This is a genomic window from Haloferax marinisediminis (assembly GCF_009674585.1).
GTDB classification, from domain to species: domain Archaea; phylum Halobacteriota; class Halobacteria; order Halobacteriales; family Haloferacaceae; genus Haloferax; species Haloferax marinisediminis.
The window spans coordinates 1,727,674-2,175,137 of record NZ_WKJP01000001.1; the positions used below are offsets into that span (position 1 = coordinate 1,727,674).

Consider the following 447,464-nt stretch of genomic DNA (forward strand, 5'->3'; position numbering starts at 1 on the left):
ACACGCAGGTGCTCGACTGCGCCGTCCACGACGAGGGCGTCCGTGCCGTCGAAGTCGAAACCGCCGCAGTGACAGCAAACGTCCCGTCGAAGGGTGCCTACGCCGGCAGCAAAGCCAGTTTACAGGGTCCGTGCCCGCACACCGAGTGCCCGAGTCACCAGTACTGCGTCCCCGAGGGTGCCGAGTTCGACCAGGAGTACCGCATCAGCGACGTCATCGGCGACCCACCGCACCAACACTGTTATCTCGACCGAAATCTGACGCTCGTCGAGTTCGAAGCGGCCGACGAATAGACAGACGGGAGACCGGTACTTTTCACGCCCGTCGCCGTTTCGGCGTTCATGACGACTGCAGTCTTTTTCGACCTCGATTTGACGCTCCTCCAGTACACCGAGGACTTCGAGACGATCTTCGAAACTGCGGTACCGAACCCACCGGAGGGAGCGTACGACCGATATCTCTCCGTTCTCTTCGAATCGTTCGACCAGCTTTCGACGAACCCCTATCGCGAGGGGTTCGATGCTGTCGTCTCCGAGTTCGAAGTCGACACCGACCCAGAGACACTCGTCGAACGACACCACGAGGCTGAACTCGCAGCGACGACCGTCGCCGACTCGGCACGGCGTGGACTCTCGACGGTCGCTTCTCGCTACCCGACTGGCATCCTCACGAACGGTGCACCGGCGATGCAACGGGCGAAACTCGAACGGCACGACCTCGAATCCATCGTCGATGCCGTCGTCGTGTCGAACGACCCCGAAGTCGCGTCTCGAAAACCAGCTGCTGGAATCTTCGAGGCTGCCGAAGCGGCGCTCCCTGCCGACGAGTACGTCTACGTCGGCGACACCTACGACGAGGACATCGTCGGTGCCCGACGCGCGGGGTGGGATGCACTCCACGTCGGTGACGATGGTCCAGAAACCGACCCCGCGCGGGTCGAATCGGTCGAAGACGCAGTCGCTCAGTTGCTCGACTGAGGAAAACGAGCCGTACCCGGATTACGGAAGTTCACCGACTTTCTGCCCGGCGTAGCCGAAGATGTCGGCGTAGCCGTACGCAGAGAGCAAGATGGGGTAGAAGTCTTTCTCGGCGGTGAATAGCTCGTCGCCGGCGCGTGCGAAGGCTTCTCCCTCCTCGACTACCTTGAAGTTGTTCGCGAGGACTTCGTACTCCTCGGCATCGGGCTTGGGAATTCGCTCGAGCAGTTTGAACACCTCGAGGCTATCTTCCTCGGGTGCAGCGAGTTTCAGTCGGTCGTCTTCCGTCTGAGACTCCACGTCGTTGCCACCGTCGCTTGCGACGGCCGGCGCTGGAAGGACGTTCGTCGCGGTGAGGAACGCCCGAATCAGCCAGTATGCGTTGTCGGCAGCTTCGTCTGATTTCTGCAGACCTGCTTCGACTTCGACGGTGTGGGCGTGTTCGATGAGGCGCCCTTCCGCGAAGTTGTTCGTCTCGACGGCCACGTCGACGGGGAGTCGAGGGAGGATAGAACGAGAAATCGCATCGACGGTGTCGACGATGGCGAACGGTTCAGCGTACGACTGCGTCGAGTGGATAGAAAAGGCAGTCGTCCCACGGACTTCGCGGCCCAGGTCGTGGGCGAGGCGCTTTTCGTGACTCTCAGCGTGTGGGTCGCCCGGGAAGGCACGATTGAGGTCCTCGTCGAGGTACCGAACGTCCTCGTCGAGTGCTTCCTCGTTGGCGATGATGAGTTTCACCGGGCGTTCGACGTCTGGGTCTTCCGCAACGAACCGTTCGATGGCCCGCGCGCCACACGGTTCGTCACCGTGAATCGACCCGACGACTGACACTTCCGGGGTGCCGTCACCGAGTTCGTAGATTCGCATTGGCGATTCCTAGAACTAGAGGGTAAAGGCGTTTTAGATTCGTTCTGTGTGTTGGCTGCCACGAACGGCAGAAAAAACCGATATCGTTTCTCCCGGCTGTCAGGTAGCGGCTCACTCGGTGTGTCGGCTGACTAGTGGTCCAATCGTTCGGCGTACTCGTAGTCGGCAGGATACGCAGTCGCTCGTTGTCCGTCGAGAGTGATTTGCCACCCGTGGAGTGTCGTCGGGTCGTCGAGTGCCGCCCGAAGCGTCGCTCGAACGTCGTCGACGTCGACGCCGTAGAAGTCGCTCGGAGTGCCGCGGAGGTACTGGAGCGCGGTTTCGAAGAGCGAACGCATGCCGACGTCGTTCTCGAAGTCGAAGTGCTTGTAGGCGCCTGCGGCGACCTGCACCATTCCGTGGAGGAAGGCGCTCTCGGTCGTGCCTGCGCCGTAGTTGTACCACTCGTCTTCGAAGCAGTCGTGACTCTCGTGAAAGTCACCCGAGTTGAACAAGCGAATACCGTGTTCGACTGCTCGCCGGAGCGTCGCGTGTTCCCACATCCGTATCTCCTCGTTCCACCCAGACGGGTTCCCGAGTGGCGGGGCGACACTCGGGTCGCGGGTGTGTTCGTCCATGAGAGTCAACTGGTCGGGAATCCCGGTAATTCCATCGGTGGCTGAACGGAGACGCTCGCGGAGTGTTTTACAGGGGTGGAGACCAAGTAGTCGATATGGACAACGCAGACACCGACTGCGCCTATTGCGGGTGCGACGTGTGGCGACACGACCCCGTGTTCGTCGAGGAAGTCGACAGTGGAGAACGAGTCCCTGCGGGTGCGTTCTGTAACTACGCCTGTCTCACGTCGTACGTCGAGGAGGAAGGACTCGCTATCGGCGCGACCTGTGAGTTGCCATCGGAGTGACTGTCTGGGGGCGCGAGCGCGCGTCGATTTTTCGCCGTGATGCACGCCATATTTAGGGCCGGTTCGCTCACTCTTGGGCAATGGCACTCGCATCAGCGCTCGTGGCGGGCGGGGTCATCGGCATCCGGCACGCGCTGGAGGCCGACCACCTCGCCGCCGTCGCCACGATGGTCGAAGACGATGGCAATCCGAGTCTCGTCGGCGCATCGTGGGGCGTCGGGCACTCGATTCCAATCGTCGTCGTCGGCCTCCTGTTCGTCGCCCTCGGGGTTCGCCTGCCCGAGTCGGTGACGCACTTCTTCGAGCTCGCTGTCGGTGCGATACTCGTCGTCCTCGGGGGTCGGATGCTCTTTCGTGCCGCGGACGTGCCGGTTCCAACCCTCCGTGACCACAACCACGGTGACCGCGAACACCGACACCTCTCGCTCGGAGACGTTGCACTCGGGACGAAGCACACGCACGTTCACGACGAGTCGTTCGCAGTCGGCGTCTTCCACGGGTTCGCCGGAAGTGGGGCACTCGTCATCGCGATGGTCTCCGCTGCGCCGGGTATGGGACAGGCCGTTGCCTTCCTCACCGCGTTCAGTCTGTTGACGGTTGCGACGATGGCGACCGTCTCCACACTGTGGGGTCGGTCGATGGACATCGGTGGGACACGACTGTTGCGCGCTGTGGCGGGCGTCGTCGGCATCGTGGTGGGCGGACTCCTCCTCGTCGAGCAAGTTGGTGTTCTCGTCTAACGATTCGCAACGTTTTAGCGGTCCCCCTGACGTACTTCCATACGCGCGAGGGTAGCTAAGTCAGGAAAAAGCGGCGGACTCAAGATCCGCTCTCGTAGGAGTCCGTGGGTTCAAATCCCTCCCCTCGCATCCTTCTCCGAACGACAGTGAGGAGAGCGATGCGTCCGGGTGAGATTTGAACCAACGAGCAGCTTGCTGCGAGAGAGGTTCAAATCCCTCTCCCTCGCACGTGTGCCGACAAATTGCCCCCGAACCAACCGTGAGTATCGACCGCCTCCTCCAACCCAAAAATACCCACGTCCGTGCCCAAAATATCAGTAAATTTACTACAGGTTAGGCGCGCGTTTATCACGGCCGTGTACATTTTCGCCACCGCTCGCATTCCGATGTCTCCGTGGCCATGTCACTCGTCAGCAACAGACCACGTTTCTCGTGAAAAACGCTATACTCCGACGCATCTGGTTCGACATTCGATGACCACCAACAGTGAGCTGGGGCGTCTCGATATACCAGTCGTGAGACGTGAATTTCAATCAAGATAGAGGTATCAGAGAGTATCAGAAACATTCATTATGTTATCGAGCATACTATAGTATTGCCGGAAGCGCAAGGACGCACCGGATGACCAAACCGAATCCATTGGATGGCGGGATAACCGTCAACGATGGTATGCATCGCAAGATGCAGAGGAATGGGATCGACACGAACACCGAGTCTTTCGTAAAAGGAAGACGAGGTCAAAGTGCCGAAGAGGAACCGAAACAACCCCGATAACCACTCTGCGAGTGAGTGGCGGGAAAGCCAAGTACCGGACCACGAGGAATCGGAGTTCGGGAAGTCGGCGCAAGCCGAAAAAGGCTGTGAGGGTTGTGGAAAACGTCTTCCGTCCGGGTTCTAATTGCGAATTCTGGCGTTTTCAGTTATCTACCCATCGAGCCAGCGGTTCGTGTTTTCAGACGTCTTCAGACCCAGTGAGCATCCGCTTCATCACGTGGAGATACTCGGACGCGACGACTGGTTCGTCTGCCGCAGTCCGCTCGACGGCGGCGACACCGTGTTCGAGTCGCTCTCGAACCAGCCCTGGGGGTACCTTGTGTCGAACGATACCCGCTGCTGTGTCGATACGCTCCAGTGCAGTTTCGGTGTCGCCACGTCGAACAGCGTCTCGGGCTTCGTCGAAGGATTCGACGAGCGCGTCACGAACGCTCACCGGGAGGTCGCCTGCATCTCTCACGCATCCCGGTAGTCGGTTCAATGTGATAAGCCACGGGGCCGATGTCCGTCGGTCCGCCATCGTTCGATGGATATAGGCCACTGCCCACTCCTGTCACGCCTATGAACGAACTCGGTGCCCGTGCGGACCGCGCACAGCGAGCAGCACGTGACGGTGGGGCAGTCGCTCGACGAGCCTTTCGCACTGACATCTCTGTGGAGACGAAAGGCGGAAAGACGGACGTCGTCACTGAGGCGGACCGCGCCGCACAGCGTCGCGTCGTCGAACGCATCCGTGGTGCCTTCCCGGACGATGCCATCGTCGGCGAAGAGGCGGACGCACTGAAGGCAGTCCCCGAGGACGGTGAGTCGTGGGTCGTCGACCCCATCGACGGGACCAACAACTTCGTCCGCGACATCCCCGTGTGGGCTACGTCGGTGGCGGCCGTCATCGACGGTGAGCCGGTCGCTGCCGCGAACTTCCTTCCAGCACTCGAAGACCTGTATGCTGCCGACGACGAAGCGGCCTACCGGAACGGTGAACGGATTTCCGTGAGCCAACGCGACGACCCCGAGACGTGTACCGTCTGTCCGACGTTCTGGTGGAACTACGACGCTCGCGACGAGTACGCCGCCGCGACGCGTGGCATCGTCTCTCGATTCGGCGACATGCGTCGGTACGGGAGCATGCAGATTGCACTCTCGTACGTCGCAGACGGCGCTCTCGACGGTGTCATCACGAACAAGCAGGCGAACCCGTGGGACTCGGTCGCCGGCGCACACCTCGTCCGGATGGCCGGGGGAACAGTCACCGACCTCGACGGGAACGAGTGGCGACACGACTCACAAGGACTCGTCGCGTCGAACGGTCACGTCCACGATGCCGTGCTCGAAGCGGCGCGTGAGACGCTGAACCTGTAACACGACAACAACGTCGTTGGTCTTTCCGCAAGTGCGAAGTTTGCCCCCTCTGTACGGGGTGATATGGACCTCGACGCGACGGACCGGGCTATCCTTCGCCTCCTGATGGAGGATGCGCGGACGCCGTTCAGTGAGATTGCGCGCCAAATCGATATGTCGAGTGCGACGGTTCACGACCGAGTGGGCCGGATGGAAGATGCAGGCGTCATCCAGGGCTACCACGCACAGGTCGACCCCCGAAAGGTCGGGTTGGGAACGTCGGCACTCGTCGGGTTTCGCGTCAAGCAGGGACGCGAAAAAGAGGCACTCCAGCAACTCCGCGAGATAGAGGGTGTCCAAGAGATCAACCTCACGACCGGTGAGTGGGACGTGATGCTTCGCGTGTACGCCGAAGACACCGACGCGCTCCGCGAACTCATGTTCGACCACATCGCAGAACTCGAAGGCTTCTCTCGCTCGCAGACGATGGTCATCCTCGGAACCGAGTACGACGACCCTGTCTTGCCGATTCACGACCCCGAAGACGACGAGTAAGGGCGGCTCGGCCGACATGGCGGCGACTCAGCCGACGATAGTGGCAACTTGCGCACCACGGGGAGGCGTGCACTGAGAGTGCGATAGACCGGAACCCTAAACAATCCCGCCGTCGGGGTTTCGGCTATGGCAACGGTATCAGAGCGAGTTGGTCTCGACCCCGAGCGCCTCTGGGGCATCGGCGTCACGGCCATCCTCGTCGCACTCGTCGGCGGGTCGCTCGCGTTCCCTCGCGTCGTCTACGACGGCTTCATCTGGAAATACTTCTGGGGGCCAGTGCAGGCGGACGCGAACTCGGCCGTCTGTGCGACACGGGCAACTGGCGTCACCGAGTACCTCGGTAGTTCGAGCGCCTGCGCCGCCGCAGCCCAACCGGTCGCGTACCCCGGCTATACGCTCGTCTCAGAAGTTGGGTACATGGTCACGCTCGTCATCGCGCTCACGGGCGTCGTATTCCTGCTTCGCCGTCTCGACATCGGCGAGAAACCACGATTCTTCTACGCGCTCATCCCGTTCATGTTCTTCGGCGGCGCGTTCCGCGTGGTCGAAGACGCGAACGACGCGCCCGGAATGGTCGACGCGCTCATCACCTACCCGCTGAACACGCTCGTCATCAGTCCGGTCATCTACGTGACCGTCTTCGCAATTACGCTCGTCGCCGTCGTCGGGAGCGTCTTCGCCGAGCGAGCAGGCATCGTCGACGAGTACGTGAAACCACTGTTCGGTGCCGGTGTCGCCATCCTTGCAGTCACGCTCGGCTATCTCCTGTTCCTCGGCCTCACGGGCGCGCAGGGTGCGACGTTCTACCCGCAGGTGCTCGTCGTCATCCTCGTCGGTGCGACCGTCGTCGCTGGCGTGACGTGGTACCTCCTCGAACGCTTCGCCCCCGAAGTCAACGCAGGAACCGGCCTCATCGGACTCGTCATCATCTGGGGCCACGCCGTCGACGGCGTCGCAAACGTCGTCGGTCTCGACTGGATGACGGCGCTCGGTGCCGGAAACAACCTCATCCCGAAGCATCCGGTGAACCAGGCCGTCGTGGACTTCACCGCGTCCACGCTCCCCGAATCGATTCTCGCCATCACCGGCGACGCGTGGCCGTTCTTGCTCGTCAAAATCGTCGCCGCGACGGCCGTCGTCTGGGTGTTCGACGAGCAGATATTCGAGGACAGTCCGCGCTACGCAATCTTGCTCCTCATCGCCGTCCTCGCAGTCGGCCTCGGGCCAGGAACGCGTGACATGCTTCGCGCGACGTTCGGGGTCTGAAGCCCGACTCACCGAGACGCTCGCTGATTTTCGACCTGACGAAGGTTCATATACGAATCCGCGGCCAGCGCGTCGTATGCGCTAACTGTCACCGCGCGACGATTCGCGGGTGTCCGGCACGTCGTCGCGTGTCCTGTCCGACCATCGGAGTGCCGGCTGTCAGCCACTTCTTCGCTGTAGAGCGTTCGCAGCGACCCACTGGGCCTTCTGCACCGAACCCTCCGTTAGGGGAATGGATGGAACTCGCGGTCGAGACGTGGTTCGAAGCCGAGCTCGCGCGGGACGGAGTCGGCACGCTCGGCAAAGTACGGTTCGCCGATGAACAGTGGTTGTGCCTCAGGAATCAGTACGCGGACAGCCTCGAATCCCAGTTGCTCGACGTCTTTCGGCGTGGTGCGTGCGGCGTAGGCGTCGAGGCCAGCGTCGGCGACGCGTTCGACGACAGCGTCGAGTGCTGCGTCTCCCTCGGGAATCTCGTCGGGACCGACTGAGTCGGCGGGAATGGTCGCGTCGGGGGTGACGAACGCCTCGGCCGCGTCGGGGAAATCTGCGTAGGTTGCAATCGCACCTCCCTGCGTCGCTGCCTGTTCAGGGCCCATCGCTCTGAGTTCCGTCCAGTTCTGGAGCGCCTCGGCGAGTGCCGACCGAGCAGCGCTGTTGGCGTCGAGGTCTGCACCGGAGCCCATGGCGAACTTCGGCCACTCGTCGTCGCGGTGGACCGCGACGGCGACGACCGGCACGTCGACGTCCTGCGTCACCAACAGCGCCGTCACGTCCAAGTCTTCCGACCGCGCCCGCGCGGCCAACGTCTCGAACGTCTCGTCGGACACGTCGAGCCCGAGTGGCTCGAACGTCGAGTACCACGCGAGCATCGTGGCGTCGCGTTCGACCGTCTCGTACAGGCCGGAGAGCATCGCCTCGGTTCCGGAGTTCCCGAGGCCGAGTCCCGTCGTAATCGACGGTTTGTGCCGCTCGTTCGGTGGTGGGTAGTGGACGAACTCCGCGGGGAGCGAAACTGTCTTTCCTGTCGCGAGGTGCTCGCCTTCGACCCACTGAATCGGTTCGTTCGGGTCTGGGTCGCGGTACGAATCCGGTCTGACGAACCGACTCGGTGGGATAGCACTCGGACGGGAGGCCGCGGGTGCGACTGCGAACTCGCTCGACCGATAGACGCCGGCCGAGTAGCGTTCGAGCGCCTCGCCCAGTGCCTTCATGTACGCCTCGTCCCACCCTGCTGCCGCACCACCGGCGAGTTCTGCTGCGCGAGTGTCAGAGTACACCGTCGTATCGGCAGTCTGTGCCATGTAGTACGGCAGCGGGAACGACTCGCGCTCGCCGACCTGTGTGATTATTCCGACGCGCTCGTCGACTGCCAACTCGGCCCGCGAGAGTGCGTCGTCTAACTCGACGGCGCGAAAGTCGCGGCGAACCGTCCGGTCACGGTCCGTCGGTGATGGTGTTGGGAGGAACGACCGTTCTCGACCGGGCACTTCGACGACAGTGCCTGCGATGTCGTCACCAGAGAGCAGCGAGATGCCGCGCCGACCGGCGATTGCCCCGGCGAGGCGAACCGCGGCACGGTCACCCGATGGACGACCAGACGACTCGGTGGTGGATGCGACGCGGGCGCGGAGGTCCGAGAAGTTGGCGCCCGCGTCGTCGAACGCCGACACGGCGGCGTCGATGTCCGAGATGGCGTGCCCGCCCACGCCACCAATTTCGACCGCAATCCAGCGCCCTGCGGCAGCGTCAGCCGCGTCGAACGCATCGTTTCCGACCGGTGCCACGACGAACCCGAGGTCGAACCCATCGAGCGCTTCAGGGGCCGGTTCGGTTACTGTCGCGTCGATATCGGTACAGGCCGCGCGAATCGACTCGGCGGCGGGACCGCTCCCGACGAGTCCGATGTTCATGAGCGCGACGAGGAACGGCGAAACAAAAAACAGGGGGGTATCGGTGGTCGGTTGCCGTCGAACGACTTACGCTTCGAGGAGACGCTGTGCGACGTCGGCGAGTTCGTCGACGTCGGCGTCGACGAGCTGGTCGTCGCCGAGCTTCAGACGGAGGCGCGGGCGACCCACGTCGATTGGCACCTTCTCGGTGTCGATGAGACCGAGTTCTTCGAGTTTCGTCTTCGTCCGCGAGAACGTCGCCTTGCTCGCGATGCCCACGTCTTCGCCCCACTTGGAGATGTCGTAGAGGAGGACTTCGTTCCGGGCGGCGACGAGAAGCGAGATGGTCACTTCGTCGAGGCCGTCGCCGTCACCACGCGCGGAGGTGAGCGACGCGAGCACTGCGTCGAAGTCGTCGAGCGTCGATTCGCCGATGTCTTCAGAGAGCGTCTCGCGGACACGGGAGAGCGCCGGCGTGCGGAGTTTGAACTCGGGTGCGTCTTCCCAGTGTGCGCGGTGTGCGTCGAGCGCCGTCTGGACGAAGTCGTCGTCGTCGGTGACGAGGCCAGCGACCTTTCCACCCGCGCCGACGAGGGCGACGACGGAGTTGGGTGTGACGAACAGTGTGTTCTCGACTTCGTCACGCGCGGTGCGCATCGAGAGGACGTCTTCAGCGACGAGGTTCGCTGCGTTGGCGGCGACGATGAAGTCGTCCATGACCTCTTTCAACACACCCTCTTCGGCGACGAGACGAATCTGCGGCAGTCCCGACCCGATCTCCGTCGCGACGGTCACCAGACCCTCGATTACTTCGGCGGTTGGGTTCGCGACTAAAACTTCGTCTTCGGTCGACGAGAGAACGGATTCGATGATATCCTCTACCCCCTCAGCGAGTAGATTAGAACGAATAGCCATGACTTGAATATCGCCAGTAATATATTTAATATTAACGCAAGACGACTATCAGAACGTATCCGATATTGGGTTGTACCAACTGTTTTACGGGCGAATTGAGCATCTCGTTTCAGAAATTTTACTCCTCAACAGTCGTGGGAAAACTGACTTCGAGGGCGGCTGAACTTCCGTCGGTGAAACAGAGACGTGCAGTGGGAGTCGCTGGTCACGTTCTGGAACGAGACACGTCAGTGTCGGACACTCTCTGCGCGTTCGTGCATTTGTCACCGCGTGTCACTCTCTGAGTATGCAATATCGTGCAACACAACACCGGCAGGCGTAGCCAAAGGGGACACATTTATGCCCTAATTGGGCAGGATACTACACATGGACTACAGCCACGTCCGCGACGTCGACCCCGCTGTGGCAGACGCCCTCGAAGGTGAGGTCGAACGCCAGCGCGACACGCTCGCGATGATTGCCTCGGAGAACCACGTCAGCGAAGCGGTCCTCGAAGCACAGGGGAGCGCGCTGACCAACAAGTACGCCGAAGGCTATCCCGGCAAGCGCTACTACGCTGGTTGTGAGTTCGCCGACGACGTAGAGACCCTCGCCATCGACCGCGCCAAAGAACTTTGGGGCGCCGAACACGTCAACGTCCAGCCGCACTCCGGCACGCAGGCGAACATGGGCGTCTACCTCGCGATGCTCGAACCGGGCGACAAGATTCTCTCGCTCGACCTGACCCACGGTGGTCATCTGAGTCACGGTCACCCCGCGAACTTCACGGGGAAACTCTACGACGTCGAGCAGTACGAAGTCGACGCCGAGACTGGCTACATCGACTACGAGCAGTTGGCAGAGAAGGCCGAGTCGTTCGAACCGGACATCATCGTCTCCGGCTACTCCGCGTACCCACGCGCCGTCGAGTGGGAGACGATTCAGGAGGTCGCCGACGCCGTCGATGCACTCCACCTCGCGGACATCGCTCACATCACGGGCCTCGTCGCCGCAGGTGTGCACCCGTCGCCGGTCGGCATCGCCGACTTCGTCACGGGGTCGACACACAAGACCGTCCGCGCTGGCCGCGGTGGCATCATCATGTGCAAAGAAGAGTACGCCTCGAAAATCGACAGCGCCGTCTTCCCCGGCGCACAGGGCGGCCCCCTCATGCACAACATCGCCGGCAAGGCCGTCGGCTTCAAGGAGGCACTCCAGCCCGAGTTCAAGGAGTACGCCCAGCAGGTCGTCGACAACGCGAAAGCGCTCGCGGAGACGTTCCAAGAACACGGCCTCAGCGTCGTCTCTGGCGGCACCGACACCCACCTCATCCTCGTGGACCTTCGTGACTCGCACCCGGACCTCACCGGTGGCGAAGCCGAAGAGGCCCTCGAAGCGACGGGCATCGTCCTCAACGCGAACACCGTCCCCGGTGAGACGCGCTCGGCGTTCAACCCGAGTGGCATCCGCGCCGGCACGCCCGGCCTCACGACGCGTGGCTTCGGCGAAGACGAGATGCGCGAAGTCGGCGAACTCATCGTGAAAGTCGTCAACAACCCCGAAGACGACGACGTGCTCGCAGACGTCTCTGACAGCGTTCAGGAACTCTGCGACGCACACCCGCTGTACGAGTAAGCACACCCTCGTTCGGTGTTTTTCACACTCTCCTGTGAGCAGTGCGTCCGCGCCGACACAGCGACCCGCTTTTTTGTCGGTTCCAGTCGTATCTCTCCTATCTCGATGCGCAGACGCACGCTTCTCGGCACGCTCTCGGTGTCACTCGCCGCCGTAGCGGGGTGTACGTCTCCGGGAGGCTCTGAACCCATGACTGACGAGACCGACACTGACACACCGACTCGGACGACCGACGAGTCGGGCACGCAACGCGAAACATCGACTACAGAAACGACCACGACGGCTACCGACGGAGGAGCAACTGATGGTGATGGCGACGATGAAGGCGACCTCGACCTCCGCGAGGCGAACGTGATGGCGGTCACCTTCGAACAGTCGGGCGACGACTATCGATTCTCGGTGACGCTCCTCCACGACGACGATGGCGAAGACGGCTACGCGAACTGGTGGGTCGTCGAATCGCTCGACGGAACCGAACTCGGCAAACGTGAACTCCTGCACGCGCACGGGACACAGGAGTTCACCCGCTCAGCGACCATCTCGATTCCCGACGGAACGACGTGCGTCGTCGTCCGCGGCCACGACCAGACGCACGGATACGGCGGACAAGCGATGCTCGTGAACCTCGAAACCGGCGAGACACGGGCCGAACGACAGGGGCCAGAACCGCAGTCGTTCGCCGACGCGACGTGTTGAAGCCGAGTCGGAACACTTCTGCGAAGTAACACTATTACTCGTCGGGTCGTACACTCAGTAGAGTATGCCACCGATTCGCCGTCTCGTCCTCGACGTGATGAAGCCACACGAACCGTCGACGGTCGAGTTCGCTCGGAAGGTCGCGGCCGCGGCCGGCGTCGACGGAGTGAACGCCTTGCTTCTCGAAACCGACCGTGAGGTGCAGAACATCAGACTCGTCGTCGAGGGGGACTCCATCGACGTGAACGAAGTCGAAAAGAGAATCACGAACCTCGGCGGGACCGTTCACTCCATCGACGAAGTGATCGCTGGCGACGAGATGGTCGAATCACGAGACGTGCCACAGGACTGGCTTCCGCCGTGAGCCCGCGCCGCGTCGTCGCGCTGCTCCAGCAAGACAGTGTTCGTGCTATCTCCCGTCGGTACCTCGTCTCGAACGGATTCGACGGCGCGTTGACCTGCATCGGTCTCGTCATCGGCGCGTTTCTCACCGGCGTCACCGACGGGACGACAGTGGTCAAAATCGGTGTCGGCGCTGCAATCGGTCTCACCACGTCTGGCGTCTGGAGCGTCTGGGAGATCGAACGGGCCGAGAAGTTAGCCGAACTCGAACGTCTCGAAGCGGCGATGCTGACCGACCTGCACGGGACTGTCGTCGAACGCGACAAAGCCGCTGCGAGAGTCATCAACGCCGCCGCGAGCGGACTCGGCCCACTCGTCAGCATCGTCGTTCCACTCCTCCCGTTTCTCGCCGTCGGGTCGCTGTTCACGATGCTGACCGCGACAGCCACTTCCGTCGCACTCGGGACGGCCATTTTGTTCGGATTCGGTTCGTACATGGGGTCAATCTCCGGCCAGCGATGGTACATCGCCGGCTTTCGCATGGCGCTCGCGGGCGTCGCCGTGGCCGCCGTGAATCTGTTGTTTGGTGGGTAGGTACTGCAGAAAATACTCACATATGTGCATATTTACTCCAGTTTGAAACGGAGAATAGGCACGATTCCGAATCTTTGAAATGGTCGGGGCACGCTGTCTGAGCCAATGACGACCATCATCGACGGGAACGCCGTCGCCGAGGAGATTCGGTCCGGCCTGACCGACGCCATCGACACCCTCGAAGACGCCGGCGTGAAGCCGGGACTCGCGACAGTGCTGATGAGCGACGACCCCGCCAGCCAGACGTACGTCTCGATGAAACAGCGCGACTGCGAAGAAGTCGGTATCGAGGCGTTCGACTACGAACTCGACCCCGAGACCCCCGCAGACGAACTCTACTCGCTCATCGACGACCTGAACGCCGACGACGACGTACACGGCATCCTCGTCCAGATGCCGGTCCCGGACCACGTCGACGACCGAACCGTCCTCCGCCGTATCGACCCTGCCAAAGACGCAGACGGCTTCCACCCCGAGAACGTGGGTCGCCTCGTCGCCGGCGATGCACGCTTCAAGCCCTGCACGCCGCACGGAATCCAGAAGCTCCTCGCCGCCGCAGACGTCGAGACCGAGGGTGCCGACGTGGTCATCGTCGGTCGCTCGGACATCGTCGGCAAGCCGATGGCGAACCTCCTCGTCCAGAAGGCCGACGACGGCAACGCCACGGTCACGGTGTGCCACTCTCGGACGAAAGACCTCGCCGCGAAGACCCGCCAAGCAGACGTCGTCATCGCCGCCGTTGGCGTCCCTGAACTCATCACGGGTGACATGCTCTCCGAAGGAGCGGTCGTCATCGACGTCGGTGTCAACCGCGTCGACGCAGACAACGAGAAGGGCTACAAACTCGTCGGCGACGTGGAGTTCGAGTCGGCGAAAGAGAAGGCGAGCGCAATCACGCCCGTCCCCGGCGGCGTCGGCCCGATGACGCGCGCGATGCTCCTCTGGAACACGGTCAAAGCGGCCGCAGAAGCCGAAGGCGTGGACGTCGACCTCCCCTGAACCGGATGGAAAAACAGATGGGCACACCACCCGGCATCGATGGAGAGTGGACCGTCGATAGCGACGGTGTCGTCCAGCGGCGTAACCGTCGGTCGCTCGACGCCGACACGTTCGAACGCATCGCCACGCGCATTCGCGACGGCCTCGACTGGGGTGTCGCCGGACTCTCCGAACGAGACGGTTCAGTCCTCCTCGTTCGACAGGATGGACGGTGGGTCTTGCCCGGTGGTGGTGTCGAGTCGGGAGAGACCAAGACAGAAGCACTCGTCCGCGAGATGCGAGAAGAGACCGGGCTCGACGCGACGGTCGGCCCGCTTCGCGTCGTCACGGAACAGACGTTCACCCACGAAGACGACCACGCGACGTTCCACTTCGCCATCTACGACGTCGCCGTCGAAGGCGAACTCACCGACGACCCGGGGCTCGAAGACGAGACGGTGACGGACGTGTCGTGGGTCGAGACGCTCCCCGAGGACACACTCGACCGGGCGTTGCTTCGGTACCTCCTCGACCGCTGACGCAGTTCAATTCGTTCCCTCCCAACTCACTTTTCTCCTCACCCAATTTTCTCCTCACCCAATTCTCACCTCACTCGTGTGTCGCGATGAGCAGCCGCTCTTCTTCGCGGCGAACACAAAACCGCGTCCCGGCGTCGATGTCGAAACTGTGCGCCGGGCGCTCCGAGATGAGTAGTTGTGAGAAGGCGTCACCGCAGGCGGGACAGGCCACGTCCCTGCGGTTTTCGACGAGCATCGTGTCCCCATCGTCGCGGAGCAGCTTCACACGGTGTCGAACCTCGTGGACGTCGAACCCGGCAGTCATCGTCGGCGAAGGGTCGTCGGAGGGCAAAAACGTTCGGTGAACGGGCGACCGAAAGTCGGAGAGTCCCAGTCAGAAGAGCGCCGAGAGTTGGTCACGTGCCGAGGCGAGTGCGTCGAGGTCGTCGTCCGTGAGGTAGGTGTAGATGTCGCGAGCGACGCCGACGAGGGCTTCGGACTCGTTCAGCGAGATATCACCTTCGAGTGCATCGACTCGTTTGAGGTGGTTCGAGAGTGTTTCGAGCGTAGTTCGTGCCTCCGGGTCGGGGTGGTCGTCGAGCCACTTCGTCAGGTCGTCGTGGTACGCCTCGATTGCGTTCGCGTAGCCAAGTCCACGAGCGTCGGTGAGTGACTTCGGTACCTCCTTCATATCGGGGCGGATGCCCTCGTCGGCCTCACGAAGTAAGTCGAGGACGAAGAGCTGTTCGTCGTCGGTCGGTCGATTCGACCGTGCAACCACGTCGACGGCGTGAAGCAGTTCGTGGGCGGCGAGCGAGGTGTCGTCGAGCGGGAGGAGTTCGCCACCGTGGATGTACCCTGTCTTTCGAATGTACGCCCGGAGGTCTGATTTCAGCGCTGGTGCGGCGTCACGGAACGTCCCGTTTGCGACCGCTGCTCGATGTTCCGAGAGGTCCAGCACCGCCTGCCCAGCGGTGTGTCGTTCCCTGTCGCCGACACCGACGCTCCGGAGGCTTCCGCAGTACGGACACGAGACGCTCCCGGTCTCGTAGTACGACCACTGCCGGCCACACTCCTTGCACTCTCGCTCGCCGCGTATCTCCATGCCGGGACGTTCGTTCCGCCGGCGCAAAAACGCGACGACCCATAGACGAAACGGACGAGGACGATATCGAGTCATCGAATCACCAGTAGACAATAGTTAGCCAATTTACATTTATGCCGAGTGTACATACGTCCAGGGGCCGAGAGGCGAGACATGCGCAGTGAATCGGAAGTCCGCGAGCAGTACGAGTTTCTGAAGGACGAACTCGAATCCGAAGATATGCGACACGAGGGCGTTCGAAAGCTCCTCACGCACTACAGGCGAGCGCTCGGCTGGGTCCTCGAAGAAGAACACATATGAGTGCGTACAGACCGGTCACGGGGCGAGCGCACCACCAGAGTAAACGTTTCGTTCAGTTGTCAATGATTGTCACTCGTCGTTATCTTTAAGTAAAACCGAACGGTAGCCGGTAGTGACGCTTCGCTTTGGAGGGCCGAAGCGTCAGCGGGGACCAATTCAGGGCGGCACGCCGTGCCGGAGATTTCCGGCACGGCATGCTTTCCTTCTGTGTACTACTACCCACGTAGCCGTGCGTCTCTTCTGACCCGGGAGCGACTCCACTCGTCTTGGCGAGCCGCCGCTTCGACCAACCACGACCCGTGCCGAACAACCGACGCAAGAGCCATCCAGTTGTGGACATATCCAGTTCTCGAAACAGACATTCTGAGAAATTAGTAAAGCGAATAACACAAATTCAGAACTCATATTCTGGTGTTTGGGGCCGTACGAACTCAGAATCTCGGGCTGATGCCGATATGTTTATTTGAATTAGACAATAACATACAGGTCGAATTTACCGATGTACGACCTGACAGGATTCCAGCGAGACCTTCTGTACGTCATCGCAGGGCTGGACGAACCACACGGACTCGCAATCAAAGAAGAACTCGAAGCGTATTACGAAAAAGAGATTCACCACGGTCGTCTCTACCCGAACCTCGACACGCTCGTCGAGAAAGGTCTCGTCGACAAGGGCCAGCGAGACCGACGAACCAACTACTACTCGTTGACGCGCCGCGGCCGCCGCGAAATCAAGGCACGCGACGAGTGGGAAGCAGAGTACATCACCGAAGATTTCGACGCCTGAGAACGGTCATCCGTCGGGGCTAACGTCCGGCGGAGACCGGGAGTCCCGACTCGGACGCTCGCCGTCTCGCTCCGGGAACGGTGGGACGTCGAACTCGTCTTCTTGCCCTTCTTGTCGCCCCTCCGGGCGGTCTGCATCACCCTGTGTGTCGACACCGTTTCCGTCTTGTTTGGCCGCTGGTCCATCGACGAGATACGCCGGGTCGACTGTGTACGGTCGTATCGGCTTGCCAGCCAGTAGCTCTGGAAGCACGAGTCGCGCGAAGTTCACGAGGAGCACGAGAATCATCGGCATGAGGAAGATGCCGTACCACCCGAACATCAGCGGGCCGAAGGTGTACGCAATCATCACGGCACCGACGTGGAGACTCCGACCGGAGACGTACGGTCTGAGGACGAGGTCGGGAATCGTATCCACGATGACGAACGAGACTGCTGCGAAGAGGAGGACGAACCACAGTGCCGGTGGGTTCGTGAGGAAGACCTGCCCACCCATGTATATCGCGACGGGAACGTAGACGAGTTTCATCCCGACCACCGGGATGAGACTCGCGGCACCGGCGAGGAGGCCGACCAGTGCCGGTGCAGGAATTGCCACACCTGCCGGCGCGAAGACGTTCAACATCGAGTACGCGATGACACCGATGGTACCGGTGAGAACCGCGTTGAGGATGTTGCCGAAGAAGATGTTGTTGAAATCACGATCGACGGCACGGAAGTACGATTCGAGGATGCCCTGGTCGTCAGCGAACATCGACCGGACCCAGCGACTCAGCTTGTAGTCGTCACGAAGCAGGTAGAAGGCGAACGCAATCATGATGAACAGGTGGATTGCGCCGATACCGAGGAAGGTGAACGTACTGGCGGCGACGCTGAGCGAGTCCGACACAGACGAGACGGCACTCGGTGTGAGCAGTGTCGCGAAGTCGTACTCCAAGAGCGCCTGTGGAGTCGCGACGTCTCTGACAAACTCCGGGTCGATTCCGTACGCGCGGAGGTCAATCGGCGCCTCGTCAGCAGACACCCGATTGGCGTAACTCACGAATTCTCGGAGAGCAATCGTCGCAGCGTAGGCCATGAGGCCGAGCGCCGGCAGTGCAAGGGCGAACAGGGCGACAGTCGCAGCGAGACTCGGTGGGCGAACCCGTCGCCGGATGCGACGGTATATTGGCCGTGTCGCGTAGTAGATGAAGAGGCCAAAGACGAACGTCCCGATGAACGAGTAGATGACGTAGACGAACGCGCCGGCGAGAGCGGCTGCGACGGCCCACCACATTGCACGAGAGCGCTGAATGTCACGGAGAGCCATACATAAAGACAGACAGTCAGGAGCAAAAGCCTATCGCGGGTTCGACAGGTTTGGACACCAGTCCGTCACGACTTCGCGTCGTATCCGAACACGGAGATATCGAAATCGACAGACCTCGGCGCACTGCCGCTGATATTGCACCATTAATAACGAATATCTTAACACATGGGTCTCCGTAGCGAGGCGCATGGACCGAGAGACGGTGGTTCCCCACGTCGATTCGATGCCCGGCGAACGGGCCAAAGAGTGGGTCTCGTACCACCAGGAACACGCCGCACCGAGTACGTACGTCTACGATTTCGTCTGGGACATCACCAGCGAGGCCGAAGGACCGTTCTGTACTGACGTGGATGGCAACGTCCTCCTCGACTTCACCAGTCACGTCGCTGCCGCCCCCCTCGGTTACAACAACCCGAAGATTCTCGACCGGATGGCCGAGTTCGACCTCGTCGACCCGACCAAAATCGCCGGACAGGACTTCTACGTCAGCGACGGGTCGGCACCCGGCGAAGAGCAGTTCCCCGGTCCCGCCGCGCTCATGGACAAACTGACGGACCTCACGAGTCACTACGGGATGGATACGGTGTTCCTCTCGAACTCGGGTGCTGAGGCCGTCGAGAACGCCATCAAAATCTGCTACGACAACTCCGATGGCGGGAAGTACGGTATCACCTTCGAGGGTGCCTTCCACGGCCGGACACTCGGCGCGCTCTCGCTCAACCGCTCGAAGTCCGTCTATCGCCACAACTTCCCCGAACTCTCGGGCATCGTCGACGTCCCCTTCTGTGACGACCGGTCGTGTTCCCCCGAGACGTGTTCGTGTGGATTCTTCCCCGACCCCGAATCTGCTGCGTCGAAACTCCGGCAGAAACTCCACCCCAAGAAGGGCCACATCGACGCCTCCGACGTCGCCTACGTCATCGTCGAACCGATACAGGGCGAAGGTGGCTACCGCTTCCCCTCCGACGCCTTCTCCGAGGAACTCGCGGCCGTCGTCGACGACTACGACCTGACGCTCATCGCCGACGAGATTCAATCCGGCGTGGGCCGAACCGGCGAGATGTGGGGTGCAGACCACTACCCGATGGAACCTGACGTTATCACTGGTGCGAAGGGTCTCCGCGTCGGTGCGACCATCTCGAAGAAGGATATCTTCCCCGAAGAGAAGAGTCGCCTCTCGTCGACGTGGGGTGCCGGCGACATTCTGGCGTCGATGCAGGGTGTGTTCACCCTCGAAGCCATCGAGGACTACGACCTGCTGGACAACGCCGTCGCCCGTGGCCGGCAGTTCACAGAGACGATGCGCGACGACGCCCCCGACACCGTCGTGGACGTGCGCGGGAAGGGTCTCCTCCTCGCCGTCGAGTTCGACACCAACGAACGCCGGAACGCCGTGCAGGAAGCAGCGCTCAAACGCGGCCTCCTCACGCTCTCGTGTGGCTACAAAGTCCTCCGTATCCTCCCACCGCTCGACGTGACCGAGCGAGAAATCGACATCGGCGCGAACATGCTCCTCGACGCCATCGAGGACGTGTCGTAAGCCGACAGCCTAGTTCAGTTCTCTCCGCTGTTTTCGACCCGTTCGATTGGGTCCATCACGTCGCCGAGGAGTATCATCATCCCCGCGCCGACGAGGTAGTAGACGGAGGCTTCGACCCGCTCTCGCCTACGTCCAGCGGTCCAGTCCCGTCTGCGTCACGGATTCTTCGATACGCTCGAAACCTCGTTTGACCTCATCGGCGTCGACTTCCCACGTCTCGGTGACGTACTCCCGAGCGGCGGCCACGTCGGGGTCGATGTCCGTGTCGTAGTCGTAGTCGTCGGTGACAGGCGGGGTGAAGAAGAACTCTCGGACTCTGTCGGCGTTCGGAATCGTCTCGCCGCGTGCTTCGAGGACGGCCCAGAGGTCGCCGTGTTTCTTGACTTCTTTTACTGCTGTTTTCGGGCCGACGCCCGTGATACCCTCGTTGAAGTCGGTGCCGCAGAGCATGGCGATGTCCACGAGTTGCTCGTAGGTGATGTCGTGTTTCTCCAGCGTTCCCTCGAGGTCCATCAGTTCGGGGTTGCCTTTGCTCGTGAGTTGCCGAAGCGTGTACGGCGCGCCGAACAACAGGGTGTCGTAGTCTTCGCTGCCGACGTAGTCGGCGTCGCCCTTGCGGGCCATGTAGGATGCTTGCGCCTCGCCCTCGGCGGGTGCTTCGACCACCGGCACGTCGAGGAGACGGAGGAGTTCTCGACTCGTCTCCTGAATCGTGTCCGTGAGGCGCTGCGTGCGGGCTTCCATCCGAGCGGCCTCGACGGCGTCACCGGCTTCACGCGCTTCTTCGAGGCGTTCTTCGGCCTTCTCGCGCTGTTCGCGCCGCTTGGCCACCTCGTCGTCTTTCATGTCGGTGACGCCGCCGTCGAAGACGAACACGGGTGTCAGGTCGTGTTCGAAGAACTTGGGAAGCCCCTGGACGATTCCGATGAGGTTGGCGACTTCCTCGCCCTCGGTCGTCGTGTACTTCTCCGAACTCGTCCACTTGACCGTCGTCGTGAGATAGCGGTACAGCCAGTTGTGCGCGTCCACGGCGACGACGCTCCCGCTCACCTCGTCGAACGAGACGTCAGCGAGTGCCGCGAGCGTCCGCAAGTCTGCGTTTCCCATTTGCCGGCAGTTCGGGGGGCGAGGGTTTCAATGGTACGAGTGTCACTCGAACTCTCATCCACGCTCGACCGTGGGCGGGTCTGCGCCCTCACGGGCCGCGAGGAACGCCTGCTCTCTTTCACCGAGGTCGCGGGCACGATAGCGGTCGAGTCCCGACTGGTACGTCTCGCGTGAGACCGATGCTGGCGCTGCCGCCGGGCGTTCCAAGACGAGTTCGGCCATCCCCGTCTCCCGACCAGTGAACCCGAAGCCCGCTTTGTGGCACGCCTCGTACGCGAAGGGATTGTTCGTGGCGATTCGGACCGTCTCGTACCCCCGCGATGCGGCGGCCTCGGCGGTTCGTCGCAGGAGTTCCGGGCCGAGTCCCTCCCCTCGTCTGTCTCGTCTGACGGTGACGTATCTGAACCACAGCGTCGTCGGGTCGGTCCGGTCTTCGTTGAACGCGACTGCCGCGACCACGTCCTCCGCCAGCGGGGGCAGTGAGTCGGGGCCACCCGTCGGTGGCGGTCGTTCGTCGTCCAACGGCGGGAGCGGTGTCTCGGTGTCGCGGAGGACCGTTTTCCCCGTCTGCGCCGTGACGAACTTCCCCGCGTAGGAAAACCGTCGATAGTCGAGTCGGAGTCGCGGCCCCTCCTCCGGCCACCCGAGAAGGGCGAAGTCCATAGCTACCCAAGCGCCTCTCCGCGCAAGAACCTTCCCCGGTGGGCGCGTCAAAACGACTATGCACGGCGTTGGCGACGTTCGATTCTTCGACCGAATCGCCCCACTCTACGACCTCGTAATGCCTCCTGCTGAAGCAGAGACGCTCAACGCCGCGCTCGCCCGCGCGGACCACCCCGTCGAGCGCGTCGTCGATATCGGCGGGGGGTCTGGTCGGGCGACGCTCGCGCTCGACGCGCCAGAAAAAGTCGTCCTCGATGTCTCAGCTGGGATGCTCCGTCGCGCACAGAACCGCGGCCTCGACTGCATCCGCGGAGACGCTCGTTCCCTCCCCTTCGCCGACGAGTCGGTCGATGCCGTGACCGTCGTCGACGCGTTCCATCACATGCCGAATCAGCGGACCGTCGCCGAGGAAGTGTATCGAATTCTCGAACCGGGTGGTGTGTTCGCTATCAGTGAGTTCGACCCCGAGACGCCGCTCGGTCGTGGACTCGTCGCCGCCGAGCGAGTCGTCAGATTCGGGTCGTCGTTCGCGTCACCGCGCGAACTCACGCGCTTCCTCGAACGAGTCGGGTTCGAGCCGTCGATCGTGGACACGGGGTTCGAGTACACGGTGGCCGCGAAAAAGCGGGAGAGCCATTAGGGGGGCCACGAATTCACGGGTATGGCAACTTCGACGTCCTTCCTGGAGGAGCGACTCGATGCCGGGGCGTTGCCGCTCGCCGTGGGCGACATCCTCGTCATCTTCCTCCTCGTGACCGTCGGCGTGATTCAACACAATGGCGTGTCGTACCTGTCGACCAACCCGGCGGGATGGGTGCTCACCGCGGTTCCGTTCCTCATCGCGTGGGCCCTCGTCGCGCCCGTATTCGGTGCGTACTCGCCGGGCGCTGCCGAATCGGCGAAGTCGGCCGTCCCGCTCGCGATTCGCTCGTGGCTCGTCGCCGCGATTCTCGGCGCCGTGATTCGCTGGACTCCCCTGTTCGAAGGCGGTGCAGACCCCGTGTTCATCGCGGTCATGCTCGTCCTCGGGTCGCTCGCGCTGGGCGTGTGGCGAACCCTGTACTTCCGAATCGTCTGAAAACGAATTCTCCGTGTCCGTCCTCCCGTTCAGGCGGGAGACGGACGGTTCCGTAACAACGTCACACCGAGGAGCGCAGCGACCGCCGCGAACCCGGCGAGGACGAAGAACAGCGTCGTCGAATCCGCGACGTCGAGGATGTAGCCAGCGATTGCACCACCGAGTGCACCCACGCCGAACACGCCGAGGTAGGTGAAGCCGTACGACAGGCCACGGAGGCCAGCGGGCGTGTATTCGGCGACAGTCGCCTGATAGAATGGCTGGACCGAGAAGAGGAAGAAGCCGAGGAGTGCACAGATTGCCAGCAGTGGCACGACACCGAGAGAGGCGACGGGCAAGAACGCGACTGCGACGACTGCGAGCGCAGTGAACCCGACGACGAGGCCGCGTTCGGTTGGAATCCGGTCGGTGAGTTTTCCGCCGACGTACTGGCCAGCGACGCCGACGGTGAGGAGACCGGCGTACACGAACAGTTCAACGTTGAGGGTGGGTGACGAAGCAGCAGACCCCGGAGCGAGCGCAGCGGGGAGGAGCGTCGCAACTGCGACCGGTTCGATGCCGATGACGCTGCCGATGAGGTCGGGAAGGAACGTCGTGACGCCCCGGTAGTACAGTCCAGAGAACATCACGATGGCGAAGACGAGAGCGAACCCGCCTGCGAAGAGGGCTTTCGACTCGGAAACGAACTCACCGAACGACGAGACGCCCGTGGAGGCTTTGCTGTCGCCGGCTCCCCCACTGCCGTCCGCTGCTGCGACGGCGGCCTGTTCTTCGAAGTTGGCACGCGTCGCGAATACGGCAGCGACGAGTGCTGGAATCGCGAGGACGCCAGCGACGACGTGCCAGTCGAAAAAGAGCAACAAGAGTGCCGTGAGGAACGGGCCGAACCCGATACCGAGGTTGCCAGCGATTCCGTGGTACGCGAACCCAGTCCCGCGTTCTTCGACCCCCGTACTGATGAGGCTGAGACCCGCGGGGTGGTAGACACTCGCTGCGGCACCCCAGACGACGAGGGCGAGAGCGACCACGACGAGATTCGGTGCTGCAGCGAGGAGGATGAACGACCCGGACATCCCGACGAGACAGGCGACGATGAGTCGTTTCGAGCCGATACGGTCGACGAGGATGCCGCCGGGAAGCGCGCCGAGGCCGAACAACGCGAACCCGAGTCCGACCATCACGCCCAACGACGCGGTCGTGACGGCGAACGTCGAGAGACCGAGGTCGATGGTGGTATACTCACGTAACCAGATAGAGACGAAGATTGGAATCGACAGTTCGTAGGTGTGGACCATCCCGTGGGCGACCATCACCAGAGCAACGATTGACCGGTCGTTACGATTCACGTGGAGTCGCACGAGTCCAACATGCATAACCGTGTGGAGTCGCGGCAGATGCCGCGCACGAGAAGTGTGTACTGAATGTTCAAACGACACAATACAGATTTTTTCATCTTCGTGATTATCATTATTTTTTATAATACCGCTCACGTCTGGCGGTTTTAATTCTATAAGTTATGAGAATAGAATACAGAAGTAATGGGGAGAATATCAGTCATCTATGGGAAAGAACTATACCAGTTACAGTCGTATAATAATACATATTATGACCGGATATTACGACTACATTCTTGGGCTCATCCCGCTCGCACTCATCGGAATCACTGGCACACTCGTCCTTGCCGGGTTGCAGTTGACCACAGCTGTCCCGATGGCCGCCGGCGTGTCCGCACTCCTCACCGGCCACGCCCTCTTCGTGAACGGCCCATCGACGCCCACGCCAGTCCACCGACGAACCGAGCACTCCGGTCCCGTCGACGCCGCACCTGCACCGTCCGTTCTCGACGCCGACTAATTTCACTCACTGCGCCGACCGACCGCCGGTTCGGCCCGCAGGGTTTTGACCGCAGGTCACGTGTTTTCGCCCATGACAGAGACATTGTTCCTCACGAGCGACGACGTGAGTGGCTTGGCGACAGTCGCCGACTACGTCGATGCCGTCCGCGAGGGCTACAGACAACGCGGTAACGGGGCACCTGCGGAACCGCGGACGAAACTCCTCAACCGAGAGCCTCCGGGGATGTTCACCACCTACGCGGCCGTCCTCCCCGAGACGGGGGCCATGGGCGGATACATGTACTCTGCTGGCTTCGGCGAGACGGACGCGTGGTTCATGACGCCGCTCTTCGACGCCGAGTCGGGCAAGCCCCTCGCGCTCCTCGACGGCGCGAGTATGAACCCGTTCAAGACCGGCGCAGCAGGTGGCGTCGCCGTCGACGTCCTCGCTCGGGAAGACGCATCGACCGTCGCGGTCATCGGGAGTGGGGCACAGGCGAAGGGCCAACTTCGCGCAATCGACGCGGTTCGTGACCTCGAGACGGTCTGGGTCTACTCCCCGACGAAAGCAAACCGTGAACAGTTCGCCGGAGAGATGGACCGCGTCCTCGACGCGAGCGTCGCGGCCGTCGCCTCCAGTGCCGCTGCAGTCGAAGGGGCAGATATCGTCGTGACGGCGACAACCGCAGCAGAACCGGTGTTCGACGGCGACTTGCTCGAACCGGGTACCCACGTCACTGCGATGGGGCAGTACCACCCGAAGAAGCGAGAACTCGACACGACGGCCATCGAGCGCGCGAAGTACGTTCCCGACTTGCGCGAGCGCGCAACCATGGACGCCGGGTCGTTCCTCGCCGCCCTCGAAGCGGGTGTCGTCGACGAAGACCACATCTACGCCGAACTCGGTGACATCGTCGCCGGCGCGGTTCCCGGCCGCGAAGACGACGAGGAGATTACCGTCTTCGACAGCGGTGGCACGGGTATCGAAACGGTCGCTGCGGCGTACATGCTGTACGAGAAAGCCCGTGACGAGGGACTCGGGACGACCATCGACTTCTCACCCGCGAGCGAGTCGCTGACTGGGGAGTAGGCAGCGCCTGAGCAGTCTCCAGAGTTCACAAAAATAGCCCACCGCGGGCGTCAGTACTGTTTCAGAACGTGTTTGGCCACGGCCGGGGGAAGTCTTCCGGAAGTTCGGTGGTTCCGGGTGCATCCGCAACACGTTCCGGGACGATGGGGCACAGGACCACGGTTCCGGGCTTCGTAATCGTGACCAGACCTGCGACTTCCGCGTCTCGGATATCTTCGACGTCGTCGAAGAGCGCCTCCGGATAGTGGGCCGAGACGTACGGCGAGTTTGCTATGTCTGTCACGTACTTCCCCGGTGCCGTTTTGACGAGGTTGACGTTCCAGTGCGGCGAATAGCCGGATTCGCCGGGGATGAATTCCACGACTTGCGCCTGCCACTCTCGGTCACCACCGATGAGGAAGATGTCGTTCTCACCGCGTTCTGTCACCCCTTTTTCTACTCCCTTGGCGATGTAGTAGATTTCCTCTCCTTCGTACCATCCGTTCGCGACCTCGACTCTCGCTGCTGCGGTACCGGTCGCACCGACGCCGAGGGCGAGTCCCCCGACAACCAGTCCTGATGTTCGCAGGAACCGGCGACGCGTCGGTCTACTGTTCTGTGTCTCGTTGGTCATTGTCGTTCACCAATCCGCTCGACGAGTCGGGCGAGAGCGTTTCTGCCCACCTGTCGAGTAAGTGAATCAGCGACGGATGAAGTGATAGCTGTTTTTCAAGATTACACAACAGTCTGTTCTGGTTCTCTTCCAAATCAGGAGCAAGTGTGGTCTCAACAGTCCGTATCGAGTGAATTACTGGTGGTGCGTTTCGGTGCGAGACTCTCGACAACGGCCCAGAAGTCGTCGACAGCACGAACGAATCGCGGCCTGTCACACCGTCAGTCGCGCAACCCGCTCGACTGCCTCGACGACGAACGGGAGGAGGGCCAACGCGCCGGTGACGACGACTGCAGGGACGATGACGCCCGCCCAGAACCATCCGAAGTGGACCTGTGCTGCGGCACCGAGCAGTGAGGTGCCACCGACGACGAGACTGTAGTACGCAGAGCGAACGGGAAGCGTCGGCAGATGCCCGGGACGAGGCCACGAGCCAGTCGAGACGTACTCACCGCGGTAGGTTCCGACGGCCGCAGCGCTCACAGTGAGTGCCGTGAGGCCAGACAACGACACCGCTTCCGGTGGCGTCGCGGCCAAGAGCATCCAGAGTATCGGGATGGCGAGCACCGACACCTCCCACGCGGCGAAGAACACCTGGTCGAGCCATCGGTCGACCCGCTTCATGGTCTTCGGTAACGCACCTAGAGACACACTGTACTGTTGGTGTCGGGAAGCTAAACGGTTGCTCCGAGTAGACGCAGCTGTACCCAACCGAGAACGAACGACGACTTCGAATTTGTGGCCTGCCGGCGGTGAACACCGGGAATTCTTACTGCAGGCGGTACCGGAGAATCGCGGCGATGCCGCCGAGGTTCTTCAACTGCTCACCGGGTTGGAACTCCGCAGAGAAGACGGTCACCTCACCGCCTTTCTGTTCGACCGAGTCGATGATGTCGTTCACGTCGATGTCCCAGTCGCCCTCGCCCTGGCGCTCTGCACGGAGTCGAGAGTCGAGCAGAAGCAGGTTCTCGATTGCGCCGTAGTCGGCCGCTTCGGCCACCTGTTGGACGCCGTAGGCGGCCTTCGCGCCGGTCGAGATGTTCTCCATCAACTCGTCGATGAGGTTCGCTTCCTCGGCGATACGTGTCTGCTTCTGTACGTCGTCGACGGCGCCGCGTTTGAGCACCTCGTGGACGCCGCGGTCACCCACACCGGCAGTGTCGACGGTGGTGACGATGTTCTCGGCCACGTCCGCGTAGTTCTCTTCGAGGTAGTCCATCGCGTCGTTCTTCGTAAAGCCCGGTCCGGCGAGGATGATCGCGTCGACGTCGAGGTGCGAGAGCGCCGACCCGAGTTCGTCGAACAGTTCCGAGCGCGGGCGAGCGTACTCGCCCTTCCCGGTTGGTTTCGTGAGCGACGCGTACTCTTCGGTGCCGTACTGAGCGACCGTGTGAATGTAGGCTGCACCTTCTTCGACCGTCGCGATAGCTACGTCGGGGTTCTCGGCCGCCTCCTCGGCCGTCTCGATGCGGTCGATTTGGTCTGCCTTGAAGTGTTTCTCGATGGTTATCTCGGCGCGTTCTTCGACGTTGATCGTGTGGTGGTGACCGAGTTGGTCCTCGCGGGAACACGAGACGATGACGCCACCGACGCGGAGTCGGTTGGCGAAGCGAGCGAACTCGATATCGTCGACTTCGATGGTGACGTGGAGGTGTTCGCGCTCGCCGCCAGTGTCTCGCATCTGGTCGTCGTCGCGTTGGATACGACGAGTCGTGTCACCGGAGACGAGGTCACCCGGTTCGAGTACGTACGAGAGGTGCCAGAGGTCGTCGACGTTCTCGGGGACGAGCGTGATTCGCTCGCGCCCCTCTTCGCCCCGACCGCGGCTAGAGATGCGCATATACGTCCGGTCGTCGCGGAACGGAAAAGAGTCCTGCTATCGTGGCTACCAGCTCGCCTGTTTGCCGGCACCGTCGGCGTAGCCTCGTGCCCACAGATAGTACGTCGTTACCTGCACGTAGAACAGGACGAAGACACCGACGAGGATAATCGAGAGGAGCCCACCGACGGTCCCGAGGACGACGGCGACCACGATTGCCAGCAGCCACGCGATGGCGTACTCACCCGTGAAGGCACCGCTGACGATGGTCCGGACGTCGAAGCCAGCACTGAGGGTTCCCTCGATTGCGAAGTTCGCTCCTGCGGCAGGGACGAGGTAGCCAACGAGGAGCGAGAGGGCGAACACGAGCAGTCCACCGACCGCCGTGAGGAGGAGGAGACCGATGTTGAGGCTTGGTTCCGGTGCTGGCACAGACCCCGGTTGTGAGGTTACCTCTGCGACGGTGAACGTCCCGAACGCGAAGACGACGGCAAAGATGACCGACGGGACGATGGCGATGAGCGACCAGACGAGCGTCACGACGAACAGTTTCAGTCCATCGACGATGAGGCCGCCCCAGTCAGTGAACGACGGTGCTGCGTCCTCACCCCGTGCAGCGGCCCGCATGGCCCTGACGAAGTAGCCCTGCAAGATAATCGCCGGGAGGATGAGCACAGAGAGCAGCGAGAGAACACCGCCGATAATCGTAGTCGCAACCCAGTCGTCGCTTCGCGTGAGGAACTGCAGTGCGTCGGAGAGCATCGTGAGAATGTGTCGCTCCGCTAGTGGCTTAGATATACCGTCGAAAATTCGATTTTTGACTGACAGCTCAGACGGCGGGTTGTTCGCCCGGCATCTCGCCTTCGTCCATCATCTCGATGTCGTGGAGTTCGCCCCACGTCGTGCCGATGATGTAGTAGGCAGCGACAGCAGCGTAGAACGTCACGAACGCGCCGACGACGAAGCCGAGCAGCGGGATGATGTTCAGGATGCCGACGATGAGGGACGCCGCGAACAGCACGACGAACGCCGTGAGCCACGCAGTCGCGTACTTACCCGAGGTCAGGATGGGACGGAGTTCACCGAACTCGAACGCCGCACCCATGCGGTCGGTCTCTGCGTAGTTCGCGAGGGCCGCCGGGATGAGGTACGCGGCGAGGATGCCGAGGACGAACGCCACGAGGAGACCGAGGAGGCCGACGAGGCCACCAAAGACACCAGCAGCGTCAGAGCCGCCACCTGCGACCGCGCCAAGGGCGCCGATGAAGGCGAACGCGATGAAGATGGCTAACGGGATGAGGGCATACACGAACATGATCGCGAAGCCTTTCAGCCCGTCTATCAACATGTCGCCCCAGTCGTCGAATTCGGGCGGTCGTTCGTCACCACGCATCGTCGTCCGGACGACCCGCAGGAGGTAGCCGATGACGATGAACGAGGGGATGATGAGGAAGCTCAACAGGCCGAGTACACCGCCGATGAGGACTGTCTTTACCCAGTCTTCTCCATTGCGGAGGTAATTGATTGATTCTGAAAGCATCGGAATTCACCGAGCGCCGCAACCCGACCATTGAGGCATCGAGCCAACTGGTCACAAGTAGGTAATACGCATGCGCTCGAGAATCATTACGGTGAGAAAGTATATAATCTTGCACCAAAGGTTCTCGAATAATGGACAGTTAATCCATCATTCTGGTGAAATTCGGAGTCAAGTGGTGAACTGACTGTTCGGTTATCGAACGCCCTCGGCGAGATTACTCGTCGAGGATGTCACTCCCACCCGGTGGGAGGAACTCCTGAATCTGGTCGGGTGATGCGATTTTTCTGACGAACGATTTGTCTTTGAATCGCTCGCGGAGGCGACGGTAACAGAGTTTTGCGGCGTCGTTTTGGGCATACTGGCCGGGCGTGAGCGTGAGCATCGTCTCCGTGCGCGTCTCGATTGCCGACGGTGGCCCTCCGACGACGCGCGTCTCGTCTTCACACTGGATGCCGACCGCGACCTTGGCCGGGATGTCGTCGAAGTAGCGCCGGTCGCCCCGAATGACGAAGCTCCCTTTCTCTATGTACTCGCCCGATTCGGGCGTCTTCGACACCTGCGAAGGCTCGACCATGTAGGCGTCGTCGGCGAATCGTCCCTCTTTCCAGATGGAGGAGTACGACACGGCGAACTGTGCGGCCTCCCGAAGCGTCTCTTCGGAGAAGTCCACTTTCTCGGCGGGTTCGCTCGGCCCGGTGGCTTTCAGGAGGGTGACGGGACCACCGTGTGCCTGCGTGTGGAAGAAGCGGTCGTACTTGCTCATGTACTTCTTCACCAACTCCTCGTTCTGGTCTGCGTTGCGGCCGCCCACGACGAGGTAGCCGTCGGACGTGTGGAACCAGCGGAAGCGCTCGAACCAGTGTTCCGTGGACTTGACCGGGACCGAACTGAGCGAGAGCCAATCGGTCTCTTCGGGTTCCTCGTCTTCCGTCTCGTCCGTATCTGAATCCTCGGCCTCCCACTCGTCGCGACGGCGTTTTGCTGCCTCTAACTCCTCGCGAGTGTCTTCGATAGCCGCGAGCGCACCCTCTTTCTTCTCTTGGATGCGCTTGGCCTCGGTGTACAGGCGGTTGGCGTTCTTCTCGACACCCATCGAGACGTCGACGGTGACCGTGGTGTCGTCGAGGGCGATGGTGACCGTCCCGTTCGCCCCATCGACGTTCGTGACTGCTTCGGCCGCTGGAATCCCTTGCTCGGCGCCGTCTTCGAGTTTCGTGGCGATGTCGTCCCATGGAACGCCCTGTTCACGGGCACCCCGAACGGTCGAGATGACGTCGTCCACCAAGTCGTAGTTGGCGTAGAGGAGTTCGGCGCGCTGTCGTTCTTCCTGTGCCTGTTCGTCGAAGCCTTCGATCGCCTGTTCTTGCTGTTCGATGATGCGCTCTTGTTTGGCGATTTGCGCTTCGAAGTCGGGGCGGTTGGAGGCCGCCTCTTGCTCGTCAGCGGTCAAATCGAGGCGGAAGAAGTACTCGTCGAGCGCCTCGTTGAACGTGTCGTAGGCCTCTTCGTCGTAGCCCTCGTTCTGGTGTTCTTGCAGTGGGAAGGGAGTCACGTCGACGACTGCCTCGTCGTCGTCGAGGTAGATTCGTGGGTCGAACTCGCCGGACCGAACCTGGTGGCGGAGTTCGACGATGGCGTCGTAGATGGCGTCGTAGTCCTCGTCCGTCGCGTCGGCGATGTCGAGGGTCTTGTCTACACCCGCACGGGTGCACACTTCCTCGGCGTAGAGGCCACCGAGATTCAGTTGCGTCGCGATGGTGCGGACGACGTCGGTGTCCGACTGTTCCATGTGGCGGCCGAGGGCGTCGCGACTGATGGTCAGTGGGTCGAGGCGAGAAGAGGGATACTCGTACTGCGACCCTGGTGCGACGGTCCGCGACTTGAGACGGACTGTCTCCAGACTGCGGACGACGTCCCCCGTCTCGTCGAGGATGGCGATGTTTCCTTGCCCAAAGAGTTCGACGACGATTTTCGTGTTCTCGTCGCCGCGTTCGAACGAGAACGTGAGGATGCGGTCGAACTCGTACTGCTCGACGCCGGCGAAGTCGGCCCCGCTGAGTCGGTTGCGGAGCATCATCGCGAAGTTCGGCGGTCGGCCGGGGGCGTCCGGAACGTGCTCTTGTGCAGCGAGGTGTGCGCGTTTGATGTCGCCGACTTCCAAGAGGAGTTCGAGACGGCCACGGTCGAAGTCCCGCATCTTGAGGCGAAGCAGGTCGTCGCCGTAGAGGTACGCCTTGTCGACCTTCGCACCCTCGTACCGGTTCAACTCGGTGACGAGAGCCGCGAGGTCGACGCTCGTGAGTTCCCGCTTCGGGTCCATGGACTCGCTTTTTGTCGGCGAAGGAAAAGGGGTGTCGTTTCGGCAGGTCGGTTCGCGGGAGAAGACACTTACCACCGTGTCTAGATGTGTCGGATAGATGACTGCCCGCACTGTTCTCTTCGCCCTCCTCCTCGTCGCGGCCGTGTTCCCGGCCGCGATGGGACCGGCAGCGGCCAGTTCGCCGCCAGAACCAGTCTGTGGCGTCTGTAGCGGCCCGTTCGAGAGCGCCGCACGCGACGCAGGTATCGACCTCACCGTCGAATCCAGCCATCTCCACGTCTCGGTCGGTGACGACGGAACGGGTCAGTGGACTGCCCTCGTCACCGTCGACGAACAGTCCGCTGCAACCTTCCACGAGAATCCCGACCAACTCGAGCGGGCGGTTCGACAGACGTTCGAGAGCCATCGCGTGTTCGTCGACGACCCACAGAACCTCGACAGCCGAATCCACGACCGAACCGTCATCGTCACCTTCGAGGTTCCGGAGATGACGACACAGGCCTACGGCGACGTACTCCTCATCGACTACTTCAACGCCGATGGCAACACGCGGTCCGTCTACGTCGACACCGACGAATTCACCGTCCAGGGTCCCGACGGGACCGTGCTCGTCAACGACCCGCCGAGACTGCATACTGGCTTCGAGAAGTCAGTGACGTGGGTCACCGGACCGGAAGACAACCTGTACATCGACGACGAAACCTACCTCGCGTTCGCCCCCGACCACAGCATCTCGACCCAGATTGCTGCCGATGTGAGTATCGCCGCCGACTCGTCTTCGTATCTGCTTCCGGATCTCGTCGGTGCCGCGCTGTTCCCGACGCTGTTGATGGCACTCGGTGTCGCTGGCGTTCGGTACCTCACGCGACGACTCTCCACAGATACAGAATCGGTGCAGGCACTCGGCTACCTCGTCTCGGGGCTTGGTATGGCGTGGATGGTCGCGCTCGTCGCGCTCGGGATGGTCTCCGGTGGACTCAGCGTGATTGCGTTGACACTCGGCGTACAGTTCGTTTTCGTCGGTCTCGTCGCTGCCAGACGACCAGCGTCGCTCACCTTCTGGCGACTCGTCGCCGTTGCCGTGGTCCCACCCATCGCGGTCGCCACCTTCGTCTCGCTCTTCACGAACACGTCTCAACTGTGGGGCGTTCCGAGCGCGCTTTCGCTCGGCGCGACCGTCGCACTCTTTCTGCCGTTCGGCTACGCCACCCGACGAGAGTTGGACTGGCGTCCATTCGCCGTCGCCATCGTCGCCGCGCCGGTCGTCTTCACTATCCCGACACTGCCCATCGGTGGGTTCGGTCCTGCGTTCATGGCGATGCTGCTCGTCGGGTGGACGCTTCTCACCCTCGCTGCAGGGACGCTCGTGTACCGGCTTGGGTGGGCACTCGGTGGGGAGTCGAACGCGCGGCCTGCTCCGCAATCGTCAGGTAGTCGCCCGCAAAACCACGGGACATGACCGAAACCGAAGTCCGTGTCGTCACGACCGACGCGGAGCGGGAAGACGCATTCGCCGTCCGGAAGGCCGTGTTCGTGGACGAACAGGGTGTCGACGAAGAAATCGAGTGGGACGAGTTCGACGAACCCGACGCCGACGCCGTTCACTTCGTCGCCTATCAGGACGACGAGGCCATCGGCGCGGCCCGACTCCGGGAGTACGAACCCGGTGTTGGAAAAGTCGAACGCGTCGCAGTCCTCGAATCTGCTCGTGGAGCGGGATGGGGCCGTCGACTCATGGAGACGCTAGAATCCGAAGCAGGAACACGGGGATTCGACACGCTCGTACTCCACGGACAGACCTCTGCGGAAGGGTTCTACCACGGACTCGACTACGAGACGACGAGCGACGTGTTCGACGAAGCGGGCATTCCGCACGTGAAGATGGAGAAGTCGTTGTAGGCGACGAAGAGGCCCGAAACGGAGGGCAGTCGCGTCGTCAGTCTTCGTTCGACACAGACCGTTTGACTGGCTGACTCCGGCGTTCGTTCCGAAGTTGGAACCCATCGGCTTCCTCGCGGGCGAGCAGTTCGCGCTGTGGGAAGGGAATCTTGATTCCTTCACGGTCGAACGCCGTCTTGACGCTACGGAGTGCCTCCGCTTTCGCGCGCATTCGCCGCGGTGCCGAGGGGTTCGTAATCCAGAACAGTAACTGGAGGCCGATCGACGAGTCGCCGAACGTCGTCGGCATCACCTGTGGCTCTGGAACGCTCTCGACGAATTCGAGGTCGGAGAGTGCCTCCCGTGCGACTTCTTCTGCGTGGGTGATGTCGGCGTCGTAGTCGATTCCCACGTCCAACCGAAGCCGAAGACGGTTGCGTTTCGTTCGGTTGGTAATCTTGGCGTTCGTCACCCGGTCGTTCGGGAAGACGACCGTCTCACCGTCGGCGTTGCTCAATCGCGTGTTGATGATGGTGATGTCGGTGACGATTCCCTCTGCGTCGTCGATTTGTACCCAGTCGCCGAGTTCGAACGGGCGGGAGAACATCAGGACGAAGCCAGCAATCAGCGAACCAAGTGTCTGTCTCGCAGCCATACCGACCACGATACCGAGGAACCCGGCACCGACGAGGAGACCACCGATTTGGAACTGCCAGACCGTGAGCGTCGCCATCGTGACCGACAGGAGGACGACGACCTGCAGGACGCGGAAGGCGATTCCCTGCTGGTGGGCGTTGATGTTGTCGGAGTTCTTCGCGTACTTCTCCAACTGTTCTTCGAGGATGTTCGTCCCCGCAATCGACCCTGCGAAGAGGACGACTGTCACTCCGATTTTCGCGAGGTTCGGAATCGCAATCGTGAGGATGGAGGCGACATCGTCGGCGAGTCCATTGAATCCCCACAGCAACAGCAACGACAGGCCAACACCGACGAAGACGCCGACCTGAAGCGTTCGCACGACGACTGTGGCCGGGAACATCCACGTCACGTCGGAGACGGCGTCGGGTACTTTCCGATGTTCGAGGACTCGGTTGTGGAACTCTCTCCGCAAGCTTGAGACGAGTCGCGGCGCGAGAAAGAGCGCCGTCCCGAGTGCGAGTGCCACTAGCGCCGCAGAGATGCCGATTCGCTCTTCTGTCGAGACGAACTGCGCGAGTGTCGAACGAAGGTCGTCTACCCACACCTGCATCACTCTTCGCGTCCCCCCTGTTCTTCCATCATACCAGTCAGTCGAGTGAGACAACTAAAACGTGGCGGAGCGTGTATCAGGAGTGAAAATCCACACACTCACCGCTCTTTCAGACCGTCTTCGAGGAGGGAGAGCACCCAGAAAACACACCCAACGAGTATTCCGAGACTGACCAGACCGAGCGCGTACTTCCCCGAACCGAGCGCGTGAAACGTCGACCCGAACGCGAGGAGTCCGAGTATGGCCAAGAGACCACCGAGAACCGCCCGGTGGACCGCGGACGCAAGTTGGTCACTGTGTGACGGAGACATTCTCCCCAAATGGTTGTCGAATTGATAAATAGATTCGTGTTGCGGGCTCGCTTCGCTCACCTCACAAAACCTTGGGAAAAGCACCACCCCCAACGACGAGACGACCGCACTACAATCGCTTCGACACGTATGGGCCGTCCTGATAGTACCCGAGTTTCTCCTTGTAGTACTGCCGGACGCCGATACCCGAGATGACCGAAATCTTGTCGTATCCAGCGTCGCGGGAGAGTTCTTCGGCGTGCGCGAGAAGTTTCTTCCCGAACCCCTTGTGCTGCCAGTCGCCCTGGTCGCCGATTCCGACCTCGGACCCGTAGACGTGGAGTTCACGCACGAGTGCCGAGTTCTGGAGTTCGTTTCGGACGGGGTTACCGGGGAACCGCAGTCGACAGAACCCGATGAGCAGGTCTTCGACGGGGTCTTCGAACGAGATGAAGTGTTCCGTGCCGCCAGCGGCCTCGTAGGTCATCACGTCGAGTTCGACGCGGTCCATGTCCGGGTTGGCCTCGTTCATACCAACCTCGCGGGCGCGGATGTCGCGCGGGACGATTCCCTTCTCTTCGGCTCGTTGTTCGGCGAGTTGCCGAAGGTTGGACTTCCAGACGCCGGCGTCGATGAAGTCCGCGGGGATGTCGCGCTGGACGCGCTGGAGTCTGGTGTACTTCGGAATCATGCCCATCACTTCGCCGACGATGTCCGCGGCCTCCTCGTTGTTCAGCGGTTCGTACTCACCGCGGCGCCACATGTCGTAGGTGATGGTGTCGCGGACGATGAGCGTCGGGTAGATTTTGAGGTAGTCCGGCCGCCAATCGCTGTTCTCGAACAGTTGGCGGAAGTCCTCCAGACACATCTCACGGGTCATTCCGGGTTGCCCCGGCATCATGTGGAACCCGACCTTGAACGCCGAGTCGCGGAGGCGGCGGTTGGCGTCGATAGAGGCCTGTACGCCGTGGCCACGGTGCATCTCGCGGTTGATGCGCTCGTAGGTCGTCTGGACGCCGACTTCGACCTTCGTCGCGCCCAAATCGAGCATCCGGTCTATCTGTTCGGGGTCACACCAGTCGGGTTTGGTCTCGAACGTCGTCCCGATGTTGCGGATGTCGTTCGTCTCGTTCTCCGCGATGACGTCTTCGATGTACTTGAACTCGACATCCTCCGGGTCGGGTTTGAACGACTGGTTCTCTTTGGGTGCTGGCTCTTTCGAGAGGTCGTAGTCGTTCATCGCTTCGAGGGCACGCTTGACGAACCACTCCTGATAGTCGTGGCTCCGGGCGGTCATCGTCCCGCCCATCAAGATGAGTTCGACCTTGTCGACCGGGTGTCCGATGTGCCGGAGTTGTTCGAGTCGGAGTGTGACCTGTCCGTACGGGTCGTAGTCGTTCTGGACGCCACGGGCGGCAGCGGGCTCGTGACCGGTGTACGACTGCGACGAGGAGAACTCACTCGCCGGGCCGCCGGGACAGTAGAGACACTTCCCGTGGGGACACATATGCGGCGAGGTCATGATGGCGACCGGAGAGACACCAGAGGCGGTGCGAACAGGCTTGCGCCGGACGACCTCTTTGACCTCTTCGCGGCGGTCTTTCGGCGCGTACTGCAGAATCTCGGTGTTCTTCGGCACCTTCGGCGAGGAGTGTTCCGAACAGGCGTCGAGTTTGGCTGATTCGAGGTCGTCGCGGTCGACTTCGCCCGCGAGGATGCGCTCGACGAGCGCTTCGCAGGTCCGCTCGAACGCCTCGGACTCGGTGTCGGCGCTCACGGACTCACCTCCCGGGTGGCGACGTGGTGACGGCTCATAGGCCCGAATCGGGTCGTTTCGTGGATAAGCGTGTCGCTCGGGAGTCTACAGTTCGACCCGTCGAATCACGTCGACGTCGTCAGGGGTGTACGCTGTGAGCGGGAGCGAGACGAATTCGAACGCCGATATCGTCGTTTTCGGGAGCCGAATCTCTCGGTTGTTCTGTACCCACGACAGCGCTCGCTCTAACCCATCACCCGTCTCGAAATGTGCGAGCGAGACGTGCGGAACGTAGTCGTCGCCCTCGTACTGGAACGTCGGCACGTCGTCGAGCGACCGAATTCGGTCGTGGATGGTCCTGAATCGACCGCCCGCGTGTGGTTCTGCGAAGACGACAGACGGGAAGGCGTTGAGTCGCCGAATGGAGACCTCGAACGGGTCGATGTCTGCTGTCGCGGCTTCGATGTCGTCTGCGATGCTGTCGAGTGTCTCGGCAGTGATTTCGTCGGGTTCGTCACCCGACTCACTCGGCCCGAACCCAACGAGTTTGAGCGTCACGTGGAGGGTGTCTTCGTCGTCGAGCGAGACGCCCGGAATCGACCCAAGTTCACTACGAATCGGAGAGAGTCCATCGAGAACAGCATCGTCGTCGATTCGCACCCAACAGACGTACTCCTCGGAGAAACCTCGCGCACGCTGGTCGGCAAAGCTACCGCTCTGGAGGATGGGGTCGCTCGCCTGTGTCCGCGACCAGACGGCGTCGTAGTCGGAAGAAGACGAATCCTCGGTCATCCTCGGGGAGAGGCCCCGAACGTGCAAAAAGATGAGGAGGAGTCTGGATTGTCGCTTAGAACTGCTCGGCAGCGGCGTCGAGGACGGCTTCGAGCGCTTCGTCGCGTGCGCCCGAGAGGAACTCGATGCGGCCCTCACGGATGCCGGCAGCGGCGAGACCGGCTGACGGAGCCTTTTCGGCCGCCGATTCGACGACCGCGTGAACGTCGAGGTCGCCCGTGCTGCGCAGGTACAGTTCGTCGGTTCCGAGGGAGACGGTCACGAATTGGTCGCCCTCGCGAGTGCGGCGGTGCAGTTCGTCGACGAGGAGCGCCGTCGGCGGGAAGTCGAAGCGGTGACTGTAGGCGTCGGAGTCGAGGACTGCGACGGAGACACCTTCGACTTCGCGGCGTTCGAGGTTCGCCTGTGCCGTCTCGATTTCGGCTTCGAGCTTGATGCGGAACTGCTCGGAGACGTGTCCGGCGAGTGCCTCGTCGGCGTCGAACAGGAGGTCAGCGATGAGTTCGCGCTTGTCCTGGTACGACTGGTAGTAGGCTTCCAGTGCGATTGCCTCGCGGAGTTCGCGGACGAGGTCGGCGTCGAAGCCGTGGTCCGCAGCGAGGTCGAGGTACTGCTGTGGGCAGTTCTCCCAGTAGCTGACTGCCGGGAGGTGCGAGACGTCGTCGCGGACGTCGTCGTTGACGGCGACGGCGAGCGTCGCGGTCAGCGCACCAACCGAGAGGTCGCTCGCGTCGGCACCCTCACGGGCGGGGTTGACGAGCACGTCGACTTCCTCGTCGACTTCCTCGTCGGCGGGCGCGGCGTCGACGACGACGCGCTCAGAGCCGTAGACACCGAGCAGGCCGAGGCCGTCGAGCGATTCGGCGGTCGAACCCGCACCGAGGAGAAGCACGAGCGGGAGCTTCTCGTCGTGGCGGTCGCGGTCTTCGAGCATCCGCGTCACGTCGTTCGTGGCGGCGTCCATGCCGTAGACGGCCTCTTCGAGCGGACGGCGGGTGAAGTAGTGGTACTCGGCGTCGTCGCGTGGGTGTTCCGCGCGGATGAGCGGGAGCACAGCACGCTCGACAGCGGCGCCGGCGACGTAGCCGTCGGCCGTCGCGGTGTGACGAACGACGATTGGGCGCGATTCGAGGACAGCACGGCGAATTGCCTCGGCAGCGTCGAGCAGCGACTTGCCGACGGCAGCGACCGGTTCGTGGGCCGCGAGCGGTGCGATAGCCTCGGGACGTGCCTCGTCGGAGAGCGCGTCAGCGAGACGCTGCGAGACGGTCTCGGCGTCGTCGCCGTCGAGAATCGTCAGTTCCTCGGTCTCGATTTGGAGTTCGCCGCGGCGGCGTTCGACCTCACCGTCGATGCGGACGTAGTCGCCCACTTCGACTTCGGGGTACGCACGGACGCCTGCTTCGACGAAGGCAGCACAGTCGACGACTGCCGTCTCGTCACGAAGTTCGAAGACGGTTGGCCCGCCAGTCTGACGAACGCTGGCAATCTCGCCTTCGACGCGAACGTCGTCGCCGACGTTGTTCTCGAGGTCGGCAATCGTCACGCGTTCGGGTGCTTCGCCCGCTTCTTCGACGGGTTCTTCTTCGGCCGCCTCGGGTTCGGCCTCCTCGGTCGTCTCCGCGATGTCGTCGACGACGTCTTTCGCGGTCGGTGCGCGGTCTTCGTCGGCCTCGGTGGTCTGCTCAGACTGCTGTTCTGGTTCCGGTTCCGGTTCCGGTTCCGACTCCTGCTCGACGGACTTCGTCACCGCGCCGGCGGGTTTCTTCTTCTTGCCCGAGACTGGCTTCGTCTTGATGACTGCCGAGCCACCACGGCCACCCTCTTTCTCGATGGGTTCGCCGTCGTGGTCGCCGTCGGGGTCGTGGATGCGGGCGCCACGGAACTCGGACTCGGTCTCTCGAATCGACCACCCGAGGTCGACGTTTCCGTTGTCGCGGACGTTCTTGACCTGGACGAACACGTCGTCGCCGGGTTCCCATTCGAGGGTCTCTAAGCGGCGGTCGAGTTCGCTTCGGTGCAGTAAACCAGTCACGTTGGGTGCGAGGTCCACGAAGACACCGAAGTCGGCGTACCCGTCGACGGTGCCTTTGTAGAAACGGCCGGGGACGAGTTGGTGGGGACTATTGCCCCGGAACTCGAACCAGACGTCCTCCTCGTGCGTAATCCAATCCATTGGATTTAGCAAACAACCCCTAACTAAAACGATTGTCGAAAAGCGCTCAGTATAGAGTTGCGCGCGTACGAGCGATTTTCCCCCGATTCGAGCGGTTAAATTTACACCAGCGAGAGTGTCGCCGCGAGCGAAGAAACCGCCTCAAACCCGCCGAAGGCGTAGCCAAAGACGACTCCTGCGGGAACCGCAGATGCCAGCGCCGCCTTCGCGAGCGAAGTCTGATGGACCTCACTGATGCCGATTGCGAGGAGTATGGCACCGTATACCGCACAGAGTGCTCGGAGACCCGGGATGGGAATGCTCGCGAGTGCACACGGTGCGGCGGCGTACGCGATGACCTGCACCGTCTCGCTCACCCCGGCACGGCGCGAGAGAAGTGGAATGAGCAGCGCCGTCTGTATCGCCGCGGTCAAGTGAAGCAGTGCCGGCGCGACGAACAGCGCGATGACCAGCAGTGCAACCACTGCAGAGACGACTGGTCCGCCCTCGATTGCGGGAATCGTCGCTGGAGCAAACGCGTACTGGAGGCTCTGATACACGAGCGCAACCGCAATGGCGAACAGGAGTCCGGGTGCCTGGTCGCCGGGAGCGACGCCGTCACGGAAGAACTGACGGGGGCGAACGAGAACCGCAATCCACGCACGAAAGATGCCGGTAACGCCGCGGTCACGGCCTTCCCGTGGAGTCTCGACCCAAGTAGTCACGCTAGCCTCTAGTCGCGCCGGAGTGTATGACAGTTCCGGCATCGGGCCTCGTAGGACTCCTCGGCACCGACGAGAATCGTCGGGTCGTCGACGTGAGCGGGTTCGCCGTCGATGAGGCGCTGGTTCCGCGACGCCGGTTCTCCGCAGATAGTACAGATTGCCTGCAGTTTGTCCACGTACTCGGCGAGTGCCATCAGTTGCGGAAGTGGTTCGAAGGGTTCGGCGCGGAACGTCTGGTCGGTCCCAGAGACGACGACGCGTTTTCCGTCGGCCGCTAGTTGCTCGCAGACGTCGACCAACTCAGCAGAGAAGAAGTTCGCCTCGTCGATGGCGACGACGTCCTCACCGTTGAGTTCCTCGACGATTTGCCAGACGTCCTCTCCTTCGGACGGCACGATACTGGCCTCCCACGAGCGCCCTGCGTGCGACCCAACCGTCGTCTCACCGTATCGGTCGTCAAGCGAGGGTTTGAATACAGCAATCTCCTGCCCGGCGATTTCGGCGCGTCGGAGGCGTCGAAGTAACTCTTCTGTCTTCCCCGAGAACATAGAGCCAGAGATGACCTCGACCCAGCCACTCTGCGTGATGGCGTGCATATCTCAACAGGGGAACGAGGAGGGTCAAAACGATTGTTCATCTGCGCCGATAGTCACGAAGCGATGACAGTCCCAGAGACGGTTGAACGTCAGTCGTCGGCACCGACGTTCTCGTCGCTCTCGAACGTCGATGGTTCGGGTTCGATGTTGGCGTACACGACAGCGTCACGACCGAGTCGTTCGACGCGTTCGCGGAGCCCGTCGTCGACGAGTTCCTCACCCTCGAACGCCGAAGACACTCGGGGAATCACGGCCTGGTGTGGGAGCACCCACGCGTTCAGCGACCGACAGACAGACCGCAAGTGTTCGAGCGCCGTGACCGGGAACGACCCGCCGGCGACGCCGAGCAGGCCGACGGTCTTGTGACCGAACTCGTCGAAGCCACAGTAGTCGAGGGCGTTCTTGAGGACGCCCGAATACGACCCGTGATACACCGGTGTCCCGAGGATGACTGCGTCAGCATTGTCGATGATGCGGGTGAGTTTGGCCGAGTCGCCCTGCTCGTCGTAGTCGGGGTTCAGCGGCGGCAGGTCGAACTCGCGGAGATCCACGAGTTCGGTCGTCGCACCGGCGGCCTCGGCACCATCGAGGGCGTACTGGAGCGCCAACCGAGTGTAACTGTGGTCGCGGAGACTCCCGACGATGGCGACCACGTGCGTCTGTTCCATACGCTTCCCATCGGGTCGGTGGTAAAAACACCGTCGGCCAACTGTGTAACCGCCGCACGGGCGCAAGAGACACGGACCCCGCCTTCGAAGGGAGGTCATGAACGCCGTCTTCCACGTAACCAGCGGAACCGTCGACGAGGTTCGACACGCCATCAGCAACGTCGAAAACCTCCTCGCCGACGACACAGTCGACACCGAATCGGTCACCCTTCTCGCCAACGGTGACGCCGTCTACTTCCTCCTCGACTCGTCTCCACTCGCACCCCGTGTCGAGTCGCTCGTCGCAGACGGTGTCCGCTGTCGTGTCTGCAGTAACTCGCTCGATGGCCGCGACCTCGACGTCGATGCGTTCGTCGACGGCGTCGAAGCGGTCCCATCCGGCGTCGGTGAACTCGTGAAGCGACAGTCTGCGGGCGACGCGTATCTGAAAGTTCCGTAGAACGCTCTCTTTCTCCCGTAGAACGCTCTCCTTCGTCTTTATCTGGCGAGCGAGACGCGAACCTCGTCTTCGTCGTCGTCGACTGTGACGAGACCATCAGTCGCCAAATCGTCGACGAGTCCACGAAGCCACTCTCGACCGTTTTCACCACCGTAATCGACTCGAACACGAGGACCGAGTTCGTCGAGGCCTAACTCGTCGTACTCGCCCAAGATTCGAACGACGCGACCGCGCATCTGCCGTCTACTCCCCTCGAATTTCGGTTGCGTGGGGACGTCCGGCGCGGTGAAGTCACCCGTCTCGTAGGCGTGGCAGAACTGCCGCCACGGACACCCGGATTCGTCACACGATGGCGTCTTTCCGCAGGCGACGCCGCCGAGTTCCATGATGGCGTTGTTCCAGACTCGTGACTTGCCTTCTGGCATGAGTTCCGACGCCGCCGTCTCGAACACCGAATCGTCGTCGGGAACGGCGAACGCGCGGTGGAGGACGCGCTTGACGTTAGTATCGACGACAGCGTCGCCGTTGTTGAAGGCGAAAGAAGCGACTGCGTTGGCGGTGTACGGCCCGACGCCCATGAGTTCCGAGAGGCCGTCGGGTGTCTGTGGATACTCGCCGTCGTGGTCCTCTACGACCTGCTGTGCGGCCTCGTGGAGGTACTTCGCCCGGTTGTTGTAGCCGAGACTGTGACTGGTCCAGAAGGCGACCACGTCCGCTCTGTCGGCGGCGGCGAGGTCAGAAACGGTTGGCCACTCGTCGAGGAACGCCTCCCACGCGTCGACCACGCGTCCGAGTTGCGTCTGTTGGCTCATCACCTCCGAGACGAGAATCTCGTAGGGGTCGTCGGTACGCCGCCACGGGAAGTCCCGATGGTCGGCTTCGTACCACTCGACCAGCGCCGTTTGGACTGCGTTGCGGTCGAGGTCGGAGGGGAGTGCAGACTCCGCGTCGCTCATCGCCCGGGCTTAGGACGGGGCGCGTTTAGCCGTGGCGATGCGGGCCGATATTCGGTGGTCGCACGCCGAAGTCACCCATCACTCGACAGAGACGACGGGGCAGTTGACGTTCGCCACGCCAGCTGCGAGTGACTCTGCGCTGGTCGCCGAACTGAGGTCCGAGACACTGTCGAATTCGGCGTTGTCGTAGATGCTCACGAACCACAGTGGTGAGTAGCCAGTGTCGCCCGGGAGCGTGGCGACGACGTTGTGGGTCTGCTCGCTTCCGTCTTCGGTCATGAATCCGGACGCAGGTCCACCACCGTCCTCGCCGGGGTTCACGTTGAACGTGACGTAGATGGGCGAGAGCGGGACGCTATCTCCACTCAGTTTGAGGGGTGCTTCGGTGAACTGGAAGTACGACACGACCATACCCTGATACCAGCCTTCGACGAGGCTGGCGTCGCCGTCGTCGTAGCGCATCGAGGCAGTCGACCCATCCGGAACGACTGGGCAGTTCACGAGTATATCGGTCGCTTCCATCGCGTAGCCTGCGTCTTCGATATCTGCGAGACTGGTCACCGTGTTGGCCTCGTAGTCCTCTGGGACCGTCACCTTGTGGACGTGCCAGAAGTCGTTGTAGCCGTCGTCACCCGGAATCGTGTCTATGACGTTAAGCTGGCCGTCCACGGGCGTGTCTTCGCCCTCGTAGAAGAGTGCGTAGATGGGTGCTGGCGTCGTCGACTGCACGTCGAAGTTGTAGTAGCGAACGACGTCGCCCTCTGGGCCGAGACCCTGCGTGATGAAGGGACCCTGGTCGAAATCGACCGCCTCGTTTGGGCCGGGGAGGCCGTTTTCGTCGGTGCGAACCATCAGCGTGCCCGCTGCCTCGCTGAACCGGTCTATCGTAGCCCGTGGTGCCGACGCGGGGTCGACCGGCGTTGCACCGCCCATCGAACCGCTCTGGGTCGTCTGTTCGGTGGTCGTCTCCGTGGTCGTTTCAGTCGTGGTGTCACCGGTTCCACCGCCAGTCGAACCAGTACAGCCTGCGAGGAGCGTCGTGCCTGCCAATCCTGCGACGACGAGGAAGCGTCGCCGAGTCGTCTGTTGTGACATCTTCGAAAGAGAGGAGTTCACCACGGGGTATAGCGATTTTTTCACTTCTGACCGTACTCCGGACAGAATCGGTACTCACTCTCTTTCGACTCTCTACCAAATTGGCTCCGGGAACCCCTCGAACGACACACGGCCGGACACCGCGCGGTCGAAACGCGTATCCCCCTGACGACCCCATCGCCGGGCGATGACACTCGACGAACTTTCGGACGACGTCCAAGCCGCGTACAGTGACCTCGGCGACGACCTCGACGTCTCGCTGGACCGCGAGACGCGCCACGAACTCGCCATGCTGGTCGCCCTCTACGACACCGACGACGTGAGTGAACTCGTCCGACGCGGGATTCACGCGCTCTTCCAGTCGGAACTCGACCGCGGCAAACTCGACTTCCACATCCGGCAGGGCTACGACGTCACCTACGACGAGTACCTCGCGGGGATGACCTACGACGAGATGACCGGCCAGTCGCAGGCACCGCCGCGAGACGACGTTCGCCGCTACCAGATGTGAGCGTCGGGCGGGGACAGTCGGCGTGTTGGCTACGGTTGCCGACTCAGCGCACCTCGATTTCGACCGACACGTCACCCGTTCTGACGTAGCGCGCTGACTCGTCAGCGGCGACGTCGAACGTTCGCAAGAGTATCACCAACCGTTCTTCGCCGGTCGTCGCGCGCAACACGACACCCTCGGCAGTCACGACGACGTACGGCGGGGCGGCGACGGGTGGCGCAGGCATCGGACGCCCGGTCGCAGTCACCGCGTCCGCAAGCGCACGAGGGAGCCGTGAGAGTGCCCCCGACCCGTCGAGGGCGTGGGCGAACGGTGGAACGACCCGGTCACGGTCTGCGACCGAGTCGCCGTCCCACTCGGCCGCGACGGCGTCTGCACACTGTCCAACGACGGTCAGCAGTCGGTCGTGTTTCTCGCGGAGCACTCGTTCCGCCTCGTCGAGGGTCGCCGAGAGTGGTGTCGTCCCGTCTGTCACAGGTCGGGGTGAGTCGGCATGAGGTATAAACCTCCGCAGAGCGCAGGGCGAGCCATTCACCATCCCCCCGGTGTCGTTCCCGGACGATTTTTCCCGTCGCACACCCCGAGTACGCACATGGATATCGCTGACATCGAGGCACTCATCGAATCGCACATCGAAGACGCCGACGCGACCGTTTCGCGCCCCCGGTCGTACGACGAGAACCACGAAGACGACCACTACGCCGCGCTCGTCATCTCGCCCGCCTTCGAGGGCAAGTCGCTCGTCCAGCAGCACCAACTCGTCTACGACGCCCTCGGCGACCACATGACGACGGACATCCACGCGATGGAACTCAAGACGTACACGCCCGAAGAGTACGAGACGCTCGACGAGTAGTCAAAAAAGTACTGTCGCGTCCGAGGACGCCCGACCTCAGACCTGCGGTTCGGGTTCCGAGAGCGCTTCTGCTTCGAGCGAGCGGTTCTGAAGCGCGTCACCGGACTGGGCGTCGAACAGGTGAATCGCGTCTTCGGGGATGCGAGCGGCGACGGATTGTCCGCCTTCGACGCGACGCATCCCGCCGACGGTTGCCACGAACGTGGTGTGGTCGGCACCGAATTCGAGGTAGACCGCGTTCTCGTTGCCCATCGGTTCGACCACGTCGACGGCGGTCTGGTAGGTGTGGTCGCCGTCGGCGTCCGAGACGAGTTCGACGTCCTCGGGCCGAACGCCGAGCGTCACGCGGTCGCTCTCTGCGACTGCCTCCTGCGTCTCCGCCGACAGTCGATACGAGAAGGTGTCGTTGACGAGGGTGTCACCGCGAACGTCCATCTCGAAGAAGTTCATCGACGGTTCGCCGATGAACCCCGCGACGAAGCGGTTCGCCGGGCGGTGGTACGCCTCAAGCGGGGTCGCTACTTGCTGGAGTTCGCCGTCGTTGAGGATGGCGATTCGGTCACCCATCGTCATCGCTTCCGTCTGGTCGTGGGTGACGTAGACGGTGGTGACACCGAGTTCTTCCTGTAGTCGCTGGAGTTCCGTCCGCATCTGCGAGCGGAGTTTGGCGTCGAGATTGGACAACGGTTCGTCCATTAGGAACACTTCGGGGTCGCGGACGATGGCGCGGCCGAGAGCGACGCGTTGTTGCTGGCCGCCGGAGAGTTCGCCGGGTTTGCGTCCGAGCAGGTCGGCGATACCGAGCATCTCGGCCGTCTCTTCGACGACGTCGTCGATGGTTTCGTCCGCCATGTCGGTCGACTCTTCGAGGCCGAATCGCATGTTCCCGCGGACGGTCATGTGCGGGTAGAGTGCGTACGACTGGAACACCATCGCGATGTCACGGTCGCGGGGCGGTCGGTTGTCCATCCGGTCGTCGCCGAGGCGAATCTCGCCTTCGGAGACGGTCTCTAAGCCGGCAATCATCCGGAGTGTCGTCGATTTTCCGCACCCGGAGGGACCGACGAGGACGAGGAATTCCCCGTCGTCGATGTTCACGGAGGCTTCGTCGACGGCGACGACGCGTGAGCCATCGTCGTCGAAGAACTTCGATACGCGGTCGAGTGTGAGGTCAGCCATGGGTCTGTGTTGGTGTCGTGGTGGTCGAAAGCGATGCAGCGCTGTGAGGGGACGACTGACGGGTCATGTGCCGCCTGCGACCCCCTTGGCGAACTTGTCCCCGAAGAGGACGTAGACGAGCAACGTCGGCAGGGCGGCGACGAACGCGCCGGCCATCTGCGTGTTGAACGTCTGGATGATGCCGCCAGTCAGTTCGTTGAGTGCGATGGTCGCCACGGCCGCAGGGCCGGACCCCGACGGGATGATGACCAGCGCGAACAGCAGGTCGTTCCAAATCTGCGTGAACTGGTAGATGAGCGTCACCGCGAACATCGGCGTCGACAGCGGGAGCACGATACGGCGGTAGACCGTGAACGCGCTCGCACCGTCGAGACGGGCGGCCTCCAGCATCTCCGTCGAGAGCTTCTTGTAGTAACTCCGGAACAGGAGCGTCGTGATGGGGATGCCGTACGCCGCGTGGGTGATGATGAGGTTGATGATGCTCGCGTAGTGCGGGTGGGTCGCCAGTTCGACCGTCCCGAGGATGGGCACCTGCACCGAAAACACCGTGATGTCGAGAATCGGTGCGAGCAACTCCTTCGTGTTCACGATTGCCCAGAGTCGGGACAGCGGAATCAACACGGCCTGATACGGGATGAAGATACCCGCGATGAACAGCGTGACGACGCCGAGTTGGCCGCGCCACTCGAAGTTCGTGAGGCCGTAGGCCGCGAAACTGCCGAGGAGCGCCGACAGAATCGTCGCCGGCACGGCCAGCATGATGCTGTTCAGGATGGCCGACGAGAGCGTGTCGATGGCGACCCCGAACGGTTCGAGCGTGAAGCCATCGACCGTCGGCGGCGCGAAGGGCGGCGACGTGGCGAACTCCGCTTCCGTCTTCAGGGCCGTCATGAGGCCCGACTCCAGCGGTGAGAGGTAGAAGCCGATGAGCCCTACGAGCACCGCGTAGAGGACGACCCGCGTGGGGTCGATTTCTTCGACGTCGAACTCGAAGCGGTCGGCCAATTCGTCGCGGACGCTCATAGTTCACCCCGGCGGTACTCGCCGTACAGATACGGTGCAACCACTGCCAGCGCGACGAGGAACAAGACGACGGCAATAGCCGACCCGTACGCCCACTCGTTGGCGGCGAACGCCTGTCGGTACATCATCGTCGAGAGGATGTCAGCCGTGGGGCCGGGGTTGTTCCCGAACATAACGTACAGGAAGTCGAACGCCTTGAGCGCGAACACCATCAGGACGACGGCGGCACTCACCGTCGACGCGCGGAGTTGTGGCAGGATGACCCGCCAGTACATCCGAATGGTGGACGCACCGTCGACGCGGGCCGCCTCGTACTGGTCGTTCGGAATCGCACGAAGGCCAGCGAGGTAGACGACCATCGCGTACCCGCTGAACTGCCAGAGGAGCGCGAAGATGACGGCGAACAGTTTGAACTGGAGTACCTCCGGAACGAGTGGGAGTCCTCCGAGGACGCCGAGGTCGACGCCGCCCGAGAGCCACTTCGACGCGAGGAAGTCGAGGCCGAGTCCCCGCAAGACGACGTTGATGACGCCCGAGTCGAAGTTGTACATCCACCGCCAGAACACCGCCGTCACGACGAACGACAGGCTGAACGGCAGGAGGTAGATGGTCCGGAACCAGTTCTCGAAGCGAATTCCTCGATCGACGAGGATGGCGAGTCCGAGGCCGCCGGCGAGCGAGAGCGCCGTGAACGATGCGAGCAGGACGAACGTGTTCCGCGTCGCGAGCCAGAACTGTTGGTCAGAGAGGGCGCGCCGGTACATCTCCAGGTCGAACGCCGCAGGGTCGTAAGTCGGCAGCGTGAGGCCTGCGAAGTCGGTGAAGGAGATGATGACGTTCCAGCCGATTGCGCCGTAGACGAAAAAGCCCATCAGCAGGAACGGCGGCAGCCAAAACGGCGCGGAGCGAACCGCGTCGCTATCGCGAAGCGACGACAGAGTTGCGCCGAGGTCGAACCCCTTGGAGGACGCCGTCCCTCCATCGGTTCGCACTGCTCGGCCGTCGTCACTCCGGTCACGGCCTAGGAGTCGCTTGAGGATGTGTAATGACATAATCGAAAGATGTAACGAGTGGCGTTACTCGAACGCCGCTTTCACGTCGGCGTAGGCCGCTTCGACGTCGTACCCGGAGATGAACGAGGACATCGCGTCGCCGAAGCCAGTGAGCGCGTCGGGGGCGACGGCGAGGCCGTGTTGAATCGACAGCGGTTGTGCCTCGGAGTTGGCGAAGTCGTCCATCTGGTTCTGCAGGAACGGTCCGAAGGCGTCCTTCGGCACGTCAGTCCGCGGCGGGATAGAGCCCTTCTTCGGGTTGAATCGCTTCTGGGCGTCGACAGACCCGACGTACTGGAGGAACTTCTTCGTCGCTTCCGGCGACGGGTTGTTCGACGGCATCGGGAACGAGTCCATGTTGAGCGCGTAGATGCCGTCCGTCCCAGGGAACGGAACCTGATTCCAGTGCGTCTCGTACTCGAAGCCGTCCTGTCCGCGGTACATCCCAGCGGCCCAGTCGCCCTGGTGGAAGAACGCCGCTTTGCCCTCGATAATCTTCGAGTTGGCGTCCTGCCACGAGATGGACCCGGCGTCGTTGGGGTAGTACTCGGAGTACTGTTTCACGATGTCGAGCGCGCCTTTGACCGCGTCGGCGTTGGCTTCGACGTTGCCGGCGGTGACGTCGGCGTACACGTCCGGGCCGTACTCGCCGAGGAGCACCTGTGCCCAGAGTTGGCCAGTCGACCACGCGGACTTCGTCTGTTGGGCCATCCCGACGTAGCCTGCCTCTTCGACTTTCGCCATCGCGTCGACGAGGGCGCTCGGCGAGTCGATACTGGACGGGTCGACACCCGCGTCTTCGACGACTTCCACGTTGTAGAAGAGGTTGTTCAGGCGGTGGATGTTGAGCGGAACGGAGACGAAGGTGCCCGCCGGTTGGGCCGCTTGCTTCGGCCCGTCGAGGTAGGCGTCCTTCATGCCGTTCTTGCTCCAGACAGACTCCTCGATGTCCTCGAGTTTGTCCGCGTCAGTGTACGGCGTGAGGTTCGCACCGGGCCACGCTTGCCACGAACTCGGCGGGTCGTTGTTGAGGATGCGTTTCTTGATGACCGCGTGGAGGTTCTGACCGGCACCACCCGCGACCGGATTCTCGGTGAGTTCGATGTCCGGGTGCTTCTCTTTGAAGCCCTCGAAGAGCGCCTGGATTGCAGCGCCGCCGTCGCCGCCAGTCCACCAGTGCTGGACTTCGAGCGCGTTGTACTCGGACCCGGAGTCGTCGCCGGACGATTCGGTCGTCTCCGAGTCACCGGACCCACTATCGGTCGAGTCGTCGGTCGAGTCGCTTCCGCTCCCACCGGTACAGCCGGCGAGAAGCGTCGCAGTTCCTGCACCACCGGCGAGTTTCAGATACGTCCGTCGAGAGACGTCGTCAGAGTTTGGGCTATTGCTCATAATTGTTGAACCGTGACAGGTCTATGCAAACGATTTTACACGATTTACTTAAACCTTTTTGAATTGGTAATTCATTTCCGAGTGAATTTAGACGTATAGGCAGAGTTAGCTCACGAAACCGATAGACTGCGACCACGTACAGCTTCCATAAATAATGATTCAGACACGAGTGAATATCTATCGAACCGGCGCACAAACTGGCGTGGACCAATGGATTTTACCTCACACCACGACGACGCCCAAATCATGGGAGACGATGATTACCGAATCGAGCGGGACAGTCTCGGAGAGATGGAGGTTCCTGTGGACGCCTACTGGGGCGCACAGACCCAGCGAGCGGTCGAGAACTTCCCCATCTCGGGTATCACTTTCGGCCGGCGCTTCGTGCGCGCTCTTGGTGTCGTAAAGAAGGCCGCTGCACAGGCGAACCGTGACCTCGGCATGATCGACGACGATGTCGCCGATGCCATCGTCGAGGCCGCAGACGAGGTCATCGCCGGCGACCTCGACGACCAGTTCCCAGTCGACGTCTTCCAGACCGGTTCCGGCACCTCCTCCAACATGAACGCGAACGAGGTCATCGCCAACCGCGCCGCCGAACTCATGGGTAAGGAAATCGGCGACCGGACGGTACACCCGAACGACCACGTCAACTTCGGGCAGTCTTCGAACGACGTCATCCCGACCGCGATGCACGTCTCCGCACTCGAGGCAGTCGAGAAGGACCTCCTCCCCGCGCTGAAGACGCTCGCCGACGCGCTCGGCGACAAGGAAGAAGAGTTCGACGGCGTCGTCAAAACCGGCCGCACGCACCTGCAGGACGCCACGCCCGTCCGTCTCGGACAGGAGTTCGGTGGCTACCGGACGCAGGTCGAGAAAGGCATCCGCCGCGTCGAGAACGTTCGCGAGCACCTCGGTGAACTCGCCCTCGGTGGCACCGCCGTCGGGACGGGCCTCAACACCCACCCCGAGTTCCCCGCGAAGGCGGCCGAGTACATGACCGAAGAGACCGGCGTCGAGTTCCGCGAGGCCGACAACCACTTCGAAGCACAGGCCGCCCACGACGCGATGGCCGAGGCGCACGGCGCGCTCCGCACCGTCGCTGGCTCTCTCAACAAGATTGCGAACGACCTCCGACTGCTCGCGTCCGGTCCGCGCAACGGACTCGGCGAACTCGAACAACCCGAGAACCAGCCCGGTTCCTCGATTATGCCCGGCAAAATCAACCCGGTCGTGGCCGAGGCAGTCAATCAGGTCCACAAGCAGGTCGTCGGGAACGACGCCGCTGTCGCCGCGGGCGCTGCAGAGGGGCAAATCGACCTCAACCTCTACAAGCCCGTCCTCGCACACAACTTCCTCGAATCGGCGAAACTCCTCTCGAACTCCTCCGAAGTGTTCGCCGAGCGCTTCGTCGCCAAACTCGAAGCCAACGAAGACCACTGTGCCGAACAGGTCGAACAGTCGATGGCGCTGGCGACGGCGCTCAACCCGGCTATCGGCTACGACAAGGCGTCGAAAGTCGCCAAGAAGGCGCTCGCCGACGGCAAGACGGTCCGACAGGTCGCCGTCGACGAAGGCTACCTCACCGAAGAAGAGGCCGACGAAGTCCTCGACCCCGAGAAGATGACCCACCGCGGTATCCTCGGCGACGACTGAGCGAGCGACGACTACCAACAACTTCTTGTCATTTTTCGCTGCGCGAGCGAATCGGCACCTCGCTGGTTTCTGACTGGTCTCGGAACTGCTTCACACAGTCGACGTGTTAGTTTTACTCGTGAAACGGTAGCAATCGACACCCGGCTCTGCCGTGCTACTCTTGACCGAGGCGTGAACTATCACGAAATCTCGAAAATCGGTATTTTGAAGCTTGATTTTGACGATTATACGAGTATGGCCGGACTGCAAGAGCAGCGGGCCCGCGGGCGAGACATGTTGGAATGTCGAGGTTGTGGGGCCGTATTCCCGGAGGGGCGAGCGACGAACGATGGGTGGACGTACGTCTGTCCCGAGTGTGAACAGGTGGAAGGCATCGGCGAAGGTCTCCGCAGACTCTGACTGCAGACTGAATCCTTTTTTACTCCCCCCGAACCGAAGGGGTACCAATGAGCGAGTACGACTACGAGGACCTCGGTCTCGTCGCGGGACTGGAGATCCACCAGCAACTCGACACCGCGACGAAGCTGTTCTGTGGGTGTCCCACGGAACTCCGAGAGCCTGACGACGCGGCACGGACGTTCACGCGCTTCTTGCACCCGACGAAGAGTGAACTGGGCGAACTCGACGACGCCGCCCTCGAAGAGAGTCGCGTCGACCGCGAGTTCGAGTACCTCGCCTACGACACGACCTGTCTGGTCGAAGAGGACGACGAACCGCCGCACCGCCTCGACGACGAAGCGCGGACCGTCGTGATGCAAATCGCGTCGCTCCTCGACATGAACCCCGTCGACCAGGCGCACGTGATGCGCAAACTCGTCATCGACGGCTCGAACACCTCTGGCTTCCAGCGCACGACGCTCATCGCCCAAGAAGGTGAGATTCAGACGAGCGAGGGTCCCGTCTCTATCGTGGACCTCATGCTCGAAGAGGAATCCGCACAGCGTGTCGAAGAACGCGGCGACGACGTGCTCTTCAGTCTCGACCGCCTCGGCATTCCGCTCGTCGAAATCGGAACCGGCCCGGACATCTCGTCGCCCGAACAGGCGCGCGAAGCGGCCGAGACCATCGGCATGCTCCTGCGCTCTACGGGCAAGGTCAAACGCGGCCTCGGCACCATCCGACAGGACGTGAACGTCTCCATCGCGGAGGGTGCGCGCGTCGAAATCAAGGGTGTGCAGGCGCTCGACCAAATCGACGAAATCGTCCGCTTCGAAGTCGGTCGGCAGGCCGAACTCGTCGAGATTCGCGACGAACTCCAGTCCAGAGACGCGTCTGTCGGCGACGTGACCGACGTGACCGACGTCTTCGAAGACAGCGAATCGGGCGTCATTCGCGGCGCACTCGATTCGGGTGGGAAAGTCATGGGCGTCAAACTCGCAGGCTTCGACGGCCTCGTCGGCCGCGAACTCCAGCCTGACCGTCGTCTCGGAACCGAGTTCTCCGACCACGCAAAGCGTCACGGAGCAGGCGGCATCTTCCACACGGACGAACTGCCGGCCTACGGCGTCACCGAAGACGAAGTCGAGGCGCTCCGTGAGGCAGTCGACGCAGGCCCCGAGGACGCCGTCGCTATCGTCGCCGACGACCCCGAAACTGCTGACCTCGCCATCGACGCCGTCGCCGACCGCGCCGCCGTCGCCATCGAGGAAGTCCCCGAAGAGACGCGCGGTGCCAACGACGACGGCACGACGCGCTACCTTCGCCCGCTCCCCGGCGCGGCACGCATGTACCCCGAGACGGACGTTCTCCCCGTCGACCTCGACCCGAGCGACGTCGAGACGCCGGAACTGCTCACCGAGAAGGAAGAGCGCTACCAGTCCGAGTTCGGCCTCGACGCCGGCCTCGCCGAGCAAGTCGCCTACGGCCGCAAGATGCCCCTGTTCGAGCAAGCAGTCGACGAGGGCATCGACTCGACGTTCGCTGCTGGTCTCCTCGAATCGACGCTCACCGAACTCCGCCGTGACGACGTCGCCGTCGAGAACCTCTCGGACGACCACCTCCTCGCCGTCATGCACCTCGTCGAAGACGGCGACCTCGCGAAAGAGGGTGTCAACGACGTGCTCTCGACCATCGCCGAGAACCCGGACCTCTCGGCCGAAGAAGCGGTCGAAGAAGCAGGACTCTCCGGCGTCTCCGACGACGAAGTCCGCGAGGCAATCGCGGAAGTCGTCGAACGCAATGCCGAACAGGTCGAAGAACAAGGTATGGGCGCGTTCTCCGCGCTCATGGGTGAAGCGATGGGCGCACTCCGTGGTAAGGCCGACGGCGGCGTCGTGAGCGACGTGCTCCGCGAAGAGATTCAGAAGCGGGCCTGAGTACTCGGCACGTTCGACGGGGCGAGTCGTTTTCGGCCGCTATAATGTGGCCGATTTTGACAATTCAAGCGGTAGTTAGCATCTTCTTGTCCAGACATTCCTGACTGTCAGATATTTCGTGACAGGTCTATAATTCCTCGTCTCGCCTATCAGGTTCCGGGAAATTGGTACTATGACTACTCCAGAAATCACCCGACGAGCAGCGCTGCGGCTAACTGGCGGACTCTTCGCACTCGGTGCGATGAGTGGGACAGCGGCCGCGAGAGACCACCACTACGGGAACGGAAACGGCATCGGGGCGTTCCTGAACGCGAAAGCACAGGCTAAAGACAGCCCGATCTGGACCTCCGGCGTCGCGAACATGAAGCGCAAAGACGTGGTCGAAGTCGACGTGGGGGTGATGACCTCTCTCAACTTCCCAGACGACTTCCTCCCACCGGGTGTCGAAGGTCCTGACGAGGGACCGTTCAAATTCGGACCCGAAGCGGTTCTGGTCTCAGCGGGAACGACTGTCAGGTGGGTGTGGACTGAAAACCCGTTTGCGTTCTTCGACCCGAACAACCCGTGGGCCCACGATGTGAGGTCACTCGAAATGGACAACGGGAATCCACTGTTCCAAAGCCCGTTCCAGGGGACTGGCACCTACGAATACACCTTCGACGAACCCGGCACCTACCTCTACTACTGTTCCCCACACGGCTACCCGTACGAGGACAATAGCGGGTTCGACCTCAACCTCGTCGGAATGCGCGGGGCAGTTATCGTGACTCGCCGGTAATCTCCGGTCTCTTCTTTTGCCCACGTCCGGGCCACATGCGCTGGGCGACGTACTCGATTCCCGTGACCAGCAGGACGACGGCTACGAACATCGGCCCGAAGAAGACGAACATCCCCAGCGCATCGGACTCGCCGCGGACGTGGAGGAACGCCCACCAGACGAGTTCGGTCACGAGAAAGAGACCGACGAGTGGAACGACGAGGCCGCGGCGGCCGAACAACCGCGCAGTACCGTAGACGAACCCAGTCAAGACGAGGGACGAAAAGACGAGAACTCCGACCACGGCAGTCGGATTTTCGGTGACCGCCGGCGGGAACGTGTCAGTGACGGCTCTGGCGGCGTACCAGACGGCGAGTGTCGCGGTCGCGTAGACGACGCCGACGAGAACGAGCCCAACAGCAGACGCAACCACGTGGGTCGCAAGCTGACTTCCGAGCACTGGGTCGGGCGTTCCGGGCATCTCACTGCACCTCGATTCTCGTCGCCGACTCGTCGGCAATCGCGGCCAGTCGCTCGACGCGTTCGTCGGTCGACGGGTGTGTCGAGAGTAACTCCGAGATGGGGTCTTCCATCCCGACTTCACCGTAGACCCACAGCGGCGACATCCCCCAGCGCGGTTGCGCCGCCCGCTCTAACTTCCTGAGCGCTGACGCGAGTGCCAGTGGTTTTCCCGTCACTGCCGCGGCCCGTGCGTCGGCAGCGAACTCCCGTTTGCGGGACTGTGAGCGGATGAAGACAGTGAATCCGAAGCCAAAGACGCCGACGAACGTGTCGAGTGCGAGGCGAACCCGGCCCGGAACCGTCCGGTGCCACTCTCGTGGTCGACCCTGTATCCACGCCGTGCCGAGCGCGACACCAGTCGCCAGGAACGTCACCGGTGAGACCGCGAGGTAGCCGACGCCGACGAGCGTCTGTCCGATACTCGCCACGAGTGACTGTGTGAGGCCGTCTTTTCGTTCGAGGTGTGCGAGTTCGTGCGCGAGGAGTGCCTCGAACTCGTCCACGTCGAGGAGGCGAAACAGCGCAACGTCGAGGACGACGACGTCGCGGCCGAGTGGGTCGAGTGCCATCGCGTTCGGGGCCGAAAAGCTCGCCACCTTCAACGAGGGTGGAGAGATGCCCATCTCGTCGGAGAGTCGGTCGAGGAGGCGGTGGATTGCTGGCGACTCCGCGGGCGACATGTCACGCGCGTCGAGTTGGCTGAGCAGTTGGACCGTGCCAAAGCGAAAACTCACGTATCCGAGGACCACGGCGACGCTCACGCCCACGATGGCGGCCGTCACCGGGTCGGGCCGGAGTCGCCACAGCGTCAGCACTGCAAAGGCGCTGACTGCGCTGAGGAGGAGGTAAACCACCAAGATGACGACACCGACAAATATCATCGGCAGTCGTGAGACGCGCGAGGACGAGACCATTCACGTACTGGTACGCTGTCGAGTCGCAAAAACACTCGTCTGGGACGGTACCGCAGCACACACCGGTACGTTCTCGATACCCCCGTTCGAAGCGGGACACATGCGATTCTTCGAAGACCTCTCGGTCGGCGACATCTACGAGTACGGTGACTACACGGTCTCTGAATCTGAGATTCTCGAATTTGCCGAGCAGTACGACCCGCAGTGGTTCCACACCGACCCCGAGCGAGCGAAGTCGGAGTCGATGTATGGCGGCGTCATCGCGAGTGGGTGGCACACGACGGCGATGACGATGCGCATGAACGTCGATGGGTTCCTCGGCGACGCGGTGGCACTCGGCGCGAAGGGCGTCGACGAACTGCGCTGGTGGAAACCGGTCTACCCCGGCGACACCCTCCGTATCGAAAACGAGGTGCTGGAGAAGACGGTCGAAACTGACGACCGTGGACTCGCAGAGATCAAGACGACGACCTATGCAGAACGCGAGTCTGGTGAAGTCGAGGTGGTCTGTTCGTTCATCGGGCTCGTGATGTTCGCGCGACGACCCGAGGAGTGAATTCGGAGGAGAGACGGAGGGAGAGAGTCTGAAGGGGCGAGTCCGAAGAGCGTCCCTGCCGGAGACGACAGTCAGTCAGTTGTCGTCGTCGCGGAACCGCTCGGGGTGACGAGCCCGTTCTGCGGCCCGGCGGAGGACGCCAGTGAGTGTTGCTGCCTCGCGTTCTGTCGGGTGGGCCCGGCCGATGAGACGGCGCATCATCCGTGACGTCTTCTTTCGTTTGTGTTCACGGTAGTCGATGGCGTCGAGCAAGTCGTCGAAGAAGTGGTAGATGACGTCGATTTCGGCCTCTGAAGCGCGTTCTCGCTCCACGTCGGGGAGTTGCGTCTCTTCGACGGTGAACCGGCGCAGTTCGTACATGAGGATGGTCGCCGCCTGTCCGAGGTTGAGCACGGGATAGCGACCGTCTGCAGGGATGCAGCACACCTCGTCGAGCATGGCAATCTCCTCGTTGTCGAGGCCCGTCCCTTCACGGCCGAAGACGAGTGCTGTCTTGGTCTTCACTGTCTCCAACGAGTCGGCGATTTCGACCGGCGTCTTGAACGGATAGCGGATGTGTCGCGTCGAGTCCTCGTGCGAAATCGCCGTCGTGCCGATGGTGTGGAACTCCTCGACGACCTCTTCGAGTGTCGTCTCTGTCGCGTTCGGGAGGACGTCCTCACGGGCGTGGCCGGCGAAGCCGTACGCCTCACCATCCGGGTCCAGCGGCGGCGGATTGACGAGACGGAGGTCGTAGATGCCGAAGTTCTTCATCGCCCGGGCGATGGTGCCGACGTTCCCCGGTGTCTCGGGTTCGACGACGACGACGACGAACTCGTGGTCGGCGTCCGAGTCGTGTTCGTCGCTCATTTCGTCGGATAGTCCGTTCCGAGGTCGACGCCGTCGAGGTCGTCTTCTTCGAGTGGTGTAGAGCCGTCATCGGGACCGTAGTCTCGAAGGTTGATGCGCTCTCCTTCGAAGCCCTCGACGAGTCGTGCTTGAATCTCTTCGGCGTCCGGCGGCGACGGGAGTTCGTCTGGGTCGGTGTCGACGTACTCCAGTCCAGCGTAGCCCTCGGGCGCGCGCTCGCCACCCGCGAACCACTCGTGGAACGCGTCGGCAAACACGGCGTCGCCGACGAGGTCACGGCCGTCCTGTTCGCGGAACCAGTAGAGGAAGTCGGGTTCGTGCTGGTCACACAGGAGTACCTCTTCTCCGGGTTCTCCGTAGACGATTCTCGCCTGACGGCACTGTTGAATCTCCTCGTCGCCGTGAACGAGATAGCACGCATCGCACGGTTCTTCGACGAGCGTGATGAGTCGGACGAGGCGTTTACGGGCGTCCTCGGGGATGTCGTCGAGTGGTTTGAACTCACCCTCCTCGGTGAATATCTCGGACTCCTCGAATCGCCATCCACGAAGTCCGACGCTGACCTTCGCCATAGGTCGAGGTAACCGAGGAGCGGATAAAAATGGCGTGATGCCGGGTAACCGTTCGAACCGCTCACCCCCAGACGGTTCCGGGACCGGTCCGCCTATGTTCGTGTGGACCAACCGACGGGTATGCGAACCGTCGATGCGGCAGGACTCAAAATCGGCGACGACCACCCGCCCCGAATCATGGGCGTGCTGAACGTCTCCAAGGAGTCGCCGTACAAGCCGAGCGTGTTCAACGACCCGAGTGAGGCCGCCGAATACGTCGACCGCGAACTCATCGACGAGGGCGCCGACATCGTCGATATCGGCCTCGAATCGGCGAACAAACGGCTCGACGTTCTCTCGGCCGAAGACGAACTCGAACGCCTCGACACGGCGCTTTCGGTCCTCGACCACGTCTCTGGCGACGCTGTGTTCTCCATCGAGACGCGGTACCACGAAGTCGCAGATGCTGCGCTCGCCAACGGATTCGACATGGTGAACGACATCTGCGGGTTCGCCGACCCGAAGATGCCCGACGTCTGCGAGGAACACGACGCCGCCGTCGCCAAGATGGCGAGCCCGCCAGACCTCACTCGCCCCGGTGCAATCGAGGAAGTCGACGACATCTACGACGCACTCGAACTCAACGGCTTCACCGACAAGACCATCGTCGACCCGGCGTTCGGTGGGTGGTCGGAGGCGAAGACGCTCGAACACGACCGAGAGACGTTCGACCGTCTCCGCGAGTTCCGCGGCTACGGCTACCCCATCCTCGTCTCCATCAACCGGAAGAACTTCCTCCGCGACGTGGCCGGTCGGTCGACCGAAGATGCCCTCCCCGTGAGTCTCGCAGCAACCTCGATGGCCGTCGAACGCGGCGCCCACATCATCCGAACCCACGACGTGAAAGAGACGCGTGATGCCGCACTCATCGGCCACGAGTTCGCGCGTCGACGCGTCCGCGAACCCGGAGACGTGTCGGTCGAAGAACTCGACGTGACGACCACGGGAGACGCGGCGCGACACCTCGACCGAATCGGAGCACCACGGGACGTCGCCACCGAGAGTGTCACGCGCGTCTTCGAACTCGAAGGACTCGGAGACGACGACAGAGAGATACTCACTGCTGCTGCGGCAGACGCAGGTGCCATCTTCGCTGGTGGCGACTCCGGTGGGCTCCTCGTTGGGACGCCCGCCGCACTTGGCCACATTTCTGACATCACCAGAGATGGTTCAGATGCCCTCGAAGGGGCGTTAGCGACCATCGAGCGCTCAGTCCAGTAGTCAGGGACGAAACTACGCGACTGAAACGACCTCATCGCCCGTGAAGCGGCTAGTTGGGTACCCAAACCCGTCGTGTCGTCTGACGTTCGGCAGACGCTGACCGTTCGACTAAGAGAAAACTTATACCATCCGACTCTAAAACGGTCCTGTGGACGCCGGAAGGGCACGCGGGTAGGGGTACACGAGTGCCATTCCGGCCCATACAGTTACACTCCTGAGCCACAGCAATCTGAGTGACAGCTATGCGATTTACCGAGTGGGAACCCGTCTACACACAGATTCTCGACAGCTTTGGGTTCGACCGCGCGGGCGACGAGGCCGCCCGGGACGTCCTCGCGTCGCTCGTCACGCCGTTCGACCGCTCGCGCCTCGCGTGGGACGGCCAGACAGTCGCAATCTGTGGTGCAGCCCCGTCGCTCGCTGACGAACTCTCTCTCCTCGACGACGCCGACGTGGTCGTCGCCGCTTCGACGGCCGCAGACGTCGTCCGCGACGCAGGCTACGACCTCGATATGATGGTGACCGACCTGGACAAGAACCCCGAGACAGCGGTCGAACTGACTGCGTCGGGAATCCCCGTCGCCGCGGCGGCGCACGGTGACAACGTCCCTGCGATTCGGGAGTGGGTTCCGCAGTTCGAAAGCGAACACGTCCTCGGGACCACGCAGGCGGCCCCTGTCGGCCCAGTGGTCAACTGGGGTGGATTCACCGACGGTGACCGAGCGGCGTTCATCGCAGACGAACTCGGCGCAGAGAGCCTCGTCTTCGTCGGATGGGACTTCGACGACCCCGCAGTCGACGAGATGAAAGCGCACAAACTCGCGTGGGCGGAGCGTCTCGTTCGGTGGCTCGAACAGCGCCGAAACGAAGAGTACGCGATTCTCGATGGGCGGCGAGACGACATCGAACCGCTTCCCTAGACGCTCCGACGGGACAGGACCGGCCTAACGTTCGAAAAACAGATTCCGTCGTGACGTGATACGGTTCCTAACGAACAGACATCGAGAAAGAGTGTCGCTGTATTTTTCCGGCAGTCGTTACCGAGTGCTTCGGGGGTGCGTTCCGGTCTCTGTGTCTGTGTTGGACGCCGCAGCACGTTCCTCGTCGACGACTGCGTCGAAGATGCCTGCGTTACACCCACGGCACGTCGCCATGACGTGTTTCTTGCCGTCCTCACCCTCGTCGACTCGCTCGGTGTCGATGCCGACGGACCCATCGCAGGTTGGGCACGTGTGGAGGCTCAACCGAAGCGCGCCGAGCACGCGGTTTCGGTCTGCCGTCGTGAGTTGCCACCAATCGGGGTAGTAGCGTCGGAACACCATGACTGCCGTGAGGTCTGCCACGAAGGCGGCCCGTGACATCCATCGGCCGATGTCGTTGTCGTCGAGGCGGGCGAACAGACCGTGTTCGTCCCATCCCATCTCGATGCGAGCGTCGTCGACGCCGAGTAACTTCGCGAGGACGTCCTCGTCGCGGTCTCGCCCCTCCATCGCGACCATTCGCCCACGCCAGTCACTGTCGAACTCGTTCGAGAGGGCGAGTCTGTTCGATTCGTCTTCCGTGAAGATACCCGCCGTGTACAACGCGGAGACGAGGTCGACCCGTCCGTCGAGTGCGAGTGGAGGTGATGGGCCTGGCTGCCTCGGTGGAGGAAGTTGCGGAAGGCTTCGACCACGGAGTTCGACCACGGCGAATCCGAAGACGACTGCAGGAGGAAGTACACCGAGGACGACACCGTACGGTGTCCACACGAGCCACCCGAGTGTTCCACAGACGAATGTCAGGAATATGAGTGGAACGGAGATGGAACGTTCTAGAAGCGGCTGTTGCATCTCGAGGTCAAGAGAGATTCGGCGCCCAGACATACTCCATACAAGGCCTTCCCGGCGTATAGGTATGGACAGGGTACATCAGATAGTAAGAATGTAAACGTGTGGACTTATCTGAAATCGGTTAATAACGTCATATTACCGAAGAACGTTCACGGTGTGGGTGTGTCCCGCCCGCACTGACTCGGGTCCGTCTGGGAAGTTGGGATGGAATACTGGGCAGTTATTCCAGAGTAGCCTGACCTTTGTTGCTGTTTTACACCTACTAAGCGTGTTTCCGCCGCTACATTAACGGTCACTCCGTCCTGAGGCGCGGATATGCAACTGCACTGGCATCGACGCGACTTGCGAGTCGCCGACAACAGGGGACTGACGACTGCCGCGAGCGACGGCCCCGTCGCACCCGTCTTCGTGTTCGACGACGACGTTCTCGAACACGCGGGAGCGCCTCGCGTCCGATACATGCTCGATGCTCTTGCCGAACTTCGGGCGTCGTATCGTGCCCTCGGAAGCGACCTCCTCGTCGGGCGTGGTGACCCGAGAACCCTCCTTCCGACCCTCGCAGCAGAACTCGGTGCCGAGCGAGTCGTCTGGAACGAAGATTACTCCGGGTTAGCCCGTGAGCGTGACGCAGACGTCCGATTAGCACTCGACGATGCCGGCGTCGCTCGCGAGTCGGTTCACGATGCCATATTCCACCCGCCGGGTTCGATTACCACGAATGCAGGCGACCCCTACTCGGTGTACACCTACTTCTGGAAGAAGTGGCGTGACCGCGATAAGCCCGGCCCATATCCCGAACCCGACGCAGACTCACTCGTCGACGCCGAGACGCTCGAATCAGTCGCCCAGTCGGTGCCAGCTGTCGATGTCGGTACGCTTCCATCGCTCTCGTCGCTCGGGTTCGAAGAACCAGCGGCCGACGTCGTTTCCGCAGGGACCGATGCAGCACGCGAGCGCCTCGAAACCTTCTGTGACGATGCCATCTATCGCTACGCCGAGGACCGCGATTACCCCACACGGGACGGTACGTCGAAACTCTCGACGGACCTGAAGTTCGGAACCATCGGGATTCGGGAAGTGTACGCTGCAACTGTTGCAGCGCGTGAAACTGTCGGTGGACAACGAGACGAATCCGTCGAGGAGTTCCAATCACAACTGGCGTGGCGTGAGTTCTACGCCCACGTCCTCCGGTTCAACCCGAGCGTCGTCTCCGAGAACTACAAAGCGTACGAACACGACATCCAGTGGCGTGACGACCCCGACGAACTGGCCGCGTGGAAGGAGGGTCGAACCGGCTATCCAATCGTCGACGCTGGGATGCGCCAACTGAAACAGGAGGCGTACATGCACAATCGCGTCCGTATGATCGTCGCGTCGTTCCTGACGAAGGACTTGTTGTGCGACTGGCGACACGGCTACGCGCACTTCCGGGAGTTCCTGTCTGACCACGACACGGCCAACGACAACGGTGGATGGCAGTGGGCGGCCTCGACCGGGACCGACGCTCAACCGTACTTCCGCATCTTCAATCCGATGACGCAGGGCGAACGCTACGACCCCGACGCCGACTACATCAAGACGTACGTCCCGGAACTTCGAGACGTGACGGCGAACACCATCCACGACTGGCACGAGATGAGCGACATGGAACGCGAACGCGTCGCGCCAGACTATCCAGCACCAATCGTGGACCACTCCAAACGCCGGGAGATGGCACTCTCGATGTTCGAGGCCGCCCGCGGCGACGACTGAGCGGGTGACAGCGGCATCGGTGACGGATGGCGAGACACGGAGCGAAACGCTATCTCTCCGGCCCACGAGATGCCATCCATGCACGTCGCGATTCTCCTGTACGACGGGTTCGACGAACTCGATGCCGTCGCTCCCTTCGAAGTGTTTCAGAACGCTGGTGCGTACGGTGCAGACTGTACCGCCGAGTTCGTCACCCTCGACGAGCGTGACTTCGTGACTGCGAGTCACGGCATGCGCGTCGGTGTCGACGGCGTCCTCGACCCACAGACCGACCGACCAGACCTGCTCGTCGTCCCCGGCGGCGGGTGGAACTCTCGGGCCGAACAAAGTGCGTGGACAGAGGCCCAGAAAGGCGACGTTCCCGACGCGATATCGGCGCTTTACGAGGCAGGAACCGTGGTCGCAGGCGTCTGTACAGGTGGGATGCTCCTCTCGCGGGCGGGCATCCTCGACGGTCGGCCAGCAGTCACTCACGGAAGCGCACTGGACGACCTCCGCGAGACGGACGCCGATGTGGTCTCCGCCCGCGTCGTCGACGACGGCGACGTTCTCACCGCCGGTGGCGTCACGTCTGGCCTCGACCTCTCGTTGCACATCGTCGAACGCGAGTTCGGTGCAACGGTGGCCGACCGGATCGCGAGCGAGATAGAGTACGAACGACGGACGACCCCGTTCGAAGGCTGACAAGACGGCAGATTCGTGCCACCCCTAAGGCATCGAAATCGCCGGACAGTGGCCCGAGAACGCTTGTTCTGTGTTACCATGCCTCTCCTCAAGTTTTAACAGGATTCCGCCCGACCCTCAATACGGAGGTTTACATTATGAGCTACGAACTTGACCCGCTTCCGTACGACTACGACGCTCTCGAACCGCACCTCTCCGAACAAGTCCTGACGTGGCACCACGACACGCACCACCAGGGCTACGTGAACGGATGGAACGCGGCCGATGAGACGCTCGCCGAGAACCGCGAAGCAGGCGAGTTCGGTTCGTCCGGCGGTGCACTCCGCAACGTCACCCACAACGGCTCCGGTCACATCCTGCACGACCTCTTCTGGCAGAACATGTCGCCACAGGGTGGCGACGAGCCTGAGGGTGCGCTCGCAGACCGCATCGCGGAAGACTTCGGTTCCTACGAAGCCTGGAAGGGCGAGTTCGAAGCCGCAGCAGGCGCTGCCGGCGGCTGGGCACTTCTCGTCTACGACTCGTTCTCGAACCAGCTTCGCAACGTCGTCGTCGACAAACACGACCAGGGTGCACTCTGGGGCTCCCACCCCATCCTCGCGCTCGACGTCTGGGAACACTCCTACTACCACGACTACGGCCCGGCCCGCGGTGACTTCATCTCCGCGTTCTTCGAGGTCGTCGACTGGGAAGAGCCGTCGGCCCGCTACGAGCAGGCCGTCGAACTCTTCGAGTAGACCCTCACATCCTGACAATTCTTTTGGACACGACACCCGAGAGCAGCAGCGCTCTCTGTCAGAACGAGCAGAACCGAACAGTACCGAATCTCGGTTAGTCGACTGCTGTATCCACAGCGAGAAGAGACGAGACGTCGAATTCAGCCTCGATTTCTTGGAGACTGTCGTTCAGTGCCGCGAAGTCCCGTCCGTTTGCTCCGCGGTCGAACCCAGCGAGTACCCCGATTGGCTGGTCACCAAGGAACGTTCGGAACTGTTCGAACGAATCGAAGCCGCGGACAGTGTATCCGTAGTCAGCGTAGTAGAGTGCCTCGTACGTGTCTCTCGTCACGTAGCCGAACCGTTCGTTGTCGATTAATCTGGACACGTCGACCGAGTCGATGGCGTCGGCGACGTCGTCTCTCAAGTATAGATGTTCGCATCCACGACGGTCGAAAACCCACAAGTCTCGAAGCGCGTCCCCACCAAACGTGTGGAAGGTTTCGACGAGACGTGAGGTGGCATCACTCATCGCTCTGGTGTCCCACTCGCCATTGATAAGTATTGTCATGGCAAGCGACAGTTTTCGGTGACGGGTCGCCGGGGTTTTGCCAATCGGCGGAGAACTGGTGGGTATGCCCAAGCCGAAAGACGAGTTCGACACGCTCTATGGATACTTGTTGTACGAACCGGCTGACGTGCTCCACGACGACTACATGTACACTGTCGAAGAGATTGCGCGGATGTTGCAGGGCCTCGACCCGACGACGGAACTCGACGAGGAGACCGAAGACCGCCTCATCGAGTGGACCATCCCGTGGATTATCGTCAATCAGGAAGACTTCGTCATCAACGACCCCCGTGGCGACGACCCGGGATACTACGGCCTCCACCCGGACGTCGTTTCGGACGACGACGAAGAGTAAGCAGGACTGACTCCGACTGTTTCGATACCTAACTCAGCGATTCACTCTGGCCGCACGAGCAGCGAGTTCGAGGTCGTCCTGCGGCCGTGTGACGACACTCGGCCCGTGACCCACGTGTATCTCGGTCACCTCGTCGCCGGTCGCCTCGCGGAGGCGGTCGATGCTCTCGATGAGCACCTCACGGTCACCCTCTGGCAGGTCGGTTCGGCCGAAGCCGCCGTTCGCGAAGACGAGGTCACCGGCGAAGCAGACGCCCGACCCGCGTGAGAAGAAACAGAGATGGTCGTCTTTGTGTCCGGGTGTGTGGATGGCCTCGTACACGTCGTCACCGATTTGGATGCGTTCGCCGTCCTCGATACGATTGTCGACGGCGAGGTTTCCAGCGTCGTAGCCCCACGTTTGTACGTCGAACGCCTCGCGGATGGCGTCGACGTTTCCGATGTGGTCTGGATGTGTGTGCGTGAGGTAGACGGCGTCGAGGTGGTCTGTCACCTCGCGAACCTTCGGGACGACGTCGAAGTTCGCCCCGGCGTCCACGAGGGCGGTGGTCTCTCCGTCGACGAGAAACACGTTGCTCGTGAAGGCACGAATCCCCTGCGCGAGGTTGCGAATCATGGCAAGTGGTACGGCGAGTGGGGTCTTTCCTGTTGTGGGGCGTGGAGCGAACAGATTTAGTAGTCGCAACCAAGACCAAGAACCGACTCTGGGGACCCCACATGCGCCAATACCTCGACCTCGTCACGGACGTTCTCGGTACCGGTCAGTACAAGCCCAACCGAACGGGTGTAGACACCATCTCTGGCTTCTCGAAGCACTACGAAGTCGACCTGCAGGAGGGCTTCCCACTGCTCACCACGAAGGACCTCTCGGGCTTCCGCTGGAACTCGCTCATCCACGAACTCCTCTGGTACCTCTCGGGCGAAGAGCACATCAAGAACCTCCGCGAGGAGACGGGCATCTGGAATGCGTGGGCCGACGACGAAGGACATCTCGACACGGCCTACGGTCGGTTCTGGCGACGGTATCCCGTCCCCGAAGACGGACTGCCGGGTGAAGCGTGGCCCGAAGACGGCCACCGCTGGATGAACGACGAAGGAACGTTCGACCAACTCGCGTACGTCCTCGACACGCTCGAAGAGAACCCCAACTCCCGTCGGATGGTCATCAACGCGTGGCATCCCGCCAACGCCGCCGTCTCGACGCTTCCGCCGTGTCACTACACGTTCGTCTTCAACGTACAGGGCGACAAACTCAACCTCCACTTGACCCAGCGCTCGGGCGACATCGCACTCGGCGTTCCGTTCAACCTCGCGGCGTACGCCATCCTCGCGCAGGTCGTCGCCCAGCAGACCGGGTTCGAACTCGGAAAGTTCGCACACACCATCGTCGACGCCCACGTCTACTGCGGAACCGGTGACCGCGGCGCGTGGTACGGCGATAACCTCGACGAACTCCAGCGCCGCCTCGCCGACGTCGAGACGAACGAAGACTACCTCGGCGTGCGCGACTGGCTCCTCGAAGCGGCACCCGAAGAGGCCGAGGGCGAAGAGGACTACGACCACGTCCCCGGCCTGCTCTTACAGGCTGCTCGTGAGCCCCGTGAGCGCCCGACGCTCGACGTCGCAGACGTTCCCCTCTCGGACCTCACCTTCGACGATATCGTCCTCCGCGACTACGACCCCGCCGAGGGGATTCGCTTCGCGGTGGCCGAATGAGCGGCCAAGACATCGACCAGACGACGGCCGATGGCCACGACTCGGTTCGGTTCGTCCTCGTCGCCGCCGTCGCCGACAACGGGGTCATCGGCCGCGACGGCGACATGCCGTGGCACCTGCCAGAAGACCTCGCGCACTTCAAAGAGACGACGATGGGTCACCCCGTCGTCATGGGCCGAAAGACGTACGAGAGCATCGCCCGCCATCTCGATGGACCGCTCCCGGGTCGGCACAGCGTCGTCCTCACGAGTCGTGACCTCGACCTCCCCGAGGGTGCAGAGACCGCCGCCTCGATTGCCGAGGCAGTCGCCGCCAGCGAGGCCGCCGCTGCTGAGATGGGCGTCGAGACGGTGTACGTCGTCGGTGGTGCAACCGTGTACGAGCAGTTCTTAGACCGGGCGTCGGGGATGGTCCTCACCGAGATTGCTGACGCCTTCGACGGTGACACGCGATTCCCCGACTGGGACCACGACGAGTGGAGCGAGACCGACCGCGACAGTCGAGATGGCTTCTCGTTCGTCGTCTACGAGCGACGTGAGACACAGTCGTGACTGACGCACACGACACTCGCTGGGAGTACAAAATCGTCCGAACGACAGATGGCGGCCTCTTCAGCGGCGACACTGCGCCGATGGAAGACGCCCTCAACTCACTCGGCGGTGAGGGGTGGGAACTCGTCGATACGATTGCGGACTCACGTGGGGCAGGTGCGGGGAGCGGACAGACGGCGCTCGTGTTCAAGCGACCAATCGAGTAACGCTGAGAAGTCGGTGAGAGGCGAGTCGGTGCCGCGGTGTCAGCCGAGACTGCCCTCCATCTCCAACTCGACGAGTCGGTTGAGTTCGACTGCGTACTCGATTGGGAGTTCTTTCGTGATGGGTTCGATGAAGCCCGAGACGATGAGCTGCTTCGCTTCGTCGTCGCCGAGACCGCGTGACTGGAGATAGAACACGTCTTCGTCCCCAATCTTCCCGACAGTCGCTTCGTGCGCGACGTCGACCTTGTTCTCGTGAATCTCGATGTGGGGCATCGTGTCCGAGGTGGAGTCGTTGTCGAACATCAGCGCGTCACACTCGACGGAACACGAGGAGTCGGTCGCGCCGTGTGCGATGCGGACCAAGCCACGGTAGTTGGTGCGGCCGCCACCCCGTGAGATGGATTTAGAGACGATGGTCGACTTCGTCTCGGGGGCGTTGTGGTAGACCTTCGCGCCGGTGTCGATGTTCTGGCCTTCGCTGGCGAAGGCGATGGTGATGTGGTTGTCAGAGGCACCACGACCGTTGAGAATCGTCGCGGGGTAGAGCATCGTCGCCTTCGAGCCCATGGAGCCAGAAATCCACTCCATACGTCCGTTTTTGCCGACGATCGCGCGCTTGGTGTTCAGATTATAGGTGTTCTTCGACCAGTTCTGGACGGTCGAATACTGCACGTGGGCACCCTCCTTGACGAACACCTCGACACATCCAGAGTGGAGGTTGAACGCCGAGTACTTGGGTGCGGAACAGCCCTCGATGTAGTGGACCTCGGAGTTCTTCTCGGCGATGATGAGCGTGTGCTCGAACTGCCCCATCCCGGCGGAATTCATCCGGAAGTACGCCTGCATCGGCATGTCGACGGTGACACCTTCCGGCACGTAGACGAACGACCCACCGGACCAGATTGCACCGTGGAGTGCGGCGAACTTGTTGTCGCTCGGCGGGACACACTTCGTCATGAAGTACTCCTCGACCAGGTCGGGGTGTTCACGGACGGCTTTGTCCATGTCCATGAAGATGACACCCGCGTTCTCCCACTCCTCGCGCATGTTCTGGTAGACGATTTCGGACTCGTACTGGGCGCCGACGCCGGAGAGGGCGTTCTTCTCGGCTTCCGGGATACCCAGTTTGTCGAACGTGTCTTTGATCTCCTCGGGGAGGTCGTTCCAGTCGCGGACGCCCCCACGGACTTCCACGTCGGGGCGGATGTACGGGACGATGAGGTCAACGTCGACCTCGGAGAGGTCCGGTTGGCCGGGCCAGCCAGTCGGCATCGGCATCTGTTGGAACATCCGAAGTGCGCGGAGGCGGCGCTCCAGCATCCACTCCGGTTCCCCCTTGTCCTCGGAGATGACCCGAACGGTCTCTTCGGTGAGACCCTTCTCTGCTGCGAACGCGGTCTTCTGTTCCTTCTTGAAGTCGAACCGGTTCTGAACGTCCGCCTCCTCGAAGTGCTTCTCTTGACGAGTACTCATAACACCTAGAGAGGGGTTCTCAGCGGATATGAGGATGCCTGCAAGAGATGGAGCGTGAGACACTCAGATTCCGCAGATAACCGGTGAGACATGATGGTTCGAAAGACGACGTAGAATCCGATATCCGTCGCCGCTGTGACTGGATACAGTCACCACGGAACCGACTAACAATTTCTCGGTTCCGTCAGTGGAGAACTACTATCAATTGAAAGACACATACACACTAACCTTCACTTAATTTCAATTAACTTGCATATACTAACACTACATACTGGTAAAATATCCTCTATGGGCGTCTGAAACCCATCGAGAGGGATTAGGGGCGGGATAGAACCCGTAGTGGGAGCACTGTCAAAATTAAGACAACAAGGATGAAATTCGATACTACCGATACAAACGAGACCGACGAAGAGACGCGAACGAGACTCTTTCCGATAACACGGCGACGCGTGATGCAGTCGCTCGGTGCCGCCGGTGTGCTGGGCGGCATTACTGGAACTGCGACGGCGACGAACGGAGACTGTACGTGCGAAGGACTGGGCGGCCAAGGAAGTCGGTGTTTCTTACCCGACGAAGACTGTTCGTTCTGTAAAATCGACGATAGCGACCTCTCGGTGGGCGAGACGTGTACCGTCCCCGAGACGAGTATCACCGTCACGCGTGAGAGCCTCGACTGTATCAGTTGGACCGACCCAGCTGGTGAACTCGAAGATATCGCACTCAAAGCAGGGAACATAGCTGAGGAGAATTACGACAATCCTGTCGACGACGTTGCCTGTACGCTGTACTCCGAATTCGGCGTCGACTCCAACGGCCAACTGTGCACGGAGGATGGCAAAGACATCAGCCACATCACTGTCAAACACAGTTGCGGTGACGGGAACGGCGGCGGAAACGGTGGAACCTGTGACCCAACGCTCAGCTCTTCGGCAGACTGTGAGGACGTGACTGTCGAGGCGAGCGGTCTCGACTACTGCTCGATTACGGCGATGGTGTCCTTCGATAACTGCGGTTCAGAGACGTACCCGATTTCGAACGGGACCAACACGCTCGCAGTGCCGTGTTACTGCACGCCGTCGAGTATCTCGTTCACCGACAGCAACGGTGCTGACCTGAGCGGGTTCGACGAGACCTTCAGCGTCGCTGACTGCACACCGACCTTCGAAGCGGAGTTCTCGTGCGACGAAGTTGAGGTCTCAGGGACGGGGCTCCTCGACAGTTGCCCAGTCACGGCGAAGTTGTACACGAAGGCAGACTCGGAAGGTTACCCAGGATTCAATCCGTCGTGTGGCGGTCCATACACGCACTCCCTGACGAAGGGCAGTCCATCGTACACCTTCAGCCTGCCATGTGGCTGTGAAGCCGACAAGGTCGAATTCGAATACGATGGAACCGTGCTCGACACGAAAACTGCATCGGACCTCAACTGCATCTGCAACCAAATCGAGGACGCGTGCAAGTTCGAGTGGTACGACGACGAGCAGAATGAAATCGTGTTCGACCAGTGGCTCGACTGCAATGGTGGGCAAATCAAGTTCACTAACCCGACGTACAAAGAGGGTGAAGAAGGCGAACTCGTCTGCTTCGACTTCGAGTCAGACTTCCCCGTCTTCGAAGTGTTCGTGAAGGGCGGTGGCGGCAAGGACGCCGGCAACACCTACACGTGGTTGTGTGGGACGACTGGGTCCGGCACGGCCCCGTCGCTGGTCGAGGGACCGCAGGGTGCCACGTGGGGTGGAAGCCTCTGTGCGAACAAGCACCCGAAGAACGGGAAGCAGACCGCGGTCAGCCACGTGGTCTTCCGCGTCTGTACTGAGGAGGGCTTCGGTACCGCACCGACCAACGGATAGTCAGTCGAACGAGCGCGGGACCACACGCAGTGGCCCGTACGCATCTTTATGCAGCCAAACGTCGTCATAGAACGACACTTAACACAAGTAGTTATCATGACACCCTCGACACTCGTCGACCGGATTCGCCAACCCGAATACACCGGTGAGAATCGGTGTACGCCCTGTACCGTCGTGAACGTCGTCATCGCGGCCATCGCGAGCCTCGTCCTCGGCATCGTGTGGGCACCGCTCGCCATCGCCTCGTTCGCCCTCTTCGTAGGCGTCATCTACACTCGTGGCTATCTCGTGCCGGGGACGCCGACGCTCACGAAGACGTACCTTCCAGACCGTGTGCTCCGCTGGTTCGACAAAGAACCAGCACCCGGATACGAAGTCGGCACCGACAGTGGTGCAGCACTCGACGTCGAAGCGGTGTTACAGGGTGCACAGGTGCTCGAAGAATGCGAAGACGAAGACGACCTGTGTCTGACCGCTGACTTCGAAGCCGCGTGGAACGACGAGCTTCGTCGTACCGACGAGTCGGTGGCACGGCGACGACTCGCAGCGCTCGTCGGCGTCGACGAGACAGACCTGTCGCTCGAAGACCACGGTCGGTGGATCGTTCCCGTCGTCGACGGGACACAGATTGGCCGCTGGGAGTCACAGGGCGCACTCGTCGCAGACATGGCGGCAGACCGCGTGCTCGAAGACCGAATCAGCGACTGGGCCGAACTCACACCCGACCAGCGAAGCACGCTCGCCAGAGGCGTCCGTGTGTACCTCGAAACGTGTCCCGACTGCGGTGGCGACGTCCGGTTCACAGAGGAGACGGCCGAGTCGTGCTGTCGGTCGTGGGAGGTTCTCACCATTCGATGTACGGACTGTGAGGCCCGTTTTTTCGAAGCCAGCCTCGACACGTTCGAAGAAGAAGAAGCAGTCTAACGCACTCAGTCGACCCGATTTCTGCGGTGAAATTTTCCCTCAGAGACACCAATTCACACCTATGAGTAAAGCTCACTTCGAAGTGTACGTCGACGCCCACGGCGAGTACAGATGGCGTCTCGTCCACGACAACGGAAACATCCTCGCCGACTCCGGTGAGGGCTACGCGTCGAAACAGAAGGCCAAACAGGGTATCGAGAGCCTCAAGCAGAACGTTCCAGAGGCGGCGGTCATCGAGAAGTGACGAGTTCCGTGCTGTGAACCCTACACCACTGCCGGGTGTGGAGGCTTTTTCCGCCTCCGGCACCGACCACGAAGTAATGACGAACGTCGCCTTCGCAAACGAGGTTGTCGTCCGATGAATCGAAACGACAAGCAGGCGTACGACCGCGGGACGTCGCTGTTCTCGCCAGACGGTCGCATCTACCAGGTCGAATACGCCCGTGAGGCAGTCAAACGGGGCGCACCGGTCGTCGGCGTCCGCACGACAGACGGCGTCGTCCTCGCGGCCCAGCGCTCTTCGCCATCGACGCTCATGGAGACGAAGAGCATCGAGAAGATTCACAAACTCGACGACCATCTCGGTGCCGCCAGCGCCGGCCACGTCGCCGACGCGCGCAAACTCGTCGACTTCGCTCGCACGACGTCACAGCGTGAACGACTCCGGTACGGCGAACCGATGGGTGTCGAAGCGCTCACGAAGGCTATCACCGACAACATCCAAGAGAGCACACAGTCCGGTGGCACTCGTCCGTACGGTGCATCGCTGCTCATCGGCGGCGTCGAAAACGGGTCGGCACGCCTCTTTGCGACTGACCCCTCCGGGACGCCTCAAGAGTGGAAAGCAGTCGCCATCGGCGGCCGCCGCAACGACATTCAGGCCGCGCTCGAAGCAGGCTACACCGAGGACCTGTCGCTCGACGACGGCGTGACGCTCGCGCTGTCGGCACTCCGCGAGGCCGACGACGAACTCACCGCCAGTGAAGTGAGCGCCGTCACGCTGTCGGAAGATGGCTTCGTGACGCTCGACGAGGAGACGATCGCCGAAGCGTTCGCCGACGCCACCCCCGACTCGGACGAGGAGTAGATGACGACTGGGCCCGTGGCGACGCTGGAGCGCATTGCCGTCTATCCAGTGAAGTCGCTGGACCCCGAGTTCGTCGAGCGCACAGCAGTCGTCGAAAACGGCGGTCTCTCTGGGGACCGAGAGTACGCCATCTTCGACGCCGATGGAAACTACGTCAACGGGAAGCGCGAGCGGTCGATTCACCGAATCCGAAGTTCGGTCTCACTCGCCGACGAGACGATTCGACTCTCCGCGCCTGACTGCGAGGACTACCACGGCCCAATCGCTGACGCCGACGACTGGCTCTCGGCGTACTTCGGTTACGACGTGGAACTCCGTCGAGACCCCGCAGGCGGGTTCCCCGACGACACCACCGCTAGCGGCCCGACTATCATCTCGACGGCGACGCTCGAACAGGCCGCGTCGTGGTTCGACGGTATCGACACCGACGAGATGCGTCGACGACTCCGACCGAACCTCGAACTCGACGCCCCCGACCCGTTCTGGGAAGACCACCTGTTCGACAGCAGAGAGACGAGCGTGGAGTTCACTATCGGGTCCGTCTCGTTCGCGGGAATCAACCCCTGCCAACGCTGTGCCGTTCCAACCCGGGACCCGGACAGCGGCGAGGACACGCCGGGGTTCCGTGAGACGTTCGTGACGAAGCGCCGCGAGACACTGCCCGAGTGGTCCGGTGGCGACTGGTTCGACCACGACTTCCGACTCATGGTCAACACCGTCGTTCCGGAGGCGTCGTGGGGCGAGTCGCTCACCGTGGGTGACCACGTTGCCGTTGGCGACGTGGTTCCCGTCGACGCCGTTTCTGGCTGATCAGGCCCCGTATTTTACCACTCAGGTGGTCCCTCTGTTACCATCTAGTGGTCCCTCTGTTACCACCCAGTGAACTTGTCGCGTCGGTAGAGGTCGAGTTCGCTGACGGTCGAGTCGTCCTGGAGCGCCGCGAAGCGAATCGCGTTGGCAATCTCTTCGGGTTCGGTGACTTCGCCCGCCTCGAACCGAACTTCGAACGATTCGCCGTCTTCCGACCCGAACTCCGTCCGAACCTCACTCGGGTTGACCACCGTGATGCCGATGTCGGCGTCGCCGACCTGTCCTTCTAGACTGTGTGCAAAGCCACGGACCCACCACTTCGACGCGGCGTACACCGGGTTGAACGGACGTGGATACTGTCCGGCGAAACTCCCGACGAAGATGAGGTTCCCCGCCGTCTCGCGGAGGTGCGGCAGGGCAGCGCGCGAGATGAAGAAGACGCCGTCGACGTTCGTATCCATCATCTGTCGGTACTCGGTGGTCGTCATCGACTCCACGTCCGACCCGCGTCCGAGGCCGGCGTTGTTCACCACCACGTCGACACGTCCGAACTCGTCGACCGTCTGGTCGAACGCCGCTTCGACGGCGTCTTCGTCGCGCACGTCGGTTGGAATCACGAGCGTCTCGACGCCGTGGTCGGATTCGAGTGCTTCGGCGATGCGGAGCAGTCGGTCTTCGCGCCGAGCGAGGAGAACGACGTTCGCGCCCGCGTCTGCGAGGGCGTGTGCGGTAGCTTCGCCGATACCCGCACTCGCGCCGGTGACGAGTGCGACACGGTCTGTGAGATTGTCACGCATGGGTGTCGATGTGATGGGCAAGACAATCAACGATTCCCTTCTGTGGGTTATTGCAGTCCGCGACTGGAAGGTTCACCTGCGCTCCCTGGCCGCCACCCACGTCTTTACATCACACCACCGGCTTGAGAGAGGCATGTTCACACTCACCGGCGCACGGGTCGTCGACATCGACGGAACCCGCGAAGCCAACGTAGTTATCGACGAATCGACGGGACGAATCGAGTCTGTCGGTGACGAAATCGAAGGAGAGACGCGCGACGTGTCCGGGAACGTCGTCGCACCCGGACTCATCGACGCACACGTCCACTTGATGATGGACAGTCGCCCCGACGTGGCGTCGTACCGAAGCGAAACCGTCGAGCGGGCCTGTTACCGAGCGACCGCCAGCCTCCGCGAGACACTCGAAGCAGGCGTCACCACGGTCCGTGACCTCGGGTCGCCGGGAGACCTCGCGACGAGTGCGAAAGTCGCCGTCGCCGACGGTGATGTCCCCGGGCCGCGCGTCCTCGCTGCGGGCGAGAACGTCGTCATGACCGGCGGTCACGGCCACTGGTTTGGCCGCGAGGCAGACGGCCCTGACGAGGTTCGAAAGGCTGCCCGAGAGCAACTCAAACGCGGCGCCGACGTGGTCAAGTGCATGGCGACTGGCGGCGTGCTCACGGAGGGCGCAGTCACGGGTGCACCGGAACTCACCGAAGAGGAGATGCGCGCGCTGGTCGAGGCTGCGAGCGCCAAAGGCATCCCCACTGCGGCCCACGCCCACGGCGAAGAAGGTATCAAAAACGCCACCCGCGCAGGCATCACCAGCATCGAACACGGGATGTTCATGGACGAAGAGGCGGCGTCGCTCCTCGTCGAGAACGGAACCTACTGGGTGCCGACCGCCTCGGCAGTCCTCGAAATCGTCGAACACGGTATCGACGCCGGAATCCCCGAAGAAGCAGTCGCCAAGGCCGAAGATGCCGCCGAGCGCTTCGAAGTCGCGTGGGAACACGCGCTCGACGCTGGCGTGAAGATTGCCATGGGAACCGATGCGGGGACGCCGTTCAACGAACACGGACAGAACGCGCTCCGTGAGATGGAACTGATGGTCGAGTACGGCCTCTCACCGGCCGAGGCACTCGAAGCGGCGACAGTCAGCGCAGCAGACTTGCTCGGGCTGGACGACGTTGGCAAAGTCGCCGAAGGCTACGTCGCAGACCTCGTCGTACTCGAAGCCGACCCGAGCGAAGATGCGAGCGCGTGGCAGACGACCCAGCAGGTGTATCGCGCCGGCTCACAGGTCGTCTAATCGCAACACGGCAGCGGGTGTCACGGCCGCGTTGAAGCGACAACCTTTTACGAAACCACGCGATAATTGTGAATGTACCAACGTGCTCTGTTGGTGTAGTCCGGCCAATCATATCACCCTCTCACGGTGATGACCAGGGTTCGAATCCCTGACGGAGCACTTTTCCCAATTCTGACCCGCGAGCGACAGCGAGCGGTGTCTGATTCCAAACTGCGGAGGAAGGGATTCGAATCAGGGAGCGACTGAAAGGAGCGACCGTGGTTCGAATCCTATCTCACCGATTCAGTACCCCAACTATTTCACCACCGCTCTACTACCCGAACGAGGATGTTACTCGCGGGAACGGTGGTTGCGGACGCGACCACCATCATCGAAGACGGGGCTATCGTCGTCGAAGACGACCGTATCGTCGCAGTCGGCGACAGAGCGTCGGTCGAAGAGACGTACCCAACGCACGAGCGACGCGAGTTCGACATCGTCGCACCGGGACTCGTCGGCGGACACGTCCACTCGGTTCAGTCACTCGGGAGAGGCATCGCCGACGACACCTCGCTCCTCGATTGGTTGTTCGACCACGTCCTCCCCATGGAAGCCGGCCTCGACGCCGACGGGATGCGCGTCGCCGCAGAACTCGGCTACCTCGAATGCATCGAGTCCGGGACGACGACGGTCATCGACCACCTCTCTGTCCGACACGCCGAGGAAGCCTTCGAGGCGGCCGGAGAGATGGGAATTCGCGGGCGTATTGGGAAAGTGCTGATGGACACGAACTCACCCGACGACCTGCAAGAAGACACCGACGCAGCGCTGGCGGAGTCGAAACGACTCATCGAACAGTACCACGACACCTTCGACGGCCGACTCCAGTACGCGGTCACACCGCGATTCGCGATAACCTGCTCCGAAGCGTGCCTGCGCGGCGTGCGCGAACTCGTCGACGCCTACGACGGGGTTCGAATCCACACTCACGCGAGCGAGAACCGAGACGAAATCGCGACCATCGAGGCCGAGACGGGGATGCGGAATATCCACTGGTTACACGAAGTCGGCCTCACCGGCGACGACGTCGTTCTCGCCCACTGTGTCCACACAGACGAGTCTGAACGTGAGGTACTCGCCGAGACGGGTACGCACGTCACCTACTGCCCGTCGTCGAACATGAAACTCGCGTCGGGCATCGCGCCCATCACCGACTACCTCGACCGCGGCATCAACGTCGCACTCGGCAACGACGGCCCGCCGTGTAACAACACGCTCGACCCCTTCACCGAGATGCGACAGGCCAGTCTCCTTCAGAAAGTCGACTCGCTCAACCCGACGAACACGCCCGCGTCGACCGTCTTCGAGATGGCGACCAGAAACGGCGCGAAAGCCGCCGGATTCGACCGTGTGGGGTGTCTCCGTGAGGGGTGGAAAGCCGACGTCGTCGGCCTCACGACCGACGTGACGCGCGCAACACCACTTCACGACGTGCTGTCACACCTCGTCTTTTCGGCCCACGGCGACGACGTGGTCTTCACGATGGTCGACGGCAACGTGCTCTACGACGGTGGCGAGCACGTTCGCGCGGACGCAGACGCCATCCGTCGCCGCGCGCGAGCGTACGCGGAGACAATTGGCACCGACACACCCGCTATCGACAACTGACGGGTCTCGAATCCCGTTCTCCCTGCGAAACCGGCCACCATCGCCGCATCTATCTCTCCACACTCCCGCACCAGAGGTATGGCTGTTCGCCTCCGCCCCGCGACGGAGTCTGACCTCCCCGCTATCCGTGACATCTACGAACCGTTCGTCGAACAGACGGCGATTACGTTCGCGTACGACCCGCCCAGCGTCGCCGACCTCGAAACGAAACTTCGAAAGAAGACACATCACCCGTGGCTGGTCTGTGAACTCGACGGGAACGTCGTCGGATACGCGTACGCCGGCCCAATCCGAGAGCGCGAGGCCTACCAATGGGCAGTCGAGACGTCGATATACGTCGACCCCGAGTTCCAGCGCCGTGGCGTCGCTCATGGACTGTACACCGCACTCCTCGACGTCCTCGAACGACAAGGCTACGTGACCGCGTACGCGGTCATCACGACCCCGAATCCGGCCAGTATCGCGTTCCACGAGTCGTTCGGCTTCGAACGCGTCGGTCGATTCGAGCGAATGGGCTTCAAGCACGACGAGTGGCACGACGTGGAGTGGTGGGAACTGGACCTACGCGCACACCCGAACGACCCCGACGAACCGCTCTCGGTCGCGACAGCGCAGACTCACGACTGGTGGGACGAAGCACTTGCGCGCGGCGCCGCGTCCGTCGACGACACCGCACAGAGCTAAGGAGACGTTCTGGTACCGGTGTGCAGTTAGACTTGCGCTCCGGCAGACTCTTCTCTGACCGACTCGGTTTCGGTGCCCGACACGCCGTGGTCGGAGTCGGTAGTTCCCGCCCGTTCGAGGACGTAGCGTTCGACAGCAGCAGACAGCATCGACTGCCAGTCGTCGAACTCGGAGTGTGTATCCACGTATCGGTCCCACTTGTGGGTCGGGATGGACTCGAAGGACTCCTGGTCGGAGACGTCGAATCCGCTGTTATCCACGAATTCACCGATCGATGTCGCATCACAGCGTGATTCGACCCACGACGGTGGGAACAGGTCTGCGAGCGTCACTTCGCCGCCGAGTCCCCCGATCTCGACGTCGAGTGCTGCTGCGGACGTTTCGGCCTCACCCATACACCGCCCCTGCACCCGAGTGTATAACCGTGTTACGGTTGCGGTCAGTGAAGGTCAGTTCGTAGAGATAATCTCGACCACATCACGATGTTCGAGTTCGTGGTCAGAGCCAATCTGGCGCTTCGAGTGGCAGTCGATGCCGTGGAGGAGCCCGTCGCCGATGTCGGAGTGGAGATGGTACGCGAAGTCTTCGGTCGTCGACCCCTCGGGGAGGATAAAGCAGTCGCGGAAGACGCCCTGCGAGTCGGACTTCCCGTTGGCGCTTCCGGGGAAGATGGCGATTGCGCCCATCACGTCGAACAGAGCCATCTCGAGTGACTGCTGGACGCCCGTCCCGCCGTACTCGGAGATGAACTCACGAATCTGTTCGAGACCCGCTTCCTGTTCCTCACTCACGTCGCCGACGATCTCGAAGTCGTCGTCACCGGGCTGGTAGTCGAGGACGTCGCCTTCGTCGGCGTTCTTCAGCGCCTTCTCCGCGTGGGCACTCGTCGGGGTGAACGTGAGGTGGTCGTAGTCGGGGTCCGACGTGATTTCCTCGTAGTTCTCTTGGGAAACTGGCTTGTCCATCTTGTTCGCCGCGATGATTATCGGTTTCGTGCGCTTGCGAATCTCGCGGGCGAGCGCCTCTTTGTCCTCGTCGTCCCACTCGTCGGGGTCGAGTCCGATGTCCAGAGAGAGAATGACCTGCTTGATTTCGTCTTTGTTCGTCTTGAACGCCGACATCTGCTCGGCGAGGTCGACTTCGATGTCCTTCTCTTCGCCGTGGTAGCCCGACCGGTACCGGTCGATACCCTTCTCGAGGATGCCGAGATACCACATGTCGAGTTCGTTCTCGAGGAAGTCGATGTCCTCGCGAGGGTCGTGGCCCTCGGTTGCCTCGCCTTCGATGTCTGTCTCGCCGGAGAAGTCGACGACGTGAACGAGAACGTCCGCTTCGTTGAGGTCGGTCAGGAACTGGTTGCCGAGGCCCTTTCCCTCGTGGGCACCGGGGATGAGACCCGCGACGTCGACGAGTTTGACCGGGACGAAGCGCATGCCGTCGTCACAGTAACCGACAGAGGGTGTACACGATTCGTCGAACTCGGGGGCCGCACACTCGACACGGACGTACGCCTCACCGATGGAGGGGTCAATCGTCGTGAAGGGATATGCGCCCTCCGGAACGTCGTTCATCGTCGCCGCATTGAAGAAACTGGATTTCCCGACGGAGGGTTTTCCGACGAGACCGATCTTGTAACTCATTCGTTGGTCGGACTGGCGGGACGAACGCTAATAACGGTTCGACGTTCGTCTGCGCTGTGTGTGGAATTCACACGCTAGCGAGGCCGTGGCGAGTGATTCCACGGACGTGACCCCGAGGGGAAGACACCCGAGGTCGCCACGCTACATCGACCCGACTGGCCGCCCGGCAGACGTCCGGTGCATCTTTGTCCTCACGTCGCAGAGTTCCGCTGATGACCGATTCGGACGACACGAGTGCGACCGACGAGACACAGGATGCAGACACGTTCGGCGTCGGCATCCACGTCACGGACACCGAACTTCGGTTCGTGGTCAACGTCCCGTCCGACATCGACTCCGGATGGACGAACCCCGAGGCGTTCCAGCAACTCGTCGAACGCATCACGTGGGACATCCTCGACCAACAAGACGTCCTCAGCACCATCGCCTCGAAGGCACCCGACGGCGAGACGGTGTTCCTCGGGACAGTCACGCTTCGCCCCGACGAGACGCTCGTCGACCACACACTTCGGACACCGTCGTTCGAAACGGCGTGACGTACTCTTCCACACACCCGTGCACGACTCCGAACTGACGACCGAACTGGCGATTCGAGAGATGCAGGACGCAGCGCTCTCGAAAGCACTTGTCGACGTCGACGGAGAAGGCCAGTCTGGCAGCGACACCCAGTCGAGACAGTCGTTCGCCCTCGCAGGCGCACTCGAGACTGCCAGACGCGAATCGGCGACTGCAACGTTCGATAGCGGCGGCATCACCCTCGCTGCGTCGCTCGCGTTCATCTCGACGGTATTCGCCGACCGACGGCTTCGTGATTCACTTCGGTCTCCAGTCCGTGCGACCGACGACTCAGCGTGGTATCCGAGCGGCGTCCCTGCACGTGTCGACGACGAACTCGTCGTCACCGGTGCAACCCTCGCAGTCGAGCGATTCGACGTGTCGGTGGAGCGAGTCAGCACACTGTGCGATATCGACGCTGAAAAGATTACTTCGGCCGAGTGACCGGCCACCTACTCGTCACACTCCCTGCTCGTCACGCTCCGCTTCGACAGCGGCGGCGCTCTGGGTCGCGTATTCTCCGAAAAAACTGCGTTCGACGACGAGGCGTTAGTTACCGTTGCCTTTGCCGTTGTTCGACTTTCCGTTGTTCTTGGAGTCTTCCTCATCGGTCGACTCCTCTTCTTCAGTCGACTCTTCCTCTTCGGTCGAGTCGTCGTCGGTGGTTTCTGCGTCAGCGTCTTCTGCGTCAGCGTCTTCGTCAGTGTTGCCCTTCTTCGCGTGTTCAGGTGGGCCCTGTTTCTTGTCGCCCTTGTCCTTCTTTCCAGCGTGGTCTGGGCGCTTTTCGTCTGCCTTACCTGGGTTGTTCTCGGTCACGAACTCCGAGACTGCCTGACCCATCGGGCCTTCGACAGTGCTCTGCTTGAGGCGCTCGACGAACGTGCTGACGAACGCACCGAACGGGTCGTCTTCTTCGAGTTCACCGTCGATCGTGACGGTCTTCGAGATGGTCTGCCCTTCGTACTCGGCGGTTACTTCGAGCGTCGTGTTGTTCTGGAGTGGGGCCGCGAGGTCGACCGTACCGTTCTCGTCGGTCTCGTAGTCGCCAGCATCCGTGTAGTCACCGCTAACGGTGACGTTCGCACCCTCGAGGGGTTCATCGTCGTCAGTGACGTTGATGACGATGGTCGTGTTGTCGACCTGTTCGACCGTCAGTCCGAGGTCGTTGCCGTCGACACTGACCGTGGTTTCTGCCGTCAGGTCACCACTCGACGCGTTGAACGTGAGGTTCGTGGCGTTCGCGGGTTCGACAACTTCGACGGTGCCGTTGGCGTCCGTCTGGTACGTGTCGTTCTCGTAGTCGGTCCCGTTGACCTGCACCGACGCGCCTTCGACCAGTTCGTCGTACTGCGTGACGGTGGCAGTCAGCGTGTCGTTGGCGTCGTCCTGCTCGACAGAGACGTCGAGCGACTCATTGAGTGGGATGAGCTCTTCGGAGACTTCCGTCGTGTTGTTCCCATCTTCCGTGGTGACGTTCAGCGTGACGGTCACGCGTTCTTCCGGGTTCGGGAGTTCGACGGTGCCGTTCGAGTCCGTCTGGTACGTGTCGTTACCGCTGTAGTTACCGTTCGATTCGACGACGACCGTCGCATTATCGACGGCCGTGTTGTCTGTATCGTTCCGCGTCACGGTCACTGTCGCGTTGCCCGTCTCGACGTCTTGGGAGACGCCGACCTGGAGGGACTGGTCGTCGCTTTCTGCGGCGACGGCCCCGGGGACCATCGCGACGGTCAGCATCGCAATGACCATGATTGCTGTGATGAGTTTGCTACCGCGCATGTACCCCTCTCTTCTAACCCCGATACGGTAAAAGGGGTCAATCGTGACTTCGGTTTTCGCTGAATTTCACGTTATTCAACTATTCTTGAATCGGGCTTTTGTCTGTCGATTTTCGTCCATTTTCGACCGAGAACAACCCGGATGGTACTGATAGTGTTTCACCACAGTGGCGGACGCCGACTTCGAGCCTTCCACCGCGTTCGAGTGGGAAAACACCGGGTCGAGGAAGGGGTTCGACCACCACGAGTGGTCGTGTTTTGGTGGATCGCGTATCGAGTCACGGCCGTCTTTAGACGGACGTGTGTCGAAGAGCGCCCGGGTGGAGAACGAGTGCAGTAGCGATGCGTGGGGAGACGCGAAGCGACGCTCTCCAGCGAGCCGGGTACACTCGCGATTCAATGAGCTGGATGCACTCACGATTCAATGAGCTAAATGCACTCGTGACTCCGAGCCCGATGCTCCCGCGACTCGACAGCGCTGCCGCTCTCGGATGAAAACTGCGAGCGGGAAGAATCCCACTCGCCATAAATGAAGAAAGCCCACCGGAGGAATCTCCGGTGGGCTTTCTGAGTATGAGTAGGGGCGGCGAACTGGATTTCCCAGAGGATCGCTCACTCCAGTACTGACCAGAACGCAGGTGAGCTTAACTTCCGTGTTCGGGATGGGTACGGGTGGAACCTCACCGCTCTGGCCGCCTTAATTCCGATCGATGGAATCGAACCATCGCCATACCAATATCGGTGGCGTCGATGTTGATTTTTGTACGTGCAATCCAGTTTGCGCCTGGACCCGTTCTCGGGTCTCAGTGCGTATGAATGTGGCTTGGTCTGTTAGTGCTCGCGGGCTGAACAACTCGTTGCCTCGTTGCGTACACCCCGAGTCTATCGAACTCGTCTTCTACGAGTGACCTCAGTGGAACTTCTTTTCCGTGTAGGTTTCGAGCTTAGATGCTTTCAGCTCTTACCCTGCGGTGCGTAGCTGCCCGGCAACTGCCCTCTCGGACAACCGGTACACCAGTGGCACCCATTCGTAGTTCCTCTCGTACTATACGAACGTTCACGTCATGTTCCTAAACACCCCCAATAGATAGCAGCCGACCTGTCTCACGACGGTCTAAACCCAGCTCACGACCTCCTTTAATAGGCGAACAACCTCACCCTTGCCCGCTTCTGCACGGGCAGGATGGAGGGAACCGACATCGAGGTAGCAAGCCACCGGGTCGATATGTGCTCTTGCCGGTGACGACTCTGTTATCCCTAAGGTAGCTTTTCTGTCATCTACGGGTCCCATGAATGAACCTCGTAGGTTCGCTAGACCACGCTTTCGCGTCAGCGACACTCGTTGGGAATGTCACTGTCAGACTTCCGTTTGCTCTTGCGCTCTTCCACGAGTTTCCGACTCGCGTGAGGAAATCTTTGGGCGCGCTCGATATCTTTTCGAGCGCGTACCGCCCCAGTCAAACTGCCCGGCTACCGGTGTCCTCCGCCAGGAGTGAGAGTCGCAGTCACTAACGGGTAGTATTTCAATGATGCCTCGGTGGCCCGCTGGCGCGGGTACCTGTGTAACGGCTCCTACCTATGCTGCACATTAGCGACCACGTCTCAGCGACAGCCTGCAGTAAAGCTCTATAGGGTCTTCGCTTCCCCTTGGGGGTCTCCAGACTCCGCACTGGAACGTGCTGTTCACCGGGCCCAACGTTGGGACAGTGACGCTCTCGTTGATCCATTCATGCAAGCCGCTACTGAAGCGGCAAGGTACTACGCTACCTTAAGAGGGTCATAGTTACCCCCGCCGTTGACGGGTCCTTCGTCCCATTGTAATGGGTGTTCAGATACCCGCACTGGGCAGGATTCAGTGACCGTACGAGTCCTTGCGGATTTGCGGTCACCTATGTTGTTACTAGACAGTCGGAGCGTCCGAGTCACTGCGACCTGCTCGATCAAGAGCAGGTATCCCTTATCGCGAACTTACGGGACTAACTTGCCGAATTCCCTAACGTCGGTTGATCCCGACAGGCCTTGGCTTGCTCTGCCAGCGCACCTGTGTCGGATCTCGGTACGATTATCTTGCTCGTCTTTTCACGGGCTCTAGGTACCGCCGAGTTTCCCTATCTCACCATTCTTTCGCTTCGTGCCATTACGGCTTCCACGAAGTTCGGTGATTCGACGGGGCGAAGGCCCCGCTCGGTGTTTCCTAAAGCGTCGACTTTTAGTGCAAGATAGTACTGGAATATTAACCAGTTTCCCTTTCATCTATTTCGAGTTACGGATAGACTTAGGATCGACTAACCCTCGGCTGATTAGCAGTGCCGAGGAACCCTTGCGCGTAAGGCCGTCGGGGTTCACACCCGACTCTCGCTGCTACTGAGACCATGATTTTCTTTGCTGCTCGGTCCACACGAAGTCTCCCCCGTGCTTCCACCCAAACAGTATGCCAACCTACGGAATCGTACTATGAGTACGCCGCCAGGTCTCGGAGGTGGATTTGAGCCCCGATCATTTTCGACGCCTCGAACCTCGGCCGGTAAGCTGTTACGCTATTCTTAGAGGGTAGCTGCTTCTAAGCTCACCTCCCGGCTGTTTAGGGCTCGAGACAATCTTCAATCGCACTTAATCCACACTTTGGGTCCTTAACCTAGCTCTGGGTTGTCTCCCTCACGGTGCACAAGCTTACCCCGCACACCGGACTCCCTGAGTCTACGACGTTCGTAAGTTCGGAGTTTGACAGGGAAGCGAACTCCTCTCGGAGTCCGGATTCCCAATCGGTCGCTCTACCTCACGAACTATCTCATCAGAGGTCATGCTTCGACATGTTTCGGTTGGAACCAGCTGTTGCCAAGTTCGATGGGCCTTTCACCCCTACACCAGAGTCACGAGAGGGTATTGTAGGACACCAACTCTAACGGGCCTCCACGCAGCTTTCGCCACGCTTCACCCTGCTCCGGCGTAGATCACTTGGTTTCGGGTCGCATCCGGTTGGCTCCCCGCCCTTGAAGACGGTGGCCCTGGTCAAAGACTGCGGCCGTATCGGTTTCCCTATGCCTCCGGGGGTTCACCCCTTAGACTCGCCAGTCAGATGCACTCCATGGTTCGTTTTTCAAAACGTACGACGTAACATCGGCTTCGTCTGAGTCTTACTGTGAGATCGCTCTCGGTTCATTCGTCAGACGACCTTGTATGCTACATCGCTCTATCGCCAACTGATTTCAAGCCCTATTGCACCGCCCTTTTCGGGGTGCTTTTCAGCGTTCGCTCACGCTACTTGTTCGCTATCGGTCTCGAGGAGTGTTTAGTCTTCGCAGTTGATGCCTGCGTAATTCACGAGGGATATCCAACCCCCGCTATTCTGGAACAACCCCGGGACCTTTCTCTTATGTTACGGGGTTTTCACCCTGTATCACGCTCCGTTCCAGGAGACTTCACATAAGATCCAGGTCCGTTACGGGTAGTCCGTACACCACATTGCCCGAAGGCTTCGGTTTGGACTGTGTCGCTTTCACTCGCCGTTACTCACGATATCGCGGATTGCTTTCTTTTCCTGCTCCTACTAAGATGTTTCAATTCGGAGCGTTCCCCATTGCGCAAGGCAATTGCGTGGGGATTCCCATTCGGAGATCCTCAGTTCTTTCCCTCCATGCGGGTCCCTGAGGCTTTTCGCAGCTTGGCACGTCCGTCATCGGCTCTCGAGCCGAGCTATCCACCAGCTGGCACAGTAGCCAGTTGATATAGTCACTGTGACCCGGAGAACGGGTCCAGTGGACGCCTGGATTGCACGTACACACGGTTTCATCAAACGCCCAGTAGTCTTCTGGCGCGTTTTCGACCCTTCCCAACCACGCTTGCGCGGGTTGGTGCATCAGTCGTCAATGCTCATTCCTTCGTATCGTCGTCCCACACTTAAGGGGCACGATTCAACGAGGGTTGAACATTGCTTACCATGGACCCACAGGGATTCGAACCCTGGGCATCCTCCTTGCAAAGGAGGCACTCTACCACTGAGCTATGGGCCCGTGTCAGCCCTAGTAGTTCTAAGGTGTCCGAACGGACGTCAGCGAACTCGGGAGATCGAAAGTGAGCCACCCCGTCGGGGTGGTCTCGTTCGTTAGGAGGTGATCCAGCCGCAGATTCCCCTACGGCTACCTTGTTACGACTTAAGCCCCCTTGCGAAGCCCAGATTCGACTGTCGTGTGACAGCCTCATCCGGACCTCACTCGGGTGCTTTGACGGGCGGTGTGTGCAAGGAGCAGGGACGTATTCACCGCACTCTTATGAAATGCGATTACTACCGAATCCAGCTTCATGAGGGCGAGTTTCAGCCCTCAATCCGAACTACGATCGAGTTTAGGAGATTAGCGTTCTCTTTCGAGATAGCAACCCATTGTCTCGACCATTGTAGCCCGCGTGTAGCCCAGCTCATTCGGGGCATACTGACCTACCGTTGCCCGTTCCTTCCTCCGCTTTAGCAGCGGCAGTCCTTCTAATGTACCCAGCCAGTCGAAACTGCTGCTGGCAATTAGAAGTGCGGGTCTCGCTCGTTGCCTGACTTAACAGGACGCCTCACGGTACGAGCTGACGGCGGCCATGCACCTCCTCTCTATAGCATCGTGGCAAGGTCATCAACCTGACCGTCATTACTATAGTCGGAGCTGGTGAGATGTCCGGCGTTGAGTCCAATTAAACCGCAGGCTCCTCCGGTTGTAGTGCTCCCCCGCCAATTCCTTTAAGTTTCATCCTTGCGGACGTACTTCCCAGGCGGCTCGCTTCTCGGCTTCCCTACGGCACAGCACAGGCTCGTAGCCTGTGCCACACCTAGCGAGCATCGTTTACAGCTAGGACTACCCGGGTATCTAATCCGGTTCGAGACCCTAGCTTTCGTCCCTCACCGTCGGATCCGTCTTCTCGAGGTGCTTTCGCCATCGGTGGTCCGTCCAGGATTACGGGATTTCACTCCTACCCCGGACGTACCCCTCGAGCCTTCCGGTCCCAAGCCACGTGGTTTCCACCGGACGCCCGCCAGTTAAGCTGGCGGATTTCCCGATGGACCTTCGTGGCCGGCTACGGACGCTTTAGGCCCAATAATATCGGTCATCACTTGGGCTGCCGGTATTACCGCGGCGGCTGGCACCGGTCTTGCCCAGCCCTTATTCCCCGACCGCCTTACAGTCGGGAAAAGCGAGGACTATATGCCCTCGCACTTGGGGTCCCCTTATCGCACTTGCGTACAGTGTAAAGGTTTCGCGCCTGCTGCGCCCCGTAGGGCCCGGAATCTTGTCTCAGATTCCGTCTCCGGGCTCTTGCTCTCACAACCCGTACCGATTATCGGCACGGTGGGCCGTTACCCCACCGTCTACCTAATCGGCCGCAGACACATCCTACGGCGCCGGAGCGTTTGGGAGAGTCGGCATTTCCAGCGCGACTCCCCTATGAACTATTAGCCTCAGTTTCCCGAGGTTATCGTTCTCCGTAGGGTAGTTTGTCCACGTGTTACTGAGCTTTTCGCAACGAGTATAAGCTCGTACAACTAGCATGGCTAAATCGGACCCCAATAGCAATGACCTCCGGCAGGATCAACCGGAATGGGTCGCGACCATTTAAACCTGGTCGCGGGGTGTTGGCGGGTGAATGGCAGCATAATGCTGTCAAATCACCGTTCAAAGGTCCGAGTTCGCTGATATCCGTTCGGATATCACCGAACTACTAGGGCTAACATCAGATACCGTCTTGCGGCGTACCGCAGGGGCGGAATCCTCATTTCCTTCGGATTTGAATCGAGGTGGTTCGAGGGTATAAACCCGTCGAACCTCGCTCGACCCAACCCGTGAATCGGGACGCGTTGAAACGCCCCGAAATCGCGTTGTGTCGTTCGCATTCTTCCGAAATGCCTTGGACCACTTAAGGCCGTCGTATCATCGGCGCCCCGGGAAGGTGTGTCATCCCGTGATGCGCCAAACGACCTTGGGTCGGTGGGCGTTCGGACGAAGCCTTCGGGGGGAGTGCCCCCGTGCGCTTCTTCACATTACTTCGAATGGCACGGTTACATTTAACGCCGTTGATTTAGTGGCTCTGTGGGAAAAATAGACACGAGGGGTGCCATAACTTCACGCGTGTCCACTCGTGACATCATTTCCATATCGAGTGAAATGAAGTATTAGTTTCGCGCACGTGCGAAGCGACGACGGAACCGACTCCGTTGAACTCGGTTTATAACGGGTCGCTTTATAAGGAAGGAGGTATGATTAAAAAGCGAGCAATGAGTGGGCCGGCAGACTCCATCGAGATTCAGAACGTAGTCGCATCGACCGGGATCGGTCAAGAGCTCGACCTAGAAGCACTTGCCGACGACCTTCCCGGTGCTGATTTCAACCCAGACAACTTCCCAGGCCTCGTCTACAGGACGCAAGAACCGAAGGCCGCAGCCCTCATCTTCCGTTCTGGGAAGATCGTGTGCACCGGTGCAAAGAGTATCGACGACGTGCACGAGGCGCTCGGAATCATCTTCGACAAACTCCGGGAACTGAGTATCCCTGTCGACGAAGAACCCGAGATTACGGTTCAGAACATCGTCTCCAGTGCGGACCTGGGCCACAACCTGAACCTGAACGCACTCGCTATCGGTCTCGGCCTCGAAGACGTCGAGTACGAGCCAGAGCAGTTCCCCGGACTCGTCTACCGGATGGACGAGCCGAAGGTCGTCATCCTTCTGTTCGGTTCCGGGAAAATCGTCATCACCGGCGGGAAACGGACTGACGACGCAGAGACGGCCGTCGAGGAAATCGTCGAGCGTATCGACGCCCTCGGCCTTCTCGGATAGCGTTTCCAACGAACACTTTCTTCGGACTGCACGCTGACGAGCGATGCGTCCACAAGTGTAAAATGTTGAACAGTCTAACGACTTAGCATGAATCCACGGGAAGATGTGGCGTTCCTCGTTGGGTCACGGAGCAGGGAGTCGATACTCCAGACACTCGCAGAAAAGCCACGTCGTCCAACTGACCTCGCACGCGTGTGTGGGTGCGCTCGCGAGACTGCACAGCGCACACTCGCAGGGTTTTGCGACCGCGGATGGGCGCGAAAGGCCGACGGATTGTACCGCCTCACCCCCGGCGGGAAGATGGTCTACGAGCAGTATCAGGATCTCATCGATACGGTCGAATGTGCAGACCGAATGAGCGAGTTCCTGACGAACGTCGAAGGCATCTGCGAGGACGTGCCGCACGACGTCCTCACCCAGTTGTCCGTCACGACGGCCGCGGACAACGACCCGCACGCACCCATCAACCGATATCTCACCGTCCTCGGGAGCGAACCGGTAGACGAGTTCCGTGGTGTCTCTCCCATCGTAAGTCGAGTTTTCAACGAAGCAGCGGAGCGGGTGATTGGACCAGAGACGACGATGGAACTCGCCATCGACCACGACGTGCTCGAGCGGTCGATTACAGAGTACACAGACGCCTTCGAACTCGGGCAAGAACTCGACCAATTCTCGCTTCGCGTCGTGGACGAGACTCTCGAATTCGGCCTCCTCCTCGTCGACGGCCATGGAGTGGTTGCTGCGTACGACGACGACGGAAACATGGTTGCCCTCGTCGACGGTGACGAACCAGAAGTCGTGACCTGGGTCGAACAGTTGTACGAGTCACTTCGGGCAGCGTCGGTTCCTGTCGAACGTGACGCCTCGGTCGAACAGGTCTTCGAATAGGACAGACCAAACCGAGAGACTGCTCTCTGATACTGACTATCACACGGCCGTGACTGACCCGGTCACACGTGATATTTCCAGTCACATCACTACGCAATAAAGTATAAGTCGGCTCTCTTCCGAGAGGTAGTTGCAGTGGTAACGTAGGCCCCGCTGACGATTCGGTACGTCTACACTTCTCGGACGTGGGTCCCTTCCCTCCGTTAGACGTCTTCAGTAAGGACGTCTTTCACCACGTCTGGGTCTTCGAGAAGCTGATGTTTGGTGTAACTCCCCTCAGCACTGCCGCCACTGTGTTTCGATTGCTCGATGATGTCGAGGAACGCGTGTTCTTTCAGTAAGTCACGGACGCGACGGAGCGAGAGGCTATCAGAGCCCTGTTGTCGGCAGATATTCTCGTAGACTTCGTACACCCGACTCGTGCGGAACCCGTCTTGCTGCTGGTTGGAGAGTGAGAGAATCGCCAGTGCCTGGAGGACGTAGCGGGAGTGCGGCGTCGACCCACGAATGAGCTCGCGGAATCGGTCGGTCTCTGCGCGCTGGCGCGCCTGCGTGACGAAGTTCTCTTTGACGGTGTTGGCACCCATGGACTGTGCGATTTCGCCAGCGTATCGGAGGATGTCGATTGCCTTGCGGGCGTCCCCGTGTTCACGGGCCGCGAGTGCTGCAGCGCGTGGAATCGTAGACGGGTCCAAAACACCGTCACGGAACGCGTCGCTCCGTGCTTCCATGATATCTCGAAGTTGGTTGGCATCGTACGGCGGGAAAACGAACTCGCGTTCACACAGGCTGGACTTGACGCGCTCGTCCATGCGGTCTTTGTACTGAATCTTGTTGCTGATGCCGATAACACCGAGTTTGCACCCTGCAATCTTCCCAGCCTCACCGGCCCGCGACAGTTGCATGAGGATGTCGTCGTCGCTCAACTTGTCGATCTCGTCGAGGATGATGAGGACCACGTCGTAGAGTGCATCGAGGATACGCCACAGACGCTTGTAGTACGTCGAGGTCGAAAGCCCCTTGTCCGGGACTTTGATGCTGGTTATCGCAGGGTCGTTGACGCTGTCGGCAATCGTCTGGACGGCCTGTGTCTCGGTAGTGTCCTGCGCACAGTCGACGTAGGCGAACGTCGCTTTCACGCCCTCTTCTTCGGCGGTGTCGACCAATCGTTGGGAGACGTACTTCGCACAGAGCGACTTCCCTGTCCCCGTCTTTCCGTATATCAGTACGTTGCTCGGACTCTGTCCGAAGATTGCAGGATTCACCGCCGTCGCGAGGTTCGAAATCTCGTCGTCGCGACCGACGATGCGACCTTCTCCCGGGAGATGATTAATCTCTAACAACTCCTTGTTCGCGAAGATGGGGTCCTCCCGGGTAAAGAGGTCGTCGCTGGCGTTAGGCATGTTCGCAACACACCACGTTTCCGGTGAAAGGACTTACCATTCGTCGCAGGACACACACACCACATTTCCGGTGAACGACCACGAACCTCCGTTTCCCGTCCACACGAAATGTAGGTGTGGGTTCACCGGAAACACGGTGTGGGGTGGGTTACCCGACTCCCAGTCGACGTTCGCCGCCGAAGAGACGACCGGACACTCCTCTCTCGGTCGGTTATCGAGAGCACTCGACCGAACCGCAACGAAACGGACCAGACGAGCACTCACCGGTCAGTCGGTCCGCTTCAGAACACACCACGAGAATACGAACTGCAACGAAGAGACGTCGGTGTCGAGAAGAATCATCTCGTCGGCCGAGCGTCGGAAAAGGCCTCGAAGAGCCCCTGAGAGTAGGGAATTCTGGACAACCAGTTCGACTCGAGCCTTACTCGAGTGACGAGTAAGTAGAAGTGCGCGAGTGTATCAATGGTCGGTAACACAAATAAACTATTTAATAGTTGCTATCAGTTGGGAAAACAGGACCTGCGACACCAGTCAGAGATAGCACAGTATCTCCCTCGACGGCGAGAGAGCTGGTCACCGCTCCACCGGAAACGTGGTGTCAACGACTGACATTCGAGGGGTGCGAGAAATCGGCGAACGAGGCGCGTTAACTGCAGATTTCACCGGAAACCCGGTGTGCAGGTAATAAGTGGACCGATTCGACTCGGTGACAGCAGTACACTAACCGAAAACACGGCAGGAATCCGGAGTATTCTCGCGTCACGGGTCCTCAATCACCGTCTCAGCGGTTCACCGGAAACCCGGTGTGTCTGTTTCCGTTCCCAGATCCCGACTTCCCCAACCCATCCCGCACACGTTTTGCAGTTTCACCGGAAACGTGGTGTCTGTCAGCGTTGTAACGTTCCCCCGAAGTCGACCCGTTCTCGTCACACACGTGTGCTGCCGGAAGCATCAGTAAAACTGTCACTTTCTCAGATAGATTCCGGCCGTTCGACTGGTTTCGACGTGGAACTGTCGGGGGACGACTGTTGGCCGATTCATCGGAAACGTGGTGTCTCTGCCTCTCTCTCGTCACTCCTCCGTTTCACCGGAAGCGAGGTGTGGTAACACCGTCACAACCGCCCGATGAGAAACAGTCGGAATCTGTCGAGACACGTCGAGGTACCACGTCTCATTCACCGGAAACGTGGTGTGGAACCACCTGACGTACAATCTAGAACTTCAGCTACGTCTGATTGTTCTGTTCTCGTGGCGTCAATGCAATTACCCTAGAGTGCGAATAAAATACTCATGCGTGTACTGGGCGAGGCGTGGGTACGCCTTCGCGAGTCCATCGGGAAAGTAGAGGCTACCAAGACGTGGTCGCTCGAGTGGTCGCGCCGGACCGAAACCCGGTGGTCGTACGACGACGAACTCATCGATTGCTTCCGATTCGACGATGGGTACGTAACGACTGTCCAGTACAAACGACAGGGAGTCAGGTGGCAACTCACACCCGGCCAAGTCCCACTCGCCAGTGCACTGGCGATGGCGCGACTCTATCTCGAACATCGCTTGACGCCACAGACAGACCGTGAAGGTCGCCCGTTCATCGGGCTCGCCGACCACGGGCCAGTACAGGTGTTCGAAGAGATTCCACCGGAACCAGTCGAGTACGTCTACCTCGACGGTATCCGGACACTCGAGGAGTTCCCCGAGTTCATCACTGCCGACGAGAGCCTTCGGTCGGTCTTCGAACGGATGGCCCCTGCACAGTCGAGAACCTCTCGGTGACAGTTCGTGTGTCGCAAGCCGTTTCCCCCTCGCGTTCGTACCCGAGTTGATGACTGCCGAGGACGAGGAGCGAACTGTTCGTCCGGATGAGTCTGATGGGTCGGACGCGCACACCGATACTGTCGACGACGTCGACGGTTCCAGCAGCGCCGATGGCACCAACAGTGTAGAAGATTCCTCCAGTGGTGAGGCGGGCGACGGCCCCGACCGTGCTGTCCTCGACCGACTCTCCGACGTAACCGAAGCGACCGTTCCGAGCGACGACGACCGGCCAACAGATGGTGTCTCGCTCGCCTCGTTCTACGATGCGCTCGAAGCCGAGGGCCGTCCGGTCGTGACGGCACAGCAAGTTGCTCGCCGGCTCGACGTGACGCAAGCGGACGCGATGGACGGACTCGGCGCCCTCGTCGACGCCGGCCGGGTCGAGAAAGTGAACGTCGAAACAGACCCCCTCGTGTGGTATCCCACCGAATGGGGAAAACTCGCCTCGCGCGAGCGAGTCGTCTTGTTCCCGAAGCGCCGCGAACTCGTCGTCGACAACCCGACACAGTACACACGCGCGCGCCTCTCACAGTTCGCACACCTCGTGGACACGACGGGTGACCGCGAGGGCCGAGGCCGCGGCTATCTGTACCGGATTCGCCAAGAAGACGTGTGGCAAGCCCCGTTCGACGACGTCCGCGACCTCATCGCGATGTTACGGTCGGTCGTCCCGGAGCGTTCGCCGCACCTCGAAACGTGGGTCGAAGACCAGTGGAAGCGCGCCCACCAGTTCCGTCTGTACACACACGAGGAGGGGTACACCGTCCTCCAGGCCGCGACCGAGAGTCTCATGGGGAACGTCGCGCTCCAGAAACTCGACGAAGACCAGATTTACGCCCCGATTTCCGACACGGAAGCGTGGGTCAGAGACGAATCAGTTGCCGCCATCAAACGGATTCTCTACGACGCAGGCTACCCCGTCGAAGATGACCGTGACCTCGAAGAGGGTGAAGCACTCGACGTATCGCTCCACGTCGACTTACGAGACTACCAGCAAGACTGGGTCGACCGCTTCCTCGACCAGCGGTCGGGCGTTCTCGTCGGCCCACCGGGTGCCGGAAAGACGATCGCCGGTATCGGTGCCCTCGCGGCCGTCGGCGGCGAGACACTGATTCTCGTACCGAGTCGTGAACTCGCCCGACAGTGGCGCGAAGAACTCCTCTCGACGACCGACCTCGACGAAGACCAAATCGGTGAGTACCACGGTGGAACCAAAGAAATCAGGCCGGTCACGATTGCGACCTACCAGACTGCGGGGATGGACCGCCACCGCTCGCTGTTCGACTCACGACGCTGGGGACTCATCATCTACGACGAAGCACACCACATCCCGAGTCGCGTCTTCCAACGGAGCGCCGACCTCCAGTCCAAACACCGTCTTGGGTTGTCGGCGACGCCCATCCGCGAGGACGACAAAGAAGCCGAGATTTTCACGCTCATCGGCCCACCAATCGGAACCGACTGGGGCAAACTCTTCGACGCAGGCTACGTTCAGGAACCGGAAGTCGAGATTCGCTACGTCGGGTGGGAAGACGACATGGCGCGCAACGAATGGGCGTCCAGCGACGGTCGAGAGCGACACATGCTCGCCGCGATGAACCCCGGGAAAGTCTTCGAGATTCGGCGACTCCGTGCGCGTCACCCGGACTCGAAGACGCTCATCTTCGTCGACTACCTCGACCAGGGTGACGAGATTGCGTCGGCACTCGACGTTCCGTTCGTCAGCGGTGAGACGCGCCACCATCGCCGTGAGGCGTACTTCGAAGCCTTCCGCGACGGCGACCTGCAGACGCTCGTCATCTCTCGCATCGGCGACGAAGGTATCGACCTCCCGAACGCCGAACTCGCTATCGTCGCCTCCGGACTCGGTGGGTCGCGGCGACAGGGGTCGCAGCGCGCCGGTCGAACCATGCGCCCAGCAGGGAGTGCGCTCGTCTACGTGCTCGCAACCCGTGGAACTAGCGAAGAGGACTTCGCACAGCGGCAGATGCAGCACCTCGCGGGGAAGGGGATTCAAGTTCGTGAGGTCAACTCGTCCGAGCAGTCGGGCGATGAGTCGACACAGTAGGGAGACCAGTCACGGCTTCCAATATCGGTCCGCAGTCGGCCAGTTATCGACCCGGAATGAGAATTCTTAAGTCCAATCGTAGATTGAGATTCTCTTGACCGCTCTTAGCTCAGCCTGGCAGAGCAGCCGACTGTAGATCGGCTTGTCCCCCGTTCAAATCGGGGAGAGCGGACTCCTTTCTGACGCCGACTGCGAACGAAGTGAGCCAGCGGCGTCTGCAGGTCCACCTCGACCCGATTTGAGCAGCGAGCAAATCTCTGATTTGCGAGTGAGTTCAAATCACCGTGGCTCGCACTGCTCGCCACGAGCACTCGCTCGTTTCACTCACGAGTACGCAGAGAGGAGACTCGTTCGTAACGCCGCCCACGAACAACCTGAGCAGAGAACTACTTCTCCGGTATCCTGCAGGTGTCCGGCGCGTCGTCACCAATCTGGTTGTCTTCGACGACGTTGCCGACGGAGTCCTCGTCGATTCGAATCGGTAGGTCGCCGTTCTCTCGGATGATGTTGTTGCGGACGACGTTGTTGTCCGAGCTTCGAAGCTCGATGCCGTCGCCACCATTCTGACGGATGAGGTTCCCAACGAGTTCGTTGTCGTTTGAACGGATGAGCAGGATGCCATCGCCGCTGTTTCCGATGACGCGGTTCTTCGAGAGTGTACTGCGTTCTACGTTGTCGTAGAGATGGATACCTGCGTCTCCATTCCGGAAGACGTCATTTTCCTCGATGAGGATATTTGCAATTCTGGCGTCGCGCGCGATTACGCTGATTCCGTATCTCTCGTTTTCGATGAACCGGTTTCCTCGAACGAGACTGTCTCCCCCAGCGCCATCGTCTGTACTGATATCGAACCCTGACCTATTTTGATAGAATAGGTTGCCGACAACGCTCGAGCCAGTGCTGTTGGTCAAAGACAATTCACTGTTGTTGTAGTCGACACGGTTGTCCTTTATCACGGCATCACGGGCAAAGTCGAAGCCACCGACACTCTCGTTTCTGGTGATTCGATTTCGAAGGAGAGCGATTCGTGGAGACCCCTCGTCTTGGAAGAACGCAACCCCGTTCTTTGCGACGATGCTATCCGAAATCGTCAGATCACGATTCTGTTGTAACCAGAATCCCTGGTCACAGTGCGTCACTTTCACGTTGTGGACTCTCGCCATGTCCGTGTCTTCGAGTTCGATGCCTACACTGCACCCTGTTACGATGACGTTTTTGACGATAGCGTTCGGGGTAACTGGATCAAGATAATCGCCAATGTCGATTCCCTTTTCTGCCCCCTTGATGTGATAGCCTTGCCCGTCGATGGTGACGTCAGGAACTCCAGACTCGACTCTGATGAGCGTCCCACCGTTCTTCGCGACGAGGTCTTTGGTCAGGACGTAGTACCCCGGCTCTGTAATCACCGTTGGTCCATCGATGGGTATCGCGTCCGATTTCTCTTCAGTCCCCGCTGCGGTTCCGACGAGTCCAGATAGTCCGAGGCCGGAAGCGGCAGCCACGGCTGCTCCTATCCGAAGAACGTCTCTACGTGCGTATCCACGACGTGGATTCGAGTGGTCGTCACTCATTCCTAAAGCATCGGACTGAGTACGTTTTGTTAAATTCAATATACTGACAATTAAGCGAGTGCTGAATAAGTGGATAGGATGGCTGTACAGAACAGCGTGGTGTGCTTTCCCTGCGAATCGGGACTGTTACCCTGAGATTTAGTCACTCACGCCAGCCTGTCAGTACGAATCGAGCCGACAGGTGTCCGGCGCGTCGTCACCAATCTGGTTGTCTTCGACGACGTTGCCAACGGAGTTCTCGTCGATTCGAATCGGTAAGTCGCCGTTCTCTCTGATGATGTTGTTGCGGACGACGTTGTTGTCCGAACCGAGGTCGTTGAACTCTGAGCTTCGAAGCTCGATTCCGTCGCCACCGTTCTGTCGGATGAGGTTCCCCACGAGTTCGTTTTCGTCCGCGTTTTCGAGGAAAATCCCATCACTTCCGTTCCCGATGATTCGGTTCTTCGAGACGGTACAGCGGAGGACGCGGCCAACGAGTCTGATACCGTCTGTTCCATTCCGGAAGATGTCGTTCTCCTCGATGAGTACGTCTCTCGAATCTTCTTCGACGGAGATTCCGTACCGGTCGTTCTCGATGAATCGGTTCCCCCGAATGACGTCACCCGAACCGTTGACACTCGTTCCGACAGAATCGGAATACGAGAGTCCAGCGTCGTTTTGATAAAACAGGTTGTCGACGATTTTCGAGTCGTAGGTGTAGAGCATACTCAAGGCACCGTTGTTGTAGTCGAATCGATTGTTCCTGATGAGGAGGGTAGCGGCGAAATAGAACCCACCGACATCCTCGTTTCTGGTGATTCGGTTTCGCAGGATGTGAACTGTCCTCGTTCCTTCGTCTTGGAAGAAGACGATGTCGTTCTTCGCGATGACGTTATCTGCGATAGTGAGCTCCTTGACGTTGTAGAGCCGTAACGCGACCTCACAGTGGGTTATCTTCACGTTGGAAATCGTCCCATTTCTGTTGTCACTGTACTCGATACCGGTTCCGAACCCTGTGATGACGATATCCTTGGCCGTGACGTCGACAACGTCGTCGCTGAGATACAAGCCGGCTCTGATAGCTGTGGTGTCGGAGTACCCATCGTTCCTCGGCCCCTTCATGCGGTACCCCCGACCGTCGATGGTGACGTCGGATACCCCCTCTTCGACGACGATGACCTCGGAGACATCCTTCACGGTGATGTCCTGCGTGAGCACGTAGTAGCCGGGTTCGGTAATCACCGTGGGGCCGTCGATGGGGATCGCGTCGTCCGGGACTGTATCTCCGTTCTTGCCGTCGTCGCCTGCTGCGGCGCTTCCAGCGAAGCCAGACAGTCCAAGACCAGCCACGGCAGTCGCAACCGCACCTTTGCGAAGCACGTCTCGGCGTGAGAACCGGCGGGCCGAGTCCAAGTAGTCAGCACTCATTCGAGAGTATTTCCACCGCAGGCGCTTTGTTACACTTGAAATATTGACAGTTAATCCTCCGTGAAAAATCGAGGTCAGTGAATAACCGGGATGGCGGTACGTTATCCAGAGCCGAATCTCAGATTTTTCAGTCGTTCTGGCTTCAATGGACGTTCAATCCGCTGATATACAAACGGTCTACAACCCACCTCTGAACGCCAGTGAAACCGTGTCATCCAAATCTGTCTGAGGTGCTGATGTTCGTTAATATCAGTCATACAACTTTTTATGACTGATGACTGCGTAGACTAACTTGATGACTGTCATCTCTGCAACACCTGTACTGGTGAACGTACGCGCCGAAATGAACGACCATGGGACGATGACCGTGGAGGTCCACGAAACGAACGAGACGCGTCACCTCGTCGAGTACGAGTCCGAGCGGATTCGTGATACCCTCGCCTCACTTCCAGAAGGAACCCGCGTCCCCATCGAGATGGTCCGCGTCGGGTCGCGGTCGAACGTCTGGAAGGTCGTCGCACTGCACGGCCGCCGCGTGCCGACGTACGACGCGTCTGTCTCGACCGCAAACTAACCAGCACGGGTGACTGCAGTTCCCACTCGCACTTTCACGTTCGACGTGTCTCTCGATTTCTCTCTTGTCCTCTCGATTTCACTCGGCTTCGCATTCCTCGACTGGCCTCGGCACCGAATCGTCGCGGCTATATCCCTCGCGCGTGTCGCCCAGTCCAATGACTGTCGTCGCCGAAGTACCCGTTCGATTCCGCGACCACGACGCCTTTGGGCACGTGAACAACGCTGTCTACGCGACCTACTGCGAACAAGCGCGTGTCGCATACTTCGAGGAAGTCCTCGACGTCCCCATCTCTGAACTCGATATCGTCGTCGCCCACCTCGAACTCGACTATCGCGCGCCAATCGAGGGCGTCGGAACCGTCGAAGTCGAAGTCGAAGCGGGTGAACCAGGTGGCAAAAGCTTCCCGCTGTTCTACGAACTCTCGTACGAGGGTGAAGTCGTCGCCTCTGGAAAGACGATTCAAGTCGCGATGGACGAGTCTGGACGGCCAACTCGCGTCCCCGATTCGTGGCGCGAGGCGATTGCAAATCAGTCCTGAACACGGAGCCGAGGCTGATTTTACGGGTGGAGTGGAACGTCGGTTCTGACGCTTGGTCACCAGTAACGGAGGAGAACCATCGGTTCGAGGTACGGAGGTGTGCCCTCGGCCCGAGGTTACAGAGGAGAGCCATCGGTCCGAGAGATGCGGCCTGCTGTGTACCTGTGAGGCCGACGAGCATCTTGCGTCGGATTCGCACGACGAAGCCGAGACCGCGAGATTAAGTAGTCTGCCAATAATCTCAGAGTATGCCCCAGGGAACACTCGAACGAACACGACACGCTGCTGACGAGGCAGCAGACCCACTCGCCCGTGCGGGCGAACGTGTCCTACACATCGGTCGCGACCGGCCAATCCGTATCAGCGCCGGCCACCGACTCCTCCACCACGAGGGCAAGTGCAGTCGACCACACGGGCACAACTACGAAATCGCGGTCCGTGTCGTCGGCGAGCTCACCGACGAAGGCTGGGTCGTCGACAAAGGTGTCGTGACCGACGTCATCGACGAGTGGGACCACCGATTCCTCGTCGAAGACGGCGACCCACTCGTCGAGGCGTTCGAACAGTCCGGGGACGCCGATGGGATGGTCGTCCTCGACGCGCCGCCGACGGCCGAAGTGATGGCCGTTCTCCTCGAAGAGAAACTGAAAGCGGCGCTTCCAGACACCGTCTCTGAGGTGTCCGTCGAAGTCAGCGAGACGTCGGAACTCTGTGCAGGCTACTGATGCCTGTCTCCGACTCCGTCACACGGCCAGACTCCGACACTGACGGCGACAGTCTCCCCATCAACGAACTGTTCGCATCGCTTCAGGGAGAAGGAAAGCTCGCCGGCGTCCCGAGTACGTTCGTTCGGACGAGCGGGTGCAACCTCCGATGTTGGTTCTGCGACTCGTATCACACCTCGTGGGAACCGACACATGCGTGGATGGGCGTCGACGAAATCGTCGCCGAAGTCGACGCGCTCGCGCCCGAGCACGTCGTCGTCACCGGCGGTGAACCGCTCGTTCATCAGGAGACAGCAACGCTCCTCTCCGAACTCGCCGACGACTACCACCTCACCGTCGAGACGAACGGAACGCTCGAAACTGACGCTCCAATCGACTTGGCGAGCATCAGCCCCAAACTCGCGTCGTCGACGCCGACGCCCGAGAACGCACCGGCAGACACCGACCCCGGGGTTTGGACGGACAAACACGAGTCTGCTCGAATCGACCTCGATGCCCTCGCCTCACTTGTCGACCACGCCGACGACTTCCAGTTGAAGTTCGTCGTCACCGGCCGCGACGACCTGCCCGAAATCGAGTCACTCGTCGAAGACGTCCGTGGCGTCACCGCCCGTGAGGTCCGCGACAGCGACGTTCTCCTCATGCCCGAAGGGCAGACACGCGAGGCCCTCGCGAAGACCCGAACCGACGTCGCCGAACTCGCGGCCGAGTTCGGCTATCGGTACACGCCTCGCCTCCACGTCGACCTCTGGAACGATGCGCCTGAGACCTGAACGTTCTCCGCAAACCCATCTCACCCAATTCACCTATCTCACCAATCACGATGACTGACGACACACCGACGACCGACGACACAACCACCGACGAGAAACGCGCCGTCGTCCTCCTCTCCGGCGGCATGGACAGCGCGACGACTGCCTACGAGGCCAAGGAACGTGGCTACGAGATTTACGCGCTCCACACCTCTTACGGCCAGAAAACCGAGTCGAAAGAGTACGACTGCGCCCGTGCGCTCGCCGACGAACTCGACGCCCGCGACTTCCTCCACATCGAGACGAGTCACCTGAAGCAAATCGGTGCCTCGTCGCTCACGGACGACTCGATGGCGGTCGAAGACGCCGACATGGACTCCGAGGAGATTCCAACCTCGTACGTCCCGTTCCGAAACGCCAACCTCCTGTCGATGGCCGTCTCGTACGCCGAGGCCAACGACTGTGAGGCCGTCTTCGTCGGTGCGCACTCCGAAGACTACTCGGGCTACCCCGACTGCCGCCCCGAGTTCTTCGACGCGTTCGAAGCGATGGTCGACGTCGGCACGAAACCGGACACGCACATCTCACTCGAAGTGCCGTTCGTCCACGACTCGAAGACGGACATCGCCCGACGCGGCATCGAACTTGGTGTTCCGTTCGAACACACGTGGTCGTGTTACCGCGCCGAAGAACCAGCCTGCGGAACCTGTGACTCGTGTGCCTTCCGGTTGCAGGCGTTCCAGAACCTCGGCGAACGTGACCCGATTCCGTACGCCGAGCGCCCAGACTACGTCGACGCAGCGTAGGTCTCTCTTTTTTCACGACGCTCGACGAACCATCGCGCATGAGCGACGAGAAACGCCGAACTGCTGACCACTTTGGCGGCGCCGCCGAGTCGTACTTCGAGAGCGAGGTTCACCGACTCGGTGAAGACCGCCAGACACTCGCGGCGTGGTGCCGTGACGCGACCCGCGCGCTCGACATCGCGACGGGCGCTGGCCACACAGCAGGAGCGATTGCTGAGGTTGGTGTCTCTGAAGTCGTGGCTGCCGATGCGGCCCCACAGATGGTCGCCACAGCAGTCCGCGAGTACCCCGTCACTGGTGTCGTCGCCGACGCCGAGCGTCTCCCGTTTGCAGACGACTCGTTCGACGCCGTGGCGTGTCGCATCGCCGCGCACCACTTTCCTGACCCGGAAGCCTTCGTCACGGAAGTCGCTCGCGTTCTCGAACCTGGGGGGGTCCTCGCCTTCGAAGACAACGTCGCACCCGAAGACGGGGACCTCGCCGACTTCCTCAACGGGGTCGAACGCCTCCGCGACCCGACCCACGTGGAACTGTATCCAGTCTCGCAGTGGCGCACGTGGTTCGAAGACGCGGGCCTCTCGGTCGAAACGGTCGAAACCGCGAAACTCACGCTCGAATTCGACCCGTGGACCGAGCGAACCGGTGTCTCGCCCGAAGACCGTGACGAACTCGAACGTCGCTTCCGAGCGGCGTCCACAGCGGCAACAGAGATGTTCGAAATCGAATTCGACGGTGAGTCGATGGTCTCCTTCGCCAACCCAAAAGGGCTGATTCGGGCGCGACGGCGGTAACCTGAGACGAAAGAGTCGCATCGACCGGACGACCGACCAAATCCTCATCTATCTTCGCACCGTCATGTTATGACATGACACGAGTTATCGTGGTCGGTGGTGGCCCTGCAGGACTCTCGTCTGCACTGTTCGCGTCGAAGAACGGCCTCGACGTCGACGTGTTCGACACGGACAAGACGTGGCTTCACAGTGCGCACTTGTTCAACTACCTCGGCATCGAGTCGAAAGACGGGACCGAATTCCTCGAAGACGCACGCGAGCAGGTCGAAGGATTCGGTGCGACGCTCCACGACGGGGAGGTGACTGCAATCGAGCAGTCGGGTGATGGGTTTGTCGTCACCGTCGACGACGAGGGCCACGAGGCAGACTACGTCGTTCTCGCGACTGGGGCGAAGCGAACTCTCGCAGAAGAAGTAGGGTGCGCGTTCACCGACGATGGCGTCGTCGAGGTGGACGTGACGATGGAGACGAGCATCGAGAACCTGTACGCTACGGGGGCGATGGTCCGCGCCGAGGAGTGGCAAGCCATCATCTCAGCAGGTGACGGGGCGGCAGCCGCGCTCAACATCCTGACCAAAGAGGAAGGAGAACACTTCCACGACTTCGACACGCCGGAGGACGCCAAGTAATCGGCGAGCGACGTGCACTCGTCACGACTCGACGAGGAGGACGCCGATGACGACCAACGCGCCCCCGCCGAGCGTCACGAGCGACACCGGTTCCCCGAGAACGAGTGCACCTAGCGCGAGCGTCCCCGCGGGTTCGATGGTGCTGACGATGCTCGTCCGACTCGCGCCGATACGAGACAATCCGGCGAAGAACGCGAGTATCGGGACGACTGTCGCGACGATGGCAATCGCGACGATGATGAGCCACGACGTCGCTGTCGTCGGAACCGTGAGTTGGCCGGTCGCAGTTCCGAAGACGAGAAAGGAGACGGTTGCGGCAGGGAGAATGTGGGCAGTGAGCGTCTGTGAATCGACCGTAGATAACGCCCGCCGACTCACCACGATGTACGTCGCGTAGACGATGGCCGCGAGGAGAACGATGAGGACGCCCCACGGGTCTACCTGCGTTGGGTCTGCCCCCGTGATGAAGACGACACCGGCGAGTGCGACGACGAGCGCCGCAACCGTCCGGCGTGTGACCGGTTCGTCGAGCACGAAGACGGCGAGTGCGACGACGAAAACCGGGTACGTGTAGAGGACGATACCGGTGAGCCCGGCAGTCAGATACTCCAATCCGACGAAGTAGAGGAGGCTCATCGTAGCGTAGCCGAAACACCCGAGGCCGAGGCCGACGAGGAGGTCACGGCCCGAGAGCAGGCGAAGATTCCCACGGACTCCGAGCCATGCCCAGACGAGTATCGTCGCGAGGAGGAACCGAAACGTGAGCACGGTCGGAATCGTCAGGCCTGCCGAGGCAGCGAGCTTTCCGAAGATACCGAGTGTACCGAACCCGAGTGCCGAGACGACGACGAGACCGGTCCCGAGTCGGTTGCTCATTGAAGAGTGACGGACAGCGCAGGGGCTAAAGCAATTCGCAAGCGGTAAGCCCCTTGTCTCCATCGTGCGGCGTGTGACCGCGTCTGCGCACGACAGCCCAATCTCTCCCTTCACTGGCCTCGGTGTCGCCATACTGGCGGTCAGCACGAGTGCCATTCTCGTTCGCTGGAGCAGCGCACCGAGTCTCGTCAAAGCGTTCTACCGCGTCGTCTTCACCGTCGCTCTCCTCGCCCCGGTTGCACTCGTCCGCCACCGCGACGCGCTGGCCAGTATCTCGCGTCGTGACCTCGTGGCCGCCAGTGGCGCAGGTGTCGCACTCGCAGCACACTTCGCATCGTGGTTCGAGAGTCTGAACCACACGACAGTCGCCGCTAGCGTCACGCTCGTTCAGGCACAACCGCTGTTCGTCGCCGTCGGCGCGTGGGCCTTCCTCGACGAACGCGTGAGTCGGCGGACGACACTCGGAATCGGCGTCGCCCTCGTCGGGATGGTGCTGATGTCGCTGTCGGACCTCCTCACTGCCAGTGGCGCGCCTCGGCCACTCTTCGGGAACGCGCTCGCTGTCGTCGGTGCGGTGACGGCGGCGGCGTACGTCCTCACCGGGCGGAGCGTCCGCCGGCGAGTCGACCTCGTCCCGTACGTCGTCGTCGTGTACAGCGTCTGCGCGCTGGCACTACTCTCTGTGGCAGTCACCCGGGGCGACCCCCTCTCGGGGTATCCGACGCGTGAGTGGCTGTTGTTCCTCGCGATGGCGGTCGGCCCCGGAATCTTCGGGCACACGGTCATCAACTGGGCACTCGCCCACCTCGAATCGAGTGTCGTCTCCGTCTCGCTTCTCGGAGAGCCAGTTGGGAGTACGATTCTCGCGCTCTTTCTCCTCAGTGAGATTCCCACGCTCCCAACAATCGTTGGTGGTGCAGTCGTCCTCGGTGGTATCTACATCACTGCGTCGTAGTCGAAACAGCCGTTCGAGGGGGTTCTCAGAACCGATTTTAGTTCTCATCATTCGCGGATGGGACAGTCATAGCCCTCACTATTCTGGGTTTTGTACAGAAGATTATCGCGGGTGATAACCGCGACATAACGCTCATAATGGTGACCAGACGCAACACTGTATGGACGACGGCTCGGGTGCAGACGTACATGTTCTCCACGTCGACGACGAACCGAGCCTCACTGACCTCGTTTCTATCTTTCTCGAACGTGAAGCGGGTGACGTCGACCTCTCTGTGTCGACATCGAACACTGGCTCCGAGGCGCTCGACCGACTCCGGCAAGAACGCATCGACTGTGTCGTCTCCGACTACGACATGCCCGGGATCGACGGATTGGCGTTTCTTCGCGCGGTCCGGGCCGAACACCCCGACCTCCCGTTTATCCTGTTCACCGGAAAGGGGTCCGAGGAAGTCGCTCGGGACGCGTTCCGCGTCGGTGCGACCGACTACATGCAGAAAGACACGGGCACCGACCAGTACACCGTGCTCGCGAACCGTGTGGTCAACGCTGTCTCACAGTCTCGGGCGAAAGCGGCGTCAGAACGCTATGGAACCGCCATCGAGGTCCTCGACAGCGGCGTCTACTCACTCGACAGCGACGCGCGCTTCTCGTCTGTGGACGATGTCTTCTGCGACCTCACCGGCTACAGTCGCGCTGACATCCTCGGCACCCGATTCTCCGACATCATCGAAGACGCCCCAGACGAGCTCGAAACCGTCTTCGAGACCGTGACCGGGGCAGATGGCCCCGACACCGAGCGGTTCGAGGCACATCTCTCACCCGGCCCGAACTACCCACACGACGACCTCCTCTGCGAGGGCCACCTCGCAGCACGACCCGAAGAAGACGACGAACTGGGCGTCATCGGAACGCTCCAGGACGTCACCGAGCGACGCCGGTACCGTGACCGCATCCACTACGAGACGCGTCTGAAAGACGCTATCTTGGACACCTCCACGTCGCTCATGAGTGCCGAAGCGGACGAGATTGGAACGAAAATCGAGTGGACGCTCCAGCGGGTCGGCGAAGTCGCCGGTCTCGACCGGTGTTCGGTGTACCTCTACGACGACGAGACGAACGTCGCCGTCCGAATGCACGACTGGCAAGGCGGACAGTACACTCCCCACCCGAACTGCATCTCACTCCACGATGCCCGCTGGCTGGTCACCCGGTTACACCAGTTCGAGAACGCGTGTCTCCACAGTGCGTCAGACCTCCCACCGGAAGCGTCGAACACGAAACGACTGCTCGAGAGCGTCGATACCGGCGGATTCGTCGCAATTCCGATGGTCTCGAAATGGTCGCTCGTCGGGTTCGTCGTCTTCGACGTCGTCGACGACGGCCGGTCGTGGACAGACACGGAGGTCGACCTCCTCCGGTCGGTCGGGAACAACATCACGCACACGCTCGCCAGACAGCGCCGAGAGCGTGAACTCCGCCGGCAGAACGACCGGCTCGAAGAGTTCGCGTCTGTCGTCTCACACGACCTGCGAAACCCGCTCAACGTCGCCAAAGGCTTCGTCGAACTCGCCCGTGACGAGAACGACCTGACGTACCTCGACAGGGCACTCGATGGCGTCACGCGAATGGACACGCTCCTCAACGACGTTCTCACACTGGCCAGACAGGGCCGGAAAGTCGGCGAAACAGATTCAGTCGCCATCGAGCGCGTCGCCGAACGAGCGTGGATGGCGGTCGACACCGGGACCAACGCTGTTCTCGTCGTGGAAGACGGCCTCGGAACGACGCCGGCGGACGAAGGACGACTCCAGCAGGCGTTCGAGAATCTGTTTCGAAATGCAGTTGAACATAGTTCCACAGGCAGTCATGCTTCGCATGACAACGGTGCCGAGCATGGCCCGACGACTTCGGACGTGAACATCGTCGTCCGCGTTGGCCCGACATCCACAGGCTTCTACGTCGCCGACGATGGCCCCGGTATCCCCGAAGAAAAACGTGAAATCGTGTTCGAACACGGACACACGACGTCCGAGTCGGGAAGTGGGTTCGGTCTCTCTATCGTCGAAAGTATCGTCGAAGCCCACGGTTGGGAGCTGTCGGTCACTCCCCCCGAACCTGACCTCGGCGGCGCACGCTTCGAGTTCGACATCGGTGGTGTCCGCCCGGAGGTCGAACCGCGGTTCTCACTCAGCGACGACTGAGGCCTGCGCGCACCTACTCTAACGCCGCTTTCGTCCGTCGGTGACGCTCACGGAACATGGGCTCGAAGCCGACGCCACCAAACACGCCCGCCAGTTGGCCGAGTGGGCCGAACGGAAGTTCGTACTCCACGCGGTCATCGATAATCGTCTCGTCGCCGTCGGCGACGAAGCGGTGTGTGTGTACCCACTCTCGGAACGGCCCCCCGGCCATATCGTCGCGGAACCACGCCGTTCTCTCGTCTTTGTTGCGACCGAGGATACGCGAGACCCACTGCTGGCGCGGACCAACGCCGAACGGTTGCATCGACATCTCGATCTCCGTCCCAGCGACGAGTTCTTCGGGGGCTTCGTCTGTGTCAGGACCACGAACAGCCACGATTTCGAGGTTCATCCACTCCGGGGTGAGAGCCTCCAACCCAGAGATGTCCGAGTGGAACTCCCAGACGCGTTCGAGAGGGGCAGCGACGCGGGTTCGACGCTGGTACACTGGCATACAGTACTGTTAGTCGCGAGACTCAAAGCAGTAGTGGCAACGAGCGACTGAGTAGGGTACAGTAGGCAACGAGCGACGGCCAGGGTGGGGACCTGCGAGGCCGTCGCTGACGATGCAAAAGGGCCCGCACGGCAACTCATTGGGCACGAACCGTGCGGGCGGGCAAGGGCAACGTTCGGCCGTAGTGGAATTCGGGTTGGCTGTCGGAGTACGGCCGGGAATCGTTGTATCACCACGACACGTGTCGCGGCGAAACTACCTATTCGATGATATACCTTAATTATTTTGCACATTCTCGTGAACGTCCGCGACTACAGAAATTGTCTCCCCCTCATTGCGCGGACCGTCCCACTGTACTCAGGCGTCCCAGACTTCGGTAGCCGGGTTGAAGGCAAGCCACGCGAACCACAGCATCGGAGAGTACTCGTTCGCTCGATGGAGTCGCTCTCCGTCGTGTGGCCCGTCGAGAGCGTGTCCCGTCTGGACGTTCCAGCGGGACCCCCCGCCGACCAACACGTCCTCCTCACGGTCGAAGTGGACGACTTCCCCAGCCACGCGCCGGTCGTAGGCGACGAGTGTGTATCCCGGAGCGGTGGTGACGACGACAGGCAGGTCGCCTACGGTGTCGTTGACGACGCCCGCCCATCGCACACGAGTCTCTGCGTAGGCACGGGTGACAGTCCCGTCGCGGACACCGACGACCAACTCACGATTCGAGAGGCGCGTGTCTCCATCGGCCGCACCCGGTGCCATGTCCGGGTACGCGTCCCAGACTTTTGCCCACTGGTCGTAGAGGTCGAACCCGTAGTTGAATCGCACCGCACCGACGACGGTGTCCGAGAGTGGCGGCGGGAGCAACACCGTCGTCTCTGAAACTGCCTCGCGCCACTCGCCCCACGTCGTCACTGTCGACGGGAGCAGTTCCAACTGTGTCTCGGTCGCTGGACCACGAATCGCCGTCGCTAGCAGTTGGCTCCAGAGGCTCTCTGTCGCGGTGTCGTACATGACGAGGTTCTCGTTCCAGAGAACGCCGGAGACGCCGAAAGTCGCTTCCTCGCCACCGACGCGACGGGTTGCCACCATCCCGCTTTGACACAGTGGACAGTAGGTAACCAACACCGGCCGGTCGCCGAAGCGGTCGTTGACCACTTCGTGCCAACTCAGTATCCGAAGGGGGTACGCGCGGGCGATGCCGTCGAGCTCGACGCCGACGACGAGGTCGTCGTGTCCGAGTTGTGGCCGATACGTTCCGTCACCGAGGTCGATTTCGAGGTCGTCCCAGTTCGCCGCAAACACCGGTGCCGTAATCGCTGGAATGGCGTCTCTCGCCACTGATTGTCGAAGCTCTGATTCGGGGACTGGGCGCGAAATCGCCTGTGGAAGTGGCCGTGACGACTCACCGGTCGTCGTCGCTGCGCGGGTGTCTCCGACGACGCTGATTCCACACCCGGCTATCGACACTCCGCCCGTCACTGCGAGGGCGAGAAACGCCCGTCTGTCCATGCCTACCGTTACCAACCAATAGAAAAAACAGTCGAGGAGTCGGGTAGCCGTCTCGCACGACCTGCCGGGGAACAGGTGCGGCCGAAGTGGGCCACGGTGCACCCGAACGATTCTGGGGTGTGGACTCCTCGCGCGATTCGGTACGCTTAGAGCGTGAACCGCGAGACGGTCGTTCCGGCTTTCGTCAGGTCGGTGTGCGTCGCAGCGGCGACGGTCACCTGATTCTCACCGTACTCGATGGCGACTTCGACTTCGAACGTCTCTTTCTTCGGTTCGACGAGCGTCGTCTCACCGGGCGTCTTGACCGCGACGATGGCTGCGTCGGTCTGTCCGGAGACGACGAGTTTGTCGCCTTTGAAGCGCGTGCTCACACGAAGGCTCGGCCCAGACGGCCGGTCACGTTCGACGTACCGGTCACGGACGAACGCGGGTGTTTCGACGGGTTCGCCGGCGTCGACGCCGTGTGCGAGGCGGACGAACTGTGCCATCGACCACGCTAGCGGCGTCGCACTGCCGGTCCCTTCGCCGAACTCCCAGTTGAACGCCGTCGAGTGTTCGCGGTCCCAGACTTGCTCGGCGAGCATCCGTCCAGAGTTGGAGAACGCCGCCATCGTCCGGAGCAAGTTCGCCGGCGCGAGTTCGCCGTCTTCGGTGCCGGCGATGAGTTCGTACTCGGCGCGCTCGCCGGTGAAGATGGGCCAGAGGCGTCCCTTCCCTTTGGCGTCGATGGACCACGGTGCACCCTCCTCGTCGCGTTCGCGTTCGCCGTAGCCGTCACCGTTGTACCGGTAGAACGCCGGGCCGTGCGGGGTGTCGACGCGAATCGTCTCGTCGGCTTCCTCGAGCGAGTTGCGGATAATCTCGTCGTTGGCCGATTTGATGCCGAGACGGGTCAGTTCGAGGAATCCGCCGTCGATAATCTCGCGCTCGTCCAGCGTCGGACCGTTGTTCGCGAGCGTTCGGAGGTGACCGGCGTCAGGTTCGCCGTCACGGGTGATGCGGACGTAGTACGGCGTGTTCGTGTGTCGGTCGGTTCCCGTTCGGGTCGCCGTCCAATCGTCGACACGCTCGGTCCAGTCGTCTGCGAGGGCGAGCCAGACGAGCGCGTCTTCTTCGTGCCCTTCGTCGAGTGCGACGGCGGCGGCGCAGGCGAGGCCTGCAATCTCGGCCGCGATCGACGACGGAGAGTAGCCGGCTTCTTCTTCCCAGCGCTCCTGTGCGGTCGGCGGTCCGTTCCGCGCGACGTAGTCGGCAGAGCGCTTGACGTTGACGTAGTCGTAGTCGACGTCGTCGAACGTCACACCGTGTTGTTTGAGCATGTAGGCCATCACCTGCGGGAAGGAGATGTTGTCCATCTGCTCGCCACCCCAGCGGGTCCGGCCGTTGAGGTAGGTGTTCTGCGGGATGAAGCCTCGGTCGTCTTGCTGGTGCGTGTAGATGTACTCCAGCGCGTCGATGGACGTCTCGATGTCGCCGACGGCCTCGAAGACGGTGAAGACCTGATAGAGGTCACGCGACCAGACGAAGTTGTAGCCGTAGCCTTTCGACTCCTCTGCGGGGACGACTTCGCCCCACGGAACCGACGGCGACGCGATGCCTGCTCCGAGGTAGGTCTTGTCTTCGACCGCCCGGAGACTCATCAGACACGTCTTGTACTGTGCGGTGAGGTCCGAGTGGCTGGTGACCGACGAGGGGAGTTCTTTGTCCGAGAGGAACTCCTCCCACGAGTCGGAGTAGGCGCCTCGAACCGTCTCGTAGCCACGGGTGAGTGCCCCGGCTGCTTCACCGAGTGCGGCGGCGGTGTCGGCGTGTTCGGCGAAGCCGAGTGCCAACGTCTCAGAGAGGTCGTCACCGGTTCCGATTCGCCCGACGAGGACGACGTTTTCGTCGTCGATGCGCTCTTGTGGGGCCGGCAGTTCGCCCTTAGAGAAGAACTCCGCGAGGTACCTCGACCCGGCGACGCCGACGGTCGCCCACTCGAATCGACCCGCAGTCGTGAGCGCGATTGCGACGCTGTACTCGCGGCCGTTCTCGTCGATGAGGAGCGTGTCGCGTCCCTCACCGGCGTCGAACGCACCGGCGTCACGAGCGACGAGGTGATAGCTTCCGAGCTGGCCGAGACGGATGCCTCGGTCTTTCGTGCCGGTGTTGGCGAGCGCCGTGTCGGCGACAGTGTACAGCTCGTACTCGCCGCCGTCGAGCGATTCGAACTGCACGTCTGCGAGCATCGCGTCGTGTTCGGGGTCGATGGTGTACTCGACGACGAGTTCCCACTCGTGCCCCCGACCGTCGCCCGTCTCAGTGATGACGTGACGGAAGATGAGCGCGTCTTCTTCGACGATTTCGGCCCGTCGCTCGACCGTGTCGGCGTGGTCGTCGCGCCGAGTCTCGTTGTGCGTTCGCGCGGTGTACTCCGCCTTCGGGTCGGCGTCGACGACGAGGAAGTCGAGCGTCCGGAGGTTCATCAGGTCGACCCGTGGGAAGCGAACTTCGGTGAGTGCGCCTTCGGTGAGTGTGTACCAGAGACGCGACGGGTCGTCAGACCCGTGGTCGGCGACAGTTCCGATACCGTACTTCTCGCCGGTCGTCCAGCGTGGGCGGTTTTCGGGGCCTGTCGGCGCAGGTTTCGGTGCCGGGAGTGCGTCGATTTCCGCGAGGATGGCCGTCGTCTCCATCCGAATCGCGTGCGGCCACCCGAGGGGCACCGCGCTGTCGAACGTCCCGTCGTCGAACACCTGTTCGGCGAGATAGCCAGCGTCCGTCGAGAACGGCCCGTCTGGCTGGATGAGTTCGTACAGATTGGTCGCTCGTTCGACGAACCGGCGTCCATCTTTGCCGAGTCGGTCGCAGAGAATCCCGAACTTCGCAGCAGCGTTGGCGCCCCACGACGTAGAGACGGACCACACCTTTTCGCCGTCCTGGTCGCCGGCGCGCCAGTAGTCGTCCTCGAATCGGACGAGACCCGCCACGTCACCGCGGGGGTTCCGGTACAGTCCCTTCAGCGTCGCCGCCATATGCTTGACGAGTCGGTTCGCGGTCTTGGAGTCGACCTCTTCGATGTCGGCGTAGGCGTCGACGGCGTCGACGAGCGCGAAGGTGGCCGAGTCGAGTCGGTCGTCGAGTTCGCCGTGTGGGCCCAGTCGGAGGGCGTAGATTTCTCGCTCTTCAGACCAGAGTTCGTCGAGTCCGTCGTACACGGCGGTCGCCTGTTCGCGGGCGTGCTCGCGCAACTCATCGTTGAGTGGGGCGGCGGCGACGGCCGAGTACGCGTGCAGGAACGTCGCGGCCGTGTGGGTGAACCGACCGGCCATGTTCTCCCACGCGTTCTGACAGACCGTCGGAAGACCGTCGTCTTCGAGACTGCTGTCGAGTCCGGAGATGCCCGTGGTGATGGTCGAGCGGATACGACCGACGAGTTCGTCGTCGAGTTCGTCGCGTCGCTCGGTGAGGAGCGTAGCGAGGTACGCCAAGACGCTCGCGGTCTGGTCGGCTTGATATTCGCCGTCGCCCGCGCCTTCGACACGTCCGTGCGCCCAGCCGGGCGCGATGCTTCCGTCGACGGCCCAGACACGGTGTGGCCACGTGCCGTCTTCGGATTGTGTAGAACAGTAGAACTCGGCGCTCGTCGAGAGTCGGTCAGAGAGTTCGAGGTTGAACGCGTCGTCCGCGTGCGCGAGTGCCATCGAGACTTCCGCGTCGTCGCGGAACCACGTGTAGCCGTATCCACCGGAGTGTGCGTAGAATGGGTCGAACTCGGGGCCAGCGATGCGCGCACCGCTGGGTGCGGTCAGGAGTGAGAGCGCGCGGAGGTCGGAACGGACGATTCGTTCACGGGGGGTCCCCTCGGGGACGTACACCTCTGCTTGTTCGCGCGCGGCGGTGCGGAGTTTGTCGGCGGTGGCGTGCTGGAGCGCACAGTGCTGCAGGTCGGCGAGTGCGTCCGAACGCTCGACTTCACTGTGGTTGGACAGCTGGGTGACGAGTGTCGTCCGTGCTGCTCGCCCTTCGTGTTCGAGAGGGGCACTGACGACGACGTCTCCAGAGAGGTGTGTGTCCTCGTAGCGTTCGAGCACCGCTTCGCGCGGGAAGTCGAACACGTCGTCGGAGAGCATCTCGTCGAATCGTTCGGGAATCTGCCCTCTGACGTCGTCGAGGCCGGTCGATGCGGTGACGTAGTCGTGTTCGTCTCTGTGGAACACTTCGACGGCCTGTGTTCCGTTCGGGCCACCTTCTTCGTGGATGAGGCGGCCGACCTGCGTCTCGCGCCCTTCGGGTGCGAGGGTGAGGAAGGCGGTCAGGTGCGCATCCGTTGGAATTGCACCACGGAGTTCTACGTGTGTCACGTGGGCGCGGCCGAGCGTCAGGTCGTACTGGTGGACGGTGTACTCACCGGCGTCGTACTCGGTCTCGACGAGACTCGTCTCTCGGTAGTAGTGTTGCCGAACAGAGTCGAGTTCGTCGAACCAGTGTGTTTCACCGTTCGTCTCGATGCCGAATCGAGACCTGTCGATGCCGTAGAGGCCAGAGAGTGAGGACGAGTAATCGCGGAGAGACCCGTTGAGACCGACGAAGACGAGTCGGTCCCCATGGCCCGAAAACGCGCCATCCGAGGTTTGGCACTCCTCCGGGAAGCGCCCGCCCCGGTCACGCTTGAATTCGTTTAACGCGGTCCGAAGTCGCATAGAGGTAGACGTTGGTCCCGGAACATAAGTATTGGCCGCTCACCACCCCTTATTACCTCTACTCTTAGTAAAATTCCATGGCCTCCGCCACGACGCGATAGGGGCCTTCACAGTCTAGAACAATTATTCTCACAGGAGTAAATACAAAGTCACCCGGCATGTTCACTGTAGGTATGCATCACCCAGGACCGCCGCAGTTCATGGCTGTCGGTGAGTCAGTCCAGCTCGCACCGCGAGACCCCGAACCCGATGGCGCGTACACGTGGCACGTACGAAGTGCCCCCGTCGCCAGTAGCCTCGAACTCCCCGACGACGAGGCAGTCGTCCAGTTCGACCCAGACGCCGCAGGTAACTACGTCCTCGAACTCGAAGCACCCGATGGAACCCACACGCTGACCATCCGCGTGTTCCCCGGCTCGTATCTCCCCGCAGGCTCCGTTCGAAGCGGTGCCAGTGGGATGAGCGGATACAGCGGCTACAGCGGCCAGAGCGGTTCTGCCCGGCCGACGCAGTTCAGCGGCGGTGCCTCTGGCTCCGGCAGCGGCGCCGGTGAGGCCCAGCGCGGTGAGGGTGGCCGACCTCGAATCCGTCTCGACGCCACCGTCGAAGACGACGTCGTCGTCGTCCGCGCCGACCCGCAACCCAACCCGAACAGTACCACCGACCGTGACGACCTCGTCGTCGAGTTCGTCGTCGACGACCGCGACGATATCGACGACTCCGCAGTCGAGACCGAAGGGTGGGAACTCCGTGTTCCGCTGTCGGCAATCGGTGACCGCCTCCGCGTCCACGCCGTCGCTATCGACGAGACGTACAGCGTCCCCGACGCTGTGACCGTCGAGCGCGACGCGCTGACCGACGGTGGGCTCACAGAGACCGAGTCCGAACCCGCGAGTCACACCGACGGGTCCGGCGCACAGCCTGTGTCGGTCTCGCGCCCGAACGACCCCCCGAAGTGGGCCCAAGAGGTCACGCTCTACGAGATTTACGTCCGTGGCTACGCCTCCGACGACGACGAGGCCGACAACACGTTCGAGGCACTCGAAAAACGACTCGACTACCTCGAATCCCTCGGCGTCGACTGTCTCTGGTTGACGCCCGTCCTCCAGAACGACCACGCACCCCACGGCTACAACATCGTGGACTTCTACTCAATCGCGGAGGACCTCGGCTCCCGAGAGGACTACGAGCAGTTCGTCGAGGCCGCCCACGACCACGGGATGAAGGTGCTCTTCGACCTCGTCCTCAACCACTCTGCGCGCGAACATCCGTTCTTCAAAGACGCGTACAAGAACCCCGACTCGGAGTACTACGACTGGTACGAGTGGCAAGACAGCGGCGAACCGGGCACGTACTTCGACTGGGAGTACATCGCCAACTTCGACCACCGAAACCTCGAGGTTCGACGCTACCTCCTCGACGCCGTCGACATGTGGGCCGACGTCGTGGACGGATTCCGCTGCGACATGGCGTGGGCCGTCCCCGACACCTTCTGGCAGGAGGTCCACGACCGCGTCAAGGCGAAAGACCCCGAGTTCCTGCTCCTCGACGAGACCATCCCGTACATCGCCGACTTCCACGAGGGCATGTTCGACATGCACTTCGATACGACGCTGTACTTCACGCTCCGGCAAGTCGGTCGCGGCGACGAACCCGCCGAACGAATCCTCGACGCCATCGACCAGCGGACCGAAGTCGGGTTCCCCGACCACGCGGCGTTCATGCTCTACCTCGAAAACCACGACGAAACGCGGTACATCGTCGAGTGCGGCGAGTCCGAAGCGATGGCCGCCGCAGGCGCACTCTTCACGCTCCCCGGCGTGCCGATGGTCTACGGTGGCCAAGAGATTGGCCAGCGCGGCCGTCGTGACGCACTCGCGTGGAAGCACGCCCGTGACGACATCCGCGACCACTACGAGCGCCTCATCGAGGTCCGCAACGAGACGCCCGCGCTCCGGAACAGCGGGAGCGAGTTCCGCCGCATCGACTACGAAGCGGACTCTGACCGTGCTGTCGCGTTCGTCCGCGACCACGACGAAGGCTCGTACCTCTGTGTCCTGAACTTCGGTGACGACCCCGTCACCATCGACGTTGGTGACCTCGCCGTCGAGGCGACCGACATCGTCTCTGGCGACTCTGTCGCCGCTGAGGGCGGTATCCGCGTCGACGACGTCGCAATCTGTCCCCTCGCGTAAGCGCTCGCTACCCACTTTCAGTAAACTGTCTGACAACTCACGATGAGCACGAAATATGGCACCCCGACACTCCTGACCGACCGCACGGACGACCTCGTCTCGTGGTACGAGACGGTCGTTTCGAACCACGACGACACCTTCGAGGCCGCGAAAGAACTGTCAGAACGACTCGGCGCGCACGTCTCCCAAGACGGTGCTGCCGTCGAGTTCGGGTTCTGGACGCCCGAACTCGTCGAAGACGAGATTCCCGAAGACGCGGTCGAACTCGAACTGTTGACTCCGCCGGCGGATGTCGACCCCAGTGACACAGACCACCGGGAAGTCTCGTTCGAACGCGACCGAATCTCGATGGAACGCGCCGGCGACTACCACTGGGCAGTCGTCGAAGGCGTCCGCGCAGGCACGCGAGAGACCCTCGGGTCGCTCTACCAACTCGTCTACGAGGACGAGGACGGCGAAGAACACACGATTCAGGACCCAGTCTCGTACTCGGTTCCGTTCGGCCCGTTCGCACCTGCCGAAGTGTACGACGTGACTGTCCTCGACGAGACGCGCGCCGACCGCGAGTACTTCGAAGCGCTCGGCACCGACGACGAACCCGTCTCGACGACCGAAGACGACGGCCTCCCGCGCATCGACCCCGCGACGAGCATGCTGGAGATTCACCCCGGCACCGCCACCGAACGCGGGTCGCTCGCCGGGCTCGCCGAAGTGTACGAAGACATCGCCGAGAAACAGCGTGCCGACGAGGCCCTCGAACCGTGGGAGCGCGCGTTCGCTGGCTACGACGGCATTCAGGTGATGCCTGTCGAACCGCTGACCGAGAACGAAGAGGAACACGACTTCTGGTCGGTCGAATCTGAGACGAACGACGAAGTCACCGTCGAAATCGCCCGCCCCGACATGATAAACTGGGGCTACGACATCGTCGTCAGCGCCTTCTCCGCGCCGAATCCGGCGATTCTCGAATCCGGTCGTCCGGACGAACTCGTCGACTTCATCGCCGCCTGCCACGACCTGCCGCGACCAATCAAGGTCGTCTTCGACGTGGCACTCGGCCACGCCGACGACCGAGGTGCGGAACTCCTCAACGACCGCTACATCCTCGGCCCGGGGATGTACGGCAAGCACCTCGATTACACCGAACCCACGGCACGCGCCGTCTTCCTCGAGATGCAGCGCCGCAAGATGGACTTCGGTGCCGACGGTATCCGCGTCGACGGCGCACAGGACTTCACCTCCTACGACCCCGAGACGGGTGAGATGTACCACGACGACGACTTCCTCGCGGAGATGGACCGCGTCGTGCAGGAAGTCGCCGGCACCGAGTATCGCCCGTGGATGGTCTACGAAGACGGTCGGCCGTGGCCACGTGAGGACTGGGAGCTCGCGTCGTCGTACCGCGCGCTCATCGAACAACACCCCCACTCGTTCCAGTGGTCACCCATCACCTTCGCGCACAACACGCCCGCGTTGCTCACCTTCTGGGCGACCAAGTGGTGGCGCGTCCGCGAAGTCGGTGAGTTCGGTGGGAACTGGTTGACTGGCGTCGCCAACCACGACACGGTGCGAAGAGGAACCCAAATCGACCCGACGGTCGAGTTCAACCAGTCGCCGGTCAACCCCTACTTGGGAGAGGACTACCCCGAGACCCTCGACGAAGCCTACGACAACGCCGCGTCGTCGATGCTGTTCCACTGCTTCCTGCCGGGCGTTCCGATGGACTTCGTCCACGCCAACATGCGCGCCCCGTGGGGCTTCATCCGCGACACTGACCCGACGTGGAACGTCAAAGTCGTCTCCGACGAGTCGAAGTTCCTCTACTGGCAGGTCCGCGACGAAGACTTCGAAGACGACCGGTTCTTCCACCGTGTGAAAGACCTCGGCTTCGAGTCACGCGAGGAACTCCTGACGTTCATGAACGCCCTCTCGTCGGCAGTCGGCGCGACCGACTACGACCTCGACGTGATGGCCGACATGCTCTCGGCGATGGACCAACCGCTCGGCGACGACCTCTCGGCTCAGGACCTCGAAGCCTACGGCTACGCGTGGATGCGCGACATCGACGACTTCGCCAACCTGAGTTACTGGCACGACGCACAGGACGACGAGCGGTCGGCGTACCGTCTCCAGACGAGAGAGTTCCGCCACGACCGCCCGTGGCTCCTCGCCGACCTCGACGAGGACGAGGACTACTTCAGCTACCGACACCCGACCGACGGGACGGTCCTCTACTACGGGTTCCGGAACTCACCCGACGGTGACGAACAACTCCTGTTCGCCGCGAACATGGAGGGCGTCCCAGTGGACGTCTCGCCCGAGTATCTCGCCGAAGACGCCGCCGAGGACGCGAACGCTCCCGACATCCCGACCGACGGATGGGAACCAGCGCTCGTCGCACCCGGCGTCGAGGACTCGACCGACGTCGCACTCGACAACGGCCAGGCAATCGTCTGGCGGCGCGAACCCTAACGGGTCGCACTTCGCTTTCGTCTCATACTCGGTGCTGGTCCCGTTTTGGGTGATAAACCTGTGTACGCGAGCCACTGGTGCAGGCTCTTCGCTGGGACGCATCGCTGGCAGTCGGGGGAATGGTTTACTCACCGGCCTCCGTATTCGAGAGACATGCTCGACGTTGGCGACAGCGCACCAGATTTCTCCGTCCCGATTGCAGGCGGCGAAGTGTACAACGACATCAGTTCGTTCACGCTCAGTGAAGCACTCGGCGACGGCCCCATCGTCTTGGCGTTCATCCCGGCGGCGTTCACCAGCGGGTGTACGACCGAGATGTGTACGTTCCGCGATTCGATGCACCGGTTCGAGGGACTCGACGCGAAGGTCTACGGCATCAGCGTGGACCTCCCGCCGGCACTGAACATCTTCATCCAGCAAGAGGAACTCAACTTCCCCATGCTCTCTGACTGGAGACACGAGGTCATCCACGACTACGGTGTCGTGCTCCCCGATATGTACGGCCTCTTCGAGGTCGCCAAGCGGAGTATCTTCGTCCTCGATTCGACGGGGACCGTGACGTACCGATGGGTCGAAGGCGAGGGGAAGACCGACTTCGGCGCGGCCATCGATGCGGTGTACGACGCAGTCGCCGAGACTGTCTCCGTGTAACTCGTCCGACGTTCAGGCTTCGTCACCGGGTGCCGGCCGCGTGTACCACCACGCCCACAGAATGAGCACCACTTGCAGCGGGAGGCGTGCCCAGCGAGCCGTCGCAGAGGGATTTTGCACGAATTCAGGGACACCAGTGAGAACGACGCCGCTGGTCGCCATGTAGACGTTCGCCGGAAAGATGGCAATCAGCAGTGCAACGAGTCCCCACGCCGCGATACGTCGAGTCTGCGGAAGCAACACACCGATGCCGAGGGCGACTTCCGCGACTCCAGAGAGATAGACGAGTTCGAGTGCACGCGGAAACGCCGGCGGAACGATTTGGACGTACGCGTCAGGAACGACGAAGTGCATCACTCCCGCGACGATGTAGAGTGCACCCATCACGTAGCAGAGCGGGCGCTTGAATCGGGCCAACGTGGTAGTGATTTCCGTACTCATCTCATCTCACACTCGCTGTTCCAACACTCGACCGGCCCACAACCCGAGCGCAACGCTCCCGACCAGAATCGGAATCGAGTACGCTGGACCTGACGGCGCGACCAAGAAGAGTATCTCGGCGACGACGATAGCGACGAGCAGGCCGACGAGTCGCTCGCGGGTAACGACGCTCACGTGGGACTCCAGTGATTGTCGACCGCGCGCGCTCCTGCGATGTACTCGGCCTCTCGACGCTCGGTCCGTTTTTTCTGCTCCACACACTGTCGTCATTCAGCAGGTGCTTGTCTGTAGCGGCCCACTCGTGGTGGTCGGACGAATAAAAAATCGGGTGCAGGGTTAGTGGAGGATTAGGGCAGCAGCACGCCGTTGAGGGCGTGGATGACGCCGTTCGACGCCGTGATATCCGTAATGACGATGTCTGCTTGCCCGTCGTTCAGTTCGGTCCCATCGACGGCGATTTTCGCGCCGTTCAGCGTGGGCAGTTTCGGCACCCGCACGACGGACTTCTCCTTGCGCCGGCCGGGAACGACGTGGTAAAGGAGGATACTCGCAACGTCGTCGATGGTCAAGCCAGCGGGCAGGTTTCCGGTTTCGATAGCGTCGAGAACGTCTTCTTCGGTCAGTTCGACCCCAGCTAGTTCGCTGAAGAGGGCCACGAACGCATCGTCAGTCGGGGCGAGCACTGTTAGCTGTCGGTTGCCACTGAGAGCGCCGTCGAGCCCGGCGGCGACGACTGCCGCGACGAGAATATCGAACCGGTCGTCGCCTGACGCGATGTCTACGATAGTGGGCCCGTCACGAGGTGGTTTCGCGCTCGCCACACCTGCTCCACCTGCGAGCAGTAGTCCCGCGCCGCCGATCGTCTTCAGTGCTTGCCGCCGGTCTGGATTGAACGTCATATTCGAACAGGAGAATGTTGCTTTCCGAATTAAGTTATGTACCTTACTAGTTAGTAGATTCCTCTGGAATCGGCAGTTAAACGTCTTCTAATGCAGATGTTCAGTTTTTCAATATTGTTCTGAGCAACCCATCCAGACGGGGCAACTGCCGCTCAGTTCGCTGCAGTCGCGTTCGTCTCCACCGCCACGCCCGGCAGATACTCGCCGTCGGGACCGACCCATTCACTTTCGGTTCCACAGTCGGTCGTGAGTCGGCAGACACGCGTCTCTGGCGGCCAGATGACGCGAACGTCGCCACCACTCCGTTCTACCGAGACGGTCTGCCGATACGTCACCGTCTCACCGAAGTCGCCGACGTAGGTGACGAGGAGGGCGACTTCACTCGCCCCATCGGGAATCGGAACTCGGTCGGGACCGGCAGCACGCGGATAGTTCGTCACACTGACGCCCTCAGATGTGATGTCCCACTCGACGGTGTGGTCCTCGGCCATCGGGACGTCGTATCGCGCGTACTCGTCGCCCGATTCGACCCGGACAGAGACGGTGTTGCTCCCCTCGGGCACACCGAGAGTCGTCGTCGCATCGACTCGGTCACTCTCCAGCACGCGAAGGCGGGTCAGCTCTGGGTCGACCGGCTCGACCGCACCGGTCCACGAGCCACGGTAGGTAAACCGATACGGTGTCCGGTTCGTCGCGTCGAGGACGGTGAAGTCCTGTTCGGCACCGTCGTCGATAGCGTAGAGGACTGGCCCGTCGAATCCCGGGTCGTTGCGGAGGGTCTGGAACGGGTGGGCGGACCAGTCACCGTATGGGTCGGGGTGGAACACCAGCGCCTTCGAGTCGTTCGCCTTCCCGGCACCGACCTTCGGGACAGACGGCGAAAGTGGTGGGTCTTCGAACCCCGCGTCGAGGAGCGGTTCGTACGTCCCAGCGAGATTTTCGGTACGGAGGCGGTTCTCGTCGTACGGGTCGCCCGCCGCGTCGAGGGTGACGCCACCGGCGACGAGTGCGGAGACGAGAAGCACCGAGAAGACGACGCCGCGGGCCTCGGATGCGGAAAATCTGTCGTGGGCGAAACGGCGAAGCACCCGAACCACCCCGACGATTCCGGCCGCCCCGAAGGCGGCGAGTGGGACGAGCGCGTCGAAGTGGTAGAACGGACCGAGCAGGTCGATGAGACCGTTTCGGAGTCCGTTGTGGGTCCCCCAGAAGAAGGCGTTGCCGACGAACACGGAGACGAAGACGCCGACGAGAATCGAGGCGAGCGCGTCGTCCGACAGTTCGACGAACGCTCGCTTGCGCCCGCCGAGGCCGTGATAGCGTCGTCTGTCGCTCCCACGGAGCTTTCGGCCGGTCTGGTGCCGCCACCATCGTTGGGCCGTGAGACCGACGCCGACGACAGCGGCGACGGTTCCAAGCCACCCCATCGGCCCCCAGCGAGTCACGAGCAACCTGAGCGCCTCGATGCTCGTTTCGACACCCAGCGCGGGCGTGAAGACGATGTCGTAGCCGAGTATCGCCCGGCGGCCGAATCCGATGCCGTCGAGCGGGGCGAACGCGATGTACGGGAATCGCAGTGGGTCGCCGGTGACGACGGCGTTGTACGCGAGCGTCAGGCCGACGAAGGCGAGTCCGGGGAGTGCGATGGCGACGTATCGCCGAAAGACGGGCCACCCCGTCCCGCCTCGCCACGCGTTGGTGAGCGCCCACAGCGAGTGTACGATGAACGGGAGGGCGAACAGGACGGCCGTGTAGGGTCGTGCGAAGAATGCGAGTCCGACGAGGCCGCCGGCGACGACGGCGTACCCCGAGGAGTCCCGTCGCGCTGCCCTGACGTAGCAGACGGCGAACCCGAGGTTGAGCATCGTCGCGGGGGCGTACGCGAGGAACGTCGCCGAGGTGAGGAGAAACAGCGGTGCAGTTCCGAGGAGTCCCGCAGCGAGGATACCCGTCTCACGGTCGAACACGTCTGCCGTGAGTGTGTAGACGAGTCCTGCGTTCGCGGCGGCGACGGCACCCAAGACGAGGTTCGGGAGTCCGACTGCGAGACCGAGGGCGAACAGGGCCGGAACGACGGGCCCGTACTTCGAGTACATCTGAACCCCACCGGGCGCGCTCGTCGTCTCTTCGACGACGAAGAACCACGGTCTGACCGCATCAGCGAGGGCACCGGGATAGAGGAACAGCTTGCCCTCCAACAGCATCGCGGCCTGTGTGAGGTAGACGCCTTCGTCGTCGTTGACGGAGTGGAACGGAAAGAGGTCCACTGCGAGCCACGTCACGAGGAGGCCGACAACCAGTGAGATGACGAGGGCGGCCGCTCGGCGTCGCGTTCGCGTTCGGTCGAAGTCCAACTGGAGGTCGAAGTCGAAGGGAAAACTGCGGTCGATATCTGGAATACGGGACCCGCGCCGACCCATTCTCAGTCCGAGTAGAGACCGGTCTCGGGGCGTTGTTCGCGCGGGAACCACGCGAGTTCGTGACCCGCGTCGAGCGTCACTTCGACGCGACCATCGGTCGGCACCGTCTCGTCGTGGTTGTGCATACACAGCAGGTTGTCGCCGCCATCGAGCGCGACTTCGTAGAGGATGGTTGGCCCGAGATAGCGCTTGCCGACGACCTCACCGTGGCCTTCGCCTTCGCACGCGTGAGCGGACACGTCGTCCGGGCGGACGAGAATATCGATGTCGGTCTCGTCGTACTCGGGTGCGAGGCCGTGAATCTGCTCGCGTGTGACCGACCCGAGTTCCGTCTCTACCACGTCGCCGGAGATGTGGCCGGGGAGGAAACCAGCGTAGCCGAGGAAGCCAGCGACGAACCGTGATTCGGGGTGTTGGAAGACCTGTTCGGGTTCGCCAATCTGTTCGAGGTCACCGTCGTTCATCACGGCGACCCGGTCCGAGATAGACATCGCCTCTTCTTGGTCGTGAGTGACCGAGACGGCCGTCACGCCCGCTTCTTTGAGGATGCGGCGGACCTCTTCGCGCATCTGGACGCGGAGGTCAACGTCGAGGTTCGAGAAGGGTTCGTCGAGGAGCAGAATCGCTGGTTCCGGCGCGAGCGAACGGGCGAGGGCGACCCGCTGTTGTTGCCCGCCGGAGAGTTCGTCCGGGTAGCTCCCACCCTGCGTTTCGAGCCCCACGAGGTCGAGCAGTTCCTGCACGCGGGCGTCGCGCTCGGCTTTGTCGAGGTCCTTCAGGCCGAAGGCGATGTTCTCTGCGGCGGTGAGGTGCGGGAACAGTGCGAACTCTTGGAACACGACGCCGACGCCGCGTTCTTCGGGTGCGGTGAACGAGCCATTGCCCGAGACAGGAGTCCCGTTCAGCCGAATCTCGCCCCCGTCCGGGTGGTCGAGGCCGGCGATGAGGCGAAGCGTCGTGGTCTTGCCGCACCCAGACGGGCCGAGGAGCGTGAGAATCTCGCCTTCTTCGACGGCGAGCGATAGCTCTTCGATGACCGTCTCGGCTCCGTACGACTTCGAGACGCCGTCGAGTTCGAGGACGGTGTTGGTGTCTGCGTTCGGCATCTGTTTGTTGTCCGAGCGTTCGGTGGTCGAAAGTGTACTATTTGACATCGTATCCCTCTTGTGTGATGATGACGAGCATCGACAGCCCCGAGACGAAAAGCAGGATGAGCGCGGGCACTGCTGCCTGCCCGAAGTATCCTGCCGCGTAGGCCGTCCAGATGTGCGTCACGAGCGTTTTGAACCCCGCCGGACGCAGGAGAAGCGTCGCCGGGAGTTCTTTCATGGTGGTCAAGAAGACCAGCGCCGCGCCGCCGAACAGGCCGGGCGCGACGAGGGGGAGCGTCACGTGACGGAACGCCCCCGATGGCGTCTCTCCGAGGGTCCGTGCTGCCTCCGGAAGCGCCGGGTCGACCCGAAGGAACGAGGCACGGAGCGACCCGACCGCTTGCGGGAGGAAGCGGATGACGTAGGCGAAGACGAGCAGGTAGAGCGTCTGGTAGATGGGTGTCGCGTACGAACTGCCAAAGAAGACCAGCGCGAGTCCGAGGACGACCCCGGGAACCGCGTAGCCGACGTAGGTGGAACGCTCGAACACCGAACTCACCCGCGATGGGTGACGCGCGGCGAGGTACGCGACGGGGAGGCCAGCGACGGTTGCTGCACCGGCAGTCGCGGCCGCGACGAGCACGGAGTTGAACGCGTACTCGGGCTGGAACGCGAGTGACTGACTCGTCTCGGCGACGCCTTCCGCGAACCACGTGAGCAGGATGCCCAGCGGGACGACGAGGGCGACTGCCGCGACGAGAGCTGCGAACCCGATTGCGGGGTACTTCCAGCGTCCGAGGCGCATCACGCTCCCCGACCGGCCGCCGGTCGTGGTGCGTTCGTCACCGCGAATCTGTGATTCGAGCGTGAGGATGAGGAGCGTCACGGCGACGAGTTGGAGCGACAGGAGCGTCGCAGTGTCACGACCGAACGACCCGAACTCCACGTAGATGACGCGAGTGAACGCGTCGAACTTCATGATGGCGGGCGTCCCGAAGTCAGACAGGGCGTAGAGCGCCGCGAGCAGTGCCCCAGCGGCGACGGCGGGGCGAATCTGTGGGATAGTCACCCGCTTGAACGCCTCCCAGCGGGTGTGGTTCAGGGTCCGCGCAGCGTCGATGAGCGTGGTGTCCATCGACTTCAGCGCGGCCCGGGTGGTGATGAACACGTACGGGTACGTGTAGAGCGTCAGCACTAAAACGGCTCCGGGTAGCCCGTAGATTTCGGGAAGTGATTCGACACCGAGCGGTTCCAACAAGCGCTGGAACACACCACGGGGGCCGAACGCCGAGACGAACGCGAACGCGCCGATGTAGCTCGGAATGACGAGCGGCAGCGCGATGATGATGGTCCAAAATCGCTTGAACGGGAGGTCGGTTCGAACGGTGAGATACGCCAGCGGGACACCGAGTGCGACACACGCGGCCGTCACGAGGACGACGAGGACCGTACTGTTCAGGAAGACTTCGACTGTCGTTGGCCGGGTGACGAGTGCGACTGCTTCGGAGAATCCGACGTCGAGTGCCGATTTGACGAGCCACAACAGCGGGACGATGACGGCAGCAGCGACGGCGGCGCTCGCGACGGTCAGTCCGAGCGGTTGCTGGTCTTCGCCGTCACCGGTCTTCGTCTGCTGTTCTGTGGCCATCAGTGATTCACCCTAAAGCACGCCCACCTCACGCAAGAGTCGCACGGTTCCTTCCAGGTCCGCCAGTTGCGTCAGGTCGAGCCCTTCTGGGGGGTTGAGCTCGTCGATGGGCGGGAGTTCGCCGATTGGGTCGACGCCCGAGACGAGCGGGTACTCGAAGGTCGTCCGCGCGAAGTAGTCCTGTGCTTCTGCAGAGAGCAGGTGACGGACGAAGTTGGTCGCGAGGTCTGAGTCGTCTGCAGTGTCGAGGACGAGTGCGCCGGCGACGTTGAAGATCGACCCGGCGTCGCCAGCAGTAAACGCAGTCCCGAGCGGTGCCTCGGACCGGCCGGCGAGGATACGCTGGATGTAGTAGTGGTTCGCGAAGCCAGCGCCGATTTCGCCGTCGGCGACGGCCTGCGAGACGAGGAACTCGTCGTTGAACTCGGTGACACCGAGGTCTTGCATCCCCTGCAGCCACTCTTTCGTCGCTTCTTCACCTTCGAGGACGCGCATCGCGGTGATGAACGCCTGGAAGGAGGAGTAGGTCGGTGCCCACCCGATGTTGTCGCGGAACGCTTCCGTCTCCGGGAACGCCATGATGTCGTCCGGGATGTCCGAGTCGGCGAACTGGTCGGTGTTGAACGGAACGGTTCGGGCGCGGCCCGAGGTCCCGGTCCACTGGCCGTCGGGGTCGTGGAACTCGTCGCGGACGAGGTCGAGGACGTCCGTCGGAAGCGACTGTGTTCGACCCTCGTCTTTCAGGGCACCGAGTGAGCCCGCGTTGACCGAGAAGAACACGTCGGCAGGACTGTTCTCACCTTCGGTCAGGATCTGGTTGACGAGTTCGGTCGCGGAGTTGTACCGTGGGCGAATCGTGAAGTCGTCGTAGTACTCTTCGAAGAACGAGATGAGTTCGCCGACGAGCGCCTCACCGCGTCCAGAGTAGAGCGTAAGTTCACCCGAAAGCTCCGGCATCTCTGAAATCGACACGCCACCGGTTATCTCACGGTCGCCGAATGGTGAGCGGCCCGAGCCAATCTGCTGGACTGGTTCGCCTCCTTCGGCTTCTGTCGTCGTCTCTTCTTCGCCGCCAAGTCCGGTACAGCCGGCGAGTGAGCCGAGACCAAGTGCCGCCGTCGCCGCGATGAACCGGCGACGACCGTGGCCGCGAGGCTCCCGGTCGTGGTCTTGCATATATGGATTTAGGTCGACCTAAACCATTTATATCTACCGGTTGGACTCGCTCTTTGAGAAAGGTGGGACCGAGGGCTCAGTCGTCAGCAGGGACTGCTGCACGGGGCGCTGCCAACTGGTCTAGACAGGCTAACCAGTCTTGCATGTGCGTCCCGACGTAGTTGAAGAACTCGCCGTTTCGGTAGTCGGACCAGTCGCCGTCGGCGAGTGCGTCGGCCATCGCCTCGAACACGTCGGCGTAGGTGTCGGCGTCGTCACCGACAGCGTCGACGACTTCCCAGAGGTGTTCGTTGAGTTCGAGACCCGGAACCTCGTTGTTGAGGTCGTCGAACGTCGGCCGTGCGGCCTTGTTGTGCTCACAGAGCGGATAGCCCGTCACGATGTCCTTTTCGAGCACGTCGGCGGCGCGTTTGAGGAAGACGCCCGACCAGATGTCGTCGAATCGGCCGACCTCCCACTCGTTGTCGTCCATCGGCAACTGGTAGAACGCCGGGATGACTTCGCGCTCGAACGCGAGGTTCATCGAACAGACGGTGAGATACTGGCCGGGTTCGGCCACGAAGTCGCCGTCGAAGTCGTCGAAGTCGGTCCGCGTCTGCGCCTGTCCTTCGAGGTCACCGTCCATCAGGATGCGAACGGCGTCGAGGTCGGGAACGTTGGTCCAGAGTCCCTGTGAGGCGACCACGTCACGGAGTTCACGGGTTCCCGTCTCGACGGTCTCGTCCATCGCCGAGTACGGGTACCCTCGCGGGTACAGTCCGTGTTCCTCGGCGTTCTGGTAGAGGACGTTCACCCACTGCTCGTCGCTCGAGACAGACTCGATTTCTCCCTCGCGGTGGAGGTTCTCCATGTGTCGGCCGAAGAAGTCCCACTCGTCGTGCGGCAGTGTATCGTCGTCGATGAAGACGCCGTAGTCGTACTCGGGGTGGGCCCACATGTAAAGGAGGCCGAAACTCGTCTGGGCGTGACTCGCCGCAGGAACGAGGTGCGAGAATTCGTCGATTCCGTGTTCAGCGTACCATTCGTCGCGTGCCGACTCGTCGAAGACGGCGCCAGCGACGCCTTCGTCGTCGAGCATCGCTTCCATCCCCTCGGTGTCGCAGAAGTCCTCGGTCACGAGGAGGACGAACAGGCGGTCGAGGTCGAAGTCGTGTGCACGGGCGTTGTCGAAGTACGCTCGCATGCACTCGTACTCGCGGATGGTCGGCACGACGACGCAGATGTCCGGTTCCATCGTCTGTATGAATTTAGGCCGACCAAAAATACCTGTTGGTCCGCGACAGAACGCTTCAGACAGCCGAAAGGTTCGGGAGAAATCGATATGCTGCGATAACTCCCCGTCAACGATTCCCGGTCAACGACTCCAACAACGTCACCGCCGTCTCTTTTGCCAGCGGGTCGTTCGCGTTCCCGCACTGCGGTGACTGCACACACGATGGACAGCCGTCCTCGCAGTCACAGTCGTCGATGAGTGCGGCCGTCTGTCGCATCAATCGCTCGACGATGTCGTATCCCGCGCGGGTCAACCCGACACCGCCGGGATGACCGTCGTAGATGAATATCGTCGATTGCTCGGTGTGCGGGTGGTAGGGTGTCGAGAGGCCGCCGATGTCGCCGCGGTCACACAGGAGCGTCAGCGGAAACAGCGAAATCATCCCGTGTTCTGCGGCGTGGATGCCGCCGTTGAAACCGTACTCGCCCCCCATCTCACGCATCTCCGACTCCACGTCGCTTGGGACGGTGAAGTACAGCGCTTTGGTTCGAAGACTCGTCTCTGGGAGGTCGAGCAACTGTTGGCCGAGCGTCGATCCGCGCTTCGGGTCGCGTCGCTCGAACCCCGTAATCTGTTTTCGCATCGTAATCTCTGCGAACCGAACCTCCACGTCCGGACGTGCTGACAGTGGTTTCGACACGATATCCCGCTCGACGGTGATGTGCTTGTCGTGGAGCACACGCGTGTAGTAGTCCGCCCACGTCGGTTGCAATCGGGCCACGTCACGGTCTAAATCCAAGTCTGCGACTTCGTAGGTCTGGCCCTGATGGTGGTATACCGCGCCGGGGTGGGCATCGCGGAGTGCGTCGTCGAATGCGAGTTTCGCGATGGTCTCGTTGTTCCGCGAGTCCATCAATCGAATCTCTCGGTCGGTGATGGTCCGGAGACTCATCGCGTGTTGTGGACTCTCGTCGCCGTCGTGAGTCCACCGAACGCCGTTCTCAGTATCCCGTCGCGCCAGCGTTCCCGCCTCTTCGAGGTCGGAGACGACGCCCGGGAACGACGTGCCGAAGTACGCGTCGTCCGCAGTCGAGAGCCAGTTTTCGGCCGCCGCACAGGCGACGTGACTTGGCATGAGGTGGTCGTTTTCGGGGTCGGACACCGCCCGCTCGGGGTCACCGTCGAAGAACTCTGTGGGGTGTTTCATCAGGTACTGGTCGAGTTGGTCCTCGCCACCGACGAGGACAACCAGTGCGGGTCTGTCACCTCGACCGGCCCGGCCTGCTTGCTGCCACGCCGACATCCGGGTCCCCGGATAGCCGTCGATAAGAACCACGTCGAGACCGCCAACGTCGACGCCGAGTTCGAGTGCGTTGGTACTCCAGACGCCACTGATGTCACCGTCGTGGAGCCCTGCTTCTATCTCTCGCCGGCGGTCGTGTGTGAGTGCGGCTTGGTAGGCAGCAATTTCGCCGGCGAGACCGTGTTCGCCTCGGTTCCGGAGGTCGCTCGCGCTCTCGGACGCGTATCGCTCGGCGGCCTGCCGAGCACGAGTGAACGCGAGGGTCTGATGTCCGCGCGCGACGAGGTCCACGAACAGGTTCTTCGTCTCGACGTGGCCCGAGCGACGACGACCCGACCCACCCGCGTCTGGGTTCTCGTACTCAGGCGGGTTCCACAGGAGCCAATGCGTTTCACCGGTTCCGCTCGTGTCGTCGTCTACGAGGGTGAACGACGTTTCGGCCTCGCCGGTGATTCGCGCGGCGTGTTCGACTGGGTTGCCGATGGTCGCCGAACAGCAGACGAACTGCGGGTCCGACCCGAACCGTTCACAGACTCGCTTGAGGCGGCGGAGGAGGAGCGCAACGTGACTCCCAAACACGCCGCGATAGCCGTGAACCTCGTCGATGACGACCGTCTCGAGTGACGAGAAGAACCACTCCCACAGGCGGTGCGCGTGCGGGAGCAGTGCGTAGTGGAGCATGTCTGGATTCGACAGGAGAACCGTCGGCATTCGTTTTCTGACCTCCCGCTTTTCGGTCTTCGAGAGGCGACCGGTGTACTGGTCGACCGAGACCCGGCTCCCGAACCCCAACCCGTGTGCGAGGTCTGAGAGCGTGTCGAGTTGGTCAGACACGAGGGCGTTCTGCGGACCGAGGTAGAGGGTTCGACCCCCGTGGTCCATTGCTCGCTCGAACGCTGGAATCGTGTACGCGAGGCTCTTTCCGCTCGCGGTTCGCGTCGCGAGGACGACGTTCTCCCCCTTGCGAACTGCGTCGACTGCCTCCGCTTGGTGCTGGTAGGGGCGGTCGATGCCGCGGTCTGCGAGGGCCGACGCCAATCGGGGTTCGAGGTCGAGGTCGGCAAACGAGGGGTCTCGGGCGTCGAACCGGCGGTGCGACTGAATCTGCCCGTCGTAGTACGGCCGGTCTCGAAGCCACTCGATGAGGTCGTCCACAGGCCCTCTGCGGACTTCGTCCTCCTAACGCTGTCGCCGGGACGGACTCCACGCCTCTCATCACAACCGCCGTGCAGCTTTTGTTCTCAGCGTCCCGACGGAATGTATGGACGTGGACGCCGTACTCATCTACGACGGCGAGTGCCCATACTGCTCTGTGGCCGCGACTGCGCTGAAGCGTCTCGACGACGTCGAGGCCATCTCGTGGTACGACGACGCTGCACAGGCGTTTCTCGCCGAACAGTTCGACGAGATTCCCTTCGCGATGGTCCTCGCAGACCGACACGAAGGGAACGTGTACGCGGGCCGCGCCGCCGCGAAGGAACTCGCCGATAGAGCGGGGATGCCCGGTCTCGTCGGAAGTCTCGTCCGCGACAACTACGAGACGATTGCCCGCGTCGTCGGCGTCGCAAGTGGTCGGGGTCGTGACCCTGACGACGTCCACAGTCGATACCGGATGCACCCAGCGGCTCTCGAACAGTTCGACACGCTCGTTGCCAACGCTGAACCTCGACCCGCCGCCCTTTCGTAGCGGGCATCCCCTCCGACACTCGTGACCGTTCACTCGCTCGACCCCGGAACACTCGGGACCGACGACGACCCTCTTGACCTCGACACGCGTTCACCACGCGGAACCTACGCGCTGGTCTTCTCCGTTCCAGCGACGACCATCGATGTCGGAGCACTCGGAGCGTGCGCGTTCTCCGCTGGTGGGTACGTCTACGTTGGAAGTGCCTTCGGGGCTGGCGGACTCCGCCGTGTGCTCAGACACCGCCGTGTCGCCCACGGAGAACACGACGCCCGCCACTGGCACGTCGATTACCTCGGTGGCCACCCCGACGTCGAACTCTCTCGGGTGGTCTGTGTCACTGGAGACGACGTGGAATGTGAAGTTGCATCCGCGCTCGGGTCGGTCGCTGCCGCTGGATTCGGTTCGTCAGACTGCGACTGCGAAGCACATCTCTCTCAGTTTCAGGACGTCGAGACGGCCACGTCGCTCGTGGAGTCAGCGTTTCGAAGCAAAATGTGAAGGGGGGTCCCGCCCCCTTCTGCCGCCCAGACCGGGCCGGGCACCCCGGTCGAGGCGGCGTAGCCGGTTGTCAGAGGCACCCCGGCGATAGGTAGTACTCTGTCTAACCACTTTACTTCATCTCTCGGGTAACTCGGTCATGAGCTGAAAACAACTATATAAAGCTAACTGCTATTTATACGTTGTGGCCACCCGCACCGTTCATTTATGTGTCATGAATGTCTCATCCACTGATATGGGTGGGTTCGACCTCGAAGAGGCGTTCGACGTGCTCAGGTCACGAGCAGCGTTGCTCGCCGCGGTTGCCGACGCAGCGCAGACACCGGCCGACCTGGCCACCGAACTTGGAGTCTCCCGCTCGACTATCGACCGTGGTCTCAACGAGTTAGAGCGCGTTGGCTTCGTCGAGACTGTCGGTGGGACCGTGTTACTCACACTCTCCGGACGAATGGCTCTCAGCACTCACACTCGGTTCGTCGACCAACTGAACGACGTTGGCGAGGCGGCCGATGTACTCGAGCCACTCGCTCCCGACGCACCGTTCGACCCGGTGCTGGTGGACGGAAGTGACGCTATCGTCGCGTCGGACCCGGACGACGAGGAACCACTGAACAGGTTGACGTCGTTTATCGAGGACGCGAAGGCGGTACGCGGGTGCAAAATGGCCGCGCTCCCCGCCCAGGTCGACGCGTACTACCGACGTGTCACCACCGACACCATCTCGGTCCAACTCGTCGTCACGGAGGCAGTGGTCGAACGACTCGTCACCGAGTATCGGCCACAACTCGCCGAACTCTCCGCCATCGAATCCGTCTCGCTTCGGTCTATCGAGTCGCTTCCGTACGGTCTCCTCGTCGTCGAGCGACCGAGTGGGCCCGTCGCAGTCCTCTCGATATACAGTTCTGACGGACTCGTCGGTGTCGTTCACAACGACAGCACCGACGCTGTCTGCTGGGCACACTCACAAATCGACCGCTGGTGGGCGATGGCAGACCCACTTCCCGCTTCGACCACGTTCGAGGAGTGAACTCATCTGTTCCGCCTGCCACCCCAACGACTTACGATAGCCGAATCGAAGAGGGTCCAATGACGACGACGTTTCCTAGAATTCCGTATCTGGAGTGGATTTCTGACCGCGCCGAGGAGGCGACGTTCGACCTCGCGACGAGCGACCTTCGCGTGGCCGAAGACGACGACGCAATCGTCCCGCCTGTTCTCTCTTCGCTACCCGACCCCGAGGGCGAGACACTCGAAAGCCAACTCGCAGCCCGGTACGGCGTGCCCGAATCGTGGGTCCTGGTCACGTCGGGTGCGTCGAGTGCGAACTTCCTCGCAGCGTGTGCGCTGCTCGACGCTCCCACCGACGCCGACGCGGATGAAGACGAAACAGACGCGACTGGTGACGACGACGAACCACGACCACAGGTCCTCGTCGAGAAACCGGGGTACCAACCGCTGTGTGCGGTTCCCGAAGCACTGGGCGCTCGTGTCGATCGATTCGTCCGCCCGCCGGAGTACGACTACGATATCGAACCGCATCGAGTCGAAGCCGCAGCGTCCGAGTCGTTCGCGTACGCTGTCGTCACGAACCGACACAACCCGTCGGGACGTCTCGCCTCGCGTGCGGAACTCGCTGAATTGGCGAAACACACCTCCGACGCTGGCGGCCACCTCCTCGTCGACGAAGTGTACGCGCCGTACGTCGACCCTGCCCGCGACGGTCCGTTTGGCGGCGTGACTGCGGCAGGTCTCTCGAACGTCGTCACTACCGGGTCGTTGACGAAGTTCTACGGCCTCGGCGGCCTTCGAATCGGATGGATAATCGGCGACCCGGCCATCATCGACCGGGCACAGTCCGCATCGATGTACTTCCCGACGGTCGCACACCCGAGTCGGAACCTCGCGCGCCGCGCCCTTCACAACGCAGCCGAACTCGAACCAGCGGCCCGTGAGCACCTTTCGGCGAATCACGAACTGCTGGCGTCGTTCGTCTCTGACCGGCCACTGGTTTCGGGCCGAATCCACACCGGCGGGTCGTTCGCGTACCTCTCGCACGACGAACTCGATGGCGACGACGTCGCCGATGCCGCGTGGGAGGCAGGTGTGCTCGTCGTTCCCGGCCGCTTCTTCGACGCGCCAGCGTCGTTCAGAATCGCACTCGGCGGTGCCCCAGACGAGATGGCCGCCGGACTCGACGCGTTCGGAGACGTGCTGGACGAACTGTCGAACTGAGGTATCTGGTCTCCTGTAGGCGCACCACGTTCTCGCCTAGGTGAGTTTCTTCGATGTCTGTGAATTCGCCGATAGAGGTCTCAGAACGCGGGAATCTCCAACTTCGACTAAGTAGCTCCCCCACGTCAGTTCGGGAGAGGTGAAGTGAGATGCCAGACCCTTCTGAAGAACGACGAACCGACGACTCCGACGCACCCTCGACCCCGGCGTCCCGGACCCCGACTTTCCTACGCCGAGTTGGCCAACTTGCGGGTGTGGCCCTCGTGGGTGCCGCGTACTGGACAGTTATCAGGCCTCGAATGCTGAACTGGGGCGCAACACCCGCCGAGTCCCGGCGACCGCTCCCCGGTGATGCGCTGATACCGGAACCCGATGGTGAGTCGACGATGGCCATCAGTATCGACGCGCCGCCAGAGGAAATCTGGCCGTGGCTTCGGCAACTCGGCCAAGGCCGAGGTGGGTTCTACAGTTACGAGTGGGCAGAGAACCTCGTCGGCCTCGACATCCACAACGCCGACGAACTCATCCCCGAGTATCAGGACCTCGACATCGGAGATACCGTTCGACTCGGTGACCCTGACCGGTTCCCCGACACCACACTCGAAGTCGTGGTACTCAGCCCCGAACAGGCGCTCGTCCTCCAGAGTCCGACGCAACCACCGTGGTGGGTCTGGTCGTTCGTCCTCGACCCCGTGACCGAGACGGAGACGCGTCTCGTCGTCCGTTCGCGGATTCGACTCCCGCAGAACCCGGTCGTCCAGTTCGCGAGTCAAGCAGTGCTCGACCCGGTGACGTTCGTGATGACTCGCGGGATGCTGCTCGGAATCAAGACCCGTGTCGAATCGACCGCCCGTGAGGCCGCACTGCTCGACGCGTGACGAGTGTCGAACGTCGAGATTCGGCCTCGAAGAAGAAACGACCGTCGAACGGACCAGCCCAGTCCGATTCGACGGGCATGTAGGGTACCGCGTTCCGTTTGCCCTGTTCACCGAACCCGTGCCGGTGTGAGAGTCGAGTCCGTTCCTACGCCCCGATGGCGCGGGCGAGCATCTCGACTGGGTGCGGCGGTTCCTCGTCGACGCCCATGTCTTCGAGTTGCGACCGGCAGGACGCGCCGGGGGCGACGACGACATCTCCCGGACTGTCTGCGACCTGACCGGAGAGGATGTCTCCGATGGCCATCGACATGGAGTAGTGTTCTGCCTCGTAGCCGAACGACCCGGACATGCCACAGCACGTCGAGTCCAGCGGGTCCACGTCGAATCCAGCGCGACGGAGGACGCCCACCGCGTGGTGGTCTTTCTTCGTGGACTTCTGGTGACAGTGACCGTGGTACGTCAGGTAATCGTTCTGCGGGAGGAACGAGAGGTTCTCGTCCAGTCGGAACGTGTCGAAGTACTCCATGATACCGAAGGAGTTGGCCGCGACGGCCTCCACGTCGTCGCCGGAGAGCAAGTCGAGGTAGTCCGACTGGAACATCACGGCATCCGATGGTTCACAGAGGACGATGTCCCAGTCCTCTTCGACGAAGGGTGCGAGCACCTCGACGTTCTGCTCCGCGTCGGCGCGGGCCTTGTCGAGGAAGCCCTTCGAGTGCGGCGGTCGGCCGGACCCGGCGACACCGTCGGGGATACGAACGTGGACGTTCGCGGCTTCGAGCGCTTCCACGGCCGCTTTCCCGACTTCTGGGTGGTTGTAGTTCGTGTAGGTGTCCGGGAACAACAGCACCTTCCGGTCGGCCTGTGCTTCTGCGATGCTCGCGGCGCCACGCGACTCGAACCACTCGACGAAGCTCGTCGAGTGGAACTTCGGCAGCGAGCGTTCTTTCGCGATACCGATGGTCTTCTCCATCAGTGTCCGCGCACCGGGAATCTTCGTCGCCGCGTTGGCGACTGGCGCGAACGCCGACCCATATGCAGACAGCGAGTCGATGTTGGCGAAAATCTTGTCGCGGAGGCTCGACCCGTTGCGCTGGTGGTACTCGTGCACCACTTCGGCTTTCATCTTCGCCATGTCGACGCCACTCGGGCAGTCTTTCGAACAGCCCTTACAGCCGACACAGAGGTCCAGCACCTCGTGGACGAACTCGTCGGTGAACATCTCGTCTTCTGGGAGGCCACCGCTCATCGCCTGTCGGAGCATGTTGGCGCGGCCGCGTGTCGCCTGAATCTCCTCTTCGGCGGCACGGAACGTCGGACACATGACGCCGCCGACGGTCGACTGTTGACCGCGACAGCCAGCACACCCGTGACAGAGCTCGACCATGCCTTCGAAGCCGTTGTCGTTGTCCCAGTTCAGCGCGGGGTCGAACCCAGCGTCGAAGTCGTAGTCGGGTGAGAACCGGAGGTTCTCGGTCAAATCGTACTCTCCGCAGATGTTCCCCGGGTTGAGCAACCAGTCGGGGTCGAACTCGCTCTTCAGGTCGCGGAAGACGTTCCAGAGGTGGTCACCGTACAGTTTGCGGTTCCACTGGGTTCGGGCCCGACCGTCGCCGTGTTCACCAGAGACCGACCCACCGTACTTGACGACGAGGTCGGTCACTTCGTCCGCGATGGCTTCGTACGTCTCGACGCCTTCGACGGTCTTCGTGTTGATGAGCGGGCGGATGTGGAGGACGCCCGGACCGGCGTGTGCGTAGTACGACGCGAAGGTGTCGTGTTCGTCGAGGATGTCCTGGAAGTCAGAGACGTAGTCGGGGAGGTTCTCCGCCGGGATGGCGGTGTCCTCGATGTACGCGATGTGCTTCTCGTCGGTCGTCCGCGAGAGCAGAATCGGGAGTCCCGACTTGCGCATCTTCCAGAACTTCGCGCGGGTGTCGGCGTCGTGTGCCTCCATGAAGTCGGTCGCGCGACGTTCTTTGTCGGTCACCGAGGCGGACCCACCGTTGGGTTCGAACTCGGTCCCGTCGGGGTCGATGACGCGGTCTTCGATGAGGTCTGCGACTTTCTGTTTGCCATCCTCGTCGGAGTCCGCGTAGAACTCGACGAGGAGCGTGGAGTCCGTTCCCTCCGGAAGCATCCCGACCACGTCGGCGAACTCGGCCGTGTCGCGCGCCAAGTCGAGGAGCACGTCGTCCATGACCTCGACGGCCGCGGGTTCGTGTTCGAGGATGGGCGCGACGTCGTGCATCGCGTCGATGACGTCGTCGTAGGTGAGAAGTGCGACCGACGCCGTCTCCGGGATGGTCTCCAGCGAGACAGTTGCCTTCGTGACGATTGCCAGCGTCCCTTCGCTCCCCGCGATGAGGCGACCGAGGTTGACGGTCCCTGCTTCCCACTCGTCGTCGATGCCGGTGTCGTCGGGAGTCCGACGTTCACCGCGCATCTCGTCGACGAGCATGTCGAGGTTGTACCCCGAGACGTTGCGTTTGAGGTCAGGGTACCGTTCGGATATCTCGTCTGCCTCTTCGTCGAGAATCTGGGCGACTTTCGCGTAGATTCGCTCTTCGAGCGTGCCTTCGGGGTCGCCTGCTTCACGAAGCTCGTCGACGCTCACTTCTCCGAGCGTCGTCACCGTCCCGTCTGCGAGGACGACTTCGAGTTCTTCGATGTAGTAGTCGGTCTTGCCGTACTTCAGGGAGTGTGCCCCGGTCGAGTTGTTGCCGATTGCGCCACCGAGGGCGGAGCGGTCACCCCACGCCGGGTCGGGCGCGAACTTCAGGCCGTGTGGCGCCAGTTCTTCGTTCAGTTCGCCGAGACGGACACCGACCTGTGCGGTCGCCGTTCGTGTGTCGGGGTTGACGTCGGTGACCTCGCCCATGTGACGAACGAGGTCGAGGACGACGGCCTCGTTGACCGTCTGCCCGGCGAGACTCGTGCCGCCGCCTCGCGGGAGGACGGGTATCTCTCGCTCGGCGCAGTACTCCATCACCGCCGCCACGTCTGCCGTCGATTTCGGCATGACGACGCCGATGGGCATCTTCTCGTACGCCGAGGCGTCCGTGGCGTACAGCGTTCTCGTGTAGGTGTCGAATCGCACGTCGCCCTCGACGATAGATTCGAGGTCTTCGACCAGCCCTGGCCGCTCTACGTCGTCGCTGACGTAGTCGTAGTTCCCCTCCAGCGAAGGGTCAGCGGCCGCTTCGTGCGTGTTAGATGCCATTGATTAGTCTCTCTAGTAGTGGATTTGTGTGAAACAATAAAGACACCCGGAAACGGGTGTTTGTATTTTCATTCGTGAACGATTCTCCGTCCGAACGTCCACTGTTCAGAACACGCCGGGGAACAGCACGTAGCTGAACAGGAGCGTCAGGATGCCAGTGGCAGTGCCGTAGTAGACGAGCGGGATGAGTTCGAGACGGATGACGCGACCCTCTTCGCCGACGAGGCCGACGACCGCGAGCGCGGCGACGACGTTGTGGACGGCGATGAGGTTACCGATGGCACCACCGACTGCCTGCGCACCAAGCATGATGGTCTTCGGCGTGCCAATCGAGTCTGCGACACCGTACTGGAAGGTACCGAACAGGATGTCGGAGACGGTGTTCGACCCTGCGAGGAACGCACCGAACGCGCCCACGTACGCGGCGAAGAACGGGTAAGCCGAGCCAGCGACGCTCGCCATGCCCTCGGAGAGGACGATGAGCATGCTGTCCGAACCGGTTGCTGCGCCGGACTGGAGCATAATCTGCACCGTCGCGACGGCGAACAGCAGTGCGACGACTGCGGGTGCGACCTTCTCGACGGTCTCTGCCCACGAGGCCTTGATCTCTTCACTCCGCATTCCGTGAATCGGAATCGTCACGAGGTGCACTGCGATGAACACTGCACCGGGGAGGTAGAGGAACGCGAAGTCGTTTCCGAGACCCGTTCCGAGGATGTTGCTCCATCCAACGACGAACAGGTCACTCGTGATGAAGGCCTTGACAGGGTCGGCGACGCGGGTAACGACGAGCAGGAGCGCGACGAGCGCGTACGGCGTCCACGCCTTCAGGAGCGACATCTGACCGGCAGACGCCGGCATGCTGGACTGAACCGACCCACCGTCGGCGGCGACGGTGACGTTGTCGTTCGTCGACTCGCCGGGCTCGATGTCACCAACCCAGTGGTCGGGCCACGACGATTCTGGGGCGAAGTCCCACTCTTCGTCGGGGTGGAAGAGGCCAGCCTTGAGCGCGCTGACCGTCACGGCGAGACCGACCATCGACCCGAGAAGACCCGGGAACTCCGGTCCGAGGAAGTACGCGGTGAGGAAGTACGGAACCGAGAAGGACGCCCACGCGAACAGCGTCAGGGGAAGCACTTCGAGTGCCGGCTTGATGGACTTCTCTTCACCGAAGAAGCGCGTCATCATGGCGACACCGATGAACGGAAGCGCGATACCGACGACGACGTGGTGCATGGCAGCGAACACTGCGATTTCGCTGACCCACGCGGCGATGGACTCGTAGCCTCCAGCACCGAGAACTGTGGTGCTGATCGTCTCGACGCCCTCGAAGATGTCGATCATCCCGATGATGAGCGGCGTCCCGACGGCACCGAACGTAATCGCCATGAGGTTACCCGTGAGGGCGACAACGACGGCGGCCAGCGGCGGGAAGCCAAGGCCGACGAGGAGCGGGCCGACGATTGCTGCGGGCGTCCCGAAGCCGGCGGCCGACTCGATGAACGATCCCATGAGGAAGACGAGCAGGACGACCTGCACGCGACGGTCCTCACTGATGGATGCGAAGCCGTTGTTGATGGAGTCGAACGCGCCCGTCTGCTTGAGCGTGTACAGAAGTAGGATTGCGCCGAAAACGATGTACAGGATGTTCGCCGCAGTGATGAACCCGTTAATCGTCGCAGCAGCAATCCACGTCGGGGTCATGCCCCAGCCGACGACACCAGCGCCGATCGCGACCAACCACGCGACCGGCATCGCCCGCGTCGCGGGCCAATACCGACCGACCATGAGGTATGCGATGGTCAGAAGCGGCAGCAGCGCGATGAGTGCATCGGTCGCACTAACCATGCTGCTCACCTCCACAGTTCGTCCCAGCCATTTCCGTTCCAGATTCGTGCCTGATGCAGAGCATCGTGGAATCTGCTACACAACTTTTGTGATAAATATCTATCGTTCGTCGCTATTCATGACATATCTTGCTCTCGGACCAGTTCGGTGGTTCGACACCCAGTACACTCGTGTGTAAGTGAGCCAAGTATCGGTTAAAACCCCAATTTCGGCCAGTTCAGAGGCTCTGGATACCATTTGATTTTTCGTGTCTTTTTGCTGAGAGTGGGACTCGAACGACCGATTCATTCGTGTGAATTGGCCAGTATATACGAGTGCATTGGTGTTTCAGTCGTGTGCAAAGGCTTATACACTCGTGTGTAAAGGTCAACTCATGGAAGAGGAGTCTCGCGCGCGTTCCCGAAACGAGCACGGCCAGTACGTGGGGCGCATCCCACTGGAGGCGGTTCTGGAGGTGTTCGACGAACGGGACGACGCCGCTCGGCCACTCACTGCGGCCGACGTGATGGAGGCACTCGACTGCTCTCGCCGGACGGCGCACAACAAACTGAACGAACTCGAAGAACAGGGCGACCTCGCGACCAGAAAAGTCGGGGCCCGGAGTCGCGTCTGGTGGGTTCCGTTGACTGGTGAGTCTCACCGTGCACGTGCGTCCTCGGAATCGAGTACCGACCAGTCGGCGACGGACGATGCGACAGCGACTGGCGTCGACGTCGAGGATACTCGACGCGTCGTCGACCACCCACCTGCAGTTTCGAACGCAATCGAACAGGCCGACTTGCCGGGGAGTGGGCCGATGCTGGACGCCCGACGCGAAGCACTCTCAGCGGCGTACGACTATCTAACCGACCATCCCGAGGCGAAGAAGGCAGATTTCCTTCGTGACGTGTACTTCCAGTACCCGGCAGGATTCGAATCCGCAGAAGGGTGGTGGAACGCGATTCAACCCGCACTCAAGCAACTCCCCGGTGTCGACCCACCGGAAGAGCGTGGTCACATCTGGCACTTCCTCGGTGGGTAAGCACGACTCGGCGTGGACTGCTGCACCCTACGAATTTATACCGCATCAGGCCACAGTCTCGGCCAACGTATCGATGTCAATCGATTCACCGGCCGATAGAACCGTCGTGGAGTGGGTCACTCGATGAGTGACGGTCACGTCGCCCCCGACCCTGCCGACCGGCCACAGATGGAATCGACTGACGACGACGACCCGAGCGACGAATCGTCACCGAATCGAAGCACCGCAGAAGAGGCGGACGTTCGAGGTGTCTCCGGTGGCGACGACGTGTACGCCTCGGAAATCGAAGGAAAACAGTATCGCGGCACGTGGTACCTCCCGCTTCGCTACGACACCTTAGACGAGTCTCCCGACTCAGACGAGTACCCCGAACAAGGCACCGGCGGGTCGTTCCGCCTCACCGACCTTCCGCGCGTTCCACGCGTCGGCCACGTCGTGGGGCCGTCGGCGATAATGCTCGGTGCCTCGCTCGGAAGTGGTGAGACGCTCTTTTGGCCCGTCTTGACCGCACAGTTCGGCTGGCTGGTGTTCTGGGCGTTCATCATCGGCGTCTTCACCCAGTTCGTCATCAACACGGAACTTCAGCGCTGGACGCTCGCGACTGGTGAGAGCATCTTTCGCGCGTTCGCACGCGTGGGGACCTACTGGCCGTGGGCGTTCTTGTTCGGTGGCCTCGTCAGTCTCGGCTGGCCCGGATGGGCCGCTGGGGCCGCACAGGTCGCTGCGACAGCACTCGGATTGAGTGGGTCGGTCAGCTTCCTCGGGTTCTCCATCGCCACGTGGAAACTCATCGCTGTCGGCCTGATGGCGCTCATCTGGCTCTCGTATCAGACCTCGTCTGTCATGTACAACGCCGTCGAGGTGTTCCAGATTGGGCTCCTGTTCGTCGCCATCGGTGCGACGTTGATGCTCGTCGGTGTCACCGGCTCGTGGGTCGAATTCTCCACCGTCCCCGACGCTGCGCAGTCGATTGGGAGTCTCCCGGCAGGCGTCGACATCGCCGTCTTCCTCGGCGGCCTCGCCTTCGCTGGCGCTGGCGGGTATCTCAACCTCTCGCAGAGTCTCTGGATGCGAGAGAAAGGATACGGGATGGGCAACTACCAAGGGCGAGTGAAGAATCCACTCCGCGGCGACGACCCGGAACCCATCGAACGCGACGGGTTCACCTTCCGTCCGACGGTGACGAACCTTCGGCGATGGCGTGGGTGGTGGCGCGTCGTCCAACTCGAACACCTGCTAACGTTCGTTCTCGGACTCCTCGTCGTCGCACCCGCGCTCATGAGTGTCGCCATGAAGTACGCCCCCGGGACGACGACCGACGCCATCCAGATGTGGTTGGGTGACGTCGTTCCCCTCCTCGGTCCTGTCGGGTCGTTCCTCGTCTTCGCCATCCTCTTCGTCGCGCTCTTCACGACCGAATACGCCATCGTCGAATCGTTCGTCCGCAACAGTGCCGACGCGCTCTACGAGTCCTACGGCCGTGAAGCTGGGTGGGACCTCCCGAAGCTGTTCTGGCGACTGCTCACCGCGTTCTGCGTCTGGGGCGTCGTCATCATCCTCGTGTTCACGTCACCGTTCGAGGGCCGCGAACCGTTCTTCTTCCTCGTCGTCGGCGCAGCGATGTCTGGCGTGATGATGTGGCCGTACACCGCACTCGTCCTCGTGATGAACACGACGCGACTCCCCGAACACATCCAACCCGGATGGGGCCGCGTCGTGGCGATGTGGTGGGCGACTGGGTTCTACGGGTACTTCTCGGTCCTCCTCGTTGGGACGACGTTGGCCGAATTCGGACTCACGGCGTTCGAGACGGCCCCGTCGATTCTCGGCAGCAGCGTCGGCGGGTACGCCCTCTGGGCCGTCTACTTCGTCGTCCAAGCGTACACGGTCGGGAAGTCCGCCGCTGGCAAACGTGCCGCTTCCGGGACCGTCCCCGACGCAGCGGAGGCCAGCGGATGGTTCTCATAACTCTCGATATCCTTCATCATTAACCGTAGTAGGGCTGTTTGAACCCGAAGAACGATTATGTAGAACGCGCAAGCCGTGAATATGTCAACCGGCACGGTTGCGACGTTCGAGGACTCACTCGAACGACTCGAAGTAGGCTGGACACACACGTCTTCGGGAGAGTTGTCCACAGTCCTTCGCGAGGTCTGTGACGACCCTGCTGTTGGCGTCGAACTTCCGTACGACGGTGTCGAACTCCCGCCGTGGGTGAACACCGACCCGACACCTGCCGACCTCCGAGCGGCGAACGTCGGCATCACGGCGGCAGGAATCGCGATTGCAGACTACGGGAGCGTCGTCGTGCAGGGCACGCCCGACGGCGTCGAACCCGTGAGTCTGTTCGGCGACCTCCACGTCGCCGTCCTCCGGAAGTCAGACATCGTCTCGGGCATGCCCGAGGCGTTCGAATGGCTCGGCGAGGAGTTCCGGACGGGCCACGACTCTGCGATTATCGCCACCGGTCCGAGCGCGACTGCCGACATGGGTGCGCTGGTGAAGGGTGCGCACGGCCCAAAAGACGTCCACGTGGTGATTCTCGATGAGTAAGGCACGCGAAGCGAAGGCGGCGAAGATTCGCCAGTTGATGGAGACCGAAGGCGACGCCGTCAACACGAGTACGAGCGGATTCAACGAGGGCCGATACCAGGCGGTCCAGACGCTCGACGATTACGAGGGGCTGAAAGCCGAGGCTCGAGCGATCAAAGAAGACGCCATCGAGCGACTCCCCGACCTTCTCGACCAACTCCGAGAGACCATCGAGGAGAACGGCGGGACGATGTACATCGCCGACGACGCCGCGGACGCGAACCGCTACATCCGGGAGGTGTGCGAGGACAAAGATGCCGAACGCGTCGTCAAGTCGAAGTCGATGACCTCCGAGGAGATCGAGGTCAACGACGAACTCGAAGCAGCGGACGTCGACGTGGTCGAGACGGACCTCGGTGAGTGGGTCCTCCAGGTCGCCGACGAGGCACCCTCGCACATCGTCGCCCCCGCCATCCACAAGTCGCGGGAGGCCATCGCCGACCTGTTCAACGAGACGTTCGAACCCGACGAACCGCTGCAGACGGCAGAAGAACTCACGATGTTCGCCCGCCAGCAACTCGGCGAACTCATCGAAGGTGCCGACGTGGGCATGACCGGTGCCAACTTCATCACCGCCGACACGGGGACGATGGCGCTCGTCACCTCTGAAGGGAACGCCCGAAAGACGGCCGTCGTTCCGGACACGCACGTCGCCGTCGCCGGCGTCGAGAAAGTCGTCCCGGCGGTCGAAGACCTCCAGCCCTTCATCGAACTCATCGGCAAGTCGGGCACGGGGCAGAACATCACCTCTTACATCTCGCTTCTCACGCCGCCTGTGGAGTCGCCGACGGTCGATTTCGACGACCCTGACACTCCAATCACTGAGAACGAGACCGACCGCGACTTCCACCTCGTCCTCATCGACAACGGTCGCCTCGACATGCGCGACGACGAGCAGTTGCGCGAGACGCTCTACTGCATCCGATGTTCGGCCTGTTCGAACGTCTGCGCCAACTTCCAGCACGTCGGCGGTCACGCCTTCGGTGGCGAGACGTACTCCGGCGGCATCGGAACCGGGTGGGAAGCCGGTGTCGAAGGCCTCGACTCTGCTGCGGAGTTCAACGACCTCTGTACCGGGTGTAGCCGGTGTACCACTGCCTGCCCGGTCAACATCGACATCCCGTGGATAAACACGGTCGTTCGCGACCGGGTGAACCGTGGTGAGGTGTCGGAAGTCGATTGGCTCGTCGACGGACTCACCCCCGACGAAGAACCCGGTGGCGTCAGCCTCCAGAAACGCTTCTTCGGCAACTTCGAGACGGCCGCGAAGGTCGGGAGCACCTTCGCTCCCGTCTCCAACTGGGTCACTCAGACGTCCGTCTCTCGGAACCTCATGGAACGGTTCCTCGGCATCGACGCTCGCCGCGAACTCCCCTCGTTCCAGCGCGAGACGCTGAAAGACTGGTTCGACGCGCGTGACTCACACGTCCAGAACCCGACGCGAACCGCCGTGCTCTACCCCGACGTGTACACGAACCACGTGCAGGTCGAACGCGGGAAGGCGGCGGTCCGCACCCTCGAAGCCCTCGGTGTCGACGTGGTCGTCCCCGACGTTCGCTCGTCGGGTCGCGCTCCGCTGTCGCAGGGGATGATTGCCACCGCCGAAGACCACGCGCACGACGTGTACGCCGGCCTCGCAGAGTACATCGACGAGGGTCGCGACATCGTCGTCATCGAACCCTCGGACCTCGCGATGTTCGACAACGAGTACGAGAAGTTCCTCTCCGAGAAGTCGTTCCAGCGCCTCTCCGACAGTAGCTTCGAGGTGATGGAGTACGTCTTCGGCCTGCTCGAAAACGGTGCGCCGACCGACGCCCTCGAATCGACCGACAGCGAGGAAGTCGCCTACCACAGTCACTGCCAGCAGCGAACCCTCGGCCTCGAAGGCTACACCGAGGCGGTCCTCGCTGACCTCGGCTACGACGTGGCCACTTCCGACGTGGAGTGCTGCGGGATGGCCGGGTCGTTCGGCTACAAATCGGAGTACTACGAACTGAGTATGGACGTTGGCTCTGAACTGCAAGGGCAGTTCCAGACCGACGAGACGCGAAATCGGACGGTCGTCGCCAGCGGCACCTCCTGTCTCGAACAACTCGACTCACTGCTTCGCCGGCCGTCGCGACACCCGGTCGAGCTCATCGCACCGCGGCGATAATCCTCCCCGCGGTTCGATTGTTTCGCTTCGATGTCCGACGCCCGTCAGCCACGTGTCTGCGCCCGCTGTCGAACGCTACGAACTATTAAGACCCGGCATCCCAATTTGGCGGATATGGACGGGACGCCCGAAGAGATTACGACGCTCGTAGGCCGTGAGGTCTACTCGAACAACGGTGTGTTCGTCGGCGAGGTCGAAGACGTCCGCCTCGACTTAGACCACGAGACGGTCACTGGACTCGCGCTGACGGCCCTGAACAACGAACTGTTCCGAAACCAAATCGAACCCGGCAAGGGTGTACTCATCCCGTATCGATGGGTCCGCGCGGTCGGTGACGTCATCCTCATCAACGACGTTATCGAGCGACTGAAAAATCCCGAAGAAGACGAAGAGTCGCTCCTCGCCTGAGTTCTTAACTCCCGTTTCCGCTCTCGCCGCTCTCCACACCCATCGCCTGGAAGAGCTTGCGCTTTACCGCTTCTTCGGTGAGCTGCAAGAGCGTGTCCCGGTTGTCGTCGTTCGTCTCGATACCGGTGAAGATGCCGAGTGGAATCTCGACAGACCCTTGCGTCGAGTGGCCGCCCGCTTCGCCGATACCCGTGAACGCATCGCTCAGAATTTTTCCGATGTTCATGCGGATGTCCTTCGAGCGAGCGGCGAGATAGATGGTGTCGTCGGCGATGCCGAAGACGGCCGTCGTCGTGATGCCTTCGAGATTCAGCAGGTGTTGGGCCGCTTGCGTGAGCGCGTCTCGGTCACGGATGAACCCCGCGTTCGAGACGAGGTGCGACCCCTGTACGTCTCGATTCTGGATGGCTTCGGCGAGCACGTCCAGCGTCTCGGGCGACATCGACGGCGACTCGACTTTCTCTAAGGTGTCGTGGTCGGCGAAGGGATACAGGTACGCCGCAGCGGTCAGGTCCGCAGGCGTCGTATCTCGCTTGAAGTCCAGCGTCTCGGCGCGGATTCCGTACAGAAGCGCCGTGGCGACTGCTTTCGAGGGACTCAGGTCGAACTCCTGGATGTACTTGGTGAGGATGGTCGACGTCGACGAGACGTTCGGGCGGATGTCGGTAAAGCGGGCGTCGATGCCCTCGTCGGGTTCGAAGTGGTCGATGAACACCGTGATTTCGGCCTCGCCGAGGTCGGGCATCCCGGACTTCATGTGGTCGACGAGTGCGACTGCGCCGTACTCTTCGAGCGGTTTCGCGTCCGACCGCGGCGTGAGTTCGATACCGAGGATGTTCACGAACGCCCGGTTCTCTTGGTGGCCCATGTCACCCGAGTAGAGGATGTCGGCCTCGATGTCGTACTCGCGAGCGATGGCCTGCAGGGCGATTGCCGACGCGAGTGAGTCCGGGTCGGGATTGTCGTGTGTGAGAATCGCCAGCCCGTGGTCTGTCTCACGCAGGATGTCGGCGAGTTGCCGGGCTTTGTACTCCAGTTCGCCGGATTCGACGCTCCGGAGTGCGGAGTCGGCGATGACCTCCGAGGGGTTGATGACTACGTCGGCGCCGAGTTGCGTCAGTTCGTCTTCGGAGACTGGGTCCGACGCACGGACGACGATGAACTTGTCGTCACCGCGGTCGCGCATGGTGGACACCGCGGCTTTGTTCGCTTCGACGTCCGACGAGAGGATGAGGACGACGTCCCGGTCTGCGACGACTTCGGCCAGTTCTGGCTCGGAGATATCGGTTGTCTGCGCGTTCAGGTCCTGGTCGCGCAGGGATTCGACGCGGCTTTCGTCCTTGTCGAGGATGAGGACATCTTTGCCCTCGTCCGCCAGCTCTTCGGCCACGGCGTGCCCGACGCTCCCACAGCCGAGAATCGCATACGTGGACATCGAAGAGACACTGACGCCTGCACTCATTGTTGCCCGCTACTCGGCTAGGGCGACACTTAACACCCACCGTTTGTCACCACTCTGTGAGTGTGTGCGTCTGTGCCGTCGTCGTACAGAAAGGAAAGTCATTTTACCTACCACGGGTTACGGGAAATTGCAGCAAGGGCCGGTAGCTCAGTTAGGCAGAGCGTCTGACTCTTAATCAGACGGTCGCGTGTTCAAATCGCGTCCGGCCCACTTCCTTCCTTCCCGAAGCAACACGACGAGCGCTGAGTGTCGTCTCTGGACGACAACTGTCTGCAGCGAACTCACCTGACGAATTCTTCGAACTCTATCGACTCTGGCAGAACGTCTATGAACACACCTTTCGCGTCTGTTTTCTCCTCGTCAGCGAACTCGTACGTTCCTTCTGGGCCGTTTTCGACTGCGAGATGGATTCGGGTCGTTTCCCCTCCGACGACCTCTTTGTACGCTTTTTTCGATGTATATTCCTCTGGCCCGCCTGGTGGGAGTGTAAACGCGTCTCGAAGCAGCTGTTTCCCGTCGGAGAGACGCGTAACTTCGAGTGTCGCATCGACTGCTGCCGTCGTTTTATTCACAATCGAAATGTCTGCCTGATGGTCGGTGATGGCCGAACAGCCTGCAACTCCGCCCATTCCGAGTCCAAGACCGGCGACAATCTGCCGTCTCGTGAAATCCACAGCTGGTCTCGCTTCTCCCGGTCTAAATGTTTTCTGCCAATCACGATGGCCGGTCCTCCCCCGTCTGCGTCCGTCTGTTGGGGAACTCGGCTCGTTCGCGTCGGGTGACTTATCTCCCACCACGGTGAGCGTCAGCGTATGACCCAGCGCGACCGAACCGAACTCACGCTCCTCGTCATCACACTCCTCGTGTCGGTCGTGTTTGGCTTCGCTGTCGGGGTCAACGACCACTTCGACCTCGACCGATTCGTCGCCGCACTGACGCCCGACTTCGGGGTGCTGTTCGGTTCGGACGTCGTTGCAGGCGCGGTGCTCTTCGTGCTGTTCGCCGTCCTCGCCACCGGTGCGAAGGTCCTCTTCGACCCCTAACTTCGCAGGACCACCCACGAGTTGCCACGTCCCGGTGCTGGGGCGAAGCGGAGCGGCAGCTCCATGCCTGCTCGTGCCTTCTCCAGTTGCTCACGAAGGCTGGGCGACTCGTATTCGACAACCGTCCTGAGTTCACCCGTCTCGACGACGCGGACAGTCATCGCGCCGTGGTCGTTCATCTCTCGCTCTATCTCCACTAACCGTGTTTCGGCACCCCCCACCAGAGGGCTCCCACCAAGCTGTGCCATATGTGCACATGGTACTGGAACATGTAAAATCGAACCCCTCGTATCGACGGCCATTTATGTCGTTCCGATTTCACTCGCCGTCGTCGATGGTGCTCGTTCGACTGCGACGACGACGAGGGAACTCGCTCTCACTGGGAGTGTGCTGCACCCGGCGGGTCGTTTCGGTACCTCTTTTCGGCAGTTCTCCACACACCACGTATGAACCGTACCCGTCTGAGGTTCTGGGCGTTGTACCTCACCCGTTTCGCCGGTGGATTCGGGTTCATCACGCTCGTGACCCTCCTCCCGAAGTATATCAACGAGTTGGACCCGACGGCCCTCGTGCTGCCGGAACTCGCCATCGGCGGACTCGTCCTTGGTGGTCTCACGCTCTCGAAGGGTTTCGTCATCGGCATGTACACCACTGGGTTCACACTCGCACAGACCGTCGCCGTCGTCCCCCTCGCGTGGGCGGGTGACAGATACGACAAACGTCTCGTTCTCGCGGGAACTGTCGGCCTCGGCGCAGTCGTCTACGCACTGTTCCCGCTCGTCGACTCGAGTCTCTCGTTCGTCGTCGCTCGCGCGGCACAGGGCATCGCAGTCACTGGTGCGGGACTGATGTCGCTCGCACTCGTCGGCGAACTCGCTCGCGAGGGAACACGTGCGAACCACATCGGCAAAGCGAACGCCGCACGGTTCGCGGCATCTATCCTCGGCAGTATCAGCGCTGGATTCCTCTACGACGCCTTCGGCTTCACGCCTATCTTCATCGTCATCACGATTCTCCTGACCATCGCCGTCGTCGCCGTCTGGGTGTTTCTCCCACCGGACGAGACGACGGTCCACGGCTTTCCGTTCACGAACCTCGCGCTCAACGAGCGTATTCTGACGATGGCGACGTTCCGCGTCCAGTACTCCGTCGCCGTCACGCTCGTTCGGACGTGGGTGCCGATTTACGCTGGCGTCTCGGCGGCGTCGGGTGGCCTCGCCTACGGTGGGATTGCCGTCGCTGCAACCGTCGTCGCGGAGAAGTTCACCAACATGCTCTGTCAGCCGTACACCGGCCGCATCTCCGACCAGTACGGCCGCGCGCGCTTCGTCTTCGTCGGGGGCGGCCTCTACGGCCTCATCGCACTCGCAGTCCCCTTCTCGCCTGCAATCGGGGAAGCGCTCGCGCTTCCCGCCGCCTTCCCGATTCTCGGCCCGCTTTCACCAGCGTTCCTCCCACTCGTCGGACTCGCAGGACTTCTCGGTGTCGCGGACAGCCTCCGCGAACCCGCCAGTATGGCTCTCTTCGCCGACGAAGGGACTGACGGCGCAGGTGTCGCCAGTAGTTTCGGCATTCGCGAACTTCTCTGGCGCCCGGGAAGCGTCGCCGCACCGCTTCTGGGTGGCTACCTCATGGCCGATGTCGGCATGGAGTGGGTGTTCTACGTCGGCGGCGCCTCTGCGATTACCGGTGTTCTCGCGTTCCTCGGTGTTCTCGTGTGGTCCCACGGGACGAGTGCGTTGACGCAATGGTAATCGCGTTTTTTGTCTCTCGAAGTCGTCTCTCGGTGAATCTGGAGCAGAGACGCCTCGCAATGGGTTAACCCGTTTTTCATTCGGTTCCTACCGACACAGAATTTCCACCGGTTCCTACCGACACAGAAAGTTCCAACACGCACCCGTGAGATGAGACAACACATGTCGAAAAATTCGTTCCACGGTGTCCTCTGCCCACTCGTCACTCCCTTCGCAGACGGGACTGTCGACGAAGCGAGTCTGTCGACACTGGTCGATTGGCTCATCGAACACGATATCGACGGTGTCGTCCCCTGCGGGACGACTGGCGAGTTCGCGAGCCTTTCGCCCGCAGAGTTTCGAACGGTCATCGAGACGACTGTGGACGCTGCCGAGGGACGCGTCCCCGTCGTGGCTGGCGTCGCGGGAACCGATATCCAGACGGTGAGCGAACGAATCGAGTTCGCCGCCAGCGCTGGCGCCGACGCAGTCCTCCTCACGCAACCGTACTTCCACACTGCACCGACGCCCGCGGGCAACCAGCAGTTCTTCGAGACGGTCGCCGATGGAAGTCCGCTCCCACTCGTCCTCTACAACATCCCCGCCTGCACGGGCCAGCCAATCGCACCCGAGACAGTCGCCGCCGTCGCCGACCACGACGCAATCGTGGGCCTCAAAGATTCCAGCGGCGACTTCGACTACTTCCTCGAACTGCTGCGCGTGACCGACGACGAGTTCACCCTCCTCGAAGGCTACGACCAGCACTTCGTCTCTGGGGTTCACGCCGGCAGCGACGGCGGAATCAACGCCCTCTCGAACGTCGTCCCCGAGGTGTTCGCCGAGATTCGTGACGAGGCGTTCGGGGGAGACACGCACACAGCGCTCGAACGCGAGCAGGAGGCGTTCCCCGACTTATTCGGTTACTGCATGGAGTACGGGTTCGCGACAGTTGCGAAAGCCGGCCTCGAACACCGAGGCGTCATCGACTCGGCCGAGGTTCGGCCGCCGTTGGTGTCGCTTCCAGACGACGTCGTTACCGACATCCACCACCTCGTCGGTAACTGACGACTTTCTCGACCCGTTTCTGCCACGAGTACTCACGTGAGTGCCGACGGTTCGTCGATTCAGTGTGGAGAGGTCTCTTAGAAGATGATACCAGCGTCAGCAACCATTTCATATAGCAGAATACGATTTATTTGTCCCAGTTCGCCCAGTTCTCACCTCCTGACAGTCCGGGCTAGGGTCAATATGGTGTCAACCGTATCACACGCTATGGACCACCTCGAGACACCGGCCGTTCATCGGATGATGACGTCCCCTGCCGGCCGACTGTTCACCTCCCGCGTCTTCGAGACCATCAAGATGCGGTCGCTCCCCCGCGAGTTCGCCGTCGTCCGCGCCCGTGCTGCTGCAGACGTGGCCCTCGGAGAAGGCCCCGAGGCGTACCTCCGAGAAGTGGGCGCGCCACCTGCACCACACCTCCACGACAGAATCGAACGTGCCCTCGCCCAGTACGCGCAGGTCCGCGAGGAGTACGACGAGACGATGGCGCGATGGGACAGCGTGTTCTGGGGCGGGTACGAGTCGCTTCCGGACGAACGCGTCGCCATCGAACGCGACCGGCGAGAAATCTCGCAAGAACGCGCCAAACCGAGCGACATCTTCGGGTTCCTCGCGAAAGACCACCTCGTCCCGCCGGTGAAGTTCCAGACGCCCGACCCCGACGACGCGCTGACTCGTTGGCACCACGAACTGGCCGAACCCGAGCGACTGTATGCGTTCGCCGAATCCCGTGCCTCCGAGGAGTTCCCCCGAGTCGAACGCTCTGCGACCGTCCGCGGACCGGGAACGGTCGAGTTCCTCCTCCGATTTACGTCGCCGTCGCCACACCTCTCGGACAAAGCCACCGCTCGGGTGTACGAACCGGCCGACGTGGACGGCGACCTGCCGACGATTATCTTCCACTCCGGGTGGGGGATGTTCGACGACCAGCTCGTCTACTGGCCCGAAGAAGAGTACCTCGCACGGACACTCGCACCGGCAGGCTATCGCGTCATCCTCCCCGACGCGCCGTGGCACGGCCGGCGCGAACCACTCGGTCACTATAGCGGCGAACCCTACATCGCCCGTGCACCAGTCGGGTTGTTCACGCTGTATTCGGCCGCGGCACTCGAAACCGGTGTCCTCGTCGATTGGGCGCGCACCGAGGGCGCACCCGTCGTCGGCGTCGGCGGTGTCAGTCTCGGCGGTACGATTACCCTCCACGTCGGGGGTCGGTGTGGTGACTGGCCCGAATCGATGCGACCTGACCTCCTCTTCCCTGTCGGGATGCCCGGTGCCATCGACCAGACGCTCCTCTCGGGCGACCTCACCACACTCCTCGATATCGACAAATCGCTCGATGCCGCCGGGTGGACGGGCGAGAAACTCCACGAACTTGCACCACTGCTCAACCCGCCGAAGACCTCACACCTCGCTCCCGACCACGTCTTCTCGTTCATCGGTAGCCGCGACGAGATGGCACCGACACGGACGGCACAGATACTGCTCGACGAGTGGGGTGTCCCGCAGCAGAACCGCCACGAGTGGGACTGTGGGCACTTCGGCGTGGTGGCGAACCTGATTCGCCGCGACGAGTTCCAACAGACAGTCGCACGAGAACTCGACCGGGCAACGCACGACGTACAGACGAAAACAGTCTCGACCTGAGAACCGCCCGCCGGCGGGTGGCTTACTCGTCGTCGAGGAAGTCGGGTTCGGGACGCTTCTCTTCGTTCTCGCTCCGGAGGTGGTCGCGGAACTCCTCGACCGTCACGTCCTGTGCTTCGCGCTCTTTGCGGTCACGAACGGAGATGGTTCCTGCTTCTTCCTCGTCGCCGCCGACGATGACCATGTACGGAACGCGGTCCGTCTGGGCTTCGCGAATCTTCCGACCGAGCGTCCACGAGCGGTCTTCGATGGTGACACGGAAGTCTTCGAGTTCGTACTGCAGCTTCTTGGCGTAGCCAATCTGGTCGTCCGAGATGGGAAGGATGCGGACCTGCTCGGGGGCGAGCCAGAACGGGAACTTGCCGTTGTAGTGCTCGATGAGCACCATGAAGAACCGCTCGAACGACCCGTAGAGGGCGCGGTGAATCATCACCGGGCGGTGGTCTTCGTTGTCCTCGCCCGTGTACGAGAGTTCGAACCGCTCGGGCATGTTGAAGTCGAGTTGGACCGTCGGGCCGTCCCACTTCCGTCCGAGCGCGTCTTCGAACGCGAAGTCGATTTTCGGGCCGTAGAAAGCGCCGTCGCCCTCTTCGACGATGTAGTCCATCTTCGAGGCGTCGAGGACGGATTCGAGTTGCGACTCGGCTTGCTCCCAGATTTCGTCCGATCCCACGGACTTCTCGGGGCGCGTCGCGAGTGCGACTTCGTAGTCGAGGTCGAACGTCTCGAGGACTTCGAGGATGATGTTCATGATGTCCTCGACTTCCTGTTCGATCTGGTCGGGGCGGACGAACAGGTGACCGTCGTCGATGGTGAACGCCCACACGCGCGAGAGACCGGAGAGTTCACCGCGCTGCTCTTTGCGGTAGACCTTCCCGTTTTCGGCGTAGCGAACCGGCAGGTCACGGTAACTCCAACTGCCCTGCTTGAAGATGGTCGCGTGACCCGGGCAGTTCATCGGCTTCAGGCCGTACTCCTCGTCGTTGACGTCGAGGAGGAACATGTCGTCCTGGTAGTTGTCGTAGTGGCCCGACTGCTTCCACAGTTCCGTCCGGAACAGGTGCGGCGTCTCGACGTAGTCGTAGCCGTAGTCCTCGTTCAGGTCGCGGCCGTACGTCTCCAGCGCCTGCAGGACCTTCTTCCCGTTGGGGTGGTACAGTGGGAGGCCCGGCCCCGTGACGCTCGGGATGGAGAACAGGTCGAGTTCGCGCCCGAGTTTGCGGTGGTCACGCTCTTCGGCCTCGGCACGCATCTCGAGGAAGTCTTCGAGGTCAGATTCGGACTCGAAGGCCGTCCCGTAGACACGCGTTAGCGTGTCGTTCTCCTCGTCACCGCGCCAGTAGGCCGCGGAGATGTTGAGGAGTTTGACGGCGCCGATGTCGCCCGTCGACTCGACGTGCGGTCCCTTACAGAGGTCCTCGAACTCGCCCTGTTCGTAGAACGAAAGCTCGTCGTCGCCTGCGGCCTCGGTTTCGAGGATGTCACGCTTGTAGGGGTTGTCGGCGTACTTTTCGAGTGCCTCTTCGCGGTCGACGAGCACGCGCTCGATGTCGAGGTCTTCCTCGATGATGTTGTGCATCTCGTCTTCGATGGCATCGAGGTTCTCCTGTTCGAGGTCGACGTTCGTCACGTCGTAGTAGAACCCGTCGTCCGTCCACGGGCCGATGGTCAGTTTGGCCTCGGGGTGGAGGCGCTGAAGGGCCTGTGCGAAGACGTGAGCCGCCGAGTGGCGCAGCACGTCCAGATACTCGTCGGACTGGTCGGTGACGATGACGAGTTTCGCGCCGTCTTCGAGCGGCGTCTCTTTGTCTACGAGTTCGCCATCGACGACGCCGGCAACGGTGTCCTTTCCGAGACCGGGGCCGATTGCGAACGCGGCGTCTCGCACCGTCGCACCCTCCTCGACGGAAAGTTCCGTTCCGTCTGGGAGGATGACAGCGATATCACTCATACGCGCACGAAACCGACGGGGGAGAATAAGTGTTGTTGAGACGGGGCGAGAATGACCGCTCACGACGCCGATTTCGTGCGAATTGATAGCACGTCTTCTGTCGAAGTCCTGTCCCGACCCAAAGTACCAACAGGGTTGCACACCGAACCCGAGTATATGCACTTCTCTCGACAGAGTGGCGTCTTCATGCACATCACGTCGCTCCCGGGTTCACACGGTATTGGAGACCTCGGCGACGGCGCGCGCGAGTTCGTCGACTTTCTCGCCGATGCAGACCAGTCCATGTGGCAGTTCTGCCCGCTCGGCCCGACGTCGCCCGCGCACGCGAACTCACCGTACCAATCGTCGTCGTCGTTCGCCGGTAATCCGCTGTTCGTCGACCTCACCGACCTCCAAGAACGTGGTTGGTTGACCGAAGACGACCTCGAACCGGTCCCCGAGTTCGACGACCACGCCGTCGAGTACGAACGCGTCGGCAACTACAAGCGCTCGCGCCTCCGGGCCGCCTTCGAGCGCTTCGAGGCCGAGGCGTCCGAAGACGACCACGCCGCGTTCGACGCGTTCCGCGAGCGCGAAGACAGTTGGCTCGAAGATTACGCGCTGTTCGCCTCGCTGAAAGACGAGTACGAGGGCGCGTGGATCGACTGGCCCGAGGAGTTGAAGACGCGCGACCCTGACGCGTTGGCTCACGCCCGCGACGAACACGCAGACGAGATTCGCTACCGCGAGTTCGTGCAGTTCTGTTTCGACGCGCAGTGGCACGAGTTGGCCGCGTACGCCGAAGAGAAAGGAATCACGCTCGTCGGCGACCTCCCAATCTACGTCGCCCTCGACAGCGCCGACGTGTGGGCCGCCCCCGAAGCGTTCGACCTCTCGGACGCGCACGAACCGGCCGTCGTCGCAGGCGTTCCGCCGAATCCGAACGACGACGGACAGCGCTGGGGTAACCCGCTGTACGACTGGGAGACGCTCCGTGAGGACGGCTACGGGTGGTGGCTCGACCGTCTCCGTCGGCTGTTCGACCTCGTCGACGTGACCCGCATCGACCACTTCAAAGGCTTCGACGAGTACTGGGCCATCGACGCAAACTCGGACAACCCAGGAGACGGCGAGTGGCGAGATGCACCGGGTCACGACTTCTTCGAGACGGTCGAACGCGAACTGGGCGAACTCCCGTTCATCGTCGAGGACCTCGGCTTCCTCGACGTGTCACTCGTGGACCTCCGCGACCGATTCGCGTTCCCCGGGATGCGCGTCCCACAGTACGCCGACTGGTGCCGTGAGGGCGACATGTACCAACCGATGCACTACCCAGAGAACTCCGTCGCCTACACCTCGACGCACGACACCGACACCTTCGTCGGATACTACCAGTCGCTGGACGACCACACGCGCGACTGCCTGCACTACAACATCGGTGCCGACGGGACGGACATCCACTGGTCTATCATCGACGCCGTCTGGAACTCGGCGTCCGTCCTCGCCTTCACGACGATGCAGGACGTTCTCGGCCTCGACTCCCACGCCCGGTTCAACACGCCCGGCACCCAGACCGGGAACTGGGAGTGGCGCGTCACCGACGAGGGACTCGACGACAGCGTCGCGAGCCAACTCGCCAACCTGACCGACCTCCACATCCGGAACTGAGGCCAACCGCACTGGTCGTCTTCCGTCTCATTCTCGATTGCAGACCACTCACGTCGGGTGTTATCCCGTCTGCGAGCGTACTGTCTCCAATGAACCCTGAAGACACGACGAGCACCGGGTCTCACGAGATAGACGTCGAAGCGACCGAACGGCGGTTCGTCTCGCCACTCGAATCCATCGTCAGCGCAGACGCACGAACCGTCTACGGCGACCCCGTCACTGTCGGCGAGCGAACGATCGTTCCCGTCGCGCGCATCGCATACGGCATCGGCATGGGTGGCGGGTCTGGAACCGACGAGACGGGCCAAGAGGGAGGTGAAGGGTTCGGTGGCGGCGGTGGCATGCAAGCGACCCCACTGGGCGTCGTCGAAGTGACCCCTGACGAGACGCGATTCCTCAGATTCGGCACTGGTCGCCGACTCGTGGGTGTCCTCGCCCTCGGAATCGGCCTCGGACTCGCTCTCGGGCGTCTCCTGCGCCGCTGAATCACCGACAGAGCATCGACTACACCTTTTTCTGGCACCGACCCAACAACACCGGTATGTCTCGCCGTTTCGGTCTCGGTGCCTTCGTCATCGGGATGCTCGCTGCGGTTCTCGCTGCTTTGGTTCGGGCCACGATGCCTCTCGCGGACCTCGCTGTCCCCGACGCTGACGTCCTCCTCGCAAAGGGATTGTCGGCACTCGCTGTGTTGCTTATCACCTACGGCGTCTACCGGTTCTTGATGGGCGTCCTCGTCTCTCGAATCTCCGATAGACGGCGCGCACACGACCTCCGAAACGTTCTCAGACTCGTCCTCGGCCTCGTCGGCCTCGTCGGTATCCTCGGCGCGTTCACAGAACAGTGGCTCGGTGTCCTCGTCTCGTTCGGTGTCATCGGGTTCGCCGTCACCTTTGCCCTCCAGCAACCGATTCTCTCGCTCATCGGCTGGGTCTACGTCGTCATCAAGCGCCCGTACGTCGTCGGAGACCGCGTCACCATCGCCAACGTCTCCGGTGACGTCGCAGAGGTCGACTTCCTCGTCACTACGCTCTGGGAGACCGGTGGCGGCCTCACGTCGAACCAACCCTCGGGTCGGACAGTCACCGTTCCGAACTCGCTCGTCCTCTCGTCGGAAGTCGTCAACCACGGGGCGCTGTTCGACCGCATCTGGACCGAAGTTCCGATTCAGGCGTCGTTCGAGACCGACATTCCGTTCGTCCGCGACCTGATGCTCGAGGTGGCCGAAGACGAATTCGGCGACGAGATTCGCGCTGCGATGGAGCGATACCAGTCCCGTCTCGACCAGTCGCCGCTGGAGTTGAACGTTCCTAGCGGTGCTTCTGTCAACATCGCACAGGAGGAGTCGTGGGTCGTGTTCAAACTCCGCGTCCTCGTCCCGCCGACTGCCGCCCAGAGGGCCCGGAACCGCCTGTACGAACGCATCCTGACTCGACTCGCCGAACATCCAGACCGCGTTAGCTTCCCGGTCAGTCGGAACCGGTGAGGGAACGCCACTACCTGTCTCCCATCGAAACCCGCAAATCCCCCGCGCCCAAGGAGGAACCGATGGAAACGGGTGTCATCGACCTCGCGGACCTCGACGGAGCGTTCGACCTCCAGTCGACGCTCGAAAGCGGTCAGTCGTACCTCTGGGACCGGCCAGACGGTCGAATGTACGAACGCGACGCGGCCTACGGTGGCGACGCGTGGTACCAGACGGTCGTCCCACCGCTCGACGGTGTCTCCGACGAGACGGCCGTCGTTCGGGTGCGTCAGACCGACGGCACGCTCGCGTGGCAGTCAAACGTCGATGCCGTCCCGATTCTGACGCACCTGCTCCGCCTCGACGACGACTTAGACGCCATCGTCGAGCAGATGCCCGACGAACCGCTCGTGAACCGGGCGTACGACGCCTATCCCGGAATGCGAATCGTTCGGGACCCACCGTTTGGCTGTCTCGTCTCGTTCATCTGCTCTGCGCAGATGCGTGTCTCACGAATCTTCGGGATGCAGTCGCGCCTCCGCGAGACGTACGGTGAGCAGGTCGAGTTCGACGGGGAGACGCACTTCGCGTACCCCACCGCAGAACGTCTCGCCGAAGCAACCGAGGACGAACTCCGTGACCTCAGTCTGGGCTACCGCGCACCCTACGTGCAGCGAACCGCCGAGATGGTTGCGTCGGGCGAGGCGACGCCTTCTGCGGCACTCGGACGCGACTACGAGGACGCCCGCGACTACCTGACGAACTTCGTCGGCGTCGGCGACAAGGTCGCAGACTGTGTCCTCTTGTTTTCGCTCGGCTATCTCGAAGCCGTCCCGCTCGACACGTGGATTCGGTCGGCAATCGAGGACCACTACCCAGATTGTGACCGCGGAAACTACACGGAGACGTCGCGGGCGATTCGTGACCGTCTCGGTGGGGCGTACGCCGGCTACACACAGACGTACGTGTTCCACTATCTCCGGTCCGGCGGCGAGTAGAACAGCCGGTTCGACGGGCAGGAGTGGCCATCGTCAGCCATCGATTGCCCACGTCGCACACCGGGTGGCAAGAAGGTTGATACCGCTCGCGGCACAAGTTCACGATGACCATGGACTGCAGAGTCGTCGTCGAGGCCGCGGTCCCAGTGTACGACGTAGAGACAGAAGACGAGGCGATTCGCATCGCCATCTCCAAGACGGGTGAGATGCTCAACCCGGACCTGAAATACGTCGAGATAAACATGGGTTCCCGTACCTCCCCTGGTGGTGAGACGCTCCCGCCGGCGTTCATCGCCGCAGACGAAGCCCTCGTCGCCCTCGAACTGGAGATGACCGTCTTCAACGTCGAACAAGAAGAACACGCGTCGCGAATCGCCCGCAAAGAGATTGGACAGCGTCTCGAACACATTCCGCTGAAGATACTCTCGGTCGAGGTGCTCGACGACGAACCGACCGATACCGATGGGAACGGAGACGACAAAGAACTCATCCCCGAGTTCGACGACCTCGTCGACGACCGCTAGACAGACTGCTCTCCTTTTTCGGCAGTGCTCGCGTCGTACAGTGAGTTCGCGTCGTACAGCAGGTACGTCAGGAGAGAGTGCAGTCGCTCGTGGTCTGTTGCTTCGTGGAGGAGAACGCTACTGTTGTTCGTGCTGGTTCAGTCGGCTTGTGCAGCGACTGGCTCTGGTTCTGCTTCACGCATTGCCCCAGTGATTCCCTTTGCCAGTTTAAACACGGCTGCCTTGTGGTCTGTCTTAGATTTGTGGATGGACGTCGGTCGGACGCCGAGCGTGTCGTACTCCGTGAGCTCGATGTCTTCGTCTTCCCACGCTTCAATCTGTGTGTGTACTTCGGCGAGCAGGCCGTGCAGATGGATGAGTTCCTGCTTCTTCATGAGCAAACACGGCTTGAAACCGAGGGGATATAGTATTATCTTGAGTCACGTTAGCACTCGACTCCCTTAAACGGCCGATTATCGGGGTCTCAGGCAGAATTTCGTGTTCGTCTGTTTTCAATTTGGTTTATGTTTCCGGTATTGATTCCCCAAACGACCAGAAATCTATCGAGTACTTTATACCAGTATGTAGCGCGCACCTCGGTGAGGGTCGTGAATATTTTACGCACTGCCAAATGTACAGTCGCGTATGGACTACGACGAGCAACTGAAACGGGCGCTTTCGGAGGCTCCAGACGTCAGCGAGGGTAGCGACCGATTCACTGTTCCCGACCCGGTGGTCCGCCAAGAGGGGAACGCAACGGTCTACGAGAACTTTGCTGAGACGCACGACCGATTGGCGCGCGCGCCGGACCACCTCCAGAAGTTCCTCCAGTCCGAGCTGGGGACGAGCGCCCAACTCGACGACAAGGGTCGCGTCCGATTCACCGGCGAGTTCAAACAGCGACGTGTCGCCGAGGCACTCGACGACTACGTCGAGTCGTTCGTACTGTGCAGTGAGTGTGACTCGCCAGACACGCGGTTGGTCACCGAACAGGGCGCAAAAGTACTGAAGTGTGACGCGTGCGGTGCGCTCTCGGCAATTCCTGACCTGTAAACACGACCCAGAGTCAGTCCGTTCTTAGTCGAACTGCTTGAGCGTCTGTAGGTCGCGTTCTGTCCGCATGAACTCAGCAGTACGCCGTGTCGCACCACAGGATTGACACGAGAAGTTGTCCCGATGAGCCGGGAGCGACGTCGGATTTGTCTCCCAGTCTTTTCCACATTCGGGGCATAAGAGCCGGACGAACGCTTCGACCATACTCAGATATGCTTCGGGAGTGCGGATAAATCTTGTTACGGTTTGGCACATTTTAGAAAAAGCGTGGGCTCCCACCCCCACCGAAACCGCTCAGGCGAACAGGCTCTCGTCCTGTACTTCGAGGAGTTCTTTGTATCGGTTGCGGATGGTGACCTCTGAGATGTCTGCGACTTTCGAGACTTCGCTCTGCGTCACCTTCTCGTTGGTGAGCAGCGCGGCCGCGTAGACGGCGGCGGCAGCGAGGCCGACCGGCGACTTCCCTGAGTGGACGCCCGTCTCTTTCGCCCCACGGAGCAGTTGACGTGCCTGTCGTTCTGCTTCGTCCGAGAGGCCGAGTTCACTGGCGAACCGTGGAACGTACTGCTCGGGGTCCGCGGGCTTGATTTCGAGCTTCAGTTCGCGGACGACGTAGCGGTACGTCCGGGTCAGTTCCATCTTGTCCACGCGGGAGACCTTCTCCAGTTCGTCCAGTGACCGGGGCGTTCCGGCCATGCGGGCCGCGGCGTAGAGGGACGCGGTGGCGACGCCCTCGATGGAGCGGCCGGGGAGCAGGTCGTCGTTGAGTGCGCGGCGGTAGATGACCGAGGCAGTCTCACGGACGTTCTCGGGGAGACCGAGGGCCGATGCCATCCGGTCGATTTCACCGAGTGCCTGCTTCAGGTTGCGCTCCTTGGAGTCGCGGGTGCGGAAGCGTTCGTTCCACGTGCGAAGACGCTGCATCTGCTCACGCTGTCGGGGAGACAGGGACTTCCCGTAGGCGTCCTTGTTCTGCCAACCGATGTTGGTCGACAGTCCCTTGTCGTGCATCATCTTCGTCGTCGGGGCACCGACGCGGGACTTGCTGTCTCGCTCGGCGGAGTCGAAGGCGCGCCATTCGGGGCCGCGGTCGACGACGGTGTCCTCGACGACGAGACCACACTCACGGCAGACGGTCTCACCGTGTTCGGAGTCGTGCACGAGTTGACCGCTGCACTCGGGGCACACCTGCTCTTCGTCTCGCTGTCGCTCGTCTCGCTCGGACTCACGAGACTGTACGTCTCGGGCCTTCGCGTCGGTGCTGTAGGTTCGGGTGGTGGTGGTATCGCTCATTATGAGTTGGGAGGCGTCGACACGTCTCGGCCGGGAGAGGATGAGAAGACGAAAGAACTATCCGGCGGGGACGGGCCTTACCAACAGTAAGGCCGAAAAGCATATAAATTTTTCGCTGATTTACGACGGGTAATCGCACGATGTGAACGAATTGTCGTGAAGGTAAGGACACGAAGTCGCGTTCTCGGTGGCGAATGGAATAATAAATCACTTTCGTCCAATTAGAGCCAGCTTTCGTGCCGAAAATAGACCAATAAGATACCAGAGACTGCGGCCATCCCCAGCATCGTCGCGGCGTAGCCGTACTTCCATCCAAGTTCGGGCATGTTGAACGCAGAGACGGCGGGGTCGAAGTTCATCCCGAAGATACCGACGACGAGCGTAAGGGGCAGGATGATGGTGGCGACGACTGTGAGCGTCTTCATCACCTCGTTGGTGGACTGTGAGAGCGTGTTGAGGTAGATATCACGCGCACCACGTGCGAGGTCTCTGTAGGTCTCTGTGAGGTCGACGAGTTCGACGAGGTGGTCGTACACGTCGCGGTAGTACTTCTCCGTCACCTCACGAACGAAGTCGGGGTCGCCGCGAGCGAGAACACTGGCGGCCTCGCGGGTCGGCCACACCGTCTTTCGGAACGAGAGCAAGTCGCGTCGAATCTCGTTCAGACCTTCCAAAATCGTCGGGTCCGGTCCGTCGAAGATGGTGTCCTCGATGGCTTCTATCTCCTCTCCAACCTCGTCTAAGAGGTCGAAGTAGTCGTCGACGACTCGGTCGATGACGTGGTAGGCCACGAAGTCGGGGCCGAAGCGGAGAAATCGCGTCTCTCCCGACTCGACGGAGTCCCACACCCGGTCGATTGGGGAGAGGCTCCGACGAGTCAGCGTCACGAGCCAGTCGTCGCCGAAACAGAGTCCGATTGGCCTGGTCAGGACCTCGTCTTCGAACACCTGTTCCCCTGCTCGAAGCGCCGCTTTCCGGAGGATGACGAAGGTGTAGTCGTCGTACATCTCCGTCTTGGGTCGGGCATCGTTGCGGACGTCTTCGACCGTGAGCGGGTGGATTCCGAACGCGTCCGCGACGCGAGCGAAGTCTGCTTCCTCGGTGGCGCGGACCCACGTCGTTCCGTCGGCATCACGCGCCTCCGTCAGTTCGGCTTCGTCGTAGGTGGTCACCCCGCCGTCGTCGTAGACGAGCGCGGAGATCACGTCTGCCCTCCGACGGCCCACAGGGTGATGCCGACCATGACAGCCGTCAACGAGAACGCACGACCCGGATAGGCGACGAGTGTTCCAGCGACGTAGCCGACGACGCCAAGTATCGTCGTGGCGATTCCAGTCGTTCGAAGGCGATTCATAGAACCACGGACCCGTGCCTGCGAGAAAAAGTCTCGCCCGACGACACCTCGGTGACGGGCGGTGTGCGGAACTGCCGAGTAGTTACGCTTCGGACGGATGCTCGATGGAACGCATCAGTTCGAGGATGTTGTCTTCTTCACCATCGAGTTGCTGCGGGTAGACGCCGATGGCGACGATGAAGTCGTCGCCGTCACGGACTTTGGTCACGTGGACGTAGACGTCGACCTGTCTGTCGTTGGCGAACGTCGCTTTGGCGCTGTACTTCGTCACGTTGGCGGTTTCACCGAGAATCTGGACGTTCCGCGAGTTCACCTGTTCGACGTCGGTGAGGCCCCGGTACTGACTCTGGACGAGGCCAATCAACTGGTCGTTGGAGTAGTCGCCGATGGGGTTCAGCGTCTCGCCGGCGACTTCCACTGCTGGCGTCGAGATGACGCTGAACACGCCCAGTTTTGCTTCGAAGAAGCCGAGGTCGATCTTCTTCTCGTACGTCGTGATGTGGTTGCTCGCGACGACCTGGCGCTCTTGGCCGGCGACCGAGAAGGTTCGGTTCACTTCGAGCGTCCGTGTTCCGTTCGTCTCGTAGCCGGCGTTGGACGCGACTGTCGCGTCGGTCGCGGCAGGCTCAGATTCGAACGTCAACGACTCTTCACCGGTGAGCACGCCGAGGCACCCACTCGTGAGAACGAGCGCTGCGAACGCGAACGCAGCGAGTGCGTGTTTGGAGACCATTACTCCGAATGTCCGTCTCTCCGGCTATAAGTTAGGTGGCTTGTTAGTCAGCAAGTCCACGAGATTCGTTCTCGCGGCGGATGACGCGTCCGCTGTAGAGGTAGTACAGCGGGGCGACGAACGGGAGCGCGAACGACGCCCCGAACCAGAGGTGTCGCGAGGCTCCCCAGTCGATGCCCTGACTCCGAAGCGACTTGATGTCTGCGCGGATGAGGCCCGCGTAGAACAGGTGTGTGACCACGTAGACGGTGAACGCCGGTTCCGGGCCGATGAACAGCGAGACGCCGGTGAAGATGACGAACCCAATGGCGTAGATGACGGGTATCACGCCCCGGTACCGGCCGCGTGCTTTGCGCTGTTTCTGTTGGCGCTCGCGCTCGACCTCCCTCCCACGGCGGTACTCGTCGGTGCTCATGTACGCACCGAAGTATCGGCACCGAAAAAGTGGTTCGCTCCGCTGACTCGCCTCACCCGAGGTACTTCACGTCGACGGTGTGGCCCGCTCTCGTCGGGAACTCCACGGTGTCGCGGAGGTGGGACCGAACCGCCGTGCGCCACTCGGTGACTGCGTTCGTGTGGTGTTCGTGATGCGTCTCCAGTTCGTATGGTTCGGGACGCGTGTCGTCGACTTCGGGATACGTCGGGACCGCCTCGTCGAAGAAGACCTCGGGGTCGAGGTGAATCGGCGACGGGTCGACGTAATCAGTCCCTTCTCCACCGGTCAGGTGGATGCGCGCTCGCATGCGTCCGTAAAATGGCGGTGTTACCCGGAGGACGACCGGCCGGTTGGCTCTTCGGTTCGCTTCGAACGCCGAGACGAGGTCGTCGGTTGTCACTGCAATCGAGCGCACGACACTCGGGTCGGACGACCCGTACGTCTCGTTCAATCGCCGGCCCGACGTCGGCCAGTCACCGACGAGGGTCGAAGTTCGCCGCTGCACTCGGGACACGTGGCACGGTACGATGCAGGGCTCACTGTCGTTTGACACTCACGACAAACGTACGATGTCCTCTCCATCGACAAGTGGTAAGGCACTGGTCATGTTAAAACTTACCATGGGTGTTTCCCACATACAACCGCCACAGACGGCACGCTCGCCCGGCGGTCCGTGCCCTTTTACCTGAATGGGACGCAACCCGCCACCATGACAGACGCATGGTTCGCCGACGCGAACCCAGACGACCCCGCGTCCGGGGCACACAGCATCCGCGAGGGGCGTGCCGACGCCCCCGCGGAGTGGCCGGCCGTGGCCGTCGAGAGCGGATTCGCTGCCGACGAGGACGACTACTACGAGAAACTTCGTGAGGCGACACTCGCCGCTGCCAGTGCGGAAGTTGCCGAACGCGAACGCGCCGACGACCTCCAACTCGCACACGCAGTCCGCGCGATGGACGACGCCGAGCGAACTGCGAACGAACTCGCAGAGCGAGTCGTCGAGTGGGCCGGAACGCTGTACGACGACGTTCCCCGTGGCCTCGATGGCGTCCGCGACATCGCTGCCCGCGACCCGACGACGGCCGCCGAAGAGCGCGTGGTCTCCTACGCGACGCGTGCTATCGACCTCCTTGACGAGCGTGACGACCTCCGGACCTTCATCGAAGAACGTGCGCCAGCAGTCGCACCGAACCTCTCGGAGATGGCCGGTCCAGTCCTCACCGCGCGACTCATCTCGCTCGCGGGGAGTCTCGACCGCCTCGCCAAAGCACCGAGCGGGACGGTGCAGGTACTCGGCGCCGAGGACGCCCTGTTCGCCCACCTGAAGGGCCGTGCGACGTCGCCGAAACACGGCGTCATCTTCACCCACGAGTACGTTCGCGGGACGCGTCCGCAGGACCGCGGGTCGGCCGCGCGCGCGTTCGCAGGGAAACTCTCCATCGCGGCCCGTATCGACTACTACTCGGGCGACTACCGTCCCGAGATTCACACCGAACTCGCCGAGCGAATGGCGACGATTCGCGCTCGCGCCGAGGAGGGAGACGAATGAGCGACGACCTCCCTGCCGGCGTCGAACGCCGGACCTTCGATGGACGCGAGCGACTCTCCACACAGGGTGCGCCGGTGTACGGCGAACCAACCGACGCAGACGGATGGCGCGCGTGGGACGCTGGTCGCTCGAAACTCGGCGGAATGCTCGAACTCGGGATGGACACGGGCCTCGTCGGCGGCGAGACGGTCCTCTACCTCGGTGCCGCGGCGGGGACGACAGTCTCGCACGTCGCAGACTTCGCCGGGCCGACGTACGCCGTCGAGTTCGCACCGCGTCCAGTTCGTGACCTCGTGGGCGTGGCCGAGGACCGCGACAATCTCTTCCCACTGCTGAAAGACGCGCGCGACCCAGAATCGTACGCGCACGTCGTCGAATCCGACGTCGATGCGCTCGTGATGGACGTTGCAACCCGCGGACAGGCGACTGTAGCGCTCCGCAACGAACAGTTCTTGGCGGACGACGGCCGCCTCCTCATGGCAGTCAAGGCCCGAAGTGAGGACGTGACTGCCGACCCCGACGACGTGTTCGACGACGTCCTCGCTACCCTCGAATCGGGATACGAAATCCTCGAAACCGCCCGACTGGACCGGTTCCACGCCGACCACCTCGGCATCGTAGCCCGCCCGAAGTGACGGCAGTTGACGCGCTCACCTCGTCGGCGTAGTCGTCAGCGACCTATCACCATCCGCCGTTTCGACCACTCGGAGTCGTGCGACGCGTTCGCCGGGGTCCACTGCGTTTTTAATTAGGGGCATCTTACGCGGTTGCGATGGAACTAGGGTCGGCGGATGCCTTCGACCGAATGGGGACGCTCGGCGTCGAAGAGGAGTTCTATATCGTCGATGCCGACGGTCGCCCCACGTCGGGTATCGACGATTTGGTCTATGGACCGGAACCCCCGGAACCGCTCGTTGGGCGACTCGACCACGAACTGTTCGAGTTCACTATCGAAACACAGACGCCCCTCATCGAGGACCCCTCTGCGGTCGCGGACGCCATCGCGTCGGTTCGTGCGGCACTCGTCGAACACGCAGCAGACCACGGGTATCGCATCGCTGCGGCGGGTCTGCACCCGGCGGCGAAGTGGCGAGAACTCGACCACGCGACGAAACCGCGCTATCAGGCGCAACTCGACCGGATTCAGTACCCACAGCACCGAAATACGACTGCGGGCCTGCACGTCCACGTCGGCGTCGACGACGCCGACAAGGCGGTCTGGATTGCCAACGAACTCCGGTGGTACCTCGCGCCACTCCTCGCCCTCTCGGCGAACTCTCCGTTCTGGAACGGATTCGACACCGGCCTCGCATCTGCGCGGGCCAAGATTTTCGAGAACCTCCCCAACACAGGGATGCCGACGGCGTTCGACGACTTCGAGGACTTCCAGACGTTCGAACGCCGGATGGTCGAGTACGGGTCGATAGACGACCGCGGCGAACTCTGGTACGACGTTCGCCCCCACACGGGCCACGGGACGGTCGAGATTCGAACGCCGGACGGCCAGACCGACCCGCAACGAGTGGCCGACTTCGTCGAGTACGTCCACGCACTCGTCTTGGATCTCGCCGACCGATACGAGTCGGGCGAGGCAGGGCACGAGATTCGACGTGAGATACTCGACGAGAACAAGTGGCGGGCGACGCGCTACGGCCGAGAGGCGAGTTTCATGACGCCCGACGCTGAGAACACCATCGACCTCGAAACGTTCGTCGAAGACGAGTCCGAGCGTCTCGGTGTGGACGGTCTCCGGTCACTCTTCGACGCCGAATCGGGGACCGAAATCCAACGCCGCATCCACGAGGAGTCTGGACTCGACGCGCTGTGTGAGTACCTGACGCTCGACTAGGGACACTCGGGAACGGCCTCTCGAACTACGGGCGCACGAAAACAATAGCGAGACTTGACAGGAAACATTTTTTACCGCCTGTGATTTGTCCTTTTTCGTAGCACAAATGTCTGCGGATCAGAGCACTGAGGGGCAAGTCGAATCGACAGACGAAGAGCACACTGACGGGCCAGCAGACTGCGCCGTCTCCGAATTCGACGATGGGTTGGTGGACCTTCTCGCGTGGATTCTCGACACCGAAACACGAGCGCGCATCTACGTCTTCCTCCGACAGAACCCCTACTCGACGAGCGAAGAGGTCGCCGAAGGGACTGGACTGTACCCGAGTACGGTTCGAGAGGCGCTCGCGGAACTCACCGACGACGAGACGGTCGAACGTCGCAAGCGGAAGAGTTCCGGCGCCGGAAACAACCCGTACGAGTACGTCGCAATCGTACCGAGCGAACTCGTCAAGGGCGTCACGAGTCAGGTTCAATCGCAGTTGAACGCCGTGTTCAACCTGGACCGACGACTCGGCACGGATGGCTCAGACGAGACCGACCCGGTCACCATCACAGTTCGAGAAGAGTGACGACTTCGTTCTGCGTCTCCAGGCGTCCGGGACGTACTCAGTACTAGTCTAACCCGACCCGCTTAAGTCACGGGGCCTCCACCGCGAGAGTATGCACGTCGCGCTGGGCGGGACCTTCGACCCTGTCCACGATGGACATATCGCGCTGTTCGAGCGCGCATTCGAGTTGGGCGACGTCACGGTGGGGCTCACGAGCGACGAACTCGCACCGAAAACCCGGCACGTCGACCGGTACGTCCGTCCCTACGAGACCAGGAAGGCCGACCTCGAAGCGGAGCTACGGCCGCTGGCGGAAGAACACGACCGCGAGTTCGACATTCGTGTTCTCGAAGAACCGACTGGTATCGCGACCGAACCGGGATTCGACATCCTCATCGTCTCACCCGAGACGCAGTCCGGCGGCAACCGAGTCAACCAAATCCGCGAAGACCGCGGGCTGAAACCGCTCGACATCGAAGTCGTCGAGCACGTCCCTGCGGAAGACGGTGACCGCATCTCTTCGACTCGCATCGTGATGGGCGAAATCGACCGTCACGGCAACCTCACACCGAACCGCGAGGGCCGCGGCCGAACCCCACCCGGCACCGAGGAATAATTTTCACGCCGGCGGTCGTACTGTCGCCTATGCGCCACCCGCTCCTCGCGAGTTTCGCGGTTGGTATCCCCGCCGCCCTCCTCGTCGGCATCGCCGTCACCGAAGTTGCCTCTCACTGGATATTCTTCTCGCTCTTCGTCGGAATCCCGGCAGGTATCCTCGCAGGCATCATCGCCATCGCCGCCACCTACGCAGTGCTTACTCGGCAAGGACTCTCGCCGACCGAAACGAGCGACTGACTACCAACTCGGCGGGCGGAAGCCAGCCTCGGTGAGAAGGTCCTTCCAGCGTTGCTGGATACTGAGTCGTGAGACGTCCATGGCATCGGCGACGGCGGACTGCGACCGTTCTTCCCCTGCGATGAGTGCGCCGGCGTAGAGACTCGCGGCGGCCACTGCCTTCTTCGAGCGGTCTTCGTCGGGGAGTTGCGTGAGGAACATGTCCGAGGCGTACGAGCGTGCCTCGCTACCGAGTTCGAGACTGTCGGCGGCGGCGTCGATGCGGGCCAGCCACTCTTCGTTGTCTCGCTGGTCTCGGGCGCTGTACATACTCGGCGTTGTGGGTGGAGGGACATAACCTCCGCGGCGAACGACAACTTGATAGGTTGTTTGTGGTAACGTGGAACTGCGCGCGGGTAGCCAAGTGGCCAAAGGCGCAGCGCTTAGGACGCTGTGGTGTAGACCTTCGCAGGTTCGAACCCTGTCCCGCGCATTTTCTGTCCGAACCATCGCGAACGGAGTGAGCGACAGTGAGGACGAAACTCGTAACACAGGGTTCCGAATCAGGGAGCGACTGAAAGGAGCGACCGTGGTTCGAACCCTATCCCGCGCATGTATCCCGGAACACCGTGAGAGACGTGTCTTCGCACCGCTCCCGAAATTCGTCTCAAACCCTCTCTCCCCACTTTGTTCCCCAATCCCAGATTTCACAACGAATAACGACCCGGATGTATCAGGCACTCTGCTCGACTCACGCCCGAGAATCGCACGCCACACGTCTGACGCGTCACAACCCTTTTTCTCACCCGGTGTGTGTGTCCACCAATGGCGGCGTTATCCGAATTATTAGGCGACATCGTGACAGATGTCGATGGGCTATTCCTCTTCACACCGAGCCACTCGCACTACGAGCGGTTCGCAGAGGCGGATGTTCCGACCATCGTCATCGCTCCCGAGAACACAGTCGACGCCGAGACGTTCGTCGAACTTCCGCTCCAGTTCCAGAACGTCAAAGACCGCATTCGGTTCGGTGTCGAGGGTGCGATGGAACAGAGTCTCGTCGAGGCGGGCGACACCATCGCCTGCAACGTCGGCATCTTCGGCGGTGACCCCGACTCGGTCGTCCGTGTCCGCGTGAAAGAGAACATGCGCTCTGGAATCTACGACCTCTTCGCCAACTCACGGGCCGACCCCGGCGTCATTCGTGACGTGTTCGAGGTTGCCATCGAACTGGGGAAGAAAGGCCAGAAGGGCGAACCAGTCGGTGCGCTGTTCATCGTCGGCGACGCCGGCAAGGTGATGAACAAGTCGCGGCCGCTGTCGTACAACCCCTTCGAGAAGTCGCACGTCTACGTCGGCGACCCCATCGTGAACGTGATGCTCAAGGAGTTCTCGCGACTCGACGGTGCGTTCGTCATCTCCGACTCGGGCAAAATCGTCTCCGCGTACCGCTACCTCGAACCCTCCGCCGAGGGCGTAGACATTCCGAAGGGCCTCGGCGCACGGCACATGGCAGGGGGCGCTATCACCCGCGACACCAACGCCACCGCCATCGTCCTCTCCGAATCTGACGGCCTCGTCCGGGCGTTCAAGGGCGGAAAGATGATTCTCGAAATCGACCCGGAGGACTACTAAGATGATGGGGTCCGCCTCGCCCCTTCCTCTCCAGTCTGTCGGGAGCGTCGTCGAACGACTCGTCCAGACGGTCGGCCTTCGATTTCTCGGCGTCGTCGCCATCCTCGCACTCGGGTTGGTTCTCGCGTACGTCGCTGGGTCGCTCGTCCAACGGCTACTCGTCGGTATCGGCGTCCCCGACGCCATCGAGGGGACCGCCTTCGAGCGGACCGCTCGCGACTTCGATACGTCGACGATAGAGATACTGTCGTGGTTGACCCGGTACTTCGTGCTCGGCCTCGCCCTCTTTGCCGCACTCTCGTTCGTCGGCGTCAACTACGTCGACCGGTTCTGGGCACTCGTCATCGCCATCCTCCCGCAACTGTTCATCGCCATCTTGGTCCTCATCGTGGGCGTCGTCATCGGCGACAAGGTCGAACTCCTCGTCGCCGAGCGATTCCGTGGAGTGAAACTGCCGCAGGTCAACATCCTCCCGTCGCTCGCGAAGTACACCGTCTTCTTCCTCGCCTCGCTCATCGCACTCTCACAGGTCGGGGTCGCAATCGCCGCACTCATCGTCCTCCTCGGTGCTTACCTGTTCGGACTCATCGTCCTCAGTGCAGTCGCGTTCCACGACCTCCTCAAGTCGGGTGCTGCGGGAACCTATCTCCTGTTCACGCAACCGTACAGCATCGGCGACGAGATCGTCGTCGGTGAGGTTCAAGGTGTCGTCCAGGAGTTCGATATGTTCGTCACCTACGTCGAGGCCGAAGAACAGGAGTACATCCTTCCGAACGCACGCGTCTTCGACGAAGGTATCGGACGAGTCCGCTGACCACCGATTAGGCAGACTCGACGCTTCTCCTCTTAGCATTCCGCCATAACAGTTTAGAAGTGGACCAGAGATTGTTTCGTATCGGATTCCCTGAATACGATGACGAGAAATCTCCCCACAATCCACGTTTCAACCCCCTCCACGCGCGCCATCGAGGCCGCTGAGACCCTTCTCAGAGGGTTTCACCATCAGGATATGCGGGAAACGTATCTCGTCGAGTGCGACTTCGACGCGGCGAACACTGCCGCAACACGTGCGACGGAGTACATGTCAAACGCGTTCAAAATCGACTTCCCGGACGCCGACCCAAACCGTGCCGAACGCGCCGGCGAACTGTTCATGCGCGCACTGTTCTTGCAAGACGAAATCGAAAACCGGGCGGCGTTCTACGACTGCCTGTCGCGGCCTGTTCCCGAGGGGACCTTCGTCGACGCTGCCGAGGCAGTACCCGACCTGTCTATCAACGACGACCCTCGGTGGCGCGACGTTCGGATACTCCTCGAATCGGTGTGCGAGGAAATCGACATCAGCACCGAGTACGCGGTCCTGCACGCACGATTCTGGCGCCTTCATGGACAACGCCGCGATGGGTGGCGGTCCATCGCGCGGCGTGCACACCGCATCAAACTCGCACGAATGATTCCGTCAGCGACCGCCGCCGACATCGAAAATCTGGCCGAGTACTTCGTCGCTGGTGTGGAACAGCACGACGACTGGCATCGCAACAGTCCCGAACGCGACATCTCTTCGACGGTCGATATCGTCGCTCGCTATTACCAGCGCGTGTTCGACCTGCGAGGCCACTGACACTTTTTTCGGTCAAACGACCGCTGAAGATAAGTATCCGTGCCGTGATTCTCTCGCAAGACGTCACATGGTGGATACTGACGCTGAACTCTATCGTGAAGCCTTCCGAAGCGCGGATATCCCCATGTTGATTGCAGACACGAACTTCGCATTTCAGGACATCAACGACGCTGGACTGGACTTTCTGGGGTACGAGTACGACGAGATAATCGGCGAACCGGTTGGCCTCATCGCGGGAAACGAAGAGGTGTACTACGAAATCATCGAGCACATGCTCGCGGGAGAGACGTGGTCAGGTGAGTTCGTCGTGCGACGAACGGACGACCGGGTCGTCTACGGCAACGGCTTTGCCACGCCAGTCGTAGTCGGTGGCGACGTCCAGGGGTTCCTCGCGTTCTTCCTCGACACCACGAAACAACGCCAGTACGAGAACGTCTCGGACGTGCTCAGTCGCCTCCTTCGGCACGACCTCCGGAACGAGTTGAACATCATCTACGGCTACACACAACAGGTCGCGAGTCGAATCGACGACGAAGACACACTCGAAGAACTCCACCTCGTACAGGACACCGTCCTCGACATCGTCCACAAATCCGAACGAGCGCGTGACCTCCGTGACTTGCTCGAACGGTCACACGGGCGCTCGAACCGCCCTGTCCGTCTCGACGTCATCTTGCAGAAGAAGATCGTCGACGCCACGATCGAGTACCCCGACGCAGAGTTCGAGTTCGAGAACGTCCCCAAAGTGGAAGTTATCGCCGACGACTTGCTCGGCGAAGCAATCGAGTGCCTCCTCGAAAATGGAGTCACTCACAACGACAAGGAGACACCGAGAGTCGAGATATCTGTCGAACGAGCCGACGGAAACGTCTTCATTCGCGTCGCAGACAACGGACCGGGCGTCCCCGAAGGACAGCGAGACCTCATCTTCGGGCGCGAGGAGTACGACCAACTCCACCACGGGACGGGAATCAGCCTCTTTTTCGCCGACAACGTCATCTCGTCGTACAACGGCGACCTCTGGGTCGAAGACACCGACGACGACGAGGGCGCAGTCTTCTGTCTCTGTCTGGAAGAACGAGTCACCGACGAGTGACGACCGCCCGATGTGTCCTGCGTCGGTCAGTCGGAGTCTGACATCGGCCGCGCCGGGACGCCGGCGACGGTGGTTCCCGGTGGAACGTCACGGGTGACGAGCGAGTTCGCCGCGACCTGCGCGCCGGCACCGATACGAACGCCCGGCAGGATAGTCGCCTTCGCACCAATCATCGCGCCCTCACCGACGACGACTTCGCCGGTTCGATACTCGTCTTGGAGGAACTCGTGGCAGAGGATAACCGAGTCGTACCCGATTATCGCGTGGTCTTCGATGGTGATGAGTTCCGGCCAGAACACGTCTGGCGTCGCTTCGAGTCCCCACGAGACGCCGGTTCCGACGGTCACACCGATTCGTCTGAGCGCCCAGCTTCGAATCCGGAGCGAGGGAGCGATGCGGGCGACGAGGACGAACAGATAGTTGAGCATGACGCGCCAGACCGGTTTTGCGTCTGTCCAGTGCTGGAGCGAGTTTCGCGGCCCGGGTGTCGGGTGGTGGTCGATGCGGTCGTGTCGCGGGGTCGTCTCGTCGGTCACGACACTCGATTAGTCCGGCAGGATAAAAGCGCCCACGCCGTGCGGCGGGGCAGTGGGTCGTCGGTGCGTGGTCGATGGGTCGCCGACTCGTGTCGGTTACTCGCCGCGAATCTCGGCCATGTGGTCGATGCGACGCTGGACGAGCGCTTCGGTGCCGATGTCGTGGCGGATGTGGAACCCGTCACCTGCGTCGGCGAGGGCGTTCTCGGCTATCTGCTCGGCCTGTGAGATGGTCTCTGCGTGGCCGACGACAGCGAACGACCGTGAGGTGGTCGTGTAGAGGCCGTCGTCTCGTGCATCGACGCTCGCGTAGAACAGGAGCGCGCCACTGTCTTCGTCCACATCGACCGTAATCTTCGCTCCGGCTTTGGGGTCCGTCGGGTAGCCTTCGGGGACGGCGTACTTGCAGACGGTCGCTTTCTCGGCGAACTCGAGTTCGGGAAGTGCCTCACCCTCGCGCGCAGCGACGATGACGTCGAGGAACGGCGTTTCGAGGACTGGCAGTGTGTTCATCGCCTCTGGGTCGCCGAAGCGGGCGTTGAACTCGATGACTTTGGGCCCCTCGCTCGTGAGCATGAACTGCCCGTAGAGGATGCCCTTGTAGTCGGGCATCGCCTCGACCACTGCGTCGATGACTTCGACAGCCGCCTCGTAGTCGCCGTCGGCCATGAACGGAAGCGACGGCGTCACGTCGGTGTAACTGCCCATCCCACCGGTGTTCGGGCCTTCGTCGCCCTCGTAGGCACGCTTGTGGTCCTGTACGGCCGGACTGACGCGGAACTCGCCGTTGGCGACGAACGCCTGAATGGTGAACTCCTCGCCGACGAGTCGCTCTTCGAGGACGACGCGTTCGTAGTCGGAGTCACGAAGGTACGCTTTGGCCTCCTCGGGCGTCACCTGGTCGCCGATGACTTTCACGCCCTTTCCACCGGTCAGCCCCGCGGGCTTGACCGCGAGGTCGCCGTCGTACTCGTCGATGTAGTCGCACGCCGACTCCATGTCGTCGAAGGTTGCGAAGTCGGGATTGCCCGGAATGTCGTTTTCGCGCATGAACTGCCGCTGGAACGCCTTGTCCGTCTCGATGCGGGCCTCGGCCTCTTGCGGACCGAACGTGTAGATTCCCGCCGCGTCGAGGGCGTCGGAGACACCCGCCGCCAGACCCGATTCCGGGCCGACGATTGCGAGCGTTGCACCGACGGACTCGGCGTAGTCGACGATGTCGTCTGCTGCCGTCTCGGAGATGGTCTCGAAGTCCTCGGCGAGGTCGGCGATACCGGGATTTCGGTTGCTCGCACAGGCGTACAGGTCACAGTCGGGGGCCAGCGCACGGGCAATCGCGTGCTCACGGCCGCCGCCACCGACGAGAAGGACGGTCTCGCTCATATTCGCATACCCTGCGCACGGGAGTGTAAAGATTGCTCTTCACTCATGGAAAAATAGTCACGTTTGTGTATACATCTGCGCCCAACGAGTGAATCATCGTCTCGAACCACCACGGTCGCAAACGACCGTCTCCACGCCGTTTTAGTTCTCGGAGTGCCCTACTCGAACTATGACCGACCCGGTGGGACGCAACCGACTCGACGAGGAGCAAAGCCCGTACCTCCGCCAGCACGCGGACAACCCGGTCAACTGGCAGCCGTGGGACGAGACGGCGCTCGAAGCGGCCCGCGAGCAGGACAAACCCATCTTCCTCTCTGTCGGCTACTCGGCGTGTCACTGGTGTCACGTCATGGCCGACGAGAGCTTCTCTGACCCCGAAATCGCCGAGGTTCTCAACGAACACTTCGTCCCAGTAAAAGTCGACCGCGAAGAGCGACCGGACCTCGACCGAATCTACCAGACTATCTGCCAACTGGTCACCGGTGGCGGCGGGTGGCCCCTCTCTGTGTGGTTGACCCCGGAAGGGAAACCGTTCTTCGTCGGGACATACTTTCCACCGGAACCACGCCGCGGCGCGCCCGGCTTCCGCGACATCGTCGAGAGTTTCGCGGAGTCGTGGCAAACCGACCGAAACGAGATAGAAAACCGTGCGACGCAGTGGACTCGTGCCATCACCGACCAGTTAGAGGAGACGCCCGACGTTCCCGGTGAGGCACCGGGTTCGGAGGTCCTCGACCAGACAGTACAGGCAGCACTTCGCGCCGCCGACCGCGACCACGGCGGATTCGGCAGTGGCGGCCCCAAATTCCCGCAACCCGGACGTATCGACGCACTCCTCCGTGGGTACGCCATCACCGGTCGCCGCGACGCACTCGACGTGGCGGTCGAAGGACTCGACGCGATGGCGAACGGCGGCCTCCGCGACCACCTCGGCGGCGGATTCCACCGTTACTGCGTCGACCGAGAGTGGACCGTCCCGCACTTCGAAAAGATGCTCTACGACCAGGCGGGACTCGCGCCACGCTACCTCGACGCCTATCGCCTGACCGGAACCGAGGAGTACGCGACTGTCGCTGCCGAGACGTTCGAATTCGTCCGTCGTGAACTCAGCCACGACGACGGCGGCTTTTATTCGACGCTCGACGCCCAGTCCGGCGGCGAGGAAGGAACGTTCTACGTCTGGACGCCCGAGGACGTTCGTGAACTCGTCCCGGAACTCGAAGCAGACCTGTTCTGTGACCGGTACGGCGTCACTCCCGGCGGGAACTTCGAGCACAAGACGACTGTGCTGAACGTCTCGGCGACGACTGCGGACCTCGCCGAAGAGTACGACCTCAGTGAGTCCGAGGTGGAAGAACGCCTCGAAAAAGTCCACAAAGCCCTCTTCGCGGCCCGTGAGGGGCGAGAACACCCCGCCCGTGACGAGAAGATTCTCGCGGGATGGAACGGCCTGATGATTTCGGCGTTCGCACAGGGTGCTGTCGCACTCGAAGACGACTCGCTCGCAGCAGATGCACGCCGCGCCCTCGACTTCGTGCGCGAGAACCTCTGGAACGAAGAGACACAGACACTCTCCCGGCGCGTGATGAACGGCGAAGTCAAAGGCGACGGCTACCTCGAAGACTACGCCTTCCTCGCGCGCGGCGCGTTCGACCTGTATCAGGCGACGGGTGACATCGAACCGCTCGCGTTCGCGCTCGACCTCGCGCGGGCGACGCTTCGAGAGTTCTACGACGACGACGCCGGGACGCTTTACTTCACGCCCGAGAGCGGCGAAGCACTCGTCACACGCCCACAGGAGGCCACAGACCAATCGACGCCTTCCAGTCTCGGTGTCGCCACGTCGCTGTTCTTGGACCTCGAACACGTCGCGCCCGACGCTGGCTTCGGCGAAGCGGCCGACGCCGTCCTCGAAAGCTACGCGAACCGCATCCGAGGGAGTCCGCTCGAACACGTCTCGCTCGCACTCGCTGCCGAGAAAGCGGCGAGCGGCGTCCCCGAACTCACCATCGCAGCAGACGAGATTCCCGACGAGTGGCGCGAGACCCTCGCCTCACGGTACTTCCCGGGACTCGTCGTCTCCCGGCGACCCGGCACCGACGACGAACTCGACGCGTGGCTAGACGAACTTGGACTGGACGAAGCGCCGCCGATTTGGGCTGCCCGCGAGGCGACCGACGGCGAACCGACCGTCTACGCCTGTGAGGGCTTCACCTGTTCGGCGCCGACCCACGACTTAGACGAGGCACTCGCGTGGTTCACGGCGGGCGGCGAAAACGAAGCGTGACGCAGTAGTTAGGAGAGTTGGTCGGCGAGGAAGACGGCAATCGGGACGGCTTCCTCTTCGACGAATCGCGCGACTTCGTCGCCGTCTTTTTCGACGACGACGGTCGGAATGAGTTCGATGTCGTACTCGTCGACGAGTGGGCCAATCTTCGACCCGTCGCCGGCTTTCTCGACTGGGTAGTGTTCGATGTGTTCGTCTGCGACACCGGCGGCGTCGAGTGCGGCGGCGAAGTCGGGGAGTTGTCGACGGCAGTCACCACACCAGTCACCGCCCCAGACCTTGAACGTGTAGTCGGCTGCGCCGAGGGTTGCGACGGCGTCCTCGTAGGACGCGGCGTCCCACGCCGGATTCGGTTGCATCGTTTCGAGCGTCTCTGCTTCGGCCATGCGCCGGTGTAACGCGCGGACTGATTTAACGGGTGCGCTCGCGGCGGCGTTCGCCGCTCACGACGAGCGAGGATGCCGAGTCTCCCAGACAGTGGCCGATTCCACCGACTCCGCCAGTCGTTTACGCACGCACTGAGTACTGCGGGTCGATGGACGACAGTATCCTCGATGCTATCGGGTCGCCGCTGGTCCGTGTCGACTCTCCCGACGGGTCGACCATCGCGGCGAAGATAGAGTCCAAGAACCCCGGCGGGTCGGCGAAAGACCGCCCGGCACTGGCGATGGTCGAGGCGGCCGAAGACGCCGGCGACATCGAACCGGGTGACAAACTCGTCGAACCCACCTCTGGGAACACGGGAATCGGACTCTCGGTCGTCGCCGCAGCGAAAGGGTACGACCTGACGATCGTCATGTCCGAATCGATGTCACCGGAGCGCCGTCAGATTATGCGCGCCTACGGTGCCACCATCGAACTCGTCGAGGGCGACATCTCCGACGCGAAAGACCGGGCCGACGAACTCGAAGAGGAGGAAGGGATGTACCAACTCCGCCAGTTCGAGAACCCAGCGAATCCGAACGCCCACTATCGGACGACTGCAGAGGAGATTCTCGACCAGATTGGTGACCGAGAAATCGACGCGTTCGTCGCCGGTATCGGCACCGGTGGCACCATCTCCGGGAACGGACGACGACTCAAAGAAGAGTTCCCGTCGATGCAGGTCGTGGGCGTCGAACCCGCAGCCAGCGCCGTCCTCTCGGGCGGAGAAGTCGACAACAACGAGTTCCAGGGCATGGGTCCCGGATTCGTCAGTCCGAACCTCGACACTGACCTCATCGACGACGTCGAAGTCGTCGAGTTCGACGACGCCGTCGCGGAGTGCCGCCGACTCGCCCGGGAAGAGGGTATCCTCGTCGGGCAGTCGTCCGGGGCATCACTCCTCGCGGCGAAACGGGTCGCAGAGCGACTCGCAGACCTCAATGCGGCAGAAGGAGAGGAACCGCTCGTCGTCACCGTCTTTTGGGACTCTGGCGAGCGCTACATGTCGACCGGTATGTTCGACGAATAAGCGAGGGCGGACGAACTAGCGGCCGAATTCGTCTTCCGCCACGCGGACGACGACTGTCTCTTCGACGTCTCGCAAGTCGTACGAGGGAACCGACCCGTCGACGCGAGTGACGTACATCGGTTCAACGAGACGCCCGTCTTCGACGCCGTAGATTGCGAGGTGGTCTCCCGTCTCTTCTGGGCGAACTTCGCCATCTCGGACCTGTCGGGCGAGGTCTCGAGAGAGCCATTCGTCTTCGGAGATAGACGGTTGGAGCACGAGAGAGAACGCTGCAAAGCGAACGAGATACCAGTTGAGGTCGTTCAGAAGTGAGACTGCCGCACCGATACTCACCGTATCGACGGCTAGCGAGTTCTCGAACGGTTCGGAGATGTCGTACGTCGAGAGGGCCGCACGCGCGGTGTCTCGCGACAACAACTCGTACTGGAGGTGACTCTCTTCCTTCCCGACGATACAGACCTGCGTCACGTCGAAATGGACGGTTGTGGTTCGGTAAAGCGGTTCCGGTACTCTGGCGTGGGTCAGTCCTGCGTCACCGACACGAGCCGTCGGTCACGTGCGGCCGCGGCCGCGAGGTCGAACAAGTCGTCTGGTTCGGCCGCTTCGACGGCAGACAACGAGGCGTTCGTCTCGGGGAACGACGGCGCGACACGCTCGCACCCGACGGGAAGCGTCGAGTCGGTGTACGTCCCGAGTGCTCGCGCTTCGTCCACGATTGCCGTCTTGTCGCGCGTGAAGAGCGGCCTGTGGACGGGATAGTCGACGGCGGCCTCTGTGACGGCGATATTCTCGCCGGTCTGACTCGACTTCTGTCCGAGTGATTCGCCGGTCACGATGGAGTGGGCACCTTCGTCCTCGGCGACTTCGGCCGCAATCGCGAGCATCACACGGCGAAGCGAGAGCATTCGGGTATCGTCGATGGTGTCCATCAACCGCTGGACGACGTCGTCGCCGGGGACGACGTGGACGCGTATGTCGAAGTTCGGGGCGCGACGCGCGATAGTTCGGACGGTCTCGATAGCCCGTGCGCGGTGGTCTGCACCGCCGAAGTCACCTAAATCGACATAGACAGGGACGATTTCGCAGCCGCGACGCATCATCTCCCACGTCGCGACGGGCGAGTCGATGCCGCCGGAGATGAGGGCGACTGCTTTTCCTTGCGTGCCGAGCGGCAGCCCACCGGGGCCGTCGAATCGACGGACTGCGACGTAGGCCGCGTCCTCTCGGCACTCGACGCGATACGTCACCGTTGGATTGTCGAGGTCGACGGGTGCGCCGGTCACGTCGACGACGGCAGACCCCGCCTCTCGTGCGATGTCTGGCCCCGAGAAGTCGTGGGCGTCTTTCGGGCCGACGCGGTCTTCGTCGATGGCGAAACTCGCACCGTCCGGATGGTCTGCAGCGAGGTCGCGGCAGACGGCGACTATCTCGTCGAGGTCGGGGTCACAGACGACGCTGGGGCGCGCCCAGACGACGCCCGGGACCTCGGCACACGCGGCGGCAACTGCGTCGGGGTCGTCCGGGTCGCGGACGAGAATCCGCGACCACTCTCGTTCGACCCGACCCGAGAGCGACCGGTCGTCGAGGACTGCTTGCACGTTCTCCCGAAGGCGTTCTTCCATCTTCGCTCGAACGCTCGAACTCTTGGTTCCCACCTCGCCGTATCCGACGAGGACGACGTGCGCCGTCTCGTTCACACGCTCCGTTCTGTGTGGGTACTCTTCAGCGTCTCGCTTCCGGGGGCGGCGAGAGACCTGTGGCTACGTGATACTGCTACGTAACTCAGCTCTCTGCAGAAAAACGGCGTGCGAAGTGCGCGCCCGTCAGAAGGTCGAAAGCTCGCCTTCGATGGTGCGGCGAGTGATGTCCGTCACGTTCGCGAGTTCGCGGTCGATGATTTCGACGACTTCCGCTTCGATGTCGGCGACGGTGACGCCGTCTTCGGTGATGACCTTCGCGTCGGCGACGTGTGGTTCGTCGATGGGACGGCCAATCTGCGAGAGCAGGCGGACCTGCAGGTCGCGGATGCCGTCGACTTCGGCGACGACGGTTTCGGCGATGTGGGTCGAAAGCAGGTTGTAAATCTTCCCGATGTGGTTGACGGGGTTCTTGCCAGAGGTCGCTTCCATGCTCATCGGGCGGTTCGGCGTGATGAGGCCGTTGGCGCGGTTGCCACGGCCGACCGACCCGTCGTCACCCTGCTCGGCGGAGGTGCCAGTCGTCGTCAGGTAGATAGAGCCTTCTTCGTAGTCGTCGGCGGTGTTGACCTCGACGTTGACCTCGCGGTCGGTGTACTCGCCTGCGAGTTCGGTGACGAATTCGCGAACGTCGTCGACGGCGGCGATGTAGTCGTCGATGTCGTCGATGTAGGAGTCGACCATCGCGGCGGCGACGGTGACGTCGATGACGTCGCCTTCGCGCTTGCCCATGAGCTTGATGTCCTGTCCGAGTTCGGGGTGGTCGTCGCCGTAGCGTGCACCGTTGAGGGCGCGCTCCGCTTCGAGGACGATTTGTTCGGTCTCGGTGAGTGGGGCGTGACCGACGCCGAAACTCGTGTCGTTGGCCATCGGGACTTCCTGGGTCTCCTCGCCGAAGACATCCTGGAGGTCACCGGAGCCTTCGCCGAGCTTCACGTCGACGATGATGTCGGTGCCGACGTCGAGTTCGGGAATGTTCTCGTTGAGGTACTCGCGGGCGGCGCGGAGTGCGGCCGAGTCGACGGGGAGCTTCTTTCCGTCGTACTCTTTGGTCGCGCGGCCGACGATGAGCAGATAGATTGGCTCGATGACCTCGCCGCCACCGAAGGCGGGTGCGGCGGTCCCGGCCACGAGTTGTGTCTCGTCGGTGTTGTAGTGGAGCACCTTGCCGACGCGTTCGAGGTAGAGGTTCGAGAGCGCGCGAGAGACGCTCTCGGCGATGCCGTCACAGATAGAGTCGGGATGACCGATTCCCTTCCGCTCGACGATTTCGACCTCCTGATCCTCGACCGCGCGCTTCTCGGCGGATTCGAGGCGGATGTTTCGGTCAGTCATTACGGATACGTTCCCAGTGGGCGGTTCTATAACTTGCGGAAACCTTGCAGTCACTGTGTATTACTACCACGTATCTCCCTCCCGCCGGTGAGGCGGTTCCGCACTGGCGTCACTCCTCGGGCGCACCGAGCAGCATCCCGAGGTAGGACGTTCGAATCTGGTCGTCTGGGTCGAGGCCGAGTGTGTCGAGAACGGCAAATGCCCCCTCGCGCGCATCGTCCACACCGGATTCGACCTCGATTTCGACTTCGACGAACTCGCCGAGGCCGGAGACAGCGTCGAGCGAGACGGTGTAGCCATCGACGGTAAATCGCTCGCGTTCTTTTTCGACCGTCGCGGCGGGTTCGAAGCCGACGGCGGTGCAAATCGTGTCCATCGTGTCGCCGTCTTCGATGCCGGTTTCGTACTCGCGGCGGGTCTTCGAGGACTCGTCGACGAGTGGGCCCTTGTAGGTGATGTTGGTCTCTTCGGAGACGACGTCGCCCGCTTCGTACCGTGACTCGCGCCGAAGTCGGAGCGCTTCGTCAGTCTCGGCGAAGTCCTTGTGTGGTGCGTCGTAGTAGGTGTCCGTCTGTGTGACTCGGTTCACCTGCGTCGCGTCCACCGCTTCGAGTCGCTCCCGGACGACGCTGTGGTCCGCGCGGACCTTGACCTCGACTTCGTACATACTCGCGGCGAGGTGTGACATCGACAAAAGGGTGGCCTCTCTGGGTCACCGTCGAGTGCGTGGTCTGCCCCGCCGAGCGGTGTGGTATCGGGTCTCGTCGGCGCTTCTGGGCCTTCCTCTCCCGGATACGACGCATCTGGAGGTGCACCCACGTCTGCGGCGGGAAACGTGATTCTTAAGGGTCACACGAATCACGTAGCGTGTATGAGCGACGAACAGCAGGCGGAGGCCGAGCAGGTCGATGAAGAGGTCGAGTCCGGTATTCAGGACGGCGACTTCGTTCGCCTCGCATACACGGTTCGAACGGTCGAAGACGGCGACGTCGTCGACACCACGAGTAAAGAAGTGGCCGAAGAGGCCGAAATCGACGTCGAGGGCTACGAGTTCGAGCCTCGCGTCGTCATCATCGGTGCGGGTCACGTCTTCCCCGAAGTCGACGACGCCCTCGTAGGCGCCGAAGTCGGCGACGAAGGCACCGTCGAAATCCCGGCCGCCGACGCGTTCGGCGAGTACGACGACGACGAGGTGCGCACGGTCAGCGCCAACAAGATCAGCGAAGACGACCGCTACCCCGGTGCACAGGTCCAGATCGACGGCGAGCAGGGCCGTCTGGAGACCATCATCGGCGGTCGCGCCCGCGTCAACTTCAACCACCCCCTCGCGGGCAAGGACCTCGAATACGAGTACGAGGTTCTCGACCTCGTCGACGACCGCGAAGAGCAGGCCGCTGGCCTCCTCGGCATGTACCTCCAGCAGGCACCCGAGGTGTGGGTCCAGACGGACGAAGTCGAAGAAGAGCAGGTCGTCGAGTCTGACGACGACGAGGACGAAGACGCAGAGCCTGAGACGGAGACGGTCACCGTCGAGAAGGACACGCTCTACATCGAGGCAACGCCGCAGATGACGATGAACCAGCAGTGGATGTTCTCCAAGCAGCAGATTGCGCAGGACATCATGCAGCGTCTGGACATCGACCGCGTCATCGTCCAAGAGACCATCGAGGGCGGCATGGGCGGTATGGGCGGCCTCGGCGGTATGATGGGCGGCGCCGGCGGTGCCGACATCGAAGAGGCCATCGAGGACGTCGACATCGACGCCGAAGAGCTCGCCGCGGAACTCGACGCGGACGAAGAGTAAGCGAGCACCTCCGCCGCTTCTCGTGAATCGGCGGCTTCTTGATACTCGCCTTCCGACCGCCTCGTAGCTATGGCTTCGTCAGACGCGTCGGCGTTCGAGTCGCTCGACTTCTCCGACGTGACGGTCGCGCTCGTCGCTGGACTCTGTACTGTCGGACTGACGCTGGCGCTGGAGTTCGGCGTCGGTGTCGAAGTTTCGTTCGTCTACCGACTCATCCCGCTCGTCCCGTACTTCGGTTACGTCTTCACGCGCGGTGCGGGCCTCTCTGTTCGCGTGTGGTCGGCGCTCGTCGCGGCCGTCACACTCGCGACGTTTGGTTTCTTCGCGCTCTAAGAACGGCACCGCGACAGTCGGGTTCGCCCCTCGTCGATTCAGGCGATGTCGCGACTGGTGTCGACGGTGACCTGGTCGGCGAGGCGGAGTTTGATGGTCTCGTTGAGGGCCTGCCCGCCACGGAACTTCGGAACCGCGAGTCGGTTTTCTATCTCCGACCCCGCGATTTTCGTATCGAGGTCGAACACGATGTCGGCCATGTGTTCTGTCAGGTCACGGTTCTGCGGGACTGACTCACCTTTGAGGCCGTGGAGGATGGTGAGCCCACGCGTGTTGACCATGTGCGTCTGGAGGCCGTTGAGGAACTTCCGGTAGCGTGGGGCTTCGTTTCGTTCCAGGATGTCGACCACGTCGATGATGAGGTTCGCCCCTTCGGGTAAGTCGCGGACGAGCTTGTTCGCCGTATCCAGTGGGGCATCACCGCCCACGTCGCGGATGGTTGGGTTCCCCGTTGGGCTCATACAGCGGTCGAGCGCGTCGCTGACGGCAACCTCGGAACGGAGGGTCGTAATCCACAGCGTCCCGCGGGTCGTCGTCAACTCGTTCAAGAAGAGCTCTGACTGGCTTGCTGGGTCGGCCGCGAGGAGGACGACACTCCCTGCGGGGATGCCACCGCCGAGTTGACGGTCGAGCACGTCGATACCAGTTGCCAGCCGAGACATACACCAATAAATGAAGGTCAGTCATATTATTAATTACGGCCTAACGTGTCCGAAATCCGACGATACGCGGCTCGAACTGTTGGCTGGGCCAGAACCGGTGAGGACTCAGGTGGAACAGTGCCGAGCACTGGCGCACCGACGAGTTCGGCAACCGAATCGGGGGCGACCCGCGCGCGGGAGACGACACATCCAACGACGGGTGTCCCGAGGGCGCGCGCCATCGCCGCCGTCTTCGCCGCGTCGCGGAGTGCGGGGGCACACAAGGGTGTGACGACGACGACGGCGTCGGCGACGCGGAGTGGGACGACAGCGTCGGGACCTGCACCAGCAGGGCAGTCGACGACAGCGAGATGGGTGTCCGCTGCGACCGACCGAAGCCACTCCTCGAAGGCGCGATCGTCGATACCGGACGGCGGTGAACGCACGGACACTGTCGGGTCGTCCGGGTGCTGTGGGTTCTCAGTGTCCTCATTGTCGCACCGGTCGACACCGGCCATCGCGTGCAAGTTGGGCATGTCTCGGTCCGCATCGACTGCGAGGACGTGGCCGTCGAACGCCCGCGCCAGTCCGAGTGTGGTGGTCGTCTTCCCACTGCCGCCTTTGCCGCTCGCGATTGCCAACATAGCACGGGCTGGTCCCGTGTTCGTATTTGAACCTCCGCCCGGGTGTGAAAACAGTGCAGTCGGCTCCGGTCGACAGCAGCGGAGGACTCGGTTGCTGTTCAGTCGGTGCCGCTCAGTCGTTACAGCAACCGCCTGCTTCCCCGCCGAAGTCGACAGCGAGCGGTTCGGAGATGGCTTCGTTGACCTTCTCGAGTTCGCCGACCATCTCTGCTTGTGCGAGGAGGTACTCCTCCATCACGGGCAGTGAGTGGAGTTCGTCCTGTGCGGCCTGCACCTTCTGGAGGCCCTCTTGTGTCGCCTCGCCCATCTGTCGAGCGACGTTGAACTCCTCGCGGAGTTGGTTGAACTCGGTGATGAGCTCTTGGGCTTCGTCGTCGGCTTCGACCGCTGCCTTCGCCGACTCGTACGCTTCGTACTTCGGGTGGTCGGCGATGGCTTCGCCAAGTTCACGGCCGAGTTCTTCGAGCCGCGTCGTCTGCGTGCTCATACCCGCGGGTTAGGAGTCGAACGGTTTCAACCTGCCGAAGGGGGGCCTATTGGCGGGTTCAGGCGTGCGTTTCGACGAACGAAACGACGGCCGCCAGTTCGTCAGGTCCAACGCCGTGAGGTGCGTCGTACACCTGTGCAGTCACGTCGGCACCGAGTTCACGGAGGCGGTCAGCGGCGTGCTGCGCCCGCGACGCGGGGATAATTCGGTCCATCGACCCCGCTCCGACGAAGACCGGTTTCCCCGCAATCCCGTCGGGTTGGTGAGTGGCGTGAGTCTCGGCGAGGTAGCCGTGGAGCGCCACGACCCACGCGTAGTTTTCGGGGTTCTCGATGAGAAGTGAGAGGCTCGTAATCGCCCCCTGACTGAATCCGAGGAGGCCGATTCGGTCGGGGCCGAGGCCGTACTCGGAAATCGCCGCGTCGATGGATTCGCGGACGAGTTCGCGGGAGCGCTCGAACTGTTCTGTGTGCGGTTGACTCTGGTGGAGTCCGCCGGCCGAGAGGTCGAGTTCGTACCACGTGTAGCCGCCTTGCAAACGGTCAGGAGCGCGGAGGCTCACGACGTGGAGGTGGTCCGGGAAGTGCTGCGTGAGAGAAAGAAGGTCCTGTTCGTTCGACCCACGGCCGTGGAGCAAGACGACGGCGGGTGCCTCCCCGTCGGCCGGTTCTGATGGCTCGACGTAGACGTGTTCGAGTGGAATGTCGGTCATGGACGCCGCTAGGCCGTCGGCGTTCTTGAATCCCCGAGTGACGGGAGGGTAACCGGGTGGGACGACTGTCTCGTGACCGTTTCGACCACCATGCTTCGTCGGATTACGCCTGTTGTCGGATTACGCCTTTCGTCGGCGGACGCCGAGTGTCGCACCGCACCCTTTGCACATCCAGAGGTCGTTCGGTTGGCGGCCAACCATGACTTTGCGACTGTCGACTCTCGTCAGTTCGGGAACTTCCTCACCGCGTTCGAGGTCGTCGGCACCCCTGATGGGTCTCCCACACGCCGGACACTCGGTGAGTTCGTGGTCGTCACTCTCCTCGTGAATGTGTTCTTCGTGCATGTGCTCGTCGTCGTGTGTATTGGTCTCGCTTGACATGGGCAGTATACGACACCCATCAAGTAATGCGCACTGCGGTCTGGTTCAGGTGATGCACGACACCTTCCGGTAGCCTGATTGGCCGGACGCGTCCGGTTTACTCTCTTGGAGAAATGGGTCGTATGTGGGTGTGTGACGCCCAATCGTAGGGAAGCGCCGCCGTTATACCTCTTCATCGGTAAGGGGGCGTCAATGAGTCAGGACGCCTCTTCGGAGGGAGACCTTCGAAACACCGGGATGTCGCTCAAACACGACCGGGAGTGGGACTACGAACTCGAACGAATCATCGACGCCATCGAAGAGCGCGACGCGAAGCGAGTCGGCCTGCAGTTCCCCGAAGGGCTGAAGCGCCGCGGCCCGGCCGTCGCAGACGACCTTCGACAGCTCTGTGACGACGACGTGACGTTCATGCTCTCTGGGCAACCGTGCTACGGTGCCTGCGACCTCGACACCTACCTCATGCGCCGGACCGACGTGTTCGTCCACTTCGGTCACTCGCCGATGAAGGAGTCGGACAAGATTATCTACGTCCCGCTGTTCTCCAACGTCGACCCGTTCCCCATCATGGAGGACGCCTTAGAGGAGATTCAGGGCGACGAGGTGGGCCTCGTCACCACCGCTCAGCACATGAACCGCTTCGACGACATGTGTGATTGGCTCGAAGAGCGCGGCTACACCGTCCAGACCCGCAAGGGTGACGACCGCCTCACCTTCGAAGGGCAGGTTCTCGGGTGCAACTACGCCTCTGCAGACATCCCTGCGGACGACGTGCTCTACGTCGGTGGCGGGAAGTTCCACCCACTCGGCCTCGCGATGGAACACCCCGAGAAGAACGTCGTCATCGCCGACCCCGTCAACAACGTGGTCACCCTCGCCGACACGCGGAAGTTCATGAAACAGCGCTACGCCTCGGTACACAAGGCGATGGACGCCGAGAAGTGGGGCGTCATCTTCTGTACCAAGATTGGGCAGGGCCGCATGGAGATTGCCGAGAAGATTCTCGAAGACAACGACAACGCGTACCTCATCACCATGGACGAAGTGACGCCTGATAGGCTCAGAAACTTCGACATGGACGCGTTCGTCAACACGGGCTGCCCGCGCATCACGACCGACGACGGCCCGCGATTCCACAAGCCGATGCTCACGCCACAGGAGTACCGCATCGCCGTCGGCGACGAACCGCTGGACTCCCTCAAGTTCGACACCTTCCACGGCACGTGGTAATCCCGTTCGACACCGTCCACACGAGACGGTAATCGGGCGTCCACTCTCTGTTCTCACACTCTCTCCCCTCCTCTCCTCTCACCTTTCACGTCTCACTCTCTCATCTCACCCCTCAGCTTTCGCTCTCAATCCTCCCACCCCTCAGTTCTCACTCTCTCCTCCCACCTCGCTCGTCGGCGTCGTCGGGCGGAGCATCTCCCCTCGTGGTCCTGAAAAATAGGCACTATTTGACACGTTCACGGCACGAGTCACCACAACATTCAGGGTACCGGTAGCGAATGACTCAGAAAGATGCCGACGACCCACCTCTCCGTCCTCGGACTCGACGTCCAGCGGGTCGTCACCCCGCTCGAAACTGGTGACTTCGACGCCGACCGGGTTCGTCTGGTCCGTGACGAGGCCGACCCCGAGCAGGGTCGCGACCCGGACGACTGCGCCGCCGGTGCGCAGCGAGCGCGTGCACGCGTCGCACGGACAGTCTCTGAAACACTCTCGACCCGTCTCGACGCCTCTATCGACGAAGCACGACTCCCGTTCAGCGCGTCGTTCGAAACCTTGTACGCCGAGACGACCGACCTCTTGCGTGAGTCGGTCGCTGCTGGCACTGTCGAGGTGAACCTCACGAGCGCCCCGCCACAGGTCGCTGCCGCGTTCTACGCCGCGCGAACCGCACTCGTCGACTCCGGTGCGACCACCCACGACGCGATTACGCTCGTTACGGTTCCTGCGGACGAGCGTCTCGACTTGGCGACCATCTCCGACCTCCGAACGGTTGTGTCCGGCGTCGAGACGGCGACCGCCGCCCTCGACGAGTTCCGTCGCGTCGCGGACGGCCCTGCGGCGGATGCCGTCGCGCGTCCACTTCGAATCGCGCTTTCTGACCTTCGGGCCGCCCTCGCCGACGCGAGTGGTGATTCGAGTGTGAAACGGCGCCGCCGCACCGCGTACGCGAGGGGGTCGAAAGACGACTCTCCGTTGACTTCGATGTCGTCGTACGTCGGTCGTGCCCGCGAACAACTCGCGGACCTCGTCGACGCCGACCAACAGCGCCCGTCGCCAGAAGACACGCGCGACCCGAACGCCGTCCTCGACGCGCTCGACGAGTGGTTGGACGCCGAAATTGGCCTCCTCTCGCCGGTCGAAAACGACCCACACGACCTGCTCGCTCGCTTCCGCGAGAGTTGTGAGGCCCGGTTCGGGAAGTTCCAGGACGACGCGACGATAACCCTGTTCGACACCATCGACCGCTTCGGCGCGCAACTCGACGCCTATCTCGACGCTCGAACACACCTCTCGGAAGCGTCGCTCCCCGTCACCGAGTCGACGACGGAACTCTCACGACAGGCCGACGCAGCGGCAGCGTTGCTCGCACAACTCGAAGACGACGGCATCGCCCAGGGTTCGACGCCGCTCACACTCGCTGGGCATTCACTCACGCCTCTCGGTGACCTCGAAGCAATCGCACTCCACGTGCTGACGACGGGTCCGCCGCGCTCACGCCCCCGTACACGACGCGCGGTCACTGCCGAACTTCGTGAGCGCGCAGAACACCACGGAATCGTCGCAGGCGCACGCGAGGAGGATTCGTGGTCCGCGTTCGACGCGTTCTGTGTCGATATCGCGCGCAACAGCGACGAAGGCGACGCCTTCGAGAAGCGTCTGTCGAACGGCCTTCGCCCCCGTCTCGACGTCGCCGTCGAAGCGCTACTCGCGAACGGATACGTCCAGACGCGACAGCGCGACACCGGTCGAGACGCCCTCGAACCGACCGACGCGGCGCGACTCTGGGCCGAGACGACCGAGTGGGACGAGTTCCGCGAGACAGTCGTCGACGACGTGCTCCGAGACTGCGTCGAACGAGAACTCGACTGACCGGTCTCTCATCCTCTGGTCTCCCTCCTCCTCGTTTTCTCTGTGCGCCGCTCGTGCGCCTACACCTCTCGTTCGATGTACTTGACGGCCTCTTCCGGTGTCTTACACGCCTGATAGCGGTCGAGCGTCCCGAGGTTGTGGGTTCTGATTCCGGCGATTGGGCGGTCGTAGACGTTGCCGAATCCAATCTCTGAGAGTGTTCCACCGGACCCGTCGATAGCGATGACCGCGTCTCCGTTCATCACCACGAGTGCGTTTCTGGCGTGGCCGAGTCCGGTGGCGATGCTGATGTCGACGTACTCGTTCGCTTCGTCTCGGTCTTCTCCCGGGAGGATGCCGATCGTCTCTCCGCCCGCGTTTTTCGCGCCGCGGCAGACGGCCTCCATGGCTCCACCGAGGCCACCACAGACGACGGTGTGGCCACGCTGGGCGAGGAGTCGACCAACGTCCTCTGCAAGTTCTTCGACCGGGTCGGGAACGACGCTTCCACCGACGACACTCACACGCATGGGGTACCTCTGTCGTCGATGGTGGAGAACGTCGTCTCTCCGTCGGTGTTGAGCTTGTTCATGCAGAACAGCACTCCGCCAACGTGTATAAAATCGGGGCCGATTCGACAGACAGCCCGGAGAAAAGCGACGTTATATCAGAAATCGTCCATACGGTATACATCGTCTTGGAGTGGGGAGACTGGTTCCCACGAACCACATGCACGCATCGTTCGGGCCATTGCAGAGAAATCTGCGGTCCGTTTGTGAGGACTTGACATGGTATTCGAAATGACGGGTGCCAGTACTAAATATCTTCTCGGGGGGAGGACCTTATATTTCCAATACTGTTTGGTATACTATTGTGGAATAAATTGACCCGAATCTGCTGTTCTGGCACCGCGGCTCGGTCTGTCGTCTCGTATCGCCGAGAGCGCAACGCTTAGTCCCCTCGCGGAAGGATTCGTGTGCATGACGCGCAGTGATTGGAGCGACTGGCTTCCACGGGCGGTCGAAGCGGCCGACCCCGAGACAGTCGCCATCTGGTATCTGGGTTGTAACGGCTTCGTACTCAAGGGAAGCGAGGGAACGACAGTGTTTATCGACCCGTACGTCGGCATTGGCTCTCCGCCACGGACGGTTCGCATGGTCCCCATCCCGTTCGACCCCGAGGACGTGACCGAGGCCGACGCAGTCCTCGCAACGCACGAACACACTGACCACGTCCACGGCCCGAGTCAGGCACCCATCCTCGAGAACACGGGTGCGACGTTCGTCGCCCCCGACGACTCGCTTTCGGTCGCGTACGACGACGAAGCGTGGTTCGACGACTACGACCTCTCTGACGACCAGTTCGAAGAAGTCACCGAGGGCGACACCGTCGAAATCGGCGAGTTCACCATCCACGTCGAACCCGCGTACGACCCCGACGCGACCCACCCGGTCTCGTACGTCTTCGAACACGAGTCGGGGACGTTCTTCCACGGCGGCGACACCAAGCCCGCAGAGGAGTTCACCGACGTTGGCGAACGGTACGATATCGACCTCGGTGTTCTCGCGTTCGGGACCGTCGGCAACATCGCCGACAAGGAGACGGGCGAACCCGTCCGGACGAAGTGGTACAACGACGAAAACCAGATTATCGAGGCCGCGAGTGACCTCGACCTCGACAGACTCCTGCCGTCACACTGGGATATGTGGAAAGGCATGACGTCGGACCCGAAGGTGCTCCACCACCACGCCAAGAGTTTCGCTGCGCCGCGGTCGCTCGAAATCGTCGAGATTGGCGACCGAGTCGACCTCTAAATCGGCGTTCCCTACTCTGTCGGCATTCGAAGAATGTCACAGATTGAAAAACATCGAATCGACAGGCGGCGTCGAGATTCGGTGTAACTCCCCGGTTGTTTTATAATGTTTGTACTGAAAGTGGCGGCCATGAGCCACGAGCCCGAAGGGGTAATCTCCGTCTCTGATGGTGAGGTCACAGTCGAAAAGACCTTCGCCGCGGACGAGTTCCCCGTTCCTGCGATAAAATTCGTCATCACCTCGACGCGCGACGAAGCGACGCGTGTCCGAGTCATCGACCGAATCCCCGAATCGTTCACGATGGAGAGCGTCGGGTTCCACCCGGACTACGACAGTGAGAACTGGACGGCGTACAAGGACCACCGCGTCGAGTACGAACGGACGCTCGACCCAGACGAAGAAGTCGTCACAGTTTACGGCATTCGCCTGACCGACGGACACCAGCGCGAGGACTTCCTCGAAGAACCGACCCTCGAACGCATCCCAGTCGACAGCGGTATCGACCCGGAAGATATCGACGACATCCTCGGCGAAGACCGAAGCCAACTCGTCCGCGACGTTCTCGCTGGCAACCGCGAACCGCTTCGCGACGGCGTCGAGGACTTCGACGGCCAAATCGACGAGGACGGCGAGTTCGGCGAACCCCCGTCTGACGAGGACCTCGCGGCAGCGTTCGAGAGCGTTGGCGACGAAGAGGACGCGGAACCCGAGGACGAAGTCGATGCCGACGCGGACGACGACGCTGGTGACCAAGAGGCAGAGGCAGACGATGTATCTGAAGAAGACGTCGTCGCGCTCGGCGCGGCCGAGGAAGACGGTGCAGAGATTCTCGGCGAGGAAGACGATGCGGAGGTTCTCGGCGAAGAGGACGATGGAGATGATATCGAACTCCTCGACGAACAAGCAGACGATGCGGAACCGGCCGGCCCACGGAGCGTCGACGAGGACACGACCGCTGCGGTGTCCACTCACGTCGAAGACCCGGTCGAGTCCGGTGACGAGAGCGAAGACGAAGACGTCGCTGCCGAGGTAGACACCGACGACGAACCTGTCGTGGATTCGGACGTCGACGAGTCAGACATCGACGAGTCGACCGCCGAAGAGACCGAAGTCGAGGTCGACGCCGAGGCCGACGAAGACGTCACGTCTGTCGACGCTGACCAGACCGACTCGGACGACACCACAGCGTCCCCCGACGACAGCACCACTGTCGCCGTCGACGCAGACGGTGGTCTCGTCGCGGCCCTCGCCACGGAGATTCGCGAGGGAACCGCCGACGACGAGGACCTCGCTGTCGTCCGAGAGGCCGTCGAAACCGAAGCACGCCGAAGCACCGACGTGCGCGTTCGACGCCTCCAATCGCAGATGGAAGACCTCGCGGCGTACTCTGACGCACTCGCCGACTTTATCGACGAAGAGGGGACGGGCGAAGAACTCATCACGGAGTTCCGCAGTGAGATGGAAGACTTCCGTGCGGACATCGAAGCGCTCGATACGATGGTCGACCAGGCAGTCGTGTCTGTCGACGACGCCGCATCGCGTCTCGACTCGGCCGAAGAGACGCTCGCGACGGTCGACGAACGGAGCGACCGCGTCGAATCGAAGGTCGAAACCGTCGACAGTCGCCTCGACGACCACGACGGTCATTTCGAAGACCTCTCTACCGGACTCGAAGACCACGACAACCGCCTCCACGACCACCACGAACGGTTGGAAGACCACGACAGTCGTATCGACGCCGCGTCGCGCAACATCGACGCTGGTGCCGCGCGCCTCGATTCGGTCGAAGAGACGCTCGCCGAACGGTCCGAGGAACTCGATTCGATTCACGGAACGCTCGACGAACTCGCCGGTCGTATCGACGAGACGGCCGAGCGACTCGACAGCGTCCAAAGCGACACCGAAGATGCGAACCAGACGGTCTCGACGCTCAACGAGGAGATTGGCGAGATTCGAGAAGACATCGCATCCCTCGACGGAGACATCGTCAGCACCCGTGATTCGCTCGAATCACGCCTCGAAGACGTACAGGCTGGCATCGAAGACGCCGCCGCCGAAGAGGAACTCGCGTCGCTCCGCGACGACATCGACGAGCTGAACGACACTGTCGCAGAACTCGACACCTTCCGCGAGCGCCTCGCAGGCGCGTTCGGAACCGGAATGGACGGCCAACCGCAAGACGACGACGAATAGTCGACCCTCGATTTTTCTCGCGAGAGACGTTTTCCCGAAGCGCAACCTGTTTAGCGGGCCACCACGACCATCCGATGATGACAGAGACGGTGCGCGTCGCCGTTCCGCGGAAGGGACGCCCCCTCGAAGCGGTGCTCGAACGGTTCGCCACGACCGACAGCATTGCCGAGGTGGCAGACGAAATCACCTCGACTCTCAGGTACGAGAAGTCGGTCACGAAGGGCCATGCCCATCCGGAACGAGACGTGTACGAACGACTCGCTGATTACAGCGACCTCTCGGACCCCACGTCCCCCGAGTACACACTCTTGCGCGACGACCGAGAGGGGATGCCACGCCGAATCGTCTTCGACAGCGTCTCCTTCGAAATCGACGGCGTGGACATCCATCTCGTCGGCCGCGAAGAGCCGTTTCGCGCCCTCAGAACCCACGAATTTGGCCTCGGATTCGACAGTGCGGACCTCGTTCTCGAAGAGGTCGTCACACTCGAACCCGACGGCATCGGCAGTATCGAGGACGTGAACGCCCGAATCGACCCGATGGACACAGACGTTCGGGTCGTCTCCGGCCTCGGCGATACGGTCTATCACACACTCATGGCCGACCCCGAGATTCTGCCACCGGGTGCGGACCTCGACCGAGATTTCGTCGCCGACTACGCAGGTGACCTCTGTATCTCGCCACGGTACGAACGTCTCGTGGAAGCAGTGCTCGGCACGCGGTGTCTCGACGACGTGTCGTTCGCGTATCCCAGCGAAGGGCCCGAAGAAGAGGCCGCCATCGCAGAAGTCGGTCTCGGCGTCTACCTCACGATGACCGGGTCGACCGCACGCGAACACGGTCTCGTCCTCGGAGAACACCTCTTCCCGAGCGAGACGGTGTTGATGGAGAACGTCGCGGAAGCGACCGACGCCGCCGAGACGGTCAAAGACGCCATCGAGTCGCCCGATTTAGAGACGGAACTTCGGGTCTGAGACGGGACCCACAGCACAGCCGACTCCCACGGATTTTTGGCGACACACAGTGTCGGGTGTGAAACTTTTCTGCTGTAGATACTGTGTCGGAACAGGCGATATGTCGACTCACTCGTCAGAGCGTTTTGTGTCCCCCTCCTGCTCGCTGAACGGGACGGGACAACGGAGGACGATTTGACAGTCACAACTGGTGAACGACCGGCCGACCGCTCCCTGTGGCCGAACCGTTTCCACAGACGTGTCGACGGACGGGTCAGAGTTGTTGATGATGACTTCCTCTCCTGCGAGGTTGGTAATCGTCGTGTTCTCGAGTGAGAGATTCGTCGACCCCAGGACTGCAATACCGACGCTGACGCCCGAGCCGACCGTGTTCGAGACGGTAACCACGTCTGAGTCGATGACAGAGATTCCGATAAGCGAGAGCCACGTCACCTCTGCGTCGTCGATTTGGACGGTCTCAGAACCAATGACGTTGAGGCCATCGTATCCGTTCGTTGTCCGCACTCTGTCGATCGTGACGTTCGTACTGTTCACGACCGAGATTCCGTCTACGGTTTGGTACGTTCGGATGTCCGTGAGAGTCGAATTTTCGACATCTGTGTAGACGACACCGAACACCCAGTTCGTAAGTGAGACGTTTCGTATGGTGACGTTCTGAATGGGTTCTGACCCGTTTTCAGGCGGTCTCACGACTATCGCGGCCGTGCCTTGTTGGAGTGTCCCACTGACGACGTGACCGTTGCCGTCGAACACGACGTCGCTTGCCCTCACTTCGAAGCACGTGTCGGTCTGATTCCGAATCTGTGTCGTGAGGACGTAGCTCCCAGATTCGTCGATGGTCGTACACGACTCGAGTATCTGTGAGTCGCTCGTGTGGTTATCGCTGGACGACGCTGCTGCTGTCCCAACGGCACCACCGAACAGGAACAGCCCGCTTACACTGGACACACTCACGAGAATACAGATGACGAGGACAACGAGACGGTTCTGTGCAGGGCGGAGGGTCCGGATTCTCCGTACAGAGAGCGCGAGTCTAGACAGGAGGCCGAATGAGAATGCGAGTACTGACACGCGGTTATGTTCATTCTCTGTCATCACGAACAGATAGTAGGCGACTATCATATTATCGTCAGTAGGCGATTCTCATCACGCGGGAGTGCCAGTTCAAAGGCAAATAGCGGCGAATATTGGGCTTTCAGATTATGTCAGATATGTCGGACTGTTCCGAAGAAGCAACGTTTTCGCCCAGCTCAACAGCTTGTGTTGTCTTCCTCGCTCGCTGATTTGTGCGCTTGAGCTATCGAAAGACACACCGATTGGATATAGCGACATACAATTCATCAGTCGTGGCTCAGACACCTGATTCACCACTCAGAGTAGTGAATAAATGTTGGATTCGTACGTCTCACGCACTCTATCGCCCCAATTGTGGGTGTACGTGTCGATGATGTCGCCAGCGACGTCGCCGCGGAGATATTTCACGATACCACGGTCACCGGTCCGGTCACGGAGATGGGTCGTGAAGAAGTGCCTGAAGTAGTGGGGTGTAACGTTCTCTTCGCGGTCTCCACCCCTGCGGTACCACCCCGCATCGGCGGCATGCGAGGTCACGATGTGGTGCACTGCGTCCGGTGTCAAGCGCGTTCCCCACCCCGAGGCAGTCCCGACGAACAGCGGTTCTGCGGGTGATTCAGTATCTGGACGAATTGCGAGCCAGCGCAGGAGAACGGTCTCGACTTCGTCGTCGACGGGGACGACCGTCGAGCGTTTTCGCTTGTTCGAGGCCGTCCGCGTCTCACCGTTCGTGACGGTTCCGACGCTCGGTTCAGAGGAGACGTATATCGACGGACCACGCCCATCGAGTGCGGCACGGGTCGATACACTGGCTAGTGGTGTGTCGATGGACAGCGACAGGTCGCGTAAGTCGAGGTTGCACAGTTCGCCGACACGCATCCCGGTCTTGAGGAGGGTAACGACGAGTGCGTGTTCGAGTGGATGGTGGATTTCGCGGACGAACTCCCGCATTTGCGGGACCGAAACCTCCCTTCGGGCGGGGTTGGTGTCGATTTTTTCGTCCATCTCCTCCATCACGAGCCCCATCGGGTTCGAGTCGAAGACGCCGACTTGGGCCATGTAGGCGTAGAATCGGTGCAGATAGGAGGCGTACGTCGCTACCGTGCTGGGTGCGACGGCCCGGTTTCGAAGGGTGTGTATCCAGGCCATGCAGTCGCGGTGACTCGCTTCGTCGACCGACTGTGCGGTTCCAGTGGGGTTCCGAGACGGGTCTCCGAGGAACGATTCGAACGCTCTGAGCACTCGTTCGTAAGCCGCACGGGTCCGGTCGGTCTTCCCGTGATAGGTCATATCTTGGAGGAAATACCCGACTGGATCGTCCACATCTGCCGGTCGCTCAGCGGCCATCGTCCTCAGCTAACGTGTACCCGCCATGTCGTCCACTGTACACAACTCGACCCGACGACTGGAGGTCTTGGAGGGTCGCTTCGAGACGTTCTTCGATGTCGTCGGTCAGCGCCGAGACGAGGTCGTCCCACGAGAGGTGTGAGTCGGCCGCTAACGCCTCGACGACTCGGCCTGTGAATCCTTCGTTAATTCCATCCTCTGTAGATTGATTTGAACTGCCGTTCTGGAGGGCCGTTTCACCCCCATCAACCCCTGGGGTTGTGGCCGTCTCATCACCTCTCTCGGGAACGTCGAAATCGGCGCGACCCGCCTGTACCATCGTTCTGACAAATTCACTCTGACTCATGCCGAGTTGGTCGGCGTGGTCCTTCCAGACCTCCTTCTGGTGGGCCGGTACGTAGGTTTGAACCGTCGCCCGGTCGGCCTCGTCGCTCATGGATGGGTCGACTCGGGGGGCGATATTCAATCTACCGGCACTATCACGAATAAGAGACCTTATCTGAAATTGTGATAGTGGATTTTTGGCAAAAATATCGAGTTATCCTAATTAGTGCACCCCTCAAATTGGCTATTTGCTAGTACAATTCAGGATAAGTATATTCTCTCGATTCGCCCGATTTCGGGCGTTTCGAGCATATCTGAAAATCCACTCAGAATGTGTCCTCTAATAAGGCACAGAATACTCGCCGAGTCATCTCTATTTTGGAACACATGCCGAAATTTGGATGGCTGTTCTCCTCGTGTTTACCCTCGGAGTTGGGGTGCCAAGATATGTCTTCAGCGGGTTCGTTATTTCACCATATTATTCTCTGAATGATTATAAAATCTCGATTTATGATATTTGTGTCGTCGTTCGATACGGCAACAATAGTCGCGTAACTATCTCTAAATTTATCGAAACAATATTTTATTAGTTCAACAGCACCTATTTGTGATTTATATATCGAACACTGACCGATTATACCATAGAACCTGACGACGAAATTTGTCTATAGTTTCCAAGCTCAAATTGACTGGATTCAATGTGTATATATCGATCTCTTGGAGACGAAATATAGTCGTGATTTCCGAAGTCGTTGCCGCCACGTAGAGCAGTGTAGTGTTGTATCGAAACAACACGGTTCTATCTTCACATTTGACCGAGACCGGTCCCCGAAGACTAGTCGGTTTGTCGTACCGATGCAGGCGTCGGCCGACGGTCGCGATCGTTCTGTGCAGCGTTGTTTGGTGGGTACTTCGCCGACGACGAACGTGGTTGAAGCATCTCATTCGCTCGGCGTGAGATGCCGCTCAGTAGCTGTCTCTGGCGTTTCTTCTCCTCGTCGCCAACGTACCTCGAATATCGGAACCGCTCACGCTCTAGGGCGGCCTGAGGAGGTTACTGGCAACCACGACGCGTTGGGGGAGAATGGACTTCGCCGGCCGGTGGCTGTGCAGTCATTGGCGCTGCTGCGTCTGCCCAGCCGCACTCGACCCCTCGAACTCGGTGGGCCTCGGACACAACCTCGTTCGTCGATGTCCTCGATTTTCTTTGGACAGCAGAAACTGCCACTGACTGTATCATCTCCGCTGGTGGCAAACCCATTCGGTCGACTCGCGGGAGTCGACTTGCGTTGACTGCGAGTTTTCTGGTTTCACACCGCAATTTGGTCTGTTCTCTCCGATTTAACACGGTAGCGCTCGTCTGAACCGAGTATTTCGCTGTTCGCCAGCAAACCCATATATCACATTTCGCTATATACAATCGGTAGTGCGCATCGAATCGAAAACTGTCTACTAACTCACCTCTGTAATCCTTCTTCCATCGGCCGAGATGGCCCTCTCACCGTTACACCTCGACCTGTTCAATCAAGCGAGGTCCGTCGTTCGCAGGGCTGTTCACCCGCGTCGAGACCGGATAGGCCGTCAACTCGTCGTCAGGGTACGGGTCGAGGAGCGATGCCGCCTCGTCTGGGTCGCCGTGAAGCCACGTCTCTTCTTCGTCGGGTGCGAGAACGACGGCCATCCGGTTGTGTAACTCCGAGATGAGGTCGTTCGGTTCCGTCGTGACGATGGTAAAGGTCTCCAGTGGTTCTTGCTCGCGTGACGGGTCGCCACTCCCGAAGTCACCGAGTCCAGTCTGTTTTGTCTGCGGCGTCCACCGTTCCCAGAGACCGGCCATGGCGAACGGGCGGTCGTCTTCGAACGCGACGCGATACGGTTGTTTGGAACCGCCGCGGTCGACCCACTCGTAGAACCCATCTGCGGGGACGAGACACCGACGCGACTCGTAGGCGTCGGCGAAACTGCGCTTCTGGCGGACTGTTTCACCACGGGCGTTGATGCGGTCGTTTCCGACCTTCGCGCTGTCGGCCCACGACGGAACGAGGCCCCACTTCAGGAAGCGGAACTCGTCAGGGGCTTCGTTCGTGACCACTGGGAGTTCCTGACTCGGTGCGCAGTTGTAGCGCGCTTCCAGCGGTCGCGTCGGTTCTGCGCCGAACCGTTCTTGGAGGTCTTCAGGAGGCGTAAACAGCGTGTAGCGACCACACATACGTACAGCGTACGCGGGGTGTGGGTAAAACGGCCGCGGCGGGCAGACGACGACGCATTTAGGGTCGCCCCACTCCCCGATACGGTATATGCGAATCGAGAACAGTTTCATTCCCGTCCGTGGGGTGGGCCAACGGACGGAACGAAACCTCTGGGAGTCCGGCGTCACTCATTGGGACGAGTTCGACCCGACACTCGTCGGCGGGAAGACAGCCGACCGAATCGAGTCGTACATCGCAGAAGCGAGTGAGCACCTCGACGACGGAAACTCTCGTTTCTTCGACGACTCGTTCCCCTCCGGTGAGCGGTGGCGACTCTACGAGAACTTCCGCGACGAGACGTGTTTCTTCGACATCGAGACGACCGGTCTGTCGGCCGAACGCGATTCCGTCACCACCGTCTCGTTCTACCGTGACGGCGAAACGACGACGCTCGTCCGCGGCGACACCCTGACCGCAGAGGCGCTCTCCGAGCAGTTCGCCGACGCGAAACTCATCGCGACGTTCAACGGCGCACGGTTCGACGTTCCGTTCCTCGAGACGTCGTTCGACGTCGATATCGACGTTCCACACGTCGACTTGATGTACCCGTGTCGGACACTCGACCTGACCGGCGGCCTGAAACAAATCGAGAAGGACATCGGTATCGACCGCGACCGACCGGATATCTCGGGACGTGACGCGGTCCGACTCTGGCGCGAATACGAACGTGGCGACGACTCCTCGCTCGAAACACTCGTCTCGTACAACCGCGAGGACACGGTCAACCTCGAACGCCTCATGGAGACGGTGACCGAGAAACTTCACCAACGTGCGTGCGAGGGTCTCGATACGACGTTCGTCTGACTCGTCTGCTGAACCAACTGCACACTTCGCGCACGTCGTTCGTACAGAATCACTCCCCTTTTTGCTCCCCCACACCGACCCGGCGCACATGAGCGAGGACTCCGAGGCCGAGGACGCTGGTGCTGACCCCGACGTCGAGGCGGACGAATCGGCCGACGACGTGACTGTCAACGGCGAGTCTCAACAAGCCGCTGACGGCGGAACCGACGAAGACGAGAACGGCTACGGCGACGAAACCGTCCCCCACGTCGAACTCGAACTGTACCAACTGTCGGTCCGCGTCAGCGGACAATCGACCGACGAACTCGAAGACGTCGAGTCGTCTGCGACCCGTCTGATGAACTTCCTCATCGACCAGGCGAAGCAACTCGAAGACCAACCCGACACACGCGGATTGAGCTAATCTCACACACTGTTTTTGGCGAACCTAAAAATTCAAGTCTGACCGTCGGTAATCCCGCACAATGAGTACCTACACGTTCGACGACGTCGCCGTCGTGATGGGAACGTACAACGAAGAACAGGCCATCGGGTCCGTCTTGGCCGACATCGACCGCATCACCGACGGTCGGGCAGAGGTCGTCTGTGTCGACGGCTCGGACGACCGGACACCGCAAATCGCGCGAAAGATGGGTGCCCGCGTCATCGAACAGGAACCACAGGGATACGGTGTCGCCGTCGAGGCCGCCGTTCTCGCACCTGACCGTCCAGTCGTCGTCACGACAGACTGTGACGACACGTACCCGATGGAGTACCTCCCGAAGTTCCTCGACCTCATCAACGAGGGGTACGACGTGGTCTCGGGTGACCGAATCTCGATGGGCGCGGAGACGATGCCTCGACTCAACCGATTCGGGAACATCGCCTTCGCCCGACTCGCGAGCTTCCTCATGGGTGCGACGGTCCACGACACCACGACTGGAATGCGAGCGTATCGCCGTGAACTCCTCCACGATATCGACTGGACCGAGAACACCGGCCTCTCCGCCGAACTCCTCATCCGCCCCGCGATGCGCGGGTACAAGATTGCCGAGGTGCCCATTCCGTACCGCGAACGCGCTGGCGAGACCAAACTCGACCCGTTCGCCGGCGGCGCAGCAATCGCGAAATCCATCGTGAAGGTCTGTCTCGAAGAGCGCAGCATCTTCTGAGACGCCGGCGCAATCGGTTCGTCGGTCGTGCGAGAAGTCACCATACCGCACGTCGTTCATACATCGGTCGAACGAACAGTGAGTATGAATCGCCGACGGTTCCTCGCTGCACTCGGTATCACGTCTACGCTCGCAGGGTGTCTCGGAAGTGACCCACCAGTCGCAGGCGACGGTGACGCGACCGATGGTGGTGGGAGCGCTCCCGGCGGAACTGGCACACCTCGTTCCGGTCCGTTCGACTTACCGATTCCCGAAGACGAACTCCGCCGTGGAGCACCAAAAGACGCCATCCCGGCTATCACCGCTCCTGTCTTCTCGGACGACTGGGCCGGATTCGACGAGGTGAACGTCGAACTCGAAGACTCCTTCGAGGTCGTCGGCGTCGAACTGGACGGAATCGCACGGGCGTACCCGCTCGCCATCTTGAACTGGCACGAAATCGTCAACGACACGTTCGACGGCCGACCCGTGGTCGTCACCTACTGTCCGCTCTGCGGAAGCGCCGTCGTCGCGGACAGACTCGTCCAGGGAGAACCCACGTACTTCGGCGTCTCCGGCTTCCTCTGGATGTCCGACCTCGTGATGTACGACGACCGAACCAACTCACTGTGGAGTCAGGTGCTCGCCACTGCGATTCGGGGCGAACTGACTGGCGACACGCTCTCGCTCCTTCCAGCGACCATCTCCACGTGGGGTGAGTGGAAGGCCTCACACCCGGACACCGAAGTCCTCGTTCCACCACCAGTATCCGGCACGATTCGCGGCCGACAGACCCGCCAGTACGCAGTCAATCCGTACACGAGTTATCAACAATCTCGGTCGATTGGTATCGGATTCAACGACGAAGTCGACGAGCGCATGCACCCCAAAACGTCGGTCATCGGCGTCACTGCCGGTGGCGTCGCCCGTGCGTATCCGTTCGACCCGGTTTCGAAAGCCGGGGTCGTCAACGACCAGGTTGCCGACCTTCCGGTCGTCGTCGCCGCGACTGACGATGGGACGCTCGTCGCGTACGTTCGTGAAATCGAGGGAACGGTCGTCGAGTTCGAGCGTGACGGTGACGTCCTCGTCGCCGACGGGTCACGGTGGGATATCGTCACTGGGCGTGCCCTCGATGGCCCGCACGACGGAACCGTCCTGACTCGTGCCAACGACCGCTCTCCGATGTTCTGGTTCGCGTGGGCGGATTTCAACCCGGGGACGGAGATTTACGGAGAATAGACCCGCACGAGAGACACTTCGAGGGGTGAGACTGTGTGACAAGAGACTTATACCGCTGTGCATCACCTCAGTGCGACAGTGTCTCCTCGGACCCGCATTTTCGTCGTTGCCCTCCTCCTCGTCGGAACGCTCGTCCCCGGGATTCCACTGTTCGTTCTCGGGTACGTCTTCGGCGGTGGTGCCACCGCAGTCGAGACTCAGTAGACGGTGGTCTGTTGGAGAAGCAGATGCAGTAGAACCGACTACGCCGAGTTCAGGATGTCGCGGACGCGACGCGGTTCGCCAGAGAGCGAGGGGCGCTTTTCGACGATTTTCAGCACCTCGTGGTCAGTGATGTCGGGATAGGCTTTGCCGACTGCCTCCTCGATGAGTTTCTTTTCGAGACGGAACTCCGTGCCCTCGTAGACCACGTCTACGCCGTCGTCGTCGAAAGAGAGAATCGTCATATCAGTTCTTGCTCTCTGCACGTATTTAAACGCACGTTGTCGGATGCGAAATCGAGCGACAGCGTCGCGTCAGACGGTTGTCTTGCGGACGGTTTATTATGGACCGCGTGTTGGTTCGGAGCGTGTCACTGGGTTCGGACCCGCTCGAAGCGCTCGAAATACCTGATGAAACGACGGTCGAAGAACACGACCTCGTGACCGACGGCGACGTCGTCGTCGGTGGACAGAGCACTATCGAGTTCGGGGTTCGCGGGCGGAACGTATTAGCCGGAGAGCGCGTCACCTTCGGCGGCGATATCGAGGCGGAAGGCGACTGCCGACTCGACATGCTGGACGACGTCGCTGGAAACGTCCTCGTCGGCGAGGACGCCTACCTCGGCGAGCGCGTCCACATCGCTGGTCGACTCATGGTCTCGGGTGACCTCGACATCGGCGACGACGTGGACATCGAAGAGGGATTCGAGGCGAACGGATGGATCGTCATCCGCAACCCGGTCCCGACGCTCGTCTTCTACTTCATCGTCCTCTCACAACTCCTCCGACTGGGCGAAGACGAAGCGGCGGACGAACTCGCCCAGACGCTACAGGGAGACTCGGCGAGCGACCCGCTCGTGATTCCCCGGAACGCGACCGTCTCCGACGACGCGTGGCGCGTCTCCACACCAGCGGAGATTGGGTCTGCGTGCCGCATCCACGGCAACATCCGTGCGCGGTCTATCGAACTCGGCGATGACAACAACGTCTTCGGGAGCCTTCGCGCCCGCGAAGACATCGTCGTCGGCTCGGGAACACGCATCCACGGCGACGTCACCACGCGAAACGGTGAAGTCGTCATCGAAGAGGGTGCGCGCGTCCTCGGCGACGTCTCCTGTAAGGACCTCCTGCTCGAACAGGGTGCGCTGGTCGACGGGACGATGCGCGCCCGTGGCGAGATGCGCATCCACCGCGACAACATCTCACGAGACGTCGAATAACCGACCGCCAGACGAGTCCCCTCTCGGGCGATAAGAACAGTCGCTGTTTGTGTCTACCCAACGATTAACCCACGACGAGGAGACTGTCGTGTATGGACAAACGACTGAAACTTCTTGCTGTCGCCCTCCTCGTGGCCCTCGCTGGGTGTACCGGCGGCGCAAACGTCGGTGGCGGCGGTGCTGACGGCGGTGAGAGTGTCAGCCTCACGGCCGACGCCTCGGGAGGCATGGAAGTCGAACCGGGGAGCGCCAGCGACGACGACATTCCACAGGTCCAACAGCGCGCAGTCATCAAGAACGGCTACGTCAGTCTGACCGTCGAGCAGTTCAACACCTCTCGTGACGCCGTCGAATCGGCGGCCGAGTCCTACGGCGGGTACGTCAGCGACTCGAACGAGCAGGTGAATCGCCGAAGCGGTGGCACCTATCGCTCTGGGTACCTCGTCGTGCGCGTCCCCTCGGACAACTTCGAGGCATTCATCGACGAGACGGAGACGCTCGGTGAAGTCGAACGCGTCGAGACGAACTCACAAGACGTGACCGACCAGTTGGTCGACATCGAAGCGCGACTGGACAATCTCCGTGTGCAGCGTGACCGACTCCGCACCCTCTACGAGAACGCGAACACAACCGACGACGTGCTCGCCGTCGAACGGCGTCTCACCGAGGTACAGACGGAAATCGAGCGACTCGAAGCACAGCAAGCGTCGCTCGAAAACCGCGTCGCGCTCTCGACGGTTCGAATCTCGCTGTCTGAGCGGCCGCCGGGCCCGGTTCAGTGGTACGACACGCCCGTCCTCGAAGCGTTCTCCGAGTCGGTCAACGGTGCGTTCGTCGCGCTCCGCGCAGTCGTCGTCGCGTTCGCCTTCGCACTGCCGTACATCGTCGTCTTCGGCGGTCTCCTGTCGCTCCTCGGCGGTGGTGTATTCGTCGCAGGGAGAGCGGCGTACAGGCGATTGACGTAGTTTCCTCGCTGGCCGCGCTCGGTTTTCTGTCATCCACTCACGGCGAGCGTTTTTCCGCCTCCACGACGTTCGTCCACGCATGCTTTCACTCGCACTCGCCGGCAAACCGAACGCCGGCAAGTCGACGTTCTACACTGCCTCGACGCTCGCGGAGGTGGACGTGGCGAACTATCCGTTTACCACTATCGACGCCAACCGCGGTGTCTCGCACGCGCGAACGCGATGTCCCTGTCTGGACCGCGACGAACGCTGTGGCAACTGTGAAGACGGGATTCGGTACGTCCCGGTCGAACTCGTGGACGTTGCGGGTCTCGTCCCGGGTGCCCACGAAGGTCGCGGCCTCGGCAATCAGTTCCTCGACGAACTCACGAACGCAGACGTCATCGTCAACGTCGTCGACGCCTCTGGTGGCACGAACGCCGAGGGTGAACCCGTCGAAGTCGGGACGTTCGACCCGGTCGAAGAGGTCGATTTCATCGAAGAAGAGCTCGAACAGTGGTTGGCAGGCATCGTCCACCGCAACTGGGAGTCGGTGGTTCGAAAGTCTCGCTCTCCGGATTTCGACCTCGACGACGCCCTCGCGGACCTCTTGACTGGCGTCGGTGCGAGTGAGTACGACATCGCCGCAGTCCTGCGAGAACTCGACTACCCGCCGAACCCACGCGAGTGGACCGACGAGGACCGCGTCGTCCTCGCGCGGGCGATTCGCCGCCGGACGAAACCCATCGTCCTCGTCGCCAACAAAGTCGACATCGCACCGGAAGAGAATCTCGAACGGCTCGCCGAGACGGGAAAACCCGTCATCGCGGCGACGGCCGACGGCGAACTCGCTCTTCGACGGGCGCGAGAGGCAGGCATCATCGATTACCATCCGGGCGACGACGACTTCGACCTCGTCGGCGACGTGAGCGGCCCCCAAGAGAAGGGACTCGAACGGATTCGAGGCCTGATGGCAGAACACGACGGGACCGGCACCCAGACTGCAATCGACACCGCCGTCTACGACGTACTCGACCACATCACCGTCTACCCGGTCCAAAACGAGTCGAAGTGGACCGACGGGACGGGGAACGTCCTCCCCGACGCCTTCCTCCTCCCACGAGGGTCGACGCCGCGTGACCTCGCCTACGCTGTTCACTCCGACATCGGTGATGGCTACCTGCACGCCGTCGATGCCAAGTCGAAACGTCGCATCGCCGAAGACCACGAACTCGAAGAGGGCGACGTCATCAAAATCGTCTCGACGGCCAAATAGCTGTCAGCTGAGTGTATTTTTGTTGCAGTTGTGTTGCTCTCAGATGGTCAGTACCTTGTCTGCAGTGCGGCATATAAACTGTACGTTGCTATATAGAAATGGGCGATTACTCTGCGGGTAGCTTCCCGCTCGAGAGCAAATTCCCGAAACTGAGTTCCTCTCGCGCAGGGTGAGGCATACGGGGCCGACACCGATGTTTTCGTTTTGGTAATCGTTGAAGACTATCGCAAATTCTCTTGTGAAGTGTTAATTTTGTCGCCAAACACAGTCATCAAATATTCACTTTATACGAGCTATTATATAATCTCACAAAATGGACTATGTACGGTAAAATATGTTTGACGTGACAGAAAAAACGATAGACGACGTCCACACGGCGTACGAGAGTGACGAACTCACCTGCCGTGAACTCGTCGAGAGCTATCTCGAACGAATCGACGCATACGACACGAACGGCCCCGAACTCAACTCGATCATCACGGTCAATCCGAACGCGACAGCACGCGCCGACGAACTCGATGCTGCGTTCGACGAAGACGGATTCGTCGGCCCCCTACATGGCATTCCAATCGTCGTCAAAGACCAGGTCGAAACAGCCGATATCAGGACGACGTTCGGGTCTGAAGCTTTTGCAGACTACCACCCCACCGCGAACGCGACGCTCATCACGAAACTCGAGGCTGCCGGGGCCGTCATCCTCGCGAAGACGAACTTGCCGGATTGGGCGACCTCGTGGTTCGGGTACTCTTCGATTATTGGGCGGACGAAGAACCCCTACGACCTCGCTCGTGACCCCGGTGGTTCGTCGAGTGGGACGGGAGCAGCAGTAGCGGCGAACCTCGGGACCGTCGGCATCGGTGAAGATACCGGCGGCTCGATTCGCCTCCCTGCTGCGTACAACAACCTCTTCGGCCTCCGTGTGACACCCGGACTTCTCAGTCGGAATGGCATGTCTCCACTCGTCGTGTCACAGGACACCCCGGGGCCGATGGCACGCACAGCAAAGGAGTTAGCACAAATCCTCGACGTCACCGTCGGATACGACGCCGAAGACGAGTACACGGCGGTGAACGAACTCACCGAAGACGCTGGCCACTACGTTGATTCACTCGACGCGGACGCCCTTTCGGGTGCGAGAATCGGTGTCCTCCGCGATGCGTTCGGTGACGAAGACGACCCGGAGAGCGGTCCAGTTACTCGGAAAGTCAACGAGGCCATCGAGACGATGGCTGATGCAGGTGCTGAGATAGTCGACCCTGTCGAAGTCCCAGACCTCGACACCCACTTAGAAAATACGTCACTCTACATCCTCCAGTCCAAGCGCGACTTGAACGAGTTCTTCGCAGCCCGTGATGACGCTCCTGTCGACTCTGTCGCAGAACTGTACGAATCCGGGCAGTATCACGAGATTCTCGACCTCCTCATCGGCATCGCCGAAGAGGGTCCAGAAGACCCGACCGAAGACCCTGACTACTGGAAGAGCGTTGCCGCCCAGTTGCAGTTCCAACGGACGGTGTTGAACGTGTATGCCGCTCACGACCTCGACATCCTTCTGTGCCCCGACGTGCAGGTCATTCCACCGACTGCCGAGGCAATCGAGGCAGGCGAACTCGACACGCTAACGTTCCCAACGAACACCATCCTCGCCTCACAGGCCGGGCTCTGTGCAGTCTCCGTTCCCACGGGACTCACTGACGATGGCCACCCGGTCGGTGTCGAACTCATCGGCAAGCCATATCGAGAGACGACCGTGCTGTCACTCGCGTATGCGTTCGAGCAGGTTGCTGACCCACGTGTCCCACCAACGACTGCGCCACCACTCGACGAGTAACCGCTCTCTACGGAGCGTGGTGAAGCGACCACTTCACCCCAACCCCTGACGGGGTGTCGTTTCAGAACTCGTGACAAGCGTTGACGATACTCGGGCACGTTTTGTAACACATGGTGTGGGGTGGAACACCAGTTGGAAGAAGGAGGTGGTCACGATGACTGAGACCGTCAGAATCGGATTCACGGGGGACGTGATGCTCGGCCGTCTCGTGAACGAGCGACAGGAGCATCGCTCGTCGGATGCGGTGTGGGGGTCGATGCGAGACCATCTCGCTGCACTCGATGGCCTCTTCATCAATCTGGAGTGCTGTCTCTCGACGCGAGGCCGGCAGTGGACACTCACACATCATCCCTTCCACTTCCGCGCTGACCCGGACTGGGCAGTTCCAGCACTGCAGGATGTCGGCGTCACGTGGGCCACGCTGGCTAACAATCACGTCCTCGACTTCGGGGAAGACGCGCTCGAAGACACGTTCTCGACGCTCGAATCGGCGGAGATTCCGTATGCCGGTGCAGGCCGAACCGAGGACCTGGCGTGGGAACCGAGTCACGTCTCCGTCGCAGGCCTCGACGTCGGACTCGTCGCGTTCACCGACAACACGCCGGAGTTCGCCGCCGACACGGACTCACCGGGAACTGCCTACGTCGAAATCGACCCGGACGACGAGGCGTGTCTGGAGCGAGTCGGGACTGCACTCGAGCGTGCCCGAGCAGGCGACCCGGACCTGCTCGTCGCGTCGGTACACTGGGGCCCGAACATGCGCGAGTATCCACCGAGGTCGTTCCGCAGGTTTGCACACTGGGTGGTCGAACAGGGCGTCGATATCTTCCACGGCCACAGCGCGCACGTGTTTCAGGGAGTCGAACTGTACGACGACTCGCTGATTCTCTACGACACTGGTGACTTCGTCGACGACTACGCGGTCGACCCCGTGCTTCGAAACGACCGGAGTTTCCTCTTCGAAGTCGAGGTGACGTCGTCGGGACGCGTTCGTTCCCTTCGAATGATTCCGACGGAAATCGCCGACTGTGCAGTCTACAGCGCCTTCCCGACGGTGGCGTCGTGGTGTCGAGACCAGATGCGAACGCGGTCGTCTCAGTTCGAGACGCAGTTCGAGGTCGAAGACGAGGCGCTCGTCGTTCGGGTGGATTCGTAGCGACGCCGTGGTGTGACGAGTGAGGTCACGGTGGGAGACGCTGACAGTACGTGACGGCGGGAACGCTGATACTGCTGGTGCGCGTACGACTGTGTATGGCAACTGGCTCACAAGTCGTCGCACGGACACAACTCTCCATGTCCGAGACACGGGTCCTCCTCGGCGTCGGACTCGCTATCGCTCTCGTTGCGGGTCTCGTCTTTCGCATCGTCGGCCAACTCGTGTTGGACCCGACGAATCCACTCGTCGTGAGTGTTGTCTTCGTCGTGACTATCCCCCTGATGTGGGCGCTCGCAGTCGGTATCTTTCGCTGGCGAGGACTCACTGGCGTGAAGCGACGCGAGGCCGCAGTGCTCCTCGTCGTCCCCGGGATGCTCGTCGACGCAGTTTCGACGGCGTTGTTCTCGGTCGTCTACCCGAACATGAGTCTCGCGTCTGCCGGTCTCTTTGGCGGTCTCTTGCTCTTGGCGTACGCGACGGTACTCATCGCAGGCTTCCTCTCTCGGTGACCCATCGAACGCTGCTCTCTTCTCGGACTGATAGAGAAAAAGTAGCAGAGGGAGGGCGGACCAGTGAACGGTGGCCGGTGAAAGACGGCCAGTAATCGAAGGACGGCAAACTGAAACGGGAAACCTGTTTTACCCCCCCGTAGACGAACGAGTATGGGTCACCGCCTTGACGAGATTGACAGGCTCATCCTCCACGCGCTGATGTCCGATGCCCGCGGCACCTCTGCACCGATGATTGCCGACGAGGTGAGTGTCTCTCCGGGGACGATACGCAACCGTATCCGCCAGCTCGAAGAGTACGGTGTCATCACCGGCTACCACGCCAACGTCGATTTCGAACAGACTGGTCATCGATTTACGAACCTCTTCGTCTGCACGGCACCGGTTCCCGAGCGGGAGCGACTCTCCAAACTCGTCCGTGAGATATCGGGTGTCGTCAACATCCGTGAACTGCTCTCTGGCCGGGGCAACCTCCACGTCCTCGCAGTCGGTGCGGACATGAACGACGTGACGCGAATCGGCCGTGAACTGTCGAATCTCGGCCTCGAAATCGAAGACGAGAACCTCGTCCGCCGAGAGTCGTTCGAACCGTACAGCCCCTTCGGACCGAACGAGCGACCCGGATTCGGTTCACTGGCAGACGTCGTGAGTCTCGCCGGCGGGTCTGAAGTCGTCGAACTCGTCGTCGCAGGAGACGCCTCCATCGTGGGCAAGACGCTTGGAGAGGTGGGCGACGACGACTTACTCGACGACGATGTGCTTGTCGTCTCTATCGAACGTGACGACGACGTACTCACCCCTCGCGGCAGGACGGCTATCGAACCGGACGACGTCGTCACCCTGCTCTCACGACGGGGGGTCGGCGAAGACACGATTCAACTCTTTTCGTCGCCCGACGAATCGGCGTCGACCGACGACTGAGTCGGCAGGGTCTCGTCTGCTGTTCAGTTGACGGTCGTCACCAGAACTCTCTCTCAGGTGCCGTTTTGCGAAAAATGAGAACCCGAGGTCCTCCCACCCGACGGGAGGTAGTGGTTCAGTCAGACGACGACCCGAACGCCGTCGGGACGCTCACGTCTGCGTGTTCAGACAGGTAGTACGCGGCGACGAAGAGGCCGACGACACCGACCGCGAGCAGTGGAATCGCGCTGACACCGTATCCACTCGCGAGGAACAGGACCGTCGCGACCGCTCCGCACAGGACTGCGTACGGAATCTGCGTGTTCACGTGGTCGACGTGGTCTGACCCGGCGAACATCGACGACAGGACCGTCGTGTCGCTGATGGGCGAACAGTGGTCACCGAACAGCGAACCGGTGAGGATGGCCCCAATCGCGCCCGGGAGTGGTGCGCCGAGGTTGAAGGCGAGTGGGACTGCGACGGGGAACATGATTCCCATCGTCCCCCACGACGTGCCGATGGAGAACGAGATAATCGCTGCGGCGAGGAAGACGACTGCCGGAAGGAGTTCCGGCGTGATGATTCCCTCTGCGATGCTGACGACGTAGGGACCGACGCCGAGTGCCTCACTGACCGACCCGATGGTCCACGCCAACGAGAGGACGGCGACGGGGAACATGACCATCTTGAATCCCTCGAAGATGGAGTCACTGATGTCTTCGAGTTCGACGCGAGCGTGGCCCACGAGGATGGCGAGCAACAGCGCACACGCCGAGAAGACACCCCAGAGGATGGAGTCGGCAGTCGCCGCGCCTTTCAGCGCTTCGACGGGGGCCTTCGTGGGCCATCCGCCGGAGTAGAGGAGTCCGAACCCAGTCACGGCGACGAGTGCGACGATGGGTGCGGCGAAGTACCACCAGCGCGAATCGACGTGGTCTGGCGTGACGATGTCCTCTTCACGCGTCTCGATGAGGGGGTCGGCGTCGTCGCCGAGGACCTTCCCTTCCTCTTTTGCACGACGCTCGGCACGCTTCATCGGGCCGAAGTTCCAACCCATCCCGACGAGGATGAACACGAGCACCACCGCGAGCAGACTGTAAAAGCGGAAGGGGATGCTCTGGAGGAAGACGACGAACGCGCTCTGGTCGATACCGAGCGCGGTGAACTGCTCTTTGATGAGGCCGACTTCGAATCCGACCCACGTCGAGACGACGGCGACGCTCACGACCGGCGAGGTGGTGGAGTCGAGGAGGTACGCGAGTTTCTCCCGACTGATGTCGAACTTGTCGGTGATTGGGCGCATCACCGACCCCGTAATCATCGTACTCGCGTACGAGTCGACGAAGATGAGCATCCCGAGGATGCCCGTCCCGAGTTCGGCCTGCTTTCGTGTTTTAATCCGAGAGATGATGCGCTGTGCGAGCGCGTTCATCCCGCCCGAGAGGAAAATCATCCCGAGCATCGCCCCCGAGAGGAACGTGAACAACAGCAGTTTGCTGTTGAAGGAGGCGGTGATGTTGTCGATGACCAACTGGAGCGAGTACGCGGCCCCACCGATGGGGTTCCACCCAACCAGAATGGTCGCGCCAATCCAAATTCCAGTGAACAGTGACAAGAGCACCTGCCGACTCACCAACGTCAGCACGATGGCGAAGAGCGCTGGCAGGAGACTTATCACTCCGTGCGTCTCTGCAGGCATGACAAACGTTTCATCACTGACTCGGGAATTTAACAGTTTTCACTCAGTATCGAGCAAATAAGACGAACGAAATGTGGTGAGTTGTCGTAGTCCGAGCCTCGAATCGACAGACGAAGGTCGGATGTTGCCTCAGATGACCGCGTCGTACGCGTCGCCCATGATGTCGATTGCTTCGCGGAGTGACTCGGTGTCTGTCGCGTAGGAGAGTCGGGCGTACCCCTCTCCGTTCTCACCGAACGCCTCGCCGGGGACGATGATGACGCCGCGGTCGATACACTCGTCCACGAAGCCTTCGGGGACTTCCGGCATGGCGTAGAAGGCACCTTTCGGCGTCGGGACGTGCAGGCCGATATCTTCGAGGCCCTCGACGACGAGGTCACGGCGCTCGCGGAACGTCTCTGTCATCTCTTCGATGCGGTCTTGTGGACCAGTGAGCGCCGCTTCGGCGGCGAACTGCGCGGGTGCAGAGGCACACGCCTGCACGTACTGGTGGACACGGACCATCCGTTCGACCCGTCGGGACGACCCGTAAACCCACCCGAGACGCCACCCAGTCATCGAGAAGAGTTTGGACGCCGAGTTGACGACGACGACGTTGTCCGTCTCGGCGAACTCGATTGGCGAACGGTGTTCGCCTTCGAAGACCGTGTACTCGTACACCTCGTCAGAGATACAGAGCACGTCGTGTTCGTCGGCGATGCGGGCGAACTCCTCGATGTCTTCCGGCGGCGAGACGGCCCCCGTCGGGTTGCCGGGGCTGTTCACGACGAACGCCGCGGTGTCTTCGGTGATGGCTTCCTCGACGGCGGCGGGGTCGAGTGTCAGGTCGTCGCGGAGCGGCACAGGGACGGGCTCTCCGCCTGCGAGTTTCGTCAGCGCGTCGTACGAGACGAAGCCCGGGTCGGGGATGATGACTTCGTCGCCCTGGTTGACGTGTGCCTCGATGGCGATGTGAAGCGCCTCACTCCCGCCGGCGGTGGCGATGACGTCGTCCGGGTCGAGGTCGATGCCCTGATCGCGGTGGTGCTTCTCGGCGATTGCTTCACGGAGGCTCTGGAGGCCTTTGTTCCCGGTGTAGCCATCGGCCTCTCCCGACTGAATCGCTTCGATAGCCGCCTGCCGAGCGTGCTCGGGCGCGGGGAAGTCTGGTTGCCCCAGTCCGAGGTTGATTGCGTCCTCGCCCGCCGCTTCGAACACTTTGCGAATACCGCTGATGGAGATTCGCTCCACCCGGTCGGAGAAGTGTGTCATGTTCTACCCGGCGTCGGCATTCGGGATAGTTCTTCCCACGCACAGTCGGCCGAACTCGTCGTCCATTCGACGGGTTTTGGGGTTGGTACCGGAGATTTGTTCCGGTATCTGTGAGAGGCCAATTCCTCGAATTTGCTAGTTATGGGTAGTCGGACGGGGGTACGGCACGTCTACAGGGTCTTTTCGGGTAACCGACGCCGCGTCCATCATTACCGCGTGCGTTTGCTGAATAAAGGTGTAATTCGTAATGGTGGCAATGACAGAGGCACCACGACCGACTTCGACGACCCGTAGACGATTCCTGCAGACGACCGGTCTCGCCGCGACCGCCGGGTTTGCAGGCTGTCTCGGCGGGTCGGGTGGGAGTAGCCTCGACGAACTGAACGTCGCCTACATGCCCATCTACCCCGACATGCAGTACTTCGTCATGCAGGAAGAGGGGATGTTCGACGAACTCTCCGTCCCCGTGTCGGGAAAGAAGTTCTCCGACGGGCCGAGCATCGTCCAGGCTTCGGCGAAAGGCGACTTCGACGTGATGATGTTCGGCATCGTCCCGGCGATGATCGTCGTCGACAAGGGAATTCCCGCGAAGATTACCGCGGCGAACATCAAGAACGCGATGGAGATTCTCGCGACCGACGAGTTCGCGGCGATGTGGGACGAACACGGCAAAGAGGCGTTCGCCAAGTTCGAGGAAGAGAAGGGCCGCAAATTCACCTTCGGTACCTTCCCACCGGGGTCGGTCCCGGACATCCTGCTCCGCTACTGGGTGCAGAACACGCTCGGTCTCGACCCCGAAGAAGACGTGAACATCAAAGGACTCGGCGGCGCCGCCGCGGTCCAGCAAGCGCTCCTCTCGAACAAAATCGACGGGACGAGCATCATGGAACCCGTGCCGACGGTCATCGACGCCAACGACGCACCCTTCCAGTCGATCGCGTGGGCCGGCGACTTCATGCCCGGTCAACCTGCGGCGGTCACCCTCATGCACGACCGACTCCGCGAGGAGAACCGCGAGATTGCGTCCGAGTTCGTCCAACTGCACCAAAAAGCGACGCAGTTCGTCGCCGACAACCCGCAGAAAGCCGCTGAGCACGCGAGCACGGTCATTGGTGAGAGCGCGCTGCCGGTCGAGACGGCCCGCACGGCGCTCGACTCCCCGGCGTCGGACTTCATCACGAACCCTCACGACATCGAGGGCGGAGCGAAGATTTTCGCCGACTACGCGCAGACGCTCGGCAAGACCGAGGCACAGTTGACCGTCGACGAACTGTTCGACTACGGCATCTACGACTCACTATGAGCAACGACGAAGTCGGCGCGAACGTCGCCCTCTCGGACACCGACGAGCGACTGCTCGACCGACTCGCAGCGTTCTCTTCGGAACAGACGGGCCTCGCCGCCGCTGGCTTCGTTGGCTTCCTCGCTATCTGGTACGTCGCTGCGTCGTTCCAACCGACGTACCTCCTCCCATCACCGGTCGAAGTGTCGGCGGCGTTCGTCACCGAACTCACCACGCCAGAGACGCTGGGTGTTCCATTCACCGGTGTCGAACTCCCCGCGACGCGCCTCCTCGCGAAACTCGTCCAGAGTCTCTATCACTACATTCCGGGACTCCTCATCGGGACGACGCTCGGTATCACTGCCGGCGTCGCCATGGGATGGAACGACCGGGTCGACAGCGTCTTTACGCCCGTCACGCGCATCCTTCGCCCGATTCCCCCACTGGCGTGGATTGGCTTCGCCGTCATCTGGCTCGGCGTCAACCACCGGGGCGCGACGTTCATCGTCGCCATCGGGTCGTTCTGGATCAACTTCTACAGCGCCTACGGCGGTGTCGAAGGCGTCTCGAACGACCTCAAGGAAGTCGCCGCGACGCTCGGCGTCGACGACGACCTGACCATGATTCGGAAGGTAGTCCTTCCCGCCGCCAGTCCCTCTATCATGACCGGCATCCGGACGAGCATCGGCCAGTGTTGGATGATCGTGGTCGCGGCCGAACTCATCGTCGGCGTCGGCGTCGGCTACGAGATTCTCAACACGGCACAGAACCTCGCGATGGACGTCTCCGTCGCCTACATGCTCGTCATCAGTCTCGTCTTCCTCGTGAGTGACGGCCTCTTCCGCCGGGTCGAACGGCGGGTTCTGGAGTGGAGAGCATGAGTAGTAACCTATCCCAGCAGACGACCGACGAACCGGCCAAGGAGACCACTGTCGCCGTCGAATCGCTCGGCAAGACGTACGAATCCGACCGCCGGACCGTCGAGGCGCTCTCGGACGTGAACTTCACCGTCGACGAAGGCGAGTTCGTCTGCATCGTCGGCCCGTCGGGGTGTGGCAAGACGACGCTGTTTCGCGTCATCGCCGGCCTCGAAGAGGCAACAGTTGGGCAGGTCACGCTCGACGGTGAACCCGTCACCGGCCCCGGAACCGACCGCGGAATGGTCTTCCAAGAGTACGGCCTGTTCCCGTGGCGGACCGTCGCCGAGAACGTCGCCTTCGGCCTCGAAGAACAGGGCGTCGACGGGCCGACACGCGCTGCCCGTGTCGACGAGATGCTCCGACTGGTCGGCCTCGACGGGTTCACCGACGCCTACCCGAAGGAACTCTCCGGCGGGATGAAACAGCGCGTCGGCATCGCTCGCGCCCTCGCCGTCGACCCCGAACTGCTCCTCATGGACGAACCGTTCGGCGCAGTCGACGCCCAGACCCGTGACATGCTCCACGAGGAACTCCTCGACATCTGGGCCGAGACGGACAAGACCGTCCTCTTCGTCACCCACGACGTGGAGGAGGCAGTCACGCTCGCCGACCGCGTGGTCGTCATGGCCGCGAATCCCGGCCGCGTCCGCGAAATCGTGAGTGTCGATATCGACCGCCCACGCGAGCGAACCGACCCAGTGTTCGCCGAGTACGTCGAGCGGATTCGCGGACTGATTGGGGAGTAACGGTCCCTACTCGGGGCTCACTCCCGCGCCTCTCGTAACTCCTCGACGTGTGAATCGATGACCGACAGCGTCGCGTCGGCGTCGACGTAGCCATTCTCGTACTCCGACATCGCGCTGTTGTAGTCGCTCAGGAACTGTGCTACGGCGTCGTCCAGTTCGTCGCTCATACACGTCCGTTGCCCCGCCATCTGATTTGAACCTTCGGCACGCGAGCGACGAAGCGACGACCACGAACACCCGCGTTCGGACCGTCGATTTATCACCACGCCTCGCCAACGCGCCGGTAGTGACGACCCTCCGCTTCGAGGACGGAACCGTTCACGTCGACGGCGACCCAGACGTCGGTGCCGCGCTCGCCGACCTGTCGAGCGTCGAAGCCGACCCGAGAAGCGGCGGCTATCGCGCGCCGGCGATGCAGTACGCCGCGATTCGAGACGCCCTCGACGCGGCCGGTCTCAACTACGACGACCGAGTCGCGGCCACGACCCACTCTGGTCTCGCGCTTACGACCACCTACGACCTCCGCGAGTACCAACGAGCGGCCCTCGATGCGTGGCTCGACGGCGACAGTCGCGGTGTCATCGAACTCCCGACGGGCGCGGGAAAGACGGTCATCGCCGTCGCGGCGATGGTCGCCCACTCAGTGCCGACGCTCGTCGTGGTTCCGACCATCGACTTACAGGACCAGTGGATTCGCGAACTCGAAACCGAATTCGACGTTCCAGTCGGTCGGTTCGGCGGCGGTGAACAGCGACAGGAGGCTCTCACCGTCTCGACCTACGACTCGGCGTATCTCCGCGCCGACGACGTGGGTGGCGATTTCGGACTCGTCGTCTTCGACGAAGTTCATCACCTCGGCGGCGCGGGCTATCAGGACATCCCGCGATTCCTCACGGCACCCGCCCGACTCGGCCTCACCGCGACGTTCGAACGCCCCGACGACGCCCACGAACAGGTTGCCGAACTCGTCGGCCCACGAGTCTACGAACTCGCCGTCGACGACTTGGCGGGCGACCACCTCGCCGACTACGAGGTTCGCCGAATCGAAGTCGAACTCACCGCCGAGGAGCGCGGGACGTACGACGAGGCACAGGAGACGTTCGTGAACTACCTGCGGACCTCGGGCCTCTCGATGCAGTCCGGAAGCGACTACCAGAAACTCGTGATGCGTTCGGGGACCGACCCGCGTGCGCGAGAGGCCCTCCTTGCCAAGCAACGCGCCCGCGACGTGATGATGAACTCCGACGCGAAGGTGGACAAACTGGCCCGCCTACTCGCCCGGCACCGAGACGACCGAGTCATCATCTTCACTGCCTCGACGGACCTCGTCTACCGCATCGCACGGCGGTTTCTCGTTCCGCCAATCACCAGCGAGACGGGCACGAAAGAGCGCAGAGAGATTCTCACCCGATTCCGCGACGGCACCTACGACACTGTCGTCGCGGCCAACGTCCTCGACGAAGGTGTGGACGTGCCCGACGCGAACGTCGGTATCCTCCTCTCCGGGTCGGGGTCTGAACGTGAGTTCACCCAGCGACTCGGACGCATCCTTCGCCCGAAAGCCGACGGTTCGACGGCGCTGCTCTACGAACTCGTGAGCGTCGAGACGGCAGAAGAACGCGTCGCCGAGAGACGACGGTGAGTCGGGCCGACGTTAGACGAGAGAGACGTCTAACTCGCCGTTCTTGGCGAAGTCGCCGTACTGCGCGTCGAATTCGACGCTGAAGGAGGCCGTTTCACCCGATGGAACCGTCACGTCGGCGTCTCGAATCGACTCGCTTCCGCCGACGACGATTCGAACTCTGACCGTCGCCACTCGCTCTGAGCCGGCGTCGTTGACGACCTCACCGAAGACGCGAAGTCGTCCGTCGTCGGTCGATTCGAAGTCGAAATCCGAGATACGAACCGGTGGAACCTCCGGTGTGTTCCGTGGTTCGCCGGCGGGCGCCTCTGGTGGGTTTCGCGGCCCCGTGGCGTTCGGGAGTGCGCCGAGACAGCCCGACGAGAGACCGAGTGCGACCAGTCCAAGGAGGCGACGTCGCTCCATACGCTGGCGTCCGCCGCGGATGCAAAGAACCTTGCCGTCCGCACCGACGGCCCGGACCGACCGCCCGAGGTGCTTTTGTCCCACGCTCTCCTCGTGTCGATAGTGCTGACGAAGGACCTGCTTCGCGTGTCGCGGGCGGGCGGTGGCTATCATCCACAGTTCGCCGACAGAGGGGACCGGCCACTCGCCGCGAAGACGATTGGTGTCTTCCAGCGTCACGTCGGAGCGTCGAGAGACAGTCTCGACGAGGCGCTCGCGGCGCTCGAATCGGAGGCCGACGATTTCAAACTCGCCAGAGGGTTCGCGTCGCTTCTCGACCGCGAGGCAGTGTTCGAGACCGACGCACCGCTCCCACCGGTTCGCGCCCGCCGTGCCGCGTTCGAGGCGGCGATGGCTGTCGGTGGCGTCACGACACCCGAGGAACGCGACGCGGCGCTCGAAGCGGCGGCGACGTCGCTCGGGTCCACGCCCGAGGCCGTGGATTCGTCGCTCACTGCCGACCGTGACGTCGAACAGGTACTCGTCGAGTTCGACCCACGGTGGACACCTGACGAGTTGCTCGCCCAGTACAATCTATCGCTCGCACAGACCTGCCTTTTCGATGCGACCGAAGTTCGCGTCCGCAGTTCCGACCCGAAAGCGCTGGTCTCTGCAGTCAAACGGTTGCGACTCATGTACGAGATTCAGAAGACTGACCGTGGGCGTGAAGTCGTCGTCACTGGCCCAGACGCACTGTTTCAGCGGACGCGCCGCTACGGGACGTCGTTCGCCCGCCTGCTCCGGTCAGTCGCAACCGCTGGTGAGTGGTCCCTGACCGCGACCATCGACGACCGGGGCCGTAAGCGAGAGATGCGACTCACGAGCGACGACGTCTCCGTTCCGGGTGTCGAACCGATGGCAGAACCCGGATTCGACAGCGACGTGGAAGCGGACTTCGCCGCCCGATTCCGTGGCCTCGACCTCGACTGGGAGTTGGTCCGTGAACCCGAACCGCTGGAGACCGGAACGAGCGTCATGATTCCCGACTTCGCGTTCGACTACAAGTTCGGTGAGTTCCGCGTCTTCTTCGAAATTATGGGCTTCTGGACGCCCAACTACGTCGACAAGAAACTGCGACAACTCGACGACGTCGAAGAGGTCGACATGCTCGTCGCTGTCGACGAATCGCTCGGCGTCAGCGAAGACATCGAGGCGCGCGACCATCGGGCGATTCCGTACACTGGGTCTGTGCGCGTAAAAGACGTGGTAGACGTGCTTCGGGAGTACGAATCTGCACTCGTCGCAGACGCCACGTCGTCGCTACCGGACGAACTCGTCCCCGACGACGACGTGGTATCACTCGCGGACCTCGCGGCCGCCCGTGGCGTCGCTCTCGATGCTCTCGAAGACGTCGCGTTCCCCGACCACGAACTCGTCGGGCGGACACTCGTTCGGCCGCACGTTCTCGACTCGGTCGCTGCGTCGGTCGAACCCGGGATGTCGCTTTCCGAGGCGGAAACCGCCCTCGACGAGTGGGGTCTCGACGATGCGAGCGCGCTGCTCTCACGTCTCGGCTACCGAGTCGAGTGGGAGGGGTTGACCGGCGGAACGGTTCGAAAGAAAGACGAGACGTAGGATTCAGTCCAGTTTGACGAGGTCTTCTTGTCGGCCCTTCGGGACCGTCGAGCGGAGCTCGCCGTGGAGGTAGAGACCGACGCCGAGGGGTTCGAGTTCGCCGGCGAGTTCGTGGGCGGCGACGAGGTAGCCCCAGTCTCCCTCCCATCGGTCGAGTTGCTGGTCGTGCCCGGCGACGAACGCCTTCGCTTCGCCCGGACTGAGTTCGATGACGTTCTTCGTCGCGCCGCGACAGAACCGCTGGACGGCGTTGGTCGAAGGTTTCCAGTGTCGCTGTCGCGTTCGGAGGATGCGCATTCCGAGCCCTTCGACCTGAATGGGGTCGACCATCTCGGCGGGGAACGCCCAAATCTTCCCTGCGCCCTTCTCCCAGAAGGTGTAGTTCTCGAAGGTCTCGGGGTCGAGGCCGAAGCGCTCGACCCACCAGTCGACGACTTCTTCCCGAGAGGGGCGGCCTTCGACGACGCGGTCTTCGGGGGTCTCTGGGAGCCGGTCGAACTGCTGACCCCAGTTTTCGTCTTCGGCGGTCTCGTCTCTCATGTCTTCACCTCCAGTTTCGCGGTGAAGAACCCGCCCGTGTCGTTCTGGTGCGGGTAGACGCGACGGGCCTTGGCGACCGAGGGGTCGTACTCGTCACCTTCCCACTCGGTGACGCCCGGCGACGTTTCGAACTCGTCGGGGACGTCCCACTCGACGACTTCACAGTCTTCGCGTTCGAGCACGAAGTCGAGGATTGCTTCGTTCTCTTCGGGCGCGAACGTACACGTGGAGTAGACGACTGTCCCGCCGGGTTTCGTCACCTGCACGGCACGTCGGAGGATGCCTTTCTGGACGCCTGCGACGCTGTGGACGTGGTTCATCGTCCACTCGTCGAGCACGTCCGGGTTCTTTCGACAGGTGCCCTCACACGAACACGGTGCGTCGACGAGGACGCGGTCGAACTGGTCGAACGCGCCCGGTTTCTCGGGCGTCTGCTCGCCGAACGGTTTCATCGAGAAGTTCCGCGCGTCCTGATTGGTCACGACCAGATTGGTTACGCCGAGTCGTTCGGCGTTGTGGCGGAGCGCTGAGAGACGCCCGAGGTTGTTGTCGTTGCCGACGAGGACGCCTTCGTCGTTCATCATCGCTGCAATCTGGGTGGTCTTCGACCCGGGCGCTGCGCAGGTATCCCAGATGCGTTCGCCCGGTTGTGGGTCGAGCGCGATAGCCGGGAGGGCAGAGACTTCCTCTTGCCCGTGGAGCCAGCCGTGGAAGTACGGCCAGTTCGTCCCTGCAGTGCTATCTTCGAGCTTCAGGATGCCAGGGTGCCAGTCTGTCTGTTCGTACGCAACGCCCTCGTCGTCGAGTGCCTCGCGGGCACGCTCCACCGTCGTTTTGATGGTGTTGACGCGGACGACAGACGGGAGTGGCCGCTCACAGGCCTCGAAGAATGCCTCCTCGTCGTCCACGAGTGGCGCGTACCGCTGGAGCGGGTTCATACCAGTCGATTCCGTGGGGGCGCGTTTGTCGGTTTCGGAGTGAGCGAGCGCCGTGTTCTCGACCGACTGTTCGAACTGGCCCCGTTCGACCGGCCGATTTCAGCCGGGCGCACACCCCCGTCGCATTTACCTCGCGTGGGGATTCATGTTCACATATGGCACAAATACGCGTCCTCGCCGAGGAACTCACCGACCAGTTGGACTCTCCGACGCTCGTCGAGGGACTTCCGGGTGTTGGACTCGTGGGGAAGATTGCGGCCGACCACCTCGTCGAGGTGTTCGACATGACTCACTACGGTGACGTCTACTGCGGGGGTGTCCCGAAGGTGGCGGTGTACATGGAGGGTAAACCGACGATTCACCCGCCAGTCCGACTCTACGCCGACGCCGAGCACGACTTACTCGTCCTCCAGAGCGACATCCCGATTCGACCTGACTCGGCGACCGAACTCGCGACGTGTCTGGAGACGTGGTTCGAGCAACTCGACGTGACGCCGATATACCTCTCTGGAATCGCACGGGAGAAGACCGCAGACGTCCCTGCACTGTACGGCGTGGGTTCTGACGGCGTCCTCGACCGACTGGAATCCGCGGAAATCGGTCTCCCGACCGAGACCGGCCTCGTCTCGGGGCCGACGGGCGCCATGCTGAGTCACGCAGTCCAGTCTGGACGGCCTGCGTTCGGACTCATCGTCGAATCCGACCCGCAGTTCCCCGACCCAGAGGCGGCCCGAGTCATCATCAAACACGGAATCGAACCGTTGACCGGTATCGAGGTTCCGGTCGACGACCTCGTCGACAGCGCGGCCGAGATTCGGCAGGCGAAAGAACAGTTGGCCAAGCAGATGCAACATGGCGAAGAGGAGAGTACACAAGCACAGCCGCTCGGTATGTACCAGTAGGTGTCGCGGACTGCAACTCACCCCAACAGTGAGAATGTTTCGGCCCGACGCCAGTCTACACTCTTAAGCCATATCAGGCACTTTTCCCGCCCATGAGCGACGACCCTGCCGAGTCGGTTACGGAACCAACTGCAGAAGGTGACACCGAGACGGCCGCTGACGCCGACGCGTCGGGCTTCGAAGACGCGGAGGTAGTCGATGTCGAGTCCGAACCGGACGAGTCGGCTGCCGACGCATCCGAAGACGACGCCGCTGACGCTGCCGAAGCGTCTCCTGCGGACGATTCAGTTTCCGTTGCTGACCGCGTAGCCGAGTTCGACGACGAACTCGCAGCCGAAGTTGCAGCACTCGAAGCACGCGTTTCCGACCTCGAAGCCGAGCGCGACGAGGCTGCAGAGACCGCGTCCGAACTCGAACAACGCCTGAAGCGGACGCAAGCCGACTTCCAGAACTACAAGAAGCGAGCCAAGAAGCGCCAAGACCAGATCAAAGACCGCGCGACCGAGGACTTCGTCGAACGCGTCGTGACGGTCCGAGACAACCTCGTCCGCGCGCTGGACCAAGACGAGGACGCCGACATCCGCGACGGCCTCGAATCGACGCTCAAGGAGTTCGACCGCATCCTCGAAGACGAGAACGTCGAAGTCATCGACCCCGAACCGGGAACTGACGTCGACCCGACCCGTCACGAAGTAATGATGCGCGTCGACAGCGACCAACCCGTCGACACCATCGCCAGCGTGTTCCAACCCGGATACGAGATGGCAGACAAGGTCATTCGCGCGGCGCAGGTCACCGTCAGTAAAGACGAGTAGTTCCCCAGTACGCTCCTCGAATTGGCTAAATCCGGGGAGGACTTTTCTTCTCACCCCTCCTCCTGTGACACATGCGATTCCGTCCCCGTCGACGTCGTCCGACGGTTCGGGTTACCCAACACGGGGACCCGCTCGACGACGGGCTCCTGTTCGTTCTCGGGTGGGGGAACAAACCCAGTCACCGAAGCGTCCAGTGGCTTATCGACCGCCTCACGTACGATGGCTACCGCGTGCACGCCGTCGAACTCCCGACGAACGGGTGGGAGTTCGAACAACAGTACGTCGCGCCGGTCAGGGCCTACGCAGTCGACCGAAACATCGACCTCGTACTCAGCCACAGCACCGGTGGTCTCGTCGCGTCCCACCTCGACCTCGCCGTTCGGAACGTCTTCTTGAGTCCGTGGTGGGGGATGGCCCTCAGTGGGGTCGGCCGACTCCTCTATCCCCTCGTCAGCAGACTCCCGACGACCAGACCAATCGTCCCGAGTGGAATCTCACGGACCGACCTCGGTGAGATGAAACTCGCGGCAGAGGTCGCCGACACGCCGGATACCGTCTCACCGGCGTTCCTCCGGATGATTCGGTCGGCACAGCAAACACTGCCTCCGTTTAGGGAGACAGACGTGGTCTTCTTTACTCCGACCGACCGCGTCGTCGACGTTCGCAGTATCGGTGAGCGCACACCGGCGGCGAACCTCGTCCCCTACGACGGTGGCCACGAGTTCTTCGCCAGCGAAGCACGCGAGCGAACGTTTTCGAAGGTCCTTACGGCCCTCGAAGACGGCCCCGACGCGTTTCCATCGGTAAAACCGAACACCATCGAGGCACTCGAAGGGTCTCTCTCGGCGGACTGAGTCTCGACACGGCAGCCGACTCGCCGAGTCATCGCGAGTGACAGATTTGTAACTGCTTAGCGTGTCGAACGACACGGTGGGCGGTTCTACATAAATCGACCGACCTGTTTCGACGCGAGAATGCAAAATCGCAAGACAGCGTCGACCTCGTGTCACCGTGTGTGTCGCAGTATCTAGTAACCTTTAACCGGCAAAGGCCGGTATCTGTGACCAAGATGGCGAGCAATAAGATTCTGGGTATCGACCTTGGTACCACGAACAGCGCGTTCGCGGTGATGGAAGGTGGAGACCCGGAGATTATCGTGAACGCAGAAGGCGACCGAACGACACCCTCCGTCGTCGCGTTCACCGACGATGGTGAGCGCCTCGTGGGGAAGCCGGCGAAGAACCAGGCTATCCAGAACCCTGAGCGCACCATCCGCTCCATCAAGCGCCACATGGGTGAAGACGGCTACACCGTCGAGATCGAGGGCGAAGACTACACGCCCGAGCAGATTTCGGCGATGATCCTCCAGAAGATTAAACGCGACGCCGAAGACTACCTCGGCGACGAACTCAAGAAAGCCGTCATCACGGTCCCTGCGTACTTCAACGACAAACAGCGGCAGGCGACGAAAGACGCCGGCGAAATCGCTGGCCTCGAAGTCGAGCGCATCGTCAACGAACCGACTGCGGCGTCGATGGCGTACGGTCTCGACGACGAGTCGAACCAGACCGTTCTCGTCTACGACCTCGGTGGCGGGACGTTCGACGTTTCGGTCCTCGACCTCGGTGGCGGCGTCTACGAAGTCGTCGCGACGAACGGGGACAACGACCTCGGTGGGGACGACTGGGACGAGGCCATCATCGACTGGCTCGCCCAGGAGTTCAAGAACGACCACAACATCGACCTCCGCGAAGACCGGCAGGCGCTCCAGCGCCTGAAGGACGCAGCCGAAGAGGCCAAGATCGAACTCTCCTCGCGCAAGGAGACCACCATCAACCTCCCGTTCATCACGGCGACGGACTCCGGCCCGGTCCACCTCGAATACGACCTCACGCGCGCCAAGTTCGAGTCGCTCACGAAGGACCTCATCGACCGTACGGTCGAACCGACGGAGCAGGCCCTCGAAGACGCCGACTACTCGAAAGACGACATCGACGAAGTCATCCTCGTCGGTGGGTCGACCCGCATGCCGCAGGTCATCGACAAGGTCGACGAGATGCTCGGCTCTGAGCCGAAGAAGTCCGTCAACCCCGACGAAGCCGTCGCACTCGGTGCGGCGATTCAGGGTGGTGTCCTCGGCGGCGAAGTCGACGACATCGTTCTCCTCGACGTGACGCCGCTCTCGCTCGGTATCGAGGTCAAGGGTGGTCTCTTCGAGCGTCTCATCGAGAAGAACACGACCATCCCGACCGAGGAGTCGAAAATCTTCACCACGGCGGCCGACAACCAGACCACGGTTCAGGTTCGCGTCTTCCAGGGTGAACGCGAGATGGCTGCCGACAACGAACTCCTCGGCGAGTTCACGCTCTCGGGCATCCCACCGGCACCGGCCGGCACCCCGCAGATTGAAGTCGGCTTCAACATCGACGAGAACGGTATCGTCAACGTCTCTGCAGAGGACAAAGGCTCCGGCAACGCCGAGTCCATCACTATCGAAGGCGGCGCTGGTCTCTCCGACGAGGAAATCGACCGGATGCAGCAGGAAGCAGAGCAGCACGCCGAAGAGGACAAAGAGCGTCGCCGCGCCGTCGAGGCCCGCAACGAGGCCGAAGGCGCAGTCCAGCGCGCAGAGACGCTCCTCGAAGAGAACGAAGAGAACGTCGACGACGAACTCCAAGCCGACATCGAGGCGGCTATCGAGGACGTCGAAGCGACCCTCGAAGACGCGGAAGCCTCGACGGAAGAACTCGAAGACGTCACCGAACACCTCTCGAAGGAACTGCAGGAGATTGGCAAGCGCATGTACCAGCAGCAGGCACAAGCGCAGGCTGGCGGCCCCGGCGGTATGGGCGGCGGCGCCGACCCTGACCCAGAGGACTTCGTCGACGCTGACGCCGACTTCGACGGCGACGAAGACGACGACAAGTAACCGCTCGTTCTGACCGCTTCGTCGGTCCCCGACGAAGTCGGTCGATTTTCTCTCTCACGACCAGCCAGCGACAGCGCTCTCGCTCGTCTCGCCCCATCACGCGGGTGCTCGTCGGCGAGAGGCGCACTTTTCAAATACCTCCACGGATTACAAGGCAGTAACCGATGAGCGAGGACTTCTACGACGTGCTCGGGGTCTCGCGGGACGCCTCGAAAGACGAGATCAAGAACGCGTACCGCAAGAAGGCCGCGAAATACCATCCCGACGTCTCTGACGAAGACGACGCCGAGGAGAAGTTCAAGAAGGTCCAGAAGGCCAAGGAGGTCCTCACGGACGACGAAAAGCGCCAGATGTACGACCAGGTCGGCCACGAACGCTTCAAACAGGCACAGAAACACGGTGCCGGCGGCGGTGGCCAAGGTCGAGGCAACCCGTTCGGAGGCGGTGGCAACCCCTTCGGCGGCATGGGCGGTGGCGGGTTCGAAGACCTGTTCAACAACCTGTTCAACGGCGGTCGAGGCCAACAGCGCAACCGCCCGCAGCAGGGTCGTGACGTCGCCCAGCGCATCACCATCGACCTCGAAGACGCCTATCACGGCATCGAGCGCGATGTGACGATTCGTCGCCGTGAGGTCTGTCCCGAGTGTGACGGCGCGGGCCACCCCGAAGACGCCGACGTGAACACCTGTTCTGAGTGTGGCGGGTCGGGCCAGCAGACGACCGTCCAGCAGACGCCCTTCGGCCGGGTTCAGCAGTCGACCACCTGTCGTGCCTGCGGCGGCGAAGGCGAGACGTACAGCGAAGACTGTTCGGAGTGTCGCGGCAGTGGCCGCGTCCGTCGCACTCGTGACGTGACTATCACCATCCCCGCCGGCTTCCGCGACGGTCAGCGCCTCCGGTACCGCGGTGAGGGTGAACCCGGTGAGAACGGTGGACCGAACGGCGACCTCTTCGTCGAGGTAACCGTCCGCGAACACGAGGACTTCAAACGCGAGGGTGACGACCTCTACTACACCCACCCCATCTCCTTCCCACAGGCAGTCTTCGGCGCAACCGTCGACGTACCGACGGTCGACGGTGAGGAAGAACTGAAGGTTCCCGCTGGCACACAGAGTGGGTCGACGTTCACCGTCTCCGACGCAGGGATGCCCCATCTCGACGGCCGCGGGTCCGGTGACCTGCACGTCGAAGTTCACGTCGTCACGCCCGAAGACCTCAACAAAGAACAGCGCGAGGCGCTCAAGCAGTTCGCCGAAGCAGGTGGCGAAGAGGTCAAAGAGGGCCTCTTCCAGAAACTGAAGAACTCGCTGTAATCGCGTCAGTCCGCCGACGAACGGGTCCTCACTCCCGTTCGGTCGCCGACACGTTCAGGGTTCTCGCGGACGATTTCTAGCCGATGTCCTACACGAAGGCCAACTACCGCGACGTAGACGAACTCGGCGGTGGCCTCCACTTCATGCGTGACGCGCTCGAAACCGAACGACTCGGCGTCACCATCCTCGAGTGCGACCCGAACTGGACCGGAAAGGCACACGACCACGCCGAAGAGGGTCACGAAGAGGTGTACTTCCTCGTCTCCGGGGTGGCCACGCTCGTCGTCGACGGTGAGGTGATTCCGCTCGAATCTGGTGACGCCGTTCGGGTGTCGCCGGAAGCGACGCGGCAGTTCCGAAACGGGGACACAGCGAGTTTCGTCGTCGTCACCGGGTCGCCCTGAGGCACCCGACGGGCACCTCGGCGCCTTTTTTCACACCGACTCCGTAGGGGCGCGTATGGACGTCATCGGCGACCTCATGGCTCGCGACCGGCGAAGCGACCAACTCGCCTTACAGGTCGACGGTCCCGGCCGGACCTACACGTACTACGACCTCATCACCACGTCGTACAAGGCGGGAAACGTGCTCCGGTATCTCGGGGTCGGAAAGGGAGCCAGTGTCGCCATCGAACCAGTCGCCCTCCCCGAACCGATACTGACCTTCCTCGGCGCGGCACAGCTCGGTGCCGTGACCGTCTTCGACCCGACGGCCGACGCACGCGCCGTCTTGGTCGACGTCGCTCGTGAATCGGAGTTCGACCTCCCACCGGGACGGAAACTCGCCGTCTACAACGGGCCACCGAGTTCGCCATCGACGACGCACTGGGAGAAAGAAGTGTGGAGCGAGAACCCGGCGGTCCACCCAGAGATTGTCGATACTGACGACGTGGCGCTCGTCGCCGACGGCAGTGAGTATACACACGGCGAACTGCTCGATGCGGCACGAGAGGTCGTCGACGAGTACGGTCTCGGCCCCGACGACACCGTGGCAGTTCGCTCGTCGCTCTCCCATCCCGGAACGCTCGCCGCCGGGATTCTCGCACCGCTTCTCGCTGGCGGAACGATTCGGGTCACCGATGGGGACGACCCGGTAGAGGCAGCCCTCGCCGTCGGTGACGGCGCTCCCGAATCACCGTCGATATCACCCGACAACGCCATACCGAACCGTTGACGCAGAAAGTACTTACCACGTTCACGTCCTGTGTTTTTCATGGCAGACACCACCGTCGTCTCCGGCGACCGAGTCTCACTTCGCCCCGTCGAACGCGACGACGCTGAACTCCTCCAGCGGTCGACGACTGACCCCGAGATTCGCGTCCCGCTCGGTGCCCCGAAACCACAGAATCGGAATCAAGCCACCGAGTTCATCGAGAAGACGGTCGAAGAGGGCGACAACATCGCGTTCGTCGTCGAGGTGGACGGCGAGTCGGTCGGATTCGTCATGGTCGAAATCCGCGACTATGGTCGCCCGGAACTCGTCTACTGGTTGCTCCCCGAGTATCACGGACAGGGCTACGGGACCGACGCCGTCGGCTGTCTCGTCGACTACGTCTTCCGAACGGTCGACTGCCACGGACTCCAAGCAGTCACGTTCGATTTCAACGACGCCTCGCGTGGCGTCCTCGAACGCCTCGGATTCAGTCGAGAAGGGCGATTACGCGAAGCGGCGTTCGTCGACGGGTCGTACGTGGACGTCCTTCGATTTGGCCTGCTTCGCCGAGAGTGGGACGCGGCACAGTCCGACTGACTGTCTGTTCGGCGGCTTACGACGCCTTCTCTATCTTTTCGAGCGCCTCTGGGTTCTCGATGCTGCTCATGTCGCCGAGGTCTTCGCCTGCGTAGATGGCCGAGATTGCCCGCCGGATAATCTTTCCAGATTGGGTCTTCGGGAACTCGTCCACGAAGAGAATCTCGCGGGGGCGGAACGGCTTGCCGAGTTCGTCGCCGACGACGCCACGGAGTTCCTCGCGCAGGTCGTCGCTGCCGTCGACACCGTCTTCGAGGACGACGTAGGCGACGACGGCGGTTCCGGTGGTGTCGTCTGGAACGCCGACGGCGGCGGCTTGATTGACAGCGACGTGTTCGATGAGTGCGCCTTCGACTTCAGCGGGGCCGACCTTACGACCCGCCACGTTGAGGGCATCGTCGGCACGGCCGTGGAGGAACCAGAAGCCGTCTTCGTCTTTCTGTGCCCAGTCGCCGTGGTCCCAGAGGTCCTCCCACGAGGACCAGTAGGTGTCGAGATAGCGCTCGTCGCCGTCCCAGAGGCTCTTGGTCATCGACGGACAGGAGTCGCGAGCGACGAGGAAGCCACGTTCGTGGGTATCGGCGATGGACTCACCCGAGGAGTCCACGATGTCGATATCCATCCCGATGCCCGGACCACCGAGCGAACACGGTTTGAGGGGTTGTGTCGGCATCGGCATGAGGAAGCACCCACAGATTTCGGTCCCGCCGGAGATGTTGATGATTGGTGCCTCGCCGCCGCCGACGTGCTCGTAGAACCACATCCACGACTCGGGGTCCCACGGTTCGCCGGTCGACCCGAGCAGTCTGAGTGACGACAGGTCGTGTTGGTCGACGTACTCGTCGTCGTACTTCCGGAGGGCTCGAATCGCAGTGGGCGAGATGCCGAACGTGGTCAGGCGATGGCGCTCTATCATATCCCAGAACCGGTCGGGTTCCGGGTAGTCTGGTGCGCCTTCGTACATGAAGATGGTCCCCGCGAAGGTGTGGTTCCCGATGAGCGTCCACGGACCCATCATCCATCCGATGTCGGAGACCCAGAAGAAGCGGTCTTCGGGTTTCTGGTCGAAGCCGAAGTGAATCTCCTTGGCCGTCTGCATCAGCACGCCTGCGTGCGTGTGAACGATTCCTTTCGGCTTGCCCGTCGTCCCCGACGAGTACAAGAGCATCGACTCGGCGTCCGACGGGAGGTGTTTCGTCTCGTACTCGCTGTCGGCCTCGCCGACGGTGTCGTCCCACCACTCGTCGCGGCCGTCGGTCCACGGGACGGCTTGGTCGCTGTCTTCGAACCGCTGGTAGACGACAGTGTGTTCGACACACCCAGCCTCTTCGATGGCCTCGTCAGCAGTCTCTTTCAGCCGGATTTCCGACCCACGGCGGTAGAATCCGTCGGCGGTGAAGAGCACCGAGCACTCGGGGTCTTCGAGACGCGTCGCCGTGGCGTCGACACCGAATCCGGAGAAGATCGGGACGGCGATGGCACCGACTTTGAAACAGCCATAGAGGATGGAGATGACCTCGGGAACCATCGGCATGTAGAGGCCGACGGTGTCGCCTGTCTCGATGCCGTAGGATTCGAGGACGTTGGCGACGCGGTTCGCCTCCTGATAGAGGTCGTGGTAGGTCCGTTGGACGACTTCGCCGTCCTCGCCCTCCCAGATGCAGGCGACGCGGTTCCGGTTCGGCGAGTCGACCGCCGCGTGGCGGTCGAGGACGTTGTGCGCGATGTTGAGTTCACCGCCGGGATACCACTGTGAGAACTGTGGGCCGTCGGTGTCGTCCCGAACTTCGTCGTAGTCTTCGTAGAAGTCGATACCGAGGTAGTCGACGAGTTCGTCCCAGAACCACTCGACGCCGGACTCACCGACGCCCGGAATCTCTGTCGTAGTCCGCTCGATGAGTTCGTCGTAGTCCGAAATGTCGTACTCCCGCATGAACTGCGTCACGTTGGCGTCCTCGACGAACGCCGGGTCGGGTTCGTGCACCACCGTGTCGGTATCGGGTACGTCCATAAATCGACGTACTGCCACTGGGGGCATGAATCTTTACTGTTCTTTCATGCGAATGGGGGCGACCGACGGGAATCGCCTCACCTGGCCGGGGTGTTTTTATCCACCGGAAGGGTATACTGAGATATGTACGTCCGGGATGCCAAGAACCGAGACGAGGCCTGGTTGCTCGATGCACTCGAGGACTTGGAACTCGACGATGGCGCGTTCCGCTCCCGCGACTACGTCATCGCACTCGACGAAGAGACGAACGAGAAGGCTGGATTCGGCCGGATTCGCGTTCACAAGGGTGACGAGTCGTTCTGTGAGATTACCTGTGTTGGCGTTCCAGAGCGGTGGCGTGGGCAGGGAGTCGGTGCACACGTCATCGAGCGCCTGGTCGACCGTGCGACGGCCGAGGGCTACGACACCGTCTACGGCTTTTCGTCTGCACACCGCTACTGTATGCAGTTTGGGTTCGACCCTGTCGATGCTGCGGACCTCTCCGAACGGGTCGAGCGTCGCTTCGAGCAGGTCAAGTCGCGTGACGCGGACGCCATCGCGGTCCGACTTTCCAACGACGAGTTCATGATGCCGGACCGACTCCGAGAGCGGTTCAAGGTGGCTACCCCGGCCTCCAGCGCCGACGAGGCGGAACCGGAACTCACGGCAGAAGATTTCGGCTACGACGAAGAGACGCCGACGAAGTACTCCACGAACCTGCGGCGCTGACACTCAGGTTCGGTCGTCGAGGAAGTCCGTGCTGAAGACAATCCACGTCAGCACGCTACAGAAGAGAATCGGCGGAAGGATAGCGAAGCCCCAGAGTGGTTCGAGTCCCTGCATCAAGATGAGCACGACGTCTGCGAGTCCGAGTGCGAGGAACGGGGCAGTCGCCAACGCGGCGCGTTTCCGGTTCTTTCCACCCTCTTCTTCCGGAAGCGGCCCGGGCGATGGCTCACCGGTCGAAGACGACGTGGATGTCGACGAGGGCGCGTCCATGGTCGTCCCTCTGACCCGAACGAGCAAAAACAGTCCGCCTTTCGACTGCGAACAGTGTGGCCCTCAAGCGTCTTCGAGGCGCGACGCGAACTCGACGAGACCGAACAGGACTGCGAGGACGAGCGCCGAGACGACCATCCCGTAGAGGCTGAACGCCAGCGGTGACGTCGGGAGCGAGAGGACGCCGAACAGTGATACTTCGGCGGTGACCTGTCCACCGTTTTCGCCGATGAAGACGCCGAGAATTCCCGAGATTACCACGACGGTCGCACCGACGAGGAGGAGGATGTTTCGGCCGCCCAATGTGTCGTTCACGATGCCGGCTTAGGACTGAACGGTATAGTCGTTTGCGGGACGGTGCGACGTGAGAGGTGAGAGACGACTCTCAGCTATTCCTGACAGTCACGGAGACGAACGAACTAAGCTACCCCGCACGAATCACGGCCACACGATGCCCGAACTACTCGTCGAACGCGCCCGCGAAGCGCTCGACAACGCCTACGTTCCGTACTCTGAGTACACTGTCGGTGCCGCGCTCAGAACCGCCGATGGGTCGGTGTACGTCGGGTGTAACATCGAGAACGCCAACTACTCGAACAGCCTCCACGCCGAAGAAGTCGCCATCGCGGAAGCGGTGAAGAACGGCCACACCGAGTTCGACAAAATCGCAGTCACCTCGGGTGCGCTCGATGGCGTCACCCCGTGTGGGATGTGCCGGCAGACACTCGCCGAGTTCGCCGACGAGGACCTCGAAATCGTCTGCGACCTCGGCGGCGACGACACGGCCGTGTACACACTGGGTGAACTCTTGCCCAACACCATCTCACTGGACACCCTCGAAGCCGCCGCCGAGAAGCGCGACCGCGACGAGTAACGTGCCATCCACCGCCGACCACGGCGGGCGTTCGCTCGTACTCGCGCTGCTCGTTCTCCTCTCGGGATGTGCTGGGCTCCCGGCGGAACCATCGGTCGACGCCGCCCTGTTCGACTCGTCGTCTGGCGTTGCACTCGGTGTTGGCTCGGACCCGGTGCCGACAGCGTCGCCTGCGGTGCCGAACTCTGAGGTGGAACCCGCAGACAATCCGTGGGGTCACACACCCATCGTCGTCGGAGTCGATGGACTCGACGACGGCCGAGATTACGCATCGCTGGTCGAGTCGGCGGTCACGTACTGGCACGAGAACGCGACTGAAACTGCCTACGACCCGGCGTTCGTCGTTAGACCGAACGCGTCGAATCCGGACGTTCGCGTCACAGTCGTCGAAGAGATTACGTCCTGCGGTGGGTACCACGGGCGAGATGCCGTCGGATGCGCTCCTATCTTGAACAGTTCGAGCAGTGAGAACACGACTCCCGTGCTGGTGAGTGCTGGCTACGACGACGAGACGACGAGAACCGTCATCACCCACGAGTTCGGTCATCTTCTGGGCCTCACCCACGACGATGCCGAGCGATACGACGTGATGGGGCCTCGAATCGAGACGACACCACTCCCGGTTCCGAACGCAACGACCCGCGACTATCCGTACCACGACACCACGCTCACTGTGTACGTCGACCTCTCGAACGTCTCGGCAGCCGAACGAGACGCCTACGAGGCCGAAATCGACCACGCGTTGAGCTACTACGAGTCGGGTGCAGCGGGCTTTTCGCCCGAGGGACTCACGCTCACTCGTGTTTCAGACCCGTCTCGGGCGCAGGTCGTCATCTCGGTCGCCCCCTTCGAAGATGGATACTCGGGGGCCCGATGGCGACGAACTGGCGAGTCGACCGACGGTGACGACGCGTTCGAGTGGTACACCGGCGGAGACATCATCGTAGACGCGGGCATGGGTCCCACCCTCGTCGATTGGTACGTCGGGTCTGCACTGGGGTATCTGCTCGCGGCCGACGACCGGTCGGAGTTGCCGCCACCGTTCCGCGATAGCGACCTGCGAGACGACCCACAGTGGCGCGGTGTGACGAACGAATCGGCGTGGTGAACGGTTCTGCGGTCGGTCATTTTGGAGAACGCAAGAATTTCCACTGTTCACCTTGGAGTAGTCGTATGAACGACAGTGAGGACCCAAACGCCGAGGTACAGTACCACCTCGAAGTCGGTCCAGCGGACCTCGCAGATGCCGTCTTGCTCCCCGGAAACCCCGAGCGCGTCGACAAGATAACCGCGCTGTGGGACGACCACGAGGAGAAAGCATACCATCGTGAGTACCGCACCGCGACCGGGACGTACGACGAGACACCAATCTCGGTCACGTCGACGGGTATCGGCAGTCCATCGGCCGCAATCGCCGTCGAAGAACTCGCGCGCGTTGGCGTCGATACGTTCATCCGCGTCGGGTCGTGTGGTGCCATCCAACCCGAGATGGACGTCGGTGACCTCGTCATCACCTCGGGCGCTGTCAGGCAGGAAGGAACCTCCAAGGAGTACGTCCGCGAGGACTACCCCGCCGTCGCCGACCACGAAGTCGTCTCTGCTCTCGTCGCTGCGGCCGAGCGACTCGGATACGACTACCACGTCGGTCTCACGATGAGCGCAGACTCGTTCTACGCCGGTCAGGGTCGCCCGGGACTCGACGAATTCCGCGCTGCAGGCTCTGAGTCGCTCGTCGAAGAGCTCCAGAACGCGAACGTGAAGAACATCGAGATGGAGGCGTCGGCGCTGTTGACCATCGCCAACATCTACGGACTGCGCGCCGGTGCCGTCTGTTCTGTGTACGCGAATCGCGTCACAGGAGAGTTCCGAACCGAAGGCGAGTCCCGTGCGGCCGAAGTCGCGAGCCTCGCGGTTCACCTCCTCGCGAAGATGGACGAAGTCAAACAGGAAGCGGGTGTCGACCACTGGCACGCCGGACTGAGCCTCGAGTAATCCGACAACCGTCGAACCCGAATTTCGACGATATGGGCCGTATAGTCCCAAAATTGCCACCGAGCGGGAGACGGTTTCAAAGCCCCTTTATCTGATGACTGCACAGACGACGACATGAGCACGCAGGTCGTCGTTCTCGGCTCGGGCTACGCCGGGGCCGGCGCAGTAAAACGCCTCGAAAAGGAACTCGGTCACGACGCACAGCTGACGTGGGTCGCCGAACACGACTACCACCTCGTCCTCCACGAGGTCCACCGATGTATTCGTGACCCGAGCGTCGAGTCGAACATCGCGATCCCCATCGACGACGTGAAATCCAGCGAGACGGACTTCGTCAAGGGCCGTGTGACCGACGTCGACGCCGACGAGCGCGTCGTCGAACTCGAAGGTGGCGACACCGTCGACTACGACTACCTTCTGGTCGCGATTGGGTCGTCGACGGCCTTCTTCGGCATCGAGGGCCTCGAAGAGTACGCACACCAGCTCAAGGGTCTCGACGACGCCCGCGAGATTCACCAGGACATCAAGCAGGCCTCCGCAGACGCCTCGCGTGACGACCCCGCACAGGTCGTCATCGGCGGTGCTGGCCTCTCCGGTATCCAGACGGCCGCGGAAGTCGCCGAATACCGCGACCTGAACCGCGCCTCCATCGACATCAAACTCGTCGAAGGGATGGACGAAATCTTCCCCGGCAACGACCCAGAACTGCAGGGTGCGCTCCGGCGTCGTCTCGAAGATCTCGACATCGACATCCTGACCGGCGACTTCATCTCGAAAGTCGACGAGGAGACCGTCTTCATCGGCGGTGGCGAAGACGAAGCACCCGACGAAGTCGCCTACGACGTGCTAGTTTGGACGGGCGGCATCACGGGGCAGCCCGAAGCGCAGGAACTCGAACTCGAACAGGACGAGCGCTCCCACCGCTTCTACGCCGAGGACGACTTCCAGACGAGCGACGAGCGCATCTTTGCGGTCGGTGACTGTGCCCTCGTCGAACAGGGCTCCGACAGCGTCGCGCCGCCGACGGCACAGGCCGCCTGGGACGCCGCAGACGTCGCCGGAGCGAACGTCGCCCGCGCCATCGACGGACGCCCGCTCAAGCGCTGGTCGTTCACGGACAAAGGGACGGTCATCTCCATCGGTGAGGACGCCGTCGCACACGGTGTCAAGTTCCCCGTCGTCGGTGAGTTCCCGGTCAACGTCTTCGGCGGTCCGCTCGCGAAAGTGCTGAAGAAGGGTATCGCTGCGAACTGGATTGCCGACGTGACGACCGTCAACCGCGCAGTCTCGGCCTGGAGCGACCTGTAGAACGACTCGCTCCGACCACCTCGCTCCGACCACCTCGCTGCATCTTCTCTCTTCCCCCCCACGTCTCTTCTCCCCCCACACGTCTTTTTCCCTCACACGTCTCTTCTCGCTTCGTTGGGTCGCGTTCGTACGACTCGGCGTCTCCCAGTCGCCGAGTCTGGAGGCTGACGTCTTGTGTTGCGGCGACGCTCTCGTGGCGGTTGCTCGAAGAGATAAAAACGAGACTGGGCGGGGAACCTAGTGCGAGGGTTCGCCGACCGGTGCTTCCATATCGTCGATACGGAGGATGAGAATGTTACTCGTGTCGTCTTTTCCGTCGAGTGTTCCGTCGATGACGAGTTTCGAAAGCGGCGTCGGACCGACACGAACCTTGTCACCCTCGTGGAAGTCGCGGACCGACCCCTGAACGTGAATCTCTGCGCGGCAGAGTTCCGGGTGGTGGACACTGGAGAGGTCGATCTCGTCGACGTTCACGCCTTCGACTTTCTCGTCGTTGTGGAAGAGGGGGACCGACGCGGGTTCGTCCATCTTGTCTACGTCGAGTGCCTCGTACGCGTTCGCCGTCGGCTTGTACCCGCCTTTCGGACCTGGGACACCTTCGACGAGTTGGAGCGCTTTCAGACTCTGCATCTGGTTGCGGATAGTACCGGGGTTGCGGTTGACTTCTTCCGCGATGTCTTCACCCTTCACCGCATCTTCGGAGTCTCGGTAGAGGTTGATGAGTGCGGTAAGGATAGTTTTCTGACTCGAAGTCAGCTCGATTGACGACATGGAGAGTGGTTCGCTACATGCGTCCTTAAATCCGATGGATGATGGTCCGAATATTCTGTTCCCTTCGGTTGTAACGAACACCTATTCAGGAATGTTCAACCAGTCTCAACGTTCTTCGAGATAGTGTCGATAGCACTAAACACCTCACTGATGTGTTGTTGATTATGAACGGGAAACGAGTCCTTGTCACCGGCGGTGCGGGGTTTATCGGTTCCAACCTCGCCAACTCGCTCGCCGAAGACAACGACGTGGTCGCCATCGACGACCTCTATCTCGGAACGCCCGAGAATCTCGATTCGAGTGTGGAGTTCCACGACGTGAGCGTCCTCGACGACGACCTCCCAACCGAGGACGTGGACGTGGTGTTCCACCTTGCGGCGCTGTCCTCGTACAAGATGCACGAAGAAGACCCCGCACTGGGTGCCCGCGTCAACGTCGAAGGCTTCGTCAACACCGTCGAACAGGCCCGAAACGACGGCTGCGACACCGTCGTCTACGCGTCGACGTCGTCGATTTATGGCTCTCGAACCGAGCCATCGCCCGAAGACATGCCCGTCGAGGCACGGACGGGGTACGAAGCGTCGAAGCTCGCCCGCGAGCGCTACGCCGAGTACTTCCATAACCACTACGACATGCAACTCGCCGGACTCCGTTTCTTCTCGGTGTATCAAGGCTTCGACGGCGCCGAAGAACACAAAGGCGAGTTCGCGAACACCGTCGCACAGTTCGCCGACAAGATCGCTGCTGGCGAACGCCCAGAACTCTTCGGTGACGGGTCGCAAACACGTGATTTTACCCACGTCGACGACATCGTCCGCGGTATCGAACTCGCGGCAGAACACCGACTGCAGGGCATCTACAACCTCGGAACCGGTGAGAGTTACTCGTTCAACGAGATGGTCGAGCTGATAAACGAGGCTCTCGGAACCGACGTCGAACCCGCGTACATCGAGAATCCCCTCGAGGTGTACGTCCACGATACGATGGCTGATTGCACGAAGATTCGCGAGGAGACCGGATGGGAACCAGAAATCTCGTTCGAAGAAGGCGTCCGTCGCGTCTGCGAACCGTATCTCTCTGAGTAACCACACTACTCGTCGGTCGACGGCGACCGACTCCGTTGTTCGAACTCCACGGTTACTGTGACGTCTCGCTGTGTGGTCTCGCGTATCTGACTTCTCAGAATCGTCACCGTGTAGTACGCCGTCGGTTGCGGGGTGAGTTCGTAAGCCGAACTTCGGCGAGGGAGGTCACCACCTCGTCGCAAAAACCGGGTGGCTGACTGGTCTGAAACACCAGACGGTCACGCAGTGTGAGGTGTCCGTCAGGGTGTGTTTTCCGATGCCACTAAACACCCCGACTGAGTGGTTCGAATATGGACCGAAACGTAAGAATACTCGGTGCACCGACGGACTACGGTGCAAATCGACGTGGTGTGGACATGGGTCCCTCTGCGATTCGATACGGAGGGCTGACGTCCCAACTCGAATCGGCCGGTGTCTCGGTGACGGACGCAGGTGACCTCACCGTCCCCCATCACGCGACCCGCGATGCCGACGCCGGTGCGGAGAATGCAAAACATATCCAAGAAGTCGAAGAGGTCTGTACGGCCCTCGCCGACGCCGTGTCGACTTCGATTTCGGATGGCGAGACACCACTCGCCCTCGGTGGTGACCACTCTATCGCCATCGGTTCGATGGTCGGAAGCGCACGTGACGCCGACATCGGCGTCGTCTGGTTCGACGCACACGGCGACTTCAACACGCCAGAGACCTCGCCTTCGGGGAACGTCCACGGGATGCCGCTCGCCGCAGCACTCGGCATCGGCGACTTCGCGGGTGTCGAATGGGCGAACGCGGCAGGTCTGAAAGAAGAGAACGTCGCTATCGTCGGTCTCCGCGACGTGGACAGGAACGAGGCGGCAGCGATTCGCGACACCGACGTGACTGCCTACACGATGTCCGACATCGACGAACGCGGCATCACCGAGGTCACACAGGATGCCCTCGACGTTGCCACGAGCGGAACCGACGGTATCCACGTCAGTCTCGACCTCGATTGGCTCGACCCCCGGGAGGCACCCGGTGTCGGGACCCCCGTCCGTGGCGGTGCGACGTACCGCGAGGCCCACGCAGCGATGGAACTCGTCGCCAAGTCGGACGCACTTCGCTCGCTCGAACTCGTCGAAGTCAACCCAATCTTGGACCAGCACAACGAGACGGCAACGCTCGCAACCGAACTCGCCGCTAGCGCCTTCGGCAAGCGCATCCTCTAATGGCGGTCCCAAGAGAAGCCCCCGCCCCGCACGACCTCGCTGCTGGCGTCGTCGTTCTCCGCGACGAGTCGGTACTCGCAGTGTACGAGAAAGGTCGCTGGGGACTGCCGAAAGGTGGGTCTGAACCCGGAGAGTTCTTCTACGAGACGGCCGCCCGCGAGGCGGGCGAAGAGACCGGTCTCAACGTCGAGATTCAGTCACTCGCGTTCACGACCGAGATTCGCGCCCCCGACCGCCGTATCTATCTTCAGCGATTCTACCACGGGGTCGCGAACGACGACGTCGAACCTGAACCGCTCGACCCCACAGACGAAATCGAGGAAGCGAAGTTCCTCCCGCTGTCTGAACTCGGGTCGACGCTCACCTACCGCCCACGAGTCGAACCCCTCCGTGAGTGGCTCAGAGACCGCAAACCGCGACACTACACCTACGACCTGACGAACTCGCCGTCACACGTCGACGAGTAAACGGCTACGACGTTTCGGCCGTTCGTTGCTCTTCTCTCGCCCGTCGAACGACGTACCCAACGGTTCCACCAACACCGCCCAACAGGAGTGCGATACCCACGCCGCTGGCGAGCGGGTAGACCACCCATGCCGCGGACTCCGGTGCCGCAACTGGCACGAATAGGTTGAACGTGAACGCCAGACTCGGACCGAGGGCGAGTACTACTCCTGCGACGACGCTTCCACCACGGTACACGAAGACCGCGACCGCGGCTCCAATCAGCACTGCGCCGCCATCGATGACCAACGACTGCACAGGCGTCGGTGGCGAGAGATTCCACGTCCGCAGCGCGGTAAGCGCCGCGAGGATGACGACGAAGACGAGCGCTGATATCCCCGCCACTCTCGATAGCGGCCAGTCTCTCATACGAAGGCGACTCCGTGGCTGAAGTAAGTGTCTTCGGGCGAACCGCGCGAAAAAGAACCGTCGGTGGAGCGAGTCATCTTACTCTTCGGCCGCTTCGGACGCTTCGACTGCGTCGTCTGCGCCTTCTTCGAGTTCCTCGTCTTCGGTCGTCATCGCTGGTGGAATCACGTCGACAGAGGCGACGGAGTCGCCGTCGTCGAGGTCCATGACGATGACACCCATCGTGTTGCGGCCGACCGTCGAGATGTCCTCGACGGGCGTCCGAACGATTTGGCCTTCGTCGGACATGACGACGAGATGGTCGCCTTCACCGACGGTGTTGATGGCACAGACGGGGCCGTTTCGCTCGTTGGTCTTGATGTCGATGAGACCCTTCCCGTTGCGGGACTGTGGGCGGTACTTGTCGAGGTCAGTCCGCTTGCCGTAGCCGTTGTCGGTGACAGTCAGAATCCAACTGTGGTGGTCTTCGTCGATTGCGGCGACACCGGCGACTTGGTCGTCGCCAGTGAGTTTGATGCCGCGGACACCGCGGGCCGAGCGACCCATCGCACGAACCTCGTCTTCCTCGAAGCGGATGGACATGCCCTGTTCGGTGCCGATGACCAGGTCGTGTCCGCCGTGTGTGACCTCGACGTCCGCGAGTTCGTCGCCGTCGTCGAGTTTGGTGGCGATGATACCCGTCGAGAGGATGTTCTGGAATCGGTCGACGCTGGTGCGTTTGATGTACCCGTTTCGGGTCACCATCGTCAGATAGCCGTCGACTTCCTCTAAGTCGTCGCAGTTGACGACGGCGGTAATCTCCTCGCCCTTGTCGAAGTCGAGGAGGTTGACGGCGGACTTTCCGCGAGCAGTCCGGGACATCTCCGGAACTTGGTAGGTTTTGAGTTGGTAGACCTGCCCGTGGTTGGTGAAGCACAACAGGTCGTCGTGGGTGTTCGCGACGAACACCGACGACACCTTGTCGCCTTCTTTGAGGTCAGTCCCGATGATGCCCTTGCCACCGCGGTGTTGGGCACGGAATCGCGAGACTGGCATGCGCTTGATGTAGTCGTCTTCGCTGACGACGACGACAACGTCCTCTTCGGGGATGAGGTCTGCACGCGTGACTTCGCCAGTGTCGGCGACGAACGAGGTTCGCCGTTCGTCGGCGTACTCGTCTTTGATATCGAGGAGTTCGGACTCGATGACGGCGTCGAGTTCTGACGCGTCACCGAGGATGGTTTCGAGGCGCTCGATGGTCGCCTGAACCTCCTCGTACTCGTCTTCGATTTCGGCCGCTTCCATCGAGGTGAGCGAGCCAAGTTGCATCGAGACGATGTGGTTGGCCTGGTCTTCGGAGAAGTCGAACGACCGGAGCGCCTCGCCGTCGACTTCGACGACGACTTCGCCACGGAGGGCGGCCTTGGCGTCGTCACGACTCTCGGAGTTCCGGATGGTCTCGACCACGGCGTCGATGTGTTCGAGGGCCTTCAGACGGCCTTCGAGGATGTGTGCACGGTCTTCTGCCTCGGCGAGTTCGTACTCGGAGCGCCGTCGAACCACGTCGCGTCGGTGGTCGAGGTAGTGCTGCAGCGTCTCCTTGAGCGTGAGCACTTGCGGTTGCCCGTCGACGAGCGCGAGGTTGATGACACCGAAGGTAGATTCGAGGTGGTTGTCGAGAAGCTGGTTTTTGACAACTTCGGCCATCGCGCCGCGCTTGAGTTCGATGACGACGCGGATACCGTCGCGGTCGGACTCGTCGCGGATGTCGCGGATGCCCTCGATTTTGCCGGCGTTCACGTCGTCGGCGATTCGCTCGATGAGGCGGGCCTTGTTCTCCTGGTATGGGAGTTCGTTGATGATGATGCGGCCTTCCTCTTCTTCGACCTCGTAGTCGGCGCGGACGCGAACGCGTCCACGACCCGTCTTGTACGCTCTGTGGACCGCGTTGCGGCCGACGATGTTGGCACCAGTCGGGAAGTCGGGCCCTTTGACGTGCTCCATCAGGTCGGTGATGGTGGCGTCGGGGTTCTCGATGAGTTCGACGGTTGCGTCGACGACTTCACCGAGGTTGTGTGGCGGGATGTTCGTGGACATCCCGACGGCGATACCCGACGAGCCGTTGACGAGCAAGTTCGGGAACGACGACGGGAGGACCGTCGGTTCCTGCTTGCGGTCGTCGTAGTTGGACTGGAAGTCGACAGTGTCCTTGTCGATGTCCGCGAGGAGTTCCTCTGCGATAGAGGACATCCGCGCTTCCGTGTACCGCATGGCGGCCGGCGGGTCGCCGTCGACAGACCCGAAGTTCCCCTGTCCGTCGACGAGGGGATAGCGCATGGAGAAGTCCTGTGCCATGCGTGCGAGGGTGTCGTAGATTGCAGAGTCGCCGTGTGGGTGGTAGTCACCCATCGTCTCGCCCACGATGGACGAGGACTTCCGGTGTGACGAGTTGGAGGTCACGCCTGCCTGGTGCATCGCATAGAGGATGCGCCGGTGGACCGGCTTGAGGCCGTCGCGGACGTCCGGGAGGGCGCGTCCCGCGATGACCGACATCGCGTAGTCGATGTACGACTGCTCCATCTCGTCTTCGATGCGAGCGTTTCTAATCTCCGCCGCGATGCCCGCGCCGGGTTCGAATGAATCAGGTGCGTCAGAACTCATATCAGATATCTACCCACTCGGCTTCGGTCGCGTGTTCCTTGATGAACTCTTTTCGAGGCTCGACAGCGTCGCCCATCAGGATGTTGAACATTCGGTCGGCCGCTGCGGCGTCCTCGATAGTGATGCGCTTGAGAACGCGGTTTTCGGGCTTCATCGTCGTCTCCCACAGTTGGTCGGGGTTCATCTCACCGAGACCCTTGAACCGCTGGACCTGCGTGGGGTTGCCGTTACACTTCTCTTCGATGATACGGTCACGCTCGGCCTCGTTCATGGCGTCGTAGGTGTTGCCACGGTAGCGAACGCGGTAGAGCGGTGGTTGCGCTGCGTAGACGTAGCCTGCTTCGATGAGCGGGCGCATGTGCCGGTAGAGCAGGGTGAGGAGCAGCGTCCGGATGTGTGCCCCGTCGACGTCGGCGTCAGTCATCAGGATGATACGGTTGTACCGTGCGTCCTCGATGTCGAACTCGTCACCGATGCCAGCGCCGATGGCGGTGATGAGCGCGCGAACCTCGTTGTTCTGGAGGATACGGTCGAGACGGTGTTTCTCGACGTTCAGAATCTTCCCACGGAGGGGGAGAATCGCCTGGAACTTGCGGTCGCGGCCCTGTTTTGCCGACCCGCCTGCGGAGTCACCCTCGACGACGAACAGCTCGGACTCCGAGGGGTCGCGCGTCTGGCAGTCTGCGAGTTTGCCGGGCAGCGACGTGGATTCGAGTGCGGATTTCCGTCGCGTGAGTTCTTCGGCCTGCTTCGCGGCTTTCCGGGCGCGCGCCGCCTCGACGGCCTTCGAGATGATGGCCTGTGCGACGTTCGGATTCTCCTCGAAGTAGGTGCCGAGTTTCTCGTGGGTGACGCTCTCGACGATTCCGCGGACTTCGGAGTTGCCGAGTTTCGTCTTCGTCTGTCCCTCGAACTGCGGGTCGGGGTGCTTGACGGAGATGACGGCGGTGAGGCCCTCACGAACGTCTTCGCCGCGGAGGTTGTCACCGTCGAGGTCCGAGAGCATCCCTTCGGAGTTCGCGTAGTCGTTGACGACGCGGGTCAGCGCCGTCTTGAATCCGGTCAGGTGCGACCCACCCTCACGGGTGTTGATGTTGTTCGCGAAGGCGTGGATGGAACCTTGTAACTCGTCGGTCGCCTGCATGGCGATTTCGACGGCGATGCCCTCGGACTCGTCTTCGTAGTAGATGACGTCGTCGTGGAGCGAGGTCTTCGTCTCGTCGAGGTATTCGACGAACTCGCGGATACCACCCTCGAAGAGGAAGGTACTCGATTCGTCGGTGCGCTCGTCGGTGAGCGTGATTTCGACGCCGGAGTTGAGGAACGCGAGTTCTCGAAGGCGGTTTTCGAGCGTCTTGAACTCGAACTCGTCCGTCTCGAAGATATCGCCGTCGGGCCAGAACCGAATGACCGTCCCGGTATCTTCGTCGGGTTCGAGGTCGCGGACGCGTTCGAATTCGTCGGGGAGTGGCTCACCGAGTTCGAAGCGGTGTCGCCAGAGCGCACCGTCACGCTTGACTTCGACCTGCAACTCCTTCGAGAGCGCGTTGACGACGGAGACACCGACGCCGTGGAGACCCCCGGAGACCTGGTAGGATTTGTTGTCGAACTTCCCACCGGCGTGGAGGATGGTCATGATGACTTCCAGCGCGGGTCGGTCGTACTGTTCGTGCGTATCCACCGGGATACCGCGGCCATTGTCTGAGACGCTAACTGACCCGTCTTCGTGAAGGGTCACTTCGATAGCGTCACAGTGCCCCGCGAGCGCTTCGTCGATGGAGTTGTCGACGACTTCGTAGACGAGGTGATGGAGTCCGCGAGAATCGGTGGACCCGATGTACATCGCCGGACGCTTCCGAACGGCCTCGAGCCCTTCGAGGACCTGAATCTGTCCGGCCCCGTACTCGTTATCCTGTGACATCTGAAATGGCCTAGGATAGCCCGTCCCTTAAAGCCTCGCACGCGCGGGCGCGAACTATTTACAGTAGCGTCGCTGTGACCTGTCGGTCCCGACATCGTCGGCCGATTTTCGCGCTCGTGTGACTCGCACACTGAGAGACGACGGTGCCACACCGTTCACTTTCACCCTGGTGCCGGTGAGTACTTAACGCGGGACTGGGTAGATGCGGCACAGGAAATGACGTCGTTCCAGTCGACGCTCGGTGAAGACGAGGGGATTGCAGAGGAGTTGGCGAAAGGCCAGCGAGAGATCTCCATCGCCGAGTTCTTCGAAAAGAACAAGCACATGTTGGGCTTCGACAGTGGAGCCCGCGGGTTGGTCACCGCCGTCAAGGAGGCTGTGGACAACGCGCTCGACGCCACGGAAGAGGCGGGTATCCAACCCGACATCTACGTGGAAATTAGCGAGGTACGCGACTACTACCGCCTCGTCATCGAAGACAACGGGCCGGGCATCACGAAAGAACAGGTGCCCAAAGTGTTCGGGAAACTCCTCTATGGGTCTCGTTTCCACGCACGCGAACAGTCCCGTGGTCAGCAGGGTATCGGTATCTCCGCGGCAGTTCTCTACTCACAACTGACCAGCGGGAAGCCAGCGAAGATTACGAGTCGGACGCAGGGCTCTGCGGACGCCGAATACTTCGAACTCGTCATCGACACGGACAAGAACGAACCCGAGATTCGAACGTCGAAGACCACGTCGTGGGACCGCCCACACGGGACGCGAATCGAGTTAGAGATGGAAGCGAACATGCGGGCACGCCAGCAACTCCACGACTACATTCTCCACACGGCAGTCGTGAACCCGCACGCACGCTTCGAACTCCGAGAACCCGGCCTCGACGAACCGATGAAGTTCGAGCGGGCGACCGACCAACTCCCGGCACAGACGACCGAGATTCGCCCGCACCCTCACGGGGTCGAACTCGGGACACTGCTGAAGATGCTCGCCGCGACGGAGTCGTACTCTGTCTCCGGATTCCTCCAAGAGGAGTTCACCCGCGTCGGGGCGAAGACCTCCAGCAAGGTCATCGACGCCTTCCGCGACCGGCACTTCGGCCGCGAGATGACGTGGAAGACGCCGGCCAAACACGAAGCAGGCGAACTCGTCGCCGTCGTCGAAGACGCCGTCGCCAACAAAGGCAAAGGGCCGACGGCCGCGTTCGCCGAAGAACTCGTGGACATCGTCGTCGGCAAAGACCGCATCGCACACGAGGAACTCGTAGACATCGTCGGCAACGTCGCCGAGTCTGTCGGTGAGGAGACGGACACGTCGTTCGGTGAGACGGTCCAAGAGAACGTCGTCGAAGCGGTGTGGCCCGTCCTCACCGAGAACCGCGCAGACGACATCTACAGCATCGTCGACGAGGTGACGACGACGAAGAAGAGCGACGCCGGCAAGGTGTCGATTGCACGGTCGATTGCGACGCAGTTCGCCGAGACGACCGGCCCTGCGGACCGCGCCACCCACGACGACGTCAAAGAGTTCGTCACGTGGGCGGCCGAGCGAACCAAAGAACGCGAAGACGAGACGTACGGTGAGACTGCCCGCGAGAACATCATCGACGCGCTCTGGTCGCGCATGCGAACCGTCTCGGACGACGTGCCGAAAGTCCGCGACATCGCCGACGACAGAGACGTCGCGCGGGACTTGCTCGAAGGGATGCGCGAGACGGACATCCTCGCACCGCCGACCGACTGTCTGTCGCCCATCACTGCCGAACTCGTCGAAGAAGGGCTGAAAAAGGAGTTCGACGCCGACTTCTATGCCGCGGCAACCCGTGACGCGGAAGTCCACGGCGGCGACCCGTTCATCGTCGAAGCGGGCATCGCCTACGGCGGCGAACTGAAATCCGAGGGCAGCATCGACTTGCTCCGGTTCGCGAACCGTGTCCCCCTCGTCTACCAGCAGGGTGCGTGTACCATCACGCACGTCGTGAAGGACATCGGATGGCGAAACTACGGCCTCGACCAACCGGGTGGCAGCGGCATGCCGAACGGCCCCGCCGTCCTCATGGTTCACGTCGCCTCCACGAACGTTCCGTTCACGAGTGAGTCGAAAGACGCACTCGCCGACGTTCCGGCGATTCAAGACGAGGTCGAACTGGCCATCCGTGAGGCAGCACGCGAACTCAAATCCTACCTCTCGAAGCGCCGGTCGCTCCAGAAGCGCCGGAAGAAACAGGACGTGCTCGGTCGCATCCTCCCGCAGATGGCGACGAAACTCTCGGAGGTCACCGGCCGCGAGGAACCGAACATCGAGGGTGCACTGGCCCGCATCATGAACAACGTGAGTGTCGACCGTGAAGTCGAAGACGGCACGGTGACGCTCACGGTGAAGAACTACTCCAGCACCAACGAGACGCCCGACATCACCGATATCGTCTCTGCCGAACCGAGCGGTCTCAACGGAGAGGCGACGGTGGTCGACCTCGACGGCGAGTGGTTCGTCAAGTGGAGTCCCGAGGTGTCGTCCGGTGAGTCGGCGACACTCACGTACTCGGTTGCACAGGACGCGTCGTTCGACATCAACGTCGACGGCGTCGAAGCAGAGAAACTCACGGTGAACGCATAATGGCATCCGAATCCAAGACGTCCGAGGAGATCGCCCGCGAACGGCTTATCGACCTCGCAGCGGAGTTCTACGACCAGTTCGACCGCGGGGAGATTCCCGAGATGAAGCTCCCGACGCGGACGAAGAGCAACATCGAATACGACGAAGACTCGCACGTGTGGGTCTACGGCGACCGAACCTCGACGCGGTCGGCAAACAGCGTCCGCGGCGCGCGGAAACTGCTGAAAGCCACGTACACCATCGAGTTCCTCGCGCGCCAACTCGACGAGGACCGCTCGTCCACCCTTCGTGAACTCTACTACCTCTCTGAGTCGTGGGACGCCGAGGAGGCGCACTTCTCCGACCAGGACGAGTCGAACCAACTCGTCGAAGACCTCGAAATCGTCTCGAACGTCACGCGTGAGGACCTCCACATGCGGCCCGAAGAGTCGGGTGCGACGCTCATGGGTCCATTGAAGATCCGTGAACAGACGCGCCGTGGCGAACGCGAGATTCACTGTCAGGGCGACGTCGGCGAAGGTGGCTACCAGATTCCGAACAACCCCGATACCATCGACTTCCTCGAACACGACATCGACTTCGTGATGTGCGTCGAGACCGGTGGTATGCGTGACCGCCTCATCGAAAACGGATTCGACGAGGACTACAACGCGCTTATCGTCCACCTGAAGGGACAACCGGCCCGTGCGACCCGTCGCATCACCAAGCGACTCCACGACGAACTCGACCTGCCCGTCGTGGTCTTCACAGACGGTGACCCGTGGTCGTACCGCATCTTCGGCTCTGTCGCCTACGGGTCCATCAAGTCGGCACACCTCTCTGAGTACCTCGCCACGCCGGAAGCCCGGTTCGTGGGTATCCAACCGCAGGATATCGTCGACTACGACCTGCCGACCGACCCACTCGCGGACTCGGACATCAACGCCCTCCAGTCGGAACTCGAAGACCCGCGCTTCATGACCGACTACTGGGAAGAACAAATCGAGCTGCAACTCGACATCGGGAAGAAGGCAGAACAGCAGGCACTCGCGGCCCGCGGGCTGGACTTCGTCACCGACGAATATCTGCCCACGCGTCTCGACGAGATGGGCATCATCTAACGAGGAGGGACGCGGTTCGGGTGCGCACTTCGGTGGACCCGCTTACGGATAGAGGCCGTCACCGCGGAACCCTTCGAAGAAGCGCTTGACGATTCCGTTGAGTTTTCTCGGCTCGCTCGTCGCGAGGTTGTGACCAACGCCTGTGAACAGTGCGAGCGTCGAATCGTCGATTCCGTCTTTTAGCTCGCGGATTCGAGGTTCGGGGAACAGTCGGTCTGCGCTGCCCGCCGCGACGAGGGTCGGTGCGGTGATGCTGTCGAGAACCTCCCGGGAGTCGTGTTCGAGACTGGCGGTACAGGAGAGGACCACGTCGGCAGGAACCTCCGGACGGAAGTCGGCGAATCGACCGGCGAATTCGATGAGCGGTGGGGCGATGGTCTTCTCGTAGCCATCTGCTGCTTCCCGCTCGGTGTCTGCGAGAACGTCGCTCCACTTGCCTTTTCCTGCCCAGTTCCGCCATCGCTTCACCGCTTCTTCGCCGTGGCCACCGAGACGAGTCCCGGCCGAGACGATGGCGACAGACCCGACGTAGTCGGGGTAGTCTGCGGCGAGATACTGGGCGACGAGGCCACCCATCGAGACGCCGATAACGTCTGCGGGCCACAGGTCTTCTTCGTCGATGATGGTCGCGTATGCGGCCGCCATATCCCGAGTCGACGACCCGACAGGGAGGTGTTTGCGCCGGCCGACGACCCAGACGTCACGGTCGGAGAACTCACGGAAGAGACCGGTGAGCGCCATCGCTGTGCTTCGGTTCGGTTCGCCACGCTGGAAGGCGTCGGAGAGGCCGGGGAGGACGAGCAGTGGGTCGCCGTCGACGTCACCAAAGCGGTAGTAGGGACGCCGGCCGTCGAGCATGCCGTAGTCGAGGTCCATGCTTCGATAGACGGCGCGATGTGGCAAAACCGTTCTGTCCAGTTACACCTTCGAGCGCAGAGAACCGAACGACGGTGCTGCCGAGCGGTGCTAGACCTGTTCGGGGTCGTCGAGGACGACCGGAATCCCACGTTTTGCCACGTCAACGACGAACGCTTCTTCGTCTGCTTCGAGGAGTGGAATCGTATCGTAGTGGATGGGCAACACGAGGTCGGGGTCCAGCGTCTCCGCGAGGTCGGCGGCCTCGTGGCGGTCCATCACGACCGTCCCGCCGATGTTCGCGAGGAATAGCGAGACTTCGAGATGCTCGAAGCCCTCCAGCACGTCGGAGTCGCCCGGCCAGAAGACGGTCCGGTCGCCGATAGAGATGTGGAACGCACAGCCCAGTCCGCGCGGGTGGTGTGGTTCGCCGTTCTCCTTGACGTGCGGGCCGTCCGGGTCGTTGAACGCCGGGAGTGTCCACACGTCGACGCCGCCGACGGTGAGGTAGTCTTCGTCGCTGACGCGAATCGTCTCGTACGGAAGTTCTTCGACTGGCGTCACGTCGCGGTCGATGTTTGCGGCGTCGACGCCCTCGAATGCCACGACGGTCGCATCACTGTCGGCGACCTGTTCGATGGCATCCGAGTCGTAGTGGTGGTCGTGCGTGACGAGAATCAGGTCGCCGTCGCGGGCGTAGTAGTCGTCGAGGACGCCGTAGCGTCCGGGGTCGAAGTAGACGACGAAGCCATCTTGGGACTCGATTCGGACCGTGGCGTAGCCAAGCCACGAGACGGAGAGGCCGTCGTGTTTGATGCTCATAGGCGTGAGGTGGGCCTGCCGGATGAAAAACGCGACTACTGCGACACGAGCGAGACGTCCGAATCGACTGCGAGTGTCGCAGACTACTGCGATTCCGCTAGTCGCTCGACGCGTTCGAGCGTGTCTGCTGTCTCTGCAGTCTTGTCTTCCCGAACGGTGACGAATCGTGGGAACCGGAGCGCGTACCCCGACGAGTACGTCGGTGACTGCTGAATCTCCTCGTAGCCGACTTCGAAGACGACCGACGGGCGGATATCGACATCTTTGCCGGACTCCTGTTCGATTTCGGGTTCGAGGAGGTCGGTGAGTTCGACGAGTTGCTCGTCGGTGATTCCTGTCGCAACCTTTCCGATGGTCTCGAATCCGTCACCATCGCCCGTCTCGCTGTCGACGCGGGCCGAAAGCAGGAACGTTCCGAGGAACTTGGCTCGGCGGCCTTCGCCCCACTCGGCGCCGGTGACGACGAGGTCCAGCGTCTCCACGTCGGGTTTCCGTTTCAGCCAGTTCTTCCCGCGGTCACCCGGCGAGTACGGAGCGTCGGGATTCTTCAGCATGATTCCCTCGTGGCCAGTGTCGAGTGCCTCGGTCTCGTAGGCGGCGATTTCGTCGGCGTCCTCCGAGAGAAGCAGGTCGGAGACGGCGTCCGACTCCGGTCCGAGAACCGTCGCCAGTCGGTCGTGTCGAGTCGTCAGTGGTTCGGTCAACAGGTCGTCGCCGGCTGCGTGGAGGCAGTCGAACGCCCGGAGTTCGACGCGGACCTCCTCGCGCATCCGCCCGACGTCGTGTTTGCGGCGGAACCGGCGGAGAATCTCCTGAAACGGAAGTGGTTCGCCGTCGTCGTCCATCGCGACGACCTCGCCATCGAGGATGACCGGGTCGTCGACGGTCTCTTCGACGAACTCGACGACTTCGGGGAGCGGGTCCGTCACGTCCTCCATGTTCCGCGAGAACAACGACACGTTGCCGGATTCGTCGTGATGGACCTGCACGCGAGCGCCGTCGAACTTGGTCTCGACGGCAACAGCGTCCCACTCTTCGAGTGCATCTGCCGCCGTGCCGGCCTGCGCGAGCATCGCCTGAACCGGTCGACCGACTTCGAGGCGTACCTCGTCGAGGCCTGCTTCGCCCTCGTTGCGCGTAATCTCTGCGACCATGCCGTAGTCGTTCGAGACTTGCAGGGCCCGCGCGACGCTCGCGATGGCGCCGTCGCGTCGTTCACGGGCGGCCGCCTCCGTCTCTGAATCAGTGTCGTCGTCGCGGATTGCGACCGCGTCTTCGGGCGCGACGAGGAACGCTTCGGCGATCGCGTCGCGGACGCTCCCTTCACCGACGCCGATTCGCATCTCCGAGAGGACGAGTCGTGCGAGGAAGCGCGCTTCGTCCGGTTCGGTTCGGTTGAACAGGCCGTAGAGTGTCTTGAGCTTCGTATCTTCACTCCCAGACCCCGAGGCAGCGGCGAGCGCACGAAGCTCGGAATCGAGCTCGGCGACAGTGAGAGTGTCCTGCCCACCGCCTCCGAACGCAGCGAGGCCGCGTTGGCCACCGAAATCGTAACTCGCGGCGACGGCACCAATCTCGCCGAGGTCCGCGAGTCGGTCTTCGACGTCGTCCGCAGAGACGTTCGGTCCCGCAGCGCGGGCAATCGCCTCGTGGCAGAGGCGGGGGCCGATATCGAGCGTCGTCGAGTCCCACGCCGGGAAGACGCGTCCTTGCACGAATCGGGCGACCGTCGAGAGGTCGTCACCCGAGTCGCGAAACAGGTCGGAGAGGAGCGAGACGACGGCGAGGTCCGCGCTCTCTGTCTCGATTTCGGCGGCGCGGGTTGCGAACTCGGCGAACTGCATCGACCGTGACTATCCCCTCCCGGGGCAAAAGCACCTCGACAGTCGTCGGTGATGTGATTCGCTGTCGAACGCAGTCGGTGCCGGGACGTTCAAGGGTCTCGACGTACGAACGCCCGGTATGAGCGACGACCTCGCAGAGCGCGTCGAAGACGTGCTCGCGGTCGACGCGGCCGAATTCGAAGCGCAGGCGAAAGCCGACGGCGAAGTGCTCAAGCGCGAACTGCGCGAGGGCACCTTCGACAACCATCAGTCCATCGTCGGACTGGAGTACGAGTTCTACGCCGTCTCTGACGGCCGATGGTCCGCAAGTGAAGATGACGTGCACGCACTGATGCGGGTGCCACGCCGACTACTCGGCCTCATGGGCTTCGAGAAGGAACTGGGTCTACACAACGCCGAGATGACGACGAGTCCGCAACCGCTCAATCCGCACGGGCTTCGCGCGCAGGAGTCCGAGGTTCGCGCTCGACTCGACGCCGCCCTCGATTGCGCCGCCGCCGAGGGAATGCGCCTCGTCTCCGACGGGATGTGGAGTATCCCACCCGCGGGTGAGACCGCTCGCGAGTACCTCACGGATTCTGTCACCGACGGCGGTGTCCGCCTCGCGACGAACATGAGCAACTCGGACCGCTACCACGCGATGGCCAACGGACCGACTGCTCCCGATTCGTTCTCCTTAGAGGCGCCGCACGTCTCGCTCGAATCGGATACGGTGATGCCCGAGGCACTCATCACGTCCATCCAACCGCACTATCAGGTCCCCCACGCGGCCGACCTCCCGCACTTCTTCAACTACGCGCTCCGCGTCGCCGGACCGCTCCTCGCGCTCGGGGTCAACTCGCCGTTCTTCCCGGCCGACCTCTACGACGACGATGCGACAGCCGAGGAGATTCTCGCCGACGGATGGGACGAACACCGTATCGCCGTCTTCGAGTCGGTCCTCAACTCCGGCGACCACGAGAAGGTCACGTTCCCGGGAGACCTCGATACCGTCGAAGACGCCGTCGACCGTGTCGTCGCCGACTCGACGATGGTCCCCATGTCCGTCGCGCGTGGGGACCGCTTCGACGACGAGTTCGCCACGCTCCGCCGGAAACACGGGACCTACTGGCGGTGGGTCCGTCCGGTGTTCGACGGCGCAACTCGGTCGTCGGCGAACGCGCGCATCGAGTTCCGACCAATCGCTGGCCAACCGACCGTCCGCGACTCCGTCGCCTTCCAAGCCGCGTTCGCGGGCCTGATGGAGCGTCTCCCACGGCAGGACCACCCCGTCATCGACCTCGACTGGGACGTGGCGAACGAGAACTTCTACACGGCGATGCGCGAGGGCCCGCACGGCGACCTCCAGTGGATAGACATCGATGGCAACGAGGTTGCAGGCGCGGAACTTTACGAAGACCTGCTCGTACACGCGCGCGACGGCCTTCGACTGGCCGGGTGTACGGAAGAAGAGGCGAACTACTACCTCGAACCCCTGCGGAAGCGCGTCGAGACGGGCGTCACTCCCGCCGACTGGAAACGCGAACGGGTGCGCGAACACCTCGACAGTGGTGCCGACTTCGAGGCCGCGCTCCGCGAGATGCAGCGTGAGTATGTCGAAAAACAGTCAGATACGCTCCTCGAGGGTGCCTTCGCGGACTGGTTCTGAGACGGCGGAGAGACGAACTCCGCCCACCGGTTCGGTTACGTGGTGGGTACGAAGTACGCGTCGTCGTCCATCGTGTGCGTGATTTCTTCGAGTCTCCCGCCGTCGCAGGTGTCGCACTCTCTCTGGGCCTCGGGGAGTGCGTAGACGGTGTCACACCGGACACAGGCGAAGAATCTCAATCCGAGCACGAGCGGGGTTCGTGGTCGGTGGAGATAAACTGGACACTGAGCGAGTCCTGCGGGTACGAACGTCGTCGAAAGCGGAGAGAAAGCGAGAGGTGCCTTATTCGAGGCCTTCGAAGTTCTGGTGGCGCTGGATGTCGACGCCGTCTTCGGTGACGACGGCGAGGTTGATGCCGTTACCCGACGCGAGGTCACGCTCGACTGCCGCGCGGATGGCGTTCGTCGCAACCTGCTTCGCTTCGTCGACGGTCAGGTCGTCTTTGTACTCTCGTTCGAGGACACCGAGGGCGTACTGACTGCCGGAGCCAGTGACGGTGTACTCTTCTTCGAGGACGGACCCTGCGGGGTCGATGCTGTAGATGTGGCCGCCTTCTTCGTCGACGCCGCCGAGGATGGGCTGGACGATGTAGAAGCCACCGGAGCGCAGGAAGTTGCCGACGAGCGTCGACAGCGCCTTCATGCTCATGTCTTCGCCGCGACGGGCCTCGTAGAGGCGGACTTCCGCGCGGAGCGAACTAATGAGCGACTGGGCGGCCGAGACGGACCCAGCGATGGTCAGTGCACCCGTCGGGTGAATCTCTTCGACCTTCTGGACGTCCTTCGACGAGACCATGTAGCCCATGCTCGCGCGCATGTCGGTCGCGAGGACGACGCCCTCGTCCGTTTTGATGCCGACGGTCGTCGTTCCAGTCTTCGTCTCTTTGTCACCGAGTGATTCGGCTCGACGCTCGGCGTGTGGGAACTCGCCGAGTTCGGGGCCGAACACGTTCGAGTGGTCGCCGTTGAGCGAATCGAGACGGCCGGAGAACTCGTCGTGAGTCGGGGTACGCATTGTCTGCGATTGCACTTCGGCGCTGATAAATGCAACCCTTCACCTCGCCGTTGCCGGTGTTGCGCTGTCTGACGCCTGTCATCGGCCGCGTCGCTCTTCGGAGGACGAGATTGTCAAAATGTGGCGTGTGACCCGGGTTAGCGGGCCGCAGCGCGTTCGTATGCGTTACCAGTCGTCTCGACGAGACGACGAATTGGGAGGGTCACGCCCATTCGGCGGGCAGCGAGTGCAATCGGCAGCAGCGCGATTCCGGTCGCGACTGACAGCTGATAGGCGGCGAATAGGACGTATTTCGTCAAGCGGTGGATCATTACCGTGTGTCCTCAGTTGGGGCTCGGGCGACCCCTGATTATAAAGCTTCTCACCTCGGCGAAAAGCCACCTCGCCGCTGTCTTGCGATTCAAGTACACTTGTACATTCTCCAACACGAGCGACTATTCCAGGTGGGTAGTGCGTGGCCAGTCTGGTGCATTCTCATAACTTATGGAGATAATATCGGTTGCATGCGCAGTAGGTGCGCGCTCGCGTCGGATTTTGAGAGTTTCGTCGGCAGGTGACTTCTACGTGAGAATTTCACACGGGTGGAACTCTCTCTCACCCGTCCGCGCGAACCACAAGACACGAAACCCCACGGGCGCGTAACGAATGTATGAGCAACTATCTCGTCGCGATGGAGGCGGCCTGGTTAGTTCGGGACGTCGAAGACATCGACGACGCCATTGGTGTCGCCGTCAGCGAGGCCGGAAAGCGCCTCAACGAAAAAGACAAAGAGTACGTCGAAGTCGAAGTCGGTGCGACGCCGTGTCCGGCCTGTGGCGAACCGTTCGACTCCGCGTTCATCGCGGCAAACACCGCACTCGTCGGTCTCCTCCTCGAGATCAAGATCTTCAACGCGGACGGCGAGAAACACGCCTCGCGAATCGCGAAGAGCGAAGTCGGTGGCGCACTCCGTGACGTTCCCCTCGACGTCATCGACATCATGGAGTTCGAGTCCGACGAAGACGCCTGAGCGACCAGAACCTTTTTTCATAACCGTGGGTTATCCCTCGGCATGGAACTCCCCACGCCGCAGGACCTACGGGAACGCCGCAAGTCACTGGAGTTGACCCAGAGTAAACTCGCCGATATGGCGGGTGTCTCGCAACCCCTCATCGCCCGTATCGAGGGCGGTGACGTCGACCCACGGCTTTCGACGCTCCGTCGAATCGTCGAAGCACTCGACGAAGCGGAGGGTCGCATCGTCCGCGCAGAAGACATCATGAACACGAAGGTTCGGAGCGTCGCGCCCGACAACTCCGTCCTCGAAGCACGCGACATGATGCTCGACGCCGGATTCTCGCAGCTGCCGGTCATCGAAAACGGCCGTCCGCTCGGCATCATCTCCAACGCGGACATTCGCCACGTCCAAGAAGACAACGTCGCAGAGCGCCCGGTCAACGAGGTCATGTCCGAGAGCATCACGACGGTCGAACCTGAGACGACGCTCGACGAAGTCGGTGTCTACCTCGACCACAACTCTGCGATTCTCGTCGTCGAGGGTGGCGAGACGGTCGGAATCATCACTGAAGCAGACATCGCCGCGCATATCTAACGTCGGCAGACGCGCTACTGGGGTGCTACTGACGGCAGACGCGCTGCCGGTGCGCTATCGACGACGGACGACGAGGGGAGTCGCTCCGTCCGGTTGGGTCGTCATCTCGGGTGTGATTCCGAGCGGTTCGTCTGTCCCCCACTCGAGTTCGAACTCGCGGAGGACCGTCGCGAGGACGAGTTTTGCCTCGGTGAGGGCGAACGCCCGGCCGAGACAACTCCGTGGACCGGCACCGAAGGGCAGATACGCGTACTTCGGTCGGTCACTGGCTTCGGTCCATCGCTCGGGACGGAACTCGAGTGGGTCGTCGTACCAGCGTTCGTCGCGGTGGAGACGGAGGACAGAGAGTTGCACGTCGGTCCCTGCAGGAATAGTACATTCACCGACCGAGAATGAACGCGTCGTCTCACGAGGAATCGTGTGTATGGGTGGGTACAGCCGAAGTGATTCTTTGATAATCCGTTCGAGGACGGCGAGGTCGTCTAGCGCACCTGCTGTCACTGGACCGTCTCCGACGACGCGGTCGACTTCGCGGGTCGCGCGGTCGTGAATGTCCGGGTTCGTCGCCAGTGCGTAGAACGTGAACGTGAGCGCAAGCGCTGTTGACTCGTGACCGGCGAAGATTATCCCAATGAGTTGGTCCTCCATCGACTCGATAGTTTCCGGATAGTCACTCCCGAGTGCAGTGGCAAGTTGTGCTGCGAGACTCCCTTTGTCCGCCGTCTCAACGAGGCTCTGTATCTCCTCGCGGAGAATATCCTTCGCCTTGTCGAAGCGGCGGCGGCTCGGTGTCGGAATCCAGTCGGGAAGCACCCACGACGACGGCGTGAACCGTTCGTTGAGGCTGTCTGCGGCGTGGCGTAATCGGTCGTCACCATCCAGTTCGAGTTCACGCCCGAGGATTGTCACGAAGATAATGTCCAGCGTGAGATTCTTCATCTCGGATTCGGCCGAAAGTGTTCCCTCGTCGGGCCACTCTGTGAGTCGGCGTTCGACTTGTTCGCGCATCTGCGGAACGTAGGCAGACACACGGTCCCAGCGGAAGAATGGGTCTAATTTGTCCCGTTGGCGGCGCCATTTGTCGCCTTCTGTTGCGAAGATACCGTCACCGAACGCTGCGTCGAACTCGTCTCCCTTCGAGACGGCGTCTCGGTTGGTCACCAGTGTTCGTTCGAAGTGGTCCGGATGTGCGAGAACGTATATCTCGTCCATACCCAGAATGTCGAGACCGACGGCGCCGTCGACGCCGTGGTCAGCCAAGAGGTCGTCGATGAACCCAAACGGGTCGGCCGCAAACTCGACGGTGTGTCCGAGAAACGGCAATCCGTCGGGTGTCGGCGGTCGTCGTGTCATAGCTCTTCTATGAAAAACCGCACTGAAGAATGGTTCGTCTCGCTACAGGTCGAGGCCGCGAATCGAGACACCTTCGCCCGGTTCGACGTGGCCGATGATGCGACCGTCTGTCGCCTCGACGAGTGCTTCGGCGTTGGCTTCGGGCACCGCAGCGACGAACCCAGTTCCCATGTTGAACGTCTTGTGCATCTCTTCGTCGGAGACGCCGCCTTTCTCCTGGATGAACTCGAACACCGGCTGTGGGTCGAACGCGTCTTCGACGACGTAGTGGAAGTCACCCATCCGTTCGAGGTTGGTCCAGCCACCGCCAGTGACGTGGGCCGCGGCGCGCGTCTCTGCGGCGCGCAGGTCGTCGAGGAGATACGTGTAGATTCGCGTGGGTTCGAGGAGGGCCTCACCGACCGTCTCGTAGTCGTCGCCCTCCCAGTCGTCGTCGTAGTCGCCATCGGACGTGGCGGCTTTGCGCGCGAGGGTGAGCCCGTTCGAGTGGATGCCCGACGACGGGAACCCGACGAGCACGTCGCCCGGTTCGGCCTCGCCCGGGAAGATTGCGTCTTTCTTGGCGAGTCCAGCGCAGGTCCCGGCGAGGTCGAGTCCGTTGATGACCTCGGGCATGACGGCCGTCTCGCCGCCGACGAGTTCGATGTCTGCTTCTTCGGCACCCGCTGCGAGGCCCTGTCCAACTTGTTCCGCGAACGTTTCGTCCGGCGCGTCGACTGCGAGGTAGTCCACGAACGCGACGGGGCGAACGCCTGCGGCGACGAGGTCGTTGGCGTTCATCGCGATGCAGTCGATGCCGACTGTCGAGTAATCGCTGAGTGCTTCGGCGACGAGGAGTTTCGTCCCGACGCCGTCGGTCGCGAGTCCGAGATAGCGGTCGCCGATATCGAGCAGACCGGCGTAGTCGCCCGACCCGCCGCCGACCTGTGCGACGAGCGCCGCGGTGGCGGCCTCACTCGCCTCGATATCGACACCAGCCTCGGCGTACGTCATCCCCTCGGAGTCGTCTTTCGTCATGTTCGTGTACGAGATAGGCCGAAATATAAAATCACAGGGTACGAGTGATGCACGAATTCGCATACATTTGCTGAGTCTGTCGTTCGTGAGGGCGGCAGTCGTCTCACCGGGTGTGAGTTCCAGATGTCTCGCTCGTCGCCGACAAACTCGCCCCGCACGTCGCCACCCAACTTGCCCCGCTCGTCCCCGCCCCAGCCTGTCCCGAACGTCGACCAGTTGGTTCCGCCGGACATTCCTGTAATTCGAACCTGTCACCGGTCGGTTTGTCCTGTCTGATGTGCCTGTCTCTCCCAATTCAGAGAAAAAGAACGAGAGGCGTTTATGAACTTTCTCGGCGTCTCTCACGAAGTTATAAAACGTTTCAAAACGGTCCTAACCGCGTTTTTTCGGTGGCTAAAGAGTGTGAAAACCATCCGAATTTACCCTAACGCTCGGCCCCTTATATGATGGTTCCAGCCGTATGGATGAATGACGATGTCCGGAATACCCTCCACCACCGACTCGATCGCCCTCGACTTCGCCTCCACTGTGGGCCGACTCGCGTTCGAACCGCTCGAAACTGTCGCCTTCTGGTCGGCAGTCGCCCTCCCAATCGCGTACCTCCCACTGCTCGCGAATGGTCTCTCCTCCGCTGACGTGCCCCTGTTCGTCGGCTTACTGGCCCTACACGCGGCTGCCCTGGTCCTCGGACGCGGTCACGGACAGAACTAACCGAGACACTCGTCACACCCACCACACGTCGACCACTCCCCTCGACCGGACTCGTCTCGGTGCCCCTCAATACGCCCGTCCCCTCCGGGCGTCGATTGGTCCCGTTCACCACCACAACCGAAACTGCAACGACATCGTCCCCCTCAACGACTGCAACGACATCTGTTCTCTGTGGTTCTCCATTGCTCTCTGCTGGTCTATCGACTCGTCGCCTGACCTCGTCTGCATGTACTAGCTGAACAAAAAAAGCGGGCTCGGCGAGCGGGGGTTCAGAACCCGACGAAGAGCAAGAGCCCCACTGTGAGGAGGATCGAGACAACGAGTACGACCGCGAAGACAGGCGTGCTCCACGCTTTGACCGTCCGGCCGTCGAGCGACGCGAACGGGAGCATGTTGAACGCCGCGAGGAACGCGTTGATGACGAGGCCGCGCGCGCCGACGAGTTCGAGCACGCCAGACCCGAGGACGACGCCTGCGACGAAGAGCGGCGCAAAGGCAAAGAGGAGCAGTAGGTTCGTCGCCGGCCCAGCGAGTGCGATAAGTCCGTGTTCACGCTCCGTGAGCATCCCGCGGTGGTATACGGCACCAGGTGCGGCGAAGATGAACCCCACAAGCGCGCTCATGATGGCGATACCGAGCATCCCGTAGTCGGCGCGGAACTCGGCGAGTTGTCCGAATCGAACGGCGACGACCTTGTGTGCGACTTCGTGGAGGAGGAAACCCACACCTGCGGTGAGCAGGCTCACGACGAGCGCGAGGCCAAACGACCCACCAAAGAGCATCGAGATGGCTCGCTGGCCGCCGCCGGCGAAGAAGATGGCGAACGCGACGCCGAGTGCGAGCCACGCGACCACGAGGTCACGAAGTTCGCGCGAGGAGAAGCTGATGTTCACGTGAGGGTCCTCCAGATGAGGTCGGCGCTGTTCGCTGCCCCATCGAGCATCAGGTTCGTGACGCCGGTGACGCCGCCGAGGTCAGCCGCGATGACCGGGAGGACGTAGGTGACGAAGAGGAAACTCGCGATGATACTCCCGATGTTCGTCATCGCCACGACCATGATGAGTTTGAACAGCGGCACGTCGAACAACTGTCCGATGAGGTCCGCAATCGGCGTCTCCTCGTCGGAGAGAATCTTGTTCAACTTCCCGATATCGCCGACGTTGACGGGCGTGTGGCGAAGTTCGACGTAGCCCGTGAACCAGCCGGGTGCGAGAAGCGGGTTGATGGAGGTCATCCACGCGACAGCACCGCCGACGAGTGCAGAGGTCCAGCGAGCGCCGGCGAGTTTGGCCAGTCCCGCGGCGAAGACGCCGTTGATGAGGAACCACGCGGCGAAGATGGTCAAGAGCCGCTCGTTGCCGACGCCTGCCATCGCGAGGAGGACGAAGAAGGCGACGAACACGGCGGTGATGCCGAATCCGACGACTTTGCCCCACGGGAAGCCATTCTTCTCTGCGACGCCGACGAGTGACTCCATCGGGGGGAGTGTCTGCGGGTTGTCGAGGTAGCCCTCGATGCCGGCTTTGTGTCCCGCGCCGACGACTGCGACGACGCTGCGACCCGACTCTCGGAGCGCGACGAGTTGGTGGGCGATGTAGGCGTCTCGTTCGTCGATGAGGGCTTCTGCTCCCCCCGGACTGAACCGGCGGAACTCTTCCATCATCGCCGACACCACGTCGCCGTCGGTGAGGTCAGCCATGTCGAACTCTTCGACATCGGTTCCCGCTGCTGGTGTGAACAGTCCGAGTGCGTTCAGTACCGTCCCCACGGCGACGCCGACTGCGACGCCAGCGAGCACACCGACGACGAGACTTCCGACGATGGTCGTCCCGAGTCCGCCGAGAATCGACGTGACGAGACCCGTTCCGTAGCCAAGTCCGAAGCCACCGATAAGTCCGACTGCTGCGCCGCCACCGAGGCCGGCGAGCAGGGCGTCGTCGCCGCTGAGCGAGAAGGACGCAATCGTGTACAGGAGGTACGACGCCACCGCGCCGACGACTGCCCCGGTGGCCACGCGAGTCAGGAAGAGGTCGGTGATTCCGACTGCGTCGCCGTAGAGGCCGACGAGCGGGCCGAGAAGGACCCCGACGGCGATACCGGCAATCGCACCGACACCGCGCGCGTCGGCGACGCCGAACGCGAGGTCACCGGCCATGCGCATCTTTTCGAGCGTTCCCATCCGCCGCCAGAAGCGCTGGATGGTCGTCTGGATATCACGGTCCACGAGCGCGACGTCGAGACCCTCTTCTTCTGCGGTCTCGACGGCTGCGAGCATGTCTGCACCGGGCTTTACGTCGAACTTTTCTCCCATCCGCGACTGGACGTACGAGAGCATCCAGTAGGCGATAAACTGGAAGACGGTGTTCCCGCGGAGGAGGTCGCGCGCTTCGATGTCGTCGGGCGTTCCACCCTTCAACTGTCGGTACCGACCCTCGTCGAGTTCGACCGCAACAACGTCTGGGCGTTCCGATTTGACGGTCTCTTCGACCTCTCGGACGCTGTCGGCCGAGACGTGGGCCGTCCCAACTACTCGGACGTGACCCTCGCCGGGCGACGAATCGTTCATCGCCGGGTTTACCGGCCCACGGTTTTTATCCGTGTCGGCATCTCCCACGAACTATGCAGGATTTCGATGCGCGGACCCCGACGTCCGCACACGAGACAGCACTCGAGTGTCTCCGAACCGGCGTCGAGGCCGTCCTCCCCGAACGTGTCGTCCGCGACTCAGTCTCTCTCGACGGCGATGCGCTCTCTATCGCAGATTCGACGTACGACCTCTCGGCGTACGACCGAATCCTCGTCGTCGGCGGTGGAAAAGCGGGCGACGGCGTCGCAGACGCCCTCGAAACGGTTCTCGGTGACCGAATCGATGCTGGAGCGGTCGTGACCCCGAACCCGGGCGACGGTGACAGAATCGAGCGCCTCCCCGGAGACCATCCCGTTCCTTCGGCGCGCGGCGTCGAGAGTACTCGCCGCCTCGTCGACCTCGTCTCTGACCTCGACGAGCGGACCCTCGTCCTCGTCGCCGTCACCGGTGGTGCGAGCGCGGTTCTCCCCGCCCCGGCAGACGGAATCTCGCTTTCGGACCTCCGAACGACCACGGACCAGTTGCTCGAAAGCGGTGCCGAGATTCACGACCTCAACGCGGTTCGCAAACACCTCTCGACACTCAAGGGCGGCGGCCTCGCACGACTCGCGTCGCCAGCGACGGTCGTTGGCCTCGTGCTCTCCGACGTCGTCGGAAACGACCTCGGCGTCATCGCGTCAGGACCAACGGCCCCCGACGAGACGACCTACGACGACGCGCTCGACGTCCTGGACAGATTCGACCTCGACGTCCCGAAGTCGGTCAGGACACGTCTCGCGCGCGGGTCTGCTGGCGACTTCCCGGAGACGCCGAAGCCCGGCGATTCCGCGTTCGACACCGTCGATAATCACATCCTCGCCGACACGTTCACCGCACTCGACGCGGCCCGGCGTGTCGCCAGCGACCGCGGATACCAACCACTCATTCTCTCCTCTCGCGTCCGCGGGGAAGCACGCGAGGCGGCGAAGACGCACGTCGCCGTCGCCGAAGAGGCTCTCGCTACCGGGAATCCGCTGGATACGCCCGCCGTGATTCTCTCGGGTGGAGAGTGCACTGTCACCGTTAGGGGCGACGGTTCGGGCGGTCCCAACCTCGAATTCTGCCTCGCGGCCGCGCCCGAACTCCCAGACGACGTGGTCCTCGCCAGCATCGACAGCGATGGTCTCGACGGCGGGACAGACGTGGCAGGTGCTATCGTCGACGCATCTTCGGTTGCCACCCGAGAGGTACACACTGCGCTGGCAGCGAACGACGCCCTGCCGGTGCTCGAAGACGCGAACGCGCTCATCGAGACGGGGCCAACCGGAACCAACGTCAACGACCTGCGGGTGCTGGTCGTCGGTTCGAGTGAGTAACTGGGACCAGACGAATTCCGTGACTGGCGGGACAACAAGTTTGTATCCTCCGGTGTAGTATCACATCGTATGGCAGGTTTGCTGCCCTCCGCTCCGGACACCTCCTCTGCAGACGAGGCATCGCCTCGGGTCATCGGCCTCGGCGACGACGAGGCATCTGACCTCCTCTCGGCGCTCTCGTCTACGACCGCCCGTCACATCCTCGCTGCGCTCCACGAGCAACCGACGAACGCCGCGGAACTCGCAGAGCGTGTCGAGACGTCCCTCCAGAACGTCCAGTACCACCTCCGAAAACTCGACGACGCCGGCCTCGTCGAAGTGGTCGACACCGTCTACTCCGAGAAGGGACGAGAGATGAAAGTGTACGCCCCCGCCGACCGACCACTCGTCGTCGTCGCGGCCACCGAAGAGACTCGTTCGGGTGTCGCGAGCATCCTGAGTAGTCTCCTCGGCGGTGTCGCCGTCTTGGGTCTCCTCGCGGCACTGGTCCAGTGGTTCGCGACACGCGGCCTCGGTGGAGTCTCAACGGTTGCAGAATCAGCCAGCGCTGACGCCGAAGCAGTGACTACCGCGGCCGTCGAAGCGGCGCCCGCAATCTCGCAAGGAATCCCGCCGGGTGTCGCGTTCTTCGCAGGTGGCCTCGTCATCCTGCTCGCCATCGCAATCATCCAGTTCTCTCGCCGCTGACGGCGGTCTACTTCCTCTTTACACCTTTTCCGTCTCGTACCGTGCCTCGACCAGTTAGTGGGGTAACTATTCGTACTCCCCGCAACTACTGAGTACCATGAAACACCGTGCCGTGGTCCGTGGTATCGGGGTCGGTGTCGGTGAGGACGGGTCGAACGTCCCTGCGGTTATCCTCGAGGCCCGCGACGAGTTCCTCCCGATTGTCATCACCTCGGACCAGGCCCAAGCAATCCAACTCGGTCTCACTGGCGAGCAGTTCGAGCGACCGTTGACGCACGATTTACTCGTCGAGATGGTGACGGAGTTCGGGGGAGCCATCGACAGCATCCGTATCGACGACATCTCGAACGGGACGTTCTACGCCAAAGTCGACGCCGAGCGCTACCAGCACGGTGAAGCCCAGACGTTCGTCTTCGACGCACGCCCGAGCGACGCGATCTCGCTCGCGATTCGCGTCGACTGCCCGATTCTCATCTCTGACCGTGTCCTCGACGCCGCAGGGCAACCTCCGGAGGCCTTCGACGCCGACTTCGACGAGTGACGCCGCCGGTCTCTCCGTCCTACGATTTCAAGCACCCTCGGTACGACGATTCTCGCATGAGCGAACGGACTGCCACCCTCGCAGAGTCGCAAACCGAGATGACCGAACTCCTTCTCCCGAACGACACCAACAACCTCGGACGCGCCCTCGGTGGCGTCGTACTCCACTGGATGGACATCTGCGGTGCGATTGCAGCGATGCGGTTTTGCAACCGCCAGTGCGTCACCGCCTCGATGGACCACGTCGACTTCATCGGTCCAATCGACCTCGGGGAAGTCGCAACCATGGACGCGTACGTGTTCAACGTCGGTCGCACGAGCATCGACGTGAAAGTCGACGTTCACGCGGAGAATCCGAAGACCGACGAGCGACGCAAGACGACCACGTCGTTCCTGACGTTCGTCGCGCTCGACGAGGACGGAACGCCGACGCCGGTTCCGCGCCTCGTCTGCGAGACTGACGAGGAAGAACAACTCCGTGCAGAGGCAGTCGCCGCCCGCGCCGACCAGTTGGAGTCCGTCATCGAACGGATGGAGCAGTAAGCTCTCGAATCGCCGAACCCTTATCCGGGAAGACGACGCACCCTCTTTCATGCTCGACGTGTCTGTTCCCGACCCGCCGTCTCTCCCGAAAGTCGACCCTAACCAGTACGAGGACGCGCAGGTGGCGGTCGACGCCGACTTCAAACGAACTGAACTCGAAGCGTTCCTGCACGAGGGCGCGTGGGCGGATGCGTTCGAGACGTGGGCCGCAGAGACGCCCGTGACCGAAGACCAGTGGCAGGTCGTCCTCGAACTCGACTTGCTCACGTACTTCGACTTCTTCTGGGACGACTTCGCCGACCGTGTCGGCTACCACGCGCCGGGAATCCCTGAAGACTGGAAGGAGCGACAGTTACACCCGAAACTGACCTCGTGGGGCCAAGTGTCGTCGATAAACGCTGGGCTCACCGAACTCGGTCAGGAAGTGTGCGACGTGCTCAAAGACGACTACATCGACTGGGAGTCGTCGTACGAAGCGCCGGACGACCTCCCGGACTTCGACTGAGCGCCGGAGGACCTTCGGGACACTGGTTTGCGACGGCAGAGACTCCGCTAGCTCTGCGGATGTACCGGCCGCCGCTGACCGGTGCGCGAGAGATATTTCCATCGTGGTGGAGCTGCAACGAACGCTGTCTCAGGGGCCACAGCGGGGCAGAAATCGGGGGACAACTGGCGGCATCAGGGTGAGATTTGGGAAAACCCTCATATCCTCAGTTTCGAACCCCTCTCTCGTCGCAATGACGAACATTAAGCGCCGCGACATGCTCCGAGGAGTCGGAGGTGTCGTTATCATCGGTGGACTGGCAGGATGCACAGGTGGAAACTCTGGTGGTGGAGACAGCACTGGAAACGAAACGACGACCGCGATGGACACGAACGAGACGACGTCGACGCCGACGCCGGAATCGGGAATGGCCATGGTCCGCGTTGCCCACCTCTCGCCTGACGCCCCCAATGTCGACGTATACGTCGATGGGTCGGTCGCCCTCTCGGACGTTCCGTTCGGTGCAGTGAGTGACTACCTCTCTGTACCCACCGGAACCCGCTCCGTGAAAGTCACGGCCGCCGGTGACGAATCGACTGTCGCCTTCGAGGGTGACGTCGAGGTCGAAGAAGCGACCTACACGGTCGCCGCCGTCGGCGAACTCGGTGAAGGAACGTTCCAGCCACTCATCCTGGAAGACGACGTGTCCATCCCGAGTGACGAGATGGCTCGGGTTCGTGTCGTCCACGCCTCGCCCGACGCCCCCGCAGTGGACATCACAACGGGTGGCCAGACCCTCTTCGACGGTGTCGAGTTCACCCAGTCCGGAACCGCAGAGGTCCCTGCTGACACGTACACCATCGAAGTACGGGGAGACACCGAGTCGAACGACGGTGACGCCGTCGCCGAGTTCGACGTCCAACTCGCCAGCGGGACAGTCTACACCATCTTCGCAGCTGGCTACCTCTCTCCGCCCGAGATGGACGAGGACGCCGAAGATGGCGAAGAGATGGTCGACAAGTCGTTCCGCCCAATCGTCACCATCGACGCCGGAGAGGGCGGCGGCGGCCTCTTAGATGTCTTCGTCCGCGCAGCACACCTCTCGCCTGACGCGCCCAACGTGGACGTGCTCGTCGACGGAACAGCAGTCCTCACGGACGTGCCGTTCGGTGCAGTGAGCGACTACCTCTCGCTCGCCGCTGGAATGTACCAGGTGACGATTCAGGCGACTGGAGACCCCGAAACCGTGGTCTTCGACGAAGAACTCGACCTCATGTCTGGCGCGTACACCGTCGCCGCCATCGGTGAACTCGCAGAGGGAGCAGCGAACCCCTTCGAAGTCGTCATTCTCGAAGACGACCGGTCGGCCCCCGCCGACGACATGGCCCGTATCCGTGTGTTCCACGCCTCGCCCGACGCGCCCGCTGTCGACGTGACGGTCAAATCGGCCGACCTCACGCTCGTCGACGGTGCCGCGTTCGGTGACACGGCGACCGTCGAAGTCGCCGCAGGCGAGTACACACTCGAAATCCGTGGCGACACCGAGTCGAACGACGGTGACGTCGTCGCTGAGTTCGACGTCGCCCCCGAAGGTGGTCGCGCGTACACCGCCATCGCTCAGGGCTACCTGGCACCCCCCGAAGACGCTTCGGACGACGTCGCCTTCGACCTTCAGGTCGTGGCCGACAACTAGGCCCTACGGCACTCTCTCCCCTCGTCTCGCCGTGTGAACCTCTCAACTGTCCGATGTACTTAGGTCGGTCTCTGACGTAATACGGTGAGATGGAGGGTGTCCTCTGGTACGTGCTCACTGGCACGCGCGGTGGTGCAAACCGAATCAGAATCCTCCGCGAACTCTCGGAACGCCCCCGGAACGCGAACCGGCTCGCGGAGGAGTTGCACCTCGACTACAAGACGGTTCGGCACCATCTCGACGTACTCGTCCAGAACGGCCTCCTCGAACACAGCGGAAATGGGTACGGCTCTGTGTACATCCCCTCGGGCCAGACCCGACAGCACTGGGATACGATCGAACAAATCATCGCACAAGTGAACGAATGAACCCCTCGACAGACAGTTTCACGATGCACCGTCACGAGCGGTTGCTATGAGCATCTGGGTGGATATCGCTCGGCTTTCCGTCGCAGTGAGCGCTGTCTTCCTCGTCGTCCTCCTCGGTATCTGGGGGCGAAACCTGCTCACGTTCCGCTCGAAACACGCACTCGGATTGGTCGTCTTCGGGTTCTTCTTGCTCGCCCAGAGCCTCTTTGCCCTCTACTACTACCTCGTCGACCCGACGCTGTCGGTCTGGTTCGCCACCGAAATGCCCGACATCGCGTGGCAGGTGTTGATGGGTATCCACGTCCTCCAGGCGGTCGCCCTCGGCGTCCTGCTGTGGGTGACGTGGGATTGATTTTTCGGGTACCAGTCTGAACCTCGCTTTATGCGTCGTCGTGCCCTCCTTACGAGCGCTGCTTCGGTTTCACTCGCCGCAACGACTGGCTGTCTCACCGACGCCCGACAGAGCGTGAGCGGACACATCTATCAGGACCACGGATTCGCCGACCTCCACGCCGCATCGAAGCAGTACGTCTGCGGGTCGTTTCCCGACGACTCTCCCGTCCGTGGGTGGCTGTTTCCCGACCCGCCGGACGACCAACGAGACGTACTGACCGAACAGGCCATGCAAGGCGAGTTGTCGAACGACCTCCTGTGGGCCGAGGGTGACTCGTTCGTGCTTCTCCTGGAAGTTCGGATGCCGCGTGAGCAAGCCGTCTTCTACAGCCCATCGGGACCGATTCGGTGGACTGGATGGAACAGTGCCGAGATTCCGATTCGACGCTCAGAGACATACTTCTCCGGCGACGACGATGCAGACGAACTCGTCTGTACCGCAATCGCGAAACTCGACGCAGAGAACGGCGGTGCGCCGACACGGGCGACACTCTTCATCCGCGACCAAGACACCGGGGAACAGTTCGGTCAGTACCGCATCCGTGAGTGGACAAACCGGTGTTCAGCCCCGTCAGAGTAGACGACTCCCGGAGTAAGCGTTATTGCCGATGCGACACTGCTCTCCTGTACGATGCGACGAGTCGTGCTGACTGCGACCCACTGCCCTGCGGTCCGTCAGTCGCCACACTCGCTCGTCGCCCAGTCCTCGATTATTGCGGGGCGCTAGCCTCGCACTTCATCTTTCACCTACCTTCCGCCTGAATCGTCTCTGAGCGCCCGCAGTACATCGTATGGCACGACACGCGCACCACATGCGACACACGCACCACACCCAACCGACGTATCGACCGCAGACCAACCCGCCTGCACAACGGATGCCTCCCTATGTCAGAGAGTGACACGACCGAACGCCCCGAGGACGCGGACGAGACCCGCCGTTTTGATATATATCCACGAGAAGGACGGGGTATGGAAGACATCGCAGACCAGTACACGCCGGCGGACGTCGAGTCCGTCGTCGGCGAGTACTGGGACGAGAACGACGCGTACGAGGCGACGAAGGAGGCACACGCCGACGACCCGTCGTTCTTCTTCGTCGACGGCCCGCCGTACACGTCCGGACAGATGCACCTCGGCACGGCGTGGAACAAGACGCTGAAGGACGCCGTCATCCGGCACAAGCGCATGACGGGACACCAGGTCACCGACCGTCCCGGCTACGACATGCACGGTCTCCCGATCGAGGTCAAAGTCGAAGAGGAACTCGGCTTCACCACGAAGCGCGACATCGAGGAGTTCGGCATGGAGGCGTTCATCCAGAAGTGCAAGGAGTTCGCCGTCCGCAACCGCGAGGCCATGGACGAGGACTTCCAGTCTATCGGCACGTGGATGGACTGGGACAACCCCTACGAGACGCTGTCTCCCGAGTACATGGAGGCCGCGTGGTGGGCGTTCTCGAACGTCGCCGACAACGGCCTCGTCGAACAGGGCAAGCGCAGCGTCAACTACTGTCCGCGCTGTCAGACTGCTATCGCCGCGAACGAAGTCGAGTACGACGAAATCACGTCGCCGTCCATCTACGTCAAGTTCCCCCTGAAGGGACGCGAGGGCAACCTCGTCATCTGGACGACGACGCCGTGGACCATCCCGGCGAACACGTTCGTCGCCGTCTCCGAGGAGATGACCTATCAGGCCGTCCGCGCCGAGAAAGACGGCGAGAGCGAAGTGCTCTACGTCGCCGAACCCTGCGTCGAAGGCGTCCTCAAGAAAGGTCGCTACGAGGACTACGAGGTCCTCGACGAACTCACCGGCGACGAGATGGTCGGCTGGGAGTACGACCACCCGCTCGCAGACGTTCTCGGTGAGTACGCCGACTTCGAGGGTGCCGGAGAGGTCTACACCGCCGACTACGTCGAAGCAGACCGCACGGGGCTCGTCCACTCCGCGCCCGGTCACGGTCAAGAGGACTTCGCCCGCGGGCAGGAACTCGGCCTCGACGTGTTCGTCCCCGTCGACGACAAAGGCGAGTTCACTGAGCAAGGCGGCGAGTACGAAGGTACCTTCGTCCGCGACGCCAACCCACAGGTCATCGAGGACCTCGACGAGCGCGGCTACCTGCTCCACGCCGGCGAGCACGACCACCGCTACGGTCACTGTTGGCGGTGTGACACGGACATCATCTTCCTCGCCACTGACCAGTGGTTCATCACGGTCACGGACATCAAAGACCAACTGCTGGACAACATCGAGGAGTCCGAGTGGCACCCGCAGTGGGCCCGCGACAACCGCTTCCGCGACTTCGTGAGCGACGCGCCCGACTGGAACATCTCTCGCCAGCGCTACTGGGGTATCCCGCTTCCCATCTGGGTCCCACAGGACCCCGACGCCGACGGCGCAAAAGAGATGATTGTCATCGGCACGCGCGATGAACTCGCAGAACGCGTCGACCAAGATATCGACGCCGAGACGGTGGACCTGCACCGTCCCTCTGTGGACCCCCTCACCATCACCGAAGACGGCGTAACCTACGAGCGCGTCCCCGACGTGTTCGACGTTTGGATCGACTCCTCTGTCGCCACGTGGGGCACGCTCGACTTCCCCGGCGAGACCGAGGCCTACGACGAACTGTGGCCCGCCGACCTCATCATCGAGGCGCACGACCAGACCCGTGGCTGGTTCTGGTCGCAACTCGGTATGGGAACCGCCGCAACCGGTGAATCTCCGTACAAGGAGGTCATCATGCACGGGTTCGCCAACGACAAGGACGGCCGCAAGATGTCGAAGTCCGTCGGCAACATCGTCACGCCGGAAGAGGCCATCGAGCGCGCCGGCCGCGACCCACTTCGTGCATACCTGCTCTCGCACGACCAGCAGGGTGTCGACCTCTCGTTCGAGTGGGACGGCCTCGTGGACACGCAGTCGACGCTCAACATCTTCTGGAACGTCTTCCGCTTCCCACTGCCGTACATGGAACTCGACGGCTACGACCCCGCCGAGGCCGACCTCTCGGAGGGTGAACTCACCGTCGTCGACGAGTGGGTGCTCTCGCGTCTCCAGACTGTCAAGGCAGAGATGCACGAGGCGTGGGACGACTACGAAGTCCACACTGCACTGAACACGCTTCTGGACTTCATCACGCAAGACGTCTCGCGCTTCTACGTGAAGGCAATCCGCGAACGCATGTGGGACGAAGAGGAGTCCGACTCCAAACTCGGCGCGTACGCCACGCTCTCGACGGTGCTGGCCGAGTCCATCCGCCTCATCGCACCCTACACGCCGTACATGGCCGAGCGCATGTACCAGCGTCTCGACGGCAGCGAGACGACGGTCCACATGCTCTCGTACCCGACCGTGGACGAGGACCTCCGCAACGAGGACCTCGAAACCAACATGGCGGTCCTCCGTGACGTCGAAGAGGCCGCGGCCCACGCCCGACAACTGGGTGGCCGCAAACTCCGCTGGCCCGTCTCGCGCATCGTCGTCGAATCCGACGACGAAGAGGTTGCCGAGGCAGTCGACGCGCTCTCGGACCTGCTCTCCGAGCGTGTGAACACCCGCTCGGTGCAGGTCGTCGAGGTGTTCGACGAACTCGTCGAGACGGCCGAACCCCAGATGAGCGTCATCGGGCCGGAGTTCGGTGCCGACGCGCAGAAGATTATGAACGCCGTCGAAGGCCTCACCCGCGCCGAAGTCGAAGCAGGCGTCGACGTCGACGGTGAGACGTACGAACTCACCGACGAGATGGTATCCTACGTCAAAGAGCCGCCGGAGAACGTCGCCAGCGCCGAGTTCGAGGGTGGCTCTGTCTACGTCGACACCACCCTCTCGGACGACATCGAATCCGAGGGCTACTCCCGCGACGTCATCCGCCGTATCCAGGAGATGCGCAAGCAGCTCGACCTCGACGTCGAAGAAGAAATCGACGTGGGCGTCGTCGTCGAAGACGACCGCGTCGCTGGATTCGTCGAAGAGAACGTCGACCTCATCGCCGAAGAGGTCCGCGCCCGCGAGTTCGAACTCGGGAGCGCCGAAGGCGACACCGTCGAAGACTGGGACGTCGAAGACGTGTCTGTGACCATCGCAGTCACCCGACTCGACTGAACGGCCAGTCGCATCGGTTTCACCGTCAAATTTTTGCTCGTTCCCACGCGCACAGCCTTCAGCTTGACTAACACTTTTGGTCGAATCACACGTGTGGTATGATGACGTATGAAGAAACTCATCAACGAACCCGGAGCGGTCGTAGACGAGATGCTCGATGGAATGGTCGCAGCGCACCCCGAACTGCGCCGACTCGACGGCACGAACGTCCTCGTACGCGGTGACGCGCCGGTCGACGGAAAAGTCGCAATCGTCTCTGGTGGCGGGTCCGGACACGAACCCACACACGCTGGCTATCTCGGTGAAGGGATGCTCGACGGTGCCGCCGCAGGTGAGGTGTTCACATCCCCGACCGCCGACCAGCTGAACGAGATGATTCAGGCGACAGACTCGGGCGCGGGCGTCCTCTGTGTCGTCAAGAACTACGAAGGCGACGTGATGAACTTCGACACCGCCGCGGAGATGGCGGGGATGGAAGGCATCGACGTCGAGCAAGTCGTCGTCAACGACGACGTGGCCGTCGAAGACTCGCTGTACACCTCGGGTCGCCGCGGTGTCGCAGGCACCATCTTCGTCCACAAGTGCGCCGGCGCGAAAGCGGCCCAAGGCGCAGACCTCGGCGAGGTCAAAGCAGTCGCCGAGAAAGTTATCGACAACGTCCGTACGATGGGGATGGCGCTCACCTCGTGTGTCACACCCGAGAAAGGCGAGCCCACGTTCGACCTCGGCGAAGACGAAATCGAACTCGGCATCGGTATCCACGGCGAACCGGGAACCGAACGCGCCGACATCATGAGCGCCGACGAGATAACCGAACACCTGACCGAGAACGTCCTCGACGACTTGGACCTCGACGAGGGTGAAGAAGTCGTCACGATGGTCAACGGCATGGGCGGGACGCCACTGATGGAACTCTACGTCGTCAACCGCAAACTCCAGTCCATCCTCGGCGACCACGGTGTCGAGACGTGGGACGCGTGGGTCGGCGACTACATGACGTCGCTCGACATGATGGGCTGTTCCATCACGGTCCTTCGCGTCGACGACGAACTGAAAGAACTGCTCGGTGCGCCGGCAGAGACTCCCGCACTCACCGTCTCCGAGTAATCCAGACCGATTCGTTTTTTCGCGGCAGAACGTTCCACCGGGGCAAGGGATTAACGACCTGCGTGCGAATGGCTGTCTATGGCTGACGTCGATACACAGCGAGAAGCGGTGCTAGATGCCCTCGACAACGTCGCGGCGCGACTCTCAGAGGAAAAGTCGTATCTCACCGACCTCGACTCTGCAATCGGTGACGCAGACCACGGCGCGAACATGCAACGCGGGTTCAGTAAAGCAGCCGAAAAACGCGACGACTTCGCCGAGATGGACCCCGACGAAGTCGTCAAGAACGTCGGGACGACGCTCATCTCGAACGTCGGCGGTGCGTCTGGCCCGCTGTACGGCGGGTCGATAATGTTCGCCAGTCAGGAACTCGAAGGTGGCATCACCGCCGAAACCTCGGTCGCGTTCGCCGAGGCGTATCTGGACAAGGTGAAAGACCGAGGCGGCGCGCAGGTCGGGTCGAAGACGATGGTCGACGCGCTGGTTCCGGCAGTCCACACCTACAAGAAATCTATCGAACAGGACGACCTGCCACCGCTGGAGGCGTTGGCGAAGGCGGTCGATGCCGCAGAGCGCGGCGTCGAATTCACCACGCCCATCAAGGCGCTGAAGGGGCGCGCGTCGTTCCTCGACTGGCGCTCTGTCGGACACCAGGACCCCGGTGCGACGAGCACCCTGTTCATCATGGAAGAACTGCTGGCGACGGCCGAAGCGTACCTCGACGGTGACGTCGAGCGAGACGCCCGCGCGGAAGACGCAGTACGGAGAGACGAATGATTGGGCTCGTCGTCGTCTCACACAGCGGCAAAGCGGCAGAAGGAATCGCCGAGGTGGCCGCACAGATGGGGGGCGGAAAGGCCAGAATCGTCCCTGCTGGCGGTGAAGACGGAGGCATCGGAACGTCTCCCGACCGAATCCGTGAGGGTATCGAGGAAGCCGACGACGGCGACGGCGTCGTCGTCCTCGTCGACCTCGGAAGCGCCGTCATGAACACAGAACTCGCCATCGAGATGGCGACTGACGTGAACGCGACGATTGCCGACGCGCCACTTCTCGAAGGAACGCTCAACGCTGCGGTGGAGACCACCAGCAAGAAAGCGACACTCCAGTCCGTCGTCGAGCGTGCTGAAGAGGCGCGTGACTACCGAAAACTGAACTGAGGACTTATGCCTCGTCGCCCGATTCGGGCGTCGAGAGTACTTCTTCGAGCGCGTCGAGTGCAGCTTCGGCGTCGTCGCCGTCCGCGACGAGACGGACCTCTTCGCCGTGAGAGACGTTGAGTCCAGTTACTGCGAGCATACTCGCAGCAGAGACGAGTGCGTCGTCTTCGGTGCGGCCGACCTGTATCTCGGCATCGAAGGAGTTGGCGGTCTCGACGAACTGGGATGCGGGGCGTGCGTGGAGGCCGTCTTCGGGGACGACGGTGACGATTCGTTCCATACGTTCCGCTACCGACTGCGTCGCGTTATCACTGGCGGTTGCGGAACATCGTGTCGAAAAAATCGAAGTGAGTTGTGTGTGTTCGTGACGTGCGTTACATTCCGAGCGTGGCGACCCACGACGAACTCGGGAAGATTCCTGCGATGGCGAGCATCGCGATGAGGAACGTCCCGAAGACGATTGCAGCTGCCGGTGGGTCCCAGTGGGTGCTCCCGTGGGAGTAGAAGACACGCTGGAACGCCTCACCGAAGAGGCCACAGATGACACCGAAGATGGCGCCGATGATGAGGGCAACCACGCCGAGTTCAGCTGCACCGGACGTCCACGCGAGCGCTGCCGTCGAAGCGGGCAGCGCCATGTGGTGGGTGACAGGGATGCGCTCGACGCCGAGGTTCAGGAAGAAGAGCGTCGCAGCCGAGATACCGAATGCGAGGAATGCACTCCCGGTTGCGAGTGCGATGTACGCCGCCACGATACCGACGACGGCACTGATGGCTGCCACTTCGCCCCACTTGTACATGTTCGGGAGCCACGGTTCGACTGCCAGTAGGTCTTCGTCGTCGCCACCGTCGGTGACTGCTTGTCCACCGGCAGCTGCTTCACCGCGAGTCTCGCCGCGTTCGAACGGCGTCATGTCGAAGAGTCCGTCTCCGTAGACCTTCCCGATGATGTCGTAGCCGAAGACGACACGGTGGAGGAGCGCAGAGAGCGTCACACCCATCGCGATGTGGTCGTACGGCATGCTGAACGATGCCGAGAGGACGGTCAGCCAGTAGCCGATGATACCGAAGATACCACCGACGGCGAGCACGTCGGGCTTAGACCCGAGTGCGAAGCCGATGTCCTTGGCCTTGTGGTAGTCGAACCCGCTGTCGATGTAGCCGCGGTTGGCCGCGTAGGCTGCAGCAGCCGCACCGCCAGCGAAACTAATTGCTGGCGAGAACGGGACACCGAAGGCGACTGCCCCGGTGATGCCGACAGAGCCGAGTGCGTTCGGGTCGGCATCGATGACGTTGCCGAGGGATCTGCTTGCGAGGTTGGCTGCCTCGCCGGCGATGACCATGAACCCCGTGAAGATGAACACGGGAAGCGCACCGATTGCGGCACCGAATGCGCCGCCAGCGAAGGCGGCGATAATCATTTCGAGTGCCCACAGGTCGCTTAGTGCCATCTATTCCTCACCATCTCGTGCCCAGTCGAGGGAGCGCTCGACTGCTTCTTTCCAGCGTCCGTAGCGGTGTTCGACGTTCTGCGGGTTCGACGGGTTGAACTCGCGGTCGACCTGCCAGTTGTCGCGGAGCTCGTCGAGCGTCTCCCAGTAGCCGACGGCGAGGCCAGCGGCGTATGCAGCGCCGAGTGCCGTCGTCTCGTCGACTTCGGGGCGGACGATTTCCGTGTCGAGGATGTTCGACTGGAGCTGGCAGAGGAAGTTGTTCTTGACTGCGCCACCGTCGACGCGAAGGCTCGAGAGGTCGATGTCGCTGTCTTCGACCATCGCTTCGGCGACGTCGCGCGTCTGGAACGCGATGGATTCGAGCGTCGCGCGAACGATGTGCTCGCGGCGGGTGCCACGAGTCATGCCGACGATGGTCCCGCGGGCGCGCTGGTCCCAGTGCGGGGCACCGAGGCCAGCGAACGCCGGGACGAAGTAGACGCCGTCCGTCGAATCGACGGAGCGAGCGAGCTTTTCGGACTCTGCAGCGTCCTCGATGAGGGTCATGTCTTCGAGCCACTCGATTGCGGCACCCGTGATGAAGATGGAGCCTTCGAGGGCGTACTGGACGGGTTCACCGGAGCGCTGGAAGCCGACGGTGGTGAGGAGGCCGTGTTCGGACATGACTGCCTCATCGCCGGTGTTCATCAGCATGAACGAACCGGTGCCGTAGGTGTTCTTCGCGTCACCGGCGTCGAAACAGGTCTGACCGAACAGTGCTGCCTGCTGGTCACCGAGTGCACCCGCAACGGGGATTTCGGCGCCGAGGAAGCCGTCGGCGTCGGTCGAACCGTAGTGGTCGTCGTCGGACGACGGGCGGACTTCTGGGACCATCTCCCGCGGGACGTTGAACTCGTCGAGGAGTTCGTCGTCCCACTCCATGTCGTGGATATTGAACAACATGGTACGGGAGGCGTTCGTGACGTCCGTGATGTGGTTCCCCGTCAGTTTGTAGATGAGCCACGTGTCGATGGTACCGAACGCGAGTTCGCCTTCTTCGGCGCGCTCGCGTACGTCTGCGGGACGAGAGCGCTGCAGTTTGATGGGGTCGGAGTTGTCGAGGAGCCACTCCGCTTTCGTCGCAGAGAAGTACGCGTCAGGTTCGAGACCCGTCTTCTGCTGGACGTCGTCTTTCTTCCCTTCTTCCTCGAGCGTCTCGATTCGGTCCGTCGTTCGTCGGTCCTGCCAGACGATGGCGTTGTGAATCGGCTGACCTGTCTCACGGTCCCAGACGACTGTCGTCTCGCGCTGGTTCGTGATACCGATTGCTTCCAGTTGCTCTGGCTCGAGAAGCGCATCTTCGAGCGCCGCGTTGATGACTTTCTTCGTGTTCTCCCAGATCTCGTTGGCGTCGTGTTCGACCCAACCAGGCTCGGGGTAAATCTGTTCGTGCTTTTCGTACGCGTTTGCGACCACTTTCCCGTCGTGGTCGAAAACCATAAACCGTGTACCAGTGGTGCCCTGGTCGATGGCACCGACGTAAGTTTCTCCTGACATAGCTAACCAACCTCGATTCGAACTCTCTCTCTGAGAGTTCGACCATTACAAACAATGTACAAATAATATGATAAATGTTTCTTTACTCCCGAGTTCCTACCGGTGATACAGTATTCTCCCGAATGCTGGGCTTAGACGGCGAGTAGACGTCATATTATTTCGTACGACTACCTACAACGAGCGATATTCGCGTGTGACTACGTGACTGAGAAACGTGTGCGGGGCCGGGGTGCGCGTGACACCGAGTGGGGTGTCACGAGTGTCTTAGACCAGTGCTTCTTCGAGGAGTTGCAGTGGGTGTTTGATGTCGTAGCCAGTGCCGTGTTCCATCTGCATGGAGCAGGTGGGACATTCGGTCATGCCGACGTTGCCCTCGGCGTGTTCCATGTGGTCGAACATGTCCGCTCCGATCTGCATCGACTTGTCGTACTTCTCTTCTTTCCACCCGTAGGTGCCAGAGATTCCGGAACAGGAGTCGCCGACGTCCTCGATGTCGACACCGTCGAGTTCACGGAACAGTTCCACTGCCTGCCGGTCGAGTCCCTGATTTCGACCGTGACACGGCGCGTGGTAGGCGAACGACTGGTCGGAGACGGACGCCTCTCGAATCTCACCTTCGAGGTCTTCGTGGATACGGAGGTATTCGAGCGCCTCGTAGGTGTGTTCGGAGAGGTCGTTGATGCCGTCGATGTCGAACAGTTCTGGGTACTCCTGTCGGAGCGACATCGAGCAAGAGGTACACGACGCGATGATGTCGTACCCCTCAGGGATGAGTCCAGAGAAGTTCTCGACGTTGATGCCGGCGGCGCGTTTCGCGTCGTCCAGCATCCCGTTTGCGAACATCGGCGTCCCGGAACATCGCTGCTTGGGGACGACGACTTCGTAGCCGAACGACTCGAAGACGCGAACCATCGCCTTGCCGACCTCGGGCGTGTTGTAGTTGGAGTAACACCCGTGGAAGTAGGCGACTCGCTTGTCTTCGGAGCGAACCTGCGGGCCGCCGCGCTCGTTCCACCACTCGCGGAACGTCTGGGTGGCGAACTCGGGGAAGTCGCGTTCGGCCGTGATGCCGAGGACTTTCTCGTTGATTTTCTGGACGACACTGTTCCCCATCATCGTGTTCGTCAGACGGGGGAACATGCTACCCAGCTGGGCGAGCGTCCCGTAGTTTGCGAGGATGCGGTTGCGGATGTACTCGCGGGAGAGTTTGTCCATCTCCTCGTCGACGTACTCACCACGGGCCGTGTTGTGCATCTGGCTGAGCGGCACGCCCGACGGGCAGGCGTCGTCACAGCGCATGCAGTTCGAACACGACATGATGGAGTCGTCGACGGCGGCGTCGTCTTTGCGCTTGAGACGCCACTGTTCTGGGCCCTGGAACTTCGGCCCGGGGAACTCGTCGTCGACTTCGGCGACCGGACAGGACACGTCACAGGCAGTGCACTTGTAACAGTGGTCCGCGCCGGGACGGAGGTCCATGTCGGTGCTCTCTGGGAACACTTCGACGGCTTCGAAGTCGTCTGTCTGTGCGTCTGGGGCCAGTGTCGGATTCGTCGGTGACTCTGCGTCGCTCATTGGGAAGCCTCCTCGCCCGCGAGTCGGCCAGCGACGGCGCCCGTCGCCAGCGAGACGCCGCTCGCGGATTTTTCACGTGCCACGTCGGCGCCGCCGACGACGCCACCCGCCGCACGCAGGTTTTCGAAGTGTGGTTCGCCGTCTTCGGCGGTCGGTCGGAGTTCGTCGTCGGGGACGACGCCGAAGCGAGCGAACGCGTGGTTGCCGAACGCTTCGGGGTCGGACCACTCGTAGCGGTCTTCGGGGTGTGGGACGTAACAGTCGAACACGGGTTCGGTGACGTGTTCTCGGTCCGAATCGAGTCCCTTGCCGACGAGACCACCCGTCGCGAGGACGATTTGGTCGGCCTCGTACGGCGTCATTCGACTCTTCTGGTCGACGAGAACCGTCTCGATACGGCCATCTGCTGCCTCGAAGTCGACTGCCGGGTTCCCCGACGAGATGCGGACGCCCGCTTCGTCGAGTGCGTCGAACAGCATATCTTCGAGTTTGAGGCCGAGGAGACTCGGCGGCCCAGTCGGAACTTCGAAGACGGGCACGCCGAGTCGGTCTGCGAGTTCGTCGCGGACGTCTTCGTCGTGGTCGTCTCCGAGCATCGCCGGGAATCCGACGCGTGTCTCGCCGTCTAACTCGGCGGCGACGGCGTCTGCCAGGACAGACCGGACGGTCCCACCAGCGACCGATTCGTCGCGGTCGAGCGCTTTTGCGAACCGCGTAACCTTCGCATCGGAGCGGAACGACTTGGGGAACCCAACTGTGACTCCTCGGACGTCGAAGGGGACGCCAGCGGCCGTGAGATGGTCGGCCGCGACGGGCGCGTCGAAGTCTGTGAGTCCTTCGAACCCGACGAGGAGCATGTCTCCAGACGAACTCGTGAGACCGGGTGCGACTGACTCGGGGTAGCGAGCAGTCGGTTTCATGGTGCCGCCGTGGGTCATGACGAGCGCGTTCGCGTCCGTGTGACCGCCCTGATAGGCGTCGCCAACCGCTTCGTCGAAGATGCGGAGTCCCTCGCGGATACCGTCTTCGCCGGCGATGTGGTACGGATGGTCCTCGGGAAGCGAGTCGAGTCCCGCGTACGGGTCGGAGAACGGCCCGTCGCCATCGACGTATCCGAGCACGTCGACGAGGCCGCTCGCCTGCCGAAGCGTGCTCTTTTTGTGTGCGAGCAGGCGAACTCGTGCGCCAGTCTCTGCGGCCGAGAGTGCGGCCGTACAGGCAGCGATACCACCACCGATGACGAGTACGTCGTCAGTTATCGCCATTGGAACCTCCCGTCGTTCTGGTGTCGTCCTGCGGTGTCTGTCCGCCGTCGGCGACAGCGTCGGATGTCGTTCCCGACGTGCTCCCTCCTTCGGAGGGACTGCCACTGTCGAAGGCCCCGAAGTCGACATCGGTGTCCACCGTGGCGGGGTCTTCGTCGCGGTTCATCGTCGTGGCGTGAAGCATGTGCTTGAGCGCCGCCTGTGAGAGTTGCTCGCCCCACATGGCGTGGCGTTCACCCTTCCAGCGCTCTTGGTACAGGTCGTCGAGCGATGCGCGGACGGTCGCTTCGTCGTACTCGGGGGCGAGTTCGTTCGCCATCCGGTGACAGCACATCGCGCCCTGACAGTTCCCCATCGAGGCGCGCGTCTGGATGCGGACCGAGTTGAGGTCCGTCCCAGCGCTCTTCAGTGAGTCCTGTATCTCGGCGCGGGTGACGGCTTCACACTCGCACACGACTGGATTCGTGTCGAGACTGTTCAGGACCTCGTCGGCACGAGAACCGAGTCGCTGGACCGACCGGCGACCGATGGGCGAGCGGAGGTTGAAGTCGTCCATGTAGTCGCGGAGGACGGAGAAGTCCTCGCTCCCCGGCAGCGGTTCGTCTGCGGTACGGCACTCGGCGTCGACGTCGAGTTTCTCGCAGACGTGGTCCGAAATCTTCTCGGCCATCATGCGGTAGGTCGTGAGTTTCCCACCGACGATGCTCGTCATGCCGGGTAGCTCGTCGCGCGACTCGTGGTCGAGGAGGAAGAACTCGCGCGTGATGTCGGTCGGGTCTTCCGTCCCAGTTCCCGGCGGTTCGTACAGTGGGCGGACGCCCCAGAACGAGCGAATCGTCCGTGCGTCTTTGAGCATCGGAACGAGTTCAGAGAGCGTGTCTATCATCAGGTCGACCTCCCACCCCTCTTCGGGGTAGTCTTCGGGGTCTTCGACCTCTTCGTCGGTCGTTCCGAGGATACACGTCGTCTCGTGGGGGACGATGATGTCAGCGTCTCCCTTCGGCCGACAGCGGTTGACGACGGTGTCGACCTGCCGGGTGTTCATGATGGTCATGACACCCTTCGACGGTCGGACTTCGACGTCGACGCCGGCGAGGTCGCCAATCTGTCCCGCCCACGCGCCAGTTGCGTTGACGACGTAGTCGGCGCGAATCTCTTCGACCTCTCCGGGGTTTCCGTGAACGTACGGTCCGGACCCCGTCTTGTGTGTCACTTCGACGCCGACGACTTCGCCGTCTTCGATGAGGACGTCTGTGACCTCGGAGTGCGTCTCGATACGCGCACCGTGTTCGATGGCACTCGCAGCGTTCGCCACGCAGAGTCGGAACGGGTCGATGGCACCGTCCGGGACTTTGATTGCTCGTTTGATGTCCTTTGCAAGGTACGGTTCTACCTCGCGGGCCTCTTCGGCTGAGAGGACTTCCGCAGGGATGCCACACTCGCGGCATCCTTCGAGTTTTTTCTCGAAGTACTCGTCGTCGTCTTCCGGGCGCTGGACGAACAGTCCACCCGTCATCTCGACACAGTGTCCCGCGATTCGTCGGAGGACGCGGTTTTCTACGATGCACTCCTTCGCAGATGGCTGGTCAGAGACCGCGTACCGACCGCCACTGTGGAGTAGGCCGTGCATCCGCCCCGTCGTCCCGTGTGTGAGGTTCCCCTTCTCGACGAGGGTCACGTCAAGTCCACGCATCGCGAGGTCACGCGCGATACCTGTTCCAGTTGACCCCCCGCCAATGACGAGGACGCTCGGCGATTTGTTCATTCGTCTTTGGAGAAGTAGGACCGCCAGCACTTTATTTTACCTTCACTGGATTCACGTTCGGTTTGTCTCAGTGTTTGGATTGATGTTCGGTGACACTACCGATGTCTCGTACCGTAGAATGCCGGAGAAGGGAGATTGTGCACCGCACAGAAAAGACGAAGAAAATTCAAAATCATCGTTCGAATTAGTTACTCCCGGTTCGGCTCAGATCGAGACCACCTCTACTGAACCAGCGGTGAGCGCCCCACCAGTGCCCGGAATTTGTGACTCGTGTTCTCATATAACACGACTCGTGGCCACAGTGGTTCGATTTTTACAGGTGGACCGGGTAGCGTTGGGACGAGACGTTCACTCACATGCGAATCGAAGACCGAATCACGCGGCGAAGACGGCGCGGCCGGGCCCGCCGAGTCGTCCGTGACCTGAGTGCCTTAGACCCGACGGCCCACCCAGACGAACCGACGGGCCGGGGACCGACGCTCGAACGAATCCTCGACGTTCTCGACCCTGTCTTCGACGGCACACTGCCGCCCCACGTTCACGTCTACGGCCCCAAAGGCGTCGGGAAGTCGGCAGTCGTCACCTCGCTCTTCGAGCACCTCGCACGCGCGATTCCCTCCGAACAGTCGGTCATCTACACGACGACGCGGACTGCGGGCACGCCGACAACCTCCTTCGCGTACGTCGACGCCCGCACGGCACCGACCGAGTTTGCGTTGCTCCACGCGACACTCGACGCGCTCTCTGAGGAGTCGGTTCCCTCACAGGGAGTCGGAATCGAAGCAGTCCGTTCTCGTCTGGCCGCCAGCGTCTCACACGACGAACGAGCGGTCGTTGCAATCGACCACGTCGGTGAACCGGAGACGTATCCTGCCCGGACCGCTATCGAACTGCTAGACGACGTGTCACCGCACGTTTCGGTGCTGACGGTTGGGCGCACGCCGGCCGATGGCCTCGACAACAGGTTCGAATCGGTCGAAGTCGAGAGATACCAGCGACACAACCTCGTCGACATTCTCGTCGAACGCGCATCCAACGGCATCGCGCGGAACGCGCTCACACACGAGGCGACGAGCGAAGTGGCCGAGTGGGCCGATGGCGACGCCCACGACGCGCTGTCTGCGTTGTACGGTGCGGCCCAACTTGCGGCGTCTGACGGCACAGAGACACTCGACACAGACCTCGTCGAGAAGGCAATCGACGCAGTCCCCGACGATGGCTGTTCGTTGGGCCGGGTGTTCGCACTGCCGGAAAGCCGTCGACAGGTCCTTCGAGCCTTCGTCTCGGTCGACGACGAAGACAGATTTTCGGTCACCGCTGCGACAGAAGCCATCGCTGACACACCACCTGTCTCTCTGTCGGCGACGACTATCCGGCGCGTCCTCTACGAACTGTCCGACCTTGGACTCGTCCGCCGTGTCCCGGTGAACGGTTCGACTGATGGTCCGGGTCGTCCGGCGACGCGCCCGATCCCGAACTTCTCGACGCTGGCGTTCCGCGGCCTCGACGACGTGGACCGCTGACTCTTTTTCCCCCGTGTCCGTAGCGCGGGTATGGTTCCACCGCTGGTACTCGACATCGATGGGACGCTCACCGACGCACAGGGTCGACTCGACCCGCGGGCGTTCGAGGTCCTCCCGACGTGGGATGCACCCGTCATCCTCGCCACCGGGAAGGCGTTCCCGTACCCTGTCTCGCTGTGTCACTATCTCGGACTTCCGCAGACCGTCATCGCCGAGAACGGTGGCGTCGTCCTCGTCGATGGCGAGGTCACGTTCGCTGGCGACCGAGAGGCCGCACAGGCCGTCGCCGACGAGTTCGTCGCCCGTGGCGGTGACCTCGGCTGGGACGCCGCCGACACCGTCAACCGCTGGCGGGAGACCGAAATCGCCGTCAACCTCGACGCGGACGAAGAACTCCTCCGGGAGGTCGCTGCGACGTACGACCTCGAAGTTATCGACACCGGATTCGCCTACCACGTCAAATCACACGGCGTCGAGAAGGGTGCCGGTCTCGAACACGTCTGTGAGACGATGAAGTACGACCCAGCGGACTTCGTCGCCATCGGCGACAGTGAGAACGACGCATCGACGTTCCGCGTCGTCGGCCAATCCTACGCCGTCGCTAACGCTGACGAAGTCGCAAAAGAAGCGGCTGACGAGGTGTTAGAGGAGTCGTACATGGACGGCACGCTCTCCGTGCTGAACGCACTCCAGTAGTCGAACGGAGTGGTCCCGGCAGCAGGCTATCGAACTTCGTCTTCGACCCACGACGTGTACGCGTCGAGGACGTGTGACTCGTCGAATCGCTCGATACAGGGCACGTCGTAGGGGTGGAGTTCGACGACCCGTGAGACCAGGTCGTCGTATCGCTCGTCGGTCGTCTTCGCGAGGAGGATAACCTCTTCGTCGTCGTGAACGTCCCCGTCCCATCGGTAGACTGACTGGCAGGGAACGCGGTTCACGCACGCTGCGAGTCGTTCCTCGACGAGTGCTCGGGCGAGGTCGGCTGCTGCGTCGGGTGGTGCAGTAACGTAGACAGTTGGCATCTCACGTAGTCAGTCGTCGCTCAGATGGGTGGTCGTCTCGAAATCAGGCCGGCTCTTCGAAGGGTGCGAAGCGGCCGTTGATGTCCCACTCGTGGATGCAAAACGGGTTTCCGACCTGCTTTTCGCCGTCTTCTGTCGCGACACGCCACGTCGCCGCGTCGTCGTCCCAGCGTTCTACTCGACCACAGCGCTCACAAGCACGCCGCGTCGGTCGTCGAAGTTGGGGTTCCATACGTGAGACGGTGACTGTCAGTATGCAAAAGCCCATCGCCGACGGCAGATTCCCCAGTGGCTACGTTCGTGATGCGCTGAACCAGCCGGGACCGATGATACTTACGCACCGCCGACCCCACTGTCTGTATGGGCTTTCACACCTTCGACGTTGACGCGGCGGCGAAACTCGACGACCCCGCGAGATATCGGTTCGTCTCCCGCGAAGAACTCCTCACGTACCTCAGTCCCGGTGAGTTCGACGTCGTCGCTGACCTCGGAAGCGGAACCGGATTTTACACCGACGACGTCGCCCCCTACGTCGACCACCTCTACGCCGTCGACGTACAGGAGGCGATGCACGATTTCTACCGAGAGAACGGCGCACCGTCGAACGTCGAGTTCGTCACCGCCGACGTGGCCTCGCTCCCTTTCGATGAGGACCACCTCGACGCCGCCTTTTCGACGATGACCTACCACGAGTTCGCCACCGACGAGTCGATGGCCGAACTCGCCCGTGTCGTCCGTCCGGGTGGGACGGTTGTCGTGGTCGACTGGTCGACGACCGGTGAGGGCGAGGCTGGTCCGCCGACCGACGAGCGATTCGGCCTCGCGGACGCCATCGACGCCTTCGAATCAGTCGGGTTCACCGTCACACACGGCGAGACGCGACACGAGACGTTCGTCTGCGTCGCCCGTCGCTGAGAGCCCGAATTCTACAATATCAAGTTTTCAATCGTGATGTGCGTATGCTCTGTGAGTACGCTATGATATTGTAATATGTTCCTAGTAGAAGCTAGCCACTATCAGGACAATCGTTTTATTGGGGTCTATGTTATAGGTTGTCATGACAGTACACAACTCGGTTATCGACAGCTATCGTGCCACTGAGGGCTACTTCGAGTGCCGTTCCTGTGGGTCGCGCACCGTCAGTGAGGAACATCTCGCGTCGTGCCCCAGTTGCGATGGGTCGGTTCGAAACATCGCTGTCGCCCGCGAATAAGTCGTCATCAGCCGACTCGCCATCGACACATCATCCTCGTCGCTCGACACGTCGGTGAGAATACACTCTCGTGTCGTTCGCAACTTTCTGTGATTTTTCGGTGGATTCGGTTCCGACTCGGGTTCTCGTTACGACTCGATAACCGCCGTGTAGCGGTCGACGAGGAGGACGAGTATCGCGCCGACGAGCGCGGCGGCCGCGAAGAGGACGAAGAGGTCGCCAGACCATGTCTGTCCCATCTCGGCGAGTTTCTCGCTCGTCTTGACGACGGGCGCCCGGAGTGCACCGACGATGAGGCTCACGAGGAAGGCGAGCGTCTCACGCCGGTAGTGTTCGAGCGCCCAGCGGACGATGTGAGCGATGGTGAACAGCCCGAACAGTGCGCCGAGCATGAAGGCGACGACGATCGTTCCGGGTTCGACGACCGCAGACACCGGACCGCCGGTTACCACGCCGATGAGCGTGTCGACGAAGTCGCTGAGTGTCGAGGTCATGTACTCGTACTGCCCGAGGAGCAACAAGAGGAGCGACCCAGAGATGCCGGGGAGAATCATCGCACTCACGGCGATTGCGCCTGCGACGACCGTCACGAGGAGTGAGTTTCCGAGCGCGGTTCCGACGGTTCCCGACGCGACGAACGCGACGGTGAACCCGGCGACTGCGGCGGCGATTTGCCGGGGTGAGTCGAGCGAGACCTGCGCGTACAACACGACCGCAGACGCTGCGATGAGTCCGAAGAAGAACCCGAACGTCGGCACCGGTTGCTGGTCGATGGCGACGGTGAGGACGCGTGTGACGGTGATAATCGCAGTCGCGATCCCTGCACCGAGGACGACGAGGAACCCAACGTCGATTTCGCGTAAGGCGGCGATGGCGTCGCTTCGTCGCCCCGGAAAGACACCGCCGAGAATCCGTTGGATACGGTCGGGATTGATAGCGGTCACTGCACTGATGAGGCGTTCGTAGATGCCCGTGACGAGTGCAATCGTCCCACCCGAGACGCCGGGGACGGCGTCTGCAGCACCCATACAGACGCCTTTCAGATAGAGAACGAGCCACGAGATGGAGACCGAACGCTCGTCTTCGTGCGTCGACATTTGGTTGTGCGAGTCTTCTTTGGTATCCATATCAGTCCACCGTTACGAGATACGTGGTTGGGCAACAGGTTTGTATATCTGTCCCATCGGTCGTTCGACGCCGAGGTATTTTTCGGGCGGTGACTCGGAAAGAATCAAACCTCCGGGAAGAGACAGTTCCCCTAATGAAACTCAGTATCATCGGCAGTGGGTACGTCGGCACCACTGTCGCTGCCTGTTTCGCCGAATTGGGTCACGACGTGGTCAACGTCGACATCGACGAAGACATCGTGCGTTCCATCAACGCCGGCAACGCGCCCATTCACGAACCCGGCCTCGACGAACTCGTCGAAACCCACGCGGGCGACCGACTCCGTGCGACCACCGACTACGAGGCGGTTCTCGACACCGACGCGACGTTCCTCGCCCTTCCAACTCCCTCGAACGAAGACGGGAGCATCGACCTCGGCGCGATGAAGGCCGCGGCAGCGTCACTCGGAGAGACACTCGCGGCGAAAGATGACTACCACCTCGTCGTCACCAAGAGTACGGTCGTTCCGACGACCACTGCCGAGGTCATCGGCCCGCGAATCGAGGAGGCATCCGGAAAGACGGTCGGCGACGACTTCGATATCGCGATGAACCCCGAGTTCCTCCGGGAAGGGACCGCAGTCGAGGACTTCCTCGGACCCGACAAAATCGTCCTCGGCGCGAGTACCGAGCGAGCCTTCGACTGCTTAGACGAGATATTCGCCCCGCTCGTCGAACGCGCTGGAAACCCACCGGTCGTCAAGACCGGAACCAGCGAGGCGGAGATGATAAAGTACGCCAACAACGCGTTCCTCGCGTCCAAAATCAGCCTCGCGAACGACCTCGCGAACATCTGCAAAGAGTTCGGCGTCGACTCGACCGAAGTGCTCGACGCCATCGGCCTCGATTCACGAATCGGGTCGTCGTTCCTCGGCGCTGGCCTCGGATGGGGTGGGTCGTGCTTCCCGAAAGACACGGCCGCGATTATCGCTGCTGCCCGCTCTCGCGGTTACGAACCACGCGTGCTCCAAGCCGCCGTCGACGTGAACGACGAGCAACCGACACGGATGCTCGACCTCCTCGCGGACCGATTCGACCCCGACGGTAAACGCGTCGCGGTTCTCGGCCTCTCGTTCAAACCCGGGACCGACGATATTCGCGAGTCACGGGCGATTCCACTCATCCAGAACCTCGTCGAGGCCGGTGCCGACGTGGTTGGCTACGACCCGGTTGCAACCGAGAACATGCGAGAACACTTCCCAGATATCGACTACGCCTCGTCTGCCGCAGACGCGCTCGTCGACGCTGACGCGGCACTCGTCGCGACCGATTGGGACGAGTTCGCAGCACTCGACAGCGAGTTCGACGAGATGCGCGAACGCGTCGTCATCGACGGCCGCCGCATCGTGACTCGTCGAGACGGTCTCGACTACGAATCACTCGTCTAAACGAGCCGAGTAACGTCACCGCCGACTGCTGACTTTCGGGTTCGGTTCTCTCCTCGATTTTCGGTCTCACTCGAGAACGACCTCACATCTGCAAATTCGAGACTCGCAGCGGGACGCGTTGCTCGGTGGTCGAAAAATAAAGAACGGCTGAACTGACGTGCGTCGGGGTTACGCGACGACTGCAGTCCGGACGGCGCTGCCGTCGATGGACGCCGACTCGTTCGTCTCCGACTCGTTGGAGGACTGCTCGCCGACCGTCAGTTCTCGTTCGGTGCGTTCGAGTGTGACCTCGACGGTGCCGTCTTCAGCACCGTTGACGAGGCCTTCGTCGACGCTGACGTTCTGTGCTTGGTAGGTGACGATGGTGCTGTTTCCTTCGAAGCTCGTTGGTCCGAAGAACGTGTAGTCGCCCGTCGCGCGGACGCTCACGTTGGTGTACCCGTTTTCGGGACCGTAGTCGTCGTAGCCGGTCGTCGAGTACGGGAGCGTCATCTTGAAGTCGCCGTTTTCGTCGGTCTGGACCCGCTGCGTGTAGGTGAACGTCGTGTTCGTCGTCGGGTCACGCATCTCGACCTGTGCGGTCACGTTCGTATTGGCCGGCGCACCGGACCCGTCGACAGTCGCGCCGGGGACGCGCTCGAACGTCTTGACCCACGCGGGGTTGCTCCCGATGAGGGCCTGCGGTTGGATACCGAGGGCGTTCCCGGTGCGGATGAGGGAGTTCTGGTAGGAACCGGACCGAAGCGCCGAACTGTTCGACGACTTCACGAGACGGTAGTGTTCGAGTGCAGCGACTCGTTCTTCGGGGAACGAGCCGATGCCACCAATCTGCGAGGTCGGGTCGTTCTCGACGTAGGCCTCGGCAGCGCTCATGTTATCGAACGTCTTGATCGGCTGCCCGTCCGACGGCGTCACTCGGAACGTGACGTCGCCGTTAGCGGACGTGCGCTCTTCCCAATCGACGACGACTGGGGACGGGTCACGAGCACTTCCGTGGTACTTGTAGAGACGCACCATCTGGCTCTCGTAGTACCGCTGGTCGTTGATGTTCGCCGCAGCGACGACTCGCTCCTGCCCGTTCTGTTCTTGGGTACGGTAGATGCGGTTGTAGAAGTCGGTTCTCGAGATGTTCGACTCGTCGTAGAAGACGGTCGGTGCACCGAACTTCGAGGACGTCGACACCATCTGCCAGTCGACCATCACGTACCGGGTGTCGTTACCCTCTCCGTCATCAGCCATCGTTTCGAGGACTTGCTCTGCCTGCTGTTCGTCGGGTGCGAGCAGGTAGTTCGCTGCTTCAGTCGCGCCACCCTGGAACGGGTTCGAGTTCGGAATCCGCTCACCGAGGACGGTTATCCAGTGACCGTAGTCCCACCAGGACATGACACCGTACGACCCGTCTGGGTAGTCGAAGTCATCTGCGTACTTGTACGTCCCGTAGTACTCCAACTCGTTCGATGCGCCGCCGAAGTTCCCTTCCTGCGGCGTGTTCTCCTGCATCCAGTCGAGTGGCTCTTCCCACTCGGTGACCGTTCCTGGGCCGGTCTGTGAGGTCTGCATGGCCGTGTTCGTCGTGCCGCCGTTCCCGAGTTGAATCGGAACGATGAGGACCGGCGTGAGGACGAGCAGGAGCGCAACTGCAACAGCAGCGATACGCCCGTACGAGACGTCTTCCAGCCGGTCGATGCCGGCGAGACCGATGAAGCTGAGACCGAGGACCTCGCGGAGGAAGAACGCGTTCATCACCGCGACCACGACTGCGAGGTAGTAGTTGAAACGAACCTGCGTGAAGGCGGCCGACGTCATAATCGCCGCCCACACGAGGATGAACAGGTGTTCGCTCTCGAAGTCTGCCTGCATCACTGCCCCGACGATGAGTGCGGTGACGATGGTGAGGCTGACGAGGGACGACTCGACGCCGAGCACGCCGCCGATGGCGTCAGGAATCGCCGGAATCAGGAAGAGAATCCCGATGAGAGCGAGGCTTCCGGCGACATAGCCGATCTTTCGGGAGTCGCCGTCGCGGACGAGCGGCTTGGCAGTGAGCCAGATCGCCGCCGCGAGACCGGTGAAGAACGTAAACCCGTACTCGGACATGATGCGGTCGACTGCCGTCAGACCGCTTGCTTGGAGGATGTTCGCTGCGAGGAACGGTTGTGCCTCCCCGATAGTCCGGGTCTCTGCACCGGCGCTGAACCCGACGGTACGGAGGAAGTTCCGGGCGATCGTACTGAAGACGTCCGGAAGGATAACCGCGAAGAGGACCAACCCGACGAGCATGATTCCGCCGACGACGGCGGGGTAGCCACGGTCGTCGATGTCGTTCGACTCCCACCAGCGAGCGAGGGCAGCGAGGAACACTGCACCGAGGCCGACACCAAACGAGAACAGCGGTTGCAGGAAGCCGAAGTCAGTGACACCGAACGTCGGTTCCTCGAACGGAACGAACATCAAGACGCCCGTGACAGCCATCGCGACGGCGCCGACGAACGCAGTGTGTTCTGGCGAGCGCCCACGGACGTAGTCGGCGGACATCTTCAGGACCAAGAAGAGACCGAAGATACCGACGAGGAGGATACCCGGCGGCCACGACCACATGTAGATTGCGATGGCGACACCGGCGAGCGCGGACCACTTCAGTGGCTCTCGGAGAGCGTCGAAGTCACGTGCTTGGACGAGTTCCCACACTGGCTTCTCGCGGTCGGCCACCGTGAGTGCGACCATGACAGCCAGAACCGCGAAGCCCATGAAGAATGGCTCTGCGATGTTGTGGTCGGCGAAGCCGACGAGGCCACGCTGGAGGAACGTCCCCGGCAGGAGCATGAGGACGAGTGCTCCGAAGAGACCACCGAGGCGACCACCGAGACGCTTCCCGATCAAGTACGTCGGGATTGCGACGAACGCACCGAAGAACGCGGGGGCGACCAAGAGCGTCTTCGCGACGAGGTCAGCCGATGGACTGCCGAGTCCGAGGACCAATGCCACGGTCGCGACAATCTGGTCGTAAATCGTCCCGAACTGTCCTGCAGTCCGTCCGAATGGGAACTCGGTCCACGGGTCGAACGGCATGGTTGCCGGCCAGTTCCGGACAGTGTATTCCACTTGGCGGAGGTGATACCAAGCGTCGTTTCCTGAGAAGAATACCGACCCGTCTCGAATGAACGCGTCATAACTGCGGAGCCGTATCCACAGCATAACGAGCACGATCGTCGAGAGGACCGGTATGTGATACCAGTCGCGAGCGAGATCCGCTACGGAGGGCGAATGCTCTTGTTGCTCGTCGCTCATTGTGCCAAACAACTGTTAAGCCTTTCATAAGCCTTGTGATAGGGTATTTCGACCATCTTAGTCGAGTGTTGATGAAAGGCAATCCTTATTCGGGCAACCTCGGTAGCACTGGGCGATGAAAGTCTCCGTCGTGGTCTGTACCTACTCGATGGACCGGTACGAGTCGTTCTCCGAAACGGTCGAGAGCGCGCTGGCTCAGACCCACGAACCCCTCGAAGTTGTCATCGTCGTCGACGGAAACGAGGAGGTGTTCGCTCGTGTCGAAGACGACTTCGGCGACATCGACAACGTCGTACTCCACTGTAACGACGAGAACCGCGGCATCTCCTTCAGCCGGACGAAGGGGGCCGAACTGGCCTCCGGTGACGTCGTCGCGATGATCGACGACGACGCGACGGCCGAACCCGACTGGATCGAGACACTCGTCCAGACGTACGAGGAGAACCCCGAAGCGGTGGCCGTCGGTGGCACGGTCGTCCCCGACTGGGTCGCTCGCAAACCGGATTTCTTCCCCGAAGAGTTCTACTGGCTCGTTGGCTGTGACGAACGTGGATTCGGGCAGCACATGGAAGAAGTTCGGAACACCTACGGCTCGAACATCTCGTTCAAGCGCGACGTCTTCCTCGACGTGGGTGGCTACGACCCCAACACCGGCCGAAAGGGCGACAAGCACGTGCAGGCCCACGAAGCCCCGGTCTGCATCCGTATCCACGAGAAGACGGGCAAACGCGTCATCTACAACAAGCGCGCCCGCGTGAATCACAAACTCTTCGAGTACCGGACGGAGTTCCGGTGGCTCGTCTTCCGGTCGTTCTGGCAGGGCTACTCGAAGCGCGTGATGGACCTGCTGTATCCGCAGGCGTCCGGTGACAAGAACGACTATCTGCGCGACCTGATGCTCGTCTACGTCGTCGACCGACTGTACAAACTCGCCAAAGAGCCATCGATGGCGAAGGTCGAACAGTTAATCGCCATCTTCGTGTTCACCGCCGCTGTCGGCTTCGGGTACGTCTACGGACTGTTGACGCCGAATCTGGTCGAAAAGACGAACGCGTAATCTGACTGTACGGCTTCAACGACCAAGAATTAGGCTGTCCGCCCTCAACGAGCGTTTCCACGCACGTACCGGAGATATTCACGATAGTACCCAAGCGCTCGCACGCCGGTCATCGCCATCGAGAGAACCCCGAACAGCACCTGTTCGAACTGGGAGTTCTGTTCTGCGCCTTGGTCAGGAGATTTCACACCGCTCGGACGTGGTGGAATCCCCGGCCGACCGAACCGCTCTGGATGGTGTTCCTGTCGTTGGCACAGTCCCCGACCGACACGAAGCTCCTTTTTGAGTAACGAGGAGAACGAATCTCGAACCGGGTGGGAGAGTGTCGCGTCTGCTGCGAACGCTTGGCTGTAGCCCGCGTTCGCGACACGGTTTCCAAACTCTGAGTCTCCTCCCGAGACGAGTGCTGCATCGAACAGGCCGACGTCGTCGAACACCGCTCGCCGAACCAGTAGGCAACACGTTGGTGCGTACTGTTGCTGGCGAATGTACTGTTCGACCGGGAATGCAGTCTGTGCGTCGAACTTCGCTGCGAGCGTCTCGTCGCCGTCGACGACGAGTTCCACGTCACATCCAAGGTACGCTGTGTCGCCCATCGCCGCGACTGCCGTCTCCAACCACGTCTCGTCCATGTACATGTCCGCGTCGACGAACGCGAAGATGTCTCCCGTCGCGTGTTCGATTCCCGTATTTCGTGCGGCGTACGACCCCTGAATTTCGTCTTCGACGACTAAATTGACAGTCTCGTGGTCGTCTGCGAAGCGACGGATTACCTCGCGTGTCTCGTCTGTCGAACCGTTGTCTACGGCGAGAATCTCGAGTTGCGCCTTCGGATACGTCTGTTTGGTGAGCGCAGACAGTGTGTCACTGATTCCGTCTGGGTCGTTGTAGACGGGGACGATTACAGAGACACGAGGGGAGTCGGAATTCGACATTAGAACCTGCTTCTCTTCCTCGAATAAAAAGCCGTGGTGGTTAGCTGTCTACTCGGCAGTCTGTGTTGTCTCTTCTTGCAGGCGCCGTTCCGCTTCGTCTCGGTCTTCGGGATAGCCGATGTCCATCCGCCATCCGTCGATTCGGATGGCGTCGATGGTCCGCCCAGAGCGGATGAGTAGGTCGATTGCCTCACTGATTTCGAACTCGCCGCGGTTGGAGGGCTGAACGAGATGGCACGCGTGGAAAATCGCGGGCGTGAACGTGTAGAACCCGGTCATCACGAGGTTCGACGGAGGCTCTTCGGGTTTCTCGATGACTTCTGTAATCTCGCCGTAGTCGTTGGTCACACAGACGCCGTAGCGGGAGGCTTCGTCCCAGTCGACCTCTTCGACGAGGAAGGCAGCGTCGGCGCGGTCCTCGCGCTGTCGCTTGACGACGTCACCGAGATTGGCGTTGAAGATGTTGTCGCCGAGCATCAGCATGAAGTCCTCGTCGATGTGGTCTTCGACGGTGAGGAGGGCGTGTGCGAGGCCCTTCTGCTCGCGCTGGTGGGTGTACGTGATGGGGACGCCGCGATACTCGTCGTCGTAGTGTTCGATGATGACCTCTTTCTTGTAGCCGACGACGACGACGAGTTTCTCGGCGCCAAGGTCGACGAGTTGGTCGAAACAGTGTGTGAGGATGGGCTTGCCGTTGACTTCGACCATCCCTTTCGGTCTATCTTCGGTAAGGGGTCGAAGTCGGGTCCCTTTGCCAGCGGCGAGAACGACTGCTTGCATAGGAGTGATATTTAGGAATCGGCTACAAGAATCTTGTGTGGCGACGTACCACGGGTGCGTAAGACCAGACCGCGCGTAAGCCACTCTGTGGTCCGACCGTGACGGACGCAAAACGAACGTAGCGACGCTCGTCGCTTCTCGGCCACTCACTACTCAGCGATTCTCGCGGAATTCATCAGCTCGGTGTATTGCTTATCGATTGATGTAACTCGTACTCCCCAATCGGAAATACTATGTCTGGGTATTCTCTGACATCGGTCAGATGGCAACGTCTCTTCGCAAATGGATATCCGAGCACTACGAACAAATTAGAGACGACCCGGTCAGAGGTGCCCTCCACGCAGCGTATACGACGTATCTCGGCACGTGGTACACGCTGAGTTCTCGCGTTCCGGTTGGAACGAACGTATTCGACGAAGACTGGGACGTTCTCGTCATTCTCGACGCGTGCCGCCCGGATGTTCTGAAGGACGTTGCCGACGAGTACGAGTTCATCGACGACGTCGAGACGAAGTGGTCTGTCGGCAGTCACTCTCACGAGTGGATGGTACAGACCTTCCGGACGAAGTACGCCGAGCAGATTGGGAACACGGCGTACATCAGTGGCAACGGCCACACGCACGAGACGTTCGTAGACAGAGAGTTCCCGCCAGACGAATCCGTTCCGTTCTGCTGGCCCAAGTGGGACGTCGTCGACGAGTCGGCGTTCTTCGAACTCGACATGGTCTGGGAACGAGCACACCAGGGCAAACTGGGCGTTCCGCCGCGTGCGATTACAGATAGAACCATCGAGGTCCATCGTGAGTCCGACCCAGACCGCATCATCGCTCACTACATGCAACCCCACATCCCGTACATCGCCGGAGCACTCGCAGAAGACCGTGAGCCGACGGAGGTCGAAGCGAAGGGATGGAAGTTGCTCGAAAGTGGTGAGGCAGACCGCGACGAGGTGTGGAACCTCTACGAGGACACGCTTCGATTGGTCCTCGACGAAGTCGAACTCCTGTTGGAAAACGTCGATGCCGACGACGTGTGCATCACTGCAGACCACGGAAACGCGTTCGGGGAGTATTCGTTCTACGGACACCCCGAAGGCTCGCCACTTCGCGTCATCAAGACGGTACCGTGGGTCCGAACTTCAGCCGTGGACAGCGCGACGCACGAACCGTCTGATGAGTATCTAAACGAGACGGCAGTCGACATCCAAGACCACCTCAAAGACCTCGGCTACATGTAGGCCGTTTCCGGTTCGGGAGCTCTTCAGTATCTGGTTGTGCGAGTCCGTATGTAGTATATCTCGACACCGTTGCCCGTCCAGTCACTACTACAGCTAGTCACAACTAGTTGGTAAGTAATGTTTTTAAGAATGTATTGAAGAAGAAACATCTTTGTGTTGCTCTGTGCAATGTGGGTCAATGAGTGACTCTAGTCCCAACGTTCTATTAGTCGTCCTCGACAGTTTGCGGGCTGGAAACACGAGTCTCCACGGGTACGAGCGCGACACGACGCCGTTCTTAAACGAGTTTGCGTCGCGCTCGTCGGTGTACACACAGGCCCGTTCATCGGGGATGACCAGCCTCCCGAGCCACACCAGCCTCTTTACTGGGCTCACGGTCCCTGAACACGGCGTTCACGACCTTGTAACACATCGATTGAAAGAAGGCGTAACTATCTGGGAACGGTTATCAGCGGAGTACGGATACACCACGGGCGTCTTCTCTGATAACGTCAATCTAACTGGCGACGACTCGTTAGCGAGTGCGTTCGACCACGTCGTCGGACGGCGAGGTCGCCTGTTCCCCGAAGCGGCGGACCCAGACATATTTTTCAACAACCCTGAGTATCTCTCGACCAAGTCGAATAAAAGCAAACACGTCGAGTTCCTCGAACACTGCCTCTCCCACGAGAGCCCCGTCAAATCCCTCGCTAACGGTGCCGCGAAACAGTTGAGCAAGTCCTTCTCGTCTGCGACGATGGAACAGCTTCTCGACCAGTCTGCAGACCGGTTTATCGATCCGTTCTTCGAGTGGTCTGATTCGACAGAAGAGCCCTGGGCGGCCTGTATCAACCTGATGGACACTCACTTACCGTTCTATCCGGAACGGAAACACGACCTGTGGGGTGGGTCGAAACTCCAGCGGATGCAAGCCAAGTTGAACCCCGTCTCGTGGAAGGTGTACGGGGGTCAGATAACGTGGGACGAGTGGGTCGCACTCGAAGACTTATACGATGGAACGATTCGGCAAGCAGACCACTACCTCCGGTACCTCGTCTCCGAACTCGAACGGCGTGGAGAACTAGACGACACGCTGCTGGTAATCACGTCGGACCACGGTGAAGGATTTGGGGAGACGAGTCGAGTACGACCATCACTTCGAATCGCAGGCCACATCGTAGGACTCGACGAAGCGTTGTTACACGTCCCTCTCGTCGTCTCGGCCCCCGGACAGACCGATGGCGAGCAGTACGACGACCTCGCGACACTCACGAACTTCTCTGCTGCCGTGGAGTCTGCAGTCGACGGTGACTACACCGGTGACGAGTTCGTGGCCGACGGAGAGGTCATCGTCTCTGGGTCGACCGTGGACAAGAAAGCCAAGAGTAAGCAACGGGTCTCGAAGTACTGTACCGACGTCGACCGATACACCGGTGACTTGCGGGCCGTGTACGAGCAACGAGACGACTCGATTCGCAAGTATCTGACGTGGGACGACGATGGGGTGACGTTAGATATTCGAGGGATGCAGGTCGAGGTCGTGGACGGCGAAGACCCACACGAGGTTACCGACCGGGCCTTCTCGAACGTCTCCGACGCAGGTGTCGCGGTATCGCAGGGTGAAACGTCTCAGTCGACGATGGACCGACTCGAAAGTCTCGGATACGTGTGAGCACGGCATCGTAGTCGAACCGTTCAACTGAAACGGGGTCAGACACCACTACCACGAGTACATTCGGACTGCCCCCTGATATCATGAAACTACGCGAACTCCTCTCTGACGTTGCAGATTCTCAACTAGAGCGTATCCAAGCCGACGGTTCCGTTCCTGCTGGGCACAACGGGTTGTATCACGACCCAGAGACGCCTGTTCGGAACAGTTCACACTGGCTCGTTACGTTCGCCCTGCTGTACGACGAAACCGGTGACGAACGGTACGCCGACGCCGCGCAGAAGATTATCTCGTACCTTCGGAGCGACGACGCCCGACCACACGGTGCGAATCTCCACCATCGAACGATCGAAGGGAAAGACAGGTGCAACGGACTCATCGGTCCGGCGTGGACAATCGAGGCCCTGACTGTCGCCGCACGGGTGTTCGAAGACCCAGAACTCGCTGCATTTGCAGAAGAGCTGTTTCTCATGCATCCGCAGGACGAAACGTCCGGCCTCTGGAAACGCGTCTCGGTCGAAGGAGAGACGCTCTCGTTCGACGCGACGTTCAACCACCAGATATGGTTCGCGGCGGCCGGTGGACTGCTCGCATCTCTCCCGTGGACGTCAGACGAAGTTGACGAGCGTGTTCGGACGCACTTGGACGAAGTTTCGTCGAATCTGCGACTCTACCCGTCGGGGATGGTGTTCCATCTCGTGATGCCTGACGCCCTTCGGCAGTACGTGCACCTCGTTCGAGCAGACGAAGGAGGCCGAATCGGACTTACGTTCCTCGGGGGACGGCTACCGATTCCAGGCAGACAACAACAGCTCGCACACAAGGCGGTTGGCTACCACTCGTTCAATCTGTACGCGTTCGCGTTGCTGAAAAAGGTGTATCCGGAACACGAGTTCTGGGACGGGACGCAGTTCAAACAGATGATTGGCTACCTGACGTCGTCGGAGTACTGGGAGTCGGTGTGGGACAACGAGTACGGTCCTGCGTACAATCCTGTTGGGTTCGAGGTTCCCTTCGTCATGGAGACGTTTGGAATCGGGTCGGACGAGGACCGGTCGCGCTGGCTCACCAAACAACTCGCGAACCACTACGATGCCGAGGCGAAACAGATGGACAAGAACACCGAAGACGCGGAGACGCTCACCGCACGGATGTATCAGGCAGTTCGGCTCGAAAACAGCTGTCTCAGTGAGCTGAATTAGGCTCCCGAGAAGCACTCGTTGGTTGGCCTGGAGACTGCTGAAGTTGGTGGGGTATCCACGACACACAGAAGATGTCCGTGAGTCGCGTGCTTGCCTCGATGACCTCGATTCGCCCTTCGTATGATTCGACCGAAACCGTGGTGACGACTCGACCAACGACCGAATGCAATACAACTAAACGACCCACATACCTCGTACGACGCGAATGAGTCCCGGCGCTCTCTCAGGTGGTTTCTGTGAGTGATGAGACCACTCCGTCTGACACGAACCTCGCACGAGAGACCTCACTGGGTGCGCTTGCAAAGACGGCTACGCTACTCCTTGCGTTTGGTGGGACGATTATCTTCGGCCGAATCCTTGGACCAACCGGGTACGGTGGCTTCTACCTCATGTTGTCGTTAGCCCAGATTGCCCAACAGGGTTCGAATGGGTGGGCAATAGCTGGAACAAAACGATTCTCCGAGGACATCAGCAAAGAACAGCGGCGAGAAGTCGTCGGTGCGGGTCTCTTGGGCGCACTCGTCGTCGTCTGTATCGGGGCACTCGTGGCGACGGCTTTCTCTAGCAGACTCGATTCGTACATCGGAATCGACGGTGCACTCGGTCCATTTCTTGCACTGCTCGTTGGAATCTCGTTCTATACGACGCTCGAACACTTGACTGCTGGACGCGGTCTCGTGAGTGTCACCAACTGGGGAGAAACGTTCCAGACACTGTTTGCATTCCCACTGCAACTCGCCTTGGTCTTACTCGGCTTTGGTGTCGTCGGAATGGGGTACGGCTATGCACTGGGCTACCTCCTGGTTATTCCGCTGTTCCTCTACTATATCGACATCCTCCCTGCACTGCCTTCCAGAGCAGTGGTGCGTCGTATCTGGGACTTTGCGAGGTACAGTATTCCGAGTTCGTTCTTGGGACGAATCTACACTCGCATGGACGTACTCTTGATTGGGCTCCTCGTTGGACAGGCCGCTGCCGGGTACTACGAAGCAGCCTACCGAATCTCTATCCCTGCATCGTTCATCGCTGCGGTGGCCGCACCTGCGGTGATGGCCCGGACGAGTGAAAAATCGAGCAAGGGAGATTCGGTCAGCGAAGACCTCCACAACACACTTTCCTACTCTGCTATCGTTGCAATTCCAATTTTTTTCGGGGCGTTAGTCCTCTCGCGGAATCTCGTCGTCACTCTGTACGGACCAGCGTACGCAGACGCAGCCCTGTTGCTCATCGGCTTGACGTTCTACCGGGTTATCCGCACACAAACGAGAATCCTCCTCGAGTTCATCCAGGGTATCAACCGCCCTGATTTCGTGCTCAAATTAGAATCCGTGGCGGTTGTCGTCAACATCGTACTCGGTGTGTTGCTGACACTCGAATTCGGTCCTATCGGCGTCGTCATCGCGACCATATTGGCCGAATCTATCCGGTACGTTGGCTTTATCGTCGTCGTGAGAAACTGGGTTGTACTTCGAGACCTCTTGCCCACGCAACTCGCTCAACAGTCGCTTGCCGGTGCGGTCATGGCGCTCGCAGTCGGACTTCTCGTCGATACGTTCCCGATTCACTCGTGGTGGGAACTCACCATCGTCGTCGGGGTTGGAGGGCTACTCTATGGCTGTGTACTCCTCGCGATTAGTGTCCAACACCGACAACTCGTACGCGAGGTACTCTCGAATTTCGACGTCATCAACGGCTGACGAGTAGCCACTCACCTATTCTTGAGATTGGGCCGGCAGTTGGAACCCCAACAGATGGTCCGTCTACGCGAGATAATCCGAGATAGAATCGACGGTAGACAGATCAGTGGTGAAGAATTCGACGTTCCGTCTGATTTTTTCTTCGTCCCAGTTCCACCACGCGATATCTAACAGTTGTTTGCGGACGTGAGATGGGAAACGCCATCCGACACGACTGGCAGGAACGCCGGCGACGACGGAGTAGGGTTCGACGTCTTTCGTGACGATTGCACCTGCTCCGATGATTGCGCCGTGTCCGATCGATACTCCTGAGAGAATCGTCACACCGGTTCCGATCCACACATCGCTTCCAATCTCAACTGGCCCTTTGGACGTGTGCGGGAGTTCTGTACCCAACTCGCGTTTGTAAAACCGCATCTGCATTGCAGGCCACTTTGTGACGTGGTCGCGACCCTGCACGGTGGTGTCTCTGGCGATTGCACAGTAGTTCCCAATCGAAACGTCGCCGATGACTTCGTCGTCACGAACGAGATTCGTCCCGGTTCCAATTTTGACGTTCCCTTCTAAATGACTCCGTGGCCCAATTCGAGCGCGTTCTCCGACCGTGATGTCTCCAATCATTCGACAGCCGCGTTCGATCTGTGCGGAGTCGTCTATCGAAACTGTCGTGTCTACCGGCGAGTGGTTGAGAAGAAACTGAATGCTTGGTGGGTAGCGTGTTCGCGCTAATACAGAGAGCCCAATCTTTCGTAGCAGTCTCCCGTTCATCGATGATGACTTTTCTCTCGGGTATATAATACCCGTACTCTACCGGGAACTGTCGGGGGAGTTCTCGAACAAACGGTAAATTATTCTATTCCGCGTCGGCATAGCGCTGATAATGCCCGACCCTGACTCCGTCTGTATCCTCGTCCCCACCTACGACGAGGCCGCGACAATCGCCGACGTCGTTGCCGACTACCGAGACGAAGGATACTCCAACATTCTCGTCATCGACGGTGGCTCAACAGACGGAACGCGCGAACTCGCTGAAGAGGCCGGCGCACGCGTCGTCGTTCAGTCCGGGTCTGGGAAAGGGCAAGCAGTCAGAGAAGCCGTCGAAGACCACATCGAAGCAGAGTACATCTTGATGCTCGACGGTGACGGCACCTACGAGGCGACGGACGCAGAGAAGATGCTTGCACCGCTCGACGACGGCTACGAGCACGTCATCGGTGACCGATTCGCCGACATGCGTGAAGGGGCGATGACGAAGCTCAACCAGATTGGAAATAAAATCATCAACCGGGCGTTCGCGTACATCCACGGAGAAGACCTCAAAGACATCCTCAGTGGCTACCGGGCGTTCACGCGCGAGTCGTTCCTCGAGATGACGCTTACCTCGGATGGCTTCGGCATCGAGACGGAGATGGCCGTCGAGTGTTCGAAGCGGAACATCGCCACGACCGTCGTCCCAACGACCTACTATCCACGGCCGGATGGGTCTGACACGAATCTCAACCCCGTCCGCGACGGAGGTATCATCTTCCTCGAACTGTACCGCAGGGCGAAGACGAACAACCCGTTGTTCTACTTCGGGAGCGTCGGCCTCGCGTCGACTGCGACGGGCCTGGGTCTCGCGCTCTACGTCGCCTACGAGTGGGTCGTCCGCTCGATTTCACACGAGGTCATCGCCGTCGTCTCTGCGGCAGGAATCCTCTTCGGTGTCCAACTGCTGATGTTCGGTGTCCTCTCTGACCTCATCCTCTCGCTCCACCGAGACCAGATGAAACTCCTCGAAGAACTGGAGTAGTTCGTTCCGACGGCGGTCGGTGAATCTCGCCGGTCTTCAGAACGGAACGAGCGACCGAAGCCGTCCAAGGAGACTTTTCGACGCATTGGCCCGGAACTCTTCGAGGACAGGGTGCAGCGCTTCCAGAAGGTCTCGGCGCGATTCGAACTGGTCTCTCGAAGTTGCTTCCAGCGCCTCGTCTATCGTGACCGTGTTCCCCGCGGCATCGATGGGGACGTCGACGTGGTCGAGCGCCTGCGCAATCGTCCGTGCATCGGCCGGGTAGTCGATGTCGGCGGCGTCGACATCGTCGGACAGTGCTGCGATGCCGAACTCGATTGCGTTCGGCTCCGACGTCTCGTTCTGCGGCGGTCTCGCTGCCATCGAGTACCAGTAGGGCGGTCGGAAGTGAAAAACCCCCGTCTATTCGAGGCGCTCTGTCGACCCCCTCGCTGGGCGGGTTCCCATCGTGGGCGCACCGTTGGGATTAACCCTGACGAGCGCCAGATGCCAGCCATGACGGAGTACACGACGGTCTCTATTCCAAAGGAGTTGGCCGGTCGCGTCGAAGAGACACTCGAAGGCACGACGTTTTCCAGTACGAGCGACCTCGTTCGGTTCCTCCTGCGAAGTATCGTCATCCAGCACGAACGGTCGGGCGGCGAACTTTCGGAATCCGAGTTCCAGGAGATTGCCGAGCAGTTGACTGACCTCGGATATCTTCGGTAGTCGAGAGCGTCACGATTTCTTCAGGAGCGTCCGACTGAGCGGCTGCAAAAGCGAACGAGACGTCCCCTGAAGTCGGTGGGTCCGAGTGTTCGACCTATGCGAGTTCTTCTTCGGGCGGTTCGGCGTCGAGGACGACGAGGTCGAGTTTTCGTCCCGCACGGTCGAACGCGGCGAGCGTGTCTTCTTCCCACGGGGGGACTGCGAGGAGGACCACCGCAGCCAAATCGTCGCGTTTGGTGAGTTCGAACGGTCCCTGTGGGTGGGTGATGAACCGTGCGCGCCCACGGCCTGCGGGGGTTCCGAGGTCGACACCGAAGATTGCGCTCACAGACCTTCCTGCTTGCGCCATGTAGAAGTGAGTGAGAACTGGCGTCGTCGAGCCGAGGCCGAGGTCGGTGTCGAAGTCACCTGCAGGTGTCGGGGCGAGAACGAGGTTCATCGCCTGTGGTTCGGCGTCTTCGGCCATGTCGAGGAGAACGTCGACCAGTCCGCGGGTCACGTGGATTTGTCGCCGTTCGCCCGGAGTGTTCGGTTTTGCTGTCGCCGAGTGGCCGGATTCGTCTTCGCCAGTGGTTGGTCCACCGTCTTCGACCGAACGCGTCTCGTCTGTCATCAGTCAGAGACCATCGTCTTGAACGCCTGGAGGTACGCACTGGGGAGGTTCTTCCGAGCGTTCGAGAGCGCGGTCCGGAGTTCGTCACCGGCGTTCTCTGCGACCCCTTCGCCGTGGCCGACGAGCAGACGGTCGGGGTCGAACGACGAGAGCACTCGGCGCGGCGGGAAGGGACGGAGCATTGGGTGGACACCGAGTGGCTCACCGGCAGCACAGTAGTAACCGACTGATCCGACCGCTTCGGGAACGACGAGTGTCGCCAGTTCCTCGTGGTAGAACCCGACTTCTTGCCACGGAGGGACCGTCCGGTCGACGACGCGGAAGGTTTGGAATCCAGAGTCGGCGAGTTCGCTCCCGAATCGCTCGACGGGCGCGTCGAGGTCGTCGGCGACGCCCGTCATCCACGACGCGACGTAGACCGGTACCTCGTGGCGGGTGGCGAGTGCGGCAGCATCACGCTTGTGTCGGTCGAGGCCGACGACCACGCCAGCGACGTCACCGAGGTCTTCGAGTAACTCGTCGACACCGGGGGCGTCGACTGGGTCGAAGACCCACACGTCACCGTCGATTTCGACGGCGTGGCTGGCACGCTGCATCGCCTCGTCGGGATACGCGAGCCATCCGACACCGTGGTCCCACCGGTCGATTTCACGGAGCTGAGAGCGGCCGCTACCTTTCATTGGCATGATAGTACCGTAGGACGGGACGTGCATAAGCCCTCCTCCACCGGTCGTTGCACCCGGTTCTGGTCGACGGAGGCGGCTCGTTGACTTTTGAAGCTTAGTGTTGCACACGTGCGAACGAGCGCGAAGAAAGCCAGCGTCGCATCGAAAACTGGTCACACTGAAACGAAATCCGAGTGGAGACGAATACGGCGACGACAGAGAACCGTCGAGCCAGCAGTTAGAGGTCGTCCGTGTTGATATCGACACCCGGCGGTGTGACGACGAGGAACTTCCGGAAGTGCATCAACTGACCACCCATGTCCTTGACGTCACGTGCGAACCCGGACGCGAGTTTGTTGAGATCGCCTTCGATGGCGAGCATGAGAACGTTCCCGCGAGCGACGGACTGAACCCACTTTTCAGGTGGGGCCGACCCGTCGAGGACGCCGAGGACGACGTCTCCTTCTGCGTCGTCTTCGTCGAGGTGTTCTTCGGCTGTCTGCAAGTTGAGGTTGAAGTCGCCCATACCCGGTCGGTTGTCGAGCGACGAGAAAAGGGTTCGGTCACCCGAGGTGGGACACGGGGTCTCTCGTTCGTCGTGACGCTACCGGGGGCGACACAAAACGTGGTCCACACAGTACCTGTCGACACTTCCAGCACCACTATCTGTGAGTCGTGCTGCCTCCTGTCGCACTCCACATTTGTCCAATCGAGGGTGCGCGAAAAGGGGTCGAACTATGATTTCTAAATTAATTTGAGTTAGATTATCTTATGAGTCTCCTGAATGCTGTTGGGGCGTATCAGGACATAATATGACATGGAATTATATTAGGTCGATTAGGTACTGCGATTAGGTGCGAGTGTGTATCTCTCGCAGTCACTGGTGAACGACCATGATACTGTCTGGGAGAAACATTTATATATCAGTTCACACACCGAAATGACACATGTCTCACAACGACACGGAGGATTCGTCGGGTTCCCCGGCGGGTCGAGTTCTTCCAGGGCACATTAGCCCAACAATCTGAAATCGAAGACGTACGAATCTTCGACACGACACTCCGCGACGGCGAACAGTCACCGCGAACCTCGTTCAGTTACGAGGAGAAGCGCGACATTGCCGCCACCCTCGACGACATGGGCACCCACGTCATCGAGGCAGGGTTCCCGGTGAACTCTGATGCGGAGTTCGAGGCAGTTGCTGATATCGCTGCTTCAGCGGACTATTCGACGACCTGCGGATTGGCCCGCGTCGTCGACAAGGATATCGAAGCCGCGCTGGATTCCGGCGTGGACATGGTTCACACGTTCGTGAGCACCAGCGATGTCCAGTTGGCCGACTCGATGCACGCCTCGCGCGAAGAGGCTGTCGAGCGCGCTGTCCGCAGTGTCGAACGCGTCCGCGACGCGGGCGTTGAAGTAATGTTCTCGCCGATGGACGCCACCCGGACGGACGAGGAGTTCTTGATAGAAGTCGTCGAAGCGGTCTCCGAGGCCGGCGTCGACTGGATCAACCTCCCCGACACGTGTGGTGTGGCGACGCCGACTCGCTTCGCCCGGATGGTCCGACTGGTCCGCGAACACACCGACGCCCGAATCGACGTGCACGCGCACGACGACTTCGGTCTGGCGTCGGCGAACGCGATGGCCGGTTTCGAAGCGGGTGCCGCACAGGCGCAGGTGTCTGTCAACGGCATCGGCGAACGTGCTGGAAACGCCGCCTACGAGGAGGTCGTCATGGCCGCCGAATCCATCTACGGCGTCGACACCGGCATCGACACCACTCGAATCACCGAGTTAGCTCGCATCGTCGAGAAGGCGTCCGACATCCCGATTCCGGCGAACAAGCCGGTCGTCGGCCGGAACGCCTTCTCTCACGAGAGCGGCATCCACGCCGCTGGCGTCATCGAGAACGCCGACACGTTCGAACCGGGCGTCATGACCCCAGAGATGGTCGGCGCAACACGCGAGTTCGTACTCGGCAAGCACACGGGGACGCACTCGGTTCGCAAGCGCCTCGCAGATATCGGGTTCGAACCGACGGACGCCGAGGTCCGAGAGGTAACCCGCCGCGTCAAAGACTACGGCGCCTCGAAAGAGCGCGTCAACGACACGACGCTCGAAGCGTTTGCCCGCGACGTCGGTGTAACCCACGAAGACGAGAAAGAGGAGGAGGTCCGCGCCTGATGGCGCTGGGCTGTGGCCCTACTGGGCGACCGCCCTGCACTCGTCCCCGGTCTGCGTGCAATCGTTGCACGTCGCGTAACAGTTATTACCACCCGGGAGAACCAGTGCCATACGATGAATCAGCACGACGCACGATTGGCATCCGCTCCGCCGCAGTCCGCGGCGAGCGCTGCCGACGTCGCTGCTGTTCGGTCGCTCATTATTGTAGGGGCATAGCCCCCTCACACTCCATCTCTCAGTCCTCGGGTTCGAACCGTTTTCAGACACTTCAGCAGTCCCCAACCATGGAGCACCAGTACCACACAATCGACCGACAGCGTACGCATCGATATCGACCACAAACACACTCGCACGGAGGCCACACATGAGCGAACGCACCGCAGCCACGACCGACTCCGACGCGTCGTCGACCGACGACGAACCGAAACGGACCGAAGTCACGTCGGGTGCGACCGCAGTCATCCGCGCACTCGAAAACGCTGGCGTCGAGACGGCATTCGGCGTGCAGGGAGGGGCAATCATGCCCATCTACGACGCGCTGTACCACTCCGACATCCGGCACGTGACGATGGCGCACGAACAAGGCGCCGCACACGCCGCAGACGCCTACGGCGTCGTTCGCGGTGACCCCGGCGTCTGTCTCGCCACGTCCGGCCCCGGCGCGACGAATCTCGTGACGGGCATCGCCGACGCCAACATGGACTCCGACGCGATGCTGGCTCTCACCGGTCAGGTCCCGTCCGATATGGTCGGGTCCGACGCGTTCCAGGAGACCGACACCACGGGCGTCACCGCCCCGATTACGAAGCACAACTACTTCGCATCGTCTCCAGACACCGTCGGCGACACCGTCGGCGAAGCGTTCGCGTTGGCCGCGGAGGGCCGTCCCGGTCCGACGTTGGTCGACCTCCCGAAAGATACCTCACTCGGAGAGACTGACCGCGAACCCGGGCCAGCACGAGCGCCAGAGACGTCCCGTGCACGGACCGACCCTGACGACGCGCAGGTCGAAGCGGCCGCCCGCGCAATCGAACAAGCGGAGAAACCACTCCTCTTGTTCGGTGGTGGAGTCATCAAGGCCGACGCCACAGACGTCGCCCGAAAGTTTGCGACCGAGCACCAGATTCCGGTCGTCACGACGATGCCCGGAATCGGTTCGATGCCAGAAGACGACGAACTCTGCCTCTCGTGGGCAGGGATGCACGGCACTGGGTACGCCAACATGGCGATCACCCACACCGACTGCCTCATCGCAATCGGCACCCGGTTCGACGACCGCTTGACCGGCGGCATCGACACCTTCGCACCGGAAGCAGAGGTCGTCCACGTCGACATCGACCCGGCGGAAATTTCGAAGAACATCCACGCAGACTACCCAGTCGTCGGCGACGCCGGCACTGCCATCGAGAAAATCGACAGCGAGATGGAACACAGTCCGGACGCCCGTGAGTGGCGTGAACAGTGCCTGACGTGGAAAGACGAATACCCGATGGACTACGCAGCACCCGACGACGAACCACTGAAACCGCAGTTCGTCGTCGAGGCGCTGGACGAAGCGACCCCTGACGAGACAATCGTCACGAGCGGTGTCGGTCAACACCAGATGTGGGCCGCGCAGTACTGGACGTTCCGCGACCCACGTCGCTGGGTCTCGTCGCACGGACTCGGCACGATGGGGTACGGCCTCCCGGCCGCCATCGGTGCCCGACTCGCCGCGGACGACGACGAGACGGTCGTCTGTATCGACGGCGACGCCTCGTTCCTGATGACGATTCAGGAGCTGTCGGTCGCCGTTCGTGAGGACCTCGACATCACCATCGCCATCCTGAACAACCAGTACATCGGGATGGTTCGCCAGTGGCAGGACGCCTTCTTCGAAGGTCGCCACATGGCCGCCGGCTACGAGTGGTGCCCGCAGTTCGACAAACTCGCAGAGGCGTTCGGCGCCCGCGGGTGGACTGTCGACTCCTACGAGGAGGTTCCGGACGCCATCGAAGAGGCGCTCGCGTACGACGGCCCGTCGGTCATCGACTTCCACGTCGACCCGTCGGAGAACGTCTACCCGATGGTCTCCTCTGGCGCACCGAACGGAAAATTCGCTCTCTCGGAGGACCAACTATGAGTGACAAGCAGACTGGACTGCAGGGGCCAAGACCTGAAGAACGGCCCCACCCTGACGGGCGACGGAACGCCCAGGGAATCCGTATCGACCCCAAAGCCGAGTCGGAACACGAACCACGGCGGACGGTCCTGTCGGCCATCGTCGAGGACGAACCCGGTGTCCTCTCACGCGTCGCCGGCCTCGCCGCCCGCCGACAGTTCAACATCGAGAGCCTCACCGTGGGGCCGACCACCGTCGAGGGTCACTCCCGTATCACGATGGTCGTCGAAGAACCCGACCCCGGTATCGACCAGATAGAGAAGCAACTCGCAAAACTCAAGCCCGTCATCTCCATCGGCGAACTGGACGACGACGCCATCCGTGCGGAACTCGTCCTCCTGAAGGTTCGCGGTGAAGACCCCGACAAGGTTCACGCAATCACGGAGATGTACGGCGGTACAACGCTCGATGCAGGTACGGACACTATCACGGTCCAACTCACCGGCGACGAGCGCAAGATAGACGACGCTGTGGACGCGTTCCGTCGATTCGGCATCATCGAAATCGCCCGAACCGGCCAGACCGCCCTCGCCCACGGCGCCAAGAAGACCGTCCCCGGAGAGGAACCCGGAACCTCCGGCGAACCGACGAAACCTACCACAAACACCCAATGACTGAATTCACCACGACTGTATACTACGACGACGACGCAGACCGCTCGCAGATCGACGACAAGACCGTGGCCGTCCTCGGCTACGGCAGCCAGGGCCACGCCCACGCGCAGAACCTCGCTGACAGCGGTGTCGACGTGGTCGTTGGCCTCCGTGCCGACTCTTCGTCCCGTGCTGCTGCACGCGAAGATGGACTCCGCGTCGCGACGCCCGTCGAGGCTGCCGCAGAGGCAGACATCGTCTCCGTCCTCGTCCCCGACACCGTCCAACCGGCCGTCTTCGAAGAGATTCGCGACGAACTCGAACCCGGTGACACGCTCCAGTTCGCCCACGGGTTCAACATCCACTACAACCAGATTCGACCCCCAGAAGACGTCGACGTGACGCTCGTCGCACCGAAGTCACCCGGTCACCTCGTCCGCCGGAACTACGAGAGCGGAGAGGGAACGCCCGGCCTCATCGCCGTCTATCAGGACACGACTGGAGACGCCAAAGATGAGGCACTGGCGTACGCCCACGCCATCGGCTGCACTCGTGCGGGTGTCATCCAGACCTCGTTCCGCGAGGAGACCGAGACCGACCTGTTCGGTGAGCAGGCCGTCCTCTGTGGCGGCGTCACCTCGCTCGTCAAGCAGGGCTACGAGACGCTCGTCGACGCGGGCTACTCCCCAGAGATGGCCTACTTCGAGTGCCTGAACGAACTGAAGCTCATCGTCGACCTGATGTACGAAGACGGACTCGGCGGCATGTGGCACTCTGTCTCCGACACCGCGGAGTTCGGTGGCCTGACCCGTGGCGACCGCATCGTCGACGAACACAGTCGCGAGCGCATGGAAGAAGTGCTCGAAGAGGTCCAAGACGGCACGTTCGCCCGTGAGTGGATTCTGGAGAACCAGGCGGGTCGCCCGTCGTACTCCCAGCTGAAGGAAGCCGAAGAGAACCACGACATCGAGGAAGTCGGCGCCCGTCTCCGCGAACTGTTCGCGTGGGCCGACGAGGACGACGACACAGAGAAAGCAGAAGCACCAGCAGACGACTGACAACACCCACCCAATGACACGAAAGAAAAAACGAGACGACGCATCTGAACGAATGCGTGACGTCAGTCACACGAACCCGTACACCGGCGAGACGTTCACCACGGTGTACGAACGTGGGCCGGCAGTCACCGACGGGAGTGGTGCGTCCGACTCGACGCCCGAGATGACTGGCGGTTCCGAGACGATGGAAGACGTCGACCACACGCCCCGAAACGGCGATGGTGCGAACCGCGTCTGGAAACGCGGCAAACCGGAGGACGACTCGGAAGAACACAGCGAAAGTGAGACCGCCTCTGGAGACGTAGGTGGCGGAGATGAGTGAGGGAACGCTTTACGACAAGGTGTGGGAAGAACACACCGTCTCCGAACTGCCGACAGGCCAGACGCAGCTGTTCTGTGGCCTGCACCTCATCCACGAGGTGACGAGCCCACAGGCGTTCGGGATGCTCCAAGAACGCGACCTCGAGGTCGCCTATCCCGAGCGAACGCACGCGACAGTCGACCACATCGTCCCAACCTCGGACCAGTCGCGGCCGTTCCGTGACGACGCGGCCGAGGAGATGATGTCCGAACTCGAACAGAACGTCCGCAACGCGGGCATCAACTTCTCTGACCCGACCTCCGGCGACCAGGGTATCGTCCACGTCATCGGGCCAGAGCAGGGGCTCACCCAACCCGGCATGACCATCGTCTGTGGTGACAGCCACACCTCGACCCACGGCGCGTTCGGTGCGCTGGCGTTCGGTATCGGGACGAGCCAAATCCGCGACGTACTGGCGACCCAGACCGTCGCGATGGAGAAGAAGAAAGTTCGAAAAATCGAGGTCACCGGTGAACTCGGCCCGGGCGTCGAAGCGAAAGACGTCATCCTCGAAATCATCCGTCGGCTGGGAACCGAAGGCGGCGTCGGCTACGTCTACGAGTACGCCGGCGAGGCCATCGAGAACCTCGACATGGAAGGTCGGATGAGTATCTGCAACATGTCCATCGAGGGCGGCGCTCGCGCGGGCTACGTCAACCCCGACGAGACCACCTACGAGTGGCTGAAGCAGACCGACTACTTCCAGAACAACCCCGAGAAGTTCGACGAACTCAAGCCGTACTGGGAGTCCATCCGCTCCGACGAGGACGCCGAGTACGACGACGTCGTCACCATCGACGGGTCGGAACTCGAACCCGTCGTCACGTGGGGGACCACGCCCGGACAGGGCGTCGGCATCACCCAACCCATCCCGGCACCCGAAGACCTGCCCGAAGAGAAGCAGGACACGGCCCGGATGGCACAAGAACACATGCGGGTCACGCCCGGCGAGACGATGGAAGGCTACAAAATCGACGTCGCCTTCCTCGGTTCGTGTACCAACGCCCGGATGCCCGACCTGCGCCGCGCCGCAGAGGTCGTCAAAGGACGCCAAGTCGCAGACAGCGTTCGTGCGATGGTCGTCCCCGGCAGTCAGCGCGTCAAGGCCGCCGCCGAAGCGGAGGGTCTCGACAAAGTGTTCAAAGACGCCGGCTTCGAGTGGCGAGAAGCAGGGTGTTCGATGTGTCTCGGCATGAACGAAGACCAACTGCAGGGTGACGAGGCGTCTGCGTCCTCGTCGAACCGCAACTTCATCGGTCGGCAGGGGTCGAAAGACGGCCGCACCGTCCTGATGAACCCGCGCATGGTCGCCGCGGCGGCCATCACTGGGGAAGTGACTGACGTCCGCGAACTGAAGGAGGTGAGCACGGTATGACCGACGAGATTCCAGAGATCCATTCGGCCTCCGGGTCGGGCGTTCCCATCCGTGGCAACGACATCGACACGGACCAGATTATCCCAGCGCGGTTCATGAAGGTCGTCACGTTCGACGGCCTCGGTGAGTTCGCGTTCTTCGACCAGCGCTACGACGAGAACGACGACCCCAAAGACCATCCGATGAACGAGGCGCACTTCCAGGACGCCTCCATCATGGTCGTCAACGCCAACTTCGGCTGTGGGTCTTCGCGCGAACACGCCCCACAGGCGCTCATGCGCTGGGGTATCGACGCCATCATCGGCGAGTCGTTCGCCGAAATCTTCGCCGGCAACTGTCTCGCACTCGGCATCCCGACGGTCACGGCCGACCACGACACCATCGTCGAACTCCAGGCGTGGGTCGACGAGAACCCCGACGGCGACATCGACGTCGACGTCGAGAACGAGACGGTCACCTACGGCGACGAGACGGTCGACGTCACCGTCGACGACGCACAGCGGAAGGCGCTCACCGAGGGCGTCTGGGACACGACGGCGCTCATGAAGTCGAACGCCGACGCAGTCGCCGAGAAAGCACGCTCGCTCCCCTACATCGATGACTGAGGAAATCGTCGTCATCCCCGGCGATGGCATCGGGAGCGAGGTCATTCCAGCGGCTGTGGACGTACTCGAAGCGGTCGGTGACTTCGAGTTCGTCGAAGCGGACGCTGGCGACCACGTCAAAGAAGCGACGGGCGAGGCGCTCCCACAGGAGACGTACGACCTCGTCGCCGAGTCGGATGCGACGCTGTTCGGTGCCGCCGGTGAGACGGCCGCCGACGTCATCCTCCCGCTTCGTACCGCTGTCGATTCGTTCGTCAACGTTCGGCCGGCGAAAGCCTACCCCGGCGTCGACGCACTCCGCCCGGAGACGGACCTCGTCTTCCTCCGGGAGAACACCGAAGGCGTCTACTCGGGTCATGAAGACCGCCTCTCCGACGACCTCTCGACGCTCACCCGCGTCGTGACCACGTCGGCATCCGAGCGACTCGCAGAGTACGCCTGTGACTTCGTTGGCGGCGAAGGCGGCCACTTCCAGGTCGCGCACAAGGCGAACGTGATGCGCGAGACCGACGGCCGATTCCGTGACGCCGTCGTCTCCGTCGCCGAGAAGCGTGGCGTCGAGACCGAAGAAGTCCTGATGGACGCATTCGCGACGCGCGTCTGTCTCGACCCGACGCAGTTCGACACCATCGTCTGTCCGAACCTCGCGGGCGACGTGCTGTCTGACCTCGCTGCCGGTCTCGTCGGTGGCCTCGGTCTGCTCCCGTCGGCCAACATCGGCCCGGAAACGGCCCTGTTCGAACCGGTCCACGGCTCCGCACCCGACATCGCTGGCGAAAGCATCGCCAACCCAGCAGCGACGATTCTCTCGGCCGCGATGTTGCTCGACTACCTCGACTACGGTGAGGAGGCCGACCGAGTTCGCTCGGCCGTCGAAGGCGTCCTCGAAGACGGCCCACGCACGCCCGACCTCGGTGGCGACGCATCCACTGAGGATGTGACGGCAGCGATTCTGGACCGTCTGTAACCCACCCCTCACGAACCGCGCGCCGACTGAACGCTTTTTCCGGACTACACGCTCACTCGCTCGACTGCAGTGTATCACGTCTGTGAGCTATCGGTTCGGCGCTTTCCGCTGCTCTCTGGGAGCCACCTCTGTTCGAGTCGGGGACGAGCCGATTTTCGTTCCTGTGTGAAATCCACCAATTACGAACACATTCACTCGAAATCCAACATAAACAATTAACACCGCTCGTTACCCTACGTTCCAACCAACGAGGAACAGCTATCGATGTTACCAGCAGAGCGAAAACGCCGTATCGTCGAACTCGTCTCCGAGTCTGACGGTCGCTCGGTCGAGGACCTCTCCGAGGACCTCGGCTATTCGAAGGCGACGATACGCCGTGATTTGCGCGAACTCGAAGACCGTGGGCTCGTCGAACGGTCACACGGCGGGGCCGTCCCCGTAACCTCCGTCGCCCGCGAACAGACCTACGGGCAAAAAGAAGTACAGAACCTCGACGGGAAACGCGCAATCGCGGAACGCGCCGTCGAGGAACTCGGAGAGGGGCAGGTCGTCTTCTTCGACGCGGGCACGACGACGATGGAAGTCGCCCGAACGGTTCCGAAAGACGGGTCGATTCTGGCCGTCACCAACTCACCACGACTCGCCATCGAACTCAACGAAGGGGACAACGAGGTGAAACTCACCGGCGGAACGCTCCGACGGCGGACGAAAGCACTCGTCGGGCCGACCGCAGAAGCGTTCATGAAGCGGACGAACTTCGACGTGCTCGTTCTGGGGACGAACGCCTTCGACATCGAGTCGGGACTCACGACGCCGAACGAAGACGAGGCCCGCATGAAGGAACTGATGGTCGAGAAGTCTGCGAAAGTCATCCTCGTCGCCGACACGTCGAAACTCGGCCGTCGGAGCTTCGTCAAATTCGCATCGCTCGAAGACATCGACCTGTTCATCACTGACGACGAACTCGACCCAGCGACGCGCGAGGAGATCGAGAGCGCTGGCGTCGACGTCGTCGACGGAGTTGCACGATGATTTTCACTGTTACACCAAACCCTGCAGTAGACCACACGATTCACTTCGACGAACCGCTCCAACCCGGCGTCGTCCACCGAACCGACGACGCGGTGTTCACCGCCGGCGGAAAAGGTATCAACGTCGCCAAGTACGTCTCGGCGCTCGGCGTCGACGCCACGGCCTCCGGATTCCTCGGCGGCCACTTTGGCAAGTTCGTCCGTGACCGTCTCGAAGCGGACGACATCGCCACCGACTTCGTGAACATCGACGACAACACGCGACTGAACACGACGGTCCTCGCCGAAGATGGCGAGTACAAACTCAACCACAACGGTCCGCACATCACCGCATCCGACGTGGACGAACTCGTCGAAGCGGCGCAGGCGAACGAACCCGATACACTCCTCGTCGGCGGGAGTCTTCCGGGTGGTATGCCCCTTTCAGCGGTCGACAGACTCGCCCACGCAGGTGACTGGCGGACTGCAGTCGACATGGGCGGGAAGTACCTCGCGGACCTCGAAGCCGACTACATCGTCTGCAAGCCCAACCGTTCGGAACTCGCAGAAGCTACCGGCCGAACCGTCGAGACGAACGAAGACGCGATTGCGGCCGCACGAGAACTCCGTGATGGACAGTTCGAGTACGTGCTGGCCTCACTCGGTGGCGACGGTGCAGTCCTCGTCACCGAAGACGACGTGCTGTCCGCGCCCGCACTCGACGTAGAAGTCGTCGACACCGTCGGCGCTGGCGACGCCATCCTCTCGGGGTTCATCGCAGGACTCGAACACGGGAAGAGCGACGCAGACGCACTTCGCATGGGTATCCTCACCGCCGCCCGCGTCGTCGGCGTCGCGGGAACTCGGGTTCCGCATCTCGAAGACGTCCTGACGAACGAAACACACGTCGAAGTGACCACGATTCGAGACTGAGCGATTCCTCTCTCGTCTTTTGTGAGTCACAACTCGGTCAGAAACGAACATCAGTTCTGGCGCTGGTATGTCGGAGTCGTGAGACCGAGGACGGCAGTGGTGGTCTGGGCGCCGTTCGAGGTGGTTTCGAGGATACGTTTTCCACACTCGAAGCCAAACACCACCTATGGCCGAACGAACTCTCTCCGGTATCGGTGTGACACCACTCTCTGGAGTCGGGACCGTCGTCTGGTACCACCCGGACGCCGACCTTCCAGACCCACCAGCCCCCGAAGACGTCGACGCCGAGGCCGAGCTCGACCGATTCGACGAGGCACGGACCGTTGCCGAAGACGAGTTGAAGACGGAGCGGGCACGCACTGCCGAACGAGTCGGTGAGGAGGAGGCCGCGGTGTTCGACGCGCACGTGCAGTTCCTCAACGACCCACAGATTACCGACGGCGTCACCGACGCCATCGAAGGCGGATTACCCGCGGAACACGCCGTCCAAGAGACCTTCTCCACGTTCGTCGAGCAGTTCGAGAACATGGGAGGACGGATGGGTGAGCGTGCAGACGACCTGCGCGACATCCGCGACCGACTCGTGCGCGTCCTCTCGGACGGCGACCGGGTCGACCTCTCGTCGCTCCCGAAGGGGAGCGTCGTCGTCGCCGAACGACTCACACCGAGCGACACGGCACAACTCGACCCCAAGCGAGTTGCAGGGTTCGTCACCGTGACGGGCGGCCGAACCTCCCACGCAGCCATCTTTGCTCGGTCACTCGCGTTGCCTGCAATCGTGGGTGTCGGCGACGAACTGACGTCCATCGAAGACGGGACGGATGTCGTCGTCGACGGCGAAGCGGGCGACCTCATCGTCGATCCTGACGACGAGACGAAAGCGGCCGCTGCCGCCGATGCCGACGTACACGTCCGGAGTGGCCCGGTGGAGACGGCAGACGGCGTTGGCATCGAAGTCGCGGCCAACGTCGGAACGGCGGCCGACCTCGAACCCGCAGTCGACCGCGGGGCCGACGGCATCGGCCTGTTCCGAACCGAATTCCTCTTCCTCGACCGTGAGTCGCCGCCGGACGAACAAGAGCAGTTCGAGGCGTACGTCGAGGCGCTGGAATCGTTCGACCACAGTCGGGTCGTCGTTCGAACTCTCGACATCGGAGGCGACAAACCGGTTCCGTATTTGGACCTGCCCGAAGAAGAGAACCCCTTCCTCGGCGAGCGCGGAATCCGTCGGTCACTCGGCCCCGACGCGGACCTCTTCGAGACACAAGTTCGGGCACTCTTGCGTGCCGCTGGAAGCGCAGACGGGACGCGTCTCTCGGTGATGCTTCCGCTCGTGGCGACGCTCGAGGAACTCCACGACGCCCGCGACCAGTTCGACTCGGTCGCCGCCGACCTCGCCGACGAAGGCATCGTCCACGAGATGCCAGAGTTCGGCATCATGATAGAGACGCCTGCAGCGGCGTTCATGGCCGACCGCTTCGCGCCGCACGTCGACTTCTTCAGTATCGGGACGAACGACCTCGCCCAGTACGTGATGGCTGCCGAACGGGGCAACGAACGCGTCTCCGACCTCGGCGACTATCGCCAACCGGCAGTCCTGCAAGCCATCGACGCCACCGTCTCGGCCGCCGACGGACACGACTGTTGGGTCGGCATGTGCGGCGAGATGGCTGGCGACCCGGACCTCACCGAACTCCTCGTCGGCCTCGGGTTGGACGAACTGAGCATGAGCGCAGTCACGGTCCCACACGTGAAGGAGGCCGTGACGAAAACAGACACTGCAGCGGCCGAAGCACTCGCTGCACACGTCCTCGCTGCCGACACGAAAGCGGAAGTCACTGCCCGATTGACGACTGGCGACACCCCGGCTCAGGAAAATTAACTCGGTAGTGAACGAACGAGAACGTGCAAAATCGAAACCGGTTTCCCATAGATTATTACCTTCGCGTTCGTTGCCGAAACACGAGGTGAACGTATAATGCCGTTCTACGGCGGGGAGGAACTCGCCACTGTATACGACGAGGCGCTCGACGAAGGGTTCGGACTCATCGCGAGTAACGTCGCGGAACCGAACGTCATGATGGGTCTCATGGAGGGTGCCGACCGAATGAACTCGGACCTCCTGTTGCAACTCAGCGGTGGTGCCTGCAAGTTCGCCGGTAACGGTGACCCGGTTGCGGGCCTGAAAGCCATGGGGACGTACATCGAGACTATCGCCGAGCAGTACGACATCGGCGTCTTCCTCAACATGGACCATCAGACGAACCTCGAGTTCATCGAACAACAGATAGAACTCGATATCCCGTCGTCTATCATGATCGACGCCTCCCACGAACCGTTCGACGAGAACGTCGCGACGAGTCGTGAAGTCGTCGAGATGGTCGACGCCGCCGACTCCAACATCCTCATCGAGGCCGAACTCGGCCAAATCAAGGGTGTCGAAGACGAAATCGAGGCCGAAGAGGCGTTCTACACGGACCCCGAACAGGCCGTCGAGTTCGTCGATAAGACGGGCGCAGACCTGCTCGCCATCTCCGTCGGTACGCAACACGGCGTCGCCAAGGGCAAGGACCTCGAACTCCGTCCGGACCTCGCCCACGACATCCGACAGGAGCTCAGAGACCACGGCCTCGACACGCCGCTCGTCCTCCACGGGTCTTCGGGCGTCCAACCCGACCAACTGCAGGAGATGCTCAAACACGGCATCTGCAAGGTCAACAAGGACACGCGCTACCAGTACGAGTACACGCGCACCGCCTACGACCTCTACCGTGAGACTCCCGAAGCCATCGTCCCGCCGGAAGGCGTCGAGGACGCTCGTGACACGTTCTTCAACGAGACCGAGTGGTCGCCAGACAAATCGGTGTTCGACCCTCGTGTCGTCGGCCGCGACATCCGCGAGCGCATCGCAGACGTTCACGCTGGCCTGACGGAAGTCTCCGGCAGCGCCGGGCAGACGCTGTTCAAGTAACGCCACGTCGTTCCAGTTGGCGGCACCCGGTCCGCCGTCTCTTTTCGTGCAGTTCGACTTGTCGCTGATTCGCCTCTCGTCTCCTCGCTGGTCGACTGACGTGACTTCCCCAGTCGCTTAAGGTGTCACATAGCGTGAGAGTAGGTATGCCACAAGTGCACCTCGACGACGCGACAGTCGAGCGACTCGACAACCTCCGAGAAGAAGACGAAGACTACGACGAGCTCATCAACGAACTGATGAACATCTACGAAGCGAGCGAGCGGACGATGTTCCACAGTGGCGACGAGTACTGAGTCGGACGCCCCGCAAACTCGTCGACGTCTCGTCGTGCGACTGGTGTGTTACTCCTGATATGCGACTCTGACCTGTTCCCACTTACCTTTCGTTTCGAGGTGTTCCTGGAGCGCGTCCGCGTAGGCTTGCGTGAGTCGCTCTGCGTCTTCCAGCTTCTCTTGTTGACTCTGTTTGCCACCGTCGCCGAGGCCGAGCGCCCCTTTGATCGAGTCGACGATGCCGCCGCCGGACGACGAATCTTGCTGGCCGCCACCCATCGCGCCCATCTGTTTGCGGATGTTGTCGAGTTCGGGGATTATCTGCGGAACTTTCTCGGTGTTCGCGACGATTCGCGCCGAGTCAGGGTCGTCTGCGTTTTCGATTTCGAACTCTGTGGCCGTCATGATGAGTCCCCACTCCTGACTGGAGAACCGAGAGTTCATCACGTGGTCGTTGAATTCGCGGTCCACCGTCATCCGGTCGCCCACGATACTGTCTGTCCAGTGTACCATGCGCACACGTCGTCGTCCAGTCAGTATCAGAGTTGCGGGGCAGAGTCGACCACCGCCCGACGGTTTCTGCGGTGACCGACGGCCACGCTGGTTTAATGCGATTGGGTGACCTTTCCATCTCATGGAGCGGTACGACCTCCTGTACCGACTGTACGGGAATTTCGACGCAGACGCAGTCCGTGAAGCACAGGACTTCGTCGACCTCTTGCCACCACTCGACTCTGCGGTGGCGCTTTCACACTGGCAGGAGGTCGACGACGAGTTGAGCGAGAAGAAAGACCGCATTCGACGCGGGTTTCCAAACGGCGACCGGTACGCCGAACTCGCCGCTCGCGCCACGAGAGACCAGGCGTTCACCGCACTCGACCTGTTCACGAAGTACGGCCGAGCAGTCAACGCACTCGTCCTCGACGTCGACGAGACGCTTCGGTCGGCGGGCCGAACTGACAACGAGATTCCGCGTGAAGTTCTCCACCTCCTCACCGAGTTCCACGAGACAGACGTCCCCATCGTCATCTGCACGGGCCAGACCCTGGAGAACGTCAAAGGCTTCGCCATTCAGGGCCTTGGGAACGAACTCGTCCACTCCGGTGACGTGAGCATCGTCTACGAAGCAGGAACCGGAGTGTTCACGCCCGGCCACAGGTCGAACACGAAGCGCCTCCTGTACGAGACGCTCGACGACTCGGTTCAGTCGGTCTTCGCGTCGGTCCGTGGTCGCGTGATTCGTGACCTCCCGGAGGGTCTCCGTGGTTGTGTTCACCTTCAGGGCAACGAGTTCAACGTCACGCTCAAGCCCAACTTCGAGACCGGAAGCGACGACGCAGCGAGAGTCATCGACGACTCACTCGTGTACATGTTAGACCTCCTCGGTGAGGCCGTCACAGACGACGCCGACGGACCGACGTGGACCCGGGCGTACTACGCCGCCAGAGACCCAGAAATCGAGGGTGTCCTCGCTGACCGCGACGAACGTCCTGACCCGGACACGACGGTCCCTGACGCAGTCGTCGAGACGCTCGACCGAGTGACAGTCGCGTACTACCAGGCCGACGCCGCCGAACTCTCGGCAGTCGACTTGAACAAGGCAGCAGGTGTCGAGGCCGCACTCGACGTACTCGGCGTGGACGACCCGTTCGTTCTGGTCATGGGCGATTCTAAGTCGGACCTCGACGTGATGCGATGGGCCGCTTCGGGCGACCGCGGCATCGCTGCTGCACCCGACCACTCGTCACCCGGTGTGCTCGACCACGTTCGTCAGACCGACAGCCTCGTCTTCGACCGGGGAGATGCTGCGTCGATGCTCAGAACCGCCTACGCACTCAACCTCCTCGTCGACTGAGCAGGCAGCGCGGGATACTGGACGAAAGGAAAGTGTGGGGGCAGTGAGTGGTGTCTTCGTTGGACACCCGGTTACCGAGTTTGTGCGACTACACCGTGCAGGTCTTGCCAGAATCGCCGTCTGTGTGCGTCGATTCGTCGGTGTTGTCGGTCGGTGTCGACTCGTCGCTGGTGGACGACTCGTCGTCCGTGGTAGTCTCGGTGTCGTTGCTGTCGTTGCTGTCGTTCGACGACGAGTCGTCACTGGAGTTCGAGTCGTCGGTGATGGACGAACTGTCGCTGGACGTGCTACTCGAAGAGCGTCGACTCTTCTTCTTCGACGACGAACTGGTGTCGGCCGCTGTGTCGTCGGGTGTCTCGACTGTTCCCATCGTACTGTCGGCACTGTCACCGTCTGAACTCGAATCGTCGCTCTTCGTCGACGAGTCGTCGGCGATAACGGGTTCTTCGGCTTCGTTCGTATCGACTGAGGTCGTGTCGTCGGTCGGTTCTGTCGCCTCAGAACCGAGGTTGGCGCTTGCTTCGGTCGTCTTATCGGACGTATCAGGTGTGTTCAACCCGCCCGAGAGGAGCGCGAACGCGACGACGACGACGACGACGCCGGCGACGCCGAGTTGTGTTCTATTCAGCATTGGTCACCTCGCGTCGTGACACCGGACGGTGGAGACGCCCCGTGGACTGTTCTGGATGACAATGCAACTGTGGAAGTCGAGGACATAGTCATCTCCATATTTGCGTTCCGGCGGTTTCGTTACGAGTCATCTACCCCCACGCGCGCTCGGTGAGCGATTTCCACCGGGTTGGAAACGGCAGTCTAGCATTCAACTGGTACAGAACTGTCCTCCATCGCCCGATAATCTCGTCTCCTAACCGGTTTTAATGCGAGAATACCCGGGTCGTCTGAGTGTCTGTTTGGTCATAACTTTCAGGAGTCGAAGAAGGTCACGGAGTCGTTCACTTTGTGGGGCTGAGCCCTGCCGAGCTATCACAAATAAAACATTTAAAATCTCAAAAATTGTTATGTCATTTGACACCAATTCGGTGTATGGAGATTCCGTTCCGTCGCGAGAGCTTGGAGACTGACCGTCTTCTCGCACTCAGCGACGGGGTCATCGCAATCGCAATCACGCTTTTGGTCCTCGAAATCACCGTCCCAGAGATTCCGCCAGGGTCGCCGGTCTCGATTCTCTCAACCTTGGTCTTCGACCAGTGGCACGAGTTCTTCGCCTACGTGCTGAGTTTCTTGGTTATCGGCTCGTACTGGGTACTTCACCGACGGATATTCCTCCACATCGAAGCCCACGACAAAGGAATCGTCTGGCTCAATCTGTTGTTCTTGCTCATGGTGGCGTTCGTTCCCTACGGAACGAGTCTGCTCAGCACCTACCCGACCCAGTTCGGCGTCATGTTCTACGCGGGCATCTTGGCGATTACTGGGCTGACCCTCACACTACTGTGGGGATACGCTTCACGCCGCGACATCCTCGAAGATGGCCTCACCTCGACGCTCGTCGTCCTCGAAGGGACACGGTTCCTCGCGTCGCCGGCGGTGTTCCTCTTCTCGATCGTCATCGCCAGCTTCGATACGAACCTCGCAGTCCTCTCGTGGTTGCTTTTGCTCCCGATAAACGCGCTCTTACAGTCGAGAGTGGTCGAGAGTTACGAAGAACCGGCTCCAGTCTGAGTGCGTCCCTCGTCTCTCACCGGTGGTCGCTCGTTTATCTTCTCAGCGAGCGTACCTTCCTCATGACTGCCTCAATCGACCGAATCGTCTCGCTCGTCGTTCAGTGGCCCGGGGTCGAAACCGCGCCACACCGGTTTGGTGGCACCGAGTTCCTCGTCGCTGGCAAGGAGATTGGCCACGTCCACGACGTCGGTATCGTCGACTTGGCCATCACCAAAGCCGTCCGCGACAGTCTCCTCACTGACGGCCTCGCAGACCCGCACCACGTCCTCCCAGACTCCGCGTGGGTGACCTACCGCGTCAGGAGCGATGCAGACGAACCAGATGCGATTCGACTCCTCAGACTCGCGTACCTCTGGCGAGTGCTCGCGCTCCGACGCCGCGGTATCGACATCGACCCGACGCTCGTCCCCGACGAAGAACTCCAGCACCTCGCCTTCCCCGCTGAACTCGACTCCCTCGTTCGAACCACGTTCAACGAGTCTCTCAATCACCGCGCGTCTGTCTGAGACGCTGACGGACGGGTTGGCCGGTGGAGTGGTCTGCTGACCGACCGTGTGCCTCGGTCGCAAAAACTTTACTGACGTCCGAGTAAACCCCTAGTCATGGGTAAGAATTACGCGGACCTTCACGACCCGAACGCGGAGTATACGATGCGTGAACTCTCCGCGGAGACGATGGGCGTGACCGCAAAGCGCGGTGGCGGACGAGACGTGGAGATTACGGACGTACAGACGACGATGGTCGACGGCAACTTCCCGTGGACGCTCGTCCGAATCTACACTGACGCAGGCGTCGTCGGCACCGGTGAGGCCTACTGGGGTGCCGGCGTCCCCGAACTCATCGAGCGCATGAAGCCGTTCATCATCGGCGAGAACCCGCTCGACATCGACCGTCTCTACGAGCACCTCGTCCAGAAGATGTCCGGTGAGGGCTCTGTCGAGGGCGTGACTGTCACTGCTATCTCTGGTATCGAAATCGCCCTTCACGACCTCGCGGGCAAGATTCTCGACGTCCCTGCCTACCAGTTGCTCGGCGGCAAGTACCGCGACAAGGTTCGCGTCTACTGTGACTGTCACACGGCCGACGAGGCCGACCCACAGGCGTGCGCAGACGAAGCAGAGCGCGTCGTCGAGGAACTCGGCTACGACGCCCTGAAGTTCGACCTCGACGTTCCGTCCGGTCTCGAAAAAGACCGTGCGAACCGTCACCTCCGCCCCGGTGAGATTCGCCACAAGGCCGAAATCGTCGAGGCCGTCACCGAGCGCGTGAAAGACCGCGCCGACGTCGCATTCGACTGCCACTGGACCTTCTCTGGCGGCAGTGCGAAGCGTCTCGCGGCCGCCATCGAGGACTACGACGTGTGGTGGCTCGAAGACCCCGTTCCGCCGGAGAACCTCGAAGTCCAAGAGGAAGTCACGAAGTCCACGCTCACCCCCATCACGGTCGGTGAGAACCGCTACCGCGTGACCGAACTGCGCCGTCTTATCCAGAACCAGGCCGTCGACATCGTTGCGCCCGACATGCCCAAGGTCGGTGGCATGCGCGAGACGCGAAAGATTGCAGATGTCGCGAACCAGTACTACGTGCCGGTCGCCATGCACAACGTCTCGTCGCCCATCGCGACGATGGCGTCTGCCCACGTCGGCGCAGCCATCCCGAACTCGCTGGCGGTCGAGTACCACTCCTACCAACTCGGTTGGTGGGAGGACCTCGTCGAAGAGTCGGTCATCGAAGACGGGTACATCGAGATTCCCGAAAAGCCAGGTCTCGGCCTGACGCTCGACATGGACGCTGTCGAGGAGCACATGGTCGAAGGGGAAACCCTGTTCGACGAGGAGTGAAACGACTCGTCGAGCACGTGAATCTTTGATTCACGGAGTTCGACGAGGCGTAAGCGAACTCACCCCCCGAACCGACGTTTTCTCTCAGCTGTTTCGACCAGCCTAGCTAGTTTTTGTCACTTCGTCCCGTTCATTGCTAGCGCATGTCAGCCGACTACACTGTCGACTACGAACTGAGCGACGCCGACGAGAACATCCACAACAAGTGGGACAACAGTCTGGACCCCCTCGTGACCGTCCAACCCGGTGACGTCGTCCGATTCGAGTGTCGAGACGCACTCGACCGCCAGATAACACCTGAATCGACCGCCGACGACCTCGCAAACGCGAGTTTCGACCCGGTCCACCCACTCACGGGCCCCGTCGCCATCGAGGGTGCCGAACCGGGCGACGTGCTCGCAGTCGAGTTCCTCGATTTCGAACACAAGGGCTGGGGCTACACGGGGTATATGCCCGGCGAGATGGAACTCGGTCTCCTTCCAGAGGACTTCGAAGAGGCGGGTCTCCACATCTGGGACCTCGACGACGACGTGGCCCACTTCGTGAACGGCATCGAGGTGCCACTGGACATGTTCCCCGGAATTGCGGGCGTCGCACCCGCCGCGAACGGCGCACACAACACGCTCCCGCCGCGTGACACCGGTGGCAACTTCGACATCAAGCACCTCACGAAGGGGTCGACGTTGTACCTCCCTATCGAAGTCGACGGGGCGCTGTTTTCGACCGCCGACTGTCACGCAGCGCAGGGTGACGGAGAGGTCTGTGTGACAGGTATCGAAGCGCCGATGTTCGTCACGGCGCGGTTCGACGTGCTGAAAGACAAGTCCATCTCGCAACCAGAACTGGAGACGATGGGTCCGTTCACGCCCACCGGTGCGGACGAACCGATGTACGGGACGACGGGCATCGCCGACGACCTGATGGAGGCGACGAAGAAGGCCGTCCGACACATGATTTCGCACCTCGAAGCAGAGCGCGGGTTGACCCGTGGCGAGGCGTACATCCTCTGTTCGGCAGCGGTCGACCTCAAAATAAGCGAAGTCGTTGACGCGCCCAACTGGACGGTTACCGCGTACCTTCCGGAGAGTATCTTCCCCGAGTAAGGAGTGACTACTGCGCAGGCTTTTCGTCGTTATTCGGTGGTTACCAGTCGCACGCCGCCACTCGGGCGGCACGCGAACACTTGCGCATCCTCGCCGACCTGCTCCGCTACCGCCGAGCGAATCGTTGTTTCTGCCCGTTCGAGTGCGTCTCCATCGACGAGTGCGACAGCACTGCCGCCGAACCCACCGCCGGTCATCCGAGCGCCGTACACACCGTCGGTTCCGGTCGCGAGCTCGACTGCGGCGTCGAGTTCTGGACAACTCACTTCGTAGTCGTCTCGCAAACTCCGATGGCTAGCGACCATCGCCTCGCCGACACGGTCGAAGTCACCGGTTGAGAGGGCCTCTCGTGCCTCCCAGACGCGCTCGTTCTCGGTTACGACGTGTCGTGCCCGTTGAGAGAGAACGTCGCTCAGCGCGCCAGTGTGGGCCTCCAGCAGGTCAGTGTCCACATCTCGGAGGGAGTCGATGTCCACTCCTCGGTCTCGGAGTGTCGCCACGGCCTCCTCACACTCGCGGACTCGGTCGTTGTACCCAGAGTCGGCTAACTCGTGAGAGACGCCGGTCTCGACGACGAGAATCCCCACGTCGCCGCTGATGTGAACCTGTTCGAACTCGCGTGTTCGGCAGTCCAAGAAGAGTGCCGAGTCGGGTTTGCAGAGGCCGACGGCGAACTGGTCGAGGATGCCGCACTCGACGCCGACGCCTTCTCGTTCGGCCCGCCAGCAGGCGAGCGCGAGGTCGGTCGTGGGGATCTCCACGCCGGCGATGCCGAGCAAGGCGCGGCCCACGGCGAGTTCGATAGCCGCGGAGGAGGACAGGCCCGCACCAGATGGCACATCCGAAGCGATTGCGAGGTCCGCACCGAGAATGTCGGTGTCTTCTCGGAGAACGCGCGCGACAGCGGCGACGTAGGCGACCCAGCCGTCAGGGTCGTCGTCCGGGGTGAACGTCGCCGTCTCGCCGAAGTCAGTCGCGACGACGCGAATCAGGTCGTCGTCGCGCGGACGTGCAGCGACTGCGACGTGCCGGTCCACGGCCAGCGGGAGACACAAGCCATCGTTGTAGTCGGTGTGGCCACCGACGAGGTTCACCCGGCCGGGTGCGATGGCGACGAGGGGGGCGGGTGCGTCGGCGGACCCGTCCCCGAACGCTGTTTGGAGTCCCGTTCTCGCTCGCTCGACTGGGCCAGTCGCCGTGTCGAGGGCGATTTCTTCAGTCGCGACCGGTTCGGTCTCTTCGACTGTATTGGGTCCGGATTCGTTCATTCCAACTCGTGCTCCAAATCCTCCGATTCGGCGGTCACGCCACCGAGTCGGGCGGCTATCTGTCGTCCCATCTCTCGCGGGTTCGCCTCAGTCACTCGGACCGCGTCGCCGACGCGGACCGCTCCGGGTGTGACGACGTCGGCGCAGATGCCGCCGCGACGCTCGCGAAGTGCCTCGATAACGTCCTCGTCGTCGACGAGGTCAGCGAGGTACGCACAGGGCGGCCTGAGCCTCGTTCCCCGAAGTTCGGCATCTCCGAGCGCGAACGTCGCGTCGAGAAGGTCTGTGAGGTCGATGCCACGGACGACCACGTTTCGTCGATGCTGCCCATCCGAGAGATCGATGCCGAACTCGTCGTGGGCGTCGTCGAGCACTGCACCGTCGACCAGCGTGACTTGGCACCCATCGGTCGCCGAGTAGTACCCCGTTCCGTGGAGATAGCGGTCACCGTCGAGACCACCGTCGATGACCGATATCGACTCGTGAGCCACCATCGGCTCCCCGCTCGACGGGGTGGTGTAGAGCCCCGTCACACGTCCGTCGGCCGCTGTTGTCATGTCTCAGGGTAGCACTGGTGGGGATGAATACGTTGGGACACCGAGATGATTCAACAGAGTGGCCTGGGGTCGACACCGAGTTCTGCGAGGCCGTCCGCGTAGTCGTCGTAGGCGACCTGAACGACGTACTCGGCGACCATTCGTGCACGCTCCCACTCGTCGTCGTCTTCGCACAACTCGTCGAGGAGGATGAGACCGGTCGTGAGCGCGTCTTCGGTCTCGGACTTCAACTCCCGGAAGAGGTCTGCGCCCTGACGGTCGGCCTCGTTGATGAAGAACCCGATAACCTGTGTATGCGTCCGAAGCGAGACGAGTCCGCGCCCCACCATCCCGGCGGCGATACGCTCGATGGTGTCGTCACGGCCACGGAGATACGCGTGCATCAGCCCGGGGCCATCTGGGAGGTCGAGGTCCGAGTCGAGGCGTTCGAGGACGCGTCGCAAGTGTTCGTCTTCCTGCTGTGCGGTCTCCTCGAACGCCGCTTTCGCCTGCTCGACTGTCTCGTCGGCCGCCCACGCCCGAAACGTCTCTCGTGCGGCGTGTTCGGAGAACGCGGCGGCGCGGAGGACGGCCGATTCTGAGAGGTCTGCCGCCGTTAGCGAGAGGAGCAGTTTCGAAGACCCGAGGCGGTCGAGTTCGGTCCGCTTCGCCGTCTCGACGGCCTCGCGGAACGATGCAGAGTCCATACTCGTACTGTCGTGTGCCGTGGACGTGAACGTTCGGCCCCGCCAGTCTGGGCGTGTTCCGGTCGTCGTTCTAACGAGAGTCTGCTATCAGGACTGATACTCTGCAGAGAGGTTTGAAATACAGGGGATAAATGAGCATATATGTGACAAATTCGCCCACCCGAGTGACCGCCGATGCCCGGGAACGCATCGACGGCTCACATCTTCTCTCCCAGTTGGGTATCGACGAATCCGAAATCGAGAGACGCAAATCGTTCGTTCGGTTCTCGGAGGAAGACGAACAGCGTCTTCGAGCGTACGAATCGCTCTTCGACGACGTCGCAGACGAGTTTGCCGAGGAGTTCTACCAGCACCTCGGTTCTCACACCGACTCCGCGTCGTTCTTCGACAAGACGACGAAGACCATCGAGATGCTGAAGTCCGACCAGGCGGCGTATCTCCGTGATCTGGGACGTGGAGAGTACGACGAAGACTACTTCGCGAAGCGTGCTCGCATCGGCAAAGTACACGATATCATCGAACTCGGGCCGAAGTTCTACTTGGGTGCCTACTCCGTCTACTACGAGGGCCTCACCGAGGCAATCGCGGCCGAAGTTAAAGACGAGTTCAGTAACACGGCCACAACCGACAGCGGACCGCTCGCCAAACTGGTGGGCGGAAACGACGCCCCTGTCGAGGACGCTCTCGATGCGCTCGTCGAACGTCTGCTTCCGGTGTTGAAACTTCTCTCGCTCGACCAGCAAGTGGCGATGGATACGTACATCCACTCGTACAGTCAGAAAGCACGGGACGCTGCTGAACGTCGCAGGCAACTCGCCTCAGAGGTCGAAGCGGATGTGAGCGCACCCACCGAGACGTTGCTCGAAACGTCAGAGGAAGTCACGGACAGAACGACCGACATCCAGGAAATTGCCGAGTACCAGGCCGACGATATGGAGACGGTCTCCGACGAAGTGTCGAACATGAGCGCGACGGTCGAAGAGGTTGCAGCGACCGCAGAAGAAGTCGAGCGAACCAGCGCCAACGCCGCCGCACGCGCTGCCGAGGGTGAGAGTGCGGCCGACGAAGCAATCGACGTCATGCGCGACGTGAGTGAGGCGGCAGAGATGGCCTCCGCGGACGTACAAGGGCTTCACGACCAGATAGACGAGATAGACGACGTTCTCGACGCGATCAACGACATCGCCGAACAGACGAACCTGCTGGCGCTCAACGCCTCTATCGAAGCGGCACGCGCTGGTGACGCCGGTGACGGGTTCGCCGTCGTCGCGAGCGAAGTCAAGAATCTCGCCGAAGAATCGCAGGCCCGTGCGACCGAAGTCGAAGAGACAGTCGAAGACATCCAATCGGAAGCCCAAGAGACGATCGAGAGCCTCTCGCAGACGACCGACCGCCTCCACGACGGTATCGACCGTGGCGAAGACGTGATGCGAAGCCTCAGCGAAATTTCGGCCGCGGTCGAACAGACGTCTGCCGGTGTCAGCGAAGTCGCGGGGGCGACCGACAGCCAAGCGGTGAGTGCCGAGCAAATCGCCGACATGGTCGACCGTGCGAACGAGATGGCTGTGGAAGTCTCCGACCAGATTCGGGAGATTGCCGAGGCGAACCGTTCACAGACACAGCAGGTTCTCACCATTCGTGACGCTGCGCACCGACTGAGCACGGACGACGCCGACGACGCACAGTCGTCTCCCGGTCGTCCGCGCTCGAATATCCCGTCCGATACCCTGTCCACAACCGTCGTCGAATCCGGTGAATTCGACGGCCCACCACACCACCGACTCACCAACGACGGCGGGACGACCGACTAGTCTCAGTCGACGCTGCGGAGCGTTCTTGGAGCACGCGTGCGTAGTCTACGGGATGACCCCCGACGAACTCGCAGTACGCCTCCGCCACGGCGACCCAACCACGATACTCGACGTGCGCAATCGTGACGAGTTCGACGAGTGGCACGTCGATGGGCGAAGCGTCACCGCGACGCAGATGCCGGCGATTCGGTTCACGCAGGCTGAAGTTCTCGGCACAGTCGCAGACGTTGCCGACCAGTTCCGCGACGCTCCATCTCCAGTCGTCGTCGTGTGTGGGGAGGGGCGAGCGAGTGACCACGTCGCATCGCTCCTATCGAGTGTCGGCGTCGACGCAGAGAACCTCGAATCCGGGATGGAGGGATGGGCGCGCGTCTACCGGTCTTCCGAACTCAGTCACGCCGACGCGACGGTTCTCCAGTACGACCGGCCGTCGAGCGGGTGTCTGGCGTACCTCGTCGTCGCCGGCGACGAGGCTGTCGTCGTCGACCCGCTCCGAGCGTTCGCAGACCGCTACGTCGAAGACGCGCACGACCTCGGTGCCGACATCGTCGCGGCCATCGACACGCACGTCCACGCCGACCACGTCAGCGGTGTCCGCGCTGTGGCCGACCGGACGGGTGCGGAAATCGTCCTCCCGGCCGGTGCAGCAGTACGCGGTCTCTCGTTCGATACGAGACTGCTCGCAGATGGTGAATCCGTCACTCTCGGTGCTGTCGAACTCGTCGCAGTCCACTCACCGGGGCACACCAGTGAGATGACTGCCTATCGTCTTGGAGACGTCCTGTTCGTCGGTGATGGCCTCTTCGTCGAGAGCGTCGCCCGACCCGACCTCGAAGACGGAGACGATGGTGCACCCACCGCCGCCCGGCAGCTCTATCAGACACTGACCGACCGATACGGCGAGTTCGACGACACCGTCCGAATTGCCCCTGCTCACTACAGTCCCGTGGCCGTCCCCGACGAAACTGGAGTCTACGTAGCCTCACTGGGTGAACTTCGACAGCGTCTCGACGCGCTCTCGATGGACGCCGACGACTTCGTCGAGTACGTCCTCGCCGATATGCCGCCCCGACCGGCGAACTACGAGCGAATCATCGAGACGAATCTCGGGATTGTCGACCTCGACGACGACGATGCGTTCGACGTGGAGGTGGGCCCGAACAACTGTGCAGCGACGACCAGTGTGTAGCGTCCGAAACGACGACGCGAGCGCCGGTAGTCACACTGCGCTGAGTGAAGAACAGAGAAGAGACTGTTGACGCGTGTTTCCGCGTCGGCGTTCCGTCGTCAGTCGTCTGCGGCGGCGTCGGCGGCGGCAGCGTCTCCTTCGATGCTCGGTGGGTAGACGCCGCGTTCGAGTTTGAGGTCGCTCTGCGGGCGTGCCATGCAGGTGAGCGCATAGTTCTCGGCTTCTTCTTCGGTGAGGCCCCGGGCAGCGGGTTGGGTGACTTCGCCTTCGAGGATTTCGGCGGTACAGGCGATACACATGCCGACGCGGCAGGAGTACTCCTGTGCGATACCTTCCTCGATGCAGGCTTTGAGGATGGTCTGCTTGTCGGAAACTGTAATCGTCTCCCCCGTGCCGACGAACTCGACGGTGTACTCGGTCATACCGCGGCGTATGCAGGACCGCACCAAAACTGTTTATCAAAGGAGCGCCGCTGAACGGGAACAGTTGGTCGGCGAAGAGCTATTCGTCTGTTTCGGCCGTCGTCTCGTCGGTCGCTGCGTCTGCGTCTGCTTTCGCTTCTTCCTCTGCTTCTTCGTCTCCCAGTCGGACGGTGAGAACCGGAACCGTCGAAGTTCGGACGACACGCTCGGTCACACTCCCAAGGAGGTAGTGGCTGAGTCCCGTGCGGCCGTGGGTCCCCATGACGACGAGGTCGATGTCGTGGTCCTCGATGTACTTGTGAATCGAGCGGTATGCGGTTCCAGTGACCACTTCGGTGTCGACGTCGACCCCCGCCGCGTCCGCGGCCTCTTCGACGTGTCGAGTCGCCACCTTCCCCTCGCGTTCGAGTGCGTCGATGACGACGTCTGCACCAGCGTCGAGAGAGGTGTAGATGCTCGTGTCGACGACGTACAGCGCGTGAATCCGTGCTCCGTAGGTTTGCGCGATGTCGAGTGCGTGTTGGATGGCCCGTTCGGCCGCCTTGCTCCCGTCGGTTGGCACGAGGATTTCGCTGTACATGATACCTTACACTTAGTTCGGAACGGGGTTAATTCTACTCCTCGTTCTCTTCGCCTTGGAAGGCGTGGATGGCCGCTTCACAGGTTTGAAGTCCGTCGATTCGGGCCGTTTCGTCGTCGAGTTCGACCGTCTCGACGAGCGTCCACCCAGAATCGTCGTCGTAGGCGACTCCTTTGACCCACGTCTCGGTGGCGAACAGGACGCCCCGTGCCGGGCCGTCGCTCTCGACGGCGACCACGAGTTCGAACGCCTCGGCGCGGTTCAGTGAGGTGAGTTCCTGTGGCTCTAGCGGCCGTGGTGGAAGTGAGTCGATGAGCGTCATATTCCTGTGCTACCGGTCGGCGGGGATGACGCTTTCGAAGCCATCGACACGAGCACGCTGTGGCGCTGCCCACGAGTCGTAACCTTTCTGGCATCCGGCGCGTCACGTCACCTCATGATACCCTCTCGCGTCGAGTGGCGCGCCGACCGAACGACGCTCGCCGTGGGTGCGCTCGCGCTCGTCGCGCTCCTCGTCCGACTCGTCGGCCTCGGGGACCGGCCACTCCACTGGGACGAGGCCCGCGTCGGGTACTGGAGTCTTCGCTATCTCGAGACTGGCTACCTGACGTACCGGCCAGTTGCTGGCGGCCCGCTGGTCTACATCCTCAGTCGAACCTCACTCGCGCTCTTCGGGCTCTCGGACTTCGCGCTTCGACTCCCGGTCGCCATCGCCAGTGCTGCGCTTCCGCTCGTCGCACTTCTCTTTCGGTCCCACCTCGAAGACAACGAGACTATCGCGTTCGGCGCGATTCTGGCGCTGAGTCCGCTGCTCGTCTACTACGGCCGATTCGCTCGGGGTGACCTCCTCGCAGTGGGCTTTGCGCTCGCAGCGTTCGGGTTCGGCCTTCGGTTACTCTACGGGAACGGCCGGCAGAACGCCTACGGCCTCGCGGCGGCGTGTGCACTCGCCATCGCGTCGTCGGGCCTCGGCATCGTCGCCCTCGGGTGTCTCGGAATTGCTGGCCTTCTCGTGTTCGACCACAGCGCACTCCTCCGGTCGTCTCGTCCGGCCGCAATCCGTCTCGGCGAGTTCGCAGCGCGCGTCCGCGGCGAAGCGACACCAGCGGCACGGGCGGTCCTCGTCTTCGTCGGCCTCTACATCTTCACGTTCGCTCCCCGAGCAGGCATCACCGACGACGCTGGACTTTACACACCGGGGACGATTCTCGGGGCAATCGACGTGGCACTGTTCGACTCGGTTCGGCGATTCCTCGGCGTCCGTGTCACCCACCGCTATCCCGGTGGGACACACGAGTACCTCCCCTATCTCGGTGACTTCATCGGAGTGCTCGTCTTCGCCGCACTCCCGGTGACGCTGCTCGCGATTGCAGTGTTCGTCATCGACCGCTACACAGCAGGTGGCCCACGAACTGTCGTCGCTGCGGCGGTGTACTGGGCGGGTGCATCGCTGTTTTTCGTCCCCATGTTGACGGAGGTTTCAGCGCCGTGGCTCGGGGTCTATGCTGTCGTTCCGCTCGCGATTCCTGCGGCCGTCGGCCTCGCGACTCTCGTCCGGTGGGGGCGACGTGCTCTCAACGCCGGGCAGACACCACGTGTCGCTGCTGCTGCACTCGTACTGCTGGCGCTCGTGGCACAGACCGGTGCAGTCGCAACCGGTGAGGTCTACGGACCGAGCGACCGAGACTCCCAACTCGCACACTACGCACAACCCTCGAACGAGTTCACGTCGTTCCGCGAGAATCTCTCGACGTGGGTCGGGCCGACGGACGACGAGGAGGTGGACGTGATTTTCTACGGTAATTCGATGTACGTCCCCGAGGGTGCCGCCGACTTCCCACCGGTTCCCGAACGCTGGGGTGAGCGACTCCCAATGGCGTGGTACGTCGCACGTCTCGATGCAGATACTGCAACCGTCACGTCACCAGCGGAACTTCGTGAGCGGGGCGGCGGCGCACCGGTCGTCATCGCACCTGCGGAGGAACGAGCGACGCTGGCACCGGTGCTGAACGGCTACGTGGCACACGAGTACGACACCGCCCTCTGGGGGCGGCCAATCGTCGTGTTCGTGAAAAACTAGTCGCGGGGTCGGGGCTTAGCGGAAGCCCATCGCTTCGATCTGTTCTTGGTAGCGGTTCCGGATGGTGACTTCGGTCACCTGCGCGACGTCGGCGACTTCGCGCTGGGTCTTCTTCTCGTTACAGAGCAACGAGGCCGCGTAGATTGCTGCGGCAGCGAATCCCGTCGGCGACTTCCCAGACAGGAGACCCTGCTCGGCAGAGACGTCGATAATCTCGGTGGCCTTCGCCTGAACCTCTTCGGACAGGTTGAGGGCGGAAGCGAACCGTGGGACGAACTGCTTGGGGTCGACGGGCTTGAGTTCGAGCCCAAGCTCTTGGGAAATGTAGCGGTACGTGCGACCAATCTCTTTCTGCGGGACGCGAGAAACTTCGGCGACTTCGTCGAGCGAACGTGGGATACCTTCCTGCCGACAGGCGGCATAGAGGGCCGATGTCGCGACACCCTCGATGGAGCGTCCGCGAATCAGGTCTTCGTTGAGTGCGCGACGATAGATGACGGATGCGACTTCGCGTACGGAGCGTGGGACACCGAGCGCGGACGCCATGCGGTCGATTTCGCTGAGTGCGAACTGTAGGTTACGCTCGCCGGCGTCTTTGGTTCGGATTCGCTCTTGCCACTTTCGAAGACGGTGCATCTGTGACCGCTTTTCGGACGAGAGCGACCGACCGTAGGCGTCTTTGTCCTTCCAGTCGATGGTCGTCGTCAGTCCCCGGTCGTGCATCGTCTCCGTGATGGGTGCGCCCACACGCGACTTCGACTGTCGTTCTGAGTGATTGAACGCGCGCCACTCCGGCCCTCGGTCGATCTGTCGCTCGTCAAGGACGAGACCGCAGTCGTCACACACCAGCTCCCCCTGGTCTGCGTCGGTGACGATCTGGTCAGACCCACACTCCGGGCAGTTGAGTCGCTCGTCCTCTTGTGCCGTTGCCTCCTCTCGCTGACGCTGCCGGCTCGGACGTTCCATTAAAAGGTTTCTGGTGGAGCTCGCATTTAAACCTTTTTGACAATTATATTACAAGGGTCGCCGTCTAGCGATTTTCCTCTCAGAACTTTGGACCCGTCGGACTCTCCTACTTATACGGTTCCTTGACTAACGGTTAATCGAATGGTCAGATATGCTACCGCGACACTCGTTATCTCACTTCTCGTGGTGTTTGCGGGGTGTGTTGGGGGTGGTGGCGTCGCCACAAACGCGGTGACAACTTCGTCTGAGACACCGACTGTCACTCCCGCGTCGTCGACGGCAGCCGGGACTGCGACCGGTGACGTTACGGTCGACGTTGTCGACGTCGTCGATGGCGACACCATAAAAGTCGTCATGCCCGACGGGGCGCGTGAAACTGTCCGACTACTCGGAGTCGATACACCCGAAGTCTACGGCGAGAACACGCCTGACGAGTACGAGGGCGTTCCCGACACCGAGGCCGGGAGAACGTGCCTCCGCGACGCGGGCCACGATGCGAGTGAGTTCGCGAAAACCACACTCTCCGGGAAGACGGTCGAACTCCGATTCGACGAGAAAGCAGGTGACCGGGGCTACTATGGCCGACTCCTCGCGTACGTCGTCGTCGACGGAACGGAGTTCAACTACGAACTCCTCACCGAAGGGCACGCGCGATTCTACGAGAGTTCGTTCGAAGAACGCGACCGATACGAACTCGCCGAACGAGACGCACGCGAGCGGGGGATTGGTCTCTGGGCCTGTGCAACTGAAGGGTCTGCTGCTGGGGGCGTAGACGCGACCACCGACGGTGGGTTCTCCCTGTCCGTGGTCGCCGACGCTCCCGGAAACGACAACGACAACCTCAACGGCGAGTACGTGACCTTCCGAAACGACGGCGACGAGGCGCTCGACCTCTCGGGGTGGACTGTCTCCGACGCAGTGGGTCCGACGTACACGTTCGCCGATGGAACTGAACTCGACGCGGGCGGAACGCTCACGCTCCACACCGGGTCTGGCACGGACACAGCAGACGACGTCTACTGGGGCAGGTCGTCGGCCGTCTGGAACAACGGCGGTGATACGGTTACTGTCCGTGATGCAGCCGGTCGAGACGTCCTCTCGTACACGTACGACTAGACTCGAACAACCGACTCGAATACGTAGAAAACCCGCCCCGGGCGAACCGGCCTCTCCGCACGCGACGGAGACTGTGCGACTCCACACCGCCGGTAGGGGGGAGGGGGCTGAAGCGTGTGACCCCCGAACACACTACAACGTTGTCCCTAATTAGTCTCTAGGGCCCCACGAATAGGCGTATTTCGACGGATGTGGACTCCTCTCCCGGACCTGCATATTACTACTAGGCATTTACAAAGTTATATGTATAACCAAAGGAAATGTGTGGGCAACATGAGCACACAGCACCCTTCGTCCGTCGAAGCAACCCTCGCGGCAGGTCGGACTGCCGACCTGACGCCACTCGTCGTCGACGCGTCGGCCCTCGACTCGACTGCCCCCGAACACCTGCGCGACCTGAAGTCGGGACTCGCCGACGAAGGCTACCTCCCGGCCGAACTCGTCGTCGAAGCACGATTCGAAGAGGACTGCCCACTCGCGGTTCAGTCGGAGTCTGACCGCATCCGCGACCTCGTTCGCGCGGCCGCATTCCTCGGAGCGGGTCGCATCGTCGTCGACGTCGCCGAGTGCTGTCGCCCGGACGACGTGGAGAACACACTCGCGGCCCTCGACGAGCGTGCCCACCGCGAGGGTGTCGCTTTTGAGGTTCGCGGCCCCATCGACGCCTGATGGCTACCAAAGCCGCACTGGAGACGCAGTTGGCGGTGGTCGCTGGCTTCGAGAACCCGAAGGTCGGCCTCGAACAGTATCCGACGCCACCGGACCTCGCCGCGCACATCGTCCACCTCGCGGACCTCCGGGGCGACATCGAGGATACCACGGTCGTCGACCTTGGGTCAGGGACCGGAATGCTCGCGCTCGGTGCTGCGCTCAGGTCTCCCGCTCGTGTCGTCGGCGTCGAACTCGACCCAGACGCGTTGCAGACGGCGACGAACAACGCGCGCCGCGTCGGCGCTTCGGCGCCTATCCACTGGGTTCGTGGCGACGCCACCCGTCTTCCGCTGTGTCTCCCCGAGGAGCAACCGGTCACCGTTCTGATGAACCCGCCGTTCGGCGCACAACGCGGGAACGAACACGCCGACAGAGCCTTTCTCGAATCGGTCGCCTCCGTGGCCGATGTGTCGTACTCAGTCCATAACGAGGGCAGCAAGGAGTTCGTCGAGGCGTTCGTCGCAGACGCCGGTGGCGAGTTGACCGACGCCTTCCGGGCGACGTTCGACCTCGAACGCCAGTTCGACTTCCACAAGGCCGACCGGAAGGAACTCGACGCAGAAGTGTTCCGTATCGAGTGGTAGTGCTCTCGGTTCTCGTCGTTACTGGTACGTCTCTTCTTTCGCGACCCGAACCCGTGTTCCATCGTACTCGGCGAACACGAACTCGTCTTCTCGGACGAACTGAATCCCGTCGAGCGTCGTCGTCACGTTCTGGGTCGGCATCGGTCCTCTCACGGTCCCGTTCTGTGTCGATACGCCGAGGTCGTACCCAGTCTCCGTCGGGACGACCGAGATGTTTCGGCCGGCGACGACCGGTTCTGCTTGGAGTGGGTCTGTCGCGTAAGCGAACGTGACCGACTCGTTGGAGACGAGGAAGACGCGATACACCGACTCACCGGTGCCGGAGACGACGAACCCGTCGCGGACTGCAGTGACCTGGTCCTGCCAGCCGACCCCGCCGACCCTGACCGTGGACTCGCCGTCGAACGCCAGTCTGTTGGTCGAGACTGCGGTCGTCCAGATACCTCGCTGTTGACTCTTGACGATGACGCCCGAGGTGTTCGTCGTCGTCGACTCGCCGAACAGTTCGATGTCGAAGGCGGCCGTCAAGCCGTTCGGCACGTCTTCGGCGTAGGTTATCTCGTAGTCTCTGACCGAGACGCTCTCTCCGGGGAGGTCGTCGTCGGCCGCAGTGAACAGGTTGTACGGAATCGCTGGCCCCGTCAACGCGGCCGTGGCGACGAGAATGACGGCCGCACCGACCTGCCATCGGCGAGTGGAGAACACCGAATTCGCGGGTGCTCGGTCACGAAGCGGTCTGTCCGAAGCCGACACCGTCAGTGCGACGATGAGTGCAAGTCCGACGACGAGTGCGAACCCGATGGCGCGAAAGAGGACGAACGTGTCGCCGCCGCGGAACCAGTACACTGCCCACAGCGACTCGCTGACCGCGAAGACCAGGACGCCAGCGAAACTCCGGAGTGCGCTGGGACGGACGTCACCGCGACGGTGGACGAGCCACACGCCGAGGAGGACGCCGAACAAGAGGCCAATCGCGTGACCCTGGATGGCGATTTGTGCCCACCACGGCGTCGAAAAGACGGGACGCGCCGTCGCAACGACTTCTGGACTCTGGAGGGCGTTGTAGAACAGGCTGAGTACGCGACCGGAGACGAACGCGAGAATCGTCGTCAGGGGGCGAGTGACGAGCGCGAACCCCGCGAACGCGAAGACGACGCCGGAGAAGCCGATGACCGGCCCCAGTGCGAATATCGACGTGAGGAGTCCGACGCCGACCACGGCCGCAGGAAAGATGACGAGCGCCCGTGCATACGGGTTCTCAGTGAACGACCCGAACGAGGCCGACCCACGGCGCGTCGGATAGTGACCCCACACGTACTCGGCGACCGGTGCTAGTGTGAGGGTGCCGATGAGGTTGCCGACGAGGTGTCCCGAACTGGAGTGCGCGAACGGGGCGGTGACCATCCCGAGCGGATAGAAGTACGACCACGCCCGAAATGGGATGACGAGCGGTCGATACCACGAGGAGAAGCCCCCTTGGACGAAGAGGTACACGAAGAGGACGCCCCCGACGCTGACGAACGTCCCGAGAGGAAGTCCGAAGAGGAAGCGACGACGAAGTGCCGCAGTGAGGCGACTCGGCCGGTCGACGAGCGCGAGCACGACGAGCGCGACGAGAAGCGCACCGACGGCAGCAAGCCGGTGGAACGGAATCCAACCGGGGATGTCTAGCATAGGCTACCTGTGTGGAGCGAACGGGCGATAAAGAAACCAGTGGAGAACTGCTTGAGCAGTGCTAGCGGGCAACACGGCGGGTGACAGAGCGTCGCGCACGCAGTATCGACGTGCGAGCGTCGCTCGCGGTCAGATTTTGCCTTCGGCGTCTTCTGCCAGTTCTTCCATGCGCTTGCCGACGCGGCCAGCGCTCGAGAACTCGTCTTCGCTCATCGCCGTCGCGAGGGCGTTCCCGAGGACGAAGACGGCGTGCTTGTGCTCACTCTTGGACTTGTGGACGTGAGACGGGTCGACGCCGAGTTCTTCGTACGGCTCGAAGAGCGACGAGTCGACGTGTTCACGGGCCGAGAAGTGGTCTTTGATGATAACCATCTGTTCGTGCAGCTCCAGCAGTTCGTCCTTGTGCATGAGAGTCCGTTAGGCGCGAGGGTGTTTTAAGAGTTATTGGGGCCTGCTGTCATTCGGTTCAGAAGACGTACTCGTCTTCGTGACCCATCATTCCGTCATCTTCGAACGCGCGGTCCTCGTCGGACATCGGACCGCTCGTCTTGTACGCGCGGATACCAGTCGAAAGCAAGTCCTCGATCGCTTCGTCGCGGTTGACGAACTCACCTTTTTCGACGAGCTGGACGATCTGCATCTCCAGGTGTTCCGGCACGGTGATCTCTACTTTGGGCATCTGAACGTCCGACGCTTTGGAAGGGCCGTATATAACTCTACCGGGGTACCCAAAGTGAATCTTGAACTTCATCTTCTCAAATGAGAACTTACGTTTGTGTTCGACTGGTTGTTGTTGTGCAAACCGATAGTTGGCACATTCCGGAGTCGGTACAGATAGGTGCGTTCGGCCGAAGCATCGAACATGACCAAAGACGTCACGCACCTCTACGAGGAGTTTGGCGACGACCGTTTGCCGCCGGGGCAACGTGAGACACAACGGTTTCCGGTCCTCTCGAAGAGTGGCACCCCATCGTGGGACCCCGAGACGTGGTCGTTCGAGGTGTGGGGCGCCGTCGAAAACAGCCTCGACCTCTCGTTCGACGAGTTCCACGACTTGCCGTCGGAGACACAGCGACAGGACTTCCACTGCGTCACCGGGTGGAGCAAGTTCGACTGCGAGTTCGAAGGCGTCACGTTCCCGACGCTCGCGGAGGAAGCGGGCGTCACCGACGACGCGGTCCACGTGATGTTCCACGCCTTAGACGGCTACACGACGAACCTCCCGCTCGACACGTGCATGCGGGACGAAGTGATGTTCGTCTGGGGGTACAACGGTGAAGACCTCCCTGCGGACCACGGCGGACCCCTCCGAGTCGTCACCCCGCACAAGTACGCCTACAAGGGGGCAAAGTGGGTGACTGGGGTCGAATTCCTCACGGAACCCGAGCGTGGTTACTGGGAGAAGCGGGGGTACTCGAACACAGCGAATCCGTGGAACGAAGAGCGATATAGTTAGAGTGGACTATTTTTTGGTCAGATTTTTCCGAGTCGACCGGAGGGAGACTCCGAAAAAGGTGGGCGTAACCCGTGGAACGAAGAGCGATATAGTTAGAGAACTCGCTGTTCGCGGCTCCATGTGCGACGTATCTGTCGGTTAATGCACAACATCGCGGTGCGTGGGTCGCTCTCGCTCGTCGCATGTCGCAGAACAGAAGGGAGAGTTTCAAGCGTCCCCGGTCCTGAGCGTCCATCGATGGAACCGTTGCGGACAGACGAGGTCGCCACGCACCTCGTCAGTAGGTCGGCCCGACTGTCTTCGCCGCCAGTGACCGCGTCTCTCGCGGCGGTACGTCGCCCACGAACGTTGTGGACTGCTCCCGACGAACCGACAATCGTCGGCGGCGGCGCGGCCGTAACCCTCGAATTCGACGGGCCAGAGTGCCTCTCACGAGTCCGCGAGACGGCGTCGACTATTCTCGACGGCGCGGACGTCGACGATTCGGTCGCCGCCCGACCCCGATTCTTCGGTGGGTTTGCGTTTCACGAAGCGGCGACCGGACGCGACCCGTGGGCCGACTTCCCGGCAGCGCGCTTCGTTGTCCCCGAAGTGCAACTCGTCTTCGAAGACGACGCGGCGTGGCTAACCGTCAACGCGGTCGACACCGACCCGGAGACGGTCGAACAACGACTCGCAGCGGTTCGAACGACACTCACGGGCCTCGAAGATGCGCCCCCCGAGATGCCACCCGGCGTCTCGGCACGACACCGAACCACGTCGGTCGACGCGTGGCGCGAGAGTGTCGAAGCCGCAGTCTCGCGCATTCGCGCAGGTGAGTTACGGAAGGTCGTCCTCGCACAGGCGCTGGAGGTCGAACTCGACCGACCTGCGTCCGTGCCCGACCTCCTCGCACGCCTCGGTGAGACGTACCCCGAGTGTCACCGATTCCTCATCGAACCCGAGATGGGTGCGAGCTTCCTCGGTGCGACGCCCGAGCGACTCGTCTCACTCCGCGGTCGTGAGGTCGAGACTGGCGCACTCGCTGGCACGACCGGTCGCGGCGACACCGACGACGAAGACGAGTGGTTGGCGAACGAACTCCTCGCGAGCGACAAGGATAACCACGAACACGAACTCGTCGCGGAGACGATTCGTGAGCAACTCGACCCACTCTCGGCGGAGATTCGCGTCGGCGAACGCGGCGTCCGAAAACTCGCGACCGTTCAGCACCTCTGGACGCCAATCGACGCGACGCTCGAACGTGACGAACACGTCCTCTCGCTCGTCGAGGCACTCCACCCGACGCCTGCAGTCGGTGGCTTACCGCCTGAGGCGGCCCTCGACGTCATCCGCGACACTGAACCGTTCGACCGAGGGTGGTACGCCGCCCCAGTCGGGTGGTTCGACGCCGACGGCGACGGGAGTTTCGCAGTCGCCATCCGGTCGGCAACCGTCGAAGATACGATGGCGACGCTCTTCGCTGGTGTCGGACTCGTCGCGGATTCCGACCCCGACGCCGAGTGGGACGAAGTACAACTGAAGTACCGGCCCATCCTCGACGAACTCGAACGCGACGAGTGACCGATTCTGGACCGCTTTCTAACAACCCTCACCACACGACGACTTGCGACGATACGAGATGACACACCCGAATCGCAACACCCTCTGGGCACGAACCTTCGTTGACGAACTGGCACGCACCGAAATCAACGCGGTGTGCATCGCACCCGGCAGTCGGTCGACACCGCTCGTCGAGGCGTTCGACCGCCACGACGACATCGAGACGTTCTCACATCTCGACGAGCGCTCGGCCGCCTATTTCGCTCTCGGACGGGCACGGCGGACTGGGAAGGTGACGCCTATCGTCTGTACGTCTGGAACTGCTGCAGCGAACTTCCACCCCGCGGTCATCGAGGCGTCACAGGCGCGCGTTCCCATGCTCGTCCTCACCGCCGACCGCCCGCCAGAGATTCGCGACAGCGGCGCCAACCAGACCATCGACCAGGAGAAACTCTACGGCGACGCTGTCCGCTGGTACAAGGACATGCCTGAACCGGAGGCCACTGACCGGAAACTCCGAAGCCTTCGAACGACCGCCGCGCGGGCCATCTCCGAAGCCACAGGCGTCGACGCTGGCCCAGTTCACCTCAACTTCCCCTTCCGGAAACCACTGGAACCGACGCACGTCGACGGTGACGTCCCCGCCGACCTCGACCGTGACGCACTCGATGGCCGCGACGGGAGCACGCCGTACGTTCGGACGACGACCGGCGCACCCGAACTCTCCGAAGACCATCTCCGAAAACTCGCTGACGAACTCACAGTCGACCGTGGCCTCATCGTCGCTGGACCTGCTGACCCACCGGGGTTCAACACCGAGGCACTCGCCGCCTTCGCGCATGCGACTGGCTTCCCAATCGTCGCTGACCCACTCTCGGGCCTCCGATTCGGCGGTCACACGCGAACGACGACCGTCCTCGGTGGCTACGACGCCTACCTCGACGAGCGCGTCACCGCCGACTGGCCGGACCCGGACGTCGTCGTCCGCATCGGTGCGTCACCGACCTCCAAGCCCCTTCGGAAGTACCTCGCGCGGACCGACGCACGACAGTACCTCGTCGACCCGACGGGTCAGTGGCGCGAAGCGGAGTTCACCTCGACAGACCTCGTCGAGGCCGAACCTTCGATACTCGCGTGGCGCCTCTCGCAACTCATCCGCAACCGCCCTGACGCCGAGTGGAATCAGTTGTGGACGGACGCAGAGGACGTTCACTGGGATGCCGTCGACGCGGAAACTGACGCGTTCGAGGGGCGACTCGCAGCCGACGTGGCCGACCTCGCACCCGAACCGTCGACCATCTTCGTGTCGAACTCGATGCCGGTCCGCGAACTCGACCGGTTCGCTCGTCCTTCGACCAAGGCCCGAACGGTCCTCGGGAACCGTGGTGCGTCGGGTATCGACGGTATCGTCTCGTCAGCACTCGGTGCCGGGTCGGCGTCGACGGACCATCTGACGCTTCTGACCGGTGACCTCGCGTACTATCACGACATGAACGGCCTCCTCGCGCTTGGCCGCCTCGGAGTCGACGCGACCATCGTCCTCGTCAACAACGACGGTGGCGGCATCTTCCACATGCTCCCCATCGAGGACTACGAACCCCCGTTCACGGACCAGTTCAAGACGCCCCACGGACTCGACTTCTCGGCGACCGAGGGGCTCTACGACCTATCGTTCGAATCGGTCGAGATGGACGAGTTCCGCGACGTGTACGCTGAATCGGTTGCCTCCGACGGCACCGACGTCATCGAAGTCCGTACCGACGCCGAGTCCTCGCATCGGGTCCGTGAGGACCTTCGAGAACGAGTCGTCGACCAGTTGACCAACTGACCTTTCACGTGCGGATTTGATGGAGGGTGTATGCCCTCCGGTTTCCACCCTCACTACGGACTGAGTTCCCCGTTCGTCGCCACGCTCGCTGGCCTCGCAGTGTTCACCTACGGAGTCGTCGTCGCTCGCTAACCACCGGGTTTGTCGCGACTGGTCTCGTCGCATACGGCACGCTCTACAGCGTGACTGCGTTTCTCGTCGGCATCTGCGCCGCAATTCTCGTCGGGCTCACGTCGTGGGTGACGAGTCCAAACGGCCCCGTCCGAACCGAGCGAGTCACCCAGAATCACGACGACTGACGGAGGACGAACGACGACGAGAGGCGGTACAACGCGGCGTCGACGATGACGAACACCCCACCGACGACTGCACCGACGAGTGCGGCGACGCCGCCGGCGACGACGACGATGAGAACGAACGGGAGCACGCCATCTAACCGGATAGACCACGGCCCAGTGACGAGGTTGACGAGCGCACCGGCGAGTATAACCCCGACCAAGAACCCCGCACCGATGAGCCCACCGGCGAGCCCGCCACGGACCACGAGTGACGAAAGCTCTCCTTCGCGGATTCGGTCGAGACCACCCTCGGAGAGCACCCATCGCGTCGCGAGAACCGTGAGGGCCCACAGATACCCAAACACCAGCACACCTTCGACGGTGCCGAGTCCAGCGAGGATGTCTGCCAACGACCCGCTCGTGTGACCGACGAGGACGCTCAGCAGACCGAACACGACGAGGTTGAACGTGGCGATGGTCCACAGTTCGAGCGCGTCCACGTCAGCCATGGGCGAGCACCTCCGCGAGCGCGACGACGAGAACCAGTATCCCCGAGGTTGCACCGTAAAATCGCCTGAACCACGTCTCGTCGACTCCCCTGACACCGCTCCGCCGTGCAGTGAGAACGACCACGGTCCGGACGAACGACCCGACGACCAGCACCGTGACGACGCCGAGTTTGATGGTCAAAACCGTCCCCCAGCGGGTCGCCGGACCCGGTGCACCGAGTTCGCCGAGGTTCCCCACGCCGGTGACGAGCATCGCCCCCATCGTCCCCCAGAACACCCACTCGTACTGAGAGGCGAGTTGGACGCTGTCGTAGCCGAACCCTGCCGTCCGGAGCGCGTTCCACACGAAGAGCGCGCCGCCGAGGAGGAGCGCCATCCCACCGACGTGGACGAACCGAACGAGGAGGGCCGAAAGGGAGGACATGTCCTCAAAGAACACCGTCTGCGGTAGTATAGGTTGGGACGAGTGCCACATCCTCGGCCTGCTCGGACTCGCCCACGCAAGCGAATCTTTTTGCGCCGCCCGCGCCGCCTCTCGATATGGTCTCGGAGATTTTCGACCCCGACCGCTGGGAACCGGTCGAGGGGTCAGACGAGTTCGACGACATCACCTACCACCGCGCCGTCGACGTGCCAGCGGTGCGCATCGCCTTCGACCGCCCGGAGGTTCGCAACGCATTCCGCCCCGGGACGGTGGACGAACTCTACGCGGCGCTCGACCACGCTCGAAAGCGCGCCGATATTGGCTGTGTCCTCTTGACCGGCAACGGTCCATCGGAGAAAGATGGCGGGTGGGCGTTCTGTTCCGGCGGCGACCAGTCCGTTCGCGGCGGGTCGGGCTACGAGTACCGCGACGACGACGAAGCGGACGTATCCGACGACCCGCTCGTTCGCGAGGCGAAAGCCGGCCGACTGCACATCCTCGAAGTGCAGCGACTCATCCGTTTCATGCCGAAACCCGCCGTCGCCGTGGTCCCCGGATGGGCCGTCGGCGGCGGTCACTCGCTCCACGTCGTCTGCGACATGACGCTGGCGTCCGAAGAACACGCGAAGTTCCTCCAGACCGACCCCGACGTGGCCTCCTTCGACGGTGGCTTCGGGTCGGCGTACCTCGCCAAGCAGGTCGGCCAGAAGAAGGCCCGCGAAGTGTTCTTCATGGGCAAGACGTACTCCGCCGAGGAAGCCGTCGACATGGGCATGGCCAACGAGGCGATTCCACACGAAGAGTTAGAAGACGTCGCACTGGAGTGGGCCGACGAGATGACGAAGAAGTCGCCGACGGCGATGCGGATGCTCAAGTACGCCTTCAACATGACCGACGACGGCATGGTCGGCCAGCAGGTGTTCGCCGGCGAGGCGACCCGACTCGCGTACATGACCGAGGAGGCGCAAGAGGGCCGTGACGCATTCCTCGAAAAGCGGCAACCGCGCTTCCGCGACTACCCCTGGCACTACTAGCCCACCTTTTTCGAGAGGTCCTCGCGCCGCAACGCGGCGCTTGAACCCCTGCAAAAACCTGTCTTCGTGAGGGCCAGCGAACGAAGGCTCGTGAGACGCGTCGCGTCTCACGGTGGAGGGAAAAACCGCAGAATCGTAGACCTTCGACGGTAATCTGGACGGACCCAGCGTTCGTTCGAGAGCGCACCCTTCTTTCTGTTCGCACTCATTTTCCGACTATGACCGAGACGATTCAGGGCGACGTCCTCCACGTCATCCCACCAGACGAACTGGACGAACACGAACTAGACCCTGAACTCCACGCGTTAGCCGAGTCGCACTACGTCCTCGTCCTTCGGAAAGGTGGACACCCCTCGATACTGGACCTCATCTGGGCGTTCATCCGTCGGAATCCAATCGAGGCTGTAACCGTCGTGACTGACCAGCCTGCCGAAGAGGACGACGAGGTGACGCTGACTGTCGAGGAGACGGAAATTACTGGTGTCTACGTCACAGTGGACGTTGGAGTAGGCGCCTAACGGGCCGCCCAAATCGGCACCTTCGCGACCGACACGTGCGGCGTATTCAGCACACGCTCGAAAACTCGGTACTGAGTGGCGATTCCAGCGGGGCAGTTCACTCCGACCTGAACGTCTCGGCGCCGACGAACCGCGGAACCTGCCGTTTGTACGTCTGATACTCCTCACCGAACTCCTCTCGAAGCCACGGTTCCTCCGCGAACGGCAAGAGAAGCACCCACGAGACGTGTAACAGCGCCAGAACCGTAACCAAGAGCGAGTTGACAACGAGAGCGACTCCGACGATGCCGACGACCATCCCGACGTACTGTGGGTTTCGCGACCGAGCGTAGAGACCAGACGTGTGTAAGTCTCCGGAGAGCCCCATCGTCTCGTGCCGTTCGAACGACCGCTCGCTGGCGACGAAGATGACCACACCGGCGACGGCGAGGAGTGCTCCACCGACGAAACTCGACGGACGTGGGAGAATCCACGAGTTCCAATCGAAGATGGCAGTGGCGACGAGAGACAGGTTGAACACCGCGACACACCCCCAGTGAAGACGGTACTTCCACGACTTCTCACCCGGTGGCCAGAAGTGCCAGGCCGAACTGCGTATGGTCACGAGAAGCGTTCCGAGGATGGTCAGCGCCGAACTGAGACCGACGGCGAATGCGACCGATTCGGGAAGTGCCATAGCTGATGTCTGATTGTCAGTTTAATAGGTGTTCGCCCCGACAGTCGGTTCGTCGTCTCGCGTCGCCGAATGCAAAATTTGACCCTCCCCGGTCCCTGAGTAAAACGCAATGAGTACGCAGGATATCTCTCGCACCCAGGCGTGGGTGATGGCGTCGCGGCCGCAGACGCTTCCGGCGGCCGCCGCGCCCGTCTTCGTCGGAACCGCGCTCGCGGTCCACGAAGGCGTCTTCGCCCCGCTTCCAGCGCTCGCGGCGCTCGTGGGTGCGTTCCTCATCCAGATTGGAACCAACTTCGCGAACGATTACTACGACGCAGTTCAGGGTGCAGACACCGAGGCCCGCGAAGGGTTCACCCGCGTCACCGCAGGCGGTCTCATCCCGGCGGCCGAGGTGAAGCGCGCGATGTACCTGACGTTCGCTGCCGCCATCGTCCTCGGGACCTATCTCGTCTACGTCGGCGGCGTTCCCATCCTCGTCATTGGCCTCCTCTCTGTTGCCTCGGGCATCGCCTACACCGGCGGTCCGTACCCACTCGGCTACCACGGCCTCGGCGACCTGTTCGTCTTCGTCTTCTTCGGCCTCGTCGCCGTCGTCGGCACGTACTACGTGCAGGCCGTGAGCATCCTCGCGGAACCGCTGTCGATGGGTATCCCACCGGGAACCGTTCCACTCGTCGCCATCCTCGCCAGTCTCCCAATCGCGGCCATCTCCACGAACATCCTCGTCGTGAACAACGTCCGTGACAAAGAGGAAGACGCGACGACGGGGAAGCGAACACTCGCCGTTCGGTTCGGGTACGGATTCGCGCGTGCCGAGTACGTCGCGATGCTGGTGGTAGCCTACGCCGTCCCGGTCGTCCTGTGGTCCGAGTTCGGATTCGAGTGGTTCGTCCTCCTACCGGTCCTCTCGATGCCGATTGCGGCGCGTATCGCCCGGACGGTCGTCACGGAGACGAAAGGTGCAGAACTCAATCCAGCACTCGAAAACACCGGCAAGCTGCTCGCGCTCTACGCCGTCCTCTTTTCGGTCGGACTGGTCTTCGCGTGATGCGCCTCCGCGAGTTCTCTCTCGGCTTACGGCAGCCACTCAGCACTGCCAAGGGCGACATCGACCGCCGAGAGGGAATCCTCGTCGCCGTCGAGATGGGGGGCACCACTGGCGTCGGTGAAGCAACGCCGCTTCCGGGGTGGACCGAGTCCCTCGCCGAGTGTCGCGACGTACTCGAATCGGTCGGGGACCCTCAGACTGCACTCGACGATGGAACCCTCGACGAAACTCCGGCGGCCAGATACGCCGTCTCACTCGCCCTCGCGGACGCCACTGCTCGCGCAGAAAACCGCCCTCTCGCGTCGACGCTAGCCACGCGTTCACACACCTCGCTTCCGGTGAACGCGACGCTCGGTGACGCAGGTGTCGAATCGACCGTCGAGGCCGCTGTCGACGCCGTTTCGACGGGGTTCGACTGTCTGAAACTGAAGGTTGGCGCACGGAGTCTCGACGACGACATCGACCGACTCCGGGCAGTTCGGGACGCCGTCGGCCCAGACGTCTCGCTTCGGGCCGACGCGAACGGCGCGTGGGACCGTTGGACGGCAGACCGATTCCTCGATGCCGTCGAACCACTCAATCTCGAATATCTCGAACAACCACTCCCGGCGGAAGAACTCGACGGACACGCTGTCTTGCGGCGACTCCACGACACACCCCTCGCAATCGACGAGTCGCTCGCTGCCGTGTCCCCCGAACGGGCCATCGCTTCGAACGCGGCGGACGTCCTCGTCTGCAAACCGATGGCGCTCGGGGGCCCCGACCGGGTTCTCTCGGTCGCCGAACGCGCCCACGACGTGGGTGTCGACGTCGTCGTCACGACCACCATCGACGCAGTCGTCGGCCGAGTCGGTGCACTCCACGTCGCTGCCGCAGTCCCCGGGGAACGCGCACATGGGCTTGCAACGGCATCGTTCTTGGAAACTGACCTCGCTCCGGACCCCGCGCCCGTTCGAGATGGTTCGATGCAGGTTCCGGATAGTCCCGGTCTCGGCATCGACGTGGCTGACCTCCTCGACTGAACCCCGTCACCGGAACCCATCAACTCTCCACGGACCAAACGTTTTTCACGATTCTGCACGTCTGCGTCGAAAATGACCGAGGTCGAACTCGACTCCGACGCAGTGCGACTCGATATCGAAGCGGGCGTCGCCACAGTGACGCTCGACGCTCCAGCGGTACGAAACGCCCTCACCATGGAGGTTACTGCCGGTGTCCGTGAGGCGCTCGCGTCTCTCCCGGACGAGGCACGATGTGTCGTCTTCCGTGGAGCTGACGGTGCATTCTGTGCCGGCGGCGACGTGAACGCCATGCTGGAGTTACAGGCCGACGCGCTGTCGCTTCCGGACGCTGTCGACCACGTCGTCCACGACACTGCCGACTGTGTCCGCCGCGTCTACGAGTGTGACCTCCCGACGATTGCCGCCATCGACGGCGCTGCTGTCGGTGCGGGCGGCGCACTCGCCATCGCCTGCGACATCCAACTCCTCCACGAAGACGCCCACATCGGGTTCGGGTTCCGCCGTGTCGGCCTCGCCGTCGACTCGGGACTCTCGTACCTCCTCCCCCGACTCGTCGGCCGGAACGTCGCGATGGAACTCGTCTACACCGGGGAACTGCTCGGCCCAGAGCGAGCACTCGAACTCGGCGTCGTGAACCGCGTCGCTGGTGCGGACGAGTTCGAAGACGAACTCGCTTCGTTGACCGACCGAATCGCCGGCGGGCCGACGAAGGCACTCACGACTTCGAAGCGACTCTTGCGCCGTCCCGACGACTCCATCGAGGCCGCCATCGAACACGAGGCGGCGGCACAGGCCGTCATCTTCGAGACGGAGGACCACACGGAGGGTGTCGAATCGTTCATGGAGCGACGAGACCCCGAATTCGACGGACGGTAACGGAGTCGAATCCGCCTCACACGTCGGCGGATCCGTCGAGGGTCGGAGCATACTTGTCGCCACCCGGAGACGGCGAGTGTATGGTCACCGTCACCGTCTGGAACGAGTTCCGACACGAACGAGAGAGTGAAGACGTCGCCGCAGTCTACCCCGATGGCATCCACACTGTCGTCGCCGACGCCCTCCGCGAGGGAGGCAACGAGGTGAACACCGCGACACTGGACGAACCCGAACACGGCCTCTCTGAATCGGTCCTCGACGAGACGGACGTGCTCGTCTGGTGGGGCCACAAGGCCCACGACGAGGTAGACGACGAAATCGTCGACCGCGTCACCGACCGCGTCCGCGGTGGGATGGGACTGCTCGTCCTCCACTCTGGTCACTACTCGAAGCCATTCAAGCGCCTGATGGGAACCTCGTGTTCCCTCAAGTGGCGCGAGGCAGGGGAGAAAGAACGCGTGTGGACAGTCGAACCCGGTCACCCCATCGCCGAGGGCCTCCCCGAGTCGTTCGAAGTGCCACGGGCAGAGATGTACGGCGAACGATTCGACATCCCCGCACCGGACGAACTCGTCTTCCTCTCGTGGTTCGAAGGTGGCGAGGTGTTCCGAAGTGGGTGCTGCTACACCCGCGGGAAGGGCCGTATCTTCTACTTCCGGCCGGGTCACGAGACGTACCCAATCTACGAGCAACCCGAGATTCGAACCGTCCTCACCAACGCCGTCGACTGGGCGGCACCCGGTGACGGCCCCGACCCGTACTTCGGCAACGCAGACCCACTCGAAGACCTCGACTGAGGAGTCGGAATCTGTTCGTTTCGGCTTTGCTGAGGGTATGAAACTCCTGAAAAGCGATTATTTTGCTATGCAACTAATGCACACGGGACGACACTGACTGCGCACGGTGGTGGTCGGGTCGTGGTGATATCATGAAAGGAATCCAAGGAAAGGTCGCCCTCGTTACGGGTGCTGCATCCGGTATCGGACGAGAGACAGCGCTGCGTTTCGCCGAAGAAGGTTCGAAAGTCGTCGTCTCGGACGTACAGAAAGACGCTGGCGAACAGGTCGCCGGCGAGATCGAAAACGCCGGTGGTGATGCGGTGTTCCTCGATGCCGACGTCTCGAACGAAGCCGACGTCGCCCGACTCGTCGACGAGACAGTGAACGTGTTCGGCGGCCTCGACTTCGCACACAACAACGCCGGTATCGAGGGCACGGTTGGGTCCATCGCGGAGATGGACCTCGATGACTTCCAGCGAGTCATCGACATCAACCTCACTGGCGTGTTCCTCAGCATGAAGTACGAGATTCCACGACTCCTCGAACGTGGCGGTGGTGCCATCGTCAACACCGCGTCTGTCGCCGGCATGACTGGCGGGCCGAACCTCTCGCACTACTACGCGGCGAAACACGGTGTCATCGGTCTCACCCGCTCTGCCGCCCTCGAAGTGGCAACCGATAACATCCGCGTCAACGCCGTCCTCCCGGGCGTCATCGAGACGCCGATGATAGAGCGCTTCACTGCCGGGAACGAGGAGGCTAAAGAGGCACTGCTCAAGGACGAACCAATCGGCCGCCTTGGAAGACCCGAAGAGATCGCGAGCGCCGTCGTCTACCTCTGTTCCGACGACGCCTCGTTCGTCACTGGCCACCCGATGGTCGTCGACGGCGGGTACGTCGTTCCGTGAGCAGACCCCCCAGTTACGTTCTTTTTGCCCACGGGTCGGAAGTTGACAGTCTGCCGACTACGATAAGTACCCTCGGTACTGAGGTGTTCACATGGCACAACCGACGAGTGGACAGCGACGGCTCATGTTCGTCCTGTTCGCGGTGGCGACACTCATCTTCCTTCTCGGAATCGTGGTCATTGGATTCCTCTCCGGCGTGATTTGAGCGACGACCGAAGCGCAGACGAACGAACGAAGCGACTCCGTTCGGCTAGCGTGTCGCGTCTTCCGGACGGAAGGTCTTCCCTTGTTTTCCGTCTGCAGTCATCCGACGGAGCGTCGCCGCGGCGTTACTCGCGTCGTACCCGAACAGCACGTCTTTCGCGTACTCGTCTGCGACTTCGAGCGCGTGGATGAGGTCGTCTACGTCCACGTCGACGGCGTACAGTTCGATAGAGAAGTCGACGTCGTACGGGTCGAGAAGCGACACGAACCCTCTCGCAATCGTTTCGAGCCAGTACGTCGTTCCGTAGTCGATGTCGTAGAGCGGGACGACGAACTCGTCGACGTACTCCGCGAGGGCCTCGATGTCGAGGCCGGCACGACGGTAGAGGTGACCCGGGTAGGGGTCGGGATAGAGCGTGAGATAGACGCGGCCCGGAATTCGGTCGGCAGCGTCGGCGACGAACGCGGTGATGACCTCCGCACGCCACTCGAACCAGGCGTCTTCGTCATCAGCGTCTCGGCCGTGTTCGTCGGCCCACTCGCCGAACAGGCGCGTACACCGGTCACAGTGGCAGTACTCGTCGCGGGGAAACCCCACGTCGTCGAGTCGCACGTCACCGTTCGCACTCACCGCGTCGTCGATGATTTCGAGGAGGCCAGCACGGTACTTCTCGTTCGTCGGGCAGATGTACGCCCAGTCGAAGTACGTCCGGTCTCGGGTGGCGAGGTTGCCGTCGCCGTCGACGGGAACGAGGTCCGGATTCTCGTTCGCGGCGGCGTTGTCGCCGAAACACGACACCATGTTCACGGCGTTCGACAGCGGTTCTGCTGCTCGGCCGGTGACGTCTTTGACCTCGTAGAATCCGCGGTCGAACTCGGGCCAGTCGACTTCGTCTGCGTTGCGCGTGACGACCCCGTACATGCTCACCCGTTCGGGTGGCCCTCGGGTAAGTCGTTCGCTCCCGACTCTCGATGTCGCACAACAGAACGTCGATAATCGTCACTCACAGACGAGACACAGCACTCGGCCGAAAGATGGCCGAGGAGACGAACAGAACGCTTACTCTTCGATTTCGACTTCGACCGATTCACCGTCGCCAGAGAAGACGGTGTACAGAAGCGCGACGACTGCCAGGACCAACACGAGTTTGGCTTTCTTGGACATGAACTACCCTACGTCCGCCCCGCACTAAGTGATTACGACATGATTTGTTTTGGCGGTGAGCGAACCCCTCGTGTGCGCGTCGCGCTCTGTCGGTCAGTCAGTACACAGTCAGAACGAACACGGTCAGTCAGTACACAGTCAGTACACAGCAAAACGTGAACCCGGTCGACGAAGGGTTAGTTGACGGTGAGGTTGGCCGCGACTTCGTCTTCGCGGACGATGCTGTCACAGTACTCACAGCGAACGCCGTCAGAGAGGACGGTGAACCGTGCCTCGATGGGTTCGTCGGCGTTGGTGATGCAGTTGGTGTTCGGACACGAGATGATACCGGAGACGACGTCAGGCCGGACGACGCGGTTCTTCTCGACGACTTCGTAGTCGCGGACGATGTTGATGCTCGCCGCGGGTGCGATGAGCGAGAGGACGTCCACTTCGGACTGGCTCAGTTCGCGTCCTTCGACCTTGACGATGTCTTTGCGGCCGAGGCGGTCCGAAGGGACGTTCATCCCGACAGAGACCGTCTCGCCACTCGTGCCGTCGATACCGAGGATGGCGAGGACGTTGAGTGCCTGCCCGCCGGCGACGTGGTCGATGACGGTACCGTTCTGAATCTTCGAGACGCGGAGTTCGTGGTTCTCTGTCATCGGTCTTGTGAGAGGAGGATGTCCAACAGCGCCATCCGGACCGGGACGCCGTTGTGTGCCTGTTCGAAGTAGGTCGCGTGGTCGGTGTCGTCGATGTCGGGCGAGATTTCGTCGACACGTGGCAGTGGGTGCATGATTGTGAGGTCGTCGGACGCCGCTTCGAGCGTCTCGGCGTCGATTTGGTACTCACCGGCGACCTTGCGGTACTCGTTCTCGTCGGGGAAGCGTTCGCGCTGGATGCGCGTCACGTACAGCACGTCGAGCTTCGGGAGAACCTCGTCGAGTTCCGTGTGCTCTTTGACTTGCGACCCCGAGGCGTGGAGGTCGTACCGGACGTTACGTGGCAAGCGGAGGCTCTCTGGGCTGATGAAGTGCTGGCGGGCGTCGAAGTTAGTGAGCGCTTCGGCCAGCGAGTGAACCGTCCGACCGTACTTCAGGTCACCCATGATTCCGATGGTGAGGTCGTCGAGTCCCGCGTTCTCCCGAATGGTGTAGAGGTCGAGGAGCGTCTGGCTCGGGTGCTGTCCCGCACCGTCGCCCGCATTGATGAGTGGCACGTCGACGAACTCGGACGCCATCTGGGCGGCACCCTCGCTCGGGTGGCGAAGGACGAGGCCGTCGGCGTAGCCTTCGACCACACGAACCGTGTCGGCGAGGGTCTCGCCTTTCTTGACCGACGACGACTCGACCGGTCCCATATCGACCGTCTGGCCGCCGAGGCGTTTCATCGCGGTGTCGAAGCTCATCCGTGTTCGTGTGCTCGGTTCGAAGAAACAGAGCCCAAGAACTTTCCCGGCGTGCTGTTGCCGGTACGCCGCCGGATTCGCATCGATTTCTGCCGCGTGGTCGAGCACCGCCTCGATGTCCTCCCGCGAGAGGTCTGTCGCGGAGATGAGGTGGTCCTGACGCATCGATGAAGTCAGAGACCTACACCGACTTGAATCTCCCGGCATCGGTTGGCGCACTTGCTATACAAGGGTGTGTACAACGTTCCCAAACTAAGGAGCAAACGCGTGTCAGCGAGCGGACCGACAACCCAGTGAGTCGGTAGTGAGGCCGTCTCTCAGGGCCAGTTACCGCTCGACTCGTAGGCGTTGACGACGCGCTGGATGGCGACGACGTAGGCCGCAGTGCGGAAGTTCGGCAGGTCGTGTGTCTCGTAGGCGTCGACGAGATCGTCGAACGCGTTGACGATGACGCGTTCGAGCTCGTCGTTGACGCGTTCTTCGGTCCAGTAGAAGCGCTGGCGGTTCTGGACCCACTCGAAGTACGAGACTGTGACACCGCCGGCGTTGGCGAGGATGTCGGGGAAGACGTGGACGTCACGTTCGGTCAACACGTCGTCGGCACGCGGCGTGAGCGGACCGTTGGCGGCCTCGGCGATGATGTCTGCCTGTACGTCCTTCGCGAGGTCGCCGTCGATGGCATTTTCGAGTGCCGCAGGGACGAGGAGGTCGACGTCGAGCGTGAGGAGTTCTTCGTTGGTGATGGCTTCGGCGCCCTCGTAGTCGGAGACGGTTCCAGTCTCGTTCTTGAACGCTTTGACGTCGCGGGCATCGAGGCCGTCGGGGTCGTAGATGCCACCAGAGGAGTCGGAGACGGCGACGATGTTCGCGCCGAGGTCTTCGATGAGTTTCGCCGCGACGGACCCGGCGTTCCCGTATCCTTGGACGGCGACGGTGGCGCCTTCGATGTCGTGCTGGAGGTATTTGAACGCCTCACGGGCGGTGAGCATCGTCGAGCGGCCCGTCGCTTCGACGCGACCCTCGCTGCCGCCGTTGGTCAGCGCCTTCCCGGTGATGACGCCGGGTGCGGTGGTGTTTTCGAGAGTCTCGTACGTGTCCTTGATCCAGTTCATCTCGCGCTGACCGGTGTTCACGTCCGGTGCGGGGATGTCACGGTCGACGCCGATGAACGGGCGGAGTTCCTTGGCGAACGACCGGGTGACGCGTTCGAGTTCGCTCTCGCTGTAGTTCTTGGGGTCGATGACGATTCCACCCTTGCCGCCGCCGTAGGGGATGTCCACGATGGCGCACTTGTACACCATCCACCCCGAGAGGGCCTTCACTTCGTCACGCGTGACGCCCGGGTGGTAGCGGATACCGCCTTTGTACGGCCCTCGGTCACCGTTGAACTGAGAACGGTAGGCCCGGAAGAGTCCGATACTGCCGTCGTCCATCTCGACGGACAGGTTCGTTTCGAGCACTCGTTCTGGGTTTTTGAGACGCTCGATGACGTCGTCGCGCACGTCGAGGTAGGCTGCTGCATCGTCGATTTGCTCCTGTAAACTCTCGAATGGATTCGCCTCTTGTGCCATGGTCTAATACGCTCCCGGCATCCGTTTAAGCGTAGCGGAGATTTTACCATACTATAATCATAATATTCATTGGCATTGGTAATAGGTGTCAACGAATAGTCGGAGGCGTATTAGTACGATTCGTCCGCCCGGTCGAGGATGTTCTCCGCCTGCTTGATGAGCGGTGCGTCTATCATCTCGCCGTCGACGCCGAAGACACCGCGGCCTTCGGCGGCCGCTTCGTCACGGGCGCGAAGCACCTTCCTGGCCCACGTGACGTCTTCTGGGTCGGGAGAGAACGCCTCGTTGATGGGGCCGACCTGTGCGGGGTGGATGGCGAGTTTGCCGTCGTAGCCGAGTTGGCGGCCGAATCGGGCGTCTTCGCGGAGGCCGGCGTCGTCCTGATAGTCCACGTGGAGCGTGTCGATTGCGTCGATGCCAGCGGCCGCGGCCGCGACGACGACACGTTCGCGGGCGTAGAGCACTTCGGTTCCGTCGTCTGTTCGCGTCGCGCCGAGGTCGGCTGCGAAGTCCTCTGCACCGAAGATGAGGGCGACGGTATCCTCGGCGGCGGCAACCTCGTAGGCGGCCAGCACACCGGCGGCGCTCTCGATGATGGCGATGACAGGACAGTCTGTCCCTGCCTCCCGCGCCGCGTCGGCAACCCGGGTTACCTCGTCGGCGCTCGTCGCTTTCGGCACGACGAGTGCATCAGGCGGGTGTTCGCCACAGATGGCCGCAACGTCGTCGAGGCCAGCATCACCGGGGTTCACGCGAACGGTGACTTCCGCATCGGGGTCGAACTCGGGGTCAGAGAGGACGTCCACGACGGCATCGCGGGCCTCTGCTTTCCGTTCGGGTGCGACAGCGTCTTCGAGGTCGAAGACGAGGACGTCGGCACCAGCGCCGGGGGCTTTTCGCATCAGTGCGGGTCGGTCTCCGGGTGAGAACAGGACGCTCCGTCGTGGCATAGGTGGGAGTGGGGTGGTGTGGAGAGGTGAAGAGTCTAGTGTCGTCTCGACTCGCGGGGGGTCTCGTGTCGTGTGGGATGGAAAATGTGTGGCGACAGTGGGGGGGTCGCGTGACAGTGAGGGGGCGAGCCTCAGTTATGGCCAGAGACCACGGTGTTCGTGGGCGGCGGCGACGCGTTCGAGTGCGACCATGTACGCGGCGTCACGCCACGTCACGTCGTGGGTGTCGACCTGTTCGCGGACGGCATCCCACGCGCGGAGCATCTCGGTCTCCAGTTCGTCGTGGACGCGTTCGAGCGACCACGAGCGGTGATTGAGGTCCTGCAGCCATTCGAAGTACGAGACGGTGACACCGCCGGCGTTGGCGAGGATGTCCGGGACGACCGGGATACCGCGTTCTTCGAATATCTCGCCTGCTGCGGAGGTGGTCGGACCGTTCGCCCCTTCGACGATGAGGTCTGCTTGCACGTCGTGGGCGTTTTCGGCGGTCAGCACGTTGCCGATTGCGGCCGGGATGAGCACGTCCACGTCGAGTTCGAGGAGGTCCTCGTTCGAGATCGTCTCCGGGGCGTCGTACTTCATGACTGCCTCGGGTTCTTCCTCGTGGGTCGGCACGTCGTGGGTGTCGAGGCCGTCGGGGTCGTAGATTGCGCCGTTCACGTCGGAGACGGCGACGACCGTCGCACCGGAGTCGTCGAGGAGGCGTGCGGCGGGTGCACCGACAGACCCGAAGCCCTGTACTGCGATGGTGGTGTCCTCGATATCCCATCCGAGGTAGTCGATAGCTTCGCGTGCGATGATGGCAACCGAGCGGCCGGGGGCCGTGTCACGGCCCTTGCTACCACCGACGACCGGTGGCTTCCCCGTGACGACGCCGGCCTGCGTCTCGCCTTCCTGCATCGAGTAGGCATCCATGAACCACGCCATCGTCTGCGCATCCGTGCCCATATCGGGCGCCGGGATGTCTTTCGTGGGGCCGATGACGGGGCGGAGTTCTTCCGCGAAGCGGCGGGTCAGACGCTCTTTTTCGTCCGTCGAGAGGTCCTTGGGGTTGACGACGATACCGCCCTTGCCACCACCGAATGGGAGGTCCATCACGGCACACTTCCACGTCATCCACATGGAGAGGCCGATACACTCGTCTTCGGTCACGTCCGGGTGGAACCGAAGGCCGCCTTTGTAGGGGCCACGGACGCTGTCGTGCTGTGCACGGTAGCCAGTGTAGACAGCGGTGGTGCCGTCGTCACGTTCGAGGGGAACAGAGACGCGAGTGACCTGATTCGGGTGATTCAGGCGCTCGATGACACCGGGGTCAACGTCGAGGTGTGCTGCCGCACGCTGGAGTTGTCGGCGTGCTGTTTCGAGGGCTGTCTCTTCCGTCGGTTCGTCGTCTTTCGCGTTGGATGATGCTGCAGATGCCATGGTGCATTCGTGCCGGTTTCTCGCCGGCGATGCCGGTCGGCCCGGTTGCTGTCGCACACGTCCACTGGACCGCAGTTTCGAGGTGTCCAGTGAGCGCTTTCGCGACTCTCGATTGTGGATAATTATAATGGTTGTTATCTGCTTATGCTCGAGGCAATAGTTGTCACGGCACGCGGACGGTGTTCGACCGGCACGATTTTATCATGGTCTTACACAACCTCGGACATGACCGGTCTGTACTACGAGGAGTTCGAAGTCGGCCAGACCATCGAACACGAGAAGCGCCGTACCGTCTCGGAGTCGGACAACCAGCAGTTCTGTGATATGACGATGAACCAGCAACCGCTGCATCTCGACGAGCAGTTCGCGTCGCAGACGCAGTTCGGCGAACGACTGGTCAACGGCCTCTACACGATGAGTCTCGCGGTCGGTCTCTCGATTCCCGACACCACTGACGGGACTATCGTAGCCAACCTCAGTTACGACGACGTCTCGCATCCAAACCCGGTGTTCCACGGCGACACGCTCTGCGCGCAGACGACAGTCCTCGACAAGCGTGAGACCTCCGACGGCGAACGCGGTGTCGTGACGATGAAACTCGAAGTGTTCAACCAAGACGACGACCTCGTCTGCGAGTTCGAGCGAACTGCACTCTCGTTGAAGAAAGCGAACGTCGAGTCCGAGTAACTCGGCCGACGGTCTCACTCCCTCGACGCAGCTGTACCGATTCCATCCGTACCGCTTTCTTTCCGGCGTCACTAGGTCAGTCATGGATGTCGCTGCCCTCTCTACTCGCCTCTCGATGGTCGCGTCTCGCGCCCCCCGACCGGTAGCCATCGCCCGAGTCGGCCTCGGGTCGATGGTGTTCGCTGCTGGTGTTCACAAACTCCTCGACCCACTCGCGTGGACGGTGTACGTCGTCGACTGGCTCGTACCGTTCCTCGTCGTCTCGCCCGTCTCGTTCATGCTCCTCAATGGGGTGTTGGAACTCGGGTTCGGCGCGGCCATCGTCGCCGACAGGTACACCACGTTCGCGAGCGCCGTTGCGGCCGTTTCACTCACTGCGACCTGTCTCTACCTCGCAGTCGTGTTCGTCCTCGAAGGGGGCTTATTCGGTGACGTGCTCGCTCGCGACATCGGCCTCGCAGCGCTGGCGTGGGCTGTCTTGGTCGATTCGCTCACCCGGACTACCCGAACAGCGTGACGAGGATGAGCTGGGTGTTCATGAGGCCGGCGATGCCCCACGGAACGGCGACGCCGATGGGTATCGCTGCTCGGTAGCGTTTCGGGAGACTCACCCACGCCACGAGCGCGACGGTCAGGACGACGACTTTCAAGAAGAGGAGCGACCCGACGACTCCCAGGGTCGGGATGAACGCGAGAACGACTGGGTTCAGTTCCGCCAGTCCGCGGCCGAGTCCGTACAGTGTGGTCAGCACGTCGAGTACCAACGCCAGCATAGTCACGACCCACAGGATGTGGTCGTCAGTGAGGATGTGCGAGATGGTGGAGGAGGGCGTGTCGACCTGCGGGGTTCCATGACTCATTGTAGGTGCACCAGAGTGCGATACACCTCCAATCGGGCGCCGTCTACCTCAGTATCGACTGCATAGGCCAATTATCGAGAAGTTTCCCGTCGAAAAAACAGAGGATTAACTCAGAGAATCGTTCCGTGCTTCTTGTCTGGTAACGACTTCTCGACAGAGGCGTAGAACTCGAAGCGGTTGACGAGTTCGTCACGGAGCGACGACGGCGGGACGATCTCGTCGATGACGACTTCGCTCGCCATCCGGTGGACGTCGATGTCTTCGCGGTACTCCTCGCGGAGTTCGTCTTCGCGCGTCTTTCGTTCGTCTGGGTCGTCGATGGCCGCGAGTTTGTTCGCGTAGACTGCGTTGATGGCGGCCTCCGGGCCCATGATGCCGATTTCGCCCGACGGGAGTGCGATGACACTGTCTGGGTCGTAGGCGGGGCCACCCATCGCGTAGATACCTGCGCCGTAGGCTTTGCGCACGATGACGGTCTGTTTCGGCACCGTCGCGGACGACGTCGCGTAGATGAACTTCTTACCCTTCTCCAAGATTGCGTCTTTCTCGACTTGCGACCCGGCCATGAATCCCGGCGTGTCACAGAGGTACAGCAGTGGAATCTCGTAGGCGTCACACGTCCAGATGAACTCGGCGGCCTTCTCGGCGGCGTCGGGGAAGATGGCACCCGAGCGCTCTGTCGGTTGGTTGGCGACGATGCCGACCGGCCGACCGTCGATTTTGGCGAACGTGGTGACAATCTCCTTCCCGTAGTCGGGTTTCAGTTCGAAGACCGACTCGGCGTCGACGATGCGCTCTATCAGGTCGTGAACGTCGTAGGGGCGGTTCGGCGACTCGGGAATGAGTTCGTCGATGCCGTCCGGAGAGAAGCGAGGGGGCTTCGGTTCCGACCGCGGTGGTTTCTCGCCGGCCTTGTCCGGGAGGTACGTGATGAGTTGGGAGACGAGTTCGCGGGCGTGTTCTTCGTCGCGGGCGACGAGGTCGGCGCTTCCGGACTCTTGGGCGTGCATCTGCGCGCCACCGAGGTCCTGCATCGAAATCTCCTCGCCGGTGACCATCTTCACCATGCGCGGTGAGGCGATAGCCATCGCGGACATACCCTCGACCATGACGGTGAAGTCGGCGAAGACAGGTGTATACGCCGCGCCGGCGATACACGGGCCGTAGAGGACACAAATCTGAGGGACGTATCCCGAGAGCATCGAGTGGTTGTAGTAGTACTTCCCGATACCCTCGCGGTTAGCGAAGAAGCCAGACTGTTGGTCGATGCGTCCCCCTGAGGAGTCCATCAGATACAACACCGGTTTGCCAGTCTTGAGGGCACGCTGTTGCATCCGAAGGAACTTCTCGACGCCGCGACGGGCCATCGACCCCGCTTTCACGGTGAAGTCGTTGGCCATGAAATGGAGGTCACGACCGTCGAACTCGGCGGCACCGGTGAGGAGGCCGTCGCCCGGCAGTCGCGTGTTCGGGTCTCCTTCGTCGACTTCGGGTGAGTTCTCGTGCCACGAGTCGAAGTTAGCGAACTTGCCGTCTTCGAACTTTAACCCGTCCGGGAACCAGAGGTCGAGGCGGTCACGGACGAACAGTTTGCCCGATTCGGGAAGTCGGTCTTTGTACTTCTGTGGACCGCCCCCGAGGATGTCGGCAATCTCCTCTCGGAGTTTCTCCTCTCGCTCGGTCGGTTCCATGTCGTCGTCGAGCGGGAAGGTGTCTGCGGGTGGTTCGGCGTTCGCGACAGATTCCTCGCCGTCACCGACGAACACGTCTACGTCCGTTGCGAGATGCCGCGCCAGGGCGCTCGCGATGGCTTCGGCCTCTTCGCCAGTCGCGCCGTCGCCGATTCTGACCTTCATACGTTGGGATGTGGCACCGTATTCAAAATGGTTTTCCATGCACGATTTGCCACCTATCCGAAACTGATAGGCATCGACTGACTGACACTCGATGCGTGTCCCCTCCATCGACTCCCTCTCGGCGGGCGTTCCTCCACGCGACAGGTGCCGCCGTTTTCGCAAGCGTTTCCGGCTGTCTCGGCCGCCATAATTACGACACGGCGGCACTCGAAGCAGCGCTGGAAGACCCGATTACACGAGTCCCACCGGCTGGCCTTCCGCTCCCCGAGGGCTACCTCGGGAGCGCACGTGGCACCGCCCAACGAAGCGCGTCGGCACTCGCGGACCGTCTGTCCTCGCTTCCCGACGACGTCTCACCGGACAGTCCCTCCGTCGAGCGAGCGTCGAACCACTTGAAGTGGGGTCGGGCAGCCATCTCTGAGAGCACCCAGCAACAGTCCACCGACGCGATGCGGCGGATTCGAGAGGCACGAACTACGTTCGGAAAAGGTCACGGATGGCTCGATGCCGCCGTGGGAGCGATGGAGACTGCCGGGCTGAGGGAGCAAGCCACCGACCTCAGTCGTGTGCTCACCCGTTCGTGGACAGACGTTGAGTATCGGGCGACGACGATTCCGGTCGGCATCTACGTCGCCGGTGAGTCTGAGAATCTTCTGTTCGAAGCGGCGTCCTCGCCCGAATCGGTCGACCGGGCACTGGACGGCGTCGACAGCACCGACGACGACGAGAAACGCGCTCGACTGTTCACCGCTGCTGCGGCCGAAGTCGCACACGCCCGTGCGGCGCTCGCGGACGCATACGCCGTCATCAGCGGGCAACGCGAGAACGTCTTCGAAGGGACACCTTCACTTCGAGACCCGATTGCCGCCGCGGCGCGGAGCCTCCTCGAAACGACCGAGGCAGACATCGAATCGGTGACACTGGCCGCGGACGACCGGCCATGGGTCGTCCACGAGGTACTCGACGAACTGTCCGTCAGGCCACCGCGCGACGTTCGAGACGCGCTCGGCGCGGACCGTCCGGCGACGGCGCTCTCGAACCTTCGATGGCGACTGCAACGACTCACTGCCCGGGACTTACTCGACACTGACGCGCTGTCGGTTCCAGAGTTGAGCGAGGCACTGGTCTCGTCTCGGCGTGCAACTATCGAGGCACTCCAGCAGTCGCGTTCGAACGTCGGTGGCCCCGTCGAGCAAACCTGTGTTCGACAGGCACAGTTCGAAGCAGTGCGTGGTGACCGTGACCTGGAGAACGTCGCCAACGAAGCGCGGAGAACCGGGGCCCGAACCACTAAGTTTGCGACACAGACGTACGCCCACTACGTCGCCGCCCGAACACTCGCAGAGGCAGCGAACCCGACGGCTACGAGACTCGTGAGCGCAGTCGAAAACGAACTCGGTCGGTAGTTCAGCGCCGCTTCGGCTGGGAGTTATTCTAACGCCGCTTCGAGTTTGGCTACGAGGTCCGAGTTGCCGATGTAGACTGGTGTGCGGGCGTGGAGCTCGTCCTTGTCGACGTCGAGAAGCGACTTCGTCCCGTCGGACGAGGCGCCACCCGCAGTTTCGAGGACGTAGCCGATTGGGTAGCCTTCGAACTGGACGCGCAGTTTGCCCTCTGGGGCGGACTCGAGTGCAGGATAACTGAAGATGCCGCCGTAGGTGAGAATCTGGTTCACGTCGCCGATCATCGACCCGCCGTAGCGGAGCTTTCGGGAGTCGTCCTGTTCGACCTCACGAGCGAACGCCTCGAACTCGTCGGTCCAGTCGGGGACGCGTCCGCCGAACCCGTAGACGCTTCCGTTCTCGGGGAGCGAGATGTCCTCGCGAACGAGTTCGTAGCTCGCGTCGTCGTATATGATGTGTTCGTCGACACTGCCGTCACGGGCGACGATCATCGTCATCACCGGTCCGTAGAGGACGTAGCCTGCGGCGACGATATCGCGGCCGTGTGCCGGCAGCGGCGCGTCGTAGACGGCGAAGATAGTGCCAACGGTGTTGTTGGGCTTCAGGTTCGACGAGCCATCGAGGGGGTCGAGCGCGACAGAGAGCGGGCCGTTGCCGACGTCGATAGACTCGGGTCGTTCCTCACTGGCGTACTCACCGACGCCTTCCAGAGCGCCGATTCGTTCACAGAGGAGTTCGTCTGCCCAGATGTCTGCAGCCATCTGCGTCTCGCCGCTCGGGTTCTGGTCTTCGGCCGCGACACGGCGACTTGGGAGTCCCGTGCGAATCTCGGGAGCAGTGGTCGCGATGACCTCGACGACTTCGTCGATGGTGCGTACGTCGCGTGCAGAACTCGCGGTGTTGACGTCTTTGGTCGCCATCACAGACACCTCCCGGCGGAACTGTGACGTGTTCGCGACTCGGGCCCGTAGAGACGGGAACCCGGACCAGGGGCAATCGAAGACGTGGAGGTCGTCTGCGGGGGGACGACGGTCGTGTCGGCGCCGGACATCATCTGGTTCAAAATCGTGTAACCAGATATTTAAAGACTCTGCCTCAGTGGAGTGTGGGTAGGATGCCGAATTTGGGCATTAGGGAGTTCATAACCGAATCTTGCGTGTAATTTTGAACCGAATTCAACTTACTACTCAAATAGTAAATATTCGGCTACAGAGTCGGTGGTCGCAGGTCGGTCACTTCGTGGCATCGCGTGCTTGCGATTTCCACTCGCGGATGGTCGCTTCGTCGATTTGGAGCGCATCTGCGACGTGCTCTGGGTCCGACGTCGCGAGTCGGCGGACCGAGCGAACGCCTGCTTCGGCGAGGAGTTCGGCGTCGTCTTCGTCCACACCTTCGAGCGTCGTGAGCGGCGTCGGTTTCGACCGCTCACGCCACGCCGCTTCGGCGGCGACGGCGTCACCAGACCCGTCGGCGGATGTTCCAGAACGGCCGCGTGGCGTCCAGTCACCACGCTGGTTGGGTTGCTCTTTGGCTGTGCCCGTTTCACCAGTCGGTGTCCAGTCGCCCGACTGCGTCTGCCGTTCGCCTCCCGACGTCGACCCAGACGGTGTCCAATCTCCGTCCCGAGTCGGACTCTCGTTCGACGAGGTGGTCGACTGGTCCGAGGTTCCAGTCGGTGTCCAGTCGCCGGATTCCTTTTCGTCGTCGGCGTCCCAGTTGCCAGAACTCGCTGCGACCCACGCGCGTTCGTCGTCGCCCAATCCACGAACTTGAGACGACCGGCGGTCCAAGTCGTCCCCCGAGTTGAACGACCACGCGAGTGAGTGCCACCGGCGAATCTTGGCAGCGACACCGGGGTTCACGCCTGCTTGGACGAGGTCGCGATAGCACACCTCGCCGTCGACGATCGATTCGACGTCGATATCTGACGATTCCAGCAAGTCCTCTGTCGCCGGCCCGATGAACTTCAGGTCCTGGAGTTCGACGGGGACGGGGTCAGTTTCAGACTCTGCATGCGGTTTGAGCAGATGCTCTATCGCCTCGTCAGTGTTCGTTGGGTGCGCCTCGCTCGATTCCTCAGTGTCCGTTGGGAGCTCCTCGGCGGCGTCGTCGTCGCGTTTGCCCGTGTCGTTCTCGCCAGTCACCGTTGCATGTCACCAGTCAGGGCCGTAACTTGACTGTTTCCGTGAAAGTCACGAATTTGTCATTATTTTCGATGGGTCGGCAAGTTTTACCTTACCCCCTTACGGAGTCCAGCGTATGCGCGGCATGAACGATATCGACACGGTTGGCGTCGTCGGCGCTGGGACGATGGGCAACGGAATCGCACAGGTCGCGGCTATGTCGGGGTACGACGTAGTCATGCGTGACCTCGAATCGGAGTACGTCGAACGCGGGCTCTCGGCCATCGAGAACAGTCTCTCGCGGTTCGTCTCGAAGGACAAACTGAGTGAGTCCGAGGCCGAGGCGACCAAAGACCGCATCACGGGCACGACCGACTTCGACGCACTCGCAGACTGTGACTTCGTCGTCGAAGCGGCCGTCGAGAACATGGACATCAAACAGTCTATCTTCGCAGATCTCGACGACCTCCTCCCCGAGGACGTGATTCTCGGGACGAACACGAGTACGCTCTCGATTACGACCATCGCCTCGGCCACAGACCGACCAGAACAGGTCGTCGGCCTGCACTTCATGAACCCGGTTCCCATCATGAAAGGCGTCGAAGTCGTCCGTGGCGAGAAGACCGACCCTGCCGTCGTCGAGTTCGCCCACGAGTTCTCTGAGGACCTCGGCAAGGAGACGTGGGAGTCCGACGACAAACCCGGCTTCGTCACCAACCGCATCCTCATGCCGTGGTTGAACGAAGGCATCCGCGCCTACGACGAGGGTGTCGCCTCGAAGGAGGACATCGACCGCGGCATGACGCTGGGCACGAACGTCCCGATGGGGCCGCTCACGCTCGCCGACCACATCGGTCTCGACATCTGTCTGGACGCGTCAGAGACGCTCTTCGAGGAACTCGGCGACCGCTACAAGCCTGCCTACCTGCTCAAGCGTAAGGTCGCCGCCGGTGACCTCGGCAAGAAGACGGGCAAAGGGTTCTACGAGTACGAATAGGTGTCCGTCGAGAGACGCTGAACAGAACCGCTGGCTACGACTTTTTCCAGTAGCGGAGCACGCCAGCACCGACGACGCCGACCGCCAGAAACAAGCCGCCAATTCCAGCCAATCCCAGTGCCAACCCTGTTACCGCCTCCACGCCGCCGCTGGCGACGTAGGCGAGAACCGCACCGAAGAAGAAGATAGCGGCGACGAAGCCCCCGACGAAGAGGACGAACGTCGGTGTGAGGTAGTCGTCAGCGGGCATGTTCGTCCATTGGATTCCGAGAGACGAAGCTGTTGTCCCACAGAGAGGAACGCTCTCAGTTTTGAAATCGCGCGCGAACCCTTTTATTCCATCCCGCGTGAAGGTCTGCCAATGATAACGGTCGAGAACCTCCGAAAGACCTACGGCGACTTCCCCGCCGTCGTGGGCAGTGATTTCTCGGTCGAGTCGGGCGAGGTGTTCGGCATCGTCGGTCCCAACGGCGCGGGCAAGACGACGACTCTGAAGATGCTCGCCGGACTCGTCGAACCCACCTCCGGTACGGCGGAGGTGCTCGGGTTCGACCCCGAAGACCCCGAGATGCGTCGAAAACTCGGCTTCCTCCCCGAGGAGTCGCCGCTGTACGAGGATATGACACCCCGGTCGTACCTCCGATTCTTCGCAGACCTCTACGACGTTCCCCGCGACGTCGCCGACGAGCGAACCGGCGAAGTCCTCGACAGACTGGACCTCGAATACCGCGACAGGCGCCTCGGCGACATGTCGAAAGGGATGAAGCGCAAGGTGGCAATCGCCCGGTCGCTCGTCAACGACCCCGACTTGCTCATCTACGACGAACCCGCGAGCGGACTCGACCCGTTGACGACGAACGTCGTCCTCGAATTCGTCCGCGAACTCCGTGACGAAGGTAAGACCGTCGTCTTCAGCGCCCACAACCTGTTCCACGTCGAGTCGGTCTGTGACCGGGTCGTCATCCTCAACCGTGGTGAGATAATCGCCCGTGGAACGGTCCCAGAGATTCGCGCAGAACACGGCGAGACGACCTACCACGTCTACACGACGGTCGAACTTCCAGCGACTGACGACCATCCAGCGACGACACCCGAAGGCGACCGATTCGTCGCGGAAGTCGCCGACATGGCGGCCGTCGAAACACTCCGTGAAGCGGCCGAATCCGCCGGTGGGCGCGTCTCTGACATCCGAACCGACGAAGCATCACTCGAAGATATCTTCCTCCGTCTCGCGCGCGAGTCGCCCACGACGAGCGCCGCCGAAGGGGGTCGCGGGCGGTCGTGACCGACCGCAATTCGGACCGTCGAGACCCGTCGGAGAGCCGAGTCGGTGACGTTCGAACCCGTCTCGTCTCGCATCTGCGGGCAGTCGCGCGTATCGCCCAATGGGAAGTCTCGCGGTCTGCTGGGACCGTCGACCGCAAAACCATCGCACTCGGTCTGGTCGCTGCGCTCGTCGCCGCCGGCATCGCCGCGGGTGCAGTTGGAAGCGGTGTCGCCCTCGACCAGAATCTCTACCGCGTCGGCATCGCGGCCGATAGTCCGTACTACGACGCAGTCGAGCAGTCGTCGGTCCTCGAACCGCGGCCGATATCGGACCGGAACGTCGAACTCGTCGTCAGCGAGACACACATCTCCCTCAACACCAACTCACAGTCCAGTCAGGCAGCGTACCGGGCGTTCCGTGAGGCAGTTCAGTCGTACAACGAACGCCAGATGGCACGCGAACCGAACCAATCTGCGGCGTTTCCGGTCGTCGTGAACCTCCAGTACCGAGACCGTGGCGCGTTGGTTCCTGCAGGGAGCAGAGTCGACGGTGGGGGGAACGACGGGTCTGGCACTCTCGGCGGGACCGGTGACTCGTCGGGAACCGCTGACGGAGGTGCCTCGTCTGCAGACACGGACGACGAGTCGGCCGGAACTGGAGTGGACTCGTCCGACGCTGCGGCCGCTGACGACGACAGAATCGGCACTTCGTCGCTCGGCGGGATGGCGGAAATATTCGGTGGCGACACGAGCGGTTCTCCGGCGAGTATCAATCCGCCGTTCCCCTTCGCCTCGCTCGTCCTCGCGTTCGCCTTCCTCGTCCCGATGAACTTCGTGATTCAGGCATACGGGTCGAGCATCCTCAACGAACGTGTGAATCGCCGCGGTGAACTCTTACTCGTCGCGCCCATCTCACCGGGCGACATCGTCGCTGGGAAGACCCTTCCGTACCTCGCAGGGATGGTCGGAATCACCGTCGCCATCGCCGCGGCCATCGGCGGTGGTCCCGTCTCTGTTGCCGCCGTCATTCCCATCGGGTTGCTGTTCCTCTCGTCGACGTTCGTCGGGGCGATGTTCGCGCGCTCGTTCAAGGAACTCACTTTCGTGACGGTCACCGTCTCGGTGTTCTTGACGACGTACACCTTCGTTCCAGCAATCTTCACGAACGTGACGCCGATTGCGCTCATCTCGCCGTTGACGCTCGTGGTCCGTGACCTCGGCGGCGACGCGATCTCACTCGGTGACTTCGCGTTCTCTACCGGGCCGATTCTCCTCGCTGCACTCGTCTTGTTCCTCCTCGGAACCGGCGTCTACCGCGAAGAGGACATGTTCACCCAGCGGTCGGTGCCGCTCAAGTTCCTCGACGCGCTCGACAGCCGTATCTCGCGCCCGCGGTCGATTGCGACCCTCTCGGCGTTGTCGATTCCGTTCGTCTTCATCGCCGAACTCCTCGCTATCGCCGTGCTGTTCGTCCTCCCAGTGGACGTGACGGTGCCGCTCGTCCTCGTCGCCGTCGCCGTCATCGAAGAACTCGCCAAGAGCCTCCACGTGTACGCCGCCTTCGAGAAAGCCAGATTCGCACGGACGGTTCGTATCTCGCTCCTCCTCGGTGGCCTCTCCGGACTCGGATTCTTCCTCGGCGAGAAGTTCACCGCCATCGTCCAACTCGTTGGACTGCCGTCGCTCACGTTGGGTCAGGCGGCGTTCGCTCCTTCCGGCATCGGTCTCGCCACCGCCGCAGGGTTGCTCGTCGCACCACTCGTCCTTCACGCGGTGACGGCCAGCGTGACCGCACTCGGTGCCAGACGGGGGAAATCGGCGTACGGCCTCGCACTCGTCGGGGCGATTGGAATCCACGTCGTCTACAACTTACAGGTGGTGGCGCACCTTGGGTAATCCACGATTCACCATCGCACGGCGTGAACTCGGCAGTCTGCGAAAGGAGAAGACAATCGTCCTCGCGCTCGCCATTCAACTGTTCGTGGCGGCGTTCTCGTCGTTCCTCGTCGTCGGCCTCGTCTCGCTGTACGACCCCGGTGCAGGGACCTATCAGGTTGACGTCGCGGTCACTGGCGGTGAAGATGCAAACGACCTGCTCCGGGCGGTGAGCAGCGAGTCTGGTCTCACTGCACGTCCGTACGCGTCGACCGACGCCGCGATGACGGCCTTCGAGGAGCGCCAGGTAGACGCGGTCGTAGAGGCGTCAACTGGGCCTGATGGGCGAGTCCAACTCGTCGCAATCGCTCCCGACTCGGGTGTGGAGACGACTGCCGTCGTCGTCCGCCTGCGCGACGCACTTCGCGCACTGGAACGGACCGAGCGTTCCCAGCGGAGCGAGTTCCTGACGACGAACCCGCTTCCGGTCCCACCGGCGACGGAGTCGAGTCCGTACTTCAGCTTCACCTACACGGTGCTCGTCCCGCTCCTGTTGTTCCTCCCTGTGTTCATCGCAGGGTCACTCGTCGTGGACTCGCTCACCGAAGAAGTCGCCAGAGGGACACTCGAACTTCTTCGCGTCGCCCCCGTGAGCTTCTCGGCCGTCGTCGACGGTAAACTCCTCGCAGCCGGCGGACTGGCACCGATTCAGGCGGTGGCGTGGATGCTCCTCTTGCAACTGAACGGTACCGGAATCGACAACATCACGTGGTTGTTCGGGATGGTCACCGGTCTCACAGCAGTCGTCGTCACGCTCGGTGCGACAGTCGCGATTACGGCACCCGACCGCCGGATTGCACAACTCCTCTACTCACTCGGCGTTCTCCTCGTCTTCGCGGGAACGTCGCTCCTCCCGCTCAACCCCGCGAACACTGCGGCCCGATTGGCACTCGGCACTGCAGGCCTCGACGCCTATCTCGCCGTGATTGGCCTCGTCGTCGTCGGACTCGTCTCGCTTCTCGGCCTGCGTGTCGTCGTCGACGGTGCCGACCCGAACGAACTCGGGTGACTCGTCGGGCCGATTCGGAGGTCGTATCGCGGACAGACCTGTGACGTTGCACCGGAAGGCGTACAAGCCCGGAGTTCAACGGGCGACACATGGGAATCGGAGGCACTGCGAAGAAACTCCAGAAAGTCGCAGAGATGGCCGAAGACGTCTACAAGAAGCTCAACGAACTTCGAGAGCAAATCGTCGAAGTCCGTGAGACTGTCGGCGAGACGAAGCAACGCGTCGACCGACTCGAAGCCGAAAACGCCGAGCAACGGGCGATTCTCGAAGCAATCGCCAAAGAGCAGGACATCGACACCGACGCGGTCATCGCAAACGCACACATCGCCGAAGCCGAAGAACCGGCCGAATCGGACGAATCGGACGAATCGGCGTCCGACGACACCGAGACGACCGAAGAGTAAGGGACTGTTTTCTGCCCACCCCGCGGCAGGATGATAACGTTCAGGACACGGGGCAACATTTGCCCCAGTATGACCACGCACCGCGAACCCCTCGACTCGGTGCTCGACACCGTTGGCGAGACACCACTCGTCAGGGTCCACGCGTCCCCCGACGAGGTTCCCGTCTACGCCAAACTCGAGTCGTTCAACCCCGGCGCGAGCGTCAAAGACCGCATCGGGAAGTACATGCTCGAACGGATGCTCGAATCGGGTGATTTGCCCGAGGGTGGGACCATCGTCGAACCGACTGCCGGCAACACCGGTATCGGCCTCGCCGTCGCTGCAGGGCAACTCGGCATCCGTGCGGTGTTCGTCGTCCCCGAGCGATTCAGCGTCGAGAAACAGACGCTCATGCGCGCCCTCGGCGCCGACGTCGTGAACACGCCCACCGAAGACGGCATGGGTGGGGCCATCGACCGAGCACACCAACTCGCCGAAGAACTTGACGACGCTGTCGTCCCACAGCAGTTCTCCAACCCGCTCAACCCCGAAGCGCACTACGAGACCACGGCACCAGAGGTGTACGACGCACTCGACGGCGAAGTCGGTGCCCTCGTCGCCGGATGTGGAACCGCTGGAACACTGATGGGGATGGCCCGCTACGGCCGCGAGAATCACGAATCCACGTTCGTCACCGCCGTCGAACCCGTGGGGTCACTCTACTCGACGCTTCACGGCCGCGACGTCGAAGAGGGTGCGTACAAGACCGAGGGTATCGGGACGCACAATCCCGCGACGAACGAGTTGTTCGACCCCGATTTGGTGGACGAAATCGTCCAAATCGGCGACCGTGAGACGCACGCTGAGATGCAACGACTCGCCACAGAAGAGGGCCACCTCGTCGCGTCCAGTTCCGCAGCAAACAGTCTCGCTGCGCTCGACGTGGCCGAGCGTGCTGCTGCCGGCGAACTCGACTTGCCGTACGACTCTGTCGTGACGGTGTTCCCCGACTCGTCAGAGCGATACCTCTCGAAGGGCGTCTACGGCGACTTCGACTCCTGGGAAGGGTAAGACGACCTCACGGGTAGTCTGTCGTCAGACGGCGAGTCTGGCGTGTTCGACCTTGTAACACAGGTCCTGGACGAATTCGAGACCTGCTTCTTTGGCCCGCGCTGCGGCCTCGTCGTCGCGGATACCGAGTTGGAGCCAGACTGCGTTGACGTCACCGCGCGTTGCTGCGCGTTCGATTGCAGCGTCGACGACACCACCCGCCTCCTTGGACGGCCGGAACACGTTGACGAGGTCGACGTCTTCTTCGACGTCTGCCAGCGAGTCGTACGCCTTCTCTCCCAGAACTTCGTCGTGATACGGATTGACCGGGATGACTCGATAGCCGTGGCGCTGCATGTACGCCGGAATCTCGTGCGCGGCCTTCCCCGGCGTGGCCGAACAGCCGACGACTGCGATGGTCTCGTAGTCGAGCACTGCGCGAAGTTCGTCGGTATTCGTGATGGACATAGCTACACGAACGCGGTTCGTGGCTAAAAGACTCGGGCGAGCGTGCGTCGCTCGTGCAGTCACACGTGACGTCGATATCTGCTGGAGCGACGCTCGACCGTCGGTAGGCCTGCGTCGTCAGTCGCTAGCGAGGCGAACGCTCGGCTCTGCGTCTTCGTAGGTCGTGATGATACCGTCGAACAGCTGTTTGATGGTGTTCATCGTTCGGTCGTCGTGAGCGTCCGCGTCGATCGCGAACAGTCCCAGTCCACCGACGCTCTGGATGCGACCGGTGAAGACGTGGAGGAAGCGGAACACGGTCTGGAGGTCGGCGTACATGAGGAGCGTCGACAGTGAGTGGAGCATGATGCGATTTTGCTCGAGGCCGCGCTCCTGGTAGTACTCCTGTAGCACCTCGGAGAGTTTGATTCCGATTCCAGTCATATCGACCGGCGAGGAGGTGTACTTGATTCGGTCGTCGTCGCGGACTTCGCCGACTCCCTGTTGTCTGGTGACGCAGTCGACGACCGACACCGGTTTGTCTTCGTAATCGACCCGTTTTGCGAAGTCCTTGAGGACGCGGTCTGCCCCGTCTTTCGTCGTGACGATGATGGCACCTTCACCGTGTTCGGTTCCCTCCGCGAGAATATCGAGAGCCAACGACCGCTTGCCAGTCAGCGGTGGGCCACTAATCAGAAGATTCGTCCCCGGCTCGACCTCGACGCCGAGTTCCGAGCCAAGGTCATACATACGAGTACCTCGGCTCAGTAGGGTCGACTCCGAGGTGTACTAACGCATGACGCTTCCGCTCGCCGGGGGTCATCGGATAGTACGACCATTCGGTGAGCCGGTAATATTCTTTTTGATTGGTGTGAGGATATTTCACTCATCTTTCCTGTCAATGAAATAATCCGATAGTTCTCAGATGGCGAGGAGTGTCGTCGCACGGCCGACGATGAACGCGAAGGAGGCGAGGAGCATCCCTTGTTTGAGTCGGCGCTGGGCGACACTCGGGTTCTCGAACGACTGTGCCGACGCGACCAGCATCACACCGTCGGCGGGAACGACCAACCCGAGGTACGCGAGTCCGAACTCACCGTTGAGGAATGGAACTGCACTCGCAGCGACGGCGACGACGAGGACAGCGACCCCTAACCAGAGAGACGGTCGCTCACCGACCACGATGGGGAGGGTTCGAAGCCCCTCTTCTCTGTCGCCGGCGATGTCTTCGACGTCTTTGACGATTTCACGAGTGAGCGTCGCAAGTGCGGCGAGGATACAGAGGACGAGCGCACCCAGCGGGTTGCCGATTGCTGCGCCACCGAACAGGAACGTCGACCCCGTGAGCGCAGCGACGACGACGTTTCCGACTCCGGGGAGTCCCTTGAAGAACTCCGTGTACGCGAGGAGTGCGACGAGGTTCACCACTGCGATGGCGATGGCGACGAGCGGGAGTACGAGCGCCGACACGACGGCGCCGCCGAACAGCGCGACGCTGAACCACTTGGCTTCGGCCGCCGTGACTGCACCACGTGGGATGGGTCGGTCCGGGCGATTGATGCGGTCGATGTCGCGGTCGAAGTAGTCGTTGACCGCGTTCCCTGCGCCCGTCGCAAAGACCGTCGCGAGGACAGCCGCGACGACTGCGAGGGTGTCGCTGAGTGTCGCGCCGGCGACGAACGCCCCCGTGAACGTGAGGACGCCCGCGGCGATCGCGTTCCCTGGCCGGGTGAGTTCGACGAACCCGCTCGCCCGCGCTCCGAGAGACATACCGGGTAGTGTTCGGACGCCCCGTATAAATCGCGCGGAGTCGCCGCCGCGAATCAATTCATTTAAACATGACCGCAGCACACGATTGAATGTAGGGCGCTTAGCTCAGTCTGGACAGAGTGCTTGGCTTCGGACCAAGTTGCCGTGGGTTCAAATCCTGCAGCGCCCATGATTCTTCCGCGAACAACGTGAGCGGAGAATCATCTCCGCGAAGGATTTGAATTAGACCGGGGTTCTGCGCGAAGCGCAGGTTCTCGGGCGTAGTTCACAATCCTGCAGCGCCCATCTTCCTTCGACGAACCAACCTACGCAGAGACCCGTCTCCGTAGATGGAATGTGGGTCTTCGTCTAGTACCGATTTCCCGTGAGTCCACCCGTGACGAGTCTTCGATTCGACTACTCCACACCAACGAGTGCTGTGGACGCGCCCCCCGCCTCACCCACCCACCCACGGAACCACAACCTCAGCAAGTCGTCGATGCGCTTCGTCGTACGAAATCGAAGCAGGCGAATCCCCGCGCTGGCCTCGATACGAACCGAACTGCGTGTGGTTCATCCCCTGAACCTCGTGGCTCGTCGCGGTCGGTGGTAATCGTGCCTGCGCCGCTTGGTAGTTCTCGCGGTCGAGGACAGTATCTGCGCTCCCGGTGACGCTCAGGACAGCAACCGACTGGTTGCTCAGGTCCACGTTACAGTAGGATGCGAACAGGAGGAGGCCCTGTACCTCGTGTGAACTGGCGTACTGGCAGGCGGCAACGCCCCCAAGTGAATGACCACCGACGAACCACGTCTGAATCGCGGGGTTGCGACGCTGAATCGTCGCAGCGGCATCGGTGTCGAGGAGTGCAGTGTTGAGTGGCATCTCCGGAATGAACACCGTGACGTTCGTCTGTTTGACCACCGGTGCGAACGTACTGTAGTAGGCGTCAGGAGCGACACGACCACCCGGATAGAACACGAGCCCAACAGTCGAGTCGGCATTCACGGGAGAGAGGACGTGGACACCATCTGTCGTCTCGACGGAGACCTGTGGGTCGTCCACGACCTCTTGGACCGACGACGGCGTTCCGTGATACGGAACCGAGAAGTAGAGTGCTGCACCGCCGCCGAGGACGATAAAAACGACAAACACGACGACGGCCCCTCGTTTCCACCGACTCATATCGTTCGAAAGAACGTGTCACGTGTATAAACAGTAGCTGGTTGGTGAACGATTCACTATTCGCTCACCGGCGTTCGCTCGGCGGGCGATTCCAACTCCGAGTTCACTGACCCCTCCGCATCGTACAACTTCACCATCCGGTCGAAGAACACGAACATGAACACCATCGACACACACAGTCCACCCGCTGTTCGAAGCCGCTGACGTTTCACGGCCGCACGCAACGTGTACAGATTGGCCATCGCACCGAGTGCAGTAATCCCGACGGCACCCGTCTCGGACAGCAACCCACGTTCGAGCCACACCTGCTCGCCTAAGACGACGCGAGTCGCCCACGCGTCGTCTGTCTCTGGTGGTGAGACCACGGCGAGGTTCGCGAAGATCGAGAGGAGCGCCACGGCCAACAGTGGCCGGCTTCGGCGGTAAATCGCCGCAATGAACACGGGATAGAGTGCCACGAACGCCCAGACACTCCGGGGATTCGCGTGCGGACTCCAGAACACGTCGTCGACGAACTCACCAACAGTCCCTCTGTGTTGGATTTCACCCTCGGCCGTCATCGTGGTAAAACTACGGCAGGATGGCGAATAAAGACGACTGGCCAACGGGTTCAGACGCCCGTCGGGTGTCGACGCTGTTTACTGATCACGATGCAACTCGGCAGTACGTCCCCCTTCAACCAGTCACAGAGAAATCAAAATAGTGCGCCAGTTACGCGGAGGGGAAGGCTCTTATACTGTCCAATGAAGCCGAAATTAGCACATGAAGCACTGCTCGCATCCCGGTTGTTCGTGGCAGGCAATCGCCCCCTCTGCGGATGCTGCACTGACACAGTACGCTGAACACCTCGTCGAAGAACACTCCCGAACGGTCGACGTGGACATCCCGGACGGTATGGTCCAAATCAAACTCCACGAGGACGCAGAGTGGATTACCACGACGTTCGAAGAGGCACGGGAACTCCACGACTCGGTCGACGACGAGTACGAGTAATCCGAGTCTTTTCGTGGCTACTCTTTCGACCTCGGCCACGTCGATGGAATGTCGCTCCCATCCTCAACCGAGAGGCAACCTTCAAACTTCGCAAACGTCGGGTTCTGTACGAACTTCCCTCCGAGAACCGTCTCACCCAACCCGAATTTCGTAGGGGTTCCACACTGGGACAGCCTGTTGTCGTGAATCGTCCCGGGGCGCTGGGTGGGTAAGCGCAGACGACCGTCCAGACCACGCCACCCATCTACCTCTTCTTCGACGAACCGACGGAGTGGTTTCGACATCCCTACAACCCAGTTAGGGAGTCAGTACGAGCGACCGTGCGGGGGTTCTTCCGGACTGACTACTCGTCCGTTTTATGGCTCGTCTGTCCAGTATTCTTCGACTTGCTCAGGATAGACGATATATAACAATACAGTCTGTCTTGGAATATCCATACGAGATGGGGCATCTTCATCAGCGGGACCAACGAACTGATGGGTACCGCGTCCAACAATTCTCGGCAGAAAATCTGGACGGTTTCTTATCTCTCCACGAACTCACGTATGGCGGCGAACCGACGACAGAACTCTTCGACTGGCGGTACAACAGTCCGTATCTAGACGAGATTCCGATATTCGTCGCACTCGACGATGCAGACACTGTCGTCGGTGCAACCGCATTCTTACCGTTTCGAATCGCTGCAGGCGACACCGCGGCGCTCGCCCTCCAACCGGCGAACGCGATGGTCCACCCGGAACATCGACGGAACGGTCTGTTCAGTCGGACGTTGACGAGCGCGATTGACCACTACCGCGAGAGCGATGCAGAGTTCTTCTTCAATTTCCCCACCCCGCCGGCGCTTCCCGCGCTCACGAAACTCGGTTGGGAGGACGTCGGGACGATGCCAACGTGCTTCCGTCTTCAGCACCCGGTCGCGTTGCTCAACGGCTCAGTTCCGGATTCGATTACGCCGGTGGCATCTCGGATTGCGACGACCGTCGCGAAAGGCCACTGTCGAATCCGTCGCGGATTTGCAGATTGTGACCCGAGCATCGACGTCGAGCGATACGACGACGTTCCTGTCGACCTGTTCGTCGACCTGTACGAGGAGAACGTCCCGGAGCGAGTCCACGTCGTCAAAGACAGGGCATACGTTGGATGGCGGTTCGGCAATCCCACGTGGGACACCGTCTCGTACGTGGCGCGACGGGATGGCCGTCCAGTCACCGGTCTCGTCGCGTGTACACGGCAGGCGAATGGAATCACGGTAACTGTCTTGATGAGCGTCCTGCCATCGACGGCCGTCGACCGAGATACCGATGCGCTCGTTGCTGTGCTCGACGCCGTCGTCGACGACCACCGACACGTCGACGTGATTCGCGTGAGTGGGTATTCGCTCCCGGACTCGATTCTCGAACGATTTGACTTCCTCAGCAACCACGCATTCCCACTGTCACGAGTGACCAACAAGACACACCTGGTCACCAGACCAATCGTAGACGACGCCGAAGACCAGTGGTATCTGGGAGGTCACAACATCAGTGGAAAAGACAACTGGCTCATCGAACTCGCCGACCAGGATGCGCCGTTCTAACCGTTTGCAGTCGCTGCCGCTGACTCGTACACTGCGCCGAAGCCACCCGATAAATTGGTTGGCTCAATGTCGCAGTCGCAGATGCGACGCAGTTACTCCTCTAGGTGTTCGATGCCCTGTTTCGACACGTTCGAGCGGGTGACGTAGTCGTCCATCCACTCGGGGGCGTCGTCGCCTTTCTCTTCGGTCCACGCCCAGCCTTCGTAGATGTGAACTTTGTCGGTTCCACGCTCGCGGAGTCTGAGCGTCGCGTGCCCATCGATTTCGTCGCGACTCGGGGCGGGGTGTAGTCGTCGAGCAGCCTTCAACGCTGCCTGTCGGGGGTACTTACCACTGAAGACGCTGGTCTCTTCGCCATCGTCCTCCACGAGGACGAAATTTCGCTTACCATCTTCTCGGACCATGATTGCCTCTACCACGCACTCCAAATTAGTAGTTCGTGTCGTCACACATTCTTCGAGTTGACACGATATCGTCGCCTAGAGACCGTCCAACCCCCCGAGAACCGCCGTACCGACGCCTACAACAGGGATTCGAGTCGCTGTCGGTGAAACGACACGGCACGAGCTCCGGTTTGCTCTGGATAGCCGGGTCGCGTCACCTCACCGGTCGAATCGACCGCCGACCGGAGGACGGCCGCGACTCGGTAGATGGGGTCGACAGTCGGATACGGCCGAACTGCGTCGTAACCATCGCGGAACGCCCGTCGAAGTGGCGTGCCATCAGAAACGTACCAGTCGGCGACGAGGTGTTCGACTTTTGCGACAGCCAACTCCGGCACAGCAGCGAGGGGGTCACCCCAGTCGAGGACTGCAGTGACGCCGTCTCCACCGACTAGCGCATTCCCGGGTCTGAGGTCCCACGGATACAGACTGGCGGGCGGACGCTCGGGCAGTGACGCAGTTTCGACGGTCTCGATGAGTTGGTCTCGAATCGAGTCGAAGGCAGGTGGCAAGGCGTCGATTCCACTGTGGGCGTACGCCGAGAACCACGCCTGCCAATCGGTCGATTCAGCGACCCGGAACTCGACGGTAGCACCACGCGTGTCGGCGGTTACTGGCCCGTAGCCATCGAACGCGAATGTTTCGTGGAGTTCAGCGAGTCCGCGGCCGAAGGTACGAGCGAGAGACTGTTGTTCCTCCTCGTCGAGGTGGACGAACCGTTCGTGAAGTTCGTCTCCGGTCGCTCGTTCGACCACCGCGTATCCTCGGTCGGCAACAGTCCCAGTCGCCAGAACCTGTGGGACCGGAATCGACGTTCGGTCGCCGACCGCCTGTGCGAGGGCGGTTTCGAGACGAACTGCGTCGACGTCGGCCGAGAGTTGGACCACGACTGCACCACCGTCGCTAAAGTCGACGATTGCTGTTTGCTTGTGATTCCCGCGCTGTGCCGGCGTCACCGACGCAACCGGACGGTCTGGGAACTCGCGTGCCAGCACGGCCGCAACGTGGTCCATCGCACTCCCATAGGTCCGAGACAGACAAAGGCACATCGAAGGGTACTACCTCGGGTCGAGGATGTCGGCGAACTCGTGGAGCGTCGAGAGGACGAACTCTGGTGAGTACGACCCAGTCTCGACGGTGTCTCGTTCGCGCGGGCACCACGCCGCGTCGAGTCCGGCACCGTGCGCCCCGCCGACGTCGAATTCGAGTGAGTCGCCCACGTGGAGACTCGCTGCTGGGGGGACGTCGAGTGTTCCGAGTGCCCGGTCGAACGGATCCGGATGCGGTTTGCGGCGTGGCATGTCGCCAGCGTAGACGATGACGTCGAACGCGTCGGTGATGTCGAGGGCGTCGAGTTTGACCGACTGTCGTCGTTCGGGCCCGTTCGTCACGAGTCCGACGTGGCCGTGGTCGCGGGCGGTGTCGAGGGCCGCACGAGCACCCGGCCGAAACGAGACGGCCGTGTGGTCGACAGTCTCGATGAAGCCACGGGCCAACGCGCGTGTGTCGACCGCCCGTTCGTACTGAGTAGCGACGCGGTCGAATCCCGCGGCGAGATACGATTCCGGATCGGTGGGGTGCGGTGGCCCATCGAGTGCCTGCCAGAGGTCCGATGGCTCTCCGAATCGGTCGATACCGGCAACAGAGAACGCTCCGGTGTAGATGGTCTCGCTGTCTTGGTCGTTCTGGATGAGTGTCCCGTCGAGGTCGAACAGAATCGCGTCGAAAGATGCCACCCCCGAACTAGGTGTGTGGAGGATAAAACGTTCGTCCTGACGTGTTGTGCGTCCGTTACGAACCTGGAGTTGGCTCGGTACGAAGCGAGAACACAGAGTCGTTACGATGCTGCCACTTGCTCGTTTCGAAGCGGCCACAGACTCGTCACGGGGAGACGTCGCCGTCTAACTCGTGATACTCCCAGACGTGGTCTTTCAGTTCTTCTTCCGTGGCGAAGTGGTCGTCACACAGGTCACAGGTGAACTCGTCTTCGGAATCGTCTCGGGTACTCATGTGAAGAAATTGACGTTCAAACGGCTTAACGATGCGTCTCTGCTCGACGGTGAGCGAGGGGCTTAGAAGCCCTTGCCGAGCAGTTCGCGGGCGATGATGGTCTTTTGAATCTCCGTGGTGCCCTCGTAGATTTGCGTAATCTTCGAGTCGCGGTAGAGACGCTCGACGTCGTGGTCGTTGACGAATCCAGCGCCACCGTGAATCTGGACAGCCTCGTCGGCGACGTCGGTCGCGACGTTCGAAGCGAACTCCTTCGCCATCGACGCGAGTGCCGTCAACTGCCCTTCGTCGTTGTCGACGCTCCACGCGGACTTGTAGGTCAGTTGGCGGGCCGCCTCGGTCTTGGTGTGCATCTCGGCGAGTTTGTGCTGGATGGCCTGGAAGTCACTGATGGAGCGACCGAACTGCTCGCGCTCTTTCGCGTAGGCGAGTGCCTGTTCGCAGGCACCTTTGGCGATACCGACACCCTGTGCGGCGACGGCCGTCCGGGTCTCGTCGAAGAACTGCATGAGTTGGAGGAAGCCCATCCCGCGGGTGCCGACGAGGTTCTCTTCGGGCACGCGAACGTCGTCGAGGATGAGTTCGGCAGTGTCGCTGGCGCGGATACCCATCTTCCCCGTGATTTTGTCGGCCGAGAAGCCGTCTCGGTCGGATTCGACGATAATCTGGGAGAATCCGGAGTAGCGGTCGTCGGCGTCAGGGTCGGTCTGGCACATGACGACGAAGTAGTCACCGACGCTCCCGTTGGTAATCCACATCTTGTTGCCGTTGAGGACCCACTCGTCACCGTCTTTCTCGGCGCGCGTCTTCACGGAGGTCACGTCGGACCCGGCCTGTGGTTCACTGATGGCCGCACCCATGACGGACTCACCATCGACGATGGGCGGTAGGTACTCCTCTTTCTGTTCTTCGGTCCCGAAGGCGATGATGGCTTCCGCACCGAACCCGGCGCTCGTGATACAGAGGCCGATACCGGGGTCGACTGCGAACAGTTCCTCGGTGACGAGCGCGTTCTCCAGCGACGAGTAGCCGACGCCACCGTACTCGACTGGGAAGTGCGCCCCGGTCAGACCCATCTTGGCCGCTTTCTCGACGATGTCGTAGGGGTACTTCTCTTCGACGTCGTACTCGCTCGCGACGGGAGCGATCTCGTTCTCGGCGAATCGGCGAACCTCGTCTCGGATGGCTCGCTGTTCGTCTGAGAGATTGAAGTCCATGATTGATAAACACAAACGTGACCAATAATGTTTGTCACACTCGGAACAACGGAGAACGAATTGAAACGAAACGCAGTTTGGGAGTGTACTACTGGATAGTGGTGAGCGGCCGAAACTCGCCACTTCGTGTGAACTCCCCGACTCGGAAAACTGCGGCTAAATCTCGGTGTCAGTCTCGTCGTCGTCCGATTCGGCGACGAGGTCGATGACGTTCTCACGCCCCAACCGGAGTTTCTCGATGGTTCCGTCGTCTTCCATCCGTGAGAGGACCCGCGACACTTTCGACTTCGACCAGTCGAGTTCCGTCACCACGTCCTTTTGCCGAACTCGACCGCCTGATGCTTGGAGAAGGGTTCGAACACGGTCTTCGTCGGTCACGATCGAACTTGTTCCGAGTGTCGTCTCGGCACCGCGATGGGCTTCGTCGCGTGGTCGACTGCTGTCGTCAGGTGTGACTGTGGTTTGCACACCGCCTGTGTCGGTCGCTCCTGACCGATTTGCGTCGGTGTCGTTGTCGAGTTGTGCGTCATCGTTGGAATGGGCGGAGTCGTTCGAATCGCTGTTCGACCGTCGCCACCAGACACCGGCCGCCACGAGACCAACGAGAAATACAGCGCCCAGTGGCCCGGCGAGAGACCCGTCGCCATCGCCGTTCGACTGCGTCGACGTCGTCATATTACTCGCTTCCTCGGGCGGTTTCGGTTCGAAGACCACTCGTGGTTCCCCGTCGGCGAACGATTCGGGGCCGTCCCACGTCAGGACGCCATCGTCACGCTCGACTGGACTTGGTGTCGCAGAAACGACGTGGTAGCCAGCAGGAGCAACGACTTCGAGTGAGTCGTTTTCGGCGATGAACAGGCCGCTCTCGAAGACGTCACCCACGACGAGTTGTCCGTCTGTGTCGGCGGCGAAGTTGGTCCAGTGGAATCGGTACGTGACGACGCCCCACTGGCGTGGGAGCGACTGGAGACTCGTCGACGCCTCGAACCCTGTCGCGGTCATCTGCCGACCGGTGGCCTCACTGGCTGCACCGACGGTTCCGTTGATTCGTTCCGAAAAGGGGTCGAGATACGCGCCCGTGTCGTTTTCGAACCGCTGTTGAAACGAACGATATTCGGTCTCGTCTGTGGGCGTCCGCAATCGAGTCCAAATCTGTAACTCCCACGTCGCCGTCGAGTTTTCGTGGAGTTCGATGCGGAGGACAGTCGTATCGACGTCAGGTTGCGTCTGTGCGCGGGCACCGTCGGTGAATACGACTCCACCGATGAGACTCAGGACGACAACGAGGGCAACCACGAACTGCGCGTACGACCGAGCCATCTCGCTGAGTTCGGGTACCGGCGATACCTAGATAAATGACGTGGACCGTTTCTCGGTTTTGAGAGGCACTCTGTTGCTGTCAGTCCAGCAGTGGTGAGTGTCACGGAGAACACTCGAATCCGTGAAATTCAGCGGATACAACGGTTTGAAACGGTTTGAAACGGTCTGGGACGACTCGGGAAACACCGAGAAACACCGCCACCGTTCTCCCGGTTTATGGGGGTTCCACCGTGATTGCCGAGCAACGATGCTCCGGAAAATACTCACAGTACTGCTCGTCGGTGCCCTGGTTGCCGGTGTTGTTGCACCGTCAGCCGTGGCGACGACCGCACCTCCTGACGAGACCGTCGAACCCACTGCGCTCGACTCGGGCGCCGGCTGGTTCGCAGCGAACAACACGACGGCGAACACCACGTCATCCGGCTCGTCGAACGACTCGAATTCGTCGAACGGAACGGTCACGGTGACCGTCGGTCAGCAACTCTCCACAATCGTCTCACAGACGGACAGTGAAGTCCGAACGGAAGTCGAAGAGAGTGCCTTCGAAGTTCGATTCGAAGCGAGCGATGACGACGAACAGGCCGAGGCCATCAGCGAACGAGCGGAGGAGCTCGCAGAGCGCGCCGAGGAGATTCGTGAGGAGTACGAAGAAGTCACCGAGGCGTACGAATCTGGCGAGATAAGCCGGTCTGCGTACGCCCAACGCATCGCGACGCTGAACGCCCGCAGTGAACAGCTCACCTCCAGCATCGCTCGCCTCGACGCACGTTCGGACAACGTCTCGAACACGAGTCTGCAGACGGCTGGATTCAACGAATCCGAACTCGAGACGATTAACAACTCACTCGAATCTGTCACGGGCACCGGTGCGAGAGCCCTGCTCTTGCGTTTCACCGGCCTCAGCGAGGGTGAAATAGAAATCGAATCGGAGAACGGACTCTCCATCGAAGTCGAAAGCGAGGACGGCGAACAGTCGCGTGAAATCGAACGTGACCGTGACGACGACCACAACTTCACGGTCGACCAATCGGCCGCGCTCGACACGGCACGCGACGAACTCGGGACGCCTCCGACCGGGTCGTGGTCCCTCATCGAGAGTGACAAACACACCGACTCGGGCTACTACGAGTTCGAGTTCGAACTCACCGGGACGAACTCCACTGGCGATGCAGAGGTCCGCGTCGATGGGTCGTCTGGAACGGTCTTCCGCCTCGAATCCGAGATCGAATCGCCTGACGAGGACGACGAAGAGGACGAAATAGAAGAGGAAGAAGAGGAAGAAGATGACGAGAAAGACGACGACGAAGTAGAGGAAGAAGACGACGAGAAGGAAGAAGAGGAAGAAGAGAAAGATGACGAGAAAGACGACGACGAAGTAGAGGAAGAAGAGGAAGAAGACGACGAGAAGGAAGAAGAGGAAGAAGAGGAAGAAGAAGAGGAAGACGACGACGAAGTTGAGACGGACGAACCAGATGAGGAAGAAACGGACACACCTGACAGTGAGTAGCCAAAGCGCGCTCTTCACACGAGGTCGACGGGGTGGTGACGAGTGATGTCACCCGACGGTCGAACTCGGACTATCTGCCTCCTCGTCGCAGGATTGGTCGTTGCCACCGCGTTGACCGGGTCGGTAACTGCCCTGTCGAGTTCTACTGGGACTGGTCAGCACGACGCGGTTGACTCGAGGACTGGCCTGTCGTCGACGGTGGTGAGCAACGACACGTCAGCGTTCGTCGTTGCACTCTCACCCAACGGGTCTGCTCGCGTGACGCTCCGTCTCACCTACGACCTGACGGCGGAAGAAGAACGAGCTGGGTTCGAGCGTCTCGAAGCGAACGCCTCGGAGTTTGCCACGTCGTACGCGACACGACTGAAACCCCTCGCTGCACGCGCATCGAACGAGACTGGCCGAGAGATGGCCATCCGCGACCAGACCGCACAGTTCTCCGAACTGGGGTCGACAGGCGTCGTCGAACTGTCTGTGACGTGGACGAACGTTGCGACACACCGCGATGGACGAATCGTCCTCGCCGAACCCTTCGATACCGGGTTCAATCCAGACCGACCGTTCGTCGTTCGCGCCCCAGAAGGGTACGAACTCGCGTCCGCATCTCCGAGTCCGAACGTGAGGTCACCGAGTGAGGTGGCGTGGAACACGAGCGAACAGCTCGACGGAGTTTCGGTCGCGTTCGAGACCACGGAGTCGGGCGAGGACCAGTCAACTGGGACGACCACGTCCTCCACAGAGATGCCGGTTGGGGCGGCCCCAGTCCTCGCAGTTCTCGGCGTGATGGGTCTGTTCGCTGTCCGTGGGCGACGCCGCGGTTGACCGTCCGGTTTGAACCAGCGGTCTTCACTGACTCACGAGCCACCTTTTTCGTCCGTTTTGCCGAACCTGTCTTACCGTTCGCTGACGTATCCTGTCCATGAAACGCCGCACAAAGGTTCTCCTCGTGGGTCTCGGCATCGCCCTGACTGCCACAGCGCTCTCCCGGGCGTCCCGTTCCACCGACACCGAGACGGTTCCCTACACGGTCATCGAGACGATAGACGGCGTCGAGATTCGACAGTATCCGACGACAGTGACCGTCGAGACGACTGCCAAGAACACCGGCGTGGCGTTTCAGCGACTCTTTGGCTACATCTCGGGCGCAAATCAGCGTCGCGAAGAAGTTTCGATGACGGCCCCGGTGGCGACCAAGACTGGTGAGAAGATTCCGATGACCGCCCCAGTGGCCACCGACACGACCGAGCGTGGCGTGCAGATGGCGTTCTACCTCCCCGAGGCGTACGACTACGACAGCGCGCCGCGACCGACCAACCCTGACGTCGAACTCGTCGAACACTCCGCACGAACGCTCGCCGTCCGCCAGTTCTCGTGGTACGCAACTGGAGACAGAACCCGGCGAGAAATCGATTCGTTGCTGGAGACGCTCGCAGACAACGGCGTCACCACCGCTGGCGTCCCGTTCCTCATGCAGTACGACCCGCCGTCGACGCTGCCGTTCTTCCGGACGAACGAAGTCGCAGTCGAGATTCAGCGACGAGAACAGGGGCAGGGGACCACGTAACGCCGGGGGGAGCGCCCCGGAGATAACGTGGCCGGGGGAACGCTGAGTCACAATTTATCAGTTGAGCGACCGAACGGCGACTCGATGAGTATCGTAACCGCCGTCCGACGAGGTGACTGGCACGCCGTCTTTGGGTACGCGTTCTTCGTCGCACTTCTCACCGGCGGCTACTACTACAACGTCACGTTCGTCCAACTCGGCCTGTTGGACCTCGGGACGCGACTCGTTGGCTTGTCAGAGACGGCAGTTTCGTGGTGGATGGCGACGCTCGCGCTCGTGACGCTCGCCACCGCGGTCGTCTTCGGTGTCACGATGGACCGGCAGCGCTGGTCGTCGTCCCTGCACGCGAAACTCAGAATTCTGTTCGGCGTCGTCGTCGCGCAGGTGCTTCTCACGTCTGTTGCACCGTTCGTCCGAACTGCTCCCCAGTTCGGCGCGTGGATTATCCTCGCCTCGATTTCGATGGGCGTTGGATTTCCGGCGACGTTCGCGTTGACGATTGACTTCGTTGCGGTGCGTGACCGTGGTGCGGTTGCAGCGGCGGCGACAGCCCTGACGTACTTCTTGGCCAACGTCTATCCACTCGAATGGAGCATCGAGTCGTTTAGTCAGGTCGTCGTCGCTGCGATGGTGCCCGGTGTCGTCCTCCTCGGTGTTCTCGTGTTCAGGCCACCGCGGTTCCTCGACCGACTCGCACACCAACACGAACGGTTCGGAGTGGGGAGATTCTGCCAGTCCGGCCGCGTTTCGATGCGAGAGGCGGCGTTTCTCGTGCCACTGGTGTTGATGTTCGGTGTGTTCTTCATCGACAGCCTCGGATTCCTTCGAATCCTCGACACGCCCTCGTTGGTACTCGCGTCGTGGCAGTCGCCCGAGTTCTCGGTTCACCTGACCTTGGCCGTCGTCCACGTCGTCGGCGCGGTGATGGCTGGCGTTCTGTACACGACGTTCGACCGGCGAGTCCTCTTTCTCGCGACGTTCGGGTTGTTCTCCTTTACCCACCTGCTGTACACGTTCGACATCCGCATCGCGATGTGGTTCCCGTCGCTCTCGACCGGACCGAGTTCACCGTTGAACCCGGTGTTCTACGCGCTCGCGGTCAGTTTCTACACGACACTCAACTTCGCGCTCTGGCCCGACCTCTCGACACCGGAGACGATTGGCACGCACTCGGCAATCGGTATCGGTCTCGCTGGGTTCCTCTCGACGTTTCTGAGCACTGCACTCGCGTTGTACTTTCAGAGCACGTCGGTGACGCTCCTCGACCACCTGAATCTCGTGAACGCGCTCGCACTACTGCTGTTCGTCGGCCTCACGGTCGGCGTGTACGTCGGACGAATGCACACACTCTGGGAGGGACGCCATGGCGAACCCAATTGAACTGATTCCACTCCTCGTCGTGGTGTTCCTCCTCGTCGGGGTCCAAGGTGGCACGGTCGAATCGATGGAAATCGTCACCGACGGAACCCACACTGTCTCCGAGATTCCCGACGTGTACGTCGTCGGTGGCGGGGCGGTGACGATACCGAACGACACCTCGGTGTCGGGGTCAGTGTACGTCATCGGGGGTACTGCCGACGTGGCGGGGACGATAGACGGCGACGTGACTCAGTTGAGCGGGAATCTGTCGTTCGCGTCGTCGGCCGTCGTCACCGGTCCCACGCAGTACATCGCCGGGTCGCTTGCCGTCGCCGACGGCGCGGAACTCGAATCGTTGACGACTGCCGAGACGCTGGCAGCGAACTCGCCGACATCCGGGAGGGGACCAGCGTTCGCAGCGATACAGACGCTCGCACTCGCACTCGCGGCGGCGCTTCTCGTTCGGCGATTCGAGTTCGCCTTCGCCACGGTCGGGCGAGCGGTCACGTCCCACCCCGTCGTGAGCGGTGTCGTCGGCCTCTTGGTCACCGCCACGTCGCTCGCGCTCGTCGTGTTCATGGCGATGACGATTATCCTCATCCCGGTGAGTATCCTCGGCGTCGGCGTCGGCGCACTGACGGTGGCCTACGGCTACCTCGTCTTCGGCTATCTCGTCGGCCAACGCATACCTATCGACCGCCCGGACCGTGCGTCAGCAGTCGGTGTCGTCGTGGTTGCGGTCACGTTCGAACTTATCGGCGCAGTTCCGGTCGTCGGGAGTGCGGTACAACTCGTTCTTCTCGTCGTGGCTCTCGGCGCTGTCCTCGTGACGTACTTCGGTCTCCGAGAGTTCGAACCGGTGTCGTTGCCACCGTGAAAAACGACGTGCTGCGCGGTGGCGCGCTCAGGCGTTCATCTCTTCTTCGACGAGCGTCACCGCCCGTGAGACCGCGCCGACCGACGTGAGGTGGCCCGCACCGACAGTCGCTTTCATCGCCTTCGCGGCGCTTCCACGGAAGATGCTCGGTCCGACCTGTGCGACTGCTCCGTCGCCGACCGACACAATCCACCCCGGAACCTCGAACCGATACGGTTTCGGACGCGGTGGGAAGTCGTCAGGGTCGCCGTACTGTTCGTAGCCAACTTGCTTTGCGATGTTCCGGGCGACGACCTTCGCTTCACGGAGCGCCGCAGACCCACTTGCGGGGACGGGTTCTCCATCGGCATCGATGGCTCGCGCGGCATCGCCGACGACGAACGTTCTGTCGTCGAGTCGGAGGTCGGCTCTGACTGTGGGACGTTCATCCCCCATGGCCTCGTCACCGGTTATCCCGCCGGTCCAGACGAGCATGTCGTAGTCGATGTCGCCAGTGTCGGTCTCGACGGTCGAGGCCGTGACAGACTGGACTGTCGTCTCGGTCCGAAGCTCGATGCCTCGGTCCAGTAACTCGTCTCGGACTGCTCGCTGGAACTCCTCGGAGAACGCCGGCGCGACGGTATCTAACTGTTCGACGAGGACGATATCCGTGTGGGCACCTTCCTCGTCGCGGAGCGCCGCGAGTTCGCCGGCAACCTGGATGCCCGAGAGGCCAGCACCGCCAACGACGACTGTACCGCCATCGTCGCAGTCGTCGAAGAACTTCGCGCGGATTGTCTCGGCGTGTTCGAGGCGCTTGAGCGGGAGTGCGTGCGCTTCGAGGCCGGGGATGCCGTAGTAGTTGGTCTCTGCACCGAGACAGATGGCGCAGTAGTCGTACGCGAGGGACTCTCCCTCGGCGAGGTGAACGCGTCGAGACTCGGTGTCTACGTTCGTCACGCGGTCGACGACCACCTCGGCACGAGTCAGTGCCTCGTCCAGTGGCACTTGAATCGGGTCGGCGATGGACGGACGCCGAATCGCCCGGTGGACTTCGTGTTGGACGAGGTGATACTGGGAGTCGTTCACCACGGTCAAATCGGCGTCGGCGGGGAGTCGGCGTTCGAGTTCACGGGCGAGTGTGAGGCCCGCGTACCCGGCACCGAGTACCAGGACACGCATGTCTCTCATGTCGGGCGCGAGAGAAAAGAGGGTGACGGCGTCGGAAGGTGTGACGGCGTCAGCCCGTCAGTACCGGCGCTCGTCGGTCGCAGTTAGAACAGCGCTTCGGAGTCGTCGAGAACCTCGGCGGGACCGCCGACCGTCCAGACGTCGGTCTCGACGTCACAGTCGGCGACGACTTCCTCGACACGGTCGACGTATTCGGCCGTCGTGTTGACGTAGACGCTGGCGCCCGTGTCAGTCGAGAAGTAGACCGGGATGTCCTCTTCTTTGCGGAGTTGGCGGACGGCGTTGAACACGGCAATCGTGCGCGGTTGCCAGTAGACCCACCCGGCGGGACCAGTCATCGTGGTCGCCGCGAGCGACAGCGAGTCGTGTTCGGCGAGTTCGAAGGCGGCGTCGAAGTCGGCGTCGTACAGCGCATCACGCATGTCGTCGATTTGGGCGTGGATGTGAGCCATCCGCGCTTGGAACATGTGGCTGTCTTCGGCCTCGGCGTGTGCCTGTTCGGTCTCCTTGTACGCGGGAACGTGGGCGGCGACGATGCGCAGGTCGTCTTCGAGGTCGGTCTCGATGCGCTCCGACCGGCAGTCGGTGTTGTTCATCCCCGAGTAGAGAATCGAGACGGCACCCGTGACGGCGCGAGCGGCGGAGGCCGACCCGAGACGGGCGATAGTCGAGATTTCGGGGTGTGTCAGGTCGAGGCCGGCCGCCTCGGAGAGTGCCGTCGCCGCGGCGGCGAACCCAGATGCCGACGACCCGAATCCGATGTTCGAGGGGAAGGAGTTCTCACTCTCCAGTCGAACGCGGTGGTCGAAGCCAGCGAGCTCACGCACTCGGTCGACAACAGACTGGATGCGCTCTGCACCGCGCCCGTCGACTTCCTCGCCACCGATGACGTAGACGTCCTCGTCGGCGTCCGGGAGGAATTCGACCGTCGTCTTCGTGTGACTCGGTGCAGTACAGACGCTGATGCTGTCGTGGTACGGCATCCTGCGCTCCGTGTCTCGCATCCCGTGATACTTCACGAGGCCCTGAATTGGGTGGGCCTTGGCGGTGGCCTTCATGTTCGAAAGGCCGTCAGACTGGGGGTTAAACGTCCCGATAGGTGTCGAACGTTCGAATCCACAAAAACGGGTGGTGCCTCCGGCGCAAGGGTGCCGGAGACGGTTGGTTGTACAGTGGTAGGAGCGCTACTGACTCCAAACAGTAGCGGTGATGGTTGTGCTCGAGGTGGTTATTCTTCGTCGCTGTCTAACTCGTTGCCGCGTTCCCAGACGTTCGTGACGCTCTCACCTGTCGGTGGTGTGTGGCTGATGTCTCGCATCGTCGGTTTCGGTCGGTTGTCTGCGTTCATCGTGTTTGCCTTGCTACTTCCTACCACGATTCGAAGATAAGCGTTTCGCCGATATTATATTACGACTTATTAGCATACTAGGGTCATGAAACTCGGCCGGCGAGGAACACGGACTCGGTTCGAACGAACCCCCGATGGAGCGCGTCTCGTCGTCTCTCGCGTCGTTTCTGCGCCTCCAGCAGTCGTCTGGGACGTGCTGGTCTCCGTCGACGACTGGCCCGAGTGGGGGCCGAGCGTCTCGGCAGTTCGCGGTGTCGATGGTCGAATCGAGGCTGGCAGTCAAGGCGACGTGCGAGTCGCTGGCGTCTGGGTACCGTTTACCATCGAAACGTGCGCCGACCACCGGTGGACGTGGCGTGTTGCCGGCGTTCCAGCGACCGGCCACCGAGTCACTGCCGCCGGCGTCGACCGGTGTGCGGTCGCGTTCGAGATTCCGGTCGCCGCCAGCCCCTATGCCGTCGTCTGTGCCGCAGCGCTTCGGCGAATCGAACGGCTCGCGACGTCGGCAGACCGGGTCGGACGCGCAGAACGAACAGAACAGCAGTCGGCGTAGACGGGACGAGAGGGCCGGACGAGGGGTTCAGACGAGCCCGAACAACAGTCCGCCAACGACAGCGAGGACGACGAGAGCGACGAGCACGGTGACGAGGCCCATCCCCGAACCTGTGTCGTCGGCCTCGTCGCGTTCGGTGGCCGCTTCTTCGGCGTCGATTTCGTTCAGTACTTCTTCGAACTCCGGTTGGTGTGGTTCGTGGTACTCGTCGATGACGGCCGACGCGAGACCGACCGATTCGATTGCTTCGACCAGGTCGTCCAACGTCTCCAGCGTTATCGGCACGTCGACCTCGTCAGGGGCGACGAGCAGGTGAGGTTCGTCTTCGTCGGTCTCTGGTTCTTCGAGTTGGTCTTCGGTGGCGAACGCGAAGGCCAGTGTCTCAGTTGCGTCCGCTTCGTCACCGGTCGTCAGAAGCGTGCCTGAGAGGCCTTGAGACTCACAGCGCTCGGCGAACACTTCGACTGACCGTTCGTCGAACTCGGCCGCGGCGTCGACCCACGTGACGTCAGTCGGCTTGCTCTCTCCGGGTGGTGCGACGAAGAGATACGTCCGTCCGTCTCGTTCACTTCGTTTCGTTCGCTCCTCGCGTTCAGCGTGGACTCGTCGGACGACCGTCGCCACATCGTCAGCATCGAGAAACGAGAGTACGCTCGACAACGACACGTCGCTCATTACGCTGACAGACAAAACACCCCGAAATAAAGCTTCGCGCTACTCCGGACGAATCAGTTCGAAACGGTCGTCGGTCCGCGTGTACTCGCTCCCGGCGAGTCGACCGATCGCGTCGAGCTTCGTCGTGTCGAGTTTTCCGTCGGTGAGCACGTCGTCGGCGACGTGTGCATAGACGACTTCGCCGAGGACGAGCGTAGACGACCCGACCTCCATGCTGTCGTAGAGGGTACACTCGAAGGAGACTTTGGCCTCGGCGACGCGCGGCGCATCGACGCGTTCGGCTTCGACTTTCTCGATACCGACGTGGTCGAACTCGTCGACACCGGCGGGAACTGTGGCGGCAGTCTGATTCATCGCCTCGACGAGGTCGCTCGTGACGACGTTGACGACGAACTCGCCGTGCTCGATGGCGTTCCGTGGGGTGTCTTTCAGTGACGAACCGTGCCCGACGGGCGCGAAGACGAGGACTGGCGGGTCGATACTGGCGACGGTGAAGAAACTGTACGGCGCGAGGTTGTCTCCGTGGTCGCCACGAGAACTCACCCAGGCAATCGGCCGCGGGACGACCGCCCCGGAGAGTAATCTGTACGCAGAACCGAACGCGGTCGGTTCGCCGTCCATCAGTGTGCCTCCGGAGAGTGAGCCGTTTGGAACTGCTCGAACGAGTGAGTGGTCATGCAGTGGAAAGGGGAGTGCGCGGAATGAATCTATGGTGTGTGCCGTCTCAGGGGCGCGTCACGTCGTCAGAACAGCCCTACACCAACGGCGTACGACCAAGAGACGGTGCTCAACGCGAGGAAGACGAGCGACCCGCCGAACATGACGACGTTCTTGAGGAAGTTCGTCATCTCTGACTGCTGTTGGTCTTCTGGGACGGCCCAGAAGTCGTGAAACAGCGGCGTGCTGACGAGCAAGAACAGCGCGACTGCGCCCGCGGCGAGCGCCGGGAATACGCCCGCTGCGATACCGACCCCACCGAAGACGAGCATCCCACCGGAGAAGACGACACCGAGACGGGGTGCTGGCAGGCCCTTCATCTCGGCGTATCCCGACATCTGGTCGACGTTCATGAAGTGGTTGAGGCCCATGAACGCGATGAATGCGCCGAAGAGCACGCGGGCGACAAGGAACGCGAGGTCTGCTCCGGGAGCACTAAACTGGAGTGCGACGCTCATGCCGACCCCTCCGTTTCTGCGATGGTTGTGTGCTGGGCCGTATCCGCGAATGGTACTAACATTACGACAACTGGTACGGACTGGAACCGACATATATGTTTACTGACAATCATGTAACCGGGTGGCCGATAGCGTACCCGGTAACACCGAAACAACCGATTTGTGATATATTATACATGACGTTTTGCTGATGCTATTTCCGTGACTAGTTGTTTGACCTACCCGCAGTTGCCTTCTTTTCAGAAAAAAATAGAGAACTGGTATGCAACTGGTAGTGTTCACCCACGCACGAAAGATATACCCGGCCTCACTGTGATATACAATTGGGACGTGTCAGTAATGATAAAAAACAACAGAGACTGTGAGCCATGACTGAGACATGGGACTCCGCAGGCTACATCGCAAGTTCTCGATACCGACTCACAGTGTGTGAGTATCTTTCCGAACATGGGTCTGGTCTCCCTTCCCGTATCGCAGTGGAGACCGACCTCGCACAGCCACACGTATCTCGGGCACTCTCCGAGTTGCGGGACCAGGGTATCGTCGAACTACTTGTTCCCGAATCGCAACAGAAAGGGCGACTATACGGACTAACCGACCTCGGTGAACTCGCATACGACCGAGTGGCGTTGGACCAACAAGTCGAGATTGAAGTCGTCGACTCCGACGGGTTCCCCTCACCAGAGTTAATCGAAGAACTCGAATCGATTCACGGCGACACACTCCGTGCCGTCACCTGGTGCGAATCGGACCGGGCGTGGGTCCACTTCTCGTCGGCACCGCTCCGCAATGAGTACGACGAAGAGACCGTGAAGACGGTCGTCTCGACACTCGTCAACGAAGAAATGCTCGATGAGCCACTAAACGAGTTACCAACTGGTGGACCGGAGTACATCGCAATCGGCCTCGAAAATGCCGTCGTGGTGCGTATTCCCGTTGCAAACGAGATAACGATCCTCGTGTCTCTCGACAAATCGTTCGACACCGCAGTCGAGGGACTTGCGAACCACTGTCTTCGCGTAACGAACCCAGTTGTCGCCGACTCAGAGACAGATTAACTCTTTCCTGACCGGCCCGTAACGGCGGGCCGTGGCAGGTTCACGTACTGTCGTCGGTGTCGATGGATGCCGCGCGGGATGGGTCTGTGCAGTCCGTTCAGCCGACGGTCTCTCCGTTCGCATCGAACCTGACTTCGAATCCGTCTGGGAGCGCGCGCGTACTGCCGACGTCGTGGTAGTGGACATCCCCATCGGACTCCCCACAGACGACCGACGGCAATGTGACTACGAGGCTCGCAGGCGACTGGGCGCGCGCGCCTCGACCGTCTTTTTTGCACCTGTCAGAAGCGTCCTCGATGCACCGTCACACGAGTGTGCGAGTGAACGAAACCGTGATTCGACCGGGTTTGGTCTCTCGATTCAGGCGTGGAATCTGGTTCCGAAGATTCGGGCCGTCGACTCGGTTCTTCAGTCTGACTCTCTCGCTCGTCGTCAAGTCCGTGAGGCGCACCCTGAACTCGCGTTCGCCGCATTCGCCGGTGAACCGCTCACTGAGTCGAAGTCGACGCCCGAGGGACGCCAGCGACGCCTCGACGTCCTTCGAACTGCGTTCCCCGACGACGATGTCGCGTCGGTCTACCACGAGACGCTCGCAGAGACGCTCCGACGGGACGTCGCCCGCGACGACATCCTCGACGCCCTTATCCTCGCGGCGGCGGCGAGACACCCACTCGACACACTCCCCGAATCACCGCCCAGAGACGCGACTGGCCTCCAGATGGCGATTCACGTCCCACGCGTCCAATCAGATGGCAGGAAACTATCTTGACATACCCAAAATATACTCACAGATAAGTGTTCACACGCTAGTATATAGGACAATATATTCTAACGTATGGCTACTTCGAGAAGACTTTTATGGCTGGTTAACAATTTATGAGATGGCGTGGCCGCTGTGACAGCCATAGAACGCCTGCCCCAAGTGTGATTCAGTGCCAGTTTTTCGGTTGGTCGCGCCTCCCGCTGCCAATGTAGATTGGACGCCCTCTGCCTCGGGCGTCGAATCTGTGCCTTCTCGCCCGTGACGTGTCAGTCTCTTCGGCCCTCTCGGACCGCCGCTCACCGACCGTCTCGGACTCCCGCGGAGGAGTCGCGATACCGGTCGTGAGGCCCCAAAAGTACATTTTCACACACTCCTAACACCGCGCATGTACACCGGCAGGACGGACCAACCGTGCTGTCTCTGCGACGACCCGAAGACCGTCGCACGGATTGCCGTCCCTCCACGCGCAGTGACACTCATGCGAAACGCCGACCCAATCGCGTGGCGCGACATCGTCGGCGACGTGACGATTCAGTTCTGCGAGAGCGACTGGGAGCTCGTTTCGGAGTTAGTGCTCGACCTCGACATGCATCCGCTGTCCCGCTGCAACGTCGCTCGTGCGGATTTCAGCATTCGTGAGGACTTCGAGGCGTTGTTGAACCGCGTCCGCGAGGTCCCCGACCAGACCGAACAGGAACGGCGACTGCTCGACGACGCGACCGACGTCATCGCCAACGCGGACGACCCGATGGTCGAACGGCGTGACCTCGTCGAGGCGTACGTCGTCGTTCGCGCTATGGACGAACTCGGTGTAGACGACGTCGTGCGGTGACCCGCCAGCGTCGTGCGGTGACCACAAACACTGTCAGCGAAGGCTGACTGTCTGGAATAAGGCCCATACCGATATTTCTCTGCCCGCGACGTATCAGTGGCTAGTTGGGTCGCCACTCCGGCGCCCTCCATGGAGACCCGCGGCCCGGGACGCGGCCCGCCCCCCACACACCCGGAAAGTACAATGAAGAGTCACCTCGCAATTCTGTTTGCCGTATTGCTCATCCTCTCTTCGGTCCCTGCGACAGTAGGTGCGCAAGAAGAGCGAGAGCCGAACAAACCTCCCGTATTCCGGGCGTTCGTCGTCAATCCGGTCGTCGAACCCGGCGTCGAGACGATGGTCCGCGTCGGATTCACGAACGACCCGGGTGACCCCGAAGACGTGGCGAAGACGGCCGAGAACGTCCGCGTCGAACTCGTCCCACGGAACACGCCGTTCGTCGTCAGAACCGGACAGGTGTTCGTCGGGACGATGAACGACAGCGACACTCGTGAAGTCGAATTCGCGGTCGAAGCGCCGGAGAACATCGCAGCCGGCGAGTACGACCTCGAACTGAGAATCCGCTACGAGTACGACGACGCACAGCGCCGAACCTACGAGCGCGACGTCACCCTCAGAGTCGAAGAACGCGTTCGGTTCGCCGTCGTGGGGTCTGACTCTACGGTTCCCGTCGGCGGACAAGGTGCGGTGGCACTCACGATTCAGAACGTCGGCGAACTCGACGCACGCAACACTGTCGTCGCCGTCACCTCGCAGTCTCCCGAGGTGACCTTCGAAGGAACACAGACGGCGACGCAGTTCACGCCGAACTGGCCAGTCGGTGAGAACCGCACCTTCGTCTACGACACGTCGCTCAGCGCGAATGGCTCGACTCGCGGCTACGTCCTCGCGGTCGACATCGTCTACGAAGACCCCAACGGCGCACGAATACAGTACTCGCCGCTCGCCGCCGGATTCCTCCCAACCGAAGAGCAAACGTTCAGCCTCCAGAACGTCGAAAGTACGCTCCGTGTCGGAGGGGACGGCGCGATTGTCGGGACTGTCGTGAACGACGGTGGGACCCTCGCTCAAAACGTCGTCGTCGAACTCTCGCTCCCCGAAGGAAGCGCGACAGCGACGGAGACCGAGTACGCTGTCGGTGACCTCGAACCCGGTGCGAGTGCGCCGTTCTCCTTCGACGTGCAGATTGCAGACGGGGCCGACGCCGGTCCGCGACTGTACACGGCGACGATCACCTACCGCGACACTGAGGGTGAACGTCGGACGACCGACGACCTCGACCTTCGCGTCGACGTCGCTGCGTCGTCACCCGAGTTCGACGTGACTGTCGACGAGGGAACAATCGTCCCGGGGCGGTCCGGTGAACTCCGCCTGACCATCGTCAACGAACGTGACGAGACGCTCAGCGACATCTCGGCGAAGATTTACCTCGAAGACCCCCTGTCGTCCGGTGACTCCGAGGCGTTCGTCGACGAACTTGCACCCGGTGAGTCGGCGACACTCGTCTTCGACGTTGCCGCCAGTGGTGACGCACTGAACAAGGAATACCCGGTCGAACTCGACTTCCGCTACGAAGACGAGTCGGGTGATACCACCATCTCCGACGCCTACCGTGTCCCGGTTCGCGTCGAAGCAATCGAAAACGGCGGGCCACTCCCGTTCGGTCTCTCGTTCCCCATCGTCGGTGCGGCCGTCCTCCTCGTCGCGGTTGGCGGTGCTGGGTTCCTCGTCGTTCGCCGACGGGGGCGGCGCTGAGTCGTGGCCCGACTCGACCCCCAGCGGTTCATCGACTGGGCGGACGACCGCATCGTCAACCACTCACGACGAGTCATCCTCACGTTTCTCGTCCTGACGGTCATCTTCGCGGCGGGACTGAGCGCCGTCGAGACGGAGTCTGGTACTGACCAGTTCGCCGAAGAGGTCCCCGAAGAAGAAGCGTTCACACGAATCTCTGAGGAGTTCTCGCCTCGGTTCCAAGAGGGGACGGGCAGCACACAACTCATCCAGCGCGCGCCGAACGTCCTGACGAAACGCGAACTGTTGCGGATGCTCGAAGCACAGAAACTGCTCGAAGACCGTTCGGACCTGCGTGTCATCCAGACGGCCAGCGCCGCGTCTGTCGTCGCGGAGACGCTCGACCCCGACGCCGAGACGCTCGAGACACAGATTTGGGCACTCGAACGAGCGACCGACGCAGAAGTCGCCGCGGCGGTCCGTGAAAACGAAGACAACCCGCGATTCGTCGGCCTCCTCGCCGACGACTTCAACCCGACCGAACCGCGAGCGACTGCGACCATCGGCGTCGTCACACACTCGATTCCACTCGCAGACGAGTCTGGTGCTGGACAAGGTGGCGACAGTCCGTTGAGCCCCATTCAGCAGAAAGCGACGCGAATCGTCGCGACCGTCGGCGGGGATATCTCGGTCTTCGGGTCCGGTGTCATCGCCGACGAGTTCGGGACGGTCATCACCGACTCGCTCATCATCGTCGTCCCTGCGGCGGTGTTGTTCATCGTGTTGTTCCTCGTCGTCGCGTATCGTGACCTCGTGGACCTCTTGTTGGGGGCGGCGGCGCTCGGAATGGCACTGGTCTGGACTTTCGGGTTCCTCGGACTCGCGGGAATCCCGTTCAACCAGATTATGATTGCCGTCCCACCGCTCTTGCTCGCGGTCGGTATCGACTTCGGTATCCACGCGGTCAACCGCTACCGCGAGGACCGCGCCGAAGGCAATGACGTCGGCGAAGCGATGCGAAAGGCCACCGACCAACTCCTCGTGGCGTTTTTCATCGTCACCGGGACGACGGTCATCGGCTTCCTCTCGAATCTCGCGAGTGACCTCACGCCAATCCGTGATTTCGGTGTCGTCGCTGCGATTGGCATCATCTTCACGTTCTTCGTCTTCGGTGTCTTCCTCCCCGCTGCGAAGGTCGAAATCGACCGACTCCGACAGCGCTACCCGATTCCGACGTTCAGTCAGACACCGCTCGGTAGCGAGGGAAGCTCGCTCGGCAAGCTGCTCCGAATCGGCGTTCGACCCGCCCTGCGTGCACCTGCCGTCGTCATCGTCATCGCACTGGTCCTCTCCGGAAGCGCGATGTGGTACGCGACAGGGGTTGACACCGAGTTCGGTCAAGAAGACTTCCTGCCGCCTGCTGAGGCCCCAGCGTATCTGACGGTCCTCCCCGAACCGTTCGCGCCGGGTGAGTACAGCGTCGTCGCCGACATCGAGTTCCTCGAAGAGCGCTTTTCGTCCTCACAAAGTGGCGTCGTGACGGTGTTCTTGGAGGGGCGGTCGACAGACGACGCGTTCCTCGAAGAACTCGACCGAGTCGCACAGGACCCACCAGAGACGTTCATCTCGGTCGACCGACGCGCTGACTCGACGAGTATCCTCACAGTGATTCAAGACGAGGCCGAAGAGAACGAGGAGTTCGCTCGCCTCGTCGCTCGACACGACAGAGACGGCGACGGCATCCCTGACCGGGATATCATCGAAGTGTACGACGCCCTGTTCGCGACTGAATCAGCGGACCGTGCCGCCGAGTACATCTCCGAAGACTACCGGAGTTCGCGGGTCGACTACCGCGTGAAAGCAGACGCTGACGACGATGCCGTCGTCGCCGACACCCGAGAGATGGCCGACCGCTTCCGCACCGAAGGGACGGCGACGGGTGCGACTGTCGTCTTCTCCGCCATCTCCGACCTCATCCTCGACTCGGCGATTCAGAGTCTCATCATCTCGATGATTGGGACCGGCATCTTCCTCACTTTCGTCTACTGGTGGCTCGAAGGCCGTCCCTCGCTGGCGCTCGCGAACCTCGTTCCCATCCTCATCGCCGTCACCTTCGTCGCCGGGACGATGCGCCTCACGGGAATCGCGTTCAACGCCTTCACCGCGACCGTACTCGCGTTGACCATCGGACTCGGTGTGGACTACTCGGTCCACATCGTCCACCGGTTCATCGACGAACGCCGCGAACACGACCTCGAAACCGCACTCGACCGGACGGTTCGCGGAACTGGTGGCGCGCTCGCCGGCAGCATGCTCACGACCGTCTTCGGACTGGGCGTCCTCGTCCTCGCCGTCCTCTCTATCCTCGGGCAGTTCGGCCTGCTCACTGCCGCGAGTATCGTCTACTCGTTCCTCGCGTCGGTGCTCGTCTTACCGTCGGCGCTCGTGCTCTGGGACCGGTTCAGCGGCAACGACCCCGTCGTGCCACTGGGCGGCACCGACATCGACGCCGGGCCGATGCCGACCGCAGACTGACGACGTTCCGCACGCACGTAGATTTAAATCAGAACCCGGAACCACCTTTCCTCGATGCCACCCACTCGTGTCCCGTGGTCTGACTCAGGCACTCGCCCCCACGCCGAAGAGCCGTGTCGTCCCCCACGAGACGACGAGGATGCCGACGATGAACACTGCGAGCACGCCCATCATCAAGAACGGGTCCAGTGCCGGCCCACCGAAGAACGGGCCACGGACGATGAGAAACGCGGTCCCCAACGAGAGGCCCAGACCGACGCCTGTGACGATGGTAAAGAAGAGTTTTGCCACGCCGATACCACGTGTGTCGCTCCGGAAGCTCATGCGACCAATTCCACCCGTTGGCCTCTTGAACGATTTGGCCGTCTCACTGACTCATCTACCGCTCGACGCGGAACCCGGACTCCCCTTTCGGGTCTTCGTACGTCACGTCGACGTCGTCGACGCTCGCCATGGGACTCCCGTCGTGACACCACAGAACCATCGACTCGACGTCGTCGCGAGGGCCTTCGAAAACCGCCTCCACGCGACCGTCAGAGAGGTTCTTCACCCATCCGTCGACCCCGAGGTCGCGAGCGGTATCGCGAGTCGTCGCTCGGTAGTACACGCCCTGAACGTGGCCGGAGACGTACACGTGTGCACGCGAACGGATACTGTCACTCATACCGTGTGATTCGGCCTCCGGCGTCAAAGGCGTGCTGTCTCTCGGTCTCACACACGTGTCGTCTCAGTTGGTCTCTCGCGGGCGAGTCACTGGGCTCCGTCGACGCCGAACCGACAAGTCGTGTGTTCGACGTGACGCTCGTGTCCGCGAACCCACCGTGAGGGCGCGTCTCACGCATCGTCCGAACCGTCAGCATCTAAGTGTGGCCCGGACGACGCTGGGGTATGGAACTCTTCGGCACCGCCGGTATCCGCGGAAGTGTAACCGAGCGCGTCACGCCGGAACTCGCGCTTCGCGTTGGCCGCGCCGCCGGTCTCGCCGCATTCGAATCGGACTCGACGGCCGAATTCGTCGTCGGTCGCGACGGTCGTACGAGCGGACAAGGACTGGTCTCCGCTGTCGAGGCAGGCCTCCTCTCTGCGGGCGCTGACGTGAGTCGCATCGGCGTCGTTCCCACCCCGGCGCTCGCGTACGCGTCGCAGGGTCGTCGTGGCGTCATGCTCACCGCGTCGCACAACCCACCGACCGACAACGGCATCAAGATGTTCGTCGACGGACAAGAGTACGACCGCTCGCTCGAACAAGACATCGAGACGCGCGTCGAGAACGGTGCGACTTCCGTCGAGTGGGACCAGTGGGGAGAAAGCGGCACACAGGGCGTGCTCGGCGACTACCGCGACGCAGTCATCGAGTTCGCCAGCGGCCACGGTGCCGACCCGGACGGACTCAACATCGCTGTGGACTGCGGAAACGGGATGTCCGCACTCGGGACGCCGCAGGTGCTCCGCGACATGGGTGCACACGTCGTCACGCTGAACGCACAAATCGACGGCCACTTCCCCGGTCGTGAGTCGAAACCGACGCCAGAGTCGCTGAAAGACCTCCGAGCGTTCGTCGCCGACGGCGACTTCGACTTCGGAATCGGTCACGACGGCGACGCCGACCGCATCGTCATCGTCGACGCAGACGGCGACGTCGTCCACGAAGACACAGTCATCGCCATCATCGGCGAACACTACGTCCGAACGAGTGACGTTGCCGACCCAGTCGTCGTCACGACGCCGAACGCGTCGGGTCGTATCGACGAACGCGTCGGCGAGGCAGGCGGCCGTGTCGAACGCGTTCGCCTCGGTGCGCTCCACGAAGGTATCGCCAGCGCCCGTGCGGACGGCGGCGACGTCGTCTTCGCGGCCGAACCGTGGAAACACATCCACCCCTCGCTCGGTGGGTGGATCGACGGTGTCGCCTCGGCGGCGCTCATGTCGCGTCTCGTCGCAGAATCGGGACTCGATGGCCTCCGAGAACCCGTTACGGAGCGACCGTATCGCAAAGTGAGCGTCTCGTGTCCGGACGAGAAGAAGGCAGCCGCCATGGACGCCCTCGAATCGTCGCTGCCGGATGCGATGGACCCAGCGTCCGTCGACACCGAGTATGGCGTGCGCCTCGAATTCGCCGACGCGTCGTGGACGCTCGTCCGCCCGTCTGGGACAGAGCCCTACATCCGCGTCTACGCGGAGGCTGACGACGTAGACGCCCTCGTCGCGGACGTCACCGAAATCGTCGACGCCGAGATTTCTCGCGCCTAATCGGCAGGTCGGGTGGCAAAACTATCCGTTGGTTTACCCGGATTTGTTGCGAACGGCTCGCATACGCCGCGAAACGACACCTTTAACCGATTTTCGCCTCCCTTCTCTCAGTAGGTGTTCATAGACATGGACAGACGTTCTTTTGTCAAAGTGACCGGACTCGCAGGACTGACAGGACTCGCTGGCTGTACCGGCGGCCCTGGTGAAAGCGAAGAAACGACGACCACCGAGGCCTCGGGCGGGGACGGTGGCGAGGAGACGACGACGGCAGCCGAAGAGACGACGCAGTCCGCAGAGGACACGACCAACATCGGGATGGTCTACGCGACTGGCGGCCTCGGTGACGGGTCGTTCAACGACCAGGCTCAGCAGGGTGCCATCCGCGCTCGCGACGAACTGGGCATCTCGTTCGACGAGTCCCAGCCCGACGAAGTCTCGCAGTTCAAGACGTTCCAGCAGCAGTTCGCTGAGTCGACGAACCCCGACTACGACCTCATCTGCTGTATCGGCTTCCTGCAGACCGACGCACTGACCGAGACCTCCGGTGCGTACCCCGAGCAGAACTTCATGCTCGTCGACAGCGTCGTCGACGCGCCGAACGTCGCAAACTACGTGTTCGCAGAACACGAGGGTTCGTACCTCGTCGGTCAGATGGCCGGTCTCCTGACGACCGAAGACTTCTCCGCCGGCGGCGGTTCCACCTCTCCCGACTCCACGACCCTCGGGTTCGTCGGTGGTGTCGAGTCCGACCTCATCAAGAAGTTCGAAGCCGGATTCAAAGCCGGTGCACTGGCCGCGAACGAGGACGTCGAAGTCCTCACGAACTACACGGGCAGCTTCAACGACCCCGCAGCAGGGAAGGAAGCAGCACTCGCGATGTACAACAACGGCGCCGACATCGTCTACCACGCCTCGGGTAACACCGGGACGGGTGTCTTCCAGGCCGCCCAGGAGCAGGGCAAGTTCGCCATCGGTGTCGACCGCGACCAGTCGGTGACGAAGGCTTCCTACACGGACGTCATCCTCGCCAGCATGGTCAAGCGCGTCAACACGGCCGTCTTCAGCTCCATCGAGAACGTCGTCAACGAGGACTTCCAGGGTGGCGGCATCGTCACGCTCGGCCTCGAACAGAACGGTGTCGACATCGTCTACGGTGACACTCTCGGCGACTCGATTCCGAGCTCGGTCAAAGACGACGTCGCTGCCTCGCGTGAGGCCATCGTTGCCGGCGACGTGACGGTCCCGACCGACCCGTCGGACGTCTAAGGCGGCACCCCCGTCGAACGGCTAAGACGGGAAACCCGTCAAACGTCTAAGAATCGGCACAAAGACGAACCTATTCGCTTATCAACGAACCCACGGAATCACACATATGGCCACAGCCGTCCATCTCGACGGGATTACCAAACGGTTCCCCGGCGTCATCGCCAACGACGACGTGGACCTCTCCGTCGAGCGCGGGACAGTACACGCACTCCTCGGCGAGAACGGGGCTGGCAAGACGACGTTGATGAACGTCCTCTACGGCCTCTACCGACCGACAGAGGGGCGTGTTGTCATCGACGACCAGGAACGAACGTTCGAGTCACCGCGTGACGCAATCGACGCGGGTGTCGGCATGATTCACCAACACTTCATGCTCGTCGACCCGATGACCGTCACCGAAAACATCACGCTCGGAAACGAACCAACCAAGTGGGGCAACCTCGCCGTCGACCGCGATGCTGCCCGCGATGCTGTCGTCGAACTCTCTGACAAGTACGGGTTCGACGTCGACCCGGACGCTCGGGTCGAAGACATCTCCGTGGGTGAACAACAGCGAGTCGAGATTTTGAAGGCACTCTATCGTGGTGCCGAGATACTCATCCTCGACGAACCGACGGCCGTCTTGACGCCCCAGGAAGTCGAGGAACTGTTCGAGGTTTTCGAAGAACTGACCGAACAAGGAAAGACGATCATTTTCATCTCGCACAAACTCGGCGAAGCGATGCGCGCCGCCGACGAGATTACCGTTCTTCGGGATGGACGGAACGTCGGTACCGTCGAGGCCGACAACACGACGCGTGAGGACCTGGCGAACCTGATGGTTGGCCGTGAGGTCCTCCTCGACATCGAAAAGCCTCCGACCGAGACGGGCGACGTCGTCCTCTCGGTGTCTGACCTCTCTGTCAACGACGACAGAGGCGTTCGCGCCGTCGACGACGTGTCGTTCGACGTCAGTGCCGGCGAAGTGTTTGGCATCGCCGGTGTCGACGGCAACGGGCAGTCGCAACTCATCGAAGCGGTCACCGGTCTTCGCAAACTGAAGCAGGGCAGCATCGACTTCAACGGCGAAGACGTGACGACCCGCCCACGCCGCGAACGTATCGAATCTGGGATGGCGTACATCCCCGAAGACCGCCAGGAACGCGGCCTCGTCATGGATTTCAATCTAATCGAGAACGCCATCCTCGGCAGTCAACACAGCCCAGAGTTCGAATCGGGCGGGCGAATCGACTGGCAGTCTACGCGCGGACACGCCGAAGACATCATCGAGAAGTACGACGTTCGACCCCCGAACGCAGAGTCGATTTCTGAGTCGCTCTCCGGCGGGAACCAACAGAAGTTCATCGTCGGTCGTGAGTTCGAACGCGACCCGTCGTTAGTCGTCGCCGCACACCCGACCCGCGGCGTCGACGTCGGGTCTATCGAGTTCATCCACGAGCAACTCCTCGAACTTCGCAGTCGCGGCGTCGCCATCCTCCTCATCTCCTCGAAACTCGACGAGGTGCAGGGGCTCTCGGACAGACTCGGCGTCATGTACGAAGGAGAGATAATCGACGTGGTTGACCCAAGCGACACGACAGAAGAAGAACTCGGCCTCCTGATGGCCGGAGAGCACCCCGAAAAGGCCGAAACTGACGCTGCGACCCCCAACGCAGACGGCGTTGCCACGGGTGGTGAGAACCAGTGAGCGCCGGTGACCGCGCACGGGACGTCCTGTCTCGCCTCGTCGAAGCGTCGGCGGCCGAACGCGTCCTCATCAGTATCGCGTCGCTCGTCCTCGCGATGCTCGTCGGGACGGTCCTCATCCTCGTCGCCGGGCGGATGACGACGTGTACGGCTCAGTCTGCAGTGTACTACTTCAACGTCGGGTTCTGTTACGACCCCGTGTTGGTGTTCGACCGACTGTTCCTCGGGGCACTCGGTGACCCACTGCGCGGCGGTTGGTCACCCGACGGTCAGTTCTCGATCGCGATGCGCGAGACCACGCTCCTGATCTTCACTGGGCTCTCCGTCGCGATGGCGTTCCGCGCAGGTATCTTCAACATCGGAACGCAGGGACAGATGATTGTCGGCGGCCTCGCCGCCGCGCTGGGGACACTCTGGGCGTCTTCGTTCGTCTCGGGCGTCGCCGGCACGCTCGTGTTGGTTCCGTTTGGCATCCTCGTGGGTGCTGTCTTCGGCGGTCTCTACGGTGCGATTCCGGGCATGCTGAAGGCGTACGCCGAGGCGAACGAGGTCATCACGACCATCATGCTCAACTTCATCGCCGCCGGGGTGACGCTCTACCTCGTCAGCGACGTGTTCAAAGACCCCAACAGTCCTGCGAACCAGACCATTCCGCTGCCGGACTACGCGCAGTTCCCGGCCGTGCTGTTCGGCAGTCGGCAGGACTTCTCGCTGTACGCGCTGTTATTCGGTGTCGCGATGCTGTTCGCACTGTACTACCTGCTCGAGTACACCTCGTTCGGGTACGACGTGCGGACGAGTGGGATTCAACCCGAAGCGGCCGAGTACGGTGGCGTCGACGCCGCCAAGACCATCGTGTCGAGCTTCGCGCTCTCCGGTGCCCTCGGTGGCGTCGCGGGTGCACTCTACGTGACGATGGTCATCGGGAAGTTCCAGTCGGGCGTCCCGGCCTACGGATTCGACGGCATCACCGTCTCCATCCTCGCCGGCAACAACCCACTCGGAATTGGGTTCGCCGCACTCCTCTTCGGTGTTCTGAAGAGCGGAACGACTGTCGTGCAGTTCGCAACCGACGTGCCACCGCAGCTCGTCGGTGTCCTGCGCGGCCTCATCATCCTCTTCGTTGCAATGCCAGAGTTCTTCCGTCTCATCGGCCGGCGCTTCCTGCCGGAGAACGACCAGCCAAGAACCGTCGCCACCGATGGAGGTGAGTCCGATGAGTGAAGAGAACACGACCACGTTCTTCGGCCGTGACCTCGGTGAGTTCTCCTCGCGGGCACCCGCCGTCGGCGTCGCAGTCATCGGCCTCGCCGTCGTCTTCGGACTGGGAATCGTCTTCCCCGACTCGATTGCGGGAACGCTCACCGACATCCTGACGAGTGAAGGGACGCTGTCGTCCGCGCTCCGCCTGTCGGTGCCGATTGCCCTCGCGGCACTCGGTGGCATCTTCGCCGAGAAGTCCGGTGTCATCAACATCGGCCTCGAAGGCCTGCTCATCATCTCGGCGTTCACCGCAGTCTACGTCACCGACATCACCGGCGGTGTCTGGGTTGGGTTCGCCGGCGGTGTCGTCGCCAGTGTGCTGCTGGCACTCCTGTTCGCAGTCGTCGTCATCGAGTTCCGCGCCGACCAGATTATCGCCGGCCTCGCCGTGTGGCTCATCGCCCTCGGTTTCGCGCCGTTCGCGTCGCAGGTCATCTACGGCCGTCCGAACTCCCCGAGCGTCGATACGCCCGGCACCATCGCCATCCCAGTGCTCTCGGACATCCCGTTCTTCGGGGCGCTGTTCGACGCGTCACCGACGGTGTACCTGATGTTCGCCGCCGTCGCGCTCTCGTGGTACGTCCTCAACCGGACGACGTTCGGCCGATGGGTCCGCGCCAGCGGTGAGAACCCGAAGGCACTCGACACCGCCGGTGTCGACGTGTCGCGCATCCGCTACGCGGCGGTGCTTCTGTCCGGCGTCCTCGCCGGGATGGGCGGCGCGGCGCTCTCGCTCGACCTCGGGCAGTTCACCGGGAACGGCCCGACGATGGTCAACGGGAAAGGGTTCATCGCCATCGTGGCGTACCTCTTCGGCAACTACAACCCGGTCGGGGCGTTCTTCTCGACCCTGTTGTTCGCCGGTCTCGACGCGATGCAGACCGTCTTGCAACTGCAGGGCATCGGCCTGCCTCGCCAACTCATCCGCATCATCCCGTTCGTGATGGTCATCGTCGTCCTCGCGTTCGTCGGCCGGACCCGTATTCCGGCGGCGGCAGGCGAGCACTACGACACGGGCGACGACAACCGGTAATCGACGTCGAATCCCCCCGTTTTTTCGAAGGTCAGTTTCTCACGTTCGCTCTTTCCAGCCGCGCACCTGTTCCAACAGTGACAAAACCGCAACCGACGCGGGAGTAAAGAGTTTTCAGTTCACGATATGGAGGTGATACCATGTCCACACACGAGTACGATGTGGTGGTCGTCGGTGCAGGCACCTCCGGGTGCTACGCCGCTGCGACTATCGCACGAGCGGGCTACGACGTCGCAATCGTCGAGCGAAAGTCCGCAGAGGAAGCAGGACACATCGCCTGCGGTGACGCCCTGAAGGGAGCCGACGCCTTCCCCGAGGCGATTCCGAAGTCGAAGATCGAACCGGCCTTCACGAACACGGAAGTCGACCACGGTCGCTTCGAGATTCCGCAAGAAGACACCGTCCTCGACATCCCCGTCCCCGGCGAACTCGCCGTCATCGACCGCTGGGAGTACGGCCGCCTCATCATCGAGGGTGCCGACGAAGCGGGCGCAGAGTTCCACTACGACACTGTCGTTCAAGACGTGCTGCAGGACGACGACGGCCGCGCGACGGGCATCGTCGGCAAACACGAGGGTGAAACCGTCCAGTTCGACGCCGACATCGTCATCGACGGCGCCGGGTCGCTCTCGCTCCTTCAGGACAAAGTCGACTTCTCGGGGTCCACCTTCGACACGAACGTCTCCTACTCGCACTTCTCTTCTGCGTACCGCGAAGTCGTCGAAGTCCCCGAACCCGTCGAGTGGTCCGACGCACTCGTGTTCAAGCCCGCAGAGATTGCAGCGGGGTACGTCTGGTACTTCCCCCGGACGGAGACCATCATCAACGCCGGCCTCGGGTTCCAGATGACCGAAGAGCCGATGAAACTCGTCGACGACCTGAAGAAGGACCTGCGCAACCGCGAGGAGTTCGAAGGCGCAGAAGTCATCGACAAACTCGGCGCGGCGCTGCCGACCCGCCGTCCGTACGACTCGGCGACGGCACCCGGCTACATGGCCGTCGGTGACGCCGCGGCACACGTCAACCCCACGACTGGTGGCGGCATCGCGGGTGCAGCGTACGCCGGCTCCTACGCGGGTGAACAGGCCGTCATCGCACTCGAAGAAGGCGACGTGAGCGAAGAGATGCTCTGGCGCTACAACCAGCGTGTCATGGACCACTTCGGCGGCCGCTACGCCAGTCTCGACGTGTACAACATCCTCTCGACGGCAGTCGACGTGGACGACCTGATGGGCCTCATCGCCTCGCTCCCCGGTGAGAAACTCGCCGAAGCGCTCTACTCTGGGACCACCTCGTTCAGTCCGCTGCTCCTCCTCCAGACCGCCGCGTCGAGTTACGGCCACTGGAGCCAGATTCTGAACTTCTTCAAGGTGAAGCGACTCGCAGACGAACTACTCACCCACTACGAGCGCTACCCGAGCCGGCCGAGCGCGCTCGCAGGCTGGCAGGACGAACGCGACCGTATCATGGACGAAATCTACGAAGTCACTGGCGCGGACCCGAAGTACTGACTTCGTCTTCGAACACGACGTCGCGAAACTCGAACCGGGCACCCCCGGATTCTCCGGTCGTCGTCGACACCGACCAGCCGTGGGCATCGGCGACACCCGAGACGATTGCGAGACCGAGGCCGGTTCCCTCGGGGTCGGTCGTGTAGCCGGATTCGAAGATTCGGTCGTGTTCTTCGGGTGGGATTCCGGGCCCGTCGTCTTCGACGAAGAAGCCGTCTTCGAGCGGGCCGACGCGGACGTGAACGTCGGACCGCGCGTACTCGCCGGCGTCGTCGTGCGAAGCACGACTGCCAGTCGAGCCGTGCTCGACAGCGTTGCCGGAAGAATTCCGGCTGTCTGTGGAACCGTGTTCCACAGCATTCCGAAAGAGGTTCTCGAAGACTGCGGTGAGTCGTTCTGGGTCGGCCATGAGTTCGACGTCCGCTTCGACGGTGAGTCCCGCCGCGTCGAGGCCCGTGTTCGCGACGGCGTTCGCCGCGACGCTCGCGAGGCCGACCGGTTTGGTCTGCCCAACGGCGTCACCGGTCCGTGCGAGTTCCAGCACGTCCTGGATGAGCGCCTCCATCCGGTCGTGTGCGTCTGCGACGGTCGACAGGTGTTCGGTGCCGTGTCCTTCGCGGGCGAGTTCGAGGCGCATCTGCGCGACGTTCAACGGATTCCGCAGGTCGTGACTCACCACCGACGCGAACTGGTCGAGCCGCTCGTTCCGGCGTTTGAGTTCTTCTTCGTGCGCGTTCCGTCGTGACGTCCATCGAACCGCACCGACGACGAGTGCGACTGTTCCGACCAGCAGGGTGCTGTCCTCGAAGACGAGGGCGAAGAGGTCGGGTTGCACGACGACTTCGTCGAGCGCGTCGGTCACGGCGGAGACACTCACGAGGATGGCACCGGCGTAGAGCGGTCGCCAGATGGCCTGTAGCTCTCGAATGACAGAGATGACGTACGTGCCGAAAATCGGAATCGGAACCAAAAGTAACTCGACGACGAACTGTGCCCACGGAACGTCCGAAGCGTCGGGAAAGAGGACGACCTGCAGACCGGCGACTCCGACGACGACCCCCACGGCGACGAGGGTCGGTCGGAGGCCAGCGTCCTCTGTCGATTCACTTCGGAGCGGCCCCATCGCTGGCGGCTATGCACGGGGGGGACAAATAACCGCTGGCGGTTCGGGGTCGAACCGCGTTACCGAACGCACTCCGAACTGACTTCTCGACCCACCGGTTCAGGGTTGTTCTGCCGCGATACGGTCGATACTCCCCGAGAGCACGTCGATGGCGATTCGAATGGTCTCTTCGTCGACGTCGAACGTCCGAGTGTGGTGACCGCCGGGGTGGTCGGTCCCGACGCCGACGTAGGCGGCGAGGCCGTCGCGGTCTTGAACGTACTGCATGAGGTACGTCGCGTCTTCACTGCCACCGAGTTCGTCGCTGTCGACGATGGAATCGACGCCCTCGACCCCCTCGCTCACGACGCCGACGAGTGCTCTGAGTGCGTCGTCGCTTCGGGCGCTCGGTGCCTTCCCTTCGACCGAAATCTCGACGTCGCAGTCGTGCATCGTGGCGGCCGACTCGATGATGGTGTGTGCGCGCCCCTCCATGTACTCCATGAGTTCGGTCGTCGCGCCGCGGACTTCGCCCTCGATGTAGGACTCTTCTGCGACGATGTTCGTGGCGGTGCCGCCACCCATCAATCCGACGTTGACGCGGGTCGCGCCGTCGGAGTGCCGAGAGATTCCGTAGAGGTTCTGGATGGCCGCAGCGGCAGCGAGGTTCGCGTTGTCGCCTTCTTCTGGCTTCGCCCCGGCGTGTGCCGGCGCGCCCGTGAAGTCCGCTCGGAAGTGCGAGACAGCGAGGAACCCATCGACGCCGCAGACGACTTCACCCGTCGGGTGGTCGAGGCCGACGTGGAGCGCGAGAAGGTAGTCGACGTCGTCGAGGTGACCACCTTGGGCGACGGCTTTGCCACCGGCGACGCGCTCTTCGCTCGGTTGGAAGAACACCTTGAACGTCCCCTGGAAGTCAGAGGCTGCGACGGCGTCGAGGACGCCGAGGCCGATGGTCGCGTGAGCGTCGTGACCGCAGGCGTGCATGAAGCCCTCGTGCTCGGAGCGGAATCCCTCTGCCGCCGGCAGATGGTCGTCGTCGTCAGACTCGGTGATGGGTAGCGCATCGATGTCTACGCGAAGGCCGATGGTCGGTCCCTCGCCCCGTTCGAGGACGGCAACCGCACCTGTGAATCCGCCTGCGAGTCGGTCGAGGATGTCTTCTCGTGCCCCCGCTGCGCGTGCCTGCTCGAACCACTCGTCGAGTTCGTCGTCGGCGGGGACGGCCATCCGCTCGTCGGCGTCGAGTATCTCTGGACCGACGTAGAGTGCGTCGAGGTCACGCGTCTCCAGTTCGTCCACGATGCGGGCGGTGGTGTAGAACTCGCGCCACGCGGGTTCGGGGTGTCTGTGGAGGTCGCGTCGGAGAGAGACGAGGTCATCGAGGGTCGCCTGTTGACTCATACCTCGAATTTCCTCGTGGTCACTGATAAACACTCCCGACAACCTGTCGAGAAATCCAACTTTAGGAGGCGTAGTTGGCGGCAATTCGTGTGCCTTATATTCGCGACCAAAAGTGTGACAAATGATGCCAGAAGAACCGGACATCGAGCTTCGTTTCCGCGGAGGGAGACTCGTCAGTGCGCTCCCCATCGCCCTGTTCATCGCGTGGGCGATTTTCCAGAGCGGTATCCTCGGTATCGGCGATACGACCGGACTCGTCGCGGGGATGCTGACAGGACTCATCGTGGGAATGCTGTTCGTCCGGGGAGACTGGAAGGACTATGCGGACGTTATCTTCGCTGGCATGACTCGACGAGTCGCCGCGACGGCCGTCGTCGCGTGGCTCTGGGCGGGCATGTTCGCAGAGACAATCCAGGTAGGCGGTTTCGTCGATGGCCTCGTCTGGGCGGCGACCATCCTGAACGTCGGTGCTGGGCTGTTCCCGGCTGTGACGTTCCTGCTGGCCGCGCTCTTGGCGACGGGCATCGGCACTGGTTACGGCACCGCAATTGCCTTCACGAGCCTCGTGTTCCCTGCGGGGCTCCTCCTCGGTGCGAACCCCGTACTGTTGTTCGGCGCCATCCTCTCAGGCGCCGTCTTCGGAGACAACCTCGCCCCTGTGAGTGACACAACAATCGTCTCTGCCGTGACCCAAGACGCCGACATTGGCGGCGTCGTCGCGTCCCGTGTGAAGTACGCCGTCGTCGCGGCGGCACTCGCAATCGCAGCTTACCTCGTCGCCGGATTCGGTATCCCCGGCGTGTGGGGTGGGATGCCGCACGCGAACGTGACCGGTCAGGTCGACGCGAGTGTCTCGCCGTGGGGGCTCATCCACCTGCTCGACATCGCGTTAGTCATCGTGCTCGCGATTCGCGGCCGTCACATCATCGAGGCGGTCTCGTGGGGCCTCTTCGCCGCTGCACTGTTCAACGTCGCACTCGGCGCTGCGGGTCTCGTCGACGTGTCCGTCGGCAGTATGATTCTGTTCAGTGCGCCCCAGAACGGACTCACGCAAGCGGTCGCGTCTCTGCCAGTCGTCGGCGCGTTCGTCGAAACCGTGCCGCTCGCGGAGGTCGGCGTCGGCGGGAGCATCTACTCCGGTGCAGCGGGCTTCTTCCCGCTCATCGTCCTGACGCTCCTGCTCGTCGCGGGTGCGGAGATTATGCGCGCCGGTGGCGGGTTCGACGCGATTCAGGAACTCCTCATCGACCGCATCGCGACGACGGTCCGCCGTGCTGAGACCACGATGGTTCTCGGAACGGCACTCGTGAACGCGACGGTCACTATCAACACGGCCGCAGAAATCGCAATCGCACCGTACGTCGCCACGCTCGGCAAGCGCTTCAACATCAACGGCTACCGCCGTGCCAACATCCTCGACGCCAACACCTCGGCGCTCGGGTACATCTTCCCGTGGGGTGGCGGCCTTCTCGCTGGCCTCGGTGCCATGCAAGGACTCGTCGGCGGCGAGGCGACGCCGTGGTTCACCCAGCAGATGGTCGTGAACCCTGCAACCGTCTGGCCGTACGTGTTCCACGGCTGGTTCCTCGTGGCCGTCTTCCTCTTCGCCGCGTGGACTGGCTACGGCCGCGAGTACGTCTCTGACCGCGTCAGTGAGGAGGTGAGCCGCGTATGAGCCGTCTCGAAAAACTGCTCGCTGGCTGGACCTTCCGCACTGCGACGCCCTCGTTCGAAGCGGGTGAAGTCATCACTGCATACGTGACACACCGCGATGCGGACGGCTTCTCTGTCCGCGTCGGTGACTCCGTCATCCGCATCGGCGACGCTGACGGCGTCGCGGTCGAGGCGAAAGTTCGCCTGAAGGTCACCTCGTTCGACGAAGCCACGAACGAAGGAACCGGTGACGTCGTCGAGGTCCTCGAAACGGGCGTCTAAGGCGACCCCGAGCAGAGAAACACGATTCAGATATTTTTCGAGCCATCCAGACCCACCGTCAGAACCATCTGCGTGGTGAGAAACGGCTGGTCGTGAGAATCATCGGTGCCGTCGGGAACTACGTCTGCTGTGGTGGGAAATACGTCGGTGATGGTCGAGAATACGTCTGCTGTGGTGGGAAATACGTTGGTTGAGAGAGCAAATAGTCAGTCGTCGACAGCGCCGGCACCGTCGTCACGAGCGTCGTCGGTGACGACGCGTCAGTTCCGGCGGTGTCCGAGGGGCTTCTTCTGTTCGACTTCGATTTCGACGTGGACGCTGTCGGGGAACTCTTTGTGTCCGACTTCGCGGGCGATGTGGTCTGCGCCGTGGATTTCGATGCGGCGCGTGTAGACGGTGTAACTCCACGACGGGAACTCGTCGCCGGGTTGGAGCGTCCGGTACTGTGGGACGTTCTTGCGCTCTGGCTGGTCGGCGTGGGGGCCGCGACACTCCGCGCCCTTTCGCTCGACGAACTGCTTCAGGTCGCCCACGACTCTGTCGAGGACAGCCTTGTCACCGCTTTGAAAGGTAAGTTTCGTGACGAAGGTCATAGCTGGGTACTACCAATGTGTTGGATGCTCCGACGGTAAAAGCGCATCTACACGGACGTGGGGCGGCACGCAGTCCCACGGGGAACCTGAACGAACGACCGTGTGAACACGGTACATCCTCCGATACCCTCTTAAAGGGTGGCACATTTATTTCGGGTAATGGCAGTCGAAGCGGTCAGCGCTGGCGCCATCCTCTTCCGCGACACCCGCGGCCGGAGGGAGTATTTACTCCTGAAGAGCCGTCCCGGGGACTGGGAGTTCCCAAAGGGCGGGGTCGAAGGGGACGAGGAGCTCCAGCAAACGGCAATCAGGGAAGTCAAAGAGGAGGCGGGAATCGACGATTTCCGTCTCATCGATGGCTTTCGCGAAGACTACAGCTACGTCTTCGAAGCGAACGGTACGACCATCCACAAGACAGTTCACCTGTTCATCGCGCGCTCGTTCGAAGCGTCCGCGGAACTCTCGACGGAACACCGCGACCTGCAGTGGCGCGACTACGAACAGGCCATCAACACCATCACGCAGGATGGTCCGCGCGAGATATTCGAGCGCGCACACGAGTTCCTCGACGAACTCGCCGCGACGAACGAAGGCGAACACAAGTACCTGAAGTAGCGTCGGGCTCACGACTCGACGCGCTCGGCCCGGTGTTCGTGAGCGACGCGTCTCCGTGTTCGTGGACCGAAACGACTTCACTTCCCCACACTGAGTCCCTGTCGTGAGCGACACCGCCGACCGTGACCCAGAGTTCGCCTTCGAACTCCGCGTCTGTCGCTGGGCAGAGCGCGCGTGGCACCCCGACGGCCCGCGCCCCGCATTCGTCGCCCGACAGCTCGGCACCCGCAACCGTCGCTGGGACACCGTCGTCGTCGAAGTCGACCCCGAGGCGTTCGCCGCCCGCTACGCGCTCTCGACCGACGGGTTCGACTCGGACCTCTTGCGCGTCGTCCGACACGCCCCCGCCGACTGGCAGTGGTACCGCGACGCGATTCCAGAACCGGACTTTCCGTGGCGACACGTCGTCCCGGCGGTCCACCGCGCGGCAGGACTCGGACTGGTCGAAAAGCGCCGCGGGTCACGGAATCGCGTCGAGTACAAACAGGTCGCACCGTACCCAGACTGGGTTGAACGAATCGTCGCCATCGAGAACAAACCGAACCTCGATGCGAGCGCTGCCCGCGCGCTCGCCGACCAGTTGGAACACGACGTGTCGCGGGCGCTCGCGGACGAGGTGTGGGTCGCGACTGAAGCGACTGGAAGGCGCGTCGAACCCGCATTGCTGGAAGACCTTCCCGTCGAAGTCGGCATCCTCTCGGTCGGCGACGATTCGACCGAGGTGCTCTGGCACCCGAGCAAACTCACGCCGGACGCCGCCGACGCCCGCCGGCGACTCGTCCTCGCAGAACGTGCCTTCGACCGCGGGTGGCGGACGTACTTCGATACGATGCGCCCAGACTGCAGACACTTCGAACTGCGCCGGAGAGGAATGGCACTCGTCCCTCGGTGTGCAGCCAAGGACTGCTATCAAAGTCAGCGCGAGTGCGCACACTCGTGTTCCGAGTTCGAACCCGAACCGCCGTCGTGGCGAATGAAAGGATGGCCAATCGAGGGTGGTCCGGGGAAGGGATTGCGACAGATTCTCGAAGCACGTCGAGAGCGGGCCAGACAACGGATAATCGAGGAGAGAACACGCGACGACTGAGTGTTCAGAACGCGGTTAGACGACTTCGACGTCGACTTCGTCGCGGTCGACGGCGAGTTTGAACGTCGGCACGGTTCGGTAGACGACTTCGATGACGCCTTTGCGGCGGAGGCTCTGGAGCGCGCGGCGAACGTCGTCAACGTCGGGGTCGATATCGAACTCGGCACGAAGTTTGTTGAGGACGCTCACGACGCTCTCGGAGCGGTCGTCGGGGCCGGCGACGACTTCGAAGACGCGGGCTTCGAGGGCGGGCACGCGGATGACGCTCGGAACGGACTCTTCGTCACCGTCACTCTCGACACCCGGCTCGACGCCGACGAGTTCCGCGGCCTCGCCCGTCGCTCGGATGAGACTGTTGTCGTCGCGGTAGTAGTAGTCTTTGAGCTCGGATTCGAGATACTGGTGGACTTCGCTACCACTGTCGAGTTCCCACCGGTTCTGTAACTCCTTGTTCTTCGTCGGTTGGAGGCGAACGATGTCGGCGAGTCGTTCTTTCGCCTCGTCGGAGAGCGTCATACTCGGACGATTCGACGCAGGAAGTATAACGTTGTTCTGGAATCCCCAGCAGAGGGTAGCAATCGTTAATTATTATCCCTCCACCACTCGTCGCCTCTGACATGAGCTGGGAAACACTCCGACTCGAATGGGACGGCGACGTGGCGACCATCACCATCGACCGCCCGGACCGGATGAACGCCCTCAACACGGACACGCTGGACGCCCTCGAAGAGGCGCTCGACGAGGCCGAAGCGGAGGGGGCACGTGTGCTCGTCCTCACCGGCGCCGGTGACAAGTCGTTCATCGCGGGCGCGGACATCAGCTACATGAAGGAGATCGGGACGCCCGAGGCGCAGAAGTACGCCGAGCAAGGTCACCGAATCGCCTCGCGCCTCGAAGAGTTCCCAGCACCGACCATCGCCGCCATCAACGGCTACGCCTTCGGTGGTGGGATGGAGTTCGCACTCGCCTGTGACCTTCGCGTTGCGTCCGAGCGCGCCCTGCTCGGGCAGACCGAAATCGACCTCGGTATCATGCCGGGATGGGGTGGCAGCATCCGGCTCCCGGCACTCGTCGGTGACGAACTCGCGCGCCGTCTCATCTTCTTCGGCGAGCGAGTCGACGCGACTGACGCACACGAGTACGGCATCGTCGGTGAAGTCGTCGCCCACGACCAACTCGATTCGCACGTCGAGGAACTCGCCGCAGACCTCGCGGCGAAGCCACGGCACGCCCTCGCCGGCGCGAAAGCCGCAATCAACATGTCCCACGACGCTCCCCGCGACGCTGCCCTCGACTTCGAGGCACGTGTCTGGAGTGGCCTGTTCGGCACGCACGACCAGCGAGAAGGGATGGACGCCTTCGTCGAAAAGCGCGACCCTGAGTTCGAGTAACTCCGACGACCGTCTCAGGTATCTCCGAGGTCGGCCATCGCCGATTCGAGGTCACGAATCGACTCGGATATCTCGGCGACGACTTCGATTTGCGTGTGGTTCGCATCGACTGCTGCGGCCGTCTGTTCTTGCACGTCGGTCGCCTGTTTAAACGCGTTGTCGACCATGCTTGCGACCTCTTCGGTTCGGACTGCTTGGTCGTCTGTGGCGTCGGCGATGTCGTCCATTCCGCTCGCCGCCTCGCGAACCGTCGTCGCAATCTCGGCTTGGTTCTCGATGAGCGTGTCGATGCGGTGTGCACCGTCTCGGACGTCCTCGGTGAGTGATTCGATACCCGCGACAGTCTCGGTGGCGTCGTCCCGTGTCTCGCTGATAATCTCCTCGATGCGCTCGGACTCCTGTTGTACCTCGTTCGCGAGCGACTTCACTTCGTCAGCGACAACGGCGAAGCCAGCACCTGCGTCCCCTGCGCGTGCAGCCTCGATGTTTGCGTTCAGCGCGAGGATGTTCGTCTGGTCGGCGATGTCGTTGATGACTTCGATGATATCACCAATCTCTTCGATGTGTTCGGCGAGTTCGTGTGTTCGTTCGGCGACGTGTTCGCCACCGTCCGCGACGCGGTCCATCGCTTCAGCGGCGACTTCACCGTTCTTTCGGGACTCCTCGGCGAGTCGCTGTGCTTCCGTGCTCTGTTTGTTTATCTCGTCAGCACTGGCCGCAATCTCCTCGACTGTCGCCGACAGTGACCCGACTTCCCCTGACACCTCTTCCATCGCCTCTGCCTGTTCGTTCGCAATCTCTTGGGCGGCATTCACGCTGTCTGCAACTTCGTCTGCGGATGTCATCGCCCGCTCAGTCGCGTGAGAGACCTCTTCTGAGAGCTGTTCCTGCGCGGCGGCCATCTGCTGGTTCTTCTCGACGATGTCCGTCGTGATGGTGGTAAGTTCGAGCGCACCGACGACGGTGCCGTCGGGTGCGTGTAACGGCAGCCCCATCGACCGGTTCCAGAGGTGGCCATCGGCCGCTGGCACGCGGCGATAGTGGTCTTCGCGGATGACCTCGTCAGTTCGTGCAATCGTCTCCGCGAGAATCTCGTCTTTCCCTTCTGTTCCGAACGCGTCGATGCCGCGCTTACCGACGTCCGTCTCGTCGAGTCCGTACGCTTCGAACGTGCGCTCGTTGATGTGGGTGAGATACCCCTCGTCGTTGACGACGAACGTCGGTTCGGGGAGTTCTTCGACTACCTGTTCGAAGAGCCCCTTCCAGAAATCACGCTCCGTCTCCAGCCGTGCCGTCTCGCTCATCGAGTCGTCAGGCTCCCAGCCCAGACTCCCCCGAGTTTTGTGTGTCTGCATGCCTATCTCGTGCGATGAAAAAATGTGCAATAAATCCTTCACGCCGTCTATCACGAGCGATATTGGCTATTGAATTGAACAAATATTGGCACTGTTGGGCGGCTCCTGACAACCGAGTTGAATTGTGCTAACACGCATCCTACTACTGCTAAGTACTCTTATGTATAATGAATAATCATGCAGGATAGCATCAAACTGAGTCGAGTCGAACCCGCTCTCGACGACCTCTCGTACCCGACGACCCGACGAGACGCCGCCGCTGCATTCGACGGCGTGACACTCCTGCTCGCCGACGGAAGCACCGATTTGGGTGACGTCATCCGTGGCTGCTACACCGACGAATTCGCCGATTCGAAGGAACTGTACTACGAACTCACCATGGCGATGCCCATCGAAGCGGTCGGCGAACCGGGCCAGTCCGAGGGCGACGCCTGAGCGCGTCTACGCTCGACACCGGTTCCGAATCCCTTTTCACCGTAACGCAACCCGGAGGCTTAAGTTCCTCAAGCGGTAGGACGTAGTATCATGGAGTTCTGCGACGAATGCGGGTCCCTCATGACACCGCAGGACGGTGTCTGGGTCTGCTCGAACGGCCACGAGAAGGCACGTGACAGTGAAAAAGAGAAGACGATGGTCACCACCGAGGGCCAAGAGTCGAGCGAAGTCGTCGATATGTCCGACGTCGACGCCGGCGAGATCGGCCCGACGACGAAGGCCATCTGTCCGAGCTGTGGCCACGACGTGGCCCGCTACGAGATGAAGCAGATTCGCTCGGCCGACGAGTCCGAGACGCGCTTTTTCACCTGTGTCGAGTGCGACCACAAGTGGCGCGAAGACGACCACTGAGCGGTTCGCCTTTTTCCTCTCTCCGTCCGTAGTGGGTGCATGGCCGATGTGCCGCCCCCACCGACACTTCCTCCCCTCGAGGGATGGGTCCGCGTCGACGAATCGACTGACCGGCCGTTCGAACTCGGGTTTATCCACGTTCTCGCGCGGACCGTCATCTACGAAGACGCCTCGATTCGCGAACGCGTCCCTGCCACCGCGGACGGTCCGTGGCGATTCCTCTTTGCGACCCGTCTGGAAGTCCGACCGCGAACTCCGCCGTCGAAGGCGCTCACCCGACTCGTCGTGAACGGTGCTGCCTCGGGATTCAAAGACCAACTCACCGAGCGCGGCTTCTCAGCCATCCACGAAAACTGGCGTCGCTCGCTCGCAGTCCCCGACGGTGAAGCCGAAGTTATCCACTACGAGACGACGGTCACCTTCGCCGGTGTTCGACTCGCGGCAGACGCCTACCTCGCTGTCACTCCCCACGAGGGCGAGTATCTGCTACTGGGCGGCGCGTATCCCAAAGAAGTTCTCGACGGGGCGAGCGAGACTGCCGACGCACTCCACGACGCACTCGACCCGGAACGGTTCAGAGAAGAGTTGTTCCGCGTGATTCGACGGATGGAGTGAGGCGTTCCTCACCTCGCAGCGGTCCGCCGTCGGCTATTCGTTGCGAGCAAAGACGAGGTAGCCAGTGTGGCCGACGCCAGCGGTCGACGGGCGCGACCCACGCTCGCCGAAGTCCATGTGGCGCTGAATCGTCTCGAACGTCTCCACGTCCGAGAGGCCTGCTTCGCGCGCTGCTTCGACTGTCGCACGCGTCCCTTCGACGAAGGGTGAGTAGACGGCGACGTAGCCTCCCGTTACGAGGAGGTCCGGTGCCTCACGGACGACTTCCGGAGCGTTCTCCGTATCGAGGGTGAGCACGTCGAAATCGTGGTCGCGAAGGTCGTCGAGTTCGTCGGTGATGTCTCCCGTCCGAACGTCGACGAACTCTTCGACACCGGCGAGGCGCATGTTCTCGCGGGCGACGTCAGCGAAGTCGGCGTTGCGCTCGAACGTCGTCACGTCGACGCCGAGTCGGCCGAGATACGCCGAGAGGACGCCCGTTCCTGTCCCCGCGTCGAGGACGTGTTCACCTGCGGCGATGCCGGTGTGGCCGACGATGAGGCCGATATCGCGCGGCATCATCGGGGCACCGGTGCGCTCGAAGTGGTTGAACAGGTCCGGTCCGCGAGGTTCGCGGACGAGGAACGCTTCACCGATGTGGGTTTCGAGCGTCTCACCAGCTTCGACGTCCTCGGGGACGGTCAGCATCCCGAGGTCCGTGTGTAACTCGTCACCAGGCGCTCGGAGGTACTCCCGGTCGCCGTGAACGAGGAGTATCACTCCAGTCGTGCGATGGCCGCGGCGAGGTCGCCGTCTTCGGCCTCGAGCGCTTCGCGCGCTTCGTCTTCAGGGACGCCGGCACGCTGGGCGACGATGGCGACGTCGTCTGCCGGGATTGCATCGGCTGCCGCTTCGTCTGCGTCGTCGTCGCCTGCACCGAGTTCGCGCGTCTCGGGTTCGCCGACGATCTGGTAGGTTTCCTGGCCCTGCGCGTCCATGCGCGTGACCTGCGCGTCGGTGAAGACGAGCTCTTCGTCGGCCGTCTTGATGACGACTTCTTCGGCGTCGAGCTCGGTGACGTCGATACCCATCTGCTTCATCATCTGCTTCATCTTTCGCGGGTTCATCCCGCCGCCTCCAAACATACCCGAAGGGTCGGGGTCGGCTCTCAAAAGCGTGGCGAACGTCGCTGGCGACGTGTCTACAGACGCGACCCTCGTCGTTCCCTGAACTCGACTACTCGACTCGGGTGCTGACGGCGAGGCCGTTTCCAACGGGGAGGACGATGGTATCGTATCGAGCGTCGGCACGGACGGCGTCGAGGTAGGCCGCGATACCGCGCGTGTCGGCGTTGGTCCCATCGAGCGCTCTGGCTGTACCATCGCCCCACTCGACGAGTGCCCCGAAGTCGATGGGGCCGCGCATCACGTTGTCCGCGACGACCACACCACCGACTGCAACCCGGTCACGGACCGTCTCGAACGCTTCGGCGTACCGGTGCTTCTGGTGGTCGAACAGCACGAGGTCGAACTCGCCGTCGACCGTGTCGACCAACTCGACTGCGTCGCCTTCGAGGAACGTCGTCCGGTCGGCCAGTCCCGCCCGCCCGAGGAAGTCACGGGCCATGTCGAGTTCGTCGGGGTCGTGTTCGGTCAAGAACAACTCCGCGTCGTCGGCCATTCCTTTGGCGAACCACGTCGCAGAGTAGCCGAACCCCGAGCCAAACTCGAACAGTCGAGTCGCATCTGCGAGGTGGGCAAGAAAGCGCAGGACGCCGCCCGCCTCGGGACCGATGATTGGGAAGCCGTTCTCGGCCGCGTACGCTGCCATCTCGGACTGTATCTCGTCGTGGTCGGGCGCGGTTGCGGTGAGGAATCGCTTGGTCTCGTCGGGAAGGATATCCATACGAGTATCGCGTTCGCATCACCGATAAATCTCACACTCTGTTGACGTGAGTCCACGAAATAGGGCCTTCAGGTTCCTCATTCGGGTGTTCACCCCAAAATCCAGCACGAATCAGCACACGCTCCCGTATCGAATGTGGCAATCGTTACCGAACTCCGGTGACCCGCCTACGCTTAAGTTAGGCCGTCTCTCATCTTCGACCATGTTTGATCCCGACGAACTCGACCAGATTCGGGAGGCGAAAGCCCAGTGGGAGGACGAGACGCTCTCGCCGACACTCGAACGGTTCGGGGAACGAGCAGACGAGTTCACGACGGACACGGGTGGCAACGTCGTGGACCGACTGTACACGCCAGCAGACGTCGACCTCGATTACGAGGAAGACGTTGGATTCCCGGGTGAGAAGCCGTACACACGCGGCGTCTACCCGACGATGCACCGTGGCCGACTCTGGACCATGCGGCAGTACGCGGGGTTCGGCACGGCCGCCGAGACGAACGAGCGCTTCCGATATCTCATCGACAACGGGTCGTCTGGTCTCTCGCTCGCGTTCGACCTGCCGACCCAGATGGGGTACGACTCCGACGCCATGATGGCCGCCGGCGAAGTCGGGAAGTCGGGCGTCGCCATCGACAGTCTCCACGACATGGAGACGGTGTTCGACGGAATCGACCTCGGCGACGTCTCTACCTCGATGACCATCAACGCCCCTGCGTCGGTGCTCCTCGCGATGTACGTCGCACTCGGCGACAAACAGGGCGTTCCCCGCGAAGAACTCCGTGGGACCATCCAGAACGACATTCTGAAAGAGTACGTCGCGCGGAACCTCTACATCTACCCGCCGGAACCGTCGATGCGGCTCATCACCGATATCTTCGAGTTCTGTGCGGAGGAGACGCCGAAGTTCAACACCATCTCCATCTCCGGATACCACATCCGTGAGGCGGGGTCGACGGCAGCACAGGAAGTCGCGTTCACGCTCGGCGACGGAATCCAGTACGTGCAGGCCGCAGTCGATGCCGGCCTCGACGTAGACGACTTCGCCCCCCAACTCTCGTTCTTCTTCAACGCGCACAACAACATCCTCGAAGAGGTGGCGAAGTTCCGCGCCGCCCGACGGATGTGGGCGAAGATTATGGAAGAGCGCTTCGGGGCGGAGAACCCCAAGTCGATGCAACTGAAGTTCCACACGCAGACCGGTGGCTCCACGCTCACCGCCCAACAAGTCGAGAACAACGTCGTTCGCGTGGCGTATCAGGCGCTCGCGGCCGTCCTCGGTGGCACGCAATCGCTCCACACCAACGGGAAAGACGAAGCACTGTCGCTGCCGACGGAGCAATCCGTTCGGACGGCGCTTCGAACCCAGCAGATTCTCGCCCACGAGTCCGGTGCGGCCGACACCATCGACCCACTCGCTGGAAGTTACTACGTCGAAGCACTGACCGACGAAATCGAGGACGAGGCGTTCGATATCTTGGACGAGGTGGACGAACGCGGTGGGATGCTCGACGCTATCAAGAACCAGTGGGTTCAGCGTGAGATTCAGGACGTGGCCTACGAACGCCAGCGCGAAGTCGAAGAGCGCGAGCGCATCATCGTCGGCGTCAACGAGTATCAGGTCGACGAGGAGCCAACGGTCGAAGTACAGGAAGTCTCCGAAGAAGAAGAGCAAAAACAGGTCGAGTCACTCGAGGCAGTCAAAGACGAACGCGACAGCGAGGCCGTCGAGAACGCGCTCGAAGCCGTGCGCGCCGCCGCGAACTCCGACGAGAACCTCCTGCCACCCATCGTCGAGGCAGTCAAGACGTACGCTACTGTCGGCGAAATCTGTGGCGTCCTTCGCGAAGAGTTCGGCGAACACGACCCCGGAATGGCGTGAGCATAGCTCACACGCACCGCGACAACTAGTCACTCGTTTTATACTTTCACTCAGCTAATAAAATATAATATCGGCGCCCGAGTGGCCACTAACGAGGATTGACGATGCCTCTTATTGGATTCTGACCCCCCTGTTACACGCCCGGTCGTTCCCGCTGTTATCGCGGTTCCAACCACTATAGCGGCGCACAGCCGCTCGGCCGGCGCGTCGTGGGGCTTCTCATCACCCGAGAGCCCCCGGTATCGTATCCGATTGTCCCTACCAGAACACAGATGTCACGAAGACACTCCAGAACCTCTCGTACCGTCTCCGACTACCCTCCACGACACCATCGCCCCGCACCGTCGTTCACGGTGCAGGCCATCATGCTGGCACTCGCTGTCGGTGTGGTCGTCGTCGTTAGCTACCCCGTGCTGTCGCTCGTCGCGGCGACTGCGTTCGTCGGCCTCGTGGCCGTCGTTCGCGTCGTCGTCTCTCGCCTCGAACAGTCGACGATGAAAGTCGCCGTTCCCGGCCTGCCGGTCGAGGTGACGGTTGCGCGGACGACCCGCGACTAAGCCGGCACCCACGTTCGCTACAGCCGGTCTCTCCACCCGCTGTCGCTTGGCCCTCCATCCGTCCCACGCTTCGGCCCTCCCGCACTCAGTTTTTGACTGTCCAACCAACGATACGCTTCAGCCAGCGAGATTCACCCGGCCGAGCCGACGCCGAAGGTACTGAACGCCCGCCACGACGACCATCGCCTCCAGATACCCGAACACCACGAGTGCTGGGTAGAACACTGCGTTCTCCCGAATCCCGAACTCGTTGAACGCGAGCGTGTCGAAGAAGAGCGCCCCAGCTAGTGCGGGGAAATCGACGACCCACACCTCTTTCGGGAGGACGCCGACAAAGCCGGCGACCCACGCGAGGGCGAGAACGAGAAACGTGGCGAACGTCTCGGGGGCGACAGCTACTCGCAGGACGGCAGACGTAAACCGACCCGTCTCACTCGCAGGGTCACGGTTGTCGCCCACAGGCTATCCCCGCTTACGCGACATCGGCGTTCGACTGTTCGGCGAGTTTCACTGCGGTCCCGTAGGCGAGGATTTCTGCGGCACCTTGTGCGACTTCTGCGGTGACGTACCGGACGCTGACGACGGCGTCTGCACCCATCGACTCTGCGTCTTCTATCATTCGGTCCGTCGCTTCGTCACGCGAGTCGGCCAAGAGACCAGTGTACGACTTGAGTTCGCCGCCAACGACATTTCGAAGCCCCTGTGTGATGTCGCGGCCGACGTTACGCGCACGAACCGTGTTCCCGCGGACAGTTCCGAGAGATTCTGTAATCTCTCGACCCGCGACCGTCTCTGTTGTGGTTACTATCATGACATGACTAACGAATCGTCTGGCTTTATCCGTTGTGCCCAACGAAATGCAGGCATGCACTTCGACCACATCGGAATCGCCACACCGGACGCCGCGGGGTTGGCTGCGTTGTTCGAGGAGTTGTTCGACGCACCGGTGGCCCACGAGGAGACGTTCGACGGGATGACCGTCGTCTTCCTCGAACTCGAAGACGGGTACTTCGAACTGCTCGAACCCCACGAAGACGGCGCGATTGGGAAGTTCCTCGAAAAGAACGGCGCGGGCATCCACCACATCGCTCTCGAAACCGACGACATCGAGGGCGCACTCCAGACCGCCCGTGACGCAGGTGTGACTCTCATCGACGAGGAACCGCGCCCGGGAGCGTGGGGACACGACGTGGCGTTCCTTCACCCGAAATCGACTGGTGGCGTACTCGTGGAGTTCGTCTCCCATTAGTGTAGGCTGCCGCCCTCCACGGCAGGTTCACTCGTCGTCGGTCCTCGTCCCCGGACCGGCGGCCTCCCGGACACACGGAGTTATCCGATGACAGAACACACGACAGATGACGGCGACACGCCGACGACGACGGGCCTCTCCGGCCCGACACGCGATTGGCTCTCACACCGCGTCGCGACGACGCCGGACCAACGGGCGCTCATTCACGCACCGACCGGTGACTCGTGGACGTTCCGCGAACTCGACTCACTCGTCACGGAGACGGCGGGGCAACTCGCCGCACTCGGTGTCAAGGCTGGTGACCACCTCGGTGTCATCCTCGACCCGGGCATCGACTACGTCCGACTCATCTACGCGGCCGGTCGTCTCGGTGTGACGCTGGTTCCGATGAGTGAGCGGTTGACTCCGGACGAAGTCGCTCGAAACCTCGAACTCGCAGACGTGACGGTACTCGTCTGTGGCGAGTCGACAGAGTCGACTGCCGTCGAAGCGACGGTAGACGTCCCTGTCGTCTCCGTCGACGAGCCTCGCTGGGAAGGCGTCATCAACCTCTCGTCTATCGCCCCGAAGAGTATCGAACCAGCCCAGTGGGACCTCTCGCAGACGATGTTGCTCCTGTTCACGTCGGGGACGACAGGGACCCCGAAGGCGGTCCGAGTCACCATGGGGAACATTCTGGCGAACGCCATGGCGTCGTCGTTCAGACTCGGTCTCACACCGGGTGACCGCTGGTTAGTCACACTCTCGTTGCACCACATGGGTGGCATCGGACCGATTCTCCGAAGTCCGTTGTACGGGACGACCATCGTGCTCCGCGAAGGGTTCGACGCTGGCGGCGCGGCCGACGACATCGGAAAGTACGACGTGACGGGCGTCTCTGTCGTTCCGACGATGCTCAAACGGATGCTCGACAGCAGAGGGACGCTCTCGGATTCGCTCCGCGTCGTCCTCCTCGGTGGTGCACCTGCATCGGACGAACTCATCGAGCGCTGTCGGAACTACTCGGTTCCGGTCTACCCGACCTACGGGATGACCGAGACGGCCTCGCAAATCGCGACTGCGACCCCTCGTGAGGCGTTCTCGTCGCTTGGAACCGTCGGACGGCCACTCTACTTCGTCGACCTCGACATCGTCGACGAGAACGGTGACTCCATCGAACCCGGTTCCGCCGGGGAAATCGTCGTCTCCGGACTGACCGTCTCACCGGGATACTACGCGAACCCCGACGCGACGGCAGATGCGTTCACCGACGCTGGTCTTCGAACTGGCGACATCGGCTATCGTGACGAAGACGGCCTCCTGTACGTCCTCAACCGCAAGGACGACCGAATCATCACCGGCGGCGAGAACGTCGACCCCGGCGAAGTCGTCGACGTCCTTCGTCAGTACCCACCCATCGACGACGCGGTGGTACTCGGAATTCCTGACCAAGAGTGGGGAGAGCGCGTGAGCGCCCTCGTCGTCCTCAGCGACCCCGAGATGTCTCTCGACCGGTCCGCACTCGATGCGTTCTGCCGCGAGCGACTTGCCGGGTTCAAGATTCCCCGTCTCGTCGAACCGACTGACGAACTTCCGCGGACCGTCTCGGGGACCATCGACCGAGCAGCAGTCCGCGAACTGCTGACGGACGCCCGGCCAGTCACGGAAGCGGAACCGGAGTGGACTGGCGAAGGAAGCGACGGTGACGCAGAGTCTGAGAGCGACCTGCAGGTTGTCGACGACGCAGAGAGCGACGACGGTGTCGCTGAGGCGGAAGAAGAGACTGCAGACGAAGTCGCCGACGAGACACACGACGACGAGGGCTCCGTCGAGGCTGAGCGTGAAGCAGCCGAAACCGAGACTGAGGGAGGCGAAGAAGACCCAACCACCGGCGCGAACGCAGACGATACAACCACTGGCGCGAACACAGACGATACAACCACTGGCGCGAACGCAGACGACGCAACCGTCGAAAGCTTCGAGGAAGAAGACGAGCGCACTGCCGACGACACGGACGGACAGTCCACTGCGGAGAACGCCACGAACGACGGAGCAGCGTCACTCACTCACGACGAAGAGTGAACGCTCCAGCGCGTGCTGGAAAATCAATAGCCCGCGTCTTGCCGGTATCCGTCCAAACAATCATTAGGTTTTACCGCAACTGACACACATGGTAGGTGCTACCAATCAGACACTTCGACCGTTTCTGTGGCGTGCAGGCAAACTCTTCCCCGACCGCGAAATCGTCTCTCGAACCGCCGAAGGCCTCGAACGCTACACGTACTCGGAGTACGAGGGCCGTGTCGCCCAACTCGCCAACGCACTCGCCGACGCGGGCATCGGCGACGGCGACCGAGTAGCGACGTTCTGTTGGAACCACAACCGACACTTCGAGACCTACTTCGGTATCCCGTCGATGGGCGCGCAACTCCACACCATCAATCCGCTTCTCCCCGACCACCACATCCAGTACATCGTCGAGAACGCGGAAGACCGCATCATCTTCGTCGACCCCTCGCTCACGCCGAAACTCGCCGGCGCAGTCGACGAAGACGCCTTCACCTCTGTCGAGCAGTTCGTCGTGATGGCGTCGGAGGTCCCCGACACCGACCTCGACCCAGTGACCGACTACGAGTCGTTCATCGGCGACCACTCTGACGAGTACGACTGGCCGGACCTGCCGGAAGACCAACCGGCGGGGATGTGCTACACCTCCGGAACGACGGGCAAGCCGAAAGGTGTCGAGTACTCCCAGCAGATGCTCTGGGCACACACGATGGCGACACTCCCGCAGTCGGCGCTCGACATCGGAGCAGACGACGTCGTCATGCCCGTCGTCCCGATGTTCCACGTCAACGCCTGGGGCCTGCCGTTCTCGATGACTGCGGCCGGTGCGAAACACGTCTATCCCGGCCCGTCACCGACGCCGGAAGACCTCGCGAAACTCATCGAAGAAGAGGGCGTGACGATGACCGCAGGGGTGCCGACGGTCTGGCTTGGCCTCCTCGACTATCTCGACGAACACGACACGGACATCTCGTCGCTCGAACGCATCGTCATCGGCGGCGCGGCGGCGCCCAAATCCGTCATCCGACGATTCGACGAAGAGTACGACGTCGAAGTCGTCCACGCGTGGGGGATGACCGAGATGTCGCCGGTCGGCACCGTCGCCCACCTCAAACCGGGAATGGAAGAAGAACTCTCGAAGGACGAACAGTACGACAAGCGCGGGATGCAGGGACTCCTCGTCCCCGGACTGGAGATGCGCGTCGTCGACGACGACGGTAACGAGGTGCCGTGGAACGGCGAGGACTTCGGCGAACTGTGGGTCCGCGGTCCGTGGGTGACGACAGAGTACTTCGAACGCCCCGACGCGAACGAGACGGACTTCGAAGGGAACTGGCTGAAGACGGGCGACGTGGTGACTGTCGACGAAGACGGCTACGTCAAAATCGTCGACCGTGCGAAGGACGTCATCAAGTCTGGCGGCGAGTGGATCTCCTCCGTCGAACTGGAGAACACCATCATGGCCCACGACGGCGTGGCAGAAGCGACAGTCGTTGGTGTACCCCACGAACGCTGGCAAGAGCGCCCCGTCGCCTTCATCGTCCCGAAGGCGGGAACAGACGAAGGCGAACTCAAAGGCGAAGTCGTCGACCTCGTGCGCTCGGAGTTCCCCAAGTGGTGGACGCCCGACGAAGTCGTCTTCATCGACGAGGTGCCGAAGACGGCGACCGGAAAGTTCGACAAGAAGGTGCTCCGTGAGGAGTACGACGACTCGTCGCTCATCGAAGGGAAGACGCCCGACGAGGACGCGCCCGACCAGAACTGAGGCGTCGACGCTCCCTCGATTTTTTCAGGAGTCGTTTTCAGGCGTCGTCACCGTGTCCCGTGGCACACAATAAATTAGTTTGAAGTTTGTACTGGTTCCATACAGTATTTGGCCGTTCGGCCCTACGACGGTGTATGGAACTACTCGACGAATCAATCGTGCCCGAGCACGCGCGCGCCGTCAAACGACAGGCACGCGAGTTCGCCGAAGAGCACATCGAACCCGTCGCAGCGGAGTACTACGAATCCGGCGAGTATCCGCACGACGTCCTCCAGGCGGGGATGGACGCAGGACTGGTCGCACAGGACATCAGCGAGGAGTACGGTGGGAAAGGCTTCGACCTCCAGCAGATTCTCGCCATCTCTGAGGAGTTCTATCGTGCCGACGCCGGCATCGCGCTGACGCTCCAACTCGCCTCCTTCGGGTGCGAGATTATGCAGCACTACGGCTCGGAAGAACAGAAAGAACAGTGGCTTCGCCCTGTCGCCGAGAACGAACAGATTTCGGGACTCGCCGTCTCCGAACCCCAGACCGGGTCTGACATGGCCGGCATGGAGACGACGGCCGAAAAGACCGACGACGGCTACGTCCTGAACGGTGAGAAGTACTGGGTCGGCAACGCCGTCGAAGCAGACTGGCTCACGGTCTACGCCAAGACCGGCGACTCCGACGACCGCTACTCCAACTACTCGATGTTCATCGTCCCCACCGACACGCCGGGCTACGAGGCAGAACATATCCCCGAGAAGATGGGTATGCGCGCGTCGAAACAGGGGCACATCGTCTTCGACGACTGTGAGGTTCCCGAAGAGAACCTCATCGGCACCGAGGGTGGCGGTTTCTACATGCTCGCAGACTTCTTCAACCACGGCCGTATCGTCGTTGGAGGCCACGGCATCGGACTCGCTGCCGCCGCCATCGAAGAGGCGTGGGAGTTCGTCCACGACCGACAGGCCTTCGGTCGAAGCGTCTCGGAGTTCCAGTCTGTCCAGCACATCCTCGCCGACATGCGCATGGAGTTCGAATCGGCGCGCGCACTCAACTGGCGTGCCGCCGAGAAGGTCGCAAACAACGAGGACGCTGGCTTCTGGGCCGCGGCAACCAAGACGAAATCGACCGAGATGGCGGTCGACGTCGCCGAACGAGGGATGCAACTCCACGGCGGGCGGTCGGTGCTCAACGAGTACAAGATATCCCGCGTCTACCGCGACGTCCGGATTCCGGTCATCTACGAGGGTGCCAACGAGATTCAGCGCAACCTCATCTACCGGCAAGGCAGTCTCTAACTCGTCACTACCTCACCATTTTCCGGCGAACAGAGTTTTACGGTGCCCAGAGAGTCGTCTACCCAGAGTCGATTCAGACTCGGTGACTATCATGCAACTCGAAGAATTCGTCGACACACACGCACCCAAGGACAGTGGCAAGACGTTCGAACTGGAGAACTCGAAGCTCCTCGACATCACCCTCGATGGCTCGGTCATGGCCAAAGCCGGGTCGATGGTCGGCTACACCGGTGATATCTCGTTCGAACGGAAGTCTGCTGGCGGCCTGAAAGGGATGTTGAAGAAGAAAGCCACCGGCGAAGGTGACGTGATGATGGAAGCCTCCGGGGCGGGCCACCTCTATCTCGCCGACCAGGGGAAAGAAGTCCAGATTCTCGAACTCGACGCCGGCCAAGAGATTAGCGTCAACGGCAACGACGTCCTCGCGTTCGAGTCCAGCATCGATTGGGACATCAAGATGCTGAAGAGCATCGCCGGCGCGTCGACTGGCGGACTGTTCAACGTCTTCCTCGAAGGCCCGGGCCACGTCGCAATCACGACCCACGGGAAGCCCATCGTCTTGGAGACACCCGTGAGCACCGACCCGAACGCGACAGTCGCGTGGAGCGGCAACGCGTCGCCGTCGACGAAACGTGACGTGAACATCAAGAGCCTCCTCGGCCGGTCGTCCGGCGAGACGTACCAGCTTCAGTTCGCGGGCAACGACGGGTTCGTCATCGTCCAGCCGTACGAAGAAGTCCAACCGGGCCAGTAACGCAGTTCCCCCGTCAGGCTTTGACCGTCGACAGGGAATCAGTCGCGTCCTTGCCGTTCAGGAATTTTGTTGTGTCTCAGTCTCAACACCTCGTTTGCCACAATATCATCATTTACCATTAAGGTTCTCGTAACGTGCTGTGGACAATGTCAACAGACAGCCCACTCGGTGGTAAGGTATCGATTGTAACTGGTGCAGGTGGCCAAATCGGCGAAGGAATCGCCGTAGAACTCGCAAAAGCAGGAAGCGACGTTGTCATCGCGGACGTGAACGTGCTCGACACGGAGTACAACCAACAGTCTTCGAAAGAAGTCGGTGGTGCAAAACGCGCCGAAGAGGTCGCCGCACGCGTCGAAGAACTCGGCCGGCGAGCCCACATCGTGGAGTGCGACGTGACACACGCCGACCAAGTGTCCGCGATGGTCGAAGAGACCGTCTCCGAGTTCGGCGGCATCGACGTGCTCTGTAACAACGCAGGCATCATCACCGTCGATTCAGTCGAGGAGATGAAAGAAGGAGAGTGGGATTCGGTGATGGACGTGAACGTGAAGGGCGTCTTCCTCGTGTCGCAAGCGGCGATTCCACACCTCAAAGAATCGAACGGGACCATCATCAACACCGCATCGATTGCGGGGTCGATTGGTGCGGCGGGATTAGCTCATTACTGCGCCTCGAAACACGCCGTGTTAGGGTTCACGAAGTCGCTCTCGCTCGAACTGGCCGGTGACGACGTGACGGTGAACGCAATCTGTCCCGGTATCGTGGACACGCCGATGTGGAACAAGGTGTTGACGCCGACGCTCGAAGAGGACTACAAAGACACCATCGAGCGGGTCATCCCACTCGGCCGTGACCAGTCGCCCGAAGACATGGGGAGACTCGCAGTGTTCTTTGCGACGAACCGGAACATCACCGGACAGTCTGTCGTCGTCGACGGTGGTATCCTCCAGAACGTCATCTAAACTGCTGGAACCTATTTTTGAACTAACAATTATCCCTGCTCCATCCTTAGTGTGGGTATGGGTGACATTAGCGTCCACCTGGTCGACCGCGGTCGCGTCCACGCAGACATGGGATACGTCCTCGATGGCTACTCGATGGGCAGCGCATCGAATCCGAACCCAGACCACGAGATGGCCGAGTTCGTCGTCTGGAACGCCGTCATCGACGGCTCTGACCAAACACTCTTGTGGGACACCGGGTCGAATCCGGACGCAGGGAACGGCTACTGGCCTGCACCGTTGTACGAAGCGTTCTCGCACGTCGATGCCGCAGAACACACGCTCGAAGCCGACCTCGACGCGGTCGGCTATTCGATAGCCGATATCGACGGCGTGGTGATGAGCCACCTCCACCTCGACCACGCCGGTGGTCTCGCCGAGTTCGCCGGGACAGACGTGCCAGTGTACGTCCACGAGGAAGAACTGAAGTTCGCGTACTACTCCGCGAAGACGACGGAGGGGTCGATTGCCTACCTCGCCTCGGACTTCGACCACGAACTCAACTGGAACGTCGTCCACGGCGACGAACACACGCTGTTCGACGGATTCCGACTCTACCACCTGCCGGGCCACACTCCGGGCGTGATGGGTGCGCACATCGAGACTCCCGAGGGCGACGTACTCATTGCCGGTGACGAGTGCTACGTGGAGGGGAACTACACGGACGAGGTGCCGCTCGGCCCCGGATTACTCTGGAGTGACCGTCACTGGTTCGACAGTCTTCAGAAAGTAAAAGAGTTGGAACGGCGGACCGGCGGAGACGTCCTGTTCGGACACGACCTCGACCGGTTCCGTTCTTTCGACGGTGGGTGGAACGTCTAAGCGGGCGCGGAGGAAGCACGCGCCTGCGACGGTTTCGGAGACGGTTGGTGGTGGGAGCGGTGGTGGTGGTGGGAGCGGTGGTGGTGGTGGGAGCTGAAGTGGTCGATGGAGGGTGGGGGAAGCGTCAGGTGACGAACGCCGATTAGATCATGAGTTGGACGTCGGCCTCAGCCATGTGCTGGAGTGCCGTCGCCGCGCCAACGCCGGTGGTGACACCGTCGTAGAACTCGTCTTCGTCGTAACCCATCAGTTCGATGGTCATCTGACACGCTTGGAGGTCGACGCCCATGTCGAGGGACGTCTCGATGAGTTCCTCGATGGTCGCAGTCCCGTTTTCTTTGATCTTCTTTTCCATCATGCTCGTCGCGACGTTGTCCATGAACGGCAACGCAGCGATGGCGTTTGGCATCGGCATACTCGGGTTGCCGACTGCACTGAGTTTGAGGTTCTTCGACTTCTCCTCGTGGAGGATTTCGAGCCCCCAGAACGTGTGGAAAACCACGACGTCCCACCCGAAGGCAGCCGCCGTGCTCGCGAGGATGAGCGGCGGGTAGGCCATGTCGAGCGTGCCTTTCGTCGCGATGATGGTCATCGACTTCTGCCCACTGTCGTCGGTCGCCTCGCGAAGTTCTGAGACCTCGTCTTCCAGCGCCTGAATCTGAGCCTGGAGTTCTTCGATGGAGGCGTTCGTCGTATCGACAGGGGCGTCGGCGTCTGCGCTCATTCCTTCTGGATGTAGTGGAGGAAGAGTGCCTGTCCGTCTTCCTCGGACTCTTCTTGGTCGAGCATGCCGACACCGTCGGTGCTGTCAGCCCAGCCCTTCAGGTCGCTCATACTGCCGGAGTCGGTCGAGACGACTTCCAGAATCTCTCCGGACGAGAGGTCGTCGACCGCACCGCGGGTCTTGACGACAGGCATTGGGCAGGACAGTCCTTTCACGTCGAGGGTTTCGGTAGGTTCGTACTCACTCATTTTTGCGTTCACCTGTGTTGGGTGTATCCCACAATATCAGGGTGTTTCCTAAAAGTGTGTCGGTTCTTGGGTAGACTATACAATATCCAGTTCAGTTCGCATCTCATTTCCAGTATCCCTCTCAATCGCCAAGTAGAACCATTCAGCGCATTACGAGTGCGCAATCAAACTTACTCGTGAGTGGTCTCACGGCCGATTTAGTATTGTAGTAAAGACGAACGACTATGCAAACTCTTAAGTCGAGGCATCTAATAGTGGGTGATGCATACATGACTGCTCCAGACCTCCCGGAACTGGAAACCGACGTCCCCGTCATCGAACCCGAGACGCTCAAAGAGCGCATCGACAACGGTGAAGCACTCACCATCCTCGACAACCGCGTGCCATCCGAACACGAGAAGTGGCGCATCGAGGGCGAAAACGTCTCGCACGTGAACATTCCGTACTTCGACTTCCTCGACGAGGACCTCAGCGACGATATCTACGAGGACCTTCCCGAGGACGAGGAGTTCGTCGTCCTCTGTGCCAAGGGCTCGTCGTCCGAGTACGTCGCCGGGCTGCTCATCCAGGAGGGCTACGACGCAGTCGCCCTCGAACGCGGGATGAACGGGTGGGCTAGCATCTACGAGTACACCGAACTGGAGACCGACGGCGACGCCGTCGTTGCACAGTACCAGCGCCCCTCCAGTGGCTGTCTCGCCTACCTCATCGTCGACGGCGACGAGGCCGCTGTGGTCGACCCACTTCGCTACTTCTCGAACGAGTACGTCGCAGACGCGAAGGCGATGGGCGCCGAACTCAAATACGCCATCGACACGCACATCCACGCGGACCACATCAGCGGTGTCCGTACCTTGGTCGAAGAGGAGGGCGTCACCGGCGTCATCCCTGAAGCCGCCGAAGGCCGCGGCGTCGACTACGACGTCGAGTACGAGACCATCGCAGACGGCGAGACGCTCACCGTCGGCAACACGGAAATCGAAGCGGTTCACACGCCCGGCCACACGACCGGCATGACGACCTACAAAGTCGACAACGTCCTCTTCACGGGCGACGGCCTCTTCATCGAGTCGGTCGCTCGCCCCGACCTCGAAGACGGCGACGAGGGTGCCCCGGACGCCGCCGGCATGCTCTACGACTCGCTTCAAGAGCGCGTCCTGAGCCACGACGACCACTTCGTGGTCGCCTCCGCTCACTTCAGTGATGCGGCAATCCCCGCCGAAGACGGCAGCTACACGGCCACGCTCGGGGAACTGAAGGAAAACATGGGCGCACTCTCACTGCCGAAAGACGAGTTCGTCGAGTTCATCCTCTCGGACATGCCACCTCGCCCGGCCAACTACATCGACATCATCGAGACCAACCTCGGTGTGCAAACGTCGGACGACGACCGCGCGTTCGAACTCGAGCTTGGCCCGAACAACTGCGCGGCCAGCAACGAAGCTCTCACGAACTAAATGACGGGACTGACGCCGCTTCTCGTCGATAGCCTCTTCCCGAACGGAATCGCGCACTACGCGCTCGGTGGTCTCCTCATCGGTCTGGGGACGGCGATTATCTACCTCGGGACGGGCATCATCGCAGGTGCGAGCACGTTCCTCGAGTCGACGCTCTCGTACGTGTCCGACCTCCCCCGGTTCAACAAGGCGAAGTACGTCACGTCACGCGACTGGCGCGTCGTCTTCACCCTGAGCATCATCGCCGGTGCCGCCATCTACACCGTCACACTCGGTGACGGATGGTGGGTCTCGGACGTCCAACCGTGGCGCTTCGCCGTCGGTGGCGTGCTCGTCGGTATCGGAACCCGCATCGGGAAAGGGTGTACGTCCGGCCACGGGGTCTGCGGCGTCGGTTCTCGCTCGCGTACCTCGTTCGTCAACGTCGCCACCTTCATGCTCGTCGCCATCGGCGTGGCACAACTCCTGCAGGCGATGGGGGTGTCGCCATGAGCGACGACGAACACGGCCTCGGATTCATGCTGGTCGTCATCCTCGGCGGCCTCATCTTCGGGTTCGGGCTCGCGTTGAGCAACATGGCTCGACCGGAAGTCGTCATCGACTTCCTCCAGTTCGACGACTTCGGCCTCGTCTTCGTCATGGGCGGCGCCGCAGTCGTCACTGGGACCGTCTTCGCACTCGCCGAACTGTTCGGTGACAAGGCACCGCTCACCGGTGCGAGGTACGGCCGCCGCCTGAAGTCGTTCGACAAGAACGTCGTCGTCGGTGGCGTCATCTTCGGCGTCGGGTGGGGTATCTCCGGTATCTGCCCCGGTGCCGCCTATGCGAGCATCGGTGTCGGCAACTACCCCATCCTCATCGCCATCGGTGGGATGTTCGCCGGTGCATATCTGCAGGGCCTGTGGCGCGCTCGACGAGCCGACAGTGCTGCCCGCGGAACCTCCGCCGATTAAGCAACCCGCGGTCTCCGACTCACTTCTCTCCGACTCGCCTCCTACTCGATCTGCTTCGTCGGACCCATCACACCGACTCTGTTCTTCCACTCGCCACCACCTCGGCTCTCCGACCGGTCGCAAGACATCTTCCCACAGCCTCGTTCTTCGCTCGCTCGGCACGTTCGTCTCGTCGTAATCTCAATTCATCTCGCCTCACCTTGTCTCACCTCTCCCCACCTCACCCAACCTCACCCAACCTCACCCCATCTCTCCTTACTCACACTTCATTCACCGTGTTCGCTGTGAAGGGACCTGACCGGCGCCATCGAGCAGTGATAGAGTGTTGCACATGACATGAAATATTACTGTGTCATAGATAGCGGCTAAATCTGTTCGTAACACTCTGTGGTACAAATTTAGGCGAGTATTGGCGGTATTTCTATGTCCAATTCATAACTTATGCATATCCAATAGCGATATAGTATTGTACGGTGTTCCCAAAAGCGTTATATCCTCTCTCCGGTTAGCCAGCACTGTACAGGAAAGCATGATTCGTACAATATCAGCAAATCCCCTCGCGGGGTGCAGGTAAGATGTTCGGAATCGAAACGCTGTCTGGAAATGCCCAGGCAGCGGCACTCGTCGGTCTCGTGCTGGTCGAGGCGATGGTGTTGTACGTCGGGTACGGCGTGTTAGAGAGCGCGCTTGGCTCGGCCGTGATGAAGCTTCTCGGTGGAGAATAGCCGTGTTCGAACTCTTCGGAATTTCGGCCGCGATGCTAGCGATGTTCGCGAGTTTTGGCCTCCTTATCGGCATCCTCTTCGGGTTCTTCGGCATGGGCGGGTCGTTCCTCGTGACACCCGCGCTGCTCGTGATGGGATATCCATCGCGCGTGGCCGTCGGTTCTGGCCTCGCGTTCGTCTTCGGGACCTCCGTCATCGCGACGCTGAAACACCGTGACCTCGGGCAAGTCGACTACAAACTCGGTGTCTCGATGATTATCGGGACGACGATCGGCCTCGAAGTCGGGAAAGAAATCGTCCTCCACCTCGAAGAACTGGGCCTCGCCGGGAACATCATCAGCATCACGTACGTGCTGCTGCTCGGTGGTATCGGCGCGTTCGTCACCTACGAAGCCCTGAAGGGCGGCAACGGTGACGGTGGTGTCAGCCACGACGTCGACGCCGACGCCGAAATCAACGCCGACGACATCCCAGAAATCGCCAAGAAGATTCAGAGCTACTCGCTCCCGCCCATGATTACCCTCCGTGGCGGTATTCAGGTGTCGCTCTGGATGATCCTCATCGTTGCGTTCGCGACCGGTCTCCTCTCGGGCTTCCTCGGCGTCGGTGGCGGCTTCATCCGCATGCCTGCGCTGTTCTACCTGATTGGTGTTCCCGTGCCGATTGCCGTCGGGACCGACCTGTTCGAGATTATGTTCTCGGGCGGTATCGGGTCGTTCCTCTACGCGCAGTCCGGTGGTGTCGACCTCTCGATCGTCGCACCGCTCTTAGCAGGTTCCGCCCTCGGTGCCCGCGTTGGCTCTGCGGCGACCTCCATCGTCAACGAAGACGAGATCAAGATTTACTTCGGTCTGATGCTCCTGCTCGGTGCAACCGCAGTTGCAGTCCGCCAGGCCGGGAACTACCTCGGAATGGGCGTTCTCGACTACGTCAGCCTCGCGCTGATTCTCGGGTCTGCGCTCATGGTCGCTGGCGCCGTCGTCTACAGCGCCCTCAAGAGCATGCGAGCACGCACGACTGCCACAACGTCCACTGCGGACTAACTCGGAACCCGCGCCGCACCCACTCCTAATTCGGCCTCGTTTTTCGAGTCGGTGTTGTACAAAGCATACAAACCCTTTTGAAGGCTGGCCACGTACCGCCACCTGATAATGGCTAGCTCGATGGTCGAATATCTGCAATCAGACATGCAGTGTGAGGGGCTCCTCGAGTGTCTCCACGGACTCAAACAACTCGACCGACGGTGCTTCGAGGTCCTCGTCGAAACAGAGGACCCCATGACCGTCGACGAAGTCGCAGAGGCCGTAGAGCGTGAACGCTCGACTGCGTACCGCTCCATCCAGCGCCTCCTCCAGGCTGGACTCATCAAGAAAGAACAGGTCAACTACGAACACGGCGGCTACTACCACGTCTACCTCCCGACCGACCCGAACGAGGTCGCAGACGAGATGCAGCGGATGCTCAACGACTGGTACGCCCAGATGGGCACGCTCATCCAAGAGTTCCGCGACAAGTACGACGAGAAAATAGTCGCTGCAGAGTGAGTTCGATTGGCCGACGGCGCCCGGATTTTCTCGAAACATTCTGTCGGCCCAAACTGATTAGGCTCTGCGTTCAACCCGTCAGCGCCCGTAGCTTTTACCACGACCCCTCTATGTCGAAGAGTAAAAGCAGTCCCCGTCACAACGAGTTCGTCGAAGAATGCCCATCCTGTGAGTCGCGGACGCCGCACGATGTCTCTATCGAGATAAAGACCGAGAGTCGAAAACGCGAGAACCGCCAGTTCTCGCGCGAACCGTACCGGGTGACGCAGTGTACTCGGTGCGGTGACACGCGGGCCAAGCGCATGAACGACGCGTGAGTACGCTGCTCGACCCGGTACTGGCCTCCCAGGCACAGGACCGACGGGTGAATCGCCTGCCCCTCCACCGATTCGAGAGATGACACACGCTCAATCCACTGACGCGCTGACCATCCTCCTCGTCGACGACGAGGTAGCACTCGCTGACAGTCTGGCGCTGTGGCTCGAGCGACAGTTCGACGTTCGAGTCGCGTACTCCGGACGTGAGGCCCTCCAGGCGTTCGACGAAGACGTCGATGTCGTCTTTCTCGACCGAAACTTGCCCGGACTCCCCGGTGAGACGGTCCTCCAAGAGTTACACCGCCAGTCTGACCCCGACCCACCGGCGGTCGTCATGCTGAGTGCCACGCCACGCGACAAACTGTCTGAACTCCCCGTTGACGCCGTTCTCACCAAACCAGTCACGAAGACAGATATCTTCGACGCAGTCGCGAGATTTACTGGCGACACGCAGGAAGTCGCAGTCGAGTAAGCGGACGGTCAGTCGTCTGCTGGAGCCGGATTCAGTTCTTCGAAGTACGTCTCGATGAGCTTCCGCTCTGCGGCCCGGAGGTGCTCGTGGAGTGTCGGCGGCGAGATGCCGAGCGAGTCGGCGACCTCTTCTGCCGTACTCCCGCGTGGCCATTCGAAGTATCCCGAGACGAGCGACGTCTCGAGGACCGTCTTCTGCCGGTCGGTCAGTTTTCCGTCGAGTTCGTGGCGGAAGGACTCTGTCGACTGCGCCGTCTGTTCGACCTCTCGTTTGGCGACGACGGACACGTTGGGTGCCGACCCGGAGACTGCCTCGACGAGCGCGCCGTGGTCAGCGTCTGCCGCGACGTGGAGTGCGAGGCTTCCACTCCCGTTGGAGAGCGCGAGCGCTTCGATGCTCGCACCGTGGTCGATTGCCGTGAGAAGGAGCGACGCCTCGTCGATTCGAACTTCTAACACCGACTCGTCGGTTCCGTCGGTGACGATTCGAACTTTTGTGATTTCGTCGTAGGTGACGGCCTTCTCGACGACGTCGCTCGCCGACACGCCACCGACGGTGACGAAACAGGTGACGCCGTCGCCGACTTGCGCGACACCGTCGAGTGAGATGTCACACCCGGCGTCCGCGCTCAGTGCCGCGAGAACGTCCGCGTCTGCACCGACGCGAAATTCGAGTTCGACGACGCTGTCGCCGTTGAGGAGACGCTTGCTTTCTGCGGCGTTGATGCCGTTTGCGACGGTCGCACCGAGGTCGGAAAACAGGGATGCCGACTCGTCGTCGAACTCCCCTCGCTCGTCGTAGACGGCGAGCACACCGTACAGCGTTCCTTGGTAGGCGATTGGGACACAGAGCCCCGATACGTCGCCGACGTCGTCTGCTCGGTCTCCGAAGACGGCGTCTCGGTGGGCAGCAGAGATGTCGTCGAAGACGTACACGTCGTCGGGGTCGGTGGCGTCGAAGACGGCATCGACGAAACTGTGGTCGACCGCAGATGGTTCGCAGTCGAATCCCGTCTGTGCGGTACATCGAAGTCCGCCGGCCGCGGTTCGCCGGAGGACGTAGGCGGCCTCGTGGGCGTTCGCCACGGCGTCACAGACGGTCTGTTCGATGTCGTCTCGTGTCCGTGCGTCGATGAGCGCCCTGTCGATATCGCGGATGAGTCCGTTGACGCGACTCAGGCGGTCGAGTTGCCGTTCGCGGTTCCGAATCGCGGCCTCGTGTTCGGCACGAACGGTGTCGAGTCTGCTGCGTAACTCGTCGAGGGCGTCAGGTTCGCGGAGTTCGTCGACCTCACGGCTTTCGAGGACTGCTTCGGTCGATTCGAGCGCGAAGTATTCACGGACTTCGGACTCGAAACTCGACCGAAAGAGGAGTTCCTCGACGGTCTCTTTCACCTCCGTCTCGGTGACGGGTTTGACGAGGTACGCGTCGAACGGCATGTCGACGATATCCGTATCCGGTTCGACGGCCGTCATCATCGCGACGCGGCAGTCGATGTCTCGGGCCCGAATCTCGTCGAGGACGTCGTCACCCGAGACGGTGGGCATCCGTCGGTCGAGAAGGACGACGTCGACACTGTCGTCGAGGCGGTCGAGTGCCTCTTCGCCTCCGTAGGCAGTCTCGACGGCGAAGCGTTCGCCGTCGAGCCAGTATCGACAGGTGTCAGCGAGGTCTTCGTCGTCGTCGACGACGAGAACAGTCTGCTCGGTAACCCGGTGGTCCGGGTGCCCCCCCGCCGAGCGTTCGGTGACCATCGTATCGAACACACAGTTTCATCGGACAGATATATATCTACCCATCGGGGAAGGTGGAATTTACTCTCCCCAGCGACCATCCTGAGACGTTCGGGATGGTGGTGCACGGCACCGGGAGTGTGTCCGGGAGTTGCGCTTCTCTCACGCTCGTGGCAAGGTCACGACGAACCTCGACCCAGTCGGGTCGTTGTCTTCGATACGAACGTCGCCACCGTACCCGTCGACGATTTCGCGGACGAGAAACAGGCCGAATCCGTTCCCGGGGTCAGACAGGTCTTCGATTCGCTGGTCGACGATTCGGCGCTTTTCTTCGTCCGGGATTCCGGGACCGTTATCTGAGACGCAGAGGTCGACTGTCTCGTCACCGACCGTCACGTCGACGTGGACTTCCGGAGCGGGTTTGTCGTTGTGTTGCACCGCGTTCTTCAGGAGATGTTCGACGACTTCGTCGAGCAAGTCGTCGGCCATCACCAGTACGATGGGAACACTCCCGACGGACGCCTCCACGTCGTCCGTCTCCGAACGGAGTGTCGAGACGCCGTGGTCGATTGCGTCGTGAAGTGGCCGGGGTTCGAACTCGTGGGACTCTCGTTCGACGATGACCTTCATGAACGTCCGCATGGTGCCGACGAGTTCGGTCATCTCGTCGACTCTACTCCGCACCGTCTGCAGGTGTGACTCGCCTTCTGGGTCGACGAAGTCGCCGACGATGTCGGCACGAGCGCCGACCACGTTGAGGCCGTTCAGGAGGTTGTGGCGGATGATTCGGTTCACGAACTCTAACCGCTCTCGTTCGCGTCGCAGGTCACGCTCACGCTCTTTTCGGTCGGTGATGTCGTGTCCCTCGGGGACGAGCAAGACGACCTCGTCACCATCGTCGTCGAACACCGGCGTGAGAGAGAAGTCGATGGTCGCGGTTGGTTCGTCCGGTCCACCGGTAACCTCGACTTCGTACTGGACGAACTCGCCGTTGGCGGCCCGTGAGATGGCGTCTTTGAGGTCGGCGACGCGCTGGTCGTCACCGCGCCACCACGGCGTCTCCCACGCGGGGAAGCCGACGACAGCATCACGGTCGGTGTCGGCAAACTCCAGTGCGGCGTCGTTGACCCTGAGGACCGTTCCATCGCGGTTGAGAAGCCCCATGTACTGGAACGTGCTGTTGAACACTGCGTTCAGGTGTCGCTCTCGCTGTTTCTGTTCGGTCATGTCGCGGGTCACCTTCGAGAACCCGAGGACGTTCCCATCGTCGTCGGTCAATGAGGTGATGACGACGGATGCCCAGAACCGAGAGCCGTCGGCGCGGACTCGCCACCCCTCGTCTTCGACACGGCCGTCGCGTCGCGCGGTAGTGAGGAGTCGATTCGGTAGTTCTGCCTCGCAGTCTTCGTCCGTGTAGAACGTCCGAACGTGTTCACCGAGAATCTCGTCGGTCGTGTATCCCTTGATGGCCTCGGCACCGCGATTCCAACTCTCGACACACCCCTCGGCGTCGAGACGGAAGATAGCGTACTCCTCGATGTCTTCGACGATTCGCGAAAACGCCGCTTCACGGCGTTCGAGTTCGCGCTCTCGCTCGCGTCTGGCGTGTGACTCGATGCCCTGAGCGACCGCGTTGCCGAGGTTCTCGATGGGGTCGGCCAACTCGTCTCCCAGTGTTCCGTCGTGGGCTGCGTACATCGTGAGGACGCCGTATCGGTCCCCGTCGTACGTGAGCGGGACGGACGCCGCAGAACGAAACTCGTGTTCGAGTGCAGCGTCCCGAAACGGACCGTCTCCACAGTCGTCGGCGATACTGCTGGTCGTCTGGACCGCCGCTGTACGGACTGCACGCTCAGTAGGGCCGTTCCCGGTCGAGTCTGAATCAGTTACAGAGCGGTCGATAGAGTCGAGAAACCCGTCTTCTGTGCCCGCCCACGTGGTTGGTGTGATGGTCGTCGTCTCCTCGTCGACGGTCCCAATCCAGACGAACTGCAGCGACTTCGCCTGGACGAGTCTGTCGCAGACGTGCTGTTCGATATCCTCACGTTCCGATGCAGCGACGACCGTCTCGGTCACGTCGGCGATGACTTCGTTGAACGTTGCGAGAACGTCGAGGCGCGCTTCGAGTTCGCTCTGTGCGGTTGCCGACTCGTCGCCCGGCAGATTCGTCTCGCCGGTCATCCGCGGAGGTCCCCTAATCCAGTGCGCCTCTGTGGGTGCATGTACTCCCGACTCGTTCGCCCACCGACTTGTGCGTTTCCCGGTTCCGTCGGGCAGTCCCTAACTACGTAGGGCCGTGAATTAGTAGCGAGGCATTCGTTCATCTAGGTGGCCACAGTGACCTGCCCGGGTCACTCGTCGTGCCCGCACGCCCCCCTTCCAGCGGATTGTCGAACCCGACCCCCCTTTGTCCGCCCTGGGGGCGTGTCCCTGCCCAAACCCCAACTCCCTTCGAAGAACTGCCCACTGAGCGACTGGTGTTCTCTTCGGAACTGTCCGGAGGCAGTGAGTACTCTGAAATCTGTGACTCGCTCGAGGCCAGTGAGTCGTCCAAAACGAGTTCGACACCACACGTTAGACAGACTGTCAAGTACAAATTACCATGGTTTCTTTCATGTTTATATCTATTACATTCATTTCTAGCCCATTCAGATACAAGACTAAATACATGCTTTACCGCGCTCTTTACGCCTGATAAGCACATATGTGCAACACATGAGAAAGAACGAGCTCATTCACCTACACACACTGCTCGTCGAAATCGCCGGCGACTTCCTCGATCGAGGGACTGCCACACGCGAAGACCTCGAACCGTACCACCGTCTCGAAATCGGCCCGATGGCGCTTCGGTCCTGTCGTGACGACCACGAAGTCGCTGTCAGGACGCTCTCGACTGCACTCGCCGTCTGTGCTGCCCGTGACCTCGGACGCGAGACGAGCGACATCCCCGGGCAGCACCTGCTTCGCCTCCCAGAGGACACCGAGACACCCGAAACTGACCAGCGCGTCCGTTCTCACTGATTACTCTTCTCTCTGCAGTCTGCTGATTCGAGAGCGAGAGCACCCGACGACGAGAGGACCTAAGACGTACCAGTGTGACGCCCCGGTATGCGACTCGAAGACTACTGGGGGGTCGGCCCGAAGACGTCGACTCGGCTGGAATCCGCACTCGGCAGGGAGGGCGCAGTTGCCGCTATCGAGTCGGCCGACGTCCGGGCGCTCGTCGAAGCGGGCGTGACCCGCGGGCGCGCGGTTCGCATCCTTCGACGCGCCGACGGGAACAGCGGTATCGACACGCTCGCCACTCGCGACGCGCGAGACGTGTACGACGACCTGTTGACGCTCGCGAGCGACTGCGCGCTCACAGAACACGCCGCCGACCGCATCCGCGTGTTGACGCCGCTCCCTACCGTGGACGAACGTCGTGACCGACTCGAACGAGTTCTCGCCGCTAGTGAGGCGTGGTCCGCACTCTCCGACGACGCCCGCAACGCTGTCGAGTCGGCCTTCGACACGTACGACGAAGAAGGAGAAACCGAGCGTGCCGCGGTCAAGGCAGCACTCGAACTCCGAGACGCCGGCCTCCGCGGTGAGACGTTCGACGCACTCGACGAAGCGGACCCCGACGCGCTCCGAGACGCACTCGGCGCACTGGGATACGTCGACCCCGACGGGTCAGTCGCACCCGGTGCCGACGAGCGACTCGACCGGATGCGTGACCGGCTGACCACGGTCGAAGAACTCGAATCCAGCGCGTTCGACGTACTCGAAACCATCCAGGAGCGCGGCGTCAGGTCGTTAGACGACTTCCGTGCTGCCTTCGTCGAGTACGTCGCTCACGAGACCGACCTCGCGCGCGGCGAAGTCGAGTCGGCCGTCGCCGACGACGCTCGTGACGCGACCGACTTCGTGAGTACGTCGCTTCGGTCGCTTGTGACCGAACTCGAAACGGACGTCGAAGCGCGAGAAGAGACGGTCGCAGAGGAACTCCGTGACCGCATCTGGGCCGCCCGCGACGACGTCGATATCGCCGTCGAAGCAGTCGACGAAGTGGCGCTGTCGCTCTCACTTGCGCGGTTCGCAGTCGAGTACGACCTCGCGAAACCGGTCGTCACCGAGACGGGCCTCTCGGTCTGTGGCGCACGCAATCTCTTTCTGGACGACCCCCAACCAGTCTCCTACGCCGTCGGCGACCACGACCTCTCGTGTTCGTCGGGGCTGATTCCCCCATCGGGTGACCGCGTCGCAGTTCTCACGGGGGCGAACAGTGGTGGGAAGACCACACTCTTGGAGACGCTTTCGCAAGTCGCCATCCTCGCGTCGATGGGGTTGCCGGTCCCTGCAGAGTCCGCACTCGTCGGTCGCTTCGACTCGCTCGTGTTCCACCGTCGGCACGCGAGTTTCAACGCCGGTGTCCTCGAATCGACGCTCAAATCCATCGTTCCGCCGCTTTCAGACGAGGGGCGAACGCTCATGCTCGTCGACGAGTTCGAGGCAATCACCGAACCCGGCCGGGCGGCAGACCTGCTCAACGGGCTGGTGAATCTCACCGTCGACAGAGACGCCTTCGGCGTCTACGTCACCCACCTCGCCGACGAACTGAGTCCGTTGCCGTCGGAAGCGCGCATCGACGGCATC

General features: G+C 61.8%; 449 protein-coding genes, 7 tRNA genes, 3 rRNA genes and 2 pseudogenes (2 of these 461 only partly in view). 264 read left to right on the forward strand and 197 right to left on the reverse strand.

The window, feature by feature from the left end:
- Together GJR98_RS09015 and GJR98_RS09020 are read left to right on the forward strand one after the other, a co-directional pair.
- On the forward strand, positions 1 to 293 hold the 3' portion of the coding sequence (locus GJR98_RS09015) for a UPF0179 family protein (RefSeq protein WP_151137488.1). It extends 157 nt beyond the left edge of the window; only the last 293 of its 450 coding nucleotides appear in the window; its start codon lies beyond the left edge, outside the window; it ends in the stop codon at positions 291 to 293.
- A 48-nt stretch (positions 294 to 341) separates the two neighbouring features.
- Positions 342 to 977, forward strand: a complete 636-nt coding sequence (locus tag GJR98_RS09020; RefSeq protein WP_151137490.1) for an HAD family hydrolase — start codon at positions 342 to 344, stop codon at positions 975 to 977.
- Positions 978 to 998: 21 nt separating this feature from the next.
- On the opposite strand, the gene GJR98_RS09025 is transcribed toward GJR98_RS09020, so the two are convergent.
- Positions 999 to 1,847 carry a succinylglutamate desuccinylase/aspartoacylase domain-containing protein gene (locus tag GJR98_RS09025; protein ID WP_151137492.1) on the reverse strand — a complete coding sequence of 283 codons (849 nt, stop codon included), beginning with the start codon at positions 1,845 to 1,847 and terminating at the stop codon, positions 999 to 1,001.
- A 131-nt stretch (positions 1,848 to 1,978) separates the two neighbouring features.
- Positions 1,979 to 2,464, reverse strand: coding sequence for a DUF309 domain-containing protein (locus tag GJR98_RS09030; RefSeq protein ID WP_151137495.1), 486 nt, complete (start codon positions 2,462 to 2,464; stop codon positions 1,979 to 1,981).
- A 95-nt stretch (positions 2,465 to 2,559) separates the two neighbouring features.
- Between GJR98_RS09030 and GJR98_RS09035 the strand changes: the two genes are divergently transcribed.
- The 3 genes from GJR98_RS09035 (at position 2,560) to GJR98_RS09045 (ending at position 3,620) form a co-directional block, all read left to right on the forward strand.
- Positions 2,560 to 2,751: a hypothetical protein gene (locus tag GJR98_RS09035; protein WP_151137497.1), complete on the forward strand. Its 192-nt coding sequence runs from the start codon at positions 2,560 to 2,562 to the stop codon at positions 2,749 to 2,751.
- An 80-nt stretch (positions 2,752 to 2,831) separates the two neighbouring features.
- Complete coding sequence (locus tag GJR98_RS09040) at positions 2,832 to 3,491, forward strand: urease accessory protein UreH domain-containing protein (RefSeq protein WP_151137499.1); 660 nt, start codon at positions 2,832 to 2,834, stop codon at positions 3,489 to 3,491.
- A gap of 45 nt (positions 3,492 to 3,536) precedes the next feature.
- Positions 3,537 to 3,620, forward strand: a tRNA-Leu gene (locus GJR98_RS09045).
- An 823-nt stretch (positions 3,621 to 4,443) separates the two neighbouring features.
- On the opposite strand, the gene GJR98_RS09050 is transcribed toward GJR98_RS09045, so the two are convergent.
- A complete protein-coding gene (locus GJR98_RS09050; RefSeq protein WP_151137501.1) occupies positions 4,444 to 4,725 on the reverse strand; it encodes a hypothetical protein in 282 nt (93 codons plus the stop codon).
- Positions 4,726 to 4,826: 101 nt separating this feature from the next.
- Here GJR98_RS09050 and GJR98_RS09055 point away from each other — a divergent pair, with 101 nt between their 5' ends.
- From GJR98_RS09055 to GJR98_RS09065, 3 genes are all read left to right on the forward strand, one after another.
- Complete coding sequence (locus tag GJR98_RS09055; protein ID WP_151137503.1) at positions 4,827 to 5,624, forward strand: inositol monophosphatase family protein; 798 nt, start codon at positions 4,827 to 4,829, stop codon at positions 5,622 to 5,624.
- A 63-nt stretch (positions 5,625 to 5,687) separates the two neighbouring features.
- On the forward strand, positions 5,688 to 6,158 hold the full coding sequence (locus GJR98_RS09060; RefSeq protein ID WP_151137505.1) for an Lrp/AsnC family transcriptional regulator: 471 nt from the start codon (positions 5,688 to 5,690) through the stop codon (positions 6,156 to 6,158).
- 126 nt (positions 6,159 to 6,284) lie between these two features.
- Positions 6,285 to 7,424, forward strand: a complete 1,140-nt coding sequence (locus tag GJR98_RS09065) for a DUF63 family protein (protein ID WP_151137507.1) — start codon at positions 6,285 to 6,287, stop codon at positions 7,422 to 7,424.
- Between the two features lie 224 nt (positions 7,425 to 7,648).
- On the opposite strand, the gene GJR98_RS09070 is transcribed toward GJR98_RS09065, so the two are convergent.
- Both GJR98_RS09070 and tbsP read right to left on the reverse strand, forming a co-directional pair.
- Positions 7,649 to 9,337: a YcaO-like family protein gene (locus GJR98_RS09070; RefSeq protein WP_151137509.1), complete on the reverse strand. Its 1,689-nt coding sequence runs from the start codon at positions 9,335 to 9,337 to the stop codon at positions 7,649 to 7,651.
- A 66-nt stretch (positions 9,338 to 9,403) separates the two neighbouring features.
- Positions 9,404 to 10,231 carry a transcriptional regulator TbsP gene (gene tbsP / locus GJR98_RS09075; RefSeq protein WP_151137511.1) on the reverse strand — a complete coding sequence of 276 codons (828 nt, stop codon included), beginning with the start codon at positions 10,229 to 10,231 and terminating at the stop codon, positions 9,404 to 9,406.
- Between the two features lie 366 nt (positions 10,232 to 10,597).
- On the opposite strand from tbsP, the gene glyA reads away from it, so the two are divergent.
- From glyA to GJR98_RS09105, 6 genes are all read left to right on the forward strand, one after another.
- Entirely contained in the window at positions 10,598 to 11,845 is a 1,248-nt protein-coding gene (gene glyA / locus GJR98_RS09080; RefSeq protein ID WP_151137513.1) for a serine hydroxymethyltransferase, read from the forward strand.
- Between the two features lie 105 nt (positions 11,846 to 11,950).
- Positions 11,951 to 12,541 carry a hypothetical protein gene (locus tag GJR98_RS09085; protein ID WP_151137515.1) on the forward strand — a complete coding sequence of 197 codons (591 nt, stop codon included), beginning with the start codon at positions 11,951 to 11,953 and terminating at the stop codon, positions 12,539 to 12,541.
- A 64-nt stretch (positions 12,542 to 12,605) separates the two neighbouring features.
- Positions 12,606 to 12,905, forward strand: a complete 300-nt coding sequence (locus GJR98_RS09090; RefSeq protein WP_151137517.1) for a DUF211 domain-containing protein — start codon at positions 12,606 to 12,608, stop codon at positions 12,903 to 12,905.
- The gene (locus GJR98_RS09095; RefSeq protein ID WP_151137519.1) at positions 12,902 to 13,477 is read left to right on the forward strand and encodes a VIT1/CCC1 transporter family protein; all 576 of its coding nucleotides are present in this window, start codon (positions 12,902 to 12,904) and stop codon (positions 13,475 to 13,477) included. Before GJR98_RS09090 ends, GJR98_RS09095 begins: the two co-directional genes overlap by 4 nt.
- Positions 13,478 to 13,582: 105 nt before the next feature.
- The gene (folD, locus tag GJR98_RS09100) at positions 13,583 to 14,476 is read left to right on the forward strand and encodes a bifunctional methylenetetrahydrofolate dehydrogenase/methenyltetrahydrofolate cyclohydrolase FolD (protein ID WP_151137521.1); all 894 of its coding nucleotides are present in this window, start codon (positions 13,583 to 13,585) and stop codon (positions 14,474 to 14,476) included.
- A gap of 5 nt (positions 14,477 to 14,481) precedes the next feature.
- On the forward strand, positions 14,482 to 14,994 hold the full coding sequence (locus tag GJR98_RS09105) for an NUDIX domain-containing protein (protein WP_151137523.1): 513 nt from the start codon (positions 14,482 to 14,484) through the stop codon (positions 14,992 to 14,994).
- A gap of 70 nt (positions 14,995 to 15,064) precedes the next feature.
- On the opposite strand, the gene GJR98_RS09110 is transcribed toward GJR98_RS09105, so the two are convergent.
- A complete protein-coding gene (locus GJR98_RS09110) occupies positions 15,065 to 15,298 on the reverse strand; it encodes a DUF7385 family protein (protein ID WP_151137525.1) in 234 nt (77 codons plus the stop codon).
- 69 nt (positions 15,299 to 15,367) lie between these two features.
- Positions 15,368 to 16,078, reverse strand: a complete 711-nt coding sequence (locus GJR98_RS09115; RefSeq protein ID WP_151137527.1) for a DUF7117 family protein — start codon at positions 16,076 to 16,078, stop codon at positions 15,368 to 15,370.
- A gap of 153 nt (positions 16,079 to 16,231) precedes the next feature.
- On the opposite strand from GJR98_RS09115, the gene GJR98_RS17480 reads away from it, so the two are divergent.
- A complete protein-coding gene (locus tag GJR98_RS17480; protein ID WP_191965442.1) occupies positions 16,232 to 16,378 on the forward strand; it encodes a hypothetical protein in 147 nt (48 codons plus the stop codon).
- Between the two features lie 499 nt (positions 16,379 to 16,877).
- Complete coding sequence (locus tag GJR98_RS09120) at positions 16,878 to 17,165, forward strand: helix-turn-helix transcriptional regulator (RefSeq protein ID WP_151137529.1); 288 nt, start codon at positions 16,878 to 16,880, stop codon at positions 17,163 to 17,165.
- 6 nt (positions 17,166 to 17,171) lie between these two features.
- Here GJR98_RS09120 and GJR98_RS09125 read toward each other — a convergent pair whose 3' ends face one another.
- Entirely contained in the window at positions 17,172 to 18,440 is a 1,269-nt protein-coding gene (locus GJR98_RS09125; protein WP_151139416.1) for an AI-2E family transporter, read from the reverse strand.
- Between the two features lie 220 nt (positions 18,441 to 18,660).
- Here GJR98_RS09125 and GJR98_RS09130 point away from each other — a divergent pair, with 220 nt between their 5' ends.
- Complete coding sequence (locus GJR98_RS09130; RefSeq protein WP_151137531.1) at positions 18,661 to 20,013, forward strand: class-III pyridoxal-phosphate-dependent aminotransferase; 1,353 nt, start codon at positions 18,661 to 18,663, stop codon at positions 20,011 to 20,013.
- A 126-nt stretch (positions 20,014 to 20,139) separates the two neighbouring features.
- Here the strand turns inward: GJR98_RS09130 and fen are convergent, their stop codons facing one another.
- Positions 20,140 to 21,120, reverse strand: a complete 981-nt coding sequence (gene fen, locus GJR98_RS09135) for a flap endonuclease-1 (RefSeq protein WP_151137532.1) — start codon at positions 21,118 to 21,120, stop codon at positions 20,140 to 20,142.
- Positions 21,121 to 21,174: 54 nt separating this feature from the next.
- Positions 21,175 to 21,783, reverse strand: a complete 609-nt coding sequence (locus GJR98_RS09140; protein WP_151137534.1) for a GNAT family N-acetyltransferase — start codon at positions 21,781 to 21,783, stop codon at positions 21,175 to 21,177.
- A 58-nt stretch (positions 21,784 to 21,841) separates the two neighbouring features.
- On the opposite strand from GJR98_RS09140, the gene GJR98_RS09145 reads away from it, so the two are divergent.
- Positions 21,842 to 22,423, forward strand: a complete 582-nt coding sequence (locus GJR98_RS09145; RefSeq protein WP_151137536.1) for a class I SAM-dependent methyltransferase — start codon at positions 21,842 to 21,844, stop codon at positions 22,421 to 22,423.
- Between the two features lie 21 nt (positions 22,424 to 22,444).
- Positions 22,445 to 22,861: a DUF3054 domain-containing protein gene (locus GJR98_RS09150; RefSeq protein WP_151137538.1), complete on the forward strand. Its 417-nt coding sequence runs from the start codon at positions 22,445 to 22,447 to the stop codon at positions 22,859 to 22,861.
- A 29-nt stretch (positions 22,862 to 22,890) separates the two neighbouring features.
- Here GJR98_RS09150 and GJR98_RS09155 read toward each other — a convergent pair whose 3' ends face one another.
- Positions 22,891 to 24,234 (reverse strand): MFS transporter, encoded by a 1,344-nt coding sequence (locus GJR98_RS09155; RefSeq protein ID WP_151137540.1) that lies wholly within the window; start codon positions 24,232 to 24,234, stop codon positions 22,891 to 22,893.
- Between the two features lie 232 nt (positions 24,235 to 24,466).
- On the opposite strand from GJR98_RS09155, the gene GJR98_RS09160 reads away from it, so the two are divergent.
- On the forward strand, positions 24,467 to 24,715 hold the full coding sequence (locus tag GJR98_RS09160) for a hypothetical protein (protein WP_151137542.1): 249 nt from the start codon (positions 24,467 to 24,469) through the stop codon (positions 24,713 to 24,715).
- 72 nt (positions 24,716 to 24,787) lie between these two features.
- Complete coding sequence (locus tag GJR98_RS09165) at positions 24,788 to 25,786, forward strand: ornithine cyclodeaminase family protein (protein WP_151137544.1); 999 nt, start codon at positions 24,788 to 24,790, stop codon at positions 25,784 to 25,786.
- A 61-nt stretch (positions 25,787 to 25,847) separates the two neighbouring features.
- Here the strand turns inward: GJR98_RS09165 and GJR98_RS09170 are convergent, their stop codons facing one another.
- The 6 genes from GJR98_RS09170 to rqcH all read right to left on the reverse strand — a co-directional run bounded on the left by GJR98_RS09170 (position 25,848) and on the right by rqcH (position 32,117).
- Complete coding sequence (locus tag GJR98_RS09170; RefSeq protein WP_151137546.1) at positions 25,848 to 26,399, reverse strand: hypothetical protein; 552 nt, start codon at positions 26,397 to 26,399, stop codon at positions 25,848 to 25,850.
- A gap of 252 nt (positions 26,400 to 26,651) precedes the next feature.
- Complete coding sequence (locus GJR98_RS09175) at positions 26,652 to 27,062, reverse strand: hypothetical protein (protein WP_151139417.1); 411 nt, start codon at positions 27,060 to 27,062, stop codon at positions 26,652 to 26,654.
- A 145-nt stretch (positions 27,063 to 27,207) separates the two neighbouring features.
- The gene (locus tag GJR98_RS09180; RefSeq protein WP_151137548.1) at positions 27,208 to 28,278 is read right to left on the reverse strand and encodes an mRNA surveillance protein pelota; all 1,071 of its coding nucleotides are present in this window, start codon (positions 28,276 to 28,278) and stop codon (positions 27,208 to 27,210) included.
- 45 nt (positions 28,279 to 28,323) lie between these two features.
- Positions 28,324 to 29,019 carry a DUF4013 domain-containing protein gene (locus GJR98_RS09185; RefSeq protein ID WP_151137550.1) on the reverse strand — a complete coding sequence of 232 codons (696 nt, stop codon included), beginning with the start codon at positions 29,017 to 29,019 and terminating at the stop codon, positions 28,324 to 28,326.
- A gap of 67 nt (positions 29,020 to 29,086) precedes the next feature.
- A complete protein-coding gene (locus GJR98_RS09190) occupies positions 29,087 to 29,797 on the reverse strand; it encodes a DUF4013 domain-containing protein (RefSeq protein ID WP_151137552.1) in 711 nt (236 codons plus the stop codon).
- Positions 29,798 to 30,011: 214 nt separating this feature from the next.
- Positions 30,012 to 32,117, reverse strand: a complete 2,106-nt coding sequence (rqcH, locus tag GJR98_RS09195) for a ribosome rescue protein RqcH (protein WP_151137554.1) — start codon at positions 32,115 to 32,117, stop codon at positions 30,012 to 30,014.
- 97 nt (positions 32,118 to 32,214) lie between these two features.
- On the opposite strand from rqcH, the gene GJR98_RS09200 reads away from it, so the two are divergent.
- Together GJR98_RS09200 and GJR98_RS09205 are read left to right on the forward strand one after the other, a co-directional pair.
- The gene (locus GJR98_RS09200; RefSeq protein ID WP_151137556.1) at positions 32,215 to 33,576 is read left to right on the forward strand and encodes a hypothetical protein; all 1,362 of its coding nucleotides are present in this window, start codon (positions 32,215 to 32,217) and stop codon (positions 33,574 to 33,576) included.
- Positions 33,573 to 34,016 carry a GNAT family N-acetyltransferase gene (locus GJR98_RS09205; protein WP_151137558.1) on the forward strand — a complete coding sequence of 148 codons (444 nt, stop codon included), beginning with the start codon at positions 33,573 to 33,575 and terminating at the stop codon, positions 34,014 to 34,016. Before GJR98_RS09200 ends, GJR98_RS09205 begins: the two co-directional genes overlap by 4 nt.
- Before the next feature lie 37 nt (positions 34,017 to 34,053).
- Here GJR98_RS09205 and GJR98_RS09210 read toward each other — a convergent pair whose 3' ends face one another.
- From GJR98_RS09210 to GJR98_RS09245, 8 genes are all read right to left on the reverse strand, one after another.
- A complete protein-coding gene (locus GJR98_RS09210) occupies positions 34,054 to 35,244 on the reverse strand; it encodes a mechanosensitive ion channel family protein (RefSeq protein ID WP_151137560.1) in 1,191 nt (396 codons plus the stop codon).
- Between the two features lie 98 nt (positions 35,245 to 35,342).
- Positions 35,343 to 35,555 carry a hypothetical protein gene (locus GJR98_RS09215; protein ID WP_151137562.1) on the reverse strand — a complete coding sequence of 71 codons (213 nt, stop codon included), beginning with the start codon at positions 35,553 to 35,555 and terminating at the stop codon, positions 35,343 to 35,345.
- 109 nt (positions 35,556 to 35,664) lie between these two features.
- The gene (locus GJR98_RS09220) at positions 35,665 to 37,311 is read right to left on the reverse strand and encodes a tRNA uridine(34) 5-carboxymethylaminomethyl modification radical SAM/GNAT enzyme Elp3 (RefSeq protein WP_191965443.1); all 1,647 of its coding nucleotides are present in this window, start codon (positions 37,309 to 37,311) and stop codon (positions 35,665 to 35,667) included.
- Between the two features lie 84 nt (positions 37,312 to 37,395).
- Positions 37,396 to 38,082 (reverse strand): 2'-5' RNA ligase family protein, encoded by a 687-nt coding sequence (locus tag GJR98_RS09225; RefSeq protein WP_151137566.1) that lies wholly within the window; start codon positions 38,080 to 38,082, stop codon positions 37,396 to 37,398.
- 55 nt (positions 38,083 to 38,137) lie between these two features.
- A complete protein-coding gene (locus GJR98_RS09230; RefSeq protein ID WP_151137568.1) occupies positions 38,138 to 40,258 on the reverse strand; it encodes a DHH family phosphoesterase in 2,121 nt (706 codons plus the stop codon).
- Positions 40,259 to 40,359: 101 nt separating this feature from the next.
- Positions 40,360 to 40,962, reverse strand: a complete 603-nt coding sequence (locus GJR98_RS09235; RefSeq protein WP_151137570.1) for a YIP1 family protein — start codon at positions 40,960 to 40,962, stop codon at positions 40,360 to 40,362.
- A gap of 8 nt (positions 40,963 to 40,970) precedes the next feature.
- On the reverse strand, positions 40,971 to 41,558 hold the full coding sequence (locus GJR98_RS09240) for a thymidine kinase (protein ID WP_151137572.1): 588 nt from the start codon (positions 41,556 to 41,558) through the stop codon (positions 40,971 to 40,973).
- Positions 41,559 to 41,647: 89 nt separating this feature from the next.
- The gene (locus GJR98_RS09245) at positions 41,648 to 42,226 is read right to left on the reverse strand and encodes an NADPH-dependent FMN reductase (RefSeq protein WP_151137575.1); all 579 of its coding nucleotides are present in this window, start codon (positions 42,224 to 42,226) and stop codon (positions 41,648 to 41,650) included.
- Between the two features lie 97 nt (positions 42,227 to 42,323).
- Between GJR98_RS09245 and GJR98_RS09250 the strand changes: the two genes are divergently transcribed.
- On the forward strand, positions 42,324 to 42,665 hold the full coding sequence (locus GJR98_RS09250; protein ID WP_151137579.1) for a DsrE family protein: 342 nt from the start codon (positions 42,324 to 42,326) through the stop codon (positions 42,663 to 42,665).
- Positions 42,666 to 42,703: 38 nt separating this feature from the next.
- Here the strand turns inward: GJR98_RS09250 and GJR98_RS09255 are convergent, their stop codons facing one another.
- Together GJR98_RS09255 and GJR98_RS09260 are read right to left on the reverse strand one after the other, a co-directional pair.
- Positions 42,704 to 43,621 (reverse strand): A/G-specific adenine glycosylase, encoded by a 918-nt coding sequence (locus GJR98_RS09255; protein ID WP_151137580.1) that lies wholly within the window; start codon positions 43,619 to 43,621, stop codon positions 42,704 to 42,706.
- Between the two features lie 78 nt (positions 43,622 to 43,699).
- Positions 43,700 to 44,716 (reverse strand): hypothetical protein, encoded by a 1,017-nt coding sequence (locus GJR98_RS09260; protein ID WP_151137582.1) that lies wholly within the window; start codon positions 44,714 to 44,716, stop codon positions 43,700 to 43,702.
- 187 nt (positions 44,717 to 44,903) lie between these two features.
- Between GJR98_RS09260 and GJR98_RS09265 the strand changes: the two genes are divergently transcribed.
- On the forward strand, positions 44,904 to 45,227 hold the full coding sequence (locus GJR98_RS09265; RefSeq protein ID WP_151137584.1) for a hypothetical protein: 324 nt from the start codon (positions 44,904 to 44,906) through the stop codon (positions 45,225 to 45,227).
- Between the two features lie 43 nt (positions 45,228 to 45,270).
- Here GJR98_RS09265 and GJR98_RS09270 read toward each other — a convergent pair whose 3' ends face one another.
- Positions 45,271 to 45,702, reverse strand: coding sequence for a hypothetical protein (locus GJR98_RS09270; protein ID WP_151137586.1), 432 nt, complete (start codon positions 45,700 to 45,702; stop codon positions 45,271 to 45,273).
- Between the two features lie 117 nt (positions 45,703 to 45,819).
- On the opposite strand from GJR98_RS09270, the gene GJR98_RS09275 reads away from it, so the two are divergent.
- Entirely contained in the window at positions 45,820 to 46,083 is a 264-nt protein-coding gene (locus tag GJR98_RS09275; RefSeq protein ID WP_151137588.1) for a BolA family protein, read from the forward strand.
- Positions 46,084 to 46,119: 36 nt separating this feature from the next.
- On the opposite strand, the gene GJR98_RS09280 is transcribed toward GJR98_RS09275, so the two are convergent.
- The 4 genes from GJR98_RS09280 to GJR98_RS09295 all read right to left on the reverse strand — a co-directional run bounded on the left by GJR98_RS09280 (position 46,120) and on the right by GJR98_RS09295 (position 50,729).
- Positions 46,120 to 47,262, reverse strand: coding sequence for an ABC transporter ATP-binding protein (locus tag GJR98_RS09280; RefSeq protein ID WP_151137590.1), 1,143 nt, complete (start codon positions 47,260 to 47,262; stop codon positions 46,120 to 46,122).
- A 63-nt stretch (positions 47,263 to 47,325) separates the two neighbouring features.
- Positions 47,326 to 48,285, reverse strand: a complete 960-nt coding sequence (locus GJR98_RS09285) for a carbohydrate ABC transporter permease (RefSeq protein WP_151137592.1) — start codon at positions 48,283 to 48,285, stop codon at positions 47,326 to 47,328.
- The gene (locus GJR98_RS09290; protein ID WP_151137594.1) at positions 48,282 to 49,337 is read right to left on the reverse strand and encodes a carbohydrate ABC transporter permease; all 1,056 of its coding nucleotides are present in this window, start codon (positions 49,335 to 49,337) and stop codon (positions 48,282 to 48,284) included. Before GJR98_RS09290 ends, GJR98_RS09285 begins: the two co-directional genes overlap by 4 nt.
- A gap of 24 nt (positions 49,338 to 49,361) precedes the next feature.
- Entirely contained in the window at positions 49,362 to 50,729 is a 1,368-nt protein-coding gene (locus GJR98_RS09295) for an ABC transporter substrate-binding protein (RefSeq protein ID WP_151137596.1), read from the reverse strand.
- Between the two features lie 246 nt (positions 50,730 to 50,975).
- Between GJR98_RS09295 and GJR98_RS09300 the strand changes: the two genes are divergently transcribed.
- The 4 genes from GJR98_RS09300 to GJR98_RS09310 all read left to right on the forward strand — a co-directional run bounded on the left by GJR98_RS09300 (position 50,976) and on the right by GJR98_RS09310 (position 55,478).
- Entirely contained in the window at positions 50,976 to 52,385 is a 1,410-nt protein-coding gene (locus GJR98_RS09300; protein WP_151137598.1) for a class II fumarate hydratase, read from the forward strand.
- A gap of 234 nt (positions 52,386 to 52,619) precedes the next feature.
- Positions 52,620 to 52,784, forward strand: a complete 165-nt coding sequence (locus GJR98_RS17960) for an HVO_2901 family zinc finger protein (protein ID WP_191965854.1) — start codon at positions 52,620 to 52,622, stop codon at positions 52,782 to 52,784.
- A 47-nt stretch (positions 52,785 to 52,831) separates the two neighbouring features.
- Positions 52,832 to 54,700, forward strand: a complete 1,869-nt coding sequence (gene gatE / locus GJR98_RS09305; protein WP_151137600.1) for a Glu-tRNA(Gln) amidotransferase subunit GatE — start codon at positions 52,832 to 52,834, stop codon at positions 54,698 to 54,700.
- A 172-nt stretch (positions 54,701 to 54,872) separates the two neighbouring features.
- Positions 54,873 to 55,478, forward strand: coding sequence for a cupredoxin domain-containing protein (locus GJR98_RS09310; protein WP_151137602.1), 606 nt, complete (start codon positions 54,873 to 54,875; stop codon positions 55,476 to 55,478).
- Here the strand turns inward: GJR98_RS09310 and GJR98_RS09315 are convergent.
- Both GJR98_RS09315 and GJR98_RS09320 read right to left on the reverse strand, forming a co-directional pair.
- Complete coding sequence (locus tag GJR98_RS09315) at positions 55,459 to 55,938, reverse strand: hypothetical protein (protein ID WP_151137604.1); 480 nt, start codon at positions 55,936 to 55,938, stop codon at positions 55,459 to 55,461. The genes GJR98_RS09310 and GJR98_RS09315 overlap by 20 nt on opposite strands.
- A gap of 1 nt (position 55,939) precedes the next feature.
- Positions 55,940 to 56,860, reverse strand: a complete 921-nt coding sequence (locus GJR98_RS09320) for a M48 family metallopeptidase (protein WP_151137606.1) — start codon at positions 56,858 to 56,860, stop codon at positions 55,940 to 55,942.
- Positions 56,861 to 56,993: 133 nt separating this feature from the next.
- Between GJR98_RS09320 and GJR98_RS09325 the strand changes: the two genes are divergently transcribed.
- Positions 56,994 to 57,449 carry a MaoC family dehydratase gene (locus tag GJR98_RS09325; protein ID WP_151139418.1) on the forward strand — a complete coding sequence of 152 codons (456 nt, stop codon included), beginning with the start codon at positions 56,994 to 56,996 and terminating at the stop codon, positions 57,447 to 57,449.
- Positions 57,450 to 57,524: 75 nt separating this feature from the next.
- On the opposite strand, the gene GJR98_RS09330 is transcribed toward GJR98_RS09325, so the two are convergent.
- Together GJR98_RS09330 and GJR98_RS09335 are read right to left on the reverse strand one after the other, a co-directional pair.
- Complete coding sequence (locus GJR98_RS09330) at positions 57,525 to 58,298, reverse strand: RNA methyltransferase (protein WP_151137608.1); 774 nt, start codon at positions 58,296 to 58,298, stop codon at positions 57,525 to 57,527.
- The gene (locus tag GJR98_RS09335) at positions 58,295 to 58,870 is read right to left on the reverse strand and encodes a hypothetical protein (protein WP_151137610.1); all 576 of its coding nucleotides are present in this window, start codon (positions 58,868 to 58,870) and stop codon (positions 58,295 to 58,297) included. The genes GJR98_RS09330 and GJR98_RS09335 overlap by 4 nt, the downstream gene beginning before the upstream one ends.
- Before the next feature lie 120 nt (positions 58,871 to 58,990).
- Between GJR98_RS09335 and folP the strand changes: the two genes are divergently transcribed.
- Positions 58,991 to 60,130, forward strand: coding sequence for a dihydropteroate synthase (gene folP / locus GJR98_RS09340; RefSeq protein WP_151137612.1), 1,140 nt, complete (start codon positions 58,991 to 58,993; stop codon positions 60,128 to 60,130).
- A 242-nt stretch (positions 60,131 to 60,372) separates the two neighbouring features.
- Complete coding sequence (locus GJR98_RS09345) at positions 60,373 to 61,050, forward strand: 6-hydroxymethylpterin diphosphokinase MptE-like protein (RefSeq protein WP_151137614.1); 678 nt, start codon at positions 60,373 to 60,375, stop codon at positions 61,048 to 61,050.
- A gap of 117 nt (positions 61,051 to 61,167) precedes the next feature.
- On the opposite strand, the gene GJR98_RS09350 is transcribed toward GJR98_RS09345, so the two are convergent.
- Entirely contained in the window at positions 61,168 to 61,962 is a 795-nt protein-coding gene (locus tag GJR98_RS09350; RefSeq protein ID WP_191965485.1) for a hypothetical protein, read from the reverse strand.
- Between the two features lie 315 nt (positions 61,963 to 62,277).
- Between GJR98_RS09350 and GJR98_RS09355 the strand changes: the two genes are divergently transcribed.
- From GJR98_RS09355 to sod, 3 genes are all read left to right on the forward strand, one after another.
- Entirely contained in the window at positions 62,278 to 63,714 is a 1,437-nt protein-coding gene (locus GJR98_RS09355) for a cryptochrome/photolyase family protein (RefSeq protein WP_151137618.1), read from the forward strand.
- A 78-nt stretch (positions 63,715 to 63,792) separates the two neighbouring features.
- The gene (locus tag GJR98_RS09360) at positions 63,793 to 64,398 is read left to right on the forward strand and encodes a DJ-1/PfpI family protein (protein ID WP_151137620.1); all 606 of its coding nucleotides are present in this window, start codon (positions 63,793 to 63,795) and stop codon (positions 64,396 to 64,398) included.
- A gap of 137 nt (positions 64,399 to 64,535) precedes the next feature.
- Positions 64,536 to 65,135 (forward strand): superoxide dismutase, encoded by a 600-nt coding sequence (sod, locus tag GJR98_RS09365; protein ID WP_151137622.1) that lies wholly within the window; start codon positions 64,536 to 64,538, stop codon positions 65,133 to 65,135.
- 94 nt (positions 65,136 to 65,229) lie between these two features.
- Here the strand turns inward: sod and GJR98_RS09370 are convergent, their stop codons facing one another.
- Positions 65,230 to 65,646, reverse strand: coding sequence for a DUF7522 family protein (locus GJR98_RS09370; protein WP_151137625.1), 417 nt, complete (start codon positions 65,644 to 65,646; stop codon positions 65,230 to 65,232).
- A 103-nt stretch (positions 65,647 to 65,749) separates the two neighbouring features.
- On the opposite strand from GJR98_RS09370, the gene GJR98_RS09375 reads away from it, so the two are divergent.
- Entirely contained in the window at positions 65,750 to 66,040 is a 291-nt protein-coding gene (locus GJR98_RS09375) for a DUF5827 family protein (RefSeq protein WP_151137627.1), read from the forward strand.
- 33 nt (positions 66,041 to 66,073) lie between these two features.
- Here the strand turns inward: GJR98_RS09375 and GJR98_RS09380 are convergent, their stop codons facing one another.
- Positions 66,074 to 66,655 (reverse strand): MBL fold metallo-hydrolase, encoded by a 582-nt coding sequence (locus tag GJR98_RS09380; RefSeq protein WP_151137628.1) that lies wholly within the window; start codon positions 66,653 to 66,655, stop codon positions 66,074 to 66,076.
- Between the two features lie 101 nt (positions 66,656 to 66,756).
- Between GJR98_RS09380 and thyA the strand changes: the two genes are divergently transcribed.
- Genes thyA through GJR98_RS09395 form a run of 3 tightly spaced genes read left to right on the forward strand, consistent with a single transcriptional unit; the run spans position 66,757 to position 68,512 of the window.
- Positions 66,757 to 67,755: a thymidylate synthase gene (gene thyA / locus GJR98_RS09385; RefSeq protein ID WP_151137630.1), complete on the forward strand. Its 999-nt coding sequence runs from the start codon at positions 66,757 to 66,759 to the stop codon at positions 67,753 to 67,755.
- Positions 67,752 to 68,306: a dihydrofolate reductase gene (locus GJR98_RS09390; protein ID WP_151137632.1), complete on the forward strand. Its 555-nt coding sequence runs from the start codon at positions 67,752 to 67,754 to the stop codon at positions 68,304 to 68,306. Before thyA ends, GJR98_RS09390 begins: the two co-directional genes overlap by 4 nt.
- On the forward strand, positions 68,303 to 68,512 hold the full coding sequence (locus tag GJR98_RS09395) for a DUF4177 domain-containing protein (RefSeq protein ID WP_151137634.1): 210 nt from the start codon (positions 68,303 to 68,305) through the stop codon (positions 68,510 to 68,512). The genes GJR98_RS09390 and GJR98_RS09395 overlap by 4 nt, the downstream gene beginning before the upstream one ends.
- 39 nt (positions 68,513 to 68,551) lie before the next feature.
- On the opposite strand, the gene sufB is transcribed toward GJR98_RS09395, so the two are convergent.
- Positions 68,552 to 69,985 (reverse strand): Fe-S cluster assembly protein SufB, encoded by a 1,434-nt coding sequence (gene sufB / locus GJR98_RS09400; RefSeq protein ID WP_151137636.1) that lies wholly within the window; start codon positions 69,983 to 69,985, stop codon positions 68,552 to 68,554.
- Positions 69,986 to 70,356: 371 nt separating this feature from the next.
- Between sufB and GJR98_RS09405 the strand changes: the two genes are divergently transcribed.
- The 5 genes from GJR98_RS09405 to GJR98_RS09425 all read left to right on the forward strand — a co-directional run bounded on the left by GJR98_RS09405 (position 70,357) and on the right by GJR98_RS09425 (position 74,656).
- Complete coding sequence (locus tag GJR98_RS09405; RefSeq protein ID WP_151137638.1) at positions 70,357 to 71,835, forward strand: hypothetical protein; 1,479 nt, start codon at positions 70,357 to 70,359, stop codon at positions 71,833 to 71,835.
- A 96-nt stretch (positions 71,836 to 71,931) separates the two neighbouring features.
- Positions 71,932 to 72,759, forward strand: coding sequence for a hypothetical protein (locus GJR98_RS09410; RefSeq protein ID WP_151137641.1), 828 nt, complete (start codon positions 71,932 to 71,934; stop codon positions 72,757 to 72,759).
- A 61-nt stretch (positions 72,760 to 72,820) separates the two neighbouring features.
- Positions 72,821 to 73,003 carry an HVO_2922 family protein gene (locus GJR98_RS09415; protein ID WP_151137644.1) on the forward strand — a complete coding sequence of 61 codons (183 nt, stop codon included), beginning with the start codon at positions 72,821 to 72,823 and terminating at the stop codon, positions 73,001 to 73,003.
- A gap of 114 nt (positions 73,004 to 73,117) precedes the next feature.
- Positions 73,118 to 73,846 (forward strand): archaeal proteasome endopeptidase complex subunit alpha, encoded by a 729-nt coding sequence (gene psmA, locus GJR98_RS09420; protein ID WP_151137646.1) that lies wholly within the window; start codon positions 73,118 to 73,120, stop codon positions 73,844 to 73,846.
- Positions 73,847 to 74,656, forward strand: a complete 810-nt coding sequence (locus GJR98_RS09425) for an MOSC domain-containing protein (protein ID WP_151137648.1) — start codon at positions 73,847 to 73,849, stop codon at positions 74,654 to 74,656.
- Positions 74,657 to 74,715: 59 nt separating this feature from the next.
- Here GJR98_RS09425 and GJR98_RS09430 read toward each other — a convergent pair whose 3' ends face one another.
- Positions 74,716 to 75,453, reverse strand: a complete 738-nt coding sequence (locus GJR98_RS09430; RefSeq protein WP_151137650.1) for an SDR family oxidoreductase — start codon at positions 75,451 to 75,453, stop codon at positions 74,716 to 74,718.
- A 133-nt stretch (positions 75,454 to 75,586) separates the two neighbouring features.
- Here GJR98_RS09430 and GJR98_RS09435 point away from each other — a divergent pair, with 133 nt between their 5' ends.
- From GJR98_RS09435 to GJR98_RS09450, 4 genes are all read left to right on the forward strand, one after another.
- Positions 75,587 to 76,744, forward strand: a complete 1,158-nt coding sequence (locus GJR98_RS09435) for a metal-dependent hydrolase family protein (RefSeq protein WP_151137652.1) — start codon at positions 75,587 to 75,589, stop codon at positions 76,742 to 76,744.
- A gap of 84 nt (positions 76,745 to 76,828) precedes the next feature.
- A tRNA-Glu gene (locus GJR98_RS09440) sits at positions 76,829 to 76,903 on the forward strand.
- Between the two features lie 168 nt (positions 76,904 to 77,071).
- The gene (locus GJR98_RS09445) at positions 77,072 to 78,391 is read left to right on the forward strand and encodes a 5'-deoxyadenosine deaminase (RefSeq protein ID WP_151137655.1); all 1,320 of its coding nucleotides are present in this window, start codon (positions 77,072 to 77,074) and stop codon (positions 78,389 to 78,391) included.
- Positions 78,392 to 78,469: 78 nt separating this feature from the next.
- A complete protein-coding gene (locus GJR98_RS09450; protein ID WP_151137657.1) occupies positions 78,470 to 79,075 on the forward strand; it encodes a GNAT family N-acetyltransferase in 606 nt (201 codons plus the stop codon).
- Between the two features lie 26 nt (positions 79,076 to 79,101).
- On the opposite strand, the gene GJR98_RS09455 is transcribed toward GJR98_RS09450, so the two are convergent.
- On the reverse strand, positions 79,102 to 79,470 hold the full coding sequence (locus tag GJR98_RS09455; protein ID WP_151137659.1) for a hypothetical protein: 369 nt from the start codon (positions 79,468 to 79,470) through the stop codon (positions 79,102 to 79,104).
- Positions 79,471 to 79,524: 54 nt separating this feature from the next.
- Entirely contained in the window at positions 79,525 to 80,715 is a 1,191-nt protein-coding gene (locus GJR98_RS09460) for a redox-regulated ATPase YchF (protein ID WP_151137662.1), read from the reverse strand.
- Between the two features lie 212 nt (positions 80,716 to 80,927).
- Here GJR98_RS09460 and GJR98_RS09465 point away from each other — a divergent pair, with 212 nt between their 5' ends.
- Positions 80,928 to 81,251, forward strand: coding sequence for a hypothetical protein (locus tag GJR98_RS09465; protein WP_151137664.1), 324 nt, complete (start codon positions 80,928 to 80,930; stop codon positions 81,249 to 81,251).
- Between the two features lie 61 nt (positions 81,252 to 81,312).
- Positions 81,313 to 81,714, forward strand: a complete 402-nt coding sequence (locus tag GJR98_RS09470) for a hypothetical protein (protein ID WP_151139419.1) — start codon at positions 81,313 to 81,315, stop codon at positions 81,712 to 81,714.
- Positions 81,715 to 81,819: 105 nt separating this feature from the next.
- Here the strand turns inward: GJR98_RS09470 and GJR98_RS09475 are convergent, their stop codons facing one another.
- From GJR98_RS09475 to GJR98_RS09495, 5 genes are all read right to left on the reverse strand, one after another.
- Complete coding sequence (locus tag GJR98_RS09475; RefSeq protein WP_151137666.1) at positions 81,820 to 83,049, reverse strand: hypothetical protein; 1,230 nt, start codon at positions 83,047 to 83,049, stop codon at positions 81,820 to 81,822.
- A 577-nt stretch (positions 83,050 to 83,626) separates the two neighbouring features.
- A 5S ribosomal RNA gene (gene rrf, locus GJR98_RS09480) occupies positions 83,627 to 83,748 on the reverse strand.
- Between the two features lie 113 nt (positions 83,749 to 83,861).
- Positions 83,862 to 86,773: ribosomal RNA gene (locus GJR98_RS09485) — 23S ribosomal RNA — on the reverse strand.
- A gap of 213 nt (positions 86,774 to 86,986) precedes the next feature.
- Positions 86,987 to 87,058: transfer RNA gene (locus GJR98_RS09490), tRNA-Ala, on the reverse strand.
- A 94-nt stretch (positions 87,059 to 87,152) separates the two neighbouring features.
- Positions 87,153 to 88,626: ribosomal RNA gene (locus GJR98_RS09495) — 16S ribosomal RNA — on the reverse strand.
- The 16S, 23S and 5S rRNA genes sit together here with 1 tRNA gene alongside, the layout of an rRNA operon.
- Before the next feature lie 672 nt (positions 88,627 to 89,298).
- Here GJR98_RS09495 and GJR98_RS09500 point away from each other — a divergent pair.
- Complete coding sequence (locus GJR98_RS09500) at positions 89,299 to 89,859, forward strand: TATA-box-binding protein (RefSeq protein ID WP_151139420.1); 561 nt, start codon at positions 89,299 to 89,301, stop codon at positions 89,857 to 89,859.
- 87 nt (positions 89,860 to 89,946) lie between these two features.
- Positions 89,947 to 90,747 carry a helix-turn-helix transcriptional regulator gene (locus GJR98_RS09505; protein WP_225316391.1) on the forward strand — a complete coding sequence of 267 codons (801 nt, stop codon included), beginning with the start codon at positions 89,947 to 89,949 and terminating at the stop codon, positions 90,745 to 90,747.
- Positions 90,748 to 90,950: 203 nt separating this feature from the next.
- On the opposite strand, the gene GJR98_RS09510 is transcribed toward GJR98_RS09505, so the two are convergent.
- On the reverse strand, positions 90,951 to 92,150 hold the full coding sequence (locus GJR98_RS09510) for a Cdc6/Cdc18 family protein (RefSeq protein WP_151137669.1): 1,200 nt from the start codon (positions 92,148 to 92,150) through the stop codon (positions 90,951 to 90,953).
- A gap of 1,290 nt (positions 92,151 to 93,440) precedes the next feature.
- On the opposite strand from GJR98_RS09510, the gene GJR98_RS09515 reads away from it, so the two are divergent.
- From GJR98_RS09515 to GJR98_RS09525, 3 genes are all read left to right on the forward strand, one after another.
- Positions 93,441 to 93,923 (forward strand): hypothetical protein, encoded by a 483-nt coding sequence (locus GJR98_RS09515; protein WP_151137671.1) that lies wholly within the window; start codon positions 93,441 to 93,443, stop codon positions 93,921 to 93,923.
- Between the two features lie 49 nt (positions 93,924 to 93,972).
- The gene (locus GJR98_RS09520; protein ID WP_151137674.1) at positions 93,973 to 96,033 is read left to right on the forward strand and encodes a DEAD/DEAH box helicase; all 2,061 of its coding nucleotides are present in this window, start codon (positions 93,973 to 93,975) and stop codon (positions 96,031 to 96,033) included.
- A 98-nt stretch (positions 96,034 to 96,131) separates the two neighbouring features.
- A tRNA-Tyr gene (locus GJR98_RS09525) sits at positions 96,132 to 96,205 on the forward strand.
- Positions 96,206 to 96,419: 214 nt separating this feature from the next.
- Here GJR98_RS09525 and GJR98_RS09530 read toward each other — a convergent pair.
- Both GJR98_RS09530 and GJR98_RS09535 read right to left on the reverse strand, forming a co-directional pair.
- A complete protein-coding gene (locus GJR98_RS09530) occupies positions 96,420 to 97,535 on the reverse strand; it encodes a right-handed parallel beta-helix repeat-containing protein (RefSeq protein ID WP_191965444.1) in 1,116 nt (371 codons plus the stop codon).
- Between the two features lie 228 nt (positions 97,536 to 97,763).
- The gene (locus GJR98_RS09535; protein WP_151137679.1) at positions 97,764 to 99,011 is read right to left on the reverse strand and encodes a right-handed parallel beta-helix repeat-containing protein; all 1,248 of its coding nucleotides are present in this window, start codon (positions 99,009 to 99,011) and stop codon (positions 97,764 to 97,766) included.
- A 295-nt stretch (positions 99,012 to 99,306) separates the two neighbouring features.
- Here GJR98_RS09535 and GJR98_RS09540 point away from each other — a divergent pair, with 295 nt between their 5' ends.
- From GJR98_RS09540 to GJR98_RS09570, 7 genes are all read left to right on the forward strand, one after another.
- Positions 99,307 to 99,585 (forward strand): hypothetical protein, encoded by a 279-nt coding sequence (locus GJR98_RS09540; protein WP_151137681.1) that lies wholly within the window; start codon positions 99,307 to 99,309, stop codon positions 99,583 to 99,585.
- A gap of 157 nt (positions 99,586 to 99,742) precedes the next feature.
- Entirely contained in the window at positions 99,743 to 100,126 is a 384-nt protein-coding gene (locus GJR98_RS09545) for an acyl-CoA thioesterase (protein WP_151137684.1), read from the forward strand.
- A 248-nt stretch (positions 100,127 to 100,374) separates the two neighbouring features.
- Positions 100,375 to 100,851 (forward strand): 6-pyruvoyl trahydropterin synthase family protein, encoded by a 477-nt coding sequence (locus GJR98_RS09550; RefSeq protein WP_151137686.1) that lies wholly within the window; start codon positions 100,375 to 100,377, stop codon positions 100,849 to 100,851.
- Complete coding sequence (locus GJR98_RS09555; RefSeq protein ID WP_151137689.1) at positions 100,851 to 101,624, forward strand: 7-carboxy-7-deazaguanine synthase QueE; 774 nt, start codon at positions 100,851 to 100,853, stop codon at positions 101,622 to 101,624. The genes GJR98_RS09550 and GJR98_RS09555 overlap by 1 nt, the downstream gene beginning before the upstream one ends.
- Before the next feature lie 50 nt (positions 101,625 to 101,674).
- The gene (queC, locus tag GJR98_RS09560; RefSeq protein WP_151137691.1) at positions 101,675 to 102,409 is read left to right on the forward strand and encodes a 7-cyano-7-deazaguanine synthase QueC; all 735 of its coding nucleotides are present in this window, start codon (positions 101,675 to 101,677) and stop codon (positions 102,407 to 102,409) included.
- Positions 102,410 to 102,447: 38 nt separating this feature from the next.
- Positions 102,448 to 103,200: a class I SAM-dependent methyltransferase gene (locus tag GJR98_RS09565; protein WP_151137693.1), complete on the forward strand. Its 753-nt coding sequence runs from the start codon at positions 102,448 to 102,450 to the stop codon at positions 103,198 to 103,200.
- A gap of 50 nt (positions 103,201 to 103,250) precedes the next feature.
- Complete coding sequence (locus GJR98_RS09570) at positions 103,251 to 103,829, forward strand: FAD-dependent oxidoreductase (protein WP_225316417.1); 579 nt, start codon at positions 103,251 to 103,253, stop codon at positions 103,827 to 103,829.
- A 21-nt stretch (positions 103,830 to 103,850) separates the two neighbouring features.
- On the opposite strand, the gene GJR98_RS09575 is transcribed toward GJR98_RS09570, so the two are convergent.
- Positions 103,851 to 104,705, reverse strand: a complete 855-nt coding sequence (locus GJR98_RS09575; protein ID WP_151137698.1) for a DMT family transporter — start codon at positions 104,703 to 104,705, stop codon at positions 103,851 to 103,853.
- A 73-nt stretch (positions 104,706 to 104,778) separates the two neighbouring features.
- Here GJR98_RS09575 and GJR98_RS09580 point away from each other — a divergent pair, with 73 nt between their 5' ends.
- Both GJR98_RS09580 and GJR98_RS09585 read left to right on the forward strand, forming a co-directional pair.
- A complete protein-coding gene (locus GJR98_RS09580; protein ID WP_151137701.1) occupies positions 104,779 to 105,660 on the forward strand; it encodes a DMT family transporter in 882 nt (293 codons plus the stop codon).
- A 160-nt stretch (positions 105,661 to 105,820) separates the two neighbouring features.
- Complete coding sequence (locus tag GJR98_RS09585) at positions 105,821 to 107,863, forward strand: hybrid sensor histidine kinase/response regulator (protein ID WP_151137703.1); 2,043 nt, start codon at positions 105,821 to 105,823, stop codon at positions 107,861 to 107,863.
- Positions 107,864 to 107,876: 13 nt separating this feature from the next.
- On the opposite strand, the gene GJR98_RS09590 is transcribed toward GJR98_RS09585, so the two are convergent.
- The 3 genes from GJR98_RS09590 to GJR98_RS09600 form a co-directional block, all read right to left on the reverse strand.
- Complete coding sequence (locus GJR98_RS09590; protein ID WP_151137706.1) at positions 107,877 to 108,356, reverse strand: SRPBCC family protein; 480 nt, start codon at positions 108,354 to 108,356, stop codon at positions 107,877 to 107,879.
- A 357-nt stretch (positions 108,357 to 108,713) separates the two neighbouring features.
- Positions 108,714 to 109,859, reverse strand: coding sequence for a DUF3179 domain-containing protein (locus GJR98_RS09595; RefSeq protein ID WP_151137708.1), 1,146 nt, complete (start codon positions 109,857 to 109,859; stop codon positions 108,714 to 108,716).
- Positions 109,860 to 110,005: 146 nt separating this feature from the next.
- Positions 110,006 to 114,541, reverse strand: a complete 4,536-nt coding sequence (locus tag GJR98_RS09600; protein WP_151137711.1) for a glycoside hydrolase family 15 protein — start codon at positions 114,539 to 114,541, stop codon at positions 110,006 to 110,008.
- Between the two features lie 173 nt (positions 114,542 to 114,714).
- On the opposite strand from GJR98_RS09600, the gene malA reads away from it, so the two are divergent.
- From malA to GJR98_RS09615, 3 genes are all read left to right on the forward strand, one after another.
- A complete protein-coding gene (gene malA, locus GJR98_RS09605) occupies positions 114,715 to 116,736 on the forward strand; it encodes an alpha-amylase MalA (RefSeq protein ID WP_305037623.1) in 2,022 nt (673 codons plus the stop codon).
- A gap of 42 nt (positions 116,737 to 116,778) precedes the next feature.
- A complete protein-coding gene (gene gghA / locus GJR98_RS09610; RefSeq protein WP_151137714.1) occupies positions 116,779 to 119,208 on the forward strand; it encodes a glucosylglycerol hydrolase in 2,430 nt (809 codons plus the stop codon).
- 153 nt (positions 119,209 to 119,361) lie between these two features.
- Positions 119,362 to 119,859 (forward strand): redoxin domain-containing protein, encoded by a 498-nt coding sequence (locus GJR98_RS09615; protein WP_151137716.1) that lies wholly within the window; start codon positions 119,362 to 119,364, stop codon positions 119,857 to 119,859.
- Between the two features lie 12 nt (positions 119,860 to 119,871).
- On the opposite strand, the gene GJR98_RS09620 is transcribed toward GJR98_RS09615, so the two are convergent.
- From GJR98_RS09620 to GJR98_RS09660, 9 genes are all read right to left on the reverse strand, one after another.
- Positions 119,872 to 120,300 carry a DoxX family protein gene (locus GJR98_RS09620; protein WP_151137718.1) on the reverse strand — a complete coding sequence of 143 codons (429 nt, stop codon included), beginning with the start codon at positions 120,298 to 120,300 and terminating at the stop codon, positions 119,872 to 119,874.
- Positions 120,301 to 120,306: 6 nt separating this feature from the next.
- A complete protein-coding gene (locus GJR98_RS09625; protein WP_154269722.1) occupies positions 120,307 to 120,474 on the reverse strand; it encodes a hypothetical protein in 168 nt (55 codons plus the stop codon).
- Positions 120,475 to 120,647: 173 nt separating this feature from the next.
- Complete coding sequence (locus tag GJR98_RS09630; RefSeq protein ID WP_151137721.1) at positions 120,648 to 121,199, reverse strand: fasciclin domain-containing protein; 552 nt, start codon at positions 121,197 to 121,199, stop codon at positions 120,648 to 120,650.
- Between the two features lie 152 nt (positions 121,200 to 121,351).
- Entirely contained in the window at positions 121,352 to 123,619 is a 2,268-nt protein-coding gene (locus GJR98_RS09635) for an ArnT family glycosyltransferase (RefSeq protein ID WP_151137723.1), read from the reverse strand.
- 2 nt (positions 123,620 to 123,621) lie between these two features.
- Positions 123,622 to 124,773: an ABC transporter ATP-binding protein gene (locus GJR98_RS09640; RefSeq protein WP_151137726.1), complete on the reverse strand. Its 1,152-nt coding sequence runs from the start codon at positions 124,771 to 124,773 to the stop codon at positions 123,622 to 123,624.
- Positions 124,763 to 126,358, reverse strand: a complete 1,596-nt coding sequence (locus GJR98_RS09645; protein ID WP_151137728.1) for an ABC transporter permease — start codon at positions 126,356 to 126,358, stop codon at positions 124,763 to 124,765. Before GJR98_RS09645 ends, GJR98_RS09640 begins: the two co-directional genes overlap by 11 nt.
- A gap of 12 nt (positions 126,359 to 126,370) precedes the next feature.
- Positions 126,371 to 127,534 carry an iron ABC transporter substrate-binding protein gene (locus GJR98_RS09650; RefSeq protein WP_151137731.1) on the reverse strand — a complete coding sequence of 388 codons (1,164 nt, stop codon included), beginning with the start codon at positions 127,532 to 127,534 and terminating at the stop codon, positions 126,371 to 126,373.
- Between the two features lie 76 nt (positions 127,535 to 127,610).
- The gene (locus GJR98_RS09655) at positions 127,611 to 128,768 is read right to left on the reverse strand and encodes an alpha-1 4-glucan-protein synthase (RefSeq protein WP_151137733.1); all 1,158 of its coding nucleotides are present in this window, start codon (positions 128,766 to 128,768) and stop codon (positions 127,611 to 127,613) included.
- A 106-nt stretch (positions 128,769 to 128,874) separates the two neighbouring features.
- Positions 128,875 to 131,205 (reverse strand): DEAD/DEAH box helicase, encoded by a 2,331-nt coding sequence (locus GJR98_RS09660; protein WP_151137736.1) that lies wholly within the window; start codon positions 131,203 to 131,205, stop codon positions 128,875 to 128,877.
- A 106-nt stretch (positions 131,206 to 131,311) separates the two neighbouring features.
- Here GJR98_RS09660 and GJR98_RS09665 point away from each other — a divergent pair, with 106 nt between their 5' ends.
- The 5 genes from GJR98_RS09665 (at position 131,312) to GJR98_RS09685 (ending at position 135,345) form a co-directional block, all read left to right on the forward strand.
- Positions 131,312 to 131,737, forward strand: a complete 426-nt coding sequence (locus tag GJR98_RS09665; protein WP_151137738.1) for a DCC1-like thiol-disulfide oxidoreductase family protein — start codon at positions 131,312 to 131,314, stop codon at positions 131,735 to 131,737.
- Positions 131,738 to 131,758: 21 nt separating this feature from the next.
- The gene (locus tag GJR98_RS09670; protein WP_151137741.1) at positions 131,759 to 132,235 is read left to right on the forward strand and encodes a GIY-YIG nuclease family protein; all 477 of its coding nucleotides are present in this window, start codon (positions 131,759 to 131,761) and stop codon (positions 132,233 to 132,235) included.
- A 235-nt stretch (positions 132,236 to 132,470) separates the two neighbouring features.
- The gene (locus GJR98_RS09675; protein WP_151137743.1) at positions 132,471 to 133,262 is read left to right on the forward strand and encodes a helix-turn-helix transcriptional regulator; all 792 of its coding nucleotides are present in this window, start codon (positions 132,471 to 132,473) and stop codon (positions 133,260 to 133,262) included.
- 59 nt (positions 133,263 to 133,321) lie between these two features.
- Complete coding sequence (locus GJR98_RS09680) at positions 133,322 to 134,467, forward strand: pyridoxal phosphate-dependent aminotransferase (protein WP_151137746.1); 1,146 nt, start codon at positions 133,322 to 133,324, stop codon at positions 134,465 to 134,467.
- 149 nt (positions 134,468 to 134,616) lie between these two features.
- Entirely contained in the window at positions 134,617 to 135,345 is a 729-nt protein-coding gene (locus tag GJR98_RS09685) for a hypothetical protein (protein ID WP_225316392.1), read from the forward strand.
- Positions 135,346 to 135,490: 145 nt separating this feature from the next.
- On the opposite strand, the gene GJR98_RS09690 is transcribed toward GJR98_RS09685, so the two are convergent.
- Positions 135,491 to 138,568 carry an FAD-binding and (Fe-S)-binding domain-containing protein gene (locus GJR98_RS09690; protein WP_151137748.1) on the reverse strand — a complete coding sequence of 1,026 codons (3,078 nt, stop codon included), beginning with the start codon at positions 138,566 to 138,568 and terminating at the stop codon, positions 135,491 to 135,493.
- Between the two features lie 105 nt (positions 138,569 to 138,673).
- Positions 138,674 to 140,419 carry an L-lactate permease gene (locus GJR98_RS09695; protein WP_151137751.1) on the reverse strand — a complete coding sequence of 582 codons (1,746 nt, stop codon included), beginning with the start codon at positions 140,417 to 140,419 and terminating at the stop codon, positions 138,674 to 138,676.
- 373 nt (positions 140,420 to 140,792) lie between these two features.
- Here GJR98_RS09695 and GJR98_RS09700 point away from each other — a divergent pair, with 373 nt between their 5' ends.
- The 5 genes from GJR98_RS09700 to GJR98_RS09720 all read left to right on the forward strand — a co-directional run bounded on the left by GJR98_RS09700 (position 140,793) and on the right by GJR98_RS09720 (position 146,595).
- The gene (locus GJR98_RS09700) at positions 140,793 to 141,440 is read left to right on the forward strand and encodes an HTH domain-containing protein (protein WP_151137754.1); all 648 of its coding nucleotides are present in this window, start codon (positions 140,793 to 140,795) and stop codon (positions 141,438 to 141,440) included.
- Between the two features lie 123 nt (positions 141,441 to 141,563).
- Positions 141,564 to 143,408 (forward strand): Nramp family divalent metal transporter, encoded by a 1,845-nt coding sequence (locus GJR98_RS09705; protein WP_151137756.1) that lies wholly within the window; start codon positions 141,564 to 141,566, stop codon positions 143,406 to 143,408.
- A gap of 81 nt (positions 143,409 to 143,489) precedes the next feature.
- Positions 143,490 to 143,993 (forward strand): LUD domain-containing protein, encoded by a 504-nt coding sequence (locus GJR98_RS09710; RefSeq protein ID WP_151137759.1) that lies wholly within the window; start codon positions 143,490 to 143,492, stop codon positions 143,991 to 143,993.
- Positions 143,986 to 146,187, forward strand: coding sequence for an LUD domain-containing protein (locus GJR98_RS09715; RefSeq protein WP_151137761.1), 2,202 nt, complete (start codon positions 143,986 to 143,988; stop codon positions 146,185 to 146,187). The genes GJR98_RS09710 and GJR98_RS09715 overlap by 8 nt, the downstream gene beginning before the upstream one ends.
- A 114-nt stretch (positions 146,188 to 146,301) precedes the next feature.
- Positions 146,302 to 146,595, forward strand: a complete 294-nt coding sequence (locus GJR98_RS09720; protein WP_058570725.1) for a PRC-barrel domain-containing protein — start codon at positions 146,302 to 146,304, stop codon at positions 146,593 to 146,595.
- Positions 146,596 to 146,599: 4 nt separating this feature from the next.
- On the opposite strand, the gene GJR98_RS09725 is transcribed toward GJR98_RS09720, so the two are convergent.
- A complete protein-coding gene (locus GJR98_RS09725; RefSeq protein WP_151137764.1) occupies positions 146,600 to 148,057 on the reverse strand; it encodes a DHH family phosphoesterase in 1,458 nt (485 codons plus the stop codon).
- Between the two features lie 136 nt (positions 148,058 to 148,193).
- Between GJR98_RS09725 and GJR98_RS09730 the strand changes: the two genes are divergently transcribed.
- Positions 148,194 to 148,267: transfer RNA gene (locus GJR98_RS09730), tRNA-Lys, on the forward strand.
- Positions 148,268 to 148,338: 71 nt separating this feature from the next.
- Here the strand turns inward: GJR98_RS09730 and GJR98_RS09735 are convergent.
- A complete protein-coding gene (locus GJR98_RS09735) occupies positions 148,339 to 148,731 on the reverse strand; it encodes a hypothetical protein (protein ID WP_151137767.1) in 393 nt (130 codons plus the stop codon).
- A gap of 138 nt (positions 148,732 to 148,869) precedes the next feature.
- Here GJR98_RS09735 and GJR98_RS09740 point away from each other — a divergent pair, with 138 nt between their 5' ends.
- The gene (locus GJR98_RS09740; protein ID WP_151137770.1) at positions 148,870 to 149,100 is read left to right on the forward strand and encodes a hypothetical protein; all 231 of its coding nucleotides are present in this window, start codon (positions 148,870 to 148,872) and stop codon (positions 149,098 to 149,100) included.
- On the opposite strand, the gene GJR98_RS09745 is transcribed toward GJR98_RS09740, so the two are convergent.
- The gene (locus GJR98_RS09745) at positions 149,097 to 149,348 is read right to left on the reverse strand and encodes a hypothetical protein (protein ID WP_151137773.1); all 252 of its coding nucleotides are present in this window, start codon (positions 149,346 to 149,348) and stop codon (positions 149,097 to 149,099) included. The two genes, GJR98_RS09740 and GJR98_RS09745, sit on opposite strands and share 4 nt — an antisense overlap.
- 198 nt (positions 149,349 to 149,546) lie before the next feature.
- Between GJR98_RS09745 and GJR98_RS09750 the strand changes: the two genes are divergently transcribed.
- The 3 genes from GJR98_RS09750 (at position 149,547) to GJR98_RS09760 (ending at position 153,542) form a co-directional block, all read left to right on the forward strand.
- On the forward strand, positions 149,547 to 150,854 hold the full coding sequence (locus tag GJR98_RS09750) for an MFS transporter (protein ID WP_151137775.1): 1,308 nt from the start codon (positions 149,547 to 149,549) through the stop codon (positions 150,852 to 150,854).
- Positions 150,855 to 151,016: 162 nt separating this feature from the next.
- A complete protein-coding gene (locus tag GJR98_RS09755; protein ID WP_151137778.1) occupies positions 151,017 to 151,898 on the forward strand; it encodes a dihydrodipicolinate synthase family protein in 882 nt (293 codons plus the stop codon).
- A gap of 207 nt (positions 151,899 to 152,105) precedes the next feature.
- The gene (locus GJR98_RS09760; RefSeq protein WP_151137781.1) at positions 152,106 to 153,542 is read left to right on the forward strand and encodes an alpha/beta hydrolase family protein; all 1,437 of its coding nucleotides are present in this window, start codon (positions 152,106 to 152,108) and stop codon (positions 153,540 to 153,542) included.
- Positions 153,543 to 153,564: 22 nt separating this feature from the next.
- On the opposite strand, the gene thrS is transcribed toward GJR98_RS09760, so the two are convergent.
- Positions 153,565 to 155,493, reverse strand: a complete 1,929-nt coding sequence (gene thrS, locus GJR98_RS09765) for a threonine--tRNA ligase (RefSeq protein WP_151137784.1) — start codon at positions 155,491 to 155,493, stop codon at positions 153,565 to 153,567.
- 156 nt (positions 155,494 to 155,649) lie between these two features.
- Here thrS and malQ point away from each other — a divergent pair, with 156 nt between their 5' ends.
- The 5 genes from malQ to GJR98_RS09790 all read left to right on the forward strand — a co-directional run bounded on the left by malQ (position 155,650) and on the right by GJR98_RS09790 (position 160,127).
- A complete protein-coding gene (gene malQ, locus GJR98_RS09770) occupies positions 155,650 to 157,140 on the forward strand; it encodes a 4-alpha-glucanotransferase (RefSeq protein ID WP_151137787.1) in 1,491 nt (496 codons plus the stop codon).
- Positions 157,141 to 157,229: 89 nt separating this feature from the next.
- Positions 157,230 to 157,625, forward strand: a complete 396-nt coding sequence (locus GJR98_RS09775; RefSeq protein ID WP_151137790.1) for a spore germination protein GerW family protein — start codon at positions 157,230 to 157,232, stop codon at positions 157,623 to 157,625.
- Positions 157,626 to 157,681: 56 nt separating this feature from the next.
- Positions 157,682 to 158,626, forward strand: coding sequence for a mechanosensitive ion channel family protein (locus GJR98_RS09780; RefSeq protein WP_151137794.1), 945 nt, complete (start codon positions 157,682 to 157,684; stop codon positions 158,624 to 158,626).
- Positions 158,627 to 158,688: 62 nt separating this feature from the next.
- Positions 158,689 to 159,603 (forward strand): DNA-3-methyladenine glycosylase family protein, encoded by a 915-nt coding sequence (locus GJR98_RS09785; protein WP_151137797.1) that lies wholly within the window; start codon positions 158,689 to 158,691, stop codon positions 159,601 to 159,603.
- A 110-nt stretch (positions 159,604 to 159,713) separates the two neighbouring features.
- Positions 159,714 to 160,127: a DUF555 domain-containing protein gene (locus GJR98_RS09790; protein WP_151137800.1), complete on the forward strand. Its 414-nt coding sequence runs from the start codon at positions 159,714 to 159,716 to the stop codon at positions 160,125 to 160,127.
- Positions 160,128 to 160,264: 137 nt separating this feature from the next.
- On the opposite strand, the gene GJR98_RS09795 is transcribed toward GJR98_RS09790, so the two are convergent.
- A complete protein-coding gene (locus GJR98_RS09795) occupies positions 160,265 to 160,501 on the reverse strand; it encodes a UPF0058 family protein (RefSeq protein WP_151137803.1) in 237 nt (78 codons plus the stop codon).
- Between the two features lie 250 nt (positions 160,502 to 160,751).
- Between GJR98_RS09795 and GJR98_RS09800 the strand changes: the two genes are divergently transcribed.
- Positions 160,752 to 161,159 carry a translation initiation factor IF-2 subunit beta gene (locus tag GJR98_RS09800; RefSeq protein WP_151137806.1) on the forward strand — a complete coding sequence of 136 codons (408 nt, stop codon included), beginning with the start codon at positions 160,752 to 160,754 and terminating at the stop codon, positions 161,157 to 161,159.
- A gap of 24 nt (positions 161,160 to 161,183) precedes the next feature.
- On the opposite strand, the gene GJR98_RS09805 is transcribed toward GJR98_RS09800, so the two are convergent.
- The 8 genes from GJR98_RS09805 to GJR98_RS18055 form a co-directional block, all read right to left on the reverse strand.
- A complete protein-coding gene (locus GJR98_RS09805) occupies positions 161,184 to 161,363 on the reverse strand; it encodes a DUF7836 family putative zinc-binding protein (RefSeq protein WP_082682085.1) in 180 nt (59 codons plus the stop codon).
- Positions 161,364 to 161,453: 90 nt separating this feature from the next.
- Positions 161,454 to 162,452 carry a transcription initiation factor IIB gene (locus tag GJR98_RS09810; RefSeq protein ID WP_151137808.1) on the reverse strand — a complete coding sequence of 333 codons (999 nt, stop codon included), beginning with the start codon at positions 162,450 to 162,452 and terminating at the stop codon, positions 161,454 to 161,456.
- 221 nt (positions 162,453 to 162,673) lie between these two features.
- Positions 162,674 to 163,657, reverse strand: a complete 984-nt coding sequence (corA, locus tag GJR98_RS09815) for a magnesium/cobalt transporter CorA (protein WP_151137811.1) — start codon at positions 163,655 to 163,657, stop codon at positions 162,674 to 162,676.
- Complete coding sequence (locus GJR98_RS17485) at positions 163,654 to 163,806, reverse strand: hypothetical protein (protein ID WP_191965445.1); 153 nt, start codon at positions 163,804 to 163,806, stop codon at positions 163,654 to 163,656. Before GJR98_RS17485 ends, corA begins: the two co-directional genes overlap by 4 nt.
- Before the next feature lie 82 nt (positions 163,807 to 163,888).
- Positions 163,889 to 164,539 (reverse strand): DUF6517 family protein, encoded by a 651-nt coding sequence (locus GJR98_RS09820; protein WP_151137812.1) that lies wholly within the window; start codon positions 164,537 to 164,539, stop codon positions 163,889 to 163,891.
- A 43-nt stretch (positions 164,540 to 164,582) separates the two neighbouring features.
- Positions 164,583 to 164,954 (reverse strand): hypothetical protein, encoded by a 372-nt coding sequence (locus GJR98_RS09825; RefSeq protein ID WP_151137815.1) that lies wholly within the window; start codon positions 164,952 to 164,954, stop codon positions 164,583 to 164,585.
- Between the two features lie 52 nt (positions 164,955 to 165,006).
- Positions 165,007 to 165,426, reverse strand: a complete 420-nt coding sequence (locus GJR98_RS09830; protein WP_151137817.1) for a hypothetical protein — start codon at positions 165,424 to 165,426, stop codon at positions 165,007 to 165,009.
- The gene (locus GJR98_RS18055; RefSeq protein ID WP_151137819.1) at positions 165,423 to 165,557 is read right to left on the reverse strand and encodes a rubrerythrin-like domain-containing protein; all 135 of its coding nucleotides are present in this window, start codon (positions 165,555 to 165,557) and stop codon (positions 165,423 to 165,425) included. The genes GJR98_RS09830 and GJR98_RS18055 overlap by 4 nt, the downstream gene beginning before the upstream one ends.
- 127 nt (positions 165,558 to 165,684) lie before the next feature.
- On the opposite strand from GJR98_RS18055, the gene GJR98_RS09840 reads away from it, so the two are divergent.
- From GJR98_RS09840 to GJR98_RS09865, 6 genes are all read left to right on the forward strand, one after another.
- Positions 165,685 to 166,524 carry an NOP5/NOP56 family protein gene (locus GJR98_RS09840; protein ID WP_151137822.1) on the forward strand — a complete coding sequence of 280 codons (840 nt, stop codon included), beginning with the start codon at positions 165,685 to 165,687 and terminating at the stop codon, positions 166,522 to 166,524.
- Complete coding sequence (locus GJR98_RS09845; RefSeq protein WP_151137825.1) at positions 166,521 to 167,159, forward strand: fibrillarin-like rRNA/tRNA 2'-O-methyltransferase; 639 nt, start codon at positions 166,521 to 166,523, stop codon at positions 167,157 to 167,159. Before GJR98_RS09840 ends, GJR98_RS09845 begins: the two co-directional genes overlap by 4 nt.
- A gap of 137 nt (positions 167,160 to 167,296) precedes the next feature.
- Positions 167,297 to 168,373, forward strand: coding sequence for a glutamate--cysteine ligase (locus GJR98_RS09850; RefSeq protein ID WP_151137827.1), 1,077 nt, complete (start codon positions 167,297 to 167,299; stop codon positions 168,371 to 168,373).
- 106 nt (positions 168,374 to 168,479) lie between these two features.
- On the forward strand, positions 168,480 to 168,944 hold the full coding sequence (locus tag GJR98_RS09855; RefSeq protein ID WP_151137830.1) for a winged helix-turn-helix domain-containing protein: 465 nt from the start codon (positions 168,480 to 168,482) through the stop codon (positions 168,942 to 168,944).
- Positions 168,945 to 169,035: 91 nt separating this feature from the next.
- A complete protein-coding gene (locus GJR98_RS09860; protein ID WP_151137832.1) occupies positions 169,036 to 169,539 on the forward strand; it encodes a phosphopantetheine adenylyltransferase in 504 nt (167 codons plus the stop codon).
- A gap of 29 nt (positions 169,540 to 169,568) precedes the next feature.
- Positions 169,569 to 169,778, forward strand: a complete 210-nt coding sequence (locus tag GJR98_RS09865; protein WP_151137835.1) for a hypothetical protein — start codon at positions 169,569 to 169,571, stop codon at positions 169,776 to 169,778.
- On the opposite strand, the gene GJR98_RS09870 is transcribed toward GJR98_RS09865, so the two are convergent.
- Positions 169,779 to 170,087, reverse strand: coding sequence for a transcription initiation factor IIB family protein (locus GJR98_RS09870; RefSeq protein WP_151137838.1), 309 nt, complete (start codon positions 170,085 to 170,087; stop codon positions 169,779 to 169,781).
- A gap of 80 nt (positions 170,088 to 170,167) precedes the next feature.
- Here GJR98_RS09870 and GJR98_RS09875 point away from each other — a divergent pair.
- The 5 genes from GJR98_RS09875 to GJR98_RS09895 all read left to right on the forward strand — a co-directional run bounded on the left by GJR98_RS09875 (position 170,168) and on the right by GJR98_RS09895 (position 174,109).
- Positions 170,168 to 170,250 (forward strand) — tRNA-Leu (locus GJR98_RS09875).
- A gap of 332 nt (positions 170,251 to 170,582) precedes the next feature.
- The gene (dacZ, locus tag GJR98_RS09880) at positions 170,583 to 171,392 is read left to right on the forward strand and encodes a diadenylate cyclase (protein ID WP_151137840.1); all 810 of its coding nucleotides are present in this window, start codon (positions 170,583 to 170,585) and stop codon (positions 171,390 to 171,392) included.
- A 1-nt stretch (position 171,393) separates the two neighbouring features.
- Positions 171,394 to 172,206, forward strand: coding sequence for a mechanosensitive ion channel domain-containing protein (locus GJR98_RS09885; protein ID WP_151137843.1), 813 nt, complete (start codon positions 171,394 to 171,396; stop codon positions 172,204 to 172,206).
- A 195-nt stretch (positions 172,207 to 172,401) separates the two neighbouring features.
- Positions 172,402 to 173,013 carry a hypothetical protein gene (locus GJR98_RS09890; RefSeq protein WP_151137846.1) on the forward strand — a complete coding sequence of 204 codons (612 nt, stop codon included), beginning with the start codon at positions 172,402 to 172,404 and terminating at the stop codon, positions 173,011 to 173,013.
- 67 nt (positions 173,014 to 173,080) lie between these two features.
- Positions 173,081 to 174,109, forward strand: coding sequence for a sensor histidine kinase (locus GJR98_RS09895; RefSeq protein ID WP_151137848.1), 1,029 nt, complete (start codon positions 173,081 to 173,083; stop codon positions 174,107 to 174,109).
- Between the two features lie 26 nt (positions 174,110 to 174,135).
- Here the strand turns inward: GJR98_RS09895 and GJR98_RS09900 are convergent, their stop codons facing one another.
- Together GJR98_RS09900 and purD are read right to left on the reverse strand one after the other, a co-directional pair.
- Positions 174,136 to 174,645 (reverse strand): acyltransferase, encoded by a 510-nt coding sequence (locus GJR98_RS09900; RefSeq protein ID WP_151137851.1) that lies wholly within the window; start codon positions 174,643 to 174,645, stop codon positions 174,136 to 174,138.
- Positions 174,646 to 174,741: 96 nt separating this feature from the next.
- Positions 174,742 to 176,028, reverse strand: a complete 1,287-nt coding sequence (gene purD, locus GJR98_RS09905; protein ID WP_151137853.1) for a phosphoribosylamine--glycine ligase — start codon at positions 176,026 to 176,028, stop codon at positions 174,742 to 174,744.
- 169 nt (positions 176,029 to 176,197) lie between these two features.
- Here purD and GJR98_RS09910 point away from each other — a divergent pair, with 169 nt between their 5' ends.
- Positions 176,198 to 178,315 carry a thioredoxin domain-containing protein gene (locus tag GJR98_RS09910; protein ID WP_151137855.1) on the forward strand — a complete coding sequence of 706 codons (2,118 nt, stop codon included), beginning with the start codon at positions 176,198 to 176,200 and terminating at the stop codon, positions 178,313 to 178,315.
- 8 nt (positions 178,316 to 178,323) lie between these two features.
- Here the strand turns inward: GJR98_RS09910 and GJR98_RS09915 are convergent, their stop codons facing one another.
- A complete protein-coding gene (locus GJR98_RS09915) occupies positions 178,324 to 178,701 on the reverse strand; it encodes a thioredoxin family protein (RefSeq protein WP_151137858.1) in 378 nt (125 codons plus the stop codon).
- A gap of 149 nt (positions 178,702 to 178,850) precedes the next feature.
- On the opposite strand from GJR98_RS09915, the gene GJR98_RS09920 reads away from it, so the two are divergent.
- Positions 178,851 to 179,768 carry a PLP-dependent cysteine synthase family protein gene (locus tag GJR98_RS09920; protein ID WP_151137861.1) on the forward strand — a complete coding sequence of 306 codons (918 nt, stop codon included), beginning with the start codon at positions 178,851 to 178,853 and terminating at the stop codon, positions 179,766 to 179,768.
- Between the two features lie 15 nt (positions 179,769 to 179,783).
- Here the strand turns inward: GJR98_RS09920 and GJR98_RS09925 are convergent, their stop codons facing one another.
- The 4 genes from GJR98_RS09925 to cyaB form a co-directional block, all read right to left on the reverse strand.
- On the reverse strand, positions 179,784 to 180,236 hold the full coding sequence (locus tag GJR98_RS09925) for a DUF5804 family protein (RefSeq protein WP_151137864.1): 453 nt from the start codon (positions 180,234 to 180,236) through the stop codon (positions 179,784 to 179,786).
- 53 nt (positions 180,237 to 180,289) lie between these two features.
- Complete coding sequence (gene thiI, locus GJR98_RS09930; protein ID WP_151137867.1) at positions 180,290 to 181,465, reverse strand: tRNA uracil 4-sulfurtransferase ThiI; 1,176 nt, start codon at positions 181,463 to 181,465, stop codon at positions 180,290 to 180,292.
- Between the two features lie 126 nt (positions 181,466 to 181,591).
- Positions 181,592 to 182,800 carry a methionine adenosyltransferase gene (locus GJR98_RS09935; protein ID WP_151137870.1) on the reverse strand — a complete coding sequence of 403 codons (1,209 nt, stop codon included), beginning with the start codon at positions 182,798 to 182,800 and terminating at the stop codon, positions 181,592 to 181,594.
- 109 nt (positions 182,801 to 182,909) lie between these two features.
- Complete coding sequence (gene cyaB, locus GJR98_RS09940; RefSeq protein ID WP_151137872.1) at positions 182,910 to 183,467, reverse strand: class IV adenylate cyclase; 558 nt, start codon at positions 183,465 to 183,467, stop codon at positions 182,910 to 182,912.
- A 204-nt stretch (positions 183,468 to 183,671) separates the two neighbouring features.
- Between cyaB and GJR98_RS09945 the strand changes: the two genes are divergently transcribed.
- Both GJR98_RS09945 and GJR98_RS09950 read left to right on the forward strand, forming a co-directional pair.
- Entirely contained in the window at positions 183,672 to 184,604 is a 933-nt protein-coding gene (locus GJR98_RS09945; protein WP_151137875.1) for an FKBP-type peptidyl-prolyl cis-trans isomerase, read from the forward strand.
- A gap of 69 nt (positions 184,605 to 184,673) precedes the next feature.
- Positions 184,674 to 184,937, forward strand: coding sequence for a hypothetical protein (locus GJR98_RS09950; protein ID WP_151137877.1), 264 nt, complete (start codon positions 184,674 to 184,676; stop codon positions 184,935 to 184,937).
- Between the two features lie 38 nt (positions 184,938 to 184,975).
- Here GJR98_RS09950 and GJR98_RS09955 read toward each other — a convergent pair whose 3' ends face one another.
- The 5 genes from GJR98_RS09955 to GJR98_RS09975 form a co-directional block, all read right to left on the reverse strand.
- Positions 184,976 to 185,599, reverse strand: a complete 624-nt coding sequence (locus GJR98_RS09955; RefSeq protein ID WP_151137880.1) for an RAD55 family ATPase — start codon at positions 185,597 to 185,599, stop codon at positions 184,976 to 184,978.
- Positions 185,600 to 185,628: 29 nt separating this feature from the next.
- A complete protein-coding gene (locus tag GJR98_RS09960) occupies positions 185,629 to 186,222 on the reverse strand; it encodes a nucleotide-binding protein (RefSeq protein WP_151137882.1) in 594 nt (197 codons plus the stop codon).
- Between the two features lie 112 nt (positions 186,223 to 186,334).
- Complete coding sequence (locus GJR98_RS09965; protein WP_151137885.1) at positions 186,335 to 186,709, reverse strand: YlbF family regulator; 375 nt, start codon at positions 186,707 to 186,709, stop codon at positions 186,335 to 186,337.
- A gap of 58 nt (positions 186,710 to 186,767) precedes the next feature.
- Complete coding sequence (locus tag GJR98_RS09970; RefSeq protein WP_151137888.1) at positions 186,768 to 187,421, reverse strand: alpha/beta hydrolase; 654 nt, start codon at positions 187,419 to 187,421, stop codon at positions 186,768 to 186,770.
- A 120-nt stretch (positions 187,422 to 187,541) separates the two neighbouring features.
- Entirely contained in the window at positions 187,542 to 187,802 is a 261-nt protein-coding gene (locus tag GJR98_RS09975; RefSeq protein ID WP_151137890.1) for a hypothetical protein, read from the reverse strand.
- A 192-nt stretch (positions 187,803 to 187,994) separates the two neighbouring features.
- On the opposite strand from GJR98_RS09975, the gene dph2 reads away from it, so the two are divergent.
- Together dph2 and GJR98_RS09985 are read left to right on the forward strand one after the other, a co-directional pair.
- Entirely contained in the window at positions 187,995 to 189,029 is a 1,035-nt protein-coding gene (gene dph2 / locus GJR98_RS09980; protein ID WP_151137893.1) for a diphthamide biosynthesis enzyme Dph2, read from the forward strand.
- A 291-nt stretch (positions 189,030 to 189,320) separates the two neighbouring features.
- Positions 189,321 to 190,901 (forward strand): hypothetical protein, encoded by a 1,581-nt coding sequence (locus tag GJR98_RS09985; protein ID WP_151137895.1) that lies wholly within the window; start codon positions 189,321 to 189,323, stop codon positions 190,899 to 190,901.
- A 59-nt stretch (positions 190,902 to 190,960) separates the two neighbouring features.
- On the opposite strand, the gene GJR98_RS09990 is transcribed toward GJR98_RS09985, so the two are convergent.
- Positions 190,961 to 191,410, reverse strand: coding sequence for a TIGR00725 family protein (locus GJR98_RS09990; RefSeq protein ID WP_151137898.1), 450 nt, complete (start codon positions 191,408 to 191,410; stop codon positions 190,961 to 190,963).
- A 450-nt stretch (positions 191,411 to 191,860) separates the two neighbouring features.
- On the opposite strand from GJR98_RS09990, the gene GJR98_RS09995 reads away from it, so the two are divergent.
- From GJR98_RS09995 to GJR98_RS10005, 3 genes are all read left to right on the forward strand, one after another.
- Positions 191,861 to 192,694 carry an MBL fold metallo-hydrolase gene (locus GJR98_RS09995; RefSeq protein WP_151137900.1) on the forward strand — a complete coding sequence of 278 codons (834 nt, stop codon included), beginning with the start codon at positions 191,861 to 191,863 and terminating at the stop codon, positions 192,692 to 192,694.
- Positions 192,695 to 192,823: 129 nt separating this feature from the next.
- Positions 192,824 to 194,887, forward strand: coding sequence for a hypothetical protein (locus tag GJR98_RS10000; RefSeq protein ID WP_225316393.1), 2,064 nt, complete (start codon positions 192,824 to 192,826; stop codon positions 194,885 to 194,887).
- Between the two features lie 77 nt (positions 194,888 to 194,964).
- Positions 194,965 to 195,861, forward strand: a complete 897-nt coding sequence (locus tag GJR98_RS10005; RefSeq protein WP_151137905.1) for a hypothetical protein — start codon at positions 194,965 to 194,967, stop codon at positions 195,859 to 195,861.
- A 108-nt stretch (positions 195,862 to 195,969) separates the two neighbouring features.
- On the opposite strand, the gene GJR98_RS10010 is transcribed toward GJR98_RS10005, so the two are convergent.
- The 4 genes from GJR98_RS10010 to GJR98_RS10025 all read right to left on the reverse strand — a co-directional run bounded on the left by GJR98_RS10010 (position 195,970) and on the right by GJR98_RS10025 (position 200,815).
- Positions 195,970 to 196,809, reverse strand: a complete 840-nt coding sequence (locus GJR98_RS10010) for a right-handed parallel beta-helix repeat-containing protein (protein WP_191965446.1) — start codon at positions 196,807 to 196,809, stop codon at positions 195,970 to 195,972.
- Positions 196,810 to 197,232: 423 nt separating this feature from the next.
- Positions 197,233 to 198,282 (reverse strand): tyrosine-type recombinase/integrase, encoded by a 1,050-nt coding sequence (locus GJR98_RS10015; RefSeq protein ID WP_151137910.1) that lies wholly within the window; start codon positions 198,280 to 198,282, stop codon positions 197,233 to 197,235.
- On the reverse strand, positions 198,272 to 198,718 hold the full coding sequence (locus GJR98_RS10020; RefSeq protein ID WP_151137912.1) for a DUF5805 domain-containing protein: 447 nt from the start codon (positions 198,716 to 198,718) through the stop codon (positions 198,272 to 198,274). Before GJR98_RS10020 ends, GJR98_RS10015 begins: the two co-directional genes overlap by 11 nt.
- A gap of 1,392 nt (positions 198,719 to 200,110) precedes the next feature.
- Positions 200,111 to 200,815 carry an SOS response-associated peptidase gene (locus tag GJR98_RS10025; protein ID WP_151137915.1) on the reverse strand — a complete coding sequence of 235 codons (705 nt, stop codon included), beginning with the start codon at positions 200,813 to 200,815 and terminating at the stop codon, positions 200,111 to 200,113.
- Positions 200,816 to 200,903: 88 nt separating this feature from the next.
- Between GJR98_RS10025 and GJR98_RS10030 the strand changes: the two genes are divergently transcribed.
- The 5 genes from GJR98_RS10030 (at position 200,904) to GJR98_RS17820 (ending at position 204,235) form a co-directional block, all read left to right on the forward strand.
- Positions 200,904 to 201,659 (forward strand): ribonuclease H-like domain-containing protein, encoded by a 756-nt coding sequence (locus GJR98_RS10030; protein ID WP_151137917.1) that lies wholly within the window; start codon positions 200,904 to 200,906, stop codon positions 201,657 to 201,659.
- An 88-nt stretch (positions 201,660 to 201,747) separates the two neighbouring features.
- Positions 201,748 to 202,062 carry a hypothetical protein gene (locus tag GJR98_RS10035; protein WP_151137919.1) on the forward strand — a complete coding sequence of 105 codons (315 nt, stop codon included), beginning with the start codon at positions 201,748 to 201,750 and terminating at the stop codon, positions 202,060 to 202,062.
- A gap of 61 nt (positions 202,063 to 202,123) precedes the next feature.
- Positions 202,124 to 202,810: a dolichyl-phosphate hexose transferase gene (locus GJR98_RS10040; RefSeq protein WP_151137922.1), complete on the forward strand. Its 687-nt coding sequence runs from the start codon at positions 202,124 to 202,126 to the stop codon at positions 202,808 to 202,810.
- A gap of 84 nt (positions 202,811 to 202,894) precedes the next feature.
- Positions 202,895 to 204,031 (forward strand): DUF3179 domain-containing protein, encoded by a 1,137-nt coding sequence (locus GJR98_RS10045; RefSeq protein ID WP_151137925.1) that lies wholly within the window; start codon positions 202,895 to 202,897, stop codon positions 204,029 to 204,031.
- A 78-nt stretch (positions 204,032 to 204,109) separates the two neighbouring features.
- The gene (locus GJR98_RS17820; RefSeq protein WP_255518417.1) at positions 204,110 to 204,235 is read left to right on the forward strand and encodes a hypothetical protein; all 126 of its coding nucleotides are present in this window, start codon (positions 204,110 to 204,112) and stop codon (positions 204,233 to 204,235) included.
- A gap of 38 nt (positions 204,236 to 204,273) precedes the next feature.
- Here GJR98_RS17820 and GJR98_RS10050 read toward each other — a convergent pair whose 3' ends face one another.
- Positions 204,274 to 204,477 carry a DUF5800 family protein gene (locus tag GJR98_RS10050; RefSeq protein ID WP_151137928.1) on the reverse strand — a complete coding sequence of 68 codons (204 nt, stop codon included), beginning with the start codon at positions 204,475 to 204,477 and terminating at the stop codon, positions 204,274 to 204,276.
- Positions 204,478 to 204,599: 122 nt separating this feature from the next.
- On the opposite strand from GJR98_RS10050, the gene GJR98_RS10055 reads away from it, so the two are divergent.
- The 7 genes from GJR98_RS10055 to GJR98_RS10085 all read left to right on the forward strand — a co-directional run bounded on the left by GJR98_RS10055 (position 204,600) and on the right by GJR98_RS10085 (position 212,088).
- The gene (locus tag GJR98_RS10055) at positions 204,600 to 205,451 is read left to right on the forward strand and encodes a polymer-forming cytoskeletal protein (RefSeq protein WP_151137931.1); all 852 of its coding nucleotides are present in this window, start codon (positions 204,600 to 204,602) and stop codon (positions 205,449 to 205,451) included.
- A gap of 92 nt (positions 205,452 to 205,543) precedes the next feature.
- On the forward strand, positions 205,544 to 206,416 hold the full coding sequence (locus tag GJR98_RS10060) for a DUF4349 domain-containing protein (protein WP_151137933.1): 873 nt from the start codon (positions 205,544 to 205,546) through the stop codon (positions 206,414 to 206,416).
- A 79-nt stretch (positions 206,417 to 206,495) separates the two neighbouring features.
- A complete protein-coding gene (locus tag GJR98_RS10065) occupies positions 206,496 to 207,671 on the forward strand; it encodes a redox-regulated ATPase YchF (RefSeq protein ID WP_151137936.1) in 1,176 nt (391 codons plus the stop codon).
- 334 nt (positions 207,672 to 208,005) lie between these two features.
- Positions 208,006 to 209,502 carry an amidase gene (locus tag GJR98_RS10070; RefSeq protein WP_151137938.1) on the forward strand — a complete coding sequence of 499 codons (1,497 nt, stop codon included), beginning with the start codon at positions 208,006 to 208,008 and terminating at the stop codon, positions 209,500 to 209,502.
- Between the two features lie 154 nt (positions 209,503 to 209,656).
- The gene (locus GJR98_RS10075) at positions 209,657 to 210,658 is read left to right on the forward strand and encodes a CapA family protein (RefSeq protein WP_151137940.1); all 1,002 of its coding nucleotides are present in this window, start codon (positions 209,657 to 209,659) and stop codon (positions 210,656 to 210,658) included.
- Between the two features lie 95 nt (positions 210,659 to 210,753).
- Entirely contained in the window at positions 210,754 to 211,167 is a 414-nt protein-coding gene (locus GJR98_RS10080) for a DUF5367 family protein (protein ID WP_151137943.1), read from the forward strand.
- A 153-nt stretch (positions 211,168 to 211,320) separates the two neighbouring features.
- The gene (locus GJR98_RS10085; protein WP_151137946.1) at positions 211,321 to 212,088 is read left to right on the forward strand and encodes an Lrp/AsnC family transcriptional regulator; all 768 of its coding nucleotides are present in this window, start codon (positions 211,321 to 211,323) and stop codon (positions 212,086 to 212,088) included.
- Between the two features lie 115 nt (positions 212,089 to 212,203).
- Here GJR98_RS10085 and GJR98_RS10090 read toward each other — a convergent pair whose 3' ends face one another.
- Both GJR98_RS10090 and GJR98_RS10095 read right to left on the reverse strand, forming a co-directional pair.
- Positions 212,204 to 213,766: a Na+/H+ antiporter NhaC family protein gene (locus GJR98_RS10090; RefSeq protein ID WP_151137949.1), complete on the reverse strand. Its 1,563-nt coding sequence runs from the start codon at positions 213,764 to 213,766 to the stop codon at positions 212,204 to 212,206.
- A gap of 129 nt (positions 213,767 to 213,895) precedes the next feature.
- Positions 213,896 to 215,017: a pyridoxal phosphate-dependent aminotransferase gene (locus tag GJR98_RS10095; protein WP_151137951.1), complete on the reverse strand. Its 1,122-nt coding sequence runs from the start codon at positions 215,015 to 215,017 to the stop codon at positions 213,896 to 213,898.
- 256 nt (positions 215,018 to 215,273) lie between these two features.
- Here GJR98_RS10095 and GJR98_RS10100 point away from each other — a divergent pair, with 256 nt between their 5' ends.
- Genes GJR98_RS10100 through GJR98_RS10110 form a run of 3 tightly spaced genes read left to right on the forward strand, consistent with a single transcriptional unit; the run spans position 215,274 to position 217,965 of the window.
- Entirely contained in the window at positions 215,274 to 216,320 is a 1,047-nt protein-coding gene (locus GJR98_RS10100; protein ID WP_151139424.1) for an ABC transporter substrate-binding protein, read from the forward strand.
- Entirely contained in the window at positions 216,317 to 217,180 is an 864-nt protein-coding gene (locus GJR98_RS10105) for an ABC transporter permease (RefSeq protein WP_151137954.1), read from the forward strand. Before GJR98_RS10100 ends, GJR98_RS10105 begins: the two co-directional genes overlap by 4 nt.
- Positions 217,177 to 217,965: an ABC transporter ATP-binding protein gene (locus tag GJR98_RS10110; protein ID WP_151137957.1), complete on the forward strand. Its 789-nt coding sequence runs from the start codon at positions 217,177 to 217,179 to the stop codon at positions 217,963 to 217,965. Before GJR98_RS10105 ends, GJR98_RS10110 begins: the two co-directional genes overlap by 4 nt.
- Before the next feature lie 17 nt (positions 217,966 to 217,982).
- Here GJR98_RS10110 and GJR98_RS17490 read toward each other — a convergent pair whose 3' ends face one another.
- Positions 217,983 to 218,132 (reverse strand): hypothetical protein, encoded by a 150-nt coding sequence (locus tag GJR98_RS17490; RefSeq protein ID WP_191965447.1) that lies wholly within the window; start codon positions 218,130 to 218,132, stop codon positions 217,983 to 217,985.
- A 119-nt stretch (positions 218,133 to 218,251) separates the two neighbouring features.
- Here GJR98_RS17490 and GJR98_RS10115 point away from each other — a divergent pair, with 119 nt between their 5' ends.
- On the forward strand, positions 218,252 to 219,607 hold the full coding sequence (locus GJR98_RS10115; protein WP_151139425.1) for a DEAD/DEAH box helicase family protein: 1,356 nt from the start codon (positions 218,252 to 218,254) through the stop codon (positions 219,605 to 219,607).
- Positions 219,608 to 219,619: 12 nt separating this feature from the next.
- On the opposite strand, the gene GJR98_RS10120 is transcribed toward GJR98_RS10115, so the two are convergent.
- Entirely contained in the window at positions 219,620 to 220,012 is a 393-nt protein-coding gene (locus tag GJR98_RS10120) for a transcriptional initiation protein Tat (protein WP_151139426.1), read from the reverse strand.
- Between the two features lie 102 nt (positions 220,013 to 220,114).
- Between GJR98_RS10120 and GJR98_RS10125 the strand changes: the two genes are divergently transcribed.
- On the forward strand, positions 220,115 to 221,626 hold the full coding sequence (locus GJR98_RS10125; RefSeq protein ID WP_151137959.1) for a DUF790 family protein: 1,512 nt from the start codon (positions 220,115 to 220,117) through the stop codon (positions 221,624 to 221,626).
- A 3-nt stretch (positions 221,627 to 221,629) separates the two neighbouring features.
- Here the strand turns inward: GJR98_RS10125 and GJR98_RS10130 are convergent, their stop codons facing one another.
- Together GJR98_RS10130 and GJR98_RS10135 are read right to left on the reverse strand one after the other, a co-directional pair.
- Positions 221,630 to 222,166 carry a DUF7122 family protein gene (locus tag GJR98_RS10130; RefSeq protein WP_151137963.1) on the reverse strand — a complete coding sequence of 179 codons (537 nt, stop codon included), beginning with the start codon at positions 222,164 to 222,166 and terminating at the stop codon, positions 221,630 to 221,632.
- A complete protein-coding gene (locus tag GJR98_RS10135) occupies positions 222,163 to 223,104 on the reverse strand; it encodes an RsmB/NOP family class I SAM-dependent RNA methyltransferase (RefSeq protein WP_151137966.1) in 942 nt (313 codons plus the stop codon). Before GJR98_RS10135 ends, GJR98_RS10130 begins: the two co-directional genes overlap by 4 nt.
- 155 nt (positions 223,105 to 223,259) lie before the next feature.
- Here GJR98_RS10135 and GJR98_RS10140 point away from each other — a divergent pair, with 155 nt between their 5' ends.
- The 8 genes from GJR98_RS10140 (at position 223,260) to GJR98_RS10175 (ending at position 230,812) form a co-directional block, all read left to right on the forward strand.
- Positions 223,260 to 224,006: a proteasome assembly chaperone family protein gene (locus GJR98_RS10140; RefSeq protein ID WP_151137968.1), complete on the forward strand. Its 747-nt coding sequence runs from the start codon at positions 223,260 to 223,262 to the stop codon at positions 224,004 to 224,006.
- Between the two features lie 92 nt (positions 224,007 to 224,098).
- On the forward strand, positions 224,099 to 224,821 hold the full coding sequence (locus GJR98_RS10145) for a nucleotide exchange factor GrpE (RefSeq protein WP_151137971.1): 723 nt from the start codon (positions 224,099 to 224,101) through the stop codon (positions 224,819 to 224,821).
- Between the two features lie 71 nt (positions 224,822 to 224,892).
- Complete coding sequence (locus tag GJR98_RS10150) at positions 224,893 to 225,675, forward strand: alpha/beta hydrolase (RefSeq protein WP_151137973.1); 783 nt, start codon at positions 224,893 to 224,895, stop codon at positions 225,673 to 225,675.
- 215 nt (positions 225,676 to 225,890) lie between these two features.
- Positions 225,891 to 227,750, forward strand: a complete 1,860-nt coding sequence (gene dnaK, locus GJR98_RS10155; protein WP_151137976.1) for a molecular chaperone DnaK — start codon at positions 225,891 to 225,893, stop codon at positions 227,748 to 227,750.
- A gap of 164 nt (positions 227,751 to 227,914) precedes the next feature.
- A complete protein-coding gene (gene dnaJ / locus GJR98_RS10160; RefSeq protein ID WP_151137978.1) occupies positions 227,915 to 229,063 on the forward strand; it encodes a molecular chaperone DnaJ in 1,149 nt (382 codons plus the stop codon).
- A gap of 83 nt (positions 229,064 to 229,146) precedes the next feature.
- Entirely contained in the window at positions 229,147 to 229,467 is a 321-nt protein-coding gene (locus GJR98_RS10165) for a cupin domain-containing protein (protein WP_151137981.1), read from the forward strand.
- A gap of 55 nt (positions 229,468 to 229,522) precedes the next feature.
- On the forward strand, positions 229,523 to 230,236 hold the full coding sequence (locus GJR98_RS10170) for an AMP-binding protein (protein ID WP_151137984.1): 714 nt from the start codon (positions 229,523 to 229,525) through the stop codon (positions 230,234 to 230,236).
- Between the two features lie 39 nt (positions 230,237 to 230,275).
- Positions 230,276 to 230,812, forward strand: a complete 537-nt coding sequence (locus GJR98_RS10175; RefSeq protein WP_151137986.1) for a GNAT family N-acetyltransferase — start codon at positions 230,276 to 230,278, stop codon at positions 230,810 to 230,812.
- A gap of 16 nt (positions 230,813 to 230,828) precedes the next feature.
- Here GJR98_RS10175 and GJR98_RS10180 read toward each other — a convergent pair whose 3' ends face one another.
- Complete coding sequence (locus tag GJR98_RS10180; RefSeq protein WP_151137989.1) at positions 230,829 to 232,823, reverse strand: AMP-binding protein; 1,995 nt, start codon at positions 232,821 to 232,823, stop codon at positions 230,829 to 230,831.
- Between the two features lie 123 nt (positions 232,824 to 232,946).
- Here GJR98_RS10180 and GJR98_RS10185 point away from each other — a divergent pair, with 123 nt between their 5' ends.
- Positions 232,947 to 233,531 carry a GNAT family N-acetyltransferase gene (locus tag GJR98_RS10185; RefSeq protein WP_151137992.1) on the forward strand — a complete coding sequence of 195 codons (585 nt, stop codon included), beginning with the start codon at positions 232,947 to 232,949 and terminating at the stop codon, positions 233,529 to 233,531.
- A 3-nt stretch (positions 233,532 to 233,534) separates the two neighbouring features.
- On the opposite strand, the gene GJR98_RS10190 is transcribed toward GJR98_RS10185, so the two are convergent.
- Both GJR98_RS10190 and GJR98_RS10195 read right to left on the reverse strand, forming a co-directional pair.
- Entirely contained in the window at positions 233,535 to 233,801 is a 267-nt protein-coding gene (locus GJR98_RS10190; protein WP_151137994.1) for a hypothetical protein, read from the reverse strand.
- 63 nt (positions 233,802 to 233,864) lie between these two features.
- Entirely contained in the window at positions 233,865 to 234,116 is a 252-nt protein-coding gene (locus GJR98_RS10195) for a DUF7520 family protein (RefSeq protein WP_151137997.1), read from the reverse strand.
- 136 nt (positions 234,117 to 234,252) lie between these two features.
- Between GJR98_RS10195 and cdd the strand changes: the two genes are divergently transcribed.
- The 4 genes from cdd (at position 234,253) to GJR98_RS10215 (ending at position 237,975) form a co-directional block, all read left to right on the forward strand.
- Positions 234,253 to 234,675, forward strand: coding sequence for a cytidine deaminase (gene cdd, locus GJR98_RS10200; RefSeq protein ID WP_151138000.1), 423 nt, complete (start codon positions 234,253 to 234,255; stop codon positions 234,673 to 234,675).
- Between the two features lies 1 nt (position 234,676).
- Positions 234,677 to 235,783, forward strand: a complete 1,107-nt coding sequence (locus GJR98_RS10205) for a hypothetical protein (protein WP_151138002.1) — start codon at positions 234,677 to 234,679, stop codon at positions 235,781 to 235,783.
- A gap of 65 nt (positions 235,784 to 235,848) precedes the next feature.
- Positions 235,849 to 236,667, forward strand: a complete 819-nt coding sequence (locus tag GJR98_RS10210; RefSeq protein WP_151138005.1) for a nucleoside phosphorylase — start codon at positions 235,849 to 235,851, stop codon at positions 236,665 to 236,667.
- 114 nt (positions 236,668 to 236,781) lie between these two features.
- The gene (locus tag GJR98_RS10215) at positions 236,782 to 237,975 is read left to right on the forward strand and encodes an NAD(P)/FAD-dependent oxidoreductase (protein ID WP_151138008.1); all 1,194 of its coding nucleotides are present in this window, start codon (positions 236,782 to 236,784) and stop codon (positions 237,973 to 237,975) included.
- A gap of 237 nt (positions 237,976 to 238,212) precedes the next feature.
- Here GJR98_RS10215 and GJR98_RS10220 read toward each other — a convergent pair whose 3' ends face one another.
- A complete protein-coding gene (locus GJR98_RS10220) occupies positions 238,213 to 238,746 on the reverse strand; it encodes an Rrf2 family transcriptional regulator (RefSeq protein WP_151138010.1) in 534 nt (177 codons plus the stop codon).
- Between the two features lie 164 nt (positions 238,747 to 238,910).
- Here GJR98_RS10220 and GJR98_RS10225 point away from each other — a divergent pair, with 164 nt between their 5' ends.
- The 3 genes from GJR98_RS10225 (at position 238,911) to GJR98_RS10235 (ending at position 241,488) form a co-directional block, all read left to right on the forward strand.
- Positions 238,911 to 239,831, forward strand: coding sequence for an NAD-dependent epimerase/dehydratase family protein (locus GJR98_RS10225; RefSeq protein ID WP_151138013.1), 921 nt, complete (start codon positions 238,911 to 238,913; stop codon positions 239,829 to 239,831).
- A 290-nt stretch (positions 239,832 to 240,121) separates the two neighbouring features.
- Complete coding sequence (gene rocF, locus GJR98_RS10230) at positions 240,122 to 241,021, forward strand: arginase (RefSeq protein WP_151138016.1); 900 nt, start codon at positions 240,122 to 240,124, stop codon at positions 241,019 to 241,021.
- Positions 241,021 to 241,488, forward strand: a complete 468-nt coding sequence (locus GJR98_RS10235) for an NUDIX hydrolase (RefSeq protein WP_151138018.1) — start codon at positions 241,021 to 241,023, stop codon at positions 241,486 to 241,488. Before rocF ends, GJR98_RS10235 begins: the two co-directional genes overlap by 1 nt.
- Before the next feature lie 4 nt (positions 241,489 to 241,492).
- Here GJR98_RS10235 and GJR98_RS10240 read toward each other — a convergent pair whose 3' ends face one another.
- The 3 genes from GJR98_RS10240 to gyrB form a co-directional block, all read right to left on the reverse strand.
- The gene (locus GJR98_RS10240) at positions 241,493 to 241,894 is read right to left on the reverse strand and encodes a hypothetical protein (protein ID WP_151138022.1); all 402 of its coding nucleotides are present in this window, start codon (positions 241,892 to 241,894) and stop codon (positions 241,493 to 241,495) included.
- 78 nt (positions 241,895 to 241,972) lie between these two features.
- Positions 241,973 to 244,534: a DNA gyrase subunit A gene (gene gyrA, locus GJR98_RS10245; protein WP_151138024.1), complete on the reverse strand. Its 2,562-nt coding sequence runs from the start codon at positions 244,532 to 244,534 to the stop codon at positions 241,973 to 241,975.
- A 1-nt stretch (position 244,535) separates the two neighbouring features.
- Positions 244,536 to 246,455, reverse strand: a complete 1,920-nt coding sequence (gene gyrB, locus GJR98_RS10250; RefSeq protein WP_151138027.1) for a DNA topoisomerase (ATP-hydrolyzing) subunit B — start codon at positions 246,453 to 246,455, stop codon at positions 244,536 to 244,538.
- Between the two features lie 216 nt (positions 246,456 to 246,671).
- Between gyrB and GJR98_RS10255 the strand changes: the two genes are divergently transcribed.
- Together GJR98_RS10255 and GJR98_RS10260 are read left to right on the forward strand one after the other, a co-directional pair.
- Positions 246,672 to 249,068 carry a DNA topoisomerase VI subunit B gene (locus tag GJR98_RS10255; protein ID WP_151138030.1) on the forward strand — a complete coding sequence of 799 codons (2,397 nt, stop codon included), beginning with the start codon at positions 246,672 to 246,674 and terminating at the stop codon, positions 249,066 to 249,068.
- The gene (locus GJR98_RS10260; RefSeq protein WP_151138033.1) at positions 249,068 to 250,168 is read left to right on the forward strand and encodes a DNA topoisomerase IV subunit A; all 1,101 of its coding nucleotides are present in this window, start codon (positions 249,068 to 249,070) and stop codon (positions 250,166 to 250,168) included. Before GJR98_RS10255 ends, GJR98_RS10260 begins: the two co-directional genes overlap by 1 nt.
- Before the next feature lie 42 nt (positions 250,169 to 250,210).
- Here GJR98_RS10260 and GJR98_RS10265 read toward each other — a convergent pair whose 3' ends face one another.
- The 3 genes from GJR98_RS10265 to ligA form a co-directional block, all read right to left on the reverse strand.
- On the reverse strand, positions 250,211 to 251,044 hold the full coding sequence (locus tag GJR98_RS10265; RefSeq protein ID WP_151138035.1) for an alpha/beta fold hydrolase: 834 nt from the start codon (positions 251,042 to 251,044) through the stop codon (positions 250,211 to 250,213).
- 90 nt (positions 251,045 to 251,134) lie between these two features.
- Complete coding sequence (locus GJR98_RS10270) at positions 251,135 to 251,845, reverse strand: MBL fold metallo-hydrolase (RefSeq protein WP_151138038.1); 711 nt, start codon at positions 251,843 to 251,845, stop codon at positions 251,135 to 251,137.
- Between the two features lie 83 nt (positions 251,846 to 251,928).
- On the reverse strand, positions 251,929 to 253,689 hold the full coding sequence (gene ligA / locus GJR98_RS10275; RefSeq protein WP_151138040.1) for an ATP-dependent DNA ligase LigA: 1,761 nt from the start codon (positions 253,687 to 253,689) through the stop codon (positions 251,929 to 251,931).
- 118 nt (positions 253,690 to 253,807) lie between these two features.
- Here ligA and GJR98_RS10280 point away from each other — a divergent pair, with 118 nt between their 5' ends.
- Entirely contained in the window at positions 253,808 to 255,337 is a 1,530-nt protein-coding gene (locus tag GJR98_RS10280) for a hypothetical protein (RefSeq protein ID WP_151138043.1), read from the forward strand.
- 35 nt (positions 255,338 to 255,372) lie between these two features.
- Here GJR98_RS10280 and GJR98_RS10285 read toward each other — a convergent pair whose 3' ends face one another.
- The 3 genes from GJR98_RS10285 to GJR98_RS17495 all read right to left on the reverse strand — a co-directional run bounded on the left by GJR98_RS10285 (position 255,373) and on the right by GJR98_RS17495 (position 256,662).
- Entirely contained in the window at positions 255,373 to 255,525 is a 153-nt protein-coding gene (locus GJR98_RS10285; RefSeq protein WP_154269727.1) for a hypothetical protein, read from the reverse strand.
- Positions 255,526 to 255,619: 94 nt separating this feature from the next.
- Entirely contained in the window at positions 255,620 to 256,351 is a 732-nt protein-coding gene (gene psmB / locus GJR98_RS10290) for an archaeal proteasome endopeptidase complex subunit beta (protein WP_151138045.1), read from the reverse strand.
- A gap of 137 nt (positions 256,352 to 256,488) precedes the next feature.
- Positions 256,489 to 256,662: a hypothetical protein gene (locus tag GJR98_RS17495; RefSeq protein ID WP_191965448.1), complete on the reverse strand. Its 174-nt coding sequence runs from the start codon at positions 256,660 to 256,662 to the stop codon at positions 256,489 to 256,491.
- A 338-nt stretch (positions 256,663 to 257,000) separates the two neighbouring features.
- Between GJR98_RS17495 and GJR98_RS10295 the strand changes: the two genes are divergently transcribed.
- Positions 257,001 to 257,360, forward strand: coding sequence for a DUF555 domain-containing protein (locus tag GJR98_RS10295; protein WP_151138048.1), 360 nt, complete (start codon positions 257,001 to 257,003; stop codon positions 257,358 to 257,360).
- Positions 257,361 to 257,402: 42 nt separating this feature from the next.
- Entirely contained in the window at positions 257,403 to 257,942 is a 540-nt protein-coding gene (locus tag GJR98_RS10300) for a CBS domain-containing protein (RefSeq protein WP_151138050.1), read from the forward strand.
- Positions 257,943 to 257,996: 54 nt separating this feature from the next.
- Here GJR98_RS10300 and GJR98_RS10305 read toward each other — a convergent pair whose 3' ends face one another.
- Together GJR98_RS10305 and purM are read right to left on the reverse strand one after the other, a co-directional pair.
- Positions 257,997 to 259,295, reverse strand: coding sequence for a cytochrome P450 (locus tag GJR98_RS10305; protein ID WP_151138053.1), 1,299 nt, complete (start codon positions 259,293 to 259,295; stop codon positions 257,997 to 257,999).
- A gap of 42 nt (positions 259,296 to 259,337) precedes the next feature.
- Positions 259,338 to 260,312, reverse strand: a complete 975-nt coding sequence (gene purM, locus GJR98_RS10310) for a phosphoribosylformylglycinamidine cyclo-ligase (RefSeq protein WP_151138056.1) — start codon at positions 260,310 to 260,312, stop codon at positions 259,338 to 259,340.
- Positions 260,313 to 260,786: 474 nt separating this feature from the next.
- On the opposite strand from purM, the gene GJR98_RS10315 reads away from it, so the two are divergent.
- Complete coding sequence (locus tag GJR98_RS10315; RefSeq protein WP_191965449.1) at positions 260,787 to 261,023, forward strand: hypothetical protein; 237 nt, start codon at positions 260,787 to 260,789, stop codon at positions 261,021 to 261,023.
- 269 nt (positions 261,024 to 261,292) lie between these two features.
- Here the strand turns inward: GJR98_RS10315 and GJR98_RS10320 are convergent, their stop codons facing one another.
- Positions 261,293 to 261,916: a metalloprotease gene (locus GJR98_RS10320; protein ID WP_151138061.1), complete on the reverse strand. Its 624-nt coding sequence runs from the start codon at positions 261,914 to 261,916 to the stop codon at positions 261,293 to 261,295.
- On the reverse strand, positions 261,913 to 263,589 hold the full coding sequence (locus GJR98_RS10325) for a TraB/GumN family protein (RefSeq protein ID WP_151138064.1): 1,677 nt from the start codon (positions 263,587 to 263,589) through the stop codon (positions 261,913 to 261,915). Before GJR98_RS10325 ends, GJR98_RS10320 begins: the two co-directional genes overlap by 4 nt.
- A gap of 53 nt (positions 263,590 to 263,642) precedes the next feature.
- On the opposite strand from GJR98_RS10325, the gene GJR98_RS10330 reads away from it, so the two are divergent.
- From GJR98_RS10330 to dhaM, 13 genes are all read left to right on the forward strand, one after another.
- Entirely contained in the window at positions 263,643 to 264,965 is a 1,323-nt protein-coding gene (locus GJR98_RS10330) for a glycerate kinase type-2 family protein (RefSeq protein WP_151138067.1), read from the forward strand.
- A 69-nt stretch (positions 264,966 to 265,034) separates the two neighbouring features.
- A complete protein-coding gene (locus GJR98_RS10335; protein WP_151138069.1) occupies positions 265,035 to 265,652 on the forward strand; it encodes an ArsR/SmtB family transcription factor in 618 nt (205 codons plus the stop codon).
- A gap of 97 nt (positions 265,653 to 265,749) precedes the next feature.
- On the forward strand, positions 265,750 to 266,193 hold the full coding sequence (locus GJR98_RS10340; protein ID WP_151138072.1) for a bifunctional nuclease family protein: 444 nt from the start codon (positions 265,750 to 265,752) through the stop codon (positions 266,191 to 266,193).
- Between the two features lie 56 nt (positions 266,194 to 266,249).
- The gene (locus tag GJR98_RS10345; RefSeq protein WP_151138074.1) at positions 266,250 to 266,735 is read left to right on the forward strand and encodes an acyl-CoA thioesterase; all 486 of its coding nucleotides are present in this window, start codon (positions 266,250 to 266,252) and stop codon (positions 266,733 to 266,735) included.
- Positions 266,736 to 266,784: 49 nt separating this feature from the next.
- A complete protein-coding gene (locus GJR98_RS10350; RefSeq protein ID WP_151138077.1) occupies positions 266,785 to 267,240 on the forward strand; it encodes a hypothetical protein in 456 nt (151 codons plus the stop codon).
- Between the two features lie 232 nt (positions 267,241 to 267,472).
- Positions 267,473 to 268,912 carry a DUF4397 domain-containing protein gene (locus tag GJR98_RS10355; protein WP_151138080.1) on the forward strand — a complete coding sequence of 480 codons (1,440 nt, stop codon included), beginning with the start codon at positions 267,473 to 267,475 and terminating at the stop codon, positions 268,910 to 268,912.
- A gap of 89 nt (positions 268,913 to 269,001) precedes the next feature.
- Entirely contained in the window at positions 269,002 to 269,280 is a 279-nt protein-coding gene (locus GJR98_RS10360) for an ArsR/SmtB family transcription factor (protein WP_151138082.1), read from the forward strand.
- A 46-nt stretch (positions 269,281 to 269,326) separates the two neighbouring features.
- A complete protein-coding gene (locus tag GJR98_RS10365; protein ID WP_151138085.1) occupies positions 269,327 to 269,632 on the forward strand; it encodes a hypothetical protein in 306 nt (101 codons plus the stop codon).
- 30 nt (positions 269,633 to 269,662) lie between these two features.
- Positions 269,663 to 270,253: a hypothetical protein gene (locus GJR98_RS10370; RefSeq protein ID WP_151138087.1), complete on the forward strand. Its 591-nt coding sequence runs from the start codon at positions 269,663 to 269,665 to the stop codon at positions 270,251 to 270,253.
- A gap of 389 nt (positions 270,254 to 270,642) precedes the next feature.
- Entirely contained in the window at positions 270,643 to 273,774 is a 3,132-nt protein-coding gene (ileS, locus tag GJR98_RS10375; protein ID WP_151138090.1) for an isoleucine--tRNA ligase, read from the forward strand.
- A 108-nt stretch (positions 273,775 to 273,882) separates the two neighbouring features.
- Positions 273,883 to 274,881 (forward strand): dihydroxyacetone kinase subunit DhaK, encoded by a 999-nt coding sequence (gene dhaK / locus GJR98_RS10380; protein WP_151138092.1) that lies wholly within the window; start codon positions 273,883 to 273,885, stop codon positions 274,879 to 274,881.
- A 78-nt stretch (positions 274,882 to 274,959) separates the two neighbouring features.
- Complete coding sequence (dhaL, locus tag GJR98_RS10385) at positions 274,960 to 275,658, forward strand: dihydroxyacetone kinase subunit DhaL (RefSeq protein ID WP_151138095.1); 699 nt, start codon at positions 274,960 to 274,962, stop codon at positions 275,656 to 275,658.
- Positions 275,655 to 276,041 carry a dihydroxyacetone kinase phosphoryl donor subunit DhaM gene (dhaM, locus tag GJR98_RS10390; protein WP_151138097.1) on the forward strand — a complete coding sequence of 129 codons (387 nt, stop codon included), beginning with the start codon at positions 275,655 to 275,657 and terminating at the stop codon, positions 276,039 to 276,041. The genes dhaL and dhaM overlap by 4 nt, the downstream gene beginning before the upstream one ends.
- A 4-nt stretch (positions 276,042 to 276,045) precedes the next feature.
- Here the strand turns inward: dhaM and ptsH1 are convergent, their stop codons facing one another.
- The 6 genes from ptsH1 to glpA form a co-directional block, all read right to left on the reverse strand.
- A complete protein-coding gene (gene ptsH1, locus GJR98_RS10395; RefSeq protein ID WP_151138100.1) occupies positions 276,046 to 276,321 on the reverse strand; it encodes a phosphocarrier protein HPr in 276 nt (91 codons plus the stop codon).
- Between the two features lie 94 nt (positions 276,322 to 276,415).
- The gene (locus GJR98_RS10400) at positions 276,416 to 277,492 is read right to left on the reverse strand and encodes a hypothetical protein (RefSeq protein ID WP_151138102.1); all 1,077 of its coding nucleotides are present in this window, start codon (positions 277,490 to 277,492) and stop codon (positions 276,416 to 276,418) included.
- The gene (gene glpK / locus GJR98_RS10405) at positions 277,493 to 279,031 is read right to left on the reverse strand and encodes a glycerol kinase GlpK (RefSeq protein WP_151138105.1); all 1,539 of its coding nucleotides are present in this window, start codon (positions 279,029 to 279,031) and stop codon (positions 277,493 to 277,495) included. It lies immediately after the preceding gene.
- A 264-nt stretch (positions 279,032 to 279,295) separates the two neighbouring features.
- Complete coding sequence (locus GJR98_RS10410; protein ID WP_151138107.1) at positions 279,296 to 280,606, reverse strand: anaerobic glycerol-3-phosphate dehydrogenase subunit C; 1,311 nt, start codon at positions 280,604 to 280,606, stop codon at positions 279,296 to 279,298.
- The gene (glpB, locus tag GJR98_RS10415; RefSeq protein ID WP_151138110.1) at positions 280,603 to 281,871 is read right to left on the reverse strand and encodes a glycerol-3-phosphate dehydrogenase subunit GlpB; all 1,269 of its coding nucleotides are present in this window, start codon (positions 281,869 to 281,871) and stop codon (positions 280,603 to 280,605) included. The genes GJR98_RS10410 and glpB overlap by 4 nt, the downstream gene beginning before the upstream one ends.
- Positions 281,858 to 283,636, reverse strand: coding sequence for an anaerobic glycerol-3-phosphate dehydrogenase subunit GlpA (glpA, locus tag GJR98_RS10420; RefSeq protein ID WP_151138113.1), 1,779 nt, complete (start codon positions 283,634 to 283,636; stop codon positions 281,858 to 281,860). The genes glpB and glpA overlap by 14 nt, the downstream gene beginning before the upstream one ends.
- 356 nt (positions 283,637 to 283,992) lie before the next feature.
- Between glpA and GJR98_RS10425 the strand changes: the two genes are divergently transcribed.
- Together GJR98_RS10425 and GJR98_RS10430 are read left to right on the forward strand one after the other, a co-directional pair.
- The gene (locus tag GJR98_RS10425; protein ID WP_151138115.1) at positions 283,993 to 285,159 is read left to right on the forward strand and encodes a Cdc6/Cdc18 family protein; all 1,167 of its coding nucleotides are present in this window, start codon (positions 283,993 to 283,995) and stop codon (positions 285,157 to 285,159) included.
- Positions 285,160 to 285,189: 30 nt separating this feature from the next.
- Positions 285,190 to 285,855, forward strand: coding sequence for a phosphoglycolate phosphatase (locus GJR98_RS10430; protein WP_151138118.1), 666 nt, complete (start codon positions 285,190 to 285,192; stop codon positions 285,853 to 285,855).
- 26 nt (positions 285,856 to 285,881) lie between these two features.
- Here the strand turns inward: GJR98_RS10430 and cutA are convergent, their stop codons facing one another.
- Both cutA and GJR98_RS10440 read right to left on the reverse strand, forming a co-directional pair.
- On the reverse strand, positions 285,882 to 286,184 hold the full coding sequence (gene cutA / locus GJR98_RS10435; RefSeq protein ID WP_151138121.1) for a divalent-cation tolerance protein CutA: 303 nt from the start codon (positions 286,182 to 286,184) through the stop codon (positions 285,882 to 285,884).
- 43 nt (positions 286,185 to 286,227) lie between these two features.
- Positions 286,228 to 286,416, reverse strand: coding sequence for an HEWD family protein (locus GJR98_RS10440; RefSeq protein ID WP_151138122.1), 189 nt, complete (start codon positions 286,414 to 286,416; stop codon positions 286,228 to 286,230).
- A 128-nt stretch (positions 286,417 to 286,544) separates the two neighbouring features.
- Between GJR98_RS10440 and GJR98_RS10445 the strand changes: the two genes are divergently transcribed.
- Both GJR98_RS10445 and GJR98_RS10450 read left to right on the forward strand, forming a co-directional pair.
- Positions 286,545 to 287,099 carry a class I SAM-dependent methyltransferase gene (locus tag GJR98_RS10445; protein WP_151138125.1) on the forward strand — a complete coding sequence of 185 codons (555 nt, stop codon included), beginning with the start codon at positions 286,545 to 286,547 and terminating at the stop codon, positions 287,097 to 287,099.
- Positions 287,100 to 287,241: 142 nt separating this feature from the next.
- A complete protein-coding gene (locus GJR98_RS10450; RefSeq protein ID WP_151138128.1) occupies positions 287,242 to 287,397 on the forward strand; it encodes a rubrerythrin-like domain-containing protein in 156 nt (51 codons plus the stop codon).
- A gap of 128 nt (positions 287,398 to 287,525) precedes the next feature.
- On the opposite strand, the gene GJR98_RS10455 is transcribed toward GJR98_RS10450, so the two are convergent.
- A complete protein-coding gene (locus tag GJR98_RS10455; protein WP_151139427.1) occupies positions 287,526 to 288,494 on the reverse strand; it encodes a DUF368 domain-containing protein in 969 nt (322 codons plus the stop codon).
- A 164-nt stretch (positions 288,495 to 288,658) separates the two neighbouring features.
- Here GJR98_RS10455 and aglM point away from each other — a divergent pair, with 164 nt between their 5' ends.
- Complete coding sequence (aglM, locus tag GJR98_RS10460) at positions 288,659 to 289,951, forward strand: UDP-glucose 6-dehydrogenase AglM (RefSeq protein ID WP_151138130.1); 1,293 nt, start codon at positions 288,659 to 288,661, stop codon at positions 289,949 to 289,951.
- Between the two features lie 168 nt (positions 289,952 to 290,119).
- Here the strand turns inward: aglM and GJR98_RS10465 are convergent, their stop codons facing one another.
- A complete protein-coding gene (locus GJR98_RS10465) occupies positions 290,120 to 293,239 on the reverse strand; it encodes an oligosaccharyl transferase, archaeosortase A system-associated (protein WP_151138133.1) in 3,120 nt (1,039 codons plus the stop codon).
- 115 nt (positions 293,240 to 293,354) lie between these two features.
- On the opposite strand from GJR98_RS10465, the gene aglG reads away from it, so the two are divergent.
- Positions 293,355 to 294,296, forward strand: coding sequence for a glucosyl-dolichyl phosphate glucuronosyltransferase (gene aglG, locus GJR98_RS10470; RefSeq protein ID WP_151138136.1), 942 nt, complete (start codon positions 293,355 to 293,357; stop codon positions 294,294 to 294,296).
- A 44-nt stretch (positions 294,297 to 294,340) separates the two neighbouring features.
- Here the strand turns inward: aglG and GJR98_RS10475 are convergent, their stop codons facing one another.
- Together GJR98_RS10475 and aglF are read right to left on the reverse strand one after the other, a co-directional pair.
- On the reverse strand, positions 294,341 to 295,231 hold the full coding sequence (locus GJR98_RS10475; protein WP_151138139.1) for a glycosyltransferase: 891 nt from the start codon (positions 295,229 to 295,231) through the stop codon (positions 294,341 to 294,343).
- Between the two features lie 48 nt (positions 295,232 to 295,279).
- Entirely contained in the window at positions 295,280 to 296,011 is a 732-nt protein-coding gene (aglF, locus tag GJR98_RS10480) for a UTP--glucose-1-phosphate uridylyltransferase AglF (protein ID WP_151138141.1), read from the reverse strand.
- 262 nt (positions 296,012 to 296,273) lie between these two features.
- On the opposite strand from aglF, the gene GJR98_RS10485 reads away from it, so the two are divergent.
- From GJR98_RS10485 to GJR98_RS17965, 4 genes are all read left to right on the forward strand, one after another.
- Positions 296,274 to 297,248, forward strand: coding sequence for a hypothetical protein (locus tag GJR98_RS10485; RefSeq protein ID WP_151138144.1), 975 nt, complete (start codon positions 296,274 to 296,276; stop codon positions 297,246 to 297,248).
- A gap of 178 nt (positions 297,249 to 297,426) precedes the next feature.
- Positions 297,427 to 298,899 (forward strand): sulfatase, encoded by a 1,473-nt coding sequence (locus tag GJR98_RS10490; protein WP_151138147.1) that lies wholly within the window; start codon positions 297,427 to 297,429, stop codon positions 298,897 to 298,899.
- Between the two features lie 83 nt (positions 298,900 to 298,982).
- Positions 298,983 to 300,101: an agl cluster protein AglQ gene (locus GJR98_RS10495; RefSeq protein ID WP_151138149.1), complete on the forward strand. Its 1,119-nt coding sequence runs from the start codon at positions 298,983 to 298,985 to the stop codon at positions 300,099 to 300,101.
- 236 nt (positions 300,102 to 300,337) lie between these two features.
- Positions 300,338 to 301,798: an oligosaccharide flippase family protein gene (locus GJR98_RS17965; protein WP_154269729.1), complete on the forward strand. Its 1,461-nt coding sequence runs from the start codon at positions 300,338 to 300,340 to the stop codon at positions 301,796 to 301,798.
- A gap of 63 nt (positions 301,799 to 301,861) precedes the next feature.
- On the opposite strand, the gene GJR98_RS17970 is transcribed toward GJR98_RS17965, so the two are convergent.
- Positions 301,862 to 302,419 carry a CatB-related O-acetyltransferase gene (locus tag GJR98_RS17970; protein WP_151138154.1) on the reverse strand — a complete coding sequence of 186 codons (558 nt, stop codon included), beginning with the start codon at positions 302,417 to 302,419 and terminating at the stop codon, positions 301,862 to 301,864.
- Between the two features lie 259 nt (positions 302,420 to 302,678).
- Here GJR98_RS17970 and aglJ point away from each other — a divergent pair, with 259 nt between their 5' ends.
- Entirely contained in the window at positions 302,679 to 303,590 is a 912-nt protein-coding gene (aglJ, locus tag GJR98_RS10510; RefSeq protein ID WP_151138157.1) for an S-layer glycoprotein N-glycosyltransferase AglJ, read from the forward strand.
- 36 nt (positions 303,591 to 303,626) lie between these two features.
- On the opposite strand, the gene GJR98_RS10515 is transcribed toward aglJ, so the two are convergent.
- Entirely contained in the window at positions 303,627 to 303,953 is a 327-nt protein-coding gene (locus tag GJR98_RS10515; RefSeq protein WP_151138160.1) for a hypothetical protein, read from the reverse strand.
- Positions 303,954 to 304,085: 132 nt separating this feature from the next.
- On the opposite strand from GJR98_RS10515, the gene GJR98_RS10520 reads away from it, so the two are divergent.
- Positions 304,086 to 304,298: a ribbon-helix-helix domain-containing protein gene (locus GJR98_RS10520; protein WP_151138164.1), complete on the forward strand. Its 213-nt coding sequence runs from the start codon at positions 304,086 to 304,088 to the stop codon at positions 304,296 to 304,298.
- A gap of 94 nt (positions 304,299 to 304,392) precedes the next feature.
- Here the strand turns inward: GJR98_RS10520 and GJR98_RS10525 are convergent, their stop codons facing one another.
- The 3 genes from GJR98_RS10525 to GJR98_RS10535 form a co-directional block, all read right to left on the reverse strand.
- Positions 304,393 to 304,911: a hypothetical protein gene (locus GJR98_RS10525; RefSeq protein WP_151138166.1), complete on the reverse strand. Its 519-nt coding sequence runs from the start codon at positions 304,909 to 304,911 to the stop codon at positions 304,393 to 304,395.
- Entirely contained in the window at positions 304,911 to 305,597 is a 687-nt protein-coding gene (locus tag GJR98_RS10530; protein ID WP_151138169.1) for a hypothetical protein, read from the reverse strand. Before GJR98_RS10530 ends, GJR98_RS10525 begins: the two co-directional genes overlap by 1 nt.
- A 217-nt stretch (positions 305,598 to 305,814) precedes the next feature.
- A complete protein-coding gene (locus tag GJR98_RS10535) occupies positions 305,815 to 306,102 on the reverse strand; it encodes a DUF5779 family protein (RefSeq protein ID WP_151138172.1) in 288 nt (95 codons plus the stop codon).
- Between the two features lie 377 nt (positions 306,103 to 306,479).
- Between GJR98_RS10535 and GJR98_RS10540 the strand changes: the two genes are divergently transcribed.
- The 13 genes from GJR98_RS10540 to GJR98_RS17500 all read left to right on the forward strand — a co-directional run bounded on the left by GJR98_RS10540 (position 306,480) and on the right by GJR98_RS17500 (position 320,093).
- Positions 306,480 to 307,763, forward strand: a complete 1,284-nt coding sequence (locus GJR98_RS10540) for a LeuA family protein (protein WP_154269730.1) — start codon at positions 306,480 to 306,482, stop codon at positions 307,761 to 307,763.
- A 364-nt stretch (positions 307,764 to 308,127) separates the two neighbouring features.
- The gene (gene ilvB, locus GJR98_RS10545; protein ID WP_151138177.1) at positions 308,128 to 309,885 is read left to right on the forward strand and encodes a biosynthetic-type acetolactate synthase large subunit; all 1,758 of its coding nucleotides are present in this window, start codon (positions 308,128 to 308,130) and stop codon (positions 309,883 to 309,885) included.
- Positions 309,882 to 310,538 (forward strand): acetolactate synthase small subunit, encoded by a 657-nt coding sequence (gene ilvN / locus GJR98_RS10550; RefSeq protein WP_151138180.1) that lies wholly within the window; start codon positions 309,882 to 309,884, stop codon positions 310,536 to 310,538. Before ilvB ends, ilvN begins: the two co-directional genes overlap by 4 nt.
- The gene (gene ilvC, locus GJR98_RS10555) at positions 310,535 to 311,575 is read left to right on the forward strand and encodes a ketol-acid reductoisomerase (RefSeq protein WP_151138183.1); all 1,041 of its coding nucleotides are present in this window, start codon (positions 310,535 to 310,537) and stop codon (positions 311,573 to 311,575) included. The genes ilvN and ilvC overlap by 4 nt, the downstream gene beginning before the upstream one ends.
- A 13-nt stretch (positions 311,576 to 311,588) precedes the next feature.
- The gene (locus tag GJR98_RS10560; protein ID WP_151138185.1) at positions 311,589 to 311,897 is read left to right on the forward strand and encodes a hypothetical protein; all 309 of its coding nucleotides are present in this window, start codon (positions 311,589 to 311,591) and stop codon (positions 311,895 to 311,897) included.
- Positions 311,890 to 313,311 carry a 3-isopropylmalate dehydratase large subunit gene (gene leuC, locus GJR98_RS10565; RefSeq protein ID WP_151138188.1) on the forward strand — a complete coding sequence of 474 codons (1,422 nt, stop codon included), beginning with the start codon at positions 311,890 to 311,892 and terminating at the stop codon, positions 313,309 to 313,311. The genes GJR98_RS10560 and leuC overlap by 8 nt, the downstream gene beginning before the upstream one ends.
- Positions 313,308 to 313,916: a 3-isopropylmalate dehydratase small subunit gene (gene leuD, locus GJR98_RS10570; protein WP_151138190.1), complete on the forward strand. Its 609-nt coding sequence runs from the start codon at positions 313,308 to 313,310 to the stop codon at positions 313,914 to 313,916. The genes leuC and leuD overlap by 4 nt, the downstream gene beginning before the upstream one ends.
- Complete coding sequence (gene leuB, locus GJR98_RS10575) at positions 313,909 to 314,883, forward strand: 3-isopropylmalate dehydrogenase (protein ID WP_151138193.1); 975 nt, start codon at positions 313,909 to 313,911, stop codon at positions 314,881 to 314,883. The genes leuD and leuB overlap by 8 nt, the downstream gene beginning before the upstream one ends.
- A 264-nt stretch (positions 314,884 to 315,147) precedes the next feature.
- Positions 315,148 to 315,915, forward strand: a complete 768-nt coding sequence (gene glpR / locus GJR98_RS10580; protein ID WP_151138195.1) for an HTH-type transcriptional regulator GlpR — start codon at positions 315,148 to 315,150, stop codon at positions 315,913 to 315,915.
- Positions 315,912 to 316,826 (forward strand): 1-phosphofructokinase, encoded by a 915-nt coding sequence (gene pfkB, locus GJR98_RS10585; protein WP_151138197.1) that lies wholly within the window; start codon positions 315,912 to 315,914, stop codon positions 316,824 to 316,826. The genes glpR and pfkB overlap by 4 nt, the downstream gene beginning before the upstream one ends.
- A 166-nt stretch (positions 316,827 to 316,992) precedes the next feature.
- A complete protein-coding gene (gene ptsP, locus GJR98_RS10590) occupies positions 316,993 to 318,708 on the forward strand; it encodes a phosphoenolpyruvate--protein phosphotransferase (RefSeq protein ID WP_151138200.1) in 1,716 nt (571 codons plus the stop codon).
- A gap of 96 nt (positions 318,709 to 318,804) precedes the next feature.
- Positions 318,805 to 319,797: a class II fructose-bisphosphate aldolase gene (fba, locus tag GJR98_RS10595; RefSeq protein ID WP_151138202.1), complete on the forward strand. Its 993-nt coding sequence runs from the start codon at positions 318,805 to 318,807 to the stop codon at positions 319,795 to 319,797.
- Positions 319,798 to 319,943: 146 nt separating this feature from the next.
- Positions 319,944 to 320,093, forward strand: coding sequence for a DUF7557 family protein (locus GJR98_RS17500; protein WP_191965450.1), 150 nt, complete (start codon positions 319,944 to 319,946; stop codon positions 320,091 to 320,093).
- 48 nt (positions 320,094 to 320,141) lie between these two features.
- Here GJR98_RS17500 and GJR98_RS10600 read toward each other — a convergent pair whose 3' ends face one another.
- A complete protein-coding gene (locus GJR98_RS10600; RefSeq protein ID WP_151138205.1) occupies positions 320,142 to 320,585 on the reverse strand; it encodes a DUF5799 family protein in 444 nt (147 codons plus the stop codon).
- Between the two features lie 121 nt (positions 320,586 to 320,706).
- Here GJR98_RS10600 and GJR98_RS10605 point away from each other — a divergent pair, with 121 nt between their 5' ends.
- Positions 320,707 to 321,927, forward strand: a complete 1,221-nt coding sequence (locus GJR98_RS10605) for an HAD family hydrolase (RefSeq protein WP_151138208.1) — start codon at positions 320,707 to 320,709, stop codon at positions 321,925 to 321,927.
- A gap of 88 nt (positions 321,928 to 322,015) precedes the next feature.
- Here GJR98_RS10605 and GJR98_RS10610 read toward each other — a convergent pair whose 3' ends face one another.
- On the reverse strand, positions 322,016 to 322,558 hold the full coding sequence (locus GJR98_RS10610) for a hypothetical protein (RefSeq protein WP_151138210.1): 543 nt from the start codon (positions 322,556 to 322,558) through the stop codon (positions 322,016 to 322,018).
- 413 nt (positions 322,559 to 322,971) lie between these two features.
- Here GJR98_RS10610 and GJR98_RS10615 point away from each other — a divergent pair, with 413 nt between their 5' ends.
- From GJR98_RS10615 to GJR98_RS10630, 4 genes are all read left to right on the forward strand, one after another.
- Complete coding sequence (locus tag GJR98_RS10615) at positions 322,972 to 323,610, forward strand: TMEM175 family protein (RefSeq protein ID WP_151138212.1); 639 nt, start codon at positions 322,972 to 322,974, stop codon at positions 323,608 to 323,610.
- A 62-nt stretch (positions 323,611 to 323,672) separates the two neighbouring features.
- Positions 323,673 to 324,119 carry a luciferase domain-containing protein gene (locus GJR98_RS10620; protein ID WP_151138215.1) on the forward strand — a complete coding sequence of 149 codons (447 nt, stop codon included), beginning with the start codon at positions 323,673 to 323,675 and terminating at the stop codon, positions 324,117 to 324,119.
- A 96-nt stretch (positions 324,120 to 324,215) separates the two neighbouring features.
- Positions 324,216 to 325,454: a mandelate racemase/muconate lactonizing enzyme family protein gene (locus GJR98_RS10625; protein WP_151138217.1), complete on the forward strand. Its 1,239-nt coding sequence runs from the start codon at positions 324,216 to 324,218 to the stop codon at positions 325,452 to 325,454.
- 143 nt (positions 325,455 to 325,597) lie between these two features.
- Positions 325,598 to 326,557: an acetamidase/formamidase family protein gene (locus GJR98_RS10630; RefSeq protein ID WP_151138220.1), complete on the forward strand. Its 960-nt coding sequence runs from the start codon at positions 325,598 to 325,600 to the stop codon at positions 326,555 to 326,557.
- 29 nt (positions 326,558 to 326,586) lie between these two features.
- On the opposite strand, the gene galK is transcribed toward GJR98_RS10630, so the two are convergent.
- From galK to GJR98_RS10645, 3 genes are read right to left on the reverse strand one after another with little or no spacing between them, the layout of a single operon-like run.
- On the reverse strand, positions 326,587 to 327,825 hold the full coding sequence (gene galK, locus GJR98_RS10635; protein WP_151138223.1) for a galactokinase: 1,239 nt from the start codon (positions 327,823 to 327,825) through the stop codon (positions 326,587 to 326,589).
- Complete coding sequence (locus tag GJR98_RS10640; RefSeq protein ID WP_151138225.1) at positions 327,822 to 328,382, reverse strand: MOSC domain-containing protein; 561 nt, start codon at positions 328,380 to 328,382, stop codon at positions 327,822 to 327,824. The genes galK and GJR98_RS10640 overlap by 4 nt, the downstream gene beginning before the upstream one ends.
- A 50-nt stretch (positions 328,383 to 328,432) precedes the next feature.
- Complete coding sequence (locus tag GJR98_RS10645) at positions 328,433 to 329,068, reverse strand: rubrerythrin family protein (RefSeq protein ID WP_151138228.1); 636 nt, start codon at positions 329,066 to 329,068, stop codon at positions 328,433 to 328,435.
- Positions 329,069 to 329,211: 143 nt separating this feature from the next.
- Between GJR98_RS10645 and GJR98_RS10650 the strand changes: the two genes are divergently transcribed.
- Together GJR98_RS10650 and GJR98_RS10655 are read left to right on the forward strand one after the other, a co-directional pair.
- A complete protein-coding gene (locus GJR98_RS10650; RefSeq protein WP_151138231.1) occupies positions 329,212 to 330,879 on the forward strand; it encodes a globin-coupled sensor protein in 1,668 nt (555 codons plus the stop codon).
- Between the two features lie 52 nt (positions 330,880 to 330,931).
- Entirely contained in the window at positions 330,932 to 332,068 is a 1,137-nt protein-coding gene (locus tag GJR98_RS10655; RefSeq protein WP_151138233.1) for an MBL fold metallo-hydrolase, read from the forward strand.
- Positions 332,069 to 332,166: 98 nt separating this feature from the next.
- Here GJR98_RS10655 and GJR98_RS10660 read toward each other — a convergent pair whose 3' ends face one another.
- The 3 genes from GJR98_RS10660 to GJR98_RS10670 all read right to left on the reverse strand — a co-directional run bounded on the left by GJR98_RS10660 (position 332,167) and on the right by GJR98_RS10670 (position 333,392).
- A complete protein-coding gene (locus GJR98_RS10660) occupies positions 332,167 to 332,490 on the reverse strand; it encodes a 2Fe-2S iron-sulfur cluster-binding protein (RefSeq protein WP_151138235.1) in 324 nt (107 codons plus the stop codon).
- A gap of 79 nt (positions 332,491 to 332,569) precedes the next feature.
- Positions 332,570 to 333,070 (reverse strand): universal stress protein, encoded by a 501-nt coding sequence (locus GJR98_RS10665; RefSeq protein WP_151138238.1) that lies wholly within the window; start codon positions 333,068 to 333,070, stop codon positions 332,570 to 332,572.
- Between the two features lie 34 nt (positions 333,071 to 333,104).
- Complete coding sequence (locus tag GJR98_RS10670; protein WP_151138240.1) at positions 333,105 to 333,392, reverse strand: hypothetical protein; 288 nt, start codon at positions 333,390 to 333,392, stop codon at positions 333,105 to 333,107.
- A gap of 114 nt (positions 333,393 to 333,506) precedes the next feature.
- Here GJR98_RS10670 and GJR98_RS10675 point away from each other — a divergent pair, with 114 nt between their 5' ends.
- Positions 333,507 to 335,150, forward strand: a complete 1,644-nt coding sequence (locus tag GJR98_RS10675; RefSeq protein WP_151138242.1) for a flippase activity-associated protein Agl23 — start codon at positions 333,507 to 333,509, stop codon at positions 335,148 to 335,150.
- 15 nt (positions 335,151 to 335,165) lie between these two features.
- On the opposite strand, the gene GJR98_RS10680 is transcribed toward GJR98_RS10675, so the two are convergent.
- Entirely contained in the window at positions 335,166 to 336,116 is a 951-nt protein-coding gene (locus GJR98_RS10680) for a transcription initiation factor IIB (RefSeq protein WP_151138245.1), read from the reverse strand.
- A gap of 141 nt (positions 336,117 to 336,257) precedes the next feature.
- On the opposite strand from GJR98_RS10680, the gene GJR98_RS10685 reads away from it, so the two are divergent.
- The 3 genes from GJR98_RS10685 to GJR98_RS10695 all read left to right on the forward strand — a co-directional run bounded on the left by GJR98_RS10685 (position 336,258) and on the right by GJR98_RS10695 (position 338,527).
- Entirely contained in the window at positions 336,258 to 337,232 is a 975-nt protein-coding gene (locus GJR98_RS10685; protein ID WP_151138247.1) for a lamin tail domain-containing protein, read from the forward strand.
- Positions 337,233 to 337,505: 273 nt separating this feature from the next.
- Positions 337,506 to 337,901 carry a hypothetical protein gene (locus GJR98_RS10690; RefSeq protein ID WP_151138250.1) on the forward strand — a complete coding sequence of 132 codons (396 nt, stop codon included), beginning with the start codon at positions 337,506 to 337,508 and terminating at the stop codon, positions 337,899 to 337,901.
- The gene (locus tag GJR98_RS10695; RefSeq protein ID WP_151138252.1) at positions 337,901 to 338,527 is read left to right on the forward strand and encodes an METTL5 family protein; all 627 of its coding nucleotides are present in this window, start codon (positions 337,901 to 337,903) and stop codon (positions 338,525 to 338,527) included. The genes GJR98_RS10690 and GJR98_RS10695 overlap by 1 nt, the downstream gene beginning before the upstream one ends.
- A gap of 18 nt (positions 338,528 to 338,545) precedes the next feature.
- On the opposite strand, the gene GJR98_RS10700 is transcribed toward GJR98_RS10695, so the two are convergent.
- The 3 genes from GJR98_RS10700 to GJR98_RS10710 form a co-directional block, all read right to left on the reverse strand.
- A complete protein-coding gene (locus GJR98_RS10700; protein ID WP_151138255.1) occupies positions 338,546 to 340,201 on the reverse strand; it encodes a rhomboid family intramembrane serine protease in 1,656 nt (551 codons plus the stop codon).
- A 129-nt stretch (positions 340,202 to 340,330) separates the two neighbouring features.
- Entirely contained in the window at positions 340,331 to 340,609 is a 279-nt protein-coding gene (locus GJR98_RS10705) for a UPF0058 family protein (RefSeq protein WP_151138257.1), read from the reverse strand.
- Between the two features lie 58 nt (positions 340,610 to 340,667).
- Complete coding sequence (locus GJR98_RS10710) at positions 340,668 to 340,880, reverse strand: ribbon-helix-helix domain-containing protein (RefSeq protein WP_151138260.1); 213 nt, start codon at positions 340,878 to 340,880, stop codon at positions 340,668 to 340,670.
- 183 nt (positions 340,881 to 341,063) lie between these two features.
- Here GJR98_RS10710 and GJR98_RS10715 point away from each other — a divergent pair, with 183 nt between their 5' ends.
- The 4 genes and pseudogenes from GJR98_RS10715 to GJR98_RS17975 all read left to right on the forward strand — a co-directional run.
- Positions 341,064 to 341,657 carry a sulfite oxidase-like oxidoreductase gene (locus GJR98_RS10715; RefSeq protein ID WP_151138262.1) on the forward strand — a complete coding sequence of 198 codons (594 nt, stop codon included), beginning with the start codon at positions 341,064 to 341,066 and terminating at the stop codon, positions 341,655 to 341,657.
- A 237-nt stretch (positions 341,658 to 341,894) separates the two neighbouring features.
- On the forward strand, positions 341,895 to 343,220 hold the full coding sequence (locus GJR98_RS10720) for an isochorismate synthase (RefSeq protein ID WP_151139428.1): 1,326 nt from the start codon (positions 341,895 to 341,897) through the stop codon (positions 343,218 to 343,220).
- A gap of 58 nt (positions 343,221 to 343,278) precedes the next feature.
- Entirely contained in the window at positions 343,279 to 345,027 is a 1,749-nt protein-coding gene (gene menD / locus GJR98_RS10725; RefSeq protein WP_151138266.1) for a 2-succinyl-5-enolpyruvyl-6-hydroxy-3-cyclohexene-1-carboxylic-acid synthase, read from the forward strand.
- A 116-nt stretch (positions 345,028 to 345,143) separates the two neighbouring features.
- A pseudogene (locus GJR98_RS17975) lies at positions 345,144 to 345,326 on the forward strand (hypothetical protein); the annotation flags it as partial.
- On the opposite strand, the gene GJR98_RS10735 reads toward GJR98_RS17975, so the two are convergent.
- Both GJR98_RS10735 and GJR98_RS10740 read right to left on the reverse strand, forming a co-directional pair.
- Positions 345,314 to 345,814: a hypothetical protein gene (locus tag GJR98_RS10735; RefSeq protein ID WP_151138268.1), complete on the reverse strand. Its 501-nt coding sequence runs from the start codon at positions 345,812 to 345,814 to the stop codon at positions 345,314 to 345,316. The pseudogene GJR98_RS17975 and the gene GJR98_RS10735 sit on opposite strands and share 13 nt — an antisense overlap.
- Positions 345,807 to 346,238 carry a CopD family protein gene (locus GJR98_RS10740; RefSeq protein WP_151138270.1) on the reverse strand — a complete coding sequence of 144 codons (432 nt, stop codon included), beginning with the start codon at positions 346,236 to 346,238 and terminating at the stop codon, positions 345,807 to 345,809. Before GJR98_RS10740 ends, GJR98_RS10735 begins: the two co-directional genes overlap by 8 nt.
- A gap of 116 nt (positions 346,239 to 346,354) precedes the next feature.
- Between GJR98_RS10740 and GJR98_RS10745 the strand changes: the two genes are divergently transcribed.
- Together GJR98_RS10745 and GJR98_RS10750 are read left to right on the forward strand one after the other, a co-directional pair.
- Entirely contained in the window at positions 346,355 to 347,272 is a 918-nt protein-coding gene (locus tag GJR98_RS10745; RefSeq protein WP_151138273.1) for a 1,4-dihydroxy-2-naphthoyl-CoA synthase, read from the forward strand.
- Positions 347,273 to 347,490: 218 nt separating this feature from the next.
- Positions 347,491 to 347,790, forward strand: a complete 300-nt coding sequence (locus tag GJR98_RS10750; protein ID WP_151138275.1) for a DUF7526 family protein — start codon at positions 347,491 to 347,493, stop codon at positions 347,788 to 347,790.
- A 97-nt stretch (positions 347,791 to 347,887) separates the two neighbouring features.
- Here the strand turns inward: GJR98_RS10750 and GJR98_RS10755 are convergent, their stop codons facing one another.
- Positions 347,888 to 348,466 (reverse strand): methyltransferase family protein, encoded by a 579-nt coding sequence (locus tag GJR98_RS10755; RefSeq protein ID WP_151138278.1) that lies wholly within the window; start codon positions 348,464 to 348,466, stop codon positions 347,888 to 347,890.
- A 148-nt stretch (positions 348,467 to 348,614) separates the two neighbouring features.
- Here GJR98_RS10755 and GJR98_RS10760 point away from each other — a divergent pair, with 148 nt between their 5' ends.
- From GJR98_RS10760 to GJR98_RS10780, 5 genes are all read left to right on the forward strand, one after another.
- Positions 348,615 to 349,514 (forward strand): 1,4-dihydroxy-2-naphthoate polyprenyltransferase, encoded by a 900-nt coding sequence (locus tag GJR98_RS10760; protein ID WP_394349872.1) that lies wholly within the window; start codon positions 348,615 to 348,617, stop codon positions 349,512 to 349,514.
- On the forward strand, positions 349,514 to 350,536 hold the full coding sequence (menC, locus tag GJR98_RS10765) for an o-succinylbenzoate synthase (RefSeq protein WP_151138282.1): 1,023 nt from the start codon (positions 349,514 to 349,516) through the stop codon (positions 350,534 to 350,536). Before GJR98_RS10760 ends, menC begins: the two co-directional genes overlap by 1 nt.
- A 72-nt stretch (positions 350,537 to 350,608) precedes the next feature.
- Positions 350,609 to 351,412 carry an enoyl-CoA hydratase/isomerase family protein gene (locus GJR98_RS10770; RefSeq protein ID WP_151138284.1) on the forward strand — a complete coding sequence of 268 codons (804 nt, stop codon included), beginning with the start codon at positions 350,609 to 350,611 and terminating at the stop codon, positions 351,410 to 351,412.
- A gap of 80 nt (positions 351,413 to 351,492) precedes the next feature.
- Positions 351,493 to 352,209 carry a ThuA domain-containing protein gene (locus tag GJR98_RS10775; RefSeq protein WP_151138287.1) on the forward strand — a complete coding sequence of 239 codons (717 nt, stop codon included), beginning with the start codon at positions 351,493 to 351,495 and terminating at the stop codon, positions 352,207 to 352,209.
- 131 nt (positions 352,210 to 352,340) lie between these two features.
- On the forward strand, positions 352,341 to 353,099 hold the full coding sequence (locus GJR98_RS10780) for an SDR family oxidoreductase (protein WP_151138289.1): 759 nt from the start codon (positions 352,341 to 352,343) through the stop codon (positions 353,097 to 353,099).
- A gap of 250 nt (positions 353,100 to 353,349) precedes the next feature.
- On the opposite strand, the gene GJR98_RS10785 is transcribed toward GJR98_RS10780, so the two are convergent.
- From GJR98_RS10785 to gdhB, 6 genes are all read right to left on the reverse strand, one after another.
- The gene (locus GJR98_RS10785; protein ID WP_151138292.1) at positions 353,350 to 354,225 is read right to left on the reverse strand and encodes a hypothetical protein; all 876 of its coding nucleotides are present in this window, start codon (positions 354,223 to 354,225) and stop codon (positions 353,350 to 353,352) included.
- Positions 354,226 to 354,644: 419 nt separating this feature from the next.
- Entirely contained in the window at positions 354,645 to 355,112 is a 468-nt protein-coding gene (gene pyrI / locus GJR98_RS10790) for an aspartate carbamoyltransferase regulatory subunit (protein ID WP_151138294.1), read from the reverse strand.
- Positions 355,109 to 356,023, reverse strand: a complete 915-nt coding sequence (pyrB, locus tag GJR98_RS10795) for an aspartate carbamoyltransferase (protein ID WP_151138296.1) — start codon at positions 356,021 to 356,023, stop codon at positions 355,109 to 355,111. The genes pyrI and pyrB overlap by 4 nt, the downstream gene beginning before the upstream one ends.
- A 152-nt stretch (positions 356,024 to 356,175) precedes the next feature.
- The gene (locus GJR98_RS10800; RefSeq protein WP_151138299.1) at positions 356,176 to 357,429 is read right to left on the reverse strand and encodes a Glu/Leu/Phe/Val family dehydrogenase; all 1,254 of its coding nucleotides are present in this window, start codon (positions 357,427 to 357,429) and stop codon (positions 356,176 to 356,178) included.
- Positions 357,430 to 357,539: 110 nt separating this feature from the next.
- Positions 357,540 to 358,379, reverse strand: coding sequence for an HpcH/HpaI aldolase/citrate lyase family protein (locus tag GJR98_RS10805; RefSeq protein ID WP_151138301.1), 840 nt, complete (start codon positions 358,377 to 358,379; stop codon positions 357,540 to 357,542).
- A gap of 135 nt (positions 358,380 to 358,514) precedes the next feature.
- Positions 358,515 to 359,801, reverse strand: a complete 1,287-nt coding sequence (gene gdhB, locus GJR98_RS10810) for a glutamate dehydrogenase GdhB (RefSeq protein ID WP_151138303.1) — start codon at positions 359,799 to 359,801, stop codon at positions 358,515 to 358,517.
- A 225-nt stretch (positions 359,802 to 360,026) separates the two neighbouring features.
- Here gdhB and GJR98_RS10815 point away from each other — a divergent pair, with 225 nt between their 5' ends.
- A complete protein-coding gene (locus GJR98_RS10815) occupies positions 360,027 to 360,488 on the forward strand; it encodes a MaoC family dehydratase (protein ID WP_151138305.1) in 462 nt (153 codons plus the stop codon).
- A gap of 82 nt (positions 360,489 to 360,570) precedes the next feature.
- A complete protein-coding gene (locus GJR98_RS10820; protein ID WP_151138307.1) occupies positions 360,571 to 361,005 on the forward strand; it encodes a DoxX family membrane protein in 435 nt (144 codons plus the stop codon).
- Here the strand turns inward: GJR98_RS10820 and GJR98_RS10825 are convergent.
- Positions 360,989 to 361,348 (reverse strand): DUF5658 family protein, encoded by a 360-nt coding sequence (locus GJR98_RS10825; RefSeq protein WP_151138309.1) that lies wholly within the window; start codon positions 361,346 to 361,348, stop codon positions 360,989 to 360,991. The genes GJR98_RS10820 and GJR98_RS10825 overlap by 17 nt on opposite strands.
- 110 nt (positions 361,349 to 361,458) lie before the next feature.
- Entirely contained in the window at positions 361,459 to 363,204 is a 1,746-nt protein-coding gene (locus GJR98_RS10830) for an acyl-CoA carboxylase subunit beta (protein ID WP_151138312.1), read from the reverse strand.
- A gap of 95 nt (positions 363,205 to 363,299) precedes the next feature.
- Between GJR98_RS10830 and GJR98_RS10835 the strand changes: the two genes are divergently transcribed.
- Positions 363,300 to 364,610, forward strand: coding sequence for a hypothetical protein (locus tag GJR98_RS10835; RefSeq protein WP_151138318.1), 1,311 nt, complete (start codon positions 363,300 to 363,302; stop codon positions 364,608 to 364,610).
- A 23-nt stretch (positions 364,611 to 364,633) separates the two neighbouring features.
- On the opposite strand, the gene GJR98_RS10840 is transcribed toward GJR98_RS10835, so the two are convergent.
- A complete protein-coding gene (locus GJR98_RS10840; protein WP_151138320.1) occupies positions 364,634 to 365,527 on the reverse strand; it encodes a class 1 fructose-bisphosphatase in 894 nt (297 codons plus the stop codon).
- Between the two features lie 312 nt (positions 365,528 to 365,839).
- Positions 365,840 to 366,751 (reverse strand): helix-hairpin-helix domain-containing protein, encoded by a 912-nt coding sequence (locus GJR98_RS10845; protein ID WP_151138323.1) that lies wholly within the window; start codon positions 366,749 to 366,751, stop codon positions 365,840 to 365,842.
- 115 nt (positions 366,752 to 366,866) lie between these two features.
- Between GJR98_RS10845 and GJR98_RS10850 the strand changes: the two genes are divergently transcribed.
- The gene (locus tag GJR98_RS10850) at positions 366,867 to 367,727 is read left to right on the forward strand and encodes a 3-hydroxyacyl-CoA dehydrogenase family protein (RefSeq protein ID WP_151138325.1); all 861 of its coding nucleotides are present in this window, start codon (positions 366,867 to 366,869) and stop codon (positions 367,725 to 367,727) included.
- A 34-nt stretch (positions 367,728 to 367,761) separates the two neighbouring features.
- Here the strand turns inward: GJR98_RS10850 and GJR98_RS10855 are convergent, their stop codons facing one another.
- A complete protein-coding gene (locus GJR98_RS10855; protein WP_151138328.1) occupies positions 367,762 to 367,977 on the reverse strand; it encodes a hypothetical protein in 216 nt (71 codons plus the stop codon).
- Between the two features lie 111 nt (positions 367,978 to 368,088).
- Between GJR98_RS10855 and GJR98_RS10860 the strand changes: the two genes are divergently transcribed.
- The 5 genes from GJR98_RS10860 (at position 368,089) to GJR98_RS10880 (ending at position 373,391) form a co-directional block, all read left to right on the forward strand.
- Positions 368,089 to 369,012 (forward strand): ABC transporter ATP-binding protein, encoded by a 924-nt coding sequence (locus tag GJR98_RS10860; protein ID WP_151138330.1) that lies wholly within the window; start codon positions 368,089 to 368,091, stop codon positions 369,010 to 369,012.
- Positions 369,009 to 370,889, forward strand: a complete 1,881-nt coding sequence (locus GJR98_RS10865; protein WP_151138332.1) for an ABC transporter permease — start codon at positions 369,009 to 369,011, stop codon at positions 370,887 to 370,889. The genes GJR98_RS10860 and GJR98_RS10865 overlap by 4 nt, the downstream gene beginning before the upstream one ends.
- Entirely contained in the window at positions 370,882 to 371,937 is a 1,056-nt protein-coding gene (locus GJR98_RS10870) for an ABC transporter permease (protein WP_151138335.1), read from the forward strand. The genes GJR98_RS10865 and GJR98_RS10870 overlap by 8 nt, the downstream gene beginning before the upstream one ends.
- Before the next feature lie 89 nt (positions 371,938 to 372,026).
- Positions 372,027 to 372,341 (forward strand): DUF5798 family protein, encoded by a 315-nt coding sequence (locus GJR98_RS10875; protein WP_151138337.1) that lies wholly within the window; start codon positions 372,027 to 372,029, stop codon positions 372,339 to 372,341.
- Between the two features lie 69 nt (positions 372,342 to 372,410).
- Positions 372,411 to 373,391, forward strand: a complete 981-nt coding sequence (locus tag GJR98_RS10880) for a PLP-dependent cysteine synthase family protein (protein ID WP_151138340.1) — start codon at positions 372,411 to 372,413, stop codon at positions 373,389 to 373,391.
- Between the two features lie 24 nt (positions 373,392 to 373,415).
- Here the strand turns inward: GJR98_RS10880 and GJR98_RS10885 are convergent, their stop codons facing one another.
- The 3 genes from GJR98_RS10885 to GJR98_RS10895 form a co-directional block, all read right to left on the reverse strand.
- On the reverse strand, positions 373,416 to 373,838 hold the full coding sequence (locus tag GJR98_RS10885) for a CoA-binding protein (protein WP_151138342.1): 423 nt from the start codon (positions 373,836 to 373,838) through the stop codon (positions 373,416 to 373,418).
- Between the two features lie 117 nt (positions 373,839 to 373,955).
- Positions 373,956 to 374,567, reverse strand: coding sequence for an RAD55 family ATPase (locus GJR98_RS10890; RefSeq protein WP_151138345.1), 612 nt, complete (start codon positions 374,565 to 374,567; stop codon positions 373,956 to 373,958).
- Positions 374,568 to 374,738: 171 nt separating this feature from the next.
- Entirely contained in the window at positions 374,739 to 375,587 is an 849-nt protein-coding gene (locus tag GJR98_RS10895) for a geranylgeranylglycerol-phosphate geranylgeranyltransferase (protein WP_151138348.1), read from the reverse strand.
- Between the two features lie 94 nt (positions 375,588 to 375,681).
- Between GJR98_RS10895 and GJR98_RS10900 the strand changes: the two genes are divergently transcribed.
- Positions 375,682 to 375,756 (forward strand) — tRNA-Arg (locus GJR98_RS10900).
- Positions 375,757 to 376,023: 267 nt separating this feature from the next.
- Here the strand turns inward: GJR98_RS10900 and GJR98_RS10905 are convergent.
- Both GJR98_RS10905 and GJR98_RS10910 read right to left on the reverse strand, forming a co-directional pair.
- A complete protein-coding gene (locus tag GJR98_RS10905) occupies positions 376,024 to 376,749 on the reverse strand; it encodes an alpha/beta hydrolase (protein WP_151138351.1) in 726 nt (241 codons plus the stop codon).
- A gap of 56 nt (positions 376,750 to 376,805) precedes the next feature.
- Positions 376,806 to 377,309 (reverse strand): DUF6653 family protein, encoded by a 504-nt coding sequence (locus tag GJR98_RS10910; protein WP_151138354.1) that lies wholly within the window; start codon positions 377,307 to 377,309, stop codon positions 376,806 to 376,808.
- 202 nt (positions 377,310 to 377,511) lie between these two features.
- Between GJR98_RS10910 and GJR98_RS10915 the strand changes: the two genes are divergently transcribed.
- Positions 377,512 to 377,742, forward strand: coding sequence for a hypothetical protein (locus GJR98_RS10915; RefSeq protein ID WP_151138356.1), 231 nt, complete (start codon positions 377,512 to 377,514; stop codon positions 377,740 to 377,742).
- A 442-nt stretch (positions 377,743 to 378,184) separates the two neighbouring features.
- Positions 378,185 to 379,318 carry a GNAT family N-acetyltransferase gene (locus GJR98_RS10920; RefSeq protein WP_191965451.1) on the forward strand — a complete coding sequence of 378 codons (1,134 nt, stop codon included), beginning with the start codon at positions 378,185 to 378,187 and terminating at the stop codon, positions 379,316 to 379,318.
- Positions 379,319 to 379,410: 92 nt separating this feature from the next.
- Here the strand turns inward: GJR98_RS10920 and GJR98_RS10925 are convergent, their stop codons facing one another.
- From GJR98_RS10925 to GJR98_RS10945, 6 genes are all read right to left on the reverse strand, one after another.
- Positions 379,411 to 379,722, reverse strand: coding sequence for a non-histone chromosomal MC1 family protein (locus tag GJR98_RS10925; protein WP_151138361.1), 312 nt, complete (start codon positions 379,720 to 379,722; stop codon positions 379,411 to 379,413).
- A gap of 116 nt (positions 379,723 to 379,838) precedes the next feature.
- Positions 379,839 to 380,774 (reverse strand): phosphotransferase family protein, encoded by a 936-nt coding sequence (locus GJR98_RS10930; RefSeq protein ID WP_151138364.1) that lies wholly within the window; start codon positions 380,772 to 380,774, stop codon positions 379,839 to 379,841.
- Positions 380,775 to 380,819: 45 nt separating this feature from the next.
- Positions 380,820 to 381,497 carry an HAD family hydrolase gene (locus tag GJR98_RS10935; RefSeq protein ID WP_151138366.1) on the reverse strand — a complete coding sequence of 226 codons (678 nt, stop codon included), beginning with the start codon at positions 381,495 to 381,497 and terminating at the stop codon, positions 380,820 to 380,822.
- Between the two features lie 145 nt (positions 381,498 to 381,642).
- Positions 381,643 to 381,771: a hypothetical protein gene (locus GJR98_RS17835; protein WP_255518422.1), complete on the reverse strand. Its 129-nt coding sequence runs from the start codon at positions 381,769 to 381,771 to the stop codon at positions 381,643 to 381,645.
- Between the two features lie 62 nt (positions 381,772 to 381,833).
- Positions 381,834 to 382,988 carry an acyl-CoA dehydrogenase family protein gene (locus GJR98_RS10940; protein ID WP_151138369.1) on the reverse strand — a complete coding sequence of 385 codons (1,155 nt, stop codon included), beginning with the start codon at positions 382,986 to 382,988 and terminating at the stop codon, positions 381,834 to 381,836.
- A gap of 156 nt (positions 382,989 to 383,144) precedes the next feature.
- Positions 383,145 to 384,308: a helix-turn-helix transcriptional regulator gene (locus GJR98_RS10945; RefSeq protein WP_151138371.1), complete on the reverse strand. Its 1,164-nt coding sequence runs from the start codon at positions 384,306 to 384,308 to the stop codon at positions 383,145 to 383,147.
- Positions 384,309 to 384,555: 247 nt separating this feature from the next.
- Between GJR98_RS10945 and GJR98_RS10950 the strand changes: the two genes are divergently transcribed.
- The 5 genes from GJR98_RS10950 to GJR98_RS10970 all read left to right on the forward strand — a co-directional run bounded on the left by GJR98_RS10950 (position 384,556) and on the right by GJR98_RS10970 (position 389,615).
- A complete protein-coding gene (locus GJR98_RS10950) occupies positions 384,556 to 385,815 on the forward strand; it encodes a DUF7096 domain-containing protein (RefSeq protein ID WP_154269732.1) in 1,260 nt (419 codons plus the stop codon).
- Between the two features lie 45 nt (positions 385,816 to 385,860).
- The gene (locus GJR98_RS10955) at positions 385,861 to 386,637 is read left to right on the forward strand and encodes a DUF7345 domain-containing protein (RefSeq protein WP_151138374.1); all 777 of its coding nucleotides are present in this window, start codon (positions 385,861 to 385,863) and stop codon (positions 386,635 to 386,637) included.
- A 97-nt stretch (positions 386,638 to 386,734) separates the two neighbouring features.
- Positions 386,735 to 387,379, forward strand: coding sequence for an SOUL family heme-binding protein (locus tag GJR98_RS10960; RefSeq protein WP_151138376.1), 645 nt, complete (start codon positions 386,735 to 386,737; stop codon positions 387,377 to 387,379).
- A gap of 84 nt (positions 387,380 to 387,463) precedes the next feature.
- Entirely contained in the window at positions 387,464 to 388,759 is a 1,296-nt protein-coding gene (locus tag GJR98_RS10965; protein WP_151138378.1) for an MFS transporter, read from the forward strand.
- Positions 388,743 to 389,615 carry a polymer-forming cytoskeletal protein gene (locus GJR98_RS10970; protein WP_151138380.1) on the forward strand — a complete coding sequence of 291 codons (873 nt, stop codon included), beginning with the start codon at positions 388,743 to 388,745 and terminating at the stop codon, positions 389,613 to 389,615. The genes GJR98_RS10965 and GJR98_RS10970 overlap by 17 nt, the downstream gene beginning before the upstream one ends.
- Before the next feature lie 27 nt (positions 389,616 to 389,642).
- On the opposite strand, the gene GJR98_RS10975 is transcribed toward GJR98_RS10970, so the two are convergent.
- From GJR98_RS10975 to GJR98_RS10985, 3 genes are all read right to left on the reverse strand, one after another.
- Positions 389,643 to 390,776 (reverse strand): NAD(P)/FAD-dependent oxidoreductase, encoded by a 1,134-nt coding sequence (locus GJR98_RS10975; RefSeq protein ID WP_151138382.1) that lies wholly within the window; start codon positions 390,774 to 390,776, stop codon positions 389,643 to 389,645.
- A 92-nt stretch (positions 390,777 to 390,868) separates the two neighbouring features.
- On the reverse strand, positions 390,869 to 391,843 hold the full coding sequence (gene mvaD / locus GJR98_RS10980) for a phosphomevalonate decarboxylase MvaD (protein ID WP_151138384.1): 975 nt from the start codon (positions 391,841 to 391,843) through the stop codon (positions 390,869 to 390,871).
- A gap of 170 nt (positions 391,844 to 392,013) precedes the next feature.
- A complete protein-coding gene (locus tag GJR98_RS10985) occupies positions 392,014 to 392,160 on the reverse strand; it encodes a hypothetical protein (protein ID WP_154269733.1) in 147 nt (48 codons plus the stop codon).
- Positions 392,161 to 392,218: 58 nt separating this feature from the next.
- On the opposite strand from GJR98_RS10985, the gene GJR98_RS10990 reads away from it, so the two are divergent.
- Positions 392,219 to 392,686, forward strand: a complete 468-nt coding sequence (locus GJR98_RS10990) for an SRPBCC family protein (protein WP_151138386.1) — start codon at positions 392,219 to 392,221, stop codon at positions 392,684 to 392,686.
- 27 nt (positions 392,687 to 392,713) lie between these two features.
- On the opposite strand, the gene GJR98_RS10995 is transcribed toward GJR98_RS10990, so the two are convergent.
- The 3 genes from GJR98_RS10995 to GJR98_RS11005 form a co-directional block, all read right to left on the reverse strand.
- Positions 392,714 to 393,361, reverse strand: coding sequence for a hypothetical protein (locus GJR98_RS10995; protein ID WP_151138388.1), 648 nt, complete (start codon positions 393,359 to 393,361; stop codon positions 392,714 to 392,716).
- A gap of 39 nt (positions 393,362 to 393,400) precedes the next feature.
- The gene (locus GJR98_RS11000) at positions 393,401 to 393,982 is read right to left on the reverse strand and encodes a flavin reductase family protein (protein WP_151138390.1); all 582 of its coding nucleotides are present in this window, start codon (positions 393,980 to 393,982) and stop codon (positions 393,401 to 393,403) included.
- A 122-nt stretch (positions 393,983 to 394,104) separates the two neighbouring features.
- Positions 394,105 to 394,536 carry a DoxX family protein gene (locus GJR98_RS11005; protein ID WP_151138392.1) on the reverse strand — a complete coding sequence of 144 codons (432 nt, stop codon included), beginning with the start codon at positions 394,534 to 394,536 and terminating at the stop codon, positions 394,105 to 394,107.
- Positions 394,537 to 394,904: 368 nt separating this feature from the next.
- Here GJR98_RS11005 and GJR98_RS11010 point away from each other — a divergent pair, with 368 nt between their 5' ends.
- The 5 genes from GJR98_RS11010 (at position 394,905) to GJR98_RS11030 (ending at position 401,458) form a co-directional block, all read left to right on the forward strand.
- Positions 394,905 to 395,594: a winged helix-turn-helix domain-containing protein gene (locus tag GJR98_RS11010; protein WP_151138394.1), complete on the forward strand. Its 690-nt coding sequence runs from the start codon at positions 394,905 to 394,907 to the stop codon at positions 395,592 to 395,594.
- Between the two features lie 31 nt (positions 395,595 to 395,625).
- Complete coding sequence (locus tag GJR98_RS11015) at positions 395,626 to 396,363, forward strand: DUF429 domain-containing protein (protein WP_151138396.1); 738 nt, start codon at positions 395,626 to 395,628, stop codon at positions 396,361 to 396,363.
- A gap of 379 nt (positions 396,364 to 396,742) precedes the next feature.
- Positions 396,743 to 397,189 (forward strand): hypothetical protein, encoded by a 447-nt coding sequence (locus tag GJR98_RS11020; protein WP_151138398.1) that lies wholly within the window; start codon positions 396,743 to 396,745, stop codon positions 397,187 to 397,189.
- A gap of 183 nt (positions 397,190 to 397,372) precedes the next feature.
- The gene (locus GJR98_RS11025) at positions 397,373 to 398,944 is read left to right on the forward strand and encodes a COG1361 S-layer family protein (RefSeq protein ID WP_151138400.1); all 1,572 of its coding nucleotides are present in this window, start codon (positions 397,373 to 397,375) and stop codon (positions 398,942 to 398,944) included.
- A gap of 3 nt (positions 398,945 to 398,947) precedes the next feature.
- Positions 398,948 to 401,458, forward strand: a complete 2,511-nt coding sequence (locus tag GJR98_RS11030) for an efflux RND transporter permease subunit (protein ID WP_151138402.1) — start codon at positions 398,948 to 398,950, stop codon at positions 401,456 to 401,458.
- Between the two features lie 84 nt (positions 401,459 to 401,542).
- On the opposite strand, the gene GJR98_RS11035 is transcribed toward GJR98_RS11030, so the two are convergent.
- Positions 401,543 to 401,782, reverse strand: coding sequence for a hypothetical protein (locus tag GJR98_RS11035; RefSeq protein WP_151138405.1), 240 nt, complete (start codon positions 401,780 to 401,782; stop codon positions 401,543 to 401,545).
- A gap of 55 nt (positions 401,783 to 401,837) precedes the next feature.
- Positions 401,838 to 402,122 carry an acylphosphatase gene (locus tag GJR98_RS11040; RefSeq protein WP_151138407.1) on the reverse strand — a complete coding sequence of 95 codons (285 nt, stop codon included), beginning with the start codon at positions 402,120 to 402,122 and terminating at the stop codon, positions 401,838 to 401,840.
- Between the two features lie 224 nt (positions 402,123 to 402,346).
- Here GJR98_RS11040 and GJR98_RS11045 point away from each other — a divergent pair, with 224 nt between their 5' ends.
- The 6 genes and pseudogenes from GJR98_RS11045 to GJR98_RS11070 form a co-directional block, all read left to right on the forward strand.
- Positions 402,347 to 403,708: a phosphopentomutase/phosphoglucosamine mutase gene (locus GJR98_RS11045; RefSeq protein WP_151138409.1), complete on the forward strand. Its 1,362-nt coding sequence runs from the start codon at positions 402,347 to 402,349 to the stop codon at positions 403,706 to 403,708.
- A 126-nt stretch (positions 403,709 to 403,834) separates the two neighbouring features.
- Positions 403,835 to 404,974, forward strand: a complete 1,140-nt coding sequence (locus tag GJR98_RS11050; protein WP_151138411.1) for a BMP family lipoprotein — start codon at positions 403,835 to 403,837, stop codon at positions 404,972 to 404,974.
- Between the two features lie 106 nt (positions 404,975 to 405,080).
- Positions 405,081 to 406,661: an ABC transporter ATP-binding protein gene (locus GJR98_RS11055; protein WP_151138413.1), complete on the forward strand. Its 1,581-nt coding sequence runs from the start codon at positions 405,081 to 405,083 to the stop codon at positions 406,659 to 406,661.
- On the forward strand, positions 406,658 to 407,884 hold the full coding sequence (locus GJR98_RS11060; protein ID WP_191965452.1) for an ABC transporter permease: 1,227 nt from the start codon (positions 406,658 to 406,660) through the stop codon (positions 407,882 to 407,884). Before GJR98_RS11055 ends, GJR98_RS11060 begins: the two co-directional genes overlap by 4 nt.
- Positions 407,877 to 408,956, forward strand: a complete 1,080-nt coding sequence (locus GJR98_RS11065) for an ABC transporter permease (protein WP_151138415.1) — start codon at positions 407,877 to 407,879, stop codon at positions 408,954 to 408,956. The genes GJR98_RS11060 and GJR98_RS11065 overlap by 8 nt, the downstream gene beginning before the upstream one ends.
- 131 nt (positions 408,957 to 409,087) lie before the next feature.
- Positions 409,088 to 410,467, forward strand: a pseudogene (locus GJR98_RS11070) (geranylgeranyl reductase family protein); the annotation flags it as partial.
- On the opposite strand, the gene GJR98_RS11075 reads toward GJR98_RS11070, so the two are convergent.
- On the reverse strand, positions 410,442 to 411,590 hold the full coding sequence (locus GJR98_RS11075) for a sensor histidine kinase (protein ID WP_151138419.1): 1,149 nt from the start codon (positions 411,588 to 411,590) through the stop codon (positions 410,442 to 410,444). The pseudogene GJR98_RS11070 and the gene GJR98_RS11075 overlap by 26 nt on opposite strands.
- 99 nt (positions 411,591 to 411,689) lie before the next feature.
- On the reverse strand, positions 411,690 to 412,973 hold the full coding sequence (locus GJR98_RS11080; RefSeq protein WP_151138421.1) for an amidohydrolase: 1,284 nt from the start codon (positions 412,971 to 412,973) through the stop codon (positions 411,690 to 411,692).
- A 124-nt stretch (positions 412,974 to 413,097) separates the two neighbouring features.
- On the opposite strand from GJR98_RS11080, the gene GJR98_RS11085 reads away from it, so the two are divergent.
- On the forward strand, positions 413,098 to 414,648 hold the full coding sequence (locus GJR98_RS11085; RefSeq protein WP_151138423.1) for a Na+/H+ antiporter NhaC family protein: 1,551 nt from the start codon (positions 413,098 to 413,100) through the stop codon (positions 414,646 to 414,648).
- Positions 414,645 to 414,908 (forward strand): DUF7513 family protein, encoded by a 264-nt coding sequence (locus GJR98_RS11090; RefSeq protein ID WP_151138425.1) that lies wholly within the window; start codon positions 414,645 to 414,647, stop codon positions 414,906 to 414,908. The genes GJR98_RS11085 and GJR98_RS11090 overlap by 4 nt, the downstream gene beginning before the upstream one ends.
- A gap of 260 nt (positions 414,909 to 415,168) precedes the next feature.
- Here GJR98_RS11090 and GJR98_RS11095 read toward each other — a convergent pair whose 3' ends face one another.
- The gene (locus tag GJR98_RS11095; protein ID WP_151138427.1) at positions 415,169 to 415,501 is read right to left on the reverse strand and encodes an uS10/mL48 family ribosomal protein; all 333 of its coding nucleotides are present in this window, start codon (positions 415,499 to 415,501) and stop codon (positions 415,169 to 415,171) included.
- Positions 415,502 to 415,660: 159 nt separating this feature from the next.
- Here GJR98_RS11095 and GJR98_RS11100 point away from each other — a divergent pair, with 159 nt between their 5' ends.
- Both GJR98_RS11100 and GJR98_RS11105 read left to right on the forward strand, forming a co-directional pair.
- Positions 415,661 to 416,116, forward strand: coding sequence for a bis(5'-nucleosyl)-tetraphosphatase (locus tag GJR98_RS11100; protein WP_151138429.1), 456 nt, complete (start codon positions 415,661 to 415,663; stop codon positions 416,114 to 416,116).
- A gap of 103 nt (positions 416,117 to 416,219) precedes the next feature.
- On the forward strand, positions 416,220 to 417,203 hold the full coding sequence (locus GJR98_RS11105) for a DUF5787 family protein (protein ID WP_151138431.1): 984 nt from the start codon (positions 416,220 to 416,222) through the stop codon (positions 417,201 to 417,203).
- A 15-nt stretch (positions 417,204 to 417,218) separates the two neighbouring features.
- Here the strand turns inward: GJR98_RS11105 and GJR98_RS11110 are convergent, their stop codons facing one another.
- Positions 417,219 to 417,719: a DUF5797 family protein gene (locus tag GJR98_RS11110; RefSeq protein WP_151138433.1), complete on the reverse strand. Its 501-nt coding sequence runs from the start codon at positions 417,717 to 417,719 to the stop codon at positions 417,219 to 417,221.
- 101 nt (positions 417,720 to 417,820) lie between these two features.
- Here GJR98_RS11110 and GJR98_RS11115 point away from each other — a divergent pair, with 101 nt between their 5' ends.
- Positions 417,821 to 418,594 carry an enoyl-CoA hydratase/isomerase family protein gene (locus GJR98_RS11115; protein WP_151138435.1) on the forward strand — a complete coding sequence of 258 codons (774 nt, stop codon included), beginning with the start codon at positions 417,821 to 417,823 and terminating at the stop codon, positions 418,592 to 418,594.
- Between the two features lie 14 nt (positions 418,595 to 418,608).
- Here the strand turns inward: GJR98_RS11115 and GJR98_RS11120 are convergent, their stop codons facing one another.
- Entirely contained in the window at positions 418,609 to 419,949 is a 1,341-nt protein-coding gene (locus tag GJR98_RS11120) for a methyl-accepting chemotaxis protein (RefSeq protein WP_151138437.1), read from the reverse strand.
- 177 nt (positions 419,950 to 420,126) lie between these two features.
- On the opposite strand from GJR98_RS11120, the gene GJR98_RS11125 reads away from it, so the two are divergent.
- The 3 genes from GJR98_RS11125 (at position 420,127) to GJR98_RS11135 (ending at position 421,410) form a co-directional block, all read left to right on the forward strand.
- Complete coding sequence (locus GJR98_RS11125; RefSeq protein WP_151138439.1) at positions 420,127 to 420,384, forward strand: DUF5789 family protein; 258 nt, start codon at positions 420,127 to 420,129, stop codon at positions 420,382 to 420,384.
- Between the two features lie 90 nt (positions 420,385 to 420,474).
- Positions 420,475 to 420,795 (forward strand): transcription factor S, encoded by a 321-nt coding sequence (locus GJR98_RS11130; RefSeq protein WP_151138441.1) that lies wholly within the window; start codon positions 420,475 to 420,477, stop codon positions 420,793 to 420,795.
- Between the two features lie 39 nt (positions 420,796 to 420,834).
- Positions 420,835 to 421,410 (forward strand): DUF6517 family protein, encoded by a 576-nt coding sequence (locus GJR98_RS11135; protein ID WP_151138443.1) that lies wholly within the window; start codon positions 420,835 to 420,837, stop codon positions 421,408 to 421,410.
- 33 nt (positions 421,411 to 421,443) lie between these two features.
- On the opposite strand, the gene GJR98_RS11140 is transcribed toward GJR98_RS11135, so the two are convergent.
- The 3 genes from GJR98_RS11140 to GJR98_RS11150 form a co-directional block, all read right to left on the reverse strand.
- Complete coding sequence (locus GJR98_RS11140) at positions 421,444 to 422,169, reverse strand: methyltransferase domain-containing protein (RefSeq protein WP_151138445.1); 726 nt, start codon at positions 422,167 to 422,169, stop codon at positions 421,444 to 421,446.
- The gene (locus GJR98_RS11145; RefSeq protein WP_151138447.1) at positions 422,166 to 422,534 is read right to left on the reverse strand and encodes a nascent polypeptide-associated complex protein; all 369 of its coding nucleotides are present in this window, start codon (positions 422,532 to 422,534) and stop codon (positions 422,166 to 422,168) included. Before GJR98_RS11145 ends, GJR98_RS11140 begins: the two co-directional genes overlap by 4 nt.
- A gap of 91 nt (positions 422,535 to 422,625) precedes the next feature.
- Positions 422,626 to 423,294 (reverse strand): O-methyltransferase, encoded by a 669-nt coding sequence (locus GJR98_RS11150; protein WP_151138449.1) that lies wholly within the window; start codon positions 423,292 to 423,294, stop codon positions 422,626 to 422,628.
- 202 nt (positions 423,295 to 423,496) lie between these two features.
- Here GJR98_RS11150 and GJR98_RS11155 point away from each other — a divergent pair, with 202 nt between their 5' ends.
- Positions 423,497 to 425,173, forward strand: a complete 1,677-nt coding sequence (locus GJR98_RS11155) for an acyl-CoA mutase large subunit family protein (RefSeq protein ID WP_151138451.1) — start codon at positions 423,497 to 423,499, stop codon at positions 425,171 to 425,173.
- A gap of 272 nt (positions 425,174 to 425,445) precedes the next feature.
- Positions 425,446 to 425,730: a hypothetical protein gene (locus GJR98_RS11160; protein WP_225316394.1), complete on the forward strand. Its 285-nt coding sequence runs from the start codon at positions 425,446 to 425,448 to the stop codon at positions 425,728 to 425,730.
- 117 nt (positions 425,731 to 425,847) lie between these two features.
- Here GJR98_RS11160 and GJR98_RS11165 read toward each other — a convergent pair whose 3' ends face one another.
- Both GJR98_RS11165 and GJR98_RS11170 read right to left on the reverse strand, forming a co-directional pair.
- Positions 425,848 to 426,189, reverse strand: coding sequence for a hypothetical protein (locus tag GJR98_RS11165; protein WP_151138453.1), 342 nt, complete (start codon positions 426,187 to 426,189; stop codon positions 425,848 to 425,850).
- A gap of 13 nt (positions 426,190 to 426,202) precedes the next feature.
- Entirely contained in the window at positions 426,203 to 426,541 is a 339-nt protein-coding gene (locus GJR98_RS11170) for a YbjQ family protein (RefSeq protein ID WP_151138454.1), read from the reverse strand.
- 54 nt (positions 426,542 to 426,595) lie between these two features.
- Here GJR98_RS11170 and mce point away from each other — a divergent pair, with 54 nt between their 5' ends.
- The 7 genes from mce to GJR98_RS11205 all read left to right on the forward strand — a co-directional run bounded on the left by mce (position 426,596) and on the right by GJR98_RS11205 (position 434,653).
- Positions 426,596 to 426,979, forward strand: coding sequence for a methylmalonyl-CoA epimerase (gene mce / locus GJR98_RS11175; protein WP_151138457.1), 384 nt, complete (start codon positions 426,596 to 426,598; stop codon positions 426,977 to 426,979).
- An 87-nt stretch (positions 426,980 to 427,066) separates the two neighbouring features.
- Positions 427,067 to 429,040 carry an o-succinylbenzoate--CoA ligase gene (gene menE, locus GJR98_RS11180; protein WP_151138459.1) on the forward strand — a complete coding sequence of 658 codons (1,974 nt, stop codon included), beginning with the start codon at positions 427,067 to 427,069 and terminating at the stop codon, positions 429,038 to 429,040.
- Between the two features lie 88 nt (positions 429,041 to 429,128).
- Complete coding sequence (locus GJR98_RS11185) at positions 429,129 to 430,790, forward strand: long-chain fatty acid--CoA ligase (protein ID WP_151138461.1); 1,662 nt, start codon at positions 429,129 to 429,131, stop codon at positions 430,788 to 430,790.
- Between the two features lie 134 nt (positions 430,791 to 430,924).
- A complete protein-coding gene (locus tag GJR98_RS11190; RefSeq protein WP_151138463.1) occupies positions 430,925 to 432,076 on the forward strand; it encodes an acyl-CoA dehydrogenase family protein in 1,152 nt (383 codons plus the stop codon).
- 91 nt (positions 432,077 to 432,167) lie between these two features.
- Complete coding sequence (locus GJR98_RS11195; protein WP_151138473.1) at positions 432,168 to 432,830, forward strand: AIM24 family protein; 663 nt, start codon at positions 432,168 to 432,170, stop codon at positions 432,828 to 432,830.
- 146 nt (positions 432,831 to 432,976) lie between these two features.
- Entirely contained in the window at positions 432,977 to 433,792 is an 816-nt protein-coding gene (locus tag GJR98_RS11200; RefSeq protein WP_151138475.1) for an SDR family NAD(P)-dependent oxidoreductase, read from the forward strand.
- 57 nt (positions 433,793 to 433,849) lie between these two features.
- The gene (locus GJR98_RS11205; RefSeq protein WP_151138477.1) at positions 433,850 to 434,653 is read left to right on the forward strand and encodes an N-acyl homoserine lactonase family protein; all 804 of its coding nucleotides are present in this window, start codon (positions 433,850 to 433,852) and stop codon (positions 434,651 to 434,653) included.
- 142 nt (positions 434,654 to 434,795) lie between these two features.
- Here GJR98_RS11205 and GJR98_RS11210 read toward each other — a convergent pair whose 3' ends face one another.
- Together GJR98_RS11210 and GJR98_RS11215 are read right to left on the reverse strand one after the other, a co-directional pair.
- Positions 434,796 to 435,377, reverse strand: a complete 582-nt coding sequence (locus tag GJR98_RS11210) for a DsrE/DsrF/DrsH-like family protein (protein ID WP_151138479.1) — start codon at positions 435,375 to 435,377, stop codon at positions 434,796 to 434,798.
- Entirely contained in the window at positions 435,374 to 435,625 is a 252-nt protein-coding gene (locus GJR98_RS11215; protein WP_151138481.1) for a sulfurtransferase TusA family protein, read from the reverse strand. The genes GJR98_RS11210 and GJR98_RS11215 overlap by 4 nt, the downstream gene beginning before the upstream one ends.
- 269 nt (positions 435,626 to 435,894) lie before the next feature.
- Between GJR98_RS11215 and GJR98_RS11220 the strand changes: the two genes are divergently transcribed.
- The 8 genes from GJR98_RS11220 to GJR98_RS11250 all read left to right on the forward strand — a co-directional run bounded on the left by GJR98_RS11220 (position 435,895) and on the right by GJR98_RS11250 (position 441,093).
- Complete coding sequence (locus tag GJR98_RS11220; protein WP_151138483.1) at positions 435,895 to 437,082, forward strand: MBL fold metallo-hydrolase; 1,188 nt, start codon at positions 435,895 to 435,897, stop codon at positions 437,080 to 437,082.
- Entirely contained in the window at positions 437,083 to 437,574 is a 492-nt protein-coding gene (locus GJR98_RS11225; RefSeq protein WP_151138485.1) for a YeeE/YedE family protein, read from the forward strand.
- Positions 437,571 to 438,035 carry a DUF6691 family protein gene (locus tag GJR98_RS11230; protein ID WP_151138487.1) on the forward strand — a complete coding sequence of 155 codons (465 nt, stop codon included), beginning with the start codon at positions 437,571 to 437,573 and terminating at the stop codon, positions 438,033 to 438,035. Before GJR98_RS11225 ends, GJR98_RS11230 begins: the two co-directional genes overlap by 4 nt.
- 575 nt (positions 438,036 to 438,610) lie before the next feature.
- The gene (locus GJR98_RS17505; RefSeq protein ID WP_191965453.1) at positions 438,611 to 438,760 is read left to right on the forward strand and encodes a DUF7512 family protein; all 150 of its coding nucleotides are present in this window, start codon (positions 438,611 to 438,613) and stop codon (positions 438,758 to 438,760) included.
- Positions 438,757 to 439,803, forward strand: coding sequence for a sulfite exporter TauE/SafE family protein (locus GJR98_RS11235; protein WP_191965487.1), 1,047 nt, complete (start codon positions 438,757 to 438,759; stop codon positions 439,801 to 439,803). Before GJR98_RS17505 ends, GJR98_RS11235 begins: the two co-directional genes overlap by 4 nt.
- Before the next feature lie 120 nt (positions 439,804 to 439,923).
- Entirely contained in the window at positions 439,924 to 440,304 is a 381-nt protein-coding gene (locus GJR98_RS11240) for a helix-turn-helix domain-containing protein (RefSeq protein ID WP_151139432.1), read from the forward strand.
- 110 nt (positions 440,305 to 440,414) lie between these two features.
- A complete protein-coding gene (locus tag GJR98_RS11245; RefSeq protein WP_151138489.1) occupies positions 440,415 to 440,621 on the forward strand; it encodes a DUF7835 family putative zinc beta-ribbon protein in 207 nt (68 codons plus the stop codon).
- A 79-nt stretch (positions 440,622 to 440,700) separates the two neighbouring features.
- Entirely contained in the window at positions 440,701 to 441,093 is a 393-nt protein-coding gene (locus GJR98_RS11250; protein WP_151138491.1) for a response regulator transcription factor, read from the forward strand.
- 8 nt (positions 441,094 to 441,101) lie between these two features.
- On the opposite strand, the gene GJR98_RS11255 is transcribed toward GJR98_RS11250, so the two are convergent.
- Together GJR98_RS11255 and GJR98_RS11260 are read right to left on the reverse strand one after the other, a co-directional pair.
- On the reverse strand, positions 441,102 to 442,847 hold the full coding sequence (locus GJR98_RS11255) for a bacterio-opsin activator domain-containing protein (protein ID WP_151138493.1): 1,746 nt from the start codon (positions 442,845 to 442,847) through the stop codon (positions 441,102 to 441,104).
- Positions 442,848 to 442,988: 141 nt separating this feature from the next.
- Positions 442,989 to 445,007, reverse strand: a complete 2,019-nt coding sequence (locus GJR98_RS11260) for a sensor histidine kinase (RefSeq protein WP_151138495.1) — start codon at positions 445,005 to 445,007, stop codon at positions 442,989 to 442,991.
- A 534-nt stretch (positions 445,008 to 445,541) separates the two neighbouring features.
- Between GJR98_RS11260 and GJR98_RS11265 the strand changes: the two genes are divergently transcribed.
- Positions 445,542 to 445,847, forward strand: coding sequence for a UPF0058 family protein (locus tag GJR98_RS11265; protein ID WP_151138497.1), 306 nt, complete (start codon positions 445,542 to 445,544; stop codon positions 445,845 to 445,847).
- A gap of 87 nt (positions 445,848 to 445,934) precedes the next feature.
- Positions 445,935 to 447,464, forward strand: the 5' portion of a protein-coding gene (locus GJR98_RS11270; RefSeq protein WP_151138499.1) for a DNA mismatch repair protein. The gene runs 213 nt beyond the window's last position; the window shows 1,530 of its 1,743 coding nt (coding positions 1-1,530); it begins with the start codon at positions 445,935 to 445,937; its stop codon lies beyond the right edge, outside the window.

What these genes read in the sequence shown, in the direction of transcription:
- dacZ (WP_151137840.1), top strand. Translation starts at nt 170,583, where the DNA reads ATGGCGGCGTTATCCGAATTATTAGGCGACATCGTGACAGATGTCGAT.
- GJR98_RS10955 (WP_151138374.1), top strand. Translation starts at nt 385,861, where the DNA reads ATGTCACCCGACGGTCGAACTCGGACTATCTGCCTCCTCGTCGCAGGA.
- GJR98_RS10830 (WP_151138312.1), bottom strand. Translation starts at nt 363,204, where the DNA reads ATGAAGGTCAGAATCGGCGACGGCGCGACTGGCGAAGAGGCCGAAGCC.
- gghA (WP_151137714.1), top strand. Translation starts at nt 116,779, where the DNA reads ATGAGCACGAAATATGGCACCCCGACACTCCTGACCGACCGCACGGAC.
- GJR98_RS09725 (WP_151137764.1), bottom strand. Translation starts at nt 148,057, where the DNA reads ATGAGTGCAGGCGTCAGTGTCTCTTCGATGTCCACGTATGCGATTCTC.
- GJR98_RS10890 (WP_151138345.1), bottom strand. Translation starts at nt 374,567, where the DNA reads ATGTATGACCTTGGCTCGGAACTCGGCGTCGAGGTCGAGCCGGGGACG.
- GJR98_RS10165 (WP_151137981.1), top strand. Translation starts at nt 229,147, where the DNA reads ATGTCCTACACGAAGGCCAACTACCGCGACGTAGACGAACTCGGCGGT.
- GJR98_RS10170 (WP_151137984.1), top strand. Translation starts at nt 229,523, where the DNA reads ATGGACGTCATCGGCGACCTCATGGCTCGCGACCGGCGAAGCGACCAA.
- GJR98_RS10720 (WP_151139428.1), top strand. Translation starts at nt 341,895, where the DNA reads ATGGAACCGTTGCGGACAGACGAGGTCGCCACGCACCTCGTCAGTAGG.
- folD (WP_151137521.1), top strand. Translation starts at nt 13,583, where the DNA reads ATGACGACCATCATCGACGGGAACGCCGTCGCCGAGGAGATTCGGTCC.
- GJR98_RS10455 (WP_151139427.1), bottom strand. Translation starts at nt 288,494, where the DNA reads ATGTCGACGCACGAAGACGAGCGTTCGGTCTCCATCTCGTGGCTCGTT.
- GJR98_RS11200 (WP_151138475.1), top strand. Translation starts at nt 432,977, where the DNA reads ATGTCAACAGACAGCCCACTCGGTGGTAAGGTATCGATTGTAACTGGT.
- GJR98_RS09920 (WP_151137861.1), top strand. Translation starts at nt 178,851, where the DNA reads ATGGACGACAGTATCCTCGATGCTATCGGGTCGCCGCTGGTCCGTGTC.
- GJR98_RS09140 (WP_151137534.1), bottom strand. Translation starts at nt 21,783, where the DNA reads ATGGACTTCGCCCTTCTCGGGTGGCCGGAGGAGGGGCCGCGACTCCGA.
- GJR98_RS10215 (WP_151138008.1), top strand. Translation starts at nt 236,782, where the DNA reads ATGAGCACGCAGGTCGTCGTTCTCGGCTCGGGCTACGCCGGGGCCGGC.
- GJR98_RS09685 (WP_225316392.1), top strand. Translation starts at nt 134,617, where the DNA reads ATGCCAGACCCTTCTGAAGAACGACGAACCGACGACTCCGACGCACCC.
- GJR98_RS09960 (WP_151137882.1), bottom strand. Translation starts at nt 186,222, where the DNA reads ATGTTGGCAATCGCGAGCGGCAAAGGCGGCAGTGGGAAGACGACCACC.
- GJR98_RS10770 (WP_151138284.1), top strand. Translation starts at nt 350,609, where the DNA reads ATGACCGAGGTCGAACTCGACTCCGACGCAGTGCGACTCGATATCGAA.
- gyrB (WP_151138027.1), bottom strand. Translation starts at nt 246,455, where the DNA reads ATGTCACAGGATAACGAGTACGGGGCCGGACAGATTCAGGTCCTCGAA.
- GJR98_RS10145 (WP_151137971.1), top strand. Translation starts at nt 224,099, where the DNA reads ATGAGCGACGACCCTGCCGAGTCGGTTACGGAACCAACTGCAGAAGGT.
- GJR98_RS09895 (WP_151137848.1), top strand. Translation starts at nt 173,081, where the DNA reads ATGGTGGATACTGACGCTGAACTCTATCGTGAAGCCTTCCGAAGCGCG.
- GJR98_RS09505 (WP_225316391.1), top strand. Translation starts at nt 89,947, where the DNA reads ATGAATCCACGGGAAGATGTGGCGTTCCTCGTTGGGTCACGGAGCAGG.
- GJR98_RS09995 (WP_151137900.1), top strand. Translation starts at nt 191,861, where the DNA reads ATGACGCGCAGTGATTGGAGCGACTGGCTTCCACGGGCGGTCGAAGCG.
- ilvN (WP_151138180.1), top strand. Translation starts at nt 309,882, where the DNA reads ATGAGTGACAAGCAGACTGGACTGCAGGGGCCAAGACCTGAAGAACGG.
- GJR98_RS09650 (WP_151137731.1), bottom strand. Translation starts at nt 127,534, where the DNA reads ATGCAAGACCACGACCGGGAGCCTCGCGGCCACGGTCGTCGCCGGTTC.
- ligA (WP_151138040.1), bottom strand. Translation starts at nt 253,689, where the DNA reads ATGCAGTTCGCCGAGTTCGCAACCCGCGCCGCCGAAATCGAGACAGAG.
- GJR98_RS09130 (WP_151137531.1), top strand. Translation starts at nt 18,661, where the DNA reads ATGGACCGAGAGACGGTGGTTCCCCACGTCGATTCGATGCCCGGCGAA.
- GJR98_RS10640 (WP_151138225.1), bottom strand. Translation starts at nt 328,382, where the DNA reads ATGACAACAGCGGCCGACGGACGTGTGACGGGGCTCTACACCACCCCG.
- GJR98_RS10050 (WP_151137928.1), bottom strand. Translation starts at nt 204,477, where the DNA reads ATGACGATTCTCTCTTTCGACGACGACGGCGTAGACGTGGTCTACGAG.
- GJR98_RS10355 (WP_151138080.1), top strand. Translation starts at nt 267,473, where the DNA reads ATGACGAACATTAAGCGCCGCGACATGCTCCGAGGAGTCGGAGGTGTC.
- dhaM (WP_151138097.1), top strand. Translation starts at nt 275,655, where the DNA reads ATGATTGGGCTCGTCGTCGTCTCACACAGCGGCAAAGCGGCAGAAGGA.
- GJR98_RS10185 (WP_151137992.1), top strand. Translation starts at nt 232,947, where the DNA reads ATGTACGTCCGGGATGCCAAGAACCGAGACGAGGCCTGGTTGCTCGAT.
- dhaL (WP_151138095.1), top strand. Translation starts at nt 274,960, where the DNA reads ATGGCTGACGTCGATACACAGCGAGAAGCGGTGCTAGATGCCCTCGAC.
- GJR98_RS09840 (WP_151137822.1), top strand. Translation starts at nt 165,685, where the DNA reads ATGACAGACGCATGGTTCGCCGACGCGAACCCAGACGACCCCGCGTCC.
- GJR98_RS10120 (WP_151139426.1), bottom strand. Translation starts at nt 220,012, where the DNA reads ATGGAGCGACGTCGCCTCCTTGGACTGGTCGCACTCGGTCTCTCGTCG.
- folP (WP_151137612.1), top strand. Translation starts at nt 58,991, where the DNA reads ATGCGAACCGTCGATGCGGCAGGACTCAAAATCGGCGACGACCACCCG.
- GJR98_RS09690 (WP_151137748.1), bottom strand. Translation starts at nt 138,568, where the DNA reads ATGGCATCTAACACGCACGAAGCGGCCGCTGACCCTTCGCTGGAGGGG.
- GJR98_RS09805 (WP_082682085.1), bottom strand. Translation starts at nt 161,363, where the DNA reads ATGGTCGAAGCGTTCGTCCGGCTCTTATGCCCCGAATGTGGAAAAGAC.
- GJR98_RS10775 (WP_151138287.1), top strand. Translation starts at nt 351,493, where the DNA reads ATGGTCACCGTCACCGTCTGGAACGAGTTCCGACACGAACGAGAGAGT.
- GJR98_RS09955 (WP_151137880.1), bottom strand. Translation starts at nt 185,599, where the DNA reads ATGTCTCGGCTGGCAACTGGTATCGACGTGCTCGACCGTCAACTCGGC.
- GJR98_RS11195 (WP_151138473.1), top strand. Translation starts at nt 432,168, where the DNA reads ATGCAACTCGAAGAATTCGTCGACACACACGCACCCAAGGACAGTGGC.
- GJR98_RS09325 (WP_151139418.1), top strand. Translation starts at nt 56,994, where the DNA reads ATGCGATTCTTCGAAGACCTCTCGGTCGGCGACATCTACGAGTACGGT.
- GJR98_RS11040 (WP_151138407.1), bottom strand. Translation starts at nt 402,122, where the DNA reads ATGAGTGACAGTATCCGTTCGCGTGCACACGTGTACGTCTCCGGCCAC.
- pyrI (WP_151138294.1), bottom strand. Translation starts at nt 355,112, where the DNA reads ATGACAGAGAACCACGAACTCCGCGTCTCGAAGATTCAGAACGGTACC.
- GJR98_RS09020 (WP_151137490.1), top strand. Translation starts at nt 342, where the DNA reads ATGACGACTGCAGTCTTTTTCGACCTCGATTTGACGCTCCTCCAGTAC.
- GJR98_RS10915 (WP_151138356.1), top strand. Translation starts at nt 377,512, where the DNA reads ATGAAGCACTGCTCGCATCCCGGTTGTTCGTGGCAGGCAATCGCCCCC.
- GJR98_RS10910 (WP_151138354.1), bottom strand. Translation starts at nt 377,309, where the DNA reads ATGACGGCCGAGGGTGAAATCCAACACAGAGGGACTGTTGGTGAGTTC.
- ileS (WP_151138090.1), top strand. Translation starts at nt 270,643, where the DNA reads ATGGAAGACATCGCAGACCAGTACACGCCGGCGGACGTCGAGTCCGTC.
- GJR98_RS09375 (WP_151137627.1), top strand. Translation starts at nt 65,750, where the DNA reads ATGCCCAAGCCGAAAGACGAGTTCGACACGCTCTATGGATACTTGTTG.
- GJR98_RS09845 (WP_151137825.1), top strand. Translation starts at nt 166,521, where the DNA reads ATGAGCGACGACCTCCCTGCCGGCGTCGAACGCCGGACCTTCGATGGA.
- GJR98_RS10800 (WP_151138299.1), bottom strand. Translation starts at nt 357,429, where the DNA reads ATGGCACAAGAGGCGAATCCATTCGAGAGTTTACAGGAGCAAATCGAC.
- GJR98_RS10975 (WP_151138382.1), bottom strand. Translation starts at nt 390,776, where the DNA reads ATGCGTGTCCTGGTACTCGGTGCCGGGTACGCGGGCCTCACACTCGCC.
- GJR98_RS09055 (WP_151137503.1), top strand. Translation starts at nt 4,827, where the DNA reads ATGAACGAACTCGGTGCCCGTGCGGACCGCGCACAGCGAGCAGCACGT.
- GJR98_RS09555 (WP_151137689.1), top strand. Translation starts at nt 100,851, where the DNA reads ATGCCTGTCTCCGACTCCGTCACACGGCCAGACTCCGACACTGACGGC.
- GJR98_RS11000 (WP_151138390.1), bottom strand. Translation starts at nt 393,982, where the DNA reads ATGGACGGCGAACCGACCGCGTTCGGTTCTGCGTACAGATTACTCTCC.
- GJR98_RS17960 (WP_191965854.1), top strand. Translation starts at nt 52,620, where the DNA reads ATGGCCGGACTGCAAGAGCAGCGGGCCCGCGGGCGAGACATGTTGGAA.
- GJR98_RS10875 (WP_151138337.1), top strand. Translation starts at nt 372,027, where the DNA reads ATGGGAATCGGAGGCACTGCGAAGAAACTCCAGAAAGTCGCAGAGATG.
- GJR98_RS09615 (WP_151137716.1), top strand. Translation starts at nt 119,362, where the DNA reads ATGCTCGACGTTGGCGACAGCGCACCAGATTTCTCCGTCCCGATTGCA.
- GJR98_RS11090 (WP_151138425.1), top strand. Translation starts at nt 414,645, where the DNA reads ATGAGCCGTCTCGAAAAACTGCTCGCTGGCTGGACCTTCCGCACTGCG.
- GJR98_RS09540 (WP_151137681.1), top strand. Translation starts at nt 99,307, where the DNA reads ATGACTGTCATCTCTGCAACACCTGTACTGGTGAACGTACGCGCCGAA.
- GJR98_RS10030 (WP_151137917.1), top strand. Translation starts at nt 200,904, where the DNA reads ATGCGAATCGAGAACAGTTTCATTCCCGTCCGTGGGGTGGGCCAACGG.
- GJR98_RS09825 (WP_151137815.1), bottom strand. Translation starts at nt 164,954, where the DNA reads ATGAGCACCGACGAGTACCGCCGTGGGAGGGAGGTCGAGCGCGAGCGC.
- GJR98_RS11050 (WP_151138411.1), top strand. Translation starts at nt 403,835, where the DNA reads ATGGACAGACGTTCTTTTGTCAAAGTGACCGGACTCGCAGGACTGACA.
- leuD (WP_151138190.1), top strand. Translation starts at nt 313,308, where the DNA reads ATGACCGACGAGATTCCAGAGATCCATTCGGCCTCCGGGTCGGGCGTT.
- GJR98_RS09975 (WP_151137890.1), bottom strand. Translation starts at nt 187,802, where the DNA reads ATGTCAAGCGAGACCAATACACACGACGACGAGCACATGCACGAAGAA.
- GJR98_RS09755 (WP_151137778.1), top strand. Translation starts at nt 151,017, where the DNA reads ATGTCGAAAAATTCGTTCCACGGTGTCCTCTGCCCACTCGTCACTCCC.
- GJR98_RS09655 (WP_151137733.1), bottom strand. Translation starts at nt 128,768, where the DNA reads ATGGAACCGGACATCTGCGTCGTCGTGCCGACCATCCGCGAGTACGAG.
- GJR98_RS10340 (WP_151138072.1), top strand. Translation starts at nt 265,750, where the DNA reads ATGAAACACCGTGCCGTGGTCCGTGGTATCGGGGTCGGTGTCGGTGAG.
- GJR98_RS09475 (WP_151137666.1), bottom strand. Translation starts at nt 83,049, where the DNA reads ATGCGCGGTAGCAAACTCATCACAGCAATCATGGTCATTGCGATGCTG.
- GJR98_RS09355 (WP_151137618.1), top strand. Translation starts at nt 62,278, where the DNA reads ATGCAACTGCACTGGCATCGACGCGACTTGCGAGTCGCCGACAACAGG.
- GJR98_RS09160 (WP_151137542.1), top strand. Translation starts at nt 24,467, where the DNA reads ATGACCGGATATTACGACTACATTCTTGGGCTCATCCCGCTCGCACTC.
- GJR98_RS10895 (WP_151138348.1), bottom strand. Translation starts at nt 375,587, where the DNA reads ATGTCTCTCGGAGCGCGGGCGAGCGGGTTCGTCGAACTCACCCGGCCA.
- GJR98_RS10315 (WP_191965449.1), top strand. Translation starts at nt 260,787, where the DNA reads ATGTCCGGAATACCCTCCACCACCGACTCGATCGCCCTCGACTTCGCC.
- GJR98_RS09175 (WP_151139417.1), bottom strand. Translation starts at nt 27,062, where the DNA reads ATGAAGCGGGTCGACCGATGGCTCGACCAGGTGTTCTTCGCCGCGTGG.
- GJR98_RS09330 (WP_151137608.1), bottom strand. Translation starts at nt 58,298, where the DNA reads ATGAGCGACGAACACGACTCGGACGCCGACCACGAGTTCGTCGTCGTC.
- GJR98_RS10350 (WP_151138077.1), top strand. Translation starts at nt 266,785, where the DNA reads ATGCTCGACGTGTCTGTTCCCGACCCGCCGTCTCTCCCGAAAGTCGAC.
- GJR98_RS09065 (WP_151137507.1), top strand. Translation starts at nt 6,285, where the DNA reads ATGGCAACGGTATCAGAGCGAGTTGGTCTCGACCCCGAGCGCCTCTGG.
- GJR98_RS11120 (WP_151138437.1), bottom strand. Translation starts at nt 419,949, where the DNA reads ATGCAGACACACAAAACTCGGGGGAGTCTGGGCTGGGAGCCTGACGAC.
- GJR98_RS11265 (WP_151138497.1), top strand. Translation starts at nt 445,542, where the DNA reads ATGAGAAAGAACGAGCTCATTCACCTACACACACTGCTCGTCGAAATC.
- GJR98_RS10440 (WP_151138122.1), bottom strand. Translation starts at nt 286,416, where the DNA reads ATGGAACCCCAACTTCGACGACCGACGCGGCGTGCTTGTGAGCGCTGT.
- GJR98_RS10485 (WP_151138144.1), top strand. Translation starts at nt 296,274, where the DNA reads ATGGCAACGTCTCTTCGCAAATGGATATCCGAGCACTACGAACAAATT.
- aglJ (WP_151138157.1), top strand. Translation starts at nt 302,679, where the DNA reads ATGCCCGACCCTGACTCCGTCTGTATCCTCGTCCCCACCTACGACGAG.
- GJR98_RS09510 (WP_151137669.1), bottom strand. Translation starts at nt 92,150, where the DNA reads ATGCCTAACGCCAGCGACGACCTCTTTACCCGGGAGGACCCCATCTTC.
- GJR98_RS09190 (WP_151137552.1), bottom strand. Translation starts at nt 29,797, where the DNA reads ATGCTTTCAGAATCAATCAATTACCTCCGCAATGGAGAAGACTGGGTA.
- GJR98_RS09680 (WP_151137746.1), top strand. Translation starts at nt 133,322, where the DNA reads ATGACGACGACGTTTCCTAGAATTCCGTATCTGGAGTGGATTTCTGAC.
- GJR98_RS10615 (WP_151138212.1), top strand. Translation starts at nt 322,972, where the DNA reads ATGGAGATTCCGTTCCGTCGCGAGAGCTTGGAGACTGACCGTCTTCTC.
- GJR98_RS09550 (WP_151137686.1), top strand. Translation starts at nt 100,375, where the DNA reads ATGCCCCAGGGAACACTCGAACGAACACGACACGCTGCTGACGAGGCA.
- GJR98_RS10950 (WP_154269732.1), top strand. Translation starts at nt 384,556, where the DNA reads ATGCTCCGGAAAATACTCACAGTACTGCTCGTCGGTGCCCTGGTTGCC.
- GJR98_RS10885 (WP_151138342.1), bottom strand. Translation starts at nt 373,838, where the DNA reads ATGTCCATCACGAATACCGACGAACTTCGCGCAGTGCTCGACTACGAG.
- glpR (WP_151138195.1), top strand. Translation starts at nt 315,148, where the DNA reads ATGTTACCAGCAGAGCGAAAACGCCGTATCGTCGAACTCGTCTCCGAG.
- GJR98_RS10040 (WP_151137922.1), top strand. Translation starts at nt 202,124, where the DNA reads ATGAGTACCTACACGTTCGACGACGTCGCCGTCGTGATGGGAACGTAC.
- GJR98_RS10600 (WP_151138205.1), bottom strand. Translation starts at nt 320,585, where the DNA reads ATGGTACACTGGACAGACAGTATCGTGGGCGACCGGATGACGGTGGAC.
- psmB (WP_151138045.1), bottom strand. Translation starts at nt 256,351, where the DNA reads ATGCGTACCCCGACTCACGACGAGTTCTCCGGCCGTCTCGATTCGCTC.
- GJR98_RS09970 (WP_151137888.1), bottom strand. Translation starts at nt 187,421, where the DNA reads ATGACCGACATTCCACTCGAACACGTCTACGTCGAGCCATCAGAACCG.
- GJR98_RS09665 (WP_151137738.1), top strand. Translation starts at nt 131,312, where the DNA reads ATGGACGTGGACGCCGTACTCATCTACGACGGCGAGTGCCCATACTGC.
- GJR98_RS10645 (WP_151138228.1), bottom strand. Translation starts at nt 329,068, where the DNA reads ATGGACTCTGCATCGTTCCGCGAGGCCGTCGAGACGGCGAAGCGGACC.
- glpB (WP_151138110.1), bottom strand. Translation starts at nt 281,871, where the DNA reads ATGGCGATAACTGACGACGTACTCGTCATCGGTGGTGGTATCGCTGCC.
- purM (WP_151138056.1), bottom strand. Translation starts at nt 260,312, where the DNA reads ATGACGAAAGACGACTCCGAGGGGATGACGTACGCCGAGGCTGGTGTC.
- glpK (WP_151138105.1), bottom strand. Translation starts at nt 279,031, where the DNA reads ATGTCAGGAGAAACTTACGTCGGTGCCATCGACCAGGGCACCACTGGT.
- GJR98_RS10370 (WP_151138087.1), top strand. Translation starts at nt 269,663, where the DNA reads ATGCGTCGTCGTGCCCTCCTTACGAGCGCTGCTTCGGTTTCACTCGCC.
- GJR98_RS09260 (WP_151137582.1), bottom strand. Translation starts at nt 44,716, where the DNA reads ATGTCACAACAGACGACTCGGCGACGCTTCCTCGTCGTCGCAGGATTG.
- GJR98_RS11150 (WP_151138449.1), bottom strand. Translation starts at nt 423,294, where the DNA reads ATGGATATCCTTCCCGACGAGACCAAGCGATTCCTCACCGCAACCGCG.
- thrS (WP_151137784.1), bottom strand. Translation starts at nt 155,493, where the DNA reads ATGAGTGATATCGCTGTCATCCTCCCAGACGGAACGGAACTTTCCGTC.
- GJR98_RS11155 (WP_151138451.1), top strand. Translation starts at nt 423,497, where the DNA reads ATGTTTGATCCCGACGAACTCGACCAGATTCGGGAGGCGAAAGCCCAG.
- GJR98_RS09215 (WP_151137562.1), bottom strand. Translation starts at nt 35,555, where the DNA reads ATGTCTCCGTCACACAGTGACCAACTTGCGTCCGCGGTCCACCGGGCG.
- GJR98_RS10345 (WP_151138074.1), top strand. Translation starts at nt 266,250, where the DNA reads ATGAGCGAACGGACTGCCACCCTCGCAGAGTCGCAAACCGAGATGACC.
- GJR98_RS09360 (WP_151137620.1), top strand. Translation starts at nt 63,793, where the DNA reads ATGCACGTCGCGATTCTCCTGTACGACGGGTTCGACGAACTCGATGCC.
- fba (WP_151138202.1), top strand. Translation starts at nt 318,805, where the DNA reads ATGCCGTTCTACGGCGGGGAGGAACTCGCCACTGTATACGACGAGGCG.
- GJR98_RS10265 (WP_151138035.1), bottom strand. Translation starts at nt 251,044, where the DNA reads ATGGACCTCGACTACGGCATGCTCGACGGCCGGCGTCCCTACTACCGC.
- GJR98_RS09200 (WP_151137556.1), top strand. Translation starts at nt 32,215, where the DNA reads ATGACTGCCCGCACTGTTCTCTTCGCCCTCCTCCTCGTCGCGGCCGTG.
- GJR98_RS09150 (WP_151137538.1), top strand. Translation starts at nt 22,445, where the DNA reads ATGGCAACTTCGACGTCCTTCCTGGAGGAGCGACTCGATGCCGGGGCG.
- GJR98_RS09640 (WP_151137726.1), bottom strand. Translation starts at nt 124,773, where the DNA reads ATGTCAAATAGTACACTTTCGACCACCGAACGCTCGGACAACAAACAG.
- GJR98_RS09695 (WP_151137751.1), bottom strand. Translation starts at nt 140,419, where the DNA reads ATGGTTAGTGCGACCGATGCACTCATCGCGCTGCTGCCGCTTCTGACC.
- GJR98_RS10090 (WP_151137949.1), bottom strand. Translation starts at nt 213,766, where the DNA reads ATGCCTGCAGAGACGCACGGAGTGATAAGTCTCCTGCCAGCGCTCTTC.
- GJR98_RS11035 (WP_151138405.1), bottom strand. Translation starts at nt 401,782, where the DNA reads ATGAGCTTCCGGAGCGACACACGTGGTATCGGCGTGGCAAAACTCTTC.
- GJR98_RS09950 (WP_151137877.1), top strand. Translation starts at nt 184,674, where the DNA reads ATGGCTTCGTCAGACGCGTCGGCGTTCGAGTCGCTCGACTTCTCCGAC.
- rocF (WP_151138016.1), top strand. Translation starts at nt 240,122, where the DNA reads ATGGACCGAAACGTAAGAATACTCGGTGCACCGACGGACTACGGTGCA.
- GJR98_RS11145 (WP_151138447.1), bottom strand. Translation starts at nt 422,534, where the DNA reads ATGTTTGGAGGCGGCGGGATGAACCCGCGAAAGATGAAGCAGATGATG.
- GJR98_RS09600 (WP_151137711.1), bottom strand. Translation starts at nt 114,541, where the DNA reads ATGCGACTTCGGACCGCGTTAAACGAATTCAAGCGTGACCGGGGCGGG.
- GJR98_RS09775 (WP_151137790.1), top strand. Translation starts at nt 157,230, where the DNA reads ATGAACCCTGAAGACACGACGAGCACCGGGTCTCACGAGATAGACGTC.
- GJR98_RS09565 (WP_151137693.1), top strand. Translation starts at nt 102,448, where the DNA reads ATGAGCGACGAGAAACGCCGAACTGCTGACCACTTTGGCGGCGCCGCC.
- GJR98_RS10075 (WP_151137940.1), top strand. Translation starts at nt 209,657, where the DNA reads ATGACTGAGACCGTCAGAATCGGATTCACGGGGGACGTGATGCTCGGC.
- GJR98_RS10655 (WP_151138233.1), top strand. Translation starts at nt 330,932, where the DNA reads ATGACCCCCGACGAACTCGCAGTACGCCTCCGCCACGGCGACCCAACC.
- GJR98_RS10860 (WP_151138330.1), top strand. Translation starts at nt 368,089, where the DNA reads ATGATAACGGTCGAGAACCTCCGAAAGACCTACGGCGACTTCCCCGCC.
- GJR98_RS10710 (WP_151138260.1), bottom strand. Translation starts at nt 340,880, where the DNA reads ATGCCCAAAGTAGAGATCACCGTGCCGGAACACCTGGAGATGCAGATC.
- GJR98_RS10060 (WP_151137933.1), top strand. Translation starts at nt 205,544, where the DNA reads ATGGACAAACGACTGAAACTTCTTGCTGTCGCCCTCCTCGTGGCCCTC.
- mce (WP_151138457.1), top strand. Translation starts at nt 426,596, where the DNA reads ATGCACTTCGACCACATCGGAATCGCCACACCGGACGCCGCGGGGTTG.
- GJR98_RS10100 (WP_151139424.1), top strand. Translation starts at nt 215,274, where the DNA reads ATGACAGAGGCACCACGACCGACTTCGACGACCCGTAGACGATTCCTG.
- GJR98_RS11205 (WP_151138477.1), top strand. Translation starts at nt 433,850, where the DNA reads ATGGGTGACATTAGCGTCCACCTGGTCGACCGCGGTCGCGTCCACGCA.
- GJR98_RS11025 (WP_151138400.1), top strand. Translation starts at nt 397,373, where the DNA reads ATGAAGAGTCACCTCGCAATTCTGTTTGCCGTATTGCTCATCCTCTCT.
- GJR98_RS10925 (WP_151138361.1), bottom strand. Translation starts at nt 379,722, where the DNA reads ATGGTCCGAGAAGATGGTAAGCGAAATTTCGTCCTCGTGGAGGACGAT.
- GJR98_RS09320 (WP_151137606.1), bottom strand. Translation starts at nt 56,860, where the DNA reads ATGATATTTGTCGGTGTCGTCATCTTGGTGGTTTACCTCCTCCTCAGC.
- GJR98_RS10110 (WP_151137957.1), top strand. Translation starts at nt 217,177, where the DNA reads ATGAGTAGTAACCTATCCCAGCAGACGACCGACGAACCGGCCAAGGAG.
- GJR98_RS09595 (WP_151137708.1), bottom strand. Translation starts at nt 109,859, where the DNA reads ATGGACAGACGGGCGTTTCTCGCCCTCGCAGTGACGGGCGGAGTGTCG.
- GJR98_RS11260 (WP_151138495.1), bottom strand. Translation starts at nt 445,007, where the DNA reads ATGACCGGCGAGACGAATCTGCCGGGCGACGAGTCGGCAACCGCACAG.
- GJR98_RS11190 (WP_151138463.1), top strand. Translation starts at nt 430,925, where the DNA reads ATGGAACTACTCGACGAATCAATCGTGCCCGAGCACGCGCGCGCCGTC.
- GJR98_RS11065 (WP_151138415.1), top strand. Translation starts at nt 407,877, where the DNA reads ATGAGTGAAGAGAACACGACCACGTTCTTCGGCCGTGACCTCGGTGAG.
- GJR98_RS09945 (WP_151137875.1), top strand. Translation starts at nt 183,672, where the DNA reads ATGAGCGACGAACAGCAGGCGGAGGCCGAGCAGGTCGATGAAGAGGTC.
- GJR98_RS09445 (WP_151137655.1), top strand. Translation starts at nt 77,072, where the DNA reads ATGTTACTCGCGGGAACGGTGGTTGCGGACGCGACCACCATCATCGAA.
- GJR98_RS09455 (WP_151137659.1), bottom strand. Translation starts at nt 79,470, where the DNA reads ATGGGTGAGGCCGAAACGTCCGCAGCAGCACTCGACGTCGAGATCGGG.
- GJR98_RS10465 (WP_151138133.1), bottom strand. Translation starts at nt 293,239, where the DNA reads ATGAGCGACGAGCAACAAGAGCATTCGCCCTCCGTAGCGGATCTCGCT.
- aglG (WP_151138136.1), top strand. Translation starts at nt 293,355, where the DNA reads ATGAAAGTCTCCGTCGTGGTCTGTACCTACTCGATGGACCGGTACGAG.
- GJR98_RS10990 (WP_151138386.1), top strand. Translation starts at nt 392,219, where the DNA reads ATGAAACTCGGCCGGCGAGGAACACGGACTCGGTTCGAACGAACCCCC.
- cutA (WP_151138121.1), bottom strand. Translation starts at nt 286,184, where the DNA reads ATGCCAACTGTCTACGTTACTGCACCACCCGACGCAGCAGCCGACCTC.
- GJR98_RS11110 (WP_151138433.1), bottom strand. Translation starts at nt 417,719, where the DNA reads ATGACGCTCTCCGACGAGGCGAAAGAACGACTCGCCGACATCGTTCGC.
- GJR98_RS09860 (WP_151137832.1), top strand. Translation starts at nt 169,036, where the DNA reads ATGCACGTCGCGCTGGGCGGGACCTTCGACCCTGTCCACGATGGACAT.
- GJR98_RS09040 (WP_151137499.1), top strand. Translation starts at nt 2,832, where the DNA reads ATGGCACTCGCATCAGCGCTCGTGGCGGGCGGGGTCATCGGCATCCGG.
- GJR98_RS09290 (WP_151137594.1), bottom strand. Translation starts at nt 49,337, where the DNA reads ATGTCATTACACATCCTCAAGCGACTCCTAGGCCGTGACCGGAGTGAC.
- galK (WP_151138223.1), bottom strand. Translation starts at nt 327,825, where the DNA reads ATGAACGAATCCGGACCCAATACAGTCGAAGAGACCGAACCGGTCGCG.
- GJR98_RS10080 (WP_151137943.1), top strand. Translation starts at nt 210,754, where the DNA reads ATGGCAACTGGCTCACAAGTCGTCGCACGGACACAACTCTCCATGTCC.
- GJR98_RS10210 (WP_151138005.1), top strand. Translation starts at nt 235,849, where the DNA reads ATGAACGACAGTGAGGACCCAAACGCCGAGGTACAGTACCACCTCGAA.
- GJR98_RS09545 (WP_151137684.1), top strand. Translation starts at nt 99,743, where the DNA reads ATGACTGTCGTCGCCGAAGTACCCGTTCGATTCCGCGACCACGACGCC.
- GJR98_RS10780 (WP_151138289.1), top strand. Translation starts at nt 352,341, where the DNA reads ATGAAAGGAATCCAAGGAAAGGTCGCCCTCGTTACGGGTGCTGCATCC.
- GJR98_RS11215 (WP_151138481.1), bottom strand. Translation starts at nt 435,625, where the DNA reads ATGAGTGAGTACGAACCTACCGAAACCCTCGACGTGAAAGGACTGTCC.
- gdhB (WP_151138303.1), bottom strand. Translation starts at nt 359,801, where the DNA reads ATGGCATCTGCAGCATCATCCAACGCGAAAGACGACGAACCGACGGAA.
- menD (WP_151138266.1), top strand. Translation starts at nt 343,279, where the DNA reads ATGACACACCCGAATCGCAACACCCTCTGGGCACGAACCTTCGTTGAC.
- GJR98_RS10365 (WP_151138085.1), top strand. Translation starts at nt 269,327, where the DNA reads ATGAGCATCTGGGTGGATATCGCTCGGCTTTCCGTCGCAGTGAGCGCT.
- GJR98_RS10660 (WP_151138235.1), bottom strand. Translation starts at nt 332,490, where the DNA reads ATGACCGAGTACACCGTCGAGTTCGTCGGCACGGGGGAGACGATTACA.
- GJR98_RS10015 (WP_151137910.1), bottom strand. Translation starts at nt 198,282, where the DNA reads ATGGCCGCTGAGCGACCGGCAGATGTGGACGATCCAGTCGGGTATTTC.
- GJR98_RS11020 (WP_151138398.1), top strand. Translation starts at nt 396,743, where the DNA reads ATGTACACCGGCAGGACGGACCAACCGTGCTGTCTCTGCGACGACCCG.
- GJR98_RS09425 (WP_151137648.1), top strand. Translation starts at nt 73,847, where the DNA reads ATGACGACTGGGCCCGTGGCGACGCTGGAGCGCATTGCCGTCTATCCA.
- GJR98_RS10905 (WP_151138351.1), bottom strand. Translation starts at nt 376,749, where the DNA reads ATGAGTCGGTGGAAACGAGGGGCCGTCGTCGTGTTTGTCGTTTTTATC.
- GJR98_RS09715 (WP_151137761.1), top strand. Translation starts at nt 143,986, where the DNA reads ATGAGTAAGGCACGCGAAGCGAAGGCGGCGAAGATTCGCCAGTTGATG.
- GJR98_RS10610 (WP_151138210.1), bottom strand. Translation starts at nt 322,558, where the DNA reads ATGCTGAATAGAACACAACTCGGCGTCGCCGGCGTCGTCGTCGTCGTC.
- GJR98_RS09850 (WP_151137827.1), top strand. Translation starts at nt 167,297, where the DNA reads ATGGAACTAGGGTCGGCGGATGCCTTCGACCGAATGGGGACGCTCGGC.
- GJR98_RS09295 (WP_151137596.1), bottom strand. Translation starts at nt 50,729, where the DNA reads ATGAGCAATAGCCCAAACTCTGACGACGTCTCTCGACGGACGTATCTG.
- GJR98_RS10665 (WP_151138238.1), bottom strand. Translation starts at nt 333,070, where the DNA reads ATGTACAGCGAAATCCTCGTGCCAACCGACGGGAGCAAGGCGGCCGAA.
- GJR98_RS10680 (WP_151138245.1), bottom strand. Translation starts at nt 336,116, where the DNA reads ATGGAACGTCCGAGCCGGCAGCGTCAGCGAGAGGAGGCAACGGCACAA.
- glyA (WP_151137513.1), top strand. Translation starts at nt 10,598, where the DNA reads ATGGACTACAGCCACGTCCGCGACGTCGACCCCGCTGTGGCAGACGCC.
- GJR98_RS17500 (WP_191965450.1), top strand. Translation starts at nt 319,944, where the DNA reads ATGCCACAAGTGCACCTCGACGACGCGACAGTCGAGCGACTCGACAAC.
- GJR98_RS09345 (WP_151137614.1), top strand. Translation starts at nt 60,373, where the DNA reads ATGCGATTTACCGAGTGGGAACCCGTCTACACACAGATTCTCGACAGC.
- GJR98_RS10970 (WP_151138380.1), top strand. Translation starts at nt 388,743, where the DNA reads ATGGCGAACCCAATTGAACTGATTCCACTCCTCGTCGTGGTGTTCCTC.
- GJR98_RS09060 (WP_151137505.1), top strand. Translation starts at nt 5,688, where the DNA reads ATGGACCTCGACGCGACGGACCGGGCTATCCTTCGCCTCCTGATGGAG.
- rqcH (WP_151137554.1), bottom strand. Translation starts at nt 32,117, where the DNA reads ATGGACCCGAAGCGGGAACTCACGAGCGTCGACCTCGCGGCTCTCGTC.
- GJR98_RS17485 (WP_191965445.1), bottom strand. Translation starts at nt 163,806, where the DNA reads ATGAATCGCCTTCGAACGACTGGAATCGCCACGACGATACTTGGCGTC.
- GJR98_RS09460 (WP_151137662.1), bottom strand. Translation starts at nt 80,715, where the DNA reads ATGAGTTACAAGATCGGTCTCGTCGGAAAACCCTCCGTCGGGAAATCC.
- GJR98_RS09790 (WP_151137800.1), top strand. Translation starts at nt 159,714, where the DNA reads ATGGACTGCAGAGTCGTCGTCGAGGCCGCGGTCCCAGTGTACGACGTA.
- GJR98_RS09935 (WP_151137870.1), bottom strand. Translation starts at nt 182,800, where the DNA reads ATGACTGACCGAAACATCCGCCTCGAATCCGCCGAGAAGCGCGCGGTC.
- GJR98_RS18055 (WP_151137819.1), bottom strand. Translation starts at nt 165,557, where the DNA reads ATGGAGAGGACATCGTACGTTTGTCGTGAGTGTCAAACGACAGTGAGC.
- GJR98_RS10755 (WP_151138278.1), bottom strand. Translation starts at nt 348,466, where the DNA reads ATGGCACTTCCCGAATCGGTCGCATTCGCCGTCGGTCTCAGTTCGGCG.
- GJR98_RS10045 (WP_151137925.1), top strand. Translation starts at nt 202,895, where the DNA reads ATGAATCGCCGACGGTTCCTCGCTGCACTCGGTATCACGTCTACGCTC.
- GJR98_RS10715 (WP_151138262.1), top strand. Translation starts at nt 341,064, where the DNA reads ATGACCAAAGACGTCACGCACCTCTACGAGGAGTTTGGCGACGACCGT.
- GJR98_RS10425 (WP_151138115.1), top strand. Translation starts at nt 283,993, where the DNA reads ATGCGAATCGAAGACCGAATCACGCGGCGAAGACGGCGCGGCCGGGCC.
- GJR98_RS09310 (WP_151137602.1), top strand. Translation starts at nt 54,873, where the DNA reads ATGACTACTCCAGAAATCACCCGACGAGCAGCGCTGCGGCTAACTGGC.
- GJR98_RS10260 (WP_151138033.1), top strand. Translation starts at nt 249,068, where the DNA reads ATGGCATCCGAATCCAAGACGTCCGAGGAGATCGCCCGCGAACGGCTT.
- GJR98_RS10240 (WP_151138022.1), bottom strand. Translation starts at nt 241,894, where the DNA reads ATGAGAGACTGGCCGCTATCGAGAGTGGCGGGGATATCAGCGCTCGTC.
- cdd (WP_151138000.1), top strand. Translation starts at nt 234,253, where the DNA reads ATGCCCGAACTACTCGTCGAACGCGCCCGCGAAGCGCTCGACAACGCC.
- GJR98_RS10815 (WP_151138305.1), top strand. Translation starts at nt 360,027, where the DNA reads ATGACCGGTCTGTACTACGAGGAGTTCGAAGTCGGCCAGACCATCGAA.
- GJR98_RS09870 (WP_151137838.1), bottom strand. Translation starts at nt 170,087, where the DNA reads ATGTACAGCGCCCGAGACCAGCGAGACAACGAAGAGTGGCTGGCCCGC.
- GJR98_RS09275 (WP_151137588.1), top strand. Translation starts at nt 45,820, where the DNA reads ATGGATATCGCTGACATCGAGGCACTCATCGAATCGCACATCGAAGAC.
- GJR98_RS09245 (WP_151137575.1), bottom strand. Translation starts at nt 42,226, where the DNA reads ATGGAACAGACGCACGTGGTCGCCATCGTCGGGAGTCTCCGCGACCAC.
- GJR98_RS11130 (WP_151138441.1), top strand. Translation starts at nt 420,475, where the DNA reads ATGGAGTTCTGCGACGAATGCGGGTCCCTCATGACACCGCAGGACGGT.
- GJR98_RS10130 (WP_151137963.1), bottom strand. Translation starts at nt 222,166, where the DNA reads ATGAGAGACGAGACCGCCGAAGACGAAAACTGGGGTCAGCAGTTCGAC.
- GJR98_RS09820 (WP_151137812.1), bottom strand. Translation starts at nt 164,539, where the DNA reads ATGGTCTCCAAACACGCACTCGCTGCGTTCGCGTTCGCAGCGCTCGTT.
- GJR98_RS11010 (WP_151138394.1), top strand. Translation starts at nt 394,905, where the DNA reads ATGACTGAGACATGGGACTCCGCAGGCTACATCGCAAGTTCTCGATAC.
- GJR98_RS09750 (WP_151137775.1), top strand. Translation starts at nt 149,547, where the DNA reads ATGAACCGTACCCGTCTGAGGTTCTGGGCGTTGTACCTCACCCGTTTC.
- GJR98_RS09890 (WP_151137846.1), top strand. Translation starts at nt 172,402, where the DNA reads ATGCGGGAAACGTATCTCGTCGAGTGCGACTTCGACGCGGCGAACACT.
- GJR98_RS10070 (WP_151137938.1), top strand. Translation starts at nt 208,006, where the DNA reads ATGTTTGACGTGACAGAAAAAACGATAGACGACGTCCACACGGCGTAC.
- GJR98_RS09435 (WP_151137652.1), top strand. Translation starts at nt 75,587, where the DNA reads ATGTTCACACTCACCGGCGCACGGGTCGTCGACATCGACGGAACCCGC.
- GJR98_RS10750 (WP_151138275.1), top strand. Translation starts at nt 347,491, where the DNA reads ATGACCGAGACGATTCAGGGCGACGTCCTCCACGTCATCCCACCAGAC.
- GJR98_RS10785 (WP_151138292.1), bottom strand. Translation starts at nt 354,225, where the DNA reads ATGTACGGGGTCGTCACGCGCAACGCAGACGAAGTCGACTGGCCCGAG.
- GJR98_RS10920 (WP_191965451.1), top strand. Translation starts at nt 378,185, where the DNA reads ATGGGGCATCTTCATCAGCGGGACCAACGAACTGATGGGTACCGCGTC.
- GJR98_RS10490 (WP_151138147.1), top strand. Translation starts at nt 297,427, where the DNA reads ATGAGTGACTCTAGTCCCAACGTTCTATTAGTCGTCCTCGACAGTTTG.
- mvaD (WP_151138384.1), bottom strand. Translation starts at nt 391,843, where the DNA reads ATGAAGGCCACCGCCAAGGCCCACCCAATTCAGGGCCTCGTGAAGTAT.
- sod (WP_151137622.1), top strand. Translation starts at nt 64,536, where the DNA reads ATGAGCTACGAACTTGACCCGCTTCCGTACGACTACGACGCTCTCGAA.
- GJR98_RS09285 (WP_151137592.1), bottom strand. Translation starts at nt 48,285, where the DNA reads ATGAGCGTCCGCGACGAATTGGCCGACCGCTTCGAGTTCGACGTCGAA.
- tbsP (WP_151137511.1), bottom strand. Translation starts at nt 10,231, where the DNA reads ATGGCTATTCGTTCTAATCTACTCGCTGAGGGGGTAGAGGATATCATC.
- GJR98_RS11220 (WP_151138483.1), top strand. Translation starts at nt 435,895, where the DNA reads ATGACTGCTCCAGACCTCCCGGAACTGGAAACCGACGTCCCCGTCATC.
- GJR98_RS09620 (WP_151137718.1), bottom strand. Translation starts at nt 120,300, where the DNA reads ATGAGTACGGAAATCACTACCACGTTGGCCCGATTCAAGCGCCCGCTC.
- GJR98_RS09230 (WP_151137568.1), bottom strand. Translation starts at nt 40,258, where the DNA reads ATGGATTGGATTACGCACGAGGAGGACGTCTGGTTCGAGTTCCGGGGC.
- GJR98_RS09240 (WP_151137572.1), bottom strand. Translation starts at nt 41,558, where the DNA reads ATGCACGCCATCACGCAGAGTGGCTGGGTCGAGGTCATCTCTGGCTCT.
- GJR98_RS09700 (WP_151137754.1), top strand. Translation starts at nt 140,793, where the DNA reads ATGGAAGAGGAGTCTCGCGCGCGTTCCCGAAACGAGCACGGCCAGTAC.
- GJR98_RS11045 (WP_151138409.1), top strand. Translation starts at nt 402,347, where the DNA reads ATGGAACTCTTCGGCACCGCCGGTATCCGCGGAAGTGTAACCGAGCGC.
- dhaK (WP_151138092.1), top strand. Translation starts at nt 273,883, where the DNA reads ATGAAGAAACTCATCAACGAACCCGGAGCGGTCGTAGACGAGATGCTC.
- GJR98_RS09745 (WP_151137773.1), bottom strand. Translation starts at nt 149,348, where the DNA reads ATGGCACAGCTTGGTGGGAGCCCTCTGGTGGGGGGTGCCGAAACACGG.
- GJR98_RS09280 (WP_151137590.1), bottom strand. Translation starts at nt 47,262, where the DNA reads ATGGCTGACCTCACACTCGACCGCGTATCGAAGTTCTTCGACGACGAT.
- thyA (WP_151137630.1), top strand. Translation starts at nt 66,757, where the DNA reads ATGCGCCAATACCTCGACCTCGTCACGGACGTTCTCGGTACCGGTCAG.
- GJR98_RS10220 (WP_151138010.1), bottom strand. Translation starts at nt 238,746, where the DNA reads ATGTCGTCAATCGAGCTGACTTCGAGTCAGAAAACTATCCTTACCGCA.
- ilvB (WP_151138177.1), top strand. Translation starts at nt 308,128, where the DNA reads ATGAGCGAACGCACCGCAGCCACGACCGACTCCGACGCGTCGTCGACC.
- GJR98_RS10605 (WP_151138208.1), top strand. Translation starts at nt 320,707, where the DNA reads ATGGAGCGGTACGACCTCCTGTACCGACTGTACGGGAATTTCGACGCA.
- GJR98_RS09070 (WP_151137509.1), bottom strand. Translation starts at nt 9,337, where the DNA reads ATGAACATCGGACTCGTCGGGAGCGGTCCCGCCGCCGAGTCGATTCGC.
- GJR98_RS09705 (WP_151137756.1), top strand. Translation starts at nt 141,564, where the DNA reads ATGAGTGACGGTCACGTCGCCCCCGACCCTGCCGACCGGCCACAGATG.
- GJR98_RS17495 (WP_191965448.1), bottom strand. Translation starts at nt 256,662, where the DNA reads ATGATCCACCGCTTGACGAAATACGTCCTATTCGCCGCCTATCAGCTG.
- GJR98_RS10330 (WP_151138067.1), top strand. Translation starts at nt 263,643, where the DNA reads ATGCAGGATTTCGATGCGCGGACCCCGACGTCCGCACACGAGACAGCA.
- GJR98_RS10850 (WP_151138325.1), top strand. Translation starts at nt 366,867, where the DNA reads ATGCGCGGCATGAACGATATCGACACGGTTGGCGTCGTCGGCGCTGGG.
- GJR98_RS09335 (WP_151137610.1), bottom strand. Translation starts at nt 58,870, where the DNA reads ATGGCGAAGGTCAGCGTCGGACTTCGTGGATGGCGATTCGAGGAGTCC.
- GJR98_RS09390 (WP_151137632.1), top strand. Translation starts at nt 67,752, where the DNA reads ATGAGCGGCCAAGACATCGACCAGACGACGGCCGATGGCCACGACTCG.
- GJR98_RS10255 (WP_151138030.1), top strand. Translation starts at nt 246,672, where the DNA reads ATGACGTCGTTCCAGTCGACGCTCGGTGAAGACGAGGGGATTGCAGAG.
- GJR98_RS10035 (WP_151137919.1), top strand. Translation starts at nt 201,748, where the DNA reads ATGAGCGAGGACTCCGAGGCCGAGGACGCTGGTGCTGACCCCGACGTC.
- GJR98_RS10825 (WP_151138309.1), bottom strand. Translation starts at nt 361,348, where the DNA reads ATGAGTCATGGAACCCCGCAGGTCGACACGCCCTCCTCCACCATCTCG.
- GJR98_RS10760 (WP_394349872.1), top strand. Translation starts at nt 348,615, where the DNA reads ATGGCGTCGCGGCCGCAGACGCTTCCGGCGGCCGCCGCGCCCGTCTTC.
- GJR98_RS10630 (WP_151138220.1), top strand. Translation starts at nt 325,598, where the DNA reads ATGTCAGCCGACTACACTGTCGACTACGAACTGAGCGACGCCGACGAG.
- GJR98_RS09155 (WP_151137540.1), bottom strand. Translation starts at nt 24,234, where the DNA reads ATGCATGTTGGACTCGTGCGACTCCACGTGAATCGTAACGACCGGTCA.
- GJR98_RS10740 (WP_151138270.1), bottom strand. Translation starts at nt 346,238, where the DNA reads ATGTCCTCCCTTTCGGCCCTCCTCGTTCGGTTCGTCCACGTCGGTGGG.
- GJR98_RS10945 (WP_151138371.1), bottom strand. Translation starts at nt 384,308, where the DNA reads ATGGCTCGGTCGTACGCGCAGTTCGTGGTTGCCCTCGTTGTCGTCCTG.
- GJR98_RS10620 (WP_151138215.1), top strand. Translation starts at nt 323,673, where the DNA reads ATGACTGCCTCAATCGACCGAATCGTCTCGCTCGTCGTTCAGTGGCCC.
- GJR98_RS11250 (WP_151138491.1), top strand. Translation starts at nt 440,701, where the DNA reads ATGACACACGCTCAATCCACTGACGCGCTGACCATCCTCCTCGTCGAC.
- GJR98_RS10560 (WP_151138185.1), top strand. Translation starts at nt 311,589, where the DNA reads ATGACACGAAAGAAAAAACGAGACGACGCATCTGAACGAATGCGTGAC.
- pyrB (WP_151138296.1), bottom strand. Translation starts at nt 356,023, where the DNA reads ATGCGTCAGGACCACCTCATCTCCGCGACAGACCTCTCGCGGGAGGAC.
- GJR98_RS17490 (WP_191965447.1), bottom strand. Translation starts at nt 218,132, where the DNA reads ATGAGCGACGAACTGGACGACGCCGTAGCACAGTTCCTGAGCGACTAC.
- GJR98_RS10305 (WP_151138053.1), bottom strand. Translation starts at nt 259,295, where the DNA reads ATGACACGACGACCGCCGACACCCGACGGATTGCCGTTTCTCGGACAC.
- GJR98_RS10325 (WP_151138064.1), bottom strand. Translation starts at nt 263,589, where the DNA reads ATGAACGATTCGTCGCCCGGCGAGGGTCACGTCCGAGTAGTTGGGACG.
- GJR98_RS09250 (WP_151137579.1), top strand. Translation starts at nt 42,324, where the DNA reads ATGAACGCCGTCTTCCACGTAACCAGCGGAACCGTCGACGAGGTTCGA.
- GJR98_RS09985 (WP_151137895.1), top strand. Translation starts at nt 189,321, where the DNA reads ATGCCGACGACCCACCTCTCCGTCCTCGGACTCGACGTCCAGCGGGTC.
- leuC (WP_151138188.1), top strand. Translation starts at nt 311,890, where the DNA reads ATGAGTGAGGGAACGCTTTACGACAAGGTGTGGGAAGAACACACCGTC.
- GJR98_RS10735 (WP_151138268.1), bottom strand. Translation starts at nt 345,814, where the DNA reads ATGGCTGACGTGGACGCGCTCGAACTGTGGACCATCGCCACGTTCAAC.
- GJR98_RS10805 (WP_151138301.1), bottom strand. Translation starts at nt 358,379, where the DNA reads ATGCCACGACGGAGCGTCCTGTTCTCACCCGGAGACCGACCCGCACTG.
- GJR98_RS09965 (WP_151137885.1), bottom strand. Translation starts at nt 186,709, where the DNA reads ATGAGCACGCAGACGACGCGGCTCGAAGAACTCGGCCGTGAACTTGGC.
- GJR98_RS10105 (WP_151137954.1), top strand. Translation starts at nt 216,317, where the DNA reads ATGAGCAACGACGAAGTCGGCGCGAACGTCGCCCTCTCGGACACCGAC.
- GJR98_RS09350 (WP_191965485.1), bottom strand. Translation starts at nt 61,962, where the DNA reads ATGCAACAGCCGCTTCTAGAACGTTCCATCTCCGTTCCACTCATATTC.
- GJR98_RS10300 (WP_151138050.1), top strand. Translation starts at nt 257,403, where the DNA reads ATGGAACTCCCCACGCCGCAGGACCTACGGGAACGCCGCAAGTCACTG.
- GJR98_RS09785 (WP_151137797.1), top strand. Translation starts at nt 158,689, where the DNA reads ATGGAAACGGGTGTCATCGACCTCGCGGACCTCGACGGAGCGTTCGAC.
- GJR98_RS09630 (WP_151137721.1), bottom strand. Translation starts at nt 121,199, where the DNA reads ATGACGTTCAATCCAGACCGGCGGCAAGCACTGAAGACGATCGGCGGC.
- GJR98_RS09180 (WP_151137548.1), bottom strand. Translation starts at nt 28,278, where the DNA reads ATGCGCATCTCTAGCCGCGGTCGGGGCGAAGAGGGGCGCGAGCGAATC.
- GJR98_RS11185 (WP_151138461.1), top strand. Translation starts at nt 429,129, where the DNA reads ATGGTAGGTGCTACCAATCAGACACTTCGACCGTTTCTGTGGCGTGCA.
- ptsP (WP_151138200.1), top strand. Translation starts at nt 316,993, where the DNA reads ATGGCCGAACGAACTCTCTCCGGTATCGGTGTGACACCACTCTCTGGA.
- GJR98_RS10820 (WP_151138307.1), top strand. Translation starts at nt 360,571, where the DNA reads ATGGATGTCGCTGCCCTCTCTACTCGCCTCTCGATGGTCGCGTCTCGC.
- aglM (WP_151138130.1), top strand. Translation starts at nt 288,659, where the DNA reads ATGAAACTCAGTATCATCGGCAGTGGGTACGTCGGCACCACTGTCGCT.
- GJR98_RS10995 (WP_151138388.1), bottom strand. Translation starts at nt 393,361, where the DNA reads ATGAGCGACGTGTCGTTGTCGAGCGTACTCTCGTTTCTCGATGCTGAC.
- GJR98_RS17505 (WP_191965453.1), top strand. Translation starts at nt 438,611, where the DNA reads ATGTTCGGAATCGAAACGCTGTCTGGAAATGCCCAGGCAGCGGCACTC.
- queC (WP_151137691.1), top strand. Translation starts at nt 101,675, where the DNA reads ATGACTGACGACACACCGACGACCGACGACACAACCACCGACGAGAAA.
- GJR98_RS10880 (WP_151138340.1), top strand. Translation starts at nt 372,411, where the DNA reads ATGACCACGCACCGCGAACCCCTCGACTCGGTGCTCGACACCGTTGGC.
- GJR98_RS10140 (WP_151137968.1), top strand. Translation starts at nt 223,260, where the DNA reads ATGGCACAAATACGCGTCCTCGCCGAGGAACTCACCGACCAGTTGGAC.
- GJR98_RS09090 (WP_151137517.1), top strand. Translation starts at nt 12,606, where the DNA reads ATGCCACCGATTCGCCGTCTCGTCCTCGACGTGATGAAGCCACACGAA.
- GJR98_RS09415 (WP_151137644.1), top strand. Translation starts at nt 72,821, where the DNA reads ATGAGTAAAGCTCACTTCGAAGTGTACGTCGACGCCCACGGCGAGTAC.
- GJR98_RS10180 (WP_151137989.1), bottom strand. Translation starts at nt 232,823, where the DNA reads ATGGACGTACCCGATACCGACACGGTGGTGCACGAACCCGACCCGGCG.
- GJR98_RS10855 (WP_151138328.1), bottom strand. Translation starts at nt 367,977, where the DNA reads ATGCCCGCTGACGACTACCTCACACCGACGTTCGTCCTCTTCGTCGGG.
- GJR98_RS09800 (WP_151137806.1), top strand. Translation starts at nt 160,752, where the DNA reads ATGGACTACGACGAGCAACTGAAACGGGCGCTTTCGGAGGCTCCAGAC.
- pfkB (WP_151138197.1), top strand. Translation starts at nt 315,912, where the DNA reads ATGATTTTCACTGTTACACCAAACCCTGCAGTAGACCACACGATTCAC.
- ilvC (WP_151138183.1), top strand. Translation starts at nt 310,535, where the DNA reads ATGACTGAATTCACCACGACTGTATACTACGACGACGACGCAGACCGC.
- GJR98_RS17835 (WP_255518422.1), bottom strand. Translation starts at nt 381,771, where the DNA reads ATGAGTACCCGAGACGATTCCGAAGACGAGTTCACCTGTGACCTGTGT.
- gyrA (WP_151138024.1), bottom strand. Translation starts at nt 244,534, where the DNA reads ATGAGTTCTGACGCACCTGATTCATTCGAACCCGGCGCGGGCATCGCG.
- GJR98_RS10475 (WP_151138139.1), bottom strand. Translation starts at nt 295,231, where the DNA reads ATGTCGAATTCCGACTCCCCTCGTGTCTCTGTAATCGTCCCCGTCTAC.
- GJR98_RS10025 (WP_151137915.1), bottom strand. Translation starts at nt 200,815, where the DNA reads ATGTGTGGTCGCTACACGCTGTTTACGCCTCCTGAAGACCTCCAAGAA.
- GJR98_RS10430 (WP_151138118.1), top strand. Translation starts at nt 285,190, where the DNA reads ATGGTTCCACCGCTGGTACTCGACATCGATGGGACGCTCACCGACGCA.
- GJR98_RS11170 (WP_151138454.1), bottom strand. Translation starts at nt 426,541, where the DNA reads ATGATAGTAACCACAACAGAGACGGTCGCGGGTCGAGAGATTACAGAA.
- GJR98_RS09795 (WP_151137803.1), bottom strand. Translation starts at nt 160,501, where the DNA reads ATGAAGAAGCAGGAACTCATCCATCTGCACGGCCTGCTCGCCGAAGTA.
- GJR98_RS09300 (WP_151137598.1), top strand. Translation starts at nt 50,976, where the DNA reads ATGGGAGACGATGATTACCGAATCGAGCGGGACAGTCTCGGAGAGATG.
- GJR98_RS09915 (WP_151137858.1), bottom strand. Translation starts at nt 178,701, where the DNA reads ATGGCCGAAGCAGAGACGCTCGAAACGATGCAACCGAATCCGGCGTGG.
- GJR98_RS10020 (WP_151137912.1), bottom strand. Translation starts at nt 198,718, where the DNA reads ATGAGCGACGAGGCCGACCGGGCGACGGTTCAAACCTACGTACCGGCC.
- GJR98_RS09205 (WP_151137558.1), top strand. Translation starts at nt 33,573, where the DNA reads ATGACCGAAACCGAAGTCCGTGTCGTCACGACCGACGCGGAGCGGGAA.
- GJR98_RS10675 (WP_151138242.1), top strand. Translation starts at nt 333,507, where the DNA reads ATGATACCCTCTCGCGTCGAGTGGCGCGCCGACCGAACGACGCTCGCC.
- GJR98_RS11225 (WP_151138485.1), top strand. Translation starts at nt 437,083, where the DNA reads ATGACGGGACTGACGCCGCTTCTCGTCGATAGCCTCTTCCCGAACGGA.
- GJR98_RS09760 (WP_151137781.1), top strand. Translation starts at nt 152,106, where the DNA reads ATGGACCACCTCGAGACACCGGCCGTTCATCGGATGATGACGTCCCCT.
- GJR98_RS10150 (WP_151137973.1), top strand. Translation starts at nt 224,893, where the DNA reads ATGCGATTCCGTCCCCGTCGACGTCGTCCGACGGTTCGGGTTACCCAA.
- GJR98_RS10625 (WP_151138217.1), top strand. Translation starts at nt 324,216, where the DNA reads ATGGGTAAGAATTACGCGGACCTTCACGACCCGAACGCGGAGTATACG.
- GJR98_RS10175 (WP_151137986.1), top strand. Translation starts at nt 230,276, where the DNA reads ATGGCAGACACCACCGTCGTCTCCGGCGACCGAGTCTCACTTCGCCCC.
- GJR98_RS09535 (WP_151137679.1), bottom strand. Translation starts at nt 99,011, where the DNA reads ATGAGTGCTGACTACTTGGACTCGGCCCGCCGGTTCTCACGCCGAGAC.
- GJR98_RS09410 (WP_151137641.1), top strand. Translation starts at nt 71,932, where the DNA reads ATGACACCCTCGACACTCGTCGACCGGATTCGCCAACCCGAATACACC.
- leuB (WP_151138193.1), top strand. Translation starts at nt 313,909, where the DNA reads ATGACTGAGGAAATCGTCGTCATCCCCGGCGATGGCATCGGGAGCGAG.
- GJR98_RS09500 (WP_151139420.1), top strand. Translation starts at nt 89,299, where the DNA reads ATGAGTGGGCCGGCAGACTCCATCGAGATTCAGAACGTAGTCGCATCG.
- GJR98_RS10400 (WP_151138102.1), bottom strand. Translation starts at nt 277,492, where the DNA reads ATGGCACTAAGCGACCTGTGGGCACTCGAAATGATTATCGCCGCCTTC.
- GJR98_RS09165 (WP_151137544.1), top strand. Translation starts at nt 24,788, where the DNA reads ATGACAGAGACATTGTTCCTCACGAGCGACGACGTGAGTGGCTTGGCG.
- malQ (WP_151137787.1), top strand. Translation starts at nt 155,650, where the DNA reads ATGCACTTCTCTCGACAGAGTGGCGTCTTCATGCACATCACGTCGCTC.
- GJR98_RS09125 (WP_151139416.1), bottom strand. Translation starts at nt 18,440, where the DNA reads ATGTGGTGGGCCGTCGCAGCCGCTCTCGCCGGCGCGTTCGTCTACGTC.
- GJR98_RS10360 (WP_151138082.1), top strand. Translation starts at nt 269,002, where the DNA reads ATGGAGGGTGTCCTCTGGTACGTGCTCACTGGCACGCGCGGTGGTGCA.
- GJR98_RS10520 (WP_151138164.1), top strand. Translation starts at nt 304,086, where the DNA reads ATGACGGAGTACACGACGGTCTCTATTCCAAAGGAGTTGGCCGGTCGC.
- GJR98_RS09120 (WP_151137529.1), top strand. Translation starts at nt 16,878, where the DNA reads ATGTACGACCTGACAGGATTCCAGCGAGACCTTCTGTACGTCATCGCA.
- GJR98_RS10280 (WP_151138043.1), top strand. Translation starts at nt 253,808, where the DNA reads ATGAGCGACGACCTCGCAGAGCGCGTCGAAGACGTGCTCGCGGTCGAC.
- GJR98_RS09465 (WP_151137664.1), top strand. Translation starts at nt 80,928, where the DNA reads ATGACCGATTCGGACGACACGAGTGCGACCGACGAGACACAGGATGCA.
- GJR98_RS09590 (WP_151137706.1), bottom strand. Translation starts at nt 108,356, where the DNA reads ATGCCAGTGTACCAGCGTCGAACCCGCGTCGCTGCCCCTCTCGAACGC.
- dnaK (WP_151137976.1), top strand. Translation starts at nt 225,891, where the DNA reads ATGGCGAGCAATAAGATTCTGGGTATCGACCTTGGTACCACGAACAGC.
- GJR98_RS10515 (WP_151138160.1), bottom strand. Translation starts at nt 303,953, where the DNA reads ATGGCAGCGAGACCGCCGCAGAACGAGACGTCGGAGCCGAACGCAATC.
- psmA (WP_151137646.1), top strand. Translation starts at nt 73,118, where the DNA reads ATGAATCGAAACGACAAGCAGGCGTACGACCGCGGGACGTCGCTGTTC.
- sufB (WP_151137636.1), bottom strand. Translation starts at nt 69,985, where the DNA reads ATGAGTACTCGTCAAGAGAAGCACTTCGAGGAGGCGGACGTTCAGAAC.
- GJR98_RS09265 (WP_151137584.1), top strand. Translation starts at nt 44,904, where the DNA reads ATGACACTCGACGAACTTTCGGACGACGTCCAAGCCGCGTACAGTGAC.
- GJR98_RS17970 (WP_151138154.1), bottom strand. Translation starts at nt 302,419, where the DNA reads ATGATTGGAGACATCACGGTCGGAGAACGCGCTCGAATTGGGCCACGG.
- GJR98_RS09520 (WP_151137674.1), top strand. Translation starts at nt 93,973, where the DNA reads ATGACTGCCGAGGACGAGGAGCGAACTGTTCGTCCGGATGAGTCTGAT.
- GJR98_RS09255 (WP_151137580.1), bottom strand. Translation starts at nt 43,621, where the DNA reads ATGAGCGACGCGGAGTCTGCACTCCCCTCCGACCTCGACCGCAACGCA.
- GJR98_RS17480 (WP_191965442.1), top strand. Translation starts at nt 16,232, where the DNA reads ATGCGCAGTGAATCGGAAGTCCGCGAGCAGTACGAGTTTCTGAAGGAC.
- GJR98_RS10960 (WP_151138376.1), top strand. Translation starts at nt 386,735, where the DNA reads ATGAAACGCCGCACAAAGGTTCTCCTCGTGGGTCTCGGCATCGCCCTG.
- GJR98_RS10335 (WP_151138069.1), top strand. Translation starts at nt 265,035, where the DNA reads ATGGCAGGTTTGCTGCCCTCCGCTCCGGACACCTCCTCTGCAGACGAG.
- GJR98_RS10525 (WP_151138166.1), bottom strand. Translation starts at nt 304,911, where the DNA reads ATGACAGACGAGACGCGTTCGGTCGAAGACGGTGGACCAACCACTGGC.
- dnaJ (WP_151137978.1), top strand. Translation starts at nt 227,915, where the DNA reads ATGAGCGAGGACTTCTACGACGTGCTCGGGGTCTCGCGGGACGCCTCG.
- ptsH1 (WP_151138100.1), bottom strand. Translation starts at nt 276,321, where the DNA reads ATGGAACGAATCGTCACCGTCGTCCCCGAAGACGGCCTCCACGCACGC.
- GJR98_RS10705 (WP_151138257.1), bottom strand. Translation starts at nt 340,609, where the DNA reads ATGCACAAGGACGAACTGCTGGAGCTGCACGAACAGATGGTTATCATC.
- menE (WP_151138459.1), top strand. Translation starts at nt 427,067, where the DNA reads ATGACAGAACACACGACAGATGACGGCGACACGCCGACGACGACGGGC.
- GJR98_RS09110 (WP_151137525.1), bottom strand. Translation starts at nt 15,298, where the DNA reads ATGACTGCCGGGTTCGACGTCCACGAGGTTCGACACCGTGTGAAGCTG.
- GJR98_RS09210 (WP_151137560.1), bottom strand. Translation starts at nt 35,244, where the DNA reads ATGCAGGTGTGGGTAGACGACCTTCGTTCGACACTCGCGCAGTTCGTC.
- GJR98_RS09585 (WP_151137703.1), top strand. Translation starts at nt 105,821, where the DNA reads ATGGACGACGGCTCGGGTGCAGACGTACATGTTCTCCACGTCGACGAC.
- GJR98_RS11160 (WP_225316394.1), top strand. Translation starts at nt 425,446, where the DNA reads ATGTCACGAAGACACTCCAGAACCTCTCGTACCGTCTCCGACTACCCT.
- GJR98_RS09910 (WP_151137855.1), top strand. Translation starts at nt 176,198, where the DNA reads ATGACCGACCCGGTGGGACGCAACCGACTCGACGAGGAGCAAAGCCCG.
- GJR98_RS10095 (WP_151137951.1), bottom strand. Translation starts at nt 215,017, where the DNA reads ATGACACACTTCTCCGACCGGGTGGAGCGAATCTCCATCAGCGGTATT.
- GJR98_RS11210 (WP_151138479.1), bottom strand. Translation starts at nt 435,377, where the DNA reads ATGAGCGCAGACGCCGACGCCCCTGTCGATACGACGAACGCCTCCATC.
- GJR98_RS10410 (WP_151138107.1), bottom strand. Translation starts at nt 280,606, where the DNA reads ATGAGCGACGCAGAGTCACCGACGAATCCGACACTGGCCCCAGACGCA.
- GJR98_RS10840 (WP_151138320.1), bottom strand. Translation starts at nt 365,527, where the DNA reads ATGGCGACCAAAGACGTCAACACCGCGAGTTCTGCACGCGACGTACGC.
- GJR98_RS09740 (WP_151137770.1), top strand. Translation starts at nt 148,870, where the DNA reads ATGACCCAGCGCGACCGAACCGAACTCACGCTCCTCGTCATCACACTC.
- GJR98_RS09035 (WP_151137497.1), top strand. Translation starts at nt 2,560, where the DNA reads ATGGACAACGCAGACACCGACTGCGCCTATTGCGGGTGCGACGTGTGG.
- GJR98_RS10225 (WP_151138013.1), top strand. Translation starts at nt 238,911, where the DNA reads ATGAACGGGAAACGAGTCCTTGTCACCGGCGGTGCGGGGTTTATCGGT.
- GJR98_RS09515 (WP_151137671.1), top strand. Translation starts at nt 93,441, where the DNA reads ATGCGTGTACTGGGCGAGGCGTGGGTACGCCTTCGCGAGTCCATCGGG.
- GJR98_RS10135 (WP_151137966.1), bottom strand. Translation starts at nt 223,104, where the DNA reads ATGAACCCGCTCCAGCGGTACGCGCCACTCGTGGACGACGAGGAGGCA.
- GJR98_RS09105 (WP_151137523.1), top strand. Translation starts at nt 14,482, where the DNA reads ATGGAAAAACAGATGGGCACACCACCCGGCATCGATGGAGAGTGGACC.
- GJR98_RS10930 (WP_151138364.1), bottom strand. Translation starts at nt 380,774, where the DNA reads ATGGACCACGTTGCGGCCGTGCTGGCACGCGAGTTCCCAGACCGTCCG.
- GJR98_RS11075 (WP_151138419.1), bottom strand. Translation starts at nt 411,590, where the DNA reads ATGGGGCCGCTCCGAAGTGAATCGACAGAGGACGCTGGCCTCCGACCG.
- fen (WP_151137532.1), bottom strand. Translation starts at nt 21,120, where the DNA reads ATGGGAAACGCAGACTTGCGGACGCTCGCGGCACTCGCTGACGTCTCG.
- GJR98_RS09780 (WP_151137794.1), top strand. Translation starts at nt 157,682, where the DNA reads ATGTCTCGCCGTTTCGGTCTCGGTGCCTTCGTCATCGGGATGCTCGCT.
- GJR98_RS10685 (WP_151138247.1), top strand. Translation starts at nt 336,258, where the DNA reads ATGGTCAGATATGCTACCGCGACACTCGTTATCTCACTTCTCGTGGTG.
- GJR98_RS09380 (WP_151137628.1), bottom strand. Translation starts at nt 66,655, where the DNA reads ATGATTCGCAACCTCGCGCAGGGGATTCGTGCCTTCACGAGCAACGTG.
- GJR98_RS11055 (WP_151138413.1), top strand. Translation starts at nt 405,081, where the DNA reads ATGGCCACAGCCGTCCATCTCGACGGGATTACCAAACGGTTCCCCGGC.
- purD (WP_151137853.1), bottom strand. Translation starts at nt 176,028, where the DNA reads ATGAGCGAGACCGTCCTTCTCGTCGGTGGCGGCGGCCGTGAGCACGCG.
- GJR98_RS09575 (WP_151137698.1), bottom strand. Translation starts at nt 104,705, where the DNA reads ATGAGCAACCGACTCGGGACCGGTCTCGTCGTCGTCTCGGCACTCGGG.
- GJR98_RS10000 (WP_225316393.1), top strand. Translation starts at nt 192,824, where the DNA reads ATGAGCCACGAGCCCGAAGGGGTAATCTCCGTCTCTGATGGTGAGGTC.
- GJR98_RS11230 (WP_151138487.1), top strand. Translation starts at nt 437,571, where the DNA reads ATGAGCGACGACGAACACGGCCTCGGATTCATGCTGGTCGTCATCCTC.
- dph2 (WP_151137893.1), top strand. Translation starts at nt 187,995, where the DNA reads ATGAGTCAGGACGCCTCTTCGGAGGGAGACCTTCGAAACACCGGGATG.
- GJR98_RS10695 (WP_151138252.1), top strand. Translation starts at nt 337,901, where the DNA reads ATGGCTACCAAAGCCGCACTGGAGACGCAGTTGGCGGTGGTCGCTGGC.
- gatE (WP_151137600.1), top strand. Translation starts at nt 52,832, where the DNA reads ATGAGCGAGTACGACTACGAGGACCTCGGTCTCGTCGCGGGACTGGAG.
- malA (WP_305037623.1), top strand. Translation starts at nt 114,715, where the DNA reads ATGCATCACCCAGGACCGCCGCAGTTCATGGCTGTCGGTGAGTCAGTC.
- GJR98_RS09225 (WP_151137566.1), bottom strand. Translation starts at nt 38,082, where the DNA reads ATGACCGAGGATTCGTCTTCTTCCGACTACGACGCCGTCTGGTCGCGG.
- glpA (WP_151138113.1), bottom strand. Translation starts at nt 283,636, where the DNA reads ATGAACAAATCGCCGAGCGTCCTCGTCATTGGCGGGGGGTCAACTGGA.
- GJR98_RS10745 (WP_151138273.1), top strand. Translation starts at nt 346,355, where the DNA reads ATGGTCTCGGAGATTTTCGACCCCGACCGCTGGGAACCGGTCGAGGGG.
- GJR98_RS09170 (WP_151137546.1), bottom strand. Translation starts at nt 26,399, where the DNA reads ATGACCAACGAGACACAGAACAGTAGACCGACGCGTCGCCGGTTCCTG.
- GJR98_RS11245 (WP_151138489.1), top strand. Translation starts at nt 440,415, where the DNA reads ATGTCGAAGAGTAAAAGCAGTCCCCGTCACAACGAGTTCGTCGAAGAA.
- GJR98_RS10235 (WP_151138018.1), top strand. Translation starts at nt 241,021, where the DNA reads ATGGCGGTCCCAAGAGAAGCCCCCGCCCCGCACGACCTCGCTGCTGGC.
- GJR98_RS11115 (WP_151138435.1), top strand. Translation starts at nt 417,821, where the DNA reads ATGAGCTGGGAAACACTCCGACTCGAATGGGACGGCGACGTGGCGACC.
- GJR98_RS09315 (WP_151137604.1), bottom strand. Translation starts at nt 55,938, where the DNA reads ATGCCCGGAACGCCCGACCCAGTGCTCGGAAGTCAGCTTGCGACCCAC.
- GJR98_RS09710 (WP_151137759.1), top strand. Translation starts at nt 143,490, where the DNA reads ATGTCAACCGGCACGGTTGCGACGTTCGAGGACTCACTCGAACGACTC.
- GJR98_RS09085 (WP_151137515.1), top strand. Translation starts at nt 11,951, where the DNA reads ATGCGCAGACGCACGCTTCTCGGCACGCTCTCGGTGTCACTCGCCGCC.
- GJR98_RS09450 (WP_151137657.1), top strand. Translation starts at nt 78,470, where the DNA reads ATGGCTGTTCGCCTCCGCCCCGCGACGGAGTCTGACCTCCCCGCTATC.
- GJR98_RS10450 (WP_151138128.1), top strand. Translation starts at nt 287,242, where the DNA reads ATGACAGTACACAACTCGGTTATCGACAGCTATCGTGCCACTGAGGGC.
- GJR98_RS11095 (WP_151138427.1), bottom strand. Translation starts at nt 415,501, where the DNA reads ATGACCTTCGTCACGAAACTTACCTTTCAAAGCGGTGACAAGGCTGTC.
- GJR98_RS09675 (WP_151137743.1), top strand. Translation starts at nt 132,471, where the DNA reads ATGGGTGGGTTCGACCTCGAAGAGGCGTTCGACGTGCTCAGGTCACGA.
- GJR98_RS09030 (WP_151137495.1), bottom strand. Translation starts at nt 2,464, where the DNA reads ATGGACGAACACACCCGCGACCCGAGTGTCGCCCCGCCACTCGGGAAC.
- GJR98_RS11085 (WP_151138423.1), top strand. Translation starts at nt 413,098, where the DNA reads ATGCCAGAAGAACCGGACATCGAGCTTCGTTTCCGCGGAGGGAGACTC.
- aglF (WP_151138141.1), bottom strand. Translation starts at nt 296,011, where the DNA reads ATGCAAGCAGTCGTTCTCGCCGCTGGCAAAGGGACCCGACTTCGACCC.
- GJR98_RS09145 (WP_151137536.1), top strand. Translation starts at nt 21,842, where the DNA reads ATGCACGGCGTTGGCGACGTTCGATTCTTCGACCGAATCGCCCCACTC.
- GJR98_RS09370 (WP_151137625.1), bottom strand. Translation starts at nt 65,646, where the DNA reads ATGAGTGATGCCACCTCACGTCTCGTCGAAACCTTCCACACGTTTGGT.
- GJR98_RS09645 (WP_151137728.1), bottom strand. Translation starts at nt 126,358, where the DNA reads ATGGCCACAGAACAGCAGACGAAGACCGGTGACGGCGAAGACCAGCAA.
- GJR98_RS10690 (WP_151138250.1), top strand. Translation starts at nt 337,506, where the DNA reads ATGAGCACACAGCACCCTTCGTCCGTCGAAGCAACCCTCGCGGCAGGT.
- GJR98_RS10535 (WP_151138172.1), bottom strand. Translation starts at nt 306,102, where the DNA reads ATGGGCGACTTCAACCTCAACTTGCAGACAGCCGAAGAACACCTCGAC.
- GJR98_RS09430 (WP_151137650.1), bottom strand. Translation starts at nt 75,453, where the DNA reads ATGCGTGACAATCTCACAGACCGTGTCGCACTCGTCACCGGCGCGAGT.
- GJR98_RS09635 (WP_151137723.1), bottom strand. Translation starts at nt 123,619, where the DNA reads ATGGGTCGGCGCGGGTCCCGTATTCCAGATATCGACCGCAGTTTTCCC.
- GJR98_RS09810 (WP_151137808.1), bottom strand. Translation starts at nt 162,452, where the DNA reads ATGAGCGATACCACCACCACCCGAACCTACAGCACCGACGCGAAGGCC.
- GJR98_RS10700 (WP_151138255.1), bottom strand. Translation starts at nt 340,201, where the DNA reads ATGCTAGACATCCCCGGTTGGATTCCGTTCCACCGGCTTGCTGCCGTC.
- GJR98_RS09885 (WP_151137843.1), top strand. Translation starts at nt 171,394, where the DNA reads ATGATGGGGTCCGCCTCGCCCCTTCCTCTCCAGTCTGTCGGGAGCGTC.
- GJR98_RS09405 (WP_151137638.1), top strand. Translation starts at nt 70,357, where the DNA reads ATGAAATTCGATACTACCGATACAAACGAGACCGACGAAGAGACGCGA.
- GJR98_RS10445 (WP_151138125.1), top strand. Translation starts at nt 286,545, where the DNA reads ATGGGCTTTCACACCTTCGACGTTGACGCGGCGGCGAAACTCGACGAC.
- GJR98_RS10670 (WP_151138240.1), bottom strand. Translation starts at nt 333,392, where the DNA reads ATGACGCTCATCGACTCACTTCCACCACGGCCGCTAGAGCCACAGGAA.
- GJR98_RS10005 (WP_151137905.1), top strand. Translation starts at nt 194,965, where the DNA reads ATGACAGAGACGGTGCGCGTCGCCGTTCCGCGGAAGGGACGCCCCCTC.
- GJR98_RS11005 (WP_151138392.1), bottom strand. Translation starts at nt 394,536, where the DNA reads ATGAGCGTCGCACTCCAGTTTAGTGCTCCCGGAGCAGACCTCGCGTTC.
- GJR98_RS09990 (WP_151137898.1), bottom strand. Translation starts at nt 191,410, where the DNA reads ATGCGTGTGAGTGTCGTCGGTGGAAGCGTCGTTCCCGACCCGGTCGAA.
- GJR98_RS09025 (WP_151137492.1), bottom strand. Translation starts at nt 1,847, where the DNA reads ATGCGAATCTACGAACTCGGTGACGGCACCCCGGAAGTGTCAGTCGTC.
- GJR98_RS09470 (WP_151139419.1), top strand. Translation starts at nt 81,313, where the DNA reads ATGCAGGACGCAGCGCTCTCGAAAGCACTTGTCGACGTCGACGGAGAA.
- GJR98_RS11100 (WP_151138429.1), top strand. Translation starts at nt 415,661, where the DNA reads ATGGCAGTCGAAGCGGTCAGCGCTGGCGCCATCCTCTTCCGCGACACC.
- GJR98_RS09855 (WP_151137830.1), top strand. Translation starts at nt 168,480, where the DNA reads ATGTCTGCGGATCAGAGCACTGAGGGGCAAGTCGAATCGACAGACGAA.
- cyaB (WP_151137872.1), bottom strand. Translation starts at nt 183,467, where the DNA reads ATGTACGAAGTCGAGGTCAAGGTCCGCGCGGACCACAGCGTCGTCCGG.
- GJR98_RS09185 (WP_151137550.1), bottom strand. Translation starts at nt 29,019, where the DNA reads ATGCTCTCCGACGCACTGCAGTTCCTCACGCGAAGCGACGACTGGGTT.
- GJR98_RS11255 (WP_151138493.1), bottom strand. Translation starts at nt 442,847, where the DNA reads ATGGTCACCGAACGCTCGGCGGGGGGGCACCCGGACCACCGGGTTACC.
- GJR98_RS10065 (WP_151137936.1), top strand. Translation starts at nt 206,496, where the DNA reads ATGCTTTCACTCGCACTCGCCGGCAAACCGAACGCCGGCAAGTCGACG.
- GJR98_RS10495 (WP_151138149.1), top strand. Translation starts at nt 298,983, where the DNA reads ATGAAACTACGCGAACTCCTCTCTGACGTTGCAGATTCTCAACTAGAG.
- GJR98_RS10530 (WP_151138169.1), bottom strand. Translation starts at nt 305,597, where the DNA reads ATGCCAATGAAAGGTAGCGGCCGCTCTCAGCTCCGTGAAATCGACCGG.
- GJR98_RS10965 (WP_151138378.1), top strand. Translation starts at nt 387,464, where the DNA reads ATGAGTATCGTAACCGCCGTCCGACGAGGTGACTGGCACGCCGTCTTT.
- GJR98_RS10295 (WP_151138048.1), top strand. Translation starts at nt 257,001, where the DNA reads ATGAGCAACTATCTCGTCGCGATGGAGGCGGCCTGGTTAGTTCGGGAC.
- GJR98_RS10270 (WP_151138038.1), bottom strand. Translation starts at nt 251,845, where the DNA reads ATGAGCATCAAACACGACGGCCTCTCCGTCTCGTGGCTTGGCTACGCC.
- GJR98_RS10085 (WP_151137946.1), top strand. Translation starts at nt 211,321, where the DNA reads ATGGGTCACCGCCTTGACGAGATTGACAGGCTCATCCTCCACGCGCTG.
- GJR98_RS09865 (WP_151137835.1), top strand. Translation starts at nt 169,569, where the DNA reads ATGCGCCACCCGCTCCTCGCGAGTTTCGCGGTTGGTATCCCCGCCGCC.
- GJR98_RS11135 (WP_151138443.1), top strand. Translation starts at nt 420,835, where the DNA reads ATGGCCGATGTGCCGCCCCCACCGACACTTCCTCCCCTCGAGGGATGG.
- menC (WP_151138282.1), top strand. Translation starts at nt 349,514, where the DNA reads ATGCGCCTCCGCGAGTTCTCTCTCGGCTTACGGCAGCCACTCAGCACT.
- GJR98_RS09115 (WP_151137527.1), bottom strand. Translation starts at nt 16,078, where the DNA reads ATGGAGATACGCGGCGAGCGAGAGTGCAAGGAGTGTGGCCGGCAGTGG.
- GJR98_RS11125 (WP_151138439.1), top strand. Translation starts at nt 420,127, where the DNA reads ATGCAGGATAGCATCAAACTGAGTCGAGTCGAACCCGCTCTCGACGAC.
- GJR98_RS10940 (WP_151138369.1), bottom strand. Translation starts at nt 382,988, where the DNA reads ATGGACTTCAATCTCTCAGACGAACAGCGAGCCATCCGAGACGAGGTT.
- GJR98_RS10190 (WP_151137994.1), bottom strand. Translation starts at nt 233,801, where the DNA reads ATGGACGCGCCCTCGTCGACATCCACGTCGTCTTCGACCGGTGAGCCA.
- GJR98_RS09720 (WP_058570725.1), top strand. Translation starts at nt 146,302, where the DNA reads ATGGACGGGACGCCCGAAGAGATTACGACGCTCGTAGGCCGTGAGGTC.
- GJR98_RS11080 (WP_151138421.1), bottom strand. Translation starts at nt 412,973, where the DNA reads ATGAGTCAACAGGCGACCCTCGATGACCTCGTCTCTCTCCGACGCGAC.
- GJR98_RS11240 (WP_151139432.1), top strand. Translation starts at nt 439,924, where the DNA reads ATGGTCGAATATCTGCAATCAGACATGCAGTGTGAGGGGCTCCTCGAG.